Here is a 335,569-nt window from a genome sequence, read left to right on the forward strand (position 1 = left end):
CGGCCAGGCCGAGGAAGTTGAGGAAGTGCGAGCCCTTTCGTTCGTACCGGACGGTGAGGCGGCGGTAGCCGAAGAGCCAAGCGATCGACCGTTCGATCTTCCAGCGGTGCCGACCGAGGCGTTCGCCGGACTCGATGCCGGGCCGCGCGATGCGCGCGACGAGCCCGCGCTCGCGCAGCCAGGCCAGGTCTTCGGCGGAGAAGTACGCCTGGTCCGTGCGGAGTTTGACGGGTCGGCGCCGCCGTGGTCCCCGGCGGGACCGGACGGCGGGTATGCCGCGGATGAGCGGCTTGAGGGCAAGGCTGTCGTGCATGTTCGCGCCGGACACGGCGACGGCGAGCAGGATGCCCTGGGCATCGGACAGCACGTGCAGCTTACTGCCCTTCTTGCCGCGATCGACCGGGTTCGGCCCGGTCAGCGATCCCCCCTTTTGGCGCGAACGGAGGCCGCGTCGACGATCGCCGAGGTCCAGTCCACCTCGCCCCGGGCCCCGAGTGCGTCCAGCACCGCCCGGTGCAGCCGACGCCACAGGCCGGCCTCGGTCCATACCGTGAAGGCGGCGATGCGCGGTGGCGGGCGACGTGCCGAACGTCGGCGGCAGATGCCGCCAGGCACAGCCGCTGGTCAGCGCGTACACCACTGCCGTGAACACGGCCCGCTCGTCACACGGAGCGGTCCCACCACCTTGCGGACGAGCAGCGAACGACGGCAGCAACGGGGCGGCCAGCTCCAAGAGTTCGTCAGGAACCAGACGCGTCGATAAATCAGCACCCACGACCGGCATCATGCCGCACGAACATCAAGTCACGTGGGACAACCTCTAAGCCTTGATTGGTGCGGCCGACCTGGCGGCCTGCTCGATCTTCGCGCAGTAGGCCGCACGGGCTTCCTCGTCGATCTGGTTCTCGTATTCGGCGCGCACCCCGGTCCGGCCGTCGAGGCCCTCGCGCAGGATATCGGCGTGCCCGGCATGCCGGATGGACTCGCCGAGGACATGGACCATGATGGCGAACAGGTTCGTGTTGGGATAAGGTTCCGGCCACCACGGCACGTGGCCGGGGGCGTCGAGGGGAAGCTCGTTGATCGTCGCGTCCGAGTGTTCCCATGTGAGCCGGTAGAACCCGATGATCTGATCGCGGGTCTCGTCCTCGGTCGCCCACAGATCGCTGCCGTTGGAGTCCTGCCACCGGGGCAGCGGTTCCAGGGAAGGGCGGTCGAAGACCTCGCCGAAGTACCTGGCCTCGACGGTGGCCACGTGTTTGACCAGGCCCAGGAGATTGGTCCCGGTCGCTGTCAAAGGTCGGCGGGCGTCGTATTCGGACAAGCCGTCGAGTTTCCAGAGCAGCGCCTTGCGGTCCCGCCGCAGTCTCCCGTGCAGGTTGTCTTTCGCGAATTCATCGATCATGCGGCATGAGCCTGCCATGGGCTGCTCGTGGTCTCAAGATCCCGTACGTGGTCCGCAACGACTGGCAGAGCCGAGGCCTGGCCATGGCCGCCGCCCTGACCTGCTAAAAGAAGCTCGCGAAACTTGCCACGTGAGACAACCTCTAAAGCTGAGGTGTCCGCGATACTCGCGGAGACCGGAGCAGCGGCACCCAATCCCGTAGCGTCCTTCCCGATCGCGTAGCGGGCTCTACATCCTTAGCAAGGTCATCCCGTAGAGCGTCGACCATCACGGATCCGCAATCACCGACTTTCGACAGGGAAGACGCGTATCTCGGTGACCAGCCATCAGGGTTGGGCGATCCCTCGTACCAGAGCTCGACCACCATCATGGCGTCAGCGATGTAGTCGTTGACGTTGCGAACAGTGCGCGCCACATCGCTATCCTCGGGCACGGAGATGTCCAAGACCGCTTTGCTCTCTTCAAAGCTGTAGGCCGCATTGTCCATCTTGTCGAGCAGTCTCTTGAGGCTGCTCACTTCCTCTGTCTTTGCAGCCTCACCGAACTCCCACGCAACTCGCTTGAATCCTCGGTACGAAACGAGTGCCCTTGCGTAGGCGTCCCTCCGCAGTTCCCAGAAGGCTTGCTCTCTCTGCGTCACAGCGGACTTGCTGACCTGCTTGAGCGCAGCATAGATAGCCAAGCCGCCGGCGAGAACGGCGGCGCTTGCACCGATAAGCGCCGCAACAAGAGCCGCAGTTGCATCAGACACGGCGCCGATCTTGCCAGAGCCATCGGGGCATGACCGCAGCTTCTACAAGGCTCGGGAGGAACTGTGCCGATCCATCCGGGCATGGTCGAAGACCTCGCCGCTGGTACTCGTGATCTCGGGATCATCTCGTGGCAGTTGGTCGATGAGCTCGGTAGGGCCGAGGTCGCCGCGATCCTCGCCGAGACCGGCGCAGTCGCGCCCGACCCCGTAGGCGCCTTCCCTCTGCGGTAGTTGTTAAGAGACCTCAGCCCAACTATTTGATTGCGCATCCCATCGGTAGATGGCCACGCCGCTGGTGGAGCGTCCGGCAAGGAGCCATCGCCCCAGGTCCCATGTCAACCGTGCGGGCATGGCATCGTCAATGACGATATCCGGGGCGTCTGCGTCGTGTAGGGCAAGAAGTTGTGCAATCGCCTCCGCGGGCAGGTCATCACGCACGGTCACAGACCAGCCGTGTTCGCTCGTCAACACGACTGAAGGTACTGGTGCTCGGCCTCCCTCAGAGATCTGACGGAACAGAAACCGGCGTGGCGCTGACCGTGTGCCGTTGTCGATTGCTCCTGCCAGCCGACTGCCGAAGTGCGACGCCACCGACTGTAGGAACGGCGCTGCCGCCATCGTGGTAGCCATAGCAAAGACGGCACCAGTGACGTCTCCGTTGAAAACGGGTCCGTTGTAAACGGGCTCACGACGGTCCGCGTCGTCTTCGGCCCGGTCTCGCTCGATGGACATTGATCCCCCTTCTCTCCGATGAAGCATGGCAGTTGGCAAGCCCCGCTCACCAGAAATGCCCGCGAGGAGGTGACCAATGCCCATCCATCCGGGCACGGTCGAAGACCGCGCCGCCGGTACGCGTGACCTGTACGAGCAGGCCGAGCAACGCCTATTGGGCATCGTCGCCCGGCAGCTCGCCGACGGCCTCGACGCACCCGGCTGGGTCGAGCGAACCTGTCCGCCGTACAATCCGCACGGCGCACCTCACAGGCCGTTCTCGACGAGCTCGGCAAGGCCGTGACCCTCGACGTGTTCGACGTCGCAGCCCAGGCGTACAACACCGGGCACCGCGCGGCAGTCGCCGAGCTCGGAGCACTGTCCGATACCGGCCGCCGCCTGGTCGACGGCGTCACCCCCAACGCGCAGGCCGTCAACCGGATCACCTCGACGCACCGCAGCATCCTGCGCACCATCGACGACCGGTACCGCGGCATCGTCGCCGAGGTGACCACCACGCCCCTGACCGGCCCCGGCACCCGCCCGCCAGGCCACGCAGGACGCCATGCGCCGCTTCGCAGACGAGAGGATCCGCAGCTTCACGGACCGCGCCGGCCGACGTTGGCAGCTCACCTCTTACGACTTGGTCCGCGATTGAGGCTTCGGCGTGCTGGCCTGGCGGGTCGGCTGGTGGTTGATCAGCAGGCGGCCTGCCGGGCGAGCACGAACTCGGTGCTCGGCTTGCGGCGGGTCGGTCGGCGAGCCGAACGGTCCGAAACCAAAGAAGCGATCGCCTGGTAGGTCGCGGCGTAGTCCTCGCGTGGGCCGGTGTAGCGCTGGAGCGGGCACCACTGCCGCAATTCGGCGTTGGCGTGCTCGACGCAGATCTGCTGTGAGGACTGCCGTCGGCGCATCTCCCGCCAGGCGTACCGCTCGCCGAGCGGCGCGTCGCCCTTCGGCTTCTTCGGAGGGGCGCTGATTTGGTCAGGGAATTCGTTGGCCAGCCCCCGGTAGCCCTCGTCGACCTCGGCCGTCACCTTCGGGTGGAGCCGGAACTGCTCGGCGATCCCCTCGGTGCGCATCGCGGTCAGATCGGTCAACTCTTCGATCACATCGCCGAGATGTGCACGCGAGACGCCGCAGAAGGCAGAGTGGGTCAATGCCGCACGGGCCCACTTCTTGGTCAGACTCGAAGAACCGTGCGGCCACTGTCACGTCACGGCTGCCCGCCGATGATCAATGGGTGTGGCTCTTCCGCGGGAACTGTCCGAACTGGAGACTTCCCTACAGAAGAGCAAACGCAGCCGGCGAAGCATCGGCCCGAGCATCAGGGCCTCAGCAGTCCGCCCACCCACCAGTCGTGCGGCTTGCCATCGTTGGCGATGCTGCGATTGCGCAGTGTCCCTTCGACGGTGAAGCCGAGTTTCTCGGCGACGGCACGCGAACCGGTGTTCCCGGCCATGGCCCACCACTCGATGCGGTGCGCGTCGAGTGTGGCCCAGCCCCAGTCGCACAAAGCCTGAGCGGCCTCAACCGAGTACCCGCGTCCGCGCTGCTCCTTGACCGCCCAGTAACCGAGCTCCCAGACGCCGCGGCTGATGAGGGTCAGGCAGTACGAGCCGATCAGGGCACCGGTGTCCTTGCGGAACGCGCCGAGGGTGTAGTCCTTGTCCTCGGCCCACTGGGCGGGCAGCTCCTCGCCGACGAGCTTCTCCGCGTCCGCACGCCGGTACGGCACCGGCACCGGGGTGTAGAACTGGATGTCTTCGTCCTGGCAGGCTTCGTACACCGCATCCACGTCGGCAGGTGTGAAGGCCCGCAGCAGCAGACGGTCGGTCTCGAGAGTCACTGGATCCATCGCGGCAGTATGACCACCATCAACAAGCAGCGACCAGCGAATATCCCGACCGAGCACCGCCCATCACAAGACCCCGGGCTGGTCAACGCTCGTCGCAACACCCAGATCAGCTGCCCCCCGAGACGGAGCTACACCCAGCATCAATCGCGGACCTTGCCGTTACGCAGAGATGGCCGTCCGTACGTCGGTCGGCCGGGCCGGGCCGAAGAAGTACGACGGTGGTGACCGTCAGAACGGTGAAGGCGGCGCGTCGTCCAAGAGGACGAGGTCCGCGGAGGGGCCGAGCGGTTTCGTCGGCACGCTCGTGACTGCTGCCAGCTCACTGCGACCAGGGCGCATCGGTGATGCGCTCAATCACGGACGTGCGGTGGAAGCCGGGAACGGAGCGTTCCAGGTAGTCCGCATTGAGGGTCCCGTACGTGGTGTCCGGACGGTCCTTGAGCCCCTCGATGAACGTTTGTACGAATTCCTTCTTGAAGTTTCCGCGCGGATGAGCGGCGACGATGTCGTCCACCTGGTCGCCCTCGAGTCCGTCCAGGCCCCAGCCGACCGCGTCGGTCAGAACGCCGTAGTTGGTGGCAGCGATCTCCGGGCCCATCCGGCCGGGAATCCCCGGCGTCGTGTGCAGCGCGATCGCCGTCCAGACCACCTCGGCGGCGCCCTTGGGGAACCCGCGGTCGAGCAGGAACTTGCGCGCGTGGTCGGCGCCGTCGAGCTCGAAACGCTGTTCCTCCTCGGAGTACGGGGTCAGGAGGCCGGCGTCGTGGAACATCGCGGAGATGTAAAGCAGCTCGGGATCGGGCTGCAGGCCCAACTCGCGCGCGTGCAGGGAAGCGAAGAGAAAAACACGCCGGGAGTGATGGAAGAGCAGGGGCGTGATCGTTTCCCGGAGGTGGCTCGTGGCCTCCGCCACGGCTGAGGTCTCGGGAATTTCCACCCCCGCGATGATGTTGCTCATGCGTCCGCTCTTTCCGCTGAGATCTGTTACGAGTGGACTGTGCGTCCGTTGTTCTCATAGTCATTGGGACATCGACCCGATGGTTCCAACCTCCCCTGAAGTCCACGGTGATGCGTGAGTCCCGGATCGTAAGGGGCGTGTTGGTTGCGAGCATGCTGCACGGGATCTCCGCGCCGATGGGTGGCAACACAGGCACGTTTGTTCCCGTGCCGCGCGTGCGGGCGTGACCAGAGCAGACCTACCCTTGGATGCCGTCCGTGCCGAGGCGAAACCACCACACCGTGCGGACGCCTGAACTCACACGCTCAGCGCAGTCCGAACGCACACGGCCCGGTACTCGGCCTAGAGCGTGTCTCTTTTATGAGTTGATCAACTGATCGGCGACCCCCTGAAGACGTGCTCTCGGAGCGTGAGACGATCGCCTCCCGCCTGTCGGTGACCCATCCGAGCGTTGTTTGGCGGCTGCGCGTTCGCCCTCGATGGTCGGAGTGCCGTGGCGGCTAGCGTGGACGCATCGTCCAGGTGCGGGCGTACCTCACTCGCCCCAGAACGGCCGTTCAGGCGGTAGCGGTTCTCCGACCTGCGAGCAATGGAAGGGCCCGACATGTCCAACCACTTCACCGGCCTCAGCCTTGGACCACCACTGGGCGACCAGCGTCTCGATCTGTGCGACCTGTACGCCTTCGGGGCACCCGGCGATCCGAGCAGGACCGTTCTCATCCTCAATGCCAATCCCAATGCCGATGCCCTGCACCCCGACGCCGTATACCGACTGAACATCGACAACGACGGCGACTACCTGACCGACATCGCCTTCAGCTGGGTCTTCAGCCCGCCGGCATCCGACGGCTCCCAGACCTACAGCGTCTTCATGGCAACCGGTGCGGAGTCCTCTATGCCCGAGGCAGTCGGCACCAAGATCGTGTCGAACGCCGCCGTCTCTTTCGACCCTCAGGCCAAGGTGGTCAGCAGCGGCGACTACAAGGTGGCCGCCGGTAGCCGCAGTGATGCCTTTTTCTTCGACTTCGACGGCATCAAGAATCTGTTCGATACCAGCGGCAACCGGAATTTCACCGCGCCCCATCTTGGTGGAAAGTCCCCGTGGACCGGCGTCGACTCCAACAGCACGGCCAACGTCTTCTCCATGGCCATCGAACTGCCGACCGCGGAGCTGGCCCCCAAGCCCGAGCTGCACATCTGGGGCCGGTGCAGCGTCCTGCGCGACGGCGAACTCGTCCACGCGGACCGGGCCGGGCACCCCTCAATGAGCAGCTTCTTCAACACCGACGACACGAAGGAGGAGTACAACGCCAGCGAGCCGGTTAACGACCGGGCCAGGTGGACGGATCAGTTCGTCCACCTGATGGGCCACACCGGCGGCTACTCGCGTGAGCAGGCGATCACCGCGCTCGACGAGCACGGCCTCCTGCCGGACGTGCTGCACTTCGACCCGTCCAAGCCTGCCGCGTACCCGAATGGCCGGACATTCACGGAAGACGTCATCGACATCCGCGTCGCGTTCCTCACCAAGAACGAGGCGCCGCCCACCGGTCTGACGCCGCACACCGACACCCTGGACCGGTTCCCGTACCTCGGCAACCCGCACCCGGCAACCACCTCCTGACGGATCCTTGCGGGACGCACCCGGGGTTCCGACGGCCGAGCCGGGACAGGCCGATCGATCAGTAAATCGGACTAGAGCCTGTCTCTTCGGAGATTTCTAGGAGCGCCATTCCTGCTGGTAGGCGGGATGCTCGGCATACGACTGGGCAAGGACACGAATCGCGTGGTTGCGTCCCGGGTGACGCGAGTCTGCAGGGTCCATGGCCGTGCAGTCCCGTGCCAGCATGTCGACCAGATCGAGCATGGGCAGGTGGCTGTCGAGCGGGGCGTCTCCGCCGAACGTCTGGGCAACGTAGGCGTAGGCGTGGTTGTCCTCCTCGATGCGAGCGCGGAGGAACTTCAGCAGGTCGTCCATGCGCTCATCTTCGCGCGCGGCCCTTCGCCTCTGTGAGGCGTGCCCGTAATCGTCTTCGTGGTCAGCTGCTGGTCCAAATGAGGATGGCGGCGAGGTGGAGTGCGGCCTGGTAGGCAAGGGCGAGTTTGTCGGTTCGCATGGCCAGGCCCCGCCACTGTTTGAGTCGGGCGATGCAGCGTTCGACGGTGTTGCGTTCTTTGTATGCCTCGCCGTCGAAGCCCGGCGGGCGGCCTCCGGCACGGCCTCGCCGGAGGCGGTGACCGATCTGGTCGGCGGGCTGCGGGATGACAGCTCGGATGCCGCGCCGGCGGAGATGCGCGCGGATCGCGCGGGAGGAGTACGCCCGGTCGGCGAGGACGAGTGCCGGTCGAGTCCTTGGTCCCCAAGTCCCGTTCGTGGAACCCAAATTCTGGCCATGACTGCCTCGAAGGCCGGGGCGTCACCGGCCTGGCCAGCGGTGACGTGCAGAGCTAATGGTCGCGCTCGACTGTCACTGGCCAGGTGGACTTTCGCGCTCAGGCCGCCGCGGGAGCGTCCGAGTGCATGATCGTGCGGTTCTGAACGGTCGGGTGCCCCCCTTTTCCTGGCTCCGGCAGCGTGTTGGTGGGCCCGGCAGATGATTGAGTCCACCGACACCGTCCAGCCCACGTCGTCACCGGCGTCCGCTGCGGCGAGGATCGCCGAGAGAATCCGTTCCCAGGTGCCGTCAACGGCCCATCTGAGCAGCCGTTTATGTGCGGTCTGGAACGACCCGAGCTCACAGGGCAGGTCCCGCCAGGGGGAGCAGGTGCGGTACTTCCACGCGATGGCCTCAAGGGTCCGACGGTGGTCGTGGTCGGCCCACCGTCGGCCACGGACCGGATCGGCCGCCATGAGCGGCTCGATCCGGGCCCACATCGCGTCAGTGATCACTAACCGGACAGGCGCATCCGATCAACTGACCAACCCATCAAAGAAACACGCACTAGCCTCGACACCACGAGCGACGATGAGTTCGAGGCTGTCGGACTTCTGGGCTGCTGATTGTGCCGAGCATGTACGCGCCTCATTCTTTGGGCTCGCTCGGCACCAACGGGCCAACAGCGGTGTCCCCCTCCGCCGCCAGCTCAGCGTAGGACGGCAGTTCGCGCATCCGGCGCAGCGGCGACAGGAAAACGGGCAGGAAGGTGAGTGATTGGCCGACCGCCCCGGCCAGCAGCGTGCCGCGGACGCCGATCGTCGAGCCGAGCAGGCCGCCGAGCAGCGCCCCGAAGGGCATCGTGCCCCAGACCAGGAACCGCATCGTCGCGTTCATCCGGCCGAGCAGCCCAGGCGGGCACAGCGCCTGCCGGAAGCTGACCTGGTTGATGTTGTAGACCACGATGCCCATCCACATCGCTATCTGCGCTGCCGCGAGCAGCCCCACCGTCCAGTCGCGCTGCACGAACGGGGTGACCAGCGCGCACGGTCCGGCGACCGCGCTCGCGACCCAGATGGCCGGTCCCTGGCCGACCTTTGCCGCGAACCGTCCGGCCACCAGAGCACCGATCAGGCCACCCACCGCCGCGGTCGAGGTAAGCAGACCGATGACGCCCGGCGAGAGCCGCAGTTGGCGGGCGAGCAGCACGTAGAAGACGGCGGAGATCACCGAACCGAAGAGGTTGGCCGAGCTGGTGCACATGGCGATGGCGCGGAGTACCCGGTGGGCGAGCACGAACCGCAGACCGTCGCGGATCTCCCGGAGCAGGTTGGGGTCGGGGCTGCGCTTGGGGCGCGGCGGCCGGACCTCGATCCGCGTCACCCACGCGGCCGACCACAGGAAGCTCACCGCGTCGACGAGCAGCGCGTAGGGCGCGGTGAGCGCCTGGATCAGCGCGCCGCCGAGGCTCGGTCCCGCGATCTGGCTGACCGACTCGCTGGCCTGGAGCTTCGCGTTGCCCTCGACCAGCCGCTCCCGGTCGATCAGCTGGGGCAGGTAGGACTGGTAGGCCACGTCGAAGAAGACCGTGCTCACCCCGGTGGCGAGCGCGACCACGTACAACTGCTCGATCGTCAGCACGCCGAGGAGCTGAGCCACCGGAACCCAGGCCAGCAGGGCGGCCCGAACCAGGTTGTTGACGATCAGCACCCAGCGGAAGCGCATCCGCTCCACCCACGCGCCGGCCGGCAAGCCCACGGCCACGAACGCTGCGGTCTCGCACGCCGCCAGCACCCCGACCTGCCAGGTGCTGGCGTGCAGCACCAGGATGGCGACGAGAGGAAGCGCCAACTGGCTGACCATTGTCCCGAACTGACTGACCGTCTCACCGACCCACAGTCGACGGAAGTCGGCGTGCCGCCACAGTCCGCCGCGGTCAGCCGGTCGGTCGGGCGAGGGCTCGGGAGCAGTCATGGGAAACTACCGTGGAAGAGTGATTGGGTTTTGTCAATCACTTATCCTCCCAGCCCTTCAGGAGGCTGCTGACCATGACCGAACGCCGGCTGGCGACCGACGCGGAGGCGAAGGCGCTCGCCTCCGCGCTCCGCCTGCGCATCCTGCGCATTTGCCTCGGTGAGGCGCGCACCAACAAGGAGATCGCGGCGATCCTTGGCGGCGATCCCGCCAGCGTGCTGCACCACACTAGGACGCTGGTGCGCACCGGTTTTCTGGAGGCCCAGGAGGAACGACGCGGCGCGCGCGGCGCACGCGAGATTCCCTATCTGGCGACGCGGAAGTCCTGGCAGCTCGATGCGGTCGCACAGGACCGGTCGATGCTCGACGCGTTCCTGGAGGAGCTGGCCCTGGCCCCCGCGGCCGAGGTCGACAGCACCCGGCTCGGGCTACGCCTGCCGCCGGCGGAGATGGAGGAGTTCCAGACCCGGCTCCGCGCCCTGCTCGAGGAGTTCGCCGCCCGCCCGGACGACCCGACCGCGCCCGCCTGGTCGCTCTTCATCGTGGTGCACCCCGACCCGAACCGGCCTTGACGATCCGACCCGGCCCTGACCGGACACGATCGCCTCCGAGTGTCGACGTACACGTGAACGTCCTCGCCGGCTGGTCGAGATCCGGGCCACGAAATCCCAGGTCATGCTGCATGCCACCTTGGCCGATGCCCACGGCAGCACACTGCTGGCGGCCCATCCCCGGGCCATTGGCAGGGGTGCCCGTGTCGTCGATGGCTCGCATTGGGACGGCCTGCCCACCGGCAAGGGACGCCCGACCACCATCAGCGGTGTCCCGGTCCAGCCTCGTCGAGAACGGCCGCGGGGCGAGGAAGTCGGGCCCTTGCAGGCCTTGGTCAACTACCCGGTCGTGAAACGACCGGGCTTGCTGCTCGAGTCATTACTGGCTGTGATGGGGTCGGCTGCGTCCAGTTCTCACGCGATGAGGGTGAGTTCAGGGGCCGTTGACTGAGCCCCGCAGACCCACGCCATCCAGCCGCGTTGGCGGATGTTGTGGGACGCGTTGTGGTCCGCGTGCTCAACGAAGCCGCAGACCCGGCACGAGAAGACGGCCTGGGAGGGCCGGTTGTCGCGTGCGGTGTGATGGCATTGCGAGCATTCCTGGCTGGTGTAGGCCGGATCGACGTACACGACGGGCACCCCGGCCCGCTTCGCCTTGTAGGCGATGAAGGAGCCGAGCTGGGCGAATGGCCAGGAGTGGAGCGTGGTGCGTTGGGGCTTTCTCAGCCGTGCCCGCTCGCGGATGCCCGTGAGTGTCTCCAGGGCGATCCCGCGACCGGTGCGTTCAGCCTCCGCCACGATCCGCTTCGAAATCTTGTGGTTGATGTCCTTGTTCCGCCGGGCTTCCTTGCCCGCGTGCTTCTTCGCCCGCCGCTTGGCGGACTTGGTGTGCTTCTTCTGCAGCTTGGAACGCAGCTTGCGATCCCGTTCCCGCTTGCGGTTGATCCGACGCCCGCAGTGGCGCTCGCCATCGGAGGTAGCGGCGACGTTCACGATCCCCAGATCCACCCCGAGGAACCCGGCCGGATGAGTGTTCAGATCCCCCTCGGCGATCTCGCACGTCGCGATCAGGAACCACTTCCCGCCCTGGCACACCAGGTCGGACTCACCCTGGCGGTGCGCAGCCAGGACCTCCAGCTGCCCGGCCTGCCCGGTGAACGCCACGCCCTTGAGCCGGCCCGCGGTGGTCCAGATGGACACCGTGCGTGCCTGGTGCTCCCAGGACAGCATCCGGTCGTCGTAAGGCTGCGCCGCCTGGGGCCGGAAGACCACCGGCTTGCCCGAGGCCCGGACATGCCGCCTGGAACCGGGCCGCCCGTACCGGCCGTTACGCAGGTTCGCCCTCAAGGTGGTGTAGGCATCGCAGGTCTTCTTGATCGCATGCTGGGCGGCCTGCGCGCCAAGCCCCCACCGGAAGCGGATCTCGGCATAGGCGTGCTTGCGGAGCTCCAGCGGACGTCGCGCGTTTTCCTCGAATGCAACCCCGGCCGCCCAGGTCGCCGCTTGATTGCAGGCGTGCAGGGTCGCCTCAAGTGCCGCCGCCTGTAAGGGCGTCGGCAGCAGCTTCACCCGCACCACCAGCTTCACGAGCAGCGAACCTATACACCTGAACGAAGACCCACCACACGTTCGCCCCCGCCCCACCCGAACGAGCGACACCCGCCCCCGGCCCTCCCGGCGCACACCGCCGTAGCCCGGCTCCGCCGGAACGCCCCGGGCCGCTCCGCGGCCGTCATGGCCTGCGGCACATCGCGGCGACGCTCCGCGTCGCACCCCGTGGATGCGATTCCTCCCGGGCGTAAACGCCCAGGGTTCCTCGCAAGAATCCGCTGAACAGGGCCGCGGCCACCCGGATCGAGGTCGGGCGTCGACCGTTGTCGGTCTATGACGAGCTGACCGGCACGCGTCCCTTCACCACCCATCGAGCGACGAAGGAATCGTCTTGAGCGAGCCCGCCGGCTACCGCATCCGCACCGCGGCCGGCAAGCTCGGCCTGCCCCACCTCGCGGAAACCATCACCTAGGGCTCGTCCGGCGGATCATGGGCCGAGCCAGGGCAGGACCGAGGCGAGGGCCGGCCAGTGCCCTAATCGTGTTGACCGCCCCCGGCAGGCAGTGCTGGAGTCGGCACGTGGACAGCATCCCCGCCAACCGGCGGCTCTGGAACCAGATCAGCAGCGCCTACCAGCACGAGCACGACCCGCAAATCGGCGCCACACCCCGGCTGTGGGGCATGTACTCCATCCCCGACGCGCACCTGCACGCCCTGGGCGACGTCACCGGCAAGCGCGTCCTCGAACTCGGCTGCGGCGCCGGCCAGTGGTCCAGGGCGCTTGCCGCCGAGGGCGCCACCGTGGTCGGGCTCGACCTGTCCGAAGCCCAACTCGCCGCAGCGGCCCACGCGATGGGAGCGGCCCGCTACCCGCTAGTGCAAGGCGCCGCCGAACAACTCCCCTTCGCCGCCGACAGCTTCGACCTGGTGTTCTGCGACTTCGGTGGGCTCAGCTGGGCGCCCCCGCACCTGGCCGTCCCGCAGGCCGCACGCGTCTTGGGCCGAGGCGGGCGCCTGGTGTTCAACGTCGCCAGCCCATGGTTCGAAGCTTGCTACGACGAAGCCGCCAGCCGCGTGACCACGACGCTGCAGCAGGACTACTTCGGGCTGAACACCATCGCCGAAGACGACGGCGCGACCAGCTATCAGCTCACCTACGGCAACTGGGTCAAGGTCCTGCGCGGCGCGGGTCTCATCATCGACGACCTCATCGAGCCGCGGCCCGAACTCGGAACACCCAACGGCTACAACGAAACCGACCCACCCGACTGGGCACACCGCTGGCCGGCGGAACTGCTCTGGGTAACCCACAAACCGTAAGTTCCGCCGCGCCGAGACATGAAGGCATCCCCTCGCCGGGCAGGCCAAGGGCCTGTCCGGCTGATCATGGGCGGAGCCAGAGCCGGCTAGAGGCGAGGGTGACGGTCCCGTGGATTCCTAATGGCTTTGTCAAGCTGTGAGCGTGACGGGCGGTGTTGGCTGATAGCACCGTCGGTCGCGAAGGAGTGCCCAGAGGACGTTGACGCGGCGTCGAGCCAGGGCCATGACTGCTTGGGTGTGGCGCTTTCCCTCAGCGCGCTTGCGATCGTAAAAGCGGCGAGACTCGCCGGAGTAGCGGATGCTCATCAACGCAGATGGTCGCTGAGATCGAAAAGCTCATCGCGGCCCGATTCCGGCAGCACTCCAATGCTGAAGTGATCGTCAGTATGCCCGGTTTGGGCCCCATCCTCGGCGCCGAGTTCGTCGCAGCCACGGGCGGCGCCAACCCACAGCGCTGAACTCCTTCTTCGATCTGCCCCTGCGGGGAAGTGGGAAACCACATCGCCGACACGGCACCGACCACCGGCTCGCTGCCCCTCCAGCCAGACGACGGGTTTCTCCTGTGCGACCCCACATGGCTCGCCGAGCGGACTGGCGAACACCGGCTGGATGAGCCAGGGGGAAGGTGACACCGCCGATACGTAGAGGGCGAACGGCTGTCGACCATCCGGCAGCTGGCGTCCGATCTGGGGCTGGCTGCCGGCACGGTCGCCCGGGCCTACCGAGAGCTGGAGGGCGCGGGCCTGATCCGCGCCCGGCGTGGTGCGGGGACCCGGGTGGCGCCCCTGCCCCCTTCGGCCAAGCACCCTTCTCCTGAGGAACTCGCGCCCCTGGCCCGGCGATTCCGGGATGAAGCCCGGACGCTGGGCGCGGATGACGCGGCGATCACGCAAGCACTGCGTTCCGTACTGGCGGACGCAGACTGAGCCGACTGGTCCGGAACCTCCGGGGCATGTCCCAGCCCGCCTCCGCCAGGACCGCCGCCCAGGATCGGCGGCAGTTCGAAACGACGGAGCCTGACCAGATCACCCGAGACAGCTTCCGGAATCCAGTCACCCAGGACCAGATCAACCGAGATCCTCGGCAAGCTCACGTCTCAACTCATCTGGTCGCCCCAGGACACAGGTCCGGGCCGGGACCAGATCGTTCGAGATGGGACAGCGCCCAATCTCCTCCGATTCGCTTGTGGTCTCGTTGGATCGGGATCGCTGACTTGTCTGCAGCGAGTCGTTGTTTGAGAGCCGCGCAGGCATACGGGCCGCGGATTCGGCTCCCGTCGCCTCAGCTCGGCAGGAGCCGACGGCTACGGGCTTGGCCCGGTCGCACCGCCTCCTACACTCACGGGATGAACAGCTACACATGCACCCAGTGCAGCACTGTCGGTCTGGTGGAGGGTTTCGTCGAGGACGCCGGCCAGAACTCACGCGGGTACGCACGCTGGATCGAGGGCGCGTTGGAGCGGGGGATTCTCGGGGGCGCCAAGCGGATGGGCCGACGCCGGCGGCAGATAGAGGCGTTCCGCTGCCCCAAGTGCGGGCACCTTGAGCTGTTCGCCACGGGCGAGGTGTAGTTGGCCCTCGCTCTCCCAGACTCCACTATAGGCAGCCGCGCGTCGCGCGCCGCCGGCATCTAGCCTTCTCCACGAAGTTTCGGTTCTGGCTCACTTTCGGAGCCAGAACCCCGTCTCGTGGACAATGCCAGCCTGCCCTGTCTCAGCTCTCGGTCGGCTGATCGACGTGAGCCAAGAACCGCTCGATGTCCCAGGCGTGGTGGGCGACATCGTGCGCGTTGATGCGCGCCACATCCCCGGCCCGCTGCAACCCACGATCGGCATGCTCACGAACCAGGTTCTCCTCCAGCGCGGCGGACACCGAGCTCACCCAGGCGTCGGCCGCCCGCTGGAGCGACCCCAAAGCACCAGCCAGGGAAACGTCGTTGTAGTAGCGGGCCTGCGCCAGAAGGTCTTGGTCGTAGCCGGGGACTTGGAGTGTGCCCGCCGCGACATTCCAGGCCAGCTCCGGATGCCGTTCATCGCCCCGGCGCCCCTTCGCCAGACCCGCGTACCGCGCAGGCAGGTCCTCGACCTGCCCAATGGCTTCGCATGGAGTTCGATCATCCGGTCGGGCAGGCGGACTGGCGTGCAAGGCTTCAACGTCACAGCCTCGGTTGGGTCTGCGCCTGGGAAGATCATCGTTTGGTCGGCTTCGTTAACGTCGCCTGGGACGGCGGCGTCCATGCGTTCGTCTTGGACACGGTCGTAGCTCAGCGCAACCGTTCGAACGGGGTGGGAGCCGCGCTGGTCAAGGCAGCTGCTGAGGGATGCCGTGCTGCAGGGTGTGAGTGGCTGCATGTCGACTTCGAAGAGCACTTGCGATCGTTCTACTTCGATGCCTGCGGCTTCAGAGAGACGGCGGCAGGACTGATCGCCCTGTGACCTTGGACCTCCCGGCCCTGGAGATGTGTCCAGGGGCCGGGAGGGAAGATCTTCAGTTGGCGACGTGCTCTTAGGCTCGGGCCCGGGTGCTGGCGAGGCGGTAGGAGTCGGTGCCGGTTTCGATGACGATCCCACCGCAAGCCTCCGGGCGTTGTCAGACCTCAGAGACATCGCCCTCCGGCGAAACCGGGCGTCCACCCGCTCTGTGACTTGTGTCCGCAGAGGCCGTGTGCGGGTGACCCCGTGTGCGATTGAGCAGGTGCGTCGTTTGGGACACCTTCGCGCTGCATATCGCCGGGCGTGTTGCATTCCGAGAGAGTCGATGTGATGCGGCTCACGCTGTGGGTGCCTGAGGCGGGGCATGCGCGATCATTGAGTTCACCGTGGCGACGCGGTGAGCCAGGTCGCTGGCAGGGATGTCGATGAGCTCGTAGCCGAACGCGCGGTAGCTCTCTTCGTGAATCTTTTCGAAAGCCAGTGATTCCTGGAAACTGATCCGCCGGGCCGCGGTCGGCTCGCAGAACCCCAGATTGCGGACGAAGAGCACTTGCCGCTCGTAGACCCCTTCCGAGGTGATCCGTTCGAGCTCCGTGGCCAGCGCCGGGGACACCGACCACCCCAAGTAGGTGGTGAGGGCGTGGGTGCAGACCGGTGACCGGTCGAACACCTGAACAGATCCGGTGGCCTCCAACTGTCGCTGTCGCTGCAGAGCGACGATCTCGTCGATGAAGGACATCCGTGTCCATGGCTGGTCCTCGCCCAACGCCTGCGCTTGCGCGATGACCGCCGTTGCTGCCTCCTCGACAACCCCGTAGCCAAGCTCGTCCAGGCACCGCAGGATTGATGTCTTGCCCGCGCCCGGCGTGCCAGTGAGAACGTACCGCCGCATGATCCGAGAACCCTTTCTTGCAGGTCGAGACAGGTCCATTGGTCACCGTTTGGGCCTCCGGCGGAGGCAACGAGCCAGTGGAGCCGTGGGAGATGGGGATGGGGGACACAGGCGGATCCTCGAACGGCTGATATGCCGGAGACGCCCCTGATGCCCAAGGCGTTGAGCAAGGCAACCACGGCCAGATTGCTCAACGTCCTTCTTCGTTCCAGTACATCCTGTCGACCAGAGTCTCGGCAACGTCGCAGAAGGGTGGCGAGCCGATGCCGGGGATGCACTGCCCGAGGTCAGCCGTCAGCCTGCGGCCGTTTCGTAGCCTGCAGTGCCATGAGATGCGTGCGGTCCAAAGGGCCCAGGCTGGTGGTACGAGATCAAGTTCGACGGTTCTCCAGACACCTCGCGATGTCTCATTCGGGTAGGTCCCGGGGCCGCCCGTAGCTGAGGAAGGGCGGGAATTGAGGCTTCCAGGAGGAGGCGCGGCGCGAGAGCTACTCAGCGGCAGCCCGGCACCGTCCAGGAGAGAACTCTGGTCACGGCTGCTGCTTCATGCGGCCGGCTGAGGCCTGTTGGGCGTCCGCGCCGGAGCTGACGTGTCGTTGGGTCTCCTGCGGGCCGTGCCAGTCCAGGCACATCACAGTGGCGTCGTCTTCGAGCCGCCCGCCGGCAGCGTCCCGGACTGCGGACGTCAGCATCAATGCGGTCTCCCGCGGGTGCAGGCCCCGGGTGCGCTCCAGCAGGGCAGGCAGGTCGACCTCCTCCCCGTGCCGTTCGACCATGCCGTCGGTGAACATGAGCAGACGGTCACCATGGCGCAGATCGAGGTCCTGAACACGGTAGGGGATGCTCGCGAACTCCGACAGCCCGAAGGGATGGTCCACCTCGCAGGTGATCACCTCCACAGCGCCCTCGCGCATGCGCAGTGGCCAGGGGTGTCCCGCGTTGACGAGCTGGGCCCGCCCAGTGTGGAGATTGATGCGCAGCAGCTGCCCGGTGGCGTGCCCCTGGCCGTGGTCGACGAGTGCCCGGTCGGCCCGGTGGGCCTGTTCGGCCAGGCCGGCTCCTGCGCGGCGGGCGCCACGCAGGGCGCTCACGAGGACCGTGGCAGCCAGGGCCGCATCGAGGTCGTGCCCCATGGGATCGGTCACCGACACGTGCAGTGCGTCCCGGTCCAGGGCGTAGTCGAAGGTGTCGCCGCTGAGGTCTTCCGAAGGCTCCAGGCTCCCGCACAGCGTGAACTGCGCGGCCTCGCACGACAGAGACGAGGGAAGCAGCTGGTACTGGATTTCCGCTGCCAGGGTGGGCGGTCTGGAGCGTTTGCCCCAGGTGTAGAAGTCGGTGAAACGCCCGTTGGCGATCACGATGTAGGCCAGGATATGAGCGGCTTCCCCGACCTCATCAAGGACGTCCTCGCCGGGATCGGCCGGCAGCAGCAGTTCCAACAGCCCGATCGCATCCCCCCGGTTGGTGACCGGCACGATCACCCGCTGCCCCTGACCGGTCGCCTCTTGATAAAGCCGCTGGGTACGGATCACCTCCTCGTAGGCACTGCCGAACAAAGGGATCCGTTCCACCTCCCGCCCATCCTCCGCGGGGGCGGTCGACAGCCGCGCCACCGCCTTCCCCGTCAGGTCCACGATGAGGAAAGAGACCTTCGTGGCCTCGAAACGCCGCCGCAGGTCCTCCGCGATCACATCGACGGCATCCACCGGCGCCGCCGTCTCCGCTGCCGTCAGCAACCGGGAAAGTCCACTCTGCCCACCACTCACGACCGCAGTCCCTTCCACCAGCTCCGCCTACCAGCCTGAGAATCACCACAGCGAGCGTTAACACACAAAAGCCACAATAAGTGCAGATCGCTGCGTTATGTGTTTACGGAAATGAGTTTGTTTCCCGACGTCCGGACGCCGCGGACTCAGCCGCCACGACTACTCCAGCCACGACCCGACAACGGGCCGGCCGTCTCCGCCCCGCTGCTGAGCAGCAAAGCCGAGACGCACACAGGCGCCGCAGTCCGTATCGAGGGGCCCATGTCTGATGAGACACGGCAAAGTCTGGAGAGCGACGGGCACCGCACCGTCATGTGGCGTGACGCCGAAGCCGTCCTGCTGCAGGCCCGGTTCGGCCGGACGGTCACCTCAGCGTGGATGGTACTCGCCGTGGCCGGCATGGACTCGCTGCGCCCCGGCACGGTCCTCGACGGCGAGGCAGTGACCTACAACGAGAACCGCGCGGGACTTCAGCAGGATCTAGCGCGGAACCCCGGGCGTTCACCTCGGGAGGAAGCGCTTCTCTGGACTGCTCTGACCCGCAGGTTCCCACGGGTCCGCACGGTTGGCCTCAGCCGGGACGTTTCCGGTTCTCGATGTACTCCTTGATGATCGACAGCGGGGCGTGGCGTCCCCGCACGAGGCGGCAAAGTACGAGGGCGACCAGAAGTTGTCACCCCAGAGGTACGTGCGGATGTGCCCGGGAACTCCTGACGGAGCCTGCGGCCGGAGACGCCCTTGAGGGAGCCGACCAGCCGGGACAGGGAGACCTTCGGCGGGTAGTGCACCAGCAGGTGCACGTGATCGGTCTCGCCGTTGAACTCGACCAACTCTGTTTCGAAGTCCGCGCAGACGGCGCGCATGGCTTCCTCGCAGCGTCGAAGGATCTCGTCGGTGAACGGTCCGCGCCGGTACTTGGGTGTGAAGACCAAGTGGGCGTGGAGGTGGTAGACGACCGTGCGACCCCTACGAATATTGGGGTTTGGCTCCCAGCATGGTGACATAGGTCGATACGATCGCCCGCGTGAAGATCGTCGTGCAAGTGAAGTTGATGCCGGAGGCCGTGCAGGCATCCGCGCTGTCGGTGACGCTGCGCACGGTCAACGAGGCCGCGAACTGGGTGTCGGAGGTGGCGTTCGAGCACGGTGTCCCGCGTGAGTACGAGCTGCGCAAGCACACCTACGGTGAACTGCGGTCGCGGGGACTGGGGGCGCAGGCAGCCCAGCACATCATCAAGAAGACCCGCGATGCCTACACGACGCTCAGGGCCAACATTCGCGCCGGGAACCTCGGCAAGTCTGGATCGAAGCGCCGTACCAAGGCCGAGTCCAAGCCCATCGCTTTTAGGCCCGAGGCCGCGCAACCGTATGACGACCGGTGTTTGAGCTGGCAGTACGACGCGCAGACCGTGTCCATCTGGACGGTGGACGGCCGGGCCAAGAACGTCCGGTTCGCCTGCTCGTCTGACGCACTCAAGACGCTGCGGGACCACCGGCAGGGCGAGTCGGACCTGATTGAACGCGACGGCGTGTTCTACCTGCTCGCGACGTGTGACGTTCCCGAGGCTGAGCAGTACGAGCCCGACCACTTCATCGGCGTGGACCTGGGAATCGCCAACATCGCCACCACATCCACCGGCCACAAGACCGCCGGGCGTGGCCTGAACCGCCACCGCAAGCGGCAACTCGACCTGCGCAGGAAACTCCAGGCCAAGGGCACCAAGTCCGCCAAGCGGCTGTTGAAGAAGCGCAGCCGGCGCGAACAGCGCCACGCGAAGGACCAGAACCACATCATCGCCAAGACGATCGTGACCGAGGCTGAACGCACCTCGGCCGGGATCTCCCTGGAAGAACTCAAGGGAATCCGGCAGAGGGTACGGCTCCGTAAGCCCCAACGGGTCGCGCTCCACTCCTGGGCCTTTGCCCAGCTGGCAGACTTCATCGTCTACAAGGCCCGCAGGGCCGGCGTCCCCGTGGTCTTCGTCGATCCCGCCTACACCTCGCAGCAGTGCTGCGAGTGCGGCCACATCGACAAGAAGAACCGGGCAAGCCAAGCCCTGTTCACCTGCCTCAACTGCGGGGTCGTTGCCCACGCAGACCAAAACGCTTCCCACAACATCGCCCGCAAGGGCGAGGCTGTGTGGACTGCGGGGCGTGAGTCACGCGTCCCTGCCACCCCATAAGGGTGACTGGACGGAGGAGCCCACCCAGCAGCCAGTTGGACGCTACCTCCAAGCCCGGTCCTTTAGGGCCGGGTCAAGTTGACCGCTGCGCAGTCCCGCGCGAACTCAGGGCTAGCCCGTGCGAGGGAGCTCGCTGCGTTCCTCCCTGCCTCCTACGCCGTGTTCGATGTCCTCGCCCGCGACGGCCAGGACGTCCGCGGGCATCCCTACACCGAGCGCCCGGGCCCGGCTTCTTGATCTGCTTCACGATGTGCCGCCTCCGATGCAAGCCGTCCCGGCTGCCGACGATCCTGATGTCGCGCAGCTTTGGTATGTCACGCTCCGGGACCAGGGTTCTCCAGACGCTTCGAATGTGTCTCGGAAAGTCTGCAAGGCAGGTCGAGGCGTACGTCTGCTTCGGCGACCCATGTTCGAGCGGTGGTCGCCGTCCGGCCCGGCCGCTTGGCCCGATCGGCGTCTTGGTCACTTCGAGCCGTAGTACAGCCGGAGGAAGTCTTCCATCGCCGCGTTGACGCCATCGCGGTCACCGGTGGCGAGCAGGTCGAGGAGCAGGCCGCGGACGGTGGCGAGTCCCAGTCTGGCGCGGTTCCGGGCCGCGGCGGGGTCCGTCCCTGTGGCGACCTCGGCGGCCACGAGCGGCTCCAGCCAGTCGTTTACGAGCCCTTCGAGGACCGGGGCGGCCTCGGGACGGCCTCGCAGCGCCTGCGCGTAGATTTCGAAGAAGAGCCGCTCTTGGCTGGCCAGTCGGGGGTCCGTCAGCTGCTGCCAGAGGAGACGCGCAGTATCGACGGGCGAGAGGCCGGGTTGCAGGCGCAGCTGGGACAGCAGATCGCGTTGGCGCTGCTCCGATGTCCGGACGATCTCGACGAGCAGGTGTTCCTTGGAGCCGAAGTAGTGGATCAGCATGCGGTGACTGACGCCGATCGCGGCGCCCAGGCCGCGCAGGCTCAGGTCTGCGATGCCGTGTGCCGCGACGTGGTCGACGGCCGCGTTCACCAATTGAGCGCGCCGGTCCCCGTCCTTGCCGGGTACTGCCTCGCCCTCAGGATCTGAGCCGACCATATGCACCACCGCACGAGTGTACCAATTGGTACATGCCCTGTGTACCGTGTGGTACATGAAGTCTGTCACCGTGTCGATCGACGTACCGCAGACGCCCGAGCAGGTCTACGACTTCCTCGATGTCATGGCTCACCACGAGCGATTCACCGACCACTACCTGACCGACTGGCGCTACAGCGGCCCCGGCCGCGGCATCGGATCGTGTGCCACGGTCACAGCCGCGCTGGGCGGCACGAAGACCGACGTCGCCATCGAGGTCGTCGAGGCAGACCCGCCGCGGCGCATCGTCGAACGGAACGTCAGCGCGGCCGGCCGACGCCTGGCCCACGGCACCTACACCATCGAGCCGCTGCGAACCGGCGGGAGTCACGTGTCGTTCACGTACGCCTGGGCCCACACCCCACTCGCCGACCGCCTGCTGACACTCGTCGTCCGGGCCACGATAAGACGCGCCAACCGGACGGTCATGCGACGCCTGGCCACCGAGTTGGCTCGCCACGCGTCCGCTGCCGGATCCTGACGTCAGTACATGTCGGGCCTTCTGCCCGACGAAGCTGCGCACAGATGTCTCATGAGACATGGCTCAGTCTGGAGAACGACGGTGACCGCGCCGCGGTGTGGCGGTCGGCGTCGGGGGAGCGGGTGCAGCCCTCCAGCAGCCCTGCAGAGCGACACGAACGCCCGCCTCAGCGGGACGTTGGATCCCGCGCTGATCCAACTCAATGAGACGCGACCAGTGCGGGACACACCACTGCGCAATCAGCCAGGGCGTCGAGGGCGTCGTGCGCAAGCGGGCTTCTTCCCCGTACCGGACAGGGCACATCTGGCAGAAGGTGCGCCACTCGGACACGGTCGACACGGACGTGGTCGGGTCCAGGACCGGCTGGCGCGGCTGGGTGCGGACGGGGTCGTGATGGATGATCTGGATGCGCCATCGGTCGGTGAGGCGGTGGCCGAGGCCGGCCTGATGTGATCGTGCACCAGATGACCGCGACCGCATCATGCTGCAAGGCGGGGTGACCGGGCAGTTTCGGGAGGTCGGCCAGCCCCAACTGCTCAGTGGAGCCTGGTCCGTCACACTGCCCCTTCCACGGATAGCATCACGTGTCCCTGTCCTCTGCTCATGTCGCTGGAGTCCCCCCATGAAGCGCACCTCTGGCCTCTCGATCTCCCGCCGCGGCCTGATACGCACCGGCGCCGGCGCCTCGCTCGCCGCGCTCGGTCTCGGCGTCGGCGCGCAGACCGCTTCCGCTGCGGTGGCCACCACCAAGCGATTCGACCTCACGCAGCCGTCGTACGACCTGTTCCGGTCCAAGGACTTGCACGGTCCGCGGGTCCAGCAGAGCTTCGCCTTCGACTGGGTGAACAAGTTCCTGTTCGTGGCAACGAAGCGGGATGGAAGTGCCGAGTCCGCCGGTGACCTGTGCATCAATAAGATGGACTTCGACGGGAACTACATCTCGTACATGCACCTCAACGGCTTCGGCCACGGCGTCGCCTTCGCCGCGCTGCCGAGCGGTTCCGGCACCGATCTGTGGATCGAGTGCGCCACGAACACCAGCGGGTACGGCACCGCGCTCACCCCCATCCGTTACACCGCCAACACCACCCTGGCCTCGCCGGCTGCTTCGGCCGCCTACCGGCCGATCTCCGGGGCCACTGAGTACACCTGCTCCGCCGACCCCGTCTACCAGCGCATGATCGTGCGCTACAACACCAGCGCCGGCAAGCGCGTCGCCGTGTTTCCCCTCTCCGCCTTCCAGACGGGCAGCTTCGGGTCGCCGCTCGTCGACTTCCAGCAGCCGACGATCTCCGGCACTGCGCAGGGCTACACCCTCTACGGCTCGTACATGTACTTCCTGACGGGTGACCCGTACCCCGGCGATGGCACCCCCGTCGGCGACGGCAACACCTACGTCACCAGCATCGACATCAACACCGGCACCGTGACGCAGGGCCCCGTCCTCACCAAGGCCGGCTCCACTCTCAAGTGGCGCGAGCCCGAGGGCCTGGCGATCTACCGCACCGACGCCGGTGAGGCCCGCCTCTTCATCGGCTTCGCCACCGGCGATGAGGGCGACCGGCGCTCCAGCATCTTCTACAAGAAGGATCTGGTCTGAGCCATGCGACCAAGTCCGAGACAGCCGCCCCGGCTTCGGACTGGTCGCAGCCGGGGAGCATGGGACCGTCACCGGGATCATTGACGTCACTGTCGAAGTCGAACTGGCGACCATCGACACCGTCGCCGTTCACCCCGACCACCAGAACCAGGGCCTCGGTCGCCGCTTCTTGCCGGGGCACGCGCCTGTGTCAGCGCGCTGGGTGTGCTGTGGACGCTTGGACCAGGGACGATCCGGACGCATTGCGCTGCTATCGGGCTATGGGCTTCATCGAGAGCCAGCACTACATCCATTGATGCCAGCGCCGTACCCGCCCGGCTCGCCGATATAGCAGAGCACCATCCAACTGACGATCCCTTGCTTGACGGCGTCGTCGAAGATCGCCGTCAAGCCGCCGAACTCTTCGAACAGCCGCAGTACCGGGCCGTGTTCCTCGTGATTGGTCCACCGGTGGCCGATGCCTGTGAGCTTGTCGAGTTGCTCGGCAAAGAGGTCCTTCAGCTCTTGCACAACCAGGTAGGCGTTCTCGCGGACGACGTCGACCTCGGAGCCGCTGAGTGCCGTGCCGACCAGGATCTGGACGCTCTCCCACTGGACACCGGCCTCCTGACCGACCTTCAAAGACCTCCAGGCGCAGCGTGAGCTGCTCGTGCTGGAGGGGCTGTTGCAGTTGCTCACGGAGGCTGGCGATCTCCGCGAACGCGGTCGATGGGGGGAGCACCACGGACACGGCGAATTCTTCTCTGAACTACGAGATGAGGCCGCTGGCTCGGGGAGCCGAAGAAGGAATAAGCCCGCGCGGCCGTCGGCACAACGCCGATAACCTGCGCGAATGAACCGGATTCAGCGGGCCGCTGGCGCGGTCGTCGGCTCAGCGGCGGGTGACGCTCTGGGCGGCCCCTTCGAGTTCGGTCCTCCGGGAGCGTTCTCCGCACGGTTTCCCGCACCAGGTGCCGGTAGCGAGATGAGCGGAGGCGGTGGCTGGGACCCCGGCGAGGCCACTGACGACACGCAGATGGCCGTCCTGGTCGCGGAATCCCTGCTGGAGCGGGGCGGACTCGATCTGCCGGACATCTTCGCCCGCTTCCAGCGGTGGGCAGCATCAGAACCGAAGGACATCGGCCTGCAGACCGAAGACGTTCTGACCAACGGCATGCCCTGGGACCTCGCCGCCGCGATCCATTCCCAGGTCAACCGGCGAGCAGCGGGAAACGGCTCCTTGATGCGGGCATCGACCTCCGCGGTCCACTTCGCGGCCGCCGGCCAAGAAGCCACCATGGACACGGCCCGCCGTATCGCTGCCCTCACCCACGGAGACCGCGCGGCTTGGGAAGGCACCGCGATCTTCCACGAACTCATCCGCGTCACGCTCGAGGACACCGACCCCCTCACCGCGCTCCCGGACGTCCTGGCTCTTGTCCACCCCGACCACCGCGACCGCTACGCCACAGTCCTTGCGCCCGACTGGCACCCCGATCAAGCGACCGAGTTCAACGGTGCCGTCTGGCCCTGTCTGGGCTCCGCCGTCTGGGCCCTGCGCACCACCACCAGCTTCGAAGACGCGATACGCGCGGCGATCGACCTCGGCGGTGACACGGACACCGTCGCCGCGGTGGCCGGAGGCCTCGCAGGGGCGTATTACGGGCTGGATGCAATCCCCGCCCACTGGACCCAGCCGCTGCATGTCCCCCTCCCAGGATTCGACGGACGAGTGCTGCACCTGACAGACCTGCTCCACCTTGCACACCGCCTCGGAGAGGGGCTGTCGATATGACAGGTGTGCTGCCTGCATAAATGGCGAGGCCGTCGTCTCGCATCAGTCGACGGCTGCTCGTCGTACCCTTCGAAGTTCAGCGGATTCTTGCGAGGAACCCTGGGCGTTTACGCCCGGGAGGAATCGCATCCACGGGGTGTGACGCGGAGCGTCGCCGTGATGTGCCGCAGGCCATGACGGCTGCGGAGCGGCCCGGGGCGTTCCGGCGGAGCCGGGCTTCGGCGGTGTGTGCGGTCAGGGTCGGAGCGGGTTTCGCTCGTTCGGGTGAGGTGGGGCGAACGTGTGGTGGGTCTTCGTCCGGGTGTGTAGGTTCGCTGCTCGTGAAGCTGGTGGTGCGGGTGAAGCTGCTGCCGACGCCCGTACAGGCGGCGGCACTTGAGGCGACCCTGCACGCCTGCAACGAGGCCGCCACGTGGGCCGCGTCCGTTGCATTCGAGGAAGAGGCGCGACGTCCGCTTGAGCTCCGCAAGCACACCTATGCCGAGATCCGCTTCCGGTGGGGGCTGGGCGCGCAGGCCGCCCAGCACGCGATCAAGAAGACCTGCGATGCCTACACCACCTTGAAGGCGAACCTGCGTAACGGCCGGTACGGGCGGCCCGGTTCCAGGCGGCACACTCGCGCCTTGGGCAAGCCGGTGGTCTTCCGGCCTCAGGCGGCGCAGCCTTACGACGACCGGATGCTGTCCTGGCAGCACCAGGCACGCACGGTGTCCATCTGGACCACCGCGGGCCGGCTCAAGGGCGTGGCGTTCACCGGGCAGGCCGGGCAGCTGGAGGTCCTGGCTGCGCACCGCAAGGGTGAGTCCGACCTGGTGTGCCAGGGCGGGAAGTGGTTCTTGATCGCGACGTGCGAGATCGACGAAGCCGCCCCGAACTCTCATCCGGACGGGTTCCTCGGCGTCGACCTGGGGATCGTGAACATCGCCGCCACCTCCGACGGCGAGCGCCACTGCGGGCGTCGGATCAACCGCAAGCGGGAACAGGACCGCAAGCTGCGGTCCAAGCTGCAGCAGAAGAACACCAAGTCCGCCAAGCGGCGGGCGAAGAAGTACGCGGGCAAGGAAGCCCGGCGGAACAAGGACATCAACCACAAGATCAGCAAGCGGATCGTGGCGGAGGCTGAACGCACCGGTCGCGGGATCGCCCTGGAGACACTCACGGGCATCCGCGAGCGGGCACGGCTGAGAAAGCCCCAAGGCACCACGCTCCACTCCTGGCCCTTCGCGCAACTCGGCTCGTTCATCGCCTACAAGGCGAAGCGGGCCGGGGTGCCGGTCGTCTATGTCGATCCGGCCTACACCAGCCAGGAATGCTCCCAGTGCCATCACACCGAACGCGCAAACAGGCCCTCCCAGGCCGTCTTCGCGTGCCAGGTCTGCGGCTTCGTTGAGCACGCGGACCACAACGCGTCCCACAACATCCGCCAACGCGGCTGGATGGTGTGGGTCTGCGGGGCTCAGTCAACGGCCCCTGAACTCACCCTCATCGCGTGAGAACTGGACGCAGCCGAACCCATCACAGCCAGTGATGACTCGAGCAGCAAGCCCGGTCGTTTCACGACCGGGCAGTTGACAGTTCCTTCACGTCGCTTGTGCGGGCGATGATCTGGTCGAACGTGGGGATGCCCAGGAAGACGGCGGAGTTCTTACGTTCCTGTCTCGCATCCGGCTGGGCGATCTTCTCGGCGGCTGCAGCAAGGCTGGTGGAGCGTCCTTCGACTTCACCAGCCAGCCCTCGCGTTCAGCCTCCGCGATTCGGGCGGGGCCAGGTTGTCACGGATCTCGACGAGCCTGGGCCTTTCGGACGGGGAGACGATGAGGAGCGGGCAGCGGACGCAGGCTTCTCTGAACTACGAAGTGATCAGCGTCGTGTGTCGAGGTCGGTCAGATTGCGTTGATCGCTGCAGGTGCTCGCTCCGCACGGGTCAACGCTCTTAGCAGCGCGGCTTGGCCGTGCCGTCCGGCGGCGAGTCGAGCCAGTAGCACGAGGACGGGATCGAAGGCGGCGTTCGGAAGATCTTGCGTGGTGACTCCCACGCTGACAGCGAGATCGTCCATGTGCACGGCGAGCTCCAGCATCCGCGTGACCAGATAGTCGTCGAGACGTAGCGCCCATCCCGTCTGCGGCATGAACACGGCCTGGTCGCCTGCACGCCCAGCAAGATTGGTCTGTTGCTCAGCGAGCGCGGTGCGGGCGCGCTTGGTCAACGACAGCACTCCTTCGGATGCGATGCCCTCGCCCTTCGCCCGAATTCCAGCGTTGACATCCCCGTCCAGTGGTGCGTCGATCCAGGCAGCGCGCGCGTAATGTTCCAGCAACGGGATCGGCGCCTGTTGAGACTCGCGTTCTTCCAGGGCCGAGCTGACACTGAAGATCTGGTAGGCGAGGTGGCCGGCCAGACCGCCGACCGTCATCTTGGCCAGCGCGCTGGGTCGCTCCCACGCCGCGTCAACTTCCGGATTCCCCAGCAGTGATACTGCTTGGCTCGCGGCGGCCAGGTAGGCGTTGATGACGCTCATGAAGTCCTCCATGATCCGAGATCTCCGACATTGTGGGGCCTTGGGTCGTGCGTGGGAGCCTGCGGACCGGCGGTGACGTGACGTCCGACGTTGCCGGGGAAGGTAGGCATACCCACGTTCACGGTCGTGTTGCGGCGAGCAATGAGGTTGTCGAGCTGGGCGAGTTTCTCCTCGGCTCCGGCGAGGCTGACCTGGAGTCCTTCGACTTCGCGAGCCAGCCTTCGCGCTCGGCTTCGGCGATGCGGGCGAGGAGGTTGACGCGGATCTCGACGAGCCGTGCCCGTTGGGCGCGGTCTGGTCTCGGGAGCGAGCATCTGACACAAGCCTCTCTGAACTACCGGTTGGTTCCTGCAGAATGAGCTGTCGGGCTCAGCCATGCCGGTAGGCAGTTGGCGCGCACCGTACGACCCTCAGCACATCTTCCCGATCTTCAATGCTCGCGCCCGCTCTCCGGTGTTCTCTGGGCGGATTTGCTCGGCCAAGCAGTGCCGGTGAGAGATGATGGTGTGGCTTCCTGGACCGTCGTTGCTCCGCGAGTCCAGGACGAGGACGTCTCCACCTGGGCTCAACGTGATTGGTTCACCACAGAAGTCGCATCGCCAGGCCAGTGACTCCAGGTCGGCAGGTCGGATGCTGAGCCGCACTGATACCGGCGGATGCGAGCGGTGTATTTGCTCAATTACTGCATCGATCTGCGAACCGATGGGTGGAAAGAGCGCGAGTAGTTCGTCGTGGCTGCTCGTGGTCCGGGAAAACTGTTCGATCATGTCGATGGAGGGCGACAGGCCGGCTTCCTCGTAACCGGCAATCTCAACGATCACACCCCATGGGTGATGGCTCAGGATTCTGGCCCGAACGTTCTGGCCAGGTATAAGCGCCAGGCTCTCTGTCTCGAACCTTTCCATGAACTGCTTCCCCGTCCTTCAGCCCAGCAGGCCGCGCCCGGTAGCACTCATGCGCGTGTGTTGCCGACGTCGGAGTCGATCAACGCGCTCAGGGCCCGCAAGGCGTCATCGTATTGGTGACGGTCGAACTGGAACGGACCGAATGCCACATAGTCGCGGGTCTCGCGGTGCGGTTGCTCGAAGGCGTCCCAGGTCACGAGGTCGGCTGTTGCGGTGATGCGGGCCATGAGGGGCCAACATCCCCACTCTCCGCATTCACAACCGAGAACAGGTGTCTTCGGCCCCATCGCGTTGGTGGACCGTCCGAGGAAGTGGTCCTGCATCGGGCCGAACCGGAAGAACTCCGGGATCAGACCGCCGTAGGCATCGCCTGCGGGCTGCATCCCGGCCGCGATCTCGAACCCGTCGATCAGCTCAGTGAGTGGTGCTCCGTCGATGCGGGGGACGATCACGAGCGGGCCGCCGTCGCCTCGGTGCCGGCAGTCGAACCGGATCTCCTTGCTGATCATCCAAGGATTGTCTCAGCAGAGCCGTTCCCTCCTCCCGGACGGGTTGGCTCGGGCTATCCGTGGCATGCCAAGATTGATCGCTGTTCCGCCGGGAGTTCGTCGGTCCATTTGAGCAAACTTGTCTTCGGCGCCAGCCAGGCTAACCCGGAGTCCTTCGACCTCGCCGAGCCGGCCCTCGCGCTCGGCCTCGGTGATGCGGGCGACGAGCTTGTCGCGGATCTCCTCCAACCGGCCGCGCTGGGGCGGGTCCGGCCGGAGCAGCGAGCAACGAACGCAGGCGTGTTCATGAACACACGGACTTGAAAAGGCACGAGCGCAGGTACCGATGGAGACCTTGCGCTTCTCGAAGTGTGCACGGAATGCGTCCCATTCCTCCTCGGTGGGAGTCCGATACTCATCGCTGGGTCGGGTGGCCCTGCGGCGGGCGATGAAGGCCCGATGGGCCTCGACGGTCTCCGCGACTCGACACGCGGACAGCTGCTGCTGGCGGCGCACCGGAAGGTGGGGCTGTGGCTGCCGCCAGGAGGCCATGTGGAGCCGGGCGAGGATCCGTGGGAGACGGTGAGGCGTGAGTGCCGTGAGGAGCCGCATGCCGATGCCGTCGCCGCGCCCCCGACCGGTGAGCGGCCGTTCTTCGTGACCGTGACGCCGACGCGCGGTCCGCACCGGCACGGATGTCCCCCTCTGGTACCTGCTAGGGCGACCGGGAGCGCATCACGTCGTACGACGAAGGTGAGTTCAAAGGGATCCGGTGGCTCTCGGGGGAGCAGGTCATGGCGGAGCCGCTGGAAGGCATGGACCCGCACATGCACCGCTTCCCCGCAAGCTCCAGCCCGCAGCGGAGACGTCGGAGTGGCTGGCTGAGGTATGAAGAGGGTGCCGTACGCCGCCGTGGTTGGGCCCGGCGTACGGCACACCCGGGACAGCCGGCGCCGGGGGCCAACGCCTTGAAGGTCTCCCGCATGAGCTGGTCCGTGGCGCCGGGCTGTTCAGCTACGAGGTCGTAGAGGTCGGCTAGGTGCCAGAGCACGAAGGTGTGCGCCAGGGCTTCCTGCGGGGGGATCGTGCCGTACTGGTCGCGCCAGGCCACGGCGGCTCTGCCCATGGCGGCCGCCAGGAGGGTTGCGGCGATCATCGGAACGGGTGCGGGATCGGCCAGCTCGAAGCCCGACAGCTTGCCGACGACCGCCAGGATCAGATCCCTCAGCGGATCGAGACGGTTCTTCTCTTTGACCGTGTCCTGTCGGCCGACGATGTCGCGGTCAGTGCACCCACCAGGAAGACCGCGCACCGCGACACCTCCTCTTGGCCGTAGGTGTCCATCGCAGCCTGGACCCACTGCTGCGCCTGCCGCCGTTCCTCCGACGTGCTGTTCTCCAAGATCCGGTACGAGTCCCATGCCGCGCGGACTGCCTCATCCACCACTACACCGTCACTGGTCATGGGCCGACCGTAGTGAGCCGACGGGCTGCTGCGGCACCCGTCTGTCCTCGCGCAGCGAAGGTTGAGCGTTTTCACTGAAGGTTGAGCGCTGCCCCGTGCGGGATGATCCGAAGCGCGATGGTTGTCACACGGGCAGGCTTGTTGTCACTTCGCGTCGGCGCGTGGCTCTCCAGGGCCGCGGCTCTTGTCTCGCAACTGGCAGGATGGCGGGTTGAGTTGTGCGGCTGAGAAAGGAATCCCGATGTCCGTTCGCTACCAGCTGGTGATCGACTGCGCCGACCCCGACCGCCAGGCCCACTTCTGGGCCGCCGCACTGGGCTATGAACTCGCGCCGCCCCCATCCGGTTTCGCCACATGGGACGACTACTACCGTGACCTGGGGCTGCCTGAAGAAGCGTTGACCGGCGGCGCGGACCGGATCAGTGACCCGCAGGGCGGTGGACCGGCCATCTGGTTCCAGGTGGTCCCGGACGCGAAGGCGGTGAAGAACCGGCTGCACATCGACATCCACGCCAGCGGCGACCGGACAGACCCGATCGAGACGCGGAAGAGGCGAGTGGACGCCGAAGCCGACCGCCTGATGGGCTTGGGCGCCCTCATCACGGTTGTCATGCACGAGGAGGGAATCGACCACTACGCGGTCGGAATGAAGGACCCCGAAGGGAACGAGTTCGACATCAACTGACCAGAGCCCGGTGACAACCAACGTGCATTGCCATCCCACAACGGCCAGGTCACCAAGGCCCGCAGGTGTCAACCACCGTTCTCTAGCTCACGGGAGCACGGCCGCCTCGGAAGTCGGCGACGTGCTCGCTCCGCGCACGCTGACTACCGCACCCAGCCGGGCCCCAGCCCTGAACGGCGCGCTCAACCTTCGGTGACGAAGGAGGAAGGTTGAGCGTTCTCACCGAAACTTGGTCGACGGGATCACCTGAAGTTCCCCGTGATGTCGGATACTCGATACTTACGCCGCAAGGGCGTGTCCTTGTTCGTGTCGTTGCCGGATCTCCAGCGGGGTGAGGTAGCCCCAGACCGGGTGCTTGCGCAGCCGTTTGCGGTTGTAGAAGGTTCTCGATGAAGGCGAAGATTTCGGACCGGGCAGTGGCGCGGTCGGGCCAGTGGCGGGTGCCGATCTCCTCTTTGAGGAGAGCTCTACACGCTCGGGGGTAAGCGATAAATGGCTGGGTCGTCGGACCTGTGGGCACGTTGGGGCGACTGGAGGAAATATGACGCCCATGGGTTGAAGGGCGGCGAGGCCCTGATCCTGGAACTGAACCGCATTGTCTACGAGTCCGGATTTTCCTCGCCCATCACCTCAACTCGCGGCCAGGACGCCCGCATCCACTATCTCGACAGCAAGGCAGGCCGCGCCGAGCTCCGCGTCCAGGGCGTCAGTAGGTCGGCAGTGTCGGCAAACGGCGGCGTCAACAGTCCTACTCGCGGGTTACTTGCCCCCTGTCCGAGGTGGGAGTCCGGGGCGAAAACCGCCGTTGTCGCCCGCTCTCTTGCCGTAACCACAGCGAGGTGGGCGGGCCGGGCGATGATTTGCAGGGTCGACCGGGCGCGCGTCACCCTGGGAGTCGAGGGCAGGTGCTGACGTGCATACCAGCGACGAGATCTACCACCGGGTGCTCTGGGACCCGCGCTTCGAACCCGAGCGGTTCGTGATGGGAGTCGCCGAGCGCGGTGCCCCGCCGAAGCGGATCCTGCTCGGCGACTTCGTGCCGGGCGGGGAGATCCCGTGGCACCGGGTGGTGTTCTTCGAGGCGGACGGCCAGGTCGTCTGGGACCGCGCCTCCGGCGTCGACCGGCTCGACGAGACCCTCGTCGAGCCGGTCGGTCCCGTGCCGGCCCCGGCACCCGGCGACGTCCTCGCCGTCCCGTCGACGAACCGCACCGCCGTCGCCTGGCTGCCGCCGGCAAAGTTGTGGCCGGCGATCCAGCACATTCGCCGCGAACACGACCGGCAGATCCGCCGCTGGCCGCCGCACGTCAACGTGCTCTTCGGTTTCGTCCCCGAGGCCGAGTTCGCCCGGGCCCTGCCGCTGGTCGCCGCGGCGCTCGCCGAGACGCCGCCGTTCTTGGCCCGTCTGGCAGGCGTCCACTGGTTCGAACACCGCGAGGACGCCACCGTCTGGCTCGACCCGGCCGCCGCCGACCACGAGCCCTGGGTGCGGCTGCGGGAGTCCCTGGAGCTCCGCTTCCCGCTCTGCGGATCGCACTCGCACGGCTTCACCCCGCACCTGTCCCTCGGCCGTACCCCGGACCCGCACCTCCTGGCACGCAAGGTGGAGGCCCTCCTCGGCGCCATGACGGCCCGGGTCGACGAGCTGGTTGTGCTCTCCCGGCGCGGTGACGAGCCGATGCGGGTCCGGGCCCGCGTCCTGCTCGGCAGCGGCGACGTACGGCACCCGGAGAATCCGGCTTCTGGGCAACCCTCCGCGCCCGTCTAGTCAGACGCGCACGGGCTTCGGCCGGCCCGGCCGGCATGCAACAAAAAGTTATGAGTACGCACACGCCTTCTGCAGCGACGTGGCCGAGAAGGCGCTCGCCGATCTTGACTGGGACGAGCGGGCCGCCGTCGAGGCGGTGCGCCGGCTCATCGAAGCTGGTGACAGTGCTCTTCCCTCACCGTCGGCGGAACCGCTGACCAGCGAAGACGCACCTACTTTGCGCCTGGTGTCCGAGGTAGGAGTCCGGGGCCATCTGAAGCGGGGACCTGCCGCCGTTCTGAGACCGATCAGCTTGGCCACAGCGTGAGACGGCCTCAAGGCCAGCAGAGCACGGGCTCTGACCCCGGGGATGGTCTTCCTCTGCTGCGCAACTTCTGCGGTCCGGTCGAGTGGGCCGCTGCCCGCACTGGAGGGAACCCTCCTGCGCGGCACGAGTGATCCTTCGATGTGACGTCGAGAGTCTGAAGCACTGTGTTTCACAGGCTTGCGCGGCGTGGGGCTCATCCGGAGCCTGGAAACTGCCACAGGACTTCCCCTTCCTGGTGCCAGGAGGCTGGCAGCTGTGACCTGCCAGTTGATATGGCAGGTCGGTCAGTTGCTGGGGAGTCTGTCCGCGCAGGTGCGTGAGGAGGTCCAGGTCGGCGCTGGCGGTGCCGTCGGGGCGGGGGTGTGCGGCCACGGTGAGCGCGGCGAGCTGAACCGCCGGGCAGCATCGCAGGGGCGAACCGGGGGAGCGGGTGCAAGGCCCAGTGCGCGGCCCGTGGGGGTGCCGGGGGCCGTCGAGGTAGGCCAAGTTGAGGTCAATCGGCTTGGGCGGAGTCGAGGTGGAGGGTGTCACCGAGGCTGACGACTTGGCGGTTGTGGAAGAAGTCATCCTCGTTCAGCGTGGTGATGCTGCCCGAGGGCGCCCGGAATCTGGCGAAGCCGGCCGACTTGATCGGCATCATGATCCAGGACGCCACGACGAACGTCAGGGAGCCGCCGTGCGTCACGATGATCTGGTGTGCGCACGAGCTCTGCAGGATGTCGTCCATGGCTGCGTAGATGCGCTGCGCCCACGCGGCCTTGGTCTCGCAACCCTCCACGCCCTCGTCGTGGTCCATTCGCTTCCCGACAGCCGGCGGTGGGACGAAGCGCCGGTCCAGCCATTCCTGCGGCTTTCCCTCTGCCTCACCGTAGGACTTCTCCCGCAGTCTGCTATCCAGGATCGGGTTCACGCCGAACAGTTCGGCTACTTCCTCGGCGGTCCGCGAGGTGCGCTGCAGATCGGAGGAGAACACTTCCACCTCGGCGCCGTCCGGGATCCGGGCCCGCAGCGCCTGGGCGATGGAGACCGCCGCGCGGATGCCGGCGGGCGTCAGCTGCGAGTCGTGCCATCCGCCGACGACGCCCTCGAGGTGGTGCGTCGCCTCGGGATGGGTGACGACGTAAAGAGTGCGCATGAGCACGTGCCTTCCGTTGTCAGGTACGCAGGTGGGACGCGCCGTTGAGGTCCACGATGGTCCCCGATGCCCACATCGCCGCGGGCGAGGCCAGGAAGTGCACGGTGGCGGCGACCTCGTCCGGTGTGCCGACCCTGCCGAACGGGCTCTCCGCGCGCAGGCGTTCGCCCTCCGGCCCCGCCAGTTTGGCCGCCTGGCGCTCGGTGGCCACGAACCCGGGCGCGACGGAGGTGACCGCGATGCCGTGTGGTGCCAGTGCAACAGCCAGTGACTGGCCGAGTGCGTGCAGGGCGGCCTTGGTCGTCCCGTAGGCCGGGAAGTCCGGCTCCCCCCGAAACGCGCCGCGGGAGCCGACGTTGACGATGGCGCCCCCTGCTCCACGGCCGATCAGGTGCCGGGCAACGGACCAGCACAGGTCGGCCGGGGCGAGCAGGTTCACGTCGACCATGCGCCGCCACACGCGCTGCCAGTCGGCGATCGGGGTGTCGGCGACCGGGTGGCGGTTGGCTTCCGTCGGCGCCACACCGGCATTGTTGACCAGGACGTCAACCGATCCCAGGGCGGCAACCGCCTGGGAGACGAGCTGTTCGGCGGCGTCCGGCTCGCCGAGGTCGGCCTGCAGCAGCACGTGTCCCTCGCCGGGCAGTTGCCGCAGTGTCTCCTCGGCGTCCGCGCGGTTGCCCGCGTACTGCACCGCAACCCGGTCACCGCCATGAGCGAACGCCAGCGCGACGGCCCGGCCGATGCCCCGCGAGCCGCCGGTCACCAGGACGGCCCTCATCGGGCAACCGCCGTGCACGCGCCGCGCAGGGGCACCGCGGGCCCGTCGGCTCCGAAGCCGGACAGCGCACTCGCGGTTCGCGGTCGGCGCGCGAGACCGTGGCAGCGCTGCTCGTGAGGCGGCATACGGCGGCAGATCAGCGCGGCCGGCGGGGCAACGGGACGGTGCGGCATAGGGAATCTCCTGGTCGGCGAACCTGAATCCATGGTGTGGACGTTGTACACGAGAGGCTGCGGCGTCTGTTGTTGGAACCTAGTCGGCGGTGGCGGTGGCGGTGTCGGCGTGCCGGGCCTCCATCGCGGCGATCACCCGCTGCCGGGCCAGCCGCCGGGCCTGCTTGAGCTTCGAGTCGGCCAGCAGGAGAGGCGCGAACCAGATCCAGCCCCACACGCTGTAGGAAACGGTCCCGCTCAGAACCAGTGCCTTGTTGGTGGCGAGGACCAGCACGAAGGTGGCGACGTACGTGGCCACCCGGTGGCGGACCATGAGCCGGAGCGGGGCCCGCCACGGGCCGGCCAGCAGTTCCAGCGCGGCCGCCACCTCGGCTGCCCGCAGGTCCTCGGGATGCGCGGGCGCCTGGCCACCCTGTTCCAGCGCTTCGGCGACATCGGCGCTGTGGGACGCCAGAGTCGCACGCTCGGCCCGCGCGGTGGCCGTCCTCTCCCGCAGGTCCTGCCAGTAGCCCCGGCCGGCCCAGCCGAGCGCGTCCTCCACCCGTACCGCCTCGGGCGACCCGGCCGGAGCCAGCACGGCGATCCGCTCCTTGAGCAGGCGCGCTCGACCGCTGCGCCCGGGGTATGTCCACTCGTCGGCCCGCAGGCACAACTCCAGGTAGGAGACGAGCAGTCCGAGGTCGTCCGGCCACTGTGCGAGCCCGGTCTCGTAGGCCTTCTCCGCCTCGGCATCGTGGTCGTCCTCGTCCTCCGCCGCGTGTGCGAGGCCGAGCCACCGGTAGAGCACCGGATCGGGTCCGAGTTCCTCCAGGCCGGATTCGGCCAGCTTCCGAACCTTAGAGAATCCGCCCACCGCGAAGAGCTCCTCGCAGTGGTCGGCGTATTCGTCGTGTGTCATGCTTCCCGCCCCAGTCGATCAGTAGGGCCACTCTCAGCCACACGAACCCGCTGGTCAATGCATGTCGGAGGGAGCCCGGGACTCAGACCTCACCCCGGCCGTCGCCCGCTCCTGCGCATGGGCCGGCGCTTGGGCAGTTCGGTGCCGAGTAACAGGGCACCAAGGACGTTTCGGCGTGGAAGTCAATGTGATCGCTCCCGCCATCGAAGTTCTGGCCTTCATCGGCTTCGTGAACCTCACCGACAGCTTCTGTTCCGTTGAGTCAGCGTTTGACACGGTTGCGGGCGGCCAGGAGCGCCAGGCCTAGGGAGACGGGCTCGGTGACTCGGGAGGCCATCTCGATGTAGGTGCCGGAAGTGGTCAAATCCTGGCCGAAGGAGCGGAATACCGCCGAGTTGAGCGTGACGCTCAGGGCCTTGTCGAAACGCTCGCCGGTGAACCTGTCTCCGGTGGGGTACTGCGGATCGTCCTTCTCGATATCGAAGGTGACGGTGCCGCCGCCCGCCGGCACCGTGCCGATTGCTTCCTGTGGCGGATCATTCTTCGGCAGTCCGAGCCCCATCAGCAGCACGATCGTGCCCGTCATCGCCACCGTGAGCCAGCCCAGGGCCCACACCGCGCGCAGGCCGTAGCCGGACAGCAACCAGTAGTCGTGGAGCAGGCCGCGTTCGGCCCGCGTCGTGCCGGTACGGTCGCGGCGGCGCATCTCCATCTCGCCGTAGTAGAAATCCGCCGCTTGTGATCACCCACGGCTGCGGGCTTCCTGTGTCCGGGACCCGACTCGCCCTCCTCGCGCTATCTGTGACGGTGTGACAGGTCGACTACAGCCAGACCCGCTCAAGCTCCAAGACTCGCCATCGGGGCCCTTCGCACAGCCGGAGTGAAGACATCACGGCCGGCCTGCGCCGCAACCCCTGCAACCCCCGCCTCCCCCTCGCACTCCTCGGCTTCGAATGAGCGCGAACCGGACATCATGCGACTACGTCGAAGCCTTGGCTCCCGGAACAGCGATGACAGGGACCACGGCTGCGGTGTCAGTCTGCTGAAGTATCCTTCCCGCCACCGCACACCGACTGGGAGGACCAAGAGAATTGACTGGCCTGTCTGCTTTCCCGCTGCCCTTTCATGCTTCCCGTTCCATATCGTTCGCGACACCCCGAACGCTGCGGGAACTTCAGATGATGCAGTGCAGCTCACTCATTCGGGCGAAGCCGGGGTGGTTCGACAAGATGAACGATGCCGACATTGTCGCCAGGTGGACGCAAGAAGCGGTCACCCAGGGCCTCACCGAAGCGCAGGTTCGTTACGTGCTTGCCGAACTCCTGCATTACGCCGCGCTGCGGGACGGACGAACCGGCATCGAGGTGGCCGCCGTCGATGGGGTGTGGCAGTCGGACACACTGGTCGACGACAAGCTCAGATCCCGGCTGCGCGAAGCGGTTCGGATTCTGGAACAGGTCCCCGAAGCAGAACAGGATTGGCATCCCGGATCCGACGGCCAGGTACTGGATCTGGTTCATCCCTCACTGTTCTGCCTGGTGAGAGAGGTGAGCGATGCGCCCGAGAGGGCTTGGCAGAACCCGACGGACCGCTACTCGAGGTACGAATTCTCGGAGAAATTCCAGTGGCTACCCACGGACGTCGACGTCAGTGACGACGGCGATGTCGCTTTCCGTTCGTACGTCAACAATGTCCACCCCGAGACTCATCGCGAACTAGCCTCCGTCCTGCCAGACTTGTTCACGCGCTTGCGCCCGCTGCTGGAGAACGTGCTCACCGATTTGTGCCATCCGCGGCCCCTGCGGATCGAGGCCGATCCTTACGGGTGGTACGAATCGGAGCCGGAGTATCCGCCCAAATCCTCCTACAGTGATGATGGGGCCTACGCAGAAGCCCTCCGTGCATGGGAAGAGGCCCAGGACGACTGGTGGGAAAATCGCCGCCCGGTCATCCCGGACGCCCCGGCCTTCACACCGCCCGAGTTGCCCGATGAATCCGCCCGAGTCGACCTGCGCGGCCGCCGTCTCCAGGTCATCGTCAAGCTCGCCACCATTCATCTCACCCCGGACAAGCCCGAATACCCCGGCGGTTCCTGGCATGTCGAGGGGATGATGAACGAGCGGATCGTCTCGACCGGCATCTACTACTGGGACAGCGAAAACATCACCGAAAGCCAGCTGAGTTTCCGGGCGGCACTCGACGACCCAAACTACGAACAGAACGACGACAACGGCCTGCGTGAGGTCTACGGCCTGGAGAACGAAGACGCACTGAACCAGATGCTGGGATCGACGTCGACCCCAGCGGGCCGCTGCCTGGCGTTCCCGAACATCCTGCAACACCGCGTCGGCTCATTCCGCCTCATGGACCCCACCCACCCCGGATATCGCAAAATTCTCGCGTTCTTCCTGGTCGACCCGTCGGAAAAGATCGTCTCGACATCCGACGTGCCACCGCAACAACCATGGTCCGACAGCTCGACCATGACGCTTGAACAGGCCAAGAACTACCGCGAACAACTCATGCAGGAACGCAAGTTCTTCGTCGACGAACACAACGACCAGCTCTACGAACGAGAATTCTCCCTCTGTGAGCACTGAACTTCTTCTATCCTGAATACATGCAGGTCAGGAGGGTGTGGACGGCCTGGGCGATGGTGCCGATGCGGCGGGTGGAGCATCTGGCCCGTCGGAGCAGTCGCCAGGTTTTCAGCTGCGCGAAGGCACGTTCTCCAGGAGCCCGCAGCCGTGCGTGATCACGGTTGAAGTCCTGGTAGTGCTTGGGCTGTTCGCGGTGGTGGTAGGGGGTGCGAACGGTGGCGCCAGCTCCCTGATAGGCCCGGTCCGCAAGCACGAGGATCTGACGGGTCAGGCACGCCTGAACGATGCCGTGGGCTCGTGCTGCGGTCAGGTCGTGGGTGCGCCCCGACGGTGGAGTTTCACTTGCGTGAGGACGGGCCTGGCTACTGCCTGCACGAGCCTTTGCGCCAGCACAACCGCCGCGGTGCCGCGCTCGAACACTGGATCGCCGCTTTCGGCGCGGACCACCCCGCTCGAATGGTCGGGCACGACGCCGTGCACATGGACTTCCACCCCGGCAACATCCTGGCGACCGACGGCTCGATCACCGGCATCATCGACTGGGACGGTGCCGCCCGCGGTGATCGACGATTCGACTTGGTCACCCTGCGCTTCGGCATCCACTCCAAGGATGCCGACTCGCGGGTGACACAACATCTCGACGCTGTCCTCGATTCGCTGCCCGAGGACATCCTGCGGCCCGCATGGGCTCATATGAGCCTTCGCATGGTCGACTGGGCCATCAGACACTTCACCCCGGCGGACGTGGAGCACTGGCTGGATCTCGCCGAACAACGCGTGAGCTGACGGCACCTGAGGAAATGACACGACCGTGAGACAGAACCCTCCGGTCAAGTCGTGAGACAACCGGAGAAACCGCAGCTCACGGCATTGCTCTATGCCACGAGCGGCGAGCCCCTACATCCATGTAGGGGCTCGCCGCTGATGTCGTTCGCAATCTCACGGGCCGTGTCGTACCGATGTCGTATACGACATCGCCGTGGGACTAGCGCGTGGGTGCTGCTGCTCAGCGCCTCGTCTCGTACCTGGTCAGGACCACGCCGCCGGGAAACGTCCGCGTCTCCACCAGGTCCAGGTTCACCCAGCTGTCCAGCGCGGTGAAGAACGGCGTGCCGCTGCCCACCAGGACCGGATGCGCGGCGATCGCGTACTCGTCGATCAGCCCGGCGCGCATGGCCGCCCCGGCGAGCGTTGCGCCGCCGATGTTCATTTGGCCGCCGTCCTCGGCCTTGAGCCGGGTGATCTCGGCGATCGCGTCGCCGGTGACCAGGCGGGTGTTCCAGTCGACCTTGTCGATCGTCGAGGAGAACACCACCTTCGGCGTGTCCCGCCAGTTCCGCGCGAACTCGATCTCCGCCGAGGTGACGCCCGGCTGCTGATCGCCGGTCGGCCAGTAGGAGCTCATCGCCTGCCACAGCTTGCGCCCATACAGCGACAGGCCACTCGCCTGCTCGTGGTCGAGCCACCACTGGAACAGCTCGTCGCTCGGCGGTCCGCTCCAGCCGATGTCGTCGCCGGCCGCGGCGATGTAGCCGTCCAGGGTCAGGTTCATGCCGTAGATCAGTTTCCGCATGGCGCAGCCTTCCGTCCGTGGGTGTCCGGCCTATAGACCAGCGCGGCGCGGGAAACTCGTCGGTGCGCGATCTGGGCTCGCCGGTAGTCCTCGTGCTCGGGGCTCAGCGTGGTGTACTCGGCCGACTCGGACAAGCCGCCTGATCTCGACTTCGCCCTCGCGAGGGAATGCCACGGATTTGAGACTGATCATGGGTGACAAGGCCGTGAGACAGCCAAGAACGTCCAGGTCACGAAAGATCGACATGTCACGAGCGGCGAGACCCTACAGCTGCGGACTCACCCGGTGGGTCCGCCGGCAGCCTCCCGCCGCACAGTCTCGGCCACGCTGGACAGCGCCGCGCCGAGGTGGCGGCGCTGCGCAGCATCAAGGTGCCGTTCGTCTGCTCGACCACCCACCGCGTCGGCTGCGGGACGAATCCTTTGCCCGGGGCAGCGGGGCTGCGGCGGACGACCTCGACGGAGATGTCCAACAGGGCACCGTGGATGATGACTTCGTCCTTGAAGCCCTGGTCCACTAGGGCTTTCTCCAGACGGTTCCCGCACCGCTTGGCGGCCTGGTCGAGCAGGGCTGTGCCAGCGGCGTTGTAGATCGGGGGCGAGGTCTGTCTCCATGAGGAAGTCGCGCAGGTGCTGCCCGCCGATCCACCGGCCGAGGTCGCTGGTTCTGCTCCGGCTGGTCGGCACTGTAAGAGGGGTGGCCTTCCTTGCGGGGGCCAGTTCGGACCCGCAGCCGTGTTGACCGACAGGCGGGCTGTTGTCAGTCGTGGTGGCTACGGTTCTCGGGTGATCGTGGGAAGTGAAGAGACCCGGCTGGTGGTCGTGCGCGGGAACTCGGCGTCGGGCAAGTCGTCGGTGGCGGCCGGGATCCGGGACCGTTTCGGCCGGGGCCTGGCTCTGGTCGGTCAGGACAACCTGCGCCGGATGGTGCTGCGTGAGCGGGATGTGGCCGGCGGCAAGAACATCGGGCTGATCGATACGGTGGCCCGCTATTCGCTCGATGCCGGCTACCACGTCGTGGTCGAGGGCATCATGTATGCGGACCGGTACGGGCCGATGCTCGAGGACCTGGTCGGCGAGCATCGGGGTGTCTCCCGCTGCTACTACCTGGACGTGCCCTTGGCGGAGACGTTCGCGCGGCATGCGACCAAGCCCGACCTCGACTATCTGACCCAGGTCACCGAGCAACACCTTCAGGGCTGGTACCGGGAGCGAGATCTGCTGCCCAGCGGAATCGAGACGGTGATTGACGCGAGCAGCACGCTGGAGGGGACCGTGGCGCGCATCGTGCGCGAGACCGGGCTGGACCAGGTTCGGCCGATCGACAGCTGACCCTCGCCGTCAGGGCCCAGCCGGGCAGGTGTACGGATTTGGGTAGGGCCGTGCGGGTGCTCGGGCAGCTCTCCCAGATCCTCTTGGCCCTGGCCGTCGTTCTCCAGGACATGAACTCGGATGCCACCAGCCTGATCCCGGCGCAGGACACCACGGCGTGCCGTCTGGAAATGCTCACCCTCGACGAAGCCCACGACCTGCTACGCCTTCTTCAGTTGATGGCTGCGGAGGGCCTGGACGAGCTGAGTGAGGAAGCCGAGTGGTTCGCCCGGGAGATTGCCTCGCGCATCCCCTCGGAGAACTGAGCTGTCGGCCTCGCGCGCCGGTGCGCGAGTGCCCTGTCTTCTACCAGGGACTCCCGCCCACTGGTAACAGCTGTTACCGTCGGTGGTATGGCGAAGACACAATTGGGCGCACGCGTCGAGAGTCAGATCGCGGAGCTTGCGAAGGCCCGCGCGAAGGACCGCGGCCTTAACCTGGGCGATTACATCGCGTCCCTGGTCCTAGACGACGCCGAAGGGCTGCGTCGGCGAGGACTGGACGCGGCGCAGCGCTTCCTTGACGAGCACCAGCAGGTATTCGACGAGGCCGAGGACGGCGACCGGCATGCTCCGGGGGTACACGCCGCGTAATGGACCTTTACATCGATGTCCCCTGGGTCTTGCAGGTCGCGGAGATCGCAGGCGCGGCAGATCCCGCACCGGACGACTACGGGGTGCCGGTCGCTGCGGTCGCCTGTCACCGGGCAGAACTCCTGGAGACACCGGTCTACGACGGCCCGTACGCCCGTGCCGCCGCCCTCGTGCACATCCTCGGCCGCTGCCGCTGGCTCGAACGTTCCAATCTGGCAGTGGCCGCAGCCACCGGCGTTACATATCTGGAAGCCTCGGGTGTCTCAGTCGCGCCCACCAAAGAGGACGCCGTCGCCCTGCGCGACCTGCTGCGGGATCCAGGCTGCAACGCCAAGCAGATCGCCGACCTGCTGCGCGCCTGGCCGCAGACCACCTGAGACATTGCCTCTCATCGAACTCACTAGGTGTGTTTGAAGCCATTGGTGGCCCGGCTGACCTGGCTCCGCGTGACAGCGAGTGGACAAGGCAGCGCACGTAGCGGGGTTCTAATCGCTTGCGGGGGCAGTCGATGGCCCGGCATTGTTCGGGGCATCGTCCGCTCTGGTGGGCCCGCGTGCTGAGGAGGCGCTTCCGTGGCTGTCGTTCCCGTGCATCGTCTGGCTCTCCTCGGGGGTGGCTTCTCCATGGACGACGATGGCCTGTTGGACGACTGGGTGCTTGGTCACGCACGCGCTTCTCGGCCCAAGGTGTGCTTTGTGCCCACGGCCAGCGGTGATGCCCCCGCCTACCTCGACCGATTTCTCTCCGCGTTCCAGTCACGCGCCTGTGAGCCCAGTGTCTTGCCACTGTTCCGGAGGGAGCTCGATGACGCCGCGTTGCGCAGGTTTCTGCTCTCTCAAGACGTCGTGTATGTAGGGGGCGGCAACACCGCGAACTTGCTGGCAGTCTGGCGTGCGCACGGTGTGGACCGGCTACTGTGCGAGGCCTACGATCGCGGCACGTTGCTGTGCGGTATCAGCGCTGGCGCCAACTGCTGGGCCGAAGGTTCGCATACTGACTCCTTCGGGCCGCTGACGTTTCTGCCGGACGGGCTGGGCCTGCTGTCCGGCTCGGTCTGCCCGCACTACGACAGTGAACCGGGCCGCCGCTCCTCCTACCAAGCAGCCGTAGCCACCGGCGCGCTCCCCGCCGGGTGGGCGCTGGAGGACGGTGTCGGCGCCCTCTTCACGGACGGCCTCCTGACCGAAACGGTGACCCGCACGCCGCAGACCCACCTGTATCAGGTCGAGCCGGATGGGGAAGACGGAGCCACGGAGCGAGCCCTACCGTGCCGCTTGCTCCCCGAAGCACAGTGATCGGCTGGGTGCGGACGAGCGCGGTCTGGGGGAGGAGTCCGAGCTGCCCGGCGGCGGCCGCGCGGGCGGCGAGGAGGTTTTCCTCTCGCACGTCCTCTGGCTGGTGGTTGAGGTGGGCGGTGGTGAGGCCGAGTCGGCGACGTTGCACGGCAGGATCATCTCGTTCGTGCGCTGGGGGAGACGGCGAGGCGGAACCGATCCGTGCTGCCTTGCAGGTCGCCGGGCAAGGCCTCTCCGTCCAGAAACCCGTCAGGGCTAACGCGTCGTCGGCGGCCATGGTCAGCTGGCCTTCCGGACCGGCGCCTGGTGCGCGGCGTCGTACGCCTGAAGGACCCAGGTCTCGGCCTCGGAGCGACGGGTCAGCACAGGCCGTCCGCCGGTCGCTGCGATCTTCATGTCGTGCCCCTTCCAGGGATAGCGGCCGCTGGGCGAACCAGTCACCCTCCAACTCGGCGATCAGGACAGCGACGAGGAATGAGTTGAGACTGCGCGCCGGGTTCCGCACCGGGTGCAGTCCGGGAAGGCGAGACAGCCCGCGAAGGCATAGCTTCGGTGGTGGTGGCCGCCGGGCCCCGGAGCCCGGTCTGGCCTGGTCGGAGTACACGGGCGTGCTCAGAGTGCCCGGTGCATGATGTGCAGACCCACGTATCCGTGCACCGGATGGCGGAAGCCTTCCGGGAGGGTCCCCACCACCTTGAGGCCGAGCGAGCGCCAGAGGGCGACCGCCCGCGTATTGGTCTCCACGACGGCGTTGAACTGCATGGCCCGGAACCCGTCGTGCCGCGCCTGCTCGAGGACGTGTTCCCCGAGCGCCCGTCCAACGCCCCGCCCGGAGTGCGCCGGATCCACCATGAAGCTGGCACTTGCGATGTGCGAGGCGCCCCCGCGATGGTTGCGGACGCTGTTGGCGGTCCCGAGGATCTCGCCACCGCTGCCCACGGCGACGAACGTGTGCCCGGGCGGCTGCGGGAACCACATCACCCGCGCCTGCTCCTGGGTGGTTTCGCGATCCCAGGAAAAGGTCTCACCGGCCCGCACGATGCCTTCCATGAACGCCCACATCGCGGGCCAGTCTTCCGCGGTCGCCTCCCGAACCAGCGGTGTACCGGTGCCTGCCACGTCTCGTGTTCCTTCCTTGTGCGAGTCGCCGGTGTTCGTTGACCGGGCAAGGGCCGTCGTCATCAGGTTCCTCCCGTTCGATGGTCAGGCGGCGAAGATCGTGGTGGGGTCGCCGGTGAACCAGGCGTTGTCGATGCGCATCCTGCGGATCACCCAGCGGTCGCCGTCGCGGACCAGATCGACGGCGTAAGGGTTCTTCAGCAGGGCGAAGGTTCGGCGGTCGGCAACGAGCAGGTGCTGGGCCTCCACCAGCGCGGTCAGACGCGCGGTGGCGCCGTCGACGGCGATCCGCGCATTGGTGACTTGGTGGGTGGTGTCCACCCGTCCGGCGAACAGACCGAGGATCGTGGTGACGATCGTGTCCCGGCCGACCATCAGCGCCGGTTTGCCTCCCCACTTCGCTGCCGCCGGGGCAAAGTCCAGCTCGGCGTCGGCGGCGAAGGCGGAGGCAAACAGTTGCGGATCCTTCAGGTCCTGGCCCAGGCCGAACCGGTACAGCGCGTCGAGGATCTCCGTACGGTCGCGCAGCTCCGCGACAACCTTCTCGGTCTCGGCGGCCGGGGCAGAAAGGGCGTGCGCCTCGGTTACGTACATTGCATGCTCCCATGCAGGTCAGTTGGGCGTGCGAGCTGCATCAACCCTCGCTGGGCGCAGCGGTCCGATCAACGCCGACCTGTGCAACGATCGTGAAGTCCGGATTCACGGTGCAGGGGGGCGCGATGTTGGAACGACACGAACTGGACGCCTTTCTCGCCCTTGCCGAGGAACTGCATTTCGGCCGGACCGCCGAGCGTCTGCACCTGTCCACCACCCGGGTCAGCCAGACCATCGCGAAATTGGAACGCCGTGTCGGGGTCCCGCTGTTCAACCGCACCAGCCGCCGCGTGGAACTGACCGCGGTCGGCCGACAGTTGGAGGAGGAGCTCCGGCCGGCCTGGATCAAGATCGCCGCCGCCTTCGAGCGGGCGGTCGATGCCGGCCGCGGCGTCACCGGAACACTGCGCGTCGCGTTCGTCGGCGCCGCCGGTGGCCAGCTCCTGGCAGGAGCCGCCGAGTTGTTCCGCAGGCGCGATCCCGGCTGTGAGGTACGACTGCGCGAGGCGCAGATGGCCGACGTCTTCCCCTGGCTCCGCGATGGCGAGGTCGACATCGCCCTGACCCACCACCCCGTGGACGAACCCGGACTCGTCTGCGGCCCGGTACTCGTGCGCGAGGCACGCATGCTGGCCGTTCCCTCGGGACATCCCTTCGCCCGTCGCGAGTCGCTGTCCCTGGAGGATCTTGCCCAGGTGAGACTCCTGCGACTGCCCGAAAACGTGCCGGACTCCCTGCAGCGGAATTGCACGCCTTCCGCCACACCGGCCGGACACCCGATCGAGCACGGCCCCGCGACCGCGACGTTCAACGAGATGCTCACCCTCATTGGCGCCGGTCAGGGCGCCTTCACCGTCGGCGCGCAGGTCCGCCGCTACTACGCCCGCCCCGACGTCACTTACGTCCCGTTCAGCGACGCCCCACCACTGGAGTGGGCCCTCCAATGGCGCGCCGACGCCGCCACCGCCCGTGTCCGTGCTTTCAACGAGTCCGCCCTCATGCTGGTCGGCGGATGACCCTCTGGCAGCACTGGTACTAGATAGAACACTGACTGGCGGGCAAAACCTGGCCCGGAATGGGTGCTGAGATCATCTGCCGTCGGTCAGCCAGGTCGCGATCTCGTCCACGACCGCATCATCGACGTGCCCCGGCCGCGCGTACTCGGCTGGCGTGGACACCGACACCGGCGTGCTGGTGCACCGTAACCAGACACACCGCCTCGACTTGGCGGACGCCTCGGTCGCCGCCATCCTGACCGCCGCTTTTCACGTCCTGATAGGTCGAACCTCAGCAAGTGTTCCCGAGGAGAGGCCACGAATGGCCGTGATGTCGCCATGCGTCCGGCGCGGCAGCTCGGCTTGAACGCGGCCAGGCCGCCTACGCGACATCAGCCTTTCTGGTGATCGTCGTGCTGGTCCTCCTCCCATCCCGGAGGATGACGAGAGGATGCACCACACAACGACCGCACGCGCGGCGTGACCGTTACACGAGAACCGCCCGGGAAACCGGGACAAGCTCGCCTTATGGAATGGGGTTGCGGTGCGTCGTTCTGTTGTCACCGGCTTGATCGGCATTGCCACGCTGGCAGCGGCGGTCCTATCTCCTGCCGCGGTTTCCGCCGCGCCTGCCAAGGCTGCCGCGCCAGCAGACTTCTACCAGGCGCCGTCGCCACTGCCGGCCGGTGAACCTGGCGCGGTCATCCGGACCCAGCCCGCGACGGTTGTCGCGACCGCGGTGACCGCAACTGCCACTACGGTGATGTACCACTCCCGCAACGCCCAGAACGCCGACATCGCGGTCACCGGCACGGTATTTAAACCGACGCTGCCGTGGCTCGGTGCCGGGTCCCGGCCGTGGGTGGATCTCGCGGTCGGCACCCAGGGTCTGGGGCAACAGTGCGCGCCGTCCAAACAGTTCGTCGCCGGCACTGAACAGGAACTCGAACCGGTCGCGGCGCTGCTGGCGAAGGGCTGGGGTGTCGTTGTCAGCGACTACGAGGGTTACACCACCGGTTCCACCCCCACCTATGTTGCCGGAGTCTCCGAGGCGCACACCGTCCTGGACATGGCCCGCGCGGCTGCCTCGATCCCCGGGACGGGCGTCTCGGCGGCAACCCCTTGGGCCACGATGGGCTACTCGCAGGGTGGCGGCGCGTCAGGCTGGGCGGCGTCGCTGGCCCCTTCCTATGCTGCGGACCTCAAGCTGATCACCGATGTGTCCGGCGGTGTGCCGGCGGACGTCCGGAACGTGGCCGAATCCCTGGACGGCAGTGTCACCGGCGAGGGCCTGCAGCTCTACGCGCTGATCGGCCTCCAGCAGGCCTACCCCGGCCAGTTCCCACTGGATGACTCCCTCAGCGCTGCAGGCAAGGCCACCGAGGCGTCATTGAAAACCCAATGCGTCGTGCAGACCCTCGCCGGTTACCCCTTGAAGAAGTTCAGCGACTACTCGACGGGCGCGACGATTCAGCAGTTCGACGCACAACCCGGTGTCGCCTCCGTGTACGCGCAGAACAACCTGATCACCCGGCCGGCACCGACCGTACCCGTGCTGCAATACCACGGCGCCCTAGACGAAATCATTCCTATCGGCCAAGCTCGCGCCCTGAACCAAGCTTGGTGCACCGCAGGCGTCCGCACGGTCTTCACCGTCGTACCCGCAGATCACATCGCCGGCGAAACCGCCGGCCTACCCGCTGCGGTCAGCTGGCTGTCCGACCGGTTCGCCGGGCGGCCCGCGCCGACCACCTGCTCATAGCGCTCACCCAAATTACGCCGCAGATGGTCGGCGAGCTTGCGGATCGACCAGCACGTGGAGGGTTTTATGACAGGCCGTGCAGGTAGAGCAGAGGCAGCACCTCGCTGATGTTCGGGGGCTTGCGGCACCAGTGCGGCAGGATCGCCGAGGAGAATCGCTCGCGCTCGCCCGACTGCCCGTCGATCTGCTTGCTTGGAACGCCTATCAGGGAGACCGCTGACCGGGACACCCTCGTGCCATGAGAGCCGACACGCCGCCTCGCAGGCCAGGCGCGGTTCCGGCACGCACAGCCCGAAGAGCGGGTGAGGCATGACGAACCGGCCCCGGCACGCCCTTGAGGGCGCGTCGGGGCCGGTTCCGGTTCGGATCGCCGCCACCCCTATGGGCGGGTGCCTGGTGTCAGCTACGGGGGTGGCGGTGGCACTCCTGATGGGCGGGTTGCCAGACGCGGGTCCACTGGCCGGGGTGCCAGCGGTGATGCCGATCCCGGAACGCTGGGTGCCACTGCCGTGCCCAGTGGCCGGCTACCTTCACGCAGTGGTGCGACGCCACCGGCGGCCGATGGTCCTGAGGAGCGGCCGACGCGGTGCCGCCCGTGCCGACGACCGCGCCCGCGGCCAGGGCCACCGTCGCCGCCCCCAGGGCCGCGGCCCTCTTCAATCCGTTGATCATGTTCAGACCTTTCCGTACGAACCGTGGCTGATGCCCCGGCACTGCCCGGACCTTGTGGCCGGGCACGCACTGATCCTCACCCTCCGACACTGACAAATCACCGCAGAACACCAGCTCTTAGGAAATACAGATCAATTTCTCATTCGACCCAAATAGTCATATACGCGCGTCGATGGTGTAGTGCCCCACACATCGCCGCCCTGCACATGCAGCGCCGCTCGCAGGTCGCGGCGTAGGTGCCCCACCTTGATGCGATCGGTGGTCGTCGAGAACCACACAATGCGGGGATCGGAGTCCCATGTATGGCCTCGGTGGCGCCGAGCGTGACGACCACGCCGCGGACTGTGTCCGTCACTTGTCGGAAGCGCCCCACGTCGTCGTGTGCATGGCGTTGGTGGTGCACTTGGCGGCCGTGTTGTGGCGCGCATGAGTTCGTCGACCTCGAGAATGACGCGCTGAAAGACGTCGGCGTGATGACTCGAGTGCTGCGGCCGTTGCGGAGCACACAGCACGGGAACTGCCCCTGGTGAACCAGGTCGTGGCCCTTTGCTCGTGAGTATCCAAACGCCTTGGACGCCTCCTCGACGTTCCCGGTCCCGCCCAGGCGGCCCGGATGTGCGTGGGGCTGGACCGGGCATCGCGCATCGCGCTGTGGCTACTCAGCCCGACGCGCTGGTCTCCGGCTCGATCAGGCCCTCGCGGTATGCGATGCCGACGGCCTCGGTACGGCTCGCGGCACCCAGCTTGGCGAGGATGTTGGAGACGTGGACGCTTGCCGTCTTGCCGCTGATGTACAACTCTTCGCCGATCTGGCGGTTGGTGCGCCCCCGGCCGAGCAGCCGCAGCACCTCGCTCTCCCGGGCGGTCAGGTCGGCGATCTCCCCGGCGGCCGGTGCTTTGGCGAGACGGCCGCGTCGTACCAAGGTGTCGAGCGCCTCGCGCAGCGGGACGGCGCCGAGCCGCACGGCCGTGTCCCGGGCCGCATGTGCCTGCTCGGCCGCCTCTTCGCGGCGGCCGGCGGCGAGCAGGGCCTCCGCGAGCCGCCGTCGGCACCGGGCGAGTTCGTATGGTTCGCCGTAGCCGAACGCGGTCACGGCCCGCTCCCAGGCGGCGACGTCCGGGCCGGTGGCGGCGCGTACTCCCTCGGCTTGGGCGCGGGCCAGCCAGGCCAGGCCCTCGGGTCCCTGCTCAGTGCCGTCTTCGCCGTGGGCCGCCGTGGTCCGGGCCAGCTCCACGAGCTCGGCCGCGCTGTCCGTCCAGCGACTGGTGCGCGGCGCGTCGCCAGCCAGTCGGGACTCCTCCGCCGCGTCCGCGACGGCCGACAAGGTGAGCGCGGCCAGCCGGACCACGGCGTCGGGCCTGTCGGAGCCCGAGCCCTCCGTGAGTGCGTCGACCGCGGTGCCCATCTGCCGTACACAGTCCTCGGCGTCACCGCGCAGCGCCGCGGCGTCGGTCAGCACGATGCTCGCGACGAGCGAGGCCATCCAGTCCGGGGGGCCGTCGAGCAGTGCACGGGAGCCACCGACCGCCACGTCGAACTCGCCGCGCGCCAGGGCGACGTACAGCGCGGGTGCGGTCGCGAACCCGGACGTGGCCGTGAGGAGGGTGACGTCGTCGGCGGCCGTTCGCGTGCACTCGTCCCAGCGGCCCAGCGTGTAGAGCAGCAGGGATTGCAGATAGCGCAACTCCACGGCGTACGGCGAGGAGAGGAGGCCGGCACGGCGGGCGCGGTCGAGTCCGTCGCTGATCCAGGTCAGGCACGGGTCCATTTCGCCGCACTCGTAGCAACCGATCGCCAGGTTGTACAGCGCCCGCATCTCCACCTGGAGATTCCCGGCGGTGCGGGCCAGCTCACGGGCTCTGAGGAGCTGCTCCCGACCCTGCGGAGTACGCCGGTTGTGCGCCTCGAGACCGACCAGCGATATCACCAAATCGGCCTGGGCGTCAGCAAGTCGGAGCCCCTCGGCGATGTCCAGGGCCTGGCGGGCGACACGTTCGGCGTCCTCGTCACGGCCCACGTAACGGGCCGCCATGACGTGCGTCGCGGCCGCCCACACCCAGGTGCGCGAGGGCGGCTCGGCCGGGATCAGCCCGAGCGCCTCGCTGCTGTACGCGAACGCAGCCTGAAGATTGTCGATCCGCATCAGGTTGCCCGCGAGGGTGTAGCGCACCCGGGCGGCAAGTTCGGAGTCGGCCTCCGAGCCCGCCCGCGCGAGCGCGGAGCGAGTGAGCTGGACCGCGCGATGGGGTTCGCCGGCGTGTGCGGCGGCGGCCGAGGCACGCAGGGTGAGAGTGACGGGGTCGCTGTGCTCGGGGTGCGCGGAGGCGTCCACCACGGCCCACAGTTCGAGCGCGGTCTCCAGGTGCCGCAGTTCTTCGGCGGGTGCGCGGAGGCGCTGTGCATGGTCGGCGGCTTCGAGGGAGGCTGCCAGCGCGTCGGCCAGGTCGTGGCTCGCGCGTGAGTGATGGGCCCGCTCCGCCGCACTGTTCGTCGAACGGCCCTCGCCAGCGAGGAGCGCCGCGAACACCCCGTGCAGCCTGACCCGTTCGCCGGGCAACAGATCCGCGTACACGGCCTCGCGGGTGAGAGCGTGCCGGAAAGAGTACGTCGCGTCGTCGTCGGTCACCAGCAGCTGGTGACCGACCGCCTCGCGCAGCGCCGACTCCAGCTCCTCCTGCGGCAGTTGCACGGCGCCACGCAGCAGGTCGTGCCCGACCCGGCGCCCCGCCACAGCCGCCGTGCGCAGGACCTGCTGGGCAGTCTCGGTCAGCTGCTCGATCCGGATGAGCAGGACGTCGGCCAGGCCGCTGGGCAGCGCGGCTGAGTCCGCGCCCTCGTCGTCCTCGGGCAGCGCGGCGAGCAACTCCTCGGCGTAGAAGGCGTTTCCCTCGGCGCGGTCGACGATGCGGCGAACCGTGCTGTCGGAGACAGGGCCGGTGCGTTGCGCGTACACGAGCCGGGCCACGTCCGCGTCAGCCAGCGGGTGCAGTTCCAGCCGGTCGACGGCGGGCAGCCTGACCAACTCGGCGAGCAGAGGCCGCAGCGGGTGACGGCGGTGCAGATCGTCCGCGCGGTACGAGGCGAAGACCGCGAGCCGGTGGCGCGGGCCGCCAGGCGTGGGCCGCTGCAGGACACCCCGGCTGAGCAGAAAGCGGAGCAGGTCGCGAGAAGACTGGTCCGCCCAGTGGAGGTCCTCAATGACCAGGAGAAGCGGGGCCAGGGCCGTCAGGTCGGCGAGGAGTCCAGCGATGCCCTCAAAGAGCTGGAGGCGGCTGCCTGCGTCGGCCGCGGGGCCGGCAGCCGCATCCGTGCCGATCAGGCGCTCCACCGCCGGGTACGCGGCGAAGGCCGGGGCAAACCGCTCGTCGGCGGCCGCAGCGCCGAGGATCTCCGTGAACGGGAGGTATGGCAGGCCGACGTCCCCGAGGTCCACGCAGCGGCCGGTCAAGACGGTCATGCCGGTGCCTGCGGCGTGCGCCGCAGCCACCGTCAGCGTGCGGGTCTTACCGACGCCAGCGTCCCCGGCCACGAGGACGGCGCGCGGGTCGCCGACCGCGGCCCGCTCCAGCACGCCGGTGAGCCGGGTGAGCTCGTCTGCCCGGCCGACGAACGGTGTATCGATTGTCTGGGCCACGGGTCCATCCAAGCACGCCCGGTCGGTACCGCTCGTGTGTCCCCGCTCCCCGACGTGCGAGGACGCGGTTCGGGTACCGCGAGGGAGACGTCCTGCTGAGGTTCCCCTCGTAGCGTGGAGTCCGTGACAGCAGGGGATGTTGGTTGTCATGGCGGAGAAGCGTCGAGTGTTCACGGCGGAGTTTCGTGAGGGGGCGGTACGCATCGTGACGGAGGCCGGGAAGCCGGTCCCCGAGGTCGCGGAGGACCTGGGGATCAACGAGACGACGCCGGCGAGCTGGGAATCTGCCAGCTCGGGCGAAGTGCGGAATCTCGACGCCTCGTCTGCGCTTGCCCGCCATGTGGCAGCCGCCGACGTGGACGAATGCGGGGTCGCGCGGCCGCAATCTGGCCGCCGCACCCCGTTCCCGCTCCGGTTGGCAACAGGTGTCAAGGGGCGGAGGGTAGAGATAGGGGATCAACAGAACTCGGGGGCCTCCACAGGACGCAGTCATCATGACCAGAACTGTGCGTAGACGAATCCCAGTGTTTGTGTGTGCGTCCGCCTTTACCTCAGCGCTTGCATTTTCGATAGCTGCGCCAACGGCGCAGGCGGCCCCTCAGGTTCCGGCACAGACCACCACGTCAAAGTCGCTACCGAGCAACTGGTGTGACGACAACCCAGGCCAGTGCGGCACCACTCCCCGCAACATCAACGATCCGGGCTACACCCCGGGCGTTAGGCAGTGCCTCTCCGATCATGAGATATAGCTGGGGCACCCTATGTGAGCCGGAAGGTCGTGGAGTGGCAGGATGAAACTCCATGAAGATCGCAGCAGGTCAGTTCACCTGCGTTCCAGCTGATGTGGCCGCCAACGTCCGACAGATGACCGTCCTCGCTGGCAAAGCCCGCGCACAGGATGCAGAGCTGGTGGTGTTCCCGGAGCTGGCTTTGACCGGGTACGAGCTTGAGGTCGTACTCGCCGATCCGGGTTTGTGGGCGAAGGCAGAAGACCCACGCCTGGACATGATCCGGGAGAGCGGTATTGCCACCGTCGTCAATTGCGTTGCAGCCACAGAGGGGCCACGGCCTGCCATCGAGACTCTGGTCTTCGGGGCCGACGGTGAACTGCTCACCACTTACCAGAAGCAGCGCCTGTTCGAGCATGAGCAGGACGCGTTCATGTCAGGGCGGCACGATGGACGATTCGAGCTCGGAGGAGTGCGCTTCGCGCTGGCTACGTGCAACGACAACCACTTTCCCGACCTGACTTCGCGTGGGTCTGCTGACGGGTGCCAGGTGCACCTGGCCAGTTCGCTGTACGGCACGGGCGGTGGAGTTGATGAACTCGCGACGGTCTATCCGGGCATCGCCAAAGACTCGAACATGTACGTCGTGCTGGCCAACCATGTCGGGCCGGCAGGAGGGTGGACCGGCTGCGGCCGTTCCTCGGTGTGGGCCCCGGGCGGCGCCCTCCTGGCGGAGGCTGACACTGAGACGGCCATGATCGTCATGGCCGAGGTTGGGTGAGCCCCGGTCGGCTCACGCCCGGAGCCAGATGATGACTGCGGCCGCGGTGACGGTGCCCAGGTAGACGTATCCGCGCTTGTCATAGCGGGTAGCGACGGCCCGGAACTGTTTCAGCTTGCCCGCTCCACGGTGTTGCGCTTCTTGTACCGCACGGAGTTGAAACCTGGTGGCCGGCCGCCCTGCGTGCCTCGGCGCCGGCGTCCGGCATGCTGGTCCTTCTTCTCCGGGATCACGTGTCGGATGCTGCGTCGGCGTAGGTAGGAGCGGATGGCGCGGTTGCTGTACGCCTTGTCGGCACTCAGGCTGTCGGGCGTGCAGCGAGGGCGGCCCGATCCGGTGCGGGGCACCCGAATCTGCTCCAGCACGGCCTCGAACTGGGTGCAGTCCGCCTGCTGGCCTGGCGTGATGACCAACGACAGTGGACGGCACCTGCCGTCAGCGGCGAGGTGGAGTTTGCAGGTCAGCCCGCCGCGGGAACGGCCGAGTCCTTCGCCTGCCGCACCCACTCCGCCAGCAGGTAGCGCAATTGAGCGCGCACGTGAACTGATCTTCCTGTAGCCCCTTTTGAGGCGGCCGACGGTGCGGGCGGCGCCTTCTTCGGGGCTCCGGCGGCATGCTGGTGTGCACGCACCGAGGTGGAGTCGACGTTGATGTTCCAGTCGATGTCCCCGTCGGCGTCTGCCCGGGCCTGGACGTGTTGGAGTACCCGATCCCAGGTGTCATCAGCCGACCACAGCATGTGTCGCGGATGATCACGGTTCTGCTCTTGGCAATTTGCCAGCCGTCCAACATCTGGCCCGGTGATTGACCGACCCCGTGACCAGATCAATTGGGATTCCCGGTAACTGGCGTCTCATCTGACCTGGTCGTCGCAGGTGACGGCTGGCCGCTCGGACCAGATGGTTCGAGACGGGACAGGTCGGTGACCGGGCTCGGCTCAGGAACCGCGGCCTTCTCGACGACTGTTCGGCGTTCGACCAGCCCGAGGGCCACACCGGCGACGATGACCACGCCACCGAGGACCTGTGCGAGCCGGAGTGTCTCCTTGTTGATCACCACGGCACCGAGCACGCCGAACACTGGTACCAGGTTGAGGATGTTGACCGCGACGCTCGAAGTCATCCTGCGCAGGCCGTAGTTGTAGAGGAGGAAACCGCCGACGGAACACGCCACGGCCAGATAGGTGAGCATCGCAGAGGCCGATGCGTCCGGCATCCGCCACTCGCCGATCTCCAGGAGTGAGGCGAGCAGGAAGCCAGCGGCGCCGGCCACTGTCTGGTGGTAGGTGAGGTTCACCGCGTCCTGGCCTCGACCCGCGTACTTGCCCAGCACGTTGTATCCGGCCCACATCAGCCCGCCGAGCAGGAGCAGCACGTCGCCGAACCAGCGTGCGCTGCCTCCGACTTCTGCACCGTTGCGTACGACCAGGAAGGCTCCCAGAGTGGCGAGCAGCACGCCGCCGACCCTGAGCAGCGGCATCCTGGTCCGGAGGAGCGCTAGCTCCAGAAGCATGGTCATCAGCGGATAGGTGGCCACGATGAGGGAAGCGTCCGAGGCCGTCGACAGCTCAACGCCGATGTTCTCCAGCACGAAGTAGGCCGTGATGCCGAGCAGGCCGCTCAGGTAGATCATCCGCCGCTGGCGGACATCCGGCGGGGCGGCCGGGTTGCGGCGCATCCGCGCCATGATCGCGAGCAGTACGGCGGCGATGGTGAAGCGGATTGCCCCGATGGTCAGCGGCCCGACGTCCGCCAGCACCTCCTTGGTCACCGCGTACGAGCTGCTCCACAACAGCGCGGCCGCCACGACTGAACAGATCGCCCACGCCCTCGTCTTCCGTTCCTCCACCGCTGATGCCCTCTCGCTCGGAACCCCCGACTCCGCCCTGACCGCGCAACAAAGAGGCGAATCATGAACGGGATTACGGCGAGTACGCTAGAAAACAATCCGGAAGAATGGCAAGCTTGCCGAAGATAATTCGGATCCTGAGAGGTGTGGCGGAATATGGACGAACTAGATTCGGCGTTGCTGCGGCTTCTGCAGCAAGACGGTCGGCGCACCAACCGGGACCTGGCAGACGAGTTGGGAATCGCGCCCTCCACCTGCCTGGAGCGAGTGCGCGCCCTCCGCGAGCGCGGTGTGCTGCTCGGATACCACGCTGAGGTCGACCTCCCCTCGCTCGACCGAGGGCTGCAAGCGATGATCGCCGTTCGGGTGCGGCCGCCGACACGTGTGGTCATTGAGCAGTTCAAAGCCTTCGTGGCGCGCATGCCCGAGGTGATCGCGGTCTTCGTGCTGACAGGCACCGACGACTTCCTGCTGCACGTCGCGGTTCGCGACACCGACCAGCTGCACTCCGTCGTTCTGGACAAGCTGACCGAGCGACAGGAACTCGCAGACGTACGCACTTCAGTGATCTACGGGCACCTGCGGAAGAACGTCATCGAGCCGATGTGAGCACCGGTTCGGGCGGGGCCGACCACCGGACCGGGAATCGGCATCCTCGGCGGACGCGGAGTGGGCGGAGGGGTGCGTTGTACGGCCAGTGATGCACGGCGGTCTCCCGAATCCCGGACCCAGGTGGCAGGAAGAGTCCGCGATCCCGGTGACGGAGGAGCAGAACCTGGCGAAGGAGGCCGTACGTACAGGTGAGGGCAGTGGGTGCAGTTCGCTCTTCGAGCCGGTCTTCTGCAGTGGCGGGGTGTCAACGCGCGAGGACCATCTCTGGAACGCGGCTGCTCTGCGCCTGCTCGGCGATGTCTACGTCTTCGTCGCGACGGGTCCGCGAAGCGACGGGGACTGGGCCTCGGACGCCCTTGCCGTGATGCACCGTACGGTCCGCGACCCCCGCGGCTGGACCGCGCTGGACTGGGACCGCGACAACGAAGTCCGGCAGATCCAGCCCGCCTATCCGTTCGATCCCCCGGCCGTCTCCGAGTTCCCCCGTCAACTCCATCCCCTCACGCCCGAGAGTGCGGTGGGACTGCTCGCCGTCATGACCGAGGAGTGGCAGTCGGAACCTGCCCCCGTACGATCCCGCCCTGACCGCGAGGCGGTGCTGACCGACGCCCGCAGCCTGCTCGCCCGCTACGGACCTCACACCCGCTTCTGGACCAATGCTGAGGCGGCGGCCGCCGACCCGGCGGCGGAATTTGTCACCGCGGGCCTGGCGAACACCCGCAGCCACGGCTTTGCCACCTCGGAGTACTACCGCGGACTCGACATCCTGGACGACGTCGGCCTGGTCGCCGTATCGGACGACGAGGTCGGCCTGTTCTGGTCGTTCGGCGCGTACTAGTGACCTGAGTCAGAGATTCGGTGGCAGTAGGCGGCGACTTTGTCGAGGATCTCGTCGGCCGTCTTCGTCCAGACGAAGGGTTTGGGGTGGTTGTTCCAGTCGGCCAGCCAGGCCCGGACGTCGCGTTCGAGTGCCTGGACGGAGCGGTGAACACCACGCTTGAGCCTCTTCTGAGTGAGTTCACCGAACCACCGCTCCACCAGGTTCAGCCATGAGGCGCTCGTAGGCGTGAAGTGCAGGTGGAACCGCGGGTGGGCCAGTAGCCACTTCTTCACACTGGGTGTCTTGTGGGTCGCGTAGTTGTCGAGGATCAGGTGCACCTCGAGTGTGGGCGGCACCGTCTTGTCGACCTTGGCCAGGAACTTCTTGAACTCGGTGGCCCGGTGCCGTCGGTGCAGGGAGCCGATGACTTTCCCGGTGGCCACCTCCAGTGCGGCGAACAGGGTTGTGGTGCCGGATCGGACGTAGTCGTGACTGCGGCGTTCGGGCACCCCCGGCATCATCGGCAGTACCGGCTGGGACCGGTCCAGTGCCTGGATCTGTGACTTCTCGTCCACACACAGCACCAGAGCCTTCTCCGGCGGATCCAGGTAGAGGCCGACGACGTCACGGACCTTGTCGATGAAGTGCGGATCCGTGGACAGCTTGAAGGTCTGCGACCGGTGGGGGGCCAGGGCGAACGCCCGCCAGATCCGCGAGACGGCCGACTGGGACATCCCGGTTGCCGCCGCCATCGACCGGGTTGACCAGTGCGTTGCGTTCTTCGGTGTCTCCTGCAGTGTCTTGACGATGACGCGCTCGACATCCGCGTCGCTGATCTTCCGCGGAACACCCGGACGTGGCTCGTCGCACAAGCCGTCCAGGCCGTGCTCGAGGAAGCGTCGGCGCCAGGTACGAACGGTGTCCGGTGCGACTTTCAGCAGCCGTGACACCTCCATGATGGAGTGGCCTTCCGCACACACCAACACGATCCGTGCCCGTTGCGCCAGGGCCTGCGCCGTCGACCGGCGCCGTAACCACCCTTCCAGAACAGCCCGTTGGGCATCGGTCAACGACAACGGCGGAATCCTCGGTCCAGGACGACTCATACCCAACTAACGACAAACCTCTGACTCAGGTCACTAGGGCCTGTCCGGCGGATCGTGCCGGGCGGCCCACCGGCGGCGAATCGCGGTAGCGACCCACCGGACAAGGAGCTCGGTGGGGGAGGTTGGGCCCGTCGTTAAATACCTCGACATCGAGCGCGGTGATCGGGGACGCTTCGCGCGATGACAAGAATCGACGACACGCCGCCCGCGTGGGACGAGCGCACCCAGCTCACCACGTTTCTCGACTACGCACGTGACACTGCCCGCACCAAGTGCGATGGCGTCTCGGCGGAGAACGCACGCAAGGCGCTCCTGCCGGGCTCACCGCTGATGACCATGAGCGGAGTGATCAACCACCTCCGCTGGGTCGAGTACTACTGGTTCCAGGTGGTCTTCCTCGGCGAGGAAGACCGGGGTCCCTGGACCGAGGAGGACCCCGACCGCGAGATGCGTGTCGCCGTAGACTTCCCGCTCACGCAGTTGCTCGACGAATACGCGGAACAGAGCGCCCGCTACCGCGAACTGGTCACCGGGAATGGCCTGGACAAGCAGGCCCAGCGAGCCGTCCGCAACGGCCTCCACGTCGACCTGCGCTGGATCCTCCTCCACCTCACCGAGGAGACAGCCCGCCACAACGGCCACCTGGATATCCTGCGCGAGATGCTCGACGGCACGATCGGCGACTAGATCCGACGGAGATCACGGACGGAGCCAGAGTCGGATCGACGCGACGGTGACGGTGCCGTGGAAGATGTAGCCGCGCTTGTCGAACCTCGTGGCCACGGCCCGGGAGTTCTTCAACGCGTTGATCGTTCGCTCGACTTCGTTCCTTCGCTTGTAGATCGTCTTGAAGAAGCCTGCGGGCCGGCCGCCCTTGCTGCCCCTTCGCTGGTGGTTGGTCCGCTGGTTCTTCGGTTCGGGGATGGTGTGCTTGATCTGGCGCCGTCGCAGGTAGCGGCGGTTGCGGCGGGACGAGTACGCCTTGTCGCCGCCGAGATGGTCGGGCCTTGTGCGCGGGTGTCCGCCGCCGAGGCGCGCGACATGGACGCGGTCCATGACCGGGATGAGCTGCGGAGCGTCGCCCCACTGGCCCGGAGTGATCAGCAGGGCCAGGGGGCGGCGTCCACCCTCACCGGCGAGGTGGATCTTGCACGTCAGGCAGCCCCGGGAGCGCCCGAGCCTCTCGTCGGGGCGGTGCTGCCGGGGCGTGCGTCTTTTCCCAGCACCCGTGGCGGTTTCCTACGAGCGGCGTCCCGCAGACGTTGGCTCTGTTCCGCCGTGAGCACCGCCCCTTGGCCGGGCAGTTCAGGCGAGCGTAGGGCGGTCGGATACGTCTGAGCCACGGCGCGTACAAAGAACTTTGGCGACCGCGTGGGTGGGGCTGAGTTCGATGTCGGTGAACCCGGCGGCTTCGAGGCCCTGGCGGTACTCGGCGAAGGAGGGGGCTCCGGCGATACAGCCGACGTAGTCGCCGCGCTCGGCACGCTGATCGGGGGTGAGGGTGTCGTCGGCGACGACGTCGGAGATTCCGATCCGGCCGCCGGGCTTGAGGACCCGGATCATCTCGGCGAAGACGGCGGGCTTGTCGGTGGACAGGTTGATGACGCAGTTGGAGATGACGACGTCGATGGTGTTCGCGGGCAGCGGGATGGCCTCGATGGTGCCCTTGAGGAACTCGACGTTGGTAGCGCCGGCCTTCTGCTGATTCTCGAGCGCGAGGGCGAGCATCTCCTCTGTCATGTCGAACCGTACGCCTTGCCGGTGGGACCGACGCGGCGAGCGGAAAGCAGTACGTCGATGCCGCCGGAGCCGAGGTCCAGGATGCGTTCGCCTTCGTGGAGGTCGGCCACCGCGGTCGGGTTGCCGCAGCCGAGGGAGGCGGCGAGGGCCTCAGCGGGCAGGGTGTCGCGCTCGTCTTCGGCGTACAGGGTGGAGCCGAAGTTGTCGTCGATCTCGATGGCCTCGGGTCCGCAACAGGCGGTGCCGCCCGCGCCAGTCGACCATTTCCATAAACTATGAATATAAAAATGCTATGCTTCGAGCATGAGTCGTCAAGACACCGCTCCTGGCGCGTCCGCCGCCATCGGGGCGGCCCTCTACGCCCTGGCCACCAGGGCTGCGAGACGCCTGCCCCGGGACATGAGCCTGACGTCCGCCGCCACCCTGGCCACCCTGGACCGGACGGGCCCGCGGCGCATCACCGATCTGGCCGCGGTCGAGGGCGTCACCCAGCCCGCGATGACCACCCTGGTCCGGGTGATGGAGGAGTCCGGCCTGGTCGAGCGGCGGGGCGACGCGTCCGACAAGCGGGTCACGCTGGTGTGCCTGACCGAGGCCGGTGCCTCCTATGTCCGGACGCGGCGCCAGGCGGGCGTCCACGCGTTCGAGCGGTTGATCGGCAAGCTCACCGGCGACGAGGTCGAGGCGCTGGTGGCGGCCCTTCCGGCGCTGAGGCATCTGACCGAGCTCGAAAGCCAGGACCGCGAAGGGCCGAAGCGGTGACCGGGCAGCCGGTCGGCGGGGTCGCGGCGAAGGCGTTCCCGGCGGCGCGTTCCGAGGCGCGGCTGCTCGTCCCCGCCCTGATGTTCATCGCTCTGGTCGTGTCCGCGGTCGCCAGCCTCGGGACGCCGCTCATCACCAGCGTGGCGACCTCGTTCCACGTCCCGCTCGGCAGCGCGCAGTGGACGCTGACCGTCGCGCTGCTCAGCGGCGCCGTCGCCACGCCGGTCCTGGGCCGGCTCGGAGCCGGCCCGCACCGGCGGGCCACGATCCTCGCCACGCTGGCGGTCGTCGTCGCCGGCAGCGCGCTCACCGTGCTACCACTGCCGTTCGCGTGGCTGCTGGCCGGCAGGGCGGCCCAGGGCGTCGGGCTCGGGCTGACGGCGCTGATGATGGGCGTGGCCCGGGACCACCTCCCCGAGGAGCGCAGCGCGGCCGTGATCGCCCTGATCTCGGTGGTCTCGATCATCGGGGCCGGCGTCGGCTACCCGCTGGCCGCACTGCTCGCCGAGCTCGGCGGGGTACGGGCCGCCTACAGCCTCGGCCTGGTCGTCACCGCCGCCGCCCTCCTGACCGCGTGGCGCTCCATGCCCGAAGCCCCCGAAGGCCGCTCCGCCCACGTGGACGTGGCAGGCGCGGTCGTCCTGGCCGCTGCGCTGGTCCTGGTGCTGTTCCTCGCCGGCGAACGGAATCTGTGGAGCCGGCACCTCGCCGTGGCGGCGGGCCTCGCCGTCGTCGCGGTGGTGCTGCTCTGCGTCTGGGCCGTCATCGAGCTGCGCAGCACGACGCCCCTGGTCGATGTGCGGGCGGTGCGGCACCCGGTGGTCGCCGGGGCGAACCTCGCCATGTTCGTCGGCGGGATCGGCATGTACCTCCTGCTCACGCTCATCACCCGGTACGCGCAGACGCCGCACGGCGCCGGCTACGGCTTCGGGCTGACAACCTTCGTCGCCGGGCTGGTCCTCATCCCGTTCTCGGTGCTGGGATTCGTCGCCGGCAAGCTCACGCCGCGGGTCCGGACGCGGATCGCCGACCCCCTGCTCCTGGCCGGCAGCGCCGTCGTGGTCGGCGGCGGGTTCGCCCTGTTCGCGGCGGCCCGGTCGGACCTGGCCGAACTGTTCGCGGCGATGGGCGTGCTCGGCTTCGGCGTCGGCGGCTTCTCGGCCGCGATGCCCGGCGTCATCCTGGCCGTCACCCCCAAGAGCGAGACGTCGAGCGCCATGAGCTTCAACTACGTCGTCCGCAGCGTCGGCTACTCCATGGGCAGCGCCATCGGCGGCCTGATCCTCGCCGCGGGCACCGGCCCCGGCCACCTCTTCCCCGACGACAGCGCCTACACCACCGCGGCGCTGGTCGGCATCGGCGCCATGGCGATCACGACGCTGACAAGCCTCGCTCTCGCCCGCCGACGCTCGTCCGAGACCAACCCGTAAGTCAGATGCACTCATCCCACCACTGGAGGTTCCATGCCCAAGGGCTACTGGGTCAGCGCCTACCGCACCATTTCAGACCCTGAGAAGCTGGCTGCTTACAACAAGCTGGCCGGTCCGGCCGTCGAGGCCGGGGGCGGTCGGATCCTCGCCCGTGGCAGTCGGGTCGTCGCGCATGACGCCGGAATCGCCGAGCGCACCGTCCTGATCGAGTTCGACAGCTTCGAGCAGGCCGTCGCGGCGCACGAGAGTGCGGCCTACCAGGAGGCGCTGGTCGCCCTCTCCGACGGCGTCGAGCGCGACTTCCGCATCGTCGAAGGCACCGACTGACCGAGGTCCAGTCGGATCTTCACTGAAGATCCACCATGGTTTTCGCTGGTGCGGCTGCTGGTGTGGCGGGGTTCGTGGGTGCTCGTGCTGGTCGTGGGCGGCTGTCTTCGGTCTTGATCGTCTGTCAGCGGTCGAGTTCGAGGTTCGTCAGGACGAGCAGGGCACGTCACCGAACCCCGTGGCGGCGGTGATCGACTCCCAGTCCGTCAAGGTCGCGGCCACCGTCCCGCGCTCCACGTCCGGATACGACGCCGGAAAAAGACGCCGGGCCGGAAGAGGCACATAATCGTGGACCTCAAAGGGCTCCCGCTGTTCGTGATGGTCACTCCGGCCGACATGCACGACAGCGTCGCCACCCGTGAAGCCTTCTTCCGGCTCCGGCTGATGCACCCCGAAATCACCATCGTCTGGGCCGACTTGGCCTACGCGGGCACCCCCGTGGCCTGGGCCAAGTCCATCCTCCACCTGACGATCAAGACTGTGAGCAGGCCCAAGGGCGCCAAGGGCTTCGTGATCTTGCCGAGGCGTTGGGTGGTAGAGAGGTCACTGGCTTGGTTGTCGCATGCGCGTCGGAACGTGCGCGACTACGAGACCCGGCCTGAGCACTCCGAGGCGGTGCTTACCCTCGCCTCGATCACGCTCATGACCCGCAGGCTCACCCGGCCCGCCGTCCAGGCCAACGCATCCATGCCCCGATCTGCCGAACCCGTCCACGCTGCTTGAGGCGTCCCAGGCATGACGCCGACCAAGCCTGGTGCCAGCATGTTTGCCTGGGTCATGCCCCCAGATCCTCCGTCACGGGCAGGCACTCGGCGAGCAGGTCGACGACGTCGCGCCAGGCTCGCTGCGCGTGCCGTGGGTGGTAGCCGACGCCGGGGACAACGGGGTGGTCGACCGGCGGATGGTGGAAGGCGTGCAATGCGCCGCCGTAGACCGCGAGGCGCCAGTCGACGCCCGCGGCCTGCATCTCAGCGGTGAACGCCTTGCGTTGCGCGGGCGGCATGATCGGGTCTTCCGACCCGACCCCGGCCCACACCGGGCACCGAATGCGCGCTGCCTCGCCCGGTCGGCCCGTGGTAGTTGCGTTGACTGTCCCGATCGCGCGCAGGTTGACGCCGTCGCGCCCGAGTTCCAGCCCGACGGCGCCCCCGGTGCCGTAGCCGACGGCGGCGATCCGGTCGGAATCGGTCCGCGGTTCGGTGCGCAACACGTCGAGCGCCGCATGGCCGATGCCCCGCATCCGGTCGGGGTCGGCGAGCAGCGGCAGGCAACGGGCCAGCATCTCCTCGGGATCGCTCAAATAGCGCCCGCCGTGAAGGTCGAAGGCTAGCGCTACATATCCCAGCTCGGCGAGAGCATCGGCCCGGCGGCGCTCGACGTCGCTGAGCCCCATGCCCTCTGGTCCGAGCAGCACCGCGGGCCGGCGGTCGACACCGGCCGGGAGCGCGAGGTGCCCGATCATCGTCAAACCGTCGGCCGGATACTCGACCGTACGCGTCGTAATCGTCGTCATGAGACTGGACTGTAGTGATCGTCGAGCCCGGTCCGGCCGCTGTTCTGCCGCTGGCAGAGTCCTCGATTCCCTGCTGACCGTGCCGCCGGGGGCGCGTGTGTCGGAGCTGGACTCGACGCCGACCAGCTGTTCACCTTCGTCTAAACACTCACCCGGAAACCAAAACCACAACACATACGAGGAAGAGGACAATCTCAATGAAAGCCATTGTGGTAACCGACCAGGCTGCGGGAACGGCCGGGATGACGCTGACGGAGCGGCCTGAGCCGCAGGCATCGATCAACGACGTCATCGTTCAGATTCACGCATCGGGCTTCGTGCCGACTGAGATGGAGTGGCCATCGACCTGGACCGATCGCGCCGGCCGTGACAAGACACCGTCGATCCCTGGCCACGAGCTGGCCGGAGTGGTCACCGCCCTCGGCTACGGCACGACGGGGCTGTCGGTCGGGCAGCGGGTGTTCGGCCTCGCCGACTGGCACCGTGACGGCACCCTGGCGGAGTACGTGGCGATCGAAGCACGCAACCTCGCGCCGCTGCCCGGCGACGTCGACTTCACGGTAGGCGCGTCCCTGCCAATCTCAGGTCTGACCGCGTGGCAGGGGCTGTTCCAGCACGGCCGCCTTCAGTCTGGCCAGACCGTTCTCGCTCATGGCGCGGCCGGGGCGGTCGGGACGATGGTGACCCAGCTCGCGCGTGAGGCCGGCGCTTACGTGATCGGCACCGGACGCGCCGCCGACCGTGAGAAGGCACTCGACTTCGGCGCGCACGAGTTCGTCGACCTCGAGAATGACGTGCTGGCAGACGTCGGCGGCGTCGATCTGGTCTTCGATGTCATCGGTGGCGACGTTCAGAAGCGGTCCGCTGCCCTGATCAAGGCTGGAGGAACGCTGGTGTCTATCGTCGGCCCGGTCGAGGCGCGACCCGCTGACGGCCTGGCGGTGGACTTCGTTGTCGAGGTCGATCGTGCCGAACTGGTTGAGATCGTGCAGCGGGTGCGGGACGGACGGCTGCGGACAAACATCGGTGACGTCTCGCCCCTCGACGATGCCGTCGCCGCCCTCAACCCGACCACGCGACGCAAGGGGAAGACGATCATCCGCGTTCGCCCGTGAGGACTCGGGGACAGTGAGCCTTCTCCAACCTGCTGCACGGCGCGCCGCGGTCGCCGCGAGCGCGGTGCTCGACTGTTTCATGCGCCATCGGTATCCAGTCGCTCCGCGGACTGGAGCAGGTACTCGGGCAGTTTGGAACTGGCCGCCAACACCTCGATGCCGATGAGGCGACCCTGCTCGTCGAAGTCGAGGTTGATCATGCCGTCGACGTCCATTGGATCGCAGGGATACGTGCGCGCCGACTTCACGCGGGCCTGCGGTTCGGTGAGGTATATGTACGCTGCGTCCACGGTCTGGTCGTAGGTGACTCTGACGTCTGCCACGGTGAGCGGGCTCCCTTGCTGTCGTTGATGGCGGCGCTGTCCTTGTCCTGCCTCCGGCCGTAGCGACCTCAGGCTGCCGTGGCGAGGTGCAAGACCAGCACCGCCTTGACGATGTCGGTGATACGGACGGTGCTGCAACGGAGCTTGCGCAGGAGCCGCCAACTCTTCAGGGTGGCGTTGGCCTGCTCTCTGACGGCTCGGATTCTGGCGCGGGAGGAGTTCACCGCCCGCTTCCCGGCTGGGAATGTTCTCCAGGGCCCTCGGTAAGGCACCGGGCCCGAACTCCCTGATATCCCTTGTCTGCCCACGTCCGGATGCCGGCTTGGGTGAGGGCTTCGATGATGCCGTGGGTACGTGGGCCTTGATGTCGTGGGCGGCACCCGGCAGGGCGGGTGAGACCCAGACCAGGCGTCCGAACGCATCGGCGATGACCTGGACGTTCATCCCGTGGCGCTTGTGCTTGCCAGAGTAGTAGGGGCGGTCGGCGGCAATGCGGTCGATGTGCAGCAGGGTGCCGTCCAGGATCACGAATGCCTTGTTGGCGGCGACGGTCAAGGCCTGCTGAAGGGTTGGGGCGAGGGCGGCCAGGATCTCAACCGCCTCGGCGATGTACCGGTAGACGGTGGCCAGCCCGATCCCGAAGCCGGCCGCGAGCTGGGCGTACGTGTGCCCGCAGCGCAGGTGGGCACGCGCGAGCAGGGCCTGTCTGTCAGCAGTCAGTCGGCGCCACGGGGGCATCGACGTCCTCGACGACCAGGCCCCGGACCTGCACGAAGTCCTGGCTAGGTGTCAGCGAGCTGGCATGACGCACGCGATCCTGGACGGCACGCTGATCGAATCAGACCGTCTCGCGGGCGTCCGCGAGAACGGCAACGACCTGTGGTTCAGCCAGAAACACAAGGCGTTCGGTGGCAACATCCAGTTCCTGTCCGCACCTGACGGCACCCCGCTGTGGGTCTCCGACGTCGAACCTGGCTCCACCCCGACATCACCACCGCGCGCACCTACGTTCTGCCCGCGCTCTACAAGTCGGCAGCTGACGGCCTGCCGACCCTGACGGACAAGGGCTACATCGGTGCGGGTGGCCTTTTTCACCAGTAGTGGCTCTGGCTCAACTTCTGTGACGCGGCGACGCTGAGCGGCGGCTGAGCTCTCCGGGCAGTAGGTGAAGTCGCTCGCCTGAGCCGGCTGGCCGAGTTCCGGCTACTTCAGCAGCCGGAAGCCGGGCTGCTGAGCCCATGCTCTGAGGAACTCCGCCGAACCGTAGGCGGCGGGCCGTGGATCGGTCCTCGTTGCGATGACGCCCGGAAGGTCGGCCACGATTGGCACCTGGTCCTCCCTCAGTTCGGCATTGACGACGCCACCGACCACATCCATAACGGCGGCGGTCAGCAGAGCCGTGACGACGTGGTCAACTGGAGGGTTGCAGAAGGCGACGACATCGACTGAGTGGGTCGGCGTGAAGCCGATGAAAGGCTCGTGATCGACTTCGTCGGCTTGCTCGGCCTCGAAGATGGACTCGTCGCCGATGCCGGGCCCCATGACGGAGACCAGGATGGGCCGCCGTCCGTCGACGCCCCCGGTGTCCGAGATGCCGAGGCTATCCGCGTGCAGGTTCAGGTCGTACTCGCCGACCCGCTTTTCCTCAAACCGTGCCGAGGAGCGAACCAGAAGGCCGCGGAGCCGCTGTATCACCGCGCGGGGGACGGCCTCCGCCAACTCGATCACCAACACCGGTCCACTCATAGCTCGGAGCCTAACCAGCCGGGACCACCCTCCCCACCGCATTAATCAGCGTGCACGCACCGCAGAAGTAGAGCCGGAACCCCCAGTAGCACCGTCGGTTGTTCACGGGTTTGGGAGGCACCCAGATCCACGGTTGGGTGATGTTCACGAATTTTTGACAGCGCTGGGGTACTTGCCAGGGCAGCATCGGGGTGCTTCTGGTGAAAGGCCCTGGTCATGCCCCAGATATCCAAGGCCGGAGTGTACGCGGCGATCCGGCGTGATCACCGTTCCGGCATGAAGTCGACCGCCTCACCTTCAACGGCACCATCATCGAGACCGGCACCGACTCATACCGCTTTGCCAGCACCCGAGCCCGGGCCAGCTAACTCACACCAAGGCCGGCGGCCGCCTCACCAGACCTCAGAAGCCGTATCTCAACCGATCATGGAACGTGTGGGTCGAACGGTTTTCCCGTCGGGGTGATCTTCCCGTTGTACGTGCATGAAGACAGGGCCTCTCGGTAGCTCGGGGATGCGAATCTAACCGAGCAGTGCCGGGAGGCCCTGGTGTCGTTGTTGTACGCGTCCGAGCCCGTTCAGTTCAACTCGGCTGCTCCATCGTGTGATTGCCTCGCGCATGTGTACGGCAACGCGGCCGACCATCCGGACCGGGAACGCCGGTATCCCTCGGACATGTCGGACGCGGAGTGGGCGGCCGTCCGGCCGCTGTTGCCGGTGCCGGCCTGGCTCCAGGGCCGGGGCGGGCAGCCCGAGGGCTACTGTCATCGACAGATGCTGGACGCCGTCCGTTATCTGGTCGCGGGCGGGATCTCCTGGCGGGCGATGCCCGTGGACTTCCCTGATTGGGGCCGGGTTTACGCCTTCTTCCGCCGCTGGCGCGAGCACGGGCTGATCGCAGAGTTCCACGATCGGCTGCGCGGACGGGTGCGTGAGCGGGAGGGCCGTGAGGCGGAGCCGACGGCGGGGATCATCGATGCGCAGTCGGTGAAGGCCGCGGCCTCGGTGCCGTCCGTCTCGCGCGGCTGGGACGGCGGGAAGAAGGTGGGCGGCCGCAAGCGGCACATCGTGACCGACTGCCTCGGTCTGCTCCTGGTCGTCGCGGTGACCGCCGCGAACGTCGGGGACCGGGATGCCGCGGTGGGCCTGCTGCAGCGGCTGCGCCGCCTGCACCGTGACATCTGCCTGGTCTGGGCAGACGGCGGTTACACCGGCGGCCTGGTCGACTGGTGCCGGCAGAAACTCGCGCTCACCCTTCAGGTCGTCAAGCGCACCGACGACACCACGGGCTTCGTGGTGCTGCCGCGCAGGTGGGTGGTGGAGCGCACGTTCGCGTGGTTGATGCATTCGCGCCGGCTGGCCCGGGACTACGAGACGTTGCCGGCCAGCAGCGAGGCGATGATCCGGTGGTCGATGGTCACGCGGATGGGGCGGCGTCTGGCACGGCCATGGGCCGCCGGGCGGCGCTGAACATCCCCGACGTCTCCTGCACGAGCCACCCGCGCTCCGCCAGGCGCCTGGCCTTCGAGCGCACCCCTTCGACCTTCGCCGACGTCGTTTGAAGGCCCAGCTCCACCGTGATTTCCTTGGCCTTCAGCGGTCCTTGGCCCGCTGGCTGCCGCTCGTCGAGCACGCCCAGGATCCGCTGGTAGTCCGGCGCCAGCACCGTCACCGGCAACCCTTCGCGCCAAGGTGGCACGATCGAGCCCGGCACGGGCGAGGGCACGGTTTCCTGCTCCGCCTCGGCCTCGGTCACGGCGGTGGTCTCCGCAGCCGAGGCTGCCAGGGCCTCGACCAGCTCTTCCCGCGCGATCACCCGCCGGTCCAGATCGATCTCGGCAGCCTCCAACACCCCAGACAACCGGGCGACTTCCTCCCGCAGCCCTTCCACCCGCACCCGGGCAGCCGTCTCCCGCTCCTCCAGCATTCCCAGCACCGACGTCATCGCGCACCCCTCGCTCACGGAGCGGAAACAAGACGCCGGATGCCTCCCTCATTCCGAGCGACACCATGCCTGACCAGCAGAAATCAAGCGATCCTGTTCGGTTGAGATACGGCTTCTCAGGGGGAGCCAGCCGACGGCCCATCAGGTCGAAGTGCGGCCTGCAACTCATCGAGAGACGGAGGACCGGGGTCACGGATGGGACGGCCAACGTCGGACGGCCAACCGGGACGGAAGCGTTCAACGTAATCTGCGAAGTCGTGACGCAGGTACCGAGAATCGGCCGGCTTCAGCCGGATCTGCTCGCGGCTGTCGACCCACCAGATCTCGAACTCACCGACGGTGCCTTCCGCTGGCCAGTCCTCACTCTGATCCGGAAGCAACGCAGCATCGACGAAGCCTCCGACGGTCAGGCCGATGTCCACAAAGATCCCGATCACGCCGGGCCGAGGAACGTTCACGACGGTGCCCTCGAAGACCTGCCCGAAGCGCAGACCCCTGCGAATCCGAACCCACTGGGCATCTGTCACCACCAACGCATCATCGCATCTTCGTCCGGATCGCGAGCGACTGACTTGGGCAGCAGAGTCCCGTTACGGACGCGGCGCCAACGGACCGTCTCCCAAGCTCGACACAGCGAGGATGGACGAGACAGCGCTAGGTGCGCGGCCCGCGAGCCAGACCGCGATCCGCTCCTTGAACTCGCGGTTGACGTAGGGACTGTCGCGAAGAGTGATCTGTTCCAGGTACTGCAGGATGTTCTCCGAGCGGTCCGGGTGGCACACCGCGAACACGTCGACGCCGATCTCGCCCGTCGAGGCAATGACGGACACGCTGCCGTCGAGAGCCATCATGGCGAAGCCCGGGTGGCCCGCGTGTATGCCGAGGAACGCCGATGCCGCGCCCCGGCCCATGATGTCCCAGTGGTCCAGGAGCCGAACCCGGGTCCAGAGCGTCGGTGCGGCGCTGCCGCTGTGCAGGTTCTGCACGGCGGCCCGGTGCGTGCGGGTGCCCTGTGGAAGCTGGACGAGGAACTCACGCCGGTCATCGAGAAGACCCGAGGAGACGGCGAGGTCGTACCAGTCCCCATTGAGCCGCTCGACGAGCCGTGGGGTGTCGTACCGGTGGGAGAAGCCGCCGGCCACGTCCTCGGCACGGTATCCGGCGACGAACGGCATCGTGCCGTCCGGCACGGCGTCTGGAATCACCTCAAGACCGGCCCGCCATAGCGGCCGGTACACCTTGCGGTCGCGCTCTTGGGTACCCATCGGTCACTGTTTTACCAGGCCGGCGCGCCAAGAATCCTCCGGCCCGGCGCTTGCCCGTTTCCCGACCTCCCGGATCGGACCGGTGCCCGGATCGGCCGCATGATCGGCCGGGCAGGCCCTAGCGGGTCACGCAGGGCGGGCGCTCCAGCTTCTGCCTACCGTGGATCCGGATCGAGCTCCGCTACGGCCAGAGCCGGGGCCTGTTTCCGGGTTCTTCCCGGCGAGGATGCAGGTGGCATAGGGCTGGCGAATCGTGATGCCGCGGATCCAGTCGCCCTCGGGCAGGGCGGCGATGCTCATGCGGCTCGCCCCCTGATTCCGGTTCCGGGGCGGCCGGCGCGGCGCCCGTTGATGGACGTGTGCGTTGCGTGCCGGGCGTCGGCGAGGACTGCGTGGCCGGAGTGCTTGCCGTCGTACAGGGCAGCGTCGGCGGCCTGCTGGAGCACGGACAGGTCGCGGGTGTTGAGGATGTCGGGCGTCGCTGCGCCGACGGAGGCGGCGACGTCGACGGTCTGCCCGTCGTCCACGTGCACCGGCGTTTGCAGCATCTTCATCAGCTGTGCGAGGCGGTCCTCGCGTCGGCCGCGGGGCGCCTGCAGGACGATCGCGAACTCATCGCCCCCGAGGCGGCCGAGGGCGGTGTGCGGGCCCGCCCAGGCGGTGAGCCGGGCTGCGGTCGCCGCGAGGACGGCGTCACCGGCCGCGTGGCCGAAGGTGTCGTTGATGGCTTTGAAGTGGTCCTGGTCGACCAGGACGACGGCTGTGTCGTCGCCGTGGCGGCGTAGGAGCTGGCGGGCCTGGGTGGTGTACGCGTCGCGGCGCAGCAGCCCGGTGAGGGGGTTGCGGCGGCTGGCGGCCAGGCGCCGGTGGAGCGTCACGGCGTGGACGGTCCAGCCGGCCAACGGCACGGCTGCGGTGGTCAGTAAGAGTGCGCGCTGCCCGATCCGGGTCTGTACGCGCAGGACGGAGTCCATACTGGGATTTCCCTCTCTCGTCTCGTACGGGGTGGGTAGGCCCGGGGCGGCCGACTGGTTTTCCGGCCTTTGGCGGCCGTCCCGGGGCGTAGCTACAGCAGCTCGGTGTCGGTGACGCGGGTCCAGGTGAAGGGCTCGCCCCAGGGGCCGGCTTCCGCCGCCGTCCAGTCGAGCTCCCAGCCAGGGCGCAGTCCGCGCGCTCCCCAGCGAGGCGATGCCGACCGAGGAGCGAACGCGCTCCAGCGGGTGTGGGGCCGGGTGTTCACCGGGTGGTCGCCTTGGTGGTGGCGATGAGGGCGGCGACGGTCTCCCAGCCGTGGTGCCAGGAGTGGTCAGTTGACTGCACTAACTCGGTGATCGGCTCGACTTGGCGTCGCTGCCAGCAGTTCCTCGACCGTCGACGGGCTCAGCGGCCCGAGAGCGAGTACCGCAAGCCGACCAAGACGGAGTGGTCGGAGTTCAACGAAAACTTCGACAAGCGCCGGGTCGAACTCGGCTCCTGCGGACCCTTACGGGACCCCCTGCCAGCACGAACACGCCTGCATCCGTTGCCCAATGCTCAGCGTCAACCGAAGATGTTGCCCCGCCTTGACGAGCTGGAGGAGGACCTCCTGGCCCGCCGTGAACGCGCCGTGGCAGAGGACTGGGGAGGCGAGATCGACGGCCTCGACCTCACCCTCACCCTCACCTTCCTGCGCAGCAAGCGAGAACAAGCCCGACGCTTCGAGCGAAGCGGTCCGGTCCCGCTCGGGCTGCCCACGATCCCTCATCAGGTCTCTCAGCTCACAGAAAGGTGATCAGGAGGGCGGAGACAAGGAGCGCTGTCTATGCAGGGCCTGATACGTCAAGTGCGTGCCGGTCATCCCCGCCGCCTTGAGCTCTGCGAAGCCCTTGGAGCCGATGCGCTCCAGGAGTGTCAGCGGGTTCGGATATTTAGATGTGCGGAATAGGGCAGGCGGGCCAGCCGAGATTCAGCTCGGCTGGATCGCGTGCCGCAGGGGGCGCAGAACGGCCCGCGGTCGGCGATCCCTCGGGTACTGGGTAGCGTCAGCCTGGTGAATCTCAACCTCTTCAACGATGTGCCTGATGGCCTGACTCAACGAGCCCGGTCCTTCGTCCGCGCGCACGGCGTCAAGGTCGACATCCGGCCCATCGAGGAGCACAGGCAGTGGTGGCTTGAGCGAGACATCCCGGCGGCGGTCATCAACCGGATGGCGGCCTATGAAGAGCAGTGGGGTGGCCTGGTACTGCCACCCTCGCCGCAGTATGACGGCGGACCCAGGTACCTCGAAGCGGACTCGCCCGAGGGCTCAACCTTCGATGGCTGGTGGTTCGAAGCCGGGATGCAGCGGACCGCCGTCCCGTACTCATTCATGATCGGGCCGTCCGGTGAGTTCGGCATTCACGCAGGTCGGTGGGTGCCCCTCCATGCCACCGTCGCAGGCTGGGTGGAGTCGCTCGCACTGACCCACCACGTGTCCGTGTGCGCAAAGCAGATCCTCAAGGTCACCGGCGACGATGTCGATCGCATCGTGCTGGACGGGTACGAGCCAGTGCGCGAAGTGAAGGGCCTGGCCGACACCTGGTGGCGGGGAGCCGACTCGCTTGTGACGATCTATTCAGGGGAGGCCGAGGCTCTCTCCTTTCCGCGGGGCCGCACTGCGTTGATCTACTCCGGCTTGGATGAGTGGGGTCTGCGAGGAGGCGTCAAGGACAGCTAAGGCTGAGGACGTCAGGAGCCCTTGGTCCAGAATCAGGGCATGGACGTCCCCAAGCTGCTCGAAGCCGCGGCCCTGCTTGTCCCCGAGGAGATCACCACAGAGAACGACATCACGGTGCGGGACGTCTGGGAGCACCTCCGGGAAGACGAGTGGGAGGTGGCCCTCGGGCTGCTGGAGGAACTCGGCGACGCCCATTCGCTCCCAGTCAGCTTCTGGGAGACCCTGGCCACCGCAGCCGAGCAGATGCGACTGGAGAGGAGCGCGGCCTGGTGCCACTGGCGCAGCTACGAGACCTGCAACGGCATCATCCGAGCCAACCTCACCCTGCGGCCAGCCTCCGAAGCTCGACGGCGAGCCCCCTTTGACGGTGCCGGCGTTCTGCGACCGATGTGGAACATCGGAAATCGCACCTCGACCGGCGAACCCGCCCTCAACCTCGCCCGACTCTGGGTGAAGTTCATGCCCTTCCTGGAGCCCGGTGGGCAATCCTTGGTGCGCCTCGCTCCTCTCGACCCATCCCAGTGGCAGCACCTTGAGCCCGGACAAGTGATCACGATGCACGAGGACCGATCCGTCGCCGGAATGGCCGTCGTCTTGGAGACTCAACCCCCTGCGACGGCGGCCACCGAGTAGAGCGAAGCGGCTGACCTTCGGCTGCTGCGCCAAAACGGAGACTCCCTTGCTCGGGGACAGGGGGTGGTGCGTGAGGCCGGTAGGCCTGTCCGAGCCCTCACCGCAGGTGCGGTGAGGACCAGGCAGGTGGACCGGAAGATGTCAGTGCTGCGGGCGGGGTCGCTGCACGGTGCCGTGGAGCTCGCCGAGCGGATCGGCATCCTTCTGGCTGGGCGGGTTGATCTGCGGCTTGATCGTGGGCGCGTTGAAGACGTGCACGCTGGGCAGCAGTCGCAGGCCGCGCAGTGCGAACAGCGAGGCGAGCCCCCAGGCGAGGGCGGCGATGGCGACGCTGAGGGTGCGGTTGGCGGGCGGGACCGTGACCCAGATCGCGGCCGCGGACGCCGCGCCCCACGCTGTCCAGACCAGGCGGCCGATGGTGCTGCCCGCGAACCCGGCGAGCAGCCCGTACAGGCCGGCGATCTGCCAGAGCGTGTAGATGGTGGAGCCGGAGATGGCCATGCCTGCTGACCGGCTGGCGATGTACGTGCGGATCGGCTGGTCGATGACGCCCCAGATCCCGGACGAGGTGTCGGTTCCGACGTCGACCGTGGGCGCCGCGAGCAGCAGGTGGCTGATCCAGTGCGTGATCGTGGTGAAGGCCGCGTTGACCAGGACCAGGGCGATGGCAGCGCCGGTGGGCAGCAGGATGGCCTTGAGCCAGTTCGCCATGTCCCATCCGGCGCGCGGTGCGTGGCGGACGTCGCTCCACACGGAGTGCAGGACACCGCCCTCACGCCAGGTCTGTTGCCACATCTGGCGGGTGCGTGTGGCGAGGGAGGCGAAGAACGACGGCTGCGTCGTGTCCACGGCGGGCTGGGACTTGGGCGTGTGGCATCGGGGGTGTTCAGGGTGCTGAGGCATGGAACTCCTTCGAGGAGGGCTGGAGGTGGGGCGGGCGGTGTGCGGGCAGGCCGGACGGCCTGGCCCGTGTCCGCGCCCCTTGATCGGGGGCCGGGCACGAGGCAGGTGAGCCGGAGAAGCCGGGGGAGGGGCGGTTGGGTCAGCAGCCGCGGGCGTCGGCGAGGGCGACGGCCTGGTCGAGGATGCGCAGGGGGGTGCGGGGCCCGTTCCAGGCGTCGTTGAACGACGGGACGGAGGGGACGTCGTCGCCGAACCGACGGCGGATCGCGTCCATCAGGACGTCGACTGCGCTGGCTTCCAGGCCTCGGTCGCCGCCGGCTGCGGCGCGGACCGCGCCCAGCAGGCAGCGGGATCCGTCGGTGTCGACCATGACGTTGCGGCACCAGCCTTCGGCTTCCAGGAGCTGGTGGGCGCGGTGCAGGAGGACGGCGACCGGGGTGCGACCCGTCTGGGGGCAGCGGTGCGGGGTGAGCGGCACGGTGACGACGTCATCGAGCTGGACCGGGTCGAGGGGGATGTGGTGGGTGTTGACCTCATAGGCGACGGCGGCCTCGTTGAGACGGGCGGTCATGAGGGTATTGGTGAGGGCGAGACGCTCGTCGAGCGTGAGAGGCGCGGGCGGCGCTTGGGGCGCGGCAGGGGCAGAGGCGGTGTCGGTGGGAGGCGCCGGGGTGGTGGGCACGGGTGGGCTCCTGGCGGGCGTGGCGAAGGGCGCCGCCGGCAGAAGGTCGGCGGCGTTGACAGGCGCGGTGCGCAGCGGCCCTTGGATGCCAACTCGACTGTCTGGCAGTCCTGTTGTTGTGGAGCGTGTTGGCGGGCAGCCTTGAGGCGGAGCTGACGGGAGGCACAGGGTGAACTTCGTGTTCGTGTGCGGCTGGTGCGATGAGGAATGCGTGGTGTTCTGCCGTCGGACCGGGCTTTGGGGCAACAGGTTCGAGGACCCGGAGACATTCGACTGCTGGAACTGCGACGGTTCGAGCACCACGCCGTGGGGTCCGTGGACGCCCGCCTGAACGAGCGCGCGCGGAGCGGGTTCGGGCTAAGACCGTGTCCTACATGGTGAGCGTGAGGAGTCGTTTGTAGCTGCAGAGGGCGGCGGCGAGTCCGAGAAAGGCCAGGTAGTTGGCGGGTTGGCGCTCAAAGCGGTGGTTGAGTCGGCGGTAGCCGGACAGCCAGGACATGGTCCGCTCGATAACCCACCTGCGGCGGCCCAGTCGTTCGCTGGACTCGACTCCTTTGCGGGCGATACGCACGCCTATGTGTTTGCCCCATAACCATCGCCGCAGGTGGGGGATGTCGTAAGCCTTGTCGGCGTGCAGGCGCGTGGGCTTGGATTCGGTCGCGTGGGAATCGTGTCCCATGTGGAAATGGGACAGCATCGGCTTCAGCGCGAGGCTGTCGTGGGTGTTCGCTGCGGAGATTCCCACGCGTAGGGGCAGTCCGTTCGCGTCCGACAAGACGTGCATCTTGGAACCGGGCTTACCCCGGTCCACGGGGCTCGGACCTGCAAGTTCGCCCCCTTTTTAGCCCGGACGTGGGCAGAGTCAAGGACTGCTCGTGAGAGGTCCACCAGGCCCTGCTCGTCCAGGCGTTGAAGAACTCTCTGGTGCAGCCGGCCCCAGACACCGGCACGGGACCAGATGACGAACCGGCGGTGCACGGTCGACTTCGACGCCCCGAAGCACGGCGGCAAGGCCCGCCAGGCGCAGCCGCTGACCAGGACATAGATGATCGCGGCGAAGACTGCCTCGTCATCGATGTTCGCTACGCCACCACCCTGCGGCCGCACCCGCGCCGCCGGCAGTAACGGCTCGGCGATCTCCCACAAACCATCCGGAACAATCCAGTCCCATTGCCCACTACCCATAGAGGGCGCCTACCCCAACTCGCCATGTAGGACACGGTCTAAAGGCTGGAGATGAGTCCGGCGACGGCGCTCAGGCCGGAGTTGATGGCTGGGGCGATGCCGGTGCTGGCGAGGGCGAAGCCGAACAGGGCGCAGACGGTGGCGCCGCCGATGCGCACGCTGCCGAAGCGCAGCAGCAGCACGACGACGACGGCCAGGAGCAGGGTGAGGGACAGGGATACGGCCACGGCGTTGGGTCTCCTTGTGGTGTGCAGCAGCCCGGCCGCTCGTAGGTGAGTGGCCGGGCTGCTGTGGGCTTGGGGGAGCGGGGCGGGTCGCTCAGGCGTCGGTGAGGCTGCGGATGGCCTCGAGGGCCTGGCGCGCGGAGGTGACCTGAGCGCGCTTGCTGGTGGACTTGCGCTTGCGGCCGCCTCCGTCGCCGTCTTCGTCCTCGTCGGGCTCGGGCCAGAACTCGCCCGGGTCCGGCGGGCGGTTCCAGTCGCCCCACAGGCCGAGCTTCTCCAGCTCCGAGATCTCGTGGTCGGTGAGCCGGTTGATCTCGCTGGGGAACAGGTCGGCGAGGTCTTCGTCGAAGTCCACGTACAGGGCCTTCATGAGGACGGCGCGGCCGTTGTCGAGGACGACGACGGCGACGCCGCCGGTGCTCACGCCGTTCTCGGGTTCGGCTTCGCCGGCCATGGCCCGCTCGATCGCGGAGCCTTCCTTGGGGGCGTAGCGGGCGGGGATGGTCGGCACGTCGTAGGCGTTTTCCATCGTGCCTTCAGCCGCCTTGCGGGTGGCCCCGGGGCTGCCCATGTTGAAGATGACCGGACGGGAGTTCTGGCGCAGGTTGTCCTTCATCTCCGTGGAGAACCCGTTGTGTGCGAACGGCGACTGGCCGGCCGGGTTGAAGCCGATGCCGTACTTGAGGCCCATGACGGTCAGGGCGTCGCCGTCGGCCTGGATGAACTCGCCGAAGGTGGGGTCCTGGCTCGCAGTCATGAACTCATCCGCATACACGTTCAGTTGCTTGTAGGGGCAACGGTCGTCGCCGGGCTTGTAGTCGTGCGGCTTGCCGTCGTACGCCCATGGCATCTCCGCCCGGATCTGGCACAGTGCCTTGGCGGCGCGCAGCTGGCGCGCCATGTAGATCGGGCTGATGCCCTGGCGGTCGATGTGCTCGCCCAGGGTGGTCGTCTTCTCGTCCTTGAAGCACGAGGACAGCCATACGATCTGTCCTGCGTTGGACTCGGCCACCATGGTGACGGCGAAGAACTGTGTCTTGCCGCCGCGGGTGACGCCGAGGACCAGGCCGTGTTTGGCGGCGTTCTTGTCGTGCTGGAAGACGAAGTTGTGCACCGGCTGGCCGGTGATGCTGAACCCGGACACGTACATGCCGGTCTTCGGGTCCGGCGTGAGCAGCTTGCGGGTCGCGGGGAATTTCGGGGACAACGGCGGCTCGTCGAACACGCTGATCAGGAACTCGGTGCCGTCGATGAGCACGAACGCGCGGCTGTCGTCTTCAGGCAGGCCCAGGCCGCGCAGGACCTTCAGCAGGTCGATGCGCGGGGTCTCCGTGGTGTCGGCCATGCGGCCGCGGTAGAACTTCACTCGCCGCTTGTCGTCCCGGGTGACCTTGACCAGTTCGGTGCCGGGGGCGCCGCCGCGCGGTCCGGCGATGCGGTCGGCCCACTTCTCCTTCGCGGTCGGAGCCTGGCGGCGTCGCTTGGCGGCCTCCGGGGTGATGTGTACCTCCGCCCAGCCCGGCCCGCCCTGGCGGCCCTGGGTCGGTACCACCGAGTCGATGCGGATGATGTCGGGGTCGTCGTCGACACCGACCGCGGCGGCGATCCTTCGACCGATGAGCCTGGCTCTTGGCGACAAGATTCTCGAGTGTGGTGCGCACGACGGTCGAACTTGCACCGCCTGCACAGCAGCTTCGGATACCACAGCCCCGCCGACTATGAGACCGCCCTCGCAGCCTGACCACCACACCAAGGGTGTCCTCTGTTGGCTCGACGAGGCATCTGGGGGAGGGCCGTCCAAGCAGGACTGCTGACGGCACCGAGGAACTCGCTAACGCTCACCCGCTGTCGCCCCCGCGCTGGCGGGGATGGTCCGACGACGTTCCGAATCGTTCAGCGCGTGGACGGGTCGCCCCCCGCGCCTGCGGCGCTGGTCGAGAACCTTGCCGCCCCTCTACGCCATCCTCGACGATCGCTGGATGACCCTCTATCTCTGGCTTCCCGTCGTGTTCGGGGTCTGTGCTGTGCTCTTGTTGGTCACGTTGGTGCTGCGTCGCCGCTGGGACGCGATCGCGCCGGACCTTGCCGTCGTGTTGGCGGCCGGAGCCTGGTTGATGACAGCGGTTCGGCATTGGCACTGGTGGCTATCCTGCCCCGCGGTGGTGCTGTTGCTGGTTGGTGGCAAGGCGTGTGGGAGGCATCGCGAGACATCAACGACGGAGAGGCGACGAGGTTGGCAGAGCCTTGACGTCCGATGCCGGCCGCCGCCTGGTCGACGACGTCACCCCGAACACACAGGCCGTTGATCGCTTCGCCGCTGAGACTGTCGACCGGATGACCTCGACGCACCGCAGCATCCTGTGGGCTGTCGACGATCGGTACCGCGGCACCTGTCGGCGAAGGCCCGCCAAGCTCCACGGCGACAAGGGCTACGAATACGACCACCTGCGCCGATGGCGCCGATCCCGCTATGAGCGCAAGGCGGAACACTTCCTCGCCTTCGCCGGAATCGCTGCCATCCAGATCTGCTACCGGCGTCTGGTCAGGTAGACAGCCGACCGCTCCCCAGCGTGTCCCGAAGCGGAACGCCGACGCTCGTTGTGAACGACGTGCCGCAGTCCTGCACTCGCCCCAGGCCAGTCAAGCTGGCGAGATTGTGCAGCCTCTACGGTGGGGGAGAGGACCTGGAGGACCTGGTCGCCGATGTTGCCTATGCGGATGGTGGGCTTCCGGGAGGGCGCGCCCGAGGCCACGATTCTGAACTCGACAAAGAACCAGATGAGTTGCGTATCTGCGCCAGGGCTGGACGGCCGGACCTGGCCCGCTGGCGTGGCGGCACCCGCCGACGGAGCCGGAACGGTTCGTACATACGCTGATCCTGACCAGCGCGGCGGACTCGATCTTCCGTTGAGCTCTCCAGGCCGTCGAGTCAGGGGCTGATGGTGGTCCGGCCGAGGTAGGTGACAGGCCCGGGGTCCGGGACGGCGATCTCGTGGAATCCGACGCGGTCGTAGAAGGCGCGGGCTGGGGTATTGCTGGTGACCATGGAGAGGTGGACCGCCGTGACACCCTTGGCGTGCAGGGCAGCGAGGAAGGCATTCATGAGCTGCCGCCCGTACCCGCTCCGCTGGTGGGAGGGCAGCAGGTCGATGTGGAGATGGGCCGGGTAGGCATCCAGTTCCGGGAGCACCATCCGTTCCGGGCGGTGCATCAAGTCGGTCATCACCTCGGCCGGGGTAGACGGGGGTCGTACGGGGGCGGGGTAGCGGTCCGTCAGGCCGGGGAGCCACTCGGAACGGTAGCGGGCGACGAAGGATGCGGTGTCGGCCGTACCGACGATGTAGCCGACGACCCGTCCGCCGTCCTCCACGACGAAGGCCAGGTCCGATTCGAGGACCACGTAGGGCGCGGCGAAGATGTTCGGCAGGAGCGCCGGGTCCGGGTAGAGGTGGCGGGCATCGCCGCCCTCGTGTCCGGTCCGTACACAGATGTCGAAGAGGGCATCGCGGTCCTCGGGGCGGTACGGGCGCAGACTGGCCCGGGAAGCCGGCAGGGGAGTCATGGCGCCGATCTTTGGGGGTTCGGGAGTGAACCCGCAACTGTGTTTCACGGGGAGACGGGCTTCTCACGCCAACGGCTGTCAGCTGGGAGCGTGTAGGGCAGCGTCAGTGAAGACGTGGTGCGCCGATCTCTAAGACGGTGTCCTACATGGTGAGTTTGAGGAGCCGTTTGTAGCAGCAGAGGGCTGCGGCGAGGCCGAGAAGGACACCTCAGGCGCTCAACGTGTCAAGCTGCGGCGGCGAGGTCGACGGGGAAAGCGGTGTGTTCGTCGAACGGTTTGCGGTGCTGGAGGCAGTGGTAGAGCTGGCCGAGCATGCGGTTGAAGAGGTGAGCAATGCTCAGATCCTGTGGATCGGCTCGGGAGCGCGTACCTTCCCGAGTGATCGATCGACTGGTATCGAGTAGGCCGACGTCGGCGCGTCGGTCGGGAAGGCACGCCCGTGCTCACGGTAGTCAACGACGATGGCTCGACGCGAGATGGATTCCTGATCGACGAGATCGTGCGGGAGGGCGCCCGGCGGATGCTGGCCGCCGCGCTGGAGGCTGAAGTCGACGCATATATAGCCGAGTTGGCCAGCGAGAGAGATGGTCAGGGGCATCGGATGGTGGTCCGTAACGGACACCATCAGCCGCGGAAGGTCACCACGGCATCCGGGGTGATCGAGGTGAAAGCGCCGCGCGTGAACGACAAGCGCATCGACGCGGCCACGGGTGAGCGCAGACGGTTCTCCTCGGCGATCCTGCCGCCCTGGGCCAGGAAGTCCCCGAAGATATCCGAGGTGCTGCCGCTGCTCTACCTGCATGGCCTGTCCTCCGGTGACTTCGTGCCCGCGCTGGAGCAGCTCCTTGGCAGCTCGGCCGGGCTCTCGCCCGCAACCGTCACACGCCTGACCGCGCAGTGGCAGGCCGACCACACCGCCTTCGGCGAGCGCGATCTGTCCGAGGCGGACTACGTCTATGTCTGGGCCGATGGCATTCACCTGAAGGTCCGCCTGGAGCAGGCGAAAGCCTGCGTTCTGGTGCTGATGGGCGTGCGCGCGGACGGCACCAAGGAACTCATCGCGATAGCCGACGGCTACCGCGAGTCGTCGGAGTCCTGGGCGAACCTGCTGCGGGATGCCGCCCGGCGCGGGATGCGCGCTCCCGTCCTCGCGGTCGGTGACGGAGCCCTTGGCTTCTGGAAGGCCCTCGCCGAAGTGTTCCCGGCAACCCGCCCGCAGAGATGCTGGGTTCACAAAACCGCAAATGTGCTCGACAGTCTCCCGAAGTCGGCCCAGCCGGCGGCGAAGAAGGCGATCCAGGACATCTACAACGCCGAAGACCGCGACCACGCAGCCCAGGCGGTGAAGGTGTTCGCCAGGCAGTACGGCGCGAAGTTCCCCAAGGCTGTCAAGAAGATCACCGACGACGAGGACGAGCTGCTGGCGTTCTACGACTTCCCCGCCGAGCACTGGGTCCACCTGCGCACCACGAACCCGATCGAGTCGACCTTCGCGACCGTCCGCCTGCGGACCAAGGTCACCCGCGGCGCCGGCTCCCGCGCGGCCGCCCTCGCGATGGTCTTCAAACTCGTCGAGTCCGCCCAGGCACGCTGGCGGGCGGTGAACGCACCCCATCTCGTCGCCCTCGTCCGCGCCGGAGCCCGTTTTGAACGCGGCCAACTCATCGAACGCCCCATGGAGCGGGTGGCATGACGGCCATCGGTCTGCGGCCGGCCACCGCGGCGGACGAGGCGTACTGCTTCCGGCTGCACAAGGCCGCCATGGGCGCCTACATCACGGCCATCTGGGGCTGGGACGAACGGGTCCAAAGTGATTTCCACACCCGTGCGTTCGCCCGGGACCGGTGGCAGATCATCACCGCTGACGGCGCCGACGTCGGCATACTCCACGTCGAGCACCGGCCCACCGAGATCTACCTCGCGAGGATCGAGATCCACCCTGACCACCAGGGGCGCGGCATCGGCAGCCGACTCATCCGAACCCTCCTGCACCAGGCTCACCAGCACGGCCAGAACCTGACCCTGGACGTCCTCGCTATCAACCACCGGGCCCAAGCTCTCTACCAGCACCTCGGCCTGCACGAAGTCGCCCGGCACGGCGAGAACAACATCAAGATCAGGATGTCCACCAGGCCACCTCAGCACAGACCGATCCACAGATCTTGACAATGACTCTGAAGAGGTTCCTCTGGGCGGCTGCGTGCCAGCCTCCGTGCGCTCTTTGAGCCGTGACGCGTTCGCCCGCCGAGAAGCAGTCAAGCACCATCACCGTCATCTTGTGACGAGTCGCCTGCCACTCCGACATCCGGCCCGGTGAATGCCCCGTTCGCGCTGATCGTCGTCAGCCCGCACGGCCAGACTCGCGGTCAGCTGTCAACGCATCTCGCCCCGTGCATAAGCTGCCTACGATGAACAGACGGTGGAAGGCTCTCGGAAGCGCGGTGGTGACCGTCGCGGCAGGTCTCGCTGTCCGATCGTGGACTGGCGGGGACTTCGCGAAGTACGCAGGGGACGCCCTCTACACGGTGCTGGTGTGCGCCGTGGTTGTCCTGGCGGCTCCCCACCTACGGACCGGCATCGCCGCCGGCATCGCGCTGGGATTCAGCTGGGCCGTTGAGTTCACGCAGATTGCGGGCATCCCCGCTGTCCTGCAGCCGCTCCTCGGGTCGACCTTCAACGCGCCGGACCTGTTCTGGTACGGCGTGGGGGCAGCCCTGTGCTGGTGCCTCACAGCGAAAGAGCCGAGTCACAGAAACGTGCGACGACATTCAACGAATCCTGCAGCTACGGGAGTTCGGGTGGAAGAGCGCTGACGCCGTGAATCCGTGCTCTGTTCGAGCAGCGCCTGGCGAGGATCGTCTGCGCCTTGGGAGCAGTGATGTCCCACACCCCAACAGGACACGATTTCACCGCATCACACCAGTGCAGACGAGTTCGGCCCTCCGTGCAGGCGACTTCGGGCATTGACGCAGGCCTCGGTGACAGAGCACCAACCACCACCTATGAAACAGCGGAGAGCGCCGACATGATCTGCGCACACAACAGGACACGGACGATTCCGGGGTGACCGTGCACGCGAACATGACTATCCAAGACCGATATCAGTTGCAGCAGTTCCTCGGCGAGGGAGGCTTCGGGCAGGTCTGGAAGGCGTTGGACCGGACCCTTGACCGCGAAGTCGCCGTCAAATTCGCCACTGCCATTGCTCAGGACCCGAAAGCGGCCAACCGGTTCACTGCCGAAGCCCGGAAACTGGCCAGGCTGCATCATCGCGGCATCGTCACCATCCACGATGCCGGAACAATCGACAACGACGGCGCCCTTGTGCCCTACCTCGTGATGGAGCTGCTGACCGGCTCCACGTGGCAGACCGCACCGGTGGACTCGGTCGTGGAAACAGGGGCAAGCCTGGCCGAGGCGCTCGCGCACATCCACGAGAAGGCGATCGTGCACCGGGACATCAAGCCCGCGAACATCATGATCTGCGCGGATGGGAACGCCGTGCTGATGGACCTCGGTATCGCCTGGGACCTCTCCACCGCAACCACAGTCACTGCGGGAAGCTTCCCTGGTACCCCTGCCTACATGGCCCCCGAACAGCTCGCCGGACACCCCGCCACCGCAGCCTCCGACGTGTACGCGCTCGGCCTGGTCCTAGTCGAAAGACTCACCGGAAGGCGCGGCCCCGCCGCGCAGCTCCCCGCCACTGACCGCAGAGCGGTCGCACCGCACCTGCTCGCCGTACTGAACCGGATGACCGCTCTGGAGCCGGACGAGCGGCCCACCGCAGCCGAATGCCACGCGCTGCTACGCAAACCCACCCCGTCGTCCATCCACGCGCCGGGGGCGTCCCCCACGAAGACCGCAGCACACCTTCGCATCCTGCCGGCTGGCATGAGCCTCGCAACGACGCTGGAGCGGTTCGGCCTTCCTGCCGCCCTGGCCGTGCTGCTGGCCACAACGATCGAATCCCCGTTGTCCGAAGTGATCCATTACGGCTACGGCTTCCAGATATATCTCTACCTTTGATCTTGGCCAGTGCTCCGCCGTTTACGGCGGGGGGGAAGGCCATCTCAGGGCTGCTCTGACCCGCACGTTCGCACGGGTCCGCAGTGTTGTCCTCAGCCGGTGGGGCGCTGCTGGTTTTCGATGTACTGCTTGACGACGGTCAGCGGTGCGCCGCCGCAGGATCCGGCGAAGTAGGAGCCGGACCAGAAGTGTCCGCCCCACAGGTAGCGGCGGACGTGGCTGTCGTATTCCTGGCGAAGCCTGCGGGAGCTGACGCCCTTGAGGGAGTTGACCAGTTTGGAGAGCTGGACCTTGGGCGGATAGTGCACAAGCAGATGCACATGGTCCTGCTCGCCGTTGAACTGCTTGAGTTCGGCCTCGAAGTCGGTGCAGACGTCGCGCATGATCTCCTCGGTGCGCGTCAGCATGGCGTCGGTGAGTGCCTTACGCCGATACTTGGTGACGAATACCAAGTGGACATGCAGGTTGTAGACGACGTGACGGCCGGTGCGTACGTCAGGATTCGGGTTCCATCGTGGTGACATAAGCCAACTGTAGTAGGGTGATTGTCATGGACGAACTCGTGTGGGAGAAGCGGCAGTTGGGGCATCGCGCCCGGCTGGCGCTGACGCCTGCACAGGTCCGACTCATGGATGACCAGGCGCACGCGGCACGCGCGATGTGGAATCAGCTCCACGACCTGTGGCGGATGACGCCGAAGTGTCAGCGTGCTCTGACGCGCATGGATCAGACGCTGCGGCAGGCCCGCAAGGAGATCGACTGGTACGCGGTGCTGCCCGCGCAGGCCGCGCAGGCGGTCCTCAAGACGTACTTCCAGGCGTGGCGGAACTGCTGGGACGGGCGTGCGGACGCACCGAACTTCAAGGCCCGCTTCCGCACCGTCATGTCCGTGGACATCCCGCAGGGCCGGGATCTGCAGATCAAGCGAGTACACCGACGGTGGGGCCTGGTCAACATCCCCAAGGTGGGCCGCGTCCGCTTCCGCTGGACCAAGGACCTCCCCGTCGGCAAGCACGCCAACAAGGAGAACCGGATCACCGGGGCACGGCTGGTCAAAGACGGACTCGGCTGGCACATCGCCTTCCGTATCCAGACCCTTGAGCCCAAGCCGGAGCCCCACCAGGGTCCCGAGGTCGGTATCGACGCCGGGGTGAACCTGCCCCTTGCGCTGTCCGACGGCAGCCACCAGGACCACGACCGGCCGCCCCGGCTCCCGGACGGCACCGCCGACCGGGACAAGTGGCTGAACCCGGATGAGAAGGCCAGACTGCTTCGCCTGGAACAGCGGGCCGCGCACCGCAAGAGCTTCCGCAAGCCGAAAGAGCGCAGCTCCAACCGGCTGCACGCCACCTACGACCAGATCAAGCAGCTCCGCGCAAGAGCCACGCGCCGAGCAATCGACTGGCAGCACAAGACCACCACCGCCATCGCCAAGCAGTACGGCACGGTCGTGGTGGAGCAGTTGCAGATCACGAACATGGTCAAGTCCGCCAAGGGAACCATCGAGAACCCGGGGAAGAACGTCGCGCAGAAGTCCGGCCTGAACCGTTCCATCAGCCAAGAGGCGTGGGGCCGCACCGTGACACTGCTGACGTACAAAACCGCCCGAAACGGCGGAACCCTGGTCAAGGTCCCCGCCCCGAACACCTCCCTGCGCTGCTCCGCGTGCGGATTCATCACGCCCGGCAGCCGCGAAGACCAGGCCACGTTCGTATGCAAGAACCCGGACTGCGGATGGTCGGCGAATGCCGACTGGAACGCGGCCCGGAACGTCTTGCACCTGTACCGGATCGGCCTCGTGACGATCCCGGCTGCCGGGAGGGCAGTCGTCAGGCGCACCCGTGGCGTCAAGCCCGCTGCCGCAAGGTAAGCAGGAATCTCCTTCCTGAGCCTGCGAAGGGAGGAGAGCACTTCAAGCCCTTGTGGTCCTCATCGTGTTGACGGCGGCGCTCACACCGCGCTCCAGAGGCCTGACACGCGGGACAGGCTACGTGGCCGTGGTGCTCGGCGCTGTCGGTGTCAACTTCATTCGGCCCGACAACCTGCCGCCCTTCTACCTGGCGACTGCCCTGATCATCGCGGCGTACTGCTTCCGCGAGATCAAGTCCCGCCGGCGGTCGGCGGGCGAATGAGTTCAGCGACCCTGCACCGCTGCGGCTGGCTGCTCGGCGGTGTCCGAGCGGGCGGCGAGGCACGGCCGCGGACAGCAGGTTGAAGGACCCTATCCGGACTCTAATCAGGGGCCAGCCGAAGCACGGCAGCCACCCGGTGCCGCTCCTCGCGCCTGCTGTATCCACGGCGTGAATCCTGCGTAGCGTGCGTGACTGGATCGCCGAGTACAGCGAGGCGCCGTCGGTCCGCGAACTCACTGCGGCCGTTGGCGTCTCGTCCCAGAGGCCGGCGAGTTCTGACTCCTTGGCGAGCACTCGGTCGAGTGCCTCGACAACATTTGTGCGGGCGACACCTGCCCGGCGCCTTCCTCATAGGGGCCCACATCAAGAAGCGGCCGTTGGTCTTCACGTAGTAGAGGGCGTCGTAGCCGAAGGTGCAGGCGAGCATCGCGATGTCGGACCCCGAGGTCATAGTGGCAGCGGTGCAGAAGGTCACCGACGTGCTCTTCGATGGCGCGACCTACTCAACGGAAAGGCGACCGCCGGATGGACAGGATCGCGACGTCGTCGTGCTGACCTCGTTCCCCGGCGAACGCGCTCGCGTCGTCAAAGAGGGCGTGTGGGAGGTCGGTGGGGGAGAGGGACACCCGCTCGGTGAGGCGTTCGGTGACGGGGTAGAACGTGCCGTCGGCGCCGCGGGTCTCGGTGAGCCCGTCGGTGGTCAGCAGCAGCGTTGCCCCGGCTGGGAAGGTGAACCGGTCGATGGTCACTGGTTCGGTGGCGAGTTCCGCGAGACCGAGGGGAACGCCGGAGTCGAGGGCGGGCGTGCTGATGGTGGCGTTGTGCAGCAAGTGGGGTGCGATGTGTCCGCAGTTGATGACTTGTACCTCATCGTGCGTGTCGATGTTGAGGATGAGCGCGGTGACGAACCGTTCGTCGTCGCCGCTCTGCGCGGCGTAGGAGTTGTGCCGTACAACAGAGGCATCGAGTGCGTCGACGAGCGCGGTCAGGGTCGTCTCCCGGTGGGCCGCTTCCCGGAATGCGCCGATGACCGCGAACGCGGCACCGACCGCGGGCAGGCCCTTGCCCTGGACATCGCCGATCAGAACCCGGGTTCCCCAGGGAGACTCGACGACGTCGTAGATGTCGCCGCCGACGAGCCGGTCCTCCTGTACGGGCTCGTACGCGCCGTCGACCAGGACGTCGTCGGTGAGCAGAGGCAGCGGGCGCAGGATGTGGCGCTGCATTGCCACAGCGGTGGAGCGCAGCCGCAGCATCTGGTCCTCGCGGCGGATACGGCGGTGGCAGGCGTAGACGGAACTCGCGCCCAGGGCGAGGGTGAGCAGCATCATGAGGCTCCTGTCGAGCCACGACCGCCCGTCACCGTGCCGGAGCAGCACGATGACGACGACCACCAGCGCGATCCACGCAGCCACGAACTTCGTCTGGCGCACGCTGCACAGCGCGGACGCAGCCGCCGGCAGGAATACAAGGAGCCCGAGAAGCCACACCGGGGACTCGGACAGGGCACCGAGGAGCAGCATCAGGAAGGTCATCGACGCGACGCCGATCACCACCTCGACGTTGCGCGGTGGTTCGATACTCTCGAAGGGTCGCGCGAAACGCTTCGGGTGCTTTTGCGGCACGGAACCTCCCGGGCAGGTGGTGTACTCCCCGTACGTTAGGCAGGCCCGGACGTGGGTGAGCCGCGCCCCGCCGGTCGATGCCTTCGTGCGGTGACCGGCGTGACCCGGGATCCGAGTCGGGGTGAGCGGGCCATGCGAGGCACACCGCTGGGCCGGGTGACTCAGATGCGTCCACAACAGGCACCGGACAATGGCGACTTCCTGACAGTGGGATAATGTCCGGCCGCGAAGAATCTGCTCGGTCCACCCGAGCCGAGCCAAGGCCAGACACGGCGGCCGCCGAGGGGGAGCTTGATGCTGCAGGCATTGGGATTGGGCCCGGACGAAGAGGCCGTCTACACCGCACTTCTGGCCCGTCCGACTGCCTCCGCGCAGGAACTCGTCCGGCAGACCGGACTTGAGAAGGCCGAGACCACCCGCATCCTGCTCGACCTGACGACACGTGGTCTGGTCGCGGTCACCACCGAGGCCGGGAGCGGGGTGTCCGACCCGGCCGAGTGTGTGTCCGGCAGCCGGCCCGCCCGCTACCGGCTCACACCACCCTCGGTGGCCCTGGCTCCGATTCTCGTCGAGCAGCGCAACGCACTGCACCGCGCCGAGACGGCGTTCTCGATGCTGACCGAGCAGTACCGCAGTACCGCCGCGCACCCCGCGGGCAGCGTCGTGGAGGTGGTCGTCGGCGTGGAGCAGGTGGCGCACCGGTTCCACCAACTGCAGCGCGGCGCCCAGCGGGAGTTGCTCGTCTTCCTCGTCGGCGCTCCCACCGCGGTGCCACGCGACGACGCCGACGTGTCGGAGAGTTCCGCCCTGGACCGCGGAGTCGACTTCCGTGTTGTTGCTGCCAAGGACTATCTCGACGGCCCCGACATGGCGCGGGACGTGAAGGCCGGGATCGCTGCGGGCCTCGAGGTTCGCCTTGCCGACTCGTTGCCGCTGAAGATGGTCGTGTCGGACCGGGAGCGTGCCATGGTGCCACTCGACATGACGGACGCTGGCGGTGAGCCGAGCGCCATCGTGGTGCACCGCAGCGGTCTGCTGACGGCCCTGGTCCATCTCTTCGAGAGGGAATGGGCCGAGGCCCGGCCTCTGTACGCCACCACCACGGGTGTGCGGGCGCAGCCGACAACCGATCAGCAGCCGACCGAGGGGGAACTGGAGGTGCTTGCCCTCCTGCTGGCAGGGATCTCCGACCGGCGTGCGGCCTCCCAACTCGGCCTTTCCATACGCACCGTGGAGCGACGGACACGCCGTCTCATGGACCTTGCAGGAGCGGACTCGCGCCTGCAACTGGGGTGGCACGCGGCACGTGCGGGCTGGCTCTGACGCCCTGACCGGTCCTGAGCGCCTCGTCGAGGTCGACGACCTCGACGACCTCGATCCGGCCGAGGATGCAGCGTGTGGCCCAGGTTGTTTCCACCGAGCTGAGGAACCCGGAGATGTGACCGTGTGTCGGAAAACCGACATGCGGGAAACCCGTCACGCGCGGCATCACTCCACGATCTGGATGTCTGCCAGGCTGCAGCGGCAGCACGGCATGTTCACGGTTTCGAGTGGGGAGATCCATGCGCTCCATAACGCGTATAGCCATGGGCGCGGCTACCGCCGCCGCCCTGGCCGTCACGGCGGTCGCGCCTTCCGGGGCGGCGGATACCCCGCCTGACGGTGCCTCGGGGAAAAGACCCGTCATCGGCAGCGGGGCCAGGGCGACGGGCGGCAAGCAGACGACGGTCACGCTCGTCACTGGCGACAAGGTGGTGGTGACCACCGACAGGTCGGGTCACAGCTCCGCGGCCGTGCTGCCCCGCGAGGACGGCACGCAGCCGATGGTGCAGACGTACCAGCTGGGCAAGGACCTCTACGTCTACCCCGAGGGTGTCTCCGAGGCGATCGCCGAGGGCAAGGTCGACGAGCAGCTGTTCAACGTCACCGGGCTCATCCGCCAGGGATACGACGACGCGCACACCGACTCGCTGCCGCTCATCGCCACCTACCGGAACAGTGTGGACGTCGCGAAGAGCGCGCCGGCGGCCCCTCGTGGTTCTGAGCGGGGCCTGAGCCTCCCGGCGGTGGACGGTGTCGCGCTCAAGGCGGGCAAGGACACCGCCGCCACGTTCTGGCGGGACATCACCGACGCCCGCTCACGTGCTGCCTCCCCGCTGAAGAAGCTGTGGCTGGACGGCAAGGCCGAGGCCACGCTGGACCGTTCCACCGCGCAGGTGCACGCGCCGGAGGCCTGGGCAGCCGGCTATGACGGCAAGGGCACCAAGGTCGCCGTGCTGGACACCGGCGTGGACGCCGAGCACCCGGACCTGGTGAGCCGGGTCGCCGCGTCCAAGAACTTCACGGACTCCAAGACCACCGACGACAGGGTGGGCCACGGCACCCACACCGCCTCCACGGCCGGCGGGTCCGGAGCAGCCAGTGGCGGCCGCAAGAAGGGCGTCGCCCCCGGTACCTCCCTGCTCATCGGCAAGGTCCTCAACGACCAGGGCTACGGCCAGGACTCCTGGATCATCGCCGGTATGCAGTGGGCCGTCGACCAGCAGGCCGACGTCGTCTCCATGAGCCTGGGCAACCCCACGATCCGCGACTGCGCCGACCCGATGGCCCAGGCCACGCAGCAGCTCTCGCAGAACACCCACACCCTGTTCGTCGTCGCCGCCGGCAACGCCGGTTCGGCCACCGAGACCGTCTCCTCGCCCGGCTGCGTGCCCGGCGTGCTCACCGTCGGCGCCGTCGACCGTGACGACACCACCGCGTCGTTCTCCAGCCGCGGACCCGTGGCCGTCACCCACACCCTCAAGCCCGAGATCGCCGCTCCCGGCGTCGACATCTCGGCCGCCAGCGCGGGCGGCCGCGGCGTCTACGCCTACCGCACGATGTCCGGCACCTCCATGGCCACCCCGCATGTCGCGGGCGCCGCAGCCGTCGTCCGCCAGGCCCACCCGGACTGGACCGCGCAGCAGATCAAGGCCGCCCTGGTTTCCTCCGCCCGCACCGGAGGCAAGGTCGCCGGCGCCGACCAGACCGGCGGTGGCGTCCTTGACGTGTTCGACGCGGTGAACCAGAAGGTGCTCTCCGCGCCCGCCGTCCAGGCCGGCAGCTACAACTGGCCGCAGGACGCCTCGGACCGCACCACCGTGCAGGTGCCCTTCACCAACACCGGCAAGAGCGACCTCACCCTGAGCCTGAAGGTCAGCGGTGTGCACGGCAACGACGGCAGCGATGTCCGCTCCGGCATCCTCAAGCCGGCGGAGAACAAGGTGAAGGTCCCCGCGGGCGCCACCGCTCAGGTGCCGCTGCGGATCGACCCCACCGCCCGTCTGACGGACGCCCAGTACGGTGCGGTCACCGGCAGGATCCTCGCCACCGGCGGCGATGTGCACGTCTCCGTGCCCGTCACGCTCTACGTCCAGCCAGAGACGATCACCCTTCGGGTCAAGGTCATCGACCGCAACGGCAAGCCCGCGGCCGGCCCCTCCTCACTGGACCTGGTCAGCCTCGACACTGACAAGGGTGAACGACGCAGCAACAACGGCGCGACCGACCAGACGTACAGCGTGCGCCCGGGCGACTACTCCCTCAGCAGCTTCGTGGGGAGCTACGACGCGGACAACGCGCCCGAGTCGGTCAGCTACCTTGCGAATCCGCAGCTGCGGCTCACCCATGACACCACCGTCGTCCTCGACGCCCGCAAGGCCCACCAGGTGAGCGTGCGTACGGACCGTCCCTCGGCGGTGACCAATACGACGCTCAGCTACGCCCGCACGTGGGACGACACCTGGCAGATATCCGGATCGATCATGGCCGGCAGCACCGTCCAGAAGTTCTACGCAGACATCGACGGACGTGCCGGGAACGGCACCTTCGAATTCCGGCCCACCTGGCGTGCGACCGGCTCCGAGGACGGCTCGCCCTACGTCTACAACCTGTCGTTCCCGACCCGGGGTCCGCTGCACTCCGACCAGGTCTACAAGCCCAAGGACTCCAAGCTGGCCCAGGTCACCGAAACGTGGCACGCCATGGGTAAGGAGGCCGACTACATCGATGCGATGTTCGTCCGCCCCGCCGGAAGCAGCGACGCCTACCTCCCCGTGAGCCCGTTCGGCTCGGTCCACGTGCCCGGCACCCGCACCGCCTACTACACGACCGGCGACGACGCCTGGTACCACGGCGCGATGACCAGCTTCCCCTTCGCCGCGTTCATGGGCGACCAGGAGCGCACCTACCGTGCCGGAGAGCGGCGCGCCGAGAAGTGGTACGGCGGTGCCCTGCGGCCTGCCGCGCCGCGCGACGCCGACGGCAAGCTGATGCTGGCCGCCGAGCGGCAGGGCGATCTGATCGGCTTCCAGAACGCGCTCTGGGTCGACGGATCGGGCGACCACTGGTCCTACGGCGGGTCGTTCGGCGACCTCGGCAATCTGGTGCTGAAGCGCAACGGTGAGCGGATCGCCGAAAGCACCTACCCGTACGACGTGTTCAAGGTTCCGGCTGAGGACTCCGCGTACGAGCTCACTCAGAACCTGTCCAAGATCCCGACCTCGGACCGGAACTGGCTGCGCTCCATGGATATCACCACCACCTGGAGCTTCCGCTCCCACCTGGAGCCGGACGTCTACTCGCGCGGCCTGCCGATCCTCTCCCCGGCGTACGACCTGCCGGTGGACGGCCTGAACACCCTGCCCGCGAAGAGCGGCATCAAGGTCGGCCTGTCGGTCGAGGGCCACGCCGGGTACACCCCGAGCGCGATCACCAAGGCCTCGCTGTCCTACTCCTACGACGGCGGCACCACCTGGATCCAGGCGCCGACCCAGAAGAAGGACGGCAAGTGGACGGCCGTCCTCGACCACACCGGTGCCGCCGGCAAGCAGGTCATGACGAAGGCCGAGTTCACCGACGCCAACGACAACGCGGTCACCCAGACCATCACCCGCGCCTACGACGTTCGCTGACCACACGGTCTCCCGCCGCTACCCGTACAGCTCGTGTGAGCCGTACGGGTAGCGGCGGCGCGCCAGCAAACAGTGTTCCAAGGGTTGAGACTGGTGGGCTCGCATGTTGAGGTGTCGCGTATTCCTCGGTGCTCGTGAGAGCGCTTTGGCCTGGGTCCGACTCGACCGCCACGAGTCGCGAACCGCTCGGCTTCCTATGCGGTGTCGCCGGCAGCATGCAGATGTGGCGGTTGCCGAACTCGGAGCGGTGGGTTGGTCTGACCATCGGCCAAGCTGACCCGGAATGGCCGTTCCAACTGCTGGCGGGCATCGGTGAAACATCCTCGCTGGACGGCAGGTGACAACTTCTGCGCCCAGGCGGAGACAACTGCCGTGTGGCTCTGTTCACGAGTTGCGACAGCAGATGCGCACTTCCCCGAGCAGCGCGTGGACCGCGGCGTGTTCGATGTGCATGAGAAATGGTTCTGGCTCAACTTCCGTGAAAACCATGCCGACCGGGCTCGTGCCAGCCTCTGGACGAGCCGCTGACCTGCCGGTTCGCCAGGGCCGCCAGCCTCGGACACCGAGGATCGGTTCGACTTCACGGAAGTTGTGCCAGAACCTGAGAAATGACAGCGGCCGTGGGGCGGTCGGCCCTGGAGTCGCATCCACCAGTCGAGGGCTGTGCTCGATCACAGCCGGGTGGCCAACCAGATGGTCACGGCTGCGGTAACAGTGAGTCCGGCGTTGAGCGCGATCCGGCGGTCTTCGCCCGTCAGGTGAACGGCGATCGCGCCGGTCTGCAGGAGTACGAAGCCGATGGCCGTGGCCGTCGCCAACGAGGGAGCGATGCCGGTCAGCTTCGGCAGGATCAGGCCGGTCGCGCCGAGTATTTCGACCGCCCCCAGCGCCCTGAGGGCAGGCAAGGGTATGCGGTCGACCCAGGCCATCATCGGCCGGAGTTGATCGCGGCTGCGGAGCACCTTCAGCGTGCCTGCGTAGAAGTAGAAGAGCGCGAGCAGTCCCGCGACGATCCAGTAGGCGATGTTCATCGTTCCCGTTCATGGGCCACCGGTACATGGGGCCCCGTCGATTGCGTCGCTTGCCACAAGAGCCCTCGTGAAGGCCTGGTCCGTCGTCCGAGGGACGCGGACACGCGGGTCGCCGCCGATGGCGATGGGCGGCAGCGCCACCGCTCTGCCGGTCCGAGGGAGGGTGGCCGGGCACATGCTGTGCCGTCGGCTTCAGGCGAGGTCGGTGGCGGGCTCGGTCGCGTAGCGGCTCATCGCGTCGATGTTGGCCTGTTGCGTCAGCGGCCGGCCGCCGGCGAGCGCCTCCTGGAGTTCTCGGAAGTACTGCACATACAGGTCGGGGGTGAATGTGCTGAGCATGACGGCGGGTTGGTCGGTCAGATTGGCGAAGGTGTGTGGGGTTCCGGGCGGAACCATCACGAGCGTGCCCGAGGCGGCGTCGTAGTCCTCGTCCCCGACGGTGAACCGCACGGTGCGGGAGAGGATGTAGAAGCCTTCGTCGTGTCGGGCGTGGCGGTGCTGCGGCGGTCCCTGGGTGTGCGGGGCGAGGACGGACTCGGCGATCGCGAGGCGGTGCCCGGTGTGGCTGCCGTCCTCCAGAATGCGCATGCGTGTGGTGCCCAGAACGATCATTTCGCCGTCGTCGGGACCCACCACCGACACAGCGGGGTGGGTCTGCGGCTCGCTGCTCTTCGCATCTTCGGTCATGCTTACAAGTGCACCGCCCCGCGCTGTCGGTGTCCAAGACCCATCCCGCGGCGCCGATACCTCGTGGGTATCGTTGCAGCGTGGAGCTACGGACCTTGCGCTATTTCGTGGCGGTCGCCGAGGAACTCCACTTCGGCCGGGCCGCCACCCGACTGCACATGAGTCAGCCGCCGCTGAGCCGGGCGATCAAGCAGCTGGAGGCCGATGTCGGGTCCCTGCTGTTCGTCCGCTCGCCTACGGGGGTCACGCTCACTTTGGTGGGCTCGGTGCTGTTCGACGAGGCGCGGGCCCTGCTCGACCATGCCGACCGCGTCCGGGTACGCGTGAGCGCGGCGGCCGGCGTCGCGACCCTCACCATCGGCATCCTGGGCGACGGCACCGACCCGGGAGTGGCCAGGATGGCCGCCGCCTACCGCCGAAGCCGCCCCGGCATCGACATCCGCATCCGCGACACCGATCTGACCGACCCGACCTGCGGGCTGCGCGCCGGAATGGTCGACGTCGCGCTGACCCGGGCGCCGTTCGACGAGACGGCCCTGACGGTGCGTGCGCTGCGGACCGATCCGGTCGGCGTGGTCCTGCGCGCCGACGATCCGCTGGCCCGCCGCGACGGGCTGCGGCTGGCCGAGCTGAGCGACCGCCGCTGGTTCCAATTCCCGCAGGGCACTGACCCCATCTGGCAGTCGTACTGGAACGGTGGCAGGCCGCGCGAGGGCCCAGTGGTGCGTGCTGTCCAGGAATGTCTGCAGGCCGTGCTGTGGAACGGCACGGTCGGCCTGGCCCCGCTCGGACACGACCTGCCGGCGCAGCTGGCCGTGGTGCCGCTGATCGACATGCCACCGAGCCGAGTGGTGGCGGTGTGGAACGAGGGTGACACCAACCCTTTGATCCCATCCTTGATCGAGATCGCGACAACCGCGTACCGTCACTGAGCACCGACGCCGTGATGTGGCCGAGTGGGGCGCCGACTCCCGAGGTCGCGCAGCTTTGATACGACACCCTCCGGGACCAGGGGATCGAGGGCGTCGTGTGCAAGCGGGCCTCTTCCCCGTACCGGGCAGGGCACATCTGACAGAAGGTAAGGCACTCTGACACGGTCGACGCGGACGTGGTCGGGTTCGTGGGGCCAGCGGCCAGGCCCCACCGGGTAGCGGTGCGGCTTCCCGACGGAAGCAGAGTCCTGTCGCAGGCGTTGACGGCCCTCATCGCTGCGGAAGTGGCACGCCACGTCGCGAAGGCCGGGACGGGCCGCAGGGCCCGCTCCTCTGGCGGCGAGCCATGCGTAACGACGTCGCATGGACTGTTGGTTGAGGTGCTGGCAGGTACACAACCCGTCATGCCGTGGTGACCGTGACGCACGTCCGATAGCTGCATATCGGGACCCGCGGGCGGGGCTCGATGAGTGCCGCGTGTCGTCCGTCGGTGCGGGGGAGTGCGCACCACGATGCGCACCACTGGATGGGAGTGCACGACATCGTGCGCACCGACGGCACAGTGAACGACATCCGATGCGTACCCTGGTGGGGAGTGCGCTGCATCGTGCACAACTCATCCCGCCGCACGCGCTGGTGCGCGCGCACTCCGGTGTGGTGCGCGGCGGTCGGCGCCCCGGCGGCTCTACGACCGCAAGTGGGACAGACCCTGGTGAGGCTGTTGAGGAAGGGAACCGCCGCACCGAAAGCGGCGATTCCGGTGAGCACTGCCTGCGCGGTGTTCGCGTCGGCGAGTGCGGTGAGGATTCCTGCGCCGACGCCTTTGAGGGTGCTCGCGATCAGGATGAGGGCGGTCCTCCTGCGGTTCGCCCACCCCTCAAGCGTCCTCCGCTCGTCCTTGGACAGGACGAGCGGGTCCAACCGCGGTCCAGGCACACACCCATCAGACCGCAGAACTCAGGACCAGGACGCTAGGCGACGGAGTGGAGATAGCCCGCCCAGAGGGACGGTGCGGCCGGGAAGCGGTCGCGCGTGTCTTTGACGGTTCGGTGCAGGGCCGTCGCGGCCTGTGCGGGATCGGGCGTGCCGGTCGGGCCGTCGGCCAGGTGGGTGTAGAAGGACTCGGCGACGTCGGCGGCCAGGCGGTCGTCGATGGTCCACATCGCGCCGATGACGTGGGAGAAGCCGGCGAGTTGGAAGGCGCTGGTGAGGTGGATGGCCTCACCGAGCAGCCGGGGGTTGCCGGGGTGCGCGGTGCGGCAGGCGGAGAGATAGGCCAGCTGCGCGTGGGCGAGGTCGGCCCGGGACAACGCGGAGACCGTCAGCGGCGTCTCGGCGTGGTCCTGGAGGAGCAGCTTGCTCTGCGAGGGGTCGGTCAACTCGCTGATGCCGTGGCAGGCGAAGTGGGCGAGGGCGCAGTGCTCGAAGACAGCAGTTCCCAGTTGTGCGAGATGGTGTTCTACATGGCCGGGAACTCGTCCTTGACGGGCAGGGAGCGGGCTCGGTGCATCAGCAGCAGTCCATCGAACCCAGTGCGCGACTGATGGGCTTGTTGTCTTGCGTGCGCCTGTCGCCACAGGATTTGATTGTGGTTTGGTCGCCGAGGGAACCGTCGAAGTGGGATTAGGCCACGTAGCTAATTCTTTGGTTGTTCGACAGCGGAGGGCCAGCGTTCAACGGTTCAACGGCCCTGGGCCTGCTCTCCGGCGGCACTGACGAGACGGTGTGCAACTTCTCCTCCAGCGGTACGTACTTGAACTATTTCATGCCGGTGCAGAAGGTGCTGAACGATCACGGCCTTCACGTCTATTGATGGCCCGCCGCCCGCGGCTGTCGCAACCAGTGGAACTGTTTCGGATCGGCCGCGTCACACTGACTGGATGGCCGATCCCACTTTTCGTCCGGGAGTTCACATGCGGGTTGCATCATCGCGCTTTGTAAGCCTGCTTGCCGCGGTGGTCTTGGCTGCCGCGGGCCTGGGGGCAGTCTCCGGTTGCGGCAGCCAGCAGAGGGCCGGTGGAAGCCAAGAGGAACCGGCGCAACGTGCTCGTAAAGTCGCCACAGCTTGGGACGGGTCAGCGGCATCTGCCGCATGGCGTGCTGGCTACCACCCCATGGGGGAAGTAATCCAGCTGCCGCGGGGCGGCCTGCGAAGCAAGGCTGATATGCAGGCCTACCAAGCCCAGAGTTTCGTCCTGCGGGGCAGGCTGCCCGCCACGTGGCCGAAGAGCGGCCGGGTGGCGTGGGCCGGGGGCGAATCACTCACGCGACCGCTGACAGGGGTGGACGAGTCGTACAACTCCCTGGCTGGCGGCCGCAAAGGCGGAAAGCCAACCCTGGCTGTGACAGGGGCGAAGCTGGGTGAGATGCGGGTGGACACCAGCCGCGGACCAGCAGTGGTGCCGGCCTGGCTGTTCACACTCGACGGTTACGACTCCCCCCTCAAGCAGGCCGCTGCCGTCCCTTCGAAGCTGCCCCAACCGCCGATCAAGCGGGCCCGCAACGTTCCCGGCTATCCGCTCGACCGCCTGGTCCAGATTTCCGCAGACGGGCGATCGGTAACCGTGGTTACCCTTCAGGGTGCCTGCGACAACAGCCCGAACGTGCATGCATGGGAAACATCCGACGGCGTGGTGCTCTCAGCTGACGTCACGGGCAAAAAGCACGATGGCGTCTGCACCAAGCAGGGGAAGCTGCGGCAGGTGACCGTGAAGTTGGACCGCCCAATAAGGGACCGCGTCCTGCTCGACGCGATCACCGGCAAGCCAGTCGCCTTTCAGCCGCTGCACGGACCCTCGCCAAGCTGGAGCTGATCCGATCCGGGCGGGTGCCAGCGGGCACCTGCCCGGAGAGGTGTCAGACCTGACGGAAGTAGACCCTGAGTGGGTCGGTGTGCCTCCGAGGGCCTCGTAGAGGGCTCGGGCCGGTGCGTGGAACTGGTCTCCTCCGGTGCCGATTTCGACGACCTCGCCACCGAGGGCCCGCATCTGGTCGAAGGCGCGCTCGCACAGTGCCGTGCCCACGTGGTCTCGTCGGTGTGTCGACGCTCACGCAATTCGGCTCTGTCGCTGATCTTGTGATCGGGGCTGGTGTCGGTGGCGCCTGCCATCGTGTCCCCGGTGTACTTCGCGGAGTTTCGAGGCGCTTGTTCCTCATCTGTCTGGTGTCGTGGTGGAGTTGGTAGAGCGATCGGTGAACGGGATCACGATGCATGCCCGTGTTCGTGGCCCCGATGCGCCGTGCTCGCGCTGTCAGAGCACCTCGGCGCGGGTGCACGGCCGATATCTGCGACGCCTGTCCGACGCGGCGGTCAGCGGTACCCGGGTAGTCATCGAGCTGCTGGTACGCCGGTTCCGCTGCCTCAATGACGCCTGTCCAGCAGTGACGTTCGCCGAGCAGGTGACCGGGTTGACCAGCCCACACGCCCGCTACACCCCGCTGATGCGCGGGACGCTGACCTCGATCGCCCTCGCGCTGGCCGGGCGAGCAGGCAGCCGACTCGCCGTCGCACTGGGGGCACCAGCGGCGAAGGACACACTGTTGCGCCTGCTCAGAGCCTTCCCGGAGGAGCCCGTCGGGCAGGTCAGGGTGCTCGGGGTCGACGATTTTGCATTACGGAAGGGTGACATACGCCACCGTCCTGGTCGATCTGGAGCGGCGCCGCCCCGTCGACGTCCTGCCGGGACGCGACGCCGAGCCCCTGGCCACCTGGCTCCTGGACCACCCCGAGGTGGAGATCATCTGCCGCGATCGGGCCGGAGCGTACGCGGAGGGCGCCCGCACGGGCGCCCCGCAAGCTGTGCAGGTCGCCGACGCCTGGCACCTGTGGAAAAACGTCGGCGAGGCGGTCGAGAAGACCGTCGCCGCCCACTACACCTGCGTGCGGGCCGTGTTCGAGAAGCTACCGGTCCCTGAACCCACCACCGCGCCCACTGGCGACGACGGCCCTCTCGCCGCATCGATCGGGACACTGGACGTCTGCGGGCGCGAGCGCCGCCTGGTGGTCCGCACCCGGGAGCGGTTCGCCCTGGTCCAGGACCTGCTGCATGACGGGGCCTCGCTGGAGTCGATCTGCCACCGGCTGCAGTTGGACCGCTCGACCGTGCGCCGCTTCGCCCGCGCAACCAGCATCGACGAACTCCTGGTCAAAACAATCAACCGGTCCACGATCCTGGACGCCCACCGGCCCCATCTCCACCAACGGTGGAACCAGGGCTGCCACAACACCGCCCAACTGCACCGTGAGATCACCGCTCTCGGCTTCACCGGGGGCATCCAGACCGTCCGCCGCTACTTACGGAACTTCGCGCCGTCCGCCCCCACGCCGGCGCCCAGGCCCGCGCCGCGGCCCCGTCGCGTCGTCCGATGGATCATGACCAATCCAGGCAACCTCCCCGACGCGGACGCCCTCTCCCTCAAGGAGATCCGCGTCGGTTGTCCCGAGCGCGACGCGGTCACCGACCACGTCCGCGACTTCGCCGAGATGATGCGCGACCTGCGTGGCGACCAACTGCCGCAGTGGATGGAGCGAGTCGAACAGGACCCCCTGCCCGCGCTGCACTCCCTGGTCAACGGCCTTCGTCGCCGGACTGTCCAGCCCATGGAGCTCCGGCCAGGTCGAGGGACAGAACACGAGAGTGAAGCTTCTCAAGCGGGCCGGATACGGCCGCGCCAACTTCGACCTCCTACGCAAGCGGATCCTGCACAGAACCTGACCCCCGATCATAAGATCAGCGACGTTTTCCATGGGGCCGTGGTCGCGAGCGGCGGCTCGGGCAGCCCTGGAGCCGGCCTAGACGTGCAGCCAGATCCGCAGCGGGCCGACCGGCTCGAAGCCATGACGGACGGCGACCGCCAGGTCATCGGCGTGCTCGTAGCCGACCACCGGCAGGGTGGGGAACAGCCAGTGCACCGCGTCAAGTACGACGGGCCAGGCCGCGTCAGGGCCGCCGTCCAGAGCGAAGACATTGGAGATTCCGACCACCTGGTCGCTGCGACTCGCCACCGCTCCGGCAACCACCCGGCCGTCAGGGGACTGTCCGGCGAGCACGAAGGTGGCCGGGTCGTCCAGCAGTTCGGGCCGGAAGAGGTCCGCGTTGCCTCCCCCGTCGTCCCAGGCGAGCGCCCAGGCGCGCAGCGTGTCCGGATCGCCTGCCACGTCCCAGGCAAGGTCTGATGCGGCGGCGGGCGCACTCGCCGGGCGGTGGATCCACTGTGCCTCGAACAGCACCTGGAAGCCGGCCTTCGTCAGGTCAAGGTCAGCGAAGCTGTCCTTGACGGAGGCGCCGGGCGCGGTGGTGTCGATCCGGGCTGCCAGCACGGCCGAGTCGGCAGCCGGCACCAGCGTCACCGCGTCGGGGTAATACAACGGCGTTCGGGCCGGGGCGGCCCAGGCCTGTGCCCTGAACTCACCCGCCAGGCCGTGCGATCGGCTCATCGCCGCGCACCACTCGGCGTTGTTGCGGGCGGCGGCCTGGATCAGGAGCTGCTTCGGCGTTGTCACGAGCGCGGATCATGCTCCATCCCGGCCAGGCCTGTCGAACGGTATTCCGCTGCCCGCAGGACGGACGCTCCGAACGTCGGCCAGCTCCTGGCGAATTTCGGGCTCTGTCGCCGATCACAAGATCAGCGACAGAGCCGAAATACGCGACCGCCCACACCCCCGCCGCAGTCGGTGACGTCGCTGGTCGGCGGGGACGGGGACCACTGTCCGGATACCGCGCTTGCGCAAGTGAGTGTTTGAGATCTCCGTCCAGGTGTGTCGGCGCGCGTTGCAGGCGGCGCGAGACCACCTCTGTGGGCGCCAGACCGCTGGAAGGCTATCGATGCAGGTCGCTGGCTCGCTGGCACTATGCTGAACGATCAGACGAAGGGGACAGCGTGACGAGCAGTGCCGCACCAACGTCAGTTCTGCAGGTGCGCCTCGCCACCGAGGAAGACCACCAGTGGCTGTTCAAGCTGCATGAGCAGGCGCACATGGAGTTGGTTGAGCGGGCATACGGTCCGTGGAACCAGGACCAGCAGCGTGCCTTCTTCGCGCCGGTTGTGAAGGACCACGAGGTCTTCATCTTCAGTGATGGCGACCGTCAGGTCGGGGCTATGTACCTGGGTGAACGCGACGGGGAGATGTGGCTTGAGCTCGTCGAAGTCCTTCCCGAGTTCCAGCGTCGAGGCTACGGCACCCGAGCCTTGCGTTGGGTCGTAGCTCGCGCGAGCAAGCAGGGTATTGGCACGCTCCTTCAGGTTCATCGTGTAAACGAGGACGCCCGCCGTCTGTACCTGTCCGAAGGCTTCTCTCCCGCCGGGGAGACCGAGACGCATCATCTGCTGCGCATGGCTGCCAGGAGATGAAACCCTCCAACACACGCCATCACCCAGCTGCGCAAAGGTCTCAGCATGAACTTCGCCGTGACACCGGACGAGGTACGCACCGCGTTCGGACTGTCAGGTGTCGTCTATTTCCCCCGGTACGACGCAGCGCACAACCGAGTGAACGAGAGAACCGCCCTCCTGCTGAGCAGCGTCGGACTTCCCGACACCGAGTGGTTCATGTCCAAGGCCAGCCTCAGCGCAACCGACTCCATCAACGTCGCCCAGTGGTACAACACCTGGGGAACAGTGCCCAAGGAATGCCACGACTGGCTCGTACTGGGGCTCTTCGCCGACACCACGCTTGCCCTCGCCCCGGACACCGGAACCGTCTACGCGCTGGGCGACGGCGAAACACAGCTGGTGCACACCCTGATCCACCGCGATGTTGAGTCCCTTGTCTATGCCCTGACGAAGTTCGCATCCCTGCGCCGGGAGCTCGAGGGCGCCGACGGTTGTGACGTCGAAGAGCGCGTGGACGGGCTGCGTGCTGAGATCTCCGAGTTCGACCCGCTCCCGTTCGAAGACAAGAACTCCCAGTGGAACCTCGCATTCGAAGAGGTCATCGACGGCATCTGGTGAGCGTCTCGCTATACACCGAAGGGAAAGGTCCGCCCAACGGGCGAGGCGGGGCACCTTGGCTATCCGCAATTGAAACTGCAGCCAGTGGGGTAGCCGGCTTGGGGACCCACACACCGTATGCCTGCCTGGCGTAGCCCCGGCCCCAACAGCTGGCACCGGGCTTTGTGCGGGACGGGGTGGGAAGGTTGGCATACGTGGTCTGGGGCCGCGCGGGCACCAGCTGCGCGGCCCCGACCTGTATCAAGCTGCGGGTTCGGAACGATGTGGTGGCCAGCGGCGCGTCGGACCACCCAGGATGGCCTCCCGCGGCGTCTCCCTGTGCGGGAGCCGCCGACCTGCAACAAGCGTGTGGAAGTTCCGCCGGCGCAGTGCGCCGGCCCGGCGGGGAGGTTCAACGGGCGGGCATCGACAGGGAGCAGGCCCAGGGCGGTGCGCACCATGGCGACTGTGATGTCCTTTTGCCCCTCGAGTGGGAGTGCGTGTCGGGCGGCTCGGTGACTGCCCTTGCCGCTGCCTCGTCCGGCCCCGGCCCGTCCGTGAACCGGTACCCACCATCCGCTCCGACCCTCCGCTCCTGGTAATCCGAACGCACCGCTCCTTCATGCGCAGGATGGGAGCGAGGCTCAGAATCGGGACCAGAGCCCGCCTGGCCTCCTCCCCTCCCCCCGGTCAGACGGGCTCCACACAAACAGGACCTGATGACGGCTCTCGCTGAGGTCGCCGAGGTGAGCGGAGCGTCACCGCCGTACCGACAGACCCCAGCAGTTCCAGACATGCGGAAGTCGCAGCGGCGCCGTATGCAGCAGGACCTCGCGGGCGGCCCACAGGGCGCGGCCGAGGTCTCCCTCGTCCGGGACTGCTGTGAGCACGAGGCGGCCGGACTCGGACGGCTCTTGGCGGTCTCGGACCACCACGACCGGCGTAACGGATCCAGCCGCGACCTTGTGATTGACCGAGGTGAGTATGGGCGAGGTGAAGCCGCCCAGACGTCGGTGTCCGGCCACGATCGTGTCGCGCCGCGCGGTGTGCGCATTGCCCCCGCACGGGTGAGGCTGGGGACAGGCCCACTACGGCTGAGCTCCTTGCTCACCGGCAGCCCCGGGTGGCTCACGGTGACGGCCGCCGCCGTCTCCTAGATCAGCTCGCGGCCAGCCCGGTGGGCGCGAGCGACGTCGGTGTGGGACAGGTAGTGAGTGCGGCCCGCAGTGTCGGCCGCGTGGACGATGTGGAGTCGGCTTCCGCGCCGCTTGGCCTCCGCGGCAGCCCACAGCGTTGCGGTCCGCGCGGATGCCGAGCCGTTGACGCCCACGACGAGCGAGCTGAGTGCGGAGTAGAGGGTGATGCCTTCCATGACTCGTCCTCATCGAGGTCCGAAAGGACCGCTGAACGAGAGCCACAGCGGCAGGGCAAGTTCCACAAGTCCCCTGCGCCGTTGCGTCCAGGCCGGCGTGGGCGCGATGGGCCAGGTCGGTCCTGGCGAAGACCATTCGACCGCAGCCCCTGGCAACGACGCCGTTCCCTTCCCGGCGCTCCCTGGTTCCCCCATCGTCACGAGGGCTGCCGTACGGCACACACCTATGGCGAGTACTCACAGACAGGATGAACCGTGTCCCCCACAGAACAACTCGAAGCGGCGGTCGTGACGTCGCTGGTCGAGGACGCCGTGACGGCGCCCTCCATGCACAACGCACAGCCCTGGAAGTTCGTCCACCGCACCGGCAGTCGTTCCCTGGCGCTGTACGGCGATCCCGACCGCACGCTGCCGCACGGCGATCCGGAGCACCGCGCTCTGCACCTCGGGTGCGGTGCCGCCCTGTTCAACCTGCGCGTGGCCGCCATCCACAACGGCTGGACCGCCTACGCCCGGCTGCTTCCCGACCCCGAAGACCCGTGGCACCTGGCCGACGTACGCCTCGACCAGGCCGACGCCGTGGACCACGGTCTCGCGGACCTCCATCCCGCTGTACGGCGGCGGCACACCAGCCGTTTCCCCTTCTCTGAGGAACAGATTCCCGAGCCGATTCTCGATGGGCTTCGCTCGGCCGCTCTCCTGGAAGGCTGTCGGTTGATCACACCGGGCGCCTGGCATGCCGACGCCGTCAGGGAACTCGTGCACGACGCCGAGTTCTTCGAGGCCGGGAATGAGGCCGTACGCGCGGAGATCGCGACATGGACGCGCACGGGCAGGACCGGTGAAGGCCTCGCCACCGAGGGCATTCCGGCGGACGCGCTCGGTCCACGGCAGTACGGTGTGAGCTCCCCCGTCCGGGATTTCGACGCCCCGCGCCGGGTGGCGGACCGCGCCGTGGCCAACTTCGAGAAGCACCCCCAGATCGCGCTGCTCGGCACGGTCAAGGACGCTCCGGCGGACTGGCTGCGAGCAGGTCAGGCGATGCAGCGTGTGCTCCTGCAGGCCACACTCGACGGCCTTGCGGCCTCGCTGATGTCGCAACCTCTCGAATGGCCCGAGCTCCGGTCGTCCGTACGCGATCCGACCTCTGTGACCGGCTTCGTTCACATGGTGTTCCGTCTCGGCTACGGCCCCCCAGGCACGGCGACACCACGTCGGCCTGTGGCCGAAGTCCTCAGCTTCAAATGACGCAGTCGGCGAGTCACCGCCCCCTTCACCGCCACAACAGGTGACGGCGGGCCCCACTGCTCGGGACCCCGGCAGCGGAAAGGACTGACGAAAGTCCATGAAACCGAACATTGACTACAAAGCGTTGTTCACAGTCACGCCGAGTCCGTATCTGGTGCTGGGGCCAGACCTGGTGATCGTCGCCGTCAACGAGGCCTACCTCCATGCCACCGGTCGGAGCAGGCAGGACCTGGTCGGCCAGTACCTGTTTGATGCCTTCCCAGACAATCCGGCGGATGAGAGCGCGGACGGGGTGCAGAACCTGGACGCCTCGCTGCGCCGGGTCCTGCGGTGGAGGCAGCCGGACACGATGGCGGTCCAAAAGTACGACATCCCCGTGCCGTCCCGGCCGGGGGCGTTCGAGGAGCGGTGGTGGTCGCCGATCAACACCCCCGTGCTCGGGCCGGACGGGCGGGTGGCGTGGATTATCCACCGGGTGGAGGACGTGACCGAATTTGTCCGCTCCAGACCACCCAAATCGACAGGAGGACCACTGGATAGGCGAGAAGCGATGGAGGCCGAGCTGTACGCGCGGGCGCGGGAGCTGCAAAGGCTGAACGAGGAGCTGCGCCAGGCGCATGCCCGGGAGCGCCAGGTCGCCCTCACCCTGCAGGGGGCCATGCTGCATTCGCCCGACCTGGACCGGCACCGGAATGTCGCAGTGCGCTACCTGCCCGCGGTCGGGTCGCTGAACGTGTGCGGCGATTGGTACGACGTCGTTGATCTGCCCGAGGGCTCATTCGGCGTCGCGGTCGGTGACGTCGTCGGCCACGGCCTGGAGGCCGCCACCGTCATGGGCATGCTCCGCAGCGCGCTGAGCGCCGCCGTCCGGGCCCTGACGGAGCCGGCCAAGTCGCTGGAAGTCCTCGGCCTGTACGCCCGCTCGGTCGAAGGCGCGCTGGCAACCACCGCCGCCCAGGCCGTGATCGACACCCGCCACCAGCAGATCGCCTACAGCAGCGCCGGCCACCTCCCACCCGTCCTGGTGCACGCCGACGGCACCTACGACCTGCTGGACCAGGCCACCGACCCGCCCCTCGGCGCCCGCCCCGAACACGTTCCCCGCCCGCAAGCCTCCCTGCCTTACACCCCTGGTGACATTCTCGTGCTGTACACAGACGGGCTCATCGAACGCCGCGGCGAAGACATCGACGTCAGCCTGCACCGGCTCACCAACGCCCTCGCCCCTCATACCCGCATGAGCCCCGATCGCCTCGCCGACGCCCTGCTGGTCCGCCTCGGCGTGGCCGGCGGCGCCCGGGACGACATCGCTCTGATCGTCGTGCGCCTCTGACGGCGCGCTGACGCCATCAGGTCACTTCTCCAGGTCCTGGTGCAACTGCAGCATGAACACTGCCCTGGCGTCCGCCAGACCTGCGAAGCGTTCGAGTAACGCCCCCAACAGGGCATCGTCTCCATCGCGCACCGCCGACACGATCTCGTCCATCACCTGTGTAACTCAAGCGGCGCGATCGGCTCAACGGAATCCGCCATCTCCACCCGCTACCCACTGCTCGCTTCGCGAGCCTCACTCAATCGTGTGAAGCTCGCAGAGCGAGGCCACCCGGGCGTCGCGGTGAAGTACGTGCAGACCGCGACGCCCGGACCAGGTCCTGTCCCGTATCCGCCTCGACCGCAGCGGCATCGACGAACGCACCGCCCACAGCACGGCCCTGGTGCGCCGCATGCTCCGCGAGGACTACTCGACCCGTGCCCCACACGTCATCGCCGTGTTCCGCGCCGCCTACCGGGGCCTCGGCCCCGACGAAGCCCACCGGTCTCGACTCGGACTGGTCCGCCTGGAAGCACCTGCAGAACCTCTCCTGCAGCGCCGCGTCGGACTTCGAGGCCGGGGAGGCGAGCGGACTCCCAGCGGGGCGACACGTGGGCCATGCTCCTGATGGTGGGGCCGTGCCCGTTCGCGACATGGCGAGGCACCGTGACAGGCCCCGATCCGGCCCATTCTTCCCGCCCCGGGGGAGGGGCAAACGGCTGGGTGAACGTCTCACCCGTCCGCTCCACCCCGAGGGGCCTTATGGGCGGACAGGTGGTGCGATGGAAAGGTGGGGCCGTCTACCAGGGAGCTGGACATGCACGAGATGTGGGTCGGAGTGGACGCCGCGGGCGGTGGACTGGTGTGGCACGTACTGGCGGCCGACACGGCCACCACGCTGTGCGGACAGCGCAAGCAGCGTGAGGGTGTCGCCGGACACGACTCGACCGACCGGCACTGCCTGGAGTGCATGACAGCGTTCCAGGACATCTTCCAAGCGTCAGCGAGGGCTTGATGAGCAGCGGTGGCCACCGGGCGCCGAAAGGAAGTCAGGAAATCGCCGACACCCGGATGGTGGCCCCATCCTGCGCGCTGGTGTTCGCCGCCGGGCCCCCGGAGGGGAGCGCATCATGGGCCCACGGGCAAGCCCTGTTCACGCCAGCAATGCGCAGGCCCCGCATCAGCGCACTGGTCGGGTGAGAAGGGATGGAAGGTCCACTTGATCACGGACCGGAACGCACAGCCGCTGTCCGATTCGATGAGGTGCTCGTGATTCGCCAGGCTGACGGGCCAGTTCAACGTCGACCGATCAGGGACGTGCCGGTCCGGCCCTCACACGCATAGGGGCCGCGGCCCCAACTCACCGTTGCCCTCGAGTTACGCAAACACCCCCAAGGGGAGAAAACGCTCTTTCAGTCTTGTGGGCTGACGTTGGTGGGGCACGGTACGACGGCGGTCACTGTCTTGCCCCTCGCGTGGACGTCGACCCGCACGTTCACCGACAGCTCCTGGACCAGATGCCAGCATCCAGCCCGCGGCCCTCACCTGCGAGCCGGTCCCGCAGCGCGCGGATGGCCGGCCACCCGTTCCGCCGCCGGTGACGAGGAGGCGGAACGGCGTGTGCGGAGCGCGGTGGTGTCGCTGGTCACGAGACGTCCAATCTGGCTGCGTAGGGCGTCGCCCGTCGTGCCCTCAACTCCCGCCGATGAAAGGCGGTCTGCGGAGCTCAGGGCGACCACACATACGGTGTCGTCGTGGTGACCGCGTGGAGTCCAAGGCGGGTGAGGATCGGGGCGCTGTCGGCTGAGGCGTCGACGTAGACGTAGGGGACATCGCGGGCGGCAGCGAGCCGGGCTCGGTGGGCGACCATGGCCCGGTAGATGCCCTGTCCGCGCCATTCCTTGAGCGTTGAGCCGCCCCAGAGGCCACCGAAGTCGATGCCGCCCTTGAACACCAGCCAGGCGGCGCAGACGACTTCGGTGCGTGCCTCGGCGACGAGGACGATGGTGTTCTCTGGGGCATTCGCGATCCGGGCGGCCAGGTCGTCGGCGAGCCAGCCCCAGTCCTCGCCCCAGACGGTGCTCTCCAGAGCGGCGATGCGCTGGAGGTCTGATCTGGCGGTGACCCGGCGGAGGGTAACGCCGTCGGGCAGGACGGGGTCTGCGGCAAGGTCTGCGGACTGCCCGATGAGCACGGTCTCGCTGTCCTCGGCGACGAAGCCGGCCGCGGTGAGTCGGTCGGTGAGGTCGGCGGGAAGATCATGGGCGCGAGTCTTCCATTCGACCGCCTCACCACGGGCAGCGTAGAAGTCACGCTGCCGCGCTATGAGCGTGTCGAGTTCTGCCCCGCCCACGCCGAGGTCGCGTGGGCCCGTGACGAAGCCACGGTGCCAACCGACGACACGGGTCAACGGGCCGTCCTTTTCAATGCGAGCGCTGCCGCCAGGCGGGGTGACACCACGGAGTTGGGCGTCGTACGCGGTGCGGAGTTCGTTGATCAGAGTGTCCTTCACCCGAACACCATATGGACCGGGTCAAGTGATTAAACGCCGAAACCCCGGTTCGACCGCTGGGCGGAGTTGCGCGCAGACCATCGACTTAGGGCCGGGTCAAGTTGACACAAGCGCGGGTTGTCCATACGGCCACAGTAGGCGCGCCGCGCGACACCTGAGAGACCCTGCCGTTACCCCCATCGGCAGTAACTCCCGACGCACTGCCGTGCGACACCGTGGGCACGTCAGGGCAGCCGCACTCTGGTGAGGCGGTTCAGCTCGTCGAGCAGGGCGTCCTGGAAGTCAGGGTCGGAGGCGGCCGGAATGGGCTCCCGGCGGTGCCGGTGGTACCAGTAGCCCCCGCTGACGGTCGCCTCCGGGTCGTCACTGGCCGCCAGCCACACCTGCGTCGTGCGCCCGAGGGTGAGGTCATCCGACGCGCTCGGCCCGCCCATCCGGGTAGGCACCCAACCCGGATCGACGATGTTGCCGATCACGTCCGGCCACCGCCGCGCCACGGCGTATGCCAGCGTGGCGACGAGAAGTTTGCTGTCGCAGTACGCCTGGACGCCGCTCCATCGCCGTGATGTCCACTCGAGGTCGTCCAGGGAGGAGCTGCCGTCGTCCAGCATGCCGCTGCTGATGTAGATCAACCGGGCCGGTCGCTGGATCTCGGCGGTCAGCACGTAGGGCGCCAGTACGTTCACGGCCAGCGTGCGCGGGTGACCTTCGGCGGTGGCGACGCGCTCGGGGTCGATGAAGATGCCCGCGTTGTGGATGACCGTGTCCATCCGGCCGAGCGCGTTGACCTGCTCGGCCAGGGCATGCGTCTGTTCGGCGCTGGAGAGATCGCCGACGACAACCCCGACCGCGCGGTCCGCGAGTGCGCCTAGATCCGCCGCCCGTGACGGGTTGCGCGCGTGCAGGACGACCTCGTGCCCGTCGTCGAGGAGATCCAGGGCAGCCGCCTTACCCAGCCCTTCGGTCGATCCGGTGATGAAGATGCGTGCCATGCGTGGTCGCTGCTCCCGGGTGAAGTGATCGTGGCGGCGAACGGTCGATGCTGCACGACCTGAAGGCCGATCATGGATGTGCCCCAGCATCTCCGCTCCGGACACGGTACGGGCGACTCGGGCGATGTCCGGAACGTGGGCCGCGCACGCAACCGAGCTCCGTACAGACCCTGTGTAGGGCTCTCTCTGCAATATTTCATGCGGAAAGCCCGCAAATGCATCGCCGTGCCGAGGCGGCGACGACGCGATGTAGCCGTCTTTGCCCTTCGCCGAACACTTGGCGCAACGCCGGCGCTCGGCCGACGCGCGAGTGGAACTGATTGCCCGGCACGATGCCGGCCACCGGCCACGTTTTCCGGGTGAGGGCCCCGCATCGGCCTCCGCGTGCTTCCAGTACGGAGGCACAAGCGCAGCTGACGCACTCCTGGGAGCTGCCGCGTGGTCACCCATCCTCGACATGCTCGGCAGCGGAGGCTGACAGGCGTGCCCTTGCCGCTGTTGCGGAACAGGGCCCGGATCCAAATGGATCCGGGCCCTGTTCCGTTCACGCGATATCCGCCTCGTCCAGCAGGAGCGGTGAGGTACTGGTGACAACGGTGGTACGACCGTCGCGTGCAGCCGGGCCGCGACGGCTGCTTCGGGGAACGGTGCCAAGACGAGCCGGATTCGAGAACGCAAGGCCTGTCCTTCGACAGTCCGGATGACGCGGAATGGGCCGAGGCGGCCGGTGCACGTTGGGAAACCCAACGCGTACCGGTGCGGGGGAGTGCGCAGTGACCGCGAAAGCGCACCCACGATGCTGCGCACCTTCGCTGCGCAGTCGTAGTGCACTCTGACTGCGCACTCTGGGATCCCCGCTGTGCAGCGTCCCCGCCCACCGCTGCGCAGTGGACGATCGGATCGTGCTGCGCAACCATCCGCGAGCCCTCGCGTAGGCGGCGACAGGCCACTGCGCAACCGGTGCGCTGCAGCCGCCCGGCGGCGTGGTGCAGCGAGAGGCGTACCGGTATGCGTACCGACCGGTGGTAGTGGACGGTGATGTGGCGCCGTTCGCCCTTGCCGCACTCGCCGTGCCGGCCATCGCCAGCAGGGTGCCCGGGCCGCAGATTGTTCACGGCCGCCCCTGTTGGGTGCCGGCGTGCTGGGCGTCGTGTTCTGGCTGGTGATCCCCTTCACCCCCGCCTGATCGGCTTCGGCGATGTGAAGCTCGCCCTCAGTGCCGGCGCGACGCCCGGCTGGTGGGGATGGAGTGTGCTGCTCCTCGGTCTTTGCCGGCTGCCTCACCGTTGCTCTTTGCCGTTCCCGGTCATCGGCTCCGCCTTGAGCCCGCCTGTACGAGCCCGGACCGTGCAACCGGACGTGGCGGAACACAGCCCGTGGTGGCAGTTCCCAGCCTCTGGACCAGGCACTAGGCTGACCTTCACCGCTGGCCGTGTGACGGCCTGCGAACCAGATGAACAACCCCACTGCCCGTCATTGGCAGGGCAGTTGGACGGAAGTCGACGGCGATCAGGCGGCCAGGTGGCCAGGAACCGGTGATGGTCAGGATCGAGCCGATCATCACGGAGCCGTAGTGCCCGGGCAGGGGAGGCCCAGTGCCTGGGACGACCCGCCCGAGCACCGCGGCCGCTATCAGCATCGCCGACAAACTACCCCTCAAAACCCCCAGCAAAGTCACCCCCAAAGGGGGCCTCAAACTCCCTAGTGCACACTCCACCGCTGGAGAGAGGAAAACGGCAGGTCAGACCCGCCGGTGCGGGCGTACCGGTCTTGCCGACAACCCCTCTCACGCACACTCCGGCCTGGCAGCAGGTGGGGAAGGAAGAAGGAGGAGAGAAAGAGCAGACGGCAGGACTAGGCCGGCGCGTGCGTGCTCGGGGTCGGATCCGCGTTGTGTCTTGTTGCGCGTCGGCCGGGGGCCTCCGCGCTCGCGGCCCGATGAGACGGGCCGCGGTGGGAAGAGGGACGGATGCGGGTTCACACTGCCTCCGGCTGACGCACCTCCTCATGCTCCTGGTCGCGTTGCGCGCACCAGCGGTGATACCGATGTGGTCGACGTCGGCATGCCAGAGTTCGGGGAGCCGAGCGGTAGGCCAGGATCGGGACGGCGCGGCATGCTGGGCTGCTGATGCCCCGTTGAGGGACTATGAAGTCGGCGGACCCCGCCGTTCCTCGGGAGCCGGGCGGGCAGTTGACTCGTGTTCCTTCCCAACGCCGACGCAGCCGGGTCGACGTTCCACTGGGCCAGGACGTCGCCGCCCGCGAGGGCGGCGGCCCCGGGACGGCGCCGCAACTGGCGGTCCCGGACCACCACTTCCTCGCGTGGGACTGATCAACTTTTCCGTCAGGACATCAACAACAGCATCAACGACCCCTACTCCGCCAGCGGCGACAAAGTCACCCTCGTCACCAACTGGGAGCCGGCCGAGGAGGACCTGATGCCCCGCAAGTACGAATGGGCAGCAGCGAGATCACCCAGGAGGCGATCCATCCCCCTGCCCATCATCTGCTCGCGGAGGAGAGGCAGCGGCGTAGAGCGTCTCGCCTCCCATCGGACGTCGTGTTGTCCACGGCCAGCTCCCGGGTTTCGGATACCAGGCGGGCGGCGAGCAGGAGCGCGAGTGGGCCCGCGGGCAGAAGAAAGCGGCCCTGCTCTGCGCTGGCGAGCGCGGCGTCGAGGGGCCACCATTCCAGCTTGAAGTCCTGTTCGCCGTCGGTCAGTTCCTGGGGCCCGAGCGTGAGCCCGCGGGCCAGGAACAGGTCGATACGGGCCGTTGAGTTGAGTGTCATGGCATAGCTGCCCAGATGCGTGAAGGAGGAGGCCGTGACTCCGGCCTCCTCCTTCAGTTCCCGCTTGGCGCAATTGGCCGCGTCCTCATCGTCCTCGCGCCGTCCGCCGGGCAGAAAGACGTACTCGCCGCCGTGCGCGGGGAAGTCGGCGCTGAGGATCGCGACATTGTGCGCCTCGTCGAGCGCGACGACCACGGAGGCGTCGCGGGTGGGTGCATCACTCATGGGCGGTGAGCGCACCCGTCACGAATGCCACCAGGCGGCATACGGCACGCTCGTCACGCTGGGGTGAACTATGCCGCGTCCGTGGAAGCCGTCGTCCCCGTAGGTGTCCCCGTGGTCGGCGCGCACACGCCCCCAAGGAGCCGCACCCCGCAAAACGTGACCGCCAGGGGCGCACCAATTTCCACGCTTCGCATCACGCGGCGCGCACGCACTCGGCCGCCACCGGCCGAAGCCACCTGAGCGCCCGCGAGCGGCGCTTGCGCGCGGCCGGCGTCGCAGCCCCGGTGCGCTCGGCTTCTTCGCGGATCACGCTCACGACCGAGCGGGCCTGCTGCAGTGGCAGAGATCCGTGGTCGACGCCCCACGCCAGCAGCGCCACCAGTTCGCCCTCGGTGCCATCCAATTCCGCCGTGTCGGCGACCTGTTGGGCCTGGCCCCGCTCGATCAGCAGGTCCTGCGCGACCCGGTCGGCGACATCGTCGTCGGAGGCCGCAGCGTCCCACAGAACATCGAGACGAACCTCGCGCGCCTCGTCCGCGCCGAGCTCCCGGGTCGCGTGGTGCAGCGTCTCCAGCATCACGTTCGCGGCGACCTTCGCCCGACGGTGCAGCGGGAAGGTCCGCGCGACGACGTAGAGGCAGCCGACCACCAGCTGCGCCACGTCGTCGAAGTCGCGCCGCGGGGTGAGCAGCGACTGCGTCAGGCGCACCATGCCAGGCACCATCGCCTGCACGATGACGCGCGCGGCCAGCTGCGCTTGTTGTCCCTCGCCTGCGGCGCGGTCGAGCAGAGTGATGAGCCACCGGTCGCTGAACGCGGCGTCGCGCCGAGCGGCGAGGTAGGCGACGAGCTCGCGCAGCTCCTGCGACAGGTCGCAGGCCGCAGCGATGCCGGCCTCCTCGATCCAGACGCGCACGAGGGCGCCGTTCGCCGGGGTGGCGCACACCAGCGCCCACTCCACGTCCAGTCCCACGAAAACCCGCTGTGTAGCTCCCACGACACGACCCCTTTTCAAGTGCGTGTCGTGGACTCTCCTCAGCCCCAATGCCCCGCCGAATACCCCAACTACCCGAATGCGCAGGTCAGGCGCTTGCCCAAAGAGTGACCCACCCCGAAACGCAGTGACCCGCGCCCCGCAAGGCACCCGACGCTCCCTTCGCGCAGCCGCCCGACCCGGTCGAGTGCGGGGCACGTGCCACGTTCCAGGCGATGCGCCGTCAGGGAGCGCGAGACGGACAGGGCGGGGAAGGGCCGGTCACGCCGTCGGTGCGCTTCAGTCTCAGAGGCGCAGCAGGCCTCCGTCCGCGTCCTATGGCCCGAGTTCGCGATCCCGCAGCGAAGCGCGGCCGGTCGACGGCGTGTTCCACCTCCACTCGAACAGGTGGAACGGGCGCCGCACGGGGCACTGTCTGGAGCCGTGCTGAGGGTGGAACGGAGTGCGTTTTGCCGATGCAGCCTGAGCCGTTCCACCCCGTGCAACGGACGCGGTCACGCGCGTTGCGCAGCACAGTCGGTTATGCCCCAAACAGTGACCCACGCTGGAAAATCGCAGCTCACAGCGTTCCACCCCTGTGGAACGGTGCCGGGCGTGGAATACATTGCCGATCCGGTTCCACTCGGTGCGTACGAGCGCACGTCCCCGCTGCACGGGCTTGTGCGGGCGCGCTGCTGCGCACCTACAGCCGAACTCCGAGCTCTCCCCAGGACGCGCTGAGCGGCACGGCTCTCGCCGAAGCGGGGCGCCCGTAACGGGGCGGCAGTTCAGAGGGCTCCGATGCGATGGGCGAACGCCATGGCGCTGGGTACTGGCCGGGCGCAGCGCACCGGGCAGTTGGGCCCCACGCACCGCGTAGCGGTGTGAAGGGGCACAGTTGTCCGCCTACAGCGGCGGGCCGCTGATCGTCGAGTTCGACGTCACCCGCGACGCCCGGCTACTGCTGGAGACCGCGCTGAAGGAGATGGCGCTCAAGACGGTGGTGTACGAGGTGGCCGGCGACGAGCTGCCCGTTCCGATGCCGGTCCACATCGCCATCCACGCCCTCACGGCGCAGTCTTGTCTGCGTCAATCGGCGTCACCACTGCGGCGGCGGTTCTCGGTGGCGGGTTGCCCTACAGATTGCCTTTCAGCTTGCTTTCCAGGTTGCCTTCCAAGTTGCTTTCCAGGTTGCCCAATGGCAGCCCACCTCTGATGCACCGTGCGGGCGTTTTCGCAGGTCGGGGCGGCACGGGGTACTGCGCGCCGATGCCGACACCTCTCTTGTCCACCAAGAAGAGGAGCCTTCTCCTTCTTCCTCGTGGCGCCGCTCGAACGCGGATCGCTTCAAGCCCATCGTGTTCCTGAAGGACCCCGGAGCCGTCGGCCAAGCCGTCACCCCTGAGCCGGGTCGTGCAGCTCGCTGAGTACGACGGCGAAGTTCGGGGAGTCGGGGAACGGCTGTCGGCCCCGGACCCTGAACGGGGTCAGGCTGTCATGTCCCGTCGGTCAGCGGCTGGCGCCCTCAGGCCACAGAACCCGGAACGGCACGCCGGTTCGCTTCGCGTACGCCACCACGTCCGCGGTGCCGCCGAACCCGTGCGCGGGCTTCCCGTCCCAGACCGCGAGGAGCTCGTCAGCGAGCCCTCCATGTGCTTGTCGGCCGTGATGTCGGCGATCCGCCCGACCGCGTGCATGCCGACGCCGAGGGGGTCCGGCCAGGCGGCCGCGCCGTTGAGCGCGATAGCCGACGGCCCCCACGCCTGGTTCGCGGAAGCCGTCCTCAAGCACGGCGGCCGCCTGGAAGTCATCATCCCGGCCACCGCGTACCGCTCCCTCGGTTCCTTCGCCGCAGTCACGTACTGCCGCCCCGCCATCATCAACAGTGAGCAATCTTCACCCTGTCATGCACGCACGTCGTACAGTCGTTCGTTGCCTGACCGGTTGTCAGGACAGCGTCCGAGTCGCACCGCACGTGCCGTTTCGTCCCGACGGCCCAGGCCGTGACCGGCTGAGCCGCCTCGAGTTGCCAGGCAGCAGACCCGGCAGCGTTCCAGGCCTTGAGCCAGGACATGAGTTCCGGCTCGGTGTAGTAGGTGACCTTGCCGTCCGTGACGCCGTCCGGGACGGGAACACCCTTGGTCTTGGACCGCTGCAGCAGGTACTTGCGTGCCGTGTCGTAGTGCCACGGCAGGATGCCGAGCTTGCACGCCTGTCCCGGTCGCTGTCCCGCTCGCCGTCCCGAGAAGGGCCGTCCCGGCCCCTGACCAGGGAAGACCCCCCTGCTGCCCCCTGCTTCGACGCACCGGGACAACAGGCCGGGACAGTGGAGCGAATGCACCGCCCGGCAGGAAGTCGTCGGCAGCCGCCTCTTCCTGAGCCTGCATAAGTGCTTCCGCCGTGATCCATGGAGCCATCTCTCCACGGTCGAACCACTCCGGCGCCTCGGGGGCCTCGGCGAGCAGCTCCTTGACGTGCGGAGTGATGTAGGCGGCTTGGAACTCGCGCACCCAGGCGAAGTCGCCGCCGTCCGGGTCCGTCTTCTTGTCGGCGTACGCCCCGCGGCCCTTGACGTCCGTGTCGTATCCGAAGCGCGGCGCGTTCTGCCCGAAGGCAACGCCCCAACTCACCATGTCCTGCTTACCAATGGTGATCTTCGTGCCGATCTGCTTGCGGCCGATCGTGCCGCCGAACAGCGCGTTGTCGAACTGCTGGGCACCGACCACGACACGGTGCCCCGAAGAGCGCCCCATCATCAAGATGATCGTGAACCAGTCGATGAACGGCGGCGTGCCCCTCTGCCGGATCCCGAACTTCCACCAGGTGTAGGCGAACCGGATGAGGGTCGGCAGTTCGTCGATGACGAGGAGCCGGGGCACCAGCATCTGCCTCAGCCGCGGGTCGCCGTCAAGGCCGTTGGCCTTCTCCGCCGCGATCATCGACGTCATGAACTCGGCGATAGCGCCCATACAGGCACGGGTCGTCTTGTGGACCCGCACGCCACTGTGTCCCTCCGCCTCGATCATCGAGTTTTCCTTGTTGTCGAGGATGCCCACGACCCAGCCGTTCAGGCGCCCATGCACCACCGGGATGTACAGGACCGTGCTCTTACCGGCGCCGGTGTCCCCGGCAACGCCCCAGTGAGGAGTGTCAGATTCGGTGGACACCACCACGTCGACTACCTGGTCACCCTCGATCGCCTGGCCGACAAAGACCTTGAACGGGTTCCCCGTCGACTTCCACGGCACTGAATCCGACAACTGTGGCCGAGGCTTCGGCGCCGGCTTCGGCGTGAATCGGGCGTAGTGGCATCGGCCGCCCCGCCTCGACGAGCTCTCACGCGGGACCAGATGAAAGCTGCTGCTGCGCACCCTGACGGCCGGCTATGACGACCAATCCCAGACGCTGTTCGTACGCTTCCGTGGCCGGCGCACCGGGCCCGAGCAGTACGACGACGGCGTGGGCTACGAGTACTACGACGGCAGCCCGCAGGAATGGCAGCGGTTCCGCGACCACTGGTCGCCGGGCCGCTACATCAACCACATCCTGAACGGCAAGCCGTACACCCCCGCCACCTGGTGAAACTCATGCCCATGAATACCACCACGCGCTGCGAGCGCTCCTGGCCGCGCCGCTACACGAATCTAATGCCGCCAGCGAGCACCAGGCCCTCACCGACGCCCTCAGCGCCCGCCTCGCGGCCGACCTCGGATCCGACGGCCAGGCTCATGCCCACCTATCGCCGCACGACCTCGGAGGCGAGCGCGCGTTCAGCCGACGAGACCCCGCCAACTAGACGACGCCCGCTGGCGCATCGGCGCGATGAGCCCCCACGCGGCCCGCGAGTACGCGATCAGCGTGTGGGCGTACGGGATGCGCACCGCCGAGCACCTGGACGACGACCTGGGGAGTGGGGCATGGCCCTGGCCCCCTGACGGCCGTGCGCGAACACCTGGCCCGGCGCGCCGATTGACGCGTGCCCGTCGCGGTGCGACCCGATGCCCTCAGCGGTTGGCGGACGTCGTGCTGTCCACGGCAGGCGCCCGGGTTTCGGATACCAGGCGGGCGGCGAGCAGGAGCGCAAGTGGGCCCGCGGGCAGAAGAAAGCGGCCCCGCTCTGCGCTGGCGAGCGCGGCGTCGAGGGGCCACCATTCCAGCTTGAAGTCCTGTTCGCCGTCGGTCAGTTCCTGGGGCCCGAGCGTCAGCCCGCGGGCCAGGAACAGGTCGATACGGGCCGTTGAGTTGAGTGTCATGGCATAGCTGCCCAGATGCGTGAAGGAGGAGGCCGTGACTCCGGCCTCCTCCTTCAGTTCCCGCTTGGCGCAATTGGCCGCGTCCTCATCGGCCTCGCGCCGTCCGCCGGGAAGAAAGACGTACTCGCCGCCGTGCGCGGGGAAGTCGGCGCTGAGGATCGCGACATTGTGTGCTGCGTCGAGCGCGACGACCACGGAGGCGTCGCGGGTGGGTGCATCGCTCATGGGCGGTGAGCGTACCCGTCACGAATGCCACCAGGCGGCATACGGCACGGTCGTCACGCTGGGGTGGACGATGCCGCGTCCGTGGAAGCCGTCGTCCCCGTAGGCGTCCCCGTGGTCGGCGCACATGATGACCAGCCACGGCCCTCTCGCGGTGAGCTGGTCGATCAGGCGGCCGAGATGAGCGTCGGCATAGACCAGGGCCGCTCGCTGGGAGGCGACCGTGTCCGTGCTCTGGCCGAGGTAGTGGCCGTGGGGGACGTGGGTGGCACTCACGTTGACGAACAGGTACAGCGGCTGGCCGGCGTAGCGGTCGGCGACGGCGAGGGCCTGGTCGACCTGGTGGCGGGTGGAGTCCTGCTCCGGGGAGCAGAACTCGGGACGCCAGTGATCCTCGTCGAACAGGTCGGGCAGGACGCTGCCCAGAGGGGTTTCGCGGGAGAAGTAGGTGACGCCTCCCACGCACACCGTGCGGTAGCCGTGGGCCTTGAGCCCTTGCAGGAGGTTGGGGGCGTCGAATACGAAGGTGCCCGGGTCGACCTCCTTGAACGCGGGGGGCCGGCACTCCCACAGGCGGGGCGGCTGCTGCGGAGTGGGCTGCTTGGGTAGGAAGCCGGAGAAGAACGCCATGTGGGCGGGGAGGGTGAACGTGCCCGGTGTCCAGCGCCGTTCCCAGCTCCCGCCGGGCAGCAGCTGGGCAAGGCGGGGGGTCGCTCCATCTGCCAGGGCCGTCGCGGCGACGTCGTAGCGCAGGGAGTCGAGGGTCACGAACAGGATCGGAGTGCCGGAACGGATGACGCGGGAGGCGTCGATGGTTGTGGTCATCGCGGGGCCCCTTCGTACCGATCGATGGTGCCGCGGGCCGCGTCGTTGACGGGGATCGGCACCCGGTCCGCGTCGATCAGGGCTCGGATGCGGTCGAGCCCGGATCGGTCCGTCAGCCGCTCGCCGAGGACGTTGTACAAGGCGATGGTGACGAGGTTGTCGGCGCTGGTCGTGATGTAGGCGCCGACGGCGCTCACGTCCGCACGGAAGGCCAGCAGGGACCGTTCGTCGACTGCGCTCGTGAGGAGGGTGGTGCGGCATCGGTAATGGTGGGAGTTGATGGTGCCGCGCGCGAAACGGTCCGCGTACTCGATGCTGACGGGGTGGCCGTCGTGTCCCACCACGGCCCGGTTGGAGCCGCGGGTGGTGACCAGGCAGGAGCCGAGCCACCAGGCCACCCCGGTGTGGATCTGGCCGGGGTGGGTGCCGGTGGCGCCACCGTCGCGGATGACGGCGGCGGTATCGATCGGGTTAAGCACGGACGCGCTCCAGGGTGTGCTTGATCTCGTGGGCGAGTTGGTTAGGGGTCTTGCCGTCGGTGTCGACCCAGACGGCGCTCGGGTCGCTTGCGGCGACGGTCTCGAAGTTGAACAGGAGCTGCTTGAGACGGCCGGGGACCGTGAGCAGGTCCGTGTCGTCGCGCTTGATGTCGCCCTTGCTGCGCAGCCGGGCCTTGAGCGTTTCCAGCGAGCAGCGCAGGTAGAAGGTGAAGGTGGGCTGCACGACGTAGGGCAGGAAGGGCTCGGCGAGCTTCAGGACGTGCTCGATCGGTATCTCGTGCACGGCGGCGTGGCAGGCGATGACGGAGGACTGGTAGCGGTCGGCGATGACCGTCTTGAGTTGCCGCGCGGTGCGCACCTCGTCGGAGGCGTGCAGGAGGCCTGACAGGTAGAAGGAGAGCTGGGGCAGCGGCCGGAGGCGGTCGTTGATGGGCGTGGACCAGGCGTTGTGCGGCGTCGGCAGGGTGTGCAGGCTCGATGCGTTCAGGTCGCGCGTCAGGATGCGAGTGAGGGTGGACTTGCCCACTGCGGAGACGCTCTCCAGGGCGATGAACGGCAGCGGTGTGCCCTTCAGCTCGTTCGGCCGGTATGCGGGGGGCAGGTTCACAGGGTCCCCTGGGTGAAGGCGGTGACGTGGCGGGCGACGGCCGAGGTCAGGGCCTGTGGGTCGTCGAGGTGCGGGAGCAGGTCCAGGCGCAGGTCCTCGCGTAGGAGGCAGGGTTGGAGGCCGCCGGCGTGGTCGACGCGCAGCGCCCACAGCCCCTCGATGCACTGGGGGCGTAGGGGGCAGGTGCCGCACTGGCCGACGTGGTGACGGCCCAGGTCGCTGTGGATGACGTCGACTTCGATGCCGTCGATGCGAAAGACGCGGCGTCCCTGGCCGACGCCGGCGATCTCGGTGTGTTCGTCGCTGGTGAGGGTGCGAAGGTGGCGGGTGATCCCGTCGGCGGACACTGCGGCGGAGGCGCCGGACTGGTTGAAGCTGGTGTCCACCAGCTCGATGAACTGGAGCGGCAGGCGCCGTTCCAGCGCATAGTCGAGGATGGCGCGGATCTCGTGTGCGTTCTGGCGTTGGAGCAGGCAGTTCAGCTCGACGCGGGGCAGGATCTCGCGGGCCGCCTCGATTCCGTCGAGGATGACGCCGATGCCCTGGCGTACCTGCGCGATCTCCAGCAGCGACTCGTCGGAGAAGTAGTGCAGTGACACCTTCACCTTGTCGAGGGGGGTGTGGGCGAGCCACTCCTGGTTGCGCCGCACCAGCAGCCCGTTGGTGATGAGCGTGTAGGAGCTGTCCGGTGCCGACTGTGGCAGCTGTTCCAGCACGGGGCGCGCCCAGCGCGAGATGAGGGGCTCTCCGCCGGTGAAGTACACGCGGCGCAGCCCAGCGTCCATCAGGCTGGTGATGGTCTGCACGTAGGCCGCGGCGTCGAACTGCCGCTCCCGGGGCTTGTGCGTGTGGTCGCGGCGCGTTTCCGGGGGCGGAACGTCGCCCTCGTTGTGGCAGAACCAGCAGGCGGCGTTGCAGTGAGGGGTGAAGGAGACGCGTAACTGGCCGCGGAGCGCCGCGAAGTTGTGCAGCGCGGTGTAGTCGGTGCCGTCGGTGAAGGCGGCGGAGTGAGAAGAGACGTGCTGTGGCACGGGGAACCTCCCGGCGAACGGAGTGTGTGTGCGGTGGGTGTCCGGCACGGGGACCTGTGGTGCGGTCCCGGTCGTTGGGTGACGGGCATGGGCTCGTCACGGTGTCGTTCACGGCGGTCATGCGGCGTGAGGAGTCACCTTCTTCGAAAGCTCCTTCCCGCGCTGTTCTTCCGGCCCCGGCCCCGGAGTGGGCCGGGTCGCAGGGTCGGGCACCCGTCCGTCGCCGACAACGGGTGGGCGATCCAGCAGGCCGGCCGCGATCTCCCCACGGAGTGGCGGCCGGGGCGCATACGCGCCGACTCCCCGAGGAGGAGCCCCAGTTCAAGGGTTACGACTGGTGGCTCCATAGAGGGCTCAGTCGGCTGGGGCCGAGCGCACCGGGCCCGATCCGCTCTGCGACCGCAGCCGTGTTCCACGGGCTGGAGACCCACGCGCCCGTGCGCCTCTGCCACGCGTAGAACTCGCTGCGCTCGTCGTGGTGGAAGAACAACATCGCGTACGACGGAACGACGATCCCCGCGGCCACACCACTCTCGACCAGCTTCAGTGCCTCGGTCCGCCGGGGGCGCTCAGGGCCTGGGTCCGTCACCGTGCCGAAGTCGACCAGCTCGGCGACGGAGCGCCACCCGCTGTGCTGGATGAAGCGACGCACCCCGGCCAGGGACGCGTACTGCGACAGCGTCTGGCTGGCCAGGCACGCGTAGGCCACTACCTCGGTGCCCGCAGGGGCATCGGCCGGAGGCGCCTCGATCAGGGTGCCGCTCACCGTTCTACGTCCGTGCAGCCAAGGTCCGTTGGGTGGACCGGGAGACGGCACCAAGCAGTGGTGCCGCCAGACGTGAAGCCCCAGTCGCCGTTCAGCTCCGAGACCACGAAGCCGACGAGGAACAGGCCGCGGCCGGACTCGTCAAGCAGACCAGCCCGCCGCGGCTGCGGAGTCTCCGCCTCGGTCTGGTCGTTGACCTCGATACGGATGAGACCGGGTGCAGGGGCCCAGCTTCGATAATCGACCGAGAGTCCCGTGCCGTAGAGGACCGCGTTGCTGACCAGTTCGGAGATCACGATCAAGGTCTGGTGAACCCGTTCCTCCGGCATCCGGCAGTCGTGGCGCAGCCATGCAGCGGCGATGCGTCGCACGGTGGCGACCTGCCCCGGGTGGCGCTCGACGGACATCGCGATCGGGGACGGCAGCGCGAGGGGCGACTCCATGGCGGGCTGTCGGACGCGGAACGCGTCGTGATCGCGCTCCTGCCCCGAGCCGGCCAGCCGTACCGCGCTTATGGCGCCAGTTCTGCCAGTGGAGGGGTGCATGTGGGGTGCTCCTGCTCGTCGGCGATCCTGCGGTGGTGGCGGCGACGAGGCGCCGCAGCAGTGATGCGTCACCCAGGTAACTGCGCAACTACGCCATATGGACAGGCAATTCAGACGACGGCCTTCCGACGTGGAACCGGAAATTTTTACCTTCGGAGGTGATCGGAGCGCCGTCCGCGCCTACCGTGGGTACATGACGGGGAACCCACTGCTGGCAGCTCGCATGGAACGCGCCGGGCTCAAGCAGGCCGAGTTAGCGGACAGCGTCAACCGTCGGATCGGTGCGCGGACCGGGAAGCTGGGGACGACCACCGACCGTCATGTCCGTAACTGGCTCACCGGAAGAACCCGGTGGCCGCATGCGAGACAACGGCTCGCGCTCGAAGAAGAATTCAGCGCCACGGCTCAGGAGTTGGGCTTCATCCCTCCTGCACCACGCAAGCGAGCACCATCGGAGGACCCAGTGCGGCGACGCACCTTTACCAACGGCGCAGCCTCCCTCACCGCCGGCGCCTTGATCCCCGCCCCGTCCAGGGGAACCAACCGCGTCGGCATGGCCGACGCCGACCGTCTCGAACGCAACTTCAGTGATCTCGTCCGACAGGACAACCAAGACGGCGCCGGGCTCAGGATGGAGACCCGCGCCCTCGCACACGCCCGGCACGCACTCGAACTACAGGACGTCGGGCGCGCCAGCGCTCGCGTACGAGCGCGCCTGTACTACCTCGCCGCCGCATTCACCGGCACAGCCCTGTGGGCTGCTGTCGAGGCTCAGGAGACCGAGCGCGCCAAGTTGCACTTGAATGAAGCCATGACCCTCGCCGGGATGGCCGGCAGCAGCGAGATGCAGATGCGCCTGTGGGGGCACGCCGCGCTGCTCTCCTTCCAGCAGCAGCACCTGCCCAAAGCCCAGGCCGCAGCGGAGGCCGGCCGCCGCACACATGTGTGCCGTCAGGACGCCCTCTTCCGCTCCTTAGCCAGCGCCCGGCTAGCCGGCATCCTGTCGGCCCTGGACGGCTGCAACTCTCACGCGCAACGTGCCTTGGCCAACGCCCACAAGGCATACCAGCAAGCCGACTTGAGTGACGAACGCCCCACATGGCTGTCCTTCTTCGACAAGGCAGAACTCAACGGCCTGTCCGCCTTGGTGATGGCCCGCCTTGGACGTTACGACGAGTCGGAGGCGTACCTCCACCAGACACTCACACAGCTCAGACCGGAGTATCGCCGCAACCGCACTTACTACAGCGTGCACCTAGCCCTGGCTCAACTCGCGCAGGGCGAAGTCGAGCAAGCCGTCGCCACCGCCAAACCTTTGCTCCCGACCCGAGGAGAGCCACCCCTGTCGGGTCGGACCAGCGGACTTCTGCGAAAGTTCGACCGCGGGCTCCACCGACTGGCCCCCGGAAACCCAAGCGCGGTCGAGTGGGCCGACCGCTACGCAGAAGGAGAACTGGAACAGTGACGGTCGACGTCAAGCACTACGTTGCCGAAGATCTTCCCGAGATCCGCCAGCACATACTCGACATCCACGTTGAGGTGCGACAGCGGGACTTCGGACTCACCGGCCCCTTCTACGATGTCGAGCGCTTCGACGCGCGGCTCACCGCCTACTCCTCCCGCCCCGGATGGACAGCGGTACTCGGGTTCGACGAAGGCGACCCCGTCGGCTTCTGCTTCGGCACCGCGCTCGCGCCGGACACCAAATGGTGGAACAACATGCTGACGGCTGTCGACCCAGCGGTGACAAAGGAGGACGGCAAGCGGACCGTCTCCCTCAACGAGATCGTGGTACGCAAGCCGTGGCGTGGCCGGTCCGTTGCGTGGCAGCTCCACGAAGCGTGGCTCGACCACCGTGCCGAAGAGAGGGTGACCCTCCTCGTGAATCCGCTCGCAGGCGACGGAGCCGTGCAGGCCGTGTACGAGGCATGGGGCTACCGGAAGGTTGGCGATCAGCAGCCCTTCCCCGACTCGCCCGTCTTCTCCGTCATGCTGCGGCCCACGGAGCAGGACTAGGCGCAATGCCGTTGCGTTACGGGCTTGCGGGTTGAGGTCTTGTGATGAGGACGGCTTGAGGTCCGGTGCGGGACGGCTGCGGCCAGGCACGGTATTCAGGTCGCTTGAGGTGGTAGTTGGACATCTTGCGTTTCACTACGCGGGGCTGGCTGCGGAGGCGTCTGATGGGCAGGAGCCGTTCCGTGAGTCCTGTTCGAGCATCACCAGCACTCTGACCAGGAGGTCAGGGGGAAAAGCTGCCCGGCGTGACGGTCACGCTGCGCCGGGCAGAGCGCAGGGTCTCGGTGAAGGAGATCCGGTCAGGGTCCAGGCCTCGAGTGGCTGCCGTTCTCGCCTGACGCGAACCATAGGGTCCCTTCCGCCCCATACCCGCCGGGAGGGACCCCGTGGCACAACCGCACACCACCCTCGACGTCATGGTCATCCTCGAACGCGACGGCGACCTCCTCCTCATCGAACGCGCCGGCACCGGCTACGACGACGGCCTCCTGTGCCTCCCCTCCGGCAAGGTCGACCCCGGCGAAAGCGTCCTCGACGCCGCCATCCGCGAAGCCCGCGAAGAGGTCGGAGTCCACATCACCCCCGCCTCCCTGCGCCCAGTTCACGTGATGCACTTCCGCAATCGCGAAGGACACAGTCGCATGGGCTGGTTCTTCGCCACAGCTGACTGGGAGGGAGAGCCGTACAACGCGGAACCCCACAAAAGCGCGGGCATCTCGTGGTGCCGCGCCGACCAACTCCCGGAGAACACGGTTCCGTACAACGCCCATGGGATCTTGCACTATCGAAAGGGTGAACCCTTCTCCGTCCATGGCTGGTCAACTACGTCATGACGAGGTCTTCCGAGGGCTGGTCGTGCCTCGCTGTGATCGGCGCGCTTGACGGCGGTGGACCGCCCACCCCGACGGCCGCCCGCACTTCCGACACCTCGAGGAGCTCCGTGCCCGACGAACTCGCCAGCGGCGCCGCGGCGGTCATCCGGCTGCGACCGGACTTCCGCCCCACCACCATCCTCTCCCGCACCGAGAAGTCCCTGCTCATCGCGGGAGAATGCGAGGACGGACCGGCCGTTGCAAAGCTTCTGACCAGCCGGGAACCGCTCTGGGCGGAGAAGTTCGGCGCGGAGATCGAGGCCTACCGATGCTTCACCGACACACCGCCGCCGGTGCGCGTCCCCGCCCTCATCGCCGCAGACGAGCAGCACCACGTGCTGCTGATCGAGCACGTCCCGGGCCGTCCCCCTGTCCCAGGCCGGGAGCGGTTTCCGTCGCAGGCACTGGACCCGGCACACGTCACCGCGATGATCGAGGCGATGACCGACCTTGCCCAGTGGCGGCCGCCCACCGACATCCTCGCCCGGACCCCCGACTACCACGGACGCCTTGACCGCGATCACCGCCAGGGCTTGACGACCCGGCAGGACCACCAGGCCCTGACTGACCTGCTCCACCAGGTTGGCACGGACCTGGTGCCGGGCCACGGCGACCCGCTGCCGACCAACTTCGTGTTCGGGCCCGACGGACGGACCACGGTGATCGACTGGGAGCACGCGGGACGCTACCTGCCAGGACACGACCTGGCAGTGCTCTGGACCGTCCTGGCCGCCACCGCTCAAGCCCGCACACAGATCGAGGAATTGGTAGCAGCCGGATCCTCATCCGCTCGTGCTGCCTTCACCTTGAATCGGGCAGTGCTGCTCGTGCGGGAACTCCGCAACCACCGAGCCGTTCCCCCCTCCACCTGGCGGGACGAGCGAGTGGAAGCGATCGATCGTGACTGGCAGGACATCCGAGAACTGCTCCACGCCCGGTGAATCCGAACTGACTGGGTTCTAAGACCGTGTCCTACATGGTGAGCGTGAGGAGTCGTTTGTAGCTGCAGAGGGCGGCGGCGAGTCCGAGAAAGGCCAGGTAGTTGGCGGGTTGGCGCTCAAAGCGGTGGTTGAGTCGGCGGTAGCCGGACAGCCAGGACATGGTCCGCTCGATAACCCACCTGCGGCGGCCCAGTCGTTCGCTGGACTCGACTCCTTTGCGGGCGATACGCACGCCTATGTGTTTGCCCCATAACCATCGCCGCAGGTGGGGGATGTCGTAAGCCTTGTCGGCGTGCAGGCGCGTGGGCTTGGATTCGGTCGCGTGGGAATCGTGTCCCATGTGGAAATGGGACAGCATCGGCTTCAGCGCGAGGCTGTCGTGGGTGTTCGCTGCGGAGATTCCCACGCGTAGGGGCAGTCCGTTCGCGTCCGACAAGACGTGCATCTTGGAACCGGGCTTACCCCGGTCCACGGGGCTCGGACCTGCAAGTTCGCCCCCTTTTTAGCCCGGACGTGGGCAGAGTCAAGGACTGCTCGTGAGAGGTCCACCAGGCCCTGCTCGTCCAGGCGTTGAAGAACTCTCTGGTGCAGCCGGCCCCAGACACCGGCACGGGACCAGATGACGAACCGGCGGTGCACGGTCGACTTCGACGCCCCGAAGCACGGCGGCAAGGCCCGCCAGGCGCAGCCGCTGACCAGGACATAGATGATCGCGGCGAAGACTGCCTCGTCATCGATGTTCGCTACGCCACCACCCTGCGGCCGCACCCGCGCCGCCGGCAGTAACGGCTCGGCGATCTCCCACAAACCATCCGGAACAATCCAGTCCCATTGCCCACTACCCATAGAGGGCGCCTACCCCAACTCGCCATGTAGGACACGGTCTAAGACCGTGTCCTATGTGGTGAGGCGGACGTACCGCTTGTAGCAGCAGATGGCTGCGGCGAGGCCGAGGAAGGCCAGGTAGTTGCGGGGGTGGCGTTCGTAGCGGTGGTTGAGGCGACGGTAGCCGGTCAACCAGGACATGGTGCGTTCGATGACCCATCGGCGGCGGCCGAGTCGTTCGCTGGACTCGATTCCCTTCCGCGCGATACGGACTCCAATGTGCTTGCCCCATAACCACTTTCGCAGGTGAGGGACGTCGTAGGCCTTGTCTGCGTGCAGACGCTGGGGCTTGAAGTGGCGGCCGCGATAGGGGTCGTGTCTCGTTTGGTGACCTGCGACAATGGACTTCAGCGCGAGGCTGTCGTGGGTGTTTGCCGCGGAGACGGCGACGACGAGGGGCAGTCCGTTCGCGTCCGACAAGACGTGCATCTTGGAACCCGGCTTGCCCCGGTCCACGGGACTCGGACCTGTGAGTTCGCCCCTTTTTTCGCCCTCACATGGGCGGAATCGAGGACCGCTCGGGAGAGGTCGAGCAGGCCGGCGTCGTCGAGGCGGTGCAGGATCTCCTCGTGCAGCCGGCCCCACACACCTGCCCGGGACCAGATCAGGAACCGGCGGTGGGCGGTCGACTTCGATATGCCGAAGCACGGCGGCAGAGCCCGCCAGGCGCAGCCGCTGACCAGGACGTAGATGATCGCCGCGAACAGCGTCTCATCAGGCGTGTCCTGTGTACCGCCGCCCTGCGGCCTCACTCTCGACGGCGGGATCAGCGGCTCCGCAATCTCCCACAGTCCGTCCGGAACAATCCAACTCCACGTACCCCGATGTAGTCGTGGGCCTTCTATGCCTGGCCGGTTCGTGACCTCGGCCATAACGGTCATGTCGGCCCGTTTGATGGGCGGATTAAAGACTGCCAGTGGAGGACTCGTAGGTGGCCCAGGCTGCAGGAATCCGTGGCCGACTGCCGGAGGAGTTCATTCGTGATCGCCCTCTCCGCGGCCAGTCGGCCACTGGCGTTTTCCTCGATGGGGAGGATGACCGTGGCGGCGGACCCACGGAGACAACGTCCAACTCGAGTGCAACCTCGCCAATCCGTGGTCTCGTTAGGCTGCGGTTACTCGAAAACAGCCGGAGGCGTAGGCTTTCTCCTGTGAGAGTTGGCGGCGTCGGCCAACATATACGCCCAGTATGAAACGCCTGCGCATGCCGTACCCAATGCATTCCCAGTGAAGTCGGATTTCCAGGAGTTCATCCGTCTCGATTTTTTCGCGATCCGAATAGGAAGGCGCGATTATGGCAGCAAGTGTGGATCCGGATCGCTCCGAGTGGGATGTCATCGTGCTGGGTGGTGCCGCGGCAGGCGAGAACGCGGCTCAATACGCCACACAGTTCTCGGGTTTGGACGCGGTGCTCGTGGAAGCTGAACTGCTGGGTGGCGAGTGCTCGTACTGGGCCTGCATGCCCAGCAAGGTCCTGCTGCGCCCCGCTGACGTCCTTGGAAACGCGCAGCATGTGCCCGGTGTCGCGTCGCTGTTGACTGATCACGTGTTGGACGTGCCGGCGACACTGGCCCGCCGGGACACCGTCGTGAACGGTCTCGACGACTCCTCGCAGATCGGGTGGGCACTCGGTGCCGGCATCGACGTGGTCCGCGGGTACGGGCGCCTCGACGGAGAGCGCTCGGTGGCGGTGGAGATGGCAGCGGGCGGCACCCGTGTGCTCACCGCGAGGCACGCGGTGGTGATCGACACAGGGTCCTGCACCACGGTGCCGCCGATCGAGGGCATGGCGCAGGTCCGGCCGTGGACCTCCCGCGATGTCACCAACCTGCACGAGGTGCCGCGCCGGGTCGTCGTCCTGGGCGGTGGAGTGGTCGCGTGCGAGGCGGCGACGTGGCTGCGGGCGCTGGGCGTGGCCGAATTGAGCGTTGTATACCGGCGCACCGAGCTGCTCCCGCGAGAGGAATCGTTTGCCGGGCGTATGGTCGGCGACCGGCTCAGGGATGCGGGGGTGCGGCTTCTTCCCGGAAGGTCGATCACCAAGGTGGGACGCGACGACTCGCGGGACACGGGAGTCGGGCTGCCTCATGGCGGAGAGGTAACCGTCTGGCTGGACGACGGCAGTACGCTCGTCGGCGACGAACTGGTGCTTGCCACCGGCCGCACTCCCAACACTCAGGACATCGGCCTGGAGTCGGTTGGATACCCCGACGGCGGTTTCCTCGAGGTGGACGACGAGCAAGCTGTACGGGCGGTGAGCGGGCATTGGCTGTATGCGGTCGGTGATGTCTGCGGACGCGCGTTGCTGACTCATATGGGCAAGTACCAGGCGCGGGTCGCCGGCGAGGTGATCGCTGCTCGTGCCACGGGGCACTCCGTGGCCGGCGCGCAGAGCGGTGCGCGGGGCGCTGCCGACGGGCATCGCGGCAACCCGCAGGTGACGTTCACCGACCCGGAGGTCGGATCAGCCGGTATGACCGAGCGGCAGGCCCGCGAAGCGGGAATCGACGTGGCAACGGTCGAGTACGACATGGCCGCCCTCGCCGGCACGTATGTGATGCGAGATGACTACCTCGGGCGCGCCAAACTCGTCATCGATCGGATGAGCGACACGGTTGTGGGCGCGACGTTCGTCGGTTCGGGAGTCGCGGATCTCGTCCACTCCGCCACGACGGCCATTGTCGCGAGGATCCCGCTTTCCGTGCTGTGGCATGTGGTGCCCAGCTACCCCACCGCCAGCGAGGTCTGGCTACGCCTGTTGGAGACGTACCGGGCTCAGAGCTATGCCTGATGCTCCAGTTGTAGATCGGGACCGTACTCGTTGCGCTGGTCGCTTCGGCAGACATGTGAGCTGCTCATGTGCCTGTCAGGGTCGCCATCGGGGTGCAGTCGCGTGCACCGCAGTTTCAGCTCCTCGCTTCCCGTTCGTGCGGAACGTCGCCGCGGCTGCCCTCGCACCCAGTACAGCCGTCTTCCGGGGGCGGTCGTGCTGCTGTCCGGGCAGGTGCCGCCGTTCCGGAGTGGGCGGTCCGGGCCGCGTCAGCTGTGGTTCAGGGACCACTCGACCTGGTCCTCGTACCAACGAGCGGCACTGACACCGTGCCCCGACGCAGCTTCGGCCTCGTGGTCCGCGTAGCGGCCGACTCGTTCGCTGCCGGTCACGGAGATGGCGGACACGTGCTGCGTGTGCTGCACGGGCACCGAAGTCGTGGCTGCCGACGCCGAGCCGCCGGCTCCGAGAAGGACTCCGCCGGCCAGTGCCGTGGAGGCGAGTGCGATCGAGACGCGCTTCGTCATGCTGCTCATGGTCATTTCCCTTACAAAACTGCCGCGGCTTCGCCGATCCGGCGGGCGCCGCTTCCATGTGAACCGAGATCCGGAAATCCCGGGTCAGTCGGCTTGCCGCAAGGTCATCCGGAGGGGTGCCTCCAGTCGGCGCGTCCGAGGTCCGCCGCGCCGCTTCCTCGCTGTGGCCAGGAGCGGGCGCGGCGGGCCTCCGATCAACCGTCAAAGGCGCAGGAAGACGTAGTTGCTCAGTTGGCGGTGAAGGTGGGGTAGTCGGTGTAGCCCTCGGTGTGACCGGCGTAGTAGGTGTCCCGGTCGCCGTCGGCCAGCGGGTGGCCCTGCGCGAAGCGCTCGACCAGGTCGGGGTTGGCGATGAAAGGCTCGGCGAAGGAGACCGCGTTGACGATCCTGTGGTCGAGGATCTCGTTGCCGAGGGCCTGGGTGAAGCCGAGGTTGGCGACGATGTTGCCCTGGTAGTGGGCGCGGTAGCGGGAGAAGAGGGCGATGCGCTCCTCGATGGTGCCGGGGGTGCCCAGGAGGTGCAGGTAGGCCAGGTTGCTGTCGTTGAGCTTCTTGAGCAGCTGGTCGTAGTCGGCGAGTGTCTCCTCGTCCGCGGTGAACGTGGTTCCGTTGTTCCAGCCCGGGGACATCTTGACGCTGATGCGGTCGCTGCCCCACACGTCACTGACGGCGTCGAGGATGTCGAGGAGGAACTGGGCCCGCTTCTCGCTGCTGCCTCCGTAGGCGTCGGTGCGCTGGTTGAGACGGGGGTTGAGGAACTGCGGGATCAAGTGGGATTGCTGGGCGTGGATTTCCACGCCGTCGAAGCCGGCGCGGCGGGCGTTCTCGGCCGCATGGCGGTAGTCGGCGATGGTGGCGGCGATCTCGGCGGCGGTGTAGGCGCGCGGGGTGACGGTGTCCTTCGGTCCGGAGGGGGTGAAGGACTTCTCGCCGGGGTTGATGGCCGAGGGTCCGGCGGGCAGGCGGCCGCCGAGGTGGTCGGGGTGGGAGGCCGTGCCGAGGTGGCCGAACTGGGAGACGATCCGCCCGCCGGCCTCGTGGACGGCTTCGGTGACCTTCGCCCAGCCGGCGGTCTGCGTGTCGGTGTAGATGCCGGGCGCGTTGATGAAGCCGATCGCGTCGGGGCTGACCCAGGTTCCCTCGGTGACGATCAGGCCGGCGCCGGCGCGCTGCGCGTAGTAGGTCGCGTGCAGGTCGGTGGGGGCCAGCTCGGCGTTCTGAGCGCGGGCGCGGGTCATGGGGGCCATGACGACGCTGTTGGGGAGCTCCAGCGCGCCGAGGCGGACGGGCTGCAGCAGGGGCTGGGTGGTGGTCATGAGCAACTTCCTTGTGCTGAGGGGTGGATGAGGAGGAGAGTGAGGAATGGGCGAGGGCCCGGCTCAGTCCTGTTTGAGGGCGTGGAGGCCGGAGAGTGGGCCACCGAGCTGCATGAGGCGTCCGCCCTCGCGCAAGGAGCCGAGGTCGACGGGGGCGAAGCCGAAGGCGGCGGTGAGGTCCTTGACAGTGGTCTTGGCGTCGGCGTCGTCACCGGCGAGGAACAGCACCTGGCGTCCGGCCTGGTGGCGCGGGTCGGCGGCGATGTACTGGCCGTAGAGGGTGTTGAAGGCCTTGACGACGCGGGCTCCGGGCAGCAGTGAGGCGACGTGTTCGCTGCCGGTCAGCTCGCCCAGGTCGGCGATCTTCATGGGCGGCGGCGGGGAGGCGAACTGGTTGGTGGCGTCGATGACGATGCGCCCGTCGAAGGGTGGCAGGCTGGCCACCGCGTCCGGGATCTGGGGCCAGCCGACTGCGAGCACGACGAGTTCCGCCGCGGCGGCTTCCTCCGGGGTGCAGGCGTGGGCGAGCGGTCCGAGTTCGTCGGCGAGGCCGGCCAGGGAGGCGGGGCCGCGGCTGTTGCTCAATACGACCTGGTGGCCGTGGGCCACGGCGTGGCGCGCGATGGCCTGGGCGACGGTTCCGGCGCCGAGGGTTCCGATCTTCATGGCAGTGCCCTTCGTGGGGTTCAGGGTGCGGGGCTGGTGAGCAGGACGGTTCCGCTCTTGCCGGGGCGGCGGACATGGTCGATGGCCTTCGCGAAGTCGGCGAGGTCGTAGCTGGCGGCGACCTCGAAGAGTTCCGGGGCGGTCGCGGCCAGACGGGCGGCGAAGGCGACGTCCTCGGCCCGTTCCTCAGGCGTGCGGGCGGCCATCCACTGGAAGATGGACGTGCCGCGCACGGTCAGGGCCCGCGGGGTCAGCGCGAGCAGCTCCAGCGGCGTGCTGCCGGAACCGAGCTGTCCGTAGGTGATCAGCGTGCCGCCGTCGGCGAGCAGCCCGGCCAGCTCACCGGTCAGGGATCCGCCCACCGCGTCCAGTACGACCTGGGCACCCCGGCCGCCGGTCGCGTCCTGGACCTGAGTGCGCCAGTGCGCGTCGGCCGTCGAGATGGTCGGCAGTCCGGGGAAGCGCTGCCGCAAGGTCTGCGCCCCCGTGGCGCTGCGTACCAGGTTGACCAGCGGGATGCCGTGCTTGAGTGCTGCGGCGCTGACCAGCTTTCCCACCGACGAACCGGCGGCCGTCTGCACCACCGGACCGGCCTGGCCGTGCTGGGCGTTCTCGACCGCCCGCAGCAAGGAGAGCAGGGTCAGCGGGTTGACCAACATCAAAGCCGCGGTCTCGTCGCTGAGGTCCTCGGGCACCGGCACCACAAGATGGGTCGGCGCCGTGACGAGTTCGCTCCACGCGCCCGGCACCGGGAAGAACGCCACCCGCTGACCGGGCCGCAGATCCTGCACACCCTCGCCGACGGTCTCGATGACGCCCATTCCCTCCACGCCGGGAATCCGTGGCGTGGCGAACCGCTGCCGCGGCCCACCCGGAAGGCCCACCACTCCCGCCAGGTCGCCGGGGTGGATCGGCCGGGACAGCACCCGCACCTGCACCTGCCCGGCCGCGGGCGCAGCAGGGGCCGGCCGCTCGCTCAGGCGTAGTACCTGCCCGGCTTCTCCGTGCTGGTCGTAGGCGATGGCACGCATGACTCTCCCCTTCCACGAACTATTGATGATGGGCATCATTGCAACTTCTGCTATGATGAGAGGCATCATTAAAAATGTCAAATCGAGAGCGACGCGAGAGGACGGCCATGCCGCGGATCACCAAGGAGGACAAGGCCCGCAACCGGCGGAACATTCTCGAAGCGGCGAGCCGCATGTTTCGCTCGCAGGGCATCGACGCGGTCGGCATCGCCGAGTTGATGAAGGAAGCCGGACTCACCCACGGCGGCTTCTACAACCACTTCGCCTCCAAGAACGACCTGGTCGTGGAGGTGTGCGGCGCCTCCTACGCCGCCTCGCTCGGGGGCCTGGCCCGGACGATCGAGGACGGTCCGGGCCAGGCCGGCTCTCCGCTGGAGCGGGTCGTGGCCGGGTATCTGTCCACCGCGCACCGTGACGCCCCGGACGGCGGCTGTCCCTCCGCCTCCCTGGTCACCGACGCCGGACGGCACAGCGAAGCCGTGCAGAGCGCGTACGCCGAAGGCGTCGAGGGTTACCTCACCGGCTTCGCCGCCGAGTTCCTGCGCGAAGCCGAGGAGAAGGGCCACGAGCTCGACCCGGCCGAGGCCCGCCACAGGGCCATCCGCCTGCTCAGCGAAATGGTCGGCGCGCTGATGCTCGCCCGCGCCGTATGCCACGTCGAGCCCGCGCTCTCCGACGAGATCCTGCAGACCGGCCGCAGCCACGCCCTCGACTGATGCGACTCAGGGCCGCTGCGGGACGTGGAGCTGAGGCGTTCGCGATAGACGGCCCCGCCCCGACAGGCGCAGGAATGGACACGCTCTCTACAAGGCTGATCGGCCCGACCTGGTTGAGGGCTTTACTCCTCCGCGCCGTCTTCGTCGAGCTCGATCGCGTCCGGGTCACGCAGCGGACGTAGGCCCTCGCACAGCACACAGGCGTTGAAGCTGTAGCGGCCCAGAACAAACAGGGTTTTTGCCAACGGCTGTAACGATGTTCCTCACGGCCGAGCTGGGCCCCTGAGCGCGGTTCACGGGATCCGATTGGGCCGCGGCTGCGTCGGCAGTGCTCTGACCGGGGAGCTGGGCTGCGACAGCGCACCGCGTAGTTGCCGGTTCTCCACGGTCAGTTGGTTGACGGCGCGGACGAGGTGATCGATGTCGGTCTGCAACTGCGACAGCTCCTTGGCGTCCTTGACGCGGAGTTCCTTCAGCGTGACGATCTGCTTGCGTAGACGGATCTCGGAGTCTGGCGTCTTACCGTGCGCCCTGACCTGCGCATAGAAATCGTTCTTGAGGTCCGGGTGCCGCTGGGTCAGCGCGTTGCGGGGTACGCCGGCTTCCTCGGCCAGGGCGACGATCGTCCATGCGCCGTTGGAGCGCAGTGGGGCCCCTTGCAGGATGCGGCCGATGGCCGCACGGATACGGTCGCGTTCGTCGGGTGCGGGGCTCATGCGGTGCTGTCCTGGAGTGTGGTCCGGGTTCGGTAGTGGGCGTCGGCAAGGTCGCGTAGGCGCCCGGCGTTGCTGCGCAGCCGCTCGCCCAGCGGGCCGGGGACCTGGGCTGCCCGCTGATCGAGCACGGTGGCACGGCGCCGGACACCGGCGGCGTGCTGATCGGTGCGGGCGATGTTCGCGCAGGTGGAAACGCACCGGTCGAGACTGGAGGTGTCCTTGGTGCCGCGGTGGCACAGGGCCTTGTCGCGCTTGTAGACACACATCAGCAGCGTGTTGGGATTGTCGTAGACGGCCAGTTGAGGGTTGGCGCGGATCTGGCGGGCTTGCCGGGCGGTGACGATGTTGCCGGTGTACTGCGGAGCGGTGGCGGCGGCCTTGATCGCTGTGCGGGCAGCGGGTCCGGAAATGCCGATGCCGTCCTTGAGGTCGGCGTTCAGGTCGGCGACGGTGTCGATGGTCGCGCGGGCCGTCTCGACGTCGAGGAGGTCGTGGATGCCGTCCCGGCTGCGCGCGGCGTAGCCGGCGGATACCGAAGTCCGCAGATGGCCATACTGAATTGCGAGAGCGACCAGCCCACCGGGCCGACGGGCGATATGCCACGCCAAGCTCCTGCGGAACCGCTCAGTACCGATCTTCCCGTGCGGATCAGACGGGATGACCTCATGGGCTAGCCCATGGGCAGTGGCCTCGTCGTTGGCCCAGGTGACGAAGTCCTCCACCCGGATACCCAGCGTGTGGACGGTGAGGGAGCCGGTGCCGGCGCGGGTGCCACGCAGGTCGTGGGCGTGGTGGTCGAACAGCAGGAAGCGGTCGGCCGGGGATGCGGCCGGTGGGGTTCATGTACGGGTGTGGGCCTGGCCGTGGTCGGCGTGGCGGGCGCTGGGGGCCGGAGTGCCTTCGTCTTGCGTGCGGTGGTCTTCCCGATGCGGGTGCGGAGCGCCGTAGGGGGCGCGATCCGGGATCCCGGTCGGCCGGGGTGCCTCTATGTCTTTCGTCAAGCGAGGCGTGGGGTTCTGGGTTCGTAGAAGGTGCCGTTGCGGAGCATCGCGAACAGCACGCTGATGCGGTGGCGGGCGAGGCGGAGGAGGGCCTGCGTGGGGGTCTTCCCTCGGGCCCGGGATTTGTCGTAGTAGGTGCGGGAGGCGGGATCGTGCAAGGCGGCAAACGCGGACAGGAACATCGCGCGCTTGAGCTGCCGGTTGCCGCTTTCGTGCCGGCCAGGGCGTTGGCGTCGTATGCGCGCATCCACGTTATGCAGACCTGCCGCCTGCGAACGGCCGGGCATTGCGCCCGGCCGGGCGGTAGTCGGACCTCTCACTCATCAGCGTCTCCAACGGCGCCTACCGGGCCCGGTGACCACCCCCCAGGTCATGCCTTCGACAGGGGGGAACAGCCATGCCGGGCCATAACGGGGGGGGCGGCCGTGCTGCTGTCCGGGCAGGTGCCGCCGTTCCGGAGTGGGCGGTCCGGGCCGCGTCAGCTGTGGTTCAGGGACCACTCGACCTGGTCCTCGTACCAACGAGCGGCACTGACACCGTGCCCCGACGCCGCAGCCTCGACCTGGTCCTCGTACCAACGAGCGGCACTGACACCGTGCCCTGACGCCGCAGCCTCGACCTGGTCCTCGTACCAACGAGCGGCACTGACACCGTGCCCTGACGCCGCAGCCTCGACCTGGTCCTCGTACCAACGAGCGGCACTGACACCGTGCCCCGACGCAGCTTCGGCCTCGTGGTCCGCGTAGCGGCCGACTCGTTCGCTGCCGGTCACGGAGATGGCGGACACGTGCTGCGTGTGCTGCACGGGCACCGAAGTCGTGGCTGCCGACGCCGAGCCGCCGGCTCCGAGAAGGACTCCGCCGGCCAGTGCCGTGGAGGCGAGTGCGATCGAGACGCGCTTCGTCATGCTGCTCATGGTCATTTCCCTTACAAAACTGCCGCGGCTTCGCCGATCCGGCGGGCGCCGCTTCCATGTGAACCGAGATCCGGAAATCCCGGGTCAGTCGGCTTGCCGCAAGGTCATCCGGAGGGGTGCCTCACATTCGGCTCTGCCACCGTACCCGAGGGGTGCCTCATGTTTGCGGTGAGGCTCATCACAGCACGTCAGAGGGGCGAGATTGCGATCGGAAACATCGCAACAATCCAATTGGAGGGGTGCCTCATGTTACTGTCGAGCCATGAGCCACCACGCCCCGTCCCTGAGCGAGTCACCGGCGAAACCTCTGCGCCGTGACGCGCAGCGCAACAGGGACGCGATCGTGGCCGCAGCCCGCACAGCCTTCTCCGAGCAGGGCCTCGGGGCGTCCCTGGAGGGCGTCGCCCGCGAGGCCGGTGTGGCGATCGGTACGCTCTACCGCCACTTCCCCACCCGTCTTGCCCTGGTCGAAACGCTTTTCAACGCGAAGTACACGGAGCTACTCGTCGCCGCGGAAGAAGCTGCGGCCATGGACGACGCCTGGGAGGGGTTCTGCCGCTCTATGGAGAAACTCTGCCAGCTGCAGGCCTGCGACCGTGCCTTCAACGACCTGGTCTCGGCACGGTTGCCCCTTCATGCGGCCGGCCGCGAGATGCATGACCGCACCAAGGAACTCTGCAGCCAGATCATGCGCAAGGCCCAGGAACAGGGTGTCCTGCGCGGCGACGTCACCGCGCAGGACATCGCTTTCGTGATCTGGTCCCAGGCCGGGATCATCCGGGCCACCCGCACCATCGCCCCCCAAGCCTGGCGCCGCCACCTCCACCTGATGCTCGACGCCTTCCGCACCGAGGGCGCCCACGAACTGCCCGAACCTCCCCTGACCAGCGAGCAGGTCGACCAGACCCTCACCACTCTCGAGTGCAACGAGGAGGACTGCCGCGAGCAGCGGGCCTGACCCGTGCTGTCACACGCCGCCCGCACCTCACGGGGTGAGCGCGTCTTCCGCGAGCACGTCTTCCGCATCGCCGGCCTCCCCCGGCGGACCCGGCGCGTTCACCGCGGGCCGTGAGCCGGCCGGCCGGCTGTTCGCCTGCGGGCCTCTCGGTGAGACGGGGCCGAGTCCGCCGGCCCCCTCCGAGGGCACGGGCCGTGGCAGGATGCCGACACGGTTCTGATCCGAAAGGGCGATGCCGCGTAGGCGTCCCACGGCCGTCCGCGTTGAGCGGTAGCAGCCGCCCAGGCACATGCCGGTCGGTCGACTCCCGGGTGTATCGGCTCGGACTCGGACGGCGGTACGCCGTGTTGAGGCCCAGCACCTCCGGCCGGACGCGGTTGCCAATGCCCTCAGCCGGTTCGAGTGGGCATTCAAGCAGCCGGGACGACAACTGACCGGCCCCGGCGAGAGAGAGTCCCGGCATCGAGATCGAGGACGGCCGGCACCGGGCCAGTTCCCGTGAGGTGGATCACAGCCGGATGAGGCGCAGCAGGACTACGGCACCCGCTCCGCACCCACCGCTCGCGCAGTTATCGGGGGCACGCCGTACGCAGCAGTTCACGGATCAATTCGGCTTTGGTCCAGCCGAATCCCGGTCGCCAGGCGGCACCCTCAGTGAGTCTGCTCCTCGGACGACGGCGCTACGAATGCTCAGCGATTCCCAGCGTGTCGTTGGGGCGCCGCACTCAGCGCTAGGACGCCGCCGAGGAGCTGCCAGGGATATGGGCAGGATGACGCGTGGCGTGGCGGGGCTGTCAGTTCACGGGCGGGGCAGGACGGCGAGGGCAGTGTCGGCTATGTCCGTCAGCGTCTCTTCGTTCGCTCCGGCCTTGCCCAGTGCTTCAATGCCGCGCAGTACGGCGAGCACCAGCGCGGCCAGCTTTCCCGGATCCGCGTCCGCGGCAATATCGCCGTTGCGCTGGCAGGCCGCGATGTCGCCCTCCAGTAGCGCGCGCAGCGCCTCGATGGTCGAGTGCGCCCGCTTGGCCACCGTCTTGTCGTGTTCGGCTAGCTCGGCGGCGCCCTTGGCCAGCAGGCATCCGCGGTGGGCGGTGTCTGCGGCGGTGGCCGCCGCCACCGCGTGAACGTGGTCGGACAGCCGCGCGTAGGCGTCCGCGTCGTGGCCGCGCAGCTGCAGGCCCACAGCGTCGACGACGGAGCCGCAGTAGTCGTCGAACACGCGGTGGAACAGCTCCTGCTTTCCGCCGAACGCGCCGTACAGGCTGCCTTTGCCGAGCCCCGTTGCCTCGGCGATGTCTTCCATGCGCGTGGCGGCGTACCCGCCCGCCCAGAACCGCTCCCGGGCGGTGTCCAGTACCTGCTGCTCGTCGAATTTCCGAGGTCGTGCCATGGGGACAAGCCTACGCGTTCTTGACTGGTTCGTCCATAACGGTTAGTGTTGTGGACGAACCAGTCAAGAACTGAGGAGTGGGCGCGTCATGACGGATGTACTCGCGGGCAAGGTGGCGGTGGTCACGGGGGCCAACAGCGGCATCGGGCTCGCCATCGCCAGGCGGTTCGCCGAGGAAGGGGCACGGGTGTTTCTCACCGGCCGCCGCCAGGAGCCGCTCGACGCGGCCGTCGCCGAGATCGGCCCGGCGGCCACCGGAGTGAGGGCCGACGTGTCGGTGCAGGCGGACCTCGATCACCTCTACTCGGTCGTGCGCGAGGAGGCGGGGCGCATCGACGTGCTGGTCGCCAACGCCGGCAGCGCTGTTCCCGAGCGTCTCGGCGAGATCACCGAGGAAGCCATCGACGCCACCTTCGGCACGAACGTGAAGGGCACGATCTTCACCGTGCAGAAGGCGCTGCCTCTGCTGTCGGAGGGCGCCTCGATCGTAGTGACAGGATCGACCAGCACCCTCCGCCCCGGACCGGGCCTGGAAATCTACGGCGCGTCGAAGGCAGCAGTACGCAACCTGGTGCGCAGCTGGGCGCTCAGCGCGCGGGACCGGAAGTTCCGGGTGAACGTGCTGAGCCCCGGCCCGACCGAGACCCCGGGACTGGTCGGCGCCGTAGGCCCGGACCTCCGCCGGCTCGCCTCGGAGGTGCCGCTCGGCAGGATCGGCCGCCCGGACGAGATCGCCGCCGTGGCGACGTTCCTGGCCTCGGACGCCTCCAGCTTCGTCAACGGCGTCGACTGGTTTGTCGACGGAGGCCAGGCCCAGGTCTGACCGCGCCCCCTCATCCGCAGGGTATACCTCGCACCCGGCTCGCCGGGCAGCTCTGCCCTCGGGCCTGGCCGCTTGCCAGCGTTCCCGTGCTGACCAGGTGGGAGGATTGGCGGCCGCACTCGGTGCGGCCCGACCGTGGGCGGGGCGTCGCGGCCCCAGCGGCCTTGCCTACGGCGAACGCCGGCCCGAGACCGGCTCGACGGGCGGTCCCGGCAACGCGAGCGGGATCTTCCTCTTGGGGCGCCCGGGACCCGGCCGCCCGCGGGGGCGGCCACCGTAGGTGGACCCGGCGGCACCTGCAGAGGCAGCCACCGGGCAAGGCGGCACAGCGAACATGGCCGACCGGGGAATACCAGCGCGAGAGCGCACTGCAGACCCCACCCCCTACCAACAGTCATGTGAAACGACATTGACGTCGCATGTTCTCCAGAAAGGTTTTGATCATGACTACCCGAGACGTCGTCGAGAAATTCTTCGGCTTGCTGGTAGGTGGAGACCCGGACAAAATCGCAGAGGTATTCGCCGACGACATCGACTGGTACGTTCCCGGGTCGGGGTCGCTGCCCTGGACCGGGCCGCGCACCAAGCGCAGCGAGGTAGCCGACTATTTCAGGACGCTGGGGGCGAACATCGTGCCCGAGAAGAACGTTGATGATATTGAGGCGCTCCTCGTCGACGGTGACCACGCGGTCATGCTGGGACGGTTCACCCGAGTCGCGAAGGGCACCGGTCGGACGTTCATGACGCCCATCGCAATGCACCTTCAGGTGGCAGGCGGCAAGATCGTCAAGCTGCATCTATATGAGGACACCCTCGCGGTAGCCAAGGCATACGCCGAGTGAGCGGCCTCGGTCGTACGGGGATGAGCGCGGGGCGTGCGCCTGGGCGCGCGTGAATTCGGTGCGGCGGGTAGCGTGAAGGCGCGAGGCGCTCAGCGATCGCCCGGCACATGGTGCGCCTTCCCCGGGTACCGCCTCGACTTACCGACCAATCGAGTTGACGGCACCGCTGGCCTCATGCGGGCTGACGCCCACGTTCTCCGGATGAGTCAGACCGCATGGGGCTGCGGCACTTCGCGTCGATTCGATCGAGAGGGGCATGCGATGCCTTTCATCACCACCAGGGACAATACCGAGATCTTCTACAAGGACTGGGGTACCGGACAGCCCGTGGTCTTCAGCCATGGCTGGCCGCTGAACGCCGACGCCTGGGACCCCCAGGCCCAATTGATGGCCGACAACGGATTCCGCGCCATCGCCCACGACCGCCGCGGCCACGGGCGCTCCGGGCAGACCTGGAACGGCAACGACCTGGACACCTACGCCGATGACCTGGCGCAGCTGATCGAAGCCCTCGACCTGCGTGATGTCATTCTTGTCGGGCACTCCACCGGGGGTGGCGAGGTTACGCGCTATGTCGGCCGCCACGGCAGCGGCCGGGTCGCCAAAGCGGTCCTGCTCAGCGCGATTCCGCCGCTGATGCTCAAGACAGATTCCAACCCTGAGGGGCTGCCGCGGGAGGTGTTCGACGAGATCCGCAAGGGCGTGGCGACCGACCGTTCGCAGTTCTACCAGGACCTGAGTGCCCCCTTCTACGGCGCGAACCGCGAGGGTCACCAGGTGTCTCAGGGTACGCGTGACGCGTTCTGGCTGTGGTCGCTGCAGGTGGGGATCAAGGGTTCCTACGACTGCATCAAGGCATTCTCGGAGACCGATCTGACTGAGGACCTGCAGCGCTTCGACTTCCCTACGCTCATCGCGCACGGTGACGACGACCAGATCGTGCCCATCGTCGCGGCCGGTGAGAAGTCCTCGAAGATCGTCAAGGACAACACGTTCAAGGTGTACCCTGGGGCCCCGCACGGCCTGTCAATGGTCGCTCCGTTCAAGGACGTCTTCGACGCCGACTTGCTGGCCTTCGCCCGCGGCTGAACGTACGAGACCCCGGGCGCCAGCCGGGCCCCAGATGACACCGTGAGCGCAGGCCCGCCGCGGGTGTCGTGTGCGGTGCCGGACGGCGGCCGGGGTCCCGTTCAGGGGCGCGGTGGAATCCCGGTCTGACGCCCAGTAGCCCCACGATTGCCGCTGTTTCGACGGACATTGACACCAAGCGTCCGATGCAGGGGTGGAAGTCGGCGGTAGCCGTCGAGCCACCGATGCTGTACGCGGCGGCCCGCACAGCGCGCCGGGTGAGGATCTGGGCGCTCAGCAGGGGCCGCCCAGATGACCAGGAATCGCAGATCGGCAAGGAATCCCGCGGCGCCGCGGAGAAGTGCGTCACTAATGATTGGGTGCGGTCCGCGCTCTCACGGAATCCAGCACAGTGCTGGGCGGCCAACTCGACCTCGCGGTAGGAAGCCACGACTCGCGCGATCCCATTTATCGGTTCTGCCGCGTTGCCCTCCCTGCAGGTCAGGTCTAGCGTGAGGAAGGTGGCAACCGGCGCCATCTGCCGCGAGGCACCACGCCGCCGAGGGAAAATGGTTCCCGAGCCTCCACGGCGACCGTCCTGACCATGGTCGTGTCTAGCCAGGTTTTATACGGGCGGATTTGACGCGGTTCTGCGCCCACGGGCGCCCGGAGGTCGATGTGCTTCCCACGCGACACAAGACAGCAACGATCAAGGGCCAAGAAGTCTTCTACCGCGAGGCCGGACCCAGCGACGCACCGGTCGTGCTGCTGCTGCACGGATTCCCGAGCAGCTCGCACATGTTCCGCCATCTTGCCCCCGCGCTGGCCGATGACTATCACGTGATTGCCACCGACCACATCGGATATGGCCACTCCGCCATGCCCAAGGTGGACGCATTCGACTACACCTTCGACAACCTCGCCGGCATCACCGCCGGACTGCTCAACCACCTAGGCATGAACCGCTTCGCCATGTATGTGCACGACTACGGAGCACCGATCGGCTGGCGCCTTGCGCTCGACCCTTCCTTCGACGTCAGCGCGATCATCTCGCAGAGCGGCAACGCCTACATGGAAGGCTTCGTCAAGCCCTTCTGGGACGATCTGTTCGCGTACGCCACCAATCCAGGCCGCGACACGGAGCCGGGCGCGCGGGCCAAGTTCAGCCCGAGTACGACCCGTTGGCAGTACGAGAACGGCGCCACCGACACCAGCCTGGTCAGCCCCGACACCTGGACTCTCGATCAGCTCCTGCTGGAGCGGCCGGGCAACGACGAGATCCAGCTGGCGCTGTTCCGCGACTACCCGACGAACATCGAGGGGTACCCGAAGCTGCAGGAGTACTTCCGTACCAGCCAGGTGCCCCTGCTCGCGGTATGGGGCCAGGGGGACGAGATCTTCGGGCCGGACGGCGCGCGGACGTTCTCCCGTGACCTGCCAGAGGCGGAAGTCCACCTGCTGCCTGCCGGACACTTCGCCCTGGAGACGCACCTGGACGCCATCAGCGGATACATCCACGGGTTCCTCGGACGCGTCCTGACCTGAAGCGTGTCGAGACCCGCACACCTCCCGCCGATCTCCGGCCAAATGTGATGTGTGCATGACGGATAGAATGTGCTGATCACGGCCCGGTTCAGGCGGCCGATGCCGGGCTGGCCGTCGCAGGCTCTTTCGGCGTCAGGCAGTTGATACCACGGGCTTCCCAGTCGGAGCGGCGTGGGAGGCGCCACAAGAGAGGTGGCGTGGTGGCCACGTTGACAGCAGTGAATATCGGAATGCCGAAAGACGTCCCCTGGCACGGAAAGACCGTGCACACCGGCGTCTACAAGCAGACCGTTGCCGGACCTCGGATGGTGCGGCGGCTGAACATCGACGGGGACGGCCAGGGAGATCTAGGCGGGCACGGCGGTGAGCAGCGGGCGGTGCTGGTCTACCAGACCGACTCCTACCGCTTCTGGGCGAACGAGCTGGGCCGCGACGACCTCACTCCCGGGCAGTTCGGCGAGAACTTCACCGTGGATGGGTTGCCCGACGATGAGGTCTGCATCGGGGACCGCTACCGCATCGGGGAAGCCCTGTTCGAGGTCACTCAACCCCGGGTGACCTGCTACCGGGTGGGCCTGCGCATGGGTGAGCCACAGATGGCCGCACTGCTCGTGGCCCACCACCGCCCCGGCTTCTACCTCCGCGTCATTGAGGAAGGCGAGGTCGAGGCGGGGCAAAAGATCGTCAAGGTCTCCACCGGCCCGGAGGCGATGACCGTCGAAGAGATCGACCGGGTGCTCTACCTGCCCGGACACACCCGTGAGCAGGTCGAACGGGCCCTGCGGATCCCCGCGCTCAGCCCCGGCTGGCAGGGTTCCATGCGCACCTTGCTGGACCAGGCCGACGGCGAAGGTGGTGCTTCCTCGGGCAGCGCCGGACTGAACACCGCGGCCACCGCACCGCCACCTGCCTGGCCGGGCTTCCGCCCGCTGACTGTCACGCATATCCCGTCCGAGAGCCGCAGCGTGTTCTCTCTGCACCTGGCCGCCGCAGACGGCTCGGCGCTGCCGGCCGCGCTGCCGGGCCAGTTCCTCACCGTCAAAGTCCAGCCCGCGGGCGGCGTGCCACCCCTGATCCGCAGCTACTCCCTGTCCGGCGAGCCAGGCACTGGCGCGTACCGGATCAGCGTGAAGGTCGAACCGCACGGCGCCGCCAGTAACGAGCTGCGTGCCCACATCCGGGTCGGCGACCAACTGGATGCCGCCGCGCCCCGCGGCACCTTCTGCCTGACCGGGGGCGACAACCCGGTGGTACTGCTGTCGGCCGGGGTCGGTGTCACCCCCGTCCTGGCCATGCTGCACACCCTCGCCCATGACCGCTCCACCCGCCAGGTGTGGTGGCTGCATGGAGCCCGTGACGGCAGCGAGCACCCCTTCGCCCAGGAAAGTCGCGACCTGATCGCCACCCTGCCCAACGCCCGGTCGACCGTCTACTACAGCAGGCCCGCTTCCAACGACCACCTTGGCGTGGACTACGACGAAGCGGGCCGTCTCTCGGCCGGGCCTGTCCGCCGGCTCGGCCTACCCACCGACGCCGACGCGTACCTGTGCGGCCCCACCGCATTCATGGACAGCCTCACTGCCGCGCTCGTGGACTGCGGTCTCGACGCCTCCCGCGTCCACACCGAGATCTTCGGCGCGGGCCCCGCCATCACCCCCGGGATCAAGGGCTCGGCAACCGGGCCCGCGCCTCACCAGCCCGCGGGCCCGCCCGGCAGCGGACCCGAGGTCGCCTTCGCCCGCAGCGGACTCACCGTCCCCTGGAACGACGCCCAGGAGTCCCTGCTCGAACTCGCCGAAGTCTGCGACGTCCCCGTCCAGTGGTCCTGCCGCACCGGGGTCTGCCACACCTGCGAACTCGCCCTCATGTCCGGCACCGTCAACTACTCACCCGACCCCGTCGAACCCCCCGCCGAGGGCAACATCCTCATCTGCTGCTCCAAACCCGTAGGAGGGATTGTCCTGGACCTCTGAGACGACGGCCCCGCCACGCCTGGGCCCTTGCCGAAATGGCCCAACCGGGTGGCAGTGCGCCACGTGACGGCAACCACCTGCCACCTGCCTCCGAGTCCATCGGCGTCCTCATCTATGCCCAGACCTGGCACTGGACCGACCCGCACAAGTCCGTCCCGGAAGCCCTCCGAGTACTGCACCCCGGCGGCGCACTCGCCCTCTGGTGGAACGACTCGGACAGCACGGTCCTCTGGATAGCCGACCAAGACGCCCGCCTGCGCCACCTCTTCGGCACCGAGGACAGCGAACCCGACCCCATGGCCCGATTCCGCAAACTGCCGCCCGAACTCAGCTTCTGACAGGCACCTCGAGCCCACAGCGCGAGAGCCCCTCCGGCAGGTTCAGCGCGGGCGCTGCGAAGCGCGCCTGTCCTCCTAGCCGACCTACCAGCGCATGTCGAGGGCGTCGAGTTCGGTGCGGCGTTCGGGGGTGAGTTTGTCTGCCCGCCTACGTGTGTTGGCGAGGAACATGCCGAGGGCGACTGGCACGCTGTCTCCCTCAAGTGCCGCGCTGTGCGCGCCGCGTCCGGCCTCGTCCAAGGGCACTAGCTCGATGTGTTTCCTGGGTACGTTCAGGTGCCCCTCCCGACTGTGGAACTGACGGGCAGCCGCCAGGTTGAGCATCCACTTGTCGTCCCGGGTGCGGCGTACCGGCCGCTCGTCCTCGCCCGCTGCCTCCAGGCCGAGGACGTGTCCCAGCAGCCACTGCTGCGCCGCCCCGAGGTTGTCCCACCCCAACCGCTGTACCTGCACGCACACGCCGAGGTCTTCGCCCTGCACGACCGGAACACCCGCCTCGCGGGGGAGTGTGCCGCCGGCATCGATATGGCTTTTGGCTGTAGGAAGGGGCTTGGGTTCGCGGGGGCGTAGCAGACGTGGATCTATTGTCTGGCCTGGGGTGTTGGGGTTCACTGGGTCGGTTGGCCTGGCTCGGGATGCTTCAGGATTCGTGAGGGTGGAGCGGTATCCAGGATGAGAGGGAGAGAGCTAAACGGGGCTGGGGGAGGGGTGGTGGGTGTGGCGTTGCGGGTGGTGGGTTCCTTGTCCTTCCCGGAGGCCGACCGGGCTTCGGGGTATCTGGGGCTTTGGAGGGGGAGTTGGTGGACCGGTTCGTGTTGGCGGGGGTGGGAGCGGGGTTCATGGACCGGTCGGGAGCGGATGAGCGTGTGACGCTCACGCAGTTCGCAGTGGTCCCCTGCAGGCTGGAGGGCTGGTCTCCTCGACGTGCAGCGGATGCATGACGCTTTGCGTGCGTTCTTCACCCGGGAGGGTGGTGCGTAGGCGTGGGGGAGCAGTTGGCTGGCAGGGGACATGATCGTCGCTTTCAGCCTGGCCCGAGCGAGGGGCCGGTTCCGGGCGTCTTATCCGACCTGCCGGCGTTGCCGGGGAACCTTCTTCGCGACGACTCCCTTTTCTTGTTCGATCTCGAATCAACAACACCGCGTTGTTCAGAGCCCGGTCGGGGGCCACCGAAAGGACACGCGATGTTGCTGCATCACATCGCCTTTGCACGCATCGACTTCACCATGGAGTCCCTCGAGGGCGCCCGCGCCCGTGTCGGAGAGCTCACCGACTTCTCCCGGCTGCTGACTCCATGCAGGCGCTGCTGGAGTCACTGGCCCGTGCCTGCCACCGGACACCCCCAGGTTCTCTTCCAGCTCCACCCCGGTCCCACCGTCCGGCAGGCCCTCCAGGGCCGTGCCGTTGCCCACGACGACGATGCGGGCGGCCGGTTCGTCCTGCTTGGCCAACCGACCCCAACAGGGCCAGCAGCTCAGGGATCCGGTCGCCCATGGTCAGCACGGCGACACCCACACGGGGCCGGGTCACGACCACCACATCCTCACGGCCGGCGATCAGGTGAACGGCGAGCGTACTCCAACCAAACCGAACCGCCGCCCCAGCGAGAAAGGCCCTGGCTTCCGGCCATTTTGTGCGGTGCGACGACCATGGCGACCTGGCCTTTCACCTCCTCGAGACTAGTCGGATTCACACCTATTCGAACTGATTGGAAATCTTCACGAGTCGCCACAGCCCCCATGACCTGCACACATGGCATTCACTCCATGCATACAGGTCGGGCACGTCTCAAACACGGTCAGTCAAGTGGCCTTGCCCCGTTGCTTAGGCGAAGCTGCTCCCGGCCCACAAGGCCCCCGACCCTCCTGAAGGAGCCCTCATGCGCACGAACATGCGCTTCGCCGCCACCGCAGCCACCGCCACCGCCCTGATCGGCGGAGCACTCATCGCGACCTCGGTCACCGCCACCGCGGCGCCCGCCAGTCTGTACGCACCCTCGGCACTGGTCCTGACCGTCTCCCAGCCCGGCGGATCGACCGACACCGCAGCTCGTGCCGTCACACTGAGCTGCATGCCCGGCGCGAGCGGCACCCATCCCAACCCCGCCGCGGCCTGCACCGACCTGCGCGCCGCCGACGGCCGGCCTGACTCCCTGCTGTCCACCACGCCCGGCCAGGCCTGCACGAGACTGTGGTCCCCCATCACCGTCACGGTCGACGGCGTCTGGCAGGGCACCCGCACCTCCTGGAAACACACCTTTGCGAACTCCTGCGAAATGAACGACACCGTCGGGCAGAGCAGCCTCCTCAACTTCTGACCTCAGCGGCACCCCTTGGGGCCGGGCAAACGGCCCCCAAGGACGGACGCCCCCGGTTCGTGCCCCGTGGGCGCAGATCCCCGTGGATGAGTAGCCTTTGCCTGCCACGCACCAGGTTCCCCGCGTGGCAGGCAAAGGCATATCCACGGCACAGCCGGACGCACGGGTCGAACGGGGCAACCGGACGCGGCAGGCGGTGCTGAGCCCAACAGTCGAGATCGTGTCCGTGGAGGGGCTGCAGGCGCTGCCTCGGGCGGAGCTCGAGGTGCCGTCCCTCGTCCAGCAGCTCTCCGGCCACCGAGACCTCGCTGGGCTCCGCACGCGGGGAACCGGCGACCTTCAGCATGTCCGGCCACTGCGTGATCACCTTGTTCAGGTTCACGCGGTTACGGGCCAGATCATTCCTGGATGCGCAGGGGATCTGCCGGCTGTGCCGCAGGCAGGCCACCCTCCTCCACCGCGATGACCAGGCCGCATCCTGGGAGGAGGTCCGTACGGGCGGGCAGCAGCTCTACATCACCGGCCTCTTCCGCAGCTCCGTTTTCACCCCCCGACGCCTCCCGCCACGCCCGCACCCGATCCCGCCCACCAGCAGCTGGTTCTGTTCGACATGGCCCGCAGCCTGCACCACCGCGGAGGCGCGGAACGTCTGGCGGACCGCGCCCAGCCGCATCTGGCGGCCTGGGCGGGCCAGTTCACCGACCGGCAGGCGGCCCGTCTGGGATGGCGCCGGGATCTGACCAGGCAGGCCCATATCGGCGTCAACTTCCTCCTCGGTCTCCTTGACGCTTCCGGAGTGAGGCTGAGCGCCACCGATGCCGCACTGCTGAAGAAGATCCCCTACCTGCCCCACGCCCACGTCACCGACATCCTTGAGGAAGCCGGCCTGCTGGCGCGAACAGAACATGCATGCGCCATGACGGCCTGGGCACAGAGGCGCATCGCCCACCTCCCCAAGGCGATGCAGGCCCAGGTAGAAGTGTGGCTGGCAGTGATGCGCGACGGCACGACCCGCACACCGCGGCAGCGGCCACGCACAGAGACGACGATCCGACTGCACCTGGCCGGTGCGCTGCCCGCCCTCACCCACTGGGCACAGGACGGCATCACCCCTCGTCACCACCGAAAGTGAGACAGGGCCGTTGATTGGACAGTCCCTCCTGTGACGCCCGAACCTCCTCCACGGTCCCGTAGGGCCGTGGAGGAGGAGCACGGTGCTCAGTGGGTGAACGCGGCCGAGATGATACGTCTGACGACCTTGTTCATCTCGCTGCCCTTGGCATCCGTGGAGTTGACCGAGTAGACGAGGGTGCGGCTCAGGTCGCGGACCCCGAGTACGGCGGTGTTGTATCCGTAGAGGCCGCCGGTCTTGCCCCAGCCCACCGTGCCGTCCTGCAAGGTGAAGCGCGTCAGGCCGGCGCTGTACATGGCGGGCTGGTCACTGCCGTACAGGGGTATGCCCTGCGGGACCGTGAACATCTCCTTCAGTTGGGCCTTAGGCACCACTTGGCCGCGGAACAATGCGTGCAGGAAGCGTTCCAGATCTGCTGTCGTGGAGATGAGGTTGCCCGTGGCCCAGACGTCCGTGACATTCCACTGGGTGACATCGCGCAGTTCGGTCGTCCCGTCGGAGCTCTTGACGGCTTGGTAACCGTGGTTGTGCGGGCCGTGGATGCGCGGGTCGGTGCCGGGGAATGAGGTGTGGCGCAGGCCGAGCGGACGCAAGATGCGTTGGGAGACCTGCTGCTCGTACGAGCCACCGGTCGTCGTCTCGATCAGCAGACCCAGCAGCGTGTAGTTGACGCCGACGTAATGCTGCTGGGTGCCGGGGGCGAATTCGCGGGACTTGGCAGCCGAGGCTGCCACCAGCTGCCGTGGGGTGACGGTGCCGAAGCGGTGCTCGTACGCCTCGGCGAAGGGCTTGTCGTCGTGGGCTTCCTGAAGTCCGCTGGTGTGGTTGAGGAGTTGACGGACGCTAATGGGGGGGCTATCGGGCAGCAGGCCCGGCAGGTAGTCCTGGACGGACGCAGCGAGGTCGATCCGGTGCTCGGCGGCGAGCTGGAGTACGACAGCCGCCGTGAAAACCTTGGTCGTGGAACCGGCACGGAAGCGACCCTGTTCCAGTGCCTTGTGCCCGCTGCCGATCTCGGCGACGCCACTGGAGCCGCGCCAACTGCCGTCCGTTCCGGCGACTCGGACGAGGGCCGCGGTGGCGTCAGCGTCCGGCAGGCCGGCGATCGCCGCCCGCAGCGCCTTGGCGTCGGGGCGTGGAGCCGAAGCGGTGAGGGAGGGCGAAGCAGCGAAGACCGGTGAGGCGGCGACCGGGCCGGCCGCGATGGCGAGCACGAGTGAGGTGGCCAGCGCGGTGCGGGTACGGACGGTCATGGTGAGGCTCCAGGGATAGGAGTCGACCTCGCGGTGTGCGAGTAGCTCCCATCCTGGCGCTCACGCAGTACGGTCGGATCGTCGGAAGGGACTGTGCACACCCGGGCAATCACGCAGGCCAACTCAGCGATGGGTAAGGGTAGGTGTCAGGGCGTTCCCCTACGGGGGCAGCAGATCCTGGCCAAGGACGAACGCCTCGCCCGCACCAGGAACGCCGCAACCTCGCGATCATTGAGTCCGCTCTGTCCGCCGGCGCACAGCGCCCGCTCCATCCCCGAGGACGCTCATGAGCGCCGAACCCGTTCGCTTCGACGCCGCCACCGCCGCCGCGCAGATCCACCAACAGAGCCTCAGCTTCCCTCCACCGGAAACCGCGCCTGCTCCAAGGCTTCCCACCCAGCAGACCGACGGCCGCCACGCCGAGCCCTCCGCAGGCTTCATGCCGACCTCATTGACCGACCGCGGCAACGCCAAGCTGTTCGCCCGCCTCCACAGCGATCAGTTCCGCTACGTCATCGGCATGGGCTGGCACTCCTGGGACACCTACCGCTGGAGACTCACAGGCGGCGACGAAGCAGCCGTATGGGCCGCCGGGGAAATGGCCGAACAACTCCCCAGCCACGACCCGACCGGAGCGTTCAGCAACCGCGAACTCGCCTCCCACCGACGCCACTCCCTATCCTCCTCCGGCGTCAAAGCCCTCCTCTACCAGGCGCAGGCCGCCCCAGCCCTGCGCCTGGACCCCGACATCCTCGACGGCGACATCTACGCCCTCTGCACGCCCGCCGGCGTCTCGACCTGCGCACCGGCGAGCTGCGCAAGCCCAACCCGCTCACCGACATGCACTCCCGCGCCACCACCGTCGCACCCCACAAGATGCCAACCCGGCGCTGGATCAGCTTCCTGCGCGACACCTTCGGCGACGACGACAAAGGCCAGGAGACGATCCGCTTCCTGCACCTGCTGCTCGGCTACTCCATCACCGGCGACGTCGGCGCACAGATCCTGCCCTTCCTCTACGGCTCCGGAGCCAACGGAAAGTCCGTCCTGCTCGAAGTGACGATGCAGATCCTCGGCGACTACGCCAACGCGGCCTCGCCCGGATTCCTCATGGAGAAAGGCAAGTTCACCGAACACTCCACCGAGCTCACCGAGCTGCACGGCCGGCGCATCGTCGTATGCAGCGAGCTCAAGCCCAACGACAAATTCAACGAGGCCCGCGTCAAACTGCTGACCGGCGGAGACACCATCACCGCCCGCCGCATGCGCCAGAACTTCTTCACTTTCACCCCCACCCACAAGCTCTGGCTGCTGGGCAATCACCGCCCCGAAGTCGGCACCGGCGGCCACGCCTTCTGGCGCCGCATGCGCATCATCCCCTTCGAGCGCCGCGTCCCCGACGAACGCAAAATCGACAACCTGGCCGCCGAACTCGTCGCCGACGAAGGCCCCGGCATCCTCCAGTGGCTCATCGAAGGTGCCAGCCAGTACCTGGCAACCCGAGACCCGCTCACCGGCCCCACCTCCGTAAGGATTGCCACAGCCGCCTACGAAACCACCGAAGACCACGTCGGCCGCTTCCTCACCGAAAGCTGCACCAACAGGCACCGACGGCCGCCGCGACCCCGACCTGCGCGTCGAACAGAAACTCCTCTACGAGACCTATGGTCGCTGGTGCTCCGACGAAGGCATCCGCGCCTCCACTCCACGCGCTTTCGCCAGCCGCATCCGCCAGGAACTCGGTCTGGCCTCACCCGCCGAAATGATCAAGAACAACGCCACCAAGTTCTACCCCGGCCTGGCCCTGCTGCCCGACGACACCGAGGCAGGCACGAACTCGTGACACCACCAGGCACACTGGGACGCCCGGCAGCCCGAACCTACGAAAAATGACCGCTGGCAAGAGCAGCAGCGGATCGGCTGCGCACGCCGCAGCCGATCAAAGACCAGGACAGGCCGTCCACCGGCTGCCCGAACACAGGAGGCCCGATGAGCGCGATGCCGCAAGAAGGCGATCTCGCCCAGGAGGCCGAGGTCGTGTGGCTCGAAGACCCCACCGACCTCGACCGACCCCCGCACCATCGCACCCGGAAAAGTCGGACAAAAGACGGCACGGTCACAGGGCACTCCCGACGCTGTCCCCGTCGGCTCCTGAGCTCCGGCAGCGCCGACCAGCGACCCAAGCACTGAACGTGCATAGAGGTGACGGCGCTTCGCCCGCGCACCAAGCTTGCCGCGCGCATCCCCGCGGAGAACTGTCGCGCCCGTACTGCGCTGCACCTCCTGGCTGTCCTTGGGCGGGCGAGGCCGTGTCTACCAGGGCTCTCCCACCCGGTGGTAACAGCTGTCAGGCCGGACGCCGATCTGGCTGGCGAGCCGTCGGTGCGTCGGCACCACAGTGAACGGCGCCGTGGTCGACCGGCCGTGCCGGCCTTCGCACCCAGCGTCGAGCCATCGCCTAACGGTACTGCGGGCGATCATGGGAAGTGAGGGGTACGTCCGTGCGGGTGCTCGGGCAGCTCTTCCAGATGCTCTTGGCTCTGGCGGTCGTTATCCAGGACATGACTGCGGATGCCACCAGCCTGATCCCGGCGCAGGACACCACAGCGTGCCGTCTGGAAATGCTCACCCTTGCGAGTTGCGACCGTTACGGCCGTGGCACCGGCGTAATGAGGCGGCTAGATCGTCCGCTAGCTCGCCTACGTGGTGCGCCAGCTGCACAGCTAACGAGCTCGTGCATGGTTGGCGGCGGCGCGTCGACGCCGTGATCGTTGATCACTTCCGTTCTAGTGGTCGTCGCAACACCCCAGCTCAAGGGGTGCGATGACGTTCGAGATCCGGAAGGATCGGAAGCCGCAGGGGCGCCGGATCCTGGTCCCTGAGCGGGAGGAGTACTTCCGACTCATGGACCTGGTGCTCCGCGGGGCCCACAACGGCTCGATCCGCGCCCACTGCGCATCAGCCAACGGCACACCCGGACCAACGACCGACTGATCCAAACGAAACCGCCTAGCACAGACACAACGGCTGGACCCGGTCGCCTTCACCGGCCCTTGACTTGAAGTGCGGTCCAGCACTTAGCGTCTCTGTCATGACGACACCTCAGCGCAAGATCGGATCGGGCTTCGGTGCCCGGAGCACCACGGACGACGTCCTGAGCGGGATCGACCTGTCCGGGAGCACCGCGATTGTCACCGGTGGCTACTCGGGACTCGGTCTGGAGACAATCCGCGCCCTGGCGGACGCCGGAGCCCGCGTCGTCGTCCCCGCCCGGCGACGGGCGGCCGCTCAGGAGGCGGTCGAGGGCATCGACGGCGTCGAGACCGACGACCTCGACCTGTCCGACCTCGGAAGCGTCCGCGGTTTCGCCGAGCGGTTCCTGGCCTCGGGTCGCAAGGTCGACATCGTGATCAACAACGCTGGGGTCATGGCCTGCCCTGAGACGCGGGTCGGCCCGGGGTGGGAGGCGCAGTTCGCCACCAACCACCTCGGTCATTACGCGCTGATCAACCATCTCTGGCCGGCGATCGCCCGCGGTGGCGCCCGCGTGGTCGCCGTGTCCTCCGGCGCCCACGGCATGGGCATGCGCTGGGACGACGTGCAGTTTGAGCGCGGCTACGACAGATGGCAGGCGTATGGGCAGGCGAAGGCGGCGAACGTGCTGTTCGCCGTGCAGCTCGACGCGCTCGGCCGCGACGCCGGAGTCAGAGCGTTCGCGGTGCATCCGGGCAGCATCCTCACCCCGCTACAGCGCCACCTTGCGAAGGCGGAGATGGTCGACGCGGGCTGGATCGATGAGAAGGGCAACCCGACCGATCCCACCTTCAAGACGCCCGGGCAGGGCGCGGCGACGCAGGTATGGGCGGCGACCTCCCCCCAGCTGGCGGGCATGGGCGGCGTGTACTGCGAGGACTGCGAAATAGCCGAGGCTGCCAGCAACAGCTCGGAAGGCGGCGTGCACGCACACGCGACCGACCCCGAGCAGGCCGCACGCCTGTGGGCCCTGTCAGCCAACCTCACCGGCATCGACGCCCTCGCGGCGGCTTAAGGGCTGTCCCGTAAATGACCTTCGAGGTCCGCGGTGGGCTATCCCATGACCGCTCGGGCCGCGTCGAGAAAGGCCAGTCTGTTGTCCTCCAGGTAGTCGCGCACGCTCTCACCGTCGGGCACGCCTTCCCACACGGTCCGGTTGAGGTCGAGGAAGTACTTACGTGCCGCGTCGTGCACGGGCAGCGGAAACTGGATACGGATCAGCCGTTCCGCGACCCAGAGTCTGTTCATGGCGTCCTGAGTCGTGAGGAACCAAGGGGTCGTGTCGTCCCATTCGTGTGGCCGACTGAAAGCCGCGCGTTCCGCCTCGGCCCCCACCTCGACGAACCGTTCCAGCAGCGTAAGCCGCTCCGCACGCCGGGCCTCCGACAACTCGGTCTGCTGCCGCCGTTGCTCCGTCCGCTCAGCCGACCGTTGCGTCGCAAACTGGACGAGGAAGGACAGCGCGCCACCGAGCGCGACGCCGCCCAACGATATGAGTGACACCCAAACTTGACCAGACATGGTGGCTATCGTTCCACGCTGTCGATCTTTAAGTGCCGCCTCTTAGATGATCTTTGAGTCGCTGCGGACACGGTCCGTCGCTGGGCAGATTTGCTCGTCTATCCGGCGAGGATGAGGTTGTGCAGGCGTGCGATGCCGAGCATGGCGTGGTGGACACCGTCGCCCTTGAGGCGGCAGTCGCGGAGGATCTTCCAGGTCTTCATTCGGGCGAAGGCATGCTCGACGCGGGCCCGGACCTGCTTGTGCGAGTGGTTGTGTTCCTGCTTCCAGTCGGGGAGTTCCTCACCGGCCCGGCGGCGGTGCGGCATCACGAGTCCGGTTCCCGGATAGCCGCCGTCGGCGATCGTCATGGTCTTCCCGACGACGGCCTTGGCCCCGGATTCCTCCCACGCCCTGCAGTCGTTGCGGTTGCCCGGCAGGGGCTGGCCGACCACGACGATCAGACGGGTGTCGGCGTCGATGACGACCTGGTGGTTGGTGGAGTACCTGTAGTTCTTGGACTGTTCGGCGATCGTGTGGTCGCGGGTGGGGACCAGGGTGCCGTCCACGATGAGCACCGTGTCTTTCGCGAAGCGACGCCTGGGCTGGAGCGCGAGGAGCGGGCCGAGTTGGTCGATGATCCGGTCGGCCGCCGACTTCGAGACGCCGAACAGCGGGGCAATCTGGCGCATCGTCAAGTTCGTGCGCCAGTACGCCGCGACCAGCAGTACCCGGTCCCCCAGTGATAGCCCCCACGGCCGCCCCTTACGCACTGCGTCCGCACCCTCGCGGCGCAGCGCGGTCACCAGTTTCCCGAAGCATCGTGGGCTCATCCCGGTGAACGGGGCTATCCAGGACGGCTCCGACGCCGTGATCACACCAGACACACCAAGATCATCTCACCCGTGACCAGCCGTTACGGGACAGCCCTTAGGGCGGCCGTTGGCGGTGATGGCGAGGAGGCTGAACCAGCCCTTGGGGCGTCAGGACGGGGGCCAGGCGCCAGGGAATTGGGTCCATATCCCATCCGGGAAGGGTTCCCTGCGGATCACCGTGCCCATGACTGTCCGGAAGTGGGTGCAGATGTCTCGGTATCGCGCCGTCGGCCAGTCCTCCTCCTCGGCCACGCCCTCTGGATCCCGCAGGATCTCCGCGTGGCCCCACCGCACGAGCTGTCTGGTCTTGAGGTCCGGGAACCTCAGCGACTGAGACTCAAGGTCTCGGAGAAGCGCCTTTAGATGCCTGTGCCACTGATTGCCGTCAGTAGTTCCTCTGCGGGGCACACCGCCGGCGAAGTGGTCCTCAATCCTGTACGTGATCTGGATGACTCCATTGGCCGCCGCCTCGGACAGGCCGAGCAGGTGGGTCCGCTCTCCTTCCTGGGCGGTCTTGCGCTGCTGCCAGATCACGGCCCCTGTGGAGATCGCCGCACCCACCAGGGCACCCCCGAGGCCGAACAGTCCAGCCAACGTCTCTGCTTCCACGGCGATCATCCTGCCGGGGGCTGAGCGGGAGCTGGGCGGTTCTCGCGATTCACGGGACGCAGGGCGCGGCGGTCGCCGGACATCGAGCTGGCGCCCTGACGTGTTGTCAGTGGCAGCTGGTTCCCTGGTGGGTCCGGCACGCCAAGGGGCATTCCGGTGCTGGAGGGGGAGGAGCAGCCCATGGTGCACGTGGATGCGTACGAGCGCGCGGACGGTACAAAGGTCATGTCCCACTCCCGGTGGGCGGCGGGCGCGCGGGGACAGATGACGGTCCTGGCGGTCGTTGCCTTGGTGATCGTCGGATTCAGCGGGACCGGGGCGAGCGGCGAAGGCGGGGGAGGAAAGAGGAAGGGGGCGCCCCGGCCGCAGTCGACGTCGGTGTATCCGGTCAAGTTCCGGGGTTGGAGGAATCCGGCGCCCCGGCCGACGCTGACTGTGTCGTACCCGATCCGCTGGGACCGGTCCCGGTGACCGCGCGAATCCCGGACTTGTCAACTAAGCTTCAAGTCATGAGCGCACTGGAGCTGACTCTCTCGGAGCTGCTGAACAAGCCGAAGAAAACGCTGGCGAACCTGCGCGGCACGCGGCGGATAGTGCTCCGACGCCGTGATGACGAGGACCTGGTGCTGACGACTGCTGCGCGGGCCGACCAGGACCTGGAGGTGATGGGCGCGACGAGTCGGATGTTCGTGGAGATGATGCGCACCCCCCAGGGCCGCACCCTGGTCCTGGACGTGCTGCCTGCGACCTTCCCGTGGGTGCGCTACCTCCCCGCGCACGACGTGCGCGCCTTCTCCGTCGAGCTGGTCGATGCGCTCGGCGCCGCAACGTTGCTGGACAACACCGCGGGCGTCGCCCAGCTGCTCACCGAGTGGCGGCACACCGCCGAGGTGCACGCGGATCCCGAGCTCTACGCCGTGCTGACCACTGACTCGGGCGAGGATTACGGACCGGTGCCCGAGCCCGGGACCGCCGCGTGAGCCCAAAGCGCGGAGAGCGCGCCGCTCCGCCGCCGGGCCCCGACGAGTGGGACATCCGCTGCTTCGCCAATGGCGAGGCCGCCAAGGGATGGGAGCAGTTGGAGGCAGGGCTAGCCAGGCCCTCGCAGCTACCCTCGCCTGCACGCCCAGACAGGGCAGGCGATCGGGCTCAGGCGGTTGGGCAGTACGGATCCGCGTCTCTCAGAACGGCTTCGCAGAACTCGGCGGTTGTGAGAGGGGTTCTGCGAGAACCGGCCTGGGCAAACGTGCTTGGCGCTGGCCAGCAGGAACGGTTCTCACAACCGCGCGGGGCGATGCCGACCGGTCAGGCCAGCGGACCCGGCCAGTGCCTGCGGCCCTTCCGCGACCCCGATGCCATCGAGGACGAAGGGGAAGACGGCTGAGGGGCGGCGCATCCGAGACGGCCTGCGCCCGCTGCGCGGCCCGGCCGTGGCCGGCGATGGCGACGCGGACGGTGGAGAGGAATGGCCTCTTCTCGGCGGCGGTCTCCGGATAGGCACGGGGAAGTGCTTATCGGCCGGTTCCGGCGTGGGCGTGGCGGCCGTCGTGGTGGGGGCCGTGCCAGTCGAGGCACAGCACCGTGGCGTCGTCGGGCAGGTGGCCGCCGCAGGCGTCGGTAACCGCTGCTGCCAGGATGCGCACGACCTCGCGAGGATGTTCGGAGGCGGTCTCGCGCATGAGGCCGGGCAGGTCGACGGACTCGGCTTGTCGTTCCTGCATGCCGTCGCTGTGGAGCAGGAGCCGGTCGCCGGGGCGCAGATCGAGGAACTGTACGTGGTACGGGGTGGGTCCGGGGGCGCCGAAGAGCAGGTCGACGTCCAGGCGCACCTCGTTCACCGTGCCGTCGCGCAGGAGCAGCGGCCAGGGGTGTCCGGCGTTGACGACCTGTGCGCCGGTCCCGTCCAGGGCGATGCGCAGGAGCTGGCCGGTGGCCATGGTGTCGTGGCCGTGGTCGAGGAGAGCCTGGTGGATCCGGCGGGCCTGCTCGGTCAGGCTGTCGCCGTCGCGACGAGCGCCGCGCGAGGCATTGACCAGGAGGGTGGCCATGAGTGCGGCGTCGACGTCGTGGCCCATGGCATCGGTGACGGAAAGATGCAGGGTGTCGTGGCCGAGGGCGTAGTCGTAGGTGTCCCCGGCGGCGTCGTCGGCCGGGACCAGGCACGCGGCGAGCACGAACTGTGCGGCTTCGCAGGAGGGCGCGTCGGGCAGGAGCTGGCGCTGGATCTCGGCGGCCAGGCTGAGAGGGGTAGCGCGCTGGCCCCACCGGTAGAGGTCGGTGAAGCGGCGGTCGGTGACGATGATGTACGCCAGCGCGTGCGCGGCCTCGCCAACCTCGTTCAGGATCTCCTGGCTGACGTGCGGCAGGGACATCTCCAGGACGCCGATGGTGTCACCGCGGTTGGTCACCGGGGCGAACACCCGCTTTCCGTGCCCTGCGTCGGGGGCCTGCACCAACTCCTGGGTGCGCAGCACCTGTTCGTAGACGCTGCCGGCCAGCTGGATCTGATCGGCGTCGAGGCCGGCCCGCGGGGCGATCCCCTCGTCGACCCGCACCATCTGCCGGCCAGCGACGCCGACGAACAGGAACGACACCGCCCGCGCGTCGAACCGGTCGCGTAGATTGCGCGCCACCACGGCGAGAGACGCCGCCGGTGCCGCGTCCTCCGCAGCGGCGAGCACCTCGGCCAGCCCGAACGGGTCACCCGGCATCCTTGCCTCCGCTCATGCGAATGTCCCAGCCTGACCGCGGGCACTGTTCACATGCGATCTCACACCGGTTCCACCTCGGCGGCGGGCAGGCACGCCCAGTCCCTCGCATAAATGACCGGTTGTGAGGACCGTTCTTGCTGGCCAGCGCCAGGCACGTTTGCCCAGGCCGGTTCTCGCAGAACCCCTCTCGCAACCGCCGGGTTCTGCAAGGCCGTTCTGAGAGACGCGGTTGCGGCGCCACTACCTGCGGAACCGGCTTAGCGTTACTGGCTGTTCCGCTGGTCCCCAGGACCGGCGTGGAGCGGCAGTCGCCGCCCGTACGATGATCACGTGACAGCCCGCCGCACCCTTGGCACCGGGCCCCAGGACGCGCACGGGGCCTTCCCCGTGATCGTGGACACCGGTTGTCATGCGGCGGTGGCCAGCGTAGTTGATCGCTGTTCGTAGGTGATCGGGCTGATCTGGCCGAGGCGGGAGTGCCGTCGGTGGGTGTTGTAGCGGGTCGCCCAGCGGAAGACCGCGAGGCGGGCCTCACGCGCCCCGTTCCACCGCTTGCGACCCTGCAGCGTCTCGCGCTTCATGGTCGCGTTCAGACTCTCCGCGGCGGCGTTGTCCGCACTCGTGCCGACCGCGCCGCGCGATCTGGTCACGCCCAGCTCCGTTCGCCCACGGACACGGGATGCGACGCTGCCGCTACCGAGGACAGGACAAAGCCCACCTCCAGCACGTCTTGACCGCCATCGCCGTCAACATTGAGCGCCTCAGCGAGCTGCCACCGGCCGCAGAAGCACCCCCACCCCGCCAGCCGACCGATTTCCAGAACTACCTCGACCAGCACAAGATCTACCGGCCGAAGTCCTGGCGAACCCTCGGCAGTTGACCGCGAGCCACCAAGATCCCCGACAGAGTCAAGCTAGAACTCAAGTCCTCTCGGCGGGGCTTCGTCGTGTGCGGCACGGGAGCAGCCCTGGGCTCCCGGTTCGTCACCCGCTTTGCTCTGCCGTACTGCCCTGCGGCTAGTTTGTGTGCAGGACAGGTACGCAGGCCCGTGGCGGCAGAGGTGCACGGGGGACGGGAGGTCGGGAAGAGTGTCGCTGCGCGGAGGTGATCCAGCCGAGATCGGCGGTTATCCGCTTGAGGCGCGGCTCGGCTCGGGGGGCATGGGCACGGTCTTTCTGGCCCGTACGAGTTCGGGGCGACTTGTCGCGATCAAACTGATCCACCAGCAGTTCGCGGGGGACGACGAGTTCCGCATCCGTTTCCGGCAGGAGGTGGCGGCGGCGAGGCGGGTGAGCGGCGCGTTCACCGCCGCCGTGGTCGACGCTGCCCCTGAGGCCGAGCAGCCGTGGATGGCGACGACCTATATCGAGGGGCACACGCTCGCCCAGCGCATCGCCACGAAGGGCCCGCTGAACGGAGCGGAGCTGAGGAGGCTCGCCATCGGGCTGGCGGAGGCGCTGCGCGACATCCACCGGGTGGGGGTCGTCCACCGTGACCTGAAGCCCTCGAACGTCGTGCTCTCGCCCGAGGGCCCGCGCGTCATCGACTTCGGCATTTCGCGCGCCGTGGACCAGCAGACGCTGACGATGACAGGGCGGGTCATCGGTACGCCGCCCTTCATGTCGCCGGAGCAATTGCAGGCGCCGCGTGGTGTGGGGCCGCGGTCCGATGTCTTCTCGCTGGGGACGCTGCTGGTGTACTCAGCGACGGGCCACGGGCCCTTCGACGCGGACAGCCCATACATGACGGCGTATCAGGTGGTGCACGAGGAGCCGTCGCTGGGTGCCGTGCCGGCGGCTTTGCGCGCGATCGTCGAGTCGTGCCTGGACAAGGAGCCCAAGGGGCGCCCCTCGGCGGACGAACTCCTCGTGCTACTGCGGGACCTGCCGGCCGACCTCGGCGGAACCGACGCGAACGGGGCTGGCACGAGCCGCACCCGCGACATGATCACCCAGCATCACCTGGCGACGCGGGCCACCCCGGCGCCGACTGCCCCGACCACCGCCCCGGCCGGTCCCGATACAGGGAGCACCGATACCCCCATCGGCCGCCGTCTGCGTCGCCGATGGCGTCCTGTGCTCGCGGCCGCGGTCGCGGTGGCGGCGATCGGCGGGGGAGTCGCCGCGCTGAAGGCGGGCGGTTTTGGCGGGAACAGCGGCGCCGACAAGGGCAACAGCGTTGCGGCGCCGGGTGCCGCACTTCCGGACGGCTTCGAGCCGTGGCGCAATACCGTGCAGGGCGGTCGCGAGGACACCCCCGACGAGCTGCGTTGCGTCGCGCGCGGCGACGCGCTTTTCTGCGGGGGCGGCGGTGTTGTCGCGACCCGTATCAGGGCCCTGGACGGCTCGCGGGTGTGGACGGCGAAGAGTCCGGGCGTCCCCGTCCAGGGCATGCACCTGGTGGGCGCCACCGACGACACGGTGCTCGGTTACCGCTTCGCCGCGCAGGACGCCCCGCATGACCCTGCCAGCGAGGTGGTGGCCATCGACGCGAACAGCGGCCGGGAGCTGTGGTCCGTCCCGTCCGGCGCCCAGTCGACGGCCGTCACGGGTCGGACTCAGGATGCCCTTGTGGTCGGCTCCGCCGTCGTGACGGTCGACGCTTCCAACTCCCGCTTCGAGGCCCGGGATGCGCACAGTGGTGAGGTTACCTGGACGACGTCGTTCCCCGCGGGTACGCAGTGCGCTCCCGTCCCGGTGGGCCCACAGCTCTTGGCGATGTGCGCGACGGATGCGGAGGTGGATGCCTCAGAGGTGCGCCACCCCACCCTGTACACGGTCGACCGCGCCTCGGGGACACTGGGCAGGCCCATCGCGGTTAACGGCCCCGCCGTGCCGATGGGCGTCGCCAAGGGCAGGCTCGTACTCCTTCAGGAGCACATGGAGGGAACGGCGCTGGCCGGGTACGACGGGGTGGCGCGGGTCGACCCGGCCTCGCGGAAGGTCACGTACTCCCGACTGGCCAAGACATACGCGGGGACGCCCGGCGTGGTGGACGGCACGGTCTACGTGAGCGGGCAGACCGGTCTCGTCACAGCGCTCGACCCCGTGACCGGCCGGAAGAAGTGGTCGCGGCAGACGGGCGTGGAGGGCGCGTCGGGTCCCGTTGCGGGAGCCGACGCGCTGTATTTCAGCTCGGCCACCGGCCGGGTGGTCGCGCTGTCGCCGTACGACGGCAAACCCCTGTGGACAACAGACCCGCAGGCCGATGGTTTGACGGGCGAGCAGGGCGCAAGCCCGCGCGTGACCGTTGCGGGGCGTGCGGTGATCGTGGCCGCGGCCAAGAACACACTCTTCGCCTTCGACGCGCAGAAGCCGCCGAAGTCGGGCTGACCCCGGCGGCACCGGCCGCCGGCCGCCTTCCTTGCCGTGCGGACACCTCAGCGGCTCACTCGGTGGCCTACGCAGCGAGGTCGCGCCTTGTGCGAGTGCGCCGCCCGTAGCGTTTCTGGTCTAACGAGCTCGTGCAGGGGTGGCGGTGGCGCGTCGGGACGTTGATCACGGTCAGTGTGGTGGGGAACCGGGCACGTGCAGCAATGATCCGAAGCCAGCGGATCACGGGCCTCACGCCCGATGTGATTGCTGAACTCGTCGCCGAGACCGGACCGTTGTGGCAGAGCGGCATCAGTCCGCGCTGGCCCCACGGCCTCGTCGCCGAGGGCCCTCGTAGCCGTCGGCCAGGTCCAGGACGTCCCCGATCAGCTTCACCAGCTCGGGCTCGTCGTTGACGACCCGCCGTGACAGCAGGGTCATGCCGTCGGCGTCCAGGGCGAGGCCGTGGTGGTGGCCCTTGCAGCTGTCGATCCCCGCCCATATCCGGCTCATCGCGCTCCTGACGTTCGTGCTCGTGTTGTTCGTGCCACGGACGACCTCGCCGGCATTGCTCTACACAGCGACTTGTTCGCACTTCCTAATCGGCGGTCGAGTCGTCGTGGGGCGCTGGGCGGCGAAGCCTGCGGAGCCAAGAAACGGCAGCCGACTGTTAGCCACACCCAGCGCCCCTGGGCGACCCAACCCTACGAATGGTTCGATCAACCCGACCAAGAAGTTGAAGTGCTCTCCTCCCTTCGCAGGCTCAGGAAGGAGATTCCTGCTTACCTTGCGGCAGCGGGCTTGACGCCACGGGTGCGCCTGACGACTGCCCTCCCGGCAGCCGGGATCGCCACGAGGCCGATCCGGTACAGGTGCAAGATGTTCCGGGCTGCGTTCCAGTCGGCGTTGCCGGACCATCCGCAGTCGGGGTTCTTGCATACGAACGTGGCCTGGTCTTCCCGGCTGCCGGGCGTGATGAAACCGCAGGCGGAGCAGCGCAGGGAGGTGTTCGGGGCGGGTACCTTGGCGAGGGTTCCGCCGTTTCGGGCGGTTTTGTACGTCAGCATCGTCACGGTGCGACCCCATGCCTCTTGGCTGATGGAGCGGTTCAGGCCGGACTTCTGCGCGACGTTCTTCCCCGGCTGGTCGGTAGTGCCCTTGGCGGACTTGACCATGTTCGTGATGTTGAGCTGTTCCACCACGACCGTGCCGTACTGCTTGGCGATGGCGGTGGTGGTCTTGTGCTGCCAGTCGATTGCTCGGCGCGTGGCTCTTGCGCGGAGCTGCTTGATCTGGTCGTAGGTGCGGTGTAGCCGGTTGGAGCTGCGCTCTTTCGGCTTGCGGAAGCTCTTGCGGTGCGCGGCGCGCTGTTCCAGGCGAAGCAGTCTGGCCTTCTCATCCGGGTTCAGCCACTTGTCCCGGTCGGCGGTGCCGTCCGGGAGTCGGGGCGGCCGGTCGTGGTCCTGGTGGCTGCCGTCGGACAGCGCAAGGGGCAGGTTCACCCCGGCGTCGATACCGACCTCGGGACCCTGGTGGGGCTCCGGCTTGGGCTCAAGGGTCTGGATACGGAAGGCGATGTGCCAGCCGAGTCCGTCTTTGACCAGCCGTGCCCCGGTGATCCGGTTCTCCTTGTTGGCGTGCTTGCCGACGGGGAGGTCCTTGGTCCAGCGGAAGCGGACGCGGCCCACCTTGGGGATGTTGACCAGGCCCCACCGTCGGTGTACTCGCTTGATCTGCAGATCCCGGCCCTGCGGGATGTCCACCGACAATGCCGTGCGGAAGCGGGCCTTGAAGTTCGGCTCGTCCGCACGCCCGTCCCAGCAGTTCCGCCACGCCTGGAAGTACGTCTTGAGTACCGCCTGCGCGGCCTGCGCGGGCAGCACCGCGTACCAGTCGATCTCCTTGCGGGCCTGCCGCAACGCCTGATCCATGCGCGTCAGAGCGCGCTGACACTTCGGCGTCATCCGCCACAGGTCGTGGAGCTGATTCCACATCGCGCGTGCCGCGTGCGCCTGGTCATCCATGAGCCGGACCTGTGCAGGCGTCAGCGCCAGCCGGGCGCGATGCCCGAACTGCCGCTTCTCCCACACGAGTTCGCCCATGACAATCACCCTACTACGGTTGGCTTATGTCACCACGATGGAACCCGAATCCTGACGTGCGCACCGGGCGCCACGTCGTCTACAACCTGCATGTCCACTTGGTTTTTGTTACCAAGTACCGGCGCAAGGCATTCACCGACGCCATGCTGACGCGCACTGAGGAGATCATGCGCGAGGTCTGCGCGGACTTCGAAGCCGACCTGAAGCAGTTCAACGGCGAACAGGATCACGTCCACCTGCTTGTGCACTATCCGCCCAAGGTCCAGCTCTCCAAACTGGTCAACTCCCTCAAGGGCGTCTCCTCCCGCAGGCTCCGCCAGGAACACAGCGCACACGTGCGCCGCTACCTGTGGGGCGGACACTTCTGGTCCGGCTCCTACTTCGCCGGATCCTGCGGCGGCGCACCGCTGACCGTCGTCAAGCAGTACATCGAAAACCAGCAGCGCCCCACCGGCTGAGGACAACACTGCGGACCCGTGCGAACCGCGCGGGTCAGAGCAGCCCTGAGATGGCCTTCACCCCCGCCGTAAACGGCGGAGCACTGGCCAAGATCAAAGGTAGAGCCGATTGAAGACCCCTGTCGCCGGGTGCTTGAAGGCGGACGGCGGCGGGGCAGGGCGGCCGCTCGATGTGGCAGTCGCCGGTGTGGAAACGCGGTGAGACCGCCCGGCCCGCTCCCCCGGACTGGCTCCTGGAACTCGGGCTCACCGGGCGCTCTGCCGTCTAAATCCGTCTCATCCCCCGTTCGTCGGCTGCCAGAGTGCCGCGGGCAAAACTTCTTCTGCATTCACAGTCACGTCCCGACCCCTTCCGCTCCTTGGGGAAGGCATGCGGAACGATCACCTGACTCTCTGCGCAGCTCCGGTGCTCCCATCGCGCGTGTTCGCGGGGGGTATCCCCTCTGGCGCACACAACCGCGTCATGACGACAGCAACGGATGGGGGCGCACTGGCGCCCGAGTTCCTGGGTAACACCAGGGCTGGGCCTGCGAGTTGGAGTTCGCCGCGCCGGTTGCGGTGGGTGCCGGCTGCCGGGCAGCCCGGCGACGGCAGCATGGACGACGCGCTGCGGCTGGGTCGGGAGATGCGGCTGCGGCTGCTCGCCGCGGTCCGGGCGCTGCTGGCGGATGAGTCGCTGGTCGGGCTCGGGGATGCTGCCCGGTTGTCGGCGGTGGTGCTGTACGCGAAGTCGCGGGCGCCCAAGGGCCGCAAGGACGACAACCAGACCTCGATCAAGGGTCCGCAGTTGGGCCGGTGGCTGGGCATGAACGAGTCGACGGTCCACCACAAGGTGCTGCCCGCGCTGCGCGGCTCGGGCGCGCTGCGCACTCGGGTGGTGACCGACGCCGAGGGGCAGGTGAGGGGGCTGGACTGCCTGGTGATGCCGTTGTGGAACGCCCGCAAGGGTGGGGGAGCGGCGCACCCGCTGGCGTTGTCGAAGGCGGAGCTGGCGGTGCTGCTGCGCCTGATCGAGACGCTGTTCTCGCCAGGCTGGACGCTTGAGGACGGCTCGGTGATCCCGGCGGGGCTGCTGGCCGGCCGTACGGGCAAGGGGGCGGCGACCGACCGGCTCGGGCTGCTGATGATGATGCTGAATACCCGGGCGTCGGGCTGGCTGCAGCTGTGCGCCGGCTCGGTGAAGTCGAAGGAGGGGCGCGGGGCGGCGACGCTGGCGCGGCTGCTGGGCTGCACGCCGTCCGGCGCGCGGAAGGTCCTGGCGCGGCTGACGGAGGCCGAGGTCGTCGCGCGGGGCCGCAAAGCGACGGAGACGCGGATGCGCGGCCGCGGCCGGGTCATGCTGCTGCCGGTCGCCCAGGCTTACGGCCGGGTGCTGGCCCCTGTGGAGGCCTCTTCGGGCCCCGAGACCATCCTTTCGCAGCGTCCCGATGGTGCAGTCGGAGATCATGCTCCGGACCAGGGTGCCGCTGCCCTTGGTACATCTGGGCTGTGCGGTGCTGAGGCGGTCGAGAGGGCGGGGGATCGGGAGCGTCCTGATGGTGCAGAGCTCCACGCAGACCACGCTTGTGTGGTTACTCCGGTAGTTCCTCCGCAGCTCTCGTCTGGGTTTTCCGGCGAAGTCCGTGGGGGTGAGGGCCGTCGGCCGGAGCGCGCGTGCGTACGCGAGGGCCAGTCCGCCGACGCCGCAGCGGCATCAGCGCCGCCGGTGGCGGAGGTCGGCCCGCTTCGCGGGGAAAGGCCGAAGGAGTCTCCGGTCGATGAGCGGGATGGACAGCGCGCTGGCGGGGCTGGTGCCGGTGGCCGGCAAAAGCCCGTGGGGTGGGACAAGGCGCAGCGGCAGCGGAGGGTGGGCCTTCCGGCTGATCTTCGTGTGCGGGTGGCTCTGGGGCCGGTCGCGGGGCTGTGGGAGCGGCTGTCCGGCTGGCAGCAGGACCAGGTCGAGGCGGCGGCGCAGGCGGAGTTGACCCGGCTGGCGGGCATGCTGATGCGGCCGGAGATGGCGCCGCAGCTGCTGGCCGACCGGTTCACCGACCGGCTGGAGGAGACCGGCGGAGAGGCCCTGGTCGATCGTCCGTACCCGTGGCTGACCCGGCGGGGCCTGGTGCAGCGTCAGGCATGCTCGGACCGGCGGTGCGACGACGGGATCCGGCTGGACACCGGCGGCGACTGCGAGAACTGCCACAACGTGGTCCACATCCGGCGTGCCCGGCGGGCGAAGATCGCGGCGGAGGTCGACCGACAGCTGCCCGGCCTGACCATCGGCGAGCGCCGCCAGGTCCTCGATGAGCGGCTCCAGGAACAGGCCGCGATCGAGGCGGAGAGCTTCGTGTGCCGGCGTGAGCAGGCCCGCGCGGAGCAAGCCCGCCGGGACGCGGCACGTGCAGCTGCGCAGGAGCGGACGGAGCGCGAGCGCCAGGCCGCGGCCGCCGCCGACGCGGTCCGTCAGGCGTTGCCGTGCGAGGACCGCGGGCAGGGCGCGGCGGCCGGGCTGTGCGAGGCGTGCGGTTATCGGCGCCGGACCGAGGCTTTGATCGTGGAGGCCGGTCTGGTCGCGGCGGCCGCGCTGAACGGTGACGGCGACGGCGCCACCGTCACCGCCGACGTCCGGGCGTCGCTGGAGGCCGACATCGAGCGCGCCCGGCGCCACCTCCTGGAGCTGGTGGAGCCGGGCGAGCTGGACACGGACCCGGCGTTGCGAGCGTCCGCGTTCGCCTTCAACGCGCTCCAGACCGTGGAGCAGGCGCTGCCGGAGTACCGCAGCAGCGCACTCGGGCGGCTCGGGCGAACCCGAACGGCGCGGACGCCATCGTCGCTGCGACCAAGTCCGCCGACGCCGCCCGGGAGCGCACCGCGCAGTACCTGTTGGCGACGCGGCTGGAGCAGCTGCGCGAGCAGGTCGCAGTCCGGACCGAGGCGGCCGTGCCCGCGCCGTGGTCGGACCGGCTCGCCGGGTTCGTCGCGCGTCCACTGGACGCTGACATGGCCGGGGCGGTGATGGCGTGAGCGGCGAGCTGAGCGGGGTCGACCTCGCGCGCCAGGCCCTGGTCACGGCCCGGGAGGCGCGGCCGAACTCGCCCAGGCCCGCCGCACCAACACCGAGCCGGTCACCGCCGAGGACGTCCAGCGCATCGCGCTGACGGAGTTCGCCCTGCTTCTCGACGAGGCCCAGGCGCGCCGCCCTCGCCCAGCGGCGCCGTACCGCAGGGTGACCAGGACCGGGGCGGCGCGTTAGTACGACCATGACCGCGATGACCGTGCGGCCGGCACCCGTCATCGACCTAGTCGGCCGCACCAGTGAAGCCGTCCGGCTTCGCTCGGACGAGCCGATCTACGCCGCGCTGGCAGTGCACTGGAGTGCGGCGGGGCGTGTCGTGCCCGGCCAGACTGACCGGGAGTGGACGATGCTGGCAAGCCGCTGCCTGTGGCCCATCCGATAGACCGGCGTCGGTGCGACGGCCTTCCCCCGGGGCCCGCATCACGCCACCGGCCGGCAGCCCCGGAAGCCTGCCCGGCCACCCGGGGCTGCCGGGACCGGCCGGTTCTGGTTTGGGCCCCCTGCCGGCCCGGCAGCTCAAGACGTCTCAGCGGAGCGTGCGGCTGCGGCGGCCGGAGCGCCGCAGGTGCACGCCCAGGTACACCAGGGCCGCGATGAACACCACGATGCCGATGATCAGCAGGTAAAGCAGCCCCTTGGCGACGGCGCCGATGATGCCTAGCACGATCGCCGCGATGACGAGGATCAGGAAGAGTCTCATGGAGCGGGCACCTCCTCGGTGGGTCGGTCAGCGGCGGGCGAGCTGCCGCTCACCGTTCGCGCCGCTCTGGTAGGGCAGGCCGTAGTGCGCGAAGACCGCCGCCTCGTCCTCGGCGGGCAGAACGTCGTCCGTGCCGATCGCCGGGCACTTCTTCACCAGCGACCGGTCGTAGTCGACCTTCACGTAGCCGGGGCCCACGAGCGCGCCGTTCAGCGGGACGAAGACCAGGTGGCGGCGGGTGGGCAGCCCGACCTGGACGGTGGCCATGGCCGGCTCGTCGGTGCTGGTGTCCACGTAGACGGCCTCCATCGTGCCGATCTTGTGGCCGCCCGCGTCGACGACGTCGTGGGTGCGCCACTCGCGAATATCCGCGATCTTGATCATCCCGGGTTCCCTTCGCGCGGCGGTATGCCTGAGCCGGTGCACTTCTCAGCCTGCCCCGCCAAGCCCGCCCACACCAGCCTGGGCGCCTCGCGTCATGGCGGGCGGCGGGGCCGCGACGGTTCTTCTTGGCCGCGTGACGGGCGCCAGGCGGTGAGTGACGGGGATGGACACGGCGTCTGGGCAGGGCGTTTTCTGGAATCACGACCCCGCCCAGTGACGCGACATCGCAGTCCCGAAGGGGGCGCCGTGCACGACACGCTCCAGGTCGCAGTGCACCCGACCGGGCCCGGCAGCTGCCGGGTGACCGTGGCCGGGGACCTCGACCTGGTCAGCGCCCCGGACATCAGGGAAGCCCTCCGGGCCGCCGTGTCCGCCCACGACCGCGTCGACGTGAATTGCGGTCGGCTGACCTTCGTGGATTGTTCCGGCCTGTCCGCGCTGCTGGCCGCCGCCCGCGCCGCGAAGGCCGAAGGGGTGGAACTGCGGCTGTACGCGGTCCCGCACGCCCTGGCCCGGCTGCTGCGGCTGTCCCACACCGGCAGCGCCTTCACCATCGAGCAGCCGGGGTGAAGTCATGGCCGGGCGGGTGTGCCGGTGCGCGTACGTCCTCTGCTCCAGGCCGCTGCCGGCGGGCGCTCGCAGTGACAAGAAGTTCTGTGACCGCACGTGCCGGGCGGCCCATCGCCGTCAATGAACACAAGTCCGATAAAGGGTCAGGGAAGCGGAGTCACCGATAGCGCAATCGCGCCCTGTTGGTTCTCGCCCGGGTGTGCGGATCGGGCTGCCGGACGCCCGATCGATGCGCGATGATCACCACTCCGAACGTCGAACGACGAAGGGGACGGCCATGGCCAAGGGAACGCGGATCACCGGCGAGGCACGCGACAAGATCGCGAACGAGCTGAAGAAGGCGTACGAAGGCGGAGCGAGCATCCGGGCCCTGGCCGAGGACACCGGCCGCAGCTACGGCTTCGTCCACCGCATCCTCACCGAAGCCGGTGTCACCCTGCGCGGCCGCGGCGGAGACACCCGCAGCCAGCCCAGCGCATAACCGGCCGCGGCACGGCGAACCCGCTGGTCACCGCCCCTGCGGACGCGTCATGATGGCCGACGCAAGCCGTACGACGAGAGGACCGCAGAGCGATGCCCCTGTCTGCCCTAACCGCCGAAGCCCGCGCGGAAAACCTCCGGAAGGCGGCTGCCGTCCGCCGCGAACGCAGCGAACTGCTCGACGCGCTCAAGCACGAACGCACCTCCTTGCAGGAGGTACTCGACCGAGATGACCCGGTCGTGGGCAGGATGCTCGTCAAGCGCCTGCTGGAAGGACTGCCCAACATCGGCAAGATCCGCGCCGCCCAGCTCCTGGCCGACCTCGACATCTCCGAGCGCCGCCGCGTCCAGGGCCTCGGCTCCCGCCAGAAGGCACGCCTGCTCGAACTCTTCCCGCCGCAAGCCTGACCGGCTGCGCTGCCGTAGTCCACCACCCCACCCCAGCAGGGCACGGGACAGGGCCCGCAGAAATGAAGCCCTGGCCCCGACGGGAGACCAGGGCTGTCGGTCACACAGTCCGACGAAGTTGCCCAGGACGTGAGGCGTTCCGGGCAGCATGTGCGGGCGGCAGCCGCGAAACCGCTGGGGTAGTCACAGGGTCTCAGGCCGAGGCCGACGGAGCGGAGGACTCGCCACGCCGGCGGTATTCGGCGTTGATGCGCTGTGCTTCTTCGAGCTGGTCTTCGAGGATGACGATGCGGCAGGCGGCCTCGATGGGGGTCCCGTGGTCGACGAGTTCCCGGGCGCGGGCGGCGATGCGCAGCTGGTAGCGGGAGTAGCGGCGATGGCCGCCCTCGGAGCGCAGCGGTGTGATGAGGCGGGCTTCGCCGATGGCACGGAGGAAGCCCTGGGTGGTGCCGAGCATCGCGGCGGCCCGGCCCATCGTGTAGGCGGGGTAGTCGTCGTCATCGAGACGTCCGAACGAGTCGTCTGCTGTCATTTCACCTCTCTGTGGAACACGCGGAGGGGCCCTGGTGCCGTACCGCACCAGGGCCCCGAAGGAACTGCTACACCATCTGCCGACCCTATTACTGCGTCGGCCTTCTGTGTCCGCCGCCCCGACCTGGGAGTTGTCGGGGGTGCGGGGATCGCGGTTGCTTGACCGGAGACCACCTCACTATCGATGTCCTGCGGTACCCGGGCTCAACACTCCGCCCGGGCGATCCTGATGGCGCTCAACTCCTCCGTTCTTCCCTCTGGGATCAATCACTTACCTACCGCTGGTGATGCGAACTACTCGGTGACCTGAGTAAGCGTCACTCTTCGGCAGCCAGCCCCGTCGCCCGTCCTGCATCTGCTCTGGCTTAGAACCCCACTGCCGAACTTCCCGGTGCGCGCGTCCGCAGCCGACGCCTTCACCCAGGTGCTGCTCACTTAACTTCACTGCTGGTACTGCGAACTGCCCTTACGCGTACTGCGGTACTGCTCGCGGCGGCCCCTGATCACTGCGGGCCACCCGGTCCGGTCGTCAGTCCCGTCGCCGTCCTGCAACAACCCTGGCTTCGGAACTCCACCACCGCACCGTCCTGCAAACTGCGGTACTGCTGCCCGGCAGTTCATCTCTGCCAGGCCCTGTTGATCTCGGCTACGAGAGAAACCATAACCACACCGCCATCCAATGTCTACTCCAGCCAACATAGATTTCCGCGTGTTCGACGGTGAGGTAATCGACCTCGTGCAGCGGTGGAGGGCGGGAGCAAGCCGGGTTAACGGGCCGCAGCCGGGGCACAAGCCACGGACACACAGGACCGGACACTGACGATCCAGAGACCAGGGGAACCTGATGGACACGATGAGCGTCAACGTCGCAACCCTCCGCTCCGCGACGGGCCCCGCTGGTACAGGGCATGAAGGTCGCCTTTACCGGTGACACCCGCACTGCACGCGAAGAACTCATCGCACGCTCCGTCGCGGCAGGACTGAACGTGATGGGCTCGGTCAGCCGGCACACCAGCGTGCTGGTCACCAACGAGTGCGACTCCGAGAGCGCCAAGTATCGTGCGGCACGTGGTGCAGGAGTGCCCGTGATCACCGAAGGAACCTTCCTCGGCCTGCTCACCGGCGTGCAGCCTGGAACCGCCCACACCAAACCGGCACCATCGAAGCCGTCCCTACCCGCACAGCGGCGCACCGGCCGCCCAGCCTCCGCCCAACCGCTGTCCGGGCGCCGGGTCCTGGTGCTGGGCGGCCACCACGACGAAGCCTCGGCGCTGCGCACCCGCATTACGGAGCAGGGCGGTGCCGCCGCCGTCAATCTCTCCGCCGGCGTCACCGATGTGATTCTCCTGACCGGTGGAGCCGAGGACCGTCGCATGCCCCACATCACGGCACGCGGACTGCCGGTCCACGATGGCGACTGGCTCGCCACGCTCAAGCCGCCATCGGGCACCGCCGCACAAGTGGGAACGGCCGACCCGGTCCTTCCCCGCGGCGGCGTTTTCGACCTTCCGACTGCACACGGCGGCGCCGGAACATGGACGGTGAGTGCCTCCTGGGGCCATCAGGCCGACTGCGAGATCGACGTGGTCGCCTTCCTGCTCGACGAGGACGAACAGGTCCTGTGCGACGAGGACTTCGTCTTCTACGGGGCGCCCGAAAGCCCCGACGCGACGGTGCGCCTGATCACCGACGGCCCCAGCGAACAAGCCATCACAGCGGAGCTGACCACCCTTTCCGACGCCGTCCGCAAAATCGTCATCGCCGCTGCCATCGACGGAACCGCGACGTTCGCCGATGCCGGAGCAATCGAGATCACCGTTGCCCAGGCAACCGACGCGCGAGCACTGGCCCAGGCCACCCTGGACGCCGCGACGACCGAACGAACGCTGCTGCTCGCCGAGGTCTACCGGCGTGGCCCGGGATGGCGCGTACGCGCCATCGGCCAGGGATACGACCACCAACTGGCCGACCTGGCACGCAGCTTCGGCGTCGACATCATCGACTGAGCTCTCGCCTACCCTGCGGCCGAACCGTTTTGCGCCCGTGAGCCGACTGCTGTCCACACACCGGTGGCCCCCGCCTCGAGCAGCACACGCCACTGCGCGGCCATCGTCGACCGCCTCACCTTCTGATCAGGCGGCGGGGTACGGCAGCAGCCCGCTCGCGGTCTTCTCCCAGGCCGCCTTCAGCTCGGCGAGCAACTCCGGCTTGTCGGGCGCCAGATCGGCCTGCTCGCGCAGATCGGCGCCGAGGTCGTAGAGGTGGTCCTTGCCCGCGGAGTCCTGGTAGTACTTCCAGTCGCCGCGCCTGAGCGCCCGATTGGCCCGCACCCGCCAGAACAGGTCCCGCTCGGGCAGCTTCTCGCCCTTCAGCAGATAGCCCGCGAGGCTTCTGCCGTCCAGCGGATACGCCGGGTCGGGCCGGGCGCCGGCCAGCTCCAGCAGGGTCGCGGTCCAGTCGGGGGAGAAGTTCGGTTCGCGGCTGACCTGGTTGTCGTCGATGCGGTGCGGCCAACGGACGATCGTCGGCACCCGGATGCCGCCCTCCTGGAGCACGAACTTCTCACCGCTCAGCGGCCAGAGGTACGACCAGCGTTCACCACCGTTGTCGCTGGCGAAGTACACCACCGTGTTCTCCTCCTGCCCGGACCGGCGCAGCGCCGCCAGCACCTCGCCGACCGCCGCGTCGAGGCTCTCGACCATCTGCGTGTACTTCGCGACCGAGCCGCCGTCGTCGTGCAGCAGTGCGGCGGTGATCTCGGCCTGGCTCTTGGCGGCCCGGATCTTCGCGGCGATCTCCGCACCGGTCTCGGCGTCCTCCTCGCTCAGCCAGGGCCAGTGCGGGGTGGTGAAGTTGAGGTTCAGCAGCCACGGCTTGTCGTGCTTGCGGCCGACGTACTCCACCGCCCGCTCGGTCAGCACCTCCGTGTAGTAGCGCAGGTCCTTGTACTCGGCGTCCCCCTCGTAGAGGTCGTAGTCGCCGAGCTGGCCGAGCTTGGAGAAGTACTCCAGGACGCCGCCATGGTTGCCGAAGAACTCGTCCCAACCCGACTTCGTGGGGCTGTAGTCGGGCAGCCAGCCGCAGTGCCACTTGCCGATTAGGGCAGTGGAGTAGCCCGCCTTCTTCAGCAGGGAGGCCAGGGTGGGATGGTTCGGGTCCAGACCCTGGGTCCTGTTGGCGATGGGCTCGGCGAGCCCGCCCTTCGTACGGCCCGGATAGCGCCCGGTGTACAGGCTGAACCGGGTCGGCGAGCAGGTCGCCGACCCCGAGTACGCGTCCGTGAAGCGCACCCCCTGCCGGGCGAGCCGGTCCAGGTTCGGGGTCTTGATGTGCGGCGCTCCGTACGAGGAGAGGTCGGCCCAGCCCAGGTCGTCCCCCAGGATGACCAGGAGGTTGGGGCGCCGGCCGGAACCGGCGGAGGCGGTACGGGCCTGGAACGGGCGCTCGGTGGGGGCGGCCTGGTCGGGGGCTGCCACGGCGGCGGTGGCCGTACCGGCGACGGCGGTGACCGCGCCACCACCGACGAGACCGCCGAAGGTACGACGGGATATTTCGGGCATGCGGGTTCCTCGGAACGGACGGGTGCCACGACGGGACACGAAGAGGGAAGAGAAGAAGGGCGGGCGAGGAGACTGTGGGCTCAGCGACAGATGGCGCTGGACTGCCGGCACAGGTCGACGTGGCGCCGCTCCACGAGCGCGACGAGCGCGCGCGGGTGATCGGCGGAGGGCCTCATGCTGAGCGACGGTGCCAGCGGGCAGCCCGACACGTCAAGCCAACGTCCATGCAGTGGACGCACCTGAAAGGTGCGCGGGGAACTGCGCAGTCTTTTAGGGGCGTCTGGGGGCGCAGCCCCAGGACGGGATGGGACGGGTAGGGGTGGCGGTGACGAAACAACCCTCACCCCACCACCCGCAGCAGCAGCACAGCCCGCGCCGGCACCGTAATCGCGCCCCCCGCGCGATGCACGACGCCGGGCGCCCGCCCCTGCTCCTCCCGCGAGGTGTCGACGGCAACCTCGTACCGCTGCGCCCACGGCCTCCCCGGCAGTACGAAGCTGGCCGGCCGATCCCCGGCATGCAGCACCGCGAGGAAACTGTCGTCCACAACCGGCGCCCCCCTGGTCCTAACGGGAATGTACGGGGGGATTCCATGCGCCGTTCCATCGCTGCCGCCGCAGTCGTCACGCTCACCGCCACCCTTGTGGCCGGGTGGGCTGGTAGTACGTCTCGTGGTCCATGCCGTCGGGGAAGTAGTCGGCGCCAGAGCGGGGCGTGACGGCTTCGCACCTGTCCGCGTCGCTGTTCGAGGTCGATTACCTCACCGTCGATCACGCGGAAATCTATGTTGGCTGGAGTAGACATTGGATGGCGGTGTGGTTATGGTTTCTCTCGTAGCCGAGATCGAGCAGGGCCTGGCAGAGACGAACTGCCGGTCAGTAGTACATGCAGTTGCAGTTGGCAGGACGGTGCGGTGGCGGAGTTTCGAAGCCAGGGTTGTTGCAGGACGGCGACGGGACTGGCGACCGGACCGGGCGGCTCGCAGTTATCAGGGGCCGCCGTGGCAGTACCCGTAAGTGCAGTTCGCAGTACTCAGCAGTGAAGTCAGTGAGCAGTACCTCGGTGAAGGCGTCAGCTGCGGGCGCGCGCACCGGGAGGTTCGGCAGTGGGGTTCTAAGCCAGAGCAGATGCAGGACGGGCGACGGGGCTGGCTGCCGAAGAGTGGCGCTGTTCGAGGCCACGAGCAGTTCGTAGTACCAGCAGTACGCAGTTCCGCAGTTCCCGTTTGGTAAGTAGTTGATCAAGAGGGAAGAACGGAGGAGTTGAGCGCCATCAGGATCGCCCGGGTGGAGTGTTGAGCCCGGGTACCGCAGGACATCGATAGTGAGGTGGTCTCCGGTCAAGCAACCGCGATCCCCGCGTCCCCGACAACTTCCAGGTCGGGTCAGCGGATACAGAAGGCCGGCGCAGTAACCAGGGTCGGCAGATGGTGTAGCAGTTCCTTCGGGGCTCTGGTGCCGGTATGGCACCAGGGCCCCTCCACGCGTTCCACAGAGAGGTGTAATGACAGCAGACGATTCATTCGGCCGTCTCGATGACGACGACTACCCCGCCTACACGATGGGCCGGGCCGCCGCCATGCTCGGCACCACCCAGGGCTTCCTGCGTGCCATCGGCGAAGCCCGCCTGATCACCCCGCTGCGCTCCGAGGGCGGCCACCGCCGCTACTCCCGCTACCAGCTGCGCATCGCGGCCCGCGCGCGTGAGCTCGTCGACCACGGCACCCCGATCGAGGCTGCCTGCCGCATCGTCATCCTCGAAGACCAGCTCGAAGAGGCCCAGCGCATCAACGCCGAATACCGCCGCGCCGCCGAATCAGCGAACCCGACGACCGCGGCCTGAGCAGCTGAGACCTGCAACTCTCCCAGGAGCTTCGCGACTGCGTCCCGCGCATGCTGACCGGGACGCACAACGTTCCGGGCAACTTCACTTTCTACAATCAGCGCGGCCGCCGCCCTGGCCATGGGGTTCAAGCTGTCGAGCGCCCTGAGCCCGGGGCGGGCATGACAGTCGCAGCACGGACTTGAGCTGGCGCCGGTCGCCTTCGGGGAGAGCGTCGGGGTGTGTGAGGATCCAGCGAGTGACGGCGCGGGCCGATGGCGGCCGGGGGCCGACCGGTTGGGGTTTGCCGCGAAGGGTCCTGCTGACGTAGTCACGGACGCCGCCGTAGCCGCGTGGATAGCCCTGTTCCCTGATCTCCTCCCACAGTTTCCAGGCGTTGGTGCAGCCTTCCTGCCAACGCTGGTCGAGGTAGGGCTTGTAGGCGTCGAGCCTGGTCACACGACCTTGCCACTGCCCGGTGAACATCTCCTCCGGGGTGGCGGCGCGGGAGAAACGCAAGATCGTGTTCAGGGTCATGCCGAGTTGCCTGGCGACCGAACGCTTGCTGTGACCGGCGGCGAGGAGAGCGTGGATGGTGGCGTGCTTGGCACGGGTGCGTTCGGCGAACCGGTGCCCGGCCGGCCAGGGCGACAACGCGGCCGACTCGGCCTCCTCCTGAGGTTCCTCCGGCTGCATGGGCGTGGGCCACAGGCAGCCGCGCTGCCGGTAGACGCACTTCTCGGCGGCTTCGCCCAGGTTGTGCCAGAGATGCCATCGGTCGGCGACCTGGAGGGCTTGCGGGGCGCCGCGGGTGGCACCGTCGGCGAAGAAGGGAGCCCGGTCACGGCAGATGATCTCGATGCCAGGCCGTTCGGCGAGCCAGGCCGCGAGCGTGTCTGCCTCCCGGTCCGGCAAGAGGTCGATCGGACGGCGTGTTTCGACGTCGACGAGCACGGTTCCATAGATACGGCCCTTGCGCTGGGCGTATTCGTCCACGCCGACCACACGGGGTGTGGCAGTGGCGGGGTCCGGGAGCGAGGCGATCAGCCGCAACAGAGTGTTCCTGCTGACCGGGACTTTGAAGGCGTCCGTCATGCGGGCGCCAGCCCGGCCTGCGAGCGCAAGCCCCACCGACACCAACGTCGATCGCAGCCGCTCGGTCCGTCGTCCGAACAGGCGAGTGAGACCAGGGACTTGCTCAGCGAAGGTCTTGCGTGGGCAGGAGTCCTCCGCGCAGACGAATCGCCGCACCTGCAGGGTCACCACGACGAACTTGCCCGCGCTCGGCAGGTCACGAGGAAAACGCAGGTAGGAGCCATGTATCCGCCCTGACCAGCATCCGCACTCCGGACAGGCCGCCCGCCCTACGGTCGTCCGAGCTTCCACCTGGACGACCGTGTCGGTCACCTTCACCGATTCCACCAACACGCCCTCGACCGAGGAGAACAGCAGCTCATCCGGCTGCGGCAGCACTTCGTTCACGGCGAAGGACTGTCGACCACACTGCCCTCCCGCCGGGCGATTTTCGGGCGAACTCAATCGCCATCACACGAAGATCAACAGTCACCCTGGGTACGCGACCACACGAAGTGGACCAGAGCCCGAGTTTGGACAGCAGTTGTTCACCGTCTCGGGAGTCGGTTGGATCGGGGCGGGGTCGATGTTCACGAGAACGGGAGGCACCTGATCCGGAGCCTGTTCCGGGTGCCGGTCGGTGAGTGTTGAGGGGATTGTCGTGGAGTGGTCAACGGGATTGCTCGGGTTCGCCGCCGGGCTCCTGCTATCGGTCACCACTGCGCCCGTAGGCGTCTCCGGGGCGGTCTTCCTGCTGCCCGTTCAGGTCAGCGTGCTGGGCGTGCCGAGCCCGGCCGTGACACCCACGAACCTGCTCTACAACGTCGTGGCCGGCCCCGGTGCCCTCCTGCGCTACTGGCGAGCAGGGCGACTGGGCGGGCCACTGACCCGCCTACTCATCGCGGGCACCGTCCCTGGCGTCGTCATCGGCGCCGTGATCCGCGTATTCGCCGTTCCCGGCCCGCGCGTCTTCCGTCTCCTCGTCGCCGTGCTGCTGTTACCGCTCGGGCTGTGGCTGTGGCTCCGGAGCGTACGCCCGGCTCCACAGAGCGCCCGCGACCAGCCTTCGCCCCGCGCGACGACGTCGCTGGCCCTGGCCGTTGGTGTCGCCGGCGGCATCTACGGAATCGGGGGCGGCTCCCTGCTCGGCCCGATCCTCGTCGGCCGCGGCGCCCCCGTCTCCACCATCGCGCCGGCCGCCCTGGCCTCCACCTTCGTGACTTCCATGGTCGGCGCGGCCACCTACGCCCTCCTCTCCCTGGCCGCCACGGGCGACGTCGCTCCTGACTGGCTGTTGGGCCTGTCTTGCGGAGCCGGAGGACTTCTCGGCGGATACCTCGGCGCACACCTCCAGCCGCACCTGCCCGAAACCGCGCTCCGGCTCCTGCTCGGCACCCTCGCTACCAGCGTCGGCGCGCTCTACACAGTTCAGGTCCTTCGCTGACCGTGCTGCGTCCAGTCACCCACGGCCCGCTGGGGGAGCGTTCCCGCCGCATTGGGAGGCGGATTTCGAATCGCGGGTGGAGGACTTGCTGGCGGTTTCGGCCTCCCCAGGGCGCGCTCCCTTGTTGGGGTGGGCGGCGTTCTGGGCCCGCTTCTCCGATGTGCCGTGTTCCTTGGCCTGAGGGTCCCTGTCAGCACCGTCACGGCGCGGGACACGTCGGATCCGAGTCGGCGTCGCTTTCCGGCTGAGGCGGGTACGTCAGGTGGCCGTCCTTGACGTGCGCGTTCTTGTTCAGGACAGCCCGCTTCGCGGTGGCGGCGGACGTGATGTCCAAGACTTCGACGCCCGCGACGATCAACGCGTCGGTGATCAGCCTGCGATGGCAGCGCCAGGGAACCGCTTCGCTGCACATGATCGCGGGCCGTTCGTGTTCGGCCAGCTCCAGCAACTCGTGCAGGCCTTCCTTGAAGGCGTCGGTGTCCATGTAGTCGGCGTAATCGCGGAAGGCTTTTACCTGCCATGCGCCGTTCGCGCTCGGCACGCCTTTTGGGGTGTGCCGTCGGCCGCCCAGTTTTGGGATCCACCGGTATTCGATATCGGGAGGCAAGGCATCGATGATCGCTGGCTGGTTCCACTGCGGGAACTTTCTTGACGACGGGAACGAGCGGACATCGACCAGGCAGGTCACGTCATGGGCCCGGAGCATCTCCAGCACTTCGCTGAAGTCGCGGGTCGAATGCCCCACCGTACAGATCCGGTTCACCAGCCTGCCGTCTCGCTCATTTCCTACAGTTTCGTCAGAGCTACCCCTTTGTGGATGGCGATGTGATCGGTCCTGTCGCTTTTGATCTCATATTGCGGGTCGCTTTCGGTGCAGTGCCGCACGTACCCTTTGTACTCCACGTCCCGCGTGTGCTTCTTGATAATGACGCCCTCGACGTACCCGGCTTCGGAGTTCCATCGGACGTGGTCCCCCACAGCGAACTTCTCCGCCATCCCAAGCTCCTTTTGCTCGGCGTTCAGGCGCGCCCGGTCAGTCCTTGGCGGACCGTACGTAGACGCGTCCGCCGTCGGTCTTCGCCTCCCAGCGGGGCTCGTCGACGGCCGCCGGTCCGCGCATCACTTTGCCGTCTTTGAGCCGGAAGACGCTGGCATGCCAGGGGCAGCGGATACAGCCGTCGGCCATGACTTCGCCTTCGTCGAGCGGCCCGCCTGCGTGCGTGCAGGTGGCCGAGAGCGCGTGAAGGGACCCGTGGTGCCGGACGAGTACGACCGGCACTCCGTCCGCTGTCACTCGGAGGGGTTCGCCGTCGCCCAGGTCGGACTCCGCTGCGACGTCGGTCCAGTCGGTCACGGTCTGCTGGAACGCGGTGTGGTTGACGCCTACGCCCTGGACGAGCGACAGGTGCCCGCCCAAGTACGCGGCGCACGCGGTGATGCCGAGCCCGACTCCGCTCAGCGCCATCCCGAGCTCGTGCCGTCCCCGCCTGCGGGCGATCCAGGACGCCGCTTGTACTGCGGACGCCGTCATGTTGCAGACCGCGTGCACGAGGCCGACCCGTTGTGTGGCGCCGTAGGTGTCGGACCAGTCGGACGCTCCTGTCGCCGCGGCTGGCAGCGTGGCGATCAGTCCGATGCCGACGAGTCGACGGGCTGATGCGGCTCCGGCCTTGCCCGCGGTCAGGTCGAGGACGGAGGCCATGGTCCAGGCGCCGATGGGCACGTCCGTGAGCATCGGGTGCAGCGGGTGTCCCAGCCAGGTGCCGGACAGCGCGTTCTTGATCGCGTCGGGATGCGTTGCCCGCGCCACCCAGCCGGCAGCCTTGTGCGAGACGCCGTCGAGCGCCTGCAGGCCCTCGACCTGTTCGGTCAGCTTCGGCAACATGGTCGCTCCTTGTTGCGGACGGACAGGCTGAGCGGCTTTCGGAAAGCTACCGACCCATGGTCTCCCCTGGCCGGGCACCCGCCAACTCGAGCACCTCCCCTTGGACGCGACGACTCTCGGGCACACTCTTCTCGCGGAAACTCGCCAACATCTGTTCTCTTGATGACACCAGATGACGGTCGGCCAGTGACGGCTAGCGTGAAAGCGGGTGGATCATGTCCGCGGCCGAGGGTTATCCGGGCCGGGCGGCTGCCGACAGCCCCACCCTGGCCGAACTGGATGCGCGGCTCGTCCTGTGCCGGGCCTGCCCGCGCCTCGTCGCGTGGCGCGAGGAGAGCGCACGCGTCAAACGTCCAGCGTTCCAGGACTGGGACTACTGGGCGCGGCCCGTGCCCGGCTTCGGGCCCACGGACGCCTCGCTCGTCGTCACCGGCCTGGCACCTGCGGCGCACGGCGCCAACCGGACCGGCCGCATTTTCACCGGCGACCGGGCCGGCGACCTGTTGTACGCGACGCTGTACGACCTCGGCCTGGCCTCCCAGGCCGCATCGACGCGCCGGGACGACGGACTGGAGCTGTACGGGGTCAGGGTCACCGCGCCCGTCCACTGCGCACCGCCCGCCAACAGACCCACGCCTGGCGAGCGGGACACCTGCCGCCCGTGGCTGGCTCAGGAGCTGCGGCTGCTGTGGCCGACGATGCGCTCCGTCGTCGCACTGGGCGCCTTCGGCTGGCAGGCGGCGCTCTCCGCACTGGAGGAGGCTGGCTGGAGCGTGCCCCGGCCGCGCCCGATGTTTGGCCACGGCGCGCGGACGACACTCACTGCGTCGGACGGGACGGGCCCCGCGATCACGTTGTTCGGCTGCTACCACGTGAGCCAGCGCAACGTGTTCACCGGCCGGCTCACTCCGACGATGGTGCGCGAAGTGCTCGAGGCTGCCGCGCACTGCGCCGGCCTGCCCGTGGACGGAAACGGAACCGGCCCGGGGCCGCCCGGGTGACGACGACGCTCTCAGAGGGCGGTATGTGAGTGAGTAGATAGTTTGTCGTCGCCTGAATGTGTAGCAGTGTGGCGTTCCGGCGGGTGGGGGTCGTGGGCATCGTTCAGAGAGCAGCACTGGCGACCAAAGCCTCTGCCGAGGGTTTCGGACTAGACAGCTGCACACACGTCAAGCAATGGGAGAAACTGGGAAACTAGCGAGACTCGACGGACGAGCCTGCGAAGGAGCCGCGCGGTGGGCGACGAGTCGCTGTTCTATCGGCCGGGAAGCACGCTGCTGACCACGATCCGTGCGTATACGGGCGGGCCCGCGCCGAGTCGCCGTGACGACCCGGCCGTCCGTTTCCATCCCGGCGGAGTCGCGTACCACCAGGCGTACGGATACGTTCCCGTGATCAAACTGGGCTGGCCGGCGGTCCGCGCGGTCGCCGTCCTCCCCGGACCGGTCCCGGACCGTCAGGCTCTGTGCGTGTACCGGCTCAACGAACCACCGGAGCCCGACGTCCCGGCCAACGAACTATTCACCGGCACCGGGCGGGGCCTCGGAGTCCACTTCCATGCGCTGTTCGGCACGAAACTCGTGGTGCACCTGCACCACGTACGAGGCCCGTCCCTAAGGAAACTCGCCCAGCGCCTACCAGCCTGGACAGACGGCCGCATCACCCTCACCACCGAACGCCCAGCCTGAGAGGGCGGTAAGTGACGTGCTGCCTGTTTCGCGCTTGCGGCTGGGGTTGTCGGGCTGGTGGTGGCCTCTCCGGGTGGCTATGGCCGTGGCTGGGTGAACAACCCCTGCTCGGTCTCGATCAGGATCCCGCGTTCGACCAGCCGCTTGAGCTTCAGCCGGACGTTGTTGACGTTGCTGGGTGCGATCTCCAGATCCATCGCCTCGCAGACCGCCCGTGCCCGCAGCGGGGCGTCGGCCGCGGCGGACACCGCCATGATCTGCCGGTAGTCCGGATGGTCCGGCAGCTTCGCGGCCGGCGGCGTCGGCGGGGACGGATCAGGCAGCGCCTGCAGGGTCTTGCGGGTGATGCGGACCTCCTCGGCGACCCGGTCGAACTCCTCCAGTTGTGCGGTGAGTTCCGCGATGCGTCCCCGCGTGGCCTCGGCCTGCACGGCGATCTCGCGCTCTTGCTCCTCCAGGTGCGCCAGCACCGCTCCCAAGGTCAGCTCGCTGCCGCTCATGCGCCGCGCCAGGTGGGGGTGGAGGTCACGGTGAGCATCCGGGCCATCCGGTCGCTTATGGCCCAGTACACCCTCGACTCGGCGGAGGCGGGCCGGTGCTCGTAGTCCCGTACCAGCCTGCGGTGCAGCATCATGATCCCGTTCACCTGCTCCACCACCCACCTCTTGGGCTGCGGGACGAACCCGCTGGTCGCCGGGTTGCGCTCGACGACTTCGACGTCGATGCCCACTTTCTGCCCGTGGTCGATGACGGCGGTCTTGAACCCCTGGTCCACCAGGGCCTTGTGCACCGTGTCGGTGTCGGCGGCGACCTTGTCCAGCAGGGCGATGCCGGCGGCGTTGTCGTGCGCGGACGCGGCCAGCACCACCACCGCGATCACCAGACCGAGAACATCAACTGCCAGGCCGCGCTTGCGGCCTGGGACTTTATTTTGCCGCGTCCCTTCCGGTGGTGTCGGCGGGCACCCCGACGGCCGCGTGCAGGCTCTGGGTGTCGAGCACCACCAGGCTCGGGTCGGCCTTGCGCCCCCGGCTCTCGCGGACCTGCCAGCGCAGCAGGTCGTGGATGGTCTGGTCGGTGCCGTCGTCGCGGCACTTGTAGAAGTAGTACTTCACCGCACCGACCGGGGGCAGGTCGTGGGGGAGGTAGTCCCACTGGCAGCCGGTACGGGACTGGTAGAGCAGGGCATTGACGATCTCCCGCATCTCGTAGGCGCCCTGGTGGCCGCTGACGGAGGGATGCTGAGCCTTCCAGGAGGCGATGACGGGTTCGATCAGAGCCCACCGCTCGTCGGACAAGTCGCTCTTGTAGGGCTGGCGGTCGCTCACGAAGAACACTCCAGCACGACAGGACTCCCCGATCAGCCCCGATGCGCCTGCGCCACACGTTCCAGCGACAACAAACGTGGCATCACGTCACATACCGCCCTCTGAGTGTCGGCGGGACTGGCACTCGCGGGGCCTGTAGCGCTCGGGTTTCGGTCAGCGTTCGATGTGATAGCGGCTTTGGGAGATGATGGCCTGGCGGAGTTTTGTGGTGAAGTCGGGGGTTCGGGCGATGCGGTCGACGCCGCCGGCTTTGCTGTGGCGTAGGGCACTTTTGAAGTTTTGCTCCAGGGTGCCGGTCATGCGGGTCATCAGGTCGTCGCTGAGGTGGGCGAGGTCGATGTTGAGGAGATCTCGTGTGGTGGGCTGGCGCAGCCGGGTGAGGGTGTAGGCGGACATGGAGGCCAGGGGATAGAGCCAGTTCTCCAGGGAATCGCCCAGCAGCGGCCGGTCTTCGGCGTACCGGGTGAGGAACATGCGCAGCCTGGTGTGGACATCGAGGCAGAGGCGGTAGATGTCCAGGTCGTGTCGGGACGAGAAGATCTGGGTGTAGTGCTGATCATCCAGCAGCAGGGCATCGGAGTGCCGCAACGCCGTGTGCGGCTCATGCTGGACGAAGGCCGTGAACTCCCGTGCCAGACGGGACATGCTGACAACCCGTTCAAGTGGGAAGCCGAGGTTGCGGTAGTAGCTGGCGCGGCGTTCGTAGTAGTAGCCGCCGGCGTGCGTGAGGCTCTCCTCGATATCCTTCTGGATGGATTCGGTAGCCCGCAGGGCACCGGCAGGCAGCTGTGTCTGACTGTTGGTGGCTCGGATGATGCGGTCACGGGCGGTGCCGGACTCGGGGGCGACGACGACCTTGACCAGGAGCGAGCGGTCACGGTGCTGGCCGCCGCTTTGGAAATAGCTGTAGATTTCGTGACTAGTCTGCAGCCCGTTGACGATCTGGGGCTCCTTGACGACGATCCTCTTGCCGGCGATCTGGGCGGCGTCCGCGACCACCGTGACACCGTTGTTGAACCACCAGAAGTCCTCGCCGGTCCCGGACTTGAGGGTCTCACCGATGGCGTTGTTCACCGCGGTGGACCCTGCGTAGTCGCGCACGTTCGACTCGAACAGCTCCAGCCGCAACGCCTCGTTGCCGGACGTGATGAAGCGGTAGTACTCGTCCAGGCGTGCCAGGCACACGTACCCCTCGCCGAGCGAGGTGCTCATCGGGGTCTCGGTGAAGACCAGTTGTGCGACAGCTTTGGCACCCCGGGCGGTGCGCTCGCGTAGATCTGCGGCGTTGAGGTACTCGATGGTGGCCTCGGAATCGGAGGTGATCTTCGCGATTTCCCTGCGTAACCGGTCGCCCTTGGCCTTCACATTCGGGTGCGGCGCCTCGGATGCTTTGCTGGCATAGATCACCTTGATGCGGACCTGGGGGAAGGAGGACGCCAGTTCTTCGAGGATGTGCAGGAAGCGCCGTGTGCGGTCCAGGAGTCTGGCGTTGGTGTGGCTGGCCAGGTCGTCCTCGTCGCGGCTCATGTCCAGCAGCGCGGGCAGATGGAAGTGCAGCTTCTCGATTACGGTTTCCTGGTAGCCCGAGGTGTTTTTCGCCTGCAGGATCACCAGCTCGATCTTCCCCGCCCGCGACGGCAGGAACTGATGAGCGTCGGCGGTGATGTAGCGCTCGTCCACGAAGGTCCAGATGCCGTCGATGCCGCAGTCGTGCGCCCCGTCCACGATGCCGTCCATGATCTCGTCGGTGTCGAGATCCCAGTCCTGCAGTGCTTTGTCGGCAGCAAAGAAGGTAAAGAAGTCGTCGCGGCTCTTCTCAGGCGCCAGCTTTCGGTGTTGGTCCTCCAGGATGCGGTCCAGCAGCCGCTGGTCATTGTTTTGGGCCGACGTCATGCAGCACCTCCATCAAGGAGCCAGAACCCGGACAAAGAGATGCTGACAGGCTGATGTCACGGTGAACACCCTGCACACCGACAGGAGTTGGAGGAAGGGGGCAGATGCTCTCGTGTCGGTGCCACTTCGACCTGGCGGTACGCAGGTGCTCACCGGTGGACGCCCTGGCGAACAACGTGTCGTAATCAGTGACTTCGTCAACTACCGGGACCCGGTGCGGCCTGAGACCTGCCGGGAGGCCGTCGACCTGGCCGAAACTTTGCTGCCCGCCCCCCCGGGTGGCACCCGCGCGGTCGTCCTCGTCACCGGCACCACCCAGCTGGCCCTGTGACGCACCCTGCTGACGGGAGTCGAACCCACCTCGGCCGCTTCCAGTGTGCTGCGCCGCCGCGACCCCCGCAGCCTGCGCGGCTGGGCTCAGTGGGTCAACATGTTCCACACGGAGGACCGCCTGGTGCGTCTCCATGAGCTGACCGGCGGCTGGCGTCAACTGCTTAAAGACACGCTTCATGTATTCGACCGAGAGGACACCCAATTGCGCTTGGAACCGGTGTTGCGCCAGTGAGTGGCGCCGATTCGCATGGTTGACGGCGAGCGGCTGCCGCCCGATGCCTGGCGCGGCCTATGCATTGCAGGCTGATGAAGGGTGTTGCTGCGCATGCAGGCGGTGTGATGCCGCGGCGGCATACGTCCTCACCTGCTAGACGGTCTACCCGTAGACTCTTCTGTCTGGGTAGACAAGAGAGTTGCGTCTCTGTCAGTCTTCTTGGTGCCGCCGCGTGTACGCGGCTTCTGGGGAGAGGGGTGGGAGTCATGGCAGAGTTTGATCAGCAGTTTGTTTCGGTGCCGGTTCCGCGGGAGTACGTCACGCAGGTGTACGCGTTCCTGGCGAGCCTGTCCGGGGCGACGGTCCCTTCGCCTGCGGCGCCTTCGGAGGTGTCTGGGGCGGACGGGGATGGCGGCTGGCCGTACCGGGAGTGGGGCGTCGAGGACCTGGGGGACCTGGCCGCGAGTCAACTGGCCTCGGTGCAGACCGTGATCGGTCTGCTGGACGTTCTGGCTGAGCAGCCGGGGAGCAAGGTGGGCTACACGTTTCTGGTCGATAGGCTCGGGGTCGAGCGGAATCAGTTGCGTGGCTCGCTGGCCGCGTTCACCCGCGTGGTGCACAAGCACTACCGGCGGCGTAACTGGCCCATGTCCTGGGAGGAAGGTCCGGGCCAGAGCGACGGGTTCAAGTCCGAGTTCTTCTACACCGTGACCGAGGACCTCGCTGCGCGCTGGAAGGAAGTGCGCGCACAGCGGTAACAAGGGCCAATGGGGCCCAGGTCGGGATTCCCTACACCGGCTGCAGTCGCCCGATGGCTGCAGCGCCGTTTGATGCGTCGTTGATGTCGTCGCCAGGAGAGAGGCAGTCTTCATGTCCGGGCCCGTGCAGGACTCGTCGCTTGACCATTTCGGCCCCGACGGGATGCGCCGGATTCCTGTTCCTGGCGCCTACAGGGTACGTCTGCCCGACGGAGCCCGCCGGCAGCTGGAGAGCGTGGGAGTGCCGCTCATCGTGGCCCCCTACTTCACCGCGGCGAGCCCTTCGGACGCCCTCACGCTCGGCGTGTTCGCAGGTCACCATGACCTTGAGCCGCCGCCTGCCGACATGACCGACTGGCTGCGCATCGGCACCGACCGCCTGGCGCACCTGTGTGTGCGTCCCGACGGCACCGTGCAGGCCGTGTTCCTGGACGCGGTGGGGGAGGACGACATGCTGGTCTCCTCGAGCCTGGCCGCGTTCACCGCCCAACTCGCCTGCCTGGACCGCCGACTGCCCGTGATCGCCGCATCGAGGGACCTCTCGGTGGCCGCGGCCGCGTTCCGCGAACTCAACGCTGAACTGCGCCTGATCGACGAGGCGGCGTTCGACGCGCGCGAACGCTGGTGGCCGCGTGTCCTGGACGACGTCCGTCACACCCTGAACTTCCCGTTCTCCTCCGCATTCGAGTACCTCGACGACGCAGGCAGCAAGCAGATCGTCACCGACGCCACCGGACCGGGGCGCGCCCACCCCGAGGAACTTCTCTGGAGCCGGCTCGAGGAACAGGGCATTGCGCCGGAACAGGTCCGCCGCGTCTACTGCGAACTGCAGCCGTGCATGATGCCGGGCCACTACTGCGCCGTCTGGCTGCAACGCACCTTCCCTCACGCCGAGTTCACCCACAGCTTCGACTACGGGCCGGAAGCGGCGTCCCGCGAGGAAGGCCTCAAGGAACTGATCACCTACGCGGCGCAGCAGGCCCGGCGGTGAGCATCCAGAGCTGGCGGCGGCCGGCAGCCGGACGGGAGCCGGCCGCGGCCGCCCTGCTGGCCTGGCTGACAGACTCGGACGCACCTCGCATGTGCCTGGTAACTGGCAGTGCAGGCTGCGGCAAATCGGAACTGCTGGCCTGGCTGGTCGCGCACGGCTCACGGCCTGGCACATCTACCGAGCGCCGTGTGCACGCCGTGGCCCCCCTGCACGGCATCGGCCTGCACGGCGCGGTCTGGGACCTGGCCCATCAGCTCGGCGCCGCCGCCCGCACTCCCGGCGAGCTGATAGCCGCACTGGCAGCCGACCAGCGGCCGACCACGATCGTGCTGCCCGACCTGGACCACTCGGCAGACCCAGAGTCCTTGAGCGAACTGGCCCTGGCCCTGGCCAACCTGCAGCACGTCCGACTCCTGGTCGAAGTGACCCACGACAGCCCACCGGCCGCACGGCTCAGCACACGCGCACCGGCCGTCATGGACCTCGACCACGACCAGTGGACTGACGCCGCCCGCCTCGCTGCCTGGCAAGCAGCCAATCCTGCCGTCCCCGCCCAGCACCCGCAGACGCCGGACTTTGCCATCGATCTGGACGACCCGGCTCAAGTCGTTGGCGCCGACCCAATGACGGTGACCACCCGGTACGAGACCAGCCCCACAGACCACGCAGGGCTGCGCACTGCCTGGCTGCGCGCGGGCCAGTCGCTCACCAACGAACCACACCCCGCAACCCGCGCCCTCATCCTCCAGACCGCCCTCGGCGACAACGCCGACCCACGCCTGGCGGACCATCTGGCAGAGCTCGCCGAAGACGCCCCCTGGCGTCTCGTCTGGAGCCGGGCCAGCGGCGACGTCAGACCGCCCTGGCCCGGCCCCGTCCGCGCGCTGGCGACCGGACGCGACGCGCTCGACGGCACCGTCTTGATGGCCGACCACCGAGGGATTGTGCGTGCCGTAAGCGCGGCCGACGCAGCCCCTCAAGGCCGCCTGCCAAGACCCTTCCCCGCGACCCGCACCCTGGCCGTGCTGCCCGGCGGGATGGCCCTCACCCTGAACAGTCAGGGCCACCTGGACACCCAGCACAGCCCCGCGGCGCCCAAACCGACCGGCATCCAGGCCCTCCTGGACGACGGAACCAGCCCCACGGAACAACTCCTCGACACTGTCCGCGCCCACCTGGCACGCCAGCCAGGCCAGGTCCTCGCCGCATCCGGCACCCTGCTGGCTACCGCGGACCGAGCCGGCTGTGTGCACGCCCATCTACTGGACCAGCCGTCAGCCCGGCCGCAAGTGGCAACCCTTCACCCGACGCCCGTCACAGCCCTGGCAGTCATGGACGTCAAATCGTCGGACGACACGGATCCCCTGCCCCTGGTGTACAGCGGCGGGGCCGACGGCCACGTCCGCGTCTGGTCGCCCGGTCATGATCCACTGTCAACACCGGTTGCCACACGGGAGGTTGCGGTCTCTGCCCTGGCCGCCGCACAGGTTGAAGGCGAGCCCACGCTCGCCATCGCCTGGACGGACGGCCTGGTCGAGCACCACTCGCTCAGCTCCGGCACAGTGCGCCCCCTGCGCCTGGGCTCGGCGGTGCATGCCCTCGCCCTAACCGCCGTCGGCAGCCTGATTGTTGGAACCGATGAGATGGTCGGCTGCCTGCGCCCCTGCTGAACCCACCGGGGCTCAAACAGAACGGTCCACGGTTGACGATCTTTTACTTACCGTAAAGGGTAGGGAGGTTGAAGCTTTACGGGGGAAGGACAATGTGTGGGAAAGAAGCTGCCCGACGAGCTCGTCGAGGTGCTCGACCTCGTCGGCGTCAAGTGGCCCAACATAGACGAGGACGAGGTCCGCGGCAGCGCCAAGGACTACCGCCACCTGGCCGAGGGCATCCGCGACGTCATCACCGAGGGCAACAAGGCCTGCTCTCATATCGTCGCCGGCCGCAGTAAGGGCAAGACCGTCGATGCGCTCGACCGGCGCTGGGGCAAACTCACCACCAAAGACCTGACCACCTTCATTAAAGCCCTCGACGATCTGGCAGATGCCCTCGACGACTGCGCCGGCTTCATCGAAGGTTGCAAGATCGCCTGCATCGCCGAGCTGAGCACCGCCGCCGCGGCCGCCACCGCAGGCGTCATCGGCATGTTCTTCACCGTCGGCCTCAGCGGCCTGCTCAGCGCAGCAGCCATCGCCGCCTGCCGCTTCGCCCTGCACGAAGCCATCGACTACGCCATCGGCGAGATCACCTCGGTCGTCACTGACAAGATCGAGGCAAAGATCCTCGGCAAGATCGAGGACCTGTTCACCGACCAGCTCGACGCCCACGACGACAACGACCTCTCCCGCTACGCCACCGGTAGCGCCGACATGGCCCAGGACCTGGCCATCGAGTTCGATGAGTTCGAGAAGGCCTCGGGCGGCTACGACGAGACCAAGCGCAACTTCGATAAGAAGAAGAACGCGCACAAGACCGGCGGTGCCAAGCGCCGCAGTTCCGTCAAGAAGGACAGCCGCTTCCACAAACTGTCCACCGTCATGGACAAGGCCGAGGACGCCGTCGAGAAGAAGACCGACGAAACCGTCCACGTCCTGGAGAAGCACGGCGGCAAGATCGACGACTCCAAGAAGGAACACAAGAAGAGCGACGAGAAGACCAAACGCGACCTCGACGGCTGCAAGGACGTCCGGACCTACATCCTCAACTCGGACGGCTCCGTGGACCGGCTACTACCCAACGGGCAGATCGATTCGGACGGCCTGACAGCGACAGACCGCAGGAACCTGACCAGCATTATCGAGCCGGACGGGACGGTCTGGCGCCCCCAGACCGACAAGGATCTCCGCAAGTGGCGCACCGGCAAAGGGCACACCGGCGTCGTCACTTCCAAAAAGGTCGACCCGTTCACCAACGACCTCGGCCAGGCCACCCAGCTGGCACGCAAGGCCCGCGACGACTACGGGGCCGGGAACTACGCCGCCGGCCGCTACATCGACCCGAAAAGCAACCAGGAATCCATCCTCGTCGGCTACAGCGACGACCGGTTCCACTCCGAACGCAACATCGGCCACCCCCTACTGCACAACGGAGCACAGTCAGGCCTGCAAGAGGTTTTCACAGAAAGAGAACCATGTCAGAAGAATCCAAGATGCAACAAATGGCTTGACTACTACTTCAAGCCGGCCAACCCCGACCTGACCGTCACCCATGCCGCCGACTACGATCAGAGTGACAAGTCCACCCAGAACAAAGAGCACGCGGCCTACATGGACCGGCTCAAGAAGGCGCACGGGAAGAACTGAGGCGTGATCCCTTGAAGAGCACTCTGACCGCCGACCAGCTCGTGCGCGCTCACGGCCTGGACAACATCGTGTACTTCCCTCAACACACAGGCACGCCGTTGGAACCCGCCACAGCAGCCTTCCTCAGCGCTGTCGGCATCCCCAACATGCGCCTGTTCAAGACACGAGCCGACATCGGACTCGAGGACCCCGACCCCGTCGAGCTCGGAGCCCTCTTCGACCTTGAGGACGACGACTTCGACTGCCCGGCCGAACGCCGACACTGGCAGACCCTCGGCTACCTGCGCACCACCCTCATCGTCATCGACCCGGACTCCGGTGCCGTACACGGCTACCCGGAGGGCGAAGAAGACAGCCTGCCGCTGCACCGCGACGTGGAATCACTCGCCTACTGCCTGACCGAGTTCCGCAAACTCCAGGATGCTCACGCCCACAAAGACAACACTGAAGTAATCGTTCACCACTTCCGCGAGGCCGTCACCGCCTTCGATGCCACCCCCCTCGAAGATGACGAATCAGAGTGGAACACCATCCTCGATGAAATCCTCGACGGGATCTGGTAACTGCAACGCCCCACCAAGATTCCTCGTATCAGCCGTGCTGGTCACCAGACGAACCAGTGGGCGCATTCGGCCTGTCGGGCGTGTACTCCCCCCGCTGTAACGCAGCACACAACCGTCTGAGGTCGCCGACCGGACCGCCCGAGCAGGCCACCCAATCCCCGTCCTCGAACTTAGCGGGATCGATGCTGGGACGCGCCGTGTCGACGTTGACGAACTCGTGGCGCTGGCACAGGTCTTCGGACTTAGCCCTGAGCAACTGCTGGAGCCGCCGGCGGACTGTGAGCACTGCCATGGCGCGCCGCCAGCCGGATTCATCTGCGCGCGGTGTGAAGCCGCCAGCCTGCCCGAGCGCGCACCGGCTGAACCCACCGCATAACGAAGGCCCCGCCTGGAACTCCAGGCGGGGCCACGGTGGGATGCGAGATCAGTACGCGCCGGCATCTCTCAGCTCGTCACGCACGGCGTCAAAATTCTCAGGGCAATACGCCTTCGTCCCCGTCGCCACAAGTGTGTACGCGTCCTGCTTCACCGTCCCCCAGTCGTCGCCGATCGGGTACAAGTTGCCCTCGCCGAGGAGCTGTCCAGTGTTCAGACCGTCGCACCACTGTGGCGGGAACGCGGTCAACTCGTCGTCCGACGGCTCCCCGTTGAAGGTGATCTCGTGGGCCGCTTTGAGGTAACGGGTTTCCTTGCTGATGGTCGGCTTGGCCTTTGGTGTCGTGGTCGCCTTCCCGTCCTCGCTTGCGCCGCAAGCGGTGAGGCTGGCGAGCAGGGCGGCGGCGAGTAAGGCGGTGGCGGTGCGGCGCATGGTGTCCCCCAGGTTCGGTGTAGTGGTGGGCATGATGCGCAGATGTGGGGACCGTGTGAAGTTGGAGTGTTCAGGTTGTGGCATAGAGGGGCCCCGCAATGACGGGGGAACGTGGCGGGGCCCGGACTTCAGTGTGTCAGCGCTCGTCCGTCGGTGCGCCTGGAACACGCGGGGTGCGTGGAGTGAGGCCCCGCCGCGACGGGGGCGCAGCGGGGCCTGGATCAGCGGCGGTTCAGCCGATGCCCCACTGGCCGGTCTGGTCCGAGAAGCCGGAGTCCATGGCGAACTGCACCTGCGTCACCTTCGAGCTAGTCGGGGCCTCGAACACGATCCAGCCGAGTGCCTTCCCGCCAGGGGTCAGCTTGACGCTGGACGACATGGACGGGCCGGCCGTGATGTCCCCGAACGTGGACTGGAACTGCTGTCCCTCGGCGTCGGCGACCTGAGCCCCGTTGGAGGGGCTGTCGTTGTACGCCTTGGTGCCGGAGTTGACGAGCTTGAACTGGACGCCGATCCAGCGCTTACCGGACTCCGGGGTCATGAAGTCGTCGCTGCTCTTGGCGGGGTCGACGACCTTGACGACGGTGACGTCGAGCTGACTACCGTCTTCCATGCCCTTGAGGGTGATGGTGTCGCCGGTCTTGGCGTCCTTCTTTGCGGCTTCCTTGGCCGGCTTCTCGGCCGGCTTCTTGGCGGGCTTGTCGTCCGCCTTGATGTCGCTCTTCTTGTTCGGAGTGGTGGTGACCTCGGAGCCGCTGTTGCATGCGGCGGTGAGGGGGAGGAGGCCCGCGAGGAGCAGGGCTGCAACGGTCTTGGCGGCGCGGTTCATTGGCAAGGGTGCCCTTTCTGTGAGCGACATGTGTGTGACCTGTGAAGGAGGCGGATGGTTGTACACCGCCGCTACTTTTTCTTTGGCGCGCACGGGACCGGCTTCTCCTGACCGGGTAGTAGCCGCCGCGACTGGCCTTGCACTCGGTGGCGTGCTCGGTGTCTTCTGCTGCGCACGGGTTCATGGGTTGGTCAGCGGCCCCAGCAATTCGCGAGGACCGCAGTGACCAAGAACGTGTTGTCCTGGTGGTGGTGGACGACGTGCACTAGGCGCAGATGGTCCGGGTCGACGGTGACCCCGGTCTCTTCGCGCAGCTCCCGTGCGGCGCCCAAGCGCAGGGGCTCCCCTGATCGAGCTTGCCCGACGGCAGGTGCCAACGGCCGTAGCCGTAGGGGCCGCCGCGTTGGGAGAAGAGCAGCTTGTCGCCGTCGCGGAGGATGACATGGGTGTCGATCAGGGGTTTTGCGACTTTCGGGTTCATGTTTCCTTGGGGGGTTGTTGAGGTCGGGGAAAGTGCCGACGCTGCTGGCGGCTCGGGGGTGCGCGTCGGCGATTGCGGATGCGACGTCCGATGGGGTGGCATCGCTTTCGCCGGTGATCAGCCGAGGCCACAGAAGTAGGCCGCGCTACGCGGCCGGAACGGATTCGAGGTGCTCGATCGCGCGGTTGCGGTTGTAGACCATCGCGTTGATGGCGAGGGCTTGGAGGCCGAGAAGGGCTAGGCGTTGATCACGTTCTTGGACTCGGCGCGGTGGCGCCCCTTGGGGAGAGCCGTCTTGGCCGTCAGTCCTCGCGACTGCCACGCGTTGTCACGAAGCTTGAACAGAGCCCAGTAGCGGGTGGGGCACAGCAGCACGATGTTCATAAACACGGACGACGGGGTTCCGACAAGCCACGAGCGCCACCGCTGGCGTGTGGTCATGTCCGGCCGCATGAGTACGTACAGACCTGACTGGCCGTATCGGACTACGAGGTACACCGCGAGGTACACCAGGGCCACGCCGGGGTTGTGGTATCGGCCGCCCAGGGTCATCACCGTCATCACGACAGTCCAGGCCAGCATCACAGGGGTGATGACGAGCTGGAGCAGACCGAAGGTCGGCGAGATGAGCTGCTTGAGGGACAGCCGCGAGTACACGAACGGCAGCATCCACCACCATGACCGGGCCCAGCGCAGACGCTGGCGGTAGGTCTTCTTCAGCGTGGTGGGCATGTCAGTGACCACGCCGGCCTCATTGACGGCCACGACCTCACCGCGCATGAGGGCCCTCAGCGCCAGCCAGCGATCGTCCCCGGTTCCGCACTCCACCTCGTAAGCGTCCAGGTGGTCGTAGAGCAGCTCTGCCCTGTACAGGGCCAAGGCGCCCGACGTGGTCTCCAGTGCTCCGAGCATGGAGCGCGAGGAGCGCATCATCACGCACGAGGTGCCGATGTCGATGTCCGCAGCCCTGGAGACCCAGGTCTCCTCGAAGTTGCGGATGTAGATCATCCCAGTGGTGGCCTGAATCCGCGGGTTGCTCATGGCCCGGAGCTGCTGCTCCAGAGCATCCGGGAAGGGCTCGCCGTCTGAGTCGATGGTGAGGACGAAGTCGAAGTGCTTGCCCTGCGCCTGGAGGTGACGCAGTACCGTGACCTGGGCCCCGCGCTTGCCCTTGTTCTCCTGCCGGTGCCAGAAGACCTGGGGGTGGTCGAAGGGCTCCACGGGGTGTTGCTGCGAGCCGTCGTCGATCACATGGATCTCATCGAGGGGATGCGTCTGGGCCAGCAGCGACCACACGGTGCGGTGCAGTTTGTCCGTGGGCTCTTCGAAGGCCGGGATGATGGCTACCGTGCGGCCGCGAGCCACGGGCAGGTGTGTGAAGGACCGGCCCTTCAGGAACGAGACCAGGCAGAGCACGATCACCATCATGCCCAGCCACCAGTAGAACGTCAGGATCGGGCTCTTCGACTGGAGGTGGACCACCACGGTGGCAGCGGCCAGAGCCGCTACCACCACAGCAGTCACCACGGTGAATCTCGCCCGTGATGAAGTGCTCAAGCGGTCACCCGCTTAGTCCGGGTCGCCAGGCGGAAGACCGCCACGCCGCTGATCACGAGGAGCATGGCTCCCAATACGATCCACCCCAGCGCCGTGCCGCCCGTGGCGGCGAGAGCGGCTCCTCCAGTGGCGGTGCCGATCGCGGCACCCACACCATTGTGTCCGTACATGTGTTCCTCCTTTCCGAGCGTCAAAGACGCTCGACGTTGTCGCGGGCCGGCATGGCACCACGCGTGTGCCGGAGCGGAGGCCGCCTGGTCGGCGACTTTCGTGAGGTCGAGGGTGTTGTGGGGCGTGAGTGGCACCACAGCGTCGTACTCCTCGACCGGGATCTCGCTCCCGCGTCCCACGTCGTCCGTGGGGGTCCAGGACGTTCACAGCGGCTCCCGCGCCAAGAGCTCGACCGCGTGACGGGGCGGAGCTCTCCCGCTGTTGTTCCGTCTGTGCTCTAGAGCCGCTCGATGTGCTGGGCGCGCGTCATGACGCCGCGGGTGTCGAGGACGTAGGCGGCCTCGGCGGCGAGTTGCGTGAGGTCGAATTCGCCGTGTTGGGTGAGCAGGAGGACGGCGTCGAAGTCGGCAACGCTCGTGCCGTCTCCCGCGGATGCGAAGGGGATGTCCCGGCGGCCGCCTTCGGTCAGGTAGGGGTCGACGACGGTGACATCGGCGCCCATGGCGCGCAGCCGGTCGATGACCTGGATGGCCGGTGATTGGCGGGCGTCGGACGTGCCGGGCTTGTAGGCGGCGCCGAGGGCGAGGATGCGGGCCCCGTGCACGCTGCGGCGGAAGCGGCGGCTGAGTGCATCCTGCAGGCGGCGCACCACGTAGTCGGGCTGGCTTTCGTTGATGTCCTGGGCCAGCTCAACGAGCCTGAAGGTCTGCCCGTGCTGCGTTTTGACGTGATGGCTGAGGTAGACGGGGTCGATGGGCAGGCAGTGTCCGCCGACGCCGGGGCCGGGCAGGAACTTGGTGAACCCGAACGGCTTGGTCGCGGCCAACTCCAGGGTGTGCCAGACGTCCACGCCGAGGGTGTGTGCCATCCGGGAGAGTTCGTTGACCAGGGCGATGTTGACGTGCCGGTAGGTGTTCTCGAACACCTTGGCCAGCTCGGCTTCTTCCAGACCGGAGGCCGGCACGGTGACGTCGGTGACGGAGTCGTAGAAGGCCTTCACGCGGCGCAGGCAGGCTTGTGTGAGACCAGCAACGATCTTGGGCGTGTTTTCCAGACGCCAGAGCGTGTTGCCGGGGTCGATGCGCTCGGGGCTGAACCCGACATGGAAGTCGCGTCCGGCGATGAGGCCCGAGCCCTCCTCCAGCAGAGGGACGAGCACATCGCGGGTGGTACCGGGGTGCGTGGTCGACTCCAGTACCACGGTGGCGCCCGGCTCCAGCCATCTGGCCAGGGTTCGGCCGGCCTCGCGCACACAACTGAGGTCGGGGGCACGGTCGGTCAGCGGTGTCGGTACCGTGATGACGGCGACGTCGAAACCCTTGAGATCCTTCGGATCCGAGGTCGGGGTGTAGGCCCCCGATTGCAGCACGTCCTGCAGACGAGTCGAGTCGATGTCCTCGATGTAGGACGAGCCGGTGGCCAGTCGCTGGCAGCGGTTTTGGTCGGGTTCGTAGCCAGTCACGATGTAGCCGGCCTCGGCGGCCTGCAGGGCCAGAGGCAGGCCGACATAGCCCTGCCCTAGAACGCAGATGTGCATGGTGGTGTCCTCCCCTTGATCCGGCTCGCAGGCATGCGGGTCTGGCGCAGGAAACTCTCCATGCCGAGCCGCAGGTAGCCGGGGTCTTCGTTGTAGGCGGGTATCAGGATCGAGACGTGCAGCGCGTCCAGCCGGCGACGGGCGCGGCCGGTCAGGTGCGGTACCCGCTCGAGGTGGTACATGAAGGCCTGCAGCAGGAACACCAGGAACAGGCTGATCCAGACCACGGTGAGCTGGCTGCGAGTCTCGGCGTCGGTGGCGAAGGCGACCACTGCGTGATGCGTGGCCCACGCGGCGGCCGACAGAACAACGATGATGCCCATGACGACGGTCGCGGACCGGTGCTGATGGGCGCTCAGCACCGGCGCACTGCGCTGACGGCGACTCACTTGCCGTGCCGCGCTGGGGACGTGGACGTGGACGTGGACGTGGCCTCGTCGGCGGCGAGCGTGCGGCGGAACCCGAAACGAATGCACAGCAGACCCGAGCAGAGCAGGCCCGCCGCGGTGGCGAACATCGAGCCGCCGATCGGATAGCTGATGCCACCGATCACCAGAACCGGAGCCCCCGTCTGCGCAAGCTGAGCGTGTCCAGGCATACGTATATCCCCCCCGTGGGAACGGCCGTTGGATGGAAAAAATGATAGGAGCAACTGTGGAGGTTCCGTGCAGTCCTTGAACTTTGAAAGAGCTTTCTATGCCCACCGGAGGGGCACCATCCGGTACGGCAACGGAGAGTAATGCCAGGTCAGTGACACACAAGCATGATCGAATCCCGTGACACAACTGCGACATTCAATTTCCGGCACCCGCGCCAAACGGCCTCTCACGTCACACCTGTCACACCGTCAAGTGCCGCTCACCCTCCAATCGTTGGCCAACGATCGCCCCGATCCATGGCCAACGGTCAATTAAATTCAATGAAGAAGCGGAATATAAAACCGGAGCCATGGCGCGCCACTTGGGCGGCGCAGCCCACAAGGAAACGTGGCCTGCGATGCGTTCAAGCCAGGGAAGCCGAAAGGTTCACGCCAGCAATGCGCATGCCGGATCGTCATGCGGTCCGACTGTCGCGGGCGGTCAATTCGGCCACGCCACGCTCCCGCACGGCCTGGTCGTGGAGGTCGCGGCGGGCACCACCAGATATTCGGTTGTCACCGTCATGAGACTGCGATGACGAGGCGGGGCGCCTCAGCCGGGAGGCGCCCCACCCTGCTGTCTCACCTCGGGGGATGGCGGATCACCGGGTACATCGGGTCGTGCGGCGCCTGGTGACGGGCCACGGGCAACACCCTTGCCGCCGACCGGTCGACGGATAGGGTGACCTGGTGCTTTCGAACATAGGTCCCCTTGGGCTGCTCTTCGTCACAGCAGCGTTCCTTCTCCTCATCGCGCCGACGGTGATCGCCTACCGCAGGAAGGTGGCACGCCTGTGGCTGGTTGTCGTGGTCAACCTGGCTGGCATCACGGGCGTGTTGTGGTTCGTGGCCCTGTACATGGCGATGACGATGCGCACCCGCGCAGCTGACATCACACCCCCGCACGTCCCGAGGGGCACCGCCCTGAGCTAGAGGCAAGGGGAGAGAGCAGCCGAATGACACTCAAAGGGACGCTTGGCCTCCACCGTGGTGGTCATGCCGTCCACGGTCGCAGCCGCGGAACGCCTGCTCAAGCTGGTCGGTGACCACGTACTCGCGCACGCGCTGCCCGGACTCGCCAAAGCAGCAGGCTGCGGCTGCTGGTGTGCGCGCCGTCGGCGGTCTCGGGTGGGCTCTGGCCGTGGTGGGTGTGCAGCAGCCGTGGCCCTTCGCCGGGCGGCTGGACTCTGCCGCGGGGTGCGCAGTCGGCGATGTGGCGGGGCAGTGGCGGCCTCGGCATGGGGCTAGCCGCGGCCCGTGCCTGTGCGTGGCTCGAAGGAGTGGGTCGCGGCGCCGTCTTGGTCGCGGCGCGGGCCCTGCAGCGTCCTGCCCGGAGGCGGTGCCGCGCCGGCCGTGTTGACGCGGGGGAGCGCGTAGGGGTGGTCCTCGGTCAGCCAGCGCATCATCCGCTCACGGACCGTGACCCTCACCGTCCAGATATCGTCCGCGTCCTTGGCCGTGACCAGGGCGCGCACCTGCATGGTGTTAGGAGTGGAATCCGTGACGGCGAGCCCGTAGTCGCGTCCGTCCCAGGCCGGGCACTCGCGCAGGATGTCGCGCAGCTTCTCGCGCATGGCCTCCACCGGCGCCGAGTGGTCGACGTGGAAGAAGACGATGCCGGTCATCTGGGCGCTGCCACGCGACCAGTTCTCGAACGGCTTCGAGGTGAAGTACGAGACGGGCATCGTGATCCGCCGCTCGTCCCAGGTCCGTACCGTCAGAAAGGTCAGGGTGATCTCGTCGACGGTGCCCCACTCGCCGTCCACCACGACCGTGTCGCCGAGGCGCACCATGTCGCCGAAGGCGATCTGCAGCCCGGCGAAGAGGTTCGACAGCGTGGACTGTGCGGCGACACCGGCGACGATGCCGAGGACGCCGGCCGAGGCGAGCAGCGAGGCGCCGGCCGCCCGCATCGCCGGGAAGGTGAGCAGCATCGCGGCGACCGCGACCACACCGACGATCGCGGACACCACCCGCTGGATCAGCGACACCTGGGTGCGGACCCGGCGGACCCGGGCGGGGTCGCGGTGCGCGGTCGCGTAGCGGGTGTACGAGGTCTCCACGATGGCGGCGGCGATGCGCACCACCAGCCAGGCCGTGGAGCCGATGAGGGTCAGCGTCAGGATCCGGCCGATGCCGATGGAGTGCTCCTCCAGCAGCTTGGCCTCCGCGTAAGACCCTCTGAGCATGGCGGTGCACAGAACGAGTTGGAAGGGGACACGGCCGCGACGGAGCAGCCCCCACAGCGGGGTCTCGTGGTGCCGGCCGTCCGCGCGTCGCAGCAGCCGGTCCACGGCCCACCCGACGAGCAGCGTGAGCACGACCGAGCCGCCGACGACGATCACCGGGCGCAGTACGTTCTCCATGCCCCCGACCGTAACCGGCCCGTCGCGGTCCAAACCTGGAGCCGGAAGCCGCCACGCGGGCCCGTGCGGCGTCGTCGGTCCAGGCTGGCCCCATGGAGCCCATGAACGTCATGCTCCTTCACTCCACCTACGGGCTGCGGCCGGCGGTGCGCGCCGCGGCGGACCGGCTGCGTGCCGCGGGGGCACGAGGTGTGAACACCCGACCTCTTCGAGGGCCGCACCTTCGACACCGTGGAGGAGGGAATGGCCTTCAACGAGGAGATCGGCAAGGACGAGCTCCTCAAGCGCGCCGTGCTCGCCGCCGTGCCCTGCTCCGAGCGAGGCCTGGTGTACGTGGGCTTCTCCGTCGGCGCGTCGATCGCGCAGACCCTCGCCCTGGGCGACGACAGGCCCGGGGACTGCTGCTCCTGCACGGCACTTCGGGCATCGCGGAGAGCGCCTCGGTGGACGAGCTGCCGGTCCAGCTGCACGTCGCCGAGCCGGACCAGTTCGAGACGGACGACTGGCTGAGCGCCCGATACGAGGTAGAGGTAGCACCCCCGACACCCGAAAGATCACGTCCCCGCGCCTGCTGCCCGCGCCCGCTCGCTGCCCCGCGGGGTTCCGGCATTCCGAACCCGGCCGCCATGTACCGGGCCGCGCACGCCTGGAGGAACGAGGGGTCACTGACACGGGCCGCGATCTCACCCACCCGGCCAGCCGCCGCACACGCCACCACCCTTGCTGCCCGTGGCCGATGTGCCCGGCGCGTGGCGTGGGGGAGGGGACGGTGAGGCTGTCGGGCTCGGATGGTCGCCGTCTGGTCGGACACGTTCTTTCCCCGGGTTTCCACGCCCCCACAGCCACCTGTACCGCCCGCCGGCCCGGCTGGTCCCTGACCGTGACCTGCTCCTGGCAGCGGACCTGCCGGATTGTCAGTGGCCGTCCCTAGACTGCGAGTTGACGTCATCTGCTGGATCCTGAACCCATGCACACTTTCAAAACTAACTCTATCGACACCTCGATAAGGGCATGCTTATGATGCCCTGCATGAAGAGTTCGACGTTCGTCATGGTCCATGTCGGCCAGAGCACTGAAGCCCAGCGCAACCTCGTCCACGGCATCGAGACACTGTCCTGGGGCTTCCCCGAGGAAAAACCCGAATACAGGGACGCCCACCCGCAGTTCGCGCTCCTGGCCACCGGAGCCTCGCCGCGAGTCCAGCTCGAGAACTGGCTTCAGGACACCGCAACGCTCTACCTCTTCCAGGTCCGCGGCGGCTTCTACGAGGGCCGGTCCTGGCACTGGCCCGACGAAGAGGCCGAGCGGCGCCTGAAGTACCCCCAGCGCTTCGGCATCGAACCCCTCGCGCGGCTCGAGAACATCCCCCTGGGCCCCAAGGGACCGCTCACCGAAGCAGGCAGCGACGCCATCCGCCGCTCAGGCACCGACCGGGGCATGGGCAAGCTCGTTCAGATGCCGGCCCAGCGCCTCCTGGAGCTGGCCAGGATCCCCTTCGACCCCGACGAGCCCGAAGACGTGCCCCTGGACAAGTCACCGGGCTTCACGGCGGAACAGGTGGAGGGCAAGAAGAAGCCCCAGCGGCGCCGCCGCGGCGCCGGCTACATCTCCGACCCGAAGAAACGCAAAGCCATCGAACTGCACGCAGAGAACCACGCAGTTGCCCACTACGAGAAGCACGGCTGGACGGTCGAGAGGCTGGGCAAGCCCTACGACCTGCGCTGCACCCGCGGCACGGAAGAACTCCATGTCGAGGTCAAAGGCACCACGGGAGCCGCGACGAGCGTAGAGCTGACGATCAACGAGGTCCTGCACGCCAGGGACAAGGACAACACCGTCGACCTCTACGTCGTCAGCGACATCAAGGTCGATACCCAGACCGACCCCTACACCGCCAGCGGCAACAAGATCACGCTCTTCACCGACTGGGAGCCGGCCGAGGAGGACCTGAGGCCCCGCAAGTACGAGTACCGGCTCCCGGACACCACCGGCTGACCCCCGCGGGGCCCGGTCGCGGCAAGAGAAGCCCAAGGGCTTGACGCCCAGACACCTGCCCCGCAGCGCCAGGCTGCCACGGGTGCCTGATCAGACGGGGCGCCCGGCGACAGCTCACTTCGATCACTGCCCGCGCCAGGTCCCGTTGTGGTTCGTGTGGGACGGGGATGCGGTCTGGGTGTGCGCGAGCGTGACGTTGGCGATGGTGCGTAAGGTGCGCATAGATCCGAGGGTGCGCCTGTCACTGCCGGACACCTTCGATGTCGTGCTGCTCCAAGGTGCGGCGCAGTGCTTCACGCACCGGGACGTGCCGGTGGACGCAGTGGACGCTTTCGCCGGCAGGTTCGGCTGGGACCCACGCGTGGTGGACGGCCCCTTTGCGTATCTGCGGATAGCGCCGAAGGTGGTAGGTGCTTGGTGCGGGGGAGCCGGAGTTGAGCGGCAGGGTCATCATGCGTGACGCGCTTGGCTGCAGTGGTGGCTGCCGTGGCCGGACGCCCTGCCTGTAGTGGACCTCCCGCTCGCGGTGCCGGTGCCCGGCTATTTGCCGGCGTCCTCGGCGATGGTGTGGGCGACGAGGGCGTTGGCGTGGCCGTGGCCCACACCGTGTTCGGACTTGAGCCAGTTGACGAGCTCCATGTGCTTGCTGAGGGGGGCGGCGCGGATGAGCTCTTTCCATTCGGCGATCGGGCGGCCGTACTTCTTCTCGATGGAGGGGAAGTAGCTGGCAGGGCCCTTCACTTGGGTGGCCACGGGTGTCCTCGTTTCCTGTCTGGATGATCTTGATGCTGTCGATGATTCATTGGAGCGGCGGTCGGCACCGGTTAAAGGTTCGCCGGGGTGGTGGTCAGGCGGGTCGTCAGCGCGGTGGGTCACAGCAGGCCGAGACCCGCGCCGGCGGTGATGGCCAGGACGGAGGCGGCGGGGGCCGCGAAGCGGCGTGCTGCGCTGCCCTGAGCGTCTGGGTCATGCACGAGCCTTCCTCGCGTGGTGGTGTCTTCATCTGACCGACGGGAACCGGCAAAGTCATCGGTCTGGACAAGGTGCGCTAGATCACGAGCACCTCGTCCGATCGCACGGAACACGCCTCGCCCGCTACCTCGCGGGCCACCCAGCCCGATCCACGGGCCAACTTCACCATGCTGTCCCCGACACTCGAAACCGACGGGTTCGGCAGATTCCTGAAGGATGCCGGTTCCCAACCCGGGAGGAGAGGCCGCCTTGTCGCACCCTGTCTCGCTTGGGGTCGGCTCCGGAACCATCGCTCTTGTGGCGGGGCCGGGAAATCTGCCGGGGCCGTGGTCATCGGGATGTAGCCGGTGCCTCAACTGCACGGACAGGAGGGCCGGTTGAACCGCCGGTGGGGTCGGGTACCGTTGTCGGGGTGTCTGACATCATGCGGCCGTGATCACTGCGGACGACAACCTGCTGGCCAGCCTGGACGAAGTGCACTGGTCGAAACTGAACCATGCCCACGGGACGGCCGCCGATGTTCCCGGCCAACTGCGCGCCCTGTGCGCAGACGACGAGCAGGCACGACAGCAGGCCAGGCGTTCCAGTCGGCGGTGTAGCCGTCGCGGGTCTTCTTCGGCCGGCTGCCCTCGACGTGCCGGGGCGCGTCGCGGTCGAGCCGGTCGAGGCGTGCCTCGGTCTCCGGGGCGAACCGTCCGGGAGCCGGGACGCCGAGCTGACGGGTCGTGGTGCTCACACTGACCGACAGGTCCGTGTTTGTCATGCACGCCCCTGAGTGACCGTCATGCCGCTTCTTCCGTACCAGGATTCGTAGCGTCTGGATCCCGGATATGTGAGCTTATCCGGAGTCCAAGGGGTGGTGTCCGCTCCGTCCGCCCCGAAGTGGGCGCGGGCTGCAACCGGCGGCGCGTCAGCGCAGTCTTGATCGTGCATGGGCATGCTTACACCCCGCCGGCGCTACTGAGCGCCCGTCTCCTGTGGCCAGGTCTTCACGACCAGCCACTCCCCGGCGGGGCCGGCCTGCTCCTCGAGGACGATCCGCATGTCCTTCAGCCCGCTGTACTCGCCGATCCACGACCGGAACTTGCGGTCCGCGACTGCCGCGTCGAACCAGGTGCCTTCCATGACCATGCGGCCGCCCGAGAGGAGGGTGAGTCGGTACTGCGTCTGATCATCCACAGGCGCACTCTGCCACGGGCCTGCGATGCGCCGACGGCAGCCCGCTACTGCGTGGCGGCGACGATCAGCACGATCGCCACGACCGCGACGAGAAACCACCACGGCGGCGCCGACGAGCTGGGCCGGCGAGTCCACCGGCCCCGATGGTCCCGCGGCTGAACACCCCTACGCCTCGCCATGCCCGTCCCCCTGCCTGCCGGTCTGTCGCTCCAGGGTCGGGGGGGGAGGGCGCACGGCAAGTGGGCGAACTGGCCCACGGCGGACGCCCGAAGGTCATCGACGACGACATGCTGCTGTTCGCCCGCGAAGTTCACCTTGGGGTCAGTCACGCACTGATCCTCGTGATCTACGTCCCGGTCCGGGTGGCCCGAGGCGCCCGCGTCGTGAGGCGTCCCCCGAACGCCGGGCCCTCAGCGGCGGCCAGCCCGGGGAGGCTCGTCTGGGTCAGGGAGATGTGAGGTTATCCGGGGTCCATCCGGTGGCGTGGATTCGATGGCAGCTCCGGCGCCGGCGATTCTGTGCCGCCGCGGCGGGGGGTTAAGGCGGTTCGTTTACCGCACGACGGGCGGGTCCTGATCCTCGTCGAGCAGTTGGTCGAGTTCCGCGTCGGCCTGTCTCGACTGTGCCTCACTGCCGAAGGGCATCATGGCGTGGCTGCGCTCGAGGTAGAGCAGCAGCGCCTGGTGGTCGATGTGGATGCGGGCCTCGCCCACCTCGTTGCGGACTCGCAGCAGGACCCCGAGCGGCGAGCTCTGCTCTGCCACGGGCTCCACGGTGATGTCTCCTATGCCCGCTGTACCGGTGAGGCCGGCGGACAGCAGGTCCCGCGAGATGACCCAGCCGGCGCTGCCGTGGCCGGGCCGGGACACGGTCAGGCCGACGACGAGCGGGTCGTCGGTGGAGTACCTGAGCGTGATGTCGCACCGTTCGCGTTCGCCGCCGGGCAGGGTGACGAACCCCCGTGCGATGCCCTCGAGTTGTCTGTCACTGTCAGGACTCACCCTGGCCATTCCCTTCCCCGTTGCGGCACGCCGATGACTCGTGCGTCATCGCACGTACGTCTCGAAGATCGAACCTAGCCATGCAGCCGGGCATGTCCTCGACACCGGCCGGGTTGGGCGCCAACCCTTCGCAACATGTTCGGAAAGGTTCACACACCACCTCACAGCCGCATCCCAACGACGTGTGAACTCGGGCACGACGGCAGAGCGATCCGGTGCGTGGATGCCGCGCATCGACGCACTGGCTCTGCCTTGGCGAAGGCGCGTCATGCCAACTGCGGTGCGCTACCGACGCGGTGCGTAGCACCGCGCCGGTGAAGGCCTACCCGGCCGTGGCGGACGGTGCGGTTACGGCATTCCGGTCGTGGGGTTCACGGCAGACCGTTATGAACTGGACTTGTTGCGGGTGACTCCGCCGCGTTGGCGCAGGGTGACGCCTGCCTCGGTGAGGATGTGGTGGACGAAGCCGTACGAGCGTCCTGTGCTGTCGGCGATGCTCCGGATGGAGGCGCCGCTTTCGTATGCGGTCTTCAGCTCGGCGGCGAGCTTGTCGCGTGCTGCACCGGTGATCCGCTTGCCCTTGTCCACAACCTCTCCTTCGCTGCCCCGTCCAGAGGGCGATCATCGCGCACCCTGTCGGCGCCCGTCAGGGATTCACTGATCTCGCTGCCTGGGCCGGGTGCGTCGTCAGGATGTGGGGGACACGGCGCGGGCCAGGGGTTCGAGGTCGCCGTAGAGGGCGGCGTGCAGGGCGGCGGCCAGTTCACGGGCCAGTCCTTCGCTGTCCACGTCGTGCAGGACGAAGTCGACGGGGCCGGCGGAGGAGTCGGGGCGGATCTCCCGGGAGCGGATGAGACGGGCGACGGCCTCGCGCACGGCGTCATGGGCGGTGGTGGGGATGGTGTGCTGCGGGGCGGTGAGCGCGTCGGCCTTGACCGCCCACTGCGGGCCCTGTTGCTCGACCGCGATGAACACGACGCGCTGCTCTTTGGCCGCCTTGCACGCCGCGTTGAAGGCGTCCATGCCGGTTGCGTCCGGGATCCGGTCGGCGGGGCAGGGCGTCGGCAGCGGCTCCATGACAAGCATCCTCCCAGGAGACAGACGCAGGCGCCGCGTGGCCCCGGAGCGTGTCCCCTCGCGGGTCAGGCCGGGCGTTGAGATGGTGCGCGACAACGGCCCCGGTTCCCCTTCCCCGGACCGCGTGACCGACAGCCCTGGCCGCGCCCCTTTGGGTGCACGGAGGGCTTCATGCCGGGGCGGGGTTCTGGCGAACCGGCCGAGGTGATGGACTGGTGGGGCTGCCCAAGCGGCGGGGCCCCAACCTCGGTGCCACCAACGGGCAGCCTGGAGCGCGGCGCCGACGGGGGTGGCGCCTGCGGCCTCGTGGGGGTGCGGTGCGGGCGCGGTGGGGGCCGGGCCCGCACCGCGCGGACCAGTACATCGCCGCACACGCGACCGAACAGCCGCCCTCTCGGCGCCCCGATCACCGGCCCCGGCGTGGCCTGGACGTGCGACGCGACCGGCCCAGGACAGACCGTGAGCTGCCGTAACGCCGCCCGACTGTCATCCTGGAAGGCCGTACTCCCTCCAGCCCGCCCGACGGAGTACGGCCCAAGGACACGGCGAGCGGAGGCCATCATGCTGACCAGTCACAGCGTCGACGGCGACGCCCTGCACGTGACGCTGCACCACAACGTCGACGTCAACACCCGGGCCGCGGCCGCCGTCGAGATCGAAGCCCTCGTCCACACCCACACGCCCCGCCGCGTCACCGTCCAGGTCCCCGCCGGGGAACCGACGCCCGCCACACTCAGCGTCCTCGTCCGCGCCCATCGCACGTGCAAGAGCCTCGACATCCCCCTCAGCCTGACCGGAGCCACCACGGCGACACAACGCCTCTTCGCCACGAACACCGCCTAGAAGCCTCCCCAGCCAGCAAGTCCGTTGCCCCGGGCAGGGATGGGCCAACCCTGCCCGGCCGGTCCAGCAGCCTCGGTTACCGGGCAGGTCGGCGAGGCTGCCGGCCGGTACAGCGGGTGCGGGGATGGGGGGAGAGGGACCCGCACCACGCTGGCCTATCGGGTGGGCCACGGGCAGTTCTCTGCCAGCCTGACCCACTCCCGGTCCACCTGCCCCGGCACGACACGCCCCTGCGCACTCCACCGGGCGGCCAACGCCGCAAAGATCGGCTCACCAGGCGGAGGCGGAACCGTTTCCTCGCGGCCGGTGACCGGAGCGGGCTGGGTCGTCGTGGTCACGCAGTTCTAACGCGCGAATCCGCCTGTGGTCACCGTGGCGGCACCGACGCGATCGGCGAGGGCCTGGCGGCCGTCGCGTACGCGCTGCTGGACGTCGCGCATGCCATCCGGGAGAACACCGAAGCCCGCCAGCAGTAGGGGAGCGGCCCGGCAGCAGCATCGGCCGGACATAGGGCGCACCGCCGGGCCTCTCCGCGCAGCGGAGGCCAGCGCGCATCCCCGGCTCGGCTGCCGCAGGCTGGCCCTGTGGAGTACCCCGTCGCTGTCGCCCTCGCCGAGGCCGTGCCGACGCTGCCCCGCGGTAAGGGTTGGTGGTACGAGATCAAGTTCGACGGGCACCGCACCGTGATGTGGCGCGATGCCGAGACTGTCCGGCTACAGGCCAGGTCCGGGCGGGCGGTCACCTCAGCGTGGATGGATCTGGCCGTGACCGGCATGAACTCGCTACGCCCCGGCACGGTCCTCGACGGGGAGGCGGTGGTCTACAACGAAGGGAGGGGCGACTTCGCAGCCGCGCAGTCCCGCGCGGCCTCCGGCCCGGCCCGCGCCCGCGAACTCGCCGCGGTGCTCCCCGCCTCATACGCAACTGGAGTACACGCGAGTTCTTCAAGCGTGCTCACAGCGCGACCCCATCACGCCTTCACAACACCGCGTCCGTGTGGTTCTCCAGGGCGTGCAGGAGCCGGCCCTGGAAGTCCTCGTCCTGTGCCGCGGGGTGCGGGGTCTGTGTCTGCTGGTGATACCAGTAGCCACCGGTGGGCGGGGTTGCCTCGGGGTGGGTGGCGAGCCAGGTCTGGGTCCGGTGTCCGGCGGCCAGGTCGTCCGGTGCGCCGGGACCGCCCATGCGGGTGGGGACCCAGCCGGGGTCCACCGCGTGGCTGGACGTGCCCTGCCAGCGGTGTGCGACGGCGAGCGCGAGCGTGGTGACCCAGAGCTTGGTGTCGTCGTAGGAGGCGGTGCCCTCGCCCAGCCGGCGCAGGTCGGTGGAGCCAGTGCGGTGCATGGAGCTGCTGAGGTAGATGAGCCGGTCCGGCTTGTCCATCAGGGCCGTCAGCAGATACGGCGCGACCACGTTGACGGTGACCGCTTCGGGGGAGCGCATGACGCCGGCGTTGTGGATGACGGTATCGAAGCGGCCGAACTCGCCTGCCTGCCGGGCGACATCGCGGATCTCGTCCGGGTCGGAGAGATCCCCTGTGACGACGCCCTTCCAGCGCGCGGTGTCTCCGGCGTCGGCGAGTCGGGCCGTGTTGCGGACGTGGACGACGACGTCATGCCCGTCGCCGGCCAGCGCGTCCGCCGTGTCGCGCCCGAGCCCGCTGGAGGCTCCGGTCACCAGGATCAGTGCCATGTCCCTCATCTCCCGTCTGTGGGGTGTCCGTGCCGGCACCCGGCGCGGACATGCGCTGCCGCTTCGTGATCGACGAGAAGACCTTTGCATGAAAAACGGGCGAGCGCGGGTGGGGTGTCAGCTGCTGAAGACCAGTTCCGCCTGGTCGCGGCGCGTGGTGTGAAGCTCCCAGTAGACGGGGGAGATCTCCTCGGCCTGGGCGACCGGGTGGCCGGGCATGACGGCGGCGCCGATCGACACGTCGATGGCGACGTGTGCGGCCTGGACTCCGGTGCCGTCCAGTTCCTTGTGCAGGTTGACGGCCCAGTTGCGCAGCGCCGCCGCGGCGGCGTTGACGTTGCCGATCATAGGAACGGGGTCGAGCGATCCCGCCCCGGTCGTGAACAGCAGGGTGCCCGCGCCTGCCTCCCGCATCGCGGGCAGCACGACGCGGGTTGCGGCGATGGCCCCGTACAGCTGGAACTCCATCTCGTGCTGAACGTGTCCCGGGTCGGTCTCGGATGGTGCGGTCATCGCGGTGGAGCCCAGGCCGCCCACCGGCGAGTACTCCAGAACGTCGATGGAACCGAAGTGCGCGGCGGCGTCCTTGAGCGCCTGGGTGAGTGCGTCGCGGTCGAGTACGTCGGCGGGGAAGGCGGCGGCGCTGATGCCTTCGGTGGTCAGTTCACCGGCCAGGTTCTCGAGCTTGGCGCGATTGCGGGCGATCAGCGCGACCTCGTAGCCGTGCGTGCCGAACGTGCGAGCAATGGCGAGACCGAGCTGGGGGCCGGCGCCGACGATGGCGATGGTGGGCATGAGGGGCCTTTCGTGAAGGTGGACATGATGGAGATGGATAGGGCTATCCGTTTCGGATCGATCCGGAAAGCCCTATCCGGTTCACGATCGACGGTAACACGGTAATCGGATAGGGCCTTCCGTTTTGCTAGCCTGACGGGCATGACCTCCCGAGACCCCGACTCCGCAGCCCCGCCCAAGCGCAGCGACGCGGAGCGCAACCGGGGGCGGATCATCGCCGCCGCGCGCACGGTGTTCGGGTGCCACGGACTGAACGCGTCGATGGCCTCGGTCGCGCGGCAGGCCGGGGTGGGGATCGCCACCCTCTTCCGTCACTTTCCCGGCAAGGAGGAGCTCGTCGTCGCGGTCTTCGCGGACCGCATGGAGGTATACGCGCGGGCCACCGCCGACGCCCTGGCGGCCCCGGACCCCTGGGACGGCTTCACCGGCTACATCCAGGAGGTCTGCGCGATGCAGGCCGCCGACCGCGGCTTCGCCGACATCCTGACCATGAGCTTCTCCGACGCCCAGGAACTGGAAGCGCTCCGTGCCCAGGCGTACCAGGGCTTCCTCGAACTCATCGGCCGCGCCAAGGACAGCGGGCAGCTCCGCGAGGACTTCACCAGCCGGGATCTCGTCCTGCTGCTGATGGCCAACGCCGGCGTCCTCAGCGCCACCGGCGACGCCGCGCCGGACGCCTGGCGCCGCGTCGTGGCGTGGATGATCCAGTCCTTCCAGGCCCCATCCCGCGGACCGCTCCCGGACCCGCCGCAGGACGCCGCCCTGTACGAGGCGATGCGCCGCGCCAGCCATGGCGTCAGCTCCCGCGAGACCGGGAAGCGGCACTGATCGATCGGCCGGAGCCGTCGATCGGCGTGCGGGAGTGGGCGCAGCTCGTGCGCGCCCGCACTGATCTGACCCCTCCGACATCCCCGCGCTCGGCACCGTTCTGAGGTGACAACCCGCCCACCAAGCCAGCAAGATGCCGAAGTTCAGTGCAAGTTCGACTCGTTCGCGCTTCAGGATTCCGCGAACCCGCGCGCTTCCGTGTGGGACCTCCTCGCCCACCCCGAACTCGGCGACGTCTGCAGCCGCCCGTACACCGAGCGGCGCGCTCTCCTGCTCGACCTGCTCCACGACGTGTTGCCCCCGATCCAGGCCGTACCCGCGACAGATGATCCGGACGTCGCGCAGCTCTGGTACGACACGCTTCAGGCCTAGGGCATTGAGGGTGTCGTCTGTAAGCGCGCCACGTCCCCGTACCGGGCCGGGCGGATCTGGAAGAAGGTGCGGCACTCGGACACCGTCGACGCCGACGTCGTCGGCTACATCGGCCCGGCATCCCGGCCCCATCGTGTGGCGGTCCGGCTGCCGGACGGCAGCCGCGTGCTGTCGCAGGCGCTGACAGCTCCCGTCGCTGCGGAAATCGCCCGACACGTCCTCGCCGCAGGCCCGGGGCGCGGGGCGCGGACGTCGGCCGGCGAGGCCTACGTGACGACCAGCCGCGGTCTCGTGGTGGAGGTTCTCGCGGGGACGACCCGGCACGCCGTGGTGACGGTGACGCGCGTCAGGTAGCGCGGCCGGCAGAGGTCCGCGGTGCGAGTAGCTACCTATTCAGACGGGCTTTGCGCTAGCGGAAAAGCGAGCGCCCAAGCTGGCTGTCTCGTCATTGCACAGGGCCAGCGGCACAGCTGTCCTGTGACAGTGAACCTTGAGTGCGTGCCATCGAAGTTTGTGTGGTGCAGGAGGGGGCCGGGTGAACTCCTGCACGCTCTGTTCGGCGCGGCCGCCACCCCAGGCACTGAGCTCGCCGTTGCAGCCCTCGCCGGAGACGTCCCACAGAGCCGTATCCGCGCCCTGGCTCCCGCCTACGTCGCCAGCCTCAACCACTGACCATCTGCGCCCCTAAGAAGCCGTATCTCAACCGAACAGGATCGCTTGATTTCTGCTGGTCAGGCATGGTGTCGCTCGGAATGAGGGAGGCATCCGGCGTCTTGTTTCCGCTCCGTGAGCGAGGGGTGCGCGATGACGTCGGTGCTGGGAATGCTGGAGGAGCGGGAGACGGCTGCCCGGGTGCGGGTGGAAGGGCTGCGGGAGGAAGTCGCCCGGTTGTCTGGGGTGTTGGAGGCTGCCGAGATCGATCTGGACCGGCGGGTGATCGCGCGGGAAGAGCTGGTCGAGGCCCTGGCAGCCTCGGCTGCGGAGACCACCGCCGTGACCGAGGCCGAGGCGGAGCAGGAAACCGTGCCCTCGCCCGTGCCGGGCTCGATCGTGCCACCTTGGCGCGAAGGGTTGCCGGTGACGGTGCTGGCGCCGGACTACCAGCGGATCCTGGGCGTGCTCGACGAGCGGCAGCCAGCGGGCCAAGGACCGCTGAAGGCCAAGGAAATCACGGTGGAGCTGGGCCTTCAAACGACGTCGGCGAAGGTCGAAGGGGTGCGCTCGAAGGCCAGGCGCCTGGCGGAGCGCGGGTGGCTCGTGCAGGAGACGTCGGGGATGTTCAGCGCCGCCCGGCGGCCCATGGCCGTGCCAGACGCCGCCCCATCCGCGTGACCATCGACCACCGGATCATCGCCTCGCTGCTGGCCGGCAACGTCTCGTAGTCCCGGGCCAGCCGGCGCGAATGCATCAACCACGCGAACGTGCGCTCCACCACCCACCTGCGCGGCAGCACCACGAAGCCCGTGGTGTCGTCGGTGCGCTTGACGACCTGAAGGGTGAGCGCGAGTTTCTGCCGGCACCAGTCGACCAGGCCGCCGGTGTAACCGCCGTCTGCCCAGACCAGGCAGATGTCACGGTGCAGGCGGCGCAGCCGCTGCAGCAGGCCCACCGCGGCATCCCGGTCCCCGACGTTCGCGGCGGTCACCGCGACGACCAGGAGCAGACCGAGGCAGTCGGTCACGATGTGCCGCTTGCGGCCGCCCACCTTCTTCCCGCCGTCCCAGCCGCGCGAGACGGACGGCACCGAGGCCGCGGCCTTCACCGACTGCGCATCGATGATCCCCGCCGTCGGCTCCGCCTCACGGCCCTCCCGCTCACGCACCCGTCCGCGCAGCCGATCGTGGAACTCTGCGATCAGCCCGTGCTCGCGCCAGCGGCGGAAGAAGGCGTAAACCCGGCCCCAATCAGGGAAGTCCACGGGCATCGCCCGCCAGGAGATCCCGCCCGCGACCAGATAACGGACGGCGTCCAGCATCTGTCGATGACAGTAGCCCTCGGGCTGCCCGCCCCGGCCCTGGAGCCAGGCCGGCACCGGCAACAGCGGCCGGACGGCCGCCCACTCCGCGTCCGACATGTCCGAGGGATACCGGCGTTCCCGGTCCGGATGGTCGGCCGCGTTGCCGTACACATGCGCGAGGCAATCACACGATGGAGCAGCCGAGTTGAACTGAACGGGCTCGGACGCGTACAACAACGACACCAGGGCCTCCCGGCACTGCTCGGTTAGATTCGCATCCCCGAGCTACCGAGAGGCCCTGTCTTCATGCACGTACAACGGGAAGATCACCCCGACGGGAAAACCGTTCGACCCACACGTTCCATGATCGGTTGAGATACGGCTTCTAAGTGAGTGTCTGGAAAGGCGGGATACCGGCGCTAGAGGCCCAGACGATCTGCAAGGGTCGGGGATCGACGGATGAACAGGCTTCCCAGGCCATGGTGGAACCTCAGCCCGACCTCATAACTACTCCGCAACGTTGGTGCTGTTCGGGGGATTGAATACGCAGAACTCGTTGCCCTCCGGGTCGGCAACGACGATCCAGCGAAAGCCGTGTTCGCTGAGTTCTTCAGAGAGCCTCGCAGCGCCGAGCCGTTCGAGGCGATTGACCTCGGACACCAGTTCTGCGGTGCCAAAGTCGAGGTCAAGGTGCATGCGGTTCTTGCCCTGCTTTGGTTCTGGGACGTGCTGCAGGAGAAGGGTTGGTGCAGGAGCGGGCCCGACCAGGCTTAGGTAGGGAGGTCCGTGGAAGCCGCGCCGGTAGTCCAGCGGGGCGAGCGCGGCGAGCCAGAAGTTGGCTTGCGCTTCGGTGTCGACACAGTCCAGCGTCACAACGATCTGCATGGCGGAACGGTAGGAGGCCTGGTCCGCCCTGGCGATCTATTTTTCGGCAGCACCCGAGGTGGTGCTGCCGCTCTTCAGGCCCAAGCATCCTCTGCGAGCTCTTATGCCGTTGAGTCCTTTTTCGACCAGCCCTTGCGAGGACCGCTGCGGGTGATCCTCCGGGTCATCAGGGTGATGAGTGCCCAGGTCAGGTGGGCTTCGGAATGTTGTGGCAGACGTTCGTAGTCGCGGACGTTGCGCCGGGCCTTCATGATCCAGCCGAGAGTGCGTTCGACTCTCCAGCGGCGGGGCAGGAGCACGAAGCCTTTCGCGCCGCGGGGCCGGGAGACCGTTTTCAGGGTCATGTTGAGGAAGTCGCCGGACCAGTTGATGAGCTGGCCTGCGTAGGCGGAGTCGGCCCAGACCTGTGTGATCTGGGGTTGCACGACCCGCAGGCGCCAGAGGAGTTCGCGGGCCGCGTCGCGGTCGGTGGTGTCGGCGGGCGTCACCGTGATCATCACGGGCAGGCCGAGGGTGTCAACGGCGATGTGTCTCTTGCGTCCGTTGATCTTCTTCCCGGCGTCGAAGCCGCGGGTGGCCTTGGATACTGTCTCGGCCGCTTTGACGGACTGAGAGTCGAGGATCAACGTCACGGGCCAGGGGCATCGTCCCTGGCCCGTGCGGATCTGTCGGCGGAGCTGGTCGCGCAGGAAGGCGATGACGCCGCGGCGGTGCCAGGCCGCGAAGTGGTAGTAGACGGTCTGCCAGGGAGGGTAATCGGCCGGTAGCGCCCGCCATTTGACGCCGTTGTCGACGACGTAGCGGATCGGCATCCGCTACCGTATCGCCCGTAAGGGAATTGAGCCGTCCACCCACCTAGGACGCCACCGTTGGGTCGTTGAGAGAACAGTCTCCTGGCTGGCCGGATGCCGCCGCCTGCACCGACGGTACGAACGCAAGGCTGAACACTTCCTGGCCTTCGTGGGTCTTGCCGCGGCCCTCATCGTCTTTCGCTGACTCACTAGGCACTGATGCCCCACCTGTGACACGGCACGATGGGCCAATGGCATCCACACCAGACCCGCTTTGCTGGCTGCACCCTCACGCTGAAGTCCGTCCGTCTCCCGTTGCGGGTTCGGGCTTGTTCGCCAATGCGCCCATCGCAGCCGGAACGGTCGTGGCCCGGCTGGGCGGCCGGCTGGTCTCCCACCAGGAACTACAAGACCTCTTCGCCGCCGCCGGGCTTGACCCGGGCCGCCCTTACATCGACACCATCGCTGTGACCGAGACCATGCATCTCGTCCTTCCACCCCGCAATGAGCAGTCCATCGGATACAGCAACCACGGCTGCGACCCGAGCCTGTGGTGGGAAGGTCCGTACACCCTTCTCGCCCGTCACAGCATCGCACCGGATGAGGAACTGACCAGCGACTACGCCACCAGTACCTGGGATTCGCAGTTCGTCCTGGCATGCTCTTGTGGCTCACCGACCAGCTGCCGAGGAACCGTCACCGGCAACGACTGGAAGCTACCGGAGTTGCGGGCACGCTACGGCAACCACTGGGTACCAGCGCTCCTGTCACGTATCGCTTCAACCACATAAGGAGCCAAAGGAAACAACGCCTAAGCCTTCGGCAGGTGGCTGTGTGGGTGAGTCGCGACGTCGTTTCGACGCGGGTTGGGGAGTCGCACGCTCATGCGGACAGCCGATGTACGCGAGAACGAGTCGCCCCGTGCAGCCGGCCAACGGCTCAACCAGTCACCTGGTGGGCCACGGCTTCCATCAGGCGAGGGATTCTCTGAGGGACCGGCACCAGATACTCGTACACCAAAGACATCGGCGCGATCACACGGTGCCGGGCGTCCGAGCCGACGACGTCAATCACCAGCTCCCAGCCCGTCGGCAGAGTATCGTCCAGGCGTGCCCGGCAGGCGCCACCATACGTCTCCAGCAACACCACCGTGACGAACGCGGACAGGTCTGTGTGCAGGGCAATCCAGTCCTCCGCCTCGAACTCGTCGAGTGGCAGCCTCTGCACGTAGCCGTCCAGGACGCCGACTGCGCTCAGTGGGTCAGCGTCGAATTCGAGCGCAGCCTCCGCGCTGCCGAACTGCTCCACCAGCCCCCGGACCGCTGGCCGACAGCCGCTCATGAACTCGTCGATGCCGATCACAGCCCGAGTCTGCCATGCAGATTCAGCCCCCTTGCTCTCAACCCGGAGGGGAGCGAGCGACGGCCGAGTGAGGGTGCGTTGTCGTTGCTCGATTCCGGCCAGGACTACCGCGCTGCGAGGACCGGCAGTCCGACGCCCGTGCCCAGCGCCGTACGGTTGCGGCCGCCGTCGACGCCGCGATGCCTGGGCCTCAGAGGCGGAGCGCCGCACGGCAGTTGCACCAGGACGTGACCGCCGAATCGTGGGCCAAGGTCCGCAGGTGTTGGCGCTCCTTGCTTTCGGAGATCCCCAACACTGCATGACGCCTGCCTGAAAGCCCCGGCCCTGGTGCGCGGCATGTCCCAGGCCTTCCTCAGCGATCACGGCATAACTTCTTCCTCGAAAGAGGACTGTCCGTAACTGGCAGCGCCATGCGTCGTCTCACCAGGAAGTGAGTCATGCCTGTTCAGGCCCAGAGATTCGGTTTTGGTATGCCGTGGGAGTCGCTCTACGGATACAGCCAGGCAATCCAGGTCGGTGACGTGGTGTACGTGTCTGGGCAGGTGTCCCATGACCGTGACGGCAACTTCGTGGGTGCCGGCGACTTTGAGCTCCAGGTCAAGACCACGCTGGCCAATCTGGACCTGGTGCTGAAGCACTTCGGGGCCGAGCGCAGCCAAATCGTGGAGAGCACGGTGCTGGTGAGGAACCTGCGGGAGAACTTCGACACGACGGCACGCCTTCACGCCGAGTACTTCGGGGAGTACCGGCCCACCAGCACGGTCATGGGTGTCTCTGACCTGGCGCTACCGGACCAGTTGGTGGAGATCGGCGCGCTCGTGCGTCTCGACGTGAAGCCATGGGTCACCGACGGAAGTCAGTGACCTGCGAGAACGCGGCGCCAGACGTGTGGGGAACCCGACGTAGATCTGTGGCGATTCCCTGTCGGCTGTTGCTGGTTCGGGTGCTCTGGAGCGATCAACCTGTGTGGTCAGGACGTGGCCTTGTCCCGCAGGAACCGGGCGACCTCGGTGAAGTCGGCCATGGGCAGGCCTTCGGCGGCGAGCAGACCGACCTGGGTCAACACCGCGGCCTGGTCCCAGTAGAGCCGTTCGCTCTCCATCAGGCCGTCGCGGAATTGCACCACCACGACCAGCGGCACTTCGACGGTCCGTCCGGTCGGGGCGAGTCCGGGCAGCAGGAACGGGATCTCCTGGTCGTGCGGCATCCGCATGATCGTCTCCTCGACGAGGAAATCGCTGCCCACCGACCGGTCCACCGTCTCAGCGGTGGTGTTCTGCGGAATGCCGGGAATGAAGATGTCGCGGTAGTAACCCCGCAGGTAGTTCTTGCCGAAACCGCCGCTCATCGTCGGAAGATGCATCACGCTGGCGTCCTCCACCATCGTGGTCACTGCCAGGTCGGCGTCCTTGATGACGAACTCGTACGCCGTGTGCTGCTCCCACAACGCGACCATTTCCGCTTGGTTCACGATGTCTCCTTCAAAGATCCGTTCCGCCTGCCGACGGGGCTCCTCGTTGATCAGCCCCAACGACCAACGAACACCCCCAAGGACGGGATGCGATCTCGGTGCACGGCTGTCGCACGCCTGCTCCTTCCGAGTCCGGGGCCGGCTCGCGACCGGCATCCCGTCACCTCATGTGTCGCGTTTCGTCGCTCGCCCGCCATAGGTCGGAGTCGGCCTGGCTCCCTCATTCATCTGTCGGGCTGCCGTACCTGTCGTGCCGCTTCTGGCCGCAGCAGCGGCCACTAGCGTGGGTCCAATCAGCACTCACGAATTAGGAAGTCGCCATGTCCTACCCAGAGCCCCGCTACCTCGGAGACAGGGGCCAGACCAGCGCACTGTTCCGACCTGCGCCCCCGCAGCCCGACACCGGCTCGGGCGGCACCGACATCAGCTATGTGGCCAAGCGGGAGAACACCAACGGCGAGTTCGGCCTGTACAAGATCGACATGGCGCCGAAGACCATGGGTGCCAGGGAACACTTCCACCGTACGATCTCCGAGTCCTTCTACGTCCTGTCCGGCGAGGTCCGGCTCTACAACGGCGAACGCTGGGTCACAGGGGGCGAGGGAGACTTCCTCTACGTACCGCCCGGCGGGCTCCACGCTTTCCAGAACGACAGCGACGACCCCGTGTCGTTTCTGCTGCTCTTCACACCGGGAGCTCCCAGGGAGGAGTACTTCGAGAAGGTGGAGGAGTACTCACAGCGCAGCCGCGAAGAGTTGAAAGCCTTCCGGATCAGGCACGACCAGTACAACACCACCGACATGCTCGAGGGCTAGGCTGCCGCCGGGTACTGCGGTCCCCGCGTTACATGCCCGAAAGCGGCCGGGCCGGTGCGGCCTGTCAGCCCCTGGCACCTCAACATGTCGGCGATGCGTGTGCCGGTCGCGGGCTGCGCAGGCGACGTACGGCTGAGCGGTGCGGCTGATCCAGGTGAAGGCCTCCGTTCCGCTGATTGTGGCCGGAGCGGGTGGGAGCTGGTGGTCGTCCACGTTCGAGATCTGCAGCGTGCTGCTGACGTCCCTCGCTGCTCCGTTCTGTTTGTCGTGACAGCGAACCTGGCGCCATCGAATATTTACGCGCGTGACATCGAGGTTTGAGTGGTGCAAGAGGGGTCGGGTGATCAGGCCCGGGGCGTGGCGGTGCGCTTTATGGCGATCATGGCGGCGTCGTCGTTCAGGTGTCCGCCGACGTGGTGCAGCAGGTCGCGGCGGAGGCGGTCGAGGAAGGCGTCGGGGTCGTTCTCGGTCCAGCCTGTGATGCGCTCGGCGAGCGGGTAGAAGGTGCCGGTGGAGTCGCGGGCCTCGGTGACGCCGTCCGTGTACAGCAGCAGAAGGTCTCCCGGCTCGAACGGGAAGCTGTCGACGCGGTAGCGCGGATGCGATAGTTCGCCGAGGCCCAAGGGGGGTGCGGGAATACGGGCGTCCATGGTCGTAGGCCGGCCGTTACGGAGGACGATCGGCGGCGGGTGACCGCAGGAGATCATCTGGACCCGGCCGCCGTGGTCGGGGATGTCCAGGAGGGTGGCGGTGATGAAGGTTTCTCCGTAGAGGCTCGTCTCGCCCGGCTCCATCAGGTCCCAGCACACGCTTCGGTCGAGGTAGGCCACCAGCTCGCCCAGGCTCGCCTGGCGGTGGGCAGCGCCGCGGAACGCTCCGAGCAGCAGGGCTGCGTCATTGACCGCGGTCAGCCCCTTCCCCCGCACGTCGCCGATCATCAGCCGCGTACCGGAGGTGGTACGTGCCGCCGCGAACAGATCCCCGCCAATCCGGGCCTCGGCCTCCGCGGCGAGGTAGAGGGACGCGGCCCGCAGCGGTCCGAGCTGTCGGGGCAGCGAAGGCAGGACCACACGCTGGGCGGTCTCGGACACGTACCGCACCTGCATCAGCTCTTTCGCCCGGCGGTCCCGCACCACGCAGAAGATGACGAGGCAGATTCCCACCAGGATCAGGGCGATGATCTGTGCCTGGTGGTTGGACGAGAGCATCGCGTCAGGATCGCGCACCAACCCGATGGTCGTCTGTGCGATCACCGCCAGGGCAGCGACCAGGCCCACCGTTCGGGGTCCGCCGAACGACGGGGTGATTGCCGGGGCTGCGACGAGCAGCGGCCCCAGATGGATGTCGGGCGGCGCGAGAATGTCAATTAGGGACACCGCGACGATCCACGCGACGGGGATGGCGACCAGCGCCCGGCTCGCACGCTCCGGCTGGCGAAGCCCTGCAGATCGCTGTGCCATGACTCCTCTTTACACCGCCCCCGCTCGACTCGCACTGGTAGAGACGGGGGAGTGCGTCGCCTGCCGGAGTCGTCGCCGACTCATCCTGTACGTGCCGTGGGCGGTGAGCCGTCATAGTGTCGAAACATGTGAACGCTTGCGGCCGGACTCTGCGGGTGCGGGACGGGTCAGCTCGGCGTGGGGTCCGTTCGGCGGCGGCTGGCAAGGGCGAGCAGCGCACCTGCGGCCAGGAGAATGGCGAGGGCCGCGTATCCGTAGGTGAGGGTGGCGGCGGTGGCCACGCCGGCGACGAGCAAAGGGCCGCCGGCGTCGCCGAGTTCGCGGCCGAGTTCGGCGGAGCCCATGGTCTGGCCCATGTGCTCCTCCGGGGTCGAGGCGGCGAGGGCGGCGAAGCCGAGCGGGGTGATCAGTCCGGTGCCGGTGCCGATGAGGGCGGCGGCCAGCAGAACCCCGGGCAGGCCGGGCAGCATGGCGGCCGCGAGTCCGGCGGCGGTGATGAGCAGTCCGGTGAGAAGACCTGTACGGGTGGTCAGGCGTCCGGCGTCGAGGGCGCGGCCGGCCTTGGGCTGGACGATGGCCGCGGTGGCGGCGAGGACGGAGACGGCGGCGCCGGTGGCCACGGTGCCGAGCCCGGCTGCGGCTCCCGAGACGGGGAGGAAGCCCACCCCGACGGAGAGCGCGGCGGTGGCCGCGGCGAGCGCCGCGGTGGGGGCGAGGAAGGACCGGTCGGCCAGGCGCCGCGCGAGGTCGGCGACCGTCTGCCGCTTGCGGGGCAGCGGCGGAACGACGGGCACGGCGAGCGCGGCCCACACGGCAACGACGGCTGCGCACAGGGCCATCACCGTGAACAGCAGACGCAGGCCCCCGGCCCAGACGAGGACGCCGCCAAGGAGCGGGCCGAGGGTGTAGCCGATGGACTTGTAGAACCCGTAGCTGCCGAACGCACGCCCGCGCTTGGCAGCCGGGTTGAGGCGGGCGACCAGGGCGGAGGCCGAGGGGGAGAACGCGGATGCCGCGGCGCCCTGGCCCAGGCGGGCCGCCCACAGCCAGCCGGGGCTGTCGGCGATCGCGTACAGCGCGGAGGCGGCGGCGAAGGCGATCAGACCGCCGAGGAGGACCGGCTTGCCGCCGATCCGGTCGGCGAGCGAGCCGAAGACCGGCTTGAGTATGACTTCCGCGCCGTCGTACAGGGCGAGCAGGCCGCCCAGGACCAGGAGCGAGGTGACGGCGTCCTCGGACAAGCCTCCGAGGTTGGCGGCGATGCCGTGCGCGCCGAAGGCGGTGGTGAACCCGGCCGCGTACAGCGGCCACATCGCTCGCTTCGGGGCGGCCTGGGTTATGGGCTGGTGGCTCACGATGGGTCCTCGTCGCTGGTGTGCAGCGCGGCGAAGACGCGCTCGGCGTAGTCCTCGCAGACGGCTGTGCACTGCTTGAGCCGTATCCCCGCTTCGGCGGCTTCGGGGGCGCCGAAGACGTCCCGCGCAGTCAGATCCCGGTGCCAGCGGCGCAGCCGCTCCAGGCTCTGCTCCTCTTCCTCCAGCTCGGCCAGGGTGAACTTCGCGATGCGGTCCTTGGCGATCTCCTCCTCGAACTTGCCGCAGTCCGCGAGGAACTCCGTCCACTCGGCCGTGCGGGCGGCCGTGAACATCTCCCGGAAGCGGGCCGCATCCTCGGCCGTACGGCCGGAAGCCTGGAGGGCCACGCCCTGGCCGCCGGCGCCGTCGGTGAGTTCGAGGGCCCGCTGCACGCCGTCGGCGAAGACCGGCACCTCCGGCACGGCCCAGATGCCCTGTCCCAGGGGGAGCGCCCCGGTCTTGCGCAGCTCCCGCCAAGCGCAGCCTGCCGATCCGGAACGAGCTCACGAGCCCGTTCTCCTCCAGCGGCATCCCGGGAGGACGGATCACCGTGCGCCCTTCGTCGTCGAGGACGCCGTCGTGGTTCATCCAGAGAGACACCCACAGCCGAGAGGTGCCGTGGGCCCGCTGCACCAGGTCCTCGCGCACCGACAACCAGCGCTCCAGCGCGGCCCGGGTCAGCGCCGAGGTCTCGACCCACTCCCCCTCGACGGTGCCGCCGCCCTGGGGGTGCCGCTCGACGAACACTGCGATGTTGTTCTCGCTCAGGTCCGTGGTGCGCAGCGCGGCCAGCTCCCCACTTCGTGCCGCGGTGTCCAGCTCCAGCGCGAGCACAGCCGTCAGCCGGGTCTGCGCCGGGGACATCGCCCCGCCCAGGTACCGGTCGAGCTGGCGGTGCAGCGCGGCGAGGGTGGCCGCCTCCGGCGCAGGCTGCAGCGCGACCTCGCCGCCACCGAGACCGACCCCGGGCAGGCCGAGCGCTTCGCGCAGCAGGTCGACGCACCGGCGCCGGATCTCGTTGGTCGGCTGAGAAGTGGGCGGGAAACCGCCGCCGACGCGGCGGTGCCGCAGCGCCCCGGACTCAGCGATCCGTATGTACGACTTGAGCGTTGGTTCTTCGAGGAGGCGCTGCAGGCTGCGCCGGGCTCCCACCGGCAGCGCGTCCCGGGCCAGCGCCCGCTCCATCTCCCCTCGGACCATGGCGAGCTGACGCCGGCGGGCCTCGCCGACCTTGAGGTCGTCGAGGAGTCGGTCCAGCGCGGTGATCGAGGCGTACTCCGGCACGCTGCGATTGTCGCCGACCACGGACCCGCACGTCACTCATCCCTCCCCGGCGCCGTCAGTTGCCCGGGGCGCGTCTCGCGCCGGAGCCGCGCCATGCGCTCACGGTGCCGGAGGTAGTCCCGGAAGATGTCTCGCCGGTGCTCGGACTCCTGCGGCAGGACCGAGGGCAGCGTGCCTAAGGCCAGAGCACCCAGCAGGACCCACCACGGCGCGCCCGCGAATGCAGACACCCCGAACACGGCCCCACCGCCGACCAGGCCGGCAACGCGGGCAGGCATAGCCCATTGGCGCCCGTTCACCGGGACTCCCCTCGCCACAGGGCCCTGCCACCCATGCCGTGCTGCACCATAGGGCGCACGGCAGGCCCGCTCTTATGGTCCGTGTACGCGCGCGCCATCGGAATGTGGATCTTCCCCTCATGCTCCGCGCGCAGCACCTTCTGCCGGAACCGGTAGATCGAGTTCGCCACCGCGCCCCGCGAGACCTGCAGCCGGTCGGCGATCTCCAACTGTTCGTAGCCCTGGAGCACCAGCGCCAGGACGGCCTGCGTCTGCCGGGGCTGCTTGCGCAGCATGTCGAGCACCACGCCGCCGCTGTGCAAGTCGGTGCCTTCGCTGCTGGCCACGGACAGCAAGAACGCCTCCGGGTCGAGGAGCTTGGCGTGCACCTCAGCGATGCGCCGCTGCTTGATGCTCCACTTCTCGTACTGCTGCCGGAACTCCCAGCTGCAGCGCCCGATGAAGTAGGTCATCAGGCAGCCCGGCCCGTGGCCTCCCTTGTGCCGCGGGTTCCATCCGCCCTCGACCAGGGCCTTACGGCGGAAAGAGTCCAGCGTGGGCAGCAGGATGTCCACGGCCAGGATGTCGCGCTGCTCGAGATCCTCGCGCAGTAGGTGACGGTGTCCTTCCGCGACGCCGAAAGGCTTCCCTGCTTCCTTCCACCTCCTCAGGGAATCCGTGATCAGGGTTCCGGTGCGCAGCATGCCCTTGAGCTGGGGCAGCGCCTCGCCGGCGAGGCGGTTCTCGAACATGTCGTAGCGCGGCCCCTTGAAGTCCCCACGGCGTAGGTCCTCGACGAGCGCTTCATCGCGTGCGATCCGCTCCCCCTGGCGTCCGGGTAGAGCGAGCGCGACGTCGAGGGCGACGTCATATCGGTGATCAGGCAACACCTCCCCCGTGTTGTCGACCGAGTTGCAGTTCTCTAGTGATATCTCAACGGTCACGCCCGCTGCTATGTGTCGTTGCCACTTCGATGTCACGCAGCGCGAAAAATTTCTGAGGAGACTTTCAAAACGTCGTGAGCGGACCTCAAATCGGCGGTCTCGCGGCCCGCTTTCGAATCGTCCCGCCGTTGCGGGTCAGCGCATCCGGGTAACCGTGACCACCGCGTGCCGCGTGGTCCCCGCGAGGACCTCCACCACGAGGCCCCGGCTGGTCGTCACGTAGGCGTCACCGGCTGAAGTCCGAGCCCTCCGCCCGGGGCCGGCGTCGAGGATGTGACGGGCGATCTCCGCAGCGACGGGAGCCGTCAGCGCCTGCGACAGCACGCGGCTTCCGTCCGGCAGCCGGACCGCCACGCGATGGGGCCGGGATGCCGGGCCGATGTAGCCGACGACGTCGGCGTCGACGGTGTCCGAGTGCCGCACCTTCTTCCAGACCGACCGGCCCGGTACGGGGACGTGGCGCGCTTACAGACGACGCCCTCGATGCCCTGGCCCTGAAGCGTGTCGTACCAGTCCTGTGCGACGTCCGGATCATCCGTGGCGGGTACGGCCTGGATCGGGGGCGGCACGTCGTGAAGCAGGTCGAGGAGAAGGGCGCGCCGCTCGGTGTACGGGCGGCTGCGGACATCGCCGAGTTCAGGGTGGGCGAGGAGGTCCCACACGGAAGCGCACGGGTTCGTGGATTCCCGGACGGCATGACGCCGGAACCGGATCGTGCGCGGCGCTCAGAAATGGACGAGCGCGCGGGTTCGGGCTGGCGGAGCCTTCGTCGCCCGAGCCAACCGCCTCGGGGATCAGGCCAGGGCCTGGACGGCGTACACCGCGCCGAGGGCGCCTGCGAGGGCTCCGAGCAGGAGCCGGAGCGCGGTTTCGGGCAGGTGAGGCTGGAGCCGTGCGCCGAGGTAGCCGCCGATCAGCCCCCCGGCGCCGCAGGCCAGACCTAGCCACCAATCGGGTGCGACGGGCCCGGGGCTCGCCAGGGCCAGCACGGCGTACGCGGCGGCCCCGGCGACGGATGTGGTGAAGGTGGCGGCGAGGGTAGCCGGTGCGATGCGGGCCATGGGCATACCGCGCGCGGCGAGGATGGGCCCGAGTAGGGAACCGCCGCCGATCCCGTAGATCCCGCCGACCACCCCGACCGTCAGGGCAAGTGCGGCGAGCGCGCGCGCCGACGGCTCGGCCGCGTCCGGCCGCCGCCGGGCGGGGTGCAGGGTGCGCAGGCACAGCCACGTGCCAAGTGGAAGGAGGAAGGCGGCGACCAGGATCCGGAAGACGTCGGGGCCGGGGAGGGCGAAGACGCGGATGGCGGCGCCGGCGATGACGCCGGGCAGCGTCCAGGCAACGAGGCGCCGGGCCAGGCCGCCGCGCAGAGCGCCATCGCGGCGGTAGCGCCACAGTGCGCCGGGCCCAGCCACCACATTGAACAGCAGGTTCGTCGGCGTGACCGCGGGGCTCGGCACGCCGAGGACGCTGAGCTGGACCGGCAGGAGGAAGACCGCGCCGGACACGCCGACCGGCGCGGTCACCGTTGAGATCAGCAGGCCGGCCGCGAACCCGGCCCAGATCGTCCACTCCACTGCTGCCCCCGCCGCTCCGTGATTGCCCGGTCAGTATCGAGGGAGCACCCAGAGGGAGGGCGGGGCGGCAATGAGATGTTCACGAGCAGCAGGTGCAGCCCGGCTTGCAGCCGCATGCGTCCGCCTCGGCCGCGGCCGCCCCGGCGGGGACCGGAGTGTGGGCGGTGGGTGCGCAGCAGCCCTTGCCCTGCCAGGCGTCGCGGCCCTCTTTCACCGCGATGGTGGCGATGACGAGGGCGGCGATCGGGTCGGCCCAGGACCAGCCGAGCGTGGCGTTGAGGACCAGGCCGATCAGGAGCACCGCGGACAGGTAGGTGCACAGCAGTGTCTGCTTGGAGTCGGCGACCGCGGAGGCGGAGCCGAGTTCACGGCCGGCCTTGCGTTGGGCAGCGGAGAGGAACGGCATGATCGCCAGTGACAGGGCGGCGATGACGATGCCGGGGACGGACCGCTCGGCCTCTCCGGTGCCGGTCAGGGCCCGGACGGCGTCGACGCTGACGTACGCGGCGAGGGCAAAGAAGGAGACCGCGATGATCCGCAGGGTCGTCTTCTCCCGGGCGTCGCGTACGGCGTGGTCGCGGGCGGAGAACTGCCAGGCGACCGCCGCGGCGGAGGACACCTCGATCACGGAGTCCAGCCCGAAGCCGATCAGCGCCGTGGAGGAGGCGATCGTGCCCGCGGTGATCGCGACGACGGCCTCGATGACGTTGTAGGTGATGGTCGCGGCGACCAGGAAGCGTATGCGGCGGGCGAGCGCGTCGCGGCGGGCCGGGGACGGCCCGAGGGATATCGCGGTCATCAGCAGCAGTCCTTCGTGGCGGCGTCCGGGCAGGTCTTGTCGCCTTCGACCGCGACCACGGCGGCGAGCAAGTGGTCCAGGGCGTGGCCGAGGCGGGGGTCGGCGAGCTCGTAGCGGGTACGGCGCCCGTCCGGCACGGTGACCACAAGGCCGCAGTCGCGCAGGCAGGCCAGGTGGTTGGACAGGCGGGTCCGGGAGACGGCGAGCGCGTCGGCGAGGTCCGCCGGGTAGGCCGGCGCCTGGCGCAGGGCGAGCAGGATGCGGCAGCGGATCGGGTCGGCGAGCGCGCGGCCGAACCGGGCCAGCACCTCGATGTCGGAGGCAACAGTCAGCACCCCACGACAGTACAGGACATCCTGAATTCAGAAAATGATGGATTCACTCTCCGGAGGCTCCGCCCTCTCGGCCCAGATGTCGGGGTGCGAGTTTCGAAATCCCCCATGGAACGGCAGATTACGAGCGTTTCTCCTGGAATCTGCGAGTAACTGCGGGAACCTCACACCGTCGAGGGATGCCTCAAAGAGGGGTCTCCCCCCACCTGCTGACTTCCCTCGATCGTGCCCTGGGGGCCACTTCAGGAACCCGCGCGCACTCCAGTTGCGTATGAGGCGGGGAGTATCGCGGCGAGTTCGCGGGCGCGGGCCGGGCCGGAGGCCGCGCGGGACTGCGCGGCCGCGAAGTCGATCCTCCCTTCGCTGTAGATCACAGCCTCCCCGTCGAGGACCGTGCCGGGGCGTAGCGAGTTCATGCCGGCCACGGCCAGATCCATCCACGCCGAGGTGACCGTCCGCCCGGACCGGGCCTGTAGCCGGACGGTCTCGGCATCGCGCTACAGGGCGGTGCGGTGCCCGTCGTTCTCCAGACTTTGATGTGTCTCGTGAGACAGAGCGACGGGCGCCGCTGACCACTCAGGGGCGCAGCGCGTTCAATTCTTGTCGGCTCCGCAGTCCTTCAGCGGCTTGGGCGGCGGGATGTTGCTGAACGTCGAGCCCGGCCTCTCCACGGCCAACGACTGCTGGTCAGTGTCTCCGAAGAGGAGCTTCCAGGTGGCCGACCCCTGACCGTGCCCGTTGTCCCCCATGATGGGTGCGGCGGCGGGGAGGTCCATGGCCTTCAGCGGCTTGTACCCGGCGCGTCCCCACCGTTGGCCGCGTACGTCGACGAACGAGAACCCGGCGACGGCGAAGTGATTCGCGTTCCCGGGCGTCCAGATCGTGATGATGCTGCACGGCGGCACATCTCTGAGGTCGAGCAGCTGCTTCTCACCGGGGTACAGGCCCTCCTGGCCTTTGTTCGTCTCGCTGTCACTCCCCGTCGCTACGCCGATGGTGACCTGGGAGATGGGGTCGAGAGACCGGTTCGCGAAGTACCCGGTGGTCTTGCCGCTCTTGCCCTCCATCGTCCAACTTGAGACGCGCGAGGCCTGAGACTGGAGTTCCTTCTCGGAGTCCTCCTTCGACTGCGCTAACTGATCTTGGGACGTCTTGACCTGGTAATAGCCCGTCCAGGCGGAGGCGACAAGACCTCCGGCCGCGACGAACGTGGCGATCATCGTCGCGATCAGCATCCCGTCGCGCTTCTTCCGCTCCGGCGTTGCTGAGGTTCCGTCTGGCGGCTGCGGCGGCGTCCCGACGTTCCCACCGGACTGCGCTGGAACAGGCGGTTTTACACCTTGGACCTGAGTCACTGCTGTCTCCGCTCCTCACAGTTGCTGGGCGAGTCGAGAGATCCTTGCAAGCATCCCGGGCGCCAGCAGGAGCTTCTACAGAACCTTCAACCCCGACTTCATCGCAGCGTGTTTACGGCGGGTCGAGCCCCACTGCTATCCCGGAGCCGATTGCGCACTCACCACCGAGGACCGTGCCCGGGCGCAGGTGAATGGAAGCCGCCGCGAGGTCGGGCCACGCCGCCGTCACGTCCCGCCCGCTGCGGCGAGACGCCGAGCCATCATCCAGATGAGACAACGTCAGGTGTCTGGAGAACCGTCGAACTTGATCTCGTACCACCAGCCCTTGCCGCGGGGCAGCGTCGGCACAGCCTCGGCAAGGGCGACAGCGACCGGGTACTCCACAGGGCCAGCCTGCGACGGCCGACCCGGGGATGCGCGCTGGCCTACGCTGCGCGGGCGGTGCCCGACGGGGCCCATGAGACCGGCGCAGCGACGGCCAGAGATGCCGCCCACGAGAATGGCCCCCGCCGAAGCGAGGGCCATCATGGATTTCTGCGCGGTCAGTGGCGGGTCTGGAACCAGACGACGATGAGGCTCACGGCCCCGCTGCCGAGGCTGTACGACGCTCCCCGGATCATCTGATCGTGGACAGTCCGCCCCTGACGCTGTGGCCATTCCCGCAGGTAACGGCGGATACGGCGCAGTCGGGATTCCCTACATAGGGAGTCCTTGTTAGGCTGACACACGGTGTATCAATCCTCCTACTCGGGTGAATGGAACATCGCGCAGGGAGCCCTCCCGACACTGGGCCTAGACAACTCGCGTCGGGGATGGGCTCCTTTTGCGCTTCCGGACGATAGTACTGGCGAGGTCAAACAACGGCCGCCCGTCAGGCAGTTGTGGCTATACATGGGCACACATGGCTAGAGCCTCTCCGGGGATTCCAGTGGCCTTGACTTCCTTTCAGTTCCTTTGACATCACTCCACCTGCAATTTCGGCCCCCACGCAGCGGCAATTTGTGAAGCGCATCACTTTTCCGCGTGGGGATGTTCTCACCCCCCCCACCAGGGGCGAGGAGCGGGCAACGCTGGCGCTGAGCAAGCGACGAGGGAATCCCGACCTGCGGCCAGCTCAGGCACGTACCTGTACAGCGTCGTACGGGAGGCCACCGCTCGCGTAGTTCCGCGATGGCTGCCTCGAAGTCCTCTAGCGAGTCGAACGCCCGGTACACAGACGCGAACCGCAGATAGGCAACGAGGTCGAGTTCCTGTAACGGGCCGAGTATGGCCAACCCCACGTCGTGGGTGGTCAGTTCCGCACCTCCGGTGGCGCGCACCGCCTCTTCGAAGCATGGGTGAACTGCCCTCTCCATGGACGATGCGGTCAGCTGCGACCAGGCCTAGAGGGGGTGCCACCGTGGGACTGCGATGTCTGGGGACGGAAAGGACAGCCTCATCCGCACCATTCGATCGAGCGTGCGGTCCAGCACCGTGGGGCCGACCTCGTCGGTCCAGACGTATGCCGTGTCCAAGCAAGGGCCCGTATGACCGAGCGGGAGAAGACACCGGCTGCAAGCACTGAATAGGTCTACTGGGCCTGGTTCTTCCCATCCACCTGCTCCACTCCAGCTGTCGTCTCGCCATCCTGCCCAGTACAGACGTACCGCTCCCCTTGCAGGTCCCACCAAGGCGCGATGCAGTCCCTGATGCCCGCGAACCAATGGGCAGACCAGGTACGGGTGCATACGTGATGGAAGCCCTGGTGTGGCGCGACATGGTCGAGGCCTGGTTCGCCAGAAGGAGTGTTTTGGCGTCTGCTGGGGTGCCGTGACTACGCCGCGTGCGCGGTACGCCGCCTGCCTGCAGGCAGGTGAACAGAAGCGGCGCGGCCGGCCGGAGCGTGAAGATGCCAGGTCCTTACCGCAATGGACACAGTGGTGAATCAGCACATCAGACACCGTCTACTTCCCCCTCATGCTCGTGGGACAGCGCAGAGAGCTGCGCTGCGAAACCGTTCCTCTCCGACTGACACGGGCGCACCACCATCAGGTATTCAGTGATTGTGGTGGTAGAGGAAGAGGATCGGCCAGGCTGAACCACTTCCCGTTGCTCGGTTGAAACCGGTGAGTCCTGAGCGGGTGGACGCCACTTGCCCCAGGGGAGAAAGCAGGACAGGGAGGCAATGATCTGGCTGAGCCCGACGAGGGCGGCAGGCACGTCCTGGGCCCGGGTCTTGGCCAGCACCGGCCGGACCAGAAGGAGCAACAGAACTGCCAGACCTACAACCACAGCTAGACCTAGAACGCACGGCACGAGAGCCAAGGAGCCAACGAACAGCTCCGCCGACACGACGAACACGGGACCTCCGAGAACGAGAAAGGCCCCGGTCGCTGGGACCAGGGCCACGGGGGACAAGAGCTACCCCTGAAACGAAGAACTCCCGCGCCCAGACGGGTGCAGGAGTGGTTGCGGTATATCTGCCCGCAACGAGAGGCAGTCTGCCATGCCCGAAGGTTTCGTAACGCTCTCCCCGTACGCCCCTGACTGACTACCTCGCTCGGTTCGCGGCCAGCCAACCTTGGTGGACAGTGTTGTTGCACTCATCGATACCGGTGTCGGGGGCATGTGAGGAGTTGTCCAGGAACCGATCGGTTTCTGGACGGCGACGACCACCACGAAGGCGGAGCTGAGCAGTGCTGTCCCGTCTCAGCCGATCTGGTCCTTGTCTCAAATGATCTGGTCCGATTCGCTCGTCGTCTCAGTTCATCCGGTCCCGTTGGTGCTGCTGTCGGCGGGAGAGGCAAGCGATCGTCTTGGGCACGGCCTGCAGCCTGGGCGACATCACTCCATCGCCTCCAGGATGCGGTCGAGTGTCCGGCGTCCCATCCTGCTCATCGCCGGATTGCTCTCGACGTAGTACCAGACAGCGCCCATCGCCTGCTGGAACGCCCATGCCCTGCCGCGCTCCCACTCGAGATCGTCACAGCCCAGTGTCCGCCGGAGCACTTCCCGCGGCCCCTGCTGCAGCAGGTGCCAGGCACTGACCAGATCCAGCGCGGGGTCGGCCGGGCTGAAGCCGCCGGTGTCGAGTACGCCGCTGAGCCGGTCGCCCGTGACCAGTACATTGCCGGGGATCAGGTCACCATGGCTCATCACGTCGGCACCCGCGCGTGGCAACTCCCGCAGGTGGCTCCACATGTGGCGGAGCCGGCGCACGTCGAGCAGCTCCTCGCTCTCCTCGAAGCACTTCTCCATCCAACCGTCGTGGTGAGTGAGAACGCCGCCACGACCTTCGCCGCTGAAGTGCCGCCCCCGCGTCTCGGCCTCCCGCAGGGCGGAGATGAAGGCCGCAAGGTCCTGTGCAAAAGCGTCCGACCCACTCGGGTCGGCGTCCGAGGAGACCGTTCCCGGCAGCCACGTCTGGACTGACCACGGCATGGGGTAGCCCGCTCCAGGCTCTCCCAGGGCGACGGGTTCCGGGGCGGGGAACCGAGACACCTGCGCCAACTCCGCGCTCGCCCGGGCTTCCTGCTTCAGAACCGCCAGCGTCTCGGCGGCACCGGCCAGACGAAGCGGGAAACGTGCCGAGAGGTCGTTCCCGATGCGGAAGACGGCGTTGACCGTCCCGGTCGACTGCAGGAGTCGGATTTCCTTGCCGCTCCACTGAGGGAACTGTTCCTGGATCAAGGTCGCAACAGTTTCGGTGGTCACGTCCACTTGGTCATCGTGCATGGTCATACTCGCGAGCCCTTCCACCAGTCCCATTCGAAACGCCGGAAGCAGACCAGATCAACCGAGACGACAGCCAGTATTCATAGGCGAGGGTCCAGATCAACTGAGATTTTCGGCCACCAAGGTGTCTCAACCGTTCTGGTCGCCCCAGGTCACCGCCGCGGTTTCGAACCAGATCATTTGAGACGGGACAAGTGCGACGGCGGTCTAGGCGCCCGCCGGTACTGCCAGAGGGCCCCACTCAAACGTGGTACCGCTGAACCTGGCGGCGGCGAAGCCAGTGGTGCCGCCGCCGAAGCTGACGGTGCCGGCGCTGAGCGTCGCGCCGCCGAAGCTGACGGTGCCGGCGCTGAACGTCGCGTCGCCGAAGCTGACGGTGCCGGCGCTGAGCGTCGCGTCGCCGAAGCTGACGGTGCTGCCGCTGAACGTCGTGCTTGTGAAGCTGACGGTGCTGCCGCTGAACGTCGCGTCGCCGAAGCTGACGGTGCCGGCGCTGAATGTCGCGTCGCCGAAGTGGACGGTGCCGGCGCTGAACTCCGCGTCCCCGAAGTTGACGAGGCTGCCGCTGAACGTCGCGCCGCTGAAGTTGACGAGGCTGCCGCTGAATGTCGAGTCGACAAAGTGGACGGTGCTGCCGCTGAATGTCGCGACGCCGAAGTGGACGGTGCCGGCGCTGAACGTCGCGTCGCCGAAGTAGACGGTGCCGGCGCTGAACGTCGCGCCGGTGAAGCTGACGGCGCTGCCGCTGAACGTCGCGTCGATAAAGCTGACAAAGCCGCTGAATGTCGCGTCGTCGAAGTAGACGTCGCCGCTGCTGAATGTTGCGTCGTCGAAGTAGACGTTGGGGCTGCTGAACTCCGCGGAGGCGAAGTAGACGGTGCCGCCGCTGAACTCTGCGCCGACGAAGTAGACGGTGGGGCCGCTGAACTCCGCGCCGCTGAAGCTGACGGTGCCGCTGCTGAACTTCGCGTCGAAGAAGGTGATCTTTCCTCGAAAGTGGCTGGCATCGAAGGTGCCGCCGTCGAAGACCGCGCCAGTGAAGTTGAAGTCATGCAGGCACCAGGCGGTAGCCGCGTCCGGCTCCTGTAGGTGGTCGCGGATGACTTGGATGATGGTGTGGCGGACCTCGCGTTCCCCTTCTTTGTGGCCGGGCAACGAGGGGTCGGGTTCGTAGGGCATGCGGAGGTAGGCGCACAGGACGTCGATGCAGACCTGGCGTTGTTCTGCCCAGTCGTCGGCGAGGCGGGCGAGGGCGTAGACGCCGGCGAGGCGGACCGCGGCTTGGTCGTGACCGAGCTGTTCGGCAGCGGTGGTGTAGCGGTCGGCGAGCTGACTTGCGTCCGCGCGGTGTGCGTCGCCCTCGGCGAGGAGCTGTTTGCGGTAGGCGTAGAGACCGGCGAGGACGGCACCGATCAGGGTCAGGGCCGTCACGGTGGCTTTGAGGACGTCATTGATGTTGACCGGCTTGGGCGGCTTCTGGTCGGCGGCCGCCTGCGCGAAGTGGTCGTAGGCGTAGTGGTAGATGACCCAGCCGAGGGCACCGGCGGCTATCAGCGCCACGAGTGCCACGAACCAGACGGGCCAGAGGTTCGGTGTGTACCGGCCCCGGGGGGCCTCGCGCTTGCGCCGGAGTGAGACTGCCACGTCAGGAGCATGGAGCCTGCCCGCCGTCCGGGACAGCGAGTTGGCGAAATACGCCGAGGAGCTGTTCAGCCGGCGGGGAATCCCATGGCCGCGCGGAGCAGCCGGGCTGTCTCCTCTGCGGTCGCACGCGTCTCGTCGTCGGCTCCGCTGGAGCCAAGTTCGTCGAGGAGCCTCGTCAGCGTCGTTGATCGCCTCGACGAGAACAGCGGCTTAGGATCGCTCCTGACGAAGAATCGAACGCATCGAACGGTCCCCGTGTTGCCGCCCTGAGCGCCGCGGGGATCATCATGTCTGGCCCGCGATGAGCTCACATCCGGCGCAGCACAGAGTGACCCTCGAGAACCACGGTCGGTGGAGATGGCTCACGGTGTACGTTCGCGAGGGGCGCCCCGCCGGCGCCCCTGCTCACCGCGAGAGGACCGAAGCCGAGATGGAATCTGCCGCCGACGCACGCACACGGCTTCGCACACGTCAGCAGGAACTGAAAGCTGAACTGGAGCAAGTGCAGCGGCACTTGGATCAGTTGGAGACGACAGTGGTCGCCTCGCAGTGGCGGCATGCTCCCAGCGGCCCCACAGGGAGAGGCACCGTCTATCACACGGGGCTGGACAAACGTTGCCGCCCGACGAGCGGGCCGGAGACTATCACCCTGTACGAAGCCCTGCTGACGGAACTGATCCCCTGCCCCAGGTGCAAGCCGCAGTCGCACTAGTCCCCTTGATTCCCCCTCAGCCGGCTACGCCGCGGAACCGGATCGTGATCACCCTCGTATAATTTGTCGTATACGTACCTGATTGTCTGAGAGGGGTCCGACGCGGACGACCCGGGGGAGCCAACCGAGGTTGTCACGCGGAGCTCGTCGACGGAGACCGCCTTCCAGACCTCCCCGAGATCGCAGGCCCCGCCGCGGCCGCTCGTCGACCGGCACACGATCCTGCGTCCCGGCGAACTCCCCGCCACGACACGGCCCAGCTACAGCGAGCGCGACTTCTACGTCTCCGAAGCCACCGCACGGCGCATGGACGAACAGTCCGCGCCGAAGAACGCTGACAGCAACTACCGTTCCCAGCGCGGCATGTTCGAACGATGGTGCGCCGCCATGGCCCGCGTCACGAAGCCCTGCACGACCGCCACGTACGTCGAGTACATCGCCTCCCAAGGGCACGGCCCTGGTCCGGGGACTCTCGCCATTTCCGTAGAAGGCCCCGTCTGGTGCAATTCCGAGGCCACTGTCGTCAGGATCAACCGGTGTCCAGTTGGACAGTTATTGATTCCATGTGTCGTGACCTGACCGGGTGTGCAAAAGTGAAGTGTGATGGGCGAGTTGACCAGCTGACGGCGGGGGAGTACCGGGCGTGCGGGGGCGAGGAGAGCGTGCGGCAGGGCGGGAAGGTGGAGCGTCCGCGCCGCAGCTGACACGGACGCATCGGATACTCATCGGCGTGGTCGTCGCCGGTGCGGTGGTCATCGCCGGCATCGGTTTCGCGGGTTCGTACGCGGCCGTTCGCTCACTCGCGCTCCAGAAGGGGTTCGGGAACTTCAGTTATGTGTTCCCGATTGGCATCGACGCGGGTATCTGCGTACTGCTCGCCCTGGACCTGCTGCTGACCTGGATCCGGATACCGTTCCCGCTGCTGCGCCAGACGGCGTGGCTGCTGACCGCCGCGACGATCGCGTTCAACGGCGCGGCCGCGTGGCCGGACCCGCTCGGCGTCGGCATGCACGCCGTCATCCCGATCCTGTTCGTCGTCTCGGTCGAGGCGGCGCGGCACGCGGTGGGCCGGATCGCCGACATCACGGCCGACAAGCACATGGAGGGCGTGCGCCTCACGCGCTGGCTGCTCTCCCCACTGCCCACGTTCCTGCTGTGGCGCCGCATGAAGCTGTGGGAGCTGCGCAGCTACGAGGCCGTCATCAAGCTGGAGCAGGAGCGGCTCGTCTACCAGGCGCGGCTGCGGTCCCGCTTCGGCCGCGCCTGGCGCCGCAAGGCTCCCGTCGAGTCCCTGATGCCGCTGCGCCTGGCGCGCTACGGGGTGCCGCTCGCGGAGATGGCTCCGGCCGGGCTCGTCGCCGCGGGCGTCGAGCCGCAGTTGCTGCCGCGCCGTCCGCAGGCGCCACAACTGGATCAGCAGGTCGTGCGGGTGGAGCCTGCTGCTGGGGTGCTCGCGCAGACGGCGCCGAGCCACGGGTTCGCTGCGCCTCGCCAGACGCAGCATCCGGGCGACCACGACGCCGAGGTGGAGCCGCCCATGGTCGCGTTGGAACAGGAGCACCAGAGCTGGCACGAGGAGCATCCCGAGCGAATGCCGGTGCCGCACCCGCAGGAGCAAGAGCATCAGGCCCCGGTGCCTGATGCATCGGGTGGTGAGCCTGACAAGGAGTGGGCGTCCTTCTATCGGTCCGCTGCAGAGCAGTTCGCAACGGACCAGGGATACGAGCCGGATGCTGATGAGCTGTCCTTGTACCTGCTGGAGCAGTACGACGTCGCCGACCAGTACGGCCGCCCGCTCGCTCCCGAATACCTCGCCCCGTACGTGATGGCCGCCAACCGGGAGGCGGAGGCCGCTCGTGGAGTGGCAGTGGGGGACCAGGCTCCGGTGAATGCCAGCCGGGCCGAGGATGCGGGGCGGGTCGCAGTCCAGATGCGTATCAGCGAGCTGGAGCGGTCGCAGAGTCAGGAAGCGCCTGCGGCCGAGCCGACGGGCGAAGCACCTGCCGCCGGCACCGGGACGCTCGCCGAGCCCGAGCCGAGCGGAGCAGCGCCGACTGAAGCGAAGCCGTCGGGGATCGACCTGGTGGAATTCCACTACCGGCAGTTGCCGCCGGAGTCCCAGGGGAAGTCCGCGAAGGCGCTCGCTCCCGAGCTTGCCGCACTGTCCGGCTACGCAGAGGGCACGGTGCGCAAGTACATCGGCGAGATGCGGCGGCGCGGTTCGAGCGAGGAAACCGGCTGACGTTCCACCCGGTGGAATCCGGCAGTTGCTGCAGCAGAGCATGCGCGTCGGCGGGGTGGAATGCGCAAAGGACAGCTCTTCCAGCATTGCTGTGTGGCACACATCCGCTGCCCTACTCGCTCCGCTCGGAGCGGCTGGAGTTGCCTAACGGCTGCCCGACTTCGCGTTGGTGGACGTCCGCTTCCTAGAGGGGTGGAACGCTGTGACCTGCAATTTTCCACCGTGGGTCACTGTTTGGGGTATACCCCGCTCCCGTTCCGACGCCGCTCACTGCGACCGTTGGAGGTGCGGCGAGTGGGCCTGGCCGTGAACGTCCTCCGGGTCGTTCCACGCGGGGTGCGGCCGGGTGGAATTCGTGGACGGCATGTCCGCGGCCGGGACGACCGGGGTGGAATTTTCCACGCTGACGCGGCGCCGCTGCGACGGCTCGGGCCGGTGAACCGTACTGCCGATTGCGTTGCGTGACGGTGTGTCGGCTACGGCAGAGCACCCGCGGCTGGCCCGCAGGGCGTTCCGGACTGCTCAGGGCCCGGAGCTCGCAGGGGCCGGTGGTCGTCCAGCAGGCCCAGCCAACCTGAGAGGGTGGCCGGGCCGGTGTGGATCTGTAGGGTCCGCGACTTGATGAGCACTGGTTCCTGCAGAAACGCTGGAATCCGCGCTCGGTGAGCACTCGTCGGGTCGACCAGGCGTGAGCAATCGGCGCCGTTGGCGATCCACGGTCGGTCACAGTCGGTAGGGGCAGCCCGGAACCCGCGAGTTCTGTCCGGGGCGGCGCGGGGTGCCGTGTTCAGGAGGAGGGAGGCCGCTCGCCGTGCCATGAGCGCCAGAGCGCGGCGTAGGCGCCGTCGGCTGTTACGAGATCGTCGTGGGTGCCGAGTTCGGTGAGTCGACCGTCTTCCATCACGGCCACTCTGTCGGCGTCATGGGCCGTCTGTAGGCGGTGTGCGATGGCGATGACGGTCCGGCCTTTGAGGACGGCGGCCAGCGCCCGTTCCGTGTGCCGGGCGGTTCTTGGGTCCAGGAGTGCAGTTGCCTCGTCGAGGATCAGCGTGTGTGGGTCGGCCAGCACCACGCGTGCCAAGGCGAGTTGCTGTGCCTGGGCGCCGTCCGGCCGGTGTCCCCCGTGGCTCAGATCGGTGTCCAGCCCGTCCGGTAGTTCGTTGGCCCATTCGGCGCCGACGGCAGCGAGTGCCGTGCGCAGTTGGGCGTCGGTGGCGCGAGCGGAGGCGATCTGCAGGTTGTCCCGGACCGTTCCTAGGAACACGTGGTGTTCCTGGGTGACGAGGACGACGTGTTGGCGCAGTTGGTCGGGGTCCAGGTCGGCGACCGGTATCTGCCCTACCGTCACTGAGCCGGTGTGGGGTCTGTCCATGCCTGCCAGCAGCCTGCCCAGGGTGGTCTTGCCCGCGCCGGACGGGCCGACGATCACTAGTCGCTCGCCGGGCTGGACCGTGAGGTCGACGCCGTGCAGGACGTCGCTCCCGTCGTCGTAGGCGTAGCGCACATCGGCCACTTCGATCCGGTCGTTGGTCGGTGTGAGGGGAGCGGCCGGTGGTACTTGCGTGGCCAGGCCGGGGCCCTCGACCCTGGCGAAGGAGGCGCTGCTGCTTTGCAGTTGCTCGATCTGCTGGAGGATGGTGTCCAGGGGCTGGGAGAGCTGCCGCAGGTACAGGGCCGAGGCGACCACCGCGCCGAGGCTCATCGTGCCGTGGGCGTACAGCACGCCGCCGATCAGCAGGACAACGGCCACGGGAATGACGTACGAGATGTCCACGGCCGGGAAGAGCACACTGCGCAGGAACAGCGTGCGGTTCCGGGTGGTCCGGCACTTTTCGATTTGCTCCTGGCATGCCGTCATGCGGTGCTGCTGCAGTCCGAAGGCTTCGACGGTGCGGGCGCCGGCGGCGGTGGCCGCGAGCTGCTCCGCGAGAGCGGTGTTGGCGGCTCCCTCGGCAAGGTACGCGGTGAGCGCCCGGCGCAGGTACCAGCGGGCGGCGAACCAGATGCCGAGCAGGCCCAGCACTCCGCACGCGCCGAGCAGCGGGTCGAGTGCGAAGACCGCTCCGAGGATGAACAACGCCTGGACTCCGGCGATGAGGACCTGGGGACCGGCGTCCCGGAGGGTGGCGCCGACCGCGGCGACATCGGCCGTGCCACGGGTCATCAGGTCGCCCGTTCCTGCGCGTTCGACCATCGCGGCGGGCAGCGCGAGCGCCCGGTCGGCGAACTGTTCGCGGATACGCGCCAGGGTCCGCTCGCCGAAGCGGTGTCCGATGTAGCCGGCATAACGGGCCAGGACGAGCTGCGCCAGCGCGAACACGAAGATGATGAGCGCGAGACGGTCCACCGAGGCCACCGGGGCCCCGGCCCTGACTTCGTCGATGATGCGGCCGAGCAGCCAGGGGCCGACGAGTCCGGCACCGGCGGCCAGCGCGTTGAGGCCGATCATGGCGGCGAAAGCACGGCCGTCCTGACGGACCAGCCGGAGTGCCGCCCGGCGTATCCGGGACGGTTCGGCGACGGGCAGGGCCCGGGCCGTGGGTGCCGTGGGTGGGGAACTGGCAGTCATTGCACGGCCTCCCGGCACGTCGGAGCGGTTCCTTCGTCCGCGCGGTCGCGGTCTTCGTCGTGGACGCCGTCTGCTTCGGACGCGCCGCGGGAGACCAGGCGCCGGTAGCTGGGCTGCCGGGCCAGGAGTTCATGATGGCTGCCCGAGTCCGCGACGGAGCCGTCGACCAGGTAGTGCACGGTGTCTGCCTGAACCAGGAGGAGCGGTGATGTGCTGGTGACCACCGTGGTGCGGCCGGACCGTGCGGCGTACAGCCGGGTCGCGATGGCCGCCTCGGTGTGCGCGTCGACTGCTGAGGTGGGCTCGACCGCCAGGAGTACCTCGGGATCGACCAGCAGGGCCCGGGCCAGGCGGATGCGCTGCCGCTGACCGCCGGAGAGGTTGCGGCCCTGCGCGTCGACGGGCGAGTCGAGGCCGTCCGGCAGGGCGCGGACGATGTCCTGCGCCATGGCCGCGGAGAGGCCCCGGCCGATGGTCTCCTCGTCCCGGTCCCACGGACCGCAGATCACCTCGCGCAGCGGGCCGGCGAACAGATCGGCCTCGTTGTCCGCGACGAGGATGCGTCGGCGGACCTGTGTCAGGTCAATCTCTGCGAGGCGTATCTCGCCCCAGGTCACGGCCGATTCGACGAAACGGCCGAGACGGTCGACCACCGTCGCCGACTCCGCGGGCCGGGCGCTGACCAATGCGGTCAGCCTGCCGGGCGTCGCCTCGACGCCGGATGCAGGATCACGCAGCGCGGCCGGAAGCCCGGGCCCGTCCGAAGCCGCGTCCCCGCCGAGGGAATCGGGCTCCATGGCCAGAAAACGTACGACTCTGCGGGCGGCGACGAGTCCGCGGCTGAGGTCGTAGCCGCCCTCGATGAAGAACGAGACCGGCACCACCAGCACCGCTGCGTACCCGTAGACCGCGACCAACTCGCCGACGCTGATGGTCCCTTGCGCCGCCATCCGGGCCGCCAGCCAGGTCACGGCCCCGAGGAACAGGGTGGGCAGGCCGACGCTCAGGGCCTGGATCCAGCTGGTCACCGCGCCGACGCGGTACCCCTTCGCCTGCAGCGTCCGCGAACCGCGCCGGTAGCGCTCGGCGTACACCTCCTTGCCGCCGATGCCGTTGAGGACGCGCAGTCCTCCGACGATGTCCGTGAAACGGGCGGCGAGCCCGCCCTGCTGTTCCCGGTACGTCGCCTCGACGCCCTGCAGCCGCCCCAGCAGCGGGCCGACCAGCACCGCGAGCAGCGGCACACCGAGAAGCACCACCACGGCGAGCAACGGCGAAGCGGTCAACAGCAGTGCGGCCACGACGACATAGGCGAGGACCGCGCCGACACCGGGGCCGGTAATGGTCAGCGTGCTCGCGATCACCGCGACGTCGCCGAACCCGATCGTGACGACTTCCCCGGCCGTGACCCGGCGCGGCAGCGCCCCGCCCAGCCTGGTCGCCTGCCTGACCACCACCTGCACAGAACGGAAGGCCGCATCCATCCGCACCTTGGTCATGGTGCGGTGTCGCATGATGGCCAGCCACGCGTTCAGCACCCCCACACCCAACAACGCCGCGACCCAGCCGACGAGCACGGACCACTGCCCCCGCTCCAGCCCGTCGTCGATGGCACGTGACAGCAGGTACGGCGGCAGAGCCAGACAGACCATCCAAGTGCTGCCCAGCAGCGCACCGGCGGCGATCCGGCGGCGCTGACTGGTGATCAGCCACCACAGGTACCGCGCGGCACTGCGACTGTCCGGGGTCCCCGGATCCAATTTCGAATCTCTCATCTGCCGTACGTTAGTGATCGCTGGTCGATTCGTTCGGGAGACCAGCGACCGCGCTGAGTGCCCTGGGAAGGCTCGAAAGAGATCGACAGTTGGCTTCACTCTCCGGAGCCATTGCGCACAGGAACTGGATTTGCGCATTTACTGCGCATCGAGCGCCCACAGTGCTCACCGGATCGCGGACCCTACAGTGGTTCGAGGGTTAGCGGCGGACTGCGTCCAGGCGGCGGATGGTCTCCTCGGTCTGGCGTTCCATGGGCAGGTCGGCATCGAGGAGGTACTGGTTCAGCTGCTGGATCGCTGCTTCCAGTTCGTCGTGTGCGCCGAGTTGGGCCAGGGCCTCGAAGCGGTGGCGCCACAGGGCCTCGCGCTCGCGTGCGGTGTCCAGGCCGCGGCCCGACGCCCACAGTGCGCCCCGAGGGTCGCGGGCGGCCAGGCAGCGGGCGGCGAGGTCGTCGGCCACGTCGACCACTGCCGAGATCATGTCCTGGGTCAGGGCCTCGGCCCAGACGTAGCGGCGCGGCGGAATGCCGGTGAAGGGCCGGCCCTGTACGAGCTCGAGCGCGCGCCGCAGCATGGCGCGCCCTTCATCGCCGCCGGCGCGAGCGGCCTGGGTGGTCAGGTCCTGGAACTGGTGCCAGTCGCAGGCGACGCCGACCAGGCGGTGCTTGCGGTCGGGCTGTTCGTTGAGCTTTGGGTAGTACTCGTCACCGAGCCAGCGCCGTACCTCGCGGACACGTCCGTTCCTGGTGTTGTTCTCCACGCGCCCTCCGCCGGGCGCGATGACCTCGTCGAGCTCGTGGCGGGTGGCACCGTCGGTGCGCAGGGCGAGCCAGGAGACCAGTTCCGTGGCGACGGTGCGCCGGTTGGATTCGATGTGCCCGCGGGCGCCGGTGACGTCGATGGGGCCGAGCACTCGGACCAGGGGCCCGTCGGCCGCGTCCTCGCCTGCCGGCCGCTGTGGGCTGTCGGCCGCACTGGTGGGCACCGGCTCCTGGGGCACCGGGGCCGGCGGGCTGACGGGCTCGGGCAGCCGGGCGTTGACCCGAGAGGTCGCGGTTGTGGCAGGCAGCACGATCCGGCTGGGGGAGGTGGCGTCCGTCCGCGGGATGGCGGGGCCAGCCTCTTCTGCAGAAGGTTGGGCCTCCGTGGCCGCGTCGTCCTCGTGGTGCACTGTGGCCGGTGCGGGCGCGCCCTCGAGGTGATGGGCTGGGGAGTCGTCGTCGAGGTCGGCCAGGCGGGCGAACAGGCTGTCCGACTCCCGCGCGGCGGGTACCGACTCGGCGGCAGCCGGAGCTGCAGCGGCGGCGGGCGCCTCGGTGTCCTTCGCCAGCGGGACGGAGGTCGCAGGCGGTTCGTCGGGGGCGAGGTCGGTCTCCGAGTTCGACGTCAGCGCGCTCTCGACGACGTCGGCGTATTCCTCGTCCGAGAAGGCGACCAGGCGGCAGTGCAGCCCGGTACCGGGCACGGGATGGACTTCGTCGTCGGTGTCCAGGACCCACACCGCGTCGGCCTCGGCGGGCATGTGCCCGCTGGTGATGATGACGGTCGCGGTACGCGGTTCCTGCTGCAGGACCTCGGCGAGCTCTTCGGCGGCCTCGGGGTCGGGGCAGCTGTCGAGGTCGGCAAGGACGACCATCGGCCACAGCTCGTCCACCGTGTCCGCGGCCCGCGCGGCTCCCAGGTCCGTACTGTTGCTGCCGGACAGTGCCGTGTGCTGGCGGCCGTGGTGGGTGCGGACGACGTCGGCCGCGTCGGCGAGCGTCGTGTACGGGGTCACGCGCGAGTCGATGAGGGACAGGCCCGGGGCGCTGTCCTCGCCCGCGACAGCGATCTCCAGGTCCGAGCTGAGCGGGGACACCGCGAGCGATGTACCCAGGGCGCGCAGCACCTGAAGCCGTGTGGCGCCGGTGAGGTGCACGGCCCCGAAGCGTTCCAGGTCGACCAGTAGCAGCGCCTCGCGGGTGTCGTCGCCGAGCGCGACCAGTGCCGGATAAGGGGCGTCCATCCGGCCGAGGAGTTCGGCGTCTGCGAGGTCCCCGGTGTCGGTGGCGCACCACCAAAGCTGCGGGCTGTCGTCGACGGCGGTGAACGGTGGCAGGGGAGCGGGGAGTTCGTCGGCATCATCGGTGTCGGCGAGGTGGAGCAGCACGCCCTCGGTGCCCAGCTGGACGGCGGCGAGAGCGGGCAGCGGACGCCCCGCCTCGGCGCAGTGGTGGGCGAGCGTGCGCAGGGCCGCATCCAGGAAGTCGACCTCCTCGATGGCATCGACGCAGCGCAGGGCACGCTCGGTCGCGGCGGCACGTCCCTGCGCCATCGAGATCCGGCGCCCGGCCCGCCGGCGACGCTGCTGCACCGTCCGCCTGCGCCGCAGCATCAAGAGCACTCCGGCGGCGACGAACGCGGACGCGCCCAACGCCATCGTCGTGACGGTCAGGCCGGACTCCTCGTCCGGCGAGGCGTCTTGGGCGCTGCTGTGGCGATCGTCAGCCGACGGCGCAGCCCCAGCAGGTGCCGAGGTGCCGGGTGCGGAGGGCTCCTCGGTGCCGGCCCCGGAGGGCTCCGCGGTCGGCGCGGCCTGGGAGGGCACACCGACGCCCGGGTCCTCACTCGGTGCCTTCGTGGCCGAGGAGTTGGACTCCTGCTCCTGCGCGGAACTGCTCGCGGACGGGGCGGGAGTTGCTTCCTGTTCTGGGGTGCCCGCCTCGCCGTCGCTGGCCCGGGGGGACTCGGAGGGCGATGCCGCCGCCTCGCCGTCCTCGCCCTGGTGGCCCTTCTCCTGGCCGTCGGAGCCCTGCTTGCCGGGCTGCTGGGAGGGCCGCGCCTGGTCGGGGATAGCCAGGTGATCCCCAGGATGGATCAGGTTCGGGTTCTTGATGACGTCCGGGTTCGCCTCGACGATCTCCGGGTAGAGCGTGGGATCGCCCTGCTGCTCCTCGGAGATGTCCCACAGCGTGTCCCCGGGCCGCACCATGTAATGGCTTTCCGAACGCTGCTCCGAGGCGTCCTCGCTCGCCGTGCGCGAGGAGCTCGCCAGCTGAGCTTGCAGGCCGGAACTCGCGCCCGATGCGGAGGCGGCCGCGGGGCTGGCGTCGGCGGGCAGTGTGAGCGTGGTGCCCGCCGACAGCGAGGAGCTGGGCCCGGTGATGTGCAACTCGGGGTTGAGGCGGGCGATGTCACGCCAGCGCAACCCGTCGCCGAGACGCTGCTCAGCCACGTCGTACGCCACCACACCCTCGCCTGCGACGTGATGCTCCTTGGTGGCAGCGGCCGTTGTCGCCGCGGTCGCCGTGCGCTCGGTGTGGTCCACGGAGGCCGGGGCGGGGGAGGCGTGGTCGAGGGTGGCGGTCGCTGCGACGACGGGGGTGGCGGCGGTTGCCGCGGCCGCGGGAGAAGCGAGCAGCAGCCCGCCCAGCAGAAAGACGGCCAGGCGCTGGCTGGTGGCCATGCCCGGAAGCCGGGGTGTGGCCCGGTGCGCGAGGGCCGCGACCAGTTCGACCAGGAGAGGAACGAGCAGCCACAGCCACGCGATCCACGCGGCGAGGGTGAGCGTGGTGAACAGCAGGCTCCCGTCATCCGGAGCCATCAACGCCTCACGCGCCTCGCTCAGGGACGGCACGCTCTGCGGCAGGGTGCCAACCTTGAGGAGGAGCGCGGGTACGCCGGCGGCGAGTACGGCGAGTGCGGCCAGGCGTGCGATCAGGCGCAGCAGGGCGAGGGGCCAGCGGACGATGCGGTGGGCCATGAGCGGGTCAGCCTCCGGGCTGGTGGAGCAGGGTGGCCTTGGCTTCGCCGGACACTGGCAGGGTGTCGATGCCCAACAGCGAGGCGAACAGCGGGTCGTAGGAGTCGTTGACGGTCACCGTGATGGTCTTGCCATCGCCGGAGACCACTACGTCACCGTCCAGGCCCTCGGCGTCGAGGTAGTCCTGGGCCGCGCCGGCGGCGGCGTCGGGATCGACGACGATCGCCTCGCCGGTGATGGCCTGACCGGGATCGATCTGCTGGCCGGCCGCGCGGGCGGCCTCCTGAGCGGCGTAGGTGGCGCGGGAGTTGCCGTTGAGGACGCCGGTGCCGTCCACGACCAGGCCGAGCATCACGAAGATGGCGATCGCCATGATCGGCATGAACAGTTCCACGCCGCCGGTATCGCGGCGCTCGCGCAGCGTACTGACGGCACGACGGACATGGGCACGCAGTCGGGGGAGGGGCTTGGTCACCGGGCCCTCCACTGATCAACAACGCTGGTCATGGTGCTCTTCAGCGTCTTGGTGCCGGGCAGTGCGGGCAGCGCCACGTCATCTAGCGGCACGGTGCACGACACGGTGGCGGTGACCGTGGCGGCCTGCCCGACGGGCGCGTCGATCCCGTCGGACTCCACGGCGACCGCGATGTCGGAGCAGGTCAGCCCGGAGCGGCGCAGCGACTCGGCGGCGGCTTGGCGGGCCTCGCCCTGCGCGGTGTCGGGGCTGTCGGCCAGCGAGGCGGTGCGTGCAGCATCCCGCGCGGCTGCGTCCGCGGCACCCTGCGCGATCTGGATCCGGCCCGCAGCGATCACCAGGGCGAGCAGGGCGATGAACACCGGAGTGAAGATTGCCGCACCCAGCGCGGCACTGCCCCGGTCCGCGGCCGCACCCGAGAAGGCAGCACGCCAGCCCAGGACCGTGCGGGCCACAAGATGTTCTGTCCGCCGGCAGCGGCCGAGCGGCAGGGCGCGGGAGGCGTGAACCCACGCGTGTTTCACCGGAATTCCTCCACGGGGGCTTGGGCACGCTGGCGCACGGTGAACTCCAGGCCGGGCACCAGGGAGGAGACGGTGCCGGTGACGGTCACCGCGATCTGGTTGCCGCCGGAGTCGACCGCCACCTTGGAGCCCTCGACCGAGTTGCCGGTGCGGGCCAGGAAGTCGCGGGCGGCGGCGGCCCCGTCGTCCGGGCTCGCGTCGTAGGAGCGGCCTGCGTCCACGCCGACCTGAGCTGCGCGCGCTGCCACCGAGCGGGCATGGAAGTACAGGGCGCCCTCGATGACGGTGAACACGAGGATCAGCACGACGGGGAAGATCACCGCGAACTCGACGACGCTGTCGCCGTGGTCGTTGAGACGCTCCCGAAGCCGGGACCATCTCGACTCCGGGACCGGGTGTCGCTTGCCGGCGGCTCTGGTCACAGGCCTGCGATCTCCAAGGCCTTGGCGCGGGCGGTGCTGTCGATGGCGAGGTAGAGGATCGTGGCGATGCCGCCGCCGGCCGCGGTGATGTAGGCCCACTCGGTGACCGAGTAGCCGGCATCGGAGAGGCGGCCGCGCACGTGGCCGTAGCGGCGGCGCAGCACAGCGGTGATACGGGTGAGACGACGAGACATCACAACCTCCGGGAGGTGAGGACAAGCGGACGCGCCGGATGCGGTGTCCGCGGCGAAAGGGGTCAGAACGGGGAGGGCAGGACGGTCTGGAAAAGGATCGTGAGGACGGTGGCGATGGTGATGATCGCCGTCCAGAGGATGAGCAGCTCACGTGTGGATCCCATACGAACTCCCCTGCAGGGACGGCGACTAGACGGACAAGATCTTGATGAGGGCGGGTAGAGCGATCAGGGTGACGACGCTCAGCGCGACGACGATCGCGATCAGGTGCAGCCGGTCGGTGTCCCGGGGGTTGCGCGCCGCCGCGGGCTGGTTCAGTGCGACCACGCGGGCGAAGCCGAGCGTGACGGCCAGGGCCCACAGGCCGTACAGAGCGAGCGACATCCGTATCTCCTTCGGGCCAGGTCACAGGTTGAGGATCTTGATGAAGGCGGGCAGGGCGCAGAAGACGACCAGGGACAAGCCGACGGTCAACGCCGGCAGGTCCATCTGCTCGGTGGCCTGGTTGGCGCGGGTTTCGCGGTCGCCTTGGACGGCGGCGTTGAGTAGGTCGACCTGGTTTTCCAGGGTGCGGGTGACGGCGGCCTTCTCCTCGCCGGCGAGTGCCATGGCGCGGGCGGGCCGGGCCAGGTCCTCCACGCCGATCGCCTGGCCGAGTTGGGCCAGCGCGCTCCAGTAGGGCGTGCCGGTCAGCCGGGCGTGCTCGAGGGACTCGCGGATCTGCAAAGCGGGGGTGGTGTCGCCGACCGAGGCGGCGCGCAGCAGCGATTCGCCGGCCGACGCGTTCGCCGAGCGAATCAGGATGAGCCGTTCCAGCAGGGAGACGATCGTGTACCGGTACTCCTCGCGCAGCTTCTTGCCGTCGTCGCGCACATCGTCCAGGCACTTGAACGCGAAGAACCCACCCACCGCGAGCGCGAGCAGCACCGGCACCGGCAGCGGCGGGCGCTTGCCGGCAACCGTGAGCAGCAGCATGAACAGCTGAGGCAGCACCATCCCCAGCACTGCCATCCGCGCGCACCGGCCCAGGAGTTTGGCCGGGGACATCTCCAGCAGCCTGAGGTCGGTGGCCGGCAGCCGGGAGGCGACCGTGGGCGTGGCGACGAGCCGGTCGCCCATCTTGTCGGTGAGCGCCTCGAAGCGGCCCGCGCTCGCATCGACCTGGGTGGGCGGGGCGGGGGAGCGGGTGGTCTTCAGCAGTGCGTCCACGGAGGGCCGGGCGGGCATCAGCGCCCGCACCGTCATCCCGGCGCCGAGGACGGCCACCGCGCCGCCCACCATCGCGGGCACAGACATGATCACGACTGCTCCACCCCCACACGCTCGGCCGCCGTGCGCAGCAGCCGCGGTTCGGGTTTGTTCCGGGCGGTCTTGCGCATCCACACCAGCGACCCGGTGACCATCAACCCCACCACCATCAGGCCGAGTTGGCCCGGCGCGGTGCGGTACCAATCGGTGTAGGAGACGCTGGTCAGCCCGAGCGCGATGACCGCGAGGGTCAGCACGGTGACGTTGCGGGCCTTACGCCGGGTCCGCGCCCGGTCAGAGTCGAGCTTGCGCAGGGCCTTGGCCTTGTCGGACTTGTTGAACGCCATCTCCTTGATCACGTTCGCCAGCCCGCGGCCGCGGGCCTGGGTGTGCATCTGGAACACCATGGCGATCTCGTCGCCGGTATTGGAGGCCAGATCGTCGGCGAAGTACCGGTAGGCCTGCGCGGGCGGCACCCCGTCCGCGAGCCGCTGCGCGAGCCGGGTCACCGGCACACGCAGCAGATCCGGCACCGTGGACAGGGAACCGGGGATCGCCACCTCCAGCGGCTTTCCGGCAGCGATCACGCTGGACAGCTGCTGCAGCCAGTCGGAGAACGCCTCCAGCTGCTCCAGCTCGGTACGCGCCGAACCGCCAGGGAACAGCAGGAACGGCAGACCAGCCACACCGGCGAACGCGACCAGACCGTGCACAGGACGTCCGGCGATCGCCCATACCAGTACCCCGGCGACGACCGCGGCACTGAACAGGAAGCGGTAGTTGGCCTGCCACACCGGCGGGAGCTCGTCCAGCAGCCCCGGTCCGCCACGTCGTTTGACCGGGCCGCGCTCCGGCTCGGTGCGGCGGCGCAGGGCCGTCACGGCCCGGGCGAGGCAGGCCACGAACACGACGACACCGAGCGCGGCCACCAAGGCCCGCTGCGACTGGTTCATCACGATGCCCGCCTCTCGGCCTCGCCGGACTGCTCGACCGGATCCCAGGTGCCGTGCGGGTACTGGGCCAGCAGCAGCGGGTTGAACCCGGCCTCGGCGATCTGCTCGGCCCGCTCCGGGCTCATCTGGAACGCGGTCGGCACCGCCCGCCCGTCCCCGGGCCTCGGCGCGAACAGCTGGGTCATGGACGGGGTGCCGTCCTCGTTGAGCCCGTCGACCTCCCACACGTGGGAGACGATCTTCTCGCCGGGCTTTGCGCCCTTCTTCACGAACACCATCAGATGCACTGCGCCCTCGATGAGGCGGTACGAGGTCTCCGCACTGAGATCGGCCATCGACAGGCGCAGCACGAGGCGGGTGATGACGTCTTTGGGGTAGTCGGCGTGCAGCGTGCACATCGAGCCGGGCTGGCTGGCCGACATCGCCTCCAGCATCGCCATGGACTCCTTGCCGCGGACCTCACCGACCATGATCCGGTCGGCGTTGTAGCGCAGTGCGATCTCGATCAGGTCGGAGAGGGTGATGGCGCCGGCGCCGTCCTCGCCGTTGGACTGTCGCGTCTCGAACGCCAAGGTGTGGCAGGGCGTTTCGGCGTCATCGAGGAACAGTTCCAGCGAGGACTCCAGCGTGATCAGCCGCTCCGAGGCCGGGATCTCACGGCCCATCGCGCGCATCAGCGTGGTCTTCCCCGCGGTCATCCCGCCGCAGATGACGATGTTCATGTGGGCCCGCACCGCCGCCGACAGGAACGAGGCGAGCAGCTGGTCGACCGTCTTCTCCTGCAGCAGGTTGCCCAGCGTCCACGCGCGGCCGCCATGCTTGCGGATCGACACCGACACATTCCGGGTCAGGACATTCGCTGCCACACGTGAATCGTCCGGCAGCCGGAACTCGACGTAGGGCGACGCATACGACAGCTGCCGCTCGCCGTGCCCGGACTGGGCGGCCATGGTGTTGATCCAGGCGATCGTCTGCTCACGGCTGGCGAACGGAGAGGCCATCTTCTGGCGCTGCTGGCCGGCGACGTCGACATACATGACGTCGCCGTCGATGTCGATGTTCTGCACACCGGGCTGGTCCAAGAGACGCTGGAGCGCACCGGCGCGGAAGGTCAGGTTGAGGACCTCCTCGTGCAGGATGCTGCGTTGTTCCTGGCTGAGCGGCGGATTCTTCTGCGTGAACTCGGCATGCCAGGCGGCGATCTGGCGGCGGGCGAACAGCTCCGCCAGCTCCCGCTCCTCCTCCGCCTCCAGCGTCTGGGCCTGCTGCCGCTCCCGTACGGCTCGTAGATCCTCGGCGACCCGCACCCGCAGTTTCTGGATCTCCTCCGGCTGCACCGGCAGCGTGCCGGGCAGCGATGCGGTCCGCGCGAAGTCGGTCACGCCCATCGCCCCGGCGCCCGCCGAGGAGCTGGTGGTCACCGGCGCGACGGGCACCATGGGGGCAGGCGCCGGCGCGACCGGGCGCGCGGTGGGGGCCGGGTGGGCTTGTGCCGTCCTGGGATCCGGTGTTGCAGGCGCGACGTGCTCCGGGGGGTGGGTGCTGCGCTGGGAGAGCAGACGACCCAGCTGTGTCCGGGCCGCGTCCTTGTCCGGGCCCGTCGGAGTGTTCGTCACGATGCCTCCCTACGACGCCGCATCCCCAGCTGCCGTACCTGGTGCAGCACCGCTGGGCTCACGCCCTGCTGGGCCCGCATCTCCATGTGCAGCCGACGCTGCTGGGCATACGCGCGCAGCGGACCCAGCACATCGCGCGCGCTGCGCAGCAGCGCTGAGCGGGCCAGATTCCGCGGCGGCGCGCCGCCGGCCGACAGATACGCGGCCGCGCGCTCATCCCAGGCCAGCGAGCCGAGGATCGGGGCCTCGAACTTGGCCTCCACCTCGTGCGGCGCGAACTCCCGCCGCGAGCCGGACGACAGTGTGAGCAGGCCCAACGCCCGTGCGCCGGTGCCGTGCTGGCCGAGCTCGTCCTGCAGCGCCTCGATCGCCGTCGAGGCCAGGAACACCGACGCGGGATCGGCGAGCTTCACGACCAGCAGGACGATGTCGGCCTGGTGCAGGACCGGGGACGGGGTCAGCAGCCGGTGCAGCCGCCCGTTCTCCCAGGCCAGCCGCCCGCCGTCCACGATCACGTCCCAGTGGTGCTCGTGGTCGGTCATCTGCAGCACGTCGATCAGGCTCGGCCACAACTCCTGCAGCGAGGAAGCCTGCCGCGGATCAGTCAGGCCCGGCAGCACGAGCCGCATCCCGGTGTCGTCCAGCGGCCACAGATGCTGATCCACCTGCGGCGCCAGATCCTGCACCCCGGCCGCCGCGCTGCTCCAGTACGCCTCGGCCAGCTTGTGCAGGCCGATATTGCCGTCCAGGGCCTGTCCGCCCAGGTGGATGCCGCGCAGCAGCCGGTGCCGTAGCTTGCTGCCCGCCATGTCGAACTCGGCCAGCAGCACCGACTGGCGGCTGGAGAGCGCCAGCGCGGTCGCCGACGTACTCACACCGTCGGAGGCCGCCGACACCAATGCGATCAGAGCCATGCCGTCACTGCTTTCCGTCGCGCGGCTGCCGCACCAGGGCGATCCGCTTGGCCGCGGCCTTCTCCGCCAGCTGCGGCCCTTCCGTGGTCGGCACCGCGAGATTCACCACCAGCGATCCGGTCGCGTCCGTACGGCCCACCGACTTCACCGTCGCTTCGATGCTCTCCGGCTCTGGCTCCGCGCCGTTCTTCGCGGCTCCCGTGCCGGTCGTGGACTGGGCGCCCTGCTCGGGCAGCACCACGGCCAGCACCTTGTCGCCGGGGCGCAGTTCGTCCCTCGGCGCGGTGCCCTTCTTCACCTCGACGCCGACCACCTGCAGGTCATCGCCGAGGCCGCCGCCGGACTGCACGGAGGAGGCGGTCAGCAGGGAGCCCTGGCGCAGGTCGACCGCGGCCCGCTGTCCAACGATCCGGCTCCGGTCGGCGGCCGGCACCGGAGAGAGCGCGGGATCCTCAGCAACCGACGCGGTCGTCACGTCCGAGGCCTTCACGACCTGCCCGGCCTGCACATCGTGCGCCACGGCCAGGACCTCGACCCGGTCACCGGCGCGGTTCACCTGAGAGATCGCCACCAGGGCACCGACCAGAGCGGCCAGCGTCCAGACCAAGGCCTGGATCAGCTTGCGCGGGGCCCTGGACGACTTCTTGGCGCCCGCGGAGATCGGCAGGTCAGCCTGACGTGGCGGAGCGATCGGCGGCGGCGCAGGCGTCGTGGTGTCCATGGCGTACGAAATCCCCTTCAAGAATGGTTAGTTGACGGCCTGAGACTCAGTGATCGTCAGCCCCACCTGCGAATTGCGGACCTCGGTCAGGTGACCGGTCTCCCCACCGCCGCCGGCCACCTGCCAGTCGACCGCCCAGGTCGCGGTCGCGGACACCTTGAACTTCCCGCCCGCTGAGTCGGAGGTCTGCTTGTAGACGTGGCCGCAGTCCGGCGACTGCTTCATCCCGAACGACTTCCGGTACCCCGTTCCCGGACCGTTACAGGTCACCGACGTCCCGTCGCCCATGTTCCAGACGATTGACTTCACCTTCGCCGTCGCGGTCACTGTTACCCCGCCGGCCGTCGCCGTCGCTGAGTTGGGGCCGTACGTGTTCGGCGACTGGCCCACTGCCATCCACACGGGCATCCCCACCAAGCCCTTGCCTCCCGGCTTCGGGTTGATGTCGATATCCGGACCGACGAGCTTCATCGAGTCGACCGCCTGACGGGCCACCACCTCCGGATCGATTGCCGGCGCACCCGGGGCGTTTCCGTCCGGGATCCACACCACGCCGATCCGACCAGTACCCGGGCACATGACCTGGTACGCGGCACCCTTACCCCCGCGCTTCTTGCCATCCTGCATTGCGAGGTTCTCGGCAGGCGGCTGTGGAACCATCTTGGTGTAGATGCACTTTGGGGCAGCGGACCCCTTCCCGCCGCCCTTGGCAGCCGCGCTCTGGGAGTCCGACTTGCCCGGAGCGCGGACAGGGTCACTCGCACACACAGTCACGTCCGGCGCTGCCCCGCGGCAACCGGGATCGTTGCCCACCGCCGGACCGCCGTCGGCGTGCGCCGCACTCGAGGAGACCACCAGCACGCCTATTGTGGCCGCCGCCGCTCGCCTCAGCATTCCTGGTTCCCGTGCGGGAGGTAGGAGGTGACGATCCACCCGTCCTTCCACTTCTCCAGCTTCGCTGTCGCCCGGTAGCGCTGCGGCTGTGCCGACGGCATCGGGATCTCTTTGTCGGCCTTGGTGTCCCACGTCTTCCACTGCGACAGGTCCACGCAGTCACTGACGCTGGCCGAGGGTGGCTTGGCACCGGTCTGGATCGTCGCGGTCGTGCCCAGGTGCCCCAGCGTCCCCTTCACGACCGTGCCCGCCTTCTTCATGTCGAGCATCGCCAGCCGGAACTGCCCCAAGGCGTCCAAGGTGGCGTACTTCTGGAGCTCGGTTCCCTCCTCGGAGGCCTTCCCATACGCCTTCAGGCGTTCACTCTGCATGTGCTGATAGGCGGACAGCACCGCCTTCTTCTCGGCTGCTTGCGGGTTGGATGATTTTGAAGGTTGTACTTTCTCGGCGTTGGTCGGCTTGCTGGACGGCTTGGACCCGTCGGATTTCGAATCAGAACTGCAGGCAGCGAGGGCGAAGACGGAACAGCCCACAAGTGCCGTGCCGATAAGTCGATTTCGACTGCGAAGTAGGTTGTTTTTGGCCTTTGCCGTTGGCGTCATCACGCCTCCCCGTTCTCCTCGTCCGCTGTGCCGGTGACCTGTGGTGTATCGCGCTGGGTGATGGTGTGGTCGTGCTGCGCGAGACGGGTGTGGTTGCCGTGCACATGCACACGTTACGCATATTCACCCCAACAGCGCAGCCAGTAAAGGCAGTTCACAAGCTGCGAACGCGTCAATACCGCCCAACGGGACACACCGGTCCTTTCGGTATAGGGCGGTCCCGTGGCGCGGTCAGTTCTTCACGTCGCCCGTGTAGGTGACGTCCTCTCCGTACGGATCGACCACTTCGATACTGACCGGACCATCAATCTGTTTTCCGGGAATGGTGAAGTGCACGGTCACGGTGGCCATCCGCTGGGGCGCGATCCAGGCGAGCGATGGCAGATTGGACAGGTTCTCCTCGAAGTCGCCCTCGGCGAGCTCCGCTCCGGCGTAAACCTTCAGGTTGGCCTCCGGGCGGTTGCCAAGAAGGGTGTCGTCAAAGTTGTTGAAGAAGCTCAGGTCGACCGCGTAGCGCTTGCCCTGGGCGGTGGCGCCGGCGGTGCGGGGCTGGCCGATGCGGAGCCAGGGCGAGTCCTCCTCCCAGTCGCCGAACTTCAGCTCTTTGGTGGTGTCGGGCTGAACGTGAGAGGTGTCGACGGGGCGGGCCGGGGCGCCTGGGATCGCGCCCTCGAAGTAGGTGGGGTCGTCGCCCTCGATGGTGAAGGTCAGGGGTTGTCCGGCGGTATCGGCTGGGACCGCGTAGCCGACTGTGGTGGTGTACGTGCCGCCGGGGCGAACTCGGATCGGGTGAGATTCGATGTCGGGGAACGCGAGGCCCTTGATGCCGGTGTCGGTGAACGCGGCTGCTGTGCGGCCTTGGGGGCCGTAGCGGGCGGTGACGTCGAGAGAGCCGTGCAGCTCCGCGATTCCGCTGTCGGTATTGGTGAAGGTGACCTTGGTGGTCAGCGCTCGCCAGCCGTCGGGGATCGAGGAAGCTTTCACGCTCGGCTTGGCCGAGGAGAGTGCACTGACACTGACCGTCCAGGAGTCACTCTGTCCCTCCTCCCTGAACGGGAAGGACGAGCCAAGGCGCACCATGCCCTCCGGCAGGTCCGGGGCGGAGGGCGGTGTGGACTTGGGGTCGGTGGAAGGCCTCTCGGCTGCTGCTTGGCTCGAGTCCTCGGCCCTGTCCTGGGGCCCGGAACAGCCCGACAGCAGGGCTGCCGCGGTCACCAGAACGGCCCACTGGCGCTTTCTCTTCACGTGAACTCCCCTGTGGTCATATGGCGTTGGGATTGCGCCATCGGTGATCCACAGTGGGTGCTCGGGGCCTGACGGTGCGTGTGCGCCAGCGCCTGAATCAGATCCTCGAGGCGGCCGGTGCCGTCGGTCTGGGCGAGCCATCCGTCCAGGAGGTCCTGCGGGACGCTGCGGGCCAGGCGCTGGTACTGCGCGGGGCAGTGCTCGCGTTCGCTGAGCCAGCCGAGATGGCGGGTATGGGCACGCAGCGCGATCAGCTCGGTGAGGAGCGGGGACGGCAGCGGGACTGTGTCCACTACGGGTGCGCAGGCGTGCCCTCGAGGCGACGGGGCCGGTGTGGGTGGCGAGGGAACGCGCCGGAGAAGGGCGCGCCGTACATCATGCACGGGAACCTCCGGTCGGGGCGAGGAAGACGTCAGTCGGGGCTGCGTCACCGGACAGTGGGGTCATGACCGGAGCGAAGGGTCCCTTGTCCTGCAGGAGCTGCAGAGTGGTGACTCCGGCGCTGAGCTGGCCGACGCGCGGGTCCGCGGCTGCGAGGGCGCGCAGGTCCTGGATCCGGTTGGCCAGAACCCTGTCGGAGGCTCCGGTCAGCACGATGAGCAGGCGGGGGAAGGCCGGGTAGTGGTCGCGCCAGGCCTCGCGGGTGGAACGCCGGCCGCGGCCACCGGCCGCGGGGACGTAGCTCTGGTAGCGGGCGTACGCGGAGAGCTTGGCGGCTAGCCGGGTGGTCTGCATGGTGGCGCGGTCGACCTCGATGAAGAAGCTGAGCATCCGCCGGCGCCCGTCCTCGGCGGCATGGGTGTAGCGCAGCACGGCGTCCGGAATCATGAACGCGTCGTCAACACCGCGCGATTCACCGTTGCGGATACGGTGCGCGATCTCGGGCTCCCAGTCCAGCGGCGAGCACTCATCCCCGAGGCGGCGCGCCCAGCCGGCGAACGCGACGCCCGTGTCGACCACTGTGAGGGTGTGCTCCTGCAGCTGGGAGGCCGCGGTCTGCGGGCTGATGCGGTAGCCGCGCCGCGGGATCGTCGGGTCGTAGGCGACTGCTTCGGCGCCGCGCGCGGTGATGTACCACAGCAGCTCCGGGTTCCCCATACGCGAAGTACGCCGGGCGGTGGCGTCGACGAGCCCGATGCGGCGCAGCTCCTTGAGCTGCTGGCGCAGGTAGACGGGACGGCGGGCGTGGGGGGTGAATAGCCGGTGCAGCTGACTGGTCGCGATCAGGCGGTGCTGATACAGCGCTGGCAGCAGGTCCTGCGCCAGGCGGGACAGGCCCGTGGGGCGCGGCGGGGCGGTCGGTGTGATGGGGGTGTCCAAAGACATTAGGCAACCTCACTGGAGCTGGCGTCGGGCCAGCAGTCGTCGGGGGTTTCCGGTTTGCGCGGCGCGGGGCGGCGGCCGAGTTCGGCGAGGATCCGGTCGTCCAGGGAGGGCCTGCGCCCGTCGTCGCTGCCGTCCAGCTCGGTCAGGACGGTGCGCAGCGGGCGGCGCCGCAGCGTGGTGTCCATGGCCTTCTCCAGATCGGGCAGGCGCTCGGGGTGGTGGTAGTCGGCGAGGACCTCGTGGACGGGGACGCCAGCGACCTGGAACGTGGGCGTGGGCCTGCCGCCCAGGGTGGCGCGTACGGCGTAGTGCCACTTCGGCTGCTCGGTCAGCGTCATCGTGTCGGCGCCGGGCAGGCGTTTGGCGAGGAATGTAGCCTCGTCGGTGTCGGCGGCTGCGGCCGTGAGGAGGCTCTGGTTCTGCATGAGCGCGAGCCGGGTCTCCTCCGAGAGCCGCATCGCCATCTGTGTCATCGCCATGAGCCGGACTTCGTACTTGCGTAGCTGCTCGAGGATCGCGGCGATGTAGCCGCGGGCGGCGCCGTCGATCGCCTTGAGCTCGTCGGCGAACGCGAACAGCGTGGCCATCTCCGGGTCGGTGCCCTCGCGGGAATGCCCGGCACGGAACAGGTCGAACAGCAGCAGGCTCGTGATGATCTGGTCGCCGCTGCCGGTCCCGGAACATCGCAGCAGCACGATCTGCCGCTCGTCCATCGCCTTGCGTACGTCGTAGGTGGAGCGCGGCTGGCCGAGGAAGGCGCGCAGGGAGGTGGAGGTGGCGAGCTGCTCGATGGTCTGGGTGACCACCGGCACCGCGCTGCCCTCGTACTTGGGGAACGTGGTGCGCCAGAACTGCGAGAGCGGCAAAGGCAGTTGGGTGAGCACGCGCTCGCGCCACTCTTCGTCCGTCAAAAGGCGGGGGATGGTGAACAGGGTGGGCTGCAGGTCCGGGCGCCCGCGCTGGCACATGCGGTGGGCGAGGTGGGCGAGGATCTCCACGGTGTGCGAGAGGATCGCGCGTGCGCGCGGTGCGCCGTCGCCCCAGCCTTGTGCGGCGGCGAGCCCGGCGACCACGGCGCCGATGACGTCCTGGATCTCCTCTTCGGCGCGGCCCTCCATCGACAGCGGATTCCACGCGGCGACCATCGCCCGCGGCTTCTTCACGCTCAGGTCGATCAGCTGCACGCGGCCGATGACCGCCGGGTGCGTCAGATACGGCAGCGCCCGCTTGATCGCCGCGCCGTGCGGGTCGAGGAACCACGATCCGAACCCGCCGTAGGAGAGCGTGATGGCCTGCAGCAGCGCCAGCTCGCTCTTGCCGAACCCGGACTTGCCGAACGACGCACCGAACAGCACCTCGGCCTGCGGCAGGCACGCGAGCCGAGTACGCCCGTCGGCTTCGGTGACCCGGCCCAGCGGCACCACGCCGGGCTGCCCGGTCCAGGTGGGCAGTGCGCGCGGCGCCGGGGCGAGGGTGCCGCCGGTGCGCACCACGTTCTGCGCCGTGCAGTGGACGGTCGCCGGTCGCAGCAGCGCCGCCAACTCCTCCGATGTGACCCACTGTCGGCGCGCCGGGGCGAACTCGCCTGTGGCGTAGCGGCGATCGAAGCTGCGGCGGCGCCACCAGATACTGCTGTACGGCCGCCACCCCGTACGGCGAGGACCGACCGGCCGCCACCAGTTCTCCCCGGACCAGGCATCCATGACAGCCATCACCTGGTGCAGGCGGGCCTGCGCCCGTGCCGGGTGCGTCCCGGTCACCCGCACCAGCACCTGCACCGCGAAGACTCGCGCATCCGTGGTCGGCAGGAACTTGCCCACCCCGTCGGCCAGGTCCTTCTGCCGCGGCAAAGGTTTGGAGGAGCTGGTCGAGGACAGCGGCTTGCCGCCGTTGAGCCCTTCGACCAGCGCCGACATCAACGACGATCCGCCACCGCGTCGGCTCGAGCCGAGCGATTCGCCGTATGCGGACGGTCCGCGCTGCTCGGCGCGGCGGACCAGGCGGCGCCGCCACGCGGCTACCCGCCAGCTCGCCACCGGCACCACGTCGACGACCAGCTCGGCATGCTCCCCGCGCTCGGCATCAATCTGCCCACACGCGTCCGCGAGGACCTGCAGCGGGTCCGGGTCCAGCGCGGCCGGGGTGAGACGCTTGTGGTCGGGGCGCGCCAGGACCAGCTCGGCGCGCGCCACATACAAGGTGGCGGGCTCGGCGGGAGCCGCCTGTCCGCTGCCCTTGACCAGGGACACGCGCTTGGGAGCTGCTGCGGGCCGGGGCAGGGGAGAAGCTCCCTCGAACGCGATGCGCTCTACCGGGTCGCGGCTGCGACGGCCTTGATGGCTGCGGACCTGGACGTTCGGCAGGGAAGGCAGCCGCATCAGCGCGGCCGACGTCGCCGGACCTTCCATTCGCAGCGACAGCTGCCCCTGCCCGTCGCTGCCATGCCGTAGCCGTATCCCCTGCGCGCGTCGCGGCGTCCACTCGGTGGTCTGCGAGGCGCGGGCCAGACGCGCCGCGTGCGGGGTCATGTCCGGTGCGGACGGATCAAATCCCTGGGACGGCACCAGCTCGACGACCGCCCGTTCCGTAAGCAGCCGGCGTGCCCTCCACCGCCACAAGAGCGAGCCCGCGCCCGCCAACAGAGCGCCGACCCCGCCGACCCAGCCCAGCCACCAGGCCACATCGCACAGCAGTTGCGCCCACGGCACGTCATCGGGAACGACGAACGAGAATACGGAGGAGACGATGTCGCCCATCATCAGCTGCTTTGCGATAGGCGAAACCGAGGCGTGCGCAGCCCCTCCCGCTCCGCCTTTGCGAGGGCGAACACGCGGTGTGCTGCCGATCGCCACAGGCGTCGTACGGCCAGGCCGCCGAGCCCCATCACCAGGAAGGGCACCCACGGCCAGCCGCGATGCTCCGCCGCCGCCTGTGCCGCGGAATCCCCTATGAGCGGCAGATTCTTCAGATCGCCACCCCACCACCAGCCGTGCACGCAGCCCAGGGCGAAGATGACTGCGGCCAGCCAGCCGCACCATTCCACCAGCAGGACTACGGCCGCATCCCGCGGCGACTGGGTACTCCGTGTGGACTTCACCGGCACTCCCGTCAGGATCCGGGCGGCCGTGTGCCGCCCGTCTGATTCCCCAAGGAGTGCCGGGGGGTAAAACGTGACCGTACTGTCGTGAAGAATTCAGGCTGGCCAGGACGTCCGGGTTCGAGGCCTCCTACCGCCGAGACCTTGGGCCATGTTCACCACGGCAACGGACAAGGTTCTTCCCAACCCGCACCCGACCGAGGAACAGACGGGGTCAGTGCACGGCGTTCAGAACAAGGGCAGCAGCGAGTAGGAGGAGCGCCGTTGCCAGATAGGAGATGGACCGGGCGATGAGTTGGTATTTCCGGGTGGCGAGAATCGACAGTGCGACGAGCTGAGCACAGTCGGCATCGGGTGTCGCAGTAGCGAGGTGGGCGCGCAAGGCCTCCGGCTGTCCCGCGTACTGGGCGAAGAAGGCGAAGTAGCCGCCGCTGTGCGGGTTGTTCACGCCCTCTGGTCGGATGCACCGCAGAAGGTGGAAGAGGCTGGTGGCCAGGCAGGCGAGCCCGCTCCAGGCCAGCCACTCGATTCCGTTCCACAGTGCGAAGAGCCCAGATGGGCGGGTGGCGAAGGACGCGAGGATCGCGGCCGTGACGGCGGAGACCAGCGCGAAGAGCATGCCTGCCTTCTGGTCGGTTCGGGCCAGTTCCGCCCGTACGTCGGTGAGCGCGGTCCGCGCCGGGTGGTCAGGCCGCACGTTCGACTCCGTCGTCCGCCGGGCCGGCCTCCTCAGTGAGGCGTCCTGAGATCCCCTTGTAGTTCCGCACGGCTTCCACGATGACGTGGTGCCCGGTGCGGAACTCGGACGCCCGCGGGCCCATATGGACGAACAGGGACTGCCGGTTGCCCAGTTGGTCCACGACATCGACGAAGCCGAATCCCTTGTGGGGAAGGACCCGATGAACGGTGCCGTGTACCAGGTGGCCCTCCTGGACGGCGCAGGCGGCGACGGGACGGGAGCCGTCCGGGGTGATGGGGGAGTGTGGCGCGAAGCGCACGGTGCGGCCCTCCGCGAGATTGTCTCCGTTCGCCACGAACCGGCGGTCGATGTAGTAGTCCCCGTCGGCGGGGGTCGTGATGAAACCCTGCCCTCGTGTGGTGTCCCAGCGCCTGACCACGCCCTCGCGCAGTTCATCGAGGGGCGTTGACGACTGGGCGGCGATGCTGCCTGGCCCGTCCTTGCCCGGTTGCCCGAGCGGGGTGGCACCGGGGCGCTCGCTGATCTGGTCGACGGTCTCGTTGCGGGCGCCGAACGGACTGGTGTGCCAGATGACCTCGCGATAGCGGACGGGCTTGGCGAACCCTTTGACCTTCACCCGCCATTCGTCGGAGAGATAGTCGTCCGAGGTGAAGCCGTGGACTCGGCCGATCTTGCTGGAGACCCGTGTCATGATCGCAGCGGCGACGGTGGCGCTGTCGACCCAGATGGCCTGCGGGTTGCCAGAGGCGCAGAGTCTGGCCGCAAGGTCGACCACGGACCCGACGTAGTCGAGTCCGCCTGACGGCGCCTCGTACTCCACGACCCTGCCGGTGGCAATGCCGACACTGGCCAGGCAGTCGGCGACGATTAGGTCGGCGTTCTCGCTGTGGAGCATTTCCTGGATCTGGATGGCCGCGCAGATGGCCTCGGCCGCGTGGTCGCCGTCGAAGACGGCGAGGATGCCGTCGCCGAGGTACTTCACGACGGTGCCGCCGTGTTCCGCGGTCGCGGTGGTGGCGATGTCGAGGAACGTGCCGAGGGTCGGCAGCCAGCCAACCTCCCCCACCTTGCTCTTCATCTCCGTGGAGCCGGCCAGGTCAGCGAACAGGATGACCTTGGTGGGACGTTCCGTGCTGCGCAGGGCTTCCATGAGGGTGATCTGATCGGATGTCATGAGCTCGCCTTCGTGTTGGATCGATGGTTTTGCCGGGACCGGCGGCGGATGCCGCAAAGGCCGGGCCCGTCAGCGGTCTGCGGAGGGAGGGCGCGGATGGGTGTCTGTGTCGAACGGCGGCGCCTGGTCAGTCCAGCGCATGGCGATGGTCGTGTAGTTGATGGTGTCGCCCGCCTTCCACTGCTTGAAGGCCGCGGCGGCGACGGTGACGCTGCCCAGGGGCATGCCGGTGCTGCGGTCGAAGACGTAGTGGACTTCGAGGGGACCCGGGTCTGCCCCGTACGGCGAAGGCATGGCAATGCCGTATCCGGTACGGCCGTCGTGGTCCTCGACCGTGCCCAGGGAGCGCACGCCTGGCTCGTCGGCCAGTAGCCGGTAGGCCGCTGCGCGCAGTCGGGGCGGCGATGGCATGCTGAACGCGATCTGCCGGGCAGTGTCGACGACGAGTTCGTGCAGCGCCTTGGGCGGGGCGTCGTAGTCCTCGTCGATCATTACGAGTAGCTGGTCGGCCAGCGTGTGCGCGTTCGTGGACAGCCCGCGCAGTTCGCGGACGCTGATGTCGCCGGAGGGCATCTCTTCACTCCCGCCGCCTGGCGCGTCGCGCTGGATGACGCCCTGGCCCTTGTAGTGAACGATGTCTTTCGGTACGGACCTGGGCGTGTGGTGGCTCTCCTTCGCGTTCTCCCGCTCGGCGCGGGCCTTGGTGGCGGGGTCGGTCAGGTCGAAGGTGTGCGGGGAACCGTCTGCCTTCCAGGCGGCCTCGTCCGACTCTGTGGCTGGCCGTGCGCCCAGGTCGGTGTGCTCGGTCCACCGTTTGTCGGCGTCAGCGGCGAGCCACGTGCGGGTGACCCACCGCTGGTCGATGACGTAGTTCTTGCCGGGGATCTGTGTGAGGTATCCGCGGTGCTCCACCTGGTACCAGTAGTCGCCCTTCAGCTGGGGCTGCCTGTCGAGGGCGTTCGCGCCGGCCAGCAGCAACTCCCGGCCGGAGAAGACCTGTTGCGCGGGCTCGTGCGTAGGACCCAAGTTGGTCGTTGTCACGACGAGCGCCGCTACGGTGGCCACGGCCGCGAGGCCCAGCCCCCACACCGGTCGCAGTCGCCGTCGCAGCCGCGCCATCGGGGACCGTGTTTCGGATGACGTGGGCGCGGCGGCCATGGCGGCCGTGAGTTCGATGGTCCGGACGGTGTCGTCCACGGGCGAGTCCGGGGCCAGGTGTGCGGGGCGTGCGGCGGCGAGGCGCTGCAGAATGTCGTCTGCCATGACGTCAGGCCTCCTCTCGTACGAACACGGCACTAGGCGGCGTAGAAGCAGGGCCAGGCGCTGGAGAAGCGTGGCTGTCATCGAGCGCCCGGTTGAGCCGGCCGCGGGCACGGTGCAAGCGGACCCGCATAGCTGCCGCCGTGCAGCCGACGACCTTGGCCGCCTCGGCCGGGCTGAGCCCGTCCCAGGCGGCCAGCATGAGTACTTCACGGTCGGCCTCGGACACCGTCGTGAGCGCGCGTAGCAGCGCAAGCCGGTCGGTCACGTCGTCGGCGACATCCCCTTCGGCGTGTTCTGTCCAGGAGCGCAGCTCAGCCGCGAGCGAGGCGCGTCGCACCTCGGCGCGAGCGCTGTCGCGCACCACGTTGCGGGCGACCCCGAGCAGCCAGGGCAGCGCCGGGTCCGGCACATCCGACAGACGACGCCAGGCGATCGTGAACGTCTCACTGACCACCTCGTCGGCAATCTGCCGGCCTGCCCGGCTGACCGCGTACGCCCATACCCGCTGCCGACACGCGTCGTACATCGCGGTGAAGCGGCTAGTTGCATCGGCCACCGCCCGCACCTCCGTCCCCTCCGGGTGCTTCCTGTCATCAGGTATTGGTGCGAGACGGCAGGACGTTACACAGGAAACTCGAAAACGACGGACACAGCTTCCCGGGAGGCGACGACGCGGAGGCCCCGGAGGGCTGGCCTCAGTCGTTGTAGGTGACGTGGACGTGGTCGTAGTGCCCGCCGGTGACGGTGTGCGTGTTGTTCAGTCCGTGGTCGTACGGCCGCCCCCAACCGCCCTGATCTTCAGGGTGGTTGATGCTCCAGATCCGTCCCTGCCAGATCACGTACTGCACGTCCAGCGCTCCGGCGTTCTTGCGCAGCCATGCGGCCAGAGCCCAGCCCTGGGCGAGCGCGGTGCCGACGGCGCGGGTGCCGAGGGTGCCCGGTGTGTAGTCGCAGGCGCGGCCGAGCGGGTGCTCGCCGCCTTCGGCGCGCGGTGTCTGGCAGCCGATTCCGCCGTGCCAGCGCGGCCACTTGTTAAGGATTTCCTGGTATCCGTGGGCTGTTGCGCCGGTCAGGCAGCGGCCCCCGGTCGGGTCAGAGTACGAGCAGGCTGTTGCTCCGCCCTGGTAGGCGGCCGGGGGGCCGGGCAGGGACACGGAGACGGGCACGGGGCCGTTGCTGCCGGTGTTGCCGAGGACGTCGCCGGCCTGGTCGTACTGGTGCACGTACTGCAGGACTTCGTTCGCGTACCAGCCGGCGTGGTTGTAGCGCAGGGCGGCCTTGCGTAGCTGGGCGTCGTCGCTCAGGTCGCTGGGCTCGGTGCCGCACAGGTAGACGGCGGCGCCGAGCGCCGCGTCGAACGCGTTGTGGGGGTCCTTGATGCCGTCGCTATTGCCGTCCTGGCCGGTGGGCCCGTTCCAGGTGGAGGGCAGGAACTGCATCGGGCCCACGGCGCGGTCGTATGAGGTGTCGTCGTCCCATGTGCCGCCGTCGGTGTCGGGCACCTTGCTGGTGTTGCCGCCGGCGCCGGAGCCGTCGAGGCGGGCGCCGATGATGCGCGGGGTGATCGTCCCGTCGTCTGCGACGCGATGGCCCGCGGCGTGGTGGGACTCGACCTGCCCGAATCCGGCCAGTACCGACCAGCGCATGCCTTTGCACTTCGGGCGGAGCTTGATGGTGCGGGAGGCCGCGTTCGCGTACGCGGACAGCATCACCGGCCCGATCCCCTTCACCGAGGCCGGCGCATCCTGTACGCCCCCGGACAAGTAGGCGGCCTGCCGCCTCTGTTCGTCCTGGTCGGCGGCCACCGCCCCGGTGAGGGCCACGAAGGCGCCGACACCGAGCAGCAGCGGCATGACGGCGGCGGCCGCGCCGAGCGCGAGCCATCCCTTCTTCGTCACGGCGTCCTCCGGCGGGCCGGCGCGGGCCGCGGCGTCCGGGGCCGGGGCCCGGCGGGGGCCACAGAAGACTGAGGCTCCGCACTGGGCGCGGGGCCGTGCGTGCGGGCCGTGTCCGTCGTCATCCGGTACAGCCGCTGGCGCAGGGCCTGCTGCTGCGTGGACGCGGCTGGCTGCGGCACAGGCCGGGGCACTCGCCGCGGCCGAGGGGCCGCCGTCGTGGTGGCGGCCGAGGAGTGACGCACGGCGGGGGAAGGAACAAGGGGCCGGTTGATGACGCGGGGCGGGGTGCGCGGGTGCGGGCGGGGCGGCAGCCCGCGGTGCATGCGGATCTTGTTGCCGGCCCAGCGGCCGCCGACGTTGTTCCAGTACGTCTGGGAGAAGTCGCGGACGGCGGGCAGCTGCCGGGTCACGGGCTGGGTGAGACGGGAGCGCAGCTGCGCGGCGGAGCGCACCATATTGCCCGGGGCGGCCTTGATCGCCGTGTGTGCGGCGCGGGCGGCTTGTGGCAGGTAGACGGGCGCGCCGAGGGTGTACTTGAGCCCGAACTTGCCTGCCCCGTACGCGGCTTTCGCACCTCCGGCGACGGCCTTGGTGGCGCCCTTGGCCATGGCGGTAGTGCCGCGCACGGCCAGGCGGGTGCCCAGCCGTCCGGCCAGTGACGTGGCCCCGCGCCCGCCCAACGACATCAAAGAGCGAGCGCCCACGCCGCCGGCGGCTGCCCCGCCGGTCGCGGATATCGCGCCGACCATCAGGGCGGTAGTGGCCAGCGTCGCGGCCAGCGACCGCTTGCGGCCTGCGTCCTGGTTCATCGCGGCGGGGGCGCTGCCGCCAAGCGGGCTGCCCGCCAGGCGGGTGCGGGCGTTCATGGCCCAGGCCTTGGACCGCTGGGTGATGCGCTTGCGGAACATGAAGCAGGCGATGACGGAAACGTCGACCGCGACGAACCGGGCGGGCAGCGCCCCGGCGTTGTCGCCGAAGGGCGCGTTCAGCAGTGCAGTCACCAGGGTGACGGCGATGGCCAGGCCGGTGACCAAGGCGACCAGGAGTCCGAGCAGGCGCACGATGTTCGTGGCCCGTTCCCACAGCCATGCCCGGCCGGGGCCGGGCATGATGCCCGCTGCGAGGGCGACCCGTGCCAGCACCGCCTCGATGACCAGACGCATCTGCGTGGACAGGTAGAGGAACGCGGTCATGAGCAGCAGCACCGTCATCAGGACCGCGGCGATGAGGATGAACAGCGCCCCGCCGACCTTGTCCCAGCCGGTCCTCTTCGCTGTGGCCGCGTCCTTGACGCAGGCCTTCTCGAAGTCGCTGTTGGGGTTGAGGCCGAGCAGGTCGTTGGCGACGTAGTCGGTCGCCTTGTCGGTGAGAGCGTCCGGGAGGCCCTGGACAGGGTTGGGCACCCACCCGAACCCGGACGGGTTCTTCTGAATGAGCTCCTTGGTCTTGTCGACCTGTTCGTTGAAGAAGGCCTGCTTAACGCGGGAGTCGCTGTACAGATCAACGCAGTTGTCGCTGAGCTGCTGGTTGTAGGAGAGCAGGAACGCGGGGCGCACTACGAACGCCTCGACGATCCCGTCGGTGACAGTGCGGGTGAGTTCCCGGGCCTTGGGCTCGGTGATCTGCCCGGCCCTCGACAGCGCGTCCTCGTGGCCGGTGGTGATCGCGTAGATGGCGATGCCGAGATCGCGGGCCTTGCCGACGGCACCGTCCTGCTGGCCGAGAAGCAGCTGCGGGGGAGCGGCGAGCGTAGACACGGCGAGCGCGCCGATCACGGTGGAGGCGGCGATCTCGCCCCAGCCGCGGGAGGTCCTGCCGAAGGTGATGTTCCAGAACGCGACCACGCCGGAGTAGGCCATCAGCAGGCCCGGCACGCCGAGCTGGACGAGCGTCTGGTTGTACAGGGCGTCCGACAGCTTCATGGCCGGCTTGAGGAACAGGGAGGCCAAAGCCCAGGACAGGGCCCAGGAGATCAGCCAGCAGCCGAACGCCACGACCCACTTGGTGAGCTCGAACAGGAACTGCGTGGCAAGTTGTTGGAGCTCGCCCGAGAAATCAGTGACGCCACCGGTGGCAGAGACGATCCGGTACGCCGATACCGGCAGGCCCTTCTCGTCGGTGACCTCGAACGCGTTGAGGACGCCGCCGTCGCCGTGCTTGGCCTTGTACTCCTTGACCCGCTGCCGCATCTCGCGGCGCAGCTTCTCCTGCGCAGCCGCCTTCTTCTCCTTCGCGGACGGCTGCTTGTCGGTGTCCTTCTTCTTGCCGTCCTTCGCTGTGCGGCCGGTCTTGTCTTTGTCCTTGGGGGCGGTGGGGTGGACGGACTCGGGAGGCAGCAGCCCGGGGGCGGTCGGTTCCAGGCCCGGCTCGTACTTCGGGAACGACGCCGACGGGGACGGCGTTGGCGTGGGGTCCCCGGGGGCGGCGCCGACCCGGGGCGCGAGCAGCATCATCATGGCCAGCGCTGTGATGACGAGCAGTAGCCCGCCCGCCAGATGACGCCGCACACCTGTGAACCCACGGAAACGTCCCCGCCGAATGGTCATGCCGTCACCGCCTCCATTCCGTCCGCGACCAGCCCTTCGCCGCCCGGGCCTTCCTCGGCTCGGGCCTGTTCGGGGTCGGAGTGGATGACGTCGGCCAGCGCCGGGTCGAGCGGCACCTGCACGCGCATCGCACCGATCCGACCGAACAGGTCGCGCACCAGGCACTCACCGGCCCGCTGTGCCTGCACCACGTCGGACTCGTCCAGCGGGGAGAGCCGGGTGGTGACCATCTCCAGCAGTTCGGGGTCGCCTGTGTCGAGGTCGAGGAAGTCCAGGCCGCGGCGGGCCAGTTCCATGTTGGTCTGGCGGAACAGGTGCCGGCGGGGGAACAGGCCGCGCACGATGCGGCCGACTTCCGTGTCGGGGCCGATGTCGTCGGGGTCGTGGCTGCCCACCAGCACGCCGGCGTTGTGCTTGCGGCCGTCGCGCACCAGCTCCAGGAGGAGGTCCAGGCCTTCGGGCGCGGAGGTGAGCCACCAGCACTCGTCCCACACGACCTGGCAGAACTCCGCTTCGTGGCGCGGGTCGAAAGCGATGTGCCGGCAGATCGCCGCGATCAGATACAGGGCCGCACGCCCGAACACCTTCTCCGGGCTGAGCCGTTCGAAATGGCCCGGCTCCAGCTCCCACTTCTTGGGCAGTGCCAGCTGAGCGACGGAGAACACCACGGAGTCGGCGTCGGTGTCGATGACCGGCAGGCTCTCGTCGAAGACTGCACGCGCGATGTCGCGGCGGGCGTGCATGTTCAGCTTGCGGGCCAAGGACCGGCAGGTCGGGTCGTCGTCGCGTACGCCGCGCTCGGTCAGGTGCGCCATCAGGGCGCGCATGCTCGGCTTCGTGCTTGCCAGGACGTGTGCGACGGCCTCGGACAGGACATCGCCTGCCTCGTCCATCGACTGGATGCCCAGCAGCATGTGCAGAAAGGACTCGCAGCGCCGCTGGGCCTCGGAGATGTCGACCGACGCCTGTCCGCGCTGCTGCGTGAACACCCGAAAGGGGTCGAGGCAGACGGCGGCGCTGCTGTCGGTGGTGATCAGCTCGGTGCGTCCGGGGCAGGCACGCGCGAAGCGCAGCCACTCCTGCTTCGGGGTGCGGTCCACGATCACCGTGCGACCGCGACTACCCGGCGCCCCCTTCTTGCGGCCTGCGGCGAGTGTCCAGTAGACGGCGCACTTCATCGCGTACGACTTGCCGCCGCCGAGCTCGCCGAGGAACGCCGCCGAGGCGGAGGTCCGCTTCATTGGGCCGCGTGTGAAGTCCATCAGCACGGGGCGGGCGCCGCCGCCGGTCAGTTGCCACCCGTACAGCGGGCCGCGCTCGTCGCCGAGTTCGGTCGCCGCCCATGGTCCGGCCATGCAGAAGTCGCGGGCGAGTAGGTACTGGGCGTAGGAGGCCATGGCCTGCGGGGTGCGGGCGCCGGGCAGCATCCCGTAGAAGAGGTGTTCCTGGTCGCCGAGCGGCCGGTCCAGGGTGTAGTCGTCGCCGCCGAACTCCGCAGTGAGCTGTCCGGCCCGCTGTTCCACCTCCTGCGGGCCCGCTCCCCAGACGCAGAAGGCGACCATGGCCCGCACGTCGACTTCGCCCTTGGACGCGGTCAGCCGCTCCCGGTTCTCCGCCAGGCTGTCCGATGCCTTTCCGATCGAGGCTGGCACCCCGGCCGGATCGTGCGCCCACTCCTCGGGCTGGCCCGCCAGGTCGCGGGCCTTGCGACGGGTCTTGGCCTCGGCGACCGCCCCGGGGGTGACGTTCAGGCGCACCACCCAGTCGACGGGGAAGCCGAAGGTGTCCAGTGCGGCCAGGTACTCCGAGCCGGGGAAGCGGAATGCCTCCGGCATCTCGGAAAGCGTCAAGAACGACTGGTAGGAGGCGCCGTGTTCGGTGGCGACCTCCAGCCACCTGCGCTTGAATACGCCCGGGCCGCGCCGCTCCCCCTCGTCGGCGAGGGCGCCGTCGATGGCCCCCTCGGTGAGCACGGCCTGGCCGAGCGCGGCGACCGTGCGGCCGCGGTTGACGAGCCCGCGTAGCGCGTCGGGGGTGGGCAGCAGCGGCTCCAGCACCCCGCGCCGCGCCGAGTGCCCGTAGATCCACAGGATCTCCGCCTCGCTCGCCGGACGCACCGCCACCGTGCCCGGCCACGTCGCCGCCATCTGCGCCCCCTGCGCCAGCCGGCGTCCTTCTTCCTGCCGGCTGATCGGCGCGGGCAACAGACCGAGCTGCAGGGCGACTTCGCCTTTCGCCGCGCCCGCCATGTCCGCCAGGCGCTGACGGCGACCGACTGCGGGCAGCGGGACGGCGAGCCAGTCGGTGCGCCCGGTCAGCTCCAGGCCCTCCAACCTGTCGAGGACCCGGTGGGCGACCTGCGTGTATTCGTCGCTGGCCGCCATGTCGATGTCCTCGGTCATCGCCCGCACCACCGCGCGCGGGTCGACCTGCGGACACAGAGAGAGCCACATCGACTCGCCCACCAGCTTCTTCACCAGCGCCTCGAGCGCCTTCAGACGGCGCAGCTTCGCGGTCTTGCTGGCGTGGACCTGGTCCACTCCCTGCACCCGGTACAGCGCCCACACCGTGCCGTGCACGCTCCACACGACGTTCCCGGCCACGTGCCTAATCGGCATCTTCACGCCTACTCCCCCTCCTCGCGCTGCGGAGCCGACTGCCCGAGAACGCGGCCCGACTGCAGAAGGGCAAGGTGCAGGCGCATCGGCAGGCTCCTGCCGCGCGCGAGCAGACCGGGGAAGACGGCCTGGGCGGTGGTGAATTCCGGGGGCCGGTTCATCAGTTCCCAGCACTCGTCGCGCACGACGTGCACGGCCTTGTCTGGCCCAGGGGTGAGTTCGGGGGTGTTCATCGCTGCTCCCTCGAAGCGCTTGAGCGGTGGGTCGCGAGCTGGGCGAGCGCGGTGGAGGCGGTACCTACGGGCGTGGTGGTCGCGCGCCGCGACGGGCGTCGTACGAGGACGTGCATCTCCGAGGGCACAGCAGATGCGGCCGCGCGCCGCTTTGGTGCCTGCGCGGTGAGGGTGACGGTGCCCTGCAGCGGCTGCGTGGTGATCCGCCGCAGCTGCCGGCCACCGAGCCGGGGCCGCTGCCCGCCTGCCACCAGGCCCGCCGCGCTCGCCAACGCCGCGAACGGGTGCCGGCCGTCGATGTGCAGGCGGCGCACCAGCAACGAGGCGAGATAAGGGACCAGGGCCAGGGCGACGAGGTTGAAGAGCCCAAACGTCGACCACAGACTGGGCACGGCGACCAGAGCGACGATCATGACCGCGAAGACGACGCCCATGGTGATGAACTGCGGCACGCTGTACGGGCCGCCCCACAGCCGGCGTCCCTCCCACTGGCCGATCATGCTCGGGTGGCGGCGGGCCTTGGTGTAGCAGCGGCCGACGAGATCCTCCTCGGCTGCGGAGCTCATGCGTCCCGACCCAGATGCACACGGCCCGCAGTCGAAGCGGTGAACACGATGGGCTCGGGAGCGGCGATCACGCGGACGACCGCCTCGCCCTGGCCGACGGTGTGGTCCTTCTTCAGCTCTTCGGCCGTCTTGTTGCTGAGCACCGTCTGGGAGGCGATGACACCCATCACGATCGCTCCGCCCACGGCGGCGACGAAGGCCTTGAGCATGGAGCGGGTCGCGGCCCAGGTCGCACCGATACTGCCCACGTAGATGATGCCGAGGACGACCACAGTGAGCAGGGTCTTGAGGTCTTTTCCCATGCCGGTGAAGTCGTCGATGATGCCGACCGCGGCCAACGGAGTGGAGTACATGAGGGCTTCTCCTTACTGAGCAGGGGAGGTGGACGGCGAGGCCGTCGACGTTGAGGGCAGGTCGGGGAGGGTGACTTTGGGGGTCGGGTCCAGGGCGGCGACCTCCCATCGGCCATCGCGGCCGGCCAGGGTGAGCGCGTATGACAGCGGCCGCGCGATGCCGTCGGGGCGGGCGGCCTTGATGTCGACCGCCAGGCGCAGCCGCTCCCGGCCCGCCGGGGCACCGATCCGTCCGTCGCCGTCGCTGTCCTGGAAAGCGGCCTCGATGGCGACCTGCGTGACGGTTGCCGACCGGTACGGGGCGGGTCTGACCGGTGAGAGGTGGGTACCGGGCGAGACGTAGCGCCCCAACTCCCCTCTGCCGGACAGGTAGGCGGCGAAGAAGGCGGACAGCGTGTCCACGGCCGGGTCGGCGGCCTGGGCCGGTAGCGGCGTGCCGTACGCGAGCTTCGCCTTCGGCGCGCTGCCGGTGGGGGCGGAGATCTCGGCGGGCAGCGCGAGCGCGGCCAGCGGGCCGCCGTCCCGGTCCGCCTCGACGGGCACTTGGAAGAACCGCATGCGGATCAGCGGCTGCTGTCTCGCGGTGGAGTTCGCCGTGTTCTTGGCCGCGGGCTCCAGGACTCGGGCGGCGACCGTCACCGACCAGTACCGTCCCGAAGCGACCTCCGTTATGCGCACCGCGGCGATCTGGCCGACCTGTACCGCGTCGGGCTTGCCGCCCAGTTCCAGGTCTTCGGCCCGCGGGTAGAAGGCGGCGAGTTCGCCCTGTGATCCTTCGCCGGCGCGGAGGAACGCGGCGACGTACATCTCCGCGAACCCGCCGGGCCCCGCCGTGTCGCCGCTGGAGGACTGCATGGCAGGGGCGGGGTGAGCGCCCGCGGCCGGCTGCGACACGATTGCCCAGCCGCCCAGCAGCGGGCCGGAGATCAGCAGGGCCCACACCAGGCGCCGCACGACGTTGGTTGCCACCGCGACCGACCCGGTCGACGGCGAGGTCCACCAACCGCTCTGCTCGTCCAGTTCCTGGTCCACTGCGACGTCGGCGCCGGACTGCCGGGCACGCTCCCTTCGGCGGCGCGTCACGATGCCGCCCTCTGCCACAGAAGCAGCTGCCGCTGCTGCTCGGCCGTATCTAGCTGCGCGAAGCGGTCGAACGCCTCGCGCGCCGGGCCTGCCTCGGTCAGGTACTCGCGCGCGATCCGAGCGGTCTGTTCCGTGAACGGCAGCGTCTCCAGCAGAGCGACCAGCCGCTGGACCCGGCCCCGCGCCGCGGCGAGTAGGTCCAGATCTGCCCACTCGGCTGACGCCTTCGCCGTGTGCGTCATCGCCACGGCTCCTCCCTCAAGTCGGAGTGTTCGGCAGACCTTTCGCCGCCGTACACACCCCAAGGAGCCGCACCCCGCAAAACGTGACCGCCAGGGGCGCACCAATTTCCACGCTTCGCATCACGCGGCGCGCACCCACTCGGCCGCCACCGGCCCAAGCCATCTGACCGCTCGCGAGCGGCGCTTGCGCGCGGCTGGCGTCGCAGCACCCGTGCGCTCGGCTTCTTCGCGGACCATGCTCACGACCGAGCGGGCCTGCTGCAGTGGCAAAGACCCGTGATCGACGCCCCACGCCAGCAGCGCCACCAGCTCGCCCTCGGCGCCATCCAATTCCGCCGTGTCGGCGACCTGTTGGGCCTGGCCCCGCTCGATCAGCAGGTCCTGCGCGACCCGGTCGGCGACATCGTCGTCGGAGGCCGCAACGTCCCACAGAACATCGAGACGAACCTCGCGCGCCTCGTCCGAGCCAAGCTCCCGGGTCGCGTGGTGCAGCGTCTCCAGCATCACGTTCGCGGCGACCTTCGCACGGCGGCGCAGCGGGAAGGTCCGCGCGACGACGTACAGGCAGCCGACCACCACCTGCGCCACGTCGTCGAAGTCGCGCCGCGGGGTGAGCAGCGACTGCGTCAGGCGCACCATGCCAGGCACCATCGCCTGCACGATGACGCGCGCGGCCAGCTGCGCTTGTTGTCCCTCGCCTGCGGCGCGCTCGAGCAGAGCGATGAGCCATCGGTCGCTGAACGCGGCGTCGCGCCGATCGGCGAGGTAGGCGACGAGCTCGCGCAGCTCCTGCGACAGGTCGCCGGCCGCGGCGACGCCGGCCTCCTCGATCCAGCCGCGCACGAGGGCGCCGTTCGCCGGGGTGGCGCACACCAGCGCCCACTCCACGTCCAGTCCCACGAAAACCCGCTGCGTAGCTCCCACGACACGACCCCTTTTCAAGTGCGTGTCGTGGACTCTCCTCAGCCCCAATGCCCCGCCGAATACCCCAACTACCCGAATGTGCAGGTCAGGTGCTTGCCCAAAGAGTGACCCACCCAGAAACGCGGTGACCCGCGCACCGCAAGGCACCCGACGCTCCCTTCGCGCAGCCGCCCGACCTGGTCGGGTGCGGGGAACGTGCCACGATTCAGGCGATGCGCCGTCAGGGAGCGCGAGACGGACAGGGCGGGGGAGGCCGGGGATCCGGTCTCAGAGGTGAGGCAGGCATCCGTCCGCGCCCTGTGGTCTGAGGGAGCGAGACCGCAGTGGAGCGCGGCCGGTCGACGGGGCGTGTTCCCCCTCCACCCGAGCAGGTGGAACGGGCGCCCGCACGGGGCACTGTCTGGAGCCGTGCTTGAGGGTGGAACGCAGTGCGCATTACCGCTGCAGCCTGAGCAGTTCCACCCCGTGCAACGGACGCAGTCACGCGCGTTGCGCAGCACAGTCAGCTATGCCCCAAACAGTGACCCACGCTGGAAAATCGCAGCTCACAGCGTTCCACCCCTGTGGAACGGTGCCGGCCGTGGAACACGTTGCCGACCCGGTTCCACCGGGTGCGTACGAGCACACGCCCGCTGCACGGGCTTCGGGGGCGCGCTGCTGCGCACCTACAGCCGAACTCCGAGCTCTCCCCAGGACGCGCTGAGCGGCACGGCTTTCGCCGAAGCGGGCGCCTGTAACGGGGCGGCAGTTCAGACAGCTCCGATGCGATGGGCGTACGCCATGGCGCCGGGTACTGGCCGGGCGCAGCGCACCGGGCAGTTGGGCCCCACGCACCGCGTAGCGGTGTAAAGAGGCACAGTTGTCCGCGTGCAAGCGGCGGGCTGCTGATCGTCGAGTTCGACGCCACCCGCGACGCCCCGCCACTGCTGGAGACCGCGCTGAAGGAGATGGCGCTCAAGACGGTGGTGTACGAGGTGGCCGGACGAGCTGCCCGTTCCGATGCCGGTCCACATCGCCATCCACGCCCTCACGACGCAGTCTTGTCTGCATCGAACGGCGTCACCACTGCGGCGGCGGTGCTCGGTGGCGGGTTGCCCTACAGGTTGCTTTTCAGCTTGCGTTCCGGGTTGCCTTCCAAGTTGCTTTCCAGGTTGCCCAATGGCAGTCCACCCCTGATGCACCGTGGGGGCGTTTTCGCAGGTCGGGGCGTCACGGGGTACTTCGCGTCGATGCCGACACCTCTCTTGTGCGCCAAGAGAGGATGCTCTTCCTTGTCTCGAGGTGGGGCTTGAACGCCGGGCCTGCTCTGCGACGATCACCTTGTGGACGGCGGAACCGTTACCCGGCAGTCGCGCCTGTCAGCTGGCGGAGCATGACGGCGAAGTTCGGGGTGTAGGGAAACGGTTGTGGCCACCGCGTTCGGGAGTGGATGAGCGAGGGAGCTATGCCATGGGTTCGCCGTTGCGGAGGTAGCGGGCGTGCCTGTCCGCGATGGCGTCTAGGGCCGCTGTGAACCTGGGCCGGATGCGGTCGCTGAGCTGGCGGCGGGCGGCGTCCGGTGTGAAGAACGCCGCTTCGGCGAGCTCGTCGTCCTGCGGGGTCAGCCGGTCGGTCTGGTCTTGGGCGAGCGTGCCGCCGTTAAAGATGAACGCGATTTGATCATCCCAAGGCCCGTGTGGGGCGACCCAGTCGACCACCAGCAGCCCGTGCACGGTGATTCTTAGCCCGAGTTCTTCGATCAGCTCCCGGCCCACCGCGTCCTCGGGTGGCTCGTTCGCTTCTGCCATCCCTCCGGGCAGGTCCCACCCTGGCTTGTAGGTCGGGTTCACCAGGAGTACGCGTCCGGCTGTATCTCTCAACAGCACGTCGGCGGCCACGCGCTTGCGGGCCTGCTTGGCGTTTCCCTCTGCGAGGTAGGCGTTCCACGCTTCAGGATCGGCAGGGGTAGGGGTGGTGGGCCTCATGCCGGGATGCCTCCCGATTGCGGAGCGATGAGATCAGCTAGGAGCAGCATTCTCGCTCTGCGTGCTTCGTCGAAGCGAACTAGGTATTCCCGTACCGGTGGATATCTCTTGTGGTGCTCCAGCAGACGACGGAGCTCGTCAAGCTGCTGGACGACCCGAACCGATGCCATGGTCGGGCTCGTGGTCAGCAGCACATGTGCGGTGTGCACGGCTGCGTCCAGCTCTCCGCGGCGTACCTGGATGTCCACCACAGTGATCTGGCTGAGGGCGAGCGATCGCGCCCGCCCGGCCTGGGCGCGCAGCGCGACGGCTTGCTCGGCTTGTGTCAGCGCCTCGTCGAGTCGCTCGAGGTCGCGCAAGATCAGCGCCGACTCGCTTGCGAGAGCGGCAGCGTCGAATGGGCTCAGCCAGGGGTGCGCGGCGTCGGGGGCTCCCTCTAGGTCGCGCCGGGCCGCTTCGAGGGCGCGGGCGGCTGGAGTGTGCTGCGAGGCTGCGGCCAGAGCGCGGGCCTGCATGGTGTGAAGTCGCGCGGTCAGCGCCGGAATCCTGGGGCCCTGCGCGGCGAGGTCGAGGCCGGTGCGAGCCCACTGCACGGCCGCCGCCGGGTCGCCGGACTGAAGGGCAAGGTGGCTGCTGGACGCTGCCACATGGGCGGCGAGCGGAAGATCACCCGAGGTACGCGCCAGTGGCAGGGCGCGGGCGAAGTGGCGGCCGGCACGGGTGTCCTGCCCGGAGTCGTGGGCCATCCACCCGGCCATTTCGGTTAACGCCGCAGCGGCGGCGAAGACTTGGGGCCCGCTGTCGGTGCTGACGAGCCGAAGCGCTACGCGGTCCGACAGGTGTCGCACCACGGCCCCGTAGAGGCGGCCGCCGCCGGTCTGCCGGTCGGCACTGCGGAAGTGGTCCATGGCGGCGAGATCGTCGCCGTCCGGCGGCGGATGGTCGGCGCGCTGGTGCTCCGGTGCGGTCGGCGCGGGCTCCCAGGCACGGCGGGCCAGCCCCAGCAGGTGACCGGGGATGTGGAAAGCGTCGGCGAATTGCTCGAACACCGTCAGCTTCTCCACCCGGCTCTTGCCGTTCATGTAGTCGTACAGCCGCCCTTGGGTGATACCGGCGTCGCCGGCGATCTGGCGAGTGCTGACGCCCCGGTTGTTGAGGAGCCGGAAGACGGTGCCCATGTCACGTTCTGCACAGGCGCGGAGCAGCCGCTCATCACTGAGTAGCCCGGCCATGATCGCGCGCGGGTCTGGTGACCGTTGGTGCATTGGCAACTCCCCCGAGTAGCGGTGAGTCGATGCTATGCCCAAGCGGCGCGGCGTGACTCCGTCTTGGAGTCACCGTGCGGAGTCTTCTTCGGTCTCGTCTGCGCGTTGACTGAATGTCAGCCGCCCAGGGCGGCAGTCCCGCCCGCAGGTTTCTCCCCTGAGACAAGTGGGCCGGGGCCATCCAGATTCCGCGAGTGTGAGGCCGCGATGACCACACCGAACAGCACTACCCAGCAGAGCCCCGCCCCGAGAGTGCTCGTCGATGCGCCGAACATCCACGCGTTGCAGCTCAGCACGGCTCAGCGTGATGGACGCTCGTGCGCCTTGTGCTCGGACTGGGCCTCCGACCGGCACCCGATTCCGCTGCTCCGAGATGAGGCGGAGCTGCACGCCTGTGAGAACTGCGCCGGACTGTACGGCGTGCCGGGGGTGCCCCAGTGAGGACGGAGCCGCTCTTTGGGACCCGGATCGCATTCGTCGAGCACGTCTCCTTCACCCTGAGGCAAGAACTCGCCCCGCATCTACAGGCGAGCGACCCGCCCACTCGGCTAGCCGCTGTGCGCATCTATTGCAAGACCGAGCCGCCGATCAAAAGGCCTGGGTCAGGTACGTCAGGCGACGTTCGCGCCCGCGAGCACGACGGCCTGGCCACGCCGGCCGAGGACTGGGAATGGATTCGAGGCAACGCCTGTGCAGGCTGCGGGAGTTCGAAGAACCTGCAGCCCGGTGGATTCGCTTACGTCAAGTTGCGTGGATTACTCGGCTACGCGGTGCGCGTCTGCCCCAACTGTCCTCAATCTGTTGGGGGCGCGCGGTGATGCCCGCCTTCGGGAGGGCTGAGAGCTGGACGCCGGGCGCCGAACCGGGGGAGTGGCTCAAGCGGGCCTGGCTGTTGGGCCGCTGCGGCACCGTCCGCATCACGGGTGCGGAGGTGTTACGGGTCAGTGGCTCCGTGGCGGTGGCGGCTCTGGCTGTTCTTGAAGCGAGCGGAACGCCGCTGGGGCCGGTCCTGGCCAACCGGGCCCGCTTTACGGCTGAGATCGTCGTCGCAGCGGGCACGGGAGCTACCTGGCCCGCGCTGCCAGGTACAAACTGCGTCGAGGACGCCGTGATGCGGTGCCCTGCACCGGACGTCACGGCCGCCTGCCGCCGCCGCACGGGCGGTCGCACTTGGATCTGCGCCCCCGGCCCCGAGAGGCCGGCCACCACCGACAGCGACGTCTTGTGCGAGGCCATCACCAGCGCACTGGTCAAGCTGGCGTCGCCTTGGTTCGCCCTCGCGCGCCCGGCACGCTCGGGAGGGACGCGCCTCGCATGAAACCGACTCCTTCTCCGTGCTACGACTCCGCCGCGCGAGTACCACGCCGTGACATCAAGCCGGTCAACCTGCCAGGTCTGTCCACTGCCCGCCCTGTGGCTGGCCCTTGTCCTCCTTTCCAGCGCAGGCTGGCCTTACCCGGAGGCTCCCGTTTCAGCGTGGCTCACGCCCGCGCACACACGGTCCATGCTCTGCGGGAGTGGCAGATCGACGACGACATCGTCGAGGCCCTGCGCCTCATCGTCAGTGAGCTCGTCACCAACGCGATGGTCCACACAGCGAGTCGGACCATCGAGATCACTGTGTCCGTCACCGCCACTGAGGCCATCGTGACCGTCACCGACCAGGGACTGTCCGGGACACCCATCGCACGAAGAGCGCGCCCCGAGGAGGAGCACGGACGAGGCCTGGCCCTCGTCGAGGCCCTGGCCACCCGATGGGAGTCCACACCGCTCGCCGACGGGACCCAAGTTGAGGCCGCGGTCGCTCTCCCTGAGCAGACGGCAGGCGCGCTGTGACGCGGCGGCAGGCTCCCCACGCACCTGCCCTCCTCGCGCCGCGGGCGGACCTGACCATGGTCGTGGACCAGACCCCGCCGCAGAAAATCCATGACCGGCAACCTCCCCAAGCGCCGGTGCGCGGTTCCTTCTGGTGCGATGCCGCCGCTCACCTCTCCGATGGCCGCATGCTCTGGCTGGGCGGACAGGCCTGCTGGACAACTGAGCAGGCCCTGGCCTGGATCGGATGGCGAGCCGGACACGTTGCCGACCAGCTCGATGACCAACTGGCCCGACCAGTGCGCGCATGGATCCAAGACCACGCCGAGCACCAACGGGCGCGCGCACAACTCGCTCGCGGGATCACCTACTCGCTCGTCGTCTGCGACGGCAGCGTCCAGTTCGTCCTGGCAGCCACGCCCGGCGCCTTCGACCCCGACGGAGAGAGCCCGCCATGAGGCAGGCCCTGCCGTGCCGTCCTCGCGGCACACCCCATAGATCTCTGCCCGGTGGCCCGGATGACTTCGGCCCCGGCCATCGGGCAGGGCCCAACCCCGGCGCGCGAGAACCCCATTGCCGGGCCGTTCCACAACTGCCTCAACGGATCACGGAGGAACCATGACCAACCTCGGGATGCCTACCGTCCCCCCGCAGACTCGCACGGAACTGACGGGTGGATTCGGGTACGCGTTCAACGGGGCCGCGACGACGGGAAGAGCGCCCAGCCCCTCGGCGTCTGCTTCCGCGTCACTGGGCGTCCCGTGGCGAACTGGGGCGGGGCCTTTGGATCGTTCGGCAGGCCGGCGCCCTGCGCTCACCTGGTTCGTCAACCGCGACGGCGATGGCGACGGCGACGGCAAAACCGTCCGCGCCACCATGCGGCAGGGCAGAGCTGTGATGGCGCGGGTCCTGATGTAGCTCCGCTTCCCCAGCATGCGAACCGACAGCTGATCACCGCCAGGCCGCACCCACCAGCGGCTCAACTCCCATCAGGAGGAACTCTGTGGTCCCCCACGTCGTTATTACCTGGCTCTCCACCGCTCGCGGCGGAGCGGAGAACTCGGTCATCGAGCTCGCCACGCACCTTGCCCGCCTGGTGCCCAACGTAGAGGTCGTGTGGTGGCGCCATGGCGGCCGAGCCGCCGAAAACCCGGGTCCCGTACACGTCCACGAGGTCACCGACTGGAACGGCTACCAGCAGGCCCTCGCCCGCGCGACGTCGCTGCCCGGCGGTCAGCCCGTCGTGGTGATCTCCAACCACCGCACCGCCGCCGCCGACGTGACGATCGCGCCGAACGCGCGCGTCATCCCCGTGGTGCGCCACGTCGTCAGCCAGGACCAGACGCTCCGCGTGATCGACCCGCACACAGGCGAGCTGGTCGAACGCAGCATTGGACAGATGGCCTGGGATGTGCTGTCCGCCGTGCCGGTCTGGGTGGGCATCTCGCAGGCATCCGCCGCCGCCCTGCGCGAGCACGCTCCACGCGCGCGGTTCGTCAGCGCGATCCCTAACGGCGTCACCGTCCCCGTTCGGATTCCGGCCCGCAGCCGGCCGAATACCGGAAAGCTCCTGGTTGCGGCGGTCGCCCGAACCGTTCCCTGGAAGCGCCTGGACGTCCTGGTGCGCGCCGTCGCCGATCCACGCCTGTCCACCGCCGTGATGCTGGACATCTTCGGTGAGCCCGGTTCCCAGCACCAGGAACTCCAAGACCTGGTAGGAGATTTGGGCGCGCCGGTGCGCTTCATGGGGTACGTCGACAACCTGCCACACCGTTTAGCCGGGTACGACGCGCTGGCGACCGCCGCGTTGCAGGAGGGATTCGGGCGGTGTGTCATCGACGCTGCCGGCGCGGGCATCCCGTCCATCGTTCCCGACGCAGGGGCAAGCCCGGAGCTCGTCGTGGACGGCCTGACGGGCATGGTCTACGACCCGCACGACCCGCACGACCTCGTGGCCACGCTCACCGACGCCGTGATGTACCGCAACGAGCTGGCCGCGATGGGAAGTGCCGCCCGAGCCCTCGCCGAAGCCTGGTACACCCCCGGGCGCTGCGCGGCCCAGTTCCTGAACCTGGTCATGGGGCAGCAGCCCCTCCCGGGTTCCCTGGCGGCGGCACGATGAACGAGGACGGCCCCCTGCTCGGCCAGGTGCTGCGCCTGGGGGACGATCCGCACTTGAAGGGCTGGGGTGCGGACGTCCTCGACGGCAAGCCGATCGCGGCGATCGGAGATGTGTCCGGTGCGGTGTACGACCTGGTGTGCGCCAGCCTCGGCGATCAGCCGCGCATCCACCCCAGCGCCTACGTCTCCCCCTTGGCCAACGTGGCCGCGGACGTGGTGATCGGTCCAGAAGCCAGGATTCACGAGTACTCCACGGTGCGGGGCCGCACCGTGATCTCCGGAGGTGTCCACATCGGCTACGGCTGCGAGATCTCCCGCAGCGTCATCGGAGCGGGCACGGTGCTCTCCCACCGGGCGACGATCTCCTGCTCCGTCATCGGACAGCACGCCTACTTCGCGACCGGCCTGGTGACCGCCTCGTGCCTGCTGTCCAACCCCGACATGCTCCATCCAACGCGGACAGTGGAATTCGGCCTGCCGGACGGCGGCCGGATGAGTACCGGCTTGGCGAAGTGGGGCGCCCTCGTCGGTGACCGCGTCCGCGCCGGCGTCCACGTCGTGCTCAGCCCCGGCACCGTCGTGGGCGCCGACTCGATTCTGCACGCCGGGATCACCGTGCCCACGGCCTGGATACCGCCCGGCAGCACCCTGCACCCGCCCACTGGTGGATTCCACCTCACCCCTCGAACCGAAGGAGCCGCCCCGTGAAGCACGAGACCGAGCGCATGCACCTCCTGGCTGCCCTGAAAGACCTCAAGGCGTGGGAGGTGCTCAACCCTGCCGGCGGGGCCGTATCGGTGCGCCTGCCGGACGGCAACATCCTCATGTCCTGCACGCGGCTCGCGTTCGACCGCTGGGACGCCTCGATCCGCGACTTCATCGTGCTGGACCCGGACGGCCGGATTGTCGAGCAGACCGGTGGTCTGGGCGCCTCCGGCACCCCCATGCACCTGGACCTGTACCGGATGCTGCCCCGCGCCGGTGCGATCGTGCACACGCACGCGCCCTACGCCCTCGCCTTCGCCTCCCTGGGCCTGCCGATCCCGTCGGTGACCAACCGGGCCGACGCCTTCGGTGAGATCCCCTGCCTCCAAGCCGACGACAGCGCCGTCAAAGCGGACTTCCTCGCCGACCCGGTACCTCTGGACCTGCCCCAGGGCATGGTGCAACGCCCCGACGTGGCCGCCGTCACCCTGCTGCACTACAGGCCCCAGCTGGAGGAAATCATCGCTCCGCGCGCCGAGGAGATGCAGCGCCACGGGCTCGCCTTCACCCTCTACCGGCACGGAGCATTCACCGTCGGCCGCCAACTGGAGGAGACCACCGACCTCATGCTGCGCCTGGAGGAGAGCGCCCGCACCGCCGTTCTGCAGGCCGCGCTGACCGGGGGCGTCATCTTCCCGAACCGGTTGTACCGCGAGGCCGAACGGCTGTCCCTGACCGATGCAACCACCGTCCCACCGGTATCGTCCTATCGCACGAGGCGGGTTCCGGCGTGATGTTTGCGGCGGGCATTTCGCCATAAGCGCCGAACAGCACTGTGAGGGATACCGTCAGATGAATATCGCCAGCGCGCTGGAGCAGCCCATGGCAGCCGACCGTCACACCTACCGCATCACGGGTGGCGTACCGCTTGAGGGCTCCGTCACGGCATCGGGCGCGAAGAACGCCGTCACGAAGCAGATCGTGGCCGGCCTGCTGACCGACCAGCCGTGCGTGCTGCACGGAGTCCCCCGCATCCTGGAGGTCGACCTCGTCCTCGGCATGCTCGCCGAACTGGGCACCCAAGTGACCTGGCTCGGCGAGCACTCGGTCCGCGTGCACACCCCCGAAGTACGCGAAACGTCGCTGTCCGCTATGTACTCCGGCGTCAACCGCATCCCGATCCTCATGATGGGCCCCTTGCTCCACCGTCGCGGCGAAACGATCGTCCCCCTGCCCGGCGGCTGCACCATCGGCAAACGCCCCATCGACTTCCACCTCGAGGGACTGCGCCAGATGGGCGCCGACATCGCGGAACACCCCACCTCGGTGAAGGTCCACGTCGACAGGCTCACCGGCGCCCACATCGACCTGCCGTTCCCCTCCGTCGGCGCCACCGAGAACCTCCTCCTGGCGGCAGTCCGCGCCTCCGGGACCACCGTGATCTCCAACGCGGCCGTCGAGCCCGAGATCGTGGACCTGATCCTCATGCTCCAGAAAATGGGCGCCCTCATCACGATCAACACCGACCGCACCATCATGGTCGAGGGAGTCCGCGAACTACGCGGCGTCGAACACACCACCATCGCCGACCGCATCGAGATCGCCTCCTTCGCCGCGGCCGCCATCGCAACGGACGGACGCATCGAGGTCCGCGGGGCACGCCAGGAACACCTGGTCACCTACCTCAACACCCTGCGGCACATCGGCGGCGACTTCGCCGAAACCAAGGACGGCCTGGAATTCTGGAGGGCCCGGCCCCTGACCGCCACCGACGTCGAAACCGGCGTCCACCCCGGATTCATGACGGACTGGCAGCAGCCGCTCACCGTCCTGCTCACCCAGGCCACCGGCACCTCCGTCGTCCACGAAACCATCTACGAAGACCGCTTCGGCTACACCGAGCAGTTGAACGCCATGGGCGCCTCGGTGGAGCTCACCACCAGGTGCCTGGGAGCGGTCGCCTGCCGCTTCCACGGGCGGGACTTCCAGCACACCGCCAAGATCAGCGGCCCCCGACGCCTGCACGGCGCCGACCTCGTCATCCCAGACCTGCGGGCCGGCTTCGGCTACGTCCTCGCCGCACTCGTCGCCGACGGCACGAGCACCATCGCCGGAACCCGCTACCTGGAGCGCGGCTACGAACAGCCCGTCGCCAAGCTGGCCGCGGTCGGAGCCCGCATCACCACCCAGCCCATCTAACGCACTCTCACGTCGTCCTCGCGTGGGACCCCGAGCAGCACATCGCGACTGTGGACGGGTCCCTCGCCGGCCGAGATCGAAACAACATCTCCAGGCGCTAGTGTTCCGAGTCAGGAATTCTATTCAGATAGCTGGCGAGGCGTTCGAGGATTTCGTCTGCGGTCTTCGTCCAGACGTAGGGCTTCGGGTCGGTGTTCCAGGTGGCGATCCAGTTGCGGATGTCCTTCTCGAGGGCCTGGACGGATCTGTGGACACCTCGCCGTATCTGTTTGTTGGTCAGTTCGGCGAACCACCGCTCGACGAGGTTGAGCCAGGACGAGCCGGTTGGTGTGAAGTGCAGGTGGAACCGGGGGTGGGCCAGCAACCACTTCTTGATGGCGGGTGTCTTGTGGGTGGCGTAGTTGTCACAGACGAGGTGGACATCCAGGTCACCAGGCACCTCTTTGTCGAGCTTGACGAGGAACTTCTTGAACTCCTCGGCCCGGTGCCTGCGGTGCAGGGAGCCGATCACCTTGCCGGTGGCGACCTCCAGAGCCGCGACCAGTGTGGTGGTGCCGGCGCGGACGTAGTCGTGGGTGGTCCGCTCGGGAACACCGGGCATCATCGGCAGCACCGGCTGGGACCGGTCCAGGGCCTGGATCTGCGACTTCTCATCCACGCAGAACACCAACGCCCGTTCGGGCGGGTCCAGGTAGAGACCGACGACGTCGTGGACCTTGTCGACGAAGTACGGATCGGTTGACAGTTTGAAGGTCTCCGAGCGATGTGGCTGCAGGCCGAACGCCCGCCAGATCCGGGACACCGACGACTGAGACAGGCCCATCTCTTTCGCCATCGATCGCGTCGACCAGTGCGTCGCGTTCTTCGGGGTGGATTCCAGCGTCTTGGTGACGACCGCGGCGACCTGGTCGTCCGTCACCGTCCTGGGGCCACCCGGACGTGGCATGTCACCCAGACCTGCGATTCGATATTGCACGAACCGGGCCCGCCAGCGGCCCACCGCCTGTGGTGTGGACCCGAGTTGAGTAGCCACATCCTTGTTGGAGGTGCCTTCGGCACAAGCCAGGACGATCCGACACCGCAATGCCCACGCCTGCGGCGTGGAACGACGCCGCACCCATCCCTCGAGTGCAGCCCGCTCCTCATCCGACAGAGTCAACTCGGCCTTCGGCCGCCCCATCCGCGCCATAGAACAAGGCTACACATACACACGGAATTCTTGACTCGGAACACTAGAGATCGTCGTCAGTGCGCCGGCGAAGGCGGTGACCCGTACCGGTCGCCAAGGTTCAGCGGGAACCGGCCCTTCGTCCTGGAGACCCAAGCAGACTGCCGGCACTGAGCCCGAACGGGAAGCAAGACATGGGAGTTGACGCGGCGGAGTCCGAGAGAATCGAGCGAATGCAAGCCCGCCTGGCGCGCCGACTCGTGGACCTGCGGACAGCTCAGGGCTGGTCACTGGAGGACCTAGAGAGGCGCACGGGCGTGAGCCGCTCGACGCTGTCGCGGATCGAGCGGGCAGTGACCGACCCAACGACGACGTGCCTGGCAAAGGTGTGCGCCGCCTACGGGCGCACCGTGTCCGGCCTATTGGCTGAAGCAGAAGACGCACCCCTGACACACGGGACAGTCATCGACGCGGGCGAGCGGATACAGCACGACCACGCAGACTGACCACGCCCCCTCCCGGCGATGCGCTATCGTGCCGACCACGGCAGTGAAAGCGCCTGCCAGTCCGGCCCGAACAGCACCCACGCGCTCGGGACATGGACAAGGTTCTGAGAATCGCGCAGCTCCTTGCCTGATCGTGATGACCCTGCTGCAGCATGGGCGTGGGCATGCCGTGGAAGGACCGTCATGACCAAGGACAAGCAGCGCAAAGACGCGATCCGTGCCGAAATGAAGCGCACCGGCCGCAGCTACACGCAGGCCGCCCGCGAGATTGAGGGTTATGTCTTCAGGGGTATCACGTGCCACTGACAGTCAAACTCCGTGCCTGGCAGCTGATGTTGGGTAAAGTTTCTTGGCGCGCACCCAACGGGGACCGCCCAACGGACTGGACACCTCGTTGGCCCACTCCTGGTGTGTCCGGCGGACAGTGGCAGCGCGTCGCGGTCGCGCGAACCTTCCATCGGAAGGCTCCCGTGCTCGTGATGGACGAGCCGACCGCTGCCCTCACCGAGCACCGGATCTACCAGCAGCTGAAGGCCCTCGCCGTCGGACGCGCGACCGTGTCTATCGCCCACTGTCTGGCCAACACCCGCCTCACCGACCGGATCATCGTCGTCAGCCAGGGGCGCGTTTGCGAGACGGGCACGTATGAGGAACTCGTCCGCCGGGCTGGCAACTTCGACCACTTGCTCAAGCTGCAGGAGGAGGGGAAGTGAATCTGGCACTGGCCTGAGCAGGCACGGGTGGATGAGACTTGGCTCGGCCCGGCGGGAAGGAGGTAGATTCCGTGACGAAGCTCCGCCGGGCTGGCGACCTGCCGCTGTCGGATCACCTTGGAGTCGGCAAGGTCAGCAGCCAGGAACACGTTGTGCCACGCGGGGCTATCGGTCCCGTGCACGGGCATGACCTCGTTGAGAGCCGTGGGGGCAGGTATGGGCCAGTGGATCGAGTCCGAGGGGTGGCCGGCGCGCAGCCTGCTGGGGACGCTGCCGGAGCCGGAACGGACAGAGCTGCTGAACTTGGGCACCCGGACGCGCATCGAGGCCGGGGGCGTGCTGCTCCGGGAGGGGATGCGGGATCGGCACGCGCTGCTGCTGCTGTCCGGCCTCACCAAGGTCACGGCGACGGTGGAGAACGGCGAGAGTTCCCTGCTTGCGGTCCGGGCCGCCGGGGACACAGTGGGCGAAATGGCCGCCCTGGCCGGCACGCCCCGCTCCGCGACCGTCATCGCCTGCGGCCCCCTGACGGCCCAGGTGCTGCCGAGTGGCGCACTGCGCGGACTGCTATTGCGCCGCCCGCAGATCTCCATTGCCCTGACCGGCCTCGTCGCCGACCGGCTGCGCTGGGCGAACCGGCGTCGGCTCGACTTCCATGGCTACCCGACGAAAGTGCGGCTGGCCCGGCTGCTGGTGGAGCTGGCGGCCGCGTACGGCTCGCCCGGACACGGCGGCGTGGTGATCGGCTGCCGGCTGACGCAGCCGGAGCTGGCCACCCTGGTCGGCGCCGCCGAGACGACCATCCACAAGGTGCTGCGCGACCTGCGCGAGGAGGGCTTGGTGGAGACGGGTTACCGGGCCACCACCATCCGGAATGTGCCCCAGCTCAGGCTGCTCGCCGACCTGGCGCCTGGGCAGCCGTAGCCGGCACGGCCGTCAGACCAAGGGCGGCAGCAACGTCGCGCCGAGGCCCGCGGCCACGCCAACGACAGCGGTGCAGGCCACCCCGGCCCGCAGCCAGCGGTGCTTGCGCACGGCAACCCGGGCGAGGAACCGCACCGTACGCGACAACTCCCCGCTTGCCGATGCTTCGTGGGCATCCGCGGCATCCGCCGGCTGCTCGTCGGAAGCGGCGGCCAGCTGGAGGAAGCTGTAGCGGTTGCCCCCCGGGTCCCGCAGCAGGCGCGGGGTCAACGCCGCGGCCAGGCTCACCGCGCCGCCAGCCAATCCGCAGACGAACGCGGCGAGCAGCCCTCCGGCGAGCAGCCCGGCCGCCCCACCGCGCTCCCACAGGAGCACCGCGGGGCGGCTCCACCCGCCCGCCGTGCTGGCCAGCGCGGCCAGCGCCGCCGCCAGCACGCCGGCTTTGGTGTCCGCCTGCTGGTGGGTCGCGTGCAGCACGGTGAACATGTCCCGCTCGGGGCTACGGTCGGCTGCCGGCCCGACAGGTGTCATGGCGTCTCCTCGGTCCGCGACGGTGCGTCCCGTCCAGTAGCGGCCGGCGACCGGGACGGCACCAGTCCCTTCTACGGCTTTCCGGGATCCCCTACTTCTACAGGGTGTGTGCCGGGACGAGGGCGTACGACTGTGGCAGCGGCGGCCGCACGGGCTGCGTGTACGACGCAGCCCTCTGGGGCAAGTCCATTGCTACGCAGGAGAGTTGAGAGGTGTTATGACGGCACATCGTGCGCACTCACCAGATCACCGGGCCGCGTTCGCGCGTCGCCTGCTGCTCGCGGTCGACGCGAAAGGGTACGGCGCGGCCGATGCGGTGACCCAGCGTCAACTCCAGGAGGGCATCACGCGCCTGGTAGCGGAGGCGGCCGACACCGCCGGGCTGGAGCGCGCACGATGGGCGACCCAGGAGGGCGGGGACTCCGTGTTCGCCGTGCTGCCCAAGGGGGCCTCCGAACCGGCCCTGGTCGACACCTTCATGCGCGCCCTGAACGCGGGGCTGCGCGCCTTCAATCGTGACCGGGTGCGGGAGAGCCGGCTCCGGCTCCGCGCCGCCGTCCACTTCGGCCCGGCCTCCCCTGCCGCCAACGGGTTCGTCGGCCGGGCCCCGGTGGAGACGGGCCGCATCCTGGACTGCGCCGCCCTGCGCACCGCCCTGGTCCAGGCGCCGGACGCGGATCTGGCCGTCGCGGTCTCGGCGGTCGTCTTCCGGGACGTCGTACAGGACGCGCATACGACCATCGCCCCGGAGGCGTTGCGGCGTGTATGGGTCGAGGAGAAGGAGTACCGAGGGGATGCCTGGATCTGGCTGCCGGACGCCGATGCCCGGCAGTTGGACCTCGAACCGGACCGGCCACGCAAGCGGGCAGAGACGGCTGACACCGCCGGGGAGACGGCCGTGGTCCGGGGTGACATCAGCGTCGACGAGGTGGCGGGAGAGGCGGTCTCGGTGCGTACGGACCGCGCCGTGGGCAGCCTCGAGGGCACCGCCAGGGTCGGCCGGGTGGCCCCCAGCGGCACGGTGATCGGGGTGGACATCCGTACCGCCGGAGGCGAGAAGTGACCACCGACCACGGCCGGGCCGGCCAGGCATTCGAGGACGTGGTCCGGGACCGGACGGGGACGGACTACGTCGAGCGCACGTGGCTGGCCGAGGAGATCGAGCGGGCCCTGGCGTCGGAGCGCGGCCAGTACGTGCTGGTGACCGGCGAGCCCGGCGCGGGCAAGACCAGCCTGCTCGCCGGAATAGCGCGATCCCGCCCCGACCGGCTGCGCTATTTCTTCCGGCGGGACAGCCGCACCGCGCTCACCGGCGGGGACATCCAGGCATTCCTGCTGTCCATCGGGCACCAACTCGCCCGGGTGTACCCGGAGATCTTCGCGCTGGATCGGCTCTCGGTGGTGATCGAGCAGCACATCGAGTCCGTCAAGGTCGAGGGGCGCGTCGTCGGCATCAAGATCGACGACTTGCAGGTGTCGCCGTTCCAGCTCACCGCGACGCTGGAAGTGCAGCAGCGGATCGGCGATGTGGGCGGGTCCGTCAGCGGCATCGAGATCGGGACGGCGCAGTTGGAGCCCCGCCTCCTCGATCCGGACAATCTCGCCCACCTCGCGCTGATCGGTCCCGCGCAGGTGCTGGCCGAGCAGGCCCCCGAGGCCAGGATCGTCATCCTGCTCGACGCCCTGGACGAGATCGCCGACGAAGACCTGGCGGCACCCAGGGACGGACTGCTGCGCTGGCTGGCCCGCTCTCCCGAACTGCCGGAGAATATCCGGATCGTCTTGATGTCCCGGCCGCATTCGGGACTGCGGCTGCTCAGGTCGGCCCGGGAGGAGCGCCTCACCGAGGTGGTCATCGACCCCGGATCCGCTCAGGTGGGGGACGATCTGCGCCAGTACGCGGACCGCGTCCTGGAGAACCCCGCAGTCGTCGCCATGGAACGGGCCCGGGGCCGGCTCGTGGGCCACACCAAGCATCACGCCGTCCGCAGGGCGGCCGGGAACTTCCTCTATCTGGCAACGTACGCCCGCGCGCTGAACGCGGCCGCCGCGGAAGGGAGCGACGAGCTGGCCGACCGTCTGCTCACCTTCAGCGACATACCCGGGAACCTGGTCGGCCTGTACGGCTTCTTCCTGGAACTCGTCCGCGAGGACATCGCCTCGTGGCCAGGCAGCAGGGCCGGGGCGCCGGACGACTGGGACACGGTGGCGCTGCCGCTCATCGGCGTGCTCACCGTGGCGAGGGAAACCTTGACGGAGGAGCAGCTCGCGGCCCTGTCCGGGACGCCTCTCCGCGAGGCGCTCGTACGGCAGGTGCTGGGCAGCCTGCGCTGGCTGCTGGACCGGCGCGAGCACCGCATCGGCTTCTTCCACACCTCGATCGGTGAATTCCTCACCGCACCCGAGACCCGCGAGAAGCACCCGGAGTGCTGGGTCGACGCCGCCGCCTGGCACCGGCGAATCACACAGCACTACCGGGATTCCGCGCCCACCTGGGCGGACGTGGACTGGCCGGCGATGGACCGCTACGGCCTGGCCCACCTCGTGGCGCACCTCCTGAAGTCCGGGCCACCGCTGTCCGACGACGCCGCCCAAGTGGTCTGCCCCGGACTGCGACGGGCCGCCAGGATCGAGTTCGGGTCCGACGGCCGCTTCCAGGACATGGTCGACCGCATCGCCCATCAGCTGGCGGACCGCGGCTCCGTGGCCGGGTTATCCACGCTGACCTACCTGGGCGTCGTCCGCCGGCGGGCCACGCGGTCCAGTGACGCGCTGCCGCCCCGGGTGATCGGGCTGCTGGCCCGTACCGGCCGGCTCAGGGAGGCCCTGGAGCGGGTCGCGGCGATCACGCCGTCGCAGCAGCGGATCACGGCCGTGGAGGAGATCCTGCGGTACGCACGGCCCGGCCCCGGCGAGCCGTCCACCGCGGAACTGCTGCATCTTCTGGTCGAATGCGCGCTGACCATGCCGAGAAGCGGCACCGACCGGGACATCGAGTACGACGCGCACAGCGCGACGCTGCGGGCCGCGAAGCTTCTGGCGCCGCACGACCTCGAGCGGGCGCTGCGCCTGTGGCAGTACGCGCAGGACACCGTGCGGCAGCAGTTCCGCACCGATACGGAGCCGGATGAGGTGTTCCGCGCGGCCGCGGCCGCGACACCGGACGTGGCCGCGGCCCGTGCCCTCGTTGACCGGATCAGCGGCGAGCACTGGGCGGACCACCTGGACCTCGCGGAGCGGGCTGGCGCCGGCGCAGCGGCGCCGGAGCTGCTGCGCGACGCCGAGCGCGGGCTGCGGGACGCCCGGCCGCCGGTGCGGCTGACGGCGCTGGCGCGGCTGGCTGCCGCATGGAGCGAACACCGGCCGGAGGCCGCGCGGCGGCTGCTCGCCGAGGTCCGCGCGGAGGTCTTCGCGGCGGGTGAGCACAAGGAGCTTCCCGGGCAACTGCCCGCGGCGGCCCGCGTGCTGGCGGACGTGGACCGCACCACGGCGCGGTGCCTGCTGGCGCGCCTCGACACCGGGTTCGAGCAGGGGGACGCCCTCCCCCTCCTCGACGCCGCCCGCCTCTGGACCCGTTGGGGGAGCCGGAGCGCGCCCGCGACTGCGTCGACCGGTATCTGGCGGGGATGCCCCACCAGCAATGGGCGGACTTCGACGCCAAGGAGGCCCTCGGCCGAGTGGATCCGGACGAGGTGATGAACACCGCGGGTCTCATCCACACCCGGGTCGTCGAGCGGGGCAGGCCCGTGGACGCGATCCACAGCCTCCGCTGGGACGCCGAACTGACCGAGGCCGTCCGCCGCATGGCGGCCCACGACCTCGGGCGGGCGGCGCAGATGGCCTGGAGCGTGCGGGAGACGGCGTGGATCGTCACGGACTGGTCGTGGCGGGACAAGGCCATAGCCGCCACCGAGGACCCGAAGCGCGAGATCTTCGGGCTCGACCGGCTCTCGGTGCTCGCCGGGATCGGCCATATCCATGCCGAGCGGGGGGAGATGGCCAAGGCGGTCGCGCTCCTCGATGCCGTGCTCAGGGAGGCGGAGAACCCGGACGCGCTCGGCGGGGGCAGGGTCGGCTACGCCACGTACGCACGGGTGCCGGCCGGGGCATCCGCGACCGCAGCCGATGCCCCCGGGGCCGCCTCGCAGGCGCTGAACCTGGGGGGAGCCCAGCTCCGGTTCAACCTGAGCGAGTACTGGGCCGGGCGCGTCCGCAAGCGCTTCTTCCGCACGCCCGCGGACATCGTGCGCGCCGTCGACGTCGAATCGACCAGCCACCTGGACCGCGTGGTACGGCGCTTCGCGGAGTGCGTCGCCCCACAGGACCTCGCCCGCGCGGGCACGCTCGTCGGGGCCCTCGACGATCCCGGGGAACGAGCGATCGGGTACGGGATCCTCCACCGGATCGCCCACGGCCCCGACCGCGTGTCGCACCACGGCCCCGAGGCGGACGCGTTCTCCCAGGACATCGACCGGGCCCTCGGCGAGCTGCCGCGCTACCGGTGGACCGTCAACGGTGCCGGCGACGAGGAGTGGGGGGCGTGGGTGTACACGCGCCCCGACCACCGGGTCCGTTTCGAGCTGGCGGTGCGCGCGCTGGGCTGCCGGGAGAAGGACATGACGGCGATAGCGGGGCTGCCCTATCTGGCCCTCGCTCATCAGCACACCCTGGCGGCGTGGGTGTCCTCCCTCCACGCCACCCTGCTGATCGACGGGCAGCCCGCCATCGACCGGTGCGAGGAGAAGCACCGTCGGAACCTCACGCCGGTCGGCGCCAGGCGACGCCTCGACCCGGCGGACAGAGAGAAGTTCATCCGCGCCTTCCAGCCGGTGCAGGCCCCGGACTTGACCGACATCCTGGCCCAGAGCGCGGCGGCCGCGGCCGCCTACCACGAGTACCGGCTGGCCCGCTCCGTCCCCGGTCACGTATCCCGCGTGGCGGACACGCACATCGACGACCCGGTCTACGGCGCGGTCGTCGACCTCGTCACCCCCGCCCCCGGAGCCCCCCTCAGCCAGGCGTTCGTACGACGGCTGCGGGAACTGCTGGACAAGACCCAGCTCGCGGCGGCGGCCGAACTGCTCGCCTACGCCGCGGAGATCCGGCCGGACCAGCGGCATGGGATCAAGGAGCTCGCCGCCGAGACCGCGGCGTGCGCCGGCGACGGCTCCGCGACCGGCGTGGAGGCGCTGAGCGCCCTGGCGTCCTCTCCCAGCCTCGGCGAACTGGTGGATCCCGTACAGCTGCTGCACGCCACCGACCGCTGCGTCCTTGGCTCTCCAAGCGAGAGCTGGATCCCCGGCGTCGTCACCGCCCGCCTGTTTCCCGTGCTGCTGGAGCGCGCGCCGGCCGTCGCGCTGCACAGGTTCTACGAGATCGCCTCAACGAACTGGGGCTTCGCCGCGGGTCTACTGGAACACGCCGCGGAGCTGCTGACCGACGCCCTCGGCGCCGACGCGGCCGCCGCCCTGTGCTCGGCCGCCGCCCGCGGTCTCGCCTGCACCTCACCGGAGGGCAGCGCACCGGACGTCGTGGACGGGGTCCGGCTGGAGCGGCTCATCGAAGGAAGGCGGCAGCCATGACACAGTCCGTCGACGCCGCAGTGGCTCAGGCACACGCGGACGTCGTGGCCCTGTTCCGCGACACCCCCGTCACGGATGCCGCCGGGCTCGCGGCGGTGTGCCGGGCGGCCCGGGACCGGCTCACGGCGATGCCGGTCCCCGACCCGCATGATCCGCATCACTGGGACGCCTACCGGGTGCTCACGCCGACCGTACAGTCCCTCCTCGGCTACGCGCGCGAGGCTGGCGACCCGAGCGGCGAGGCGGCACGCTTCCGTGCCTTGCTCATCGGCGTGCTCCACTATCTCTACGACTCCCGCCGGGCGGCAGCCGGTATCCCCTTGGCAGAGCTGGTGCAACGCGACTGGGAGGAGCACCTCGGGGAGACGCACCCGGACACGATCGTGGCGCTGGAACGGCTCGCCGCCTGCCGGCACGACGGGGAGGGCGCTGAGCAGTCCCGGCCCGTGCTGGAGCGCATCGTCCGGCTGCGGTCACAGAGCCTCGGCGCCGATCACCCGGACACCCTCCACTCGCTCTGCAACTTGGGCGTCTGCCTCAACACTCTCGGCGACTACCGAGAGGCCCTCCGGCTGAACTCCGAGACCTTGCAGCGGTGCGAGCGCCACCTCGGCTCGGACAACTGGACAACCAACCGCGCCATGAACGTCACCGCATCCAGCCTCTTCGGCCTGGGCGAGCACAGCAGCGCACTCTTCATGTACCGGGCCGTACACCGCTGGCACCTCCAGAGGTCGGGCGCGTCCTCCCTGGACACGCTCGACGCGGCGGCCGACGTCGCCCACACGCTTCACGCCCTCGGCGACTACGAGGCGGCCCGCACCCTCAACGCCGACCTGCTCCACATCTATGAGCGCACGGCCGGCAAGGACTACCACGGCACGCAACAGACGCGCGCCCGGCTCACGCAGAACCTCGAGGCACTGCGGCGTGACGCCTAGGCCGTTTCTGATGGCTCCCGGACGGTGTCACGGAGCCAGATGACGATCGTTGCGACGGTCAGGGTGCCGTGGAAGATGTAGTCGCGTTTGTCGTACCTGCCGGCAACCGCGCGGAACTGCTTCCACTTGCTCACGCACCGATCGGCGGCACTGGATCTGGTCGAGGGCCGGGGACCAGCCCCCCAACCGAGCTTGTCTGCCGCGGTGTTCGCGCTGGTCACTAGACTGACCAATGGTCGCCTTGATGTGCCGCCGCAGGTGAGCGCGGGTATCACGGCCGGCCGGAGTGGAGCAGATCGCCCCTCCCCCTCATCCGCACCAAGCCAGGAGGGCGACAGTAGTGCGGCGATTGCGAGTAAGACGGTGTCCTACATGGTGAGTTTGAGGAGCCGTTTGTAGCAGCAGAGGGCTGCGGCGAGGCCGAGAAAGGCCAGGTGGTTGGCCGGTTGGCGCTCGTAACGAGGGCTGAGTCTGCGGTAGCCCGTCAGCCACGACATCGTCCGCTCGATCACCCACCTGCGGCGCCCTAATCGTTCGCTGGACTCGACACCCTTGCGGGCAATGCGGACCCCGATGTGCTTGCCCCAGAGCCATCGCCGCAGGTGCGGGATGTCGTAGGCCTTGTCGGCGTGAAGGCGTTGTGGCTTGAAGTAGCGTCCGCGGTAGGGGTCATGTCTCGTTTGGTGACCCTCGACCATGGGTTTCAACGCGAGGCTGTCGTGGACGTTGGCGGCGGAGAGACCGACGATGAGGGGCAGTCCGTTCGCGTCCGACAGGATGTGCATCTTGGAACCCGGCTTGCCCCGGTCCACGGGGCTCGGACCTGCGTGTTCGCCCCCTCTTTTACCCGCACGTGCGCGGAGTCCAGCACGACACGGGAGACATCGACGAGGCCGGCATCGTCCAGCCGATGCACAACTGCCTCGTGCAGCCGACCCCACACACCGGCTCTCGACCAGATCATGAACCGCCGGTGCACCGTCGACTTCGACACCCCAAAACAGGGCGGCAACGCCCGCCAGGCGCAACCGCTGACCAGTACGTAGATGATCGCGGCGAACAGCGTCTCATCAGGCGTGTTCTGCCTTCCGCCACCCTGCGGCCGCACCCGATCCGCCGGAATCAACGGCCTGGCGATCTCCCACAACCCGTCCGGAACAATCCAACTCCACGTCCCCTGACCCATGTTGAGGAGCACTACCCAGCCTCACCACGTAGGACACCGTCTTAGCTGTCTGTTCCACCCCACCGGGTCGGCCAACGCCAGGGTTCACCGCTGGCAGCAGCAGGACGCAGGCGCGCTCTCGCCGTACTCCACTGAGGCGTCAAGGGCACCCGGGACATTCCGGCGCTGCCTGCGCTGCAGGACGTGACAGGGCTCGTGGGAGGCATCCCACGAGCCCGGTCTGCGTGATCAGTTCAGCCGCTGAGGCGGTGGCGAGGCCCCCAGTCGAACTCGAGATCGCCAGGACGACGTCCTCCAGCGCCCCCTCCCACTGGCCCCTCACTGGCCGGCCGTCTTCGAGGACACCGGACGCACCCTCGCTGACCTTGCCTGCCACGGACAGCTCACCTGGGGACTGCGGGCTGTCCTCACTGACCATCTGCTGTTCGCCTTCAACCGGCTCGGCATCTCTGCGGCCCATCAGAACGTCCTGGCGACCTCTGGCAGCCGCGTGATCTTCCACCGGGAGCTCATACCCGACCAGGCCCCGCGAAGCAGCCGAACTGACTCCGGGACCCCACTACTGTCGTGACAGTGACCATGCACTCCACCGACGCCCCGGCCCGCGATGCGCAGGAACTGCGCGAGGTCCTCATCGCCAAGATCGACAGCCTCGGCAGCTTCCGCACCAGCCGGGTCAAGGACGCCTTCCGCACCGTGCCCCGGCACGTCTTCCTGCCCGATGTGGACCTGGAGACGGCGTACGCGCCCAAGCCGGTAGTCACCAAGCGCGCCGAGGACGGCACCGCCGTCTCCTCCGCGTCAAGTCCCAACATCGTGGCCAAGATGCTCGAGCAGCTCGACGTCCGCCCCGGCCACCGCGTCCTGGAGATCGGCGCGGCCACCGGCATCAACGCAGCCCTGATCGCCGAACTGGCCGGGCCGAGCGGTTCGGTGGTCACCATCGAACTCGACGAGGACCTCGCCCAGCGCGCCCGCACCGGCCTGGCCGCCGCCGGATACGACCAGGTCGAGGTGGTCTGCGGCGACGGTGCCCTCGGCGACCCGAACGGCACCGCATTCGACAGGATCATCGTCACCGCGGGCGCCTGGGACATCTCCACCGCCTGGTGGACCCAGCTCGCCCCCGGCGGACGCATCGTCGTACCCCTGCGCCTCCACGGCAGCGGCCTGACCCGCTCGCTCGCCTTCGACCACACCGACGACGGGCTGATGGTCAGCACCAACGCTGTCGTGTGCGGATTCGTGCCGATGCGTGGCGCCGCCGAAATGGGCGAACGCCACGTCCGCCTCGCCGACGACGTCATCCTCAAGCTCGATGCCGACGACTTTCCCGACGAGCCCGCCCTCGCCCAGGCCCTCACTCACCCCGCCCATGAGCAGTGGACCGGCATCCAGGTCCGTCACAACGAACCCGCCGCCCACCTCGACCTCTGGCTCGCCACCATGAACAGCGGCCTTAGCTTCGGCCGGCTGTCCACCGGCTCCTCCGCCCGCACCCTCGGCCTGGCCGACCCCGCCCTGCGGTGGGCCGGGGCGGGCCTGTACAACGGCGGAACCCTCGCCTACGTGACCGCCCGCCCGGCTGGCGAGAACGCCAACGAGCTCGGCCTCATCGCGCACGGCCCGGACAGCAGCAAACTCCTCGGCCAGGTCAACGACCTCCTTCGCCGCTGGAGCCAGGAGAGGCCCGAGCAGCCCGTCGTCACCGCTTACCCCGCAACCACCCCCGACGCCCGGCTCGCCGCCGGTGTCCACGTCACCCGGCCCGAAACCCGCCTGACTGTCGGCTGGTGACGCCCTGAACGTTCGGTGCGGTGGCGGCGGGCTGGATGACGTGTGGGCCGAACCGGGCGCGGGCTGCATCGGAGGCTGCCTCCAGCTTGCGGGCCTTGTCATCGTGGTCGTCGAACAGGAGTTGGTGGTGCACACCGTCTGCAAGGCCGAGCTGGTCGGCGCGCAGGGAGAGTTGGCGGACGCGTGCCCGCTCGAGTCCGAGTCTCGTGTAGAGGTCGTAGGCGAGGGTGGAGAGGGCTGGGGTGTGGTGGGTGGGTTCGGGCAGGGTGCGGCTGCGGGTGGTGTGGGTGCGGTCGGCGTAGCGCACGGTGAGTGTCAGTCCCCGGCAGACCTCGCCTGTTGTGCGCAGGCGGGCGCCGAGCTCGTCAGCCAGGGCGAGCAGCTCCCGGCGGTGGGCGACCGGATCTAGCTCGTCAGCCTCGAAGGTGTGACTGGTACTGGTGGACCGGACCAGGGCCGTGCGTCGGACCGGCCTGTCGTCCAAGCCGTGGGCGCGGGCGTGCAGCTCGCGGGCGGCGTGCGCACCGAGCAGCCGGATGAGGGGGCCAGCGGGAGTGTCGGCAAGCTGCCCGATGGTGCTGATCCCATACCGGTTCAGGGTTTTGGCGGTCGCGGGTCCGATGCCGGGAAGCGCGGCGAGAGGCCGCAGCCGCAGGAACGCGGCCACTGACGCGTCGTCATCGGCGATGACGGTGATGTGACCGAACGGGGTGGCGGCTGCCGCCATGGCGGAGATGAGCGAACTGGAGTGGCGACGGGTTCCTCGCAAGTCCCATCGGGAGCGTTCGGACAGTTCGTGCTGCACAAGGGGGTAGGACCGCGCCCCACTCGAATGAGTGAAGATGTGCCAGTAACTCGCAGATTTCAGGAGTCAGTTCCCTAAATTGCGAGTCCGTGGGGGATTCCGAAACCCGTCGCTTCACGCTCCTCTCCGGTGGCGATACGCCAGACCTTCCCGAGGGCCCGGACGAGGGGCTCGCGGACGTGCTCACCCTGCAGCGGCCGAGCGTGCCGTCGTCGTCGCGGGAGGCCGAGCGCGACCTGTATCAGGACTCGCTGGCGGAGTACTGCTGGGCCCGGGACGTGGCGGGACTGGCGGCGACCACGCTGAACCAGCTGGTGCAGCCCGTGATCGAGATCTGCACCTTCTACGACGTTCTCCCCTGGGAACTGACGTCACGCATGCTCGACCAGTACTTCGCCGGTCCGGGCAAACGCGGTCGTCAGACCGTCCGCAAGAAGATCACGAACATCGACCACTACTTCGCGTTCCTCGAGCAGCGCTATGCCGGAGAGATCCGCCGCCGGTTCGCGGCGATCGTGGAGTCGCCGGTCGATGCCTTCAACCGGCCCCGGCACCGCGGTGACTTCGGGCTGCGCATCCCGCCGTCGCGGCAGCAGATGGAGGCGTTCTTCGCCGCCTGGCGGCACAGTCTCGCCGCGGCGCGCAAGTACCCGGTGGCCGTGCGGAACTACGTGATGGCCAAGATCACCTACATCTCCGGGGTGCGGGCGTGCGAGCTGTGCCGGGTGCGGATGGGCGATCTGCACTGGGACAACGGCCAGTGGGGCCGGTTCTTGGTACGGGGCAAGGGCGCGAGAGGGTCAGGCCCGAGGGAGCGCGAGGCGTTCATGTTCGCCGAGGGCCGGGAACTGCTGTGGTGGTACGTCGAAGAGGTGCGCGGCCTGTTCTGCGATGACCCACTGGACCCGTACGCTCCGTTGTTTCCCTCTGAGCGGTTGCCGGCCGCGCTGGGGGCGGTGCCCGCGGTGGCGCCGGAGATGCACCCCGACACCTTCCGGCGGGCGCTGCGCGCGGCGTCGCAGGCGCATCTGACCGGAACGGTGACGGTGCTGTTCCCGCATCTGCTGCGCCACGCGTGCGCGACGCACAACTATGAGGCGGGGATGCCTCTTTGGGATGTTCAGGTGCTGCTCGGGCACCAGTGGCCGACCACGACGATCGGCTATCTGGCCTCCGCGAAGGCGGATCCGGAGCGGACCTGCTTGGAATCGTCCCGGCGCGCGGTTCGCCGACTGACAGAGGAGACCTGACGTGAAGTGGAATCTGCGCTGGGTGGCGGCCAAGCGCGACATCTGGCGGCCCAGTGACTTGAAGACGGCCTTCGAGGAGGTGGGCTTCACTCCGTCGCTGAGCAAGGTGTGCGCGCTGTGGTCGGCCAAGCCGCTCACCCTGCGGCTCGACGACCTTGACATGATCTGTGCGGCGCTGCAGTGCACGGTCGCCGACCTGATGGAAGCTGAGCCCTTGGCGGCCGGCGGCGATCTGGGCGAGAGGCCGCAGGCGGTGGGAGAGCAGCCCCGTGCGGGCAGCGGGCAGCGTCCCGTGCCCAAGCAGACCGGTGAGGCCGGCGTGCGTCGCCTGCCTCCGAACTGACCCGTGAGCGCGACTCGGCGGCCCATGGCGGGGAGCTGTGAGCTGTGCTGTACGTGGGGCGTTGTGGAGTTGAGCGGCCTGTGCCCGGAGTGCGCGACCGCGCGCCGCCGCTACCGCAAGGGCGGCACGCACGGCGAGCGGTACCGGGAGGCGTCGTGCCGCCGGTGCGGGTGGCCGGCGATCGTGTCCAGCGACGGCACATGCCGTTGCTGTCGCCTTCTGATTCGCCTGGGCGGCGACGATGCCTGGCTCACCGCCGAGCTCGCGCGCCAGAGCCTGCCACCGGGACGTCCTCAGCAACTCGCGCTGCGCCTTCACCCGGTGCGCCTGCCACGGGCCGACCCCCTGCGCCAGACCGACACCCCGCTGGTGCGCCAGCAGCCGCCCGCCTGGGCCCTGCGCGCGGCCGCGGCGCCCGCGCCGGCCGATGACCCCGCCGTGTGTGTCGAGGAAGTCCCCGGCCAGCTGGGTCTGTTCCCGCCCTGGCCGCGCACCTTCACCCGCGCCCACGCCTCGCGGATCCGCGACCGGCCCTTGGCGGGGCTCTGCGAAGTGGACGCAGTGCTGCGGGAGATGGCCCGCGAGCGCCGCGTCGGCGAGACCTGGATGTTCCACACCAGAAACGGCGCACGCCTTGCCCCTGCCTCCCGGCCACCGGATGAGCAGCGGGTGCGGCCCGAGGCGCTCGCGGACCTGCCGCAGATGGCGCCGACCTTGAAGGAGGCCTTCGACCGTGCCGGTCTGCTCGCCCGCCCTCGAGCCCGCATCGTCCCGACCTGGTACGGGCCCAGGCAGGGGAGTTGCCGCGACTGCCTGGCCTGGACGAACGAGCGAGCCCAACGGTGCGCTGGGTGCCTGAACTGGGCTCATGGCCATCCGAGTGGAACCTGTCACCGGTGCGGCCGCTGGGTGGCACTGCACGACGGCTACTGTCGACGCTGCGTGCTGGTCCTCGCCGAGACCGCGTACGACCTGGACGCCGTAGGACTTCACGGCGGCGACCAGCTGTGGCTCGGCGGCCCCCTGGCCCCGCGGCAACGCACCTCGCGGGTCGGAGACCTCTACGGGCCGCGTCGCCTGCAGCGCAAGAGGAACCAGGCGGTCCGCGCCTCCCGCCGCGCCCGCTCCACCTGCGCTCCCGGTCCGGTCCCCGGGCAGCTGGAGCTGTTCCACCTGGCCCGCGACTGGTCCCGCCTGGACCAACGGCGCCTGCCCGCCCTGACCTTCGCCGCCGAGCAGCTGCTCGACGACTTCACGGCCCACGCCCGCGCCCGCCGATGGGCGTCGAGCACGATCGAGCCCGCCCGGCGCACTCTGCGCGTCCTGCTGGCCCATCTCGGCGCCGAGGCACCACTGCTCGAGGAGGACGTGCGCCTCCTCGCCCGGCAGGACCACTACTCCGGTGCCCGGCTTCTCGGATACCTCCGCCTGATCGGACACCTCACACCCGACCGGCACGGCAATGCCCATCTCGCCCGCGCCCGCCGCCTGGCCGACACCGCGCCCGACCCGTTCCGTACGCCCGTGCACCGATGGATCGACGTACTGACCGGAACCGCCGCACGCCGCAGTCACCCCCTGTCGCCGGTCACCGTGTGCGGCTACGTACGACGGGCCGTAACGGTCCTCAAAGCCTGGTACTCAAGCGGCATCGAGGACCTCCGCACCGTCACCCATGCCCACATCGCTCGCGCCATCACGGAACTCACCGGCCGACCGGCCCAGTCCCGCGCCGTTGCGCTGCGTTCCTTGTTCCGTGCACTCAAGCGCGAAGGCCTCATCTTCCACGACCCGGCCCAACACGCTCCGGCACCAGCCGTGCACAGCCTGCCCAGACCACTAGACGAGGACAAACTCCGCGGCGCGCTGCGCCTGATTCCCGCCGTGCGTACGCAGCTCACTTTCGTGCTCGCCGCCGTCCACGCCCTGAGCGTTCACGATCAGCGCGGCCTGCTCCTCGACGACCTCGACCGCGCCGCCGGCACGCTCCTCGTGCGCCGCCAAGGCGTGCTCCCGCACACCCTCTTCCTCGACGAACTCACCGGCCGCCTGGTCACGTCGTGGCTGGCAGAGCGGAACCGCCGCTGGCCAGTCGGCACGAATCCGCATTTGCTCGTCACGGCCCACACCGCCTTCGACCCGGCCCAACCACCGGTGTCCACGGAGGGCATCGGCAAACCGCTGCGGCGACTGGGGCACCAAATCGGTCGACTGCGCCGCGACCGGATCCTCGACGAGGCCCGGCATACCAGCGATCCGCTGCACTTGGTGCGGCTGTTCGGGATCCACCCGCGCACCGCCATGACCTATCTATATGCCGCGCACCCGGGGCGTTTCCGGCCCGACGTCGTTGCACCGTGAAACCTGTTGCCGCGACCCTGCACGGCAGGCGGATCCTGGTCGAACGCGTCTGTTCCGGCCGCCCGATCGCGCACGTCGCCGCCGAAATGGGTACCTCCCGTCCCAGCGCCTACAAAAAAGGGAATGCGCCGCCAGGCCCCGGCAGGGTCAACTTGGTAGCACTGCCGTGGATTCCCGCACCACCAGCTCGCAGTCGTTGGCAATGACGCCGCGCCGCGGCTCGCCGTTCAGCATGGCGAGCATCGACTCCGCCGCTACCCGTCCCAGCTCACCCAGCTGCGGATCGATCGTGGTGAGCTGGGGCCGAGACGCCAGTGCCATGACGTCCCAATTGTCGAAGCCGACGACGGATGCCTCCTCCGACACCTTGATTCCGAGCGCCTGCAGCTGCTCGACGACACCGCGGGCGACCTGGTCGCTGCCGCAAAAAACCCCGTCGAAGGGCTTTCCGGAGTTGGCGAGGATGCTGGCGGCCTGACGACCCCAGGCCTCGTTCCACTCGCCCCACATGGCCGAGTGCGTGACGGGTTCGAGCCCGGCCGCGTGAAGCTCGTCCCGCATGCCGGCGTAGCGCAGCCGCGCGGACAGATGCTTCTGCGGCCCCGCGATGTAAGCGATCCGGCGATGCCCGAGCGCAAGCAGGTGCGAGGTCGCCAGCCTGGCGCCGTGATCGTCGTTGATGACGATCGAGAGGTCCTCTGGGCTCTGGGACCGGGCAAGCACGTAACAGACCGGAACCTTGGCCGCGATGTCGATCGGCGGCCGAGGCTCCGCGCGACGGCCCGTCACGATGATCGCGTCCACCCCGCGCTCGAGGAAGGTCTGCAGGTGGTAGCTCTCGCGGATCGCGTCACCGCGCCCGTCGGCAAGCAGAACGGAGATGCGACCGGCCCCGAGAGCATCCTCGATGCCCAGCATGATGGGGATCGCGAAGCGCGTGAAGCTGTCGGTGGTAAGCAGCGGTGCCGTAGATGCTGTAGACGCCGCCGTACTGCGGATCCTGCAAGGTGACCTTGTACTTCGGCTTGCGGGGGCTGGGCGAGGCGGTGTTGCCGGGTCATGCAGGCGCGGATCGCAGGCTTCCGTTGGGCATGCCGACCTCGCGTTCCACGGTGTCCCAGACAAGGGAATGGACATCGCCGTACGGGGCGTCGCCCCGCATGGATGTCTGGACCAGGACCCCGTCGACGAGGACGAGGATGCGCAGGGCACTGGCCTTCGGGTCGGCCATCTGGAAGGCGCCCGCTGCCCGGCCGAGCCGGAGGATCTCCGTCAGGACGTCGAGTCCGTCGAGCATGCGCCGGTCCACTTCGGCCGCGAGTTCCGGTCGGCGCGGGGCGGCGACCCAGGCGCTCATCCAGATGCGGGCCTGCTCCGTCCCCAGGCCCAGCATCCTGCCCACGAGCGCGGCGAGCGCCTCGGCGGGAGGCAGTTCATGCAGGGCTTGGCGGTCGCGGTCGTTGTGCGCGGCAGTGGTCTGGGCGAAGGCGGCGACGACCAGGTCGTCGACCGTGGGGAAGTAGTGATGGATCAACCCGGAGGTCACGCCCAGTACTTGGGCCACGTCCCGGGACGTGATCCGGTCGAGACCTACGGTGTCGGCCAGTGACAGGGCTGCCTCGATGATCTCTTGGCGGCGCTCCTCGGGGGATCGGCGGCTGACCTTCTTCGGCATGCCGGACAGTCTATTGACCGCTCGCTCAACGCAGAACGCCCGGGTCGAGGCGTGACCACGCGGCGGCCACCGCCAACACAGGCAGACGTGAGTCTTGACGCCCCTCACACCCCCCTGTTGAATACCTGCTCAATACGCAGTTGAGCATCTGTTCAACATGGAGGTGTCGTGATGCCCGCTTCAGGAGACACACGGACAGAAGTACCACCCACGCCATCCGCCCAGGTCGATGGATCGGCCCCCCAGGACGCATTTGGCAAGGTCGAGACCCGCGGCATCGACCACGTCCCCGAGGATGAGCGCCACGGGCGCCCCTTCGAGCTGTTCCCGGTGTGGCTGTCGTCCAACGTCGGCTACCTCTACATCCTGCTCGGCGGCTCGCTGTCGGTCCTGGGCCTGAGCGTCGCCCAGGCGTTCGCCGTGCTGTTCCTCGGCAGCCTGTTCTGGGGACTGGTCGGGTTCCTCGCCGTCAGCGGTCCCGCCTCGGGCGCACCGAGTCAAGTCGTCACCCGTGCCGTGTTCGGGATCCGGGGCAACCGGATCTTCGGCGCCGCCCTCCAGTGGCTGGTCGCCGTCACCTACGAGGGCATCAACCTCGCCCTCGGCGCCCTGGCCAGCTTCTCGCTCCTCGACTCGGTCGGTCTCCATCCCGCCGTGTGGATCAAGGTCGCGCTCACCGTGATGATCGGCGTCGCGGCGTTCGCCCTCAGCCTGTACGGGCACGCCACGATCGTCCGCTTCAGCGTGCTGTTCTGCGTGCTCCTCGGCGCCTGCGGACTGCTCCTGGGGGGCTTCGTGACGCAGCACGCAAGCCTCCACCCGGCCCACTTCACCGCACTGCACGGCCACGACCTGTTCGCAGCCGCTCTGATCGGCTTCGCCCTCATCGCCTCCGCACCGCTGTCCTGGTCGAACGGCGCCGACTACGCCCGTTACCTGCCCCGCGACGTCAGCAAATGGAAGGTGGCCCTCAGCACGGCCGCCGGCGGCTTCCTGCCCTCCGTGGTGATGGGCGGCATCGGCATCCTCGCCGGGACCGCGGTCGACATGAGCGACCCACAGAACGCGATGCGCGCCATCGTCCCCGGCTGGTTCTACGCCATCTTCCTCGCGGTCATCGTCGTCAGCTCGGTCGCCAACAACGTCATGACCACCTACTCCTCGGGGCTGTCCCTGCAGGCCATCGGCGTACGCATGAGCCGCTCCCGCTCCGTGCTCATCGACGCGGTCCTCGGCGGCGCCTTGTGTGCCTACGCTCTGCTCTCCCCGAGTTTCCTGACGTCCCTCAACAACATCCTGGCCCTGACCGTCACCTTCCTGGGCCCGCTGCTGGCCATCTACGCCACCGACATCGTCCTGCGACGCAACCGCTACGACGGCCTCGCACTGCACCAGGAGCAGCCGGGCGCCCCGTTCTGGTACCGACGCGGCTACCGCCCCGCCGGCATCATCGCGCTGGTCACCGGCACCGTCGTAGCGCTCCTGTTCGTCGACACCACGCTCTTCGTGGGGCCGGGCACCAGTGCTCTGGGCGGTCTCGACCTGTCGGCGCTGCTCGGCCCGCTCACCGCCGCCGCCGTCTACCGCCTGCTCGGAAAGAACCGGGAGACGGCCCGCCCGTGACTCCCCAGCCCCCGCACGGCACCCCCGCCACACCAGCGTCCTCCCCCCAACTGCCTGTCGCCGAGACCTGGTTCACCACCACACGGATCGACGACGCCATCACCCTGATCCACGAACCACACGTGCACCCCTTCCTGCAGGCCAACACCTGGTACATCCGGGGCCGAGACCGCAGCCTCCTCATCGACACCGGCCTGGGCGTGGCACCACTGCGCCCGGCGTTCCCGCAGCTGTTCGCCGACGAACCCATCGTCGTGATCACCCATGGACACCTCGATCACATGGGCGGCGCCCACGAGTTCGCCGACTGCCGCGCACACCAGGCCGAGGCCGTCGAGACCCCACCACCCGGAGCCCTGGCCTCCGCCGCCCTCTTCGACGAACTCGGCATGGCGGCAACCGACACCCCGAACGTGCCGCACCTGCTGATCTCGGCTCTCCCACACGAGGACTACGACCCGGGGAGCTACCGGCTGCGCCCGACCCGGGTAAGTCGGCTTCTGGCCGAGAGCGACACCATCGGCCTCGGCGACCGCGACCTCACCGTGCTCCACCTGCCCGGCCACAGCCCCGGCAGCATCGCCCTGTATGAGCCGGAGACACAGACGCTCTTCTCCGGCGACGTCGTCTACGACGACCGACTGCTCGACGACATCCACGGCGCCGACCCATGCGCATACATAGCCACCATGACCCGGCTGCTGGAACTCCCCGTCCGTGTGGTTCACCCCGGCCACGGCCCGTCCTTCGACGGCGTACGCCTACGCGAACTCGCCGCCGCATACATCGCCTCACACCGCGTCACCCAGGACATGGCGTGACGGCGCAGTCGGGAAACCCTCCGGCCGGAGCCGGACTCGAAGACATCCACGGCAACGCCACCGCCCCCCGGGGCCATCAACACCCCCGCCCCTCACCGCTCTGCACATCAGCCACGACTCCCAACTTCCCCTGCAGTCACGGCCTCTACGCTACGAGGGGAAGGTCAGATGGACGCCGTCCTCTACGTCGACCGCACCGGCATCCCCTGGCGGTAGTTGCCGCACGACTTCGCACCATGGGAGACGGTGTACGGATACTTCGCCGACTGGCAGAAGGACGGTGTCTTCGACCAGCTCAACGGGCTTCTCCGCCGCCTGGTCCGTGAGTTCGGCGAGTACAGCACGCATGAGCTCGGCATCCAGCCCGAGGCGTACGAGACGAAGCTGGACGTGGACTTCGCCCTGCTGTGCGACCAGGACCCGGCCGCCGCGAGGGCCCGCCAGTGATCTGGCGGGCCCTCGCGGCGGGGTGCGTCTAGGCGTCAAGCATGTCCGTGAAGTAGGTGTCGTGTCGCATCTGGAAGGCCTTGGCTTCTTCGCGGCCGCGTTCCGCGTACTCTGCGGCCTTCTCGAAGTACTCCTCGCGCGGCGCACCCGGCGAGAAGATCATCATCATGGACAGCGGCTCATCGGAGTCGTTCTGGAAGGCATGCAGGCCACCGGCGGGCACGTAGAGGAAGTCTCCCTCCCCGCCCTTGATCCAGCGTTCGCCGTTGTAGAACTGGACCTCGCCGGAGAGCACGTAGAACGACTCCGAGATCGCCCGGTGGAAGTGCTCTTTGGCGCCCATGGTCTTCGGTCCCATGTCGACCTTGTACAGGCCGTACTCGCCCCCGGTCGTCTCCTCGGTGGCCACGTAGCTGATGTTGGTGGCGCCGATGAAGCCGGTGTCGGGCTCCTCGGCCGAGGGTCGGTACTTCGCGCTGATCTCGCCGTTGTCGTTGAGGTAGCGAGGGTCGGGGTACGACACGATGGTTCCTTTCGTGAGGGCGGTTTGACGCCGCGACGGGATTCTTCAGACACAGCGGTTGGGTGAGGGCAGTGACACGCCCATCTGCGGCGTTGTCGCAGGTGGGCGGGCTGGGCCGAATGGACGTGGTGACTCGCCCGGTCCGTGGTGCGGCCGGTCACTCAGCTGAGGATGAGCATGGCTGCCAGGGCCGGACCGAGGGCTCCGCCCATGAGGTAGGCGAGTTGGAACAGGCCGATGGCGGTGGGACGCTGGCGTTCGGGGACGGCGGAGGCGGCGGCCATGGACTGGGTGGCGTTGGCGCCGGTCGCGGTGAAGACGGCCAGGCCGATCGCGAGGAACAGGACGATCGCGCTGTGGGCGAAGACGGCCGCCGCGGCGGCGAGCGCTCCGACCGCGAGCAGGAGTGCTCGTACCGTGCTCCGGCCCAGGCGCGTGGAGACGGCGGCGAAGGCGAGGGTGAGCACGGACCCGGCGATCATGGCGGTCATCTGGCCGACCGCGACCGATCCGGTCGACCAGTCGGCCCGGTCGGTGATCAGCTGAGGGATCCCGAACAGCAACGTGAAGTAGAGAACGGACAGGGCGACGGCGATCAGCACCGAGCCGCGGAAGAGCCGGGATCGCAGCGCGGCCTGGGGGACGTAGCCGTGCGGGCGGCGCCGTATGTGCAGGGCCAGGAGGGCGGCGGTGACGGCCGCCACGGCCAGGGCGGGCAGCGGGTTCGACGGCAGCAGGACGATGCCGCTGGACAGGATCGCGAGCAACACGGCGCCGCGGGCATCGAAGCGGCCCTCGGCCGTGGGGGGCGCCTTGGTGGTGTGTCGGCTGACGGCGGGGACGGCCAGGAGCGTGATGATCAAGATGCTCAGGGCCGCCCGCCAGGAGACCGCACTGGTGAGGCGTTCGCCGAGCAGCGGGCCGACGCCTCCGAGGATCCCGGAGCCGGCGCTGATGACGCCCATGCGGCGGGCGGTGCCAGCGAGATTCATGGCAATGGCCATCATGCCTGCGCCGCCCGCGGCCTGTCCGGCCCGGCCGACGAGGGTGAGCGGCAGCCACGGCGAGACGGTCACGAGCGCGGTGCCGGCGACGACGAAGGCCGCGCTGGTCCACAGCGCAGAGCGTGTGCCACGCCGACGCACCAAGGTCGCGATCAGCGGGGTCGCGACGGCCAGCGTCAGCGCGAACACGGTGACCAGCCACGACGCGGTGGCCTTGGTGATGCCGAGGGAGCGGCTCATGTCGCCGAGGATCAGGACGGCGGCGTTGTTGGCGGCGGCGACCGGAGTGGCGAGCAGCGCCAGCCAGAGGACGGGGACGCGGCGGGTGGGTTCGTTCACGGAGGCGTGGGTGTGCGTGGTGGCCGGTCCGGTCGTGGTGGACATGACTCTTCCTGTGCTGGTGGACAGTGGGATGGAGGGGAGGAGGGATGGGGCGGGACTACCCGGTTTGTCCGGTGGTGGCGGCCTGGGGTTCCAGAGGGAGCGTGAGGCGAACGGCCAGCTGGGCGCGAGGGCCATGGCCGGCCTGTTCACCTCGTAGGCGGTCAGCTCGCGGTCACGTCGTCCAGCATCCGAGGCGCGTCGCCGTCGAAGTCGATCCACGGGTTGGTGCCCAGCGCGTCTGCGCCCTCGGCGCTCGGGGCCTCGTAGCGCATGACGAACTTCTCGGGACCGTGGGCGTATGCCACGATCAGGCCGTGCTCGGCGTCCAGGAACGCGCCGTGAGGACGCTTGCCGGGGTAGCTGACGCGCCAGGCCAAGTCGCCGGTCTCCACGGCGGGCACGGAGAGCTTGACGACAACGCCGTCGGGGAGCCGGTAGAACCACGTCATCGGGCCGCCGGACACCACGGTCATAATCTCGTCGATGCCGACGCCGTCGTCGGTGGTGTTGACGTGGAGGCGGCCGAAGCGCGCCTGCACAAAGTGCTTGGCGTCGTCGTCCATGGCCTGCATGTCGTAGACCTTCGGGTACGGAGCGACCCCGTGCTCGGACGTGTTCAGGTGGCCGCCGTCAGGGGCCTCGGGCGTGCGGCCGGCGAGCTGGATGTGCGCCAGCAGGTCGCTGCGGTGCAGGCTGAACATCGAGATCAGCTCGGCCTGCTCGTCCTCCGAAAGCGCCCGGGTCTTGGACACCTCCAGGATCGGGAGAGCCTGATCGGGAACGGGAGTCTGGCTGGCGTGGACGCCCACGGTGCGCAGCACCTCGTTGACGGCGTCGATGCCGATCGTGGACGGCCGTCCGTCGATGTAGGAGAGCGTGAGATCTGCCTTGGTCATTTCCAGTCCTGAGGTGAGTAGCGGTTGACGGCCGCGGGAACCGCCGCCCTGCCCCCTTACGGTCAGGAGCGGCCGGAATCCGCCGTCATCGACGCCTCTCCTAAGGGGTTAGCGCCGCGACACTTCCGACCATCCGCCATCAGACTCGTTTATGGAAATACTTCCTGCGCATCTCTACTATTCGCCCCATGGATGAACTCCAGCGGATCGACGTCAACCAGCTGGTGACGCTGCACGCCTTGCTGACCGAGAAGCACGTCACCCGCGCGGCAGTGCGGCTGCACAAGAGCCAGCCGGCCGTCAGCCACACCCTGGGGCAGCTGCGGACATACTTCGGCGACCCCCTGCTGGTGCGGCACGGCGGCCGCATGGCCCTCACGGCACGCGCCCAGGCGCTGGTACAGCCACTCGAAGACGCCCTGACCAGCTTGAACGACCTGCTCAGTGCCTCCGACTTCGAGCCCGCGCGCACCCGCAGGCGCTTTAGGATCTCGATGTCGGACTACGCGGCGCACATCGTGCTGCCCCCGCTGGTGCGGCATGTTCGCCGCCATGCTCCCGGCCTCGACCTTGCGATCAGTCAGGCCAGCCGGGAGGCGATGCTGGCGCAGCTCCAGGACGGCGAACTCGATCTCGCGCTGGGAATCTTTCCCCACCTGCCCGACGACATCGAGATCCAGGACCTCTACCGGGAGGAATTCGTATGCCTGGCGGACAAGGCGGTCCTCCCCGCAAAGGGAGGGCTGTCGTTCGAGGAGTGGCTGGAGCGTCCGCACATCTCGCTAACCCTGCGACCCGATGCGAACGATGAGATCGAGAAAGCGCTGGCGGCACGCGGACTACGGCGGCATCTGGCCGTGACACTGCCCCACTGGAGCGCGGCAGCCGACCTGCTTCCAGGCACCGACCTCCTGCTGACCATTGCCAGCCGGGCGGTGGGGCCAATGCGCCGGTACAAGACACTGCGGAAGTTCACTCCGCCCCTGGAGCTTCCCCGACCCGCCTACCAGCAGGCATGGCACATCCGGCGGGCAGGCGATCCGGCGCACCGCTGGCTGCGCCGGGCCGTGGTGACGTGCAGTCAACCCAGCGGCCCGAACGCCGCCACCACGGGCGCCGGTGCATGAGGCCCGGTCATGAAGACGCCTGCCCCCGAACGAAGCAACCGCCGGTCCCGCAGCCCGTGATCCACAGGCACGCGCGTATCCGAGTCGTGCACATCAATCACCGAGCGCCCCCAGGGACCGTGCAGGCAGGGAACTTGCGGCCGCTGCGGTCCCCAGGACGGAGAGCCCGGCGGGTTCGCCGCAGGCGCCCCTCTGGATTCTGCGAACCCGTCGGATTCGGGAGGGCCCGCCGCCCACGGTGGCACGCACGCCGAACAGCGCGATCGCCCGTAGCTGCAAGAGCTGGGCCAGTTCGTGGGGTGAACGGTCGAACAGCCTCAGCGCGCCAGTGATGTCCAGATCGACGCTGTGATCTTGAGGGTAGGGCTGATGCACCGGCGTGATGTCTTCGACGAGCAGGAGGAGTTGCTCGAACAGCAGGTCCGGGTCCTGGAACTGGTCGAGATGGAAATGAACCCGCAGGACCTGCCGGGGGCGGCCGCGACGGACTCGTTGCGGTTCTGCCTCGCGCAGGGGCTCGGGCGCCGGCACGGTGCTCATCCTGCGGATCCGGGGGAGCGGTGGCCCAGGCGGCGCAGGTCTGCGGAGCGGCTCCCGGCGGGCTGGAGATCGGCCCACGGATGCAGTTCCGAGCCGGCGGTCCCGTCGGCGAGAGTCCTTGCGGACGCGGGAGCGGGGGAGGCGTCCGACTGGGCCGGCGTCGGTGCCGGTGTGGTGTGGCCGAGGAGGTCGAGGGCGGCCTGCGGGCCGTGATCACGGCGCGCGGCCGCGACTGTTTCGAGGTCCCACGCCATCTCGCCGACCACGGTGCGGCGCGGGCCACGGGCCTCCACGGTGCCGCGGACGAGGAGCAGCCCCGAGTGGAAGATCGTGTGCGCGCAGTCGGCGTGAGTGTCCTCGAAGAAAGCGAGGTCGACGAGCCCAGCCCCGTCCTCCAGCGTCACGAAGATGATCCGTTTCCCCGAAGGGATGGGCGGGGTCTGGGTAGAGGCGCGCACGCCCGCGACAAGGACCTTCTGCCCGGGGACCATGCGCTGGAGGTGGGCGGCATCAGTGGCGCCGAGCTCACGCAGCAACCGGTAGTGGTGCTCCATCAGATGCTGGGAGACGTCGATCGACAAGACGTCCAGCTCGGCGCTCATCCGCTCCCGGCTCGACATTTCCTTCAGGCCGCTCGGCTCCGCGCTCACCAGGTCGCCACCGAGCGCGAGTTGCCCGTCGGCAGTGGCCCGGTTGCGGGCATGCCGGTGCAGCTCGCCGGCCTGGAGCAGCAGGTCCCGCCGCGTCAGCGCGCCCTTGACCTCGTCGAGGGCGCCGATCTGGATGAGCCGCTCGGCGATCGGCAGAGAGGGTCTGGCCCGCTGCCAGAAGTCCTGCAGGGAGGTGTAGGGCTGGTGGGCGGCTATCCGGGCCGACTCCGCGTCACTGATTCCCTTCACCGTGGATAGCGCGAGCCGCACCCCCCATCCCCGGTCCGTGGCCTCGACCCGGTGCGCCACCTGAGAGCGGCTCACATCGACCGGCAGGATGGGCACGCCGTGGCGGCGGGCGTCGGCGACGATCACCCGCATCGGCCACATGCCCGGATCGTGCTCCAGCAGCCCCGCATACAGAGCGGCTGGATGGTGCGCCTTGAGCCACGCGGACTGCACGGCTGGCACCGCGAACGCGACGGCATGGGCCCGGCAGAACCCGTAGGCCCCGAACTCCTTGATGACGTCCCAGACTTCGTCGACGACCGAGTCGGAGTAGTCGCGCTCGGTGGCTGCCTTCTTGAACCACTGCTCCACGGCGGGCAGGCGCTCGGGGTCGGCGAGGGCGCGGCGGGCGACGTCGCCGGCGGCACGGTCGCAGCCGGTCATCTTCGCGAGGATCGCGATGATCTGTTCGTGCCAGATCACGACGCCGTAGGTGTCGTTCAGGATCGGCTGAAGGTCGGGGTGGGGGTAGTGCGGTGCGGCGCCGTGCCGGGCGGCGATGAACTTCGCGGGCATGCCGCCCTTGACCGGGCCGGGCCGGAACAGGCTGATGTCGGCGATGACGTCCTGCATGTGTCGCGGCTGCAGACGTCCGACCAGGTCCATCTGGCCGGGGGATTCGATCTGGAAGCAGCCCAGGGTGTCGCTGCGGCGGATCATCTCGAACGTGGCCTGGTCGTCGAGGGGGACGTGGTCGGGGTTGTCGAGGTCGAGGAGTCTGCCGGTGGTGCGGAGGATCTCGTCGACGGCGTGTGCCATCGCGGACTGCATCCGCACGCCGAGCACGTCGAGTTTGAGGAGCCCCAGGTCCTCGACGTCCTCCTTGTCGGCCTGCAGCATCGGATAGTCGCCGCCCGGGGTCGGTTGCACCGGCAGCCGGTCCAGCAGGGACACATTCGAGATGATCACTCCGCACGGGTGCATGGCATAGCCGCGCACGAGCGCGTCGAGACCCTCGGCCAGCTCCCACAACGGTCCGAACTCATCTGCGCGGGCGGCGAGCTGGCGCAGTTCGGGCAGCTCGGCGAGGGCGGAGCGGATGTCACAGGCCCGGATGTGCGGAAAGCTTTTGGCGATCATGTCGACGGTCTGCGGGGCGATACCGAGGGCGAGCCCGGTATCTCTGAGGGCGTGGCGGGCGCGGTAGGTCTCGGGCATGCCGGTGACCGCAACCCGATCGAGCCCGAACCGCTCAATGATCTTGTCGTACACCTCGAGCCGTCGCGCGGACTCCACATCGAGGTCGATGTCCGGCAGCGACGTGCGCCGCTCGGAGAGGAACCGCTCGAACAGCAGGCGGTGAGTCAGCGGATTCGCCGTCGCCACGAACAGAGAGTGGTTGACCATGGACCCGGCGCCCGAGCCGCGCGCGGCGACCCGGACACCCATCGCCCGCACGTCCGCGACCACCTGGGCCACAGCAAGGAAATAGCCCTCGAAACCGAGCCGGCCGATGACATCGAGCTCATAGTCCAGCTGCCGCACCGCGGCCACATCCGAGTCCAGACCGCGGGCAACCATCCCGGCCTCGCAGCGCTGACGCAGCAGCCGCATCGCCCCGCCCCGAACCCGGTCGGCGCCCACCACGTGCGGCTCGGGAAAGTGCGGCCGCCCCATCCCCAAATCCTGTGCGCTCAACGTGCAGGAGGCCGCCGTCGCCTCGGTCTCGGCGAGCAGCGCGGCCGCCCGCTCGGGGCCATGGCCCGCGGCCTCGGCGATCCGCGCCGCGACCGCCGCCATCTCACCGCCACTCTTGAGCCACCCCTCACCGCTGTCGACGTGACGCCGGTCGATCGGACGCAGCAGACGGGCAGCATCCAGCACATCCGCCAGGCGGTGCTGGGCGGGATCGGCGTACCGCACCGAGTTCGAGACGACCACCGGCACGCTGAGGTCGTCACCGAGTTGCACGGTCCGCGCCGCCAACCGCAACGACCCCGCCCCGGTCCCCGACCGGCCCAGGTAGACCGTCTCCAACCGCAGGCCCGGCCCGGCGATCGTCCGCCACTGCGCGAGCAGCCGCTCAGCCAGATCCTGCCGCCCCGCCATCAGCGCAGCCACCGGCTCCGACGCAGGACCGAGCAACACCACCAGACCCTCACCGAGGTGCTCCTGAAGCACCGGCCAGGCCGCCACCGGCACCCCGTCCACGGGCGCGGCATGCGCGGCCGACACGATCCGGCACAGCCGGGCCCACCCGCCCACGTCCTGCGCCAGCAGCGTCACCCGCCACCGCGCCTCCACCACATGCGCACCGCCACGCACCGGCGTACGGCGCCGTCCCACAGCAGGGTCGGGCTCAGCGGCGGGAGCAACGGCGAGGTCCACGCCGAAGATCGGGCGCACACCGGCGGCGGCCGCGGCCTTGGCGAACCGCACCGTCCCGGCGACTGTGTCGCGGTCGGTCAGCGCGAGCGTGGTGAGGCCGCGCTCGGCGGCCCGGCGGACCAAGTCGTGGGGGAGCGAGGCACCGTACCGGGCCGAGTACCCGGAGGCGACGTGCAGGTGAGAGAACCCGGAGGCCGTCACGTTGCACCTCCGATCACACGAGCACCGATTCAAGTCGCATGACTTGTTCTGTCACCAATGTATCGAACAAAAATCGAACAACACGAGTCCTGGGTCCCGCGTGTCCCACTGTGTCGTTGCTGTGGCCGAGTGCCCTAGTTGGCGCGCTCGGCCAACTGCAACGCTCAACTCCAGACGGACGCGGACATGGCGTCGATGTGCCAGCACCTACCGCGCGCTCGGAGGCACTCTGGCCGTGGGGGCCGCTGCTCTCCTCGCCAGGTCAAACGCCACTGGCCGCTGGAGCGGCGGGGTGCTGTCATGGGTAGAGAAGACGCGTTGACGATCCGGCAGGGCCTCGGAGGCCGGAGCTCCGCGCGCAGTCCGCCCGGGTGGTCCGACCGGGGCAGCCCCGTCGCAAACAGAGGAGGCCGACGCCATGCTGCACCGCCGCACCGTCGGTGACGTGATGACCGGGGATGTCGTCACCCTCCACCCCGACACCTCGGTCCAGGACGTCGTCGGCCTGCTGGATGCGAACGACATCGTCGCGGCCCCGGTCGTCGACGACGACGGCGCTCTCGTCGGCGTCGTGTCCGCGTCCGATGTGCTGCGGCACGAGACCGGAATGCCCGATCCGCAGGGGCAGGACGGGAGCGATGAGGGCGCCTGGGGCAAGGCCCGGGCTCGGACCGCGGGCGCGCTCATGAGCAGCCCCGTCTTCACCGCCCACGCCGACTGGACGATCCCTCTGGCCGCTCGAGAACTCCGCAGTCGGCACGTCAAGCAGCTGCCGGTGGTCGGCGACGACGGGCTCCTCATCGGCATCGTCAGCCGTAGCGATCTGCTCGACGCCTTCATCCGCTCCGACGCCGAGATCCGCGGCGAGGTGGAGCAGGACGTCCTGGGGCGCATCCTCGGCCTGGACGAGGGCACCGTCGCAGTCGAGGTCCGGGACGGGGTCGTCACCCTGCGCGGTCACGTCCCGGAACCGCGTCTCGGCCCGGTGGTCGTGGGCCTCTGCCAGGGCGTCGACGGCGTCGTCGCCGTGGACGCCCACCTCGCCGCCGCCGGGGCGGGCTAGGTCAGGGTTTGGGGTTACCTGCGAGCGATGCTCGGCTTCGGCTCACGCCGCGGAGCAGATCTACCGGCTCCCTGGGCTTCTTCCCGCTGGAGGTCACGCCCGCGATTGCGGAGCGCGCCACCCCAGCGGGCGACCTAACGGGCATGGCCCAAGTCGCCAAGACGCGAGCCTGCAGTAGAGAGGGTTCCTCGACCGTCGGCGGCCGAGGAACCCTCTTGTCCAGGTCATTTCTGAAGGATGAAACAGCGCAGACCGCCGGGCTCCAGGTCGTACCAGGCACCGCTGTCCCACCCCGCCAGGAGACCGCCGATGTCCTGGCCGGCCAGGGCGATGTGCGCTCGATCGGCCGGGAGGCGATTCGCGAGCGGGGTCGTCACCACCCACACCCCGCCGGGCCGGAGCAAACGGCGCACCCGCCCGGCGACGGCCGGCCTGTCGTTCATGAATGCGTACACCAACCGCATCGTCACCACGTCGAAGCTGTCCCGAGGCAGCTCAGCGACGGCCTTGGCATCCTCGAAATCGACCTGGCGAGCCTCGAGATTCGGCTCCAGACCCTCGTAGCGATCGCGGACGGCGGCAACTGAGGAGACCGCCCAGTCCACGGCGAGGGTTGTGTACCCGACTTGGGCCAGTTCCGCGGCGTATCCGCCCAGCCCGCACCCCACATCCAGAGCCCGCGCCCCGGCTGCAGGTGGCAGGTGCCTGGTAAGGAGGCTCATCTCGCCCGCACCTGGGCGTAGGAACCCGTCGCCGGCGGCGAACCAGTCCTCCCAGTGCTGCACGCCGGCATTCACCCGTCGTCCCCTTCCTAGAAGCGCATCAGGACCGATCACCACACGCACTGAGGCAAGGCTGCGTCTTCAGGCCGCTTCGGCGCCAGGCTCGGGATATCGCACAGCCTTCTTCAGAGCAGCCTCGACCTCGCACTGGTCCTTCGCGCTGCGTGACCTCCCGCGCGGTCCCGGCGGCGGCATCGTGCTCGCCGTCGACGTGACCCCCTGGCCACGCCCCGACGCGAACACCAGCAATATCTCGGTGATGACCGCTCGCTGATTGCGGTCTCTGCGAAGACGAACCGGTCGAAGGCAGACCAGGACCCGTCCACGTGGATGCCACCGTTCGAAGGCGACCGGTGCGAGTACATCGCCGACTCGATCGCTATGAAGGTCCGCTGGCAGCTCGCCATCGACCCGTCCGAAGAAGAGGTTCTCGTCGAGAACGCGACCCGCTGCCCCAACGCACCAGTCAAGGTCACACTCGCACGCTGACCTGCTTCTGAGCCGCGCCGTCCGCGCACCGGTGGGGTCGCTCCAGGGCGACTGCGGGAGGCGATCAGCATACGGGTACGGGTACGTACCCGTATGCTGGCAGTGTGGGAAGGAGCGGAACGATGCCTGATGCCAATGTCCGTATCCCCGAGGAAGCCAAGGACCGCCTCGCGGCGATCGCGGCCAGCGAGGGCCTGTCGCTGCGGGCCTACCTGGCGCGCCTGGCCGAGACGCTGCTGACGCCGCAGGAGCGGGCCGAGCGCGCCGAACAGGCACGGGCCGCCCTCGAGGAGTGGAGCGGCTATGCGCCGACCGTCGCCGAGGAGCGGGATCTCGACGGTGAGCTGGACCGGCGCCTGGCGCAGGTGACCGGCCGGTGAGCCAGGCCATGCACATCGTCCTGGACGAGACCGCGGTCTCCGCCGCAGGCCAGGGCAACGTCCTGGCTTCCCGCCTGATCCACCGTGCGCATGCCGAGCCCGACTGGTTCCTGTACGCGCCGGCGTGCGTCCTGGTCGAAGCCGATCGCAGCAGGCCGGGCACGGCCGAACACATTGCTGCGCTGCCCGGTGTCACGGTCCTCGACCTCGATCTGCCTGCAGCCCTTGCGGTGGCCCGGCATGAGACCTGGGGCGTCGCTCATGCCCAGTACGCGGCGCAGCCGACCGTGGACAGGCCGGATGGCGCCATCATCGCGACAACTTCGCCGAAGCGGTGGGAAGGCCAGTCAGTCCGGACCTTGGACCTGACTCCCTGAGAGCTTGCCGAGACCGGCCGGTCCGTCGGAGCGGACGTACAGCGTGCCCCGCGCCTGGTCGGGCTCAAGCCTGAGGCGAAACCGAGGCGTCAGTTCGCCGTGCCAGCGGCCGAATAGGTTCCAGTCGACTCGGGATGCGAACGGCGGCCTACCCACGGGCCGGTAACGGGCTTTCGTGGTCGTCGACTTGGGGTTGGAGGGATGGCGCGCGAGCGACGGTGATGAGGATTCCTGTCTCAGCGAGCAGGTCTGTCCACCCTTACCGCGACCCACATGACGACTGGCGCCACCACACCCGCGACCTCACCGGCGGTGGCGTTCAGGCGGCGTGCCAGCGGGCCCGGTCGGGGCTGTTGGGGGTGGTGGCGCAGGTCATGAGGGTCCCGGCGGATGTGTAGCCCATGGCTCCGGGCGGGGAGCAGAACGCGCCGGGGTGCACGCCGCGCTGAGTACTCGTACCGCCGCTGGAGGATCCGCTTGAGCTTCCCCCGCTGCTACTCGTCTCGGTCGGCTCCGGCGTGGGCTTGGGGCGGGGGGCGGGAGCCTTGCTCTCTTCCTTACTGATCGTGTCCGGGCATTCGCTGTGTGGGGCGGTCAGCCACACGATCAGCTTGTGCTGTTCGTCCTTGAACGGCTTGCCTGCCTGCGGGGAGGTGGCGCACACGGTCCAGGTGGAAACCCTGTCGGGTAGCGCGCGCCCGCCCTCCGCAGGATGCTTGTCGGTCTGATGGACGTCGTAGCCTGTCGCGTTTTGCGCTGTGACGGCCTCATCGAGGGTCTTGCCTGTCCAGTCGATGATCTTGGGTATTGCATTGGTTGTCACGGTTGCGGTCGGAGCGGGGCTGGCCGTGGCCGCAGCGGATGCCGTCGGCTCGAGCTTGGCTGCCTTGTCCTGCTCGCTGTCCACTCCGCACGAGCCCGTCATCAGCCCAAGCACGAGTGCGGCGGGTATGAGCAGATGCCGCTTTCCGTACCAGCGCATGCGCGGATGGGTGGTGGGGGGCCTTAGGAGATGCTGGGGATGGTGGCGCATGAAGACGCAGACCGACCTTCTTGAGGGAAGGGAATGCCAGTGGTGGGAGTATTTCCAAACTCCCCCGGCGGGGGAAGTCTCCTACTCACTCCTGGACACAGCAGCGCGATGCACTGCTCGCTGCCCTGAGACTCCAGCCACCGTGGACCGGGAAGGCACAGGGCTCCAAGGAACGCTCCACGAGCCAGGCCGAGTTCACGGCCGAACAGTTGGAGATCTGGAGCGTTTTCGCCGATGCCGTGAGTACCCCGTTGGTCCGGGCCCGCCTTCATCATCTGCTGTTGGACCGAGGACACGGCCGTAAGCATGATCGCGCCCGCAGCGCGGCCGTCGGGTACCTGGACGCGGCAGCGCTTCTGCTCGCCGCCCCCGAGCGGTTTCCCGGGCTGCTATGCCCCACCGAGTGCCTGAGCTGGGCCCGAGACCTCGCCCGGACCTTCAACCAGAAGGATCTGAAGCAGCGCGTCACAAAGGACATGGTTGCCCTGGTCGAACGCGTCCTGGACAGCCCCGAGGACGAGCCGAGGATCGTGAACGGCCTCCTGGAAGAACTACGCGATCAGGGGGATGACATCACGGACTTCGCGGAACGCGCTGCACGCCGCTACGCCAGCGATGTGCACGCCCGTGTCGGCTTTCTCAAGCTGCTGCGGCAGGAGGTCGCATCCGGGCCCCGCCGAACGGACATTGAAACCCAGATCGTCAGCGCCCTGCTTGACGCCGCCGATGCCGACGTCAACGTCGGTTTCCGTCGTCATCAGCTGCTGACCCGGGCCGCGACCGAAGCACGGAATTGGGGACTGTCTGAGCTGCGGGTACGTGCCGAGTTGGCCCTGCAACAGACCGACCCGGGCTCCCTGGAATGGTCTCGGTTCCGTCGGGTGCTCACCCCTCCGCGGGGACTGTCCGCCGGGATGCGAGCACACATCGACGGCGCTGTAGACCTGCGGGACGCCCTGTGGCGAACCGCCCACGACGTCCATCCGGCGATGCGCGAGCACGCCGATGATGCGCACCTACTGGAACGTCTGCTGCGAATCCCGCGCACGCGCATCAACGCGATGGGGCCTGTCCAGACCTTCCAGCCCGTCGACGCCGACGACAACCATGCCGTCGCGTTGCAGGTCCTCGCGATGGACTTTCTCGGGCACCTCGCCGCGGATCAGCTCGACCGCATTCAAGAACGCTTCGTCCCCGACGAGGCCGAGCTGATCGGCGCCCTGGCCCACGACACCGTCCTGCCCGGGCCGCGGGCACGGACCCTGGCCCACGCCTTCCGGTACTTCTGGTTGGGGGAGTTCGACGCGGCAGCGTGCGTCGCCCTGCCCCAGGTCGAGCAGATCCTCCGGCAGCTCCTGCGCCCCCGAGTTCCGATCGTGTCTGTGTCCCAGGGGCGTACCCCCGGCACCGTCGAGCAACTGGGCGGCCTCATCCGCAGCATGCCGGACGCCGGGTATCCCGCGGACTGGAGTCGAGCCCTGAACCTTCTCCTCGCCGATCCCGACCGCGGGATGAATCTGCGCAACGACATCTGCCACGGATTGATCGACAGCCCACCCAAGCACCGCGTCGCACTCATCCTCCAGGCAGCGCTATACCTGCTTAGCTACGCCCACGGCCATCGAACCCCTGCGCCCCTCACCCAGCCCGCCCCCTGAACGGGCCCAGACAGACCGAGCTCGGCAAGGGGACAGGGGAGACGGGCGCGGCGAATCAGCAGTGCTGTTCAGCAGAAGCCCTTCGGCTGCACGTTCTCCCCGCACGCGGGATGCTGCGGACACTTCGTCGGGGCTGCCCGGCCGTCAGGCTTCGACGTTGATGCCGTAGTCGGTGGCCAGGCCAGCGAGGCCTGTGTCGTAGCCTTGTCCGACTGCGCGAACCTTCCATCCGGTCGTACGGCGATAGAGCTCCACCACGATGGTGACGGTCTCACCCGAGGAGAAGGGGTCCGGCGCGAAGGACAGCGGGGCTCCGGACGGCTGCGTGATGCCTGCTTGCCAGAAGGTGTACTGGCCGAATACTGCTGTGGGCTGTGCCTCGAGGTCGATGCTGACGATGACGGCGATCGCCGCGACGTCGTCAGGGATGGAGCCCAGATCGGCGGTGACGGTGTCCCCGCCGACGCGGACCCCGTCGTGGCTGGGGTGGTTGTAGAAGACGAGGTCGTCGTCGTTGCGCACTTTGCCGTTGCGGCTCAGGAGGACAGCGGACACGTCAACGGGTACGCCGGCGGCAGCGATGCGAATCGTGGTCGGCTCGGTGTGCAGGGCTGCGTTGGCTCCCTTCACCAGCAGGCGCGGCGTGCCGCCTTCCCCGGCGGGAGGCGCAGGGGCGGCGGGGGAGCGGGGTGCGGCCGGGGACGGGCCGGGGCAGGTGAGCGCGGCGAGAACGTGCTGGAGGACGGGCCAGCCTTCGGCTTCCTCACCTGGCCACGGCCAGGTCAGACGTTGGGCGCCGAACTCCTTGGCGGTGGGCGGCCGCCCGAATGCTTCCTGCAGCTGGAGGTAGCGCAGGCTCTCGGTGGCCAGGCGGCTGAGCTGCCACTGCCGTTGGGTTTCCTCCGGGTTGTTCACCCAGGTGTCGTGGTCGGCAGGCTTGCCCCCGAGCTCCTGGTACACGCGGCGGGCGAAGTCATAGCCGTCTTCAGCCAGCAGGCGGGTGGGCCGCTGCTGTGGGGACCGCGCCGGCTCGCCGATGGCTGTGCACAGCGCGCCCAGGTCGCCGCCCGTCCAGTGGTTGGCTGCCGCGGTGGCGAACCGGGCGAACTGGGGCAGCGTGGGAGGACGGCCCTTGGCGGCGACGACGCGGTGGTGCTGGTGAGCGACCTCCTCCAACTCGGAGCGCCAGCGGTGTTCCACGAAGGGAGCGAGATACTGATCGGCCCAGGCACGCCGGTGCCGGGTGATGAGGTCCCGCACCCGCTCGAAGCCTTCCCGACGCGTGCCGTGACTCATGCTGGAGGTGAACGTCGCCTGACCGTACGGCGTGTCGACCGTACGGTTCTCGCTGTTGGTGATTTCCTTTTCCGGCCCCAGGAACTGTTCGGACGCCTGCAGCTCACGGAAGAATTCAGTGTTGACGGGGCATCCGGCCGCCCGCAGGGCAGCCAGCGGTTTGCTGTAGTAGCGGTCGACACGATCCAACGTGGTGCGCGAGTAGGGGCCTTCGCACTCGAACCAGGCGGTCAGACCGACGCCGTGCCAGAACTCGACCGCAGGACCGAGAGCTTCGGCCATGGTCTGGTGCGGGCGCGGGTTGCTGACGATGCTGCCCGGGTGCCGCTGGAGCGTCACTGTCTCCCACAGCCGCTCCACCCGCTGCCGCAGATCGGCGGGCAGATGCTCCCGGTACGCCTGCGGGGTGAACCCTCTCTCGATGCGGGACAGCGCCATCAGGTCCTGATCGACCAGCCCCCACAACGACGGCATGCCCCGCGCCTGGACGGCGTGCGCCTGGTCGAACCCCACCCACCAGTCACGCAGGGCCGCAGCCCGCTCTTCCACCGGGGACACGGAAGTGCTGCCGCCGAGGAAGGCAGCGAGCATCGCATGCGCCTCGTCCTCCGCGATTCCCGCCGCGGCCGCCATGTCGGCCGTCTGGGCGGCCATGCCGACGTACAGACGAGGCTCGGGCAGCGCGGTGATGATCTCCTCATCCGGGTGTGGCGGGACCTGGAGATAGTCCAGCACGGCCAGCCAGTCGCCGCCGAAGTACGCTGAGGCGACGGGCTGGAGTTCCTTGGTGAGTACCCGGCGGGCCAGGGCGGTGCCCGTCTTGGCCTTCTTGGCGAATCCAGCCATCAGTGCCTGCAACCGCTGGATCCGGAAATGTGCGACGAACTGCGCGAGATCAGCGGTAGCCAGAGTGTCCAGCAGATCCAGGCGGGCCCGCTGCTGCCCGGCACGGTCCAATTCGTGCCAGCCGCCGCCGAAACGGAAGGCGTCCAGCGGGCCCTTGCCGATACCCAGCAGCCGGAAACGCTCCCCCACGGCCGTCCAGGACCGCTGCTGTTCAGTACGCGGGAAGATCTCCCCGGCCGCCCGTATCCGCACCGGCTGGAGCAGCGTCTCGAACAAGGGCACCAGCAGCGCCCACAGCAGCACCGTGTCCCAGCCCTCCACCGCGGTGAGACGGGCCGTGTCATCGGCGGCCAGCGTCAGGGCATGGGCCGGGCGTTCACGCAGCAGATGCGGCAGGTTGACCGCCCCCGCCTTCACCGACAGTCTTTCCGGCAGGTACCACGCGCCGTGTCGCTGCTGCTCCTGGACGTCAAATACGCGGGCGCAGCAGACTTCTTCGGCTCGGGTGAGAGCCGTCACCGTGCCGGTGTCCGGCACATGGCGCCCCCGGCCGCGGACGACGGTGGCAATCGGTTCTCCGGCCAGCCCTGCGGCCAGCAGCCTGGCTGCCAGCGCATCGACCTCAGCGAAGCGCTGCTGCATCCCGGCCGCCCGCTCCAGGGCGAGCGCCGCTTCGGGGCTGCTGTCCAGCATCTGCTGCCACCAGCGCGACGGGTTACTGGCCACCGGTCAGCCTCCGCATGTACTCGACGAACTGTTCAAAAGGCACCGGGGACGCGGTGCCCTGCGCATAGACGGCGTAGCGCTGGGCCATCAGCTGCATCTCCCGCTCGTCCCTGCGCGCCTCCACCCGGTCCAGTTCATGGACCACGCGCTGCTCGACGCGTCCTTGTTCGTACAGCACGAACGCGTCCATCCCACCCGGGCCCCCGCCGTCCCCCTGTGCCATGCCGTCTGGACTGGCTAGGTCCTCTTCCAGGGAGGCGGGGTCGATCGGCGGAACGTCCAGGAGCACAGCGGGGTCCATGTCGTTGTCCAAACACGTGGCCTCCAGGTGCTCCTCCAGGCCGAGTTCGGCATGGCAGACCACGTCCAGGTACTGCTGGTCGGCGGCCACTGACGGGTGGCGCAGGACGCGAACCCCGCGGCCGAGGAACTGGTAGAACTCGCCGAAGCTGCCATAGGGGCGGATCGGCACGACGACGGTGATCGGCGGAAAGTCGTAACCCTGGCCGAGCATCCGCAGCTGCACGATGCCCTGCAGGTCCCCGGCGTCGGACTCGAACCGACGTCGTGTGGAGGCGATCGTGGACGCGGGCATGCTGTGGTGCAGCGTGGCGCAGGCAATCCCGTACTCCTCGGCGATCCGCGCGATCTGCTCGGCATGCGCCTGGCCCATCGCCGCGAACAACACCCGGGGTTTGACGGGTGCCAACAGCTTGGCTTGCGCATCAAGACACGCCCGCGTCACCGCCATCACCTGCCGGATCGGGGCCTCGGACTGAGCGGTGATGCGGGCTATTTTCCGCTCATCGCCCAGCGCGGCCAACAACGCGTCCCGGCCCACGATCTGCTCGCGCCGTCCGTCCGGCCACACCGCCTCGTACACCGTCGATGCCACCTCGGGGGCGAACCGGTGCACCCGCAGGTTCTTCGCCGAGCCGTCCGCGACGGAGTCCACCAGCCGATAGCGGTAGACGACATCGGCGTCGATCGGCTTGCCGTCCAAGCGCTGAAAGCACGCCGACATCAGCAGCGTGCGCGCACCCGCAAAGTGCGCGAACAGCCGCTGATACGAGGCGCTGGCCGCGATGTGCGCCTCATCGACGACGATGAAGTCGACGTCGTCCGGCTCCAGCTTCGCCAGGAGATCCCCGCCACTCGCGCCGGTGCCCAGCGCATGAAAGTTCGTGACGAGGACGTCCGCTGCCAGCAGCTGCTCTCGGCTGACCCGGCTGATCTGCCCGTCATCCGCGTCCAGGACGAGCGTGGCCGGCGGGCGGACACCAGGCAACAGCGGTCCGCCAGCCAGCCCGTACAACACATTGCCCGGCACTCCCGGATCGAGCGCCTTGGCGAAGGTGCCGCGGATCACCGAGCCCGGCGTCACCACCAACGCCCGCTTCCTGCTGAACGACAACGCGGCCGCCACGCCCAGGGCCGTCTTGCCGGCCCCGACCGCCATCACCGTCGCCGCATGCCGGCCGCCGGAGGCGTAGTAGTTCGCGAGCGCAGTCAACGCCTCGTCCTGGCACGACCGCAACGGTGCCCGGTCCACCCCCGTGCGCGCATCGGCAAAATACGACCCACCCGACATTGGCTCGGATCGGCGGGGCGGATCAGCCGCCCGCATCGGATCGCCGGCCATGTCCGGCACCTCGACGCGCGGCACGGCACTCACCAGCGGCGCCAGGAGCGGATCCTGTCGCAGCAGCGCCTGCAACTGGGCCACGCAGCGCGCGGTGTCCACGCGCACCGCATCGTAGGAGAACCGCAGCACGGTCAGGCCGGTCGCAGCCAGATCGTTCTGCCGCAGCCGGTCGTAGGTGAACGCGGCCCGGTCACTGTGGAAGGCGAACCCGTCCAGCTCGACGGCCAACTGCAGCGTCTCACCCGCGATCAGGTAGTCCAGCCGGTAGCTCCGCTCCTCGACCGTGACCGGATACTGACTGTGCACCCGCGAGACGACCGATGCGTCCACGGCCGGCGTCAGCACCCACCGCAAGAACGCCTCCTCCAAGTAGGAGGCAGCCGGGATCAGTCGCTCCAGCCCCGCACTCATGACGATCCATCCTGTGCCGCGGCCTCGGCAGCCAGTGCCTGGACCTTCTCCTTCAGCCGGGCCGCCACGTCCTGGCCCTGCCCGAAACGGGCCAGCCGCCCCGCCAGCTCAAGCGCCTCCGCGAAGGTGCCCTCGCGCTCGAGCAGACCAATCAACCGGGGCACCGACGACACCCGCACAAATGTGTTCGGGGCAGCGGGGGCGTCGAAGGACACCGCCTGCGGGGCAGCCTCCATCAACTCCAAATCCAGCAAGGCGAACACCTCGAGCGCAGCCAGTGCCGCCGGTTCCCTACCGCGTGCACTCCACAGCCGATCCACCGCACCCTGCAGAACGAAGTGGTAGTCCATGGCCGAGCCAGGAACTTCCAACGCCTCCCACACACGGGCGATCAGCTCAGTGCCGCGTGCCTCGAACGGCACATGGCGACTGGCCGGTGTCGCGGACGTGCTGCCTTCGGAGGTCGGCCACATTGGCGAGCCGTACGACTCATCCGGACGAACTCCCGCCCCCGGCAACGCCTCACGCACGACCCCCGGGCTCCCGGAAAAGGCGATGCCAGGGATAGCCGCCATGCGCTCAAACCATGCCCCCATATTCCCCCTCATACGTGCACGAGCCAGCCCTCGCCGCGCGTGACTTCGGAGCCTCCGCCGACGACGACGCCCACGTCTACCACGTCCGGTTGTGAGCGGCCCGGGGCGCGTTGACACCGCGGTGACCTTTACAGCGCACGGGTGACCGCGGGCGAGCCGGGAGCGGTCCGGTGACCGGCCACGAGCCGCGCACCGTGGTCAACTACGCCCGGTCGCAACAACCTTGCAAGGACTTCCCGGCTACTGGGCCGCAACGCCTGCCGGGTGGCACCGCCGCGCCTTGCGCCCGGACCCGCACGGGCACGGGGCGTTCTTCGCGATGCTGCGCCCGGGGCCTTCGGGGCGCTGGGACGGGCGGCGCACCATGCTGGCGCCGCGGGTGCGCCACCGGGAAAGCGGCGTCGGAAGGTTGTCCATGTGCTCCAGCAGCCAGGGGCCGACGGCACCGAACGCCTCGTCGTTCGCCTCGTCCGAGAAGCCGCGGATCTCTTGTGCCGTGCCTTTCAGGAACAGTCCAGCGACCGTGGGGTACTGCTTGCCCTGGAACGCTTTCAGGCCCTGCAGACGGAAGACGTCCTTGGCGAAGGCGGCCCCGGCGACCAGGGCGGCACCGGTCACCACGTCACCGTCGTCGTGATCGTTCACGCGGTTGAACAGCCGTACCAGCTCGGCTTCCGCGTCGCTCAACGGCAGTTCTTCCTCGTCTGCGAGGGCCTTGGCGAACCGCTCCCGGACGCCCGCCGCATCGCGATACGAGAAGTCGTCCGCTCGCTGCGCCTGCTCGTAGTGCAGTGTGTAGACTCCCGGCTGCAGCCCCGACTCGTGCGCGAACACGCCGATGGTCTCGCGGAAGCCGGCGAATCGCATGACCTCCGTGCGGACCGTTCCCTTCCTGGCCTCGTCCCCCAGCCGCGAGCTGGGGGAGAACAGGAACGGGCAGACCTGTGCCGCATACAGCGCGCACACCTCGTGCACGGGCGCCTCCCCGCTAATCTCGGCAGTCGGCAACGGCCCGTCCTGCAGGATCACCTGCCAGCGCAGCTCGTCCCCGAACGGCAGGCCGCACACGGCGCACCAGTCGAAGGTCGCAAGCGCCAGCTTGCGCCGCTCACTGATCGCCCCGAAGTTCACCCCCGCGGCACTGCGCTCCACTGTCGCGATCACCGGGTAACCCCGACGGTCGCGCTTCAAGTGCTGCATGCGGCACGGCAGTTCGACCGTCTTCTGTGGTGCGTGAACCATGATCTTTCCCCCTGGTGCTCACTGACGTGACGCACTGGCGCTGCGTCGAAAGGAGGAAACGCCGTGTCACTTGAGTCAAGAAGCGCCCCGGAAGAACCAGGGCGCTCTGCCGTGCACGGTGTTTCCCGCCTGCCAGCCCGCAGGGCCTGGCCGACCCCGCAGCTGCCGTGGCAGCGCGACGCCCTGCAAGGGGCCGCACACTCCGGCGTCACGAAGTGAACACGACTCCTTCACGTTCTGTCCACTGGCGCACACCGCCCCCAGCCGTACGTCCACCCCACAGGGGAAGACCGATGCGCCCCCATCGGAGCCACACCAGCATCCAGACTCACGGCCGTTGCCCCGTCCCGCTCCAGTCCGGACACCGGATCAAACGACGCCGAGCACAACGCGTCAAAGCACACCAAGCCGGAACGCTTCGCGCACTGCGCGCACCACGCACACGTCACCAGACGGCAGGACGACGAGCCGAGCGACGGCGTGTTGACCAGACCGCACAAGAACTCGGCGCCAGCGGCCAACACCGGCCCCGCACTGGATACAGGGGAAGGGCCCGGGGGCAGGGCTCAAGACGGGGCCCGGGCCGCGGCCAGCACAGCCGCCACGGCACCTGCCGCCGCGCCCTAGCTTGCGGGCTGCGAAGCGGCTGCGGACACGGCTGCGACCAGCGGCGACCAGAGAGGATGCGGGCGCCCGGGCACGACGAGATGCGCGGTACGCCGTGCCCGGGTCAACACGACATATAGCAGCCGCGACCCGTCGGGGAACGGCTCCTGTTCGTAGCCGTAGAACTCGTCCGGCCCCAACAGGAGGATCGTCGTGTCCGCCTCGCGGCCCTTGGTCTGATGAAGGTTCATCACCTGGACCGGGCGCTGGCGCGGAGACAGGGAGCCCACCAGGGAGTCGTCGCGAAGCCGCAGAAGTTCCGTCGTCACCGCGGCGATGCTCTGCTCACCGCCGAACAGACGCAGCGTGCTGCGGGTGCGCGCTGCCGCCTGCTGCCAGGCCTCCCGCCCGCGGGAGGCGCCGATGCGGGCATAGGCTCCGGACACTACATCGGCCAGCTGACCCAGGCCCGCTTCCGGGCCGCCCCTCGCCGCACGCAGATCGTCCAAGAGCCCCATCAGCCGACGCTCCAGAATCGGGTTCGTGCAGTGCAGCATCTGCCCCGCCAGCGGGGGAAGTTGTCGGCCCCGGCGCAGGGCCGCGGTGACGAACACCGCCAGCGTCCTGCGCACCGGGGCGCTGTCATCGCCGAGCGCGAACTGGATCAGGCTGAGCTGGGCGGCCAGTGCTTCACCGTGCGCCTCGCCGAAGCCGATTTGTTCGTGGGGGAGTTGGGCCTCGGTCAGTGCATCGGACAGTGTCGTCGTGGCTGCGATGCCATGGGTGAAGACGCTGACGGTGTCCTTCTCGCGCCGGGCCTGCCGGACCAGCTCGAGGACCTCGTCGTGGCCCGTTCCCCGCAGCACAGGGGTCACACGCAAGCGGCCCGTGCCGGCGGCTTCGGCAACTGCCGGGTCAGCGAAACAGCGGGCGCGGGCAGCTTCGGCCGCCGCCGGCAGAACGCCACTGGGGTCGCGGTAGCTGGAGGCCGGGAGCTGGATCTTGCAAGCTCCCGGCAGCGCCATGGCGGCGTCGACGCGAGCCGCCGGGCTCACTCCGGGCTTGAAGCCGCCGTAAATGCTCTGATGCACGTCTCCCAGGAAGATCCGTCGTGCGGACGGCGCGATCAACTGGAGGAAGGTCCACTCGGCGGAGCTCGTGTCCTGGAACTCGTCGCAGATGACGATGCTGTAGCGCTGCGCGTAGTGAGCCGCGACGGCGGGCAGTCGCAGCAGATCACTCGCGGAGGGGATCAAGTCGTCGTAGACCAGGCCCGGCGGGGCGCCGGGAACGCGACTGTTGGCGCTGCTCAGCACCGTCTGTGGCGGAGGAAATCCGTGATGTGCGCCGAAGCCCGTGATGATCCGCCAGGCGAATCCGTGGAACGTCGCGACCTCGAGCCGCGGGCCGAGGCGTCCGATCACGCCCGCCGCCCGATCCATGATCTGTGACACCGCGGTGCGGGAGAACGACAGGAACAGTGCCCGCGTCCGCGCTGGCATGCTGCTGCGTACCCCCTGCTTCACGAGCTTCTGCCGGACGGCGAGCAACTGCCCGTCGGCGGCGTGGAGATGCTCACGGGCCGCTGCCACGGCGGTGACCGTTTTCCCGGTGCCGGCCCCTCCCAGCACCACCAGCGCCGGGGCCTGGCTGGAGATGACGCTGCGCTGGGCATCGTTCGGCTTGTAGATCATGCTTCGTCTGCCTTGGGTGCATCCCTGGGGACGGCCTGGGGGCGGGGCAGCGAAAGGAGATCGACCTGTTCCGGGCCGCGGTAGGCGGCGTTCGCCTGCGCGGCGAGCGTCAGCAGGACCGTCGCGATCACCGGCGGATGCGTCTTCGTCTCGCCGTACAGGGCGCTCAGGAACTGCTCGTGCAGCCCGTGCTTGTGGAGCACCTTGCACAGGTCGATGACCGCCCGCTCCTCGAGGCGTCCAGCCACCGGGTCAGGAATGCCATAGACGGTCAGTGTGGTGCTGGCCTCGGCGATGACGTCCAGGCCGATGCCCTCAAGCATCGCCTGCTCGATCGCCCCCGCAGGCAGCCGCACCACCGCATCACACGCCGCTCTGATCTTGTCGAGCTGCCCGCGGGACTGGGCGGTCTCCTTGTCCCGGTCCACGACCGCCAGGACACGAAACCCCAGCTGCCGGGCCAACTCGGCAACCCGGGGGATCTGGTCGATGCCTCCGTCCATGCCTGTTCCCGCCGCCACCAGGCGCACGCCGTGCGCCGGCAGCGGCAGCTGCTGGGGCGGGAAGCGACGGTCCACCATGCTCAGCACCGCAACGTCATGCGGGCCCTCGGTGATGGCGACGGTGGGCGAGCTAAGCGCGGCCAGCAGCTGGGTGTGCAGCTGACGAAACGCGACCAGCATCTTGCGGTCGGTCGGCAGCGTCAGCTGGTGATGGGTGCGGGTGCCGCCATGGCGGACCAGGCGGACCAACTCGGTCGGTTCGAAGGCACGCGCCGCCTCGGGACGTCGAGTCGAGAGCCACAACTGCCCCGACTGCGCACGCAGCACGGCAGCGAGGTGTTCCGCCGTCGCCGCATCGAGCCGGTCACCGAAGTCGTCGACGAGGACGAGCGCGCCCGGCACATTGGCCAGCAGCATTGCCTCGGCCACCGACAACACGGCGCCCGCGGTGCTGCCATGGCTGGTCAACGGGAGCAGACCGCTGCCGTCGAGGTCGGCCGCAGCCCTCAGACTGCGCAGCAACGCGGCAACAGACCCATCCTCCGCCATGAAGCCCATCTCCGCAGCGGAGACGGGCCGGTCCCCGAACCGGCCGCCGGTTCCGCCGACTGCCAGCACCGCATCGACAGCCTCGACCACCGCCGGATCGGCCGACAACCGGGCCACAGCCTCGGCGACCCCATCGCGCAGCACGTCGAACGCGGCCGCAGCCGCCTTGGGATCCCGCTCCTCGAGAATGCGCCGGAACGCCCCACCGGCACGCAGCTGCAACGGCGCCGCGGTGTCCAGTACGAGCACCGGCAGAGCCCGGCGCGTGGCAGCAGGAACCCTGGCGAACTGCCCCCGCGCCGGACTGCTGCGGGCCGGAAAGTACACCAGCGACTCCAGCGACTCGGCCTCGCTGTCATGGGTGAGCCGATACGTCAGACGCACGCACCAGGAAGCATCTGCGGGAACATCCACGTCCTGGCTCGCACAGCCCGACGGATCTAGCGGCTCCAAGAAGCCGTCGACCAACTGCTGCACATCGGCGTCGAAATCGGTGAGCGTCACCTCAACCTCCGCACAACGCAGCGCAGGAGACTCGGCGACCGGCTCTTCCTCCGGAGCCTGCTCCGCGGCCGAAGCGGACTCGGATCCGCCGTCCCCGACGTCCGGATCCGCGCTCCCCACTTGTTCCGTGTCCGCAGCCTCCTCGGTGCCACTGTCGTCGGTACGGCGCGTGCTGTCGAACAGATCGGTGAGAGCCGCCCCCCGGCCGGCATCCGGATCCAACACGCGGGCCAGCGCCGCCATGATGTCGGAACGCCCCGCCCGGGGCACCCCCGCCAGCAGCACATGATCCTTGGGGCGCAGATCCAGCCGCTCCCAGCCCCGAAACCCTGTGATCAACAATCGTGAAGCACGCACACGCCCATCATCGCCCGACAGAACAGGTGCTGACGAGGCATATGCGTATTTCCGTGTCTACCGAGATCCGCTGCGCTCCGACCTGCTCTGTCTCGAGCAGAGGCCTGCCGCGGCGGGTCCCCGTCTTCAACGACAACGGCACTGCGGCAGCCCTCACCCGGCGAGCAGCCGTCGTTACGATCACCGTGTGTCCATACAAATGATCACCTACATGATCTCGGCGGCCCTCGCGGTCGTAGGCGTACCCGCGGTTTACGTGCAGGCCCGCGCAGCCCGCCAGTCGGCAGTGGCCGCGGGACGGGCACAACTCGTGCATGCACGCAGGACAAGCCAGCACGAGGCATGCGTCGAAGTGCTGACGCGTGCCGACGACTTGAAGCGTTCCTGCGACCACAGCTGGAGCGCCGCATCCTGGCTGCACATGATCTATGAGGACGAGGCCAGCAACGAGGAGCCGGTCAGGGAGAGAGCCAGGGGACAGCGGGAAGAAGCCGAGCGGCGACATGATGAATCGATCGAACACGCCGATGAGGTGTACGAGCGCCTCCTCAAGGCGGTTGCTCGCCTGGGAACTGGAAGGCCCCGATCGGCTCATACCCCCAGCATCCCGGCTGGCCGACCTTGGAGACTTGCTGCAATTTCCAGGCCGGACCCCGGCTTTCGAAGAGGACGAACCGGTATGGGTGACGGATGACGAGCAACGTCCGTTTGCCTGGGTGACGAATGAATATCAAGTGGCCCGGAGCGCATTCGTTCAGAACACCCGAACCTAATTCAACAGCCTTTGGCAGCGGGCGCGAGCGCAGGGCCCCGTGATGCGAAACGATGAAGGCCGCTTAGCATTCATCGCTGGTCATGCTTGCGGAGCTGCCTCCGAGGCAGGCCCGACCGGTGGGTGGCCTTCGTATTCCAGCGCTGCGCGTGCCGCCCGGGTGAAAGCGTCCAGCCGACGTTCGAAGCGGTACTTCTCGTTGAACGCACGAGATCTTTGGATTCGTGCGCGACCGAGTTCGTTCCTGAAGTTCCTGACCTCGTCGGCGAAGTCGCCTGCCGCCGTCACCACGGCATCTGGTCCTGCGATGGCTACTGTGGAGCGGCGCTCGCGGATGTTCTCCCAAAGGTCATCGAACTGCTGGTGGAACTCCTCCTCGCGCCCGTACAGCGCGTCGATCAGATCTTGGCCGGCAGCGACGAACTCCGCGTAAGCCTGCGAGCGGGGCCCGCGTCACTCGGTGAGGCTCTCGAAGCGGCGTTGGCGGGCTGCTTCTGACTCTTGTGAGGTGAGCTGAAGGCGGGCGGTCCGAAGACCAAACATGCCTGTCGCGACTGCTGTAAGTCCCGTCAGCCCTCCACCGATTGCCTCTCCGGCCACGGCTGCTGTACCTGCATCCACGCATGATTCTTACCAGAGAACGATGAAGGCGCCCCGGTTTCTCGGTGGGCGACTGCGGGCGCTTCTCGTGTCCCGCCATCGGCGCGCGCGGTTCAGATCAGCGAAGGCTCAGCACGAGGCCAACTCCCTGCGGAGAGCAGCCGAGCCCCGAACCTCAGATCCCGCGCGGGACGCCTGGGGTCGAGAGGCGTCAGGTGCAGAACGACGTCGGTGAGGTCGGGTTCCGAGCTGGGCGCTGACAGGTCCCAAAGCCTGGAAGCCCTCGCTCTGCCCTTTGGCATGGCGAGCTATCCCGTCGGCCAGGCTGTTTGTCAGTAGCTCTCCGTACGATGCCGCCGAAGCGAGTTGCTGAGGGGTGGAGATGACAGCGGCCGGACAGGAATTGCTGAGCAAGGACCGGGGGAATCAGCCCCTCTGGGTATGGATCATGGTCTTGATGGCGCACGGGCGCAGCTGTGTGTACTGCGACGAGCAGCAGGCACAGACCCTTGAGCATGAAGCGCCGTTGGCGGGCAGGGCGGGACGGGACATCTGGTGGAACCTCGTGCCTGCCTGCGACCGGTGTAACAGCTGAAAGCAGAAAAGGTCTGCGGTTGAGTGGGCACGTGACATGAAGTTGCACCACGCGTACCCGAAGGCTGGCTTCGCTCGCCATACCCTTCCACTCCGGATTGTCGAGGGGATCAACGACCGTGTAGCCCAGGTACAGCGTGAGATACGCGATCCCGCGCGGCGCCAGTGGTTCGAGCACCACTACGGGCGAAAGCACAGTCCGCGGTTGCGTCGGCAGAAGCATGAAGAAGTCCAACGGTGCGCGGAAGGGATGGAGCGTTACCCCTATCCGCCGTGGGAGTCACGAGAGATCAAACCGGCCACGAGCCGCTGTATGCGCGTGCTGTGCTGCGGCTACCAGCAAGAGGACGCCCACCCGGAGTTCATCACCTTGGCCGAAGCCGAGCGCGAAGACCTGCGGCGTATGGCGTACGAGAAGGGGTGGTATCTCGGTGATCTGATCGGCAACTTGCTGGATCGGGCTGTCGAGGAATGGCGCCAGTCTCGGTCGGGTGGTCGCAGCGAGGAGGCATCCGGCGATGTGAACCGCGCCGCCTGCGCCCGCCGCCGACCCACGAACGGCGCGTTTCACCTGGCGTGGGCTAGTGCGCACCCCAGACTCGCCGGACGCGTGGCCCCAGCCCGGGTCGATCGCGTCCAACGCGCCCTGGGACGGCTCTCTGAGAGTCCCCACCCTCCCGCAGGCACCAGCCGGCCCTGTTCGTGCGCGAGAGCAGCCTCCACGGCCTGCCGCGCGGCAGCCCGCTGGTTCTTCAGCCACACCCCAACCGGGAACCCGCCCTCACCGACGGCACTGACCGGCGCCAGCAGATGCCCGTGCTCTTGCGCCCAAGCCCGGGCGACGGCGAGGCCTTCATCGAAGGCGCTGTCGTGCGCGTTCCACACCATGCCCAGCTTGTCCAACTGCCGTACCCGCTCACCCTCGAGCAGCTCCGCGTTGTAGTACTTGCGCTGATCCGCCAACCACACCCCCAGCGGAAACCGCGCAGGCGACCAGTCATCCGGCGTCACGTACCGCTGCGGCGCCTGCAGCACCTGCGCTCCGCTCTCCTTGAGGTACTGGATGCAGGCCTGGACGCCGCGCCGCCAGTAGGCGTTCTCCGGATCGATGATCCGCAGGCGGATGAACTGCGCGATCAACGCCGGATCCCGCGGCGTACTGAACTTCAGCAACTCCGCAGCCGGCCCACTGACCACCGGCTCGGCAACCTCGCCACCAGCAACATCCGCGCCGCTGTCGCCCTGCTCATCAACGGCGCCTTCGACGACTTCCTCCTGATCCTCATCCTGGACCCAACTCCCGCTGCGCACGCGGGGATCAGCGAGCGCCTCGATCGTCTCTGTGTCGTGCGCCCGCAAGGCTCCAAGAACCTTACTGAGGGTGCCATAGGAATTCGAAACCAGCATTTCCCCGCCTTCTTCGCCTGGACCGAGAAATACCGGAACGACCAAAGTGGCGAGCTTTCCCTCACCGGGCCGGATACGCAGAGCACGTCCGACCATTTGCACGATGTCCACCATCGAACCCCGCGCATCCATAAAAGCGACCGCATCACAGCGAGCCGTATCGACCCCTTCCCCCAGCACCTTCACGGACCCCAGAACCTGAACCGCGGCCTTCACCTCACGACCGTCCGTGCCCGGGATGAAATCCGAGGCGAACTCCTGCAACACGGCCTGCCGGTGGGAGGGAGGATGCTCGCCATACAGCCACTGCGCCCACACACGCCCCGGCGCTGGGAACCGCTCAGGGTCATCAGCGTGCAACTGCCCAGCAACGGCCGGCACCCCGGCCGCCATCGCCTCCGCCTCCGCAACCCGACTGTGGAACGTCAGAATCCTGCGCAACTTCTCCTCCACAGCCGCCGTCAGCAGCCCAGTCTGCAAAGCCGCCAACCGCGCACCCCGCACATGATCAGAACCCAACGGCTCGCCCTGCAGCGCCCGATGGACGTCCTCGTCGCGGATATCCACACAGACGACCTGATAGGGCGCCACGATCCCGCGCCGGATCGCCTCGGACAGCTTCAACTCATACGCCACCGGCCCGAAGAGCTCGCTGTCCCGATCCATGGAAGCAACCATGCGCGGCACCTCACCACCGGCCTCCCACACCCGCGGCGTCGCCGTCATATACAACCGACGATGCGCCGGAATCTGCTGCTGGTCATGCACCGCCGCCCACGGCTTACCAGCATCACCACTCGTCCGATGCGCCTCGTCGACCACGACCAGGTCCCAGACCCCAACCCCGGCTCCGTGCGCCCGCTGCAGCGTCCGCAGCCCCAGCGAGGCGTAGGTAGCAAACACGGTGACCTGCTCCAGGCCCCGCAGCCACAACCGCAACTCCTCCGCGCTGGTCGTGCACGGCACACCCTGACTGTCCGCGGCACTGAGCGAGCACACCCCCACCATGCCCCCACCACGGCCGCCGGCCCGCCACGCGGCGGCCGTCTGCATCAGCAGATCCAGCGTCGGCACCAATACCAACACCCGCCGCGCTTTCAGACGGCGAGCTGCCTCCACCGCCATCAATGTCTTGCCCGACCCAGTTGCAGAGACGACCTGCGCCCGCAGTCCCTGCGCCGGCATACAGCCATCGGCCGGGGTCTGAAGGGTCCTCAGAATCCCATCGACAGCTTCGACCTGATGTGGAAGAAGTTTCATTGCTGCCATTACGGTCTCCCGTGATAGATATGCTCGGCAGGGGTCAAGTCAGGGCCAGCAGGGGCGGTCGGTGGTAAGCATCCAGGCCATAATCTAGCCCGCTCGCCATGATGACACACACGGGATTGGGAGGTTCTCACCTTGTCCGATTCCGACCAGAAGCATGACGGATCGTCAAGAGAGCCTGCGCCACACACAGACGCACCGTCACCCCCACCGATCAGCCTGTGTAGCCAGCTGTTTTTGGCGGGACCGCGCGGAGCGTGGGCCTGCTAGGCCGGATCGCGGAGCGATCCGAGCCGTCAGCAGCGCGAAGCGGTGCTGACATGGCGTCACGGAGTGACGCCAACTCCCCGACGAAGTCGGGGAGTTCTTCCCGCGCGAAGCGCGGGAACCGCCGCGTAGCGGCGGCGCGTC

At 68.3% G+C, this 335,569-nt stretch carries 321 protein-coding genes and 34 pseudogenes (1 of these 355 only partly in view); 152 read left to right on the forward strand and 203 right to left on the reverse strand.

Going from position 1 to position 335,569, the window contains the following annotated elements:
* The 3 genes from OG574_RS46230 to OG574_RS46240 all read right to left on the reverse strand — a co-directional run.
* Window positions 1-787, reverse strand: the 5' portion of a protein-coding gene (locus OG574_RS46230; protein WP_326778177.1) for an IS5 family transposase. 425 nt of this gene lie to the left of the window's left edge; the window shows 787 of its 1,212 coding nt (coding positions 1-787); its start codon is at window positions 785-787; the stop codon falls past the left edge of the window.
* 33 nt (window positions 788-820) lie between these two features.
* Window positions 821-1,405, reverse strand: a complete 585-nt coding sequence (locus OG574_RS46235; RefSeq protein WP_326778178.1) for a DinB family protein — start codon at window positions 1,403-1,405, stop codon at window positions 821-823.
* A gap of 142 nt (window positions 1,406-1,547) precedes the next feature.
* Window positions 1,548-2,156 carry a hypothetical protein gene (locus tag OG574_RS46240; protein WP_326778179.1) on the reverse strand — a complete coding sequence of 203 codons (609 nt, stop codon included), beginning with the start codon at window positions 2,154-2,156 and terminating at the stop codon, window positions 1,548-1,550.
* A 63-nt stretch (window positions 2,157-2,219) separates the two neighbouring features.
* Here OG574_RS46240 and OG574_RS46245 point away from each other — a divergent pair, with 63 nt between their 5' ends.
* Together OG574_RS46245 and OG574_RS46250 are read left to right on the forward strand one after the other, a co-directional pair.
* Window positions 2,220-2,387, forward strand: a complete 168-nt coding sequence (locus tag OG574_RS46245; protein ID WP_326778180.1) for a hypothetical protein — start codon at window positions 2,220-2,222, stop codon at window positions 2,385-2,387.
* A 577-nt stretch (window positions 2,388-2,964) separates the two neighbouring features.
* Window positions 2,965-3,171 carry a hypothetical protein gene (locus OG574_RS46250; protein WP_326778181.1) on the forward strand — a complete coding sequence of 69 codons (207 nt, stop codon included), beginning with the start codon at window positions 2,965-2,967 and terminating at the stop codon, window positions 3,169-3,171.
* Here the strand turns inward: OG574_RS46250 and OG574_RS46255 are convergent.
* The 4 genes from OG574_RS46255 to OG574_RS46270 all read right to left on the reverse strand — a co-directional run bounded on the left by OG574_RS46255 (window position 3,135) and on the right by OG574_RS46270 (window position 5,683).
* Window positions 3,135-3,470 (reverse strand): hypothetical protein, encoded by a 336-nt coding sequence (locus OG574_RS46255; protein WP_326778182.1) that lies wholly within the window; start codon window positions 3,468-3,470, stop codon window positions 3,135-3,137. The genes OG574_RS46250 and OG574_RS46255 overlap by 37 nt on opposite strands.
* A 95-nt stretch (window positions 3,471-3,565) precedes the next feature.
* On the reverse strand, window positions 3,566-3,967 hold the full coding sequence (locus tag OG574_RS46260; protein ID WP_326778183.1) for a transposase: 402 nt from the start codon (window positions 3,965-3,967) through the stop codon (window positions 3,566-3,568).
* Between the two features lie 227 nt (window positions 3,968-4,194).
* On the reverse strand, window positions 4,195-4,725 hold the full coding sequence (locus tag OG574_RS46265; protein ID WP_326778184.1) for a GNAT family N-acetyltransferase: 531 nt from the start codon (window positions 4,723-4,725) through the stop codon (window positions 4,195-4,197).
* Window positions 4,726-5,044: 319 nt separating this feature from the next.
* Entirely contained in the window at window positions 5,045-5,683 is a 639-nt protein-coding gene (locus tag OG574_RS46270; protein WP_326778185.1) for an HD domain-containing protein, read from the reverse strand.
* Between the two features lie 604 nt (window positions 5,684-6,287).
* Between OG574_RS46270 and OG574_RS46275 the strand changes: the two genes are divergently transcribed.
* Window positions 6,288-7,307 (forward strand): DUF4331 family protein, encoded by a 1,020-nt coding sequence (locus OG574_RS46275; RefSeq protein ID WP_326778186.1) that lies wholly within the window; start codon window positions 6,288-6,290, stop codon window positions 7,305-7,307.
* A 96-nt stretch (window positions 7,308-7,403) separates the two neighbouring features.
* Here the strand turns inward: OG574_RS46275 and OG574_RS46280 are convergent, their stop codons facing one another.
* The 3 genes from OG574_RS46280 to OG574_RS46290 all read right to left on the reverse strand — a co-directional run bounded on the left by OG574_RS46280 (window position 7,404) and on the right by OG574_RS46290 (window position 10,032).
* Window positions 7,404-7,661: a DUF6221 family protein gene (locus tag OG574_RS46280; protein ID WP_326778187.1), complete on the reverse strand. Its 258-nt coding sequence runs from the start codon at window positions 7,659-7,661 to the stop codon at window positions 7,404-7,406.
* Between the two features lie 61 nt (window positions 7,662-7,722).
* A protein-coding gene (locus OG574_RS46285; RefSeq protein ID WP_326778834.1) for an IS5 family transposase occupies window positions 7,723-8,558 on the reverse strand; the annotation gives its coding sequence in 2 pieces (ribosomal slippage) (window positions 7,723-8,042 and window positions 8,042-8,558; 837 coding nt in all).
* A 148-nt stretch (window positions 8,559-8,706) separates the two neighbouring features.
* Window positions 8,707-10,032: an MFS transporter gene (locus tag OG574_RS46290; RefSeq protein WP_326778188.1), complete on the reverse strand. Its 1,326-nt coding sequence runs from the start codon at window positions 10,030-10,032 to the stop codon at window positions 8,707-8,709.
* A 74-nt stretch (window positions 10,033-10,106) separates the two neighbouring features.
* On the opposite strand from OG574_RS46290, the gene OG574_RS46295 reads away from it, so the two are divergent.
* Window positions 10,107-10,604, forward strand: coding sequence for an ArsR/SmtB family transcription factor (locus OG574_RS46295; RefSeq protein ID WP_326778189.1), 498 nt, complete (start codon window positions 10,107-10,109; stop codon window positions 10,602-10,604).
* Between the two features lie 393 nt (window positions 10,605-10,997).
* Here the strand turns inward: OG574_RS46295 and OG574_RS46300 are convergent, their stop codons facing one another.
* Window positions 10,998-12,170 carry an RNA-guided endonuclease InsQ/TnpB family protein gene (locus tag OG574_RS46300; protein WP_326778190.1) on the reverse strand — a complete coding sequence of 391 codons (1,173 nt, stop codon included), beginning with the start codon at window positions 12,168-12,170 and terminating at the stop codon, window positions 10,998-11,000.
* Between the two features lie 543 nt (window positions 12,171-12,713).
* Between OG574_RS46300 and OG574_RS46310 the strand changes: the two genes are divergently transcribed.
* Window positions 12,714-13,454 (forward strand): class I SAM-dependent methyltransferase, encoded by a 741-nt coding sequence (locus OG574_RS46310; RefSeq protein WP_326778191.1) that lies wholly within the window; start codon window positions 12,714-12,716, stop codon window positions 13,452-13,454.
* Window positions 13,455-13,583: 129 nt separating this feature from the next.
* Here the strand turns inward: OG574_RS46310 and OG574_RS46315 are convergent.
* Window positions 13,584-13,769 (reverse strand): annotated as a pseudogene (locus OG574_RS46315) (IS110 family transposase); the annotation flags it as partial.
* Between OG574_RS46315 and OG574_RS46320 the strand changes: the two are divergent.
* The 3 genes and pseudogenes from OG574_RS46320 (at window position 13,769) to OG574_RS46330 (ending at window position 15,024) form a co-directional block, all read left to right on the forward strand.
* Window positions 13,769-13,912, forward strand: coding sequence for a hypothetical protein (locus OG574_RS46320; protein ID WP_326778861.1), 144 nt, complete (start codon window positions 13,769-13,771; stop codon window positions 13,910-13,912). The pseudogene OG574_RS46315 and the gene OG574_RS46320 overlap by 1 nt on opposite strands.
* Before the next feature lie 189 nt (window positions 13,913-14,101).
* Window positions 14,102-14,380 (forward strand): annotated as a pseudogene (locus tag OG574_RS46325) (GntR family transcriptional regulator); the annotation flags it as partial.
* A gap of 419 nt (window positions 14,381-14,799) precedes the next feature.
* On the forward strand, window positions 14,800-15,024 hold the full coding sequence (locus tag OG574_RS46330; protein WP_326778192.1) for a hypothetical protein: 225 nt from the start codon (window positions 14,800-14,802) through the stop codon (window positions 15,022-15,024).
* Window positions 15,025-15,166: 142 nt separating this feature from the next.
* Here the strand turns inward: OG574_RS46330 and OG574_RS46335 are convergent, their stop codons facing one another.
* On the reverse strand, window positions 15,167-15,325 hold the full coding sequence (locus OG574_RS46335; protein WP_326778193.1) for a hypothetical protein: 159 nt from the start codon (window positions 15,323-15,325) through the stop codon (window positions 15,167-15,169).
* A gap of 230 nt (window positions 15,326-15,555) precedes the next feature.
* On the opposite strand from OG574_RS46335, the gene OG574_RS46340 reads away from it, so the two are divergent.
* Window positions 15,556-15,888, forward strand: a complete 333-nt coding sequence (locus OG574_RS46340; RefSeq protein WP_326778194.1) for a GNAT family N-acetyltransferase — start codon at window positions 15,556-15,558, stop codon at window positions 15,886-15,888.
* Window positions 15,889-16,222: 334 nt separating this feature from the next.
* Here the strand turns inward: OG574_RS46340 and OG574_RS46345 are convergent, their stop codons facing one another.
* The 3 genes and pseudogenes from OG574_RS46345 to tnpA (OG574_RS46355) form a co-directional block, all read right to left on the reverse strand.
* The gene (locus tag OG574_RS46345; RefSeq protein ID WP_326778195.1) at window positions 16,223-16,816 is read right to left on the reverse strand and encodes an ATP/GTP-binding protein; all 594 of its coding nucleotides are present in this window, start codon (window positions 16,814-16,816) and stop codon (window positions 16,223-16,225) included.
* Window positions 16,817-17,307: 491 nt separating this feature from the next.
* Window positions 17,308-18,483, reverse strand: a complete 1,176-nt coding sequence (locus tag OG574_RS46350; protein ID WP_326778835.1) for a PP2C family protein-serine/threonine phosphatase — start codon at window positions 18,481-18,483, stop codon at window positions 17,308-17,310.
* A gap of 631 nt (window positions 18,484-19,114) precedes the next feature.
* Window positions 19,115-19,547: pseudogene (gene tnpA, locus OG574_RS46355) on the reverse strand (IS200/IS605 family transposase).
* Between the two features lie 20 nt (window positions 19,548-19,567).
* On the opposite strand from tnpA (OG574_RS46355), the gene OG574_RS46360 reads away from it, so the two are divergent.
* Window positions 19,568-20,725, forward strand: a complete 1,158-nt coding sequence (locus OG574_RS46360) for an RNA-guided endonuclease InsQ/TnpB family protein (protein WP_442816911.1) — start codon at window positions 19,568-19,570, stop codon at window positions 20,723-20,725.
* Between the two features lie 462 nt (window positions 20,726-21,187).
* Here OG574_RS46360 and OG574_RS46365 read toward each other — a convergent pair whose 3' ends face one another.
* Window positions 21,188-21,787 carry a TetR/AcrR family transcriptional regulator gene (locus OG574_RS46365; RefSeq protein ID WP_326778837.1) on the reverse strand — a complete coding sequence of 200 codons (600 nt, stop codon included), beginning with the start codon at window positions 21,785-21,787 and terminating at the stop codon, window positions 21,188-21,190.
* 55 nt (window positions 21,788-21,842) lie between these two features.
* On the opposite strand from OG574_RS46365, the gene OG574_RS46370 reads away from it, so the two are divergent.
* From OG574_RS46370 to OG574_RS52940, 4 genes are all read left to right on the forward strand, one after another.
* Window positions 21,843-22,307, forward strand: coding sequence for an SRPBCC family protein (locus tag OG574_RS46370; protein WP_326778196.1), 465 nt, complete (start codon window positions 21,843-21,845; stop codon window positions 22,305-22,307).
* A gap of 202 nt (window positions 22,308-22,509) precedes the next feature.
* Window positions 22,510-22,701 carry a hypothetical protein gene (locus OG574_RS46375; RefSeq protein WP_326778197.1) on the forward strand — a complete coding sequence of 64 codons (192 nt, stop codon included), beginning with the start codon at window positions 22,510-22,512 and terminating at the stop codon, window positions 22,699-22,701.
* A 228-nt stretch (window positions 22,702-22,929) separates the two neighbouring features.
* Window positions 22,930-23,907: a phage baseplate protein gene (locus tag OG574_RS46380; RefSeq protein WP_326778198.1), complete on the forward strand. Its 978-nt coding sequence runs from the start codon at window positions 22,930-22,932 to the stop codon at window positions 23,905-23,907.
* Window positions 23,858-24,238 carry a GNAT family N-acetyltransferase gene (locus OG574_RS52940; protein WP_442816912.1) on the forward strand — a complete coding sequence of 127 codons (381 nt, stop codon included), beginning with the start codon at window positions 23,858-23,860 and terminating at the stop codon, window positions 24,236-24,238. Before OG574_RS46380 ends, OG574_RS52940 begins: the two co-directional genes overlap by 50 nt.
* On the opposite strand, the gene OG574_RS46385 is transcribed toward OG574_RS52940, so the two are convergent.
* Complete coding sequence (locus tag OG574_RS46385) at window positions 24,175-24,585, reverse strand: hypothetical protein (protein WP_442816913.1); 411 nt, start codon at window positions 24,583-24,585, stop codon at window positions 24,175-24,177. The two genes, OG574_RS52940 and OG574_RS46385, sit on opposite strands and share 64 nt — an antisense overlap.
* 154 nt (window positions 24,586-24,739) lie before the next feature.
* Here OG574_RS46385 and OG574_RS46390 point away from each other — a divergent pair, with 154 nt between their 5' ends.
* Together OG574_RS46390 and OG574_RS46395 are read left to right on the forward strand one after the other, a co-directional pair.
* Complete coding sequence (locus OG574_RS46390; protein ID WP_326778200.1) at window positions 24,740-25,681, forward strand: ADP-ribosylglycohydrolase family protein; 942 nt, start codon at window positions 24,740-24,742, stop codon at window positions 25,679-25,681.
* Between the two features lie 320 nt (window positions 25,682-26,001).
* Window positions 26,002-27,174 carry an RNA-guided endonuclease InsQ/TnpB family protein gene (locus tag OG574_RS46395; protein WP_326778201.1) on the forward strand — a complete coding sequence of 391 codons (1,173 nt, stop codon included), beginning with the start codon at window positions 26,002-26,004 and terminating at the stop codon, window positions 27,172-27,174.
* A 390-nt stretch (window positions 27,175-27,564) separates the two neighbouring features.
* Here the strand turns inward: OG574_RS46395 and OG574_RS46400 are convergent, their stop codons facing one another.
* The 3 genes from OG574_RS46400 to OG574_RS46410 form a co-directional block, all read right to left on the reverse strand.
* The gene (locus OG574_RS46400) at window positions 27,565-28,200 is read right to left on the reverse strand and encodes a maleylpyruvate isomerase N-terminal domain-containing protein (protein ID WP_326778202.1); all 636 of its coding nucleotides are present in this window, start codon (window positions 28,198-28,200) and stop codon (window positions 27,565-27,567) included.
* Window positions 28,201-28,610: 410 nt separating this feature from the next.
* Window positions 28,611-29,021: a hypothetical protein gene (locus OG574_RS46405; RefSeq protein WP_326778203.1), complete on the reverse strand. Its 411-nt coding sequence runs from the start codon at window positions 29,019-29,021 to the stop codon at window positions 28,611-28,613.
* Between the two features lie 131 nt (window positions 29,022-29,152).
* Window positions 29,153-29,614, reverse strand: a complete 462-nt coding sequence (locus OG574_RS46410; RefSeq protein ID WP_326778205.1) for a hypothetical protein — start codon at window positions 29,612-29,614, stop codon at window positions 29,153-29,155.
* Between the two features lie 108 nt (window positions 29,615-29,722).
* On the opposite strand from OG574_RS46410, the gene OG574_RS46415 reads away from it, so the two are divergent.
* Both OG574_RS46415 and OG574_RS46420 read left to right on the forward strand, forming a co-directional pair.
* A complete protein-coding gene (locus OG574_RS46415) occupies window positions 29,723-29,917 on the forward strand; it encodes a hypothetical protein (RefSeq protein ID WP_326778206.1) in 195 nt (64 codons plus the stop codon).
* 135 nt (window positions 29,918-30,052) lie between these two features.
* A pseudogene (locus tag OG574_RS46420) lies at window positions 30,053-30,148 on the forward strand (hypothetical protein); the annotation flags it as partial.
* 160 nt (window positions 30,149-30,308) lie between these two features.
* Here OG574_RS46420 and OG574_RS46425 read toward each other — a convergent pair.
* A complete protein-coding gene (locus OG574_RS46425) occupies window positions 30,309-30,905 on the reverse strand; it encodes a hypothetical protein (protein ID WP_326778862.1) in 597 nt (198 codons plus the stop codon).
* A gap of 393 nt (window positions 30,906-31,298) precedes the next feature.
* Here OG574_RS46425 and OG574_RS46430 point away from each other — a divergent pair, with 393 nt between their 5' ends.
* Both OG574_RS46430 and OG574_RS46435 read left to right on the forward strand, forming a co-directional pair.
* Window positions 31,299-31,742: a VOC family protein gene (locus OG574_RS46430; protein ID WP_326778207.1), complete on the forward strand. Its 444-nt coding sequence runs from the start codon at window positions 31,299-31,301 to the stop codon at window positions 31,740-31,742.
* 913 nt (window positions 31,743-32,655) lie between these two features.
* Window positions 32,656-33,510, forward strand: a complete 855-nt coding sequence (locus tag OG574_RS46435; protein WP_398379661.1) for an RNA repair domain-containing protein — start codon at window positions 32,656-32,658, stop codon at window positions 33,508-33,510.
* An 800-nt stretch (window positions 33,511-34,310) separates the two neighbouring features.
* Here the strand turns inward: OG574_RS46435 and OG574_RS46440 are convergent.
* The 4 genes from OG574_RS46440 to OG574_RS46455 form a co-directional block, all read right to left on the reverse strand.
* Window positions 34,311-34,952, reverse strand: coding sequence for a histidine phosphatase family protein (locus OG574_RS46440; protein WP_326778208.1), 642 nt, complete (start codon window positions 34,950-34,952; stop codon window positions 34,311-34,313).
* 19 nt (window positions 34,953-34,971) lie between these two features.
* Complete coding sequence (locus OG574_RS46445; protein WP_326778209.1) at window positions 34,972-35,733, reverse strand: SDR family NAD(P)-dependent oxidoreductase; 762 nt, start codon at window positions 35,731-35,733, stop codon at window positions 34,972-34,974.
* Window positions 35,734-35,985: 252 nt separating this feature from the next.
* Window positions 35,986-36,804 (reverse strand): hypothetical protein, encoded by an 819-nt coding sequence (locus tag OG574_RS46450; protein WP_326778210.1) that lies wholly within the window; start codon window positions 36,802-36,804, stop codon window positions 35,986-35,988.
* 262 nt (window positions 36,805-37,066) lie between these two features.
* Window positions 37,067-37,516 (reverse strand): hypothetical protein, encoded by a 450-nt coding sequence (locus OG574_RS46455; protein WP_326778211.1) that lies wholly within the window; start codon window positions 37,514-37,516, stop codon window positions 37,067-37,069.
* 379 nt (window positions 37,517-37,895) lie between these two features.
* On the opposite strand from OG574_RS46455, the gene OG574_RS46460 reads away from it, so the two are divergent.
* On the forward strand, window positions 37,896-39,404 hold the full coding sequence (locus OG574_RS46460; RefSeq protein WP_326778212.1) for a DUF4246 domain-containing protein: 1,509 nt from the start codon (window positions 37,896-37,898) through the stop codon (window positions 39,402-39,404).
* A 7-nt stretch (window positions 39,405-39,411) separates the two neighbouring features.
* Here the strand turns inward: OG574_RS46460 and OG574_RS46465 are convergent.
* Window positions 39,412-39,729, reverse strand: a pseudogene (locus OG574_RS46465) (transposase family protein); the annotation flags it as partial.
* Between the two features lie 17 nt (window positions 39,730-39,746).
* Here OG574_RS46465 and OG574_RS46470 point away from each other — a divergent pair.
* Window positions 39,747-40,190 carry a phosphotransferase gene (locus OG574_RS46470; protein ID WP_326778213.1) on the forward strand — a complete coding sequence of 148 codons (444 nt, stop codon included), beginning with the start codon at window positions 39,747-39,749 and terminating at the stop codon, window positions 40,188-40,190.
* 220 nt (window positions 40,191-40,410) lie between these two features.
* Here the strand turns inward: OG574_RS46470 and OG574_RS46475 are convergent, their stop codons facing one another.
* Together OG574_RS46475 and OG574_RS46480 are read right to left on the reverse strand one after the other, a co-directional pair.
* Window positions 40,411-40,977 carry a dihydrofolate reductase family protein gene (locus OG574_RS46475; protein ID WP_326778214.1) on the reverse strand — a complete coding sequence of 189 codons (567 nt, stop codon included), beginning with the start codon at window positions 40,975-40,977 and terminating at the stop codon, window positions 40,411-40,413.
* 358 nt (window positions 40,978-41,335) lie between these two features.
* Window positions 41,336-41,563 (reverse strand): annotated as a pseudogene (locus OG574_RS46480) (IS5/IS1182 family transposase); the annotation flags it as partial.
* Between the two features lie 148 nt (window positions 41,564-41,711).
* Between OG574_RS46480 and OG574_RS46485 the strand changes: the two are divergent.
* The 4 genes from OG574_RS46485 to OG574_RS46500 all read left to right on the forward strand — a co-directional run bounded on the left by OG574_RS46485 (window position 41,712) and on the right by OG574_RS46500 (window position 44,235).
* On the forward strand, window positions 41,712-42,308 hold the full coding sequence (locus OG574_RS46485) for a kinase (RefSeq protein ID WP_326778216.1): 597 nt from the start codon (window positions 41,712-41,714) through the stop codon (window positions 42,306-42,308).
* Window positions 42,309-42,358: 50 nt separating this feature from the next.
* Window positions 42,359-42,613: a DUF6417 family protein gene (locus OG574_RS46490; RefSeq protein WP_326778217.1), complete on the forward strand. Its 255-nt coding sequence runs from the start codon at window positions 42,359-42,361 to the stop codon at window positions 42,611-42,613.
* A gap of 326 nt (window positions 42,614-42,939) precedes the next feature.
* On the forward strand, window positions 42,940-43,317 hold the full coding sequence (locus tag OG574_RS46495; protein ID WP_326778218.1) for a fic family toxin-antitoxin system, toxin component: 378 nt from the start codon (window positions 42,940-42,942) through the stop codon (window positions 43,315-43,317).
* Between the two features lie 246 nt (window positions 43,318-43,563).
* Window positions 43,564-44,235, forward strand: coding sequence for a peptidase E (locus OG574_RS46500; RefSeq protein ID WP_326778838.1), 672 nt, complete (start codon window positions 43,564-43,566; stop codon window positions 44,233-44,235).
* A gap of 612 nt (window positions 44,236-44,847) precedes the next feature.
* On the opposite strand, the gene OG574_RS46505 is transcribed toward OG574_RS46500, so the two are convergent.
* Window positions 44,848-45,354, reverse strand: a complete 507-nt coding sequence (locus OG574_RS46505) for a GNAT family N-acetyltransferase (RefSeq protein ID WP_326778219.1) — start codon at window positions 45,352-45,354, stop codon at window positions 44,848-44,850.
* Between the two features lie 84 nt (window positions 45,355-45,438).
* Entirely contained in the window at window positions 45,439-45,948 is a 510-nt protein-coding gene (locus OG574_RS46510) for a nuclear transport factor 2 family protein (RefSeq protein ID WP_326778220.1), read from the reverse strand.
* A 125-nt stretch (window positions 45,949-46,073) separates the two neighbouring features.
* Here OG574_RS46510 and OG574_RS46515 point away from each other — a divergent pair, with 125 nt between their 5' ends.
* Complete coding sequence (locus tag OG574_RS46515; RefSeq protein ID WP_326778221.1) at window positions 46,074-46,964, forward strand: LysR family transcriptional regulator; 891 nt, start codon at window positions 46,074-46,076, stop codon at window positions 46,962-46,964.
* 547 nt (window positions 46,965-47,511) lie between these two features.
* Window positions 47,512-48,705, forward strand: coding sequence for a lipase family protein (locus OG574_RS46520; protein ID WP_326778222.1), 1,194 nt, complete (start codon window positions 47,512-47,514; stop codon window positions 48,703-48,705).
* A 67-nt stretch (window positions 48,706-48,772) separates the two neighbouring features.
* Here OG574_RS46520 and OG574_RS46525 read toward each other — a convergent pair.
* The 4 genes and pseudogenes from OG574_RS46525 to OG574_RS46540 form a co-directional block, all read right to left on the reverse strand.
* A pseudogene (locus OG574_RS46525) lies at window positions 48,773-48,904 on the reverse strand (IS256 family transposase); the annotation flags it as partial.
* A gap of 200 nt (window positions 48,905-49,104) precedes the next feature.
* A complete protein-coding gene (locus OG574_RS46530) occupies window positions 49,105-49,377 on the reverse strand; it encodes a hypothetical protein (RefSeq protein WP_326778223.1) in 273 nt (90 codons plus the stop codon).
* Between the two features lie 185 nt (window positions 49,378-49,562).
* Window positions 49,563-49,676, reverse strand: a pseudogene (locus tag OG574_RS46535) (PPOX class F420-dependent oxidoreductase); the annotation flags it as partial.
* Between the two features lie 360 nt (window positions 49,677-50,036).
* Complete coding sequence (locus OG574_RS46540; RefSeq protein WP_326778224.1) at window positions 50,037-53,012, reverse strand: helix-turn-helix transcriptional regulator; 2,976 nt, start codon at window positions 53,010-53,012, stop codon at window positions 50,037-50,039.
* Window positions 53,013-53,160: 148 nt separating this feature from the next.
* Here OG574_RS46540 and OG574_RS46545 point away from each other — a divergent pair, with 148 nt between their 5' ends.
* A complete protein-coding gene (locus tag OG574_RS46545) occupies window positions 53,161-53,526 on the forward strand; it encodes a transposase (protein WP_326778225.1) in 366 nt (121 codons plus the stop codon).
* Window positions 53,527-53,813: 287 nt separating this feature from the next.
* Window positions 53,814-54,521 (forward strand): carbon-nitrogen hydrolase family protein, encoded by a 708-nt coding sequence (locus OG574_RS46550; protein ID WP_326778226.1) that lies wholly within the window; start codon window positions 53,814-53,816, stop codon window positions 54,519-54,521.
* Window positions 54,522-54,533: 12 nt separating this feature from the next.
* On the opposite strand, the pseudogene OG574_RS46555 reads toward OG574_RS46550, so the two are convergent.
* Window positions 54,534-55,254 (reverse strand): annotated as a pseudogene (locus OG574_RS46555) (IS5 family transposase); the annotation flags it as partial.
* A gap of 92 nt (window positions 55,255-55,346) precedes the next feature.
* Window positions 55,347-56,369: a DMT family transporter gene (locus OG574_RS46560; protein WP_326778227.1), complete on the reverse strand. Its 1,023-nt coding sequence runs from the start codon at window positions 56,367-56,369 to the stop codon at window positions 55,347-55,349.
* A 156-nt stretch (window positions 56,370-56,525) separates the two neighbouring features.
* On the opposite strand from OG574_RS46560, the gene OG574_RS46565 reads away from it, so the two are divergent.
* The gene (locus tag OG574_RS46565) at window positions 56,526-56,978 is read left to right on the forward strand and encodes an Lrp/AsnC family transcriptional regulator (RefSeq protein ID WP_326778228.1); all 453 of its coding nucleotides are present in this window, start codon (window positions 56,526-56,528) and stop codon (window positions 56,976-56,978) included.
* A 148-nt stretch (window positions 56,979-57,126) separates the two neighbouring features.
* A complete protein-coding gene (locus OG574_RS46570) occupies window positions 57,127-57,819 on the forward strand; it encodes a hypothetical protein (RefSeq protein WP_326778229.1) in 693 nt (230 codons plus the stop codon).
* Here the strand turns inward: OG574_RS46570 and OG574_RS46575 are convergent.
* Complete coding sequence (locus tag OG574_RS46575; RefSeq protein WP_326778230.1) at window positions 57,816-58,907, reverse strand: IS630 family transposase; 1,092 nt, start codon at window positions 58,905-58,907, stop codon at window positions 57,816-57,818. The two genes, OG574_RS46570 and OG574_RS46575, sit on opposite strands and share 4 nt — an antisense overlap.
* A gap of 180 nt (window positions 58,908-59,087) precedes the next feature.
* Here OG574_RS46575 and OG574_RS46580 point away from each other — a divergent pair, with 180 nt between their 5' ends.
* Complete coding sequence (locus tag OG574_RS46580; protein WP_326778231.1) at window positions 59,088-59,594, forward strand: DinB family protein; 507 nt, start codon at window positions 59,088-59,090, stop codon at window positions 59,592-59,594.
* A gap of 12 nt (window positions 59,595-59,606) precedes the next feature.
* Here OG574_RS46580 and OG574_RS46585 read toward each other — a convergent pair.
* A pseudogene (locus OG574_RS46585) lies at window positions 59,607-60,125 on the reverse strand (IS5 family transposase); the annotation flags it as partial.
* Window positions 60,126-60,212: 87 nt separating this feature from the next.
* A pseudogene (gene arsM, locus OG574_RS46590) lies at window positions 60,213-60,928 on the reverse strand (arsenite methyltransferase).
* 118 nt (window positions 60,929-61,046) lie between these two features.
* Between arsM and OG574_RS46595 the strand changes: the two are divergent.
* From OG574_RS46595 to OG574_RS46610, 4 genes and pseudogenes are all read left to right on the forward strand, one after another.
* A complete protein-coding gene (locus tag OG574_RS46595) occupies window positions 61,047-61,409 on the forward strand; it encodes a MarR family winged helix-turn-helix transcriptional regulator (protein ID WP_326778839.1) in 363 nt (120 codons plus the stop codon).
* Window positions 61,406-62,839, forward strand: a complete 1,434-nt coding sequence (locus OG574_RS46600) for an MFS transporter (RefSeq protein ID WP_326778232.1) — start codon at window positions 61,406-61,408, stop codon at window positions 62,837-62,839. The genes OG574_RS46595 and OG574_RS46600 overlap by 4 nt, the downstream gene beginning before the upstream one ends.
* Before the next feature lie 33 nt (window positions 62,840-62,872).
* On the forward strand, window positions 62,873-63,166 hold the full coding sequence (locus tag OG574_RS46605; protein WP_326778233.1) for a DUF1330 domain-containing protein: 294 nt from the start codon (window positions 62,873-62,875) through the stop codon (window positions 63,164-63,166).
* A 94-nt stretch (window positions 63,167-63,260) separates the two neighbouring features.
* Window positions 63,261-63,865: pseudogene (locus tag OG574_RS46610) on the forward strand (transposase); the annotation flags it as partial.
* 76 nt (window positions 63,866-63,941) lie between these two features.
* Here OG574_RS46610 and OG574_RS46615 read toward each other — a convergent pair.
* Window positions 63,942-64,679, reverse strand: coding sequence for a dienelactone hydrolase family protein (locus OG574_RS46615; protein ID WP_326778234.1), 738 nt, complete (start codon window positions 64,677-64,679; stop codon window positions 63,942-63,944).
* Window positions 64,680-64,876: 197 nt separating this feature from the next.
* On the opposite strand from OG574_RS46615, the gene OG574_RS46620 reads away from it, so the two are divergent.
* A complete protein-coding gene (locus OG574_RS46620; protein WP_326778235.1) occupies window positions 64,877-65,794 on the forward strand; it encodes an NADP-dependent oxidoreductase in 918 nt (305 codons plus the stop codon).
* Between the two features lie 77 nt (window positions 65,795-65,871).
* On the opposite strand, the gene OG574_RS46625 is transcribed toward OG574_RS46620, so the two are convergent.
* Both OG574_RS46625 and OG574_RS46630 read right to left on the reverse strand, forming a co-directional pair.
* Window positions 65,872-66,117: a DUF2283 domain-containing protein gene (locus tag OG574_RS46625; RefSeq protein WP_326778236.1), complete on the reverse strand. Its 246-nt coding sequence runs from the start codon at window positions 66,115-66,117 to the stop codon at window positions 65,872-65,874.
* A gap of 68 nt (window positions 66,118-66,185) precedes the next feature.
* A pseudogene (locus OG574_RS46630) lies at window positions 66,186-66,846 on the reverse strand (transposase family protein); the annotation flags it as partial.
* 73 nt (window positions 66,847-66,919) lie between these two features.
* Here OG574_RS46630 and OG574_RS46635 point away from each other — a divergent pair.
* Window positions 66,920-67,174, forward strand: coding sequence for a transposase family protein (locus OG574_RS46635; RefSeq protein ID WP_398379683.1), 255 nt, complete (start codon window positions 66,920-66,922; stop codon window positions 67,172-67,174).
* A 146-nt stretch (window positions 67,175-67,320) separates the two neighbouring features.
* Here the strand turns inward: OG574_RS46635 and OG574_RS46640 are convergent, their stop codons facing one another.
* Window positions 67,321-67,863 (reverse strand): DUF6368 family protein, encoded by a 543-nt coding sequence (locus OG574_RS46640; RefSeq protein ID WP_326778237.1) that lies wholly within the window; start codon window positions 67,861-67,863, stop codon window positions 67,321-67,323.
* Window positions 67,864-68,144: 281 nt separating this feature from the next.
* Between OG574_RS46640 and OG574_RS46645 the strand changes: the two are divergent.
* Both OG574_RS46645 and OG574_RS46650 read left to right on the forward strand, forming a co-directional pair.
* Window positions 68,145-68,231, forward strand: a pseudogene (locus tag OG574_RS46645) (IS21-like element helper ATPase IstB); the annotation flags it as partial.
* Window positions 68,232-68,537: 306 nt separating this feature from the next.
* Window positions 68,538-69,332 carry an IS5 family transposase gene (locus OG574_RS46650; RefSeq protein ID WP_326771325.1) on the forward strand — a complete coding sequence of 265 codons (795 nt, stop codon included), beginning with the start codon at window positions 68,538-68,540 and terminating at the stop codon, window positions 69,330-69,332.
* Here OG574_RS46650 and OG574_RS46655 read toward each other — a convergent pair.
* The 5 genes from OG574_RS46655 to OG574_RS46675 form a co-directional block, all read right to left on the reverse strand.
* Window positions 69,280-69,807 (reverse strand): hypothetical protein, encoded by a 528-nt coding sequence (locus tag OG574_RS46655; RefSeq protein WP_326771326.1) that lies wholly within the window; start codon window positions 69,805-69,807, stop codon window positions 69,280-69,282. The genes OG574_RS46650 and OG574_RS46655 overlap by 53 nt on opposite strands.
* Window positions 69,808-69,923: 116 nt before the next feature.
* Window positions 69,924-70,337 carry a hypothetical protein gene (locus OG574_RS46660; protein ID WP_326778238.1) on the reverse strand — a complete coding sequence of 138 codons (414 nt, stop codon included), beginning with the start codon at window positions 70,335-70,337 and terminating at the stop codon, window positions 69,924-69,926.
* 60 nt (window positions 70,338-70,397) lie between these two features.
* Complete coding sequence (locus OG574_RS46665; protein ID WP_326778239.1) at window positions 70,398-71,072, reverse strand: hypothetical protein; 675 nt, start codon at window positions 71,070-71,072, stop codon at window positions 70,398-70,400.
* A 296-nt stretch (window positions 71,073-71,368) separates the two neighbouring features.
* Entirely contained in the window at window positions 71,369-72,046 is a 678-nt protein-coding gene (locus OG574_RS46670; RefSeq protein WP_326778240.1) for a GGDEF domain-containing protein, read from the reverse strand.
* A 92-nt stretch (window positions 72,047-72,138) separates the two neighbouring features.
* On the reverse strand, window positions 72,139-72,312 hold the full coding sequence (locus OG574_RS46675) for a hypothetical protein (protein WP_326778241.1): 174 nt from the start codon (window positions 72,310-72,312) through the stop codon (window positions 72,139-72,141).
* Between the two features lie 3 nt (window positions 72,313-72,315).
* On the opposite strand from OG574_RS46675, the gene OG574_RS46680 reads away from it, so the two are divergent.
* The 3 genes from OG574_RS46680 to OG574_RS46690 all read left to right on the forward strand — a co-directional run bounded on the left by OG574_RS46680 (window position 72,316) and on the right by OG574_RS46690 (window position 74,400).
* Window positions 72,316-72,843: a hypothetical protein gene (locus tag OG574_RS46680; protein ID WP_326778242.1), complete on the forward strand. Its 528-nt coding sequence runs from the start codon at window positions 72,316-72,318 to the stop codon at window positions 72,841-72,843.
* Between the two features lie 258 nt (window positions 72,844-73,101).
* Window positions 73,102-73,767, forward strand: a complete 666-nt coding sequence (locus OG574_RS46685) for a hypothetical protein (RefSeq protein ID WP_326778243.1) — start codon at window positions 73,102-73,104, stop codon at window positions 73,765-73,767.
* A gap of 39 nt (window positions 73,768-73,806) precedes the next feature.
* Window positions 73,807-74,400: a hypothetical protein gene (locus OG574_RS46690; protein ID WP_326778244.1), complete on the forward strand. Its 594-nt coding sequence runs from the start codon at window positions 73,807-73,809 to the stop codon at window positions 74,398-74,400.
* 141 nt (window positions 74,401-74,541) lie between these two features.
* Here OG574_RS46690 and OG574_RS46695 read toward each other — a convergent pair whose 3' ends face one another.
* The 5 genes from OG574_RS46695 to OG574_RS46715 form a co-directional block, all read right to left on the reverse strand.
* On the reverse strand, window positions 74,542-75,303 hold the full coding sequence (locus OG574_RS46695; RefSeq protein ID WP_326778245.1) for a hypothetical protein: 762 nt from the start codon (window positions 75,301-75,303) through the stop codon (window positions 74,542-74,544).
* Window positions 75,304-75,442: 139 nt separating this feature from the next.
* Window positions 75,443-75,985, reverse strand: a complete 543-nt coding sequence (locus OG574_RS46700; protein WP_326778246.1) for a DUF6197 family protein — start codon at window positions 75,983-75,985, stop codon at window positions 75,443-75,445.
* 370 nt (window positions 75,986-76,355) lie between these two features.
* A protein-coding gene (locus OG574_RS46705) for an IS5 family transposase (RefSeq protein ID WP_326778247.1) occupies window positions 76,356-77,170 on the reverse strand; the annotation gives its coding sequence in 2 pieces (ribosomal slippage) (window positions 76,356-76,828 and window positions 76,828-77,170; 816 coding nt in all).
* 38 nt (window positions 77,171-77,208) lie between these two features.
* Window positions 77,209-77,397: a hypothetical protein gene (locus OG574_RS46710; RefSeq protein ID WP_326778248.1), complete on the reverse strand. Its 189-nt coding sequence runs from the start codon at window positions 77,395-77,397 to the stop codon at window positions 77,209-77,211.
* Window positions 77,398-77,488: 91 nt separating this feature from the next.
* On the reverse strand, window positions 77,489-79,033 hold the full coding sequence (locus tag OG574_RS46715) for a chromosome segregation protein ParM (protein WP_326778249.1): 1,545 nt from the start codon (window positions 79,031-79,033) through the stop codon (window positions 77,489-77,491).
* A gap of 746 nt (window positions 79,034-79,779) precedes the next feature.
* On the opposite strand from OG574_RS46715, the pseudogene OG574_RS46720 reads away from it, so the two are divergent.
* A pseudogene (locus OG574_RS46720) lies at window positions 79,780-79,944 on the forward strand (IS5/IS1182 family transposase); the annotation flags it as partial.
* Window positions 79,945-80,323: 379 nt separating this feature from the next.
* On the opposite strand, the gene OG574_RS46725 reads toward OG574_RS46720, so the two are convergent.
* Window positions 80,324-80,956, reverse strand: coding sequence for a GNAT family N-acetyltransferase (locus OG574_RS46725; protein WP_326778250.1), 633 nt, complete (start codon window positions 80,954-80,956; stop codon window positions 80,324-80,326).
* A 260-nt stretch (window positions 80,957-81,216) separates the two neighbouring features.
* Between OG574_RS46725 and OG574_RS46730 the strand changes: the two genes are divergently transcribed.
* The 5 genes from OG574_RS46730 to OG574_RS46750 all read left to right on the forward strand — a co-directional run bounded on the left by OG574_RS46730 (window position 81,217) and on the right by OG574_RS46750 (window position 84,985).
* Window positions 81,217-81,360, forward strand: a complete 144-nt coding sequence (locus OG574_RS46730; RefSeq protein WP_326778251.1) for a hypothetical protein — start codon at window positions 81,217-81,219, stop codon at window positions 81,358-81,360.
* A gap of 35 nt (window positions 81,361-81,395) precedes the next feature.
* On the forward strand, window positions 81,396-82,649 hold the full coding sequence (locus OG574_RS46735; protein WP_326778252.1) for an IS256 family transposase: 1,254 nt from the start codon (window positions 81,396-81,398) through the stop codon (window positions 82,647-82,649).
* The gene (locus OG574_RS46740) at window positions 82,646-83,122 is read left to right on the forward strand and encodes a GNAT family N-acetyltransferase (RefSeq protein WP_326778253.1); all 477 of its coding nucleotides are present in this window, start codon (window positions 82,646-82,648) and stop codon (window positions 83,120-83,122) included. The genes OG574_RS46735 and OG574_RS46740 overlap by 4 nt, the downstream gene beginning before the upstream one ends.
* Window positions 83,123-83,364: 242 nt before the next feature.
* Window positions 83,365-83,769, forward strand: coding sequence for a ribosomal maturation YjgA family protein (locus tag OG574_RS46745; protein ID WP_326778254.1), 405 nt, complete (start codon window positions 83,365-83,367; stop codon window positions 83,767-83,769).
* Between the two features lie 250 nt (window positions 83,770-84,019).
* Complete coding sequence (locus OG574_RS46750) at window positions 84,020-84,985, forward strand: serine/threonine-protein kinase (protein ID WP_326778255.1); 966 nt, start codon at window positions 84,020-84,022, stop codon at window positions 84,983-84,985.
* Window positions 84,986-85,077: 92 nt separating this feature from the next.
* Here OG574_RS46750 and tnpA (OG574_RS46755) read toward each other — a convergent pair whose 3' ends face one another.
* A complete protein-coding gene (tnpA, locus tag OG574_RS46755) occupies window positions 85,078-85,509 on the reverse strand; it encodes an IS200/IS605 family transposase (RefSeq protein ID WP_326778256.1) in 432 nt (143 codons plus the stop codon).
* A gap of 26 nt (window positions 85,510-85,535) precedes the next feature.
* Between tnpA (OG574_RS46755) and OG574_RS46760 the strand changes: the two genes are divergently transcribed.
* Window positions 85,536-86,855, forward strand: coding sequence for an RNA-guided endonuclease InsQ/TnpB family protein (locus tag OG574_RS46760; RefSeq protein WP_326778257.1), 1,320 nt, complete (start codon window positions 85,536-85,538; stop codon window positions 86,853-86,855).
* A gap of 121 nt (window positions 86,856-86,976) precedes the next feature.
* Complete coding sequence (locus OG574_RS46765; RefSeq protein WP_326778258.1) at window positions 86,977-87,117, forward strand: hypothetical protein; 141 nt, start codon at window positions 86,977-86,979, stop codon at window positions 87,115-87,117.
* Between the two features lie 503 nt (window positions 87,118-87,620).
* On the opposite strand, the gene OG574_RS46770 is transcribed toward OG574_RS46765, so the two are convergent.
* Window positions 87,621-88,742 carry a PP2C family protein-serine/threonine phosphatase gene (locus tag OG574_RS46770; protein ID WP_326778259.1) on the reverse strand — a complete coding sequence of 374 codons (1,122 nt, stop codon included), beginning with the start codon at window positions 88,740-88,742 and terminating at the stop codon, window positions 87,621-87,623.
* 294 nt (window positions 88,743-89,036) lie between these two features.
* On the opposite strand from OG574_RS46770, the gene OG574_RS46775 reads away from it, so the two are divergent.
* Together OG574_RS46775 and OG574_RS46780 are read left to right on the forward strand one after the other, a co-directional pair.
* Window positions 89,037-90,065: a helix-turn-helix domain-containing protein gene (locus OG574_RS46775; protein ID WP_326778260.1), complete on the forward strand. Its 1,029-nt coding sequence runs from the start codon at window positions 89,037-89,039 to the stop codon at window positions 90,063-90,065.
* A gap of 239 nt (window positions 90,066-90,304) precedes the next feature.
* Window positions 90,305-93,694, forward strand: coding sequence for a S8 family peptidase (locus OG574_RS46780; RefSeq protein ID WP_326778261.1), 3,390 nt, complete (start codon window positions 90,305-90,307; stop codon window positions 93,692-93,694).
* 671 nt (window positions 93,695-94,365) lie between these two features.
* Here the strand turns inward: OG574_RS46780 and OG574_RS46785 are convergent.
* Window positions 94,366-94,725: a DoxX family protein gene (locus OG574_RS46785; RefSeq protein WP_326778262.1), complete on the reverse strand. Its 360-nt coding sequence runs from the start codon at window positions 94,723-94,725 to the stop codon at window positions 94,366-94,368.
* Between the two features lie 192 nt (window positions 94,726-94,917).
* Complete coding sequence (locus OG574_RS46790; protein WP_326778263.1) at window positions 94,918-95,412, reverse strand: cupin domain-containing protein; 495 nt, start codon at window positions 95,410-95,412, stop codon at window positions 94,918-94,920.
* 80 nt (window positions 95,413-95,492) lie between these two features.
* Here OG574_RS46790 and OG574_RS46795 point away from each other — a divergent pair, with 80 nt between their 5' ends.
* Window positions 95,493-96,344 carry a LysR substrate-binding domain-containing protein gene (locus OG574_RS46795; RefSeq protein ID WP_442816914.1) on the forward strand — a complete coding sequence of 284 codons (852 nt, stop codon included), beginning with the start codon at window positions 95,493-95,495 and terminating at the stop codon, window positions 96,342-96,344.
* A gap of 971 nt (window positions 96,345-97,315) precedes the next feature.
* On the opposite strand, the gene OG574_RS46800 is transcribed toward OG574_RS46795, so the two are convergent.
* Window positions 97,316-97,921, reverse strand: a complete 606-nt coding sequence (locus OG574_RS46800; protein ID WP_326778264.1) for a CHAT domain-containing protein — start codon at window positions 97,919-97,921, stop codon at window positions 97,316-97,318.
* Window positions 97,922-97,992: 71 nt separating this feature from the next.
* Here OG574_RS46800 and OG574_RS46805 point away from each other — a divergent pair, with 71 nt between their 5' ends.
* The 4 genes and pseudogenes from OG574_RS46805 to OG574_RS46815 form a co-directional block, all read left to right on the forward strand.
* Window positions 97,993-98,157: a hypothetical protein gene (locus OG574_RS46805; protein ID WP_326778265.1), complete on the forward strand. Its 165-nt coding sequence runs from the start codon at window positions 97,993-97,995 to the stop codon at window positions 98,155-98,157.
* Window positions 98,158-98,626: 469 nt separating this feature from the next.
* Entirely contained in the window at window positions 98,627-99,157 is a 531-nt protein-coding gene (locus OG574_RS46810) for a hypothetical protein (protein ID WP_326778266.1), read from the forward strand.
* Between the two features lie 394 nt (window positions 99,158-99,551).
* Window positions 99,552-99,695, forward strand: a pseudogene (locus OG574_RS52945) (hypothetical protein); the annotation flags it as partial.
* Between the two features lie 271 nt (window positions 99,696-99,966).
* A pseudogene (locus OG574_RS46815) lies at window positions 99,967-100,200 on the forward strand (ISL3 family transposase); the annotation flags it as partial.
* Between the two features lie 936 nt (window positions 100,201-101,136).
* Here OG574_RS46815 and OG574_RS46820 read toward each other — a convergent pair.
* On the reverse strand, window positions 101,137-101,847 hold the full coding sequence (locus OG574_RS46820; protein WP_326778267.1) for a hypothetical protein: 711 nt from the start codon (window positions 101,845-101,847) through the stop codon (window positions 101,137-101,139).
* Window positions 101,848-102,224: 377 nt separating this feature from the next.
* Between OG574_RS46820 and OG574_RS46825 the strand changes: the two genes are divergently transcribed.
* Both OG574_RS46825 and OG574_RS46830 read left to right on the forward strand, forming a co-directional pair.
* Window positions 102,225-102,695 carry a GNAT family N-acetyltransferase gene (locus OG574_RS46825; RefSeq protein WP_326778268.1) on the forward strand — a complete coding sequence of 157 codons (471 nt, stop codon included), beginning with the start codon at window positions 102,225-102,227 and terminating at the stop codon, window positions 102,693-102,695.
* Between the two features lie 45 nt (window positions 102,696-102,740).
* The gene (locus tag OG574_RS46830) at window positions 102,741-103,295 is read left to right on the forward strand and encodes an SUKH-4 family immunity protein (protein WP_326778269.1); all 555 of its coding nucleotides are present in this window, start codon (window positions 102,741-102,743) and stop codon (window positions 103,293-103,295) included.
* A 737-nt stretch (window positions 103,296-104,032) separates the two neighbouring features.
* Here OG574_RS46830 and OG574_RS46835 read toward each other — a convergent pair.
* The gene (locus OG574_RS46835; protein WP_326778270.1) at window positions 104,033-104,206 is read right to left on the reverse strand and encodes a hypothetical protein; all 174 of its coding nucleotides are present in this window, start codon (window positions 104,204-104,206) and stop codon (window positions 104,033-104,035) included.
* 221 nt (window positions 104,207-104,427) lie between these two features.
* On the reverse strand, window positions 104,428-104,646 hold the full coding sequence (locus OG574_RS46840) for a universal stress protein (protein ID WP_326778271.1): 219 nt from the start codon (window positions 104,644-104,646) through the stop codon (window positions 104,428-104,430).
* A 255-nt stretch (window positions 104,647-104,901) separates the two neighbouring features.
* Here OG574_RS46840 and OG574_RS46845 point away from each other — a divergent pair, with 255 nt between their 5' ends.
* Complete coding sequence (locus OG574_RS46845; protein WP_326778272.1) at window positions 104,902-105,894, forward strand: Acg family FMN-binding oxidoreductase; 993 nt, start codon at window positions 104,902-104,904, stop codon at window positions 105,892-105,894.
* 97 nt (window positions 105,895-105,991) lie between these two features.
* Window positions 105,992-107,227, forward strand: coding sequence for a PP2C family protein-serine/threonine phosphatase (locus OG574_RS46850; RefSeq protein WP_326778273.1), 1,236 nt, complete (start codon window positions 105,992-105,994; stop codon window positions 107,225-107,227).
* A gap of 21 nt (window positions 107,228-107,248) precedes the next feature.
* Here the strand turns inward: OG574_RS46850 and OG574_RS46855 are convergent, their stop codons facing one another.
* The gene (locus OG574_RS46855) at window positions 107,249-107,383 is read right to left on the reverse strand and encodes a hypothetical protein (RefSeq protein ID WP_326778274.1); all 135 of its coding nucleotides are present in this window, start codon (window positions 107,381-107,383) and stop codon (window positions 107,249-107,251) included.
* Window positions 107,384-108,023: 640 nt separating this feature from the next.
* On the opposite strand from OG574_RS46855, the gene OG574_RS46860 reads away from it, so the two are divergent.
* Window positions 108,024-108,221 carry a hypothetical protein gene (locus tag OG574_RS46860; RefSeq protein WP_326778275.1) on the forward strand — a complete coding sequence of 66 codons (198 nt, stop codon included), beginning with the start codon at window positions 108,024-108,026 and terminating at the stop codon, window positions 108,219-108,221.
* Between the two features lie 711 nt (window positions 108,222-108,932).
* Here the strand turns inward: OG574_RS46860 and OG574_RS46865 are convergent.
* Complete coding sequence (locus OG574_RS46865; RefSeq protein ID WP_326778276.1) at window positions 108,933-109,718, reverse strand: GNAT family N-acetyltransferase; 786 nt, start codon at window positions 109,716-109,718, stop codon at window positions 108,933-108,935.
* A gap of 224 nt (window positions 109,719-109,942) precedes the next feature.
* Entirely contained in the window at window positions 109,943-110,710 is a 768-nt protein-coding gene (locus tag OG574_RS46870) for an SDR family NAD(P)-dependent oxidoreductase (RefSeq protein ID WP_326778277.1), read from the reverse strand.
* A gap of 2,191 nt (window positions 110,711-112,901) precedes the next feature.
* On the opposite strand from OG574_RS46870, the gene OG574_RS46875 reads away from it, so the two are divergent.
* Window positions 112,902-113,042 carry a hypothetical protein gene (locus OG574_RS46875; protein WP_326778278.1) on the forward strand — a complete coding sequence of 47 codons (141 nt, stop codon included), beginning with the start codon at window positions 112,902-112,904 and terminating at the stop codon, window positions 113,040-113,042.
* A gap of 170 nt (window positions 113,043-113,212) precedes the next feature.
* Here the strand turns inward: OG574_RS46875 and OG574_RS46880 are convergent, their stop codons facing one another.
* Entirely contained in the window at window positions 113,213-113,725 is a 513-nt protein-coding gene (locus OG574_RS46880; protein WP_326778279.1) for an NUDIX hydrolase, read from the reverse strand.
* A 193-nt stretch (window positions 113,726-113,918) separates the two neighbouring features.
* Complete coding sequence (locus OG574_RS46885) at window positions 113,919-114,722, reverse strand: hypothetical protein (RefSeq protein ID WP_326778280.1); 804 nt, start codon at window positions 114,720-114,722, stop codon at window positions 113,919-113,921.
* Window positions 114,723-115,596: 874 nt separating this feature from the next.
* On the opposite strand from OG574_RS46885, the gene OG574_RS46890 reads away from it, so the two are divergent.
* Window positions 115,597-115,914: a hypothetical protein gene (locus OG574_RS46890; RefSeq protein ID WP_326778281.1), complete on the forward strand. Its 318-nt coding sequence runs from the start codon at window positions 115,597-115,599 to the stop codon at window positions 115,912-115,914.
* A 688-nt stretch (window positions 115,915-116,602) separates the two neighbouring features.
* On the opposite strand, the gene OG574_RS46895 is transcribed toward OG574_RS46890, so the two are convergent.
* Window positions 116,603-117,958 carry a type IV secretory system conjugative DNA transfer family protein gene (locus tag OG574_RS46895; protein WP_326778282.1) on the reverse strand — a complete coding sequence of 452 codons (1,356 nt, stop codon included), beginning with the start codon at window positions 117,956-117,958 and terminating at the stop codon, window positions 116,603-116,605.
* Window positions 117,959-118,070: 112 nt separating this feature from the next.
* Between OG574_RS46895 and OG574_RS46900 the strand changes: the two genes are divergently transcribed.
* Window positions 118,071-118,280: a KTSC domain-containing protein gene (locus tag OG574_RS46900; RefSeq protein ID WP_326778841.1), complete on the forward strand. Its 210-nt coding sequence runs from the start codon at window positions 118,071-118,073 to the stop codon at window positions 118,278-118,280.
* A 422-nt stretch (window positions 118,281-118,702) separates the two neighbouring features.
* Here OG574_RS46900 and OG574_RS46905 read toward each other — a convergent pair whose 3' ends face one another.
* The 7 genes from OG574_RS46905 to OG574_RS46935 all read right to left on the reverse strand — a co-directional run bounded on the left by OG574_RS46905 (window position 118,703) and on the right by OG574_RS46935 (window position 123,447).
* A complete protein-coding gene (locus OG574_RS46905) occupies window positions 118,703-119,176 on the reverse strand; it encodes an NUDIX hydrolase (protein ID WP_326778283.1) in 474 nt (157 codons plus the stop codon).
* A gap of 18 nt (window positions 119,177-119,194) precedes the next feature.
* Complete coding sequence (locus tag OG574_RS46910) at window positions 119,195-119,998, reverse strand: STM4013/SEN3800 family hydrolase (RefSeq protein ID WP_326778284.1); 804 nt, start codon at window positions 119,996-119,998, stop codon at window positions 119,195-119,197.
* Entirely contained in the window at window positions 119,995-120,477 is a 483-nt protein-coding gene (locus tag OG574_RS46915) for a hypothetical protein (RefSeq protein ID WP_326778285.1), read from the reverse strand. The genes OG574_RS46910 and OG574_RS46915 overlap by 4 nt, the downstream gene beginning before the upstream one ends.
* A complete protein-coding gene (locus tag OG574_RS46920; RefSeq protein WP_326778286.1) occupies window positions 120,470-121,105 on the reverse strand; it encodes a thymidylate kinase in 636 nt (211 codons plus the stop codon). The genes OG574_RS46915 and OG574_RS46920 overlap by 8 nt, the downstream gene beginning before the upstream one ends.
* Window positions 121,102-122,136, reverse strand: a complete 1,035-nt coding sequence (locus OG574_RS46925) for a radical SAM protein (protein WP_326778287.1) — start codon at window positions 122,134-122,136, stop codon at window positions 121,102-121,104. Before OG574_RS46925 ends, OG574_RS46920 begins: the two co-directional genes overlap by 4 nt.
* Window positions 122,137-122,464: 328 nt before the next feature.
* Complete coding sequence (locus OG574_RS46930) at window positions 122,465-122,902, reverse strand: hypothetical protein (RefSeq protein ID WP_326778288.1); 438 nt, start codon at window positions 122,900-122,902, stop codon at window positions 122,465-122,467.
* Window positions 122,899-123,447, reverse strand: coding sequence for an ATP-binding protein (locus OG574_RS46935; RefSeq protein WP_326778289.1), 549 nt, complete (start codon window positions 123,445-123,447; stop codon window positions 122,899-122,901). Before OG574_RS46935 ends, OG574_RS46930 begins: the two co-directional genes overlap by 4 nt.
* A gap of 193 nt (window positions 123,448-123,640) precedes the next feature.
* On the opposite strand from OG574_RS46935, the gene OG574_RS46940 reads away from it, so the two are divergent.
* From OG574_RS46940 to OG574_RS46955, 4 genes are all read left to right on the forward strand, one after another.
* A complete protein-coding gene (locus OG574_RS46940) occupies window positions 123,641-124,912 on the forward strand; it encodes a hypothetical protein (protein ID WP_326778290.1) in 1,272 nt (423 codons plus the stop codon).
* A complete protein-coding gene (locus tag OG574_RS46945; RefSeq protein ID WP_326778291.1) occupies window positions 124,909-125,463 on the forward strand; it encodes an N-acetyltransferase in 555 nt (184 codons plus the stop codon). Before OG574_RS46940 ends, OG574_RS46945 begins: the two co-directional genes overlap by 4 nt.
* A 386-nt stretch (window positions 125,464-125,849) precedes the next feature.
* Window positions 125,850-126,296, forward strand: coding sequence for an NUDIX hydrolase (locus tag OG574_RS46950; protein WP_326778292.1), 447 nt, complete (start codon window positions 125,850-125,852; stop codon window positions 126,294-126,296).
* A gap of 107 nt (window positions 126,297-126,403) precedes the next feature.
* Complete coding sequence (locus tag OG574_RS46955; protein WP_326778293.1) at window positions 126,404-127,276, forward strand: aminoglycoside phosphotransferase family protein; 873 nt, start codon at window positions 126,404-126,406, stop codon at window positions 127,274-127,276.
* A 31-nt stretch (window positions 127,277-127,307) separates the two neighbouring features.
* Here OG574_RS46955 and OG574_RS46960 read toward each other — a convergent pair.
* Window positions 127,308-128,122, reverse strand: a protein-coding gene (locus OG574_RS46960; RefSeq protein ID WP_326778247.1) for an IS5 family transposase whose coding sequence is annotated in 2 segments (ribosomal slippage) — window positions 127,308-127,780 and window positions 127,780-128,122 — 816 coding nt in all. Because the reading frame shifts where the segments join, the coding sequence is not laid out codon by codon here.
* 51 nt (window positions 128,123-128,173) lie between these two features.
* Window positions 128,174-129,033 (reverse strand): IS5 family transposase gene (locus tag OG574_RS46965; RefSeq protein ID WP_326778842.1). Its coding sequence is split into 2 segments (ribosomal slippage): window positions 128,174-128,643 and window positions 128,643-129,033, totalling 861 coding nucleotides; the frame shifts between segments, so codons are not numbered across the junction.
* A 421-nt stretch (window positions 129,034-129,454) separates the two neighbouring features.
* Between OG574_RS46965 and OG574_RS46970 the strand changes: the two genes are divergently transcribed.
* Window positions 129,455-130,951 carry a dihydrolipoyl dehydrogenase family protein gene (locus OG574_RS46970; protein WP_326778294.1) on the forward strand — a complete coding sequence of 499 codons (1,497 nt, stop codon included), beginning with the start codon at window positions 129,455-129,457 and terminating at the stop codon, window positions 130,949-130,951.
* 248 nt (window positions 130,952-131,199) lie between these two features.
* Here OG574_RS46970 and OG574_RS46975 read toward each other — a convergent pair whose 3' ends face one another.
* The 4 genes from OG574_RS46975 to OG574_RS46990 form a co-directional block, all read right to left on the reverse strand.
* Entirely contained in the window at window positions 131,200-131,466 is a 267-nt protein-coding gene (locus OG574_RS46975; protein ID WP_326778295.1) for a hypothetical protein, read from the reverse strand.
* Between the two features lie 227 nt (window positions 131,467-131,693).
* Window positions 131,694-132,782 (reverse strand): alkene reductase, encoded by a 1,089-nt coding sequence (locus OG574_RS46980; protein ID WP_326778296.1) that lies wholly within the window; start codon window positions 132,780-132,782, stop codon window positions 131,694-131,696.
* A gap of 63 nt (window positions 132,783-132,845) precedes the next feature.
* The gene (locus OG574_RS46985) at window positions 132,846-133,448 is read right to left on the reverse strand and encodes an NADPH-dependent F420 reductase (protein ID WP_326778297.1); all 603 of its coding nucleotides are present in this window, start codon (window positions 133,446-133,448) and stop codon (window positions 132,846-132,848) included.
* A gap of 20 nt (window positions 133,449-133,468) precedes the next feature.
* On the reverse strand, window positions 133,469-134,479 hold the full coding sequence (locus OG574_RS46990; RefSeq protein ID WP_326778298.1) for an alcohol dehydrogenase catalytic domain-containing protein: 1,011 nt from the start codon (window positions 134,477-134,479) through the stop codon (window positions 133,469-133,471).
* Between the two features lie 107 nt (window positions 134,480-134,586).
* Between OG574_RS46990 and OG574_RS46995 the strand changes: the two genes are divergently transcribed.
* Window positions 134,587-135,195 (forward strand): TetR/AcrR family transcriptional regulator, encoded by a 609-nt coding sequence (locus tag OG574_RS46995; RefSeq protein WP_326778299.1) that lies wholly within the window; start codon window positions 134,587-134,589, stop codon window positions 135,193-135,195.
* 122 nt (window positions 135,196-135,317) lie between these two features.
* Here OG574_RS46995 and OG574_RS47000 read toward each other — a convergent pair whose 3' ends face one another.
* From OG574_RS47000 to OG574_RS47020, 5 genes and pseudogenes are all read right to left on the reverse strand, one after another.
* Window positions 135,318-135,440 carry a hypothetical protein gene (locus OG574_RS47000; protein WP_326778300.1) on the reverse strand — a complete coding sequence of 41 codons (123 nt, stop codon included), beginning with the start codon at window positions 135,438-135,440 and terminating at the stop codon, window positions 135,318-135,320.
* Window positions 135,441-135,488: 48 nt separating this feature from the next.
* Window positions 135,489-135,911 carry a hypothetical protein gene (locus OG574_RS47005; protein ID WP_326778301.1) on the reverse strand — a complete coding sequence of 141 codons (423 nt, stop codon included), beginning with the start codon at window positions 135,909-135,911 and terminating at the stop codon, window positions 135,489-135,491.
* Entirely contained in the window at window positions 135,908-136,519 is a 612-nt protein-coding gene (locus tag OG574_RS47010) for a hypothetical protein (protein WP_326778302.1), read from the reverse strand. Before OG574_RS47010 ends, OG574_RS47005 begins: the two co-directional genes overlap by 4 nt.
* 389 nt (window positions 136,520-136,908) lie before the next feature.
* A pseudogene (locus OG574_RS47015) lies at window positions 136,909-137,124 on the reverse strand (IS110 family transposase); the annotation flags it as partial.
* 266 nt (window positions 137,125-137,390) lie between these two features.
* A complete protein-coding gene (locus tag OG574_RS47020; RefSeq protein ID WP_326778303.1) occupies window positions 137,391-137,828 on the reverse strand; it encodes a hypothetical protein in 438 nt (145 codons plus the stop codon).
* 262 nt (window positions 137,829-138,090) lie between these two features.
* Between OG574_RS47020 and OG574_RS47025 the strand changes: the two genes are divergently transcribed.
* Entirely contained in the window at window positions 138,091-138,786 is a 696-nt protein-coding gene (locus OG574_RS47025; RefSeq protein WP_326778304.1) for a TetR/AcrR family transcriptional regulator, read from the forward strand.
* Window positions 138,787-139,585: 799 nt separating this feature from the next.
* On the opposite strand, the gene OG574_RS47030 is transcribed toward OG574_RS47025, so the two are convergent.
* Complete coding sequence (locus OG574_RS47030; RefSeq protein WP_326778305.1) at window positions 139,586-140,176, reverse strand: TetR/AcrR family transcriptional regulator; 591 nt, start codon at window positions 140,174-140,176, stop codon at window positions 139,586-139,588.
* Window positions 140,177-140,264: 88 nt separating this feature from the next.
* On the opposite strand from OG574_RS47030, the gene OG574_RS47035 reads away from it, so the two are divergent.
* The 6 genes and pseudogenes from OG574_RS47035 to OG574_RS47060 all read left to right on the forward strand — a co-directional run.
* Window positions 140,265-140,999, forward strand: a complete 735-nt coding sequence (locus OG574_RS47035; RefSeq protein WP_326778306.1) for an SDR family NAD(P)-dependent oxidoreductase — start codon at window positions 140,265-140,267, stop codon at window positions 140,997-140,999.
* A 443-nt stretch (window positions 141,000-141,442) separates the two neighbouring features.
* A complete protein-coding gene (locus tag OG574_RS47040) occupies window positions 141,443-141,841 on the forward strand; it encodes a nuclear transport factor 2 family protein (RefSeq protein ID WP_326778307.1) in 399 nt (132 codons plus the stop codon).
* Window positions 141,842-142,102: 261 nt separating this feature from the next.
* Window positions 142,103-142,930, forward strand: a complete 828-nt coding sequence (locus OG574_RS47045) for an alpha/beta fold hydrolase (RefSeq protein ID WP_326778843.1) — start codon at window positions 142,103-142,105, stop codon at window positions 142,928-142,930.
* A gap of 657 nt (window positions 142,931-143,587) precedes the next feature.
* Window positions 143,588-144,454: an alpha/beta fold hydrolase gene (locus tag OG574_RS47050; protein ID WP_326778308.1), complete on the forward strand. Its 867-nt coding sequence runs from the start codon at window positions 143,588-143,590 to the stop codon at window positions 144,452-144,454.
* A 230-nt stretch (window positions 144,455-144,684) separates the two neighbouring features.
* Entirely contained in the window at window positions 144,685-146,427 is a 1,743-nt protein-coding gene (locus tag OG574_RS47055) for an MOSC and FAD-binding oxidoreductase domain-containing protein (protein WP_326778309.1), read from the forward strand.
* 65 nt (window positions 146,428-146,492) lie between these two features.
* Window positions 146,493-146,762, forward strand: a pseudogene (locus OG574_RS47060) (methyltransferase domain-containing protein); the annotation flags it as partial.
* An 87-nt stretch (window positions 146,763-146,849) separates the two neighbouring features.
* On the opposite strand, the gene OG574_RS47065 reads toward OG574_RS47060, so the two are convergent.
* Together OG574_RS47065 and OG574_RS47070 are read right to left on the reverse strand one after the other, a co-directional pair.
* Window positions 146,850-147,245 carry a helicase associated domain-containing protein gene (locus OG574_RS47065; protein WP_326778310.1) on the reverse strand — a complete coding sequence of 132 codons (396 nt, stop codon included), beginning with the start codon at window positions 147,243-147,245 and terminating at the stop codon, window positions 146,850-146,852.
* 842 nt (window positions 147,246-148,087) lie between these two features.
* Window positions 148,088-148,295 (reverse strand): annotated as a pseudogene (locus tag OG574_RS47070) (glycosyltransferase family 2 protein); the annotation flags it as partial.
* A 349-nt stretch (window positions 148,296-148,644) separates the two neighbouring features.
* Here OG574_RS47070 and OG574_RS47075 point away from each other — a divergent pair.
* A complete protein-coding gene (locus OG574_RS47075) occupies window positions 148,645-149,082 on the forward strand; it encodes a subtilase-type protease inhibitor (protein WP_326771388.1) in 438 nt (145 codons plus the stop codon).
* 610 nt (window positions 149,083-149,692) lie between these two features.
* Entirely contained in the window at window positions 149,693-150,214 is a 522-nt protein-coding gene (locus OG574_RS47080) for a hypothetical protein (protein ID WP_326771387.1), read from the forward strand.
* An 86-nt stretch (window positions 150,215-150,300) separates the two neighbouring features.
* Here the strand turns inward: OG574_RS47080 and OG574_RS47085 are convergent, their stop codons facing one another.
* The gene (locus OG574_RS47085; RefSeq protein ID WP_326771386.1) at window positions 150,301-151,467 is read right to left on the reverse strand and encodes a serine hydrolase domain-containing protein; all 1,167 of its coding nucleotides are present in this window, start codon (window positions 151,465-151,467) and stop codon (window positions 150,301-150,303) included.
* Window positions 151,468-151,753: 286 nt separating this feature from the next.
* Here OG574_RS47085 and OG574_RS47090 point away from each other — a divergent pair.
* A pseudogene (locus OG574_RS47090) lies at window positions 151,754-153,310 on the forward strand (DNA primase family protein).
* Window positions 153,311-154,558: 1,248 nt separating this feature from the next.
* Window positions 154,559-155,515 (forward strand): SDR family NAD(P)-dependent oxidoreductase, encoded by a 957-nt coding sequence (locus OG574_RS47095; protein WP_326771385.1) that lies wholly within the window; start codon window positions 154,559-154,561, stop codon window positions 155,513-155,515.
* A 38-nt stretch (window positions 155,516-155,553) separates the two neighbouring features.
* On the opposite strand, the gene OG574_RS47100 is transcribed toward OG574_RS47095, so the two are convergent.
* The 3 genes from OG574_RS47100 to OG574_RS47110 all read right to left on the reverse strand — a co-directional run bounded on the left by OG574_RS47100 (window position 155,554) and on the right by OG574_RS47110 (window position 157,484).
* Window positions 155,554-156,021, reverse strand: coding sequence for a hypothetical protein (locus tag OG574_RS47100; RefSeq protein WP_326771384.1), 468 nt, complete (start codon window positions 156,019-156,021; stop codon window positions 155,554-155,556).
* A gap of 98 nt (window positions 156,022-156,119) precedes the next feature.
* Complete coding sequence (locus OG574_RS47105; protein ID WP_326771383.1) at window positions 156,120-156,887, reverse strand: transposase; 768 nt, start codon at window positions 156,885-156,887, stop codon at window positions 156,120-156,122.
* Between the two features lie 96 nt (window positions 156,888-156,983).
* A complete protein-coding gene (locus OG574_RS47110) occupies window positions 156,984-157,484 on the reverse strand; it encodes a hypothetical protein (RefSeq protein ID WP_326771382.1) in 501 nt (166 codons plus the stop codon).
* A 509-nt stretch (window positions 157,485-157,993) separates the two neighbouring features.
* Between OG574_RS47110 and OG574_RS47115 the strand changes: the two genes are divergently transcribed.
* Complete coding sequence (locus OG574_RS47115; RefSeq protein ID WP_326771381.1) at window positions 157,994-158,464, forward strand: hypothetical protein; 471 nt, start codon at window positions 157,994-157,996, stop codon at window positions 158,462-158,464.
* A 531-nt stretch (window positions 158,465-158,995) separates the two neighbouring features.
* On the opposite strand, the gene OG574_RS47120 is transcribed toward OG574_RS47115, so the two are convergent.
* Entirely contained in the window at window positions 158,996-160,195 is a 1,200-nt protein-coding gene (locus tag OG574_RS47120) for a PP2C family protein-serine/threonine phosphatase (protein ID WP_326771380.1), read from the reverse strand.
* 407 nt (window positions 160,196-160,602) lie between these two features.
* Window positions 160,603-160,854: pseudogene (locus OG574_RS47125) on the reverse strand (integrase core domain-containing protein); the annotation flags it as partial.
* 20 nt (window positions 160,855-160,874) lie between these two features.
* Here OG574_RS47125 and OG574_RS47130 point away from each other — a divergent pair.
* Entirely contained in the window at window positions 160,875-161,075 is a 201-nt protein-coding gene (locus OG574_RS47130) for a transposase (protein WP_326771379.1), read from the forward strand.
* A 208-nt stretch (window positions 161,076-161,283) separates the two neighbouring features.
* Entirely contained in the window at window positions 161,284-163,527 is a 2,244-nt protein-coding gene (locus OG574_RS47135; RefSeq protein WP_326771378.1) for a serine/threonine-protein kinase, read from the forward strand.
* Window positions 163,528-163,863: 336 nt separating this feature from the next.
* Here OG574_RS47135 and OG574_RS47140 read toward each other — a convergent pair.
* Window positions 163,864-164,019: pseudogene (locus OG574_RS47140) on the reverse strand (IS110 family transposase); the annotation flags it as partial.
* A gap of 269 nt (window positions 164,020-164,288) precedes the next feature.
* Complete coding sequence (locus tag OG574_RS47145) at window positions 164,289-165,608, reverse strand: RNA-guided endonuclease InsQ/TnpB family protein (RefSeq protein ID WP_326771377.1); 1,320 nt, start codon at window positions 165,606-165,608, stop codon at window positions 164,289-164,291.
* A 26-nt stretch (window positions 165,609-165,634) separates the two neighbouring features.
* Here OG574_RS47145 and tnpA (OG574_RS47150) point away from each other — a divergent pair, with 26 nt between their 5' ends.
* From tnpA (OG574_RS47150) to OG574_RS47160, 3 genes are all read left to right on the forward strand, one after another.
* The gene (tnpA, locus tag OG574_RS47150; RefSeq protein ID WP_326771376.1) at window positions 165,635-166,066 is read left to right on the forward strand and encodes an IS200/IS605 family transposase; all 432 of its coding nucleotides are present in this window, start codon (window positions 165,635-165,637) and stop codon (window positions 166,064-166,066) included.
* A 463-nt stretch (window positions 166,067-166,529) separates the two neighbouring features.
* Window positions 166,530-169,061 (forward strand): hypothetical protein, encoded by a 2,532-nt coding sequence (locus OG574_RS47155; RefSeq protein WP_326771375.1) that lies wholly within the window; start codon window positions 166,530-166,532, stop codon window positions 169,059-169,061.
* 244 nt (window positions 169,062-169,305) lie between these two features.
* Window positions 169,306-169,503, forward strand: a complete 198-nt coding sequence (locus OG574_RS47160; RefSeq protein ID WP_326771374.1) for a hypothetical protein — start codon at window positions 169,306-169,308, stop codon at window positions 169,501-169,503.
* 144 nt (window positions 169,504-169,647) lie between these two features.
* Here OG574_RS47160 and OG574_RS47165 read toward each other — a convergent pair whose 3' ends face one another.
* Together OG574_RS47165 and OG574_RS47170 are read right to left on the reverse strand one after the other, a co-directional pair.
* Window positions 169,648-169,821 carry a hypothetical protein gene (locus OG574_RS47165; RefSeq protein ID WP_326771373.1) on the reverse strand — a complete coding sequence of 58 codons (174 nt, stop codon included), beginning with the start codon at window positions 169,819-169,821 and terminating at the stop codon, window positions 169,648-169,650.
* A gap of 27 nt (window positions 169,822-169,848) precedes the next feature.
* The gene (locus OG574_RS47170; protein ID WP_326771372.1) at window positions 169,849-170,205 is read right to left on the reverse strand and encodes a PRC-barrel domain-containing protein; all 357 of its coding nucleotides are present in this window, start codon (window positions 170,203-170,205) and stop codon (window positions 169,849-169,851) included.
* Between the two features lie 246 nt (window positions 170,206-170,451).
* On the opposite strand from OG574_RS47170, the gene OG574_RS47175 reads away from it, so the two are divergent.
* The 3 genes from OG574_RS47175 to mihF all read left to right on the forward strand — a co-directional run bounded on the left by OG574_RS47175 (window position 170,452) and on the right by mihF (window position 171,663).
* Window positions 170,452-170,775 (forward strand): STAS domain-containing protein, encoded by a 324-nt coding sequence (locus OG574_RS47175; protein ID WP_326771371.1) that lies wholly within the window; start codon window positions 170,452-170,454, stop codon window positions 170,773-170,775.
* A 277-nt stretch (window positions 170,776-171,052) separates the two neighbouring features.
* Window positions 171,053-171,256 (forward strand): helix-turn-helix domain-containing protein, encoded by a 204-nt coding sequence (locus OG574_RS47180; protein WP_442816781.1) that lies wholly within the window; start codon window positions 171,053-171,055, stop codon window positions 171,254-171,256.
* Between the two features lie 92 nt (window positions 171,257-171,348).
* Window positions 171,349-171,663 (forward strand): integration host factor, actinobacterial type, encoded by a 315-nt coding sequence (gene mihF / locus OG574_RS47185; RefSeq protein WP_326771369.1) that lies wholly within the window; start codon window positions 171,349-171,351, stop codon window positions 171,661-171,663.
* A 193-nt stretch (window positions 171,664-171,856) separates the two neighbouring features.
* Here mihF and OG574_RS47190 read toward each other — a convergent pair whose 3' ends face one another.
* A complete protein-coding gene (locus OG574_RS47190) occupies window positions 171,857-172,195 on the reverse strand; it encodes a MerR family transcriptional regulator (protein WP_326771368.1) in 339 nt (112 codons plus the stop codon).
* An 892-nt stretch (window positions 172,196-173,087) separates the two neighbouring features.
* Between OG574_RS47190 and OG574_RS47195 the strand changes: the two are divergent.
* Window positions 173,088-174,200, forward strand: a pseudogene (locus OG574_RS47195) (TerD family protein); the annotation flags it as partial.
* A 126-nt stretch (window positions 174,201-174,326) separates the two neighbouring features.
* Here OG574_RS47195 and OG574_RS47200 read toward each other — a convergent pair.
* The 3 genes and pseudogenes from OG574_RS47200 to OG574_RS47210 all read right to left on the reverse strand — a co-directional run.
* Entirely contained in the window at window positions 174,327-175,754 is a 1,428-nt protein-coding gene (locus tag OG574_RS47200) for a sulfatase family protein (protein WP_326778311.1), read from the reverse strand.
* Window positions 175,755-175,834: 80 nt separating this feature from the next.
* Window positions 175,835-175,930 (reverse strand): putative leader peptide, encoded by a 96-nt coding sequence (locus OG574_RS47205; protein WP_326771367.1) that lies wholly within the window; start codon window positions 175,928-175,930, stop codon window positions 175,835-175,837.
* Window positions 175,931-176,094: 164 nt separating this feature from the next.
* Window positions 176,095-176,316, reverse strand: a pseudogene (locus tag OG574_RS47210) (hypothetical protein); the annotation flags it as partial.
* Between the two features lie 941 nt (window positions 176,317-177,257).
* Here OG574_RS47210 and OG574_RS47215 point away from each other — a divergent pair.
* Complete coding sequence (locus tag OG574_RS47215) at window positions 177,258-177,596, forward strand: MerR family transcriptional regulator (RefSeq protein WP_326771366.1); 339 nt, start codon at window positions 177,258-177,260, stop codon at window positions 177,594-177,596.
* Window positions 177,597-177,680: 84 nt separating this feature from the next.
* Here OG574_RS47215 and OG574_RS47220 read toward each other — a convergent pair whose 3' ends face one another.
* Window positions 177,681-179,057 (reverse strand): ISL3 family transposase, encoded by a 1,377-nt coding sequence (locus OG574_RS47220; RefSeq protein ID WP_326771365.1) that lies wholly within the window; start codon window positions 179,055-179,057, stop codon window positions 177,681-177,683.
* A 253-nt stretch (window positions 179,058-179,310) separates the two neighbouring features.
* Here OG574_RS47220 and OG574_RS47225 point away from each other — a divergent pair, with 253 nt between their 5' ends.
* Window positions 179,311-180,093 carry a sulfite exporter TauE/SafE family protein gene (locus OG574_RS47225; RefSeq protein WP_326771364.1) on the forward strand — a complete coding sequence of 261 codons (783 nt, stop codon included), beginning with the start codon at window positions 179,311-179,313 and terminating at the stop codon, window positions 180,091-180,093.
* A 199-nt stretch (window positions 180,094-180,292) separates the two neighbouring features.
* Here OG574_RS47225 and OG574_RS47230 read toward each other — a convergent pair whose 3' ends face one another.
* Genes OG574_RS47230 through OG574_RS47240 form a run of 3 tightly spaced genes read right to left on the reverse strand, consistent with a single transcriptional unit; the run spans window position 180,293 to window position 181,978 of the window.
* Window positions 180,293-180,856: a DUF488 domain-containing protein gene (locus tag OG574_RS47230; RefSeq protein WP_326771363.1), complete on the reverse strand. Its 564-nt coding sequence runs from the start codon at window positions 180,854-180,856 to the stop codon at window positions 180,293-180,295.
* A gap of 23 nt (window positions 180,857-180,879) precedes the next feature.
* Window positions 180,880-181,089 (reverse strand): DUF2945 domain-containing protein, encoded by a 210-nt coding sequence (locus OG574_RS47235; RefSeq protein ID WP_326771362.1) that lies wholly within the window; start codon window positions 181,087-181,089, stop codon window positions 180,880-180,882.
* Window positions 181,090-181,126: 37 nt separating this feature from the next.
* On the reverse strand, window positions 181,127-181,978 hold the full coding sequence (locus OG574_RS47240) for a Rieske 2Fe-2S domain-containing protein (protein WP_326771361.1): 852 nt from the start codon (window positions 181,976-181,978) through the stop codon (window positions 181,127-181,129).
* Window positions 181,979-182,193: 215 nt separating this feature from the next.
* Between OG574_RS47240 and OG574_RS47245 the strand changes: the two genes are divergently transcribed.
* Window positions 182,194-182,979 carry a uracil-DNA glycosylase gene (locus tag OG574_RS47245; protein WP_326771360.1) on the forward strand — a complete coding sequence of 262 codons (786 nt, stop codon included), beginning with the start codon at window positions 182,194-182,196 and terminating at the stop codon, window positions 182,977-182,979.
* A gap of 234 nt (window positions 182,980-183,213) precedes the next feature.
* Window positions 183,214-183,666: a hypothetical protein gene (locus OG574_RS47250; protein ID WP_326771359.1), complete on the forward strand. Its 453-nt coding sequence runs from the start codon at window positions 183,214-183,216 to the stop codon at window positions 183,664-183,666.
* A gap of 77 nt (window positions 183,667-183,743) precedes the next feature.
* On the opposite strand, the gene OG574_RS47255 is transcribed toward OG574_RS47250, so the two are convergent.
* From OG574_RS47255 to OG574_RS47265, 3 genes and pseudogenes are all read right to left on the reverse strand, one after another.
* Window positions 183,744-184,166 (reverse strand): hypothetical protein, encoded by a 423-nt coding sequence (locus OG574_RS47255; protein ID WP_326771358.1) that lies wholly within the window; start codon window positions 184,164-184,166, stop codon window positions 183,744-183,746.
* Window positions 184,163-184,994, reverse strand: a pseudogene (locus OG574_RS47260) (IS5 family transposase). Before OG574_RS47260 ends, OG574_RS47255 begins: the two are co-directional and overlap by 4 nt.
* Before the next feature lie 153 nt (window positions 184,995-185,147).
* Complete coding sequence (locus OG574_RS47265) at window positions 185,148-186,887, reverse strand: AIPR family protein (protein WP_326771357.1); 1,740 nt, start codon at window positions 186,885-186,887, stop codon at window positions 185,148-185,150.
* 376 nt (window positions 186,888-187,263) lie between these two features.
* On the opposite strand from OG574_RS47265, the gene OG574_RS47270 reads away from it, so the two are divergent.
* The 6 genes from OG574_RS47270 to OG574_RS47295 all read left to right on the forward strand — a co-directional run bounded on the left by OG574_RS47270 (window position 187,264) and on the right by OG574_RS47295 (window position 193,048).
* Window positions 187,264-187,452, forward strand: coding sequence for a hypothetical protein (locus OG574_RS47270; RefSeq protein WP_326771356.1), 189 nt, complete (start codon window positions 187,264-187,266; stop codon window positions 187,450-187,452).
* Between the two features lie 248 nt (window positions 187,453-187,700).
* Complete coding sequence (locus OG574_RS47275; protein ID WP_326771355.1) at window positions 187,701-188,192, forward strand: hypothetical protein; 492 nt, start codon at window positions 187,701-187,703, stop codon at window positions 188,190-188,192.
* Between the two features lie 112 nt (window positions 188,193-188,304).
* Window positions 188,305-189,183: a nucleic acid/nucleotide deaminase domain-containing protein gene (locus OG574_RS47280; protein WP_326771354.1), complete on the forward strand. Its 879-nt coding sequence runs from the start codon at window positions 188,305-188,307 to the stop codon at window positions 189,181-189,183.
* A gap of 188 nt (window positions 189,184-189,371) precedes the next feature.
* On the forward strand, window positions 189,372-190,853 hold the full coding sequence (locus tag OG574_RS47285; protein WP_326771353.1) for a hypothetical protein: 1,482 nt from the start codon (window positions 189,372-189,374) through the stop codon (window positions 190,851-190,853).
* Between the two features lie 96 nt (window positions 190,854-190,949).
* The gene (locus OG574_RS47290; protein ID WP_326771352.1) at window positions 190,950-192,485 is read left to right on the forward strand and encodes a nucleic acid/nucleotide deaminase domain-containing protein; all 1,536 of its coding nucleotides are present in this window, start codon (window positions 190,950-190,952) and stop codon (window positions 192,483-192,485) included.
* Window positions 192,486-192,496: 11 nt separating this feature from the next.
* Complete coding sequence (locus tag OG574_RS47295; RefSeq protein WP_326771351.1) at window positions 192,497-193,048, forward strand: SUKH-4 family immunity protein; 552 nt, start codon at window positions 192,497-192,499, stop codon at window positions 193,046-193,048.
* Window positions 193,049-193,472: 424 nt separating this feature from the next.
* Here the strand turns inward: OG574_RS47295 and OG574_RS47300 are convergent, their stop codons facing one another.
* From OG574_RS47300 to OG574_RS47335, 8 genes and pseudogenes are all read right to left on the reverse strand, one after another.
* Window positions 193,473-193,889, reverse strand: a complete 417-nt coding sequence (locus OG574_RS47300; protein WP_326771350.1) for a hypothetical protein — start codon at window positions 193,887-193,889, stop codon at window positions 193,473-193,475.
* Between the two features lie 199 nt (window positions 193,890-194,088).
* The gene (locus OG574_RS47305) at window positions 194,089-194,685 is read right to left on the reverse strand and encodes a DUF4352 domain-containing protein (RefSeq protein ID WP_326771349.1); all 597 of its coding nucleotides are present in this window, start codon (window positions 194,683-194,685) and stop codon (window positions 194,089-194,091) included.
* A 242-nt stretch (window positions 194,686-194,927) separates the two neighbouring features.
* A pseudogene (locus OG574_RS47310) lies at window positions 194,928-195,166 on the reverse strand (NUDIX domain-containing protein); the annotation flags it as partial.
* A gap of 237 nt (window positions 195,167-195,403) precedes the next feature.
* Window positions 195,404-196,690 carry a glycosyltransferase family 2 protein gene (locus tag OG574_RS47315; protein ID WP_326771348.1) on the reverse strand — a complete coding sequence of 429 codons (1,287 nt, stop codon included), beginning with the start codon at window positions 196,688-196,690 and terminating at the stop codon, window positions 195,404-195,406.
* Window positions 196,691-196,719: 29 nt separating this feature from the next.
* A complete protein-coding gene (locus OG574_RS47320) occupies window positions 196,720-196,893 on the reverse strand; it encodes a hypothetical protein (RefSeq protein ID WP_326771347.1) in 174 nt (57 codons plus the stop codon).
* Between the two features lie 278 nt (window positions 196,894-197,171).
* Window positions 197,172-198,431, reverse strand: coding sequence for a nucleotide sugar dehydrogenase (locus tag OG574_RS47325; RefSeq protein WP_326771346.1), 1,260 nt, complete (start codon window positions 198,429-198,431; stop codon window positions 197,172-197,174).
* Window positions 198,413-198,793: a hypothetical protein gene (locus OG574_RS47330; RefSeq protein WP_326771345.1), complete on the reverse strand. Its 381-nt coding sequence runs from the start codon at window positions 198,791-198,793 to the stop codon at window positions 198,413-198,415. Before OG574_RS47330 ends, OG574_RS47325 begins: the two co-directional genes overlap by 19 nt.
* Before the next feature lie 23 nt (window positions 198,794-198,816).
* Window positions 198,817-199,029 carry a hypothetical protein gene (locus OG574_RS47335; RefSeq protein WP_326771344.1) on the reverse strand — a complete coding sequence of 71 codons (213 nt, stop codon included), beginning with the start codon at window positions 199,027-199,029 and terminating at the stop codon, window positions 198,817-198,819.
* Between the two features lie 729 nt (window positions 199,030-199,758).
* On the opposite strand from OG574_RS47335, the gene OG574_RS47340 reads away from it, so the two are divergent.
* A complete protein-coding gene (locus OG574_RS47340) occupies window positions 199,759-200,001 on the forward strand; it encodes a superinfection immunity protein (RefSeq protein WP_326771343.1) in 243 nt (80 codons plus the stop codon).
* A gap of 311 nt (window positions 200,002-200,312) precedes the next feature.
* On the opposite strand, the gene OG574_RS47345 is transcribed toward OG574_RS47340, so the two are convergent.
* Window positions 200,313-201,434 carry a mechanosensitive ion channel family protein gene (locus OG574_RS47345; protein ID WP_326771342.1) on the reverse strand — a complete coding sequence of 374 codons (1,122 nt, stop codon included), beginning with the start codon at window positions 201,432-201,434 and terminating at the stop codon, window positions 200,313-200,315.
* A gap of 101 nt (window positions 201,435-201,535) precedes the next feature.
* Here OG574_RS47345 and OG574_RS47350 point away from each other — a divergent pair.
* Together OG574_RS47350 and OG574_RS47355 are read left to right on the forward strand one after the other, a co-directional pair.
* Window positions 201,536-201,955 (forward strand): annotated as a pseudogene (locus OG574_RS47350) (dienelactone hydrolase family protein); the annotation flags it as partial.
* 508 nt (window positions 201,956-202,463) lie between these two features.
* On the forward strand, window positions 202,464-203,429 hold the full coding sequence (locus OG574_RS47355) for a protein NO VEIN domain-containing protein (RefSeq protein WP_326771341.1): 966 nt from the start codon (window positions 202,464-202,466) through the stop codon (window positions 203,427-203,429).
* 540 nt (window positions 203,430-203,969) lie between these two features.
* Here the strand turns inward: OG574_RS47355 and OG574_RS47360 are convergent.
* Window positions 203,970-204,182 carry a DUF4287 domain-containing protein gene (locus OG574_RS47360; RefSeq protein WP_326771340.1) on the reverse strand — a complete coding sequence of 71 codons (213 nt, stop codon included), beginning with the start codon at window positions 204,180-204,182 and terminating at the stop codon, window positions 203,970-203,972.
* A 1,176-nt stretch (window positions 204,183-205,358) separates the two neighbouring features.
* On the reverse strand, window positions 205,359-205,580 hold the full coding sequence (locus OG574_RS47365; RefSeq protein ID WP_326771339.1) for a hypothetical protein: 222 nt from the start codon (window positions 205,578-205,580) through the stop codon (window positions 205,359-205,361).
* Between the two features lie 239 nt (window positions 205,581-205,819).
* Between OG574_RS47365 and OG574_RS47370 the strand changes: the two genes are divergently transcribed.
* Entirely contained in the window at window positions 205,820-206,038 is a 219-nt protein-coding gene (locus tag OG574_RS47370; protein ID WP_326771338.1) for a hypothetical protein, read from the forward strand.
* 93 nt (window positions 206,039-206,131) lie between these two features.
* Here OG574_RS47370 and OG574_RS47375 read toward each other — a convergent pair whose 3' ends face one another.
* The 3 genes from OG574_RS47375 to OG574_RS47385 all read right to left on the reverse strand — a co-directional run bounded on the left by OG574_RS47375 (window position 206,132) and on the right by OG574_RS47385 (window position 207,658).
* The gene (locus tag OG574_RS47375; protein WP_326771337.1) at window positions 206,132-206,581 is read right to left on the reverse strand and encodes an SsgA family sporulation/cell division regulator; all 450 of its coding nucleotides are present in this window, start codon (window positions 206,579-206,581) and stop codon (window positions 206,132-206,134) included.
* Window positions 206,582-206,965: 384 nt separating this feature from the next.
* On the reverse strand, window positions 206,966-207,169 hold the full coding sequence (locus OG574_RS47380; protein ID WP_326771336.1) for a helix-turn-helix domain-containing protein: 204 nt from the start codon (window positions 207,167-207,169) through the stop codon (window positions 206,966-206,968).
* Window positions 207,170-207,268: 99 nt separating this feature from the next.
* Complete coding sequence (locus OG574_RS47385) at window positions 207,269-207,658, reverse strand: hypothetical protein (protein ID WP_326771335.1); 390 nt, start codon at window positions 207,656-207,658, stop codon at window positions 207,269-207,271.
* Window positions 207,659-208,219: 561 nt separating this feature from the next.
* Here OG574_RS47385 and OG574_RS47390 point away from each other — a divergent pair.
* A complete protein-coding gene (locus OG574_RS47390) occupies window positions 208,220-208,501 on the forward strand; it encodes a hypothetical protein (protein ID WP_326771334.1) in 282 nt (93 codons plus the stop codon).
* A gap of 344 nt (window positions 208,502-208,845) precedes the next feature.
* Here the strand turns inward: OG574_RS47390 and OG574_RS47395 are convergent, their stop codons facing one another.
* Window positions 208,846-209,010 (reverse strand): hypothetical protein, encoded by a 165-nt coding sequence (locus tag OG574_RS47395; RefSeq protein ID WP_326771333.1) that lies wholly within the window; start codon window positions 209,008-209,010, stop codon window positions 208,846-208,848.
* A 111-nt stretch (window positions 209,011-209,121) separates the two neighbouring features.
* On the opposite strand from OG574_RS47395, the pseudogene OG574_RS47400 reads away from it, so the two are divergent.
* Window positions 209,122-209,355, forward strand: a pseudogene (locus OG574_RS47400) (ATP-dependent DNA ligase); the annotation flags it as partial.
* Window positions 209,356-209,479: 124 nt separating this feature from the next.
* Here the strand turns inward: OG574_RS47400 and OG574_RS47405 are convergent.
* Window positions 209,480-210,190 (reverse strand): SDR family NAD(P)-dependent oxidoreductase, encoded by a 711-nt coding sequence (locus OG574_RS47405; RefSeq protein ID WP_326771332.1) that lies wholly within the window; start codon window positions 210,188-210,190, stop codon window positions 209,480-209,482.
* Between the two features lie 117 nt (window positions 210,191-210,307).
* Window positions 210,308-210,985: an SDR family NAD(P)-dependent oxidoreductase gene (locus tag OG574_RS47410; RefSeq protein WP_326771331.1), complete on the reverse strand. Its 678-nt coding sequence runs from the start codon at window positions 210,983-210,985 to the stop codon at window positions 210,308-210,310.
* Window positions 210,986-211,126: 141 nt separating this feature from the next.
* Here OG574_RS47410 and OG574_RS47415 point away from each other — a divergent pair, with 141 nt between their 5' ends.
* The 5 genes from OG574_RS47415 to OG574_RS47435 all read left to right on the forward strand — a co-directional run bounded on the left by OG574_RS47415 (window position 211,127) and on the right by OG574_RS47435 (window position 213,517).
* A complete protein-coding gene (locus tag OG574_RS47415; protein ID WP_326771330.1) occupies window positions 211,127-211,813 on the forward strand; it encodes a TetR/AcrR family transcriptional regulator in 687 nt (228 codons plus the stop codon).
* 105 nt (window positions 211,814-211,918) lie between these two features.
* Complete coding sequence (locus OG574_RS47420; protein ID WP_326771329.1) at window positions 211,919-212,185, forward strand: hypothetical protein; 267 nt, start codon at window positions 211,919-211,921, stop codon at window positions 212,183-212,185.
* 66 nt (window positions 212,186-212,251) lie between these two features.
* Window positions 212,252-212,539, forward strand: a complete 288-nt coding sequence (locus OG574_RS47425) for a hypothetical protein (RefSeq protein WP_326771328.1) — start codon at window positions 212,252-212,254, stop codon at window positions 212,537-212,539.
* Between the two features lie 144 nt (window positions 212,540-212,683).
* Window positions 212,684-212,857 carry a hypothetical protein gene (locus OG574_RS47430; RefSeq protein ID WP_326771327.1) on the forward strand — a complete coding sequence of 58 codons (174 nt, stop codon included), beginning with the start codon at window positions 212,684-212,686 and terminating at the stop codon, window positions 212,855-212,857.
* 132 nt (window positions 212,858-212,989) lie between these two features.
* Window positions 212,990-213,517, forward strand: coding sequence for a hypothetical protein (locus OG574_RS47435; RefSeq protein WP_326771326.1), 528 nt, complete (start codon window positions 212,990-212,992; stop codon window positions 213,515-213,517).
* Here the strand turns inward: OG574_RS47435 and OG574_RS47440 are convergent.
* The 3 genes and pseudogenes from OG574_RS47440 to OG574_RS47450 form a co-directional block, all read right to left on the reverse strand.
* Window positions 213,465-214,259 (reverse strand): IS5 family transposase, encoded by a 795-nt coding sequence (locus tag OG574_RS47440; RefSeq protein WP_326771325.1) that lies wholly within the window; start codon window positions 214,257-214,259, stop codon window positions 213,465-213,467. The genes OG574_RS47435 and OG574_RS47440 overlap by 53 nt on opposite strands.
* 390 nt (window positions 214,260-214,649) lie before the next feature.
* Window positions 214,650-215,027 carry a VOC family protein gene (locus OG574_RS47445; RefSeq protein WP_326771324.1) on the reverse strand — a complete coding sequence of 126 codons (378 nt, stop codon included), beginning with the start codon at window positions 215,025-215,027 and terminating at the stop codon, window positions 214,650-214,652.
* Window positions 215,028-215,143: 116 nt separating this feature from the next.
* Window positions 215,144-215,833: pseudogene (locus OG574_RS47450) on the reverse strand (IS5 family transposase); the annotation flags it as partial.
* 4 nt (window positions 215,834-215,837) lie between these two features.
* Between OG574_RS47450 and OG574_RS47455 the strand changes: the two are divergent.
* Window positions 215,838-216,023 (forward strand): annotated as a pseudogene (locus OG574_RS47455) (transposase); the annotation flags it as partial.
* A gap of 124 nt (window positions 216,024-216,147) precedes the next feature.
* Window positions 216,148-216,609, forward strand: a complete 462-nt coding sequence (locus OG574_RS47460; protein ID WP_326771323.1) for an SET domain-containing protein-lysine N-methyltransferase — start codon at window positions 216,148-216,150, stop codon at window positions 216,607-216,609.
* Between the two features lie 148 nt (window positions 216,610-216,757).
* On the opposite strand, the gene OG574_RS47465 is transcribed toward OG574_RS47460, so the two are convergent.
* On the reverse strand, window positions 216,758-217,180 hold the full coding sequence (locus OG574_RS47465; RefSeq protein ID WP_326771322.1) for a hypothetical protein: 423 nt from the start codon (window positions 217,178-217,180) through the stop codon (window positions 216,758-216,760).
* 470 nt (window positions 217,181-217,650) lie between these two features.
* On the opposite strand from OG574_RS47465, the gene OG574_RS47470 reads away from it, so the two are divergent.
* A complete protein-coding gene (locus OG574_RS47470; protein WP_326771321.1) occupies window positions 217,651-218,043 on the forward strand; it encodes a RidA family protein in 393 nt (130 codons plus the stop codon).
* Window positions 218,044-218,150: 107 nt separating this feature from the next.
* Here the strand turns inward: OG574_RS47470 and OG574_RS47475 are convergent, their stop codons facing one another.
* Window positions 218,151-218,651: a nuclear transport factor 2 family protein gene (locus OG574_RS47475; protein ID WP_326771320.1), complete on the reverse strand. Its 501-nt coding sequence runs from the start codon at window positions 218,649-218,651 to the stop codon at window positions 218,151-218,153.
* Between the two features lie 320 nt (window positions 218,652-218,971).
* Between OG574_RS47475 and OG574_RS47480 the strand changes: the two genes are divergently transcribed.
* Entirely contained in the window at window positions 218,972-219,466 is a 495-nt protein-coding gene (locus OG574_RS47480) for a cupin domain-containing protein (RefSeq protein ID WP_326771319.1), read from the forward strand.
* Between the two features lie 344 nt (window positions 219,467-219,810).
* Here OG574_RS47480 and OG574_RS47485 read toward each other — a convergent pair whose 3' ends face one another.
* From OG574_RS47485 to OG574_RS47495, 3 genes are all read right to left on the reverse strand, one after another.
* Window positions 219,811-220,926: a PP2C family protein-serine/threonine phosphatase gene (locus OG574_RS47485; RefSeq protein ID WP_326771318.1), complete on the reverse strand. Its 1,116-nt coding sequence runs from the start codon at window positions 220,924-220,926 to the stop codon at window positions 219,811-219,813.
* Between the two features lie 167 nt (window positions 220,927-221,093).
* On the reverse strand, window positions 221,094-222,239 hold the full coding sequence (locus OG574_RS47490) for an MFS transporter (protein ID WP_326778318.1): 1,146 nt from the start codon (window positions 222,237-222,239) through the stop codon (window positions 221,094-221,096).
* 38 nt (window positions 222,240-222,277) lie between these two features.
* Window positions 222,278-222,703 (reverse strand): Chromate resistance protein ChrB, encoded by a 426-nt coding sequence (locus tag OG574_RS47495; RefSeq protein ID WP_326771317.1) that lies wholly within the window; start codon window positions 222,701-222,703, stop codon window positions 222,278-222,280.
* A 196-nt stretch (window positions 222,704-222,899) separates the two neighbouring features.
* Between OG574_RS47495 and OG574_RS47500 the strand changes: the two genes are divergently transcribed.
* A complete protein-coding gene (locus OG574_RS47500; protein WP_326771316.1) occupies window positions 222,900-223,682 on the forward strand; it encodes a hypothetical protein in 783 nt (260 codons plus the stop codon).
* A gap of 178 nt (window positions 223,683-223,860) precedes the next feature.
* Here the strand turns inward: OG574_RS47500 and OG574_RS47505 are convergent, their stop codons facing one another.
* The 11 genes and pseudogenes from OG574_RS47505 to OG574_RS47550 all read right to left on the reverse strand — a co-directional run bounded on the left by OG574_RS47505 (window position 223,861) and on the right by OG574_RS47550 (window position 234,208).
* Window positions 223,861-224,787 (reverse strand): sigma factor-like helix-turn-helix DNA-binding protein, encoded by a 927-nt coding sequence (locus OG574_RS47505; RefSeq protein ID WP_326771315.1) that lies wholly within the window; start codon window positions 224,785-224,787, stop codon window positions 223,861-223,863.
* Window positions 224,788-224,922: 135 nt separating this feature from the next.
* Window positions 224,923-225,210 carry a hypothetical protein gene (locus OG574_RS47510; protein ID WP_326771314.1) on the reverse strand — a complete coding sequence of 96 codons (288 nt, stop codon included), beginning with the start codon at window positions 225,208-225,210 and terminating at the stop codon, window positions 224,923-224,925.
* On the reverse strand, window positions 225,093-225,500 hold the full coding sequence (locus tag OG574_RS52950) for an ATP-dependent DNA ligase (protein WP_442816916.1): 408 nt from the start codon (window positions 225,498-225,500) through the stop codon (window positions 225,093-225,095). Before OG574_RS52950 ends, OG574_RS47510 begins: the two co-directional genes overlap by 118 nt.
* Before the next feature lie 81 nt (window positions 225,501-225,581).
* Complete coding sequence (locus tag OG574_RS47515) at window positions 225,582-226,364, reverse strand: sulfite exporter TauE/SafE family protein (RefSeq protein ID WP_326771313.1); 783 nt, start codon at window positions 226,362-226,364, stop codon at window positions 225,582-225,584.
* A 79-nt stretch (window positions 226,365-226,443) separates the two neighbouring features.
* Window positions 226,444-227,163: a cation transporter gene (locus OG574_RS47520; protein WP_326771312.1), complete on the reverse strand. Its 720-nt coding sequence runs from the start codon at window positions 227,161-227,163 to the stop codon at window positions 226,444-226,446.
* On the reverse strand, window positions 227,163-227,498 hold the full coding sequence (locus tag OG574_RS47525; protein ID WP_326771311.1) for an ArsR/SmtB family transcription factor: 336 nt from the start codon (window positions 227,496-227,498) through the stop codon (window positions 227,163-227,165). The genes OG574_RS47520 and OG574_RS47525 overlap by 1 nt, the downstream gene beginning before the upstream one ends.
* A 239-nt stretch (window positions 227,499-227,737) precedes the next feature.
* Window positions 227,738-227,932 (reverse strand): hypothetical protein, encoded by a 195-nt coding sequence (locus OG574_RS47530; RefSeq protein WP_326771310.1) that lies wholly within the window; start codon window positions 227,930-227,932, stop codon window positions 227,738-227,740.
* 156 nt (window positions 227,933-228,088) lie between these two features.
* Complete coding sequence (locus OG574_RS47535; protein ID WP_326771309.1) at window positions 228,089-228,730, reverse strand: hypothetical protein; 642 nt, start codon at window positions 228,728-228,730, stop codon at window positions 228,089-228,091.
* A gap of 1,025 nt (window positions 228,731-229,755) precedes the next feature.
* Window positions 229,756-230,178, reverse strand: a pseudogene (locus OG574_RS47540) (hypothetical protein); the annotation flags it as partial.
* Between the two features lie 1,495 nt (window positions 230,179-231,673).
* The gene (locus tag OG574_RS47545) at window positions 231,674-232,570 is read right to left on the reverse strand and encodes an aminoglycoside phosphotransferase family protein (protein WP_326771308.1); all 897 of its coding nucleotides are present in this window, start codon (window positions 232,568-232,570) and stop codon (window positions 231,674-231,676) included.
* Window positions 232,571-232,771: 201 nt separating this feature from the next.
* Window positions 232,772-234,208: a pentapeptide repeat-containing protein gene (locus tag OG574_RS47550; RefSeq protein ID WP_326771307.1), complete on the reverse strand. Its 1,437-nt coding sequence runs from the start codon at window positions 234,206-234,208 to the stop codon at window positions 232,772-232,774.
* Window positions 234,209-235,620: 1,412 nt separating this feature from the next.
* Between OG574_RS47550 and OG574_RS47555 the strand changes: the two genes are divergently transcribed.
* The gene (locus OG574_RS47555; protein ID WP_326778317.1) at window positions 235,621-237,162 is read left to right on the forward strand and encodes a DUF2637 domain-containing protein; all 1,542 of its coding nucleotides are present in this window, start codon (window positions 235,621-235,623) and stop codon (window positions 237,160-237,162) included.
* A gap of 787 nt (window positions 237,163-237,949) precedes the next feature.
* Here OG574_RS47555 and OG574_RS47560 read toward each other — a convergent pair.
* The 35 genes from OG574_RS47560 to OG574_RS47730 all read right to left on the reverse strand — a co-directional run bounded on the left by OG574_RS47560 (window position 237,950) and on the right by OG574_RS47730 (window position 276,221).
* A complete protein-coding gene (locus OG574_RS47560) occupies window positions 237,950-239,731 on the reverse strand; it encodes an ABC transporter ATP-binding protein (RefSeq protein ID WP_326771306.1) in 1,782 nt (593 codons plus the stop codon).
* Complete coding sequence (locus OG574_RS47565) at window positions 239,728-241,506, reverse strand: ABC transporter ATP-binding protein (protein ID WP_326771305.1); 1,779 nt, start codon at window positions 241,504-241,506, stop codon at window positions 239,728-239,730. The genes OG574_RS47560 and OG574_RS47565 overlap by 4 nt, the downstream gene beginning before the upstream one ends.
* 199 nt (window positions 241,507-241,705) lie before the next feature.
* A complete protein-coding gene (locus OG574_RS47570; RefSeq protein ID WP_326771304.1) occupies window positions 241,706-245,248 on the reverse strand; it encodes a LysM peptidoglycan-binding domain-containing protein in 3,543 nt (1,180 codons plus the stop codon).
* Window positions 245,249-245,255: 7 nt separating this feature from the next.
* The gene (locus OG574_RS47575) at window positions 245,256-245,723 is read right to left on the reverse strand and encodes a pilus assembly protein TadG-related protein (protein WP_326771303.1); all 468 of its coding nucleotides are present in this window, start codon (window positions 245,721-245,723) and stop codon (window positions 245,256-245,258) included.
* On the reverse strand, window positions 245,720-246,247 hold the full coding sequence (locus tag OG574_RS47580; protein WP_326771302.1) for a TadE/TadG family type IV pilus assembly protein: 528 nt from the start codon (window positions 246,245-246,247) through the stop codon (window positions 245,720-245,722). Before OG574_RS47580 ends, OG574_RS47575 begins: the two co-directional genes overlap by 4 nt.
* On the reverse strand, window positions 246,244-246,669 hold the full coding sequence (locus OG574_RS47585) for a TadE/TadG family type IV pilus assembly protein (protein WP_326771301.1): 426 nt from the start codon (window positions 246,667-246,669) through the stop codon (window positions 246,244-246,246). The genes OG574_RS47580 and OG574_RS47585 overlap by 4 nt, the downstream gene beginning before the upstream one ends.
* Complete coding sequence (locus OG574_RS47590; RefSeq protein ID WP_326771300.1) at window positions 246,666-246,863, reverse strand: hypothetical protein; 198 nt, start codon at window positions 246,861-246,863, stop codon at window positions 246,666-246,668. Before OG574_RS47590 ends, OG574_RS47585 begins: the two co-directional genes overlap by 4 nt.
* 189 nt (window positions 246,864-247,052) lie before the next feature.
* The gene (locus tag OG574_RS47595; RefSeq protein ID WP_326771299.1) at window positions 247,053-247,247 is read right to left on the reverse strand and encodes a hypothetical protein; all 195 of its coding nucleotides are present in this window, start codon (window positions 247,245-247,247) and stop codon (window positions 247,053-247,055) included.
* A gap of 21 nt (window positions 247,248-247,268) precedes the next feature.
* Window positions 247,269-248,159: a hypothetical protein gene (locus tag OG574_RS47600; RefSeq protein WP_326771298.1), complete on the reverse strand. Its 891-nt coding sequence runs from the start codon at window positions 248,157-248,159 to the stop codon at window positions 247,269-247,271.
* Window positions 248,160-248,161: 2 nt separating this feature from the next.
* Entirely contained in the window at window positions 248,162-249,064 is a 903-nt protein-coding gene (locus OG574_RS47605; protein ID WP_326771297.1) for a type II secretion system F family protein, read from the reverse strand.
* Window positions 249,064-250,680, reverse strand: a complete 1,617-nt coding sequence (locus tag OG574_RS47610; RefSeq protein ID WP_326771296.1) for a CpaF family protein — start codon at window positions 250,678-250,680, stop codon at window positions 249,064-249,066. The genes OG574_RS47605 and OG574_RS47610 overlap by 1 nt, the downstream gene beginning before the upstream one ends.
* Window positions 250,677-251,594 carry a hypothetical protein gene (locus OG574_RS47615; RefSeq protein ID WP_326771295.1) on the reverse strand — a complete coding sequence of 306 codons (918 nt, stop codon included), beginning with the start codon at window positions 251,592-251,594 and terminating at the stop codon, window positions 250,677-250,679. The genes OG574_RS47610 and OG574_RS47615 overlap by 4 nt, the downstream gene beginning before the upstream one ends.
* Before the next feature lie 4 nt (window positions 251,595-251,598).
* Window positions 251,599-252,315, reverse strand: coding sequence for an SAF domain-containing protein (locus OG574_RS47620; RefSeq protein WP_326771294.1), 717 nt, complete (start codon window positions 252,313-252,315; stop codon window positions 251,599-251,601).
* A 27-nt stretch (window positions 252,316-252,342) separates the two neighbouring features.
* Complete coding sequence (locus OG574_RS47625; RefSeq protein WP_326771293.1) at window positions 252,343-253,176, reverse strand: ATP/GTP-binding protein; 834 nt, start codon at window positions 253,174-253,176, stop codon at window positions 252,343-252,345.
* Between the two features lie 26 nt (window positions 253,177-253,202).
* A complete protein-coding gene (locus OG574_RS47630) occupies window positions 253,203-253,814 on the reverse strand; it encodes a hypothetical protein (RefSeq protein WP_326771292.1) in 612 nt (203 codons plus the stop codon).
* Between the two features lie 228 nt (window positions 253,815-254,042).
* Window positions 254,043-255,056: a hypothetical protein gene (locus tag OG574_RS47635; RefSeq protein WP_326771291.1), complete on the reverse strand. Its 1,014-nt coding sequence runs from the start codon at window positions 255,054-255,056 to the stop codon at window positions 254,043-254,045.
* Complete coding sequence (locus tag OG574_RS47640) at window positions 255,053-255,349, reverse strand: hypothetical protein (protein WP_326771290.1); 297 nt, start codon at window positions 255,347-255,349, stop codon at window positions 255,053-255,055. Before OG574_RS47640 ends, OG574_RS47635 begins: the two co-directional genes overlap by 4 nt.
* 82 nt (window positions 255,350-255,431) lie before the next feature.
* Window positions 255,432-256,376 (reverse strand): replication-relaxation family protein, encoded by a 945-nt coding sequence (locus OG574_RS47645; protein ID WP_326771289.1) that lies wholly within the window; start codon window positions 256,374-256,376, stop codon window positions 255,432-255,434.
* 5 nt (window positions 256,377-256,381) lie between these two features.
* Complete coding sequence (locus OG574_RS47650; protein ID WP_326771288.1) at window positions 256,382-259,141, reverse strand: hypothetical protein; 2,760 nt, start codon at window positions 259,139-259,141, stop codon at window positions 256,382-256,384.
* Entirely contained in the window at window positions 259,141-259,479 is a 339-nt protein-coding gene (locus OG574_RS47655) for a hypothetical protein (RefSeq protein ID WP_326771287.1), read from the reverse strand. The genes OG574_RS47650 and OG574_RS47655 overlap by 1 nt, the downstream gene beginning before the upstream one ends.
* A gap of 214 nt (window positions 259,480-259,693) precedes the next feature.
* Window positions 259,694-260,176 carry a Pycsar system effector family protein gene (locus tag OG574_RS47660; protein ID WP_326771286.1) on the reverse strand — a complete coding sequence of 161 codons (483 nt, stop codon included), beginning with the start codon at window positions 260,174-260,176 and terminating at the stop codon, window positions 259,694-259,696.
* Window positions 260,166-261,353: an adenylate/guanylate cyclase domain-containing protein gene (locus tag OG574_RS47665; protein WP_326771285.1), complete on the reverse strand. Its 1,188-nt coding sequence runs from the start codon at window positions 261,351-261,353 to the stop codon at window positions 260,166-260,168. The genes OG574_RS47660 and OG574_RS47665 overlap by 11 nt, the downstream gene beginning before the upstream one ends.
* A gap of 69 nt (window positions 261,354-261,422) precedes the next feature.
* The gene (locus OG574_RS47670; protein WP_326771284.1) at window positions 261,423-262,616 is read right to left on the reverse strand and encodes a CU044_5270 family protein; all 1,194 of its coding nucleotides are present in this window, start codon (window positions 262,614-262,616) and stop codon (window positions 261,423-261,425) included.
* Window positions 262,617-262,620: 4 nt separating this feature from the next.
* Window positions 262,621-263,172, reverse strand: coding sequence for an RNA polymerase sigma factor (locus OG574_RS47675; RefSeq protein ID WP_326771283.1), 552 nt, complete (start codon window positions 263,170-263,172; stop codon window positions 262,621-262,623).
* Window positions 263,173-263,311: 139 nt separating this feature from the next.
* Complete coding sequence (locus OG574_RS47680; protein ID WP_326771282.1) at window positions 263,312-264,514, reverse strand: lytic transglycosylase domain-containing protein; 1,203 nt, start codon at window positions 264,512-264,514, stop codon at window positions 263,312-263,314.
* On the reverse strand, window positions 264,511-267,060 hold the full coding sequence (locus tag OG574_RS47685) for a hypothetical protein (protein WP_326771281.1): 2,550 nt from the start codon (window positions 267,058-267,060) through the stop codon (window positions 264,511-264,513). Before OG574_RS47685 ends, OG574_RS47680 begins: the two co-directional genes overlap by 4 nt.
* Window positions 267,057-269,684 (reverse strand): ATP-binding protein, encoded by a 2,628-nt coding sequence (locus tag OG574_RS47690; protein WP_326771280.1) that lies wholly within the window; start codon window positions 269,682-269,684, stop codon window positions 267,057-267,059. The genes OG574_RS47685 and OG574_RS47690 overlap by 4 nt, the downstream gene beginning before the upstream one ends.
* Before the next feature lie 2 nt (window positions 269,685-269,686).
* Window positions 269,687-269,911: a hypothetical protein gene (locus OG574_RS47695; RefSeq protein WP_326771279.1), complete on the reverse strand. Its 225-nt coding sequence runs from the start codon at window positions 269,909-269,911 to the stop codon at window positions 269,687-269,689.
* Window positions 269,908-270,477, reverse strand: a complete 570-nt coding sequence (locus OG574_RS47700; RefSeq protein WP_326771278.1) for a phage holin family protein — start codon at window positions 270,475-270,477, stop codon at window positions 269,908-269,910. The genes OG574_RS47695 and OG574_RS47700 overlap by 4 nt, the downstream gene beginning before the upstream one ends.
* Window positions 270,474-270,830, reverse strand: a complete 357-nt coding sequence (locus OG574_RS47705; RefSeq protein WP_326771277.1) for a hypothetical protein — start codon at window positions 270,828-270,830, stop codon at window positions 270,474-270,476. Before OG574_RS47705 ends, OG574_RS47700 begins: the two co-directional genes overlap by 4 nt.
* 12 nt (window positions 270,831-270,842) lie before the next feature.
* Complete coding sequence (locus OG574_RS47710; protein ID WP_326771276.1) at window positions 270,843-271,913, reverse strand: conjugal transfer protein; 1,071 nt, start codon at window positions 271,911-271,913, stop codon at window positions 270,843-270,845.
* The gene (locus OG574_RS47715) at window positions 271,910-272,155 is read right to left on the reverse strand and encodes a hypothetical protein (protein ID WP_326771275.1); all 246 of its coding nucleotides are present in this window, start codon (window positions 272,153-272,155) and stop codon (window positions 271,910-271,912) included. Before OG574_RS47715 ends, OG574_RS47710 begins: the two co-directional genes overlap by 4 nt.
* A gap of 120 nt (window positions 272,156-272,275) precedes the next feature.
* Entirely contained in the window at window positions 272,276-273,055 is a 780-nt protein-coding gene (locus OG574_RS47720; RefSeq protein WP_326771274.1) for a hypothetical protein, read from the reverse strand.
* Between the two features lie 1,466 nt (window positions 273,056-274,521).
* Window positions 274,522-275,043, reverse strand: coding sequence for an NUDIX hydrolase (locus OG574_RS47725; RefSeq protein WP_326771273.1), 522 nt, complete (start codon window positions 275,041-275,043; stop codon window positions 274,522-274,524).
* Window positions 275,040-276,221 carry a helix-turn-helix domain-containing protein gene (locus OG574_RS47730; RefSeq protein WP_326771272.1) on the reverse strand — a complete coding sequence of 394 codons (1,182 nt, stop codon included), beginning with the start codon at window positions 276,219-276,221 and terminating at the stop codon, window positions 275,040-275,042. Before OG574_RS47730 ends, OG574_RS47725 begins: the two co-directional genes overlap by 4 nt.
* 904 nt (window positions 276,222-277,125) lie before the next feature.
* Here OG574_RS47730 and OG574_RS47735 point away from each other — a divergent pair.
* From OG574_RS47735 to murA, 7 genes are all read left to right on the forward strand, one after another.
* Complete coding sequence (locus OG574_RS47735) at window positions 277,126-277,626, forward strand: hypothetical protein (RefSeq protein WP_326771271.1); 501 nt, start codon at window positions 277,126-277,128, stop codon at window positions 277,624-277,626.
* Window positions 277,627-277,784: 158 nt separating this feature from the next.
* Window positions 277,785-278,144, forward strand: coding sequence for an ATP-binding protein (locus OG574_RS47740; protein WP_326771270.1), 360 nt, complete (start codon window positions 277,785-277,787; stop codon window positions 278,142-278,144).
* Window positions 278,145-278,200: 56 nt separating this feature from the next.
* On the forward strand, window positions 278,201-278,581 hold the full coding sequence (locus OG574_RS47745) for a hypothetical protein (RefSeq protein WP_326771269.1): 381 nt from the start codon (window positions 278,201-278,203) through the stop codon (window positions 278,579-278,581).
* Between the two features lie 545 nt (window positions 278,582-279,126).
* A complete protein-coding gene (locus tag OG574_RS47750; protein WP_326771268.1) occupies window positions 279,127-280,245 on the forward strand; it encodes a glycosyltransferase family 4 protein in 1,119 nt (372 codons plus the stop codon).
* Window positions 280,242-280,952, forward strand: coding sequence for a hypothetical protein (locus OG574_RS47755; protein ID WP_326771267.1), 711 nt, complete (start codon window positions 280,242-280,244; stop codon window positions 280,950-280,952). The genes OG574_RS47750 and OG574_RS47755 overlap by 4 nt, the downstream gene beginning before the upstream one ends.
* Window positions 280,949-281,743, forward strand: a complete 795-nt coding sequence (locus OG574_RS47760) for a class II aldolase/adducin family protein (RefSeq protein WP_326771266.1) — start codon at window positions 280,949-280,951, stop codon at window positions 281,741-281,743. The genes OG574_RS47755 and OG574_RS47760 overlap by 4 nt, the downstream gene beginning before the upstream one ends.
* 58 nt (window positions 281,744-281,801) lie before the next feature.
* The gene (gene murA / locus OG574_RS47765) at window positions 281,802-283,148 is read left to right on the forward strand and encodes a UDP-N-acetylglucosamine 1-carboxyvinyltransferase (protein ID WP_326771265.1); all 1,347 of its coding nucleotides are present in this window, start codon (window positions 281,802-281,804) and stop codon (window positions 283,146-283,148) included.
* 97 nt (window positions 283,149-283,245) lie between these two features.
* Here the strand turns inward: murA and OG574_RS47770 are convergent, their stop codons facing one another.
* A complete protein-coding gene (locus OG574_RS47770; RefSeq protein WP_326778316.1) occupies window positions 283,246-284,328 on the reverse strand; it encodes an IS630 family transposase in 1,083 nt (360 codons plus the stop codon).
* Window positions 284,329-284,549: 221 nt separating this feature from the next.
* On the opposite strand from OG574_RS47770, the gene OG574_RS47775 reads away from it, so the two are divergent.
* The 5 genes and pseudogenes from OG574_RS47775 (at window position 284,550) to OG574_RS47795 (ending at window position 286,459) form a co-directional block, all read left to right on the forward strand.
* Window positions 284,550-284,822 (forward strand): helix-turn-helix domain-containing protein, encoded by a 273-nt coding sequence (locus tag OG574_RS47775; protein ID WP_326778312.1) that lies wholly within the window; start codon window positions 284,550-284,552, stop codon window positions 284,820-284,822.
* 183 nt (window positions 284,823-285,005) lie between these two features.
* On the forward strand, window positions 285,006-285,128 hold the full coding sequence (locus OG574_RS47780) for a hypothetical protein (protein ID WP_326771263.1): 123 nt from the start codon (window positions 285,006-285,008) through the stop codon (window positions 285,126-285,128).
* A 26-nt stretch (window positions 285,129-285,154) separates the two neighbouring features.
* Window positions 285,155-285,277 (forward strand): annotated as a pseudogene (locus OG574_RS47785) (hypothetical protein); the annotation flags it as partial.
* 24 nt (window positions 285,278-285,301) lie between these two features.
* Entirely contained in the window at window positions 285,302-285,535 is a 234-nt protein-coding gene (locus OG574_RS47790) for a hypothetical protein (protein ID WP_326778844.1), read from the forward strand.
* A gap of 186 nt (window positions 285,536-285,721) precedes the next feature.
* Window positions 285,722-286,459, forward strand: a complete 738-nt coding sequence (locus OG574_RS47795) for a Crp/Fnr family transcriptional regulator (RefSeq protein WP_326771262.1) — start codon at window positions 285,722-285,724, stop codon at window positions 286,457-286,459.
* A 12-nt stretch (window positions 286,460-286,471) separates the two neighbouring features.
* On the opposite strand, the gene OG574_RS47800 is transcribed toward OG574_RS47795, so the two are convergent.
* Window positions 286,472-286,990 (reverse strand): Pycsar system effector family protein, encoded by a 519-nt coding sequence (locus tag OG574_RS47800; RefSeq protein WP_326771261.1) that lies wholly within the window; start codon window positions 286,988-286,990, stop codon window positions 286,472-286,474.
* Between the two features lie 217 nt (window positions 286,991-287,207).
* Here OG574_RS47800 and OG574_RS47805 point away from each other — a divergent pair, with 217 nt between their 5' ends.
* From OG574_RS47805 to OG574_RS47820, 4 genes are read left to right on the forward strand one after another with little or no spacing between them, the layout of a single operon-like run.
* Window positions 287,208-288,053 (forward strand): hypothetical protein, encoded by an 846-nt coding sequence (locus tag OG574_RS47805; protein WP_326771260.1) that lies wholly within the window; start codon window positions 287,208-287,210, stop codon window positions 288,051-288,053.
* Window positions 288,050-290,686, forward strand: coding sequence for a hypothetical protein (locus OG574_RS47810; RefSeq protein ID WP_326778313.1), 2,637 nt, complete (start codon window positions 288,050-288,052; stop codon window positions 290,684-290,686). The genes OG574_RS47805 and OG574_RS47810 overlap by 4 nt, the downstream gene beginning before the upstream one ends.
* Window positions 290,617-292,572 (forward strand): hypothetical protein, encoded by a 1,956-nt coding sequence (locus OG574_RS47815; protein WP_326778314.1) that lies wholly within the window; start codon window positions 290,617-290,619, stop codon window positions 292,570-292,572. Before OG574_RS47810 ends, OG574_RS47815 begins: the two co-directional genes overlap by 70 nt.
* Window positions 292,569-293,513 carry a tetratricopeptide repeat protein gene (locus OG574_RS47820; protein ID WP_326771258.1) on the forward strand — a complete coding sequence of 315 codons (945 nt, stop codon included), beginning with the start codon at window positions 292,569-292,571 and terminating at the stop codon, window positions 293,511-293,513. The genes OG574_RS47815 and OG574_RS47820 overlap by 4 nt, the downstream gene beginning before the upstream one ends.
* Here the strand turns inward: OG574_RS47820 and OG574_RS47825 are convergent.
* Together OG574_RS47825 and OG574_RS47830 are read right to left on the reverse strand one after the other, a co-directional pair.
* Window positions 293,510-293,647 carry a hypothetical protein gene (locus tag OG574_RS47825; RefSeq protein ID WP_326771257.1) on the reverse strand — a complete coding sequence of 46 codons (138 nt, stop codon included), beginning with the start codon at window positions 293,645-293,647 and terminating at the stop codon, window positions 293,510-293,512. The two genes, OG574_RS47820 and OG574_RS47825, sit on opposite strands and share 4 nt — an antisense overlap.
* A 234-nt stretch (window positions 293,648-293,881) precedes the next feature.
* A protein-coding gene (locus OG574_RS47830; protein WP_326771256.1) for an IS5 family transposase occupies window positions 293,882-294,699 on the reverse strand; the annotation gives its coding sequence in 2 pieces (ribosomal slippage) (window positions 293,882-294,360 and window positions 294,360-294,699; 819 coding nt in all).
* Window positions 294,700-295,278: 579 nt separating this feature from the next.
* Here OG574_RS47830 and fxlM point away from each other — a divergent pair.
* On the forward strand, window positions 295,279-296,496 hold the full coding sequence (gene fxlM / locus OG574_RS47835) for a methyltransferase, FxLD system (protein ID WP_326778315.1): 1,218 nt from the start codon (window positions 295,279-295,281) through the stop codon (window positions 296,494-296,496).
* On the opposite strand, the gene OG574_RS47840 is transcribed toward fxlM, so the two are convergent.
* Window positions 296,459-297,223: a DNA polymerase Y family protein gene (locus OG574_RS47840; RefSeq protein WP_326771255.1), complete on the reverse strand. Its 765-nt coding sequence runs from the start codon at window positions 297,221-297,223 to the stop codon at window positions 296,459-296,461. The genes fxlM and OG574_RS47840 overlap by 38 nt on opposite strands.
* Before the next feature lie 167 nt (window positions 297,224-297,390).
* Here OG574_RS47840 and OG574_RS47845 point away from each other — a divergent pair, with 167 nt between their 5' ends.
* From OG574_RS47845 to OG574_RS47855, 3 genes are read left to right on the forward strand one after another with little or no spacing between them, the layout of a single operon-like run.
* Window positions 297,391-298,551, forward strand: a complete 1,161-nt coding sequence (locus OG574_RS47845; protein WP_326771254.1) for a tyrosine-type recombinase/integrase — start codon at window positions 297,391-297,393, stop codon at window positions 298,549-298,551.
* A 1-nt stretch (window position 298,552) separates the two neighbouring features.
* A complete protein-coding gene (locus tag OG574_RS47850; protein WP_326771253.1) occupies window positions 298,553-298,894 on the forward strand; it encodes a helix-turn-helix domain-containing protein in 342 nt (113 codons plus the stop codon).
* A gap of 3 nt (window positions 298,895-298,897) precedes the next feature.
* On the forward strand, window positions 298,898-301,255 hold the full coding sequence (locus OG574_RS47855; protein WP_326771252.1) for a hypothetical protein: 2,358 nt from the start codon (window positions 298,898-298,900) through the stop codon (window positions 301,253-301,255).
* A 147-nt stretch (window positions 301,256-301,402) separates the two neighbouring features.
* Here the strand turns inward: OG574_RS47855 and OG574_RS47865 are convergent, their stop codons facing one another.
* Window positions 301,403-302,173, reverse strand: a complete 771-nt coding sequence (locus OG574_RS47865; protein ID WP_326771251.1) for a substrate-binding domain-containing protein — start codon at window positions 302,171-302,173, stop codon at window positions 301,403-301,405.
* A gap of 139 nt (window positions 302,174-302,312) precedes the next feature.
* The gene (locus OG574_RS47870; RefSeq protein ID WP_326771250.1) at window positions 302,313-302,930 is read right to left on the reverse strand and encodes a TetR/AcrR family transcriptional regulator; all 618 of its coding nucleotides are present in this window, start codon (window positions 302,928-302,930) and stop codon (window positions 302,313-302,315) included.
* Between the two features lie 171 nt (window positions 302,931-303,101).
* Between OG574_RS47870 and OG574_RS47875 the strand changes: the two genes are divergently transcribed.
* The 3 genes and pseudogenes from OG574_RS47875 to OG574_RS47885 form a co-directional block, all read left to right on the forward strand.
* Window positions 303,102-304,553, forward strand: a complete 1,452-nt coding sequence (locus OG574_RS47875; protein ID WP_326771249.1) for a purine-cytosine permease family protein — start codon at window positions 303,102-303,104, stop codon at window positions 304,551-304,553.
* Window positions 304,550-305,374 carry an MBL fold metallo-hydrolase gene (locus OG574_RS47880; protein ID WP_326771248.1) on the forward strand — a complete coding sequence of 275 codons (825 nt, stop codon included), beginning with the start codon at window positions 304,550-304,552 and terminating at the stop codon, window positions 305,372-305,374. The genes OG574_RS47875 and OG574_RS47880 overlap by 4 nt, the downstream gene beginning before the upstream one ends.
* A 168-nt stretch (window positions 305,375-305,542) precedes the next feature.
* Window positions 305,543-305,701 (forward strand): annotated as a pseudogene (locus OG574_RS47885) (transposase); the annotation flags it as partial.
* Between the two features lie 148 nt (window positions 305,702-305,849).
* Here the strand turns inward: OG574_RS47885 and OG574_RS47890 are convergent.
* The 3 genes from OG574_RS47890 to OG574_RS47900 all read right to left on the reverse strand — a co-directional run bounded on the left by OG574_RS47890 (window position 305,850) and on the right by OG574_RS47900 (window position 308,628).
* Window positions 305,850-306,344 carry a cupin domain-containing protein gene (locus OG574_RS47890; RefSeq protein ID WP_326771247.1) on the reverse strand — a complete coding sequence of 165 codons (495 nt, stop codon included), beginning with the start codon at window positions 306,342-306,344 and terminating at the stop codon, window positions 305,850-305,852.
* Between the two features lie 161 nt (window positions 306,345-306,505).
* On the reverse strand, window positions 306,506-307,732 hold the full coding sequence (locus OG574_RS47895) for an MFS transporter (protein ID WP_326771246.1): 1,227 nt from the start codon (window positions 307,730-307,732) through the stop codon (window positions 306,506-306,508).
* 161 nt (window positions 307,733-307,893) lie between these two features.
* On the reverse strand, window positions 307,894-308,628 hold the full coding sequence (locus tag OG574_RS47900) for a hypothetical protein (protein ID WP_326771245.1): 735 nt from the start codon (window positions 308,626-308,628) through the stop codon (window positions 307,894-307,896).
* Window positions 308,629-308,816: 188 nt separating this feature from the next.
* Here OG574_RS47900 and OG574_RS47905 point away from each other — a divergent pair, with 188 nt between their 5' ends.
* Window positions 308,817-309,755: a LysR family transcriptional regulator gene (locus OG574_RS47905; protein WP_326771244.1), complete on the forward strand. Its 939-nt coding sequence runs from the start codon at window positions 308,817-308,819 to the stop codon at window positions 309,753-309,755.
* 93 nt (window positions 309,756-309,848) lie between these two features.
* Here OG574_RS47905 and OG574_RS47910 read toward each other — a convergent pair whose 3' ends face one another.
* Together OG574_RS47910 and OG574_RS47915 are read right to left on the reverse strand one after the other, a co-directional pair.
* Window positions 309,849-310,286 (reverse strand): hypothetical protein, encoded by a 438-nt coding sequence (locus OG574_RS47910; protein WP_326771243.1) that lies wholly within the window; start codon window positions 310,284-310,286, stop codon window positions 309,849-309,851.
* Window positions 310,287-310,291: 5 nt separating this feature from the next.
* Window positions 310,292-313,762: a DNA polymerase III subunit alpha gene (locus tag OG574_RS47915; protein WP_326771242.1), complete on the reverse strand. Its 3,471-nt coding sequence runs from the start codon at window positions 313,760-313,762 to the stop codon at window positions 310,292-310,294.
* A gap of 418 nt (window positions 313,763-314,180) precedes the next feature.
* Here OG574_RS47915 and OG574_RS47920 point away from each other — a divergent pair, with 418 nt between their 5' ends.
* Window positions 314,181-314,825: a CBS domain-containing protein gene (locus OG574_RS47920; RefSeq protein WP_326771241.1), complete on the forward strand. Its 645-nt coding sequence runs from the start codon at window positions 314,181-314,183 to the stop codon at window positions 314,823-314,825.
* 224 nt (window positions 314,826-315,049) lie between these two features.
* On the opposite strand, the gene OG574_RS47925 is transcribed toward OG574_RS47920, so the two are convergent.
* Window positions 315,050-315,670, reverse strand: coding sequence for a class I SAM-dependent methyltransferase (locus OG574_RS47925; protein WP_326771240.1), 621 nt, complete (start codon window positions 315,668-315,670; stop codon window positions 315,050-315,052).
* A 267-nt stretch (window positions 315,671-315,937) separates the two neighbouring features.
* On the opposite strand from OG574_RS47925, the gene OG574_RS47930 reads away from it, so the two are divergent.
* The 3 genes from OG574_RS47930 to OG574_RS47940 all read left to right on the forward strand — a co-directional run bounded on the left by OG574_RS47930 (window position 315,938) and on the right by OG574_RS47940 (window position 316,853).
* A complete protein-coding gene (locus OG574_RS47930; RefSeq protein ID WP_326771239.1) occupies window positions 315,938-316,096 on the forward strand; it encodes a hypothetical protein in 159 nt (52 codons plus the stop codon).
* A gap of 122 nt (window positions 316,097-316,218) precedes the next feature.
* Window positions 316,219-316,476, forward strand: a complete 258-nt coding sequence (locus OG574_RS47935) for a hypothetical protein (protein WP_326771238.1) — start codon at window positions 316,219-316,221, stop codon at window positions 316,474-316,476.
* Window positions 316,477-316,484: 8 nt separating this feature from the next.
* Complete coding sequence (locus OG574_RS47940; protein WP_442816915.1) at window positions 316,485-316,853, forward strand: hypothetical protein; 369 nt, start codon at window positions 316,485-316,487, stop codon at window positions 316,851-316,853.
* A 319-nt stretch (window positions 316,854-317,172) separates the two neighbouring features.
* Here the strand turns inward: OG574_RS47940 and OG574_RS47945 are convergent, their stop codons facing one another.
* A complete protein-coding gene (locus tag OG574_RS47945; RefSeq protein WP_326771236.1) occupies window positions 317,173-317,835 on the reverse strand; it encodes a hypothetical protein in 663 nt (220 codons plus the stop codon).
* 71 nt (window positions 317,836-317,906) lie between these two features.
* Here OG574_RS47945 and OG574_RS47950 point away from each other — a divergent pair, with 71 nt between their 5' ends.
* A complete protein-coding gene (locus OG574_RS47950) occupies window positions 317,907-319,544 on the forward strand; it encodes a DUF4209 domain-containing protein (RefSeq protein ID WP_442816780.1) in 1,638 nt (545 codons plus the stop codon).
* A gap of 144 nt (window positions 319,545-319,688) precedes the next feature.
* Here the strand turns inward: OG574_RS47950 and OG574_RS47955 are convergent, their stop codons facing one another.
* The 6 genes from OG574_RS47955 to OG574_RS47980 all read right to left on the reverse strand — a co-directional run bounded on the left by OG574_RS47955 (window position 319,689) and on the right by OG574_RS47980 (window position 330,519).
* The gene (locus tag OG574_RS47955; RefSeq protein WP_326771234.1) at window positions 319,689-322,412 is read right to left on the reverse strand and encodes a TerD family protein; all 2,724 of its coding nucleotides are present in this window, start codon (window positions 322,410-322,412) and stop codon (window positions 319,689-319,691) included.
* Window positions 322,402-324,468, reverse strand: a complete 2,067-nt coding sequence (locus OG574_RS47960) for a DEAD/DEAH box helicase family protein (protein WP_326771233.1) — start codon at window positions 324,466-324,468, stop codon at window positions 322,402-322,404. The genes OG574_RS47955 and OG574_RS47960 overlap by 11 nt, the downstream gene beginning before the upstream one ends.
* The gene (locus OG574_RS47965) at window positions 324,465-324,941 is read right to left on the reverse strand and encodes a hypothetical protein (protein WP_326771232.1); all 477 of its coding nucleotides are present in this window, start codon (window positions 324,939-324,941) and stop codon (window positions 324,465-324,467) included. Before OG574_RS47965 ends, OG574_RS47960 begins: the two co-directional genes overlap by 4 nt.
* A gap of 363 nt (window positions 324,942-325,304) precedes the next feature.
* Complete coding sequence (locus tag OG574_RS47970; protein WP_326771231.1) at window positions 325,305-326,306, reverse strand: YecA family protein; 1,002 nt, start codon at window positions 326,304-326,306, stop codon at window positions 325,305-325,307.
* 623 nt (window positions 326,307-326,929) lie between these two features.
* Window positions 326,930-328,606: a UvrD-helicase domain-containing protein gene (locus tag OG574_RS47975; protein WP_326771230.1), complete on the reverse strand. Its 1,677-nt coding sequence runs from the start codon at window positions 328,604-328,606 to the stop codon at window positions 326,930-326,932.
* Window positions 328,603-330,519 (reverse strand): hypothetical protein, encoded by a 1,917-nt coding sequence (locus OG574_RS47980; protein WP_326771229.1) that lies wholly within the window; start codon window positions 330,517-330,519, stop codon window positions 328,603-328,605. Before OG574_RS47980 ends, OG574_RS47975 begins: the two co-directional genes overlap by 4 nt.
* Window positions 330,520-331,414: 895 nt before the next feature.
* Here OG574_RS47980 and OG574_RS47985 point away from each other — a divergent pair.
* Both OG574_RS47985 and OG574_RS52955 read left to right on the forward strand, forming a co-directional pair.
* Window positions 331,415-331,789 (forward strand): hypothetical protein, encoded by a 375-nt coding sequence (locus OG574_RS47985; RefSeq protein WP_326771228.1) that lies wholly within the window; start codon window positions 331,415-331,417, stop codon window positions 331,787-331,789.
* 559 nt (window positions 331,790-332,348) lie between these two features.
* The gene (locus tag OG574_RS52955; protein WP_442816956.1) at window positions 332,349-332,486 is read left to right on the forward strand and encodes an HNH endonuclease; all 138 of its coding nucleotides are present in this window, start codon (window positions 332,349-332,351) and stop codon (window positions 332,484-332,486) included.
* Window positions 332,487-333,052: 566 nt separating this feature from the next.
* On the opposite strand, the gene OG574_RS47990 is transcribed toward OG574_RS52955, so the two are convergent.
* Window positions 333,053-335,161 (reverse strand): DEAD/DEAH box helicase, encoded by a 2,109-nt coding sequence (locus tag OG574_RS47990; protein ID WP_326771227.1) that lies wholly within the window; start codon window positions 335,159-335,161, stop codon window positions 333,053-333,055.
* Window positions 335,162-335,569 lie beyond the last annotated feature (408 nt).

The sequence above is a fragment of the Streptomyces sp. NBC_01445 genome, from assembly GCF_035918235.1.
In the GTDB taxonomy this organism is placed as follows: Bacteria; Actinomycetota; Actinomycetes; order Streptomycetales; family Streptomycetaceae; genus Streptomyces.

Excerpts from the sequence above, each read along its gene's own strand:
- OG574_RS46235 (WP_326778178.1), bottom strand. The coding sequence starts at position 1,405 with ATGATCGATGAATTCGCGAAAGACAACCTGCACGGGAGACTGCGGCGG.
- OG574_RS46250 (WP_326778181.1), top strand. The coding sequence starts at position 2,965 with ATGCCCATCCATCCGGGCACGGTCGAAGACCGCGCCGCCGGTACGCGT.
- OG574_RS46265 (WP_326778184.1), bottom strand. The coding sequence starts at position 4,725 with ATGGATCCAGTGACTCTCGAGACCGACCGTCTGCTGCTGCGGGCCTTC.
- OG574_RS46270 (WP_326778185.1), bottom strand. The coding sequence starts at position 5,683 with ATGAGCAACATCATCGCGGGGGTGGAAATTCCCGAGACCTCAGCCGTG.
- OG574_RS46275 (WP_326778186.1), top strand. The coding sequence starts at position 6,288 with ATGTCCAACCACTTCACCGGCCTCAGCCTTGGACCACCACTGGGCGAC.
- OG574_RS46280 (WP_326778187.1), bottom strand. The coding sequence starts at position 7,661 with ATGGACGACCTGCTGAAGTTCCTCCGCGCTCGCATCGAGGAGGACAAC.
- OG574_RS46290 (WP_326778188.1), bottom strand. The coding sequence starts at position 10,032 with ATGACTGCTCCCGAGCCCTCGCCCGACCGACCGGCTGACCGCGGCGGA.
- OG574_RS46295 (WP_326778189.1), top strand. The coding sequence starts at position 10,107 with ATGACCGAACGCCGGCTGGCGACCGACGCGGAGGCGAAGGCGCTCGCC.
- OG574_RS46320 (WP_326778861.1), top strand. The coding sequence starts at position 13,769 with ATGGTCGCTGAGATCGAAAAGCTCATCGCGGCCCGATTCCGGCAGCAC.
- OG574_RS46330 (WP_326778192.1), top strand. The coding sequence starts at position 14,800 with ATGAACAGCTACACATGCACCCAGTGCAGCACTGTCGGTCTGGTGGAG.
- OG574_RS46340 (WP_326778194.1), top strand. The coding sequence starts at position 15,556 with ATGGAGTTCGATCATCCGGTCGGGCAGGCGGACTGGCGTGCAAGGCTT.
- OG574_RS46345 (WP_326778195.1), bottom strand. The coding sequence starts at position 16,816 with ATGGACCTGTCTCGACCTGCAAGAAAGGGTTCTCGGATCATGCGGCGG.
- OG574_RS46365 (WP_326778837.1), bottom strand. The coding sequence starts at position 21,787 with ATGGTCGGCTCAGATCCTGAGGGCGAGGCAGTACCCGGCAAGGACGGG.
- OG574_RS46370 (WP_326778196.1), top strand. The coding sequence starts at position 21,843 with ATGAAGTCTGTCACCGTGTCGATCGACGTACCGCAGACGCCCGAGCAG.
- OG574_RS46375 (WP_326778197.1), top strand. The coding sequence starts at position 22,510 with ATGAGACGCGACCAGTGCGGGACACACCACTGCGCAATCAGCCAGGGC.
- OG574_RS46380 (WP_326778198.1), top strand. The coding sequence starts at position 22,930 with ATGAAGCGCACCTCTGGCCTCTCGATCTCCCGCCGCGGCCTGATACGC.
- OG574_RS52940 (WP_442816912.1), top strand. The coding sequence starts at position 23,858 with ATGAGGGCGACCGGCGCTCCAGCATCTTCTACAAGAAGGATCTGGTCT.
- OG574_RS46390 (WP_326778200.1), top strand. The coding sequence starts at position 24,740 with ATGAACCGGATTCAGCGGGCCGCTGGCGCGGTCGTCGGCTCAGCGGCG.
- OG574_RS46400 (WP_326778202.1), bottom strand. The coding sequence starts at position 28,200 with ATGAGCGTCATCAACGCCTACCTGGCCGCCGCGAGCCAAGCAGTATCA.
- OG574_RS46410 (WP_326778205.1), bottom strand. The coding sequence starts at position 29,614 with ATGATCAGCAAGGAGATCCGGTTCGACTGCCGGCACCGAGGCGACGGC.
- OG574_RS46430 (WP_326778207.1), top strand. The coding sequence starts at position 31,299 with ATGTCCGTTCGCTACCAGCTGGTGATCGACTGCGCCGACCCCGACCGC.
- OG574_RS46440 (WP_326778208.1), bottom strand. The coding sequence starts at position 34,952 with ATGCGCACTCTTTACGTCGTCACCCATCCCGAGGCGACGCACCACCTC.
- OG574_RS46445 (WP_326778209.1), bottom strand. The coding sequence starts at position 35,733 with ATGAGGGCCGTCCTGGTGACCGGCGGCTCGCGGGGCATCGGCCGGGCC.
- OG574_RS46450 (WP_326778210.1), bottom strand. The coding sequence starts at position 36,804 with ATGACACACGACGAATACGCCGACCACTGCGAGGAGCTCTTCGCGGTG.
- OG574_RS46455 (WP_326778211.1), bottom strand. The coding sequence starts at position 37,516 with ATGGAGATGCGCCGCCGCGACCGTACCGGCACGACGCGGGCCGAACGC.
- OG574_RS46475 (WP_326778214.1), bottom strand. The coding sequence starts at position 40,977 with ATGCGGAAACTGATCTACGGCATGAACCTGACCCTGGACGGCTACATC.
- OG574_RS46495 (WP_326778218.1), top strand. The coding sequence starts at position 42,940 with ATGGACCTTTACATCGATGTCCCCTGGGTCTTGCAGGTCGCGGAGATC.
- OG574_RS46500 (WP_326778838.1), top strand. The coding sequence starts at position 43,564 with ATGGACGACGATGGCCTGTTGGACGACTGGGTGCTTGGTCACGCACGC.
- OG574_RS46510 (WP_326778220.1), bottom strand. The coding sequence starts at position 45,948 with ATGTACGTAACCGAGGCGCACGCCCTTTCTGCCCCGGCCGCCGAGACC.
- OG574_RS46515 (WP_326778221.1), top strand. The coding sequence starts at position 46,074 with ATGTTGGAACGACACGAACTGGACGCCTTTCTCGCCCTTGCCGAGGAA.
- OG574_RS46530 (WP_326778223.1), bottom strand. The coding sequence starts at position 49,377 with ATGATCAACGGATTGAAGAGGGCCGCGGCCCTGGGGGCGGCGACGGTG.
- OG574_RS46545 (WP_326778225.1), top strand. The coding sequence starts at position 53,161 with ATGGCGGAGAAGCGTCGAGTGTTCACGGCGGAGTTTCGTGAGGGGGCG.
- OG574_RS46550 (WP_326778226.1), top strand. The coding sequence starts at position 53,814 with ATGAAGATCGCAGCAGGTCAGTTCACCTGCGTTCCAGCTGATGTGGCC.
- OG574_RS46565 (WP_326778228.1), top strand. The coding sequence starts at position 56,526 with ATGGACGAACTAGATTCGGCGTTGCTGCGGCTTCTGCAGCAAGACGGT.
- OG574_RS46575 (WP_326778230.1), bottom strand. The coding sequence starts at position 58,907 with ATGAGTCGTCCTGGACCGAGGATTCCGCCGTTGTCGTTGACCGATGCC.
- OG574_RS46580 (WP_326778231.1), top strand. The coding sequence starts at position 59,088 with ATGACAAGAATCGACGACACGCCGCCCGCGTGGGACGAGCGCACCCAG.
- OG574_RS46595 (WP_326778839.1), top strand. The coding sequence starts at position 61,047 with ATGAGCCTGACGTCCGCCGCCACCCTGGCCACCCTGGACCGGACGGGC.
- OG574_RS46605 (WP_326778233.1), top strand. The coding sequence starts at position 62,873 with ATGCCCAAGGGCTACTGGGTCAGCGCCTACCGCACCATTTCAGACCCT.
- OG574_RS46615 (WP_326778234.1), bottom strand. The coding sequence starts at position 64,679 with ATGACGACGATTACGACGCGTACGGTCGAGTATCCGGCCGACGGTTTG.
- OG574_RS46620 (WP_326778235.1), top strand. The coding sequence starts at position 64,877 with ATGAAAGCCATTGTGGTAACCGACCAGGCTGCGGGAACGGCCGGGATG.
- OG574_RS46635 (WP_398379683.1), top strand. The coding sequence starts at position 66,920 with ATGACGCACGCGATCCTGGACGGCACGCTGATCGAATCAGACCGTCTC.
- OG574_RS46640 (WP_326778237.1), bottom strand. The coding sequence starts at position 67,863 with ATGAGTGGACCGGTGTTGGTGATCGAGTTGGCGGAGGCCGTCCCCCGC.
- OG574_RS46650 (WP_326771325.1), top strand. The coding sequence starts at position 68,538 with ATGTCGGACGCGGAGTGGGCGGCCGTCCGGCCGCTGTTGCCGGTGCCG.
- OG574_RS46655 (WP_326771326.1), bottom strand. The coding sequence starts at position 69,807 with ATGACGTCGGTGCTGGGAATGCTGGAGGAGCGGGAGACGGCTGCCCGG.
- OG574_RS46665 (WP_326778239.1), bottom strand. The coding sequence starts at position 71,072 with ATGGGTACCCAAGAGCGCGACCGCAAGGTGTACCGGCCGCTATGGCGG.
- OG574_RS46670 (WP_326778240.1), bottom strand. The coding sequence starts at position 72,046 with ATGGACTCCGTCCTGCGCGTACAGACCCGGATCGGGCAGCGCGCACTC.
- OG574_RS46690 (WP_326778244.1), top strand. The coding sequence starts at position 73,807 with ATGGACGTCCCCAAGCTGCTCGAAGCCGCGGCCCTGCTTGTCCCCGAG.
- OG574_RS46695 (WP_326778245.1), bottom strand. The coding sequence starts at position 75,303 with ATGCCTCAGCACCCTGAACACCCCCGATGCCACACGCCCAAGTCCCAG.
- OG574_RS46725 (WP_326778250.1), bottom strand. The coding sequence starts at position 80,956 with ATGACTCCCCTGCCGGCTTCCCGGGCCAGTCTGCGCCCGTACCGCCCC.
- OG574_RS46740 (WP_326778253.1), top strand. The coding sequence starts at position 82,646 with ATGACGGCCATCGGTCTGCGGCCGGCCACCGCGGCGGACGAGGCGTAC.
- OG574_RS46745 (WP_326778254.1), top strand. The coding sequence starts at position 83,365 with ATGAACAGACGGTGGAAGGCTCTCGGAAGCGCGGTGGTGACCGTCGCG.
- tnpA (WP_326778256.1), bottom strand. The coding sequence starts at position 85,509 with ATGTCACCACGATGGAACCCGAATCCTGACGTACGCACCGGCCGTCAC.
- OG574_RS46760 (WP_326778257.1), top strand. The coding sequence starts at position 85,536 with ATGGACGAACTCGTGTGGGAGAAGCGGCAGTTGGGGCATCGCGCCCGG.
- OG574_RS46775 (WP_326778260.1), top strand. The coding sequence starts at position 89,037 with ATGCTGCAGGCATTGGGATTGGGCCCGGACGAAGAGGCCGTCTACACC.
- OG574_RS46780 (WP_326778261.1), top strand. The coding sequence starts at position 90,305 with ATGCGCTCCATAACGCGTATAGCCATGGGCGCGGCTACCGCCGCCGCC.
- OG574_RS46785 (WP_326778262.1), bottom strand. The coding sequence starts at position 94,725 with ATGAACATCGCCTACTGGATCGTCGCGGGACTGCTCGCGCTCTTCTAC.
- OG574_RS46790 (WP_326778263.1), bottom strand. The coding sequence starts at position 95,412 with ATGACCGAAGATGCGAAGAGCAGCGAGCCGCAGACCCACCCCGCTGTG.
- OG574_RS46830 (WP_326778269.1), top strand. The coding sequence starts at position 102,741 with ATGAACTTCGCCGTGACACCGGACGAGGTACGCACCGCGTTCGGACTG.
- OG574_RS46840 (WP_326778271.1), bottom strand. The coding sequence starts at position 104,646 with ATGGAAGGCATCACCCTCTACTCCGCACTCAGCTCGCTCGTCGTGGGC.
- OG574_RS46850 (WP_326778273.1), top strand. The coding sequence starts at position 105,992 with ATGAAACCGAACATTGACTACAAAGCGTTGTTCACAGTCACGCCGAGT.
- OG574_RS46860 (WP_326778275.1), top strand. The coding sequence starts at position 108,024 with ATGCACGAGATGTGGGTCGGAGTGGACGCCGCGGGCGGTGGACTGGTG.
- OG574_RS46870 (WP_326778277.1), bottom strand. The coding sequence starts at position 110,710 with ATGGCACGCATCTTCATCACCGGATCGACCGAAGGGCTGGGTAAGGCG.
- OG574_RS46880 (WP_326778279.1), bottom strand. The coding sequence starts at position 113,725 with ATGAGTGATGCACCCACCCGCGACGCCTCCGTGGTCGTCGCGCTCGAC.
- OG574_RS46905 (WP_326778283.1), bottom strand. The coding sequence starts at position 119,176 with ATGAGCGATGCACCCACCCGCGACGCCTCCGTGGTCGTCGCGCTCGAC.
- OG574_RS46910 (WP_326778284.1), bottom strand. The coding sequence starts at position 119,998 with ATGACCACAACCATCGACGCCTCCCGCGTCATCCGTTCCGGCACTCCG.
- OG574_RS46935 (WP_326778289.1), bottom strand. The coding sequence starts at position 123,447 with ATGCACCCCTCCACTGGCAGAACTGGCGCCATAAGCGCGGTACGGCTG.
- OG574_RS46940 (WP_326778290.1), top strand. The coding sequence starts at position 123,641 with ATGACGGGGAACCCACTGCTGGCAGCTCGCATGGAACGCGCCGGGCTC.
- OG574_RS46970 (WP_326778294.1), top strand. The coding sequence starts at position 129,455 with ATGGCAGCAAGTGTGGATCCGGATCGCTCCGAGTGGGATGTCATCGTG.
- OG574_RS46975 (WP_326778295.1), bottom strand. The coding sequence starts at position 131,466 with ATGAGCAGCATGACGAAGCGCGTCTCGATCGCACTCGCCTCCACGGCA.
- OG574_RS46980 (WP_326778296.1), bottom strand. The coding sequence starts at position 132,782 with ATGACCACCACCCAGCCCCTGCTGCAGCCCGTCCGCCTCGGCGCGCTG.
- OG574_RS46985 (WP_326778297.1), bottom strand. The coding sequence starts at position 133,448 with ATGAAGATCGGAACCCTCGGCGCCGGAACCGTCGCCCAGGCCATCGCG.
- OG574_RS46990 (WP_326778298.1), bottom strand. The coding sequence starts at position 134,479 with ATGCGTGCCATCGCCTACGACCAGCACGGAGAAGCCGGGCAGGTACTA.
- OG574_RS46995 (WP_326778299.1), top strand. The coding sequence starts at position 134,587 with ATGCCGCGGATCACCAAGGAGGACAAGGCCCGCAACCGGCGGAACATT.
- OG574_RS47005 (WP_326778301.1), bottom strand. The coding sequence starts at position 135,911 with ATGAGCCCCGCACCCGACGAACGCGACCGTATCCGTGCGGCCATCGGC.
- OG574_RS47020 (WP_326778303.1), bottom strand. The coding sequence starts at position 137,828 with ATGAGCAGCATGACGAAGCGCGTCTCGATCGCACTCGCCTCCACGGCA.
- OG574_RS47025 (WP_326778304.1), top strand. The coding sequence starts at position 138,091 with ATGAGCCACCACGCCCCGTCCCTGAGCGAGTCACCGGCGAAACCTCTG.
- OG574_RS47030 (WP_326778305.1), bottom strand. The coding sequence starts at position 140,176 with ATGGCACGACCTCGGAAATTCGACGAGCAGCAGGTACTGGACACCGCC.
- OG574_RS47035 (WP_326778306.1), top strand. The coding sequence starts at position 140,265 with ATGACGGATGTACTCGCGGGCAAGGTGGCGGTGGTCACGGGGGCCAAC.
- OG574_RS47040 (WP_326778307.1), top strand. The coding sequence starts at position 141,443 with ATGACTACCCGAGACGTCGTCGAGAAATTCTTCGGCTTGCTGGTAGGT.
- OG574_RS47045 (WP_326778843.1), top strand. The coding sequence starts at position 142,103 with ATGCCTTTCATCACCACCAGGGACAATACCGAGATCTTCTACAAGGAC.
- OG574_RS47055 (WP_326778309.1), top strand. The coding sequence starts at position 144,685 with ATGCCGAAAGACGTCCCCTGGCACGGAAAGACCGTGCACACCGGCGTC.
- OG574_RS47075 (WP_326771388.1), top strand. The coding sequence starts at position 148,645 with ATGCGCACGAACATGCGCTTCGCCGCCACCGCAGCCACCGCCACCGCC.
- OG574_RS47080 (WP_326771387.1), top strand. The coding sequence starts at position 149,693 with ATGGCCCGCAGCCTGCACCACCGCGGAGGCGCGGAACGTCTGGCGGAC.
- OG574_RS47085 (WP_326771386.1), bottom strand. The coding sequence starts at position 151,467 with ATGACCGTCCGTACCCGCACCGCGCTGGCCACCTCACTCGTGCTCGCC.
- OG574_RS47095 (WP_326771385.1), top strand. The coding sequence starts at position 154,559 with ATGACGACACCTCAGCGCAAGATCGGATCGGGCTTCGGTGCCCGGAGC.
- OG574_RS47100 (WP_326771384.1), bottom strand. The coding sequence starts at position 156,021 with ATGTCTGGTCAAGTTTGGGTGTCACTCATATCGTTGGGCGGCGTCGCG.
- OG574_RS47115 (WP_326771381.1), top strand. The coding sequence starts at position 157,994 with ATGAGCGCACTGGAGCTGACTCTCTCGGAGCTGCTGAACAAGCCGAAG.
- OG574_RS47120 (WP_326771380.1), bottom strand. The coding sequence starts at position 160,195 with ATGCCGGGTGACCCGTTCGGGCTGGCCGAGGTGCTCGCCGCTGCGGAG.
- OG574_RS47130 (WP_326771379.1), top strand. The coding sequence starts at position 160,875 with ATGCGACGCTGCCGCTACCGAGGACAGGACAAAGCCCACCTCCAGCAC.
- OG574_RS47145 (WP_326771377.1), bottom strand. The coding sequence starts at position 165,608 with ATGGGCGAACTCGTGTGGGAGAAGCGGCAGTTCGGGCATCGCGCCCGG.
- tnpA (WP_326771376.1), top strand. The coding sequence starts at position 165,635 with ATGTCACCACGATGGAACCCGAATCCTGACGTGCGCACCGGGCGCCAC.
- OG574_RS47155 (WP_326771375.1), top strand. The coding sequence starts at position 166,530 with ATGACGACAGCAACGGATGGGGGCGCACTGGCGCCCGAGTTCCTGGGT.
- OG574_RS47160 (WP_326771374.1), top strand. The coding sequence starts at position 169,306 with ATGACCGCGATGACCGTGCGGCCGGCACCCGTCATCGACCTAGTCGGC.
- OG574_RS47165 (WP_326771373.1), bottom strand. The coding sequence starts at position 169,821 with ATGAGACTCTTCCTGATCCTCGTCATCGCGGCGATCGTGCTAGGCATC.
- OG574_RS47170 (WP_326771372.1), bottom strand. The coding sequence starts at position 170,205 with ATGATCAAGATCGCGGATATTCGCGAGTGGCGCACCCACGACGTCGTC.
- OG574_RS47180 (WP_442816781.1), top strand. The coding sequence starts at position 171,053 with ATGGCCAAGGGAACGCGGATCACCGGCGAGGCACGCGACAAGATCGCG.
- mihF (WP_326771369.1), top strand. The coding sequence starts at position 171,349 with ATGCCCCTGTCTGCCCTAACCGCCGAAGCCCGCGCGGAAAACCTCCGG.
- OG574_RS47190 (WP_326771368.1), bottom strand. The coding sequence starts at position 172,195 with ATGACAGCAGACGACTCGTTCGGACGTCTCGATGACGACGACTACCCC.
- OG574_RS47200 (WP_326778311.1), bottom strand. The coding sequence starts at position 175,754 with ATGCCCGAAATATCCCGTCGTACCTTCGGCGGTCTCGTCGGTGGTGGC.
- OG574_RS47205 (WP_326771367.1), bottom strand. The coding sequence starts at position 175,930 with ATGAGGCCCTCCGCCGATCACCCGCGCGCGCTCGTCGCGCTCGTGGAG.
- OG574_RS47215 (WP_326771366.1), top strand. The coding sequence starts at position 177,258 with ATGACAGCAGACGATTCATTCGGCCGTCTCGATGACGACGACTACCCC.
- OG574_RS47235 (WP_326771362.1), bottom strand. The coding sequence starts at position 181,089 with ATGGCGGAGAAGTTCGCTGTGGGGGACCACGTCCGATGGAACTCCGAA.
- OG574_RS47240 (WP_326771361.1), bottom strand. The coding sequence starts at position 181,978 with ATGTTGCCGAAGCTGACCGAACAGGTCGAGGGCCTGCAGGCGCTCGAC.
- OG574_RS47245 (WP_326771360.1), top strand. The coding sequence starts at position 182,194 with ATGTCCGCGGCCGAGGGTTATCCGGGCCGGGCGGCTGCCGACAGCCCC.
- OG574_RS47255 (WP_326771358.1), bottom strand. The coding sequence starts at position 184,166 with ATGAGCGGCAGCGAGCTGACCTTGGGAGCGGTGCTGGCGCACCTGGAG.
- OG574_RS47265 (WP_326771357.1), bottom strand. The coding sequence starts at position 186,887 with ATGACGTCGGCCCAAAACAATGACCAGCGGCTGCTGGACCGCATCCTG.
- OG574_RS47275 (WP_326771355.1), top strand. The coding sequence starts at position 187,701 with ATGGCAGAGTTTGATCAGCAGTTTGTTTCGGTGCCGGTTCCGCGGGAG.
- OG574_RS47280 (WP_326771354.1), top strand. The coding sequence starts at position 188,305 with ATGTCCGGGCCCGTGCAGGACTCGTCGCTTGACCATTTCGGCCCCGAC.
- OG574_RS47300 (WP_326771350.1), bottom strand. The coding sequence starts at position 193,889 with ATGCCCACCACTACACCGAACCTGGGGGACACCATGCGCCGCACCGCC.
- OG574_RS47305 (WP_326771349.1), bottom strand. The coding sequence starts at position 194,685 with ATGAACCGCGCCGCCAAGACCGTTGCAGCCCTGCTCCTCGCGGGCCTC.
- OG574_RS47320 (WP_326771347.1), bottom strand. The coding sequence starts at position 196,893 with ATGTACGGACACAATGGTGTGGGTGCCGCGATCGGCACCGCCACTGGA.
- OG574_RS47325 (WP_326771346.1), bottom strand. The coding sequence starts at position 198,431 with ATGCACATCTGCGTTCTAGGGCAGGGCTATGTCGGCCTGCCTCTGGCC.
- OG574_RS47335 (WP_326771344.1), bottom strand. The coding sequence starts at position 199,029 with ATGCCTGGACACGCTCAGCTTGCGCAGACGGGGGCTCCGGTTCTGGTG.
- OG574_RS47345 (WP_326771342.1), bottom strand. The coding sequence starts at position 201,434 with ATGGAGAACGTACTGCGCCCGGTGATCGTCGTCGGCGGCTCGGTCGTG.
- OG574_RS47355 (WP_326771341.1), top strand. The coding sequence starts at position 202,464 with ATGAAGAGTTCGACGTTCGTCATGGTCCATGTCGGCCAGAGCACTGAA.
- OG574_RS47385 (WP_326771335.1), bottom strand. The coding sequence starts at position 207,658 with ATGGAGCCGCTGCCGACGCCCTGCCCCGCCGACCGGATCCCGGACGCA.
- OG574_RS47390 (WP_326771334.1), top strand. The coding sequence starts at position 208,220 with ATGCTGACCAGTCACAGCGTCGACGGCGACGCCCTGCACGTGACGCTG.
- OG574_RS47395 (WP_326771333.1), bottom strand. The coding sequence starts at position 209,010 with ATGTCCGGCCGATGCTGCTGCCGGGCCGCTCCCCTACTGCTGGCGGGC.
- OG574_RS47405 (WP_326771332.1), bottom strand. The coding sequence starts at position 210,190 with ATGGCACTGATCCTGGTGACCGGAGCCTCCAGCGGGCTCGGGCGCGAC.
- OG574_RS47410 (WP_326771331.1), bottom strand. The coding sequence starts at position 210,985 with ATGCCCACCATCGCCATCGTCGGCGCCGGCCCCCAGCTCGGTCTCGCC.
- OG574_RS47415 (WP_326771330.1), top strand. The coding sequence starts at position 211,127 with ATGACCTCCCGAGACCCCGACTCCGCAGCCCCGCCCAAGCGCAGCGAC.
- OG574_RS47435 (WP_326771326.1), top strand. The coding sequence starts at position 212,990 with ATGACGTCGGTGCTGGGAATGCTGGAGGAGCGGGAGACGGCTGCCCGG.
- OG574_RS47440 (WP_326771325.1), bottom strand. The coding sequence starts at position 214,259 with ATGTCGGACGCGGAGTGGGCGGCCGTCCGGCCGCTGTTGCCGGTGCCG.
- OG574_RS47445 (WP_326771324.1), bottom strand. The coding sequence starts at position 215,027 with ATGCAGATCGTTGTGACGCTGGACTGTGTCGACACCGAAGCGCAAGCC.
- OG574_RS47470 (WP_326771321.1), top strand. The coding sequence starts at position 217,651 with ATGCCGTGGGAGTCGCTCTACGGATACAGCCAGGCAATCCAGGTCGGT.
- OG574_RS47480 (WP_326771319.1), top strand. The coding sequence starts at position 218,972 with ATGTCCTACCCAGAGCCCCGCTACCTCGGAGACAGGGGCCAGACCAGC.
- OG574_RS47485 (WP_326771318.1), bottom strand. The coding sequence starts at position 220,926 with ATGGCACAGCGATCTGCAGGGCTTCGCCAGCCGGAGCGTGCGAGCCGG.
- OG574_RS47490 (WP_326778318.1), bottom strand. The coding sequence starts at position 222,239 with ATGTGGCCGCTGTACGCGGCCGGGTTCACCACCGCCTTCGGCGCGCAC.
- OG574_RS47520 (WP_326771312.1), bottom strand. The coding sequence starts at position 227,163 with ATGACCGCGATATCCCTCGGGCCGTCCCCGGCCCGCCGCGACGCGCTC.
- OG574_RS47530 (WP_326771310.1), bottom strand. The coding sequence starts at position 227,932 with ATGGATCTGGCCGTGGCCGGCATGAACTCGCTACGCCCCGGCACGGTC.
- OG574_RS47535 (WP_326771309.1), bottom strand. The coding sequence starts at position 228,730 with ATGCTGATCGCGACGATGATCGCCACGTTCGTCGCGGCCGGAGGTCTT.
- OG574_RS47545 (WP_326771308.1), bottom strand. The coding sequence starts at position 232,570 with ATGACCATGCACGATGACCAAGTGGACGTGACCACCGAAACTGTTGCG.
- OG574_RS47560 (WP_326771306.1), bottom strand. The coding sequence starts at position 239,731 with ATGACTGCCAGTTCCCCACCCACGGCACCCACGGCCCGGGCCCTGCCC.
- OG574_RS47565 (WP_326771305.1), bottom strand. The coding sequence starts at position 241,506 with ATGAGAGATTCGAAATTGGATCCGGGGACCCCGGACAGTCGCAGTGCC.
- OG574_RS47570 (WP_326771304.1), bottom strand. The coding sequence starts at position 245,248 with ATGGCCCACCGCATCGTCCGCTGGCCCCTCGCCCTGCTGCGCCTGATC.
- OG574_RS47590 (WP_326771300.1), bottom strand. The coding sequence starts at position 246,863 with ATGTCTCGTCGTCTCACCCGTATCACCGCTGTGCTGCGCCGCCGCTAC.
- OG574_RS47595 (WP_326771299.1), bottom strand. The coding sequence starts at position 247,247 with ATGTCGCTCGCTCTGTACGGCCTGTGGGCCCTGGCCGTCACGCTCGGC.
- OG574_RS47600 (WP_326771298.1), bottom strand. The coding sequence starts at position 248,159 with ATGTCTGTGCCCGCGATGGTGGGCGGCGCGGTGGCCGTCCTCGGCGCC.
- OG574_RS47605 (WP_326771297.1), bottom strand. The coding sequence starts at position 249,064 with ATGAACCAGTCGCAGCGGGCCTTGGTGGCCGCGCTCGGTGTCGTCGTG.
- OG574_RS47615 (WP_326771295.1), bottom strand. The coding sequence starts at position 251,594 with ATGGCTCTGATCGCATTGGTGTCGGCGGCCTCCGACGGTGTGAGTACG.
- OG574_RS47620 (WP_326771294.1), bottom strand. The coding sequence starts at position 252,315 with ATGGACACCACGACGCCTGCGCCGCCGCCGATCGCTCCGCCACGTCAG.
- OG574_RS47650 (WP_326771288.1), bottom strand. The coding sequence starts at position 259,141 with ATGATGGGCGACATCGTCTCCTCCGTATTCTCGTTCGTCGTTCCCGAT.
- OG574_RS47665 (WP_326771285.1), bottom strand. The coding sequence starts at position 261,353 with ATGACATCCGATCAGATCACCCTCATGGAAGCCCTGCGCAGCACGGAA.
- OG574_RS47670 (WP_326771284.1), bottom strand. The coding sequence starts at position 262,616 with ATGGCAGACGACATTCTGCAGCGCCTCGCCGCCGCACGCCCCGCACAC.
- OG574_RS47685 (WP_326771281.1), bottom strand. The coding sequence starts at position 267,060 with ATGACCATTCGGCGGGGACGTTTCCGTGGGTTCACAGGTGTGCGGCGT.
- OG574_RS47695 (WP_326771279.1), bottom strand. The coding sequence starts at position 269,911 with ATGAACACCCCCGAACTCACCCCTGGGCCAGACAAGGCCGTGCACGTC.
- OG574_RS47700 (WP_326771278.1), bottom strand. The coding sequence starts at position 270,477 with ATGAGCTCCGCAGCCGAGGAGGATCTCGTCGGCCGCTGCTACACCAAG.
- OG574_RS47705 (WP_326771277.1), bottom strand. The coding sequence starts at position 270,830 with ATGTACTCCACTCCGTTGGCCGCGGTCGGCATCATCGACGACTTCACC.
- OG574_RS47715 (WP_326771275.1), bottom strand. The coding sequence starts at position 272,155 with ATGACGCACACGGCGAAGGCGTCAGCCGAGTGGGCAGATCTGGACCTA.
- OG574_RS47725 (WP_326771273.1), bottom strand. The coding sequence starts at position 275,043 with ATGAGGCCCACCACCCCTACCCCTGCCGATCCTGAAGCGTGGAACGCC.
- OG574_RS47730 (WP_326771272.1), bottom strand. The coding sequence starts at position 276,221 with ATGGGCACCGTCTTCCGGCTCCTCAACAACCGGGGCGTCAGCACTCGC.
- OG574_RS47735 (WP_326771271.1), top strand. The coding sequence starts at position 277,126 with ATGCCCGCCTTCGGGAGGGCTGAGAGCTGGACGCCGGGCGCCGAACCG.
- OG574_RS47745 (WP_326771269.1), top strand. The coding sequence starts at position 278,201 with ATGGTCGTGGACCAGACCCCGCCGCAGAAAATCCATGACCGGCAACCT.
- OG574_RS47755 (WP_326771267.1), top strand. The coding sequence starts at position 280,242 with ATGAACGAGGACGGCCCCCTGCTCGGCCAGGTGCTGCGCCTGGGGGAC.
- murA (WP_326771265.1), top strand. The coding sequence starts at position 281,802 with ATGAATATCGCCAGCGCGCTGGAGCAGCCCATGGCAGCCGACCGTCAC.
- OG574_RS47770 (WP_326778316.1), bottom strand. The coding sequence starts at position 284,328 with ATGGGGCGGCCGAAGGCCGAGTTGACTCTGTCGGATGAGGAGCGGGCT.
- OG574_RS47775 (WP_326778312.1), top strand. The coding sequence starts at position 284,550 with ATGCAAGCCCGCCTGGCGCGCCGACTCGTGGACCTGCGGACAGCTCAG.
- OG574_RS47780 (WP_326771263.1), top strand. The coding sequence starts at position 285,006 with ATGACCAAGGACAAGCAGCGCAAAGACGCGATCCGTGCCGAAATGAAG.
- OG574_RS47790 (WP_326778844.1), top strand. The coding sequence starts at position 285,302 with ATGGACGAGCCGACCGCTGCCCTCACCGAGCACCGGATCTACCAGCAG.
- OG574_RS47795 (WP_326771262.1), top strand. The coding sequence starts at position 285,722 with ATGACCTCGTTGAGAGCCGTGGGGGCAGGTATGGGCCAGTGGATCGAG.
- OG574_RS47800 (WP_326771261.1), bottom strand. The coding sequence starts at position 286,990 with ATGACACCTGTCGGGCCGGCAGCCGACCGTAGCCCCGAGCGGGACATG.
- OG574_RS47805 (WP_326771260.1), top strand. The coding sequence starts at position 287,208 with ATGACGGCACATCGTGCGCACTCACCAGATCACCGGGCCGCGTTCGCG.
- OG574_RS47815 (WP_326778314.1), top strand. The coding sequence starts at position 290,617 with ATGCCCCACCAGCAATGGGCGGACTTCGACGCCAAGGAGGCCCTCGGC.
- OG574_RS47820 (WP_326771258.1), top strand. The coding sequence starts at position 292,569 with ATGACACAGTCCGTCGACGCCGCAGTGGCTCAGGCACACGCGGACGTC.
- fxlM (WP_326778315.1), top strand. The coding sequence starts at position 295,279 with ATGCACTCCACCGACGCCCCGGCCCGCGATGCGCAGGAACTGCGCGAG.
- OG574_RS47840 (WP_326771255.1), bottom strand. The coding sequence starts at position 297,223 with ATGGCGGCAGCCGCCACCCCGTTCGGTCACATCACCGTCATCGCCGAT.
- OG574_RS47865 (WP_326771251.1), bottom strand. The coding sequence starts at position 302,173 with ATGCTGGGCATCGAGGATGCTCTCGGGGCCGGTCGCATCTCCGTTCTG.
- OG574_RS47870 (WP_326771250.1), bottom strand. The coding sequence starts at position 302,930 with ATGCCGAAGAAGGTCAGCCGCCGATCCCCCGAGGAGCGCCGCCAAGAG.
- OG574_RS47875 (WP_326771249.1), top strand. The coding sequence starts at position 303,102 with ATGCCCGCTTCAGGAGACACACGGACAGAAGTACCACCCACGCCATCC.
- OG574_RS47895 (WP_326771246.1), bottom strand. The coding sequence starts at position 307,732 with ATGTCCACCACGACCGGACCGGCCACCACGCACACCCACGCCTCCGTG.
- OG574_RS47900 (WP_326771245.1), bottom strand. The coding sequence starts at position 308,628 with ATGACCAAGGCAGATCTCACGCTCTCCTACATCGACGGACGGCCGTCC.
- OG574_RS47905 (WP_326771244.1), top strand. The coding sequence starts at position 308,817 with ATGGATGAACTCCAGCGGATCGACGTCAACCAGCTGGTGACGCTGCAC.
- OG574_RS47920 (WP_326771241.1), top strand. The coding sequence starts at position 314,181 with ATGCTGCACCGCCGCACCGTCGGTGACGTGATGACCGGGGATGTCGTC.
- OG574_RS47930 (WP_326771239.1), top strand. The coding sequence starts at position 315,938 with ATGCCACCGTTCGAAGGCGACCGGTGCGAGTACATCGCCGACTCGATC.
- OG574_RS47935 (WP_326771238.1), top strand. The coding sequence starts at position 316,219 with ATGCCTGATGCCAATGTCCGTATCCCCGAGGAAGCCAAGGACCGCCTC.
- OG574_RS47940 (WP_442816915.1), top strand. The coding sequence starts at position 316,485 with ATGCACATCGTCCTGGACGAGACCGCGGTCTCCGCCGCAGGCCAGGGC.
- OG574_RS47945 (WP_326771236.1), bottom strand. The coding sequence starts at position 317,835 with ATGCGCTGGTACGGAAAGCGGCATCTGCTCATACCCGCCGCACTCGTG.
- OG574_RS47960 (WP_326771233.1), bottom strand. The coding sequence starts at position 324,468 with ATGAGTGCGGGGCTGGAGCGACTGATCCCGGCTGCCTCCTACTTGGAG.
- OG574_RS47965 (WP_326771232.1), bottom strand. The coding sequence starts at position 324,941 with ATGTGGCCGACCTCCGAAGGCAGCACGTCCGCGACACCGGCCAGTCGC.
- OG574_RS47970 (WP_326771231.1), bottom strand. The coding sequence starts at position 326,306 with ATGGTTCACGCACCACAGAAGACGGTCGAACTGCCGTGCCGCATGCAG.
- OG574_RS47975 (WP_326771230.1), bottom strand. The coding sequence starts at position 328,606 with ATGATCTACAAGCCGAACGATGCCCAGCGCAGCGTCATCTCCAGCCAG.
- OG574_RS52955 (WP_442816956.1), top strand. The coding sequence starts at position 332,349 with ATGGCGCACGGGCGCAGCTGTGTGTACTGCGACGAGCAGCAGGCACAG.
- OG574_RS47990 (WP_326771227.1), bottom strand. The coding sequence starts at position 335,161 with ATGGCAGCAATGAAACTTCTTCCACATCAGGTCGAAGCTGTCGATGGG.